Annotated in this window: 371 protein-coding genes, 1 tRNA gene, 2 pseudogenes and 1 riboswitch (1 of these 375 only partly in view); of the genes and pseudogenes, 166 read left to right on the forward strand and 208 right to left on the reverse strand. The window is 71.9% G+C overall.

Annotation, left to right across the window (positions count from 1 at the left end):
* Both AB4030_RS01080 and AB4030_RS01085 read right to left on the reverse strand, forming a co-directional pair.
* Positions 1–491, reverse strand: the 5' end (the start) of a protein-coding gene (locus AB4030_RS01080; protein WP_442277321.1) for an MFS transporter. 1,270 nt of this gene lie to the left of the window's left edge; only the first 491 of its 1,761 coding nucleotides appear in the window; its start codon is at positions 489–491; its stop codon lies off the left edge, out of view.
* Between the two features lie 7 nt (positions 492–498).
* Positions 499–1,209: an LppX_LprAFG lipoprotein gene (locus tag AB4030_RS01085; RefSeq protein WP_442277322.1), complete on the reverse strand. Its 711-nt coding sequence runs from the start codon at positions 1,207–1,209 to the stop codon at positions 499–501.
* Positions 1,210–1,327: 118 nt separating this feature from the next.
* Here AB4030_RS01085 and AB4030_RS01090 point away from each other — a divergent pair, with 118 nt between their 5' ends.
* Both AB4030_RS01090 and AB4030_RS01095 read left to right on the forward strand, forming a co-directional pair.
* Complete coding sequence (locus AB4030_RS01090) at positions 1,328–1,951, forward strand: hypothetical protein (RefSeq protein ID WP_442277323.1); 624 nt, start codon at positions 1,328–1,330, stop codon at positions 1,949–1,951.
* Positions 1,948–2,547, forward strand: coding sequence for an HAD family hydrolase (locus AB4030_RS01095; protein ID WP_442277324.1), 600 nt, complete (start codon positions 1,948–1,950; stop codon positions 2,545–2,547). The genes AB4030_RS01090 and AB4030_RS01095 overlap by 4 nt, the downstream gene beginning before the upstream one ends.
* On the opposite strand, the gene clpB is transcribed toward AB4030_RS01095, so the two are convergent.
* Positions 2,534–5,095 carry an ATP-dependent chaperone ClpB gene (gene clpB / locus AB4030_RS01100; protein WP_442277325.1) on the reverse strand — a complete coding sequence of 854 codons (2,562 nt, stop codon included), beginning with the start codon at positions 5,093–5,095 and terminating at the stop codon, positions 2,534–2,536. The two genes, AB4030_RS01095 and clpB, sit on opposite strands and share 14 nt — an antisense overlap.
* A 151-nt stretch (positions 5,096–5,246) precedes the next feature.
* Between clpB and AB4030_RS01105 the strand changes: the two genes are divergently transcribed.
* Positions 5,247–5,609 (forward strand): DivIVA domain-containing protein, encoded by a 363-nt coding sequence (locus AB4030_RS01105; protein ID WP_442277326.1) that lies wholly within the window; start codon positions 5,247–5,249, stop codon positions 5,607–5,609.
* A 36-nt stretch (positions 5,610–5,645) separates the two neighbouring features.
* On the opposite strand, the gene AB4030_RS01110 is transcribed toward AB4030_RS01105, so the two are convergent.
* The 13 genes from AB4030_RS01110 to AB4030_RS01170 form a co-directional block, all read right to left on the reverse strand.
* Positions 5,646–6,293, reverse strand: a complete 648-nt coding sequence (locus AB4030_RS01110) for an ANTAR domain-containing protein (protein WP_442277685.1) — start codon at positions 6,291–6,293, stop codon at positions 5,646–5,648.
* A gap of 146 nt (positions 6,294–6,439) precedes the next feature.
* On the reverse strand, positions 6,440–9,628 hold the full coding sequence (locus AB4030_RS01115; RefSeq protein ID WP_442277327.1) for an ATP-binding protein: 3,189 nt from the start codon (positions 9,626–9,628) through the stop codon (positions 6,440–6,442).
* 117 nt (positions 9,629–9,745) lie between these two features.
* The gene (locus AB4030_RS01120) at positions 9,746–10,198 is read right to left on the reverse strand and encodes a heat shock protein transcriptional repressor HspR (protein ID WP_442277328.1); all 453 of its coding nucleotides are present in this window, start codon (positions 10,196–10,198) and stop codon (positions 9,746–9,748) included.
* 42 nt (positions 10,199–10,240) lie between these two features.
* Entirely contained in the window at positions 10,241–11,257 is a 1,017-nt protein-coding gene (locus AB4030_RS01125) for a DnaJ C-terminal domain-containing protein (RefSeq protein ID WP_442277329.1), read from the reverse strand.
* Between the two features lie 89 nt (positions 11,258–11,346).
* Positions 11,347–12,060, reverse strand: a complete 714-nt coding sequence (locus tag AB4030_RS01130) for a nucleotide exchange factor GrpE (protein ID WP_442277330.1) — start codon at positions 12,058–12,060, stop codon at positions 11,347–11,349.
* On the reverse strand, positions 12,057–13,964 hold the full coding sequence (gene dnaK, locus AB4030_RS01135) for a molecular chaperone DnaK (RefSeq protein WP_442277331.1): 1,908 nt from the start codon (positions 13,962–13,964) through the stop codon (positions 12,057–12,059). The genes AB4030_RS01130 and dnaK overlap by 4 nt, the downstream gene beginning before the upstream one ends.
* A 145-nt stretch (positions 13,965–14,109) precedes the next feature.
* Positions 14,110–15,237 (reverse strand): glycerate kinase, encoded by a 1,128-nt coding sequence (locus AB4030_RS01140; RefSeq protein ID WP_442277332.1) that lies wholly within the window; start codon positions 15,235–15,237, stop codon positions 14,110–14,112.
* 10 nt (positions 15,238–15,247) lie between these two features.
* Entirely contained in the window at positions 15,248–16,126 is an 879-nt protein-coding gene (locus tag AB4030_RS01145; protein ID WP_442277333.1) for a sugar phosphate isomerase/epimerase family protein, read from the reverse strand.
* The gene (locus AB4030_RS01150) at positions 16,123–17,304 is read right to left on the reverse strand and encodes a dihydrodipicolinate synthase family protein (protein WP_442277334.1); all 1,182 of its coding nucleotides are present in this window, start codon (positions 17,302–17,304) and stop codon (positions 16,123–16,125) included. Before AB4030_RS01150 ends, AB4030_RS01145 begins: the two co-directional genes overlap by 4 nt.
* The gene (locus AB4030_RS01155) at positions 17,301–18,458 is read right to left on the reverse strand and encodes a Gfo/Idh/MocA family protein (RefSeq protein WP_442277335.1); all 1,158 of its coding nucleotides are present in this window, start codon (positions 18,456–18,458) and stop codon (positions 17,301–17,303) included. The genes AB4030_RS01150 and AB4030_RS01155 overlap by 4 nt, the downstream gene beginning before the upstream one ends.
* Before the next feature lie 124 nt (positions 18,459–18,582).
* Complete coding sequence (locus AB4030_RS01160) at positions 18,583–19,401, reverse strand: ABC transporter ATP-binding protein (protein WP_442277336.1); 819 nt, start codon at positions 19,399–19,401, stop codon at positions 18,583–18,585.
* Positions 19,402–19,403: 2 nt separating this feature from the next.
* Complete coding sequence (locus tag AB4030_RS01165; protein WP_442277337.1) at positions 19,404–20,432, reverse strand: ABC transporter substrate-binding protein; 1,029 nt, start codon at positions 20,430–20,432, stop codon at positions 19,404–19,406.
* A gap of 130 nt (positions 20,433–20,562) precedes the next feature.
* Entirely contained in the window at positions 20,563–21,426 is an 864-nt protein-coding gene (locus tag AB4030_RS01170) for an ABC transporter permease (RefSeq protein WP_442277338.1), read from the reverse strand.
* A gap of 142 nt (positions 21,427–21,568) precedes the next feature.
* Here AB4030_RS01170 and AB4030_RS01175 point away from each other — a divergent pair, with 142 nt between their 5' ends.
* Complete coding sequence (locus AB4030_RS01175) at positions 21,569–22,636, forward strand: LacI family DNA-binding transcriptional regulator (RefSeq protein ID WP_442277339.1); 1,068 nt, start codon at positions 21,569–21,571, stop codon at positions 22,634–22,636.
* A gap of 64 nt (positions 22,637–22,700) precedes the next feature.
* Here the strand turns inward: AB4030_RS01175 and AB4030_RS01180 are convergent, their stop codons facing one another.
* Positions 22,701–23,639: a hypothetical protein gene (locus AB4030_RS01180; protein WP_442277340.1), complete on the reverse strand. Its 939-nt coding sequence runs from the start codon at positions 23,637–23,639 to the stop codon at positions 22,701–22,703.
* Positions 23,640–24,615: 976 nt separating this feature from the next.
* On the opposite strand from AB4030_RS01180, the gene AB4030_RS01185 reads away from it, so the two are divergent.
* The gene (locus AB4030_RS01185; RefSeq protein WP_442277341.1) at positions 24,616–25,899 is read left to right on the forward strand and encodes a PQQ-dependent sugar dehydrogenase; all 1,284 of its coding nucleotides are present in this window, start codon (positions 24,616–24,618) and stop codon (positions 25,897–25,899) included.
* Here the strand turns inward: AB4030_RS01185 and AB4030_RS01190 are convergent.
* Together AB4030_RS01190 and AB4030_RS01195 are read right to left on the reverse strand one after the other, a co-directional pair.
* Positions 25,892–27,670 carry an alkaline phosphatase D family protein gene (locus tag AB4030_RS01190; protein ID WP_442277342.1) on the reverse strand — a complete coding sequence of 593 codons (1,779 nt, stop codon included), beginning with the start codon at positions 27,668–27,670 and terminating at the stop codon, positions 25,892–25,894. The two genes, AB4030_RS01185 and AB4030_RS01190, sit on opposite strands and share 8 nt — an antisense overlap.
* The gene (locus AB4030_RS01195; protein WP_442277343.1) at positions 27,667–28,407 is read right to left on the reverse strand and encodes a dienelactone hydrolase family protein; all 741 of its coding nucleotides are present in this window, start codon (positions 28,405–28,407) and stop codon (positions 27,667–27,669) included. The genes AB4030_RS01190 and AB4030_RS01195 overlap by 4 nt, the downstream gene beginning before the upstream one ends.
* A gap of 69 nt (positions 28,408–28,476) precedes the next feature.
* On the opposite strand from AB4030_RS01195, the gene AB4030_RS01200 reads away from it, so the two are divergent.
* On the forward strand, positions 28,477–29,328 hold the full coding sequence (locus AB4030_RS01200; RefSeq protein WP_442277344.1) for a DUF3626 domain-containing protein: 852 nt from the start codon (positions 28,477–28,479) through the stop codon (positions 29,326–29,328).
* On the opposite strand, the gene AB4030_RS01205 is transcribed toward AB4030_RS01200, so the two are convergent.
* Together AB4030_RS01205 and AB4030_RS01210 are read right to left on the reverse strand one after the other, a co-directional pair.
* On the reverse strand, positions 29,295–29,945 hold the full coding sequence (locus AB4030_RS01205; protein WP_442277345.1) for a hypothetical protein: 651 nt from the start codon (positions 29,943–29,945) through the stop codon (positions 29,295–29,297). The two genes, AB4030_RS01200 and AB4030_RS01205, sit on opposite strands and share 34 nt — an antisense overlap.
* A 30-nt stretch (positions 29,946–29,975) precedes the next feature.
* Complete coding sequence (locus AB4030_RS01210; protein WP_442277346.1) at positions 29,976–31,676, reverse strand: alpha/beta hydrolase; 1,701 nt, start codon at positions 31,674–31,676, stop codon at positions 29,976–29,978.
* Between the two features lie 103 nt (positions 31,677–31,779).
* Here AB4030_RS01210 and AB4030_RS01215 point away from each other — a divergent pair, with 103 nt between their 5' ends.
* The 4 genes from AB4030_RS01215 to AB4030_RS01230 all read left to right on the forward strand — a co-directional run bounded on the left by AB4030_RS01215 (position 31,780) and on the right by AB4030_RS01230 (position 34,983).
* A complete protein-coding gene (locus AB4030_RS01215; protein WP_442277347.1) occupies positions 31,780–32,619 on the forward strand; it encodes an alpha/beta fold hydrolase in 840 nt (279 codons plus the stop codon).
* 84 nt (positions 32,620–32,703) lie between these two features.
* The gene (locus tag AB4030_RS01220) at positions 32,704–33,420 is read left to right on the forward strand and encodes a DsbA family oxidoreductase (protein WP_442277348.1); all 717 of its coding nucleotides are present in this window, start codon (positions 32,704–32,706) and stop codon (positions 33,418–33,420) included.
* Between the two features lie 20 nt (positions 33,421–33,440).
* Positions 33,441–33,848, forward strand: a complete 408-nt coding sequence (locus tag AB4030_RS01225) for an MmcQ/YjbR family DNA-binding protein (RefSeq protein WP_442277349.1) — start codon at positions 33,441–33,443, stop codon at positions 33,846–33,848.
* A 319-nt stretch (positions 33,849–34,167) separates the two neighbouring features.
* On the forward strand, positions 34,168–34,983 hold the full coding sequence (locus AB4030_RS01230; protein WP_442277350.1) for a 2-phosphosulfolactate phosphatase: 816 nt from the start codon (positions 34,168–34,170) through the stop codon (positions 34,981–34,983).
* 47 nt (positions 34,984–35,030) lie between these two features.
* Here the strand turns inward: AB4030_RS01230 and AB4030_RS01235 are convergent, their stop codons facing one another.
* Complete coding sequence (locus AB4030_RS01235; protein WP_442277351.1) at positions 35,031–35,726, reverse strand: Type 1 glutamine amidotransferase-like domain-containing protein; 696 nt, start codon at positions 35,724–35,726, stop codon at positions 35,031–35,033.
* 231 nt (positions 35,727–35,957) lie between these two features.
* Positions 35,958–37,340 (reverse strand): NAD(P)/FAD-dependent oxidoreductase, encoded by a 1,383-nt coding sequence (locus tag AB4030_RS01240; protein WP_442277352.1) that lies wholly within the window; start codon positions 37,338–37,340, stop codon positions 35,958–35,960.
* A 152-nt stretch (positions 37,341–37,492) separates the two neighbouring features.
* Between AB4030_RS01240 and AB4030_RS01245 the strand changes: the two genes are divergently transcribed.
* Complete coding sequence (locus AB4030_RS01245; protein WP_442277353.1) at positions 37,493–38,848, forward strand: aspartate aminotransferase family protein; 1,356 nt, start codon at positions 37,493–37,495, stop codon at positions 38,846–38,848.
* 15 nt (positions 38,849–38,863) lie between these two features.
* Here AB4030_RS01245 and AB4030_RS01250 read toward each other — a convergent pair whose 3' ends face one another.
* Complete coding sequence (locus tag AB4030_RS01250; RefSeq protein ID WP_442277354.1) at positions 38,864–39,622, reverse strand: YqjF family protein; 759 nt, start codon at positions 39,620–39,622, stop codon at positions 38,864–38,866.
* 96 nt (positions 39,623–39,718) lie between these two features.
* Here AB4030_RS01250 and AB4030_RS01255 point away from each other — a divergent pair, with 96 nt between their 5' ends.
* The 3 genes from AB4030_RS01255 (at position 39,719) to AB4030_RS01265 (ending at position 42,390) form a co-directional block, all read left to right on the forward strand.
* Positions 39,719–40,699, forward strand: coding sequence for an L-lactate dehydrogenase (locus tag AB4030_RS01255; RefSeq protein WP_442277355.1), 981 nt, complete (start codon positions 39,719–39,721; stop codon positions 40,697–40,699).
* 68 nt (positions 40,700–40,767) lie between these two features.
* On the forward strand, positions 40,768–41,556 hold the full coding sequence (locus AB4030_RS01260) for a TetR/AcrR family transcriptional regulator (RefSeq protein WP_442277356.1): 789 nt from the start codon (positions 40,768–40,770) through the stop codon (positions 41,554–41,556).
* Positions 41,557–41,565: 9 nt separating this feature from the next.
* Entirely contained in the window at positions 41,566–42,390 is an 825-nt protein-coding gene (locus tag AB4030_RS01265; RefSeq protein ID WP_442277357.1) for a thioesterase family protein, read from the forward strand.
* A 119-nt stretch (positions 42,391–42,509) separates the two neighbouring features.
* Here AB4030_RS01265 and AB4030_RS01270 read toward each other — a convergent pair whose 3' ends face one another.
* The 3 genes from AB4030_RS01270 to AB4030_RS01280 form a co-directional block, all read right to left on the reverse strand.
* Positions 42,510–42,938 carry an OsmC family protein gene (locus tag AB4030_RS01270; RefSeq protein WP_442277358.1) on the reverse strand — a complete coding sequence of 143 codons (429 nt, stop codon included), beginning with the start codon at positions 42,936–42,938 and terminating at the stop codon, positions 42,510–42,512.
* A gap of 50 nt (positions 42,939–42,988) precedes the next feature.
* A complete protein-coding gene (locus AB4030_RS01275) occupies positions 42,989–44,002 on the reverse strand; it encodes an LLM class flavin-dependent oxidoreductase (RefSeq protein WP_442277359.1) in 1,014 nt (337 codons plus the stop codon).
* A gap of 67 nt (positions 44,003–44,069) precedes the next feature.
* Complete coding sequence (locus tag AB4030_RS01280; protein ID WP_442277360.1) at positions 44,070–44,498, reverse strand: hypothetical protein; 429 nt, start codon at positions 44,496–44,498, stop codon at positions 44,070–44,072.
* 15 nt (positions 44,499–44,513) lie between these two features.
* On the opposite strand from AB4030_RS01280, the gene AB4030_RS01285 reads away from it, so the two are divergent.
* Positions 44,514–44,795 (forward strand): hypothetical protein, encoded by a 282-nt coding sequence (locus AB4030_RS01285; RefSeq protein ID WP_442277361.1) that lies wholly within the window; start codon positions 44,514–44,516, stop codon positions 44,793–44,795.
* 21 nt (positions 44,796–44,816) lie between these two features.
* Here the strand turns inward: AB4030_RS01285 and AB4030_RS01290 are convergent, their stop codons facing one another.
* From AB4030_RS01290 to AB4030_RS01320, 7 genes are all read right to left on the reverse strand, one after another.
* Positions 44,817–46,031, reverse strand: coding sequence for a pyridoxal phosphate-dependent aminotransferase (locus tag AB4030_RS01290; protein WP_442277686.1), 1,215 nt, complete (start codon positions 46,029–46,031; stop codon positions 44,817–44,819).
* Positions 46,032–46,165: 134 nt separating this feature from the next.
* Entirely contained in the window at positions 46,166–46,762 is a 597-nt protein-coding gene (locus AB4030_RS01295) for a hypothetical protein (RefSeq protein ID WP_442277362.1), read from the reverse strand.
* A gap of 71 nt (positions 46,763–46,833) precedes the next feature.
* Positions 46,834–48,402, reverse strand: a complete 1,569-nt coding sequence (gene mptB / locus AB4030_RS01300) for a polyprenol phosphomannose-dependent alpha 1,6 mannosyltransferase MptB (protein ID WP_442277363.1) — start codon at positions 48,400–48,402, stop codon at positions 46,834–46,836.
* Complete coding sequence (locus tag AB4030_RS01305) at positions 48,395–48,991, reverse strand: histidine phosphatase family protein (RefSeq protein WP_442277364.1); 597 nt, start codon at positions 48,989–48,991, stop codon at positions 48,395–48,397. The genes mptB and AB4030_RS01305 overlap by 8 nt, the downstream gene beginning before the upstream one ends.
* 1 nt (position 48,992) lies before the next feature.
* A complete protein-coding gene (locus AB4030_RS01310; RefSeq protein WP_442277365.1) occupies positions 48,993–49,526 on the reverse strand; it encodes a hypothetical protein in 534 nt (177 codons plus the stop codon).
* 55 nt (positions 49,527–49,581) lie between these two features.
* Positions 49,582–51,912 carry an ATP-binding cassette domain-containing protein gene (locus tag AB4030_RS01315; protein WP_442277366.1) on the reverse strand — a complete coding sequence of 777 codons (2,331 nt, stop codon included), beginning with the start codon at positions 51,910–51,912 and terminating at the stop codon, positions 49,582–49,584.
* Positions 51,913–51,934: 22 nt separating this feature from the next.
* Complete coding sequence (locus AB4030_RS01320) at positions 51,935–52,561, reverse strand: ECF transporter S component (protein ID WP_442277367.1); 627 nt, start codon at positions 52,559–52,561, stop codon at positions 51,935–51,937.
* 88 nt (positions 52,562–52,649) lie between these two features.
* A riboswitch (TPP riboswitch) is annotated at positions 52,650–52,765 on the reverse strand.
* A 72-nt stretch (positions 52,766–52,837) separates the two neighbouring features.
* Between AB4030_RS01320 and AB4030_RS01325 the strand changes: the two genes are divergently transcribed.
* Both AB4030_RS01325 and ppdK read left to right on the forward strand, forming a co-directional pair.
* A complete protein-coding gene (locus tag AB4030_RS01325; RefSeq protein ID WP_442277368.1) occupies positions 52,838–53,302 on the forward strand; it encodes a DUF4235 domain-containing protein in 465 nt (154 codons plus the stop codon).
* A 136-nt stretch (positions 53,303–53,438) separates the two neighbouring features.
* Positions 53,439–56,156, forward strand: a complete 2,718-nt coding sequence (gene ppdK / locus AB4030_RS01330) for a pyruvate, phosphate dikinase (protein ID WP_442277369.1) — start codon at positions 53,439–53,441, stop codon at positions 56,154–56,156.
* A gap of 108 nt (positions 56,157–56,264) precedes the next feature.
* On the opposite strand, the gene AB4030_RS01335 is transcribed toward ppdK, so the two are convergent.
* Positions 56,265–57,284 (reverse strand): zinc-dependent alcohol dehydrogenase family protein, encoded by a 1,020-nt coding sequence (locus AB4030_RS01335; protein WP_442277370.1) that lies wholly within the window; start codon positions 57,282–57,284, stop codon positions 56,265–56,267.
* 191 nt (positions 57,285–57,475) lie between these two features.
* Here AB4030_RS01335 and AB4030_RS01340 point away from each other — a divergent pair, with 191 nt between their 5' ends.
* Positions 57,476–58,000: a DUF1918 domain-containing protein gene (locus AB4030_RS01340; RefSeq protein ID WP_442277371.1), complete on the forward strand. Its 525-nt coding sequence runs from the start codon at positions 57,476–57,478 to the stop codon at positions 57,998–58,000.
* Between the two features lie 328 nt (positions 58,001–58,328).
* A complete protein-coding gene (locus tag AB4030_RS01345; RefSeq protein WP_442277372.1) occupies positions 58,329–58,538 on the forward strand; it encodes a DUF1918 domain-containing protein in 210 nt (69 codons plus the stop codon).
* Here AB4030_RS01345 and hutI read toward each other — a convergent pair.
* From hutI to AB4030_RS01360, 3 genes are read right to left on the reverse strand one after another with little or no spacing between them, the layout of a single operon-like run.
* Positions 58,535–59,731 (reverse strand): imidazolonepropionase, encoded by a 1,197-nt coding sequence (hutI, locus tag AB4030_RS01350; RefSeq protein ID WP_442277373.1) that lies wholly within the window; start codon positions 59,729–59,731, stop codon positions 58,535–58,537. The genes AB4030_RS01345 and hutI overlap by 4 nt on opposite strands.
* Positions 59,728–61,062, reverse strand: coding sequence for a formimidoylglutamate deiminase (locus tag AB4030_RS01355; protein ID WP_442277374.1), 1,335 nt, complete (start codon positions 61,060–61,062; stop codon positions 59,728–59,730). The genes hutI and AB4030_RS01355 overlap by 4 nt, the downstream gene beginning before the upstream one ends.
* Complete coding sequence (locus tag AB4030_RS01360) at positions 61,059–62,321, reverse strand: allantoate amidohydrolase (protein ID WP_442277375.1); 1,263 nt, start codon at positions 62,319–62,321, stop codon at positions 61,059–61,061. Before AB4030_RS01360 ends, AB4030_RS01355 begins: the two co-directional genes overlap by 4 nt.
* 53 nt (positions 62,322–62,374) lie before the next feature.
* Between AB4030_RS01360 and AB4030_RS01365 the strand changes: the two genes are divergently transcribed.
* Both AB4030_RS01365 and AB4030_RS01370 read left to right on the forward strand, forming a co-directional pair.
* Complete coding sequence (locus AB4030_RS01365; RefSeq protein WP_442277376.1) at positions 62,375–62,896, forward strand: aminoacyl-tRNA deacylase; 522 nt, start codon at positions 62,375–62,377, stop codon at positions 62,894–62,896.
* A 139-nt stretch (positions 62,897–63,035) separates the two neighbouring features.
* Positions 63,036–63,413: a DUF3253 domain-containing protein gene (locus tag AB4030_RS01370; protein WP_442277377.1), complete on the forward strand. Its 378-nt coding sequence runs from the start codon at positions 63,036–63,038 to the stop codon at positions 63,411–63,413.
* Between the two features lie 104 nt (positions 63,414–63,517).
* Here AB4030_RS01370 and hutU read toward each other — a convergent pair whose 3' ends face one another.
* On the reverse strand, positions 63,518–65,173 hold the full coding sequence (gene hutU, locus AB4030_RS01375; protein ID WP_442277378.1) for a urocanate hydratase: 1,656 nt from the start codon (positions 65,171–65,173) through the stop codon (positions 63,518–63,520).
* A 187-nt stretch (positions 65,174–65,360) separates the two neighbouring features.
* Positions 65,361–66,950 (reverse strand): histidine ammonia-lyase, encoded by a 1,590-nt coding sequence (gene hutH, locus AB4030_RS01380; RefSeq protein ID WP_442277379.1) that lies wholly within the window; start codon positions 66,948–66,950, stop codon positions 65,361–65,363.
* Between the two features lie 61 nt (positions 66,951–67,011).
* Between hutH and AB4030_RS01385 the strand changes: the two genes are divergently transcribed.
* The 5 genes from AB4030_RS01385 (at position 67,012) to AB4030_RS01405 (ending at position 71,114) form a co-directional block, all read left to right on the forward strand.
* Positions 67,012–67,854 (forward strand): IclR family transcriptional regulator, encoded by an 843-nt coding sequence (locus AB4030_RS01385; RefSeq protein WP_442277380.1) that lies wholly within the window; start codon positions 67,012–67,014, stop codon positions 67,852–67,854.
* A gap of 9 nt (positions 67,855–67,863) precedes the next feature.
* Complete coding sequence (locus tag AB4030_RS01390; protein WP_442277381.1) at positions 67,864–68,580, forward strand: Type 1 glutamine amidotransferase-like domain-containing protein; 717 nt, start codon at positions 67,864–67,866, stop codon at positions 68,578–68,580.
* Between the two features lie 10 nt (positions 68,581–68,590).
* Complete coding sequence (locus AB4030_RS01395; protein WP_442277382.1) at positions 68,591–69,568, forward strand: NAD(P)H-quinone oxidoreductase; 978 nt, start codon at positions 68,591–68,593, stop codon at positions 69,566–69,568.
* A 213-nt stretch (positions 69,569–69,781) separates the two neighbouring features.
* Positions 69,782–70,393 carry a hypothetical protein gene (locus tag AB4030_RS01400; protein WP_442277383.1) on the forward strand — a complete coding sequence of 204 codons (612 nt, stop codon included), beginning with the start codon at positions 69,782–69,784 and terminating at the stop codon, positions 70,391–70,393.
* Between the two features lie 82 nt (positions 70,394–70,475).
* The gene (locus tag AB4030_RS01405) at positions 70,476–71,114 is read left to right on the forward strand and encodes a proteasome activator (RefSeq protein WP_442277384.1); all 639 of its coding nucleotides are present in this window, start codon (positions 70,476–70,478) and stop codon (positions 71,112–71,114) included.
* Positions 71,115–71,151: 37 nt separating this feature from the next.
* On the opposite strand, the gene AB4030_RS01410 is transcribed toward AB4030_RS01405, so the two are convergent.
* Positions 71,152–71,835 carry a histidine phosphatase family protein gene (locus AB4030_RS01410; protein WP_442277385.1) on the reverse strand — a complete coding sequence of 228 codons (684 nt, stop codon included), beginning with the start codon at positions 71,833–71,835 and terminating at the stop codon, positions 71,152–71,154.
* Positions 71,836–71,844: 9 nt separating this feature from the next.
* On the reverse strand, positions 71,845–72,063 hold the full coding sequence (locus AB4030_RS01415) for a hypothetical protein (protein WP_442277386.1): 219 nt from the start codon (positions 72,061–72,063) through the stop codon (positions 71,845–71,847).
* Between the two features lie 103 nt (positions 72,064–72,166).
* On the opposite strand from AB4030_RS01415, the gene AB4030_RS01420 reads away from it, so the two are divergent.
* Entirely contained in the window at positions 72,167–73,825 is a 1,659-nt protein-coding gene (locus AB4030_RS01420; protein WP_442277387.1) for a metallophosphoesterase family protein, read from the forward strand.
* Here AB4030_RS01420 and AB4030_RS01425 read toward each other — a convergent pair.
* The 4 genes from AB4030_RS01425 to AB4030_RS01440 form a co-directional block, all read right to left on the reverse strand.
* Positions 73,815–75,578: an AMP-binding protein gene (locus AB4030_RS01425; protein WP_442277388.1), complete on the reverse strand. Its 1,764-nt coding sequence runs from the start codon at positions 75,576–75,578 to the stop codon at positions 73,815–73,817. The genes AB4030_RS01420 and AB4030_RS01425 overlap by 11 nt on opposite strands.
* A gap of 49 nt (positions 75,579–75,627) precedes the next feature.
* Positions 75,628–76,320: a PH domain-containing protein gene (locus AB4030_RS01430; RefSeq protein ID WP_442277389.1), complete on the reverse strand. Its 693-nt coding sequence runs from the start codon at positions 76,318–76,320 to the stop codon at positions 75,628–75,630.
* 112 nt (positions 76,321–76,432) lie between these two features.
* A complete protein-coding gene (locus AB4030_RS01435; RefSeq protein ID WP_442277390.1) occupies positions 76,433–76,726 on the reverse strand; it encodes an SHOCT domain-containing protein in 294 nt (97 codons plus the stop codon).
* 32 nt (positions 76,727–76,758) lie between these two features.
* Positions 76,759–77,208, reverse strand: coding sequence for a DUF6325 family protein (locus AB4030_RS01440; protein WP_442277391.1), 450 nt, complete (start codon positions 77,206–77,208; stop codon positions 76,759–76,761).
* A gap of 288 nt (positions 77,209–77,496) precedes the next feature.
* Between AB4030_RS01440 and AB4030_RS01445 the strand changes: the two genes are divergently transcribed.
* Together AB4030_RS01445 and AB4030_RS01450 are read left to right on the forward strand one after the other, a co-directional pair.
* Positions 77,497–78,570: an SGNH/GDSL hydrolase family protein gene (locus tag AB4030_RS01445; RefSeq protein WP_442277392.1), complete on the forward strand. Its 1,074-nt coding sequence runs from the start codon at positions 77,497–77,499 to the stop codon at positions 78,568–78,570.
* Between the two features lie 64 nt (positions 78,571–78,634).
* Positions 78,635–80,191, forward strand: a complete 1,557-nt coding sequence (locus AB4030_RS01450; protein WP_442277393.1) for a phytoene desaturase family protein — start codon at positions 78,635–78,637, stop codon at positions 80,189–80,191.
* 2 nt (positions 80,192–80,193) lie between these two features.
* Here AB4030_RS01450 and AB4030_RS01455 read toward each other — a convergent pair whose 3' ends face one another.
* Together AB4030_RS01455 and AB4030_RS01460 are read right to left on the reverse strand one after the other, a co-directional pair.
* Entirely contained in the window at positions 80,194–80,781 is a 588-nt protein-coding gene (locus AB4030_RS01455; RefSeq protein WP_442277394.1) for a DNA-3-methyladenine glycosylase I, read from the reverse strand.
* A gap of 136 nt (positions 80,782–80,917) precedes the next feature.
* Positions 80,918–82,150, reverse strand: coding sequence for a helix-turn-helix domain-containing protein (locus tag AB4030_RS01460; protein WP_442277395.1), 1,233 nt, complete (start codon positions 82,148–82,150; stop codon positions 80,918–80,920).
* A gap of 86 nt (positions 82,151–82,236) precedes the next feature.
* Here AB4030_RS01460 and AB4030_RS01465 point away from each other — a divergent pair, with 86 nt between their 5' ends.
* The 4 genes from AB4030_RS01465 to AB4030_RS01480 all read left to right on the forward strand — a co-directional run bounded on the left by AB4030_RS01465 (position 82,237) and on the right by AB4030_RS01480 (position 87,202).
* Positions 82,237–83,385 (forward strand): ferredoxin reductase, encoded by a 1,149-nt coding sequence (locus tag AB4030_RS01465; RefSeq protein WP_442277396.1) that lies wholly within the window; start codon positions 82,237–82,239, stop codon positions 83,383–83,385.
* Positions 83,386–83,417: 32 nt separating this feature from the next.
* Positions 83,418–84,581: a fatty acid desaturase family protein gene (locus tag AB4030_RS01470; protein ID WP_442277397.1), complete on the forward strand. Its 1,164-nt coding sequence runs from the start codon at positions 83,418–83,420 to the stop codon at positions 84,579–84,581.
* Positions 84,582–84,642: 61 nt separating this feature from the next.
* Positions 84,643–85,509, forward strand: coding sequence for a phosphatase PAP2 family protein (locus AB4030_RS01475; protein WP_442277398.1), 867 nt, complete (start codon positions 84,643–84,645; stop codon positions 85,507–85,509).
* A 10-nt stretch (positions 85,510–85,519) separates the two neighbouring features.
* Positions 85,520–87,202, forward strand: coding sequence for an FAD-dependent oxidoreductase (locus tag AB4030_RS01480; RefSeq protein WP_442277399.1), 1,683 nt, complete (start codon positions 85,520–85,522; stop codon positions 87,200–87,202).
* A 561-nt stretch (positions 87,203–87,763) separates the two neighbouring features.
* Here AB4030_RS01480 and AB4030_RS01485 read toward each other — a convergent pair.
* The 4 genes from AB4030_RS01485 to AB4030_RS01500 form a co-directional block, all read right to left on the reverse strand.
* On the reverse strand, positions 87,764–88,387 hold the full coding sequence (locus AB4030_RS01485; RefSeq protein WP_442277400.1) for an FMN-binding negative transcriptional regulator: 624 nt from the start codon (positions 88,385–88,387) through the stop codon (positions 87,764–87,766).
* Positions 88,388–88,592: 205 nt separating this feature from the next.
* Positions 88,593–88,880 carry a hypothetical protein gene (locus tag AB4030_RS01490; protein ID WP_442277401.1) on the reverse strand — a complete coding sequence of 96 codons (288 nt, stop codon included), beginning with the start codon at positions 88,878–88,880 and terminating at the stop codon, positions 88,593–88,595.
* Positions 88,877–89,746 (reverse strand): DUF4097 family beta strand repeat-containing protein, encoded by an 870-nt coding sequence (locus AB4030_RS01495; RefSeq protein WP_442277402.1) that lies wholly within the window; start codon positions 89,744–89,746, stop codon positions 88,877–88,879. Before AB4030_RS01495 ends, AB4030_RS01490 begins: the two co-directional genes overlap by 4 nt.
* 47 nt (positions 89,747–89,793) lie before the next feature.
* A complete protein-coding gene (locus tag AB4030_RS01500) occupies positions 89,794–90,366 on the reverse strand; it encodes a toxin-antitoxin system HicB family antitoxin (RefSeq protein WP_442277403.1) in 573 nt (190 codons plus the stop codon).
* Positions 90,367–90,460: 94 nt separating this feature from the next.
* Here AB4030_RS01500 and AB4030_RS01505 point away from each other — a divergent pair, with 94 nt between their 5' ends.
* Positions 90,461–91,777: an MBL fold metallo-hydrolase gene (locus AB4030_RS01505; protein ID WP_442277404.1), complete on the forward strand. Its 1,317-nt coding sequence runs from the start codon at positions 90,461–90,463 to the stop codon at positions 91,775–91,777.
* Positions 91,778–91,917: 140 nt separating this feature from the next.
* Positions 91,918–93,015 (forward strand): MBL fold metallo-hydrolase, encoded by a 1,098-nt coding sequence (locus AB4030_RS01510; RefSeq protein WP_442277405.1) that lies wholly within the window; start codon positions 91,918–91,920, stop codon positions 93,013–93,015.
* Between the two features lie 39 nt (positions 93,016–93,054).
* Here the strand turns inward: AB4030_RS01510 and AB4030_RS01515 are convergent, their stop codons facing one another.
* From AB4030_RS01515 to AB4030_RS01530, 4 genes are all read right to left on the reverse strand, one after another.
* Positions 93,055–93,573 carry a GtrA family protein gene (locus tag AB4030_RS01515; RefSeq protein ID WP_442277406.1) on the reverse strand — a complete coding sequence of 173 codons (519 nt, stop codon included), beginning with the start codon at positions 93,571–93,573 and terminating at the stop codon, positions 93,055–93,057.
* 5 nt (positions 93,574–93,578) lie between these two features.
* Positions 93,579–95,639: a glycosyltransferase family 39 protein gene (locus AB4030_RS01520; RefSeq protein ID WP_442277407.1), complete on the reverse strand. Its 2,061-nt coding sequence runs from the start codon at positions 95,637–95,639 to the stop codon at positions 93,579–93,581.
* 384 nt (positions 95,640–96,023) lie between these two features.
* Complete coding sequence (locus AB4030_RS01525; RefSeq protein WP_442277408.1) at positions 96,024–97,817, reverse strand: sensor histidine kinase; 1,794 nt, start codon at positions 97,815–97,817, stop codon at positions 96,024–96,026.
* The gene (locus AB4030_RS01530) at positions 97,795–98,532 is read right to left on the reverse strand and encodes a response regulator transcription factor (protein ID WP_442277409.1); all 738 of its coding nucleotides are present in this window, start codon (positions 98,530–98,532) and stop codon (positions 97,795–97,797) included. The genes AB4030_RS01525 and AB4030_RS01530 overlap by 23 nt, the downstream gene beginning before the upstream one ends.
* Before the next feature lie 148 nt (positions 98,533–98,680).
* Between AB4030_RS01530 and AB4030_RS01535 the strand changes: the two genes are divergently transcribed.
* Positions 98,681–99,421 (forward strand): hypothetical protein, encoded by a 741-nt coding sequence (locus tag AB4030_RS01535; RefSeq protein WP_442277410.1) that lies wholly within the window; start codon positions 98,681–98,683, stop codon positions 99,419–99,421.
* Positions 99,422–99,433: 12 nt separating this feature from the next.
* Here AB4030_RS01535 and AB4030_RS01540 read toward each other — a convergent pair whose 3' ends face one another.
* On the reverse strand, positions 99,434–102,658 hold the full coding sequence (locus AB4030_RS01540; protein ID WP_442277411.1) for a response regulator: 3,225 nt from the start codon (positions 102,656–102,658) through the stop codon (positions 99,434–99,436).
* A 177-nt stretch (positions 102,659–102,835) separates the two neighbouring features.
* Here AB4030_RS01540 and AB4030_RS01545 point away from each other — a divergent pair, with 177 nt between their 5' ends.
* On the forward strand, positions 102,836–103,585 hold the full coding sequence (locus AB4030_RS01545) for a VIT1/CCC1 transporter family protein (protein WP_442277412.1): 750 nt from the start codon (positions 102,836–102,838) through the stop codon (positions 103,583–103,585).
* A 128-nt stretch (positions 103,586–103,713) separates the two neighbouring features.
* Positions 103,714–104,106, forward strand: a complete 393-nt coding sequence (locus AB4030_RS01550; RefSeq protein WP_442277413.1) for a YciI family protein — start codon at positions 103,714–103,716, stop codon at positions 104,104–104,106.
* A gap of 96 nt (positions 104,107–104,202) precedes the next feature.
* Here the strand turns inward: AB4030_RS01550 and AB4030_RS01555 are convergent, their stop codons facing one another.
* The gene (locus tag AB4030_RS01555; protein WP_442277414.1) at positions 104,203–105,864 is read right to left on the reverse strand and encodes an APC family permease; all 1,662 of its coding nucleotides are present in this window, start codon (positions 105,862–105,864) and stop codon (positions 104,203–104,205) included.
* 336 nt (positions 105,865–106,200) lie between these two features.
* Between AB4030_RS01555 and AB4030_RS01560 the strand changes: the two genes are divergently transcribed.
* The gene (locus tag AB4030_RS01560; protein ID WP_442277415.1) at positions 106,201–108,378 is read left to right on the forward strand and encodes a DEAD/DEAH box helicase; all 2,178 of its coding nucleotides are present in this window, start codon (positions 106,201–106,203) and stop codon (positions 108,376–108,378) included.
* Positions 108,379–108,519: 141 nt separating this feature from the next.
* The gene (locus tag AB4030_RS01565) at positions 108,520–109,560 is read left to right on the forward strand and encodes a zinc-dependent alcohol dehydrogenase family protein (RefSeq protein ID WP_442277687.1); all 1,041 of its coding nucleotides are present in this window, start codon (positions 108,520–108,522) and stop codon (positions 109,558–109,560) included.
* A gap of 58 nt (positions 109,561–109,618) precedes the next feature.
* Here the strand turns inward: AB4030_RS01565 and AB4030_RS01570 are convergent, their stop codons facing one another.
* Together AB4030_RS01570 and AB4030_RS01575 are read right to left on the reverse strand one after the other, a co-directional pair.
* The gene (locus tag AB4030_RS01570) at positions 109,619–110,119 is read right to left on the reverse strand and encodes a GNAT family N-acetyltransferase (RefSeq protein WP_442277416.1); all 501 of its coding nucleotides are present in this window, start codon (positions 110,117–110,119) and stop codon (positions 109,619–109,621) included.
* A 10-nt stretch (positions 110,120–110,129) separates the two neighbouring features.
* Entirely contained in the window at positions 110,130–112,172 is a 2,043-nt protein-coding gene (locus tag AB4030_RS01575; RefSeq protein ID WP_442277417.1) for an NAD(+) synthase, read from the reverse strand.
* A 126-nt stretch (positions 112,173–112,298) separates the two neighbouring features.
* On the opposite strand from AB4030_RS01575, the gene AB4030_RS01580 reads away from it, so the two are divergent.
* Positions 112,299–112,727 carry a pyridoxamine 5'-phosphate oxidase family protein gene (locus AB4030_RS01580; RefSeq protein ID WP_442277418.1) on the forward strand — a complete coding sequence of 143 codons (429 nt, stop codon included), beginning with the start codon at positions 112,299–112,301 and terminating at the stop codon, positions 112,725–112,727.
* Between the two features lie 209 nt (positions 112,728–112,936).
* On the opposite strand, the gene AB4030_RS01585 is transcribed toward AB4030_RS01580, so the two are convergent.
* Together AB4030_RS01585 and AB4030_RS01590 are read right to left on the reverse strand one after the other, a co-directional pair.
* Positions 112,937–114,130, reverse strand: a complete 1,194-nt coding sequence (locus AB4030_RS01585; RefSeq protein ID WP_442277419.1) for a glycine C-acetyltransferase — start codon at positions 114,128–114,130, stop codon at positions 112,937–112,939.
* Positions 114,131–114,207: 77 nt separating this feature from the next.
* A complete protein-coding gene (locus tag AB4030_RS01590; protein WP_442277420.1) occupies positions 114,208–115,116 on the reverse strand; it encodes an alpha/beta fold hydrolase in 909 nt (302 codons plus the stop codon).
* Between the two features lie 101 nt (positions 115,117–115,217).
* Between AB4030_RS01590 and AB4030_RS01595 the strand changes: the two genes are divergently transcribed.
* Together AB4030_RS01595 and AB4030_RS01600 are read left to right on the forward strand one after the other, a co-directional pair.
* Entirely contained in the window at positions 115,218–116,045 is an 828-nt protein-coding gene (locus tag AB4030_RS01595; protein ID WP_442277421.1) for a caspase family protein, read from the forward strand.
* Positions 116,046–116,048: 3 nt separating this feature from the next.
* On the forward strand, positions 116,049–119,213 hold the full coding sequence (locus AB4030_RS01600; protein WP_442277422.1) for a CHAT domain-containing protein: 3,165 nt from the start codon (positions 116,049–116,051) through the stop codon (positions 119,211–119,213).
* Here AB4030_RS01600 and AB4030_RS01605 read toward each other — a convergent pair.
* From AB4030_RS01605 to tdh, 5 genes are all read right to left on the reverse strand, one after another.
* Entirely contained in the window at positions 119,203–119,328 is a 126-nt protein-coding gene (locus tag AB4030_RS01605; protein WP_442277423.1) for a hypothetical protein, read from the reverse strand. The two genes, AB4030_RS01600 and AB4030_RS01605, sit on opposite strands and share 11 nt — an antisense overlap.
* Positions 119,329–119,549: 221 nt before the next feature.
* A complete protein-coding gene (locus AB4030_RS01610; protein WP_442277424.1) occupies positions 119,550–121,115 on the reverse strand; it encodes a Na+/H+ antiporter in 1,566 nt (521 codons plus the stop codon).
* 53 nt (positions 121,116–121,168) lie between these two features.
* Positions 121,169–121,549, reverse strand: a complete 381-nt coding sequence (locus AB4030_RS01615; protein ID WP_442277425.1) for a YrdB family protein — start codon at positions 121,547–121,549, stop codon at positions 121,169–121,171.
* Positions 121,546–122,217: an alpha/beta fold hydrolase gene (locus tag AB4030_RS01620; RefSeq protein WP_442277426.1), complete on the reverse strand. Its 672-nt coding sequence runs from the start codon at positions 122,215–122,217 to the stop codon at positions 121,546–121,548. The genes AB4030_RS01615 and AB4030_RS01620 overlap by 4 nt, the downstream gene beginning before the upstream one ends.
* Positions 122,218–122,228: 11 nt before the next feature.
* Positions 122,229–123,266 (reverse strand): L-threonine 3-dehydrogenase, encoded by a 1,038-nt coding sequence (gene tdh, locus AB4030_RS01625; protein WP_442277427.1) that lies wholly within the window; start codon positions 123,264–123,266, stop codon positions 122,229–122,231.
* A 32-nt stretch (positions 123,267–123,298) separates the two neighbouring features.
* Here tdh and AB4030_RS01630 point away from each other — a divergent pair, with 32 nt between their 5' ends.
* Positions 123,299–123,769: a Fur family transcriptional regulator gene (locus AB4030_RS01630; RefSeq protein ID WP_442277428.1), complete on the forward strand. Its 471-nt coding sequence runs from the start codon at positions 123,299–123,301 to the stop codon at positions 123,767–123,769.
* 140 nt (positions 123,770–123,909) lie between these two features.
* Here the strand turns inward: AB4030_RS01630 and AB4030_RS01635 are convergent, their stop codons facing one another.
* The 4 genes from AB4030_RS01635 to AB4030_RS01650 are packed head-to-tail and all read right to left on the reverse strand — an operon-like array spanning position 123,910 to position 129,285.
* Positions 123,910–126,105, reverse strand: coding sequence for an alpha-galactosidase (locus AB4030_RS01635; protein WP_442277429.1), 2,196 nt, complete (start codon positions 126,103–126,105; stop codon positions 123,910–123,912).
* Position 126,106: 1 nt separating this feature from the next.
* Entirely contained in the window at positions 126,107–127,024 is a 918-nt protein-coding gene (locus AB4030_RS01640; protein ID WP_442277430.1) for a carbohydrate ABC transporter permease, read from the reverse strand.
* 2 nt (positions 127,025–127,026) lie between these two features.
* Entirely contained in the window at positions 127,027–127,920 is an 894-nt protein-coding gene (locus AB4030_RS01645; RefSeq protein ID WP_442277431.1) for a carbohydrate ABC transporter permease, read from the reverse strand.
* A 15-nt stretch (positions 127,921–127,935) separates the two neighbouring features.
* Positions 127,936–129,285 carry an ABC transporter substrate-binding protein gene (locus tag AB4030_RS01650; protein WP_442277432.1) on the reverse strand — a complete coding sequence of 450 codons (1,350 nt, stop codon included), beginning with the start codon at positions 129,283–129,285 and terminating at the stop codon, positions 127,936–127,938.
* 383 nt (positions 129,286–129,668) lie between these two features.
* On the opposite strand from AB4030_RS01650, the gene AB4030_RS01655 reads away from it, so the two are divergent.
* The 7 genes from AB4030_RS01655 (at position 129,669) to AB4030_RS01685 (ending at position 138,310) form a co-directional block, all read left to right on the forward strand.
* Positions 129,669–131,666, forward strand: coding sequence for a beta-galactosidase (locus AB4030_RS01655; protein WP_442277433.1), 1,998 nt, complete (start codon positions 129,669–129,671; stop codon positions 131,664–131,666).
* Positions 131,667–131,668: 2 nt separating this feature from the next.
* Positions 131,669–132,445 (forward strand): DeoR/GlpR family DNA-binding transcription regulator, encoded by a 777-nt coding sequence (locus AB4030_RS01660; RefSeq protein ID WP_442277434.1) that lies wholly within the window; start codon positions 131,669–131,671, stop codon positions 132,443–132,445.
* A complete protein-coding gene (galT, locus tag AB4030_RS01665) occupies positions 132,445–133,572 on the forward strand; it encodes a galactose-1-phosphate uridylyltransferase (protein WP_442277688.1) in 1,128 nt (375 codons plus the stop codon). The genes AB4030_RS01660 and galT overlap by 1 nt, the downstream gene beginning before the upstream one ends.
* Positions 133,569–134,753, forward strand: a complete 1,185-nt coding sequence (galK, locus tag AB4030_RS01670; RefSeq protein ID WP_442277435.1) for a galactokinase — start codon at positions 133,569–133,571, stop codon at positions 134,751–134,753. The genes galT and galK overlap by 4 nt, the downstream gene beginning before the upstream one ends.
* A 99-nt stretch (positions 134,754–134,852) precedes the next feature.
* The gene (locus AB4030_RS01675) at positions 134,853–136,250 is read left to right on the forward strand and encodes an MFS transporter (protein ID WP_442277436.1); all 1,398 of its coding nucleotides are present in this window, start codon (positions 134,853–134,855) and stop codon (positions 136,248–136,250) included.
* Entirely contained in the window at positions 136,247–137,680 is a 1,434-nt protein-coding gene (locus AB4030_RS01680) for a pyridoxal phosphate-dependent decarboxylase family protein (RefSeq protein ID WP_442277437.1), read from the forward strand. Before AB4030_RS01675 ends, AB4030_RS01680 begins: the two co-directional genes overlap by 4 nt.
* A 24-nt stretch (positions 137,681–137,704) precedes the next feature.
* A complete protein-coding gene (locus AB4030_RS01685; protein ID WP_442277438.1) occupies positions 137,705–138,310 on the forward strand; it encodes a hypothetical protein in 606 nt (201 codons plus the stop codon).
* A 48-nt stretch (positions 138,311–138,358) separates the two neighbouring features.
* Here AB4030_RS01685 and AB4030_RS01690 read toward each other — a convergent pair whose 3' ends face one another.
* The 3 genes from AB4030_RS01690 to AB4030_RS01700 all read right to left on the reverse strand — a co-directional run bounded on the left by AB4030_RS01690 (position 138,359) and on the right by AB4030_RS01700 (position 143,077).
* Positions 138,359–138,979 carry a superoxide dismutase gene (locus AB4030_RS01690; RefSeq protein ID WP_344941307.1) on the reverse strand — a complete coding sequence of 207 codons (621 nt, stop codon included), beginning with the start codon at positions 138,977–138,979 and terminating at the stop codon, positions 138,359–138,361.
* A 153-nt stretch (positions 138,980–139,132) separates the two neighbouring features.
* Positions 139,133–139,609: a heme-degrading domain-containing protein gene (locus AB4030_RS01695; RefSeq protein ID WP_442277439.1), complete on the reverse strand. Its 477-nt coding sequence runs from the start codon at positions 139,607–139,609 to the stop codon at positions 139,133–139,135.
* Positions 139,610–139,669: 60 nt separating this feature from the next.
* Entirely contained in the window at positions 139,670–143,077 is a 3,408-nt protein-coding gene (locus AB4030_RS01700) for a DEAD/DEAH box helicase (protein ID WP_442277440.1), read from the reverse strand.
* A gap of 90 nt (positions 143,078–143,167) precedes the next feature.
* Between AB4030_RS01700 and AB4030_RS01705 the strand changes: the two genes are divergently transcribed.
* A complete protein-coding gene (locus tag AB4030_RS01705; RefSeq protein WP_442277441.1) occupies positions 143,168–143,650 on the forward strand; it encodes an acyl-CoA thioesterase in 483 nt (160 codons plus the stop codon).
* Complete coding sequence (locus AB4030_RS01710; RefSeq protein ID WP_442277442.1) at positions 143,647–144,117, forward strand: TY-Chap domain-containing protein; 471 nt, start codon at positions 143,647–143,649, stop codon at positions 144,115–144,117. The genes AB4030_RS01705 and AB4030_RS01710 overlap by 4 nt, the downstream gene beginning before the upstream one ends.
* 2 nt (positions 144,118–144,119) lie before the next feature.
* Here AB4030_RS01710 and AB4030_RS01715 read toward each other — a convergent pair whose 3' ends face one another.
* The gene (locus AB4030_RS01715; RefSeq protein WP_442277443.1) at positions 144,120–144,713 is read right to left on the reverse strand and encodes an ANTAR domain-containing protein; all 594 of its coding nucleotides are present in this window, start codon (positions 144,711–144,713) and stop codon (positions 144,120–144,122) included.
* A 240-nt stretch (positions 144,714–144,953) separates the two neighbouring features.
* Between AB4030_RS01715 and AB4030_RS01720 the strand changes: the two genes are divergently transcribed.
* Positions 144,954–145,166, forward strand: coding sequence for a hypothetical protein (locus AB4030_RS01720; protein WP_442277444.1), 213 nt, complete (start codon positions 144,954–144,956; stop codon positions 145,164–145,166).
* Between the two features lie 101 nt (positions 145,167–145,267).
* Here AB4030_RS01720 and AB4030_RS01725 read toward each other — a convergent pair whose 3' ends face one another.
* Positions 145,268–148,723, reverse strand: a complete 3,456-nt coding sequence (locus AB4030_RS01725) for an ATP-binding cassette domain-containing protein (protein WP_442277445.1) — start codon at positions 148,721–148,723, stop codon at positions 145,268–145,270.
* 174 nt (positions 148,724–148,897) lie between these two features.
* Between AB4030_RS01725 and AB4030_RS01730 the strand changes: the two genes are divergently transcribed.
* Positions 148,898–149,431, forward strand: coding sequence for a GNAT family N-acetyltransferase (locus tag AB4030_RS01730; RefSeq protein WP_442277446.1), 534 nt, complete (start codon positions 148,898–148,900; stop codon positions 149,429–149,431).
* On the opposite strand, the gene AB4030_RS01735 is transcribed toward AB4030_RS01730, so the two are convergent.
* From AB4030_RS01735 to AB4030_RS01745, 3 genes and pseudogenes are all read right to left on the reverse strand, one after another.
* Positions 149,428–150,264: an SDR family NAD(P)-dependent oxidoreductase gene (locus AB4030_RS01735; RefSeq protein WP_442277447.1), complete on the reverse strand. Its 837-nt coding sequence runs from the start codon at positions 150,262–150,264 to the stop codon at positions 149,428–149,430. The two genes, AB4030_RS01730 and AB4030_RS01735, sit on opposite strands and share 4 nt — an antisense overlap.
* Positions 150,265–150,274: 10 nt before the next feature.
* Positions 150,275–151,246 (reverse strand): NADPH:quinone oxidoreductase family protein, encoded by a 972-nt coding sequence (locus tag AB4030_RS01740; RefSeq protein WP_442277448.1) that lies wholly within the window; start codon positions 151,244–151,246, stop codon positions 150,275–150,277.
* Between the two features lie 13 nt (positions 151,247–151,259).
* Positions 151,260–153,556, reverse strand: a pseudogene (locus AB4030_RS01745) (glycoside hydrolase family 3 N-terminal domain-containing protein).
* A 65-nt stretch (positions 153,557–153,621) separates the two neighbouring features.
* Here AB4030_RS01745 and AB4030_RS01750 point away from each other — a divergent pair.
* Entirely contained in the window at positions 153,622–154,887 is a 1,266-nt protein-coding gene (locus AB4030_RS01750) for a DUF4921 family protein (protein ID WP_442277449.1), read from the forward strand.
* 26 nt (positions 154,888–154,913) lie between these two features.
* Here the strand turns inward: AB4030_RS01750 and AB4030_RS01755 are convergent, their stop codons facing one another.
* The 3 genes from AB4030_RS01755 to AB4030_RS01765 all read right to left on the reverse strand — a co-directional run bounded on the left by AB4030_RS01755 (position 154,914) and on the right by AB4030_RS01765 (position 158,235).
* Entirely contained in the window at positions 154,914–155,249 is a 336-nt protein-coding gene (locus AB4030_RS01755; protein ID WP_442277450.1) for a DUF3072 domain-containing protein, read from the reverse strand.
* Between the two features lie 96 nt (positions 155,250–155,345).
* Entirely contained in the window at positions 155,346–156,665 is a 1,320-nt protein-coding gene (locus tag AB4030_RS01760; protein ID WP_442277451.1) for an HNH endonuclease signature motif containing protein, read from the reverse strand.
* A gap of 124 nt (positions 156,666–156,789) precedes the next feature.
* On the reverse strand, positions 156,790–158,235 hold the full coding sequence (locus AB4030_RS01765; RefSeq protein WP_442277452.1) for a flavin-containing monooxygenase: 1,446 nt from the start codon (positions 158,233–158,235) through the stop codon (positions 156,790–156,792).
* 87 nt (positions 158,236–158,322) lie between these two features.
* Here AB4030_RS01765 and AB4030_RS01770 point away from each other — a divergent pair, with 87 nt between their 5' ends.
* A complete protein-coding gene (locus tag AB4030_RS01770; RefSeq protein WP_442277453.1) occupies positions 158,323–160,344 on the forward strand; it encodes an oxidoreductase in 2,022 nt (673 codons plus the stop codon).
* Here AB4030_RS01770 and AB4030_RS01775 read toward each other — a convergent pair.
* The 4 genes from AB4030_RS01775 to AB4030_RS01790 are packed head-to-tail and all read right to left on the reverse strand — an operon-like array spanning position 160,341 to position 164,110.
* On the reverse strand, positions 160,341–161,630 hold the full coding sequence (locus tag AB4030_RS01775; protein ID WP_442277454.1) for a glycosyltransferase: 1,290 nt from the start codon (positions 161,628–161,630) through the stop codon (positions 160,341–160,343). The genes AB4030_RS01770 and AB4030_RS01775 overlap by 4 nt on opposite strands.
* A 1-nt stretch (position 161,631) precedes the next feature.
* A complete protein-coding gene (locus AB4030_RS01780; RefSeq protein WP_442277455.1) occupies positions 161,632–162,666 on the reverse strand; it encodes an LLM class flavin-dependent oxidoreductase in 1,035 nt (344 codons plus the stop codon).
* On the reverse strand, positions 162,663–163,205 hold the full coding sequence (locus tag AB4030_RS01785; RefSeq protein ID WP_442277456.1) for a 2'-5' RNA ligase family protein: 543 nt from the start codon (positions 163,203–163,205) through the stop codon (positions 162,663–162,665). Before AB4030_RS01785 ends, AB4030_RS01780 begins: the two co-directional genes overlap by 4 nt.
* A 2-nt stretch (positions 163,206–163,207) precedes the next feature.
* Positions 163,208–164,110, reverse strand: coding sequence for a hypothetical protein (locus AB4030_RS01790; RefSeq protein ID WP_442277457.1), 903 nt, complete (start codon positions 164,108–164,110; stop codon positions 163,208–163,210).
* 55 nt (positions 164,111–164,165) lie between these two features.
* On the opposite strand from AB4030_RS01790, the gene AB4030_RS01795 reads away from it, so the two are divergent.
* Together AB4030_RS01795 and AB4030_RS01800 are read left to right on the forward strand one after the other, a co-directional pair.
* Entirely contained in the window at positions 164,166–164,684 is a 519-nt protein-coding gene (locus AB4030_RS01795) for a PH domain-containing protein (protein ID WP_442277458.1), read from the forward strand.
* The gene (locus AB4030_RS01800; RefSeq protein ID WP_442277459.1) at positions 164,681–166,171 is read left to right on the forward strand and encodes a PH domain-containing protein; all 1,491 of its coding nucleotides are present in this window, start codon (positions 164,681–164,683) and stop codon (positions 166,169–166,171) included. The genes AB4030_RS01795 and AB4030_RS01800 overlap by 4 nt, the downstream gene beginning before the upstream one ends.
* Before the next feature lie 148 nt (positions 166,172–166,319).
* On the opposite strand, the gene AB4030_RS01805 is transcribed toward AB4030_RS01800, so the two are convergent.
* Both AB4030_RS01805 and AB4030_RS01810 read right to left on the reverse strand, forming a co-directional pair.
* Positions 166,320–168,128: a BCCT family transporter gene (locus AB4030_RS01805; RefSeq protein ID WP_442277460.1), complete on the reverse strand. Its 1,809-nt coding sequence runs from the start codon at positions 168,126–168,128 to the stop codon at positions 166,320–166,322.
* A gap of 267 nt (positions 168,129–168,395) precedes the next feature.
* Positions 168,396–169,817: a cation:dicarboxylate symporter family transporter gene (locus AB4030_RS01810; protein ID WP_442277461.1), complete on the reverse strand. Its 1,422-nt coding sequence runs from the start codon at positions 169,815–169,817 to the stop codon at positions 168,396–168,398.
* A 116-nt stretch (positions 169,818–169,933) separates the two neighbouring features.
* Between AB4030_RS01810 and AB4030_RS01815 the strand changes: the two genes are divergently transcribed.
* Both AB4030_RS01815 and AB4030_RS01820 read left to right on the forward strand, forming a co-directional pair.
* On the forward strand, positions 169,934–171,580 hold the full coding sequence (locus AB4030_RS01815) for a sensor histidine kinase (RefSeq protein ID WP_442277462.1): 1,647 nt from the start codon (positions 169,934–169,936) through the stop codon (positions 171,578–171,580).
* Positions 171,573–172,271 carry a response regulator gene (locus AB4030_RS01820; RefSeq protein ID WP_442277463.1) on the forward strand — a complete coding sequence of 233 codons (699 nt, stop codon included), beginning with the start codon at positions 171,573–171,575 and terminating at the stop codon, positions 172,269–172,271. The genes AB4030_RS01815 and AB4030_RS01820 overlap by 8 nt, the downstream gene beginning before the upstream one ends.
* 4 nt (positions 172,272–172,275) lie before the next feature.
* On the opposite strand, the gene AB4030_RS01825 is transcribed toward AB4030_RS01820, so the two are convergent.
* The gene (locus AB4030_RS01825) at positions 172,276–172,860 is read right to left on the reverse strand and encodes a TIGR03086 family metal-binding protein (RefSeq protein WP_442277464.1); all 585 of its coding nucleotides are present in this window, start codon (positions 172,858–172,860) and stop codon (positions 172,276–172,278) included.
* A 51-nt stretch (positions 172,861–172,911) separates the two neighbouring features.
* On the opposite strand from AB4030_RS01825, the gene AB4030_RS01830 reads away from it, so the two are divergent.
* Entirely contained in the window at positions 172,912–173,754 is an 843-nt protein-coding gene (locus AB4030_RS01830) for a helix-turn-helix domain-containing protein (protein WP_442277465.1), read from the forward strand.
* Between the two features lie 18 nt (positions 173,755–173,772).
* Here AB4030_RS01830 and AB4030_RS01835 read toward each other — a convergent pair whose 3' ends face one another.
* Both AB4030_RS01835 and AB4030_RS01840 read right to left on the reverse strand, forming a co-directional pair.
* A complete protein-coding gene (locus tag AB4030_RS01835) occupies positions 173,773–175,224 on the reverse strand; it encodes a carboxyl transferase domain-containing protein (RefSeq protein WP_442277466.1) in 1,452 nt (483 codons plus the stop codon).
* Positions 175,224–176,411 carry a CaiB/BaiF CoA transferase family protein gene (locus tag AB4030_RS01840; RefSeq protein ID WP_442277467.1) on the reverse strand — a complete coding sequence of 396 codons (1,188 nt, stop codon included), beginning with the start codon at positions 176,409–176,411 and terminating at the stop codon, positions 175,224–175,226. Before AB4030_RS01840 ends, AB4030_RS01835 begins: the two co-directional genes overlap by 1 nt.
* 88 nt (positions 176,412–176,499) lie before the next feature.
* Here AB4030_RS01840 and AB4030_RS01845 point away from each other — a divergent pair, with 88 nt between their 5' ends.
* The gene (locus AB4030_RS01845) at positions 176,500–177,198 is read left to right on the forward strand and encodes a FadR/GntR family transcriptional regulator (RefSeq protein ID WP_442277468.1); all 699 of its coding nucleotides are present in this window, start codon (positions 176,500–176,502) and stop codon (positions 177,196–177,198) included.
* A complete protein-coding gene (locus tag AB4030_RS01850; protein WP_442277469.1) occupies positions 177,195–177,956 on the forward strand; it encodes a sulfite exporter TauE/SafE family protein in 762 nt (253 codons plus the stop codon). Before AB4030_RS01845 ends, AB4030_RS01850 begins: the two co-directional genes overlap by 4 nt.
* A 31-nt stretch (positions 177,957–177,987) precedes the next feature.
* On the opposite strand, the gene AB4030_RS01855 is transcribed toward AB4030_RS01850, so the two are convergent.
* The 5 genes from AB4030_RS01855 to AB4030_RS01875 form a co-directional block, all read right to left on the reverse strand.
* Complete coding sequence (locus AB4030_RS01855) at positions 177,988–178,503, reverse strand: gamma carbonic anhydrase family protein (RefSeq protein ID WP_442277470.1); 516 nt, start codon at positions 178,501–178,503, stop codon at positions 177,988–177,990.
* A 1-nt stretch (position 178,504) separates the two neighbouring features.
* A complete protein-coding gene (locus AB4030_RS01860) occupies positions 178,505–180,034 on the reverse strand; it encodes a peptide MFS transporter (RefSeq protein WP_442277471.1) in 1,530 nt (509 codons plus the stop codon).
* Positions 180,035–180,113: 79 nt separating this feature from the next.
* A complete protein-coding gene (bluB, locus tag AB4030_RS01865) occupies positions 180,114–181,784 on the reverse strand; it encodes a 5,6-dimethylbenzimidazole synthase (protein ID WP_442277472.1) in 1,671 nt (556 codons plus the stop codon).
* Positions 181,785–181,794: 10 nt separating this feature from the next.
* Positions 181,795–182,649 carry an SDR family NAD(P)-dependent oxidoreductase gene (locus AB4030_RS01870; protein ID WP_442277473.1) on the reverse strand — a complete coding sequence of 285 codons (855 nt, stop codon included), beginning with the start codon at positions 182,647–182,649 and terminating at the stop codon, positions 181,795–181,797.
* Positions 182,650–182,659: 10 nt separating this feature from the next.
* The gene (locus AB4030_RS01875; RefSeq protein ID WP_442277474.1) at positions 182,660–182,788 is read right to left on the reverse strand and encodes a hypothetical protein; all 129 of its coding nucleotides are present in this window, start codon (positions 182,786–182,788) and stop codon (positions 182,660–182,662) included.
* A gap of 266 nt (positions 182,789–183,054) precedes the next feature.
* Between AB4030_RS01875 and AB4030_RS01880 the strand changes: the two genes are divergently transcribed.
* From AB4030_RS01880 to pyrE, 3 genes are all read left to right on the forward strand, one after another.
* Positions 183,055–183,465 carry a phosphotransferase gene (locus AB4030_RS01880; protein ID WP_442277475.1) on the forward strand — a complete coding sequence of 137 codons (411 nt, stop codon included), beginning with the start codon at positions 183,055–183,057 and terminating at the stop codon, positions 183,463–183,465.
* Between the two features lie 72 nt (positions 183,466–183,537).
* Positions 183,538–184,167, forward strand: coding sequence for a GNAT family N-acetyltransferase (locus AB4030_RS01885; protein ID WP_442277476.1), 630 nt, complete (start codon positions 183,538–183,540; stop codon positions 184,165–184,167).
* Positions 184,168–184,231: 64 nt separating this feature from the next.
* On the forward strand, positions 184,232–184,765 hold the full coding sequence (gene pyrE, locus AB4030_RS01890; RefSeq protein ID WP_442277477.1) for an orotate phosphoribosyltransferase: 534 nt from the start codon (positions 184,232–184,234) through the stop codon (positions 184,763–184,765).
* Between the two features lie 42 nt (positions 184,766–184,807).
* Here the strand turns inward: pyrE and AB4030_RS01895 are convergent, their stop codons facing one another.
* Positions 184,808–185,983 carry a VOC family protein gene (locus AB4030_RS01895; protein ID WP_442277478.1) on the reverse strand — a complete coding sequence of 392 codons (1,176 nt, stop codon included), beginning with the start codon at positions 185,981–185,983 and terminating at the stop codon, positions 184,808–184,810.
* Between the two features lie 98 nt (positions 185,984–186,081).
* Between AB4030_RS01895 and AB4030_RS01900 the strand changes: the two genes are divergently transcribed.
* Positions 186,082–186,849 carry a class I SAM-dependent methyltransferase gene (locus tag AB4030_RS01900; RefSeq protein WP_442277479.1) on the forward strand — a complete coding sequence of 256 codons (768 nt, stop codon included), beginning with the start codon at positions 186,082–186,084 and terminating at the stop codon, positions 186,847–186,849.
* On the opposite strand, the gene AB4030_RS01905 is transcribed toward AB4030_RS01900, so the two are convergent.
* Complete coding sequence (locus AB4030_RS01905) at positions 186,846–187,382, reverse strand: MarR family winged helix-turn-helix transcriptional regulator (RefSeq protein ID WP_442277480.1); 537 nt, start codon at positions 187,380–187,382, stop codon at positions 186,846–186,848. The genes AB4030_RS01900 and AB4030_RS01905 overlap by 4 nt on opposite strands.
* 133 nt (positions 187,383–187,515) lie before the next feature.
* On the opposite strand from AB4030_RS01905, the gene AB4030_RS01910 reads away from it, so the two are divergent.
* Positions 187,516–188,802, forward strand: a complete 1,287-nt coding sequence (locus tag AB4030_RS01910) for an MFS transporter (RefSeq protein ID WP_442277481.1) — start codon at positions 187,516–187,518, stop codon at positions 188,800–188,802.
* A gap of 31 nt (positions 188,803–188,833) precedes the next feature.
* On the opposite strand, the gene AB4030_RS01915 is transcribed toward AB4030_RS01910, so the two are convergent.
* Together AB4030_RS01915 and AB4030_RS01920 are read right to left on the reverse strand one after the other, a co-directional pair.
* Positions 188,834–189,619 (reverse strand): DUF5995 family protein, encoded by a 786-nt coding sequence (locus tag AB4030_RS01915; protein ID WP_442277482.1) that lies wholly within the window; start codon positions 189,617–189,619, stop codon positions 188,834–188,836.
* Positions 189,620–190,106: 487 nt separating this feature from the next.
* Positions 190,107–191,252, reverse strand: a complete 1,146-nt coding sequence (locus tag AB4030_RS01920) for an aminotransferase class I/II-fold pyridoxal phosphate-dependent enzyme (protein WP_442277689.1) — start codon at positions 191,250–191,252, stop codon at positions 190,107–190,109.
* Between the two features lie 144 nt (positions 191,253–191,396).
* On the opposite strand from AB4030_RS01920, the gene AB4030_RS01925 reads away from it, so the two are divergent.
* From AB4030_RS01925 to AB4030_RS01935, 3 genes are all read left to right on the forward strand, one after another.
* Positions 191,397–191,930, forward strand: a complete 534-nt coding sequence (locus AB4030_RS01925; RefSeq protein WP_442277483.1) for a phosphoribosyltransferase — start codon at positions 191,397–191,399, stop codon at positions 191,928–191,930.
* Between the two features lie 87 nt (positions 191,931–192,017).
* Positions 192,018–193,085 (forward strand): alpha/beta fold hydrolase, encoded by a 1,068-nt coding sequence (locus tag AB4030_RS01930; RefSeq protein ID WP_442277484.1) that lies wholly within the window; start codon positions 192,018–192,020, stop codon positions 193,083–193,085.
* 29 nt (positions 193,086–193,114) lie between these two features.
* Positions 193,115–193,987 (forward strand): LLM class F420-dependent oxidoreductase, encoded by an 873-nt coding sequence (locus AB4030_RS01935; RefSeq protein ID WP_442277485.1) that lies wholly within the window; start codon positions 193,115–193,117, stop codon positions 193,985–193,987.
* 109 nt (positions 193,988–194,096) lie between these two features.
* Here the strand turns inward: AB4030_RS01935 and AB4030_RS01940 are convergent, their stop codons facing one another.
* The 3 genes from AB4030_RS01940 to AB4030_RS01950 all read right to left on the reverse strand — a co-directional run bounded on the left by AB4030_RS01940 (position 194,097) and on the right by AB4030_RS01950 (position 198,173).
* Complete coding sequence (locus AB4030_RS01940; RefSeq protein WP_442277486.1) at positions 194,097–195,008, reverse strand: ABC transporter permease subunit; 912 nt, start codon at positions 195,006–195,008, stop codon at positions 194,097–194,099.
* Positions 195,005–197,851 carry an alpha/beta fold hydrolase gene (locus tag AB4030_RS01945; RefSeq protein ID WP_442277487.1) on the reverse strand — a complete coding sequence of 949 codons (2,847 nt, stop codon included), beginning with the start codon at positions 197,849–197,851 and terminating at the stop codon, positions 195,005–195,007. Before AB4030_RS01945 ends, AB4030_RS01940 begins: the two co-directional genes overlap by 4 nt.
* Before the next feature lie 64 nt (positions 197,852–197,915).
* Positions 197,916–198,173, reverse strand: a complete 258-nt coding sequence (locus AB4030_RS01950) for a hypothetical protein (protein ID WP_442277488.1) — start codon at positions 198,171–198,173, stop codon at positions 197,916–197,918.
* A 117-nt stretch (positions 198,174–198,290) separates the two neighbouring features.
* Between AB4030_RS01950 and tpx the strand changes: the two genes are divergently transcribed.
* Positions 198,291–198,785: a thiol peroxidase gene (gene tpx / locus AB4030_RS01955; protein WP_442277489.1), complete on the forward strand. Its 495-nt coding sequence runs from the start codon at positions 198,291–198,293 to the stop codon at positions 198,783–198,785.
* A 142-nt stretch (positions 198,786–198,927) separates the two neighbouring features.
* Here tpx and AB4030_RS01960 read toward each other — a convergent pair whose 3' ends face one another.
* Complete coding sequence (locus AB4030_RS01960; protein WP_442277690.1) at positions 198,928–199,662, reverse strand: MFS transporter; 735 nt, start codon at positions 199,660–199,662, stop codon at positions 198,928–198,930.
* 60 nt (positions 199,663–199,722) lie between these two features.
* Here AB4030_RS01960 and AB4030_RS01965 point away from each other — a divergent pair, with 60 nt between their 5' ends.
* Positions 199,723–200,229 carry a MarR family winged helix-turn-helix transcriptional regulator gene (locus AB4030_RS01965; RefSeq protein WP_442277490.1) on the forward strand — a complete coding sequence of 169 codons (507 nt, stop codon included), beginning with the start codon at positions 199,723–199,725 and terminating at the stop codon, positions 200,227–200,229.
* 16 nt (positions 200,230–200,245) lie between these two features.
* On the opposite strand, the gene AB4030_RS01970 is transcribed toward AB4030_RS01965, so the two are convergent.
* The gene (locus AB4030_RS01970; RefSeq protein WP_442277691.1) at positions 200,246–201,925 is read right to left on the reverse strand and encodes a DUF7402 domain-containing protein; all 1,680 of its coding nucleotides are present in this window, start codon (positions 201,923–201,925) and stop codon (positions 200,246–200,248) included.
* Positions 201,926–202,139: 214 nt separating this feature from the next.
* A complete protein-coding gene (gene glpK / locus AB4030_RS01975) occupies positions 202,140–203,666 on the reverse strand; it encodes a glycerol kinase GlpK (protein ID WP_442277491.1) in 1,527 nt (508 codons plus the stop codon).
* A 158-nt stretch (positions 203,667–203,824) separates the two neighbouring features.
* Here glpK and AB4030_RS01980 point away from each other — a divergent pair, with 158 nt between their 5' ends.
* The 3 genes from AB4030_RS01980 to AB4030_RS01990 all read left to right on the forward strand — a co-directional run bounded on the left by AB4030_RS01980 (position 203,825) and on the right by AB4030_RS01990 (position 207,820).
* On the forward strand, positions 203,825–205,549 hold the full coding sequence (locus AB4030_RS01980; protein WP_442277492.1) for a glycerol-3-phosphate dehydrogenase/oxidase: 1,725 nt from the start codon (positions 203,825–203,827) through the stop codon (positions 205,547–205,549).
* 67 nt (positions 205,550–205,616) lie between these two features.
* Entirely contained in the window at positions 205,617–206,849 is a 1,233-nt protein-coding gene (locus AB4030_RS01985) for a hypothetical protein (RefSeq protein WP_442277493.1), read from the forward strand.
* Positions 206,850–206,887: 38 nt separating this feature from the next.
* Positions 206,888–207,820, forward strand: a complete 933-nt coding sequence (locus AB4030_RS01990) for a carbohydrate kinase family protein (protein WP_442277494.1) — start codon at positions 206,888–206,890, stop codon at positions 207,818–207,820.
* Here AB4030_RS01990 and AB4030_RS01995 read toward each other — a convergent pair.
* The gene (locus AB4030_RS01995; RefSeq protein ID WP_442277495.1) at positions 207,797–208,225 is read right to left on the reverse strand and encodes a VOC family protein; all 429 of its coding nucleotides are present in this window, start codon (positions 208,223–208,225) and stop codon (positions 207,797–207,799) included. The genes AB4030_RS01990 and AB4030_RS01995 overlap by 24 nt on opposite strands.
* 68 nt (positions 208,226–208,293) lie before the next feature.
* A complete protein-coding gene (locus AB4030_RS02000) occupies positions 208,294–209,163 on the reverse strand; it encodes an Fpg/Nei family DNA glycosylase (protein ID WP_442277496.1) in 870 nt (289 codons plus the stop codon).
* Between the two features lie 287 nt (positions 209,164–209,450).
* On the opposite strand from AB4030_RS02000, the gene AB4030_RS02005 reads away from it, so the two are divergent.
* Together AB4030_RS02005 and AB4030_RS02010 are read left to right on the forward strand one after the other, a co-directional pair.
* Positions 209,451–210,074, forward strand: coding sequence for a hypothetical protein (locus AB4030_RS02005; protein ID WP_442277497.1), 624 nt, complete (start codon positions 209,451–209,453; stop codon positions 210,072–210,074).
* Positions 210,075–210,184: 110 nt separating this feature from the next.
* Entirely contained in the window at positions 210,185–210,688 is a 504-nt protein-coding gene (locus AB4030_RS02010; RefSeq protein WP_442277692.1) for a signal peptidase I, read from the forward strand.
* A gap of 69 nt (positions 210,689–210,757) precedes the next feature.
* On the opposite strand, the gene AB4030_RS02015 is transcribed toward AB4030_RS02010, so the two are convergent.
* The 5 genes from AB4030_RS02015 to AB4030_RS02035 all read right to left on the reverse strand — a co-directional run bounded on the left by AB4030_RS02015 (position 210,758) and on the right by AB4030_RS02035 (position 219,624).
* The gene (locus AB4030_RS02015) at positions 210,758–215,674 is read right to left on the reverse strand and encodes an ATP-dependent helicase (protein ID WP_442277498.1); all 4,917 of its coding nucleotides are present in this window, start codon (positions 215,672–215,674) and stop codon (positions 210,758–210,760) included.
* Positions 215,675–215,794: 120 nt separating this feature from the next.
* On the reverse strand, positions 215,795–216,274 hold the full coding sequence (locus tag AB4030_RS02020) for a universal stress protein (RefSeq protein WP_442277499.1): 480 nt from the start codon (positions 216,272–216,274) through the stop codon (positions 215,795–215,797).
* A gap of 110 nt (positions 216,275–216,384) precedes the next feature.
* Positions 216,385–218,196, reverse strand: a complete 1,812-nt coding sequence (gene selB, locus AB4030_RS02025) for a selenocysteine-specific translation elongation factor (protein ID WP_442277500.1) — start codon at positions 218,194–218,196, stop codon at positions 216,385–216,387.
* A gap of 2 nt (positions 218,197–218,198) precedes the next feature.
* Positions 218,199–219,503, reverse strand: coding sequence for an L-seryl-tRNA(Sec) selenium transferase (gene selA, locus AB4030_RS02030; protein ID WP_442277501.1), 1,305 nt, complete (start codon positions 219,501–219,503; stop codon positions 218,199–218,201).
* A gap of 25 nt (positions 219,504–219,528) precedes the next feature.
* Positions 219,529–219,624: transfer RNA gene (locus AB4030_RS02035), tRNA-Sec, on the reverse strand.
* 72 nt (positions 219,625–219,696) lie between these two features.
* Here AB4030_RS02035 and selD point away from each other — a divergent pair.
* Both selD and AB4030_RS02045 read left to right on the forward strand, forming a co-directional pair.
* Positions 219,697–220,689 carry a selenide, water dikinase SelD gene (gene selD / locus AB4030_RS02040; RefSeq protein ID WP_442277502.1) on the forward strand — a complete coding sequence of 331 codons (993 nt, stop codon included), beginning with the start codon at positions 219,697–219,699 and terminating at the stop codon, positions 220,687–220,689.
* Positions 220,686–221,084, forward strand: a complete 399-nt coding sequence (locus tag AB4030_RS02045) for a rhodanese-like domain-containing protein (protein ID WP_442277503.1) — start codon at positions 220,686–220,688, stop codon at positions 221,082–221,084. The genes selD and AB4030_RS02045 overlap by 4 nt, the downstream gene beginning before the upstream one ends.
* A gap of 9 nt (positions 221,085–221,093) precedes the next feature.
* On the opposite strand, the gene AB4030_RS02050 is transcribed toward AB4030_RS02045, so the two are convergent.
* The 4 genes from AB4030_RS02050 to fdh are packed head-to-tail and all read right to left on the reverse strand — an operon-like array spanning position 221,094 to position 228,043.
* Positions 221,094–222,428, reverse strand: a complete 1,335-nt coding sequence (locus AB4030_RS02050) for an L-lactate MFS transporter (protein ID WP_442277504.1) — start codon at positions 222,426–222,428, stop codon at positions 221,094–221,096.
* A gap of 34 nt (positions 222,429–222,462) precedes the next feature.
* The gene (gene nrfD / locus AB4030_RS02055; RefSeq protein WP_442277505.1) at positions 222,463–223,560 is read right to left on the reverse strand and encodes an NrfD/PsrC family molybdoenzyme membrane anchor subunit; all 1,098 of its coding nucleotides are present in this window, start codon (positions 223,558–223,560) and stop codon (positions 222,463–222,465) included.
* Positions 223,557–224,714 carry a 4Fe-4S dicluster domain-containing protein gene (locus AB4030_RS02060; RefSeq protein WP_442277506.1) on the reverse strand — a complete coding sequence of 386 codons (1,158 nt, stop codon included), beginning with the start codon at positions 224,712–224,714 and terminating at the stop codon, positions 223,557–223,559. Before AB4030_RS02060 ends, nrfD begins: the two co-directional genes overlap by 4 nt.
* 2 nt (positions 224,715–224,716) lie before the next feature.
* Positions 224,717–228,043, reverse strand: coding sequence for a formate dehydrogenase (gene fdh, locus AB4030_RS02065; protein ID WP_442277507.1), 3,327 nt, complete (start codon positions 228,041–228,043; stop codon positions 224,717–224,719).
* A 193-nt stretch (positions 228,044–228,236) separates the two neighbouring features.
* Between fdh and AB4030_RS02070 the strand changes: the two genes are divergently transcribed.
* The 4 genes from AB4030_RS02070 to AB4030_RS02085 all read left to right on the forward strand — a co-directional run bounded on the left by AB4030_RS02070 (position 228,237) and on the right by AB4030_RS02085 (position 233,551).
* Positions 228,237–229,238: an FUSC family protein gene (locus AB4030_RS02070; RefSeq protein ID WP_442277508.1), complete on the forward strand. Its 1,002-nt coding sequence runs from the start codon at positions 228,237–228,239 to the stop codon at positions 229,236–229,238.
* A gap of 40 nt (positions 229,239–229,278) precedes the next feature.
* Positions 229,279–231,828: a DEAD/DEAH box helicase gene (locus AB4030_RS02075; RefSeq protein ID WP_442277509.1), complete on the forward strand. Its 2,550-nt coding sequence runs from the start codon at positions 229,279–229,281 to the stop codon at positions 231,826–231,828.
* Between the two features lie 2 nt (positions 231,829–231,830).
* A complete protein-coding gene (locus tag AB4030_RS02080) occupies positions 231,831–232,673 on the forward strand; it encodes an acyl-CoA thioester hydrolase/BAAT C-terminal domain-containing protein (RefSeq protein ID WP_442277510.1) in 843 nt (280 codons plus the stop codon).
* A 92-nt stretch (positions 232,674–232,765) separates the two neighbouring features.
* Positions 232,766–233,551, forward strand: a complete 786-nt coding sequence (locus AB4030_RS02085; RefSeq protein ID WP_442277511.1) for a DUF1206 domain-containing protein — start codon at positions 232,766–232,768, stop codon at positions 233,549–233,551.
* A gap of 79 nt (positions 233,552–233,630) precedes the next feature.
* Here the strand turns inward: AB4030_RS02085 and AB4030_RS02090 are convergent, their stop codons facing one another.
* From AB4030_RS02090 to AB4030_RS02100, 3 genes are read right to left on the reverse strand one after another with little or no spacing between them, the layout of a single operon-like run.
* Positions 233,631–234,362, reverse strand: a complete 732-nt coding sequence (locus AB4030_RS02090) for a phosphatase PAP2 family protein (RefSeq protein ID WP_442277512.1) — start codon at positions 234,360–234,362, stop codon at positions 233,631–233,633.
* Positions 234,359–235,102: a phosphatase PAP2 family protein gene (locus AB4030_RS02095; protein ID WP_442277513.1), complete on the reverse strand. Its 744-nt coding sequence runs from the start codon at positions 235,100–235,102 to the stop codon at positions 234,359–234,361. The genes AB4030_RS02090 and AB4030_RS02095 overlap by 4 nt, the downstream gene beginning before the upstream one ends.
* Positions 235,095–236,123, reverse strand: a complete 1,029-nt coding sequence (locus AB4030_RS02100) for a diacylglycerol/lipid kinase family protein (RefSeq protein WP_442277514.1) — start codon at positions 236,121–236,123, stop codon at positions 235,095–235,097. The genes AB4030_RS02095 and AB4030_RS02100 overlap by 8 nt, the downstream gene beginning before the upstream one ends.
* A gap of 150 nt (positions 236,124–236,273) precedes the next feature.
* Here AB4030_RS02100 and AB4030_RS02105 point away from each other — a divergent pair, with 150 nt between their 5' ends.
* Entirely contained in the window at positions 236,274–236,918 is a 645-nt protein-coding gene (locus AB4030_RS02105) for a DUF1345 domain-containing protein (RefSeq protein ID WP_442277515.1), read from the forward strand.
* Between the two features lie 51 nt (positions 236,919–236,969).
* Here the strand turns inward: AB4030_RS02105 and AB4030_RS02110 are convergent, their stop codons facing one another.
* The gene (locus tag AB4030_RS02110) at positions 236,970–237,545 is read right to left on the reverse strand and encodes a DUF5994 family protein (protein WP_442277516.1); all 576 of its coding nucleotides are present in this window, start codon (positions 237,543–237,545) and stop codon (positions 236,970–236,972) included.
* A gap of 70 nt (positions 237,546–237,615) precedes the next feature.
* Positions 237,616–237,738 (reverse strand): hypothetical protein, encoded by a 123-nt coding sequence (locus AB4030_RS02115; protein WP_442277517.1) that lies wholly within the window; start codon positions 237,736–237,738, stop codon positions 237,616–237,618.
* Between the two features lie 337 nt (positions 237,739–238,075).
* Between AB4030_RS02115 and AB4030_RS02120 the strand changes: the two genes are divergently transcribed.
* A complete protein-coding gene (locus AB4030_RS02120) occupies positions 238,076–238,234 on the forward strand; it encodes a hypothetical protein (RefSeq protein WP_442277518.1) in 159 nt (52 codons plus the stop codon).
* On the opposite strand, the gene AB4030_RS02125 is transcribed toward AB4030_RS02120, so the two are convergent.
* Positions 238,227–239,522, reverse strand: a complete 1,296-nt coding sequence (locus tag AB4030_RS02125; RefSeq protein WP_442277519.1) for an ATP-grasp domain-containing protein — start codon at positions 239,520–239,522, stop codon at positions 238,227–238,229. The genes AB4030_RS02120 and AB4030_RS02125 overlap by 8 nt on opposite strands.
* 71 nt (positions 239,523–239,593) lie before the next feature.
* A complete protein-coding gene (locus AB4030_RS02130) occupies positions 239,594–240,304 on the reverse strand; it encodes an alpha/beta hydrolase (RefSeq protein ID WP_442277520.1) in 711 nt (236 codons plus the stop codon).
* Positions 240,305–240,484: 180 nt separating this feature from the next.
* On the opposite strand from AB4030_RS02130, the gene AB4030_RS02135 reads away from it, so the two are divergent.
* The 3 genes from AB4030_RS02135 (at position 240,485) to AB4030_RS02145 (ending at position 244,008) form a co-directional block, all read left to right on the forward strand.
* A complete protein-coding gene (locus AB4030_RS02135; RefSeq protein ID WP_442277521.1) occupies positions 240,485–241,951 on the forward strand; it encodes an HNH endonuclease signature motif containing protein in 1,467 nt (488 codons plus the stop codon).
* A 44-nt stretch (positions 241,952–241,995) separates the two neighbouring features.
* Positions 241,996–242,436 (forward strand): DUF1348 family protein, encoded by a 441-nt coding sequence (locus AB4030_RS02140; protein WP_442277522.1) that lies wholly within the window; start codon positions 241,996–241,998, stop codon positions 242,434–242,436.
* A 150-nt stretch (positions 242,437–242,586) separates the two neighbouring features.
* Positions 242,587–244,008, forward strand: coding sequence for a DUF2786 domain-containing protein (locus AB4030_RS02145; RefSeq protein WP_442277523.1), 1,422 nt, complete (start codon positions 242,587–242,589; stop codon positions 244,006–244,008).
* Here AB4030_RS02145 and AB4030_RS02150 read toward each other — a convergent pair.
* From AB4030_RS02150 to AB4030_RS02165, 4 genes are all read right to left on the reverse strand, one after another.
* Entirely contained in the window at positions 244,005–244,355 is a 351-nt protein-coding gene (locus AB4030_RS02150; protein WP_442277524.1) for a TfoX/Sxy family protein, read from the reverse strand. The two genes, AB4030_RS02145 and AB4030_RS02150, sit on opposite strands and share 4 nt — an antisense overlap.
* Before the next feature lie 40 nt (positions 244,356–244,395).
* A complete protein-coding gene (locus AB4030_RS02155) occupies positions 244,396–245,829 on the reverse strand; it encodes an MFS transporter (protein WP_442277525.1) in 1,434 nt (477 codons plus the stop codon).
* Between the two features lie 17 nt (positions 245,830–245,846).
* A complete protein-coding gene (locus AB4030_RS02160; protein ID WP_442277526.1) occupies positions 245,847–247,172 on the reverse strand; it encodes a M20/M25/M40 family metallo-hydrolase in 1,326 nt (441 codons plus the stop codon).
* A 108-nt stretch (positions 247,173–247,280) separates the two neighbouring features.
* Positions 247,281–247,841, reverse strand: coding sequence for a type 1 glutamine amidotransferase domain-containing protein (locus AB4030_RS02165; RefSeq protein WP_442277527.1), 561 nt, complete (start codon positions 247,839–247,841; stop codon positions 247,281–247,283).
* 225 nt (positions 247,842–248,066) lie between these two features.
* On the opposite strand from AB4030_RS02165, the gene AB4030_RS02170 reads away from it, so the two are divergent.
* Positions 248,067–249,053: an LLM class F420-dependent oxidoreductase gene (locus tag AB4030_RS02170; RefSeq protein ID WP_442277528.1), complete on the forward strand. Its 987-nt coding sequence runs from the start codon at positions 248,067–248,069 to the stop codon at positions 249,051–249,053.
* 4 nt (positions 249,054–249,057) lie between these two features.
* Here AB4030_RS02170 and AB4030_RS02175 read toward each other — a convergent pair whose 3' ends face one another.
* Positions 249,058–249,594: a DUF4395 domain-containing protein gene (locus tag AB4030_RS02175; RefSeq protein WP_442277529.1), complete on the reverse strand. Its 537-nt coding sequence runs from the start codon at positions 249,592–249,594 to the stop codon at positions 249,058–249,060.
* A 73-nt stretch (positions 249,595–249,667) separates the two neighbouring features.
* On the opposite strand from AB4030_RS02175, the gene AB4030_RS02180 reads away from it, so the two are divergent.
* Entirely contained in the window at positions 249,668–250,465 is a 798-nt protein-coding gene (locus AB4030_RS02180) for a deoxyribonuclease IV (protein WP_442277530.1), read from the forward strand.
* 75 nt (positions 250,466–250,540) lie between these two features.
* Here the strand turns inward: AB4030_RS02180 and AB4030_RS02185 are convergent, their stop codons facing one another.
* Positions 250,541–251,371, reverse strand: a complete 831-nt coding sequence (locus AB4030_RS02185) for a DUF4118 domain-containing protein (RefSeq protein WP_442277531.1) — start codon at positions 251,369–251,371, stop codon at positions 250,541–250,543.
* A 125-nt stretch (positions 251,372–251,496) separates the two neighbouring features.
* On the opposite strand from AB4030_RS02185, the gene AB4030_RS02190 reads away from it, so the two are divergent.
* Positions 251,497–251,901 carry a DUF6855 family protein gene (locus AB4030_RS02190; RefSeq protein ID WP_442277532.1) on the forward strand — a complete coding sequence of 135 codons (405 nt, stop codon included), beginning with the start codon at positions 251,497–251,499 and terminating at the stop codon, positions 251,899–251,901.
* 52 nt (positions 251,902–251,953) lie between these two features.
* On the forward strand, positions 251,954–252,355 hold the full coding sequence (locus tag AB4030_RS02195; protein WP_442277533.1) for a DUF3224 domain-containing protein: 402 nt from the start codon (positions 251,954–251,956) through the stop codon (positions 252,353–252,355).
* A gap of 14 nt (positions 252,356–252,369) precedes the next feature.
* On the opposite strand, the gene AB4030_RS02200 is transcribed toward AB4030_RS02195, so the two are convergent.
* On the reverse strand, positions 252,370–257,487 hold the full coding sequence (locus tag AB4030_RS02200) for a GH92 family glycosyl hydrolase (RefSeq protein ID WP_442277534.1): 5,118 nt from the start codon (positions 257,485–257,487) through the stop codon (positions 252,370–252,372).
* Positions 257,488–257,726: 239 nt separating this feature from the next.
* On the opposite strand from AB4030_RS02200, the gene AB4030_RS02205 reads away from it, so the two are divergent.
* Together AB4030_RS02205 and AB4030_RS02210 are read left to right on the forward strand one after the other, a co-directional pair.
* Positions 257,727–258,758, forward strand: coding sequence for a LacI family DNA-binding transcriptional regulator (locus AB4030_RS02205; protein WP_442277535.1), 1,032 nt, complete (start codon positions 257,727–257,729; stop codon positions 258,756–258,758).
* Between the two features lie 268 nt (positions 258,759–259,026).
* Complete coding sequence (locus AB4030_RS02210; RefSeq protein WP_442277536.1) at positions 259,027–259,482, forward strand: hypothetical protein; 456 nt, start codon at positions 259,027–259,029, stop codon at positions 259,480–259,482.
* Here AB4030_RS02210 and AB4030_RS02215 read toward each other — a convergent pair.
* Both AB4030_RS02215 and AB4030_RS02220 read right to left on the reverse strand, forming a co-directional pair.
* Complete coding sequence (locus tag AB4030_RS02215) at positions 259,386–260,261, reverse strand: ABC transporter permease (protein ID WP_442277537.1); 876 nt, start codon at positions 260,259–260,261, stop codon at positions 259,386–259,388. The two genes, AB4030_RS02210 and AB4030_RS02215, sit on opposite strands and share 97 nt — an antisense overlap.
* Positions 260,258–261,298 carry an ATP-binding cassette domain-containing protein gene (locus AB4030_RS02220; protein WP_442277538.1) on the reverse strand — a complete coding sequence of 347 codons (1,041 nt, stop codon included), beginning with the start codon at positions 261,296–261,298 and terminating at the stop codon, positions 260,258–260,260. Before AB4030_RS02220 ends, AB4030_RS02215 begins: the two co-directional genes overlap by 4 nt.
* Before the next feature lie 240 nt (positions 261,299–261,538).
* Between AB4030_RS02220 and AB4030_RS02225 the strand changes: the two genes are divergently transcribed.
* Positions 261,539–261,946: a helix-turn-helix domain-containing protein gene (locus AB4030_RS02225; RefSeq protein WP_442277539.1), complete on the forward strand. Its 408-nt coding sequence runs from the start codon at positions 261,539–261,541 to the stop codon at positions 261,944–261,946.
* Positions 261,947–261,965: 19 nt separating this feature from the next.
* Here the strand turns inward: AB4030_RS02225 and AB4030_RS02230 are convergent, their stop codons facing one another.
* Positions 261,966–262,577 carry a ClpP family protease gene (locus AB4030_RS02230; protein WP_442277540.1) on the reverse strand — a complete coding sequence of 204 codons (612 nt, stop codon included), beginning with the start codon at positions 262,575–262,577 and terminating at the stop codon, positions 261,966–261,968.
* The gene (locus AB4030_RS02235; RefSeq protein WP_442277541.1) at positions 262,574–263,182 is read right to left on the reverse strand and encodes an ATP-dependent Clp protease proteolytic subunit; all 609 of its coding nucleotides are present in this window, start codon (positions 263,180–263,182) and stop codon (positions 262,574–262,576) included. Before AB4030_RS02235 ends, AB4030_RS02230 begins: the two co-directional genes overlap by 4 nt.
* Positions 263,183–263,298: 116 nt before the next feature.
* Here AB4030_RS02235 and AB4030_RS02240 point away from each other — a divergent pair, with 116 nt between their 5' ends.
* Positions 263,299–264,945, forward strand: a complete 1,647-nt coding sequence (locus tag AB4030_RS02240; RefSeq protein ID WP_442277542.1) for an FAD-binding dehydrogenase — start codon at positions 263,299–263,301, stop codon at positions 264,943–264,945.
* A gap of 28 nt (positions 264,946–264,973) precedes the next feature.
* Here the strand turns inward: AB4030_RS02240 and AB4030_RS02245 are convergent, their stop codons facing one another.
* A complete protein-coding gene (locus AB4030_RS02245) occupies positions 264,974–266,212 on the reverse strand; it encodes an MFS transporter (RefSeq protein ID WP_442277543.1) in 1,239 nt (412 codons plus the stop codon).
* A 146-nt stretch (positions 266,213–266,358) separates the two neighbouring features.
* Here AB4030_RS02245 and AB4030_RS02250 point away from each other — a divergent pair, with 146 nt between their 5' ends.
* Entirely contained in the window at positions 266,359–266,844 is a 486-nt protein-coding gene (locus AB4030_RS02250; protein WP_442277544.1) for a MarR family winged helix-turn-helix transcriptional regulator, read from the forward strand.
* A 98-nt stretch (positions 266,845–266,942) separates the two neighbouring features.
* The gene (locus tag AB4030_RS02255; protein WP_442277545.1) at positions 266,943–267,314 is read left to right on the forward strand and encodes a hypothetical protein; all 372 of its coding nucleotides are present in this window, start codon (positions 266,943–266,945) and stop codon (positions 267,312–267,314) included.
* Between the two features lie 15 nt (positions 267,315–267,329).
* On the opposite strand, the gene AB4030_RS02260 is transcribed toward AB4030_RS02255, so the two are convergent.
* From AB4030_RS02260 to AB4030_RS02275, 4 genes are all read right to left on the reverse strand, one after another.
* Positions 267,330–268,412, reverse strand: coding sequence for a DNA polymerase IV (locus AB4030_RS02260; protein ID WP_442277546.1), 1,083 nt, complete (start codon positions 268,410–268,412; stop codon positions 267,330–267,332).
* A gap of 39 nt (positions 268,413–268,451) precedes the next feature.
* Positions 268,452–268,826: a hypothetical protein gene (locus AB4030_RS02265; RefSeq protein ID WP_442277547.1), complete on the reverse strand. Its 375-nt coding sequence runs from the start codon at positions 268,824–268,826 to the stop codon at positions 268,452–268,454.
* Positions 268,827–268,842: 16 nt separating this feature from the next.
* A complete protein-coding gene (locus AB4030_RS02270) occupies positions 268,843–269,922 on the reverse strand; it encodes a hypothetical protein (protein ID WP_442277548.1) in 1,080 nt (359 codons plus the stop codon).
* A 138-nt stretch (positions 269,923–270,060) separates the two neighbouring features.
* Positions 270,061–272,211, reverse strand: coding sequence for a penicillin acylase family protein (locus AB4030_RS02275; protein WP_442277549.1), 2,151 nt, complete (start codon positions 272,209–272,211; stop codon positions 270,061–270,063).
* A 114-nt stretch (positions 272,212–272,325) separates the two neighbouring features.
* Here AB4030_RS02275 and AB4030_RS02280 point away from each other — a divergent pair, with 114 nt between their 5' ends.
* The 3 genes from AB4030_RS02280 to AB4030_RS02290 all read left to right on the forward strand — a co-directional run bounded on the left by AB4030_RS02280 (position 272,326) and on the right by AB4030_RS02290 (position 273,628).
* On the forward strand, positions 272,326–272,721 hold the full coding sequence (locus AB4030_RS02280; protein WP_442277550.1) for a DUF2237 family protein: 396 nt from the start codon (positions 272,326–272,328) through the stop codon (positions 272,719–272,721).
* Positions 272,718–272,858 (forward strand): hypothetical protein, encoded by a 141-nt coding sequence (locus tag AB4030_RS02285; RefSeq protein WP_442277551.1) that lies wholly within the window; start codon positions 272,718–272,720, stop codon positions 272,856–272,858. The genes AB4030_RS02280 and AB4030_RS02285 overlap by 4 nt, the downstream gene beginning before the upstream one ends.
* A 128-nt stretch (positions 272,859–272,986) precedes the next feature.
* Positions 272,987–273,628 carry a hypothetical protein gene (locus AB4030_RS02290; protein WP_442277552.1) on the forward strand — a complete coding sequence of 214 codons (642 nt, stop codon included), beginning with the start codon at positions 272,987–272,989 and terminating at the stop codon, positions 273,626–273,628.
* A 6-nt stretch (positions 273,629–273,634) separates the two neighbouring features.
* On the opposite strand, the gene AB4030_RS02295 is transcribed toward AB4030_RS02290, so the two are convergent.
* Positions 273,635–274,612 carry a DUF389 domain-containing protein gene (locus AB4030_RS02295; RefSeq protein ID WP_442277553.1) on the reverse strand — a complete coding sequence of 326 codons (978 nt, stop codon included), beginning with the start codon at positions 274,610–274,612 and terminating at the stop codon, positions 273,635–273,637.
* An 87-nt stretch (positions 274,613–274,699) separates the two neighbouring features.
* Between AB4030_RS02295 and AB4030_RS02300 the strand changes: the two genes are divergently transcribed.
* From AB4030_RS02300 to AB4030_RS02310, 3 genes are all read left to right on the forward strand, one after another.
* A complete protein-coding gene (locus AB4030_RS02300; RefSeq protein ID WP_442277554.1) occupies positions 274,700–275,083 on the forward strand; it encodes an ArsR/SmtB family transcription factor in 384 nt (127 codons plus the stop codon).
* The gene (locus tag AB4030_RS02305) at positions 275,080–275,991 is read left to right on the forward strand and encodes a cation diffusion facilitator family transporter (RefSeq protein WP_442277555.1); all 912 of its coding nucleotides are present in this window, start codon (positions 275,080–275,082) and stop codon (positions 275,989–275,991) included. The genes AB4030_RS02300 and AB4030_RS02305 overlap by 4 nt, the downstream gene beginning before the upstream one ends.
* 61 nt (positions 275,992–276,052) lie before the next feature.
* Complete coding sequence (locus tag AB4030_RS02310; protein ID WP_442277556.1) at positions 276,053–277,246, forward strand: MFS transporter; 1,194 nt, start codon at positions 276,053–276,055, stop codon at positions 277,244–277,246.
* Here the strand turns inward: AB4030_RS02310 and pdxR are convergent.
* Positions 277,209–278,672: a MocR-like pyridoxine biosynthesis transcription factor PdxR gene (gene pdxR, locus AB4030_RS02315; protein ID WP_442277557.1), complete on the reverse strand. Its 1,464-nt coding sequence runs from the start codon at positions 278,670–278,672 to the stop codon at positions 277,209–277,211. The genes AB4030_RS02310 and pdxR overlap by 38 nt on opposite strands.
* An 80-nt stretch (positions 278,673–278,752) precedes the next feature.
* On the opposite strand from pdxR, the gene AB4030_RS02320 reads away from it, so the two are divergent.
* On the forward strand, positions 278,753–280,057 hold the full coding sequence (locus AB4030_RS02320; RefSeq protein WP_442277558.1) for an APC family permease: 1,305 nt from the start codon (positions 278,753–278,755) through the stop codon (positions 280,055–280,057).
* Positions 280,027–282,024: an amino acid transporter gene (locus AB4030_RS02325; RefSeq protein WP_442277559.1), complete on the forward strand. Its 1,998-nt coding sequence runs from the start codon at positions 280,027–280,029 to the stop codon at positions 282,022–282,024. Before AB4030_RS02320 ends, AB4030_RS02325 begins: the two co-directional genes overlap by 31 nt.
* 27 nt (positions 282,025–282,051) lie before the next feature.
* On the opposite strand, the gene AB4030_RS02330 is transcribed toward AB4030_RS02325, so the two are convergent.
* On the reverse strand, positions 282,052–282,585 hold the full coding sequence (locus tag AB4030_RS02330) for a GNAT family N-acetyltransferase (RefSeq protein WP_442277560.1): 534 nt from the start codon (positions 282,583–282,585) through the stop codon (positions 282,052–282,054).
* 312 nt (positions 282,586–282,897) lie between these two features.
* Between AB4030_RS02330 and AB4030_RS02335 the strand changes: the two genes are divergently transcribed.
* From AB4030_RS02335 to AB4030_RS02345, 3 genes are all read left to right on the forward strand, one after another.
* The gene (locus AB4030_RS02335) at positions 282,898–284,283 is read left to right on the forward strand and encodes a helix-turn-helix domain-containing protein (RefSeq protein WP_442277561.1); all 1,386 of its coding nucleotides are present in this window, start codon (positions 282,898–282,900) and stop codon (positions 284,281–284,283) included.
* A 127-nt stretch (positions 284,284–284,410) separates the two neighbouring features.
* On the forward strand, positions 284,411–284,845 hold the full coding sequence (locus tag AB4030_RS02340; protein WP_442277562.1) for a YciI family protein: 435 nt from the start codon (positions 284,411–284,413) through the stop codon (positions 284,843–284,845).
* Positions 284,846–286,105, forward strand: coding sequence for a DUF6596 domain-containing protein (locus AB4030_RS02345; RefSeq protein ID WP_442277563.1), 1,260 nt, complete (start codon positions 284,846–284,848; stop codon positions 286,103–286,105).
* Here the strand turns inward: AB4030_RS02345 and AB4030_RS02350 are convergent.
* On the reverse strand, positions 286,092–286,634 hold the full coding sequence (locus tag AB4030_RS02350) for a DinB family protein (RefSeq protein WP_442277564.1): 543 nt from the start codon (positions 286,632–286,634) through the stop codon (positions 286,092–286,094). The genes AB4030_RS02345 and AB4030_RS02350 overlap by 14 nt on opposite strands.
* Positions 286,635–286,706: 72 nt before the next feature.
* Between AB4030_RS02350 and AB4030_RS02355 the strand changes: the two genes are divergently transcribed.
* The 3 genes from AB4030_RS02355 to AB4030_RS02365 are packed head-to-tail and all read left to right on the forward strand — an operon-like array spanning position 286,707 to position 290,101.
* The gene (locus AB4030_RS02355; RefSeq protein ID WP_442277565.1) at positions 286,707–287,333 is read left to right on the forward strand and encodes a LysE family translocator; all 627 of its coding nucleotides are present in this window, start codon (positions 286,707–286,709) and stop codon (positions 287,331–287,333) included.
* 36 nt (positions 287,334–287,369) lie between these two features.
* On the forward strand, positions 287,370–288,821 hold the full coding sequence (locus AB4030_RS02360) for an FAD-binding oxidoreductase (RefSeq protein WP_442277566.1): 1,452 nt from the start codon (positions 287,370–287,372) through the stop codon (positions 288,819–288,821).
* Entirely contained in the window at positions 288,818–290,101 is a 1,284-nt protein-coding gene (locus AB4030_RS02365; protein WP_442277567.1) for a class I SAM-dependent methyltransferase, read from the forward strand. The genes AB4030_RS02360 and AB4030_RS02365 overlap by 4 nt, the downstream gene beginning before the upstream one ends.
* A 21-nt stretch (positions 290,102–290,122) precedes the next feature.
* Here the strand turns inward: AB4030_RS02365 and AB4030_RS02370 are convergent, their stop codons facing one another.
* Positions 290,123–290,926 (reverse strand): COG4705 family protein, encoded by an 804-nt coding sequence (locus tag AB4030_RS02370; protein ID WP_442277568.1) that lies wholly within the window; start codon positions 290,924–290,926, stop codon positions 290,123–290,125.
* A 73-nt stretch (positions 290,927–290,999) separates the two neighbouring features.
* Entirely contained in the window at positions 291,000–291,539 is a 540-nt protein-coding gene (locus tag AB4030_RS02375; RefSeq protein WP_442277569.1) for a hypothetical protein, read from the reverse strand.
* A 130-nt stretch (positions 291,540–291,669) separates the two neighbouring features.
* On the opposite strand from AB4030_RS02375, the gene AB4030_RS02380 reads away from it, so the two are divergent.
* A complete protein-coding gene (locus AB4030_RS02380) occupies positions 291,670–293,310 on the forward strand; it encodes an FAD-dependent oxidoreductase (RefSeq protein WP_442277570.1) in 1,641 nt (546 codons plus the stop codon).
* Between the two features lie 28 nt (positions 293,311–293,338).
* On the opposite strand, the gene AB4030_RS02385 is transcribed toward AB4030_RS02380, so the two are convergent.
* From AB4030_RS02385 to AB4030_RS02395, 3 genes are all read right to left on the reverse strand, one after another.
* The gene (locus AB4030_RS02385; protein ID WP_442277571.1) at positions 293,339–293,599 is read right to left on the reverse strand and encodes a metal-sensitive transcriptional regulator; all 261 of its coding nucleotides are present in this window, start codon (positions 293,597–293,599) and stop codon (positions 293,339–293,341) included.
* Between the two features lie 80 nt (positions 293,600–293,679).
* Complete coding sequence (locus tag AB4030_RS02390; RefSeq protein ID WP_442277572.1) at positions 293,680–294,015, reverse strand: YnfA family protein; 336 nt, start codon at positions 294,013–294,015, stop codon at positions 293,680–293,682.
* Positions 294,016–294,051: 36 nt separating this feature from the next.
* Complete coding sequence (locus tag AB4030_RS02395) at positions 294,052–294,450, reverse strand: VOC family protein (RefSeq protein WP_442277573.1); 399 nt, start codon at positions 294,448–294,450, stop codon at positions 294,052–294,054.
* Between the two features lie 156 nt (positions 294,451–294,606).
* On the opposite strand from AB4030_RS02395, the gene AB4030_RS02400 reads away from it, so the two are divergent.
* Entirely contained in the window at positions 294,607–294,822 is a 216-nt protein-coding gene (locus tag AB4030_RS02400) for a hypothetical protein (protein WP_442277693.1), read from the forward strand.
* 14 nt (positions 294,823–294,836) lie between these two features.
* Here AB4030_RS02400 and AB4030_RS02405 read toward each other — a convergent pair whose 3' ends face one another.
* The gene (locus AB4030_RS02405) at positions 294,837–295,457 is read right to left on the reverse strand and encodes a class I SAM-dependent methyltransferase (RefSeq protein WP_442277574.1); all 621 of its coding nucleotides are present in this window, start codon (positions 295,455–295,457) and stop codon (positions 294,837–294,839) included.
* Positions 295,458–295,590: 133 nt separating this feature from the next.
* On the opposite strand from AB4030_RS02405, the gene AB4030_RS02410 reads away from it, so the two are divergent.
* Positions 295,591–296,106, forward strand: coding sequence for a flavodoxin family protein (locus AB4030_RS02410; RefSeq protein WP_442277575.1), 516 nt, complete (start codon positions 295,591–295,593; stop codon positions 296,104–296,106).
* Between the two features lie 12 nt (positions 296,107–296,118).
* Here AB4030_RS02410 and AB4030_RS02415 read toward each other — a convergent pair whose 3' ends face one another.
* The 4 genes from AB4030_RS02415 to AB4030_RS02430 all read right to left on the reverse strand — a co-directional run bounded on the left by AB4030_RS02415 (position 296,119) and on the right by AB4030_RS02430 (position 299,219).
* Positions 296,119–297,081 carry an alpha/beta fold hydrolase gene (locus AB4030_RS02415; protein ID WP_442277576.1) on the reverse strand — a complete coding sequence of 321 codons (963 nt, stop codon included), beginning with the start codon at positions 297,079–297,081 and terminating at the stop codon, positions 296,119–296,121.
* Between the two features lie 19 nt (positions 297,082–297,100).
* The gene (locus tag AB4030_RS02420; protein WP_442277577.1) at positions 297,101–298,336 is read right to left on the reverse strand and encodes an RNA polymerase sigma factor; all 1,236 of its coding nucleotides are present in this window, start codon (positions 298,334–298,336) and stop codon (positions 297,101–297,103) included.
* A 14-nt stretch (positions 298,337–298,350) separates the two neighbouring features.
* Positions 298,351–298,731: a YciI family protein gene (locus AB4030_RS02425; RefSeq protein ID WP_442277578.1), complete on the reverse strand. Its 381-nt coding sequence runs from the start codon at positions 298,729–298,731 to the stop codon at positions 298,351–298,353.
* 116 nt (positions 298,732–298,847) lie between these two features.
* A complete protein-coding gene (locus AB4030_RS02430) occupies positions 298,848–299,219 on the reverse strand; it encodes a VOC family protein (protein WP_442277579.1) in 372 nt (123 codons plus the stop codon).
* Positions 299,220–299,254: 35 nt separating this feature from the next.
* Between AB4030_RS02430 and AB4030_RS02435 the strand changes: the two genes are divergently transcribed.
* A complete protein-coding gene (locus tag AB4030_RS02435) occupies positions 299,255–300,058 on the forward strand; it encodes an HAD-IIA family hydrolase (protein ID WP_442277580.1) in 804 nt (267 codons plus the stop codon).
* A 7-nt stretch (positions 300,059–300,065) separates the two neighbouring features.
* Here AB4030_RS02435 and AB4030_RS02440 read toward each other — a convergent pair whose 3' ends face one another.
* Positions 300,066–300,569: a J-domain-containing protein gene (locus tag AB4030_RS02440; RefSeq protein WP_442277581.1), complete on the reverse strand. Its 504-nt coding sequence runs from the start codon at positions 300,567–300,569 to the stop codon at positions 300,066–300,068.
* A gap of 95 nt (positions 300,570–300,664) precedes the next feature.
* Here AB4030_RS02440 and AB4030_RS02445 point away from each other — a divergent pair, with 95 nt between their 5' ends.
* The 5 genes from AB4030_RS02445 (at position 300,665) to AB4030_RS02465 (ending at position 306,582) form a co-directional block, all read left to right on the forward strand.
* On the forward strand, positions 300,665–302,470 hold the full coding sequence (locus AB4030_RS02445; protein ID WP_442277582.1) for an ATP-binding cassette domain-containing protein: 1,806 nt from the start codon (positions 300,665–300,667) through the stop codon (positions 302,468–302,470).
* Positions 302,467–304,242: an ABC transporter ATP-binding protein gene (locus tag AB4030_RS02450; protein ID WP_442277583.1), complete on the forward strand. Its 1,776-nt coding sequence runs from the start codon at positions 302,467–302,469 to the stop codon at positions 304,240–304,242. The genes AB4030_RS02445 and AB4030_RS02450 overlap by 4 nt, the downstream gene beginning before the upstream one ends.
* 91 nt (positions 304,243–304,333) lie before the next feature.
* Positions 304,334–305,722: a DUF222 domain-containing protein gene (locus tag AB4030_RS02455; RefSeq protein WP_442277584.1), complete on the forward strand. Its 1,389-nt coding sequence runs from the start codon at positions 304,334–304,336 to the stop codon at positions 305,720–305,722.
* Between the two features lie 118 nt (positions 305,723–305,840).
* Positions 305,841–306,233, forward strand: a complete 393-nt coding sequence (locus tag AB4030_RS02460) for a GNAT family N-acetyltransferase (RefSeq protein WP_442277585.1) — start codon at positions 305,841–305,843, stop codon at positions 306,231–306,233.
* An 82-nt stretch (positions 306,234–306,315) separates the two neighbouring features.
* Positions 306,316–306,582, forward strand: a complete 267-nt coding sequence (locus AB4030_RS02465) for a hypothetical protein (protein ID WP_442277586.1) — start codon at positions 306,316–306,318, stop codon at positions 306,580–306,582.
* Between the two features lie 18 nt (positions 306,583–306,600).
* Here AB4030_RS02465 and AB4030_RS02470 read toward each other — a convergent pair whose 3' ends face one another.
* From AB4030_RS02470 to AB4030_RS02480, 3 genes are read right to left on the reverse strand one after another with little or no spacing between them, the layout of a single operon-like run.
* The gene (locus AB4030_RS02470; protein WP_442277587.1) at positions 306,601–306,924 is read right to left on the reverse strand and encodes a hypothetical protein; all 324 of its coding nucleotides are present in this window, start codon (positions 306,922–306,924) and stop codon (positions 306,601–306,603) included.
* 60 nt (positions 306,925–306,984) lie between these two features.
* Positions 306,985–307,419 carry a GNAT family N-acetyltransferase gene (locus AB4030_RS02475; protein WP_442277588.1) on the reverse strand — a complete coding sequence of 145 codons (435 nt, stop codon included), beginning with the start codon at positions 307,417–307,419 and terminating at the stop codon, positions 306,985–306,987.
* Positions 307,420–307,445: 26 nt separating this feature from the next.
* Positions 307,446–308,288: a uracil-DNA glycosylase gene (locus AB4030_RS02480; RefSeq protein WP_442277589.1), complete on the reverse strand. Its 843-nt coding sequence runs from the start codon at positions 308,286–308,288 to the stop codon at positions 307,446–307,448.
* 143 nt (positions 308,289–308,431) lie between these two features.
* On the opposite strand from AB4030_RS02480, the gene AB4030_RS02485 reads away from it, so the two are divergent.
* Complete coding sequence (locus tag AB4030_RS02485) at positions 308,432–308,920, forward strand: sigma-70 family RNA polymerase sigma factor (protein WP_442277590.1); 489 nt, start codon at positions 308,432–308,434, stop codon at positions 308,918–308,920.
* The gene (locus tag AB4030_RS02490) at positions 308,917–309,627 is read left to right on the forward strand and encodes a zf-HC2 domain-containing protein (protein WP_442277591.1); all 711 of its coding nucleotides are present in this window, start codon (positions 308,917–308,919) and stop codon (positions 309,625–309,627) included. The genes AB4030_RS02485 and AB4030_RS02490 overlap by 4 nt, the downstream gene beginning before the upstream one ends.
* 27 nt (positions 309,628–309,654) lie before the next feature.
* On the opposite strand, the pseudogene AB4030_RS02495 reads toward AB4030_RS02490, so the two are convergent.
* Positions 309,655–310,331: pseudogene (locus AB4030_RS02495) on the reverse strand (alpha-L-arabinofuranosidase C-terminal domain-containing protein).
* A 363-nt stretch (positions 310,332–310,694) separates the two neighbouring features.
* Here AB4030_RS02495 and AB4030_RS02500 point away from each other — a divergent pair.
* Positions 310,695–311,705 (forward strand): LacI family DNA-binding transcriptional regulator, encoded by a 1,011-nt coding sequence (locus AB4030_RS02500; protein ID WP_442277592.1) that lies wholly within the window; start codon positions 310,695–310,697, stop codon positions 311,703–311,705.
* Here AB4030_RS02500 and AB4030_RS02505 read toward each other — a convergent pair.
* The 10 genes from AB4030_RS02505 to AB4030_RS02550 form a co-directional block, all read right to left on the reverse strand.
* Positions 311,688–312,026 carry a GNAT family N-acetyltransferase gene (locus tag AB4030_RS02505; RefSeq protein WP_442277593.1) on the reverse strand — a complete coding sequence of 113 codons (339 nt, stop codon included), beginning with the start codon at positions 312,024–312,026 and terminating at the stop codon, positions 311,688–311,690. The two genes, AB4030_RS02500 and AB4030_RS02505, sit on opposite strands and share 18 nt — an antisense overlap.
* 242 nt (positions 312,027–312,268) lie before the next feature.
* Entirely contained in the window at positions 312,269–312,529 is a 261-nt protein-coding gene (locus AB4030_RS02510) for a hypothetical protein (protein WP_442277594.1), read from the reverse strand.
* Positions 312,530–312,773: 244 nt separating this feature from the next.
* Positions 312,774–313,343 carry a GNAT family N-acetyltransferase gene (locus tag AB4030_RS02515; protein WP_442277595.1) on the reverse strand — a complete coding sequence of 190 codons (570 nt, stop codon included), beginning with the start codon at positions 313,341–313,343 and terminating at the stop codon, positions 312,774–312,776.
* A 50-nt stretch (positions 313,344–313,393) separates the two neighbouring features.
* Positions 313,394–314,875 (reverse strand): hypothetical protein, encoded by a 1,482-nt coding sequence (locus tag AB4030_RS02520; RefSeq protein WP_442277596.1) that lies wholly within the window; start codon positions 314,873–314,875, stop codon positions 313,394–313,396.
* Positions 314,872–315,396, reverse strand: a complete 525-nt coding sequence (locus tag AB4030_RS02525; RefSeq protein ID WP_442277597.1) for an RNA polymerase sigma factor — start codon at positions 315,394–315,396, stop codon at positions 314,872–314,874. Before AB4030_RS02525 ends, AB4030_RS02520 begins: the two co-directional genes overlap by 4 nt.
* 105 nt (positions 315,397–315,501) lie before the next feature.
* Positions 315,502–316,317, reverse strand: a complete 816-nt coding sequence (locus AB4030_RS02530; RefSeq protein WP_442277598.1) for a hypothetical protein — start codon at positions 316,315–316,317, stop codon at positions 315,502–315,504.
* Positions 316,314–316,931 carry a dihydrofolate reductase family protein gene (locus AB4030_RS02535; protein WP_442277599.1) on the reverse strand — a complete coding sequence of 206 codons (618 nt, stop codon included), beginning with the start codon at positions 316,929–316,931 and terminating at the stop codon, positions 316,314–316,316. Before AB4030_RS02535 ends, AB4030_RS02530 begins: the two co-directional genes overlap by 4 nt.
* Complete coding sequence (locus AB4030_RS02540; protein ID WP_442277600.1) at positions 316,931–317,437, reverse strand: SRPBCC family protein; 507 nt, start codon at positions 317,435–317,437, stop codon at positions 316,931–316,933. The genes AB4030_RS02535 and AB4030_RS02540 overlap by 1 nt, the downstream gene beginning before the upstream one ends.
* Positions 317,438–317,440: 3 nt before the next feature.
* Complete coding sequence (locus AB4030_RS02545; RefSeq protein ID WP_442277601.1) at positions 317,441–317,782, reverse strand: ArsR/SmtB family transcription factor; 342 nt, start codon at positions 317,780–317,782, stop codon at positions 317,441–317,443.
* Positions 317,783–317,867: 85 nt separating this feature from the next.
* Positions 317,868–318,548, reverse strand: a complete 681-nt coding sequence (locus AB4030_RS02550; protein ID WP_442277602.1) for an alpha/beta fold hydrolase — start codon at positions 318,546–318,548, stop codon at positions 317,868–317,870.
* Positions 318,549–318,591: 43 nt separating this feature from the next.
* On the opposite strand from AB4030_RS02550, the gene AB4030_RS02555 reads away from it, so the two are divergent.
* Positions 318,592–318,840: a DUF2630 family protein gene (locus AB4030_RS02555; RefSeq protein ID WP_442277603.1), complete on the forward strand. Its 249-nt coding sequence runs from the start codon at positions 318,592–318,594 to the stop codon at positions 318,838–318,840.
* 21 nt (positions 318,841–318,861) lie between these two features.
* Here AB4030_RS02555 and AB4030_RS02560 read toward each other — a convergent pair whose 3' ends face one another.
* The 7 genes from AB4030_RS02560 to AB4030_RS02590 all read right to left on the reverse strand — a co-directional run bounded on the left by AB4030_RS02560 (position 318,862) and on the right by AB4030_RS02590 (position 327,485).
* Complete coding sequence (locus tag AB4030_RS02560) at positions 318,862–320,688, reverse strand: glycoside hydrolase family 3 protein (RefSeq protein WP_442277604.1); 1,827 nt, start codon at positions 320,686–320,688, stop codon at positions 318,862–318,864.
* Positions 320,689–320,767: 79 nt separating this feature from the next.
* Positions 320,768–322,381: a glucoamylase family protein gene (locus AB4030_RS02565; RefSeq protein WP_442277605.1), complete on the reverse strand. Its 1,614-nt coding sequence runs from the start codon at positions 322,379–322,381 to the stop codon at positions 320,768–320,770.
* 70 nt (positions 322,382–322,451) lie between these two features.
* Positions 322,452–323,372, reverse strand: coding sequence for a carbohydrate ABC transporter permease (locus AB4030_RS02570; RefSeq protein WP_442277606.1), 921 nt, complete (start codon positions 323,370–323,372; stop codon positions 322,452–322,454).
* Positions 323,373–323,374: 2 nt separating this feature from the next.
* On the reverse strand, positions 323,375–324,385 hold the full coding sequence (locus AB4030_RS02575; protein ID WP_442277607.1) for a carbohydrate ABC transporter permease: 1,011 nt from the start codon (positions 324,383–324,385) through the stop codon (positions 323,375–323,377).
* Between the two features lie 4 nt (positions 324,386–324,389).
* Complete coding sequence (locus AB4030_RS02580; RefSeq protein ID WP_442277608.1) at positions 324,390–325,673, reverse strand: sugar ABC transporter substrate-binding protein; 1,284 nt, start codon at positions 325,671–325,673, stop codon at positions 324,390–324,392.
* An 81-nt stretch (positions 325,674–325,754) separates the two neighbouring features.
* On the reverse strand, positions 325,755–326,810 hold the full coding sequence (locus tag AB4030_RS02585) for a LacI family DNA-binding transcriptional regulator (protein WP_442277609.1): 1,056 nt from the start codon (positions 326,808–326,810) through the stop codon (positions 325,755–325,757).
* A 336-nt stretch (positions 326,811–327,146) separates the two neighbouring features.
* Positions 327,147–327,485: a VOC family protein gene (locus tag AB4030_RS02590; RefSeq protein ID WP_442277610.1), complete on the reverse strand. Its 339-nt coding sequence runs from the start codon at positions 327,483–327,485 to the stop codon at positions 327,147–327,149.
* 120 nt (positions 327,486–327,605) lie between these two features.
* On the opposite strand from AB4030_RS02590, the gene AB4030_RS02595 reads away from it, so the two are divergent.
* From AB4030_RS02595 to AB4030_RS02615, 5 genes are all read left to right on the forward strand, one after another.
* Complete coding sequence (locus tag AB4030_RS02595) at positions 327,606–328,523, forward strand: sigma-70 family RNA polymerase sigma factor (protein WP_442277611.1); 918 nt, start codon at positions 327,606–327,608, stop codon at positions 328,521–328,523.
* 90 nt (positions 328,524–328,613) lie between these two features.
* Positions 328,614–329,618, forward strand: a complete 1,005-nt coding sequence (locus AB4030_RS02600; RefSeq protein WP_442277612.1) for a patatin-like phospholipase family protein — start codon at positions 328,614–328,616, stop codon at positions 329,616–329,618.
* A gap of 54 nt (positions 329,619–329,672) precedes the next feature.
* Complete coding sequence (locus tag AB4030_RS02605; RefSeq protein WP_442277613.1) at positions 329,673–330,695, forward strand: Y-family DNA polymerase; 1,023 nt, start codon at positions 329,673–329,675, stop codon at positions 330,693–330,695.
* Positions 330,696–330,728: 33 nt separating this feature from the next.
* Complete coding sequence (locus tag AB4030_RS02610) at positions 330,729–331,526, forward strand: arylamine N-acetyltransferase family protein (protein ID WP_442277614.1); 798 nt, start codon at positions 330,729–330,731, stop codon at positions 331,524–331,526.
* Between the two features lie 58 nt (positions 331,527–331,584).
* A complete protein-coding gene (locus tag AB4030_RS02615; protein WP_442277615.1) occupies positions 331,585–333,183 on the forward strand; it encodes an MFS transporter in 1,599 nt (532 codons plus the stop codon).
* Between the two features lie 22 nt (positions 333,184–333,205).
* Here AB4030_RS02615 and AB4030_RS02620 read toward each other — a convergent pair whose 3' ends face one another.
* Together AB4030_RS02620 and AB4030_RS02625 are read right to left on the reverse strand one after the other, a co-directional pair.
* On the reverse strand, positions 333,206–333,613 hold the full coding sequence (locus tag AB4030_RS02620) for a VOC family protein (protein WP_442277616.1): 408 nt from the start codon (positions 333,611–333,613) through the stop codon (positions 333,206–333,208).
* 59 nt (positions 333,614–333,672) lie between these two features.
* Positions 333,673–335,100: an esterase/lipase family protein gene (locus AB4030_RS02625; RefSeq protein ID WP_442277617.1), complete on the reverse strand. Its 1,428-nt coding sequence runs from the start codon at positions 335,098–335,100 to the stop codon at positions 333,673–333,675.
* A 158-nt stretch (positions 335,101–335,258) separates the two neighbouring features.
* Between AB4030_RS02625 and AB4030_RS02630 the strand changes: the two genes are divergently transcribed.
* Positions 335,259–335,894, forward strand: a complete 636-nt coding sequence (locus AB4030_RS02630) for a hemerythrin domain-containing protein (RefSeq protein ID WP_442277618.1) — start codon at positions 335,259–335,261, stop codon at positions 335,892–335,894.
* Positions 335,895–335,954: 60 nt separating this feature from the next.
* Here the strand turns inward: AB4030_RS02630 and AB4030_RS02635 are convergent, their stop codons facing one another.
* Positions 335,955–336,755, reverse strand: a complete 801-nt coding sequence (locus tag AB4030_RS02635) for an inositol monophosphatase family protein (protein ID WP_442277619.1) — start codon at positions 336,753–336,755, stop codon at positions 335,955–335,957.
* Positions 336,756–336,998: 243 nt separating this feature from the next.
* Between AB4030_RS02635 and AB4030_RS02640 the strand changes: the two genes are divergently transcribed.
* The 3 genes from AB4030_RS02640 to AB4030_RS02650 all read left to right on the forward strand — a co-directional run bounded on the left by AB4030_RS02640 (position 336,999) and on the right by AB4030_RS02650 (position 339,921).
* Positions 336,999–338,192 (forward strand): GNAT family N-acetyltransferase, encoded by a 1,194-nt coding sequence (locus tag AB4030_RS02640; RefSeq protein WP_442277620.1) that lies wholly within the window; start codon positions 336,999–337,001, stop codon positions 338,190–338,192.
* A gap of 149 nt (positions 338,193–338,341) precedes the next feature.
* Positions 338,342–338,893, forward strand: a complete 552-nt coding sequence (locus tag AB4030_RS02645) for an SRPBCC domain-containing protein (protein ID WP_442277621.1) — start codon at positions 338,342–338,344, stop codon at positions 338,891–338,893.
* A complete protein-coding gene (locus AB4030_RS02650) occupies positions 338,890–339,921 on the forward strand; it encodes an NAD(P)H-binding protein (RefSeq protein ID WP_442277622.1) in 1,032 nt (343 codons plus the stop codon). Before AB4030_RS02645 ends, AB4030_RS02650 begins: the two co-directional genes overlap by 4 nt.
* A 34-nt stretch (positions 339,922–339,955) precedes the next feature.
* Here AB4030_RS02650 and AB4030_RS02655 read toward each other — a convergent pair whose 3' ends face one another.
* On the reverse strand, positions 339,956–340,708 hold the full coding sequence (locus tag AB4030_RS02655) for an SDR family NAD(P)-dependent oxidoreductase (RefSeq protein ID WP_442277623.1): 753 nt from the start codon (positions 340,706–340,708) through the stop codon (positions 339,956–339,958).
* A 246-nt stretch (positions 340,709–340,954) separates the two neighbouring features.
* Here AB4030_RS02655 and AB4030_RS02660 point away from each other — a divergent pair, with 246 nt between their 5' ends.
* Positions 340,955–341,320 carry an antitoxin gene (locus tag AB4030_RS02660; RefSeq protein ID WP_442277624.1) on the forward strand — a complete coding sequence of 122 codons (366 nt, stop codon included), beginning with the start codon at positions 340,955–340,957 and terminating at the stop codon, positions 341,318–341,320.
* A 100-nt stretch (positions 341,321–341,420) separates the two neighbouring features.
* Here AB4030_RS02660 and AB4030_RS02665 read toward each other — a convergent pair whose 3' ends face one another.
* The 3 genes from AB4030_RS02665 to AB4030_RS02675 are packed head-to-tail and all read right to left on the reverse strand — an operon-like array spanning position 341,421 to position 344,209.
* On the reverse strand, positions 341,421–342,323 hold the full coding sequence (locus AB4030_RS02665) for a DUF4097 family beta strand repeat-containing protein (RefSeq protein ID WP_442277625.1): 903 nt from the start codon (positions 342,321–342,323) through the stop codon (positions 341,421–341,423).
* 9 nt (positions 342,324–342,332) lie between these two features.
* A complete protein-coding gene (locus tag AB4030_RS02670) occupies positions 342,333–342,974 on the reverse strand; it encodes a response regulator transcription factor (RefSeq protein ID WP_442277626.1) in 642 nt (213 codons plus the stop codon).
* The gene (locus AB4030_RS02675) at positions 342,962–344,209 is read right to left on the reverse strand and encodes a sensor domain-containing protein (protein ID WP_442277627.1); all 1,248 of its coding nucleotides are present in this window, start codon (positions 344,207–344,209) and stop codon (positions 342,962–342,964) included. Before AB4030_RS02675 ends, AB4030_RS02670 begins: the two co-directional genes overlap by 13 nt.
* A gap of 175 nt (positions 344,210–344,384) precedes the next feature.
* On the opposite strand from AB4030_RS02675, the gene AB4030_RS02680 reads away from it, so the two are divergent.
* The 5 genes from AB4030_RS02680 to AB4030_RS02700 all read left to right on the forward strand — a co-directional run bounded on the left by AB4030_RS02680 (position 344,385) and on the right by AB4030_RS02700 (position 347,412).
* On the forward strand, positions 344,385–344,831 hold the full coding sequence (locus AB4030_RS02680) for an NINE protein (RefSeq protein ID WP_442277628.1): 447 nt from the start codon (positions 344,385–344,387) through the stop codon (positions 344,829–344,831).
* A gap of 126 nt (positions 344,832–344,957) precedes the next feature.
* A complete protein-coding gene (locus AB4030_RS02685) occupies positions 344,958–345,473 on the forward strand; it encodes a DoxX family membrane protein (RefSeq protein WP_442277629.1) in 516 nt (171 codons plus the stop codon).
* Between the two features lie 109 nt (positions 345,474–345,582).
* Positions 345,583–346,116 carry a hypothetical protein gene (locus tag AB4030_RS02690; RefSeq protein ID WP_442277630.1) on the forward strand — a complete coding sequence of 178 codons (534 nt, stop codon included), beginning with the start codon at positions 345,583–345,585 and terminating at the stop codon, positions 346,114–346,116.
* 24 nt (positions 346,117–346,140) lie between these two features.
* Positions 346,141–346,860, forward strand: coding sequence for a dienelactone hydrolase family protein (locus AB4030_RS02695; protein WP_442277631.1), 720 nt, complete (start codon positions 346,141–346,143; stop codon positions 346,858–346,860).
* 111 nt (positions 346,861–346,971) lie between these two features.
* The gene (locus tag AB4030_RS02700; RefSeq protein WP_442277632.1) at positions 346,972–347,412 is read left to right on the forward strand and encodes a hypothetical protein; all 441 of its coding nucleotides are present in this window, start codon (positions 346,972–346,974) and stop codon (positions 347,410–347,412) included.
* A 1-nt stretch (position 347,413) separates the two neighbouring features.
* On the opposite strand, the gene AB4030_RS02705 is transcribed toward AB4030_RS02700, so the two are convergent.
* Genes AB4030_RS02705 through AB4030_RS02730 form a run of 6 tightly spaced genes read right to left on the reverse strand, consistent with a single transcriptional unit; the run spans position 347,414 to position 352,379 of the window.
* A complete protein-coding gene (locus AB4030_RS02705) occupies positions 347,414–348,211 on the reverse strand; it encodes a phosphodiesterase (protein WP_442277633.1) in 798 nt (265 codons plus the stop codon).
* Between the two features lie 9 nt (positions 348,212–348,220).
* On the reverse strand, positions 348,221–348,835 hold the full coding sequence (gene idi, locus AB4030_RS02710; RefSeq protein ID WP_442277634.1) for an isopentenyl-diphosphate Delta-isomerase: 615 nt from the start codon (positions 348,833–348,835) through the stop codon (positions 348,221–348,223).
* Complete coding sequence (locus AB4030_RS02715) at positions 348,832–349,902, reverse strand: NAD(P)/FAD-dependent oxidoreductase (protein ID WP_442277635.1); 1,071 nt, start codon at positions 349,900–349,902, stop codon at positions 348,832–348,834. Before AB4030_RS02715 ends, idi begins: the two co-directional genes overlap by 4 nt.
* On the reverse strand, positions 349,899–350,450 hold the full coding sequence (locus AB4030_RS02720) for an isoprenylcysteine carboxyl methyltransferase family protein (RefSeq protein ID WP_442277636.1): 552 nt from the start codon (positions 350,448–350,450) through the stop codon (positions 349,899–349,901). Before AB4030_RS02720 ends, AB4030_RS02715 begins: the two co-directional genes overlap by 4 nt.
* A 7-nt stretch (positions 350,451–350,457) precedes the next feature.
* Complete coding sequence (locus tag AB4030_RS02725; protein WP_442277637.1) at positions 350,458–351,528, reverse strand: type III polyketide synthase; 1,071 nt, start codon at positions 351,526–351,528, stop codon at positions 350,458–350,460.
* Positions 351,529–351,566: 38 nt separating this feature from the next.
* Positions 351,567–352,379: a UbiA family prenyltransferase gene (locus AB4030_RS02730; RefSeq protein WP_442277638.1), complete on the reverse strand. Its 813-nt coding sequence runs from the start codon at positions 352,377–352,379 to the stop codon at positions 351,567–351,569.
* 124 nt (positions 352,380–352,503) lie between these two features.
* Here AB4030_RS02730 and AB4030_RS02735 point away from each other — a divergent pair, with 124 nt between their 5' ends.
* From AB4030_RS02735 to AB4030_RS02755, 5 genes are read left to right on the forward strand one after another with little or no spacing between them, the layout of a single operon-like run.
* Positions 352,504–353,757 carry a hypothetical protein gene (locus AB4030_RS02735; RefSeq protein WP_442277639.1) on the forward strand — a complete coding sequence of 418 codons (1,254 nt, stop codon included), beginning with the start codon at positions 352,504–352,506 and terminating at the stop codon, positions 353,755–353,757.
* Complete coding sequence (locus tag AB4030_RS02740; RefSeq protein WP_442277640.1) at positions 353,757–354,209, forward strand: hypothetical protein; 453 nt, start codon at positions 353,757–353,759, stop codon at positions 354,207–354,209. Before AB4030_RS02735 ends, AB4030_RS02740 begins: the two co-directional genes overlap by 1 nt.
* A 7-nt stretch (positions 354,210–354,216) precedes the next feature.
* Positions 354,217–354,888 (forward strand): hypothetical protein, encoded by a 672-nt coding sequence (locus AB4030_RS02745; RefSeq protein WP_442277641.1) that lies wholly within the window; start codon positions 354,217–354,219, stop codon positions 354,886–354,888.
* Positions 354,885–355,685, forward strand: coding sequence for a hypothetical protein (locus AB4030_RS02750; protein WP_442277642.1), 801 nt, complete (start codon positions 354,885–354,887; stop codon positions 355,683–355,685). Before AB4030_RS02745 ends, AB4030_RS02750 begins: the two co-directional genes overlap by 4 nt.
* 11 nt (positions 355,686–355,696) lie before the next feature.
* A complete protein-coding gene (locus AB4030_RS02755) occupies positions 355,697–356,479 on the forward strand; it encodes a hypothetical protein (protein WP_442277643.1) in 783 nt (260 codons plus the stop codon).
* Here AB4030_RS02755 and AB4030_RS02760 read toward each other — a convergent pair.
* From AB4030_RS02760 to AB4030_RS02770, 3 genes are read right to left on the reverse strand one after another with little or no spacing between them, the layout of a single operon-like run.
* Entirely contained in the window at positions 356,418–357,590 is a 1,173-nt protein-coding gene (locus AB4030_RS02760; RefSeq protein WP_442277644.1) for an NAD-dependent epimerase/dehydratase family protein, read from the reverse strand. The genes AB4030_RS02755 and AB4030_RS02760 overlap by 62 nt on opposite strands.
* 18 nt (positions 357,591–357,608) lie before the next feature.
* Positions 357,609–359,546, reverse strand: a complete 1,938-nt coding sequence (locus AB4030_RS02765; protein WP_442277645.1) for a hypothetical protein — start codon at positions 359,544–359,546, stop codon at positions 357,609–357,611.
* Between the two features lie 42 nt (positions 359,547–359,588).
* Positions 359,589–359,990: a PPOX class F420-dependent oxidoreductase gene (locus tag AB4030_RS02770; protein WP_442277646.1), complete on the reverse strand. Its 402-nt coding sequence runs from the start codon at positions 359,988–359,990 to the stop codon at positions 359,589–359,591.
* Positions 359,991–360,056: 66 nt separating this feature from the next.
* Between AB4030_RS02770 and AB4030_RS02775 the strand changes: the two genes are divergently transcribed.
* Entirely contained in the window at positions 360,057–362,258 is a 2,202-nt protein-coding gene (locus AB4030_RS02775) for an ATP-dependent DNA ligase (RefSeq protein ID WP_442277647.1), read from the forward strand.
* Between the two features lie 3 nt (positions 362,259–362,261).
* Here the strand turns inward: AB4030_RS02775 and AB4030_RS02780 are convergent, their stop codons facing one another.
* The 6 genes from AB4030_RS02780 to AB4030_RS02805 all read right to left on the reverse strand — a co-directional run bounded on the left by AB4030_RS02780 (position 362,262) and on the right by AB4030_RS02805 (position 368,613).
* Positions 362,262–362,612, reverse strand: coding sequence for a hypothetical protein (locus AB4030_RS02780; RefSeq protein ID WP_442277648.1), 351 nt, complete (start codon positions 362,610–362,612; stop codon positions 362,262–362,264).
* Between the two features lie 146 nt (positions 362,613–362,758).
* Positions 362,759–364,453 carry a phosphoenolpyruvate--protein phosphotransferase gene (gene ptsP / locus AB4030_RS02785; protein WP_442277649.1) on the reverse strand — a complete coding sequence of 565 codons (1,695 nt, stop codon included), beginning with the start codon at positions 364,451–364,453 and terminating at the stop codon, positions 362,759–362,761.
* Between the two features lie 5 nt (positions 364,454–364,458).
* A complete protein-coding gene (locus AB4030_RS02790) occupies positions 364,459–364,728 on the reverse strand; it encodes an HPr family phosphocarrier protein (RefSeq protein ID WP_442277650.1) in 270 nt (89 codons plus the stop codon).
* 76 nt (positions 364,729–364,804) lie between these two features.
* The gene (locus AB4030_RS02795; protein ID WP_442277651.1) at positions 364,805–366,850 is read right to left on the reverse strand and encodes a PTS fructose transporter subunit IIABC; all 2,046 of its coding nucleotides are present in this window, start codon (positions 366,848–366,850) and stop codon (positions 364,805–364,807) included.
* Between the two features lie 51 nt (positions 366,851–366,901).
* On the reverse strand, positions 366,902–367,855 hold the full coding sequence (gene pfkB / locus AB4030_RS02800; RefSeq protein WP_442277652.1) for a 1-phosphofructokinase: 954 nt from the start codon (positions 367,853–367,855) through the stop codon (positions 366,902–366,904).
* Positions 367,852–368,613, reverse strand: a complete 762-nt coding sequence (locus tag AB4030_RS02805) for a DeoR/GlpR family DNA-binding transcription regulator (protein WP_442277653.1) — start codon at positions 368,611–368,613, stop codon at positions 367,852–367,854. The genes pfkB and AB4030_RS02805 overlap by 4 nt, the downstream gene beginning before the upstream one ends.
* 201 nt (positions 368,614–368,814) lie before the next feature.
* Between AB4030_RS02805 and AB4030_RS02810 the strand changes: the two genes are divergently transcribed.
* Entirely contained in the window at positions 368,815–369,744 is a 930-nt protein-coding gene (locus AB4030_RS02810; RefSeq protein ID WP_442277654.1) for an alpha/beta hydrolase, read from the forward strand.
* 189 nt (positions 369,745–369,933) lie between these two features.
* Positions 369,934–370,140: a hypothetical protein gene (locus tag AB4030_RS02815; RefSeq protein ID WP_442277655.1), complete on the forward strand. Its 207-nt coding sequence runs from the start codon at positions 369,934–369,936 to the stop codon at positions 370,138–370,140.
* A 32-nt stretch (positions 370,141–370,172) separates the two neighbouring features.
* Here the strand turns inward: AB4030_RS02815 and AB4030_RS02820 are convergent, their stop codons facing one another.
* Genes AB4030_RS02820 through AB4030_RS02830 form a run of 3 tightly spaced genes read right to left on the reverse strand, consistent with a single transcriptional unit; the run spans position 370,173 to position 373,753 of the window.
* Positions 370,173–371,825 carry a DUF4389 domain-containing protein gene (locus tag AB4030_RS02820; protein WP_442277656.1) on the reverse strand — a complete coding sequence of 551 codons (1,653 nt, stop codon included), beginning with the start codon at positions 371,823–371,825 and terminating at the stop codon, positions 370,173–370,175.
* A gap of 18 nt (positions 371,826–371,843) precedes the next feature.
* A complete protein-coding gene (locus AB4030_RS02825; protein ID WP_442277657.1) occupies positions 371,844–372,329 on the reverse strand; it encodes a hypothetical protein in 486 nt (161 codons plus the stop codon).
* Positions 372,326–373,753 carry a cyclic 2,3-diphosphoglycerate synthase gene (locus AB4030_RS02830; RefSeq protein ID WP_442277658.1) on the reverse strand — a complete coding sequence of 476 codons (1,428 nt, stop codon included), beginning with the start codon at positions 373,751–373,753 and terminating at the stop codon, positions 372,326–372,328. Before AB4030_RS02830 ends, AB4030_RS02825 begins: the two co-directional genes overlap by 4 nt.
* A gap of 173 nt (positions 373,754–373,926) precedes the next feature.
* On the opposite strand from AB4030_RS02830, the gene rocD reads away from it, so the two are divergent.
* Both rocD and AB4030_RS02840 read left to right on the forward strand, forming a co-directional pair.
* Positions 373,927–375,180: an ornithine--oxo-acid transaminase gene (gene rocD, locus AB4030_RS02835; RefSeq protein ID WP_442277659.1), complete on the forward strand. Its 1,254-nt coding sequence runs from the start codon at positions 373,927–373,929 to the stop codon at positions 375,178–375,180.
* Between the two features lie 52 nt (positions 375,181–375,232).
* Positions 375,233–375,469, forward strand: a complete 237-nt coding sequence (locus AB4030_RS02840) for a PLDc N-terminal domain-containing protein (RefSeq protein ID WP_442277660.1) — start codon at positions 375,233–375,235, stop codon at positions 375,467–375,469.
* On the opposite strand, the gene AB4030_RS02845 is transcribed toward AB4030_RS02840, so the two are convergent.
* Positions 375,444–376,145, reverse strand: coding sequence for an SRPBCC family protein (locus AB4030_RS02845; protein WP_442277661.1), 702 nt, complete (start codon positions 376,143–376,145; stop codon positions 375,444–375,446). The two genes, AB4030_RS02840 and AB4030_RS02845, sit on opposite strands and share 26 nt — an antisense overlap.
* A gap of 218 nt (positions 376,146–376,363) precedes the next feature.
* Positions 376,364–376,888: a 2'-5' RNA ligase family protein gene (locus tag AB4030_RS02850; RefSeq protein ID WP_442277662.1), complete on the reverse strand. Its 525-nt coding sequence runs from the start codon at positions 376,886–376,888 to the stop codon at positions 376,364–376,366.
* 40 nt (positions 376,889–376,928) lie between these two features.
* On the opposite strand from AB4030_RS02850, the gene AB4030_RS02855 reads away from it, so the two are divergent.
* From AB4030_RS02855 to AB4030_RS02910, 12 genes are all read left to right on the forward strand, one after another.
* Complete coding sequence (locus AB4030_RS02855) at positions 376,929–377,333, forward strand: PPOX class F420-dependent oxidoreductase (protein WP_442277663.1); 405 nt, start codon at positions 376,929–376,931, stop codon at positions 377,331–377,333.
* Positions 377,334–377,468: 135 nt separating this feature from the next.
* On the forward strand, positions 377,469–377,957 hold the full coding sequence (locus AB4030_RS02860) for a hypothetical protein (protein WP_442277664.1): 489 nt from the start codon (positions 377,469–377,471) through the stop codon (positions 377,955–377,957).
* 84 nt (positions 377,958–378,041) lie between these two features.
* On the forward strand, positions 378,042–378,908 hold the full coding sequence (locus tag AB4030_RS02865) for an oxygenase MpaB family protein (protein WP_442277665.1): 867 nt from the start codon (positions 378,042–378,044) through the stop codon (positions 378,906–378,908).
* A gap of 214 nt (positions 378,909–379,122) precedes the next feature.
* Positions 379,123–380,472: a hypothetical protein gene (locus AB4030_RS02870; protein WP_442277666.1), complete on the forward strand. Its 1,350-nt coding sequence runs from the start codon at positions 379,123–379,125 to the stop codon at positions 380,470–380,472.
* A gap of 82 nt (positions 380,473–380,554) precedes the next feature.
* Entirely contained in the window at positions 380,555–381,085 is a 531-nt protein-coding gene (locus tag AB4030_RS02875) for a glycine cleavage system protein R (protein ID WP_442277667.1), read from the forward strand.
* Between the two features lie 288 nt (positions 381,086–381,373).
* Positions 381,374–383,272 carry a glycoside hydrolase family 15 protein gene (locus AB4030_RS02880; RefSeq protein ID WP_442277668.1) on the forward strand — a complete coding sequence of 633 codons (1,899 nt, stop codon included), beginning with the start codon at positions 381,374–381,376 and terminating at the stop codon, positions 383,270–383,272.
* A 212-nt stretch (positions 383,273–383,484) separates the two neighbouring features.
* Entirely contained in the window at positions 383,485–384,468 is a 984-nt protein-coding gene (locus AB4030_RS02885) for an ERCC4 domain-containing protein (protein ID WP_442277669.1), read from the forward strand.
* Positions 384,469–384,536: 68 nt separating this feature from the next.
* Complete coding sequence (locus tag AB4030_RS02890; RefSeq protein ID WP_442277670.1) at positions 384,537–385,106, forward strand: RNA polymerase sigma factor; 570 nt, start codon at positions 384,537–384,539, stop codon at positions 385,104–385,106.
* Positions 385,103–385,990, forward strand: coding sequence for a hypothetical protein (locus AB4030_RS02895; protein ID WP_442277671.1), 888 nt, complete (start codon positions 385,103–385,105; stop codon positions 385,988–385,990). The genes AB4030_RS02890 and AB4030_RS02895 overlap by 4 nt, the downstream gene beginning before the upstream one ends.
* Positions 385,987–386,895 carry an ATP-binding cassette domain-containing protein gene (locus AB4030_RS02900; RefSeq protein WP_442277672.1) on the forward strand — a complete coding sequence of 303 codons (909 nt, stop codon included), beginning with the start codon at positions 385,987–385,989 and terminating at the stop codon, positions 386,893–386,895. The genes AB4030_RS02895 and AB4030_RS02900 overlap by 4 nt, the downstream gene beginning before the upstream one ends.
* Entirely contained in the window at positions 386,895–387,845 is a 951-nt protein-coding gene (locus AB4030_RS02905) for a hypothetical protein (RefSeq protein ID WP_442277673.1), read from the forward strand. The genes AB4030_RS02900 and AB4030_RS02905 overlap by 1 nt, the downstream gene beginning before the upstream one ends.
* Positions 387,842–388,444 carry a hypothetical protein gene (locus AB4030_RS02910; RefSeq protein ID WP_442277674.1) on the forward strand — a complete coding sequence of 201 codons (603 nt, stop codon included), beginning with the start codon at positions 387,842–387,844 and terminating at the stop codon, positions 388,442–388,444. The genes AB4030_RS02905 and AB4030_RS02910 overlap by 4 nt, the downstream gene beginning before the upstream one ends.
* A 34-nt stretch (positions 388,445–388,478) precedes the next feature.
* On the opposite strand, the gene AB4030_RS02915 is transcribed toward AB4030_RS02910, so the two are convergent.
* Genes AB4030_RS02915 through AB4030_RS02930 form a run of 4 tightly spaced genes read right to left on the reverse strand, consistent with a single transcriptional unit; the run spans position 388,479 to position 391,072 of the window.
* Positions 388,479–389,816 carry a hypothetical protein gene (locus tag AB4030_RS02915; RefSeq protein ID WP_442277675.1) on the reverse strand — a complete coding sequence of 446 codons (1,338 nt, stop codon included), beginning with the start codon at positions 389,814–389,816 and terminating at the stop codon, positions 388,479–388,481.
* A 24-nt stretch (positions 389,817–389,840) separates the two neighbouring features.
* On the reverse strand, positions 389,841–390,272 hold the full coding sequence (locus AB4030_RS02920) for a type II toxin-antitoxin system VapC family toxin (RefSeq protein WP_442277676.1): 432 nt from the start codon (positions 390,270–390,272) through the stop codon (positions 389,841–389,843).
* The gene (locus AB4030_RS02925) at positions 390,269–390,529 is read right to left on the reverse strand and encodes a type II toxin-antitoxin system Phd/YefM family antitoxin (RefSeq protein WP_442277677.1); all 261 of its coding nucleotides are present in this window, start codon (positions 390,527–390,529) and stop codon (positions 390,269–390,271) included. The genes AB4030_RS02920 and AB4030_RS02925 overlap by 4 nt, the downstream gene beginning before the upstream one ends.
* A 36-nt stretch (positions 390,530–390,565) precedes the next feature.
* Positions 390,566–391,072 carry a hypothetical protein gene (locus tag AB4030_RS02930; protein ID WP_442277678.1) on the reverse strand — a complete coding sequence of 169 codons (507 nt, stop codon included), beginning with the start codon at positions 391,070–391,072 and terminating at the stop codon, positions 390,566–390,568.
* Between the two features lie 166 nt (positions 391,073–391,238).
* On the opposite strand from AB4030_RS02930, the gene AB4030_RS02935 reads away from it, so the two are divergent.
* Entirely contained in the window at positions 391,239–391,727 is a 489-nt protein-coding gene (locus AB4030_RS02935; protein ID WP_442277679.1) for a hypothetical protein, read from the forward strand.
* A gap of 45 nt (positions 391,728–391,772) precedes the next feature.
* Here AB4030_RS02935 and AB4030_RS02940 read toward each other — a convergent pair whose 3' ends face one another.
* A complete protein-coding gene (locus tag AB4030_RS02940; RefSeq protein WP_442277680.1) occupies positions 391,773–391,931 on the reverse strand; it encodes a DUF4177 domain-containing protein in 159 nt (52 codons plus the stop codon).
* A gap of 141 nt (positions 391,932–392,072) precedes the next feature.
* Here AB4030_RS02940 and AB4030_RS02945 point away from each other — a divergent pair.
* A partial coding sequence (locus AB4030_RS02945) for an NYN domain-containing protein (RefSeq protein WP_442277681.1) occupies positions 392,073–392,781 on the forward strand: 709 nt, incomplete at its 3' end.

Raw genomic sequence — 392,781 nt, forward strand, 5'->3', positions numbered from 1 at the left:
CCGAGCACTGACCCCAGTTCCTGCACGGCACCCACGACGCCGAGCGGGGTGCCGCGCCGGTGCGGCGGCCACAGGTCTGCGACGAGCGCGAGGGTCGCAGGCACGAGACCACCGCCGCCGATGCCCTGGAGCACGCGTCCCGTGATGAGCACCGGCATCTCGACGGCGAGCGCCGTGACGGCGGACCCGACAGCGAAGACGAGCAGGCAGCCGAGCAGGATCCGGCGCCGGTCGAGCAGGTCGGACAGGCGGCCGATGAGGGGCAGCACCGCGATGTAGCCGAGAAGGAAGCCGGAGATGATCGGCGTCGCCCGCTGGAGGGCGTCGATGCCGATGCCGACACCGGCCATCATGTCCGTCAGCGCGAGCACGACGACGTAGGTGTCGGCCGCCGCGAGCGCGACGGCCGCCGACGCGGCCGAGAGCAGCGCCAGGCGGCGCGTGCCGGCGGTCGTCGCGGAGCCCACGGCCGCGTCGTCGGGTGACGTCACCGGCAGGTCAGGGCTTGGAGATCGTGACGGGCTGACCGTACTGATCGAGGGTCAAGGTGTACGTCGACGTCGTGCCCGCGCCGAAGAACGGCCCGGTGATGACGACCTGGCGCAGCTCCTGCGAGTCGGTGAGGCCGTACGTGACGGAGAAGGTGCCGCTGCTGTCGCCGATGAGGAACAGGTCGGTGACGGCCTTGCCCGGCAGGCTGCCCTTGATCGTGGAGAGCACCTCGGAGCCCTGGCGCACCTTGTCGCCCGCGACGGGGGCCGTCGTCGCGGTGAGCAGCGTCGTGAGCCCCTGGTCGGGAGAGAAGAGAACGGCCGGGTCGGGCAGGCCGAAGGTCTTGGGGTCGATCTTGTTGGTGCCCGGGATGAGCGGCAGCTTCGCGTAGACCTCACCGCCGATCGAGGTGATCTCCGCGTCGGCCTGCACTCCCTTGAGCGTCACCTTGAACGTGCCCTTGAACGCCGGCGGGTGCTTGCCCCAGCCGTCGGCCGACACCACGCCACTGGCGCCCTGCGGCACGTTCGCGCTGGCGAGCTTGAGGTGGACCGACGGCGCGGCGTCGACCTTGGTCTTGGCGGCGGCCAGCTGCTGCGCCGGCGACTGCTGCGACTGGCCGGACGAGGCACCCTGCGGATCGCTCGAGCAGGACGTCACCGTGACGACGCAGAGCCCCGAGAGGACGGCGGCGGCGAGCTTTCCCGTGATGCGCATGGGGGTCAGGCTAACCGAGGGGGCCACCCCCTTCGGCCGGGCGCGTCGATGTGGGTATGGCTAGGGTCGGGGACGATCACGGCGGGACGACCCGTCACTGACGAAGGAGCTCTAACCCATGGCCCTGCTCGGAGTCATCCTGATGCTGGTCGGCGCCGGAGCCGGCGTCGTCACCTACCTCGCGACCCACACCGCAGCCGGGACGATTGCCGTCTCGGCCTTCGGCTTCACGCGCAACGCGACAGCGCTCGAGCTCGCCCTCTACGGCGCGGTGGCGGTGCTCCTCTTCGCGCTCGGCTGGGCGATGGCCTCCGCCGCGGCCCGCCGTCGCGTCCGGGTGCGCCGCGAGAACAAGGAGGCCGCCCGTCTCACCGAGGCCGAGGAGAACGCCGAGGCCGCACGCCGCGACCACGAGCGCAAGTTCCAGGAGGCGGGCCTGCGCGACGAGGACCTGCGTCGCCGTGAGAGCGAGCTCTCCGCGCGTCACGAGGGCCTGGACACCCGTGAGGCCGAGCTCGAGCGCCGCGAGGCCGAGTGGCGCGAGCGCGAGGGCCCGTCGGTGGCGGACGTCGTGACCGGCCGCGCCGAGGGCAACGTCCACGAGGGCACCGCGTCGTGGAGCGACGCGCCCGGCTCGGCCGGCGACGCCACACCCGAGCAGGGCGACCCCGCACACGAGCAGCGCGACCTCGCCCACGAGCAGCGCGACGCCACGCGCGAGCAGCGCGACGGGGCGGTGTGAGGGGCCACACGGCATACGTCTTCGACCTCGACGGCGTCGTCCGGGACTTCGCCCCGGGTGACGCCAGCCCGGCCATCGAGACGGCCCTCGGGCTGCCGGCCGGGCACGTCGCGGCGACGGCGTTCCGCACCGACCTGCTCCTGCCGACCATCACCGGTCGCCGCAGCTTCGACCAGTGGTATGCCGCCATCTGCGCCGCGCTCGAGGACGTCGTCCCCGAGCCGGCGCGGGTGCGCGAGCACATGACGCGCTGGCGCGAGCACCGCGGCTCGGTCGTCGACGAGACCGTCGAGCGGCTCGAGATGCTGCGCTCCGACGGCCACCGCACCTACGTCTTCACCAACGGCACCGACTACGTGCCGCAGGAGCTGGAGCTGCTCGGGATCACCCGGCTCTTCGACGGCCTGCTCAACAGCGCGGACTTCGGCGTGGTCAAGCCCGACCCGCTGGCGTATGCCGCCGCCCATCGCGCCATCGAGGCCGACCTCGGGCGCGTGGTGGCCCGTGACGCGGTGTGGTTCACGGACGACCGCGACGAGAACGTCGCGGCCGCCCGTGAGTTCGGCTGGGATGCCGAGCTGTTCAGACGAGCGTGAGCGTCTCCTGCGCCGCGTCGACACCGACCTTCACGGTGGACCCGTCGCGGACCTCTCCCGAGAGCAGGCCCCGGGCCAGCCGGTCGCCGATCTCGCGCTGAACGAGCCGACGGAGCGGGCGCGCCCCGTACGCCGGGTCGAAGCCCCGGGCCGCGAGCCACTGGCGTGCGTCGTCGGTGACCTCGAGGGTGATGCGGCGGTCCGAGAGGCGCTGGGCGAACGCCTTGACCTGCAGGTCGACGATCTGGGCCAGGTCGTCGCGGCTCAGGGCGTCGAAGACCACGATCTCGTCGAGCCGGTTGAGGAACTCCGGCTTGAACGACGACCGCACCACGCCCATGACCGACTCGCGTCGCGCCTCCGGGCCGAGCAGCGGGTCGGTGAGGAACTGCGACCCGAGGTTGGAGGTCAGCACGAGGATGACGTTGCGGAAGTCGACGGTGCGACCCTGCCCGTCGGTGAGCCGACCGTCGTCGAGCACCTGGAGCAGGATGTCGAACGTCTCGGGGTGCGCCTTCTCGATCTCGTCGAGCAGGATCACGGAGTACGGCCGACGCCGGACGGCCTCGGTGAGCTGGCCGCCCTCCTCGTAGCCGACGTAGCCAGGGGGTGCGCCGATGAGGCGGGCCACCGAGTGGCGCTCGGAGTACTCCGACATGTCGATGCGGACCATGGCCCGCTCGTCGTCGAAGAGGAAGTCCGCCAAGCCCTTGGCCAGCTCCGTCTTGCCGACACCCGTCGGGCCGAGGAAGAGGAACGAGCCGGTGGGCCGGTCCGGGTCCGAGACACCGGCACGGGTGCGACGGACGGCGTCGGACACGGCGCGCACGGCGTCGGTCTGGCCGATGAGGCGGGCGCCGATGTGCTCCTCCATGTGCAGCAGCTTCTCGGACTCCCCCTCCAGGAGACGGCCGGCAGGGATGCCGGTCCAGGCGGAGATGACGTCGGCGATGTCGTCGGCACCGACCTCCTCCTTGACCATGGGCTCGTCCCCGACGGAGGTGGCCGCCGCCTCGCGCTCCTGCGCGGATTCCAGCTGCTTCTCGAGCGCGGGGATGTCGCCGTAGGCGATCTTCGAGGCGCCGGCGAGGTCGCCCTCGCGCTGGAGCCGGTCGGCCTGCATGCGCAGGTCGTCGATGCGCGCCTTGAGGTCACCGACGGCATTGAGGCCCGCCTTCTCGGCCTCCCACCGGGCATTGAGGGCCGCGAGCTCCTCGGACCGGTCGGCGAGGTCCTTGCGCAGCCGCTCGAGGCGGTCGCGCGACGCGGCGTCGGTCTCCTGTTCGAGGGCGAACTCCTCCATCTTCAACCGGTCGACGGCACGACGGAGCTCGTCGATCTCGACGGGGCTCGAGTCGATCTCCATCCGCAGCCGCGAGGCCGCCTCGTCGATGAGGTCGATGGCCTTGTCGGGCAGCTGCCGTCCCGAGATGTAGCGGTCGGACAGGGACGCGGACGCGACGAGCGCCGAGTCGGCGATCGTCACCTTGTGGTGCGCCTCGTAGCGCTCCTTGAGGCCGCGCAGGATGGCGATGGTGTCCTCGACCGACGGCTCGCCGACGAAGACCTGCTGGAAGCGGCGTTCGAGCGCGGCGTCCTTCTCGATGTGCTTGCGGTACTCGTCGAGCGTCGTCGCGCCGACGAGGCGCAGCTCGCCACGGGCGAGCATGGGCTTGAGCATGTTGCCGGCATCCATGGCGCCCTCGCCGCCGGCGCCCGCGCCGACGACCGTGTGGATCTCGTCGATGAAGGTGACGATCTGCCCGTCGCTGCCCTTGATCTCCTCGAGGACCGCCTTGAGCCGCTCCTCGAACTCGCCGCGGTACTTGGCGCCGGCGACCATGGCCGCGAGGTCGAGGGAGTAGAGCGTCTTGTCGCGCAGGCTCTCGGGCACGTCACCCTCGACGATGCGCTGGGCCAGCCCCTCGACGACGGCCGTCTTGCCGACGCCGGGCTCGCCGATGAGGACCGGGTTGTTCTTCGTGCGGCGGGACAGCACCTGCACGACGCGGCGGATCTCGGCGTCCCGACCGATGACGGGGTCGAGCTTGCCCTCGCGGGCGCGGGCCGTGAGGTCGGTGCCGTACTTCGACAGCGCCTCGAAGGTGCCTTCGGGGTTGTCGGACGTGACCGGGCGCCCACCGCGCAGCTCGGGGATGGCCTTCTCCACGGCATCGGCGTCGAGGCCGAACTGCCCCGTGCGCGCGAGGGCGAGCAGCAGGTGGTCGGTGGAGACGTACGAGTCGCCCATGGCCGTCATGTACTGCTGCGCCTGCTGGATGACGCGGGCCGCCGCGGGCGAGAGCTGCGGCTGCTGGGTGCCGCCGGTGACCCGCGGCATGGTGGCCATGGCGCGCTCGGCGGCGGCCGTCGCGGCGGCGACGCTCGAGCCGCCCGCGGTGAGCAGGGCCGGTGTGGTCGTGCCGCTCTGGGCTGCCAACGCGAGCAGCAGGTGAGCCGGCTCGATGTTCGGGTGGTGCTTGCCCGTCGCGGTCGTCGCGGCCTGGGCGAAGGCCTCCTGAGCCTTGTTGGTCAGCTGTAGGTCCATGCGTGCTCCTGGTCGGGGGATGGGTGCATTGGCGTCAACCGGCGCTGACTTGAGTGTATTCCGCTCAACTTCATGCGTCTCTTGAAGCTGGCGTATGCCGCAGCGTGCGCGCCACCACGCTCGCGCGCCGGGCTCCGCCTAGGCTCACCGCATGGACCGATCCACGCTAGCCGACGAGCTGCGCGCCGCGCGCTTTCGCACGACCCAGTTCCGGACCGGCTACGACGAGGGCGCCGTGGACGACCTCATCGACATGCTCGTCGGCCAGCTCGGCATGGATGTGGCCGACCACGAGATCCTGGCGACCGTCCAGACGAGCCGGTTCCCGACGACGACGGCCCGGCGCGGCTACGAGAGGGCTGACGTCGATGCACTCCTCACTCGCGTGTCGCGCGCGTGCGGCGGCGCACCGATGCCGGCGGGCACCGGTGGCTCCACCGCCTCGGGCCCAGAACTGCCCTCAGCCGTCATCGAGCCCCCAAGCGGGTTCCTGGCGCGGCTCCGCGGCCGCTGACACCCGCCGGGACAGAGCTCCGGCACTGGGAGCTGCTCAGACGACCTCGTCCGGCTCGGCGCCGGTGTCGATGACCCGCCGCGCGATCTCGCGCAGCTTGACGTTGTGGTCCTGGGAGGCGCGCCGGAGCACGTCGAACGCCTCCCCCGGCACGATCCGGTGGCGCTCGATGAGGATGCCCATGGCCTGACCGACGAGTCGGTGGCTCTCAACGGCCCGTTCGAAGTTCGCCTCGCTCTCGCGGAAGCGGTCGACGATGACGATCCGGTCGACCGCCAGCGCCAGCGCGTGCAGCAGCAGCTCGGCAAGCGTTCGCTCGACGGCGAGGTGGGCCAGCGGCCGATCCAGTCCGATCCACGCCCGGCAGGTCGCCTCGTGCCCCGACGACTCGAGGAACAGGCCCCGCACCGCGTCACGATCGGACCCCGCGGTCAGGACGGAACGAACCGCCGGCGACAGCGCCGACGGAGGCACCACCCCGGAGGCACCGGCATGGAGGTCGTGCGGCGTGGCCGTGACCCTGAGCACCGCCTCACCGCCGGTCGCGTCCCCGATCGCGGAGGCCGCCACGGCGAGCGCCTCCTCGAGGTCGGCAGCACGCACCAGCTGCCGTGCCGCGCTCGCCACCTGGGCGGCCACGCCGGGATCCGCGACGTGTCCGTCCGCAGCGCTCGACGGCGGCATGACGCTCACGGGGCCTCCAGGGCATGGCTGGGGAAGGCCCGCGAACTTGGAGGCAGCACAGTGTTGCACCCCGCCCATCGCCCGACAAACCCGGCACGATGCGACCGGGCTGACGGTCAGTCGCGCGGGCTCCGTGGCCCGTGGGCTCACGCCTTGTCGGGGTCCTGACCGCTCTCGACCACCCGCGCCGCCAGCTCGCGCAGCTTGACGTTGCGGCTGAGCGAGGCCTGCCGCAGCATCTCGAAGCCCTGCTGGGGCGTGATGCGGTGACGTTCGATGAGGACGCCCACCGCGTGGCCGATGAGCCGATGGCTCTCGATGGCCTGCTCGAGCTGGCGCTCTTTCTCCGTGCGGGCCCGCTGCGCGATGACACGGTCCACGGCCTGACCGAGCGACTGCGCCAGGAGGTCCCCGACGATGAGCTCGTCGCTGGAGACGAGGCGAGGCTCGTCGAACTGCACCCAGGCCCGGCAGTCGGACTCGTGGGCGGTCGGCAGGAGCAGGAGGCCCTCCCGCTTCTCGCCGACGATCACGTCGTGGCCGCGGGGCGAGGACTCGAGCCCACGGCGTACGGCCGGGTCGAGATCATCGGGCGACACGCGCCCGCGGGGCGACAGCAGGACCGCCTCGTGCTTCGTCGGCGAGACGCGCAGGGTCACCGCGCCGTCGAAGAGCACGGTGAAGCCCGTGACCGCGGTGGCGAGGACCTGGTCGAGGTCGCCGGCCGTCGCGAGGTCGACCGCGATCCGGGCCGCGAGCTCGCGCCGCATCCGGGACTCGTGCTCACGCGTCTCGTCGCGGAGGACGACGATGATGAAGCCGTCGTACTCCGCCGTGCCGGGCACGCTCGCGGACCGCACGTGGACCCACGCCTCGCCGCCGCCGCGCCGCAGGATGCGGTAACGGTCGTCCTCGACCGGCTGCCCGGACTGCAGCAGCCCCATGCGTCGCTGGTGCTGGGCGTGCTCGTCGGGTGACTCCGACTCCGGGATCCACCACGGGTAGGGAGGCACGAGGGGCCCGTCGGCCAGGGACCAGCCGAAGGTGCGTGTGAAGACGTCGTTGACCTGGACCACGCGTCCCGCGCGGTCGACGACCACGAAGGGCTCCTGGATGGCCGCGAGGATGGCACGGAGCCACGCAGCGTCGCGCGAGCGCGAGCGGGACCTGACCAGGTTGGCCGCCAGACGCGCCCGCAGCTCCACCGGATCGAACGGCTTGACGACGTAGTCGTCGGCTCCCTCGAGCAGGCCGGTCGTGCTGGCCTCGACACCGGCCCGCGCGGACAGCAGCACGACCGGGAGGTCGCGCAGGGACGGGTCCGAGCGGATCTCGCGGACGAGCCCCAGCCCGTCCAGACGCGGCATCATCACATCGGCGAGCACGATGGAGGGGCGCCGCGCGCGGAGGTGCTCGAGCGCCTCGACCCCGTCGCGCACCGACACGATGTCGTAGTCGACGACGCAGTGGCGCGTGATGTAGTCGCGCATGTCGTGGTTGTCCTCGACGACGAGCAGCGTCGGCCGGGGCTCTGCGACCGTCGCCACCGGGGACGTCGGGGACGTCGGGGACGTCGGGGACGTCGGGGACGCCGGGGACGTCGGCGCGCCGGTCTCGGTGGTCAGTCCCTCCATCTGGGCCGCGACGTCGTCGCGGACCACCCAACTGCTCGCCTCGTCGATGAAGGACTCGGCCGACCGTGGCCGGATCGAGGGGCGCAAGGCCGCTCCGGAAGCCGCCTTGCCCCAGGGGAAGGACACCGTGAACGTGCTGCCCTCCCCCTGGGTCGACTGCACGGAGACGGCGCCCCCCATCAGGTCGACGAGCTGGCGCACGAGTGAGAGCCCGATGCCGGCACCCTCGCGCGACCGACGTTCCTCGCCGCGGTCGAGCTGTCGGAACCGGTCGAAGACCAGGTCTAGGTCCTGCTCGGCGATGCCGATACCGCTGTCGGTGACCGCCACCGAGTAGCCGCCGTCGCCCCCGGTCAGCCGGAGCGAGATGCCGCCCTGCGCCGTGAACTTCAGGGCGTTCGCGAGCAGGTTGAGCACGATGCGCTCGAACATGTCGACGTCGACGTAGGCGTCGTGGTCGAGCTCGTCGCAGACGACCTCGAACTCCAGACCCGAGTGCTCGATGGCCGGTCGGAAGTTCGCGGCGATCCCGGCCACCAGCTCCTCGATGTCGGCCTCGACCCAGTGCGGCTCGACCGCCCCGGCCTCGGCCCTCGTGAGGTCGAGGATGCGGTCCACGAGACCGGCGAGACGGTCCGTGTTGCGGCGGATCAGCTCGAAGCGCCGGCGCTGCTCGGGGTCCAGCGCGCTGTCGGCGAGGGCGTCCTGCACCGGGCCGGCAATGAGCGTGAGCGGCGTACGCAGCTCATGGCTGACGTTCGCGAAGAAGTCCGACTTGGCGATGTCGAGCTCGGTCAGGACCTCCGTCCGGCGGCGCTCCTCCTCGAGGTGCCGGATGCCACTCAAGGCCATGGCCACGTGGGAGGCGCACACCTCGGCGTAGCCCTGGAGCGTCGGGTCCCACGGCTGGCGGGGGTTCTCGGTCAGCAGCAGGTGCGCGGTGGGTTCGACGGCGCCCGGCTCCACGACGGGCACGATGTGGACCGTGCGACCCTCGTCGTCGACGGCGGCAGGCGCCGGGTGGCCCGGCGCGGCCCACCGGAGGTCGCTCTCGAGGTGGTCGTGGTTGTCGGAGCGCAGCACGTCGAGGCAGCGGCGACGCACGTCCTCCGCATCCTCGGCGTCGGCCAAGGTGGCGAGAAGTCGGGCGGACACGTCGGCCCGGCGCTCGGCCAGCACCTTGGCCGACGTCTCGGTGGCGACATTGAGGATGCCGGTGACCGCGCCGGTGCCGTCGTGGACGGCGCCGTAGGACCACGTGAAGTAGGCCTCCTCGAGGTAGCCGTTGCGGTCGACGACGAGCAGCTCGTCCTCGACCCACGTCGCCGGCCCACCATTCGCGACGCCCGCGAGCATGGGTCCGATGACGTCCCAGACCTCGGGCCAGACCTCGCGTACGGGACAGCCCCACGCCTGAGGGTGCTTGCTCGAGCCGAGCAGGGCGCGGTAGCCGTCGTTGTAGAGCATGAGCAGGTCCGGCCCCCAGCAGATGAGCATGGGGAAGCGCGAGGACAGGCAGACGTCGAGGAGGAACGTCAGGTCGGATGACCAGCTCTCGACCGGGCCGAACGGCGTCGACGACCAGTCGGTCCGGTGGAACAGGTCGAGCATCTCACCCTGACGGGCGGTGGGCCGGCCGACGTCTTGGGCGGCCGTCGTGGGGGCGCCGGAAAGGTCGCCCTCCGGGTGCTGCGGGGTCACACGACCTCCGGGAGTGGGATCAAGAAACTGCCTCCGGCGGCTTTCCGTCGTCGCGCGCCCCGTCTGCTCGAGGCGTGCACAGTCTGACACACGGGCCAGGTCCTGAGCGGCGTGAATCTAGGGCTCGGGGCGCCACACGACGAGGGCCTGCGACGACGGGGCGCGTGGTGGTCGCTGACCCGGGCGCACGGTGACCACCTCGCCGCGTGGACCGACCGCGAAGACGCGTGCACCCGACGACAGCGCGGCCTGCGCGGCCGACAGCTCGGACGCGAGCTCATCGACGCGGGACTGGAGGGCCGCGACGTGGTTCTCGAGGGCCATGATGCGCTGGATCCCGGCGAGCGACACTCCCTCCTGGGACAGCCGCTGCACCTCACGGAGCAGCTGGACGTCGCGCGTGCTGTAGCGCCGCCCGCCACCACGGGTGCGCGACGGGGAGACGAGGCCGAGCCGGTCGTACTGCCGCAGCGTCTGCGCGTGCATGCCGGCCAGCTCGGCCGCCACCGAGATGACGAAGACGGGTGCGTCGTCGTCGTGCCCACCGGGGCGGGCGCTTCTGCGGGCCATCGTCGCCACCTTCTCTCTCGTCAGCCCCTCGTCAGCCGCTCGTCAGGCCCGGGCCCGCTCGAACAGTTCGGCCCTCGGGTCGTGGCCGACCTCGGCCTCGGCCATCTTCTCGACGGCGTCGCGGGCTTCGTCGGTCAGGCGCTGGGGCACCACGACCTGCACCTTGGCGAGGAGGTCACCGACGTGGTCGCCACGCTTGACGCCACGTCCCTTGAGCCGCAGGACCCTGCCGCTCGGCGTGCCCGGCGCGACCTTGACCTTGACCGTGCTGCCGTCGAGCGTGGGGACGCCAACGGTCGCCCCGAGGGCGGCCTCCGCGAACGTGACCGGGAGGTCCAGGGTGAGGTTGTCCCCCTCCCGGCCGAAGACGGGGTGCTTGTCGACCGCCACGGTGAGGATGAGGTCGCCGGGCGCAGCACCGGGATCGCCCTGACGGCCCTTGCCGCGCAGACGGATCCGCTGACCGTCCTTGACCCCGGGAGGGATGCGGGCGTTGATGCGCCCGAGGTCGGGCGAGCTGAGCGCGACCGTGGAGCCCTCGACCGCGTCGCGGAAGCCGATGCGCGTGCTCGCCTGGACGTCGGCCCCGGGTCGGGGGCCTGCGGGCGCGCCGTAGCCGCCGTAGCCCGCACCGGGAGCGCCGCCCCCGAACATCTGGCCGAGGATGTCCTCGAGGTTGGGCTGCGCACCGCCACCGGTGTTGAACCGGACCCGTTCTCCGCCGGGCCCTCCCGGACCGCCGGGACCGCCGAACGCGGAGAAGATGTCCTCGAAACCTGCGCCAGGACCGCCCGGACCGCCTGCCGTGAAGCGCGCCCCGCCGTGCGACATGGCACGGATCGCGTCGTACTCGCGGCGCTTCTCGGGGTCGCTGAGGACGGCATACGCCTCCCCGACCTCCTTGAAGCGCTCCTCGGCCTTGGGGTCCCCGACGTTGTGGTCGGGGTGCATGGTGCGGGCGACCTTGCGGTAGGTCTTCTTGATCGTCGCGGCGTCGGCGTCCTGGGGCACGCCGAGGATCGCGTAGAAGTCCTTCTCGAACCAGTCCTGACTAGCCATGGCGCACCTCCTCCTTCACGGTGACTCTCACGCTGCTCCCATCATCGGGTATGCCGCCGGGCTGCGCAGGCAGCCCGGCGGCGGACGTCTCAGGCAGGGTCGGCCACCGACACCCGCGCGGCCCGAACGAGTCGGTCGCCGATGCGGTAGCCCGGCTGGAGCACCTGCACGACGGTCGTTCCCGTCGCACCCTCGGGGAGCTCCGCCTCGACGTGCATGAGGGCCTCGTGCACGTTGGGGTCGAACTCCTGCCCCGCCTCGCCCAGGCGCTCGACGCCGTAGCGGCCGAGCGTGGCCTCGAGCTTCTCGGCGATGGACGCGAACGGCCCGGAGGCGAGGTCACCGGCCTGGCGGGCCATGTGGATGTCGTCCAGCACCGGCAGCAGCGACTCGACGACGCTGCCGACCGCGGTGTGGCGGATGACCTCACGGTCGCGGTCGACGCGCTTCTTGTAGTTGACGTACTCGGCCTGCAGTCGCTGCAGGTCGGCGAGCAGCGTCGCTGCCATGGTGTCCTCCTCGGCGAGGGCGAGTCCCTCCGACTCACCGGAGTCGCTGGGCTCGGTGGCCTCGGATGACTCGGTGGCGTGGCCGGACTCGCCTGCGGCGTGGTCGAACTCGTCCTCACCACCCGGCTCGGACGAGGCGCCCGGGCCGCCCTCGTAGTAGGTGTGGTGGCGCTCGTCCGGGGCGTTACCGCCCCGGGGCGGGGTGCCGGCGGCGTGGTCGCCGGCACCCTCCGCGCCCGTGGCGGTCACGTCGGGCTGCTCGCCGGACGTGCCGTGGACCCCGGAGTCGGTCACTTGGCGTCCTTGGCCTCGTCGTCGTCGACGACCTCGGCGTCGACGACGTCCTCGTCAGCGTGGGACGCGCCGGCGGACTCGCTGGCGGGCGAACCGTCCTGCGCCCCAGCGGAACCCGCGGCGTTGGCGGAAGCCTGCTCGGAGGCGTACACCGCCTGGCCCATCGCCTGGGACTTCGTGTTGAGGTTCTCGACCTTGGCCTTGATGTCGTCGGCGCTGGCCTCGGACCCCTCGGCGATGGCCGCCTTGAGGTCGGCGAGCGACTCCTCGACCGGCGTCTTGACGTCGGCCGGGACCTTGTCGCCCGACTCCTTGAGGAAGGTCTCGGTCGAGAAGACGAGCTGCTCGGCCTGGTTCTTGACCTCGGCCTCTTCGCGACGCTTGTGGTCCTCCTCGGCGTGGGCCTCGGCGTCCTTGACCATGCGGTCGATCTCTTCCTTGGACAGGGCCGAGCCGCCGGTGATCGTCATCTTCTGCTCCTTGCCGGTGCCCTGGTCCTTGGCGGAGACGTTGACGATGCCGTTGGCGTCGATGTCGAAGGTGACCTCGATCTTGGGAACGCCACGCGGGGCGGGGGCGATGCCGGTCAGCTCGAAGGTGCCGAGCGACTTGTTGTGCTGGGCGATCTCGCGCTCACCCTGGAAGACCTGGATGAGGACCGACGGCTGGTTGTCGTCGGCGGTGCTGAAGATCTCCGAGCGCTTCGTCGGGATCGCGGTGTTGCGCTCGATGAGCTTGGTGAACAGGCCACCCTTGGTCTCGATGCCGAGCGAGAGCGGCGTGACGTCGATGAGCAGGACGTCCTTGCGCTCACCCTTGAGGACACCGGCCTGCAGGCTCGCGCCCATGGCGACGACCTCGTCGGGGTTGACGCCCTTGTTGGGCTCCTTGCCGCCGGTCATCTCCTTGACGAGGCTGCTGACGGCCGGCATGCGGGTGGAGCCGCCGACGAGCACGACGTGGTCGATGTCGGCGACCTTGATGCCGGCATCCTCGATGACCTTGTGGAACGGCGCCTTGGTGCGGTCGAGGAGCGACTTGGTCATCTGCTCGAACTGCGCGCGGCTGAGGTTCTCGTCGAGGTGGATCGGGCCTTCGGGCGTCATCGAGATGTACTGCGCCGAGATGTTGGTGCTCGTCGCGGTGGAGAGCTCCTTCTTGGCGCGCTCGGCCTCGTCACGCAGGCGCTGCATCGCGATCTTGTCCTTGGACAGGTCCTGGCCCGTCTTGTTCTTCACCTGGGTGATGAGGTGCTGGACGATGACGTCGTCCCAGTCGTCGCCGCCGAGGTGGTTGTCGCCGTTGGTGGCACGCACCTGGATCGTGGCGAAGCCGTCCTCGGCATCCTTGCCGACCTCCAGGAGGGACACGTCGAACGTGCCGCCACCGAGGTCGAAGACGAGGATGAGCTCGTCCTCCTTGCCCTTGTCGAGGCCGTAGGCCAGCGCGGCCGCGGTGGGCTCGTTGACGATGCGCAGGACGTTGAGGCCCGCGATCTCACCGGCCTCCTTCGTGGCCTGGCGCTCGGCGTCGTCGAAGTAGGCGGGCACGGTGATGACGGCGTCGGTGACGGTCTCACCGAGGTAGGACTCGGCGTCGCGCTTGAGCTTCTGCAGGATGCGCGCGCTGATCTCCTGGGCGTTGTAGGTCTTGCCGTCGATCTCGGCCGACTTCCAGCCCGTGCCCATGTGGCGCTTGACCGAGCGGATGGTCCGGTCGACGTTGGTGACGGCCTGGCGCTTGGCGACCTCACCGACGAGCACCTCCCCGTTCTTGGAGAAGGCGACGACGGAGGGCGTCGTGCGCCCGCCCTCGGCGTTCGCAATGATGCTCGGCTCGCCGCCCTCGAGGACGGAGACGGCCGAGTTGGTGGTTCCGAGGTCAATTCCGACCGCACGTGCCATGGGTGACTCCTTGGGAGATCTAGGTGGAGATCGTCTGTTGCTGGTGGTCTGGTGAAACCAGGTCCTCGCTCAATTTGCTCCGGTCCTGGCGTGATTGTCAAAACAGGACTCGCAAATCTTGCGCTCACCAGACTCAACTTCGGACCTATGGCGTTTGTTCCACCTCGACAAACATTTCCCGGACCGACTCTGCGGCCTGCTCGGCGACGAGCTCAAGCCACCGGACGGCGTCGCGTCGGGCAGCCTCCAGTCCGCCGGCTGACCGGACTAGCGACCAGCCGTCCACCCCAGGAGGCAGGGGGGCGGCCAGGTCGCCGGCCACGACCAACCCCAGCGCCTTGGTTGCCGCCACGTTCTCGAGGACGTGACCGGTCACCTTGCCGGTCAGGGACTGCTCGTCCCAGCGGCCCTCGCCGGTCACCACGACGTCTGCCCCGGCCAGGGCGTCAGGCAGGCGGAGAAGGTTCGCGACAGCGACCGCGCCAGGACGCAGCCGCGCGCCCCACACGGTGGCGAACCCGTATGCCGTGCCGCCGGCGGCGCCGGCCCCCGGCGCCTCCGCGTCGCCGCCGAGGAGGCGGTGCCAGCGGGCGAGCGCGCGGTCGAGGGCCACCACCTGCGTCGGAGACGCTCCCTTCTGGGGCCCGAAGACGTATGCCGCCCCCGGCGGTCCGAGCAGCGGCGCCGTGACGTCGCAGAGGATCGTCACACCCCGCACCGGCGCCGGCCGCATCCCGGACAGGTCCACGGTGGCAGCCGACGACAGGCCCAGACCCCCGGAGGGGACCTCACGGCCGGCGGCGTCGAGGACCTTGGCCCCGAGCCGCCGCAGGGCGCCGCTGCCGCCGTCGGTCGATGCCGAACCCCCGACGGCGAGGGTCACCTCGGCGGCCCCTGCCTCGAGCGCCGCGGCGAGCACCCGCCCGAGCGCATCGGTGCTGGCACCGCCAGGGTCGCCGATCCCCAGTAGGGGCAGGCCGCAGCACTCGGCCAACTCGACAACGGCCCGGTCACCGACCATCGCCCAGCGCGCCAGGTGCACGCCGCCTCCGCGAAGGGGCACCGGTTCGGTGTGAAGGGTGGCCCACTCCGAGGCAAGGACCGCATCGAGCGTGCCCTCGCCGCCATCGGCCATGGGGACCTCTACGACGACGTCCGCCGGCCGCGCCCGGCGCCAGCCGCGACCGATGGCGGCCGCGACCTCCGGCGCAGTGGCGCTGCCCTTGAAGGAGTCGGGGGCGATGACGACCCGCAAGGGGCGGTCCCGCGTCACGGGCACGCGGTCAGAGCCACGGGGCGACGAGCTCGTCATACCGGGCCTGCATCTGCGTGACGACATCGACCGGGTTGCGCGACCAGATGTCGGCGTTGAAGATCTCCACCTCGACGTCGCCGGTGTAGCCGGCTGTTGTCACGGCCCGCGTCCACCGCTCGAAGTCGATGTGGCCGTCGCCCATCATGCCGCGGGCGAGGAGCGCTCCCTCTGGGATGGGCAGGTTGAAGTCGCACACCTGGTACGAGCTGATCCGGCCCTCGCGTCCGGCGCGCGCGACCATCTCCTCGGCCGCGGGGTCCCAGAAGACGTGGAACGTGTCGACAACGACGCCGACCGATGCCGGGTCGTGGTCGGTGGCGAGGTCGAGGGCCTGCTCGAGCGTCGAGATCACTGCCCGGTCGGCGACGAACATCGGGTGCAGCGGTTCGAGCGCGAGGCGCACGCCCTGCACGGCGGCATACGGCGCGAGGTCGCCGATCCGGTCGGCCACCCGCTGACGGGCGGCAAGGAGGTCCCGGTCGCCGTCGGGCAGCCCACCGGCGACGATGACGAGCTCTGGAGCCCCCAGCGCCGCCGCCTCGTCGATCGCGCGCCGGTTGTCGGCCACGGCGGCGGCGATCCCGTCCCGGTCCGCGGCGGTGAAGAAACCGCCACGGCACAGCGACGACGCGCGCAGGCCGGTCTCACGCAGGCGGCGGGCCGCCACCTCGAGCCCGGTCACCTCGACCTTGTCGCGCCACAGGCCCAGCGCAGGGACGTCGAGGCGCAGCGCGAGGTCGACGGCCTCGTCGAACGAGAGCCGCTGCGTCGTCATGGTGTTGAGCGAGAGTCGGTCCGCTGCGCTGGGCTTCGCGTCGATGATCGAGGCTGTCGAGGCCTGGCTCATGACGCCTCCCAGCCGTTGCTGGCCAGCCACGTTGTGACGCGGCGTGCCGCGAGCTCCGGCTCGGCGACGAGCCCGGCCTGCTCCGCGAGCTCCAGCGCTCGAACGAGGTGCAGGACGGAGCGGCCGGTCGCGAGGCCGCCGACCATCTGGAAGCCGGGCTGCCGGCCGTTGAGCCATGCGAGGAAGGCGATCCCGGTCTTGTAGAACCGCGTCGGGGCGGCGAAGACGTGCCGGCCGAGTGCCCGGGTCGACTCGAGGACCTCTCGCGCCGTGGCGTCGTCGCCGCGGTCCAGGGCCTGGAGCGCCGTGGAGGCGGCCGGGGCGATGGCCGCGAAGATGCCAAGGAGGGCATCGGAGTGCACCCCCTCCTCGTCGTCACAGATGAGCTCGGGATAGTTGAAGTCGTCGCCGGTGTAGAGGCGGACCCGCTCGGGCAGGGCCCGACGCAGGCGCCGCTCGTGGTCGGCCTCCAGCAAGGAGACCTTCACCCCGTCGACACGTGCCGCGTTGCGGGTCACGAGCTCGAGGAACGCGTCGGTGGCCATCTCGAGGTCGCGGCTGCCCCAGTAGCCGGCGAGCTCGGGGTCGAACATGTCCCCGAGCCAGTGCAGGATGACCGACCCGGACGCCGCATCGAGCACCTCCTCGTAGACACGGAGGTAGTCGGCTGACGAGGTCGCGGCGCGCGCCAGGGCGCGGGACGCCATCACGATCACACCGCTGCCCGCCGCCTCCACGACTTTGACCTGCTCGGTGTAGGCGGCGGTGACCGCACGCAGCCCGTCGCGGTCCCGGGTGGCCCGGGCGAGGTCGAGCTGGTCGGTGCCGGCCCCGGAGGCGATCCGGCCACCCAGGCGCTGAGCCTCGGCCGCCGAGCGCTCGATGAGCTCGCGGGTCGCCGCCCAGTCCAGGCCCATCCCGCGCTGCGCCGTGTCCATGGCTTCCGCTACGCCAAGTCCCCACGACCAGAGGTCACGACGCAGTTCGAGGGTCGCGTCCCAGTCGACGTCGGCCGGTGCGCCCGGCGTGCTGTCGGCCAACACGTGGGGCACGACGTGCGCTGCGGCATACGCGACGCGCGAGGTGATCGGCGCTTCCGGCCGCACCCAGTCACGTGGCCCGGCTAGCTCGAGGACGCGGCGGCCGCCCGCCTCGGTGGGCAGGAGGACGCGGGTCATGCCGAGAGCTCCGGCACCTCGAGGCGACGCCCCGTCACGGAGGACTGGAGCCCGAGCGCCGCCAGCTGCACGCCCCGAGCACCGGACAGGAAGTCGTAGCGGTGCGGCCGTCCGGCGATGACGTCGCGGAGGAATTCCTCCCACTGCGCGCGGAATCCGTTCACCGTGGCCGCGTTGTCGGGGATCTCGATCCACTGGTCGCGGAATGACTGCGTCTCGGGCAGGTCGGGGTTCCACACCGGCTTGGGTGTGGCGCTGCGCGGTTGGGCGACGCACCGGTGCAGGCCCGCGACGGCCGAGCCGTGGGTGCCGTCGACCTGGAACTCGACGAGCTCGTCGCGGTACACCCGCACGGCCCATGACGAGTTGATCTGTGCGATGACGCCGTCGCCGACCTCGAAGATGCCGTATGCCGCGTCGTCAGCCGTCGCCGCGTAAGCCCGGCCCTGCTCGTCCCACCGCTGGGGGATGTGGGTGGCGGTGCGGGCCGTGACGGCGCGGACCGGCCCGAGGATGCCCTCGAGGACGTAGTTCCAGTGGCAGAACATGTCGACGGCGATGCCACCGCCGTCCTCCACCCGATAGTTCCAGCTGGGGCGCTGCGCCGGCTGGATGTCGCCCTCGAAGACCCAGTAGCCGAACTCGCCACGGAGCGAGAGGATCCGCCCGAAGAAGCCCTCGTCGACGAGACGCCGCAGCTTCACGAGGCCGGGCAGGTAGAGCTTGTCGTGGACGACACCCGCCACGACACCCGTCTCACGAGCGACCGTCGCGAGGGACAGCGCCTCCTCGACCGATTCGGCCGTCGGCTTCTCCGTATAGATGTGCTTGCCCGCCCGCATCGCCCGAGTCAGCGCGTCGACGCGGCGCGAGGTTACCTGCGCGTCGAAGTAGATGTCGACGCTGTCGTCGGCGAGCACGGCGTCGACATCGGTCGACCACTCGTTGACGCAGTGGCGTGCGGCCAGGCCGGCGAGCTTCTCCGCGTTGCGGCCGAGCAGGATCGGCTCCAGCGCGACACGGGAGCCGTCGGGCATCTCCAGCCCACCCTCGTCACGGATGGCGAGGATCGAGCGGACGAGGTGCTGGCGGTAGCCCATGCGGCCGGTCACGCCGTTGAGCGCGATCCGCAGGGACTTGGGGTTCTCGGGCATGGTGGGTCCTTCGGTCGGGGCCGGACGGGATGGTCATGGCCGGCGCGCGAGCGCCCGGCGCCCACCGAATGGATCGGAGACGCAGGGCTCGCGCGGCGTGGAAGTGCTGGGCGGGGGCGGAGGGTCAGTCGACCGCGCCGGAAGTGCCGAGCAGGTCGCGGACCGTGGTGGTCAGCTCCTGGAAAACGGGGTCGGCCATCGTCTGGGCGTACTCGCGGTGCCGGGGCAGGGCCACGTGGAGCTCACGCAGCACACGCCCGGGCCGAGGGCTCATGACGATCACGCGGTTCGCGAGGTACACGGCCTCCGGCACCGAGTGCGTGACGAGCAGCACGGTGACGCCGGTCTCCTCCCAGATGCGGTGCAGCTCGACGTTCATCCGCTCGCGCGTCAGGGCGTCGAGCGCGCCGAAGGGCTCGTCCATGAGGAGGACTTCTGGTTCGTGCAGCAGTGCCCGGCAGAGCGAGACGCGCTGCTGCATGCCGCCGGACAGCTCGTGGGGCAGGGCCCCCTCGAAGCCTCCGAGGCCCGTCATGGCGATGAGGTCGCGGGCCCGGGCACGAGCCCGGTCGCGCGGCATCCCCCGCATCTCGCCCTGGAGCAGGATGTTGCCCTCGACCGTGCGCCACTCGAGCAGCGCCGCGCGCTGGAAGACGTAGCCGATGTCGGGGCGTGGCCCCGACACGGTTGTCCCGTTGAGTACGACCTCTCCGCGAGATGGGCGCGTCAGTCCGGCGACCGCCTTGAGGAGAGTCGACTTTCCGCAGCCCGACGGGCCGGCGATGCTGACGAACTCACCGCGCTCGACCGTGAGGTCGATGCCTTCGAGGGCCGTCACCTCCGTGCGCTTGGAGGCGAAGCGGATGTGCACGTCGCGGACCTCGAGCGCGGGCACGGCGGGGGCTGCGCCCGTGCGGGCGCGGGCGCTGAGCGTCGCCGACATCGTCACTTTCCCGTCGGCTGGAAGGCGTTGTCGTAGTAGGCCGAGCGCTCCTTCGGTGAGCCGAGCAGCCCTGCCGAGGAGAGCACCTGGATCGTGGCGTCCCAGTCCGCGTCCGCGTCGGCGCCGGGGGCCTGTCCCTCGGTGTTCTTCGTGTGCAGCACCTTGATGGTCTGCTGCCACTGGTCGAGGAGTACCTCCTTCTTCGGCATCTGCGGGTCCTTGCCCGCCATCGCGTCGACAGCAGCCTGGGGGTCCTTCTCCGCTGCCGCGAACGACTCGCTCGTGGCCGCGACCATCTGCTTGACGAGGTCGGACTTCGACGAGATCGTCGAGTCCGCAGCGATGAGCCCGTTGCTGTAGAAGTTCAAGCCCACGTCGGAGTAGCGGAAGTAGCGCATCTCCTTGCCACTCTTGGCCGCGATCGTCGGGCCCTGGTCGTGGGCGAAGCCAATGAGACCGTCCACGCGACCGCTGATGACGGCCGCGATCTTGCCGGCGGCATCCAGGTTCTGCTGGTTCACATCGGTCGGCTGGAGCCCGGCCTTCTTCAGGAAGATCGGGAAGGTGGTCGTAGGAGCGTCACCGGCAGACACGGCGATCGTGCGGCCCTTGAGATCGGCCACGGTGTTGATGCCGCTGTCGGCGAAGACCTGCACCGCCGAGGGAGTGGTCTGTAAGAAGACCCCGACGCTCTTGATCTTGACGCCCTTGCCTATGTTGGACAGGACGGCCGGGGTGTCGGCCCAGCCGAAGTCGACCTGGTCGGCGCCCACCGCCTGCGCGGTCTTGGTCGAGCCCTGTCCCGGCTTGATCGTCAGGTTGATCCCGTGCTTGGCGAAGATGCCCTTCTCGACCCCGTAGTAGAACGGGGCGTGCTCGCCGTACGGGTACCAGTTGAGCATGAGGGTCACGTCGGTGGCGCCGCCGGACCCTCCCGACTCACCTGCGCTCGCGTTGCTGCATGCGCCGAGGGCGAGGGCCGTGGCCGCGGCGGCGGCGAAGGCCACCGCGCGTCGTCGGGTGAACTGCATGGGAACCACTCCTAGTCTGCTGACTTCGTTGTCGGTGAGCGTGCGATGCGGGCGGCGCGGCAAGGCCGGCCATCCCGGGTGCGCGGTTTCGTGCGGTGGTGCGGTCACAGCGCAGTTGCGGCGGTGCGACCTAGAACTGGACGGTGTTGCTACCGAGGCCGCGCTGGGAGGCGTGCCACGGGATGACCAGGCGCTCGATCAGCTGGATGGCCGCGAACATCAGCACGCCGACGAGCGACATGATGATGAGGGCCACGAAGAGGCTTGCCGTGTCGACGTTGCCGTTCGCCTGGAGGATGACGTAGCCGAGACCGGAGTTGGCCCCGACGAACTCGCCGACCACAGCCCCGGTGACGGCAAGCGTGGCGGCGACCTTGAGACCGGAGAACAGCTGCGGGAGCGAAGCCGGGAACTGGATCTTGCGGAAGACCTTCGCACGGCCGGCGCCCATGGTCGAGGTCAGCTCGAGGACCTCCGGGTCCACGTCGCGCAGGCCGGCGAGACCCGAGATGACGATCGGGAAGAAGGCCATCAGCACCGCGACGATGATCTTGGGCCCGACCCCGAAGCCCAGCCAGACGACGAACAGTGGCGCGATCGCGATCTTCGGAATGACCTGGGCGAAGAGCACGACCGGGTAGATGGTGCGCTCCAGGCTGGGCGAGTAGACCATGGCGATGGCGACCGCCTCACCGACCACCACGGCGATGGCAAAGCCGATCAGCGTCTCGAGGACGGTGACCCACGTGTTGGACCCGAAGTAGGCGAGGTTGCCGACGAAGGCCGACCACGTCTCCGCCGGCGAGGGCACCAGGTAGGGCGGCAGCAACCCGGTGGCCGTGGTCGTCCACCACAGCGCGAAGGCGACGAGGGCGAAGACGACCGGGCGCCAGGAGTGTGCCAGGCTCCGCGCGAGTGCGCCCTCGGCGCGCGAGGGCGCCGAGATCCGGGTCACGGTCCGGGGCCGCTCGTCGAGTGCGGCGTGGGGAGACATCCTTGTCCTCTCTTCCTTGCGGCGCCGTACAGCCCTAGATGCTGCGGAAAGCGCTTTCCGGTACTGTAGGTCTGTGTCCGTGGGGTGTCAACGGTTTGGCTCGATGCCCTAGATTCCCCAAGACGACAAGGAGGTCGAGACCGTGGCAGTGACGCTTCAGCAGGTGGCGACCCTCGCGGGGGTGTCCCTGGCCACCGCGTCGCGCGTGCTCAACCGGTCGTCACGCCACCCGCGCGAGGACATCACCGAGCGGGTGCGCGCCGCTGCGGCGCAGCTCGGCTACGTGCCCAATGCTCAGGCACAGGCGCTCGCCCGATCGTCTACCGCGCTGGTCGGCCTCGTCGTCCACGACATCGACGACCCCTACTTCGCCACCATTGCCGCCGGCGTGCAGGCCACCTCCCAGGCAGCCGGCAAGCAGACCCTCCTGGCCTGCACCTATCGCGACGCCGACCTCGAGTGCGCGGCCATTGAGTCGTTCGCCGCTCATCGGACCGAGGCGATCGTTCTCGCCGGGTCCCGACGCAGTGCCCCGGCCTCGGCCAACGACCGACTGGTCGCACTGTGCACGGCGTACCAGCACAACGGTGGACGCGTCGCCCTCGTCGGTCAGCCCCTACCGGGATTCTCGGCCGTCGTTCCCGAGAACCGTTCCGGCGCAATGCAACTCGTGCGTGAGTTGCTGACTGTGGGTCATCGCCGCTTCGTTGTCGTCGCGGGTCCCCGGTGGCTGCGGACTTCGACCGACCGCGCTGACGCCTTCGAAGCCGAGGTACGCAGACATGTCAAGGGCAACGACGCATGCGACGGGGTCCAGCTCCTCCCCCGCATCGTCACGGACTTCACGCGTGACGGCGCATACGATGGCGTCACGGACCTGCTCAAGAGCTTCGGCGATGGGCGCGGCACCGACGCCGGACCCCTGTGCATCCTTGCGGTTTCGGACGTCATGGCCCTCGGTGTCCTGGCCGCGTGCCGTGACGCCAACGTGCCGGTGCCGTCCGCGGTTGGTGTCGCCGGCTTCGACGACATCAAGACGCTTCGCGATACGGCGCCGTCGTTGACAACGGTCCACCTCGACCTGCAGGGCATGGGCGCGGAGGCCGGCCGCCTCGCCCTCGCCGCGCGTGGGGACCCGCCGTCACTCGTGCCGTTTCCAGCCACGGTTGTGCTCCGCGACAGCACCCGTCTCGCGACCCGCACCTCCTGATCGCCGCACGTCCTGAACGTCGCCTGTGTCGACTCCCGGCCACCGACGACGACCCGCGGAGCCGTCAGCACGACGTCGGCAGGCTGTCTGGGCGGGATCCGGCGCTGCGGTAGTCGAGGCGGATCTGGTCGCTCTTCGGCACCGCGATCGCGCTCCCCGTCCGCCGGTTCCACCCCGTCGGCAGGAAGACGTACTGCCCGTTCGAGTTGAGCAGGAGCACCAGCCCCGAGTAGCGATACCGGTATGCCGTGGACTCCCCGCCGCAGCGCAGGGTCTGAACCCCTGCCGCGGTGATGCTCAGGGCCTTGTCGCTGTAGAGGACGACCTGCGCACGTTCGTCGAGCGAGCTGGCCAGCTCCGCCGCGCGCTCGCGGCCGACGGCCGCCGAGTAGTCGCCGGCCGCCCAGAAGAGAGCCATGGCCATGACGATCGTGAGGGTCGTGAGCTCGGCGATCCCGGCGCCGCCCGAGTAGCTGAGGCGTTCCGCGTGGACGGTGTGCCCGGCCACGCTGAGGAGCGTGACGCCCACCACGAGGCACAGCGGGGCGACCGCGAGGCTGCCGGCGAGCAGTCCGCGACCGAAGATCCCGAGCACGCCGTTCGTGGCGAGCACGGCTCCGAGCACGGCGGCGGCGGGTGCCACCCAGGGGGCTCGGACGAACGAGCTGCGACCCGAGCGGCGCACCAGGCCCAGCACCCACGTCATCACGAGGACGAGGAGCGCGATGACCACACCCGGCACGAAGAGCCCGTCCTGGCTCGTCAGGAGGTAGTCGGTGCTCGAGAAGCCGAGCGACGTCGGGTCGATCCCGAACCAGCCGAAGAGGGCCGTCGTGCGCGACCAGCCGAAGAAGATGAGCAGGGCGGTGATGAGCGTCGCCGGAGCGACCACCTTGCCGAAGACCTTCAGGATGGTGGGCAGCTCCTGCAGGGGGTTGGATGCCGTTCCCGCCGGCGTGGGTTCGATGTCCGCCTGGTCCTCCGACTCACCCTGATGAGCCATCGGGCTGTCCGTTGCCCTGCGAGCCGCCGTTCGCCCCCGAGCCAGTTGTCCCGGGGCTCGGGACGTCCGTCTGGGGAGCCGACGATCCAGGGCTCGGGACGTCCGTGGAGGGGGTGGAACCCTGGGTCGTTCCGTCCGTTGCCGATCCGGATCCGTCCAGGCCGTTGGCTCGGTCGCAGTCCTCCTGCGACTCGGTGAGCACCCGGACCGTCGACCCTCGCGGTGCCCGGGCGGCCGGCGCGTAGCCGACGAAGCACGCGCCGGTGCCGTACGCGAGCGTCACGCAGAGGTCCTGACCGCCGCACTTGTCGATGAAAAGGCTCTCGATCGTGCCACGAAGCCCCTCCATGGACTGGTGCTTCTCCGGGATCGTCGGGACGTCGATCGGCGAACCTGCGGCCTGGTTCCCGCCGCCCCCGCCGTCCGCAGCTCCCCCGCCGCTAGCGCCGCTAGCGCCGCTTCCGCCGCTCCCGCCGCTTCCGCCGTTCCCGGCTCCCCCGCCGCTGGCGCCGGTCCCCACACCCCCACCACCACCACCGCCGGCTCCGTCGGCGCTGGTAGGTGGTTGCGTGGCGGACTCGGTGCCTTGGACGGACTCCGATCCCCCGGTTGCCCGAACGGGCGGCGGCGTCACCGTCCGGGTGCACCCGGTGGCGAGGACCAGGCTGCAAGCAGCAATCGCGAGCACCCGCCCAGCGCGCGTGCTGCCGATGAGTCGGCGTGCCATGGTCACCTCCCGCGGGAGTCCTGTTGGCTGCTGATTCTTCAGTGTGATTCGTGAAGGTCGTGATACGGCGGCAGCACCGCGTCATCGCCGTGATCCGCCGAGGAGCCTTCGTGAGGTCCGGCACCATGGCACGGCGAGCGGCATCCAGACCAGCATGCACCCGGCGCGGGCCCGACGAGAAGGCTTCTGGCCCCGCTCCACAGGGAGGCCGCGTAGCGTCGGCCCACGGCGGCACACTGGAGGTGCGCGATGGGACGCGGCGCGGGCACGGCTGCAGCAGCGCTGCTGTCGCTCGGGCTGGTCACGGTCGCCGGGTGCTCGGCCTCGACGAGCGGGGGCGTCGACGCGAGCTCCGCCACCGGTTCGAGCCGGACCGCTCCGACGACTCCGCCGTCGGCGGCCTCGCCGTCGGCGTCGTCGGTCGGCACCTCGGCCCCATCAGCGACGCAGCGCATCGCTGCCCCGACCCCGACCGCGCCTGCGCCCGCGCCCGCCCCGAGCCCGTCACCCAGCTCGACCCCCGGCAGGGCCAGCGGGACCGCGACCGTCGTGCGCACCGCGGCCACGGGCATCGACGTCCCGTGGGGTCTGGCCCGCCTGCCTGACGGCACGGTGCTCGTCTCGGCGCGCGACAGCTACCGCATCTACCGCCTCGACGTGGCGAGAGCCCTCCTCACCCAGGTCGGCACGGTGCCCGGGGTCGTCTCCAACGTCTCCCAGCAGGGCGAGGCCGGCCTGCTCGGCATCGCCGTGTCGCCCAGCTTCGCGCGCGACCGACTCGTGTACGCGTACTACTCGACGGCGGGCGACAACCGGATCGCCGCGATCCCGTGGGACGCGACCAAACCGGCGGGCCAGCAGCTCGGCACGCCCCGGGTGCTCGTCTCGGGCATCCCGCACAACGTCCACCACGACGGCGGCCGCATCGCCTTCGGTCCCGACGGCTACCTCTACGCGACGACGGGGGAGGCGCAGCAGCCGGCGCTCGCGCAGGACAAGAGCTCGCTCGGCGGCAAGATCCTGCGCATGACGACGGCGGGGCGCCCCGCCCCGGGCAACCCCTTCGGCACCCTCGTCTGGTCCTACGGGCACCGCAACGTCCAGGGCATCGCGTGGGACGCGGCCGGGCGCCTGTGGGCCTCCGAGTTCGGGGACCACAGCGAGGACGAGCTCAACCTCATCCGGCCCGGACGCAACTACGGGTGGCCGCAGACCGAGGGCCGCACGAACGTTCCCGGCATCACCGGGCCGGTCGCGCAGTGGGGACCACCCGAGGACTCCCCGAGCGGCATCGCGATCGCGCAGGGATCGGTGTGGATGGCCGCTCTGCGCGGACAACGCCTCTGGCGCATCCCGCTCGACGGGACCGCCACGGCTGCGGCGCCGCAGGACTTCCTCGTCGGCCGTTACGGCCGGCTGCGCAGCGTGCTCGCGGTCGGGCCGGACACCCTGCTCGTGACCACGAGCAACCGCGACGGCCGCCAGAGCCCGGGTCCCGGTGACGACCGCATCCTGCTCGTCCGAGTCAGCTGACCGACCCCGCGGAGCTGCCGCTGGCCCACCCGAGCGCCCCCGGCGGCTGCCCGCTCGGTCCGGGAAGGCGCACGCTGGCCACCGTGGTCAGCACCGGGTGCGCGTCGTCGCCGTCACGGATCTCTCCGCCGCGCCAGACGATCGAGAGGTCCCGGCCCTGGACCGTCAGCTCGGCGAGGCAGTTGTCGAACCACGGCCCGTCGGTGACCGCCCAGGGGTAGGCGGGCTCGGGGACGTGCTTCGAGTGCTCGGCCACGAACCTCATGGGCCGCACGAGCCCGCGCGCGAACGACGACATCATGACCCGGACCATCCGCGGCATCGGGTTGCGGATCGGTGAGCAGACCGCCTGGACGATGCGCGAGCTCGCCCCGTGACGCGCCTTCGCGTCGACGACCTCGGCGACGTAGGAGTTGTGGACGTCGCCGGAGAGGAAGACGACGCTCGACGGTGCTCGGCCGCGCTCTCCCCGCGCGACCTGCATGACCATCTCGAAGACCTCGACGAAACCGTCGTTGAAGGCCGCCCAGTGCTCGAGGTCGATCGACTGGCGGGCCTTCTCGGCACCTTGGGCGGCGATGCGTCCGTGCTTGCCCATGGCGAGCGCCTCGTCGATGGCCTCGAGGTCGTGCAGGCCGGGCGGGAGCAGGAACGGCAGCGACGTGCCGATGAGCAGGTGCTCGACGTCGCCGCTCAGCTGCTCGTCGAGCCAGCGCATCTCGTCGGGGTCGAGCATCGAGCGGTGCTGTGGCTCGAGGACCCGGGCCGCTCGGGAGTCGACGACCACGAGACGGCTGTCGCCGAGGTCGCGGCGATAGCTCCAGCGGTAGACCTCGGGGTGCCGGTCGGTCCGACGCGCCAGGTCGAAGACGGCCTCGGTCAGGTCGAGCTCACTCCCCTCGACCCGGTCCGCGCCGGACGCACCGGAGGCCGCCTCGAGCACCCGGGCGTAGATCTCGTCGTCGGCGAGCTGCGACGGCGAGAGGTTGCCGATGTGCTGGTAGACCCAGTACGAGGACAGCCCACCCATGAGGCGCTCGTGCCACCACGAGGTGCGGTTGATCTCCTCGTGCCACGTCCATGACGTGTTCCAGTCGTCGCGGATGTCGTGGTCGTCGAAGATCATGCAGCTGGGCACGGTGGACAGCAGCCAGCGGTTGGCCTCGTCGCCCCACGCCAGCTGGTAGAGGTGGGCGTACTCCTCGTAGTCCTTGATCTCCTCGCCGGGAGGCTTGTCGATGTCTCGGCGCGCGGCGATGAACTCGCGCATCGCCTGCGACGTGTCGTCGGCGTAGACCTGGTCGCCGAGGAACGCCACGAGGTCGGGCCACTCCTCCTCACCGCGGGCGAGGGCGAGCGCCAGGGTGCGCAGGGCGTCGACCCCGTTGGTGCGGTGGCCCTCCCGGTCGTGCGGCACCGTCGTGCGGCACGAGCCGAAGAGCAGCCGGGTCGGTCGTTCGCGGTCCATGGTGGCGATGCGCGGAGGCGGGAACGCGCTGTCCGGCTCCGGCCAGACGAGCGCTCCGTCGATGTGCACCGCGTAGTCCCAGGCCCCGCCCGGCTCGAGGGCGTCGACGACGACGAGGGCGTAGTGGTGCCCCTTGACGGCAAAGGTCGGAGCCGCCCATTCGCGGCCGTCGACGTGGACGGTCACGACCCCGGGCCTGGACGTCTCGACCCACACCGTCGCGTCGGTCTCGCCGATGTAGCGCAGCATCGGGCCCAGGACGAGTGGGCCCGGGTCGTCTGACCCCACGGCGCCGGCGTTCACGGCGTCACGTGCTCGTCGAAGAAGGCGAGCGTCCGCTCCCACGCGTCGGCTGCGACCTCGGCGTTGTACTTCGACGGCGAGGTGTCGTTGAAGAAGGCGTGCCCGACGCCGTGGTAGACCCTCGCCGTGAAATCGACACCGGCCTGCTCCATGCGGGACTCCAGCTCGGGGACGCCGTCGGTGATGCCGTGGTCCTCCTCGCCGTAGAAGGCCAGGACGGGGCAGCTGATGGTGGCAGGGTCGGCGTTCTCCGGGAAGTTGCCGTAGAAGGGCACGGCCGCACGAAGCCGCGGGTCGGCGGCCGCCAGGGCGAACGCATACGTCCCACCGAAGCAGAAGCCGACGACGCCCACCCGACCCGCCACACCCGGCTCGTCGACGAGCAGGTCCACGACCGCCCGCAGGGCCGGCACCGCCCACGCCGCGAACTCGGGCTGCCGCGCCGGCGTCGTCGCCGCGCGCATCTGCGGCTGCGCAGCGAGACGGTCCTCCTCCGACGAGCTGAACATGAGGTCGAAGATGCGGGCCCCGACCTCCGGCGTCAGCCCGACGTGGCCGAGCAGGTCGGGCGCCACGGCGACGTAGCCCTGCGCGGCGACGCGGTCGGTGACGTCCTTGATGTGGTCGGCCAGGCCCCAGATCTCCTGGATGACGACGACCGCGCCGCGCGGCTCTCCGCTCGGGTCGGCGCGGTATGCGGTGAGGTCGTGCTCGGGGAAGTCGATCATGGTGCCCATTCCCCAGTCCTACCCGCTCGGACGGCCATCGCGGACGCGAAGCCGCCCCGCGGCTGTGAGAATCACCGCGTGACCGCCGACCAGACCACCGAGCGTGCGTATGCCGTCCGCCGCGCCCTGGCGCACGTGCGCGGGCTCTCGTCGGGGCCGCCCCTCGACCCGACGCTGCGCGTCACGCTGAACTTCCACCCGGACCGGCTCGTGCGCGGTGAGCCGATCCTCGCGCTGATGGCACGGGACGGCATCTACCGTTCCCAGTTCGAGACCGGCACGAGCAACGGCGGGCTGACGGCCCACCCCGGCGGCGACCGGTGGCGCTGGGAGAGCCGGATCTTCGGGGGCGCCTACGACGACGTCGAGCCGGCGCTCCGCCCCAAGTACGGCGGTCTCGACCTGGACCGCCGTCCGTACGGCGCCGCACCACGCTTCGGGTCAGCCCACGTGCGCCTCGCCGCGCACACCCTCGAGCGCACGACCTTCTGCTTCCCCGACAGCGTCTTCGAGCCCGAGCACTTCGGCACGGCAACGGCTTTCGCACTCGGTGAGATGGCCCGGGAGGCCGGGCACGACCTCCTCGACGACTACGTCGAGGCCCACGTCCACGGCGTGCTCCACCTCGCCACCGACGTCGAGGCGATCGTGCTCGACCCCGGCTACCGCGGCACCGAGGTCGAGTCCGAGGCACTCCGACTCGGCGTCCCCGTCGAGTGGCACCCGGGCTACCGCCTCGACGTCGCGACCCTGCGCGCCCACCCGGACTACCGCGGCCCGGAGTTCGTCGCCCTCGGCGAGTCGCTCGCCGAGGACGGGGTCGTCACACCACAGCTCATCGGCGCGGCGTCACGCGAGGGCCGGCACGACGAGCAGTCCCTCAAGCGGGTCTGGCACTACGTGGCCCGGTTCGGGTCCGCCCCGGTCTGAGTCCCGCGGGCGGCCGCGTCCGTGACCACCGTCGTCACCACGCTCGTGACGGAGGGACGGGGCGGCGTCGACGAGAAGCCGAACCGGCACGGCGGGTCGACGGCGGCGAGCGCGCCCAGGGGCTGGCTGTCGAAGCTGCCGGCGAGGGCCGTCACGGCGTGCAGGTCGGTGGCGCCGTAGTACTCCCGTCGCCCCGCGAGCGCTGTGCCGCGGGTCCGTACGCCCCGCAGCACGATCCGCGCGACCGGGTCCACGACGGTCGCCCAGACCGGGCTCGACGCAACGCGCACGGGCACGGCCCGCAGCAGCCGGCCGAGCGGCAGACGCCCACCGACCGTGAGGTCGAGCAGCAGCGACGGGGACTCGACGTGCCAGCTCGTCCGGCCGGAGGTCACGGTGATCGGCTCGAGACGCACCTCGTCGAAGGCGTAGGTCGCCTCGATGAACGCCGCCACCTCGCGGCTCGGCGCGACGAGCACCCGGTGGCCGTCGGCCGTCTCGACCATGGCATCGCCGAACGAGCCGAGCGGAGTCCGGGTCCACGACCCGACGACCACCCGGACGCCGGAGGACGACCCGACACCGGCGATCTGCCCGTGGAAACGCTGCGCTGGCACGGCTCGAGCGTAGGCGTTGGTCACGCCGCGTCACTCGACGCGGTTGACGGTTCTCTCGATGCCCGCGACGAGCCGTGAGTAGTCGTCGGTCGGCGAGCCGCCGAGTACCGAGCCCCAGGCCGGCACGAGCTCGGGTCCGTAGCGATGGCCGTACCCGTCCGGCGGGTCGTGACCGACGGCCATGTCGGTGGTCAGCTGCCAGAACGTGACGAACGGGATCCACGTGATGTCGGGGTTGACGTCGGGGCCGCGCGGCTCCCGGAGCCAGTCGGGCTCGGCGCCGAGCAGGGCCGGGTTCCACCACACGACGGGGTCGGAGGCGTGCTGGGCGTAGACGAAGCGTGGGAAGTCCCATGCGCCGTAGTCGCGGCCGTAGGAGTCGTGGGTCAGCTGGTCACCGCTCGCCGCGAAGCGGATGTGCAGGCCGGCGTCGACGACCGGCACGATCTCGGGCGAGCCCTCGTTGCGCCGCGCCGTCAGCGACGCCGCGATGTCGGTGAAGCTCGGGGTGCCCACCCACACGCCGCCCTGCGCGCGAGCCAGCATGTCGTCGGCGTTCGCGAACGCCGCCTGCCCGCCGTAGGCCCCGAGCGACTCGCCGCCGACGACGAGCTGCGGGCGGTGGTCGGCGGGCAGCGTGCGCCACACGGCATACACCTTGTCGAAAAGCGCCTGGCCCGCCTCGCGCGGGGTGTCACGGTCGGTCATCATCGACATGGCGCTCGGCAGGTAGGAGTACTGCATGGCCGCGATGGCGCTGTCGCCGTTGCTGAGGTACTCGATCGACTGCGCCGACCAGTCGTCGACCCAGCCCGTGCCCGTCGTCGTGAAGACGGCGAGCACCCGACGGTTGAAGGCCTTGGTGCGCTGGAGCTCCGCGACGACGGCGTCGGCGACACCGGCGACCGTCCGGTCCCCGGTGCGTCCGGCATAGACCCGGATCGGCTCGATGGCGCCGCGGTCCGTGGCCGCGGTGATCTGCGCCGCCGTCGGTGCGTTCGTGACGAACATCTGGCCCTGGTAGCCGAGGCTGTCCCAGGGCTCGAGCGAGCCCGGGCCCCCGGAACGCAGTGGCGAGGTCGGTGCCGTCCGGCCGGTCGGGGCGGTGTTGACCTGCGCCGCGATCCCCGCGAAGGCCTGCATGCCGCGATGGAAGAGGACGCTGTCGGTGACCCATGCCGTGGCCAGCGCGACGACGAGGACCGCGATGACCGTCGCGATCGTCTTGGGGAGCACGTGGCCCGCCGCCTGCGCCAGTTGGTGCGTCGCCCCCCGCAGCCCCCGGGCGACGGCGAGGAAGAGCACCGCGACGACGGCGGCGAGCGCGAGCGCCATCGCCCAGTCGAGGGGGTCGAGCGGGGCCAGCCGGACGACAGCCGCCGTGCGCGCCTGGGACCGCACGTTGGCCACGGTCAGCCCGAGGACGGCAACCGCGCCGAAGACCGGCGCGGCGACGAGCAGCCAGTGCCTGGCCTCGACGCCGACGGTGACGCGCAGGTCGATGAGCCGGGCCACCCGCCGGACGACCCAGGCGACGAGTACGCCGAGCCCGTAGCCGGCCGCCGCGCACAGCCCGCTGATGAGGCCCTGGTAGTACCACGTCCGTGGGAGCAGGCTCGGGGCGGTCGAGGTGAGGAAGTAGGCGGCGCCGAAGAGCAGCCCGGTCCGCGACAGGTGCCACCAGACCCGGCCGGCGCCGGGCTGGATGCGCTGGTCGGAAACCTCGGGCATGACTCCAACAGTAGGTCGCGCCCATGTGGCGCCGCCTCGGGATTGCCACTTAGGGGACGTCCCTGACCGGACGTGGCCCCGGCACGCCGGGCAGGATGGGGGCATGGCATCGCTCGACGAACGGATCACGACCTTCAGCCGGGACGGGCTGCGCTTCGACGTGTCCGACGAGGGCCCACTGGGCGGCGACGTCGTCGTGCTGCTCCACGGCTTCCCCACCGACCGGACGAGCTGGGACCGGGTCGCCACGCGGCTGCACGAGGCCGGGCTGCGCACCCTCGCCCCCGACCAGCGCGGCTACTCCCCCGGGGCGCGGCCGTCCGACCGTGACGCCTACCGCCTCGACGAGCTCGTCGCCGACGTCCTCGCGCTCATCGACGCGACCGGCCGCGAGCGGGTCCACCTCGTCGGCCACGACTGGGGTGGCGCCATCGCCTGGCTGGTCGCGGGCAACCAGCCGACCCGCATCGCGTCCCTGACCGTCCTGTCGACCCCTCACCCGGCCGCCATGTCGCGGGCTTGGAAGACCGGCATCGACCAGAAGCGGAGGTCCTGGTACATGGCCGCCTTCCAGGTGCCGTGGGTCCCCGAGCACGCGGTGGCAGCCACCTTCCACTCCCTCCTGAACCGCAGCGGGCTGCCGGCGGAGGACCGGAGGAGGTATGCCGTCCGGCTGGCCCACGCCGACGCCCTCACCGGGCCGGTCAACTGGTACCGGGCGGCCCGGCACTCGGGTGTCGGGGCACACCGCGTCGAGGTGCCGACGACCTACGTCTGGGGCTCCCGCGACCCGTTCCTCGGCCGCACCGCCGCCGAGCTGACCCGGGAGCACGTCGGTGCCGACTACGAGTTCGTCGAGCTCGACGCAGGACACTGGCTGCCCGAGACCCGCGACGCGGAGTCCGCCACGGCGATCCTGCACCGGGTCGCACGAGCGAGCTGAACGGCATACGCCCTCGCATCCGGGGGTGACGAGCACCTCGCGCGATGCGGGGAACACGGGCGCGCCCGGGTAGGTTGCACGACCGTGAAGATCGACATCTGGTCCGACATCGTGTGCCCGTTCTGCTACCTCGGCAAGCGTCGTCTCGAGGCTGCGCTGGCGCAGTTCGAGCACGCCGACGACGTCGAGGTGACGTGGCACAGCTTCGAGCTCGACCGCGGCGCAGCGCCCGTGTCCGACCTCCCCCTCGTCGACCTCGTCGCCGCCAAGTACGGCACGACCCCGGACCAGGCGGTCGCGCAGCACCGGTCCATGGCCCAGGCCGCGGCGGAGCTGGGCCTGGACTTCAACTGGGAGCAGGCCCGCTACGGCAACACCTTCGACGCGCACCGCGTCGTCCATCTGGCGGCCGAGCACGGCCTTGCCGACGCCGCCCACGAGCGGCTCATGAGGGCCTACTTCACCGACGGCCTCGCGGTCGGCGACCGCGACGTGCTCGTGCGTCTCGCCGCCGAGATCGGCCTCGACGAGGGCGTCGTGCGCGCGATGCTCGAGTCGGACGACTACGGCAACCACGTCCGCAGCGACGAGGCGACGGCCAAGATGCTCGGCATCGAGTCGGTGCCGTTCTTCGTCCTCGACCGCAAGTACGGCGTCTCCGGCGCCCAGCCGGTCGAGGTCTTCACGCAAGCGCTCGACACGGCCTGGGCCACCCGTCACGAGGTGCCCGAGCCCGTCGTGGCCGGCGGCTGCGGTGGTGGCTGCGGCGCCGGTGGCTGCGGAGGCGCCTGCAGCGCCTGACTCGCGCCTACGGTGGCCTCATGGACCACCCGCAGATGTTCGACGGCACCGACCCCTACCTCCGGCGGGTCCGCGAGATCTGCCTCGCCCTTCCCGGCGCCGACGAGAAGGTGTCGCACGGACGCCCGACCTTCTTCACCTCGAAGGTCTTCGTGACGTACGGCGGCACGGTGAAGGGCGACGTCGACCCGGAGCCGCACCGACAGTCGGTCATCGTGCTGCCCGATTCCGCCGAGCGACCGGCGCTGCTCGGGGACGAGCGGTTCTACGATCCTGCCTACCTGGGCCCCTCAGGCTGGGTGGGGCTGGACCTGCGCGCCTGCGGCAGCCCGGAGGACGTCGACTGGCTGGAGGTGTCCGAGATCGTCGACGCGTCGTATCGCCTCACGGCCCCGAAGAACCTCGTGCGCGAGCTCGACGCCCGCTGATGCCACCGCCTCTTCCGACGTCCGCTGTTGCCAACGGGGCGTAAGGTACGGGTCGCCGGGCCGACGAAAGGGGCACATGGGACAGCGCACCGATACCGCGGTCAGCGGATCGCGGCGCGCCGCGGTGGTGACCCTGACGGCGTCCGCACTGCTGGTCATCGGCGGCTTCGTGACGCTGCACGAGGCGGGTGATCTGCGCCTTCAGCCGCCCCCGCGCCCGTCGCCCACGTCCTCGACGGCCACGACGTCCACGACGTCCACGACGGCACCGACGTCAGTCGTCTCCGGGACCTCGCGCGCCCAGCCGTAGGTTGGGGGCATGAGGCCTTGGCACTCGCAGGACCGCCACGTGGTCCGCCTCGACTGGGGTCCGGGCGCGGCCCAGGCATTGACGGCGTATGCCGTCGCGGCAGGATCGCCGGTCTGCGCGGTCGTCGTCGACGTCCTCAGCTTCACGACGTGCGTCTCGGTCGCCGTCGATGCTGGCCTCCGCGTGCATCCCTTCCGCTGGAAGGACGAGTCGGCGCTGGTGTTCGCCGACGAGCGGGGCGCCACGCTCGCCCGGCCGCGCTCGGCGACGCGGGTCGATGGCGGGGTCAGCCTGTCACCGGCCTCGATCCGCGCGGCCCGCGGCATCAGTGACCTCGTGCTGCCCTCCCCGAACGGCTCGACGATCAGCGCCGTCCTCGCCGAGGCTGGCGCCGAGGTCGTGGCGGCCTCGCTGCGCAACCGTGCTGCGGTCGCGGCCTGGCTCGTGGACTGGCTCGAGTCATCGAGCGGCGCCCGCGCCCAGCCGGCCGTCGTCGTGGTCCCGGCCGGCGAGCGCTGGCCCGACGACTCGCTGCGCCCGGCCGTGGAAGATCTCTGGGGCGCCGGCTCCGTCGTCGCGGCGCTGGCCGAGCGGCTCGAGCACCGCGGCGGCCCGCTGCTCCTCAGCCCCGAGGCCACGGCCGCGGGAGCGGCCTGGCTCGCCGTCGAGGACAGGATCGGCGAGGCGCTGCACGCCTGTTCGAGCGGGCGGGAGCTCGTCGAGCAGGGGTGGCCGGACGACGTGGCGGTCGCTGCAGAGCTCGACGCATCGGACGTCGTGCCGGTGCTGACGGACGGCGCGTACACCCGGCACACGGCGCGGTGACGGAGGCGTGCCGTACCCGTGGGGCGGCCTGGCTGATCTGCCACCGCTCAGTGGCCAGTGCTGGCGGCAGCGTCACGCGTCATGAGCTGCCACGTCCCTTCGGAGATCACCTCGACCACGCCGTCCACGACCGCGATGGCCGTCTGCCCGTCGGTGATGTACGCCGGACCGGAGATGCCCTGGATCCAGCTCTCCGCCTCGGCCATGGTGTTGCCCGGCATGCCCTCGGGAGCGACGTGCGGGAAGATCGAGAAGTCGACGAGGCCCAGGGTGCTGACGTCACCGGTCGGTGGCCGCCACTGGATGAAGTCCTCGCCGACCTCGGGGGTCATCACCATGCTCCCGGCGCTCAGCCCCACCCACACCGTCTTCTCCAGCGACGGCAGCAGGTCGGTCAGCCCCGACTGCCGCATCCAGTAGGCCAGGTAGAGGACGTCCCCGCCGGCGACGAGCAGGACGTCCGCCTCCTCGACGAGGGGCACCCAGCGGTCTGCGTCGAGGCTGGGCAGCGCGGTCAGCTCCAGCACCCCGACGGACTTCCAGCCCAGGTCGACCATGGGGTTCTCGGACGTCCCGCTGATGAACTGCCAGGCCCTGGTGCCGGGGCCTGCCATGGGGTGTCCGTACATCGCAGTGGGGATGCACAGGGCCCGCGACTCGGCGATCGGCCTGTCCAGCATCCCGACGAGTGCCGCGTGGATGCTCGGGTTCGTGACTCCACTGTCAGTCAGCAGGAGCTTCATGTGTCTGGCCCTCCGGGTCATGGTGGTGTGCGGTCACTGGAACCACGAACGGCAAGGGGCGAATACGACAGGGTCCCCGACCAAGGGTGGGACATCGAGTCGCGTGATGGGGGCCAGTGGTGGCACGGACCCGCTCTAGGTTGACCTCATGGCTCTGCACCTCATTCGACATGCGCACGCAGCGCCCGACGAGTCCGCCGACACGGCATACGCCACCGGTGGACGGATCACCTACTGGCCCAAGGCGGCCCAGAAGGCCGAGGCCGCGCGCGACGGGCGGCCGGTGCGGCGCTCGGACCAGTCGGCTGAGGTCATGAGGGCGGTGACGGCGTTGACCCCGAGCCACCGCAGCGGCTCCGGCTCCCAGTTGCGTGACGTGCGCCCGGCCCAGGGAAGCGAGGCGAGGTCGTCGGGGTCGTCGCCGCGGATCATCGCGGCCAGCGTGCGGCCCGCCAGCGCCGAGGTCGCCACACCGTCGCCGACGTAGCCGCCGGCGAACGCCAGCCCGGTGTGCCGGTCGTGTCGCACGGAGGGGAACCAGTCGCGAGGCACACCGAGGTTGCCGCCCCAGGCGTGGCTGAACGTGACGCCCTCGAGGACGGGAAAGAGCTCGAGCAGGATCCGCTGCAGGGCTGCGTGCACGCGCTCGTCTCGGTCGAAGCGCGGCGACACCTTCGAGGCGTAGTGGTAGGGAGCACCCCTGCCGCCGAAGGCGATCCGTCCGTCACGGGTGCGTTGCCCGTAGATCGTCAGGTGCCGGTTGTCGGCGAACGTCGTGCGGTTCTCCAGTCCGATCTGAGCCCAGGTGGCGTGCGGCAGCGGCTCCGTCGCCGTCATGAGCGAGTAGATCGGCGCGATGGCCCGGCGCCGGCCCGCGACGGTCGGCGTGTAGCCCTCGGTCGCGAGGACGACGTGCTCCGCTCGGACGGTGCCGTGTGCCGTGACGACTCGTCGGCCGCCCACGTCGACCGCGGCGGTGCGCTCGTGGATGACGACGCCCCGCCGCTCGACGGCGTCGGCCAGGCCGCGGACCAGCCGAGCGGGGTGGATCGCCGCACAGTGGGGCGTGAACGAGCCGCCGAGCGCATCACGGACGCCGGCGATCGCCGTGACCTCGTGGGCGTCGAGGAGCCGGTGGTCCTCCTCGCCGAAGCCCCACCGACGATGGTCGGCAACCTCCCCCCGGACCCGTTCGAGCTGCGCCGGGTTGCGCGCGACGGCGAGGTAGCCGCCCTGGTCGAAGTGGCAGTCGATGCCCTCCGCGGAGGCGATCCGTCCGACGTCGGCCACCGTGTCGTGCAGCAGGTGCTGCATCCGCACCGCCGAGTCGCGGCCGCCCTCGGCCGCCATCCGCGTGAGCGAGGCGGGAAACAGCGCCGAGCACCAACCACCGTTGCGACCGGACGCGCCGAAGCCGGCGACCTCCTTCTCGATGACGGCCACCCGGATCGTCGGGTCCGACGTGACGAGGTGGTATGCCGTCCAGAGGCCCGTGTAGCCCGCGCCGACGACGGCGACGTCCACCTCGAGGTCGGTGGCCAGCGCGGGACGTGGCTCGATGTCGTCGATCGTGTCGTGCCAGAGGCTGAGTCCGCGGTAACCGCTCGGGGTCATGGCCGGGATCATGCCACCTGCGCGGCCCTCGAGACGACCCGGCCGTCCATGCCGTTTCACTTGAATCGGCATCAAGGACCTACGGAATCCGTGGTGCGACGAGGTTCGGACCGTGACTTCCGCCGTGCGCCCGGGCACGGCATGATGCGGTCATGAGGACCGTCGACCGCGCCCGCCTGGCCGAGCTGCACGCCCGCGAACGCGCCGCCTTCACCGCCGCCCGGCCGAGGTCCCGAGCCCTCGCCGAGCAGGCCGCGGAGCACATGCCGGGCGGTGTCCCGATGAGCTGGATGGTCAAGTGGCCCGGCGACTTCCCCGTCTTCGTCGAGAGCGCTGCCGACGCGCACTTCACCTGCGTCGACGGCATCGACCACGTCGACCTCTGCCTCGGCGACACCGGCGCGATGATGGGCCACTCCCCCGCACCCACCGTCGAAGCCGTGACCCGACAGCTCTCACGCGGGATCACGACGATGCTGCCCACCGAGGACGCGATCGAGGTGTCGACGGGTCTGGCCGAGCGCTTCGGCCTGCCCTACTGGCAGTTCACGCTGACCGCCACCGACTCCAACCGGCACGCCATCCGCTACGCCCGGCACCTGACCGGCCGCAGCAAGGTCGTCGTGCACAACTGGTGCTACCACGGCTCGGTCGACGAGGCGTTCGCGACATTGGGTCCGGACGGGTCGACCGTGGATCGGCCCGGCAACATCGGCGCCCCGGTCGCCACGTCGGAGACGACCCGCGTCGTCGAGTTCAACGACCTCGAGGCGCTCGAGCGGGCCCTCGCGCACGGCGACGTCGCCGCGATCCTCGTCGAGCCCGCACTGACGAATATCGGCATCGTCCTGCCCGACCCCGGCTACAACGAGGGGGTCCGCGAGCTCGCGACGCGCCACGGCGCGCTGCTCATCAACGACGAGACGCACACCATCTGCGCCGGCCCGGGCGGCTACACCGGAACGCACGGGCTCGCTCCCGACATGCTCGTCATCGGGAAGTCCATCGGCGGCGGAATCCCCTGCGGCACCTTCGGTTTCAGTCAGGACATCGCCGAGCGGATCGCCCGGTCGGTCGAGCTGGAGGACATCGACGTGGGCGGCATCGGCGGCACGCTCGCCGGCAACGGCCTGTCGATGGCTGCGATGAAGGCCACCCTCGAGCAGGTCATGACGCCGGCCGCCTTCGAGCACATGGTCCCGCTCGCCGACGCGTGGGCCGACGGCGTGCAGGCGGGGATCGACGCCGTCGGTGCCCCCTGGCATGTGACCCGGCTCGGCGCCCGGGCCGAGTACAACTTCTCCGGCCGCCCGTCGCACGACGGGCAGGAGGCGCACGATGCCGACGACTTCGAGCTGCAGCAGTACCTCCACCTCTACGCCCTGAACCGCGGCATCCTCCTGACGCCGTTCCACAACATGGCGCTCATGAGCCCGGCCACGACGGCCGCCGACGTCGACGCGCACACGACGATGTTCGAGGCCTGCCTGCGCGAGCTCTTCGCCTAGGAGGCGGCCCTCCGGTCAGGCCACGCGGGACGGACGCCCGAAGCGCGTGGCCACCCCGGGCGACCACAGCGCCCGCAGCCGGGGTCCGGAGGGGGTGACACCGCTCGCCCCGAGGAGGTCGTCGGCGAGATCGACGACGCCCGCGGCATACAACGGCCACGCCTCGTGCTCGTTGGGGACCCACAGCGTGCGCCCGGTGACCCGGGTGTGGGCGCCCCAGCGCGCGGTGAGCCACGTCTCGAGCGGCGTGGGCTCTACCCGGTCGCCGACGCGGACGGTGAGCAGGCTGCGCAGGCCGCGGGACGGGGCGCGCCGACGGCTCTCGTACGTGACGAGGTCGCCGTCGCGGCGCAGCCGCATCCGCGCCCACGTGTACGGGATCCCGAGGCCGGCGCGCGCCGCCGCCACCACGGCCACGCGTTCGGTCTCGAGGGACCGGAAGAGCACGCCGTGGCGGCCGGCGTCGTCGACGGAGTAGAGCCGGATGTTCGTCTCGAGGAAGCTGCCCAGCCACGGCAGGCGCGGCGACGGCGCCCGCCCGAGGCGTATGCCGTCCATGACGAACGGGACGAGGGCGACGTAGGTGAGGCCGTCGACGAAGACGTCCGGCCGCGTCCCCGCCGGGAAGAGGTGGCGCACGGAGTCGGGGTCGACCGGCCAGTGCACGAAGGTCAGGTCGCGCCACACCTGGTCGAAGACCACGGGTGGCCGGAGCGGCGGGGGCTGCACCGGGTAGCCGGCCGGCAGCGGGAGGGCATCGCCGGGCAGGTCCACGACCCCATCGTCACACGCGGCGCGCCGGACCGCCGCTAGCGTGGGCAGCACCAGCCCGACAGCCAGTTCGGACGACGAGCGACGGAGGACCGGACCATGACCGCCCAGGCACCGGGAGACGGGACACGCCGCCGCACCACCAAGCTGGGGATCGTCGGGGCGGGCGCCGTCGGCGCGACCCTGGCGTATGCCGCCTTGATGCGTGGCGTCGCCAAGAACGTCGCGCTCTTCGACGTCAACGCCGCCAAGGTCCACGCCGAGGCGCTCGACCTCAGCCACGGCATCCAGTTCGTCCCGATGGCACACGTCGGCGGCTCGGACGACATCGAGGTCCTCGCCGACTCCGACGTCATCGTCTTCACGGCCGGTGCCAAGCAGAAGCCCGGCCAGTCCCGCCTCGATCTCGCCGAGTCGACCATCGGCATCATGCGGGCGATCCTGCCCCGACTCGTCGAAGTCGCCCCCGACGCCGTCCACCTCATCGTCACCAACCCGGTCGACGTCGTGACGTATGCCGCGCTCCAGGTGTCCGGGCTCCCCCCGGAGCGGCTCTTCGGCTCGGGCACGGTCCTCGACTCGTCCCGGCTGCGCTTCCTGCTCGCCGAGCACACCGGCGTCGCGGCCCAGAGCGTGCACGCCTACGTCATCGGCGAGCACGGCGACTCCGAACTGCCGCTGTGGTCGTCCGCCTCGATCGGCTCGGTGCCGCTGCTCCAGTGGCGCACCCCGGACGGGCGCATCGCGCTCGACGAGGAGGCCCGCAGCCGCATCGCGACCGACGTCGTGCAATCGGCCTACCGGGTCATCGAGGGCAAGGGCGCCACGAACTACGCGATCGGCCTCGCGGCGACGCGGGTCATCGAGGCGGTGCTCTACGATGAGCGCCGCATCCTGCCCGTCTCGTCCCTGCTCGACGACTACTACGGCATCAGCGACGTCTGCCTCTCGGTCCCGGCGATCGTCCATGCCGGCGGGGTCGGCGACCGCATCGAGGTGCCGATGACCGACGAGGAGCTGTCGGGCCTGCGGGCCTCCGCCGAGGCCGTGCGCAGTACGGCCCGACGCTTCGGCTTCTGAGCGCGACACCGATGTCCGGCCCGGGGTCGGGTGGCGTCCGTCGCGGCACCCCGGAGCATGATGGGCCTGTGACCCGGTCCGCCGCCTCCGACGCCGCCTCCGACGCCGCCCCCGACGCCGCCTCCGACGCCGAGCCGACGACGAGCGCGGCGCGCGATGCGTCCGACGCCCGTGACACCCCTGCTGCCCGGGCGACCTACCACCACGGCGACCTGCGCCGCGCCCTGCTCGAGGCCGGCACGGATCTCGCCCGCGAGGGCGGTCCCGACAAGGTCGTCCTGCGTGAGGCGACCCGCCGCGTCGGCGTCTCGGCCAATGCGGCCTACCGCCACTTCGCGGCCCGCGACGCGCTCCTCGGCGAGGTCGTCTCCCGGGCCCAGGCCCGCGCCGCCGATGTCATCAGCGCCACGATGAACGGGGTTCCCGACGACCTCGACGCCGGCCCGCGGGCGCGAGCCCGCTTCCGTGCGGTCGGCGTCGGCTACCTGCGCTTCGCCATGGATGAGCCGGGCCTGTTCCGCGCGGCCTTCGCGGTTCCCGTCGACCTCAGCCGGGCCGCATCGGCCGAGGCTGCCGGCGAGGGTGGCCGCACCCCCTTCCAGCTGCTGTCCGACTCCCTCGACGCCATGGTCGACGCGGGAGTCATGTCCGAGCGCGAACGCCCGGGAGCCGAGCTGCTCGCCTGGTCCGCCGTGCACGGCATGGCCATGCTCGCGCTCGAGGGGCCGCTGCGCGACCTCCCGCCGGGCGCCGTCGACGAGCTCGCCCCGCGCCTGGTCCGCATGGTCGACCTCGGGCTGGGGCTCTCCGACGGGCCCGGCGGTGGCGCTTCACGGGACGCTGCACCGTCTGCCTAGGGTGGTCGCGTGACCAGCGACACCCGTGACAGCACCGCCTTCGCGCTCGACGGCGACACTCCTGCCTTCTACCGCCGGCTCGGCCCAGGACTCTATGCACCCACCGTCCACGTGCAGGGCGCGTGGCGCGACGACGAGCAGCACATGGCGCCGGTCAGCGGCATCCTCGCTCACGAGATCGACCTGCACGAGCCCCGCGAGGGCATGCAGCTCGCCCGGATCTCCTTCGACATCCTCGGCATGATCCCGGCGCGGCCGAGCCGGGTCGAGGTGCGCACGACCCGGCCGGGGCGCACCATCGAGCTCGTCGAGGCGACGCTCGTCGTCGACGACCGCCCGGTCGTGCGAGCTCACGCGTGGCGGCTCGCCGCACACGACTCCGAGCCGGTGGCCGGCGTGGAGCTCGAGGCGATCCCCGCTCCCGACGTCATGCAGCCGTGGACCGGAGCAGACACGTGGGAGGGCGGCTACATCGAGGGCCTCGAGTTCCGCGTCGACCCGGAGCGCCGACCCGGTCGGACGCGCGCCTGGATCCGGGCACTCAACCCGCTCCTTGACGGCGAGACCTGCTCTCCCACAGCGGATCTCGTGCGACTGGCCGACACGGCGAACGGCATCGCGGTACGCGTCTCGCCCCGTGAGTGGATGTTCCCCAACGTCGACCTCAGCGTGCACCTCTTCCGCGAGCCGGTCCGGGGCTGGATCGGCTTCGACACCCGCGTGACCATGGGACCGACCGGGCTCGGACTCACCTCGACGACGCTGCACGACGAGCGCGGACCCGTGGGCCGCGCCGAACAGATCCTCACCGTGCGCCGGTTGCCCCCGAGCTGACCCGTCCACCGCGGACGTATGCCATCCGGCGCGGCCCCGACAAACGGCATACGTCGTCGTCACCGCGACAACCGACCACATGGCGGTCTGTCGCGTCGCCGACGGCGTGGTCGCTCGGCTCACTCGACGGTCGTCGTGACCGGCGTCCCCATCTCGACGGTGCGGCTCACCGTGCACCACTCGTCGTGCGAGCGCTTGACGAGCTTGGGCAGCATCTCGCGTGCAGCGTCGCCACCGTCGCCCTCGGGGAAACGGACGCGGAAGCGCACCTCGATGTCCTGCAGGTGGTTGCCGTGCTCGTCCTTGACCTTGTCGGCCGTCACCTCGATCTCGAACTGCTCGGGCTCGGCACGGCGCGTCGTCACGGTGTCGACATCGACGGCGGTGCAGCCGGCGATGCCGGCGAGGAGCAGCTCGACCGGCGAGAGCTCGTCGGTGCCGGAGCTGAGCGTGATCGAGCCGCCGCGGTCGTTGCGCGCGGTGTAGCGGCCGACGCTGTCGCGGGTCAGCGTGACGCGGCGCAGGTCCTTCGGGTCTCTCTCGGTCATGGGGTGCAGCCTCTCAGAGGTCGGGGTCGGGGCGGCGCCGGGTCCGTGGCTCAGCTCCACGCGTCGGCGAGCAGCTCGTAGGAGCGCAGCCGGTCCTCGTGGTCGTGGGCGCCGCAGGTGACGATGACCTCGTCGACGCCGGTCGCCTCGACGAAGCCGGCGAGCCCGTCGCGGACCTCGTCGGGCGTGCCGACGAGCGAGACGCGGGTCATCTCGCTCACGGCCTGGCGCTCGGCCGGCGACCACGTGCCCATGAGGCTCGCGATGTCGCCCTGCGGCTCGGGCAGGCCGGCTCGGCGCCCGGTGACGATGCCATGGAAGCGCTGGAGCACGCTCGTGAAGAGGCGCTCCGCCTCGGCGGTCGTGTCGGCGACCATGACGTTGACGCCGGCCATCGTGCGCGGGGCGTCGAGGCCGCCGGGCTCGGTCGACGGTGTGAACCGCGACCGGTAGACCTCGAGCGCGCTCATGAGCGCTGCGGGCGCGAAGTGCGAGGCGAAGGAGTAGGGCAGGCCGAGGGCTGCGGCCACCTGGGCGCCGCCGTGGCTCGAGCCGAGGATCCAGATCGGCACGTGGGTGCCCTCACCCGGAATGGCCCGAACCTTCGCGTCGGGGTCCGGGTCGCCGAGGTAGCCGATGAGCTCCTCGACCTCGCCGGCGAAGTTCATCGCGGCGGCCTCGTTGCGGCGCAGCGCGCGCGTCGTGAACGGGTCGGTGCCGGGGGCGCGCCCGAGTCCGAGGTCGATGCGGCCGGGGTGGATCGTCGCGAGCGTGCCGAACTGCTCGGCGACGACGTAGGGCGCATGGTTCGGAAGCATGATGCCTCCGGCGCCCACACGGATCGTCTCGGTCTGGTCGGCGACGTGCCCGATGAGCACCGCCGTCGAGCTCGACGCGACGCCACGCATGTTGTGGTGCTCGGCCATCCAGTAGCGCTGGTAGCCCCACTTCTCCGCGTGGCGCGCGATGTCGACCGTCGAGGCGATGGCCTCACCGGCGGTGCCGCCGTCGAGGACGGGCACGAGGTCGAGGATGTTCAGCTGGGCTCTGGCGGCAGGACTCACGAGAGTGCCAACGGGTCACGCCGGTCGAGGTATTCCGCGCCGGCCCGGCTGCCGGTGTGCGGCGGCGTCACGGCAGCTTGAGCTGGGAGACCTGGCCGTCGTAGTCGGGGCAGAACGTCTGGATGCCCGCAGCCATGAGCTGCTTCGTCCGCAACGCCTCGCCGGTGTTGGTCAGCGGCTTGTTGTCGTCGTCCATCGCGATCTGGGCCAGCTGGACACCGCTGTTCTTCAGGGCCCAGCAGGTCGTCGTCGCGGTCTCGATGTCGTCGTTGACGGTCGCCCCGGTCACCGCCGCGCCGAGCTTCTGCGCGGCCAGGACGAAGTTCGCCTCGTCGGCGGTGATGCTCGGCCTCGCGCTCGCGACGCCGGCCGGCAGGTCCGCCAGCGTCGGGTCGGAGCCACCGCACCCGGCGAGGGCCAGCGTGACGAGGAGGGTCGCGCCGGCGGCGAGCGCGGTTCGCGGGGCCGGCCGGACGGCATACGTGCTCTCGTTCATCGTTACCCTGAACGCGTGAGCGAGCCGGATCGTCCCCGCGACACCACGGCAGCGCGGCTGGCGTCCGAGGCGCCGCTCGCCCGGGGCGCGGTCGTCGCGTCGCTGTCCGCCGTCGTCCTCGGGTTCACCTTCGTCCCGCAGCTGCTCGGTCTGGCGCTCGCAGGGCTCAGCCTGGCCCGCCGCGAGCCGGGCGGCCGCAGGCTCGCGCTGCTCGCCGTCGGGGTCAGCCTGCTGCTCACCGTCGTCTGGGGCGTCGTGCTCGGCCTGCTCCTCAAGTGGTGGGCCGCCTCCCGCTGAGCGCCCCGGCGACGGCGGCGACTACTGGGAGTACGTCGAGAGGAACTTCTCGAGGCGACCCATCGCGTCCTCGAGGTCCTCGACCCGCGGGAGGAAGACGATCCGGAAGTGGTCGTGGGTGGCCCAGTTGAAACCGGTGCCGTGCACGACGAGCAGCTTCTGCTCGCGCAGCAGGTCGAGGGCGAACCGCTGGTCGTCGCGGATGTCGTAGACCTTCGGGTCGAGCCGCGGGAAGAGGTAGAGCGCGCCCTCCGGCTTCGTCACCGAGACGCCGGGGATCGCGTTGAGCATCTCCCACGCGACGTTGCGCTGCTCGAGCAGCCGGCCGCCGGGCAGGATCAGCTCGTTGATCGACTGGTAGCCGCCGAGCGCCACCTGGATAGCGTGCTGCGCGGGCACGTTGGCGCACAGCCGCATGTTGGCCAGGATGTCGAGGCCCTCGAGGTAGTTGCGCGCATGCTCCTTGGGGCCGGTGATCGCGAGCCAGCCGGAGCGGAAGCCGGCGACCCGGTAGGCCTTGGACAGGCCGTTGAAGGTCAGGCACAGCAGGTCGGGGGCGAGCGAGGCGATCGAGGTGTGCGTCGCGTCCTCGTAGAGGATCTTGTCGTAGATCTCGTCGGCCATGACGATGAGCTCGTGCTCACGCGCGACCTGCGCGATGGCCTCGAGCACCTCGCGCGGGTAGACGGCGCCGGTCGGGTTGTTGGGGTTGATGACGACGATGGCGCGGGTGCGGTCGGTGACCTTGCTCCGGATGTCGTCGATGTCGGGCGCCCAGCCGGCTTGTTCGTCGCACACGTAGTGGACGGCGTTGCCGCCGGCGAGGCTCGCAGCCGCGGTCCACAGCGGGTAGTCGGGTGCCGGGATGAGCACCTCGTCGCCGTTGTCGAGCAGGCCCTGCATCGCCATGACGATGAGCTCGCTGACGCCGTTGCCGAGGTAGATGTCCTCGACGCCGACGGCCGGGAAGTCGCGCAGCTCGTAGTGCTGCTTGACCGCCCGCCGGGCCGAGAGGATGCCCTTGCTGTCGCTGTAGCCCTGCGCCGTCGGCAGCTCCTGGATGACGTCGACGAGGATGTCCTCGGGCGCCTCGAAGCCGAACGGCGCCGGGTTGCCGATGTTGAGCTTGAGGATGCGGTGCCCCTCGTCCTCGAGCCGCTTGGCCTCGGCGAGGACGGGGCCACGGATCTCGTAACAGACGTTCTGCAGCTTCTTGCTCTGGGTGACCGCGCGCATGTGCACCAGCGTCCCATTGGCGTATGCCGTGGGCCGCGCCATTCCCACGATGTGGCCCGTGCCATCGGTCACGCGTCCGTCGCGTCCGCCTCCGTGAGGCGGGACGGGGGGCGGGACGGGGCGGCCGTTCGGGCTCAGCGGAGGAGGCAGCCGAAGCGGCTGGCGGCACTGTGGGCCGTCAGGGACCCCACGAGCGAGGTGTCGCTCGGGGCCAGCACGTCGATCGTGAGCAGGTGGCCCTGGTCCGTCCGCGTCAGGTGCGCGTAGACGGGGAGGGTGGAGCCCTGCCGCACCCACCCGGTCTGCTCGAGGTAGCCGACGAGCTCGGCGGCTTGGGGACCCGTCGACTGCGGGTAGCCCCGGGTCACGGTCCCGTCGATGGCGTCGCGACAGGGCGGGATCTCGCTGTGCCCGAGCGGCGTCATCGTGTGGTCGAGCTCCTCGACCTGCTGGACGAGGGTCTCGTAGGCGGCGACGTCGTCGACGTGCACACGGCCCGACCAGGCCCAGGCGCCGAAGGCGATCAGCCCGACGACGAGCACGACGAAGCCGACGACCACGAGGCTACGACGCCGCCGCGTCGTGGTGACGGCCCTGGTCGGTTCGGATCCGTCGTCGGCTGCGCCCGTGGGGCGGTCGGGGCGACGCTCCGGACGACGCTCCGAGCGACGCGGACGCGGCGGTCGGCCGTCCCCGGACGGGGCCTCGTCGACGAAGCCGGAGTCACTCACCGGGACAGTGTGGGACACCGAACCGGGCGCGGCAGGACGGCACGGTCAACTGTCGCCGTTCCGTGACCGGGTCACCGCGGCGGCACGAGGGGCCGGTCGAGGTCGAGCAGGTGCCGCCAGTCGGTGCGACGGGCGGTGCGCAGCCCGCGTCGCAGCAGCAGGACGAGGACGACGAGGGCGATCGGAACCCCGACGACCGTCGTCGTCAGGCCGAGGCTGTAGCCCTCCGGCAGGGTCGCGAAGCACGCGACGGTGGCGACGAGGGCGAGGGGCAGCTCGAGGCGCTTCTGCCAGAGAGCCCCGAGCGAGACGGCGAAGAGCGGGAGCGCCCACAGGTAGTACCACCCGAGGAAGACGGGGGCGAGCACGACGACGGCGAGCATGGCCCACGCGATGCCACGCACCGGCCGCTGGCGCGCCTCGGCCGCCGCAGTCCCGTCCACGAGGCCGCCGGTGTCAGCTGGCTTGAGCGCCGCGAGCCAGATGAGCACCAGCAACAGCGCGAGGACGACCAGGGCGACGGCCCGGGCGGTCGCGATGCCGCTCTCGCGCCACTCGTCGTGGCCGAGGAGGTGCCCGACCGCCCCGACGGCGATACCGATCGCGGTGGGCAGCGACGTCCACTGCTCGTTCTTGCCCGGGGTCGCCGTCGGGTTGAGCCAGGAGAAGCCGAGCCCCGTCACCACCCCGCCGAGCACCATCGGCACGCCCGCGCAGACAGCCGTCAGCGCCCCGGCCCGCACCACCTCACCCCAACGGACGTATGCCGTGCCCTCCGTCCCCGACGCCCGTGCCGACATGGCGTGGCGTGCCCAGAGGATCGCGACGAACGGCAGGGCGATGACGGCGGTGACCTTGACCATGGCTCCGAGCGCGACGATGACGCACGCGACGGCGAACCGCCCGCGCAGGGCCAGCGCGAGACCGCCGAGGACCGCGCCGACCATGAGCGCGTCGTTGTGCGCTCCCCCGACGAAGTGGGCGCCGACGAGCGGCACCGCGACCCCCAGCCAGATGGCCCGCTCGGGCGACCAGCCGAGCCGGCGGGCCACGTCGGGCACGGCCCACGCTAGGACGACCACGCCGACGACCGCGAGCAGCCGAAGGAGCAGGAGGGCGACCCACAGCTCGCCGGAGACCGAGGCGACCGTCCGGGCCAGCAGCAGCCACACGGGGCCGTAGGGCGTCGAGCTGTCGAGCCACGTCGGAGCCGTCGACCCCCGCCACGGCGAGTCGAGCTCACGGACCACGTGGTCGTAGGGGCTGAGCCCCTGGTCCCAGAGCAGGCCCTGGGCGGCATACGAGTAGAGGTCGCGGCTGTAGAGGGGCATGGCTGCGACGAGCGGGGCGAACCACAGCGCGATCGTCACCCACCACCACCGCACCGAGACCTCGGCGTCGCGCAGGCGCCACCACGCGAGGACGAGCACCGCCATCGCGAGCACCGACACGGTGGCGAGCAGCGGGGAACCGCCGCTCGCCGACCACGACGCCACCCCCGGCCACAGCACGTGGCGGTTGGGACGCGGCAGCGCCCCCGAGCCCCACGAGGCGGCGGCGAGGACGACCCCGGCCAGGCAGCCGGCCCAGCGTGCCTGCGACACACGGGTCGACGCGCCGACGGACCGGCGCTCAGCCATGGATGACCGGTTCGTCACCCCACGCGAGCAGGCGCCACCCGGTCGCGGGCCCGCCCTCCATCGTGACGACGTGGGCGTTGTCGAGGCGCCGACCGTCGAAGAAGTCGGCGTCCAGCCCGAGCGACACCGAGCACCAGACCCGCATCGCCGCACCGTGGCTCACGGCGACGGCCGACTCGTGCCCGTCGGAGGCGATCCGTGCGATCGCCTCGTCGTAGCGCGCGAGGAAGCGGGCGCCGCTGTCGCCGCCCGGGATCGTGTGCTCCGGGTCGTCGCGCCAGCGCACCACGGCGTCGATGTAGGGCTGCCAGTCGGTCGACATCTCGTAGTTACCGGCCTGGATCTCGCGCAGGCCCGGCAGCACGACCATCTCGAGGCCCAGCATCTCGGCGAGCGGGGCCGCGGTCTGCTGGGTGCGCACGAGGTCGGAGGTGTAGATCGCCCCGAGGTCCTCGGTCCCGAGCCGGTCCGCGAGCGCCCGGGCCTGCGCCCGACCCTCGTCGGTGAGGTCGAGGCCAGGCACGGCGGTGTCGAGCTGGCGGGCGACGTTGGCGTGGGTCTGCCCGTGCCGCACGAGGAAGAGCCGCACCTCAGAGACCCTTCACCGTGACGCCGCTCAGGCACTCGACGCCCGTGCTCGGACCGGTGTGGAAGTTCTTGACGGACACCGGTGTCGCGGCACCGGCCGCGAGCTTGACGTCGACCTCCTTGCTGGCCACGTCGGACCCGTCGGACGTCTTCACGAGGAAGACCGCCACGGTGAACGTGTGCTCCTGGGAGTCGGAGTTCGTGAGCGTCCCGGTGAAGCTCCACGACTCGCCGGTGGCCCGACAGCTCGTGTCGGTGAGGCTCGACGCCGCGTCGAAGAGGCTGCCGTCACTCGGCCCGGTCGTGGCGGCCGGGTCGGGGGCGTCGTCGCTCGGGGTGACGGGCAGGATCGTCGGCTGCAGGGGCACGCTCACCGTCGGAGCCACGGCGTCGTCGGGCGGCGGCGTCGGCTGCCCGCATCCGGCCACGGCGATGACGAGGGCGGTGGAGAGGCCCAGCGCGACGGTCGGCACGGCATACGCCCGTGCGCCGCGGCGTCCGCGGGTGGCTGGGCGGGGTCGGCGGGGCATGGGCACGTGCGGCCCCTTCCTGTCGGGAGGTGTGCGCCGCCCATTGTGCCCCGCGAGGCACTCAGGGCAGCAGCAGCCGGGCCGCGACCGCCGCCGCGATGACGAGAAGACCGGCTCCGAGGGCCAGGGTGTCGGGCAGGCGCCACGGTGCCGCGCCCGCCCACGTGCGCCGCCGCGCCTCGGCGAAACCGCGCGCATCCATCGCCAGTGCCAGCGTCGACGCCTGGGCGAGCGCACCGACGAGCAGGCTGCCCGTGACGACGACCGCTTCCCGGCCCCGGGCCAGCGGGCCCCGGTCGGCCCGGATGCCGCGCACCCGGCGCGTCTTCATGAGCTCGCCCCACAGGGTGTCGAACGACTGGAGCCGCTGCAGGGCGGCCGTCGCCGCCACGACGGGCCGCGCCGGGAGCCGGAGTCGCTGCGCGAGGTGGTCGCCGAGAGCCTCGGGGTCGAGGAAGCCGACGACGAAGGCGGAGGGCACGAGCAGACAGAGCACGCGCAGCGCGGCACCCGAGGCGACCTCGAGGTCACGACCGCCGAGGAGCCACGCGGACCATGCGACGCCGACGACGGCGAGCGTGGCCGGCGCGAGTCGGGCCAGCACCCCGCGGATGCGCCCCTCGGGAGGGCGACCGGGGCCGGGGGCGAGGAGGCCCACGAGGCCGAGCACCAGCTCGACGGCGAGGACGGCCAGGCCCTGGCGCCACGTGTCGAGCAGCGCGGGCAGGGGCAGGACGCAGAGCGCCGACGCGAGCAGCGCGAGCGGGCCGACCCGGGCGAGCAGCGGCCGGCGCTCCGGCTCCGGGTCTGGTGCCGGCTGGGCGGGTGCCACGAGGTGGAGGACACGGTCGGCGTCGTCGACGACGCCGGGGTCGTGGGTCGTGACGACGACCGCCGCACCCTCGTCACGGGCCGCGGCCAAGACTCCCGAGACGGCGGCCCACGTCAGCCGGTCCTGCCCGACCGTGGGCTCGTCGGCGAGCACGAGCGCCGGGCCGTGCGCGACGGCGGAGGCCATCGCCAGGCGCCGCTGCTCGCCACCGGAGAGCTGGCGCGGGTCGGCGTCGGAGAGGTGGGCGAGCCCCAGCGCGGCGAGGAGGGCGTCGGCCCGGCGACCGGCGACGGCGGGGTCCTGGCCGAGGGCGAGCGGCGTCGTCAGGACGTCGTCACGCACGGTGCGACCGACGAGAGCGGTGGCAGCACGCTGCGGCACCCAGGCCACGACGCGCGCGAGGTCGGGCGAGGACCACTCGTGCGGGGGCATGAGCCGGTCGCGCGCGTCGGCTCGACCTCCCGATTCGGCCGGCGTGAGCGGTAGCGCGACGTCCACGGTGCCGCGCGCCGGGGCGGTCAGTCCGCCGAGCGCCGACATGAGCGAGGACTTGCCGGCGCCGCTCGGTCCGACGAGGGCGACCGAGCGGCCGGCCCGCGCCTCGAGGTCGGAACCGTCGACGGCCAGCGTCGTGCGCGAGCGCTGGCCGAGCCGCCGGCTGTGGTGCTCGACCCGGACGCCGGAAGCCGCCGCGACGAGGCGGCCCTGCGGCACCCGCCCGGCCGCGGCGTCCGGCGCGGGGTCGAGGACCAGCGCGAGGGGCTCGGGATCAGGGACGCCGGGGACCCAGATGCCCTGAGCCGCAAGCGATTCCCCGTGCTCGGCCAGGACTCGGCGAGGTTCGCCGTCCGCGACGACCGAGCCCGACGCGTCGAGAACGACGAGTCGGTCGATGTGGTCGAGCCACCCGTCGAGGCGGTGCTCGACGACGACGAGCGTGAGGGCGCGCCGCGCGACGACGTCGGCCACGACAGCCCGCACGTCGGCAGCGGTGGCGGCGTCGAGCATCGCCGTCGGCTCGTCGAGCAGCAGCACCGACGGCTCCAGGACGAGGGCACCGGCCAGCGCGAGCCGTTGGGACTCGCCGCCGCTCAGCGTCGCCGGCGAGCTGTCGGGGGACATGGTCAGGCCCACCTCGCGCAGCGCGGACTCGACGCGCCGCGGCATGTCATCGCGGGGCAGCGAGACGTTCTCCAGGCCGAAGGCGACGTCCCGACCGATGCTCGAGGCCACGACACCGGCGCCGGGATCCTGCAGGACGAGGCCGACCGAGCCCGGAACGTCCTGTGGCGCCTGACCGCCCACCGCCACGGTGCCCGACAGCTGGCCGGCGTCGGCCGTCAGCAGCAGGCCGGCGACGGCCCGCAGGAGGGTCGACTTGCCGGACCCGCTCGGCCCGGCGAGCAGCACGCGCTCGCCGGGCGCGATGGTGAGGTCGAGGCCGTCGAGGACCGGACGCGAGCGACCGAAGGGTCGCCACGTCAGGTCCCGGACGCGCACCTCGACGCCGCCGGTCGCCCGAGCTTGGCCTCGGCCACGTTCCTCTGCCCGCGTCGTCACCGGGGTGTCCACCGCGCGGCGGTCAGACGGCGCGCTGCTCACGGACCTCCTGGCCCGGCGGGAACGGGTTCAGCGCACCCGCGGCGGCGAGCAGCCGCGTCAGGCCGACGGCGAGGAGCGAGCCGAGGACCGCCACCGACGCACCGAGCAGGAGGAGGTAGGCGATCTTGTAGCCCCAGCCCCAGTCGGTCCAGTAGGAGTACCACTCGTAGACGGCCTCGAAGGCACCGCCGAGGAACCCGCCGAGCAGCAGCGGCGCCCAGCGGTACACGGCATACCCGAAGGCGGCGAAGCCGAGCTCCACGCCGAGGCCCTGGACGAGGCCGGACACGAGCGTGGCCAGACCCCACTGGGTGCCGATGAGCGCCGAGACGATAGCGGCGAGCAGCTCGGTGAAGACGGCCGCGCCGGGACGGCGGATGATGAGCATGCCGACGATGCCGGCCACGAGCCACGGCCAGTTGAAGAGGGCGCCGAGCGGCGGGAAGGCCGCCGAGACCGCGTTCGACGGGACGGCGTAGACCAGGCCCCACGCCCAGTACGCGACGCCGAAGGCGACGCCGAGGAAGGCGCAGGTGAGCAGGTCGATGGTGCGCCAGCGGGTCAGCGGCCCGCTCGCGGTGATGGTGGCGCTGGTGGTTCTGGACATGGTGTGTCTCCCGGGTTCCAGTGATGACAAGTGGATACCTGGGGGAAGCCAGCCGGACGGACACGTCGATGACGTATGCCGTGCGGTGGCCTGAGAAATACCGACTTCCTTCGCCGGTGCTAACCGGAGCAGGTTCGAGGGTCTGCGGCTCTGCCTTCGGGCTGCCGCACTCTCAGCGCGTGTTGCGCTCCCCTGTCGTGATGGGTGGTGGTGCTCTTCAGTTGTGGAGGTGACTCTACTCGTGAGTGCCAGCGGCAGCGTGGGTACAGTCAAGCCATGGCTTCCAAGGACACGAAGAAGGCTCTCGCGAAGGCCTCGGACAAGGCATCCGCGAAGGTCGACAAGACGCAGCACACCCCGGTCGGCGGTCCGGTCTGGAAGCTCCTCAGCGTGGGGACGACGATCATCGCGACCAAGCTCGCGACCGACGCCACGCAGAAGGGCTGGAAGCTCGCGACCGGCCGCAACGTGCCCGTCAAGGGCGACTTCGAGCGTGAGCGCACCCGGGACGTCATCCTCTTCACGGCCCTCTCCTCGATGGCCGTCGCCGCCGCCCGGGTCGCCGCCGAGCGCGGTGCGGCGACGTACTACCGACGCTCCACCGGCCACCTGCCCAAGGCGCTCGAGGACGACCAGGTGGACCCGACCGACAAGAAGGCCGCGAAGAAGCTCGACCGGGCGAAGGCCAAGGCGGAGAAGGCGACCCAGAAGGCCATCGACAAGGCCACCGGTCGCCGCTAGCTCCACCCGCGCCGCCCCAGCAGACCCCGCGCACGGGACCAAAGCCCCTGTCGCGCGCGTCGCCTTCCGCCGCACGCTCGAGGGACAGGCTGCGGCGCGCCCGCGCTCACGGCCCGCCGCGAGCCCTGGAGGAGCGATGACCACGACACCGGAGCGCACCGCACGGCGACCCCTCGTGCTGGAGCTGCACGAGGGCGACCGGACGATGGCAGGACTGTTGGGCGGCAAGGGCGCCGGACTGGCGGAGATGTCGCGGCTCGGCCTGCCCGTGCCCCCGGGGTTCATCATCACGACCGAGGCGTGCCGCGCGTGGCTGGCGGGGGGCGGCGAGCCCGACGGCCTGTGGGAGCAGATCGAGGCGGCGATGGTCGACCTCGAGCACCGCTCCGGCCTGCGCTTCGGAGACCCGGCCGCGCCGCTGCTCGTGTCGGTGCGGTCGGGAGCCCGGTTCTCGATGCCGGGGATGATGGAGACGGTCCTCGACGTCGGGATGACCGACTCGGTGGCGGCTGCTCTCGTCTCCCGCGGTGAGGACCGGTTCGCCTGGGACAGCTACCGCCGGCTGGTGCAGATGTACGGGCGCACCGTCCTCGGTGTCGACGGCACCCTCTTCGACGAGCAGCTGACGCGGTTGCGCCGGGAGACCGGGGCCGCCACCGATGCCGAGCTCGACGCCACCGCACTCGAACGGCTGACCGGCGTCTTCCGGCGGATCGTCCAGGAGCGCACCGGCGAGGACCTCCCGCAGGACCCACGCCAGCAGCTGCGCCGCGCGGTCGTTGCCGTCTTCGCGTCGTGGAACGGCGAGCGGGCGCGCCTCTACCGGGCCCACGAGGGCATCCCGGACGACCTGGGCACCGCCGTCAACGTCGTGCAGATGGTCTTCGGCAACCGTGGCGACCGCTCGGGGAGCGGCGTGTGCTTCACCCGGGACCCGGTCAGCGGCGCGCCCGGCGTCTTCGGTGACTACCTTCCCGACGCCCAGGGCGAGGACGTCGTCAGTGGGAGCCGGAGCCCCATGGACCTGTCCGAGCTCGGGCGCCGCGAGCCGGCCCTGCACGAGGAGCTGAGCGGGCACCTGCGCACGCTCGAGCAGCACTACCGCGACCTCTGCGACGTCGAGTTCACCGTCGAGCGGGGGCGACTGTGGATCCTGCAGACCCGCCTCGGCAAACGGAGCCCGGCAGCGGCCTTCCGCATCGCCGTCGAGCTCGTCGACGAGGGGGTCATCGACCTCGACGAGGCCCTGACCCGCGTCGACGGGACCCAGCTGCAGACCCTGCTGCACCCGACCTTCACGACCGAGGAGGGACTGACGCCGCTCGCCCACGGCCTCGCGGCGAGCCCCGGCGCGGCATACGGCCAGCTCGTGTTCGACTCGGCCACGGCGATGGCGTGGACGGCGCTCGGCCGCCAGGTCGTGCTGGCCCGTCCCGAGACGAGCCCCGACGACTTCGGTGGCCTCCTCGCCGCGCGTGCCGTGATCACCTCCCGTGGCGGGCTCACCTCGCACGCGGCCGTCGTGGCCCGCGGCCTCGGGCGCACGTGCGTCACCGGGGTCGAGGGTCTGCTCGTCGACCCCGTCGCCCGGATGGCCACCCTCCCGGGCGGGGTCAGCCTGCCCGAGGGCACCGTGGTGTCCGTCGACGGCACCACGGGCGAGGTGTATGCCGGCCAGCGCGACATCGAGCCCAGCCCGGTGTCGACAGCCATCAGCCAAGGCGTCTCGCACAGCCCCGACCGGACGGTCCGGGCCGTGCTGACCCTCCTCAGCCACGCCGACCTGAGGCGCCAGCTCGGCGTCATGGCGAACGCCGAGACCCCCGAGGAGGCCCGAGCAGCAAGGTGTTTCGGCGCCGAGGGCATCGGGCTGTGCCGCACCGAGCACATGCTCCTCGGTGCCCGACGGGTGCTCGTCGAGCGTCTCGTCACCGACGACGACCGAGAAGGCGCCCTCGCCGAGATCGAGGCGCTCGCGCTGACCGAGTTCACCGCGCTCCTCGAGGCGATGGAGGGCCTGCCGGTGGTGGTGCGGCTGCTCGACCCGCCCATGCACGAGTTCCTCCCCGACCTCGTCGAGCTGTCGGTCGCTGCGGCCCTCGCCGACGAGCGGGGCACCCTCGACGCGGCCCTCGAGCGACGGCTGTCGACGACCCGCCGGTGGCACGAGTCGAACCCGATGCTCGGCCTGCGTGGCGTGCGGCTGCTCACCGTGCTGCCGCAGATCATCGACGCGCAGGTGCGAGCCCTGGTTGAGGCCACCATCACGTTGCGGGCCGGCGGCCACGACGTGCGGCCCGAGCTCATGGTCCCCCTCGTCGCCGACGTCGCCGAGCTGACGGCGGCGCGCGAACGGATGGAGGGGATCGTGGCCGACGTCGCCAGCGCCCACGACACCTCGCTGCACCTGCCCATCGGCGTCATGGTGGAGCTGCCGCGCGCGGCGCTGACGGCGGCTGCCCTCGCCGAGCACGCCGACTTCTTCTCGTTCGGCACGAACGACCTGACCCAGACGAGCTGGGGCATGTCGCGCGACGACGCCGAGGCCAACTTCCTCGCGGCCTACCGCGAGGCGGGGATCCTCGCGACCGACCCCTTCAAGACCCTCGACGAGGCCGGTGTGGGCGCCCTCGTCGAGCTGGCCGCGCGTGACGGTCGCCGCGCCCGACCCGGGCTGGGGCTCGGGGCGTGCGGGGAGCACGCCGGGGACCCGGCGTCGATCGGGTTCTTCGCCCGCACGGGCCTGGACTACCTGTCCTGCTCGCCCCCGCGCATCCCGGTCGTGCGGCTCGAGGCCGGCCGTCAGGCCGTGCTCCTCGCCGGGGCCTCGCCATCGACGTCGGACACGCGATGAGGGGTAACGCCGAGAGTCCGCTGAGCGGCCGCTGAGCCGGCACCATCCGGCGTGCTCCCACCGGATGGTGCCCCAGCGGCGGGCTGGGAGGTCGTCGACCGGGGCGGTTCAACCGCCGGGCGCCGGTACGAGCACCGCGGCGCCGCGGACGCGCCCGGCCTCCAGGTCGACCAGCGCACGGTCCGCCTCGTCCATCGGCACCGCGGTCGTGGCGACCCGAAGGCCCAGGCGCTCGGCCAGCAGCAGGAACTCCTCGCCGTCGTGCCTGGTGTTGCTCGTGACACTGCGCAGCGACCGCTCGCGGAAGAGGTGGCGCTGGTAGTCGAGCACGGGGACGTCGCTGAGGTGGATGCCGGCCACGGCGAGGGTCCCCCCGGGACCCAAGGCCTCGAGAGCGACCGGAACCAGCTCGCCGACCGGCGCGAAGAGGATGGCCGCGTCGAGCGGCACCGGGGGCGCGTCGTGCGGACCGCCGACCGAGGCCGCTCCGAGCTCCGCAGCCAGGGCGCGAGCCTCGGCGCCACGCGTCAGCACGTGCACCTCGGCGCCCTGGGCTACGGCGACCTGCGCCGTCAGGTGGGCGCTCGCGCCGAAGCCGTAGATGCCGAGCCGACCACCGGGTGGCAGCTCAGCCCGTCGCAGCGACCGGTAGCCGATGATGCCGGCGCAGAGCAGCGGCGCCGCCTCGACGTCCTCGAACGAGGCCGGGACCCGGTAGGTGTACGCCTCAGGTGCCACGGCATACTCCGCGTAGCCGCCGTCGGCGTCCCATCCGGTGTAGCGCGAGGCGGCGCAGAGGTTCTCGCGTCCCGAACGGCACCACCGACACGAGCCGCACGTGGCCCGCAACCACGCGACACCCACCCGGTCCCCCGGCACGAAACGATGGGCTCCGTCGCCGACGAGGGCGACCTCGCCCACCACCTCGTGGCCGGGCACGAGGTGGTGCCGGTGCCGCGCCAGGTCTCCCGTGACGACGTGCAGGTCGGTGCGGCACACCCCACAGGCCCGGACGTGGACCAGGACCTCGCCCGGGCCGGGCTGCGGGATGGGCAGCTCGGTCCGGACGAGCGGGTGCCTGCGCAGCGGTCCCGGCTCATCGACGACCCACGCCTGCATGGTGCTCATGGCGCCTCCCTCGGGTCGTCGGCCGGGCGGGCGCACGACCTGTCCCGATCCCAGCCCCGTATCGGGCGCCGGCGCAAGGGCCCAAGGTCCCACGACAGGGCCCGACCGGCCCACGAGTCGGAGCCCTTCGGCCCTGAGTGCGCGCCCACGACAGGTGCTGTCCTGATCTGAGACCGACCGAGGAGGCCATCGTGAGAGCACATGTCGGAGACCGCATCGTCCTTGCGGCAGAGCACATCGACGAGCCCACCCGGGACGGGGAGGTGCTCGAGGTCCGCGGAGCCGACGGGGGTCCGCCCTTCGTGGTGCGGTGGGCGGACGGCCACACCGGCCTGATCTACCCGGGGCCGGGATCGGTGCTCCACCTCGGCGTGCCCGGTGACGAGAAGGCCGCGACACCCGAGCCGGCCCCGGCGCCGACGGGTCCCGAGGAACGCTCGCAGACCCTCCACCTGCGCGAGTGGCAGGTCCGTGTCTCGTTGCTCGAGTCCGGGGACGACACGAGCGCCACCGTCGTGCTCGTCGCCGACCCCCCGGACCGCCTCAGTGCCAAGGGGACGAGCCACCGCTCCTCTGACGACGCGGCGTCGCGTCGGATCGGGGACGAGATCGCCGTCGCCCGCGCGTTGCGCCACCTGGCGGACCAGCTCGTCGGGGAGGCGGAGCGGGACATCGAGGAACGCACGGGCGAGGAGGCGCACGTCAGGCCGATGTGACCGATCCCCGACACATTCCTGCGACCACTGCGGCCACCAGCCGCGCTCGTCCGGAGCGGCCTCCCCGGGCAGGTCCACGCGCCGCCGACCGACGACCGTCGGTGGGCCAAAACGGCGGACTAGGCGCGTCGTCGCGGCGTGTCGCGGCGTCCGGTCGACCAATGGTCGTCCGTCGGCGGCGGGGGACGGCCCGGACGGCATACGCGAGCAGTTCGACTGATGACTCGAGACCCGCAACTCGGCGGCGTCTTGTCGCAGGAAGGCCTTCCGGGCCGAGGCTCGAGGTGGTGTCCTTGGAGGGATCAGAGCCCACGCGAGGAGGTGTGCCATGCAGGCACAGGTCGGTGACCGCATCACGATGGCCGCGGAACACGTCGGTCAGAGCACGCGCGAGGGCGTCATCCGGGAGGTGAAGGGCGAGGGCGGCGCTCCCCCCTACGTCGTCGAGTGGGCCGACGGCCACACCGGATTGATCCACCCGGGTCCGGGCTCGGTGCTGCGCTGCCAGCACCCCGACGACGAGCCGGCGACCAGCTAGAGCTCGAGCGCGCGGACGATCGGCACCCCGGCCCGGTAGGCGAGGTGCAGGTGGCTCGGCGCGTCGAGAACGGCCAGCTCGGCCGGCTGTCCCGGCGCGACGCGTCGGTCGAGGCCGAGCGAGCGCGCCGAGACGGCGGTGGCGGCATGCAGCGCCTCGGCCGGGGTCAGGCCCATCTCGCGCACGGCGAGCGCGATGGCAAACGGGATCGACGACGAGTAGCAGGTGCCGGGGTTGCAGTCGCTCGCGAGCGCCACGTCGACGCCGGCGTCGATGAGCGCCCGCCCGTCGGGGTAGGGCGAGCGGGTCGAGAACTCGACCCCGGGCAGCAGCGTCGCGACCGTGGTCCCGCGCGCAGCGACGAGCGCCTCGACGTCGGAGTCGTCGAGGTAGGTGCAGTGGTCGACGCTGCGGGCCCCGAGCTCGCAGGCGAGCCGGACGCCGGGGCCGTGGCCGAGCTGGTTGCCGTGGACGCGCAGGGCGAGACCCGCGGCGCGGCCGGCCTCGAGGATCGTGCGCGCCTCGTCGCCGTCGAAGGCGTGCGCCGAGTGCGGCTCGCAGAAGACGTCGATGCTCTCGGCCAGCGCGGTCGGTCCGTCGGCGACGACCGCGCCGAGCATCGGCCCCGTCACGAGGTCGACGTATGCGGCCCGCTGCGTCGCGTACTCCCGTGGCACGACGTGCGCGCCGAGGAAGGTCGTGTGCGGGGTGAGCTCGCGGGCGATGCGGAGGCTGCGCAGCTCGTCGTCGAGGGTCAGTCCGTAGCCGCTCTTGATCTCGACCGTCGTCGTGCCCTGGGCACGCATCTCGGCGACGCGGGCGGTGACGAGGGCACGCAGGTCGTCGTCGCTCGCGGCGCGCGTCGCCGCGACCGAGACGGCGATGCCGCCCCCGTCGTAGGGCGTGCCCGTCATCCGCGCGGCGAACTCGGCAGAGCGGTCACCGGCGAAGACGAGGTGCGTGTGCGAGTCGACGAAACCGGGGATGACGGCGCGACCCCCGAGGTCACGGCGCTCGTCGGCGTCGGGCGCCTCGGCGGCGGGTCCGACCCACTCGACCTCACCGCCGTCGGAGACGACGAGCGCGGCGTCGCGGACGATGCCGAGGAGGGCGTCGCCGGGGTCGGCGTGACCGTCGCCCCGAGCCGGGTCGTTCGTCGTCAGCTCCGCGATGCCCGTGAGGAGCAGGCTCACGCCGGGACCCCTCCGGCGACCCGGTCGATGGCGCTGACGAGCAGGCGGCCGACGTCGCCCATCCGGTGGCGGCCGTCGCTGACGACGACGTCCCCACCGACGACGACGGTCGAGACGTCGGAGGCCACGCAGGCGTAGATGATCTGGTCGTGCGCGGCACCCGCCGTGTTGACGGTGTCGGTGCGCACCGTGACGAAGTCGGCGAGCGCCCCCTTGCTCAGGTGGCCCCCGTCGGACCAGCCGAGGGACCGGTAGCCGTTGAACGAGGCCGCGAGGAGCAGGTCGTCGGCCGAGAAGCGGTCGCGTTCGTTGGTGACGAGCCGCTCGTGCATCTCGAGCCCGCGCAGCTCCTCGAACGGGTCGATGACGACGTGCTGGTCCGAGCCCAGCGAGAGCGGGCTGCCTGCGTCGTGCAGGGCGCGGGCCGGTCCGATGCCGTCGGCGAGGTCACGCTCGGTCGTCGGGCAGAAGCACGCGCCGGTGCCCGTGCCACCGAGGAGCTCGATGTCACGGTCCTCGAGGTGCGTGGCGTGCACCGCCGTCGAGTGGGCGCCGAGAGCGCCTGCCTCGTCGAGCAGCTGCGTCGGGCTCGCGCCGTAGAACATCTGGCACGCGAGGTTCTCGCCGTGCTGCTCCGACAGGTGCACGTGGAGCGGCAGGCCGCCCGCGGCCTCGACGACCTTCGGCAGGTCCGCCCGCTTGACCGCGCGGACCGAGTGGATCGCCGCACCGAGCCGCACCCGGTCCGTCTCGTGACGGCGCGCGGACATGCGCTCCGCCCACGCCTCGACCGAGCCGTCGCTGAACCGGCGCTGGCCGGGGTGGAGCTCGACGTGGCCGCCGCCGTTGAGGCCGCCCTCCAGGTAGCACGTGTCGAGCAGCGTGAGGCGGATGCCGGCCTCGTCGGCCGCCTGGCGCACCGCGAGACCCATGGCGTTCGGATCGCGGTACGGGTGCCCGCCGGGACGGTGGTGGACGTAGTGGAACTCCCCCACGACCGTGATGCCGGCCTGCACCATCTCGGCGAAGACGGCCCGCGCCAGCGCGAAGTACGTGTCGGGGTTGAGCTGCTCCGCGGCGGCATACATCTGCTCGCGCCAGCTCCAGAAGTTGCCGCCGCTGCCGTTGACGCGGCCGCGCAGGGCGCGGTGGAAGGCGTGGCTGTGGGCGTTGGCCATGCCGGGCAGCGTCACGCCGGCGAGGCGGATGTCGTCAGGCTGCGGGTCCGCGTCGACGAGGACGTCCTTGAACAGGCCGTCCTGCGCCACGAGGCGGACCCGGCGCGCGAGTCCCCCTGTCAGCCAAGCACTCTCGCACCAGAAGGTCGTCATCGTGCCTCGCTCATCGACTCGGGGTCCTTCCCTGTGCACAGCTCGGTCACGACGGCGGTGAGGGCCGTGACCCCATGGTGGCAGTCCTCGGTGCTCGCGAACTCGTCCGGAGAGTGTGAAACACCTGTGGGGTTGCGGACGAAGAGCATCGCGCTCGGCACCCCGTGCGTCGCGAGAACGCCCGCGTCGTGCCCCGCGCCCGTGCCGAGCAGCGGCGCGTCGGGGAGTATGCCGTGCAGCCGCTCCACGAGTCGCGTGTCGAAGGTCGTCGTCGGGGTCCACGACTCCTCGCTCGTCGTTGCGCCGAGGCGAGCGGCCTCGGACGACACGCCGTCCACGACCGCATGGACGGCCTCCTCGCTCTGACCGCGGGCGTCCAGCCAGGCCGTGACGTGGCTCGCGATCGCGTTGACGCCGCCCGGGACCACGGCCACCTTGCCGACGGTGGCCACGCAACCGAGCCCCACGGCATACGACCGCGCCGCCTGGATGACGTCGGCGAGGCCGACCATGGCGTCGCGACGGTCCTCGATGCGGGTGGTGCCGGCGTGGTTGGCCTCGCCGGGGATGTCGATGCGCCACCGACCGTGCGGCCAGATGTCGGTGCCGAGGGCGACCGCGCGGGACGGGTCGGTGAGGTCGTCGCCGCCGTCGCGCGCGAGCGCGAGGGCCTTGCCCTGCTCGACGTGCAGCTCGACGAAGCGTCCGATGCGCCGCACGGCGTCGTCGTCGCGGCCCAGGGTCTCGGGGTCACGCCCGGCTCTGCGCCACGCGTCGGCCATCGAGACGCCGTCGGCGTCGGTCAGCGACCGGGCCCGGTCGGCGTCGAGGGCACCGGTGATGATGCGGGATCCCGCGCAGGCGATGCCGAAGCGGGCGCCCTCCTCGTCGACGAAGTTGACGACACCGAGGGGCATGTCGGGCTCGACGCCCGCCTCGCGCAGCGCGTCGACGGTGGCGAGGGCACTGACGACCCCGAGGGGGCCGTCGAAGGCGCCACCGTCCGGCACGGAGTCGAGGTGCGAGCCGACGACCACGCCGGGCGTCGTGTCGGGGTCACCCCACCAGCCCCACTGGTTGCCGGCGCGGTCCTCGACGAGGTCCAGACCACGGGCCGTGCACTCGGCGGCGAACCACTCACGCAGGTCGTGGTCGGTGCGGGTCCAGGCGTAGCGGCGGTAGCCGTTCGTCGCCGCCTGGCGGCCCACCGGCTCGAGGTCGGCCCACATCCGGTCGAAGCTCGTCGTCACGTCGATCACTTCCCCTCACGCGGCCGGGCTGCGGACCCGGACCGGTAACTAGGCTGCGTGGCATGGACTCCGACCGCGATGAAGCCGAGCGTAGTGACTCGGGCGAGATCCGCACGCCGGCGGTCGAGGCCGTCCTCGCGGCGGGTATCGAGCACACCGTGACCAGGCACGGCCGCGTCTCGAGCCTCGAGGAGGCGGCCGCCGCCCGAGGCATCGAGCCGCGGGACCTCATCAAGACCCTCGTCGTGCGTCGCGCCGAGGACGACCACGTCTTCGTCCTCGTGCCTGGTGATCGCACGTTCTCGTGGGCCAAGGTCCGGGCCCTGCTCGGCACGAACCGCATCTCGATGCCCGACGCGGAGGCCGCCAAGGCGGTCACGGGCTACGAGCGCGGCACCATCACCCCGTTCGGCTCGGCCACCCGGCTGCCGGTCATCGCCGACAGCCACCTCGTGGGGCGCCGCATCTCGATCGGTGGCGGCGCTCACGGTGTCGGCCTGACGGTGCAGGGCGACGACGTCATCCGCCTCTTCGACGCCACGGTGGCCGACATCTCCGACGAGGAGACCCGCAAGACCCCCTGACCTCTGCACCGTCGAGAGGCCACGTGTGGCCGCCCCTCGCCCGTCGAGAGGCCACGTGTGGCCGCCTCCCCACCGTCGAAAGGCCACGTTCGGCCGCCTCCCGACCGTCGAGAGGCCACGATGCTCCAGACTGGTCCCCATGTCCCGAGCCCCGCTGCCCACCAAACCGTGCGCGCGCTGCGGCCGCACCATCACCTGGCGCAAGGCGTGGGCCCGCGACTGGGACTCCGTGCGCTGGTGCTCCGACAGCTGCCGCAAGCACGGCCTGACCCCGGTCGACATCGAGCTCGAGGACTCGCTCGAGTCGCTGCTCGACGCCCGGGCGCGCGACTCCTCGGTCTGCCCGAGCGAGGCCGCACGTGCCGTCGGCGGCGACGACTGGCGCGAGCTCATGGAGCCGGCCCGCTCGGCTGCCCGGCGACTCGTCGGCGCCGGCCGCGCCGAGATCACGCAGGGTGGCCAGGTCATCGACCCGGACCACGCGAAGGGCCCGATCCGGGTCCGCCGCCCCCGCTGACGCGCCTGACCCGATCGACCTGGCTGAACCTCCGCGGTTCGAGGTATTCCGCGGTCGCGGGTGACCGCGGAATACCTCGAACCCGGGGTTGACGGCATACGCCCTCAGCCCTCCTGCATGGGGATGCGGACGCCGCGCTCGTGCGCGACCCGGTCGGCGATGTCGTAGCCCGCGTCGACGTGGCGGATGACGCCCATCCCGGGGTCGTTCGTCAGGACGCGGGCGAGCTTCTGCGCCGCGAGGTCGGTGCCGTCGGCGAGGGAGACCTGCCCGGCGTGCAGGCTGCGGCCGATGCCGACGCCGCCGCCGTGGTGGATCGAGACCCAGTTGGCGCCCGAGCTCGTGTTGACGAGGGCGTTGAGCAGCGGCCAGTCGGCGATGGCGTCGGAGCCGTCGGCCATCGCCTCGGTCTCGCGATACGGGGAGGCGACCGAGCCCGAGTCCAGGTGGTCCCGACCGATGACGATGGGGGCGCTCACCTCCCCGGTGCGGACGAGCTCGTTGAAGGCGAGACCCGCCTTGTCGCGCTCGCCGTAGCCCAGCCAACAGATGCGAGCAGGCAGGCCCTGGAAGGCGATTCGCTCCTGCGCGCCGCGGATCCACTTGTGCAGGCGGTCGTTGTCGGGGAAGAGGTCGAGCACCGCCTTGTCCGTGGCCACGATGTCGCGCGGGTCGCCCGAGAGCGCGGCCCAGCGGAACGGGCCCTTGCCCTCGCAGAAGAGCGGACGGATGTAGGCCGGCACGAAGCCGGGGAACTCGAAGGCGCGGTCGTAGCCACCCTGACGGGCCTCGTCGCGGATCGAGTTGCCGTAGTCGAAGACCTCGGCGCCGGCGTCCTGGAACTCGACCATCGCCTTGACGTGCTTGGCCATCGAGGCGCGGGCCCGGTCGGTGAAGTCCTCGGGCTTCTTCTCGGCGTAGTCGGCCCAGTCCTCGAGCGCGACCCCCTCGGGCAGGTAGGACAGCGGGTCGTGGGCCGACGTCTGGTCGGTGACGATGTCGATCTCGACACCGCGGCGGAGCAGCTCGGGGAAGACCTCGGCCGCGTTGCCGACGACGCCCACCGACCAGCCGCGACGCTCGCGCTTGGCGGCGAGCGCCTTGTCGATCGCGTCGTCGAGGTTGTCGGCCACCTCGTCGAGGTAGCGGTGCTCGACGCGGCGGTGCAGCCGCGCCGGGTCGACGTCGACGATGAGGCACGCGCCCTCGTTCATCGTGACGGCGAGCGGCTGGGCGCCGCCCATCCCACCGCAGCCACCCGTCAGGGTCAGCGTGCCGGCGAGCGTGCCGCCGAAGCGCTTCTCGGCGACCGCGGCGAAGGTCTCGTAGGTGCCCTGGACGATGCCCTGGGTGCCGATGTAGATCCACGAGCCGGCCGTCATCTGGCCGTACATCGTCAGCCCGAGGTGCTCGAGCCGGCGAAACTCCGGCCACGTGGCCCAGTCGCCGACGAGGTTGCTGTTGGCGATGAGCACGCGCGGAGCCCACTCGTGCGTCTGCATGACCCCGACGGGGCGGCCCGACTGCACGAGCATCGTCTCGTCCTGCTTGAGGGTGGTCAGCGTGCGGACCATCGCGTCGAAGGACTTCCAGTCGCGCGCTGCCCGCCCGGTGCCGCCGTAGACGACGAGGTCGTCCGGCCGCTCGGCCACCTCGGGGTCGAGGTTGTTCATGAGCATCCGCAGCGGGGCCTCGGTGGCCCACGACTGAGCCGTCAGGGTCGTCCCACGCGCCGCGCGGACGGGTCGTGCACCTTCCATGTCACTCTCCTTCGAGTGGAAAACCGTTGGTATGCCGTGTGCTTCAGCGTTCGTGTGCCGTCCGCTTCACCCGTCGAAAGGCCACTTCTTGCCGCCTCTCGCCGATCGAAAGGCCAGCCCGTGCGGCCTCTTGTGGCCACTCGACCCGCCGCAGGCGGCCACACGTGGCCTTTCGACGGTGGGGGGGTCAGCGGAGGGGGCCGGTGACGGACTCGGCCGCGGCGAGGACGTCACCGTCGGCAACGGCCGCGCAGGCCCCCTCGATGTCCGGGGCGAGGAACCGGTCCGGGCCGGGCGCGACGTTCGCGCGCGCCCCCAGTGCGGCGATGACCGCCGCCGTGGCCGCGGCCGGCTCGAGCGGGGCCCGCAGCTGGATGCCGCGCGCCGCCGTCAGCACCTCGATGGCGAGGACGCGGGCGAGCGCGTCGACCGAGCGGCGCAGCTTGCGGGCGCCCGACCACCCCATCGAGACGTGGTCCTCCTGCATGGCCGAGCTCGGGATCGAGTCGACCGACGCAGGTACGGCCAGGCGCTTCATCTCCGAGACCATCGCGGCCTGCGTGTACTGCGCGATCATCAGGCCCGAGTCGACGCCGGGGTCGGCGGCCAGGAAGGGCGGGAGGCCGTGGTTCCTGGCCTGGTCGAGGAAGCGGTCGGTGCGACGCTCGGCCATCGACGCGACGTCGGCCGCGACGATGGCGAGGAAGTCGAGGACGTAGGCGACGGGAGCGCCGTGGAAGTTGCCGTTGGACTCGACGCGTCCGTCAGGTGTCACGACCGGGTTGTCGACGGCCGATGCCAGCTCGGCGGCGGCCACGCGGGCGGCGTGCTCGACCGTGTCGCGGGCCCCGCCGTGCACCTGCGGAGCACAGCGCAGGGAGTAGGCGTCCTGCACCCTCGTGCACTCCTCGGTGCGGTGCGATTCGCGGATCGGCGAGCCGGCCATGACCGCAAGGATGTTCGCAGCCGAGGCGCCTTGGCCCACCTGGGGCCGCAGTGCGTGCAGGTCGGCGGCGAAGACGTCGTCGGTGCCGAGCAGGCCCTCGACGCTCATCGCGGCCGAGACGTCGGCGACCTTGAGCAGGTGGCGCAGGTCGTGGATGGCCAGGACGAGCATGCCGAGCATGCCGTCGGTGCCGTTGATGAGAGCCAGGCCCTCCTTCTCCGCCAGCACCACGGGCTCGATCCCGTTGTCACGCAGAGCGGTTGCCGCGTCGGTGAGGGTGCCGTCGGCGAGGCGCACCGGCCCCTCGCCCATGACGGCGAGCGCGCAGTGCGACAGGGGCGCGAGGTCGCCGGAGCAGCCGAGCGAGCCGTACTCGTGCACGACGGGAGTGATGCCGGCACTGAGCAGCGCGGCATACGCCCGGGCCGTCTCGAGGCGCACGCCCGTGCGGCCGGTGGCCAGCGTCGAGAGGCGCAGGAGCATGAGCGCGCGCACGACCTCGCGCTCGACCTCGGGGCCGGCGCCGGCGGCGTGCGAGCGCACGAGCGAGCGCTGCAGCTGGGCACGCAGCGCCGTCGGGATGTGGCGCGTGGCGAGGGCCCCGAAGCCGGTGGAGACGCCGTAGTGCGGCACGGTGTCCTCGGCAAGGGCCTCGATGACCGTACGGCTGTGGGAGATCTCGGCCTCGGCCTCGGCGGAGAGCTCGACCCGGGCGCCGTGGCGGGCGACCGCGACGACGTCCTCGAGGGCGAGCGGGCCGGTGCCGACCGTGACGGTGTCGGCGGCCTTGTCGGTGACCGGGCCGGCGACGGAGGCGGATGCTGCGTTCATGGATCCATCGAACCTCCGAACGACTGGCGCGACGGTCATCGGAGGAGGACAATTGTCTCGGATGCGAGACGTCGTCGATCGCGGACAGGAGGTGGCCCACGTGTCCAACGCCCCGGCGGCCGCCCACGCCCTCGACGTCCTCGAGCACCTCTCCCGCCACGCCGAGCCGCTGCCCGCCGCGTCCATCGCGCGCGACCTCGGCCTGCCCCGCAGCTCGGTCTACCACCTGCTCAAGGTGCTGCACAGTCGTGGCTACGTCACCCACTACGTGGAGGAGCGCCGGTTCGGGCTCGGCCAGGCGGCCTACGAGCTCGGGTCGGCCTACCAGCGGCAGGCCCCCCTGGCGCGGGTGGCCCGTGCGGCGATGCGGCGGCTCGTCGACCAGTGCGGACGCAACGCCCACTTCGCCACGCTGGACGGCCGGGACGTCATCTACCTGCTCGAGGAGCGCGCCCCGGGACAGCCGATGCTCGTCACCGACGTCGGCGTCCGCCTGCCCGCCCACCTCACCGCCAGCGGGCTCGCCATGCTGTCCGCGCTCCCCGCGACGCAGGTGCGGGCGCTCTACCCCGACCGCGCAGCCTTCGTGCAGCGCAGCGGCGGTGGCCCGAGGTCGCTCGCAGAGCTGCGTGGCGTCCTCGCGCGGACGCGGGCCGACGGCTACGCGCGCGAGGAGGGCACCGTCACCACCGACCTGTCCTCGGTGGCGGTCCCCGTGCTCGACCGCGCCGGTCGGCCGCTCGCCGCGATCGCCCTGACGCTGCGCACCGCCGACGCCGGCCCCGAGCACGTGACCGAGCTCGTGGGCCGGGCGCGCCTCGCCGCGGACGACATCGCGCGCCGCCTCAGCCCCAACGCGAACGCCACCCGTCGACGCCCACCGCCGGGACCGGGCATCTCCTAGGTTGGCGTCATGGACGTCCACCTCATCGGCGGCGGCTGGGACGACGCCCTCGCCCCCGCGCTCTACGGAGACTTCGTCGCCGCCGCGGCCCGCCACGCCGGCGCCGCCCCGCGCATCCTGCTCGTCGTGATGGGCACCGACGCCGAGTCGCTCGACTACCACGCGAAGTACGTCCACACCCTCGGGCTCGTCGGCGGGCACGAGCTCGTGGTGCAGCGGGTGCCCGAGGGGTCGGCGCTCGACCCGTCCGCGCTCGACGGAGTCGACGGGCTCTTCGTCGGCGGCGGCCCGACGCCGGAGTACCACGCATCGCTCACGGGCTCCTATGCCCGCATCCGCTCCCGCGTCGCCGAGGGTATGCCGTATGCCGGGTTCTCCGCGGGCGCTGCCATCGCGGGCTCGCACGCCGTGATCGGCGGGTGGCGCATCGACGGGGTGCCGGTCTGCCCGGAGGACAGCAACGAGGACCTCGATCCCGTGACGGTGGTGGAGGGGCTCGGGTTCGTCGAGGGCGCCGTCGACGTGCACGCCGCCCGGTGGGGCAACCTCTCACGTGCGGTCGCCGTCGTCGCGGCCGGGCTGGCGCCGAGCGCGGTGGCGATCGACGAAGGCACGCGACTCGGGCCGGGCGGTCGGGTCGTCGGCGCCGGGAACGTGTGGCACGTCACTCCGGACGCGTCGTCCCCGACAGCGGCCTCCGTGCGCGCCGAGGCCGCAGGTCAATAGGCTCAGACCCATGCGCGCCATCACGATCCCGGAGCCCGGAGACGCCGACAGCCTCGTCCTCGACGAGGTGCCCGACCCCGAGGTGCGGGCCGGCCAGGTGCTCATCGACGTCGTCGCCGCAGGCGTCAACCGCGCCGACGTCATGCAGCGGATGGGCCACTACCCGCCGCCACCCGGCGCGTCGGACTACCCCGGCCTCGAGGTGAGCGGACGCATCGCGGCGCTCGGTGAGGGCGTCGAGGGCTGGCAGATGGGCGACGAGGTGTGCGCCCTCATCGACGGCGGGGGCTACGCCGAGCGCGTCGTGGCGCCGGCCGAGCAGGTGCTGCCGGTGCCCCGCGGCGTGTCGCTCGTCGATGCCGCAGGGCTGCCCGAGGTGGCGTGCACCGTCTGGTCCAACGTCTTCCTCGTCGCCAACATCCAGCCGGGACAGGTGCTCCTCGTCCACGGCGGCAGCTCCGGGATCGGCACCATGGCGATCCAGCTCGGCAAGGCGGTCGGCGCCCACGTGGCCGTCACGGCCGGCAGCCAGGCCAAGCTCGACGTGTGTCGCGACCTCGGCGCCGAGTTCCTCGTCAACTACCGCGAGGAGGACTTCGTCGAGCGCATCCGTGAGCTGACGAAGGGTCACGGCGCCGACGTCATCCTCGACAACATGGGCGCGAAGTACCTCGCCCGCAACGTCGAGGCTCTCGCCATCAGCGGGCGGCTCGTGACGATCGGGCTCATGGGCGGCCGCAAGGGTGAGCTCGACATGGGCATGCTCCTGGCCAAGCGCGCGGCCGTCATCGCGACGTCGCTGCGGGCCCGTCCAGCGACCGAGAAGGCCGCCATCGTCGCTGCCGTCCGTGAGCACGTGTGGCCGCTCATCGAGTCCGGCGCCGTCAAGCCCGTCGTCCAATCGCGCCACCCCCTCGAGCACGCTGCCGAGGCGCACCGCGAGATGGAGGCTTCCGGCCACATCGGCAAGATCCTCCTCACCACCTGACGCTCCTCGTCCTCCCCGTCCGCCCGAGCGGTCGAGCGGCCGAGCGGCCGAGCGGCCGAGCGGCCGAGCGGCCGAGCGGCCGAGCGGCCGAGTCCGGCGGAACGATCCGTCCGTGTCGGACTCGTCCGGTGACGCACCGGCGCGACCGGGCGTACCGTCGGTCGATGGGCCGCTTCGGTCCGGAGCGGCCCCCGATCCCACGGGAGGTTCACGGTGTTCATCCAGGTCATCCAGGGTCGGTGCACCGACGCCGACGCACTCCACCGGCAGATGGACCGGTGGACCCAGGAGCTCGAGCCCGGCGCGACGGGCTGGCTGGGCGGGACGTACGGACTCACCGACGACGGCGAGTTCGTCGGAGTGGTCCGGTTCGACTCCCGGGCATCGGCCGAGGCCAACTCGGCCCGCCCAGAGCAGGGCGCGTGGTGGGAGGAGACGGCGCGTCTCTTCGACGGGGAGGCCAGCTTCCACGACTGCGACGATGTCACGATGATGCTCGACGGCGGCAGCGACCAGGCCGGCTTCGTCCAGGTCATCCAGGGCCGGCTCAGCGACGCCGATCGCTTCCGGCACGCGATGGCGGAGCCGATGGACATGCTCCACGAGGCGCGTCCGGACATCATCGGCGGCACCGTCGCCATCGACGCCGACGGCTTCTTCACCCAGACGATGGCGTTCCGGACCGAAGCCGAGGCACGCGAGGGCGAGCACAAGAGCCCACCGCCGGACGCCCAGCGAATGATGGACGAGATGAACTCGATGATGAGCGACGTCAGCTACCACGACCTGCACCACCCGTGGTTCGCCACGGCCGGGGCGCACTGACGCGACAAGCCGACGGACCTGGAGCCCGGGCGACCCGACGGGGGACGCCCGGGCTCCGGCCCGTTGCGGCAGGATGGGGCGCATGAGCGACGACGCGAGCCGACAGGGACAGCGCCCAGACACCGACCCCAACGGCGACGAACCGCGCATCGTCGTCGTGACGCAAGACGGCATGGGCGTGGCCGACCCGTCGGGCGACGAGCGACGGCCCGAGCACGAGGACGGCCACACCGGGTCGCGCGCCGAGGAGCGCCGCGAGCGCGAGCGCACCAACCCGGCCGACCTCGTCGAGGAGCCGGCCAAGGTGATGCGCATCGGCTCGATGATCAAGCAGCTGCTGGAGGAGGTCCGCAACGCCCCGCTCGACGAGGCCGGGCGCCGCCGCCTCGCCGACGTGCACCACCGCTCCATCGAGGAGCTCAAGGACGGCCTCGCACCCGAGCTCGTCGCCGAGCTCGACCGGATCGCCCTGCCCTTCCGCGACGACTCCCCGACCGATGCTGAGCTGCGCATCGCCCAGGCCCAGCTCGTCGGCTGGCTCGAGGGGCTCTTCCACGGCATCCAGACCGCGCTCGTCGCGCAGCAGATGGCGGCGCAGCAGCAGCTCCAGCAGATGCGCGCCCTGCCGCCCGGCCCCGGCGCCTCCTACGGCATGCCTCCCGGCCTGCAGCCGGGCGAGCACCACCCGGGCGAGTCGGGACCCACGGGCCAGTACCTCTAGGTCGACCCTGCCCGGCGCGTATGCCGTGTGGTGACGGTCAGAGCCAGCTGGAGCGCTCGCGCTCGGTCGGCACGACGCTCGTGTCCCACTGCGTGAAGGGCGCCTCGAGCCGGTAGTGGAAGTCCTTCTGCCGCAGCAGGACCACGGGCTGGGCGTTCCCCGGGTTGTCGAGCGACTCGAAGTACTCGATGCTCCACTGGAACCACCGCATGCAGAAGAGCCGCATCGTCAGGCCGTGAGTCACGATGACGACGTTGCGGGGCGCGGTCGGGCTCTCGAAGTTGCGGTGCATCGACTCGAGGAACGTCGACACCCGGTCGTAGACGTCGGAGCCGGACTCACCGTGGCTGAACCGGTAGTAGAAGTGGCCGTAGCGGTCGCGCTCCGCCTTCTGCTCGGCGATGTCGACGGGGTCCTGGAAGTTGGCCCAGTCCTGCTCCCGCAGGCGCGGCTCGACCCGCACGTCCCGCTCGGCGACCGGCAGTGCGAGCGCCTCGAGGGTCTGCCGGGTGCGGAGGTAGGGCGAGACGTAGACCTCGGCGGTCTCGCCGTCGAGCACCTCCCGGATGGCGACGCCCGTCTGGCGCGCCTGCTCGAAACCCTTGGGCGTCAGACTGATCCGGTGGTCCGGGACCCGCTCGTAGACGGTGTCGTCGAGGTTGCCCTCGGACTCCCCGTGCCGCACGAGGATGATCCGGTTCGGTCGGTGCTCGAGGCTCACCCGGCCACACTACGGTCGCTCGCGCCGCACCGGCGCGCGCCGCCCCGGTCGGCCACGCGCGGCCCACGGGGCGACGAGCAGCACGAGCCATGCAAAGCCGACGACGAAGCTCGCGACGAGGATGACGACCCCGGCCGACCCGCCGAGGAGACGCTCGCCGAAGACGAGCAGGACGGCATACGCCACCCCCACCGCGACGACGATGACCCTGCGTCGAGCCGACGCCATGACTCCTCCTCGCTCCGGTGCGCTGATCGGTCCATCGCAGCACGCCGACGTGAACGGACAGTGCCCTGCCGGTGACGGGTCCCGGTCCGGTTAGGGTGAGGCGATGCGACAGGTGGGGAACCTGCTGGCCGGCGACAGCCCCTGGCTGCGCCGGGGCTCGCACGTCCTCACCTGGCTCGCGATCCTCGTGGCCTGCTACCTCGGCGGCGTCGCCGCGACGAACCTCGCACCGACCGTCGCGGAGACGTCGCAGTACCGCGCGGTCCTGCGGCTCGACCCGGTGCCGCGCCACTTCCCCGTGCTCCACGCGCCGACGATCGTCGGGGACGTCGATGTCCAGTTCGCCTCTCCCCTCGTGGCGCCCGGCCTCGACGTGCAGGTCGCGGTGCGCGAGGAGATCACCAACCTCTTCACCCGGCCCAACGTCGACATCAGGGCGCTGCAGCCGTCACCCGACGAGATCTCGTCGGCGATCGCGCAGGCCGCGACCGGCGTCGGCATCCGCTTCCTCCTCGGCGCGGCGACCATCGCGGTGCTGCTCGCCCTGGCCTCCCACTACGTGCGACAGCGCTCCACGCGCCGTCACCACGTGCTCTTCGTCGCGTCGGCCATGGTCGTCGCGACCGGCGTCACCTTCGGTGGGATCGCCCTGACCTACCAGCCGGACCGCTTCGCGGAGTACCGCACGAGCGGCGTCCTCGGTGTCGTCCAGCGCAACGCCGGCCTGCTGGCCGACGTCGAGGCTCGGGCCACGCAGGTGACCCCCTACTTCCGCAACCTCCTCGCCGTGACGCAGGCACTCCAGCAGAAGTACGTCGCCGGCAACGTCAACGAGCCCGCCTCGGCCCGCTTCCTGCTCGTCTCGGACATCCACGGGGCGAACCAGTACGCCCTGATGCGAACGATCATCAAGGAGGAGGACGTCGACGCGGTCATCGACAGCGGCGACCTCGTCAACTTCGGCCGGGTCCAGGAGGGCGACGCCGCCGGGCTCTACCGCTCGATCCAGTCTCTCGGGGTGCCCTACATCTTCACGAGCGGCAACCACGACCAGTCCTCGGCGAGCGACCGGGCGGTCCTGGCTCGGCTCGCGCGCATCCCCAACGTCGTGCTCCTCGAGAACCCCGCCGGGTCGCTGCGCGAGGTGACCTTCCACGGACTGCGCATCACCGGCTTCAACGACCCGCGCTGGTTCGGCGACGACAACACCGACCCGACGGCCAAGGAGAAGCCCGCCGCCGACCGCTTCAACGCCGCCGTGGCCGGCCAGCCGGAGCCCGACATCGTCGTGACCCACGAACCGTATGCCGCCGAGCAGGTCGAGCGCGGACGCCTCCTCGTCAACGGGCACATGCACACCCCGGCGCTCGAGGGGAACCGGATCCAGGTCGGCACCTTCACCGGTGGCGGCGTCGTCTCGCACTACTCCGAGGGTCCGGGGCAGGAGCTCGACGGGCAGCCGTACTCCTTCGACATCGCGCAGTTCGGCACGGCCTGCGAGCTGACCTCGCTGACCCGCTACTCGTTCCGCAACCTCCTCGAGGGCCGGCCCGCCTACGACAACGTCCAGGTCATCAGCGGCGCCCGCATCGACCCCTACCGTCCCCCGGCGTCGACCGCGCAGCAGCCGGGCCAGGACCACCCCGACCCGGCCAGGCGAATCTGCAGCCGCATCGACGACACGACCATGCGCGCGCTGCCGCTCACGCCGGGCGACCCTGCGTCCCCGACCACCTCGACGACCTCGTCCGTCAGCCCTTGAGCTCGGGGAACTGGTCGTCGCGCCACTCGTTCTCGGGCTGGGCCGCCCCCGTCGCGTCGAGGTCGTTCTCGCGGCCACGCAGCTCGACCCGGCGGATCTTGCCCGAGATCGTCTTGGGCAGCTCGTAGAACTCGATGCGGCGCACCCGCTGCCACGGAGCGAGCTTCTCGCGGGCGTGGGCGAGGATCGAGCGCGCCACCTCCTCACCGGGCTCGTGGCCCGGGGCGAGAGCGATGTACGCCTTGGGCACCGCCAGGCGCACCGCGTCGGGCGCCGGCACGACCGCCGCCTCGGCGACGGCGGGGTGCTCGATGAGGACCGACTCGACCTCGAACGGGCTGATCTTGTAGTCGCTCGCCTTGAAGACGTCGTCGGTGCGGCCGACGAAGGAGATGTAGCCGTCGGCGTCGACCGAGGCCACGTCGCCGGTGTGGTAGAAACCGCCGGCCATCGCATCGGCGTTGCGCTGCTCGTCGCCCTGGTAGCCGGTCATGAGCGGCACCGGGTGCTGCGAGAGGTCGAGGCAGATCTCGCCTTCGCGGTTGCCGTCCGGGTCAGCCTGCGTGACAAGGGTGTTCGTGATCGGGTCGACGACGACGACCGGGCAGCCCGGCAGGGGTCGGCCCATCGAACCGGGCTTGACGGTGGAGCCCGGGGTGTTGCCGACGGCGGCCGTCATCTCGGTCTGGCCGTAGCCGTCGCGGATGGTCAGTCCCCATGCCTTCTCCACCTGGGCGATGACCTCGGGGTTGAGCGGTTCGCCGGCGCCGATGACCTCGCGCAGCGAGCCCGGACCCGCGGAGAGGTCGCTGTTGATGAGCATCCGCCACACGGTCGGCGGCGCGCAGATCGAGGTGACCTCGTGCGTGTGCAGCACGCGGAGCAGTGCGGCCGGGTCGAACCGGCTGTAGTTGTAGACGAACGCCGTCGCCTCCGCGGCCCACGGGGCGAAGAACGACGACCACGCGTGCTTGGCCCAGCCGGGGCTGCTGATGTTGAGGTGCACGTCACCGGGCTGCAGGCCGATCCAGTACATCGTCGAGAGGTGCCCGACGGGGTAGGAGCGCTGGGTGTGCTCGACGAGCTTGGGCCGGCTCGTCGTGCCCGAGGTGAAGTAGAGCAGCATCCGGTCGTCGGGGACCGTGCCCGGGTGCTCGGTGGGTCCGACCTCCATCGCGTATGCGGCCTCGTGGCTCTCCCAGCCGTCCGTGACGGTTCCTGCCGGGTCGGCTCCACCGACCGCGATGCGGACGTAGTCGCCGGGCACGTCGTCGAACTTGTGCACCTCGGACGCGTTCGTGATGACGGCTCGCGCCGCGCCGCGCTCCATCCGGTCGACGAGGTCGCCGGGCCCGACCGCCGTCGTCGTCGGCACGACGACCGCGCCGAGCTTGATGACGGCGAGCATCGACTCCCAGAGCTCGACCTGGTTGCCGAGCATGAGGACCACCGAGTCGCCGCGACCGATCCCCAGCGCGGCAAGGTGGGCGGCCACCTGGTCGGAGCGCCGGGCCATCTCGTCGTAGGAGTACGAGCGCGACGACTCGTCCTGTTCGACGATCGTCAGGCAGGGGCGGTCGTTGCCGCGCGCGACGGCGTCGAACCAGTCGACCCCCCAGTTCCACCGGTCCCCGACGTCGGGGAACCTGAACTCCCTCACCGCGCGGGCGTGGTCACCCCGCAGGGCGAGGAGCTCGTCACGGGCGGCCCGGTAGGCCGCGGTCACACCGGCTTCGTCGACAGCGGAGGTCATGCCCCGACCATGCCACAACGGCTTGCGGCCGGGAGCGGGACAGCGGAGCTCAGAGCGGCAGGTCGCTGCCGTCGCCGAGGTCGCGCGGGCGGCGCCGCTCCTCCGCGAGCTCGGGCCGGTCGGGGCGGTCGCTCCGGTCGCTCCGCTGGCGCGGGATCGCCCTCGTGTCCTCGGTGTAGCCGTCATCGGCAGCCGCGTAGGCCGGGTCGGACCCCGGCGCGTCCAGCGCGACCCGGCCGTGCGCGCGGCGGCGCAGGTCGTCCTCGTCGATGAGGCGGTTGATGAGCTGCTGGACCTCGTTGCTGCGCGGGATGTTCGCGAGGTTCTCGTCGGGGCTGTCACCCGCGGACTCGATGTGCAGGGAGCCGGAGCGGATGATGCGGTCGAGCACGGTCTGCTGGAAGCTCACGTCGGTGATCTTCGAGAGCGTGATGTCCTTGCCGTTCTTCGTCAGGATGCCGCGGCGCACCATGACGCGGTGCGAGGTGATGACGTAGTGGGTGGTGCGCCAGCGCAGATAGGGCACGACGAAGGCCGGGATGGCGACGAGCACGAGCACCGCGACGGCGACCCACTGGATCCGGTTGCCGGTCTCGTCGTCCGGAGTGACGACGGCGATGGCGATGCAGGCGGCGGCGAGCAGCAGGCCGAAGATCGTCGGCGCCACCACGGTCAGCCAGTGCGGGTGCAGGTCGCGCTCGACCTTCTCACCCTTGGCCAGCACGTTCTCCGGGAAGCCCACGGTGATCCTCCTGTCGTCACGGCCTCGATGGACCACGAGTACCCGATCAGCCTAGGCGGAAGCACGGTGCGTGCACGCGAGGATGACGGCCAGGCGGACGTGTCGACGGGTCTCACGCCAGGATGCGCGCCTTCTGCTGCGCGAACTCCTCGTCGGTGAGGACCCCCTGCTCGTGCAGGGCGCCCAACCGTTCGAGCGCCCCCAGCATGTCGTCGGTCCCGGCTGCTTCGGTCTCGGCAGGCGGTTCGGGCGCAGCGGCCGGCGCCGGGGCGGCCTCTGGCGGGGGCGGCGGCGCCTGGGCGGCCTGGGTGTCTGCAGCCTGCTGGGCCTTGGCCTCCTGTCCCCGTCGCACCTTGCCGCTCACGGCGGTGGCCGTCCCAGCGACCACCGCCGTTCGGGCCGCCATACCCATCAACCCCGGTCGGCCCCTCCGTCCCCTCATGACCCCTCCTCGTTCGACGAGATGGCGGTGAGCGCCGTCTCGATGTCCTCGCGCGGCAGGCGCTCCATGACGAGCAGCTGGCCGTCGAGCTGCCGAATCTCGGCGGCGATGTCAGCGGCCCAGCTGTTCTCCCAAGCGATGACGAGGACGGTCGTGCCCGGGTCCATCTCGGCGGCGATCGCGAGCGCGTCGTCCTCGCCGACGAGGTCGGGCATGACCGTCGGGAAGCCGAGGAGTTCCTCCGCACCTTCGGGCGACTCCGCGTCGTACATCAGCACGCTGCCGTCGTCGTCCTTGCGGACGAGGAGAACGTCGAGCACGCGCACGGCGCCCCGATCGACGGCGCGCGCGACGGCATCACGGATGCCGGCCTGGCGTAGTTCCCCGCGGAAGCCGATGACCGCCAGATCCACTGGGCCGATCGGCGCTGTCGTCGCAGTCGACATGGGACGCCCTCACTCCCGTTCATGGCGACGCCGCACGGCGTCGCTCGCCTTCATGCTGCGGCGACCATCCACGCCGGACATCACCCCGGGAGGGTGACACCCGGCCAAGGCAGTGCGTCGCCGCACTGGCTCTGATCCGCCCGCCCTCGGCTCGGGTCGCGGCGGGGCGGAACTGCCCCTAATGTCCGATACCGGGACGTGTGACGCGGGCACCACGTGGTCGGCACCGGCCCCACGCGGTTTGCAGTGCGCAGGGTCAGCAGGCCTCCCACCATCAAGGAGTGCGTCGTGAAGCGCAGGTCCGTCATGTCCTCCCGTCGCCACCGCGCCCTCGCGGCCGGCCTCTCCGCCCTCGTCGGGGTCGGGGCGGCACTCACTCTCGGGCCTCCGGCCGTCGCGGCCGGCACGACCTATGTCGCCCTCGGCGACTCGTACTCGTCCGGCACCGGGACCCGCTCCTACATCAGTGACGGGACGACGTGCCAACGGTCGGTCTACGCCTATCCCTCGCTCGACGCCGCGGCGCTCGGCCTCACGCTGAGCTTCCGCGCCTGCTCCGGCGCCACGGTCGCCGACGTGACGAACACCCAGCTGTCGGCGCTGTCGAGCGCGACGGCATACGTCACGATCTCGGTGGGCGGCAACGACGCCGGCTTTGCCAACGTGCTGTCGACGTGCGCGCAGCCGAGCTGGCTCAGCAACTGCAACGGCGCGGTCGACTCGGCGCAGACGATCATCAACACCAAGATCCCGGGCCGGCTCGCGTCCCTCTACTCCTCGATCCGGGCGAAGGCCCCGAACGCCCGCGTCATCGTCGTCGGCTACCCCCGCATCTTCAACGGCGAGGACTGCAACGCCCTCACGTGGTTCTCGCCCACGGAGGAGTCCCGCCTCAACGCGACGGCGGACCTGCTCAACTCGAAGACGGCGACGGCGGCGTCCAACGCGGGCTTCACCTTCGTCAACCCGACCTCGAGGTTCGTCGGGCACGCCGTCTGCGACGACGTCGACTGGCTCAACGGTCTGTCGAACCCGGTCACCGAGAGCTACCACCCGGACGTCGCCGGCCACCGGGACGGCTACGCCGTCGTGACGAAGCCGGCGTTCGGGCTGGCTGTTCAGCTCGCCGCAGCGCCGGCCGAGGCGAAGGCCGTCACCTCCGCCGACTCCCTGGCCCGGGACGCGAGGCGGTATGCCGCCGTCGACCGCACGATCCGGCCGGAGCGGTTCGTCGCTCCCGATCTCACGACCCCTGCCGCGCGCGCCGCCGCGGCCCGAGTGGGCGTCGACCTGGGCAGCCGCGCGAGCATCGACGCCGCCGACCGGGTCTACACCGCACGTCAGGACGCCGCCCACCGCTGAGCGACAGGACGTGGGGCCGCGACACACCAGTGCCCACGTCCGCACGGTCACCTAGGGTGACCTCGTGCGCTACGACGACATCATCATCGGGGCCGGTCACAACGGTCTGACGGCCGCCGCCTACCTCGCCAGGGGCGGGCGCCGCGTGCTCGTGCTCGAGCGCGCGGACCACGTGGGGGGCGCGGCCGTCTCGGCCCGCGCCTTCGACGGCGTCGATGCCCGCCTCTCGCGCTACTCCTACCTCGTGTCGCTGCTGCCGCGCCAGGTCCTCACCGACCTCGACCTCGACCTGCGGCTCATCCGGCGGCGGTTCTCCTCCTACACGCCGGTGCCGTCGGACCCCGACCGCGGGCTGCTCGTCGACCACGGCGACGCCGCCGCGACCCGTGCCGCCTTCCGTGCGCTGACCGGCGGTGACGACGCGTATGCCGGGTGGACCGACTTCTACGCGCGCATGGCCGGTGTGGCCGAGCGCGTCTTCCCGACCGTCCTCGAACCGCTGCGTTCGCGGGACGACGTGCGCGCCCTCTCGGGTGACGCCGACCTCTTCGACGCGCTGACGACGCGCCCCATCGGCGAGCTCATCGAGTCGGTCACCGCGGACGACACGCTCCGCGGCATCATCGCCACCGACGCCCTCATCGGCACCTTCGCATCGCTCGGAGAGACCGATCTGCGCCAGAACGTCTGCTTCCTCTACCACCTCATCGGGGGCGGCACCGGCGACTGGGACGTGCCCGTCGGCGGCATGGGTGCACTCACGGACTCGCTTGCGGCAGCAGCGGTCTCGGCCGGAGCGACCATCCTCACCGGAGCCGAGGTCACGTCGGTGGACCCGTCCACCGGCGAGGTCGCGTGGTCCGGCGGTGACGCAGGGCGCGGCAGCGCTGTGGCCGGCAACCTCGTCGCGGGCTGCGCGCCCACCGTGCTCAACCGCCTGCTCGCCGCCTCCGGCGCCACGCCCGTCGACACGGAGTCCGACGTCGAGGGGGCCCAGATCAAGGTCAACATGCTGCTGACCCGCCTCCCCCGCCTGCGTGACGCCTCCGTCGACCCGGCGGCCGCCTTCGCCGGGACCTTCCACATCAACGAGGGCTACGGCCAGCTGGAACAGACGTATGCCGCGGCGCGCGACGGGCGCATCCCCGAGCTGCCGCCGTGCGAGATCTACTGCCACACCCTGTCGGACCGCTCGATCCTCGGGCCGGACCTCGCGGCCACGGATGCGCAGACACTGACGCTCTTCGGCCTGCACCTGCCCGCCCGGCTCTTCCGTGAGGACAACGCGGCAGCGACCGAGGAGGCCCTCGCGGCGACCCTGCGGTCGCTCGACTCCGTGCTGGGCGAGCCCATCGAGGCGGTGCTCGCGCGCGACGCCGACGGCAACCCGTGCATCGAGGTCAAGAGCCCCGTCGACCTCGAGCAGTCGGTCGGCCTGCCCGGCGGCAACATCTTCCACCGCTCGCTGCAGTGGCCCTGGGCCGAGCAGGACTCCGAGGTGGGCACGTGGGGCGTCGAGACGGCATACGACAACGTCCTGCTCGGCGGAGCCGGCGCACGCCGCGGTGGTGGGGTCAGCGCGATCCCCGGCCACAACGCTGCCAAGTCGGTGCTGGGCTGAGGCTAGGCCTGCCAGACGCCGGAGCTGCCGCGGCGGTGGCTCCCGACGAGGTGCGTGTCGATGATGCCGACGGCCTCCATCAAGGCATACATCGTCGTGGGACCCACAAAGGCAAAACCTCGTCTGCGCAACGCCTTTGACAGCGCCTTGCTCTCGTCGGACACCGTGGGCACCTCGGAGTGATCGGCCGGTCGCGGGGTGTCGGCGGGCTGGAAGCCCCACACGAAGTCGACAAGGCCACCCTCCTCGCGCAACGTGACCGTGGCGCGGGCGTTCGTGATGGTGGCGCGGATCTTGCCGCGGTGGCGGACGATGCCGGCGTCGCCGAGGAGCCGCTCGACGTCGTCGTCGGTGTAGGTCGCGACGACGTCCGGGTCGAAGTCGGCAAAGGCGGCCCGGAAGGCGGGGCGCTTGCGCAGGATCGTCGCCCAGGACAGCCCGGCCTGGAAGCCCTCGAGGCAGATCCGCTCGTACAGCCCGCGCTCGTCGCGGATGGGCATGCCCCACTCGGTGTCGTAGTAGTCCATGAGGAGGGGGTCCACCGACGCCCACGTGGGGCGGGCGAGCCCATCAGTGCCGACGACCGTCATGCCGCGACCCTAGGACACCCGAGCGACACCGTCCGCGGCAGGATGAGGACGTGACGCCGGCCCGTATGCCGGACTCGACCTCGAGACGCTCGACCTGCGCGCCCAGCCCGAGCACCGGTCACGGCAGGCTGAGTGGTCACGCCTGGGTCGATGATGAGGCGGACAGTGCGATGACGAGCTCACGCACCACCGCCGGGTCGCCGAGGCGGTCACCGTAGAGCTCACGCACCTGACCCATCCGGTAGCGCACCGTCTGGGCGTGGATGTGCAGCTCGGCGGCGACCTCGTCGCGGCGTCCCTGGTGCAGCAGCCACGACAGGAGCGTCTCGGCGAGCCGGTCCCGGGTGCCCGGTGCGAGTTCAGCCAGGGGCGCCAGCACGCGGGCGCGCAGGTCGGCGAAGGCCTCCGGGTCGGCGGTGAGGACGAGGTCGGCCAGGTGCTCCTCGGTGTCGACCGGGGCCCCCGTGCGCGTCGAGCGGGCCAGGCCCACGGTGCGCGCGGCACGGCCGTAGGACGAGCGGGCCTCCGCCCACGGGCGCGGTGGACCCACGACGGCATGGCGGCCGGCGAGCACCCGCAGCAGGTGGAGCCGGCCGGGCCCGTCGGCGTCGGGCACGAGCAGGAGCGTGAGCGGGTGGTCGGGGTCGACGTGCTCGAGGCCCTGCAGGTCCTCGCCGAGCTGCAGCGCGTCGGTCCCGAGCGAGGCGAGCGCCCGACGTGCCTCCGCGGCGGGCAGCAGCACGGCCGTGAGCGAGACCGGGACCGCCCACTCGGCCCGGGCTGCGGCCGCGGTCAGCACGTCAACGCCCGCGCCCGCCATCAGGTGCTGGCCCAGCCGTTCGCGGTAGCGGTCCCGGACCCGACCGCTCGTGGTCAGCTCGTCCGTGTGGCCGGCCACGCTGGCCGCCGACAGCTCGTCGATGTAGGCGAAGAGCAGCTCTGCGAACTTCGCCATCGTCGTCGCCGGCAGCCCCGCCTCGGCTGCCGCGCGGGCCAGCTCGCGCCAGGACACCCGGGCGCCGACGCGGTATGCCGCGAGCAGGCTGTCCATCGAGCGACCCCCTCGCGCCTCCCCCCGTCCGAGCGCGTAGGCGCCCTCGCGGGTCGGCCCCAGCGGCGTGCTCGCGTCGACGTCGCGTCCGCCCGCGAGCTTGAGGAAGCCCGCGATGGCCATCTGAACGGCACGCTCGATCGTGTCCCCGGCCACCCCTCCGAGAGCGCCGCGGTAGTCGGGGACCTCGTCGACGACTGCTGCCACCGTCGTCGTCGCGATGGCGGGCAGCCGCTCGCGCAGCACGCGCAGCACCGCGTGGTCCAGCTGGAGGTCGGCAGCGCCCCGAACCGTGGCGCTGCCCGCCGCCTTGGCCATCGACTGTTCCCTCCGAACAAGAGTTCCCGGATACTTCACGCCGAATGGTCAGGATCTTACCCTTGACCCTCAGTCATGCTGGAGGCATGAGCCTGACCGGACTCTCGAAGATCTCGAGCCCCTCACCCCGAGCCACCCGCCCGACCCTGCGCGGACGGCTCCTCCAGCTGGCCGAGCGCGCGACCTCCCCCCTGCTGCCGGCGGACTACCTCGACCTGTTCGACCCCCTGCGTCCGGGCGCCGACCTGCGCGGACGCATCGTCGCGGTCCACCCCGAGACCGCGGACGCCGCCACCATCGTCATCCGCCCCGGCGCCGACTGGGCCGGCCACGTGCCGGGCCAGTACGTGCGCATCGGGGTCGACGTCGACGGCGTGCGCCAGTGGCGCGCCTACTCCCTCACCCACGGCCCGCGCCCCGACGGCCACATCTCCATCACCGTCAAGGCCGTGCCGGACGGGCTCGTCAGCACCCACCTCGTGCGCGAGTCGCGACCTGGCACGCTCGTCCACCTCGAGCAGGCCCAGGGCGAGTTCGTGCTGCCGACCGACGGCGGCAAGTTCCTCTTCGTCACCGCCGGCTCCGGCGTCACGCCCGTCATCGGGATGCTCCGCAACCTCTTCCCGGTCGCTGACTCGGGCGTCGTACGCCTGCCCCGCTCGGCGGCATACGACATCGTCGTCGTGCACGTGGCACCGAGCGAGCCCGACTCGATCTTCATCGACAACCTCCGGTCGCTCGACGCCGCGGGCCTGATCCGCCTCGTGGCCCGCTACGACGACGAGCACGGGGTGCTCGACGTCGCCGACCTCGAGACGCTCATCCCGGACCTGCACGACCGGCAGACCCTCGCGTGCGGCCCCGGCGGCCTGCTCGACGCGCTCCAGGCGCACCACGACGAGCGCGGTCTGCCCCTGCTCACCGAGCAGTTCCGGGCCTCGACGCTCGTCGTCGGCGAGGGCGGCACCATCGACTTCACCGGCTCCGGCGCGACGGTCGAGGCCGACGGCGCCACCCCCATCCTCGACGCCGCCGAGGCGGCCGGCGTGCTCATGCCGTCCGGCTGCCGGATGGGCATCTGCTTCGGCTGCGTGCTGCCGCTGCGCGAGGGCGCCGTGCGCGACCTGCGCAACGGTGCCGTCACGACCGCGACTCCCGGCGAGACCGAGGGCGAGGGCGTGCCGATCCAGACCTGCATCTCCGCGGCCGCCGGCGCCTGCGTCATCGACCACTGACACCCACCGACCTCCGAACCAGAGGAGTCACCATGACCGTCCTGCAGAAGAAGACCCACAACCCGATCGCCCACCTCACCCCCGAGGACATCGAGCAGATCGGCGTCGAGCTCGACGCCATCCGGCAGTCCGTCATCGACACCCGCGGAGCCGACGACGCGGCCTACATCCGCAAGGTCATCGCCACCCAGCGCAAGCTGGAGCTCGGCAGCCGCGCCCTCCTGCTCGTGTCGATGTTCCCGCCCGCCTGGGTCGTCGGCACGGCCGGCCTCGCGGTCGCCAAGATCATCGAGAACATGGAGATCGGGCACAACGTCATGCACGGCCAGTGGGACTGGATGCGCGACCCGAAGATCCACTCGACGACGTGGGAGTGGGACAACGCCAGCCCGTCGGACCAGTGGAAGCACTCGCACAACGAGCTGCACCACACCTACACGAACGTCATCGGCAAGGACAACGACCTCGGCTACGGCATCATGCGCGTCGACGAGGACCAGCGCTGGGTGCCGCTCTATGCCGCGCAGCCGCTGTGGAACTTCGTCAACGCCTGCTTCTTCGAGTACGGCATCGCGGCCTACGACCTCGAGCTCGGCAAGAACCTCGCCACCAAGGAGCGCCGCCAGGACCCCGACTTCCGGGCGCGGGCCAAGGTGACGCTGAAGAAGATCCGCAACCAGATGACGAAGGACTACGTCATCCACCCGCTCCTGTCGGGACCGTCCTTCGTCAACACGCTCGCCGCCAACGCCACGGCCAACCTCATCCGCAACCTGTGGACCCACTCGGTCATCATGTGCGGCCACTTCCCCGAAGGCGTCGAGACCTTCGAGCGCAGGTCCATCGTCGGTGAGACCCGCGGCGAGTGGTACCTGCGCCAGATGCTGGGTTCGGCCAACATCAGCGGCAGCAAGGCCATGCACTTCATGACCGGCAACCTCAGCTTCCAGATCGAGCACCACCTCTTCCCGGACCTGCCGAGCAACCGCTACCAGGAGATCGCCCCGCAGGTGCAGGACCTCTTCCGCCGGTACGGCCTGACCTACACGACGGGCTCGCTCCCGCGGCAGGTGGGGTCGGCGTGGAAGAAGGTCATCCGGCTGTCGGTGCCGAACGGCTTCCTCGGGCGACGCGCCAAGGCCTCTGTCACGGACCTGGCCGCCTCGAAGCCGGCCCGGGAGCACCTCGCGGCCTGAGCGGGTGGCAGGGCGCGCGGCGTCCAGGGCACGACGGGGCCAGGACGGGTAAGGATGGGGCATGCCCGACTCCATGCGCCCGCAGACACCGGACGACACGATCGGCGCCCGGGACCTGACGGCCTGGCACACCCGCTTCGGGCAGGGGCTCGTCGGCGTCTTCGCGGCGATGGCGCGCGCCTCCCGCCCGGCCGTCCGTCGTGTCGCCTCGTGGTCGTCGGCGCACGTGGCGTTCGTCGTCTTCGCCGTCGTCGCCCTCGTCGTCATGGCGGCCCTCGTCGAGGGGGTCGAGACGGTCTACGAAGGGGTCGTCGGTCGCGACGGGCTGACCGCGGTCGACCAGCCCGTCTTGGACTGGGCCGTCTCGCTCCGCTCCCCCGGGCTCGACTCCGCAGTCACGGCGTTCACGAATGTCGGCGGTCCGGTCGGCATGCCGATCCTCGCGCTCGTGGCCGTCGCCGTCATCACGTGGCGTCGTCGGCGGTGGACCCCTCTCGTGCTGACGCTCATCGCCGCCGCCGGGTCGCTCGCCATGACGATCGTCGGCAAGGACCTCGTCGACCGGGCCCGGCCGCCCGCTGCCCTGGCCGTGCCGCCGCTCGAGGTGTCCGCGTCGTTCCCCAGCGGCCACACGCTCAACGCGACGGTGCTCACCACGGTCGTCGTCTATCTCGTCCTCATCGAGACCACCGCAGCCTGGCAGCGCAGCCTGGCGATCACGCTCGGCACCCTCTTCGTCGGGGCCATGGGGCTGTCGCGGGTCTTCCTCGGCCACCACTGGCTCACCGACGTGCTCGCCGGCTGGCTCATCGGGCTCGCCTGGGCGCTGGCCGTCATCACCGCACACCGCCTCTGGCTCACCCTGCGCGAACGGCCCGCGACGGTGGACTCGCGCGACGGCATACTCCCGGAGGGCTCCGCCTCCTAGGATCGATCGGGTGAACCCGGCGATCATCCTGGTGTCCGAGACCCGATCCGAGGAGCTGCTCGACGAGTTCGGGCGCTACTCCCGCGACTACGAGCTGCCCACCGCGGGCTCGGCCCACGAGGCGAAGCTCGCAGCGAAGCGGGTCGTCGCCGAGGGCGGTCAGGTCGCGATGTTCGTCACCGAGTCGCGACTCCCCGACGCCGAGGTGCTCGAGGCCTTCCACTGGTGGCGCGCGACGGTGCCGACGGCGCGGCGGGTCATCGCCGCCCACGTCTCGAGCTTCCGCGAGGACGCCGAACGGCTGCGGGGCGGGATGGCCAAGGGCAAGTACGACGCCTACCTCCTCATGCCGCGCGGCGCCCGCGACGAGGAGTTCCACACGGCCATCTGCGAGCTGCTGTCCGACTGGGGCTCCACCGTGGCCGAACCCGAGGTGGTGGCGGTGGCCATCGTCTCCCCCGTCGAGGACGCCCTGACGCTCAGCATCCGCGACTACCTCGACCGGATGGGCATGCCCAACCGCGTCTACGCCCCGGACAGCGACGAGGGGCGTGCCGTGCTCGAACACGTCGAGGGTGACGTCGCGCCGGAGTATCCGCTCGTCATGGACCTCGGCAAACGCGTCGCCACGGCCCGGAGCGTGCGCGACGTCGCCACGCGCATCTACGGCCGGCCGGCCGACGTCGACGTGGACCGCGTCGTCGACGTCGCCATCGTGGGCGCCGGACCGGCGGGCCTCGCGGCCGCCGTCTATGCCTCGTCCGAAGGCCTGTCGACGGTGGTCCTCGAGGCGGAAGCCGTTGGCGGACAGGCGGGCACGTCGTCGATGATCCGCAACTACCTCGGCTTCCCGAGGGGGATCTCCGGTATGCGGCTGGCCCAGCGAGCGCGCAACCAGGCGATCCGCTTCGGCACCGAGTTCTTCACCGGGTGGCCCGTCACATCGTTCACGCCCGGCACACTCGACGAGACTGGCGGGCCGCGGCCGCACGTGCTGCACACCGAGGGCGGCGAGGTCCGCGCGCGGGCCGTCGTCGTGTCGGCCGGCGTGAAGTACCGCCGCCTGGACGCGCCGGGCATCGAGCGGCTCGTCGGGCTCGGCGTCCACTACGGCAGCGCCATGACCGCCGCCCGCGAGATGGAGGGCTCGGACGTCATCGTCGTCGGTGGCGGCAACTCGGCCGGTCAGGCCGCGATCCACCTCGCGCGCTTCGCCCGGTCCGTGACGATCCTCGTGCGGCGTGAGTCCCTCGCCGAGACGATGTCGAGCTACCTCGTCGGCGAGATCGGCTACAACCCGAGGATCACGGTCCAGGGCTGCTCCGAGGTGACCGAGGGCGGCGCCGGTGAGGACGGCCGGCTCGGCTGGGTCACGGTGCGCGACACCGCCGGCGGCACCGAGGAGCGCCGGGACTGCCGCGGGCTCTTCCTCCTCATCGGCGCGGCGCCCTACTGCGACTGGCTGCCGGATGCGGTAGCCCGCGACGGGCGCGGATTCGTGCTGACCGGTCGCGACGTGCCGCAGCGTCTGTGGCGAGAGGGATTGCCGCCGGAGAGCCTCGAGACGACGGTGCCCGGCGTCTTCGCCGCGGGCGACATCCGAGCCGGCTCGATGAAGCGCGTGGCCGCCGCCAGTGGCGAGGGCGCGTCGGTCGTGCCGCTCGTGCACGCCTGGCTCGACCCGACCCGCTGAGCCACCCCTCCCCCCTCTGTCCCCACCGTCGAAAGGCCACGTGTTGTCGGGTCGCGTCGGTCGAGTGGCCATTTCACGTCGCCGGGGCGTGGCCTTTCGACTCACGCGAAGCGGCCGAAGCTGGCCTCTCGACGGGTTCGAGGCGGCCAGACGTGGCCTCTCGACGGTTTCGAGGCGGCCAGAGGCGGATGAGCTGCCCGTCGCGAAACGAGTAGCGGTACGCCGTCGTCGTGGCCGCCGGGAGGTTGGCGGGGTGTGCGGCGTGGTTCCGATGCGGGTGCGGGGGCCGGCTCCCCGGCCGCGCGCACGGGTGTCAGACCACCGGAGATGCCTGCCGCGTGGGCCTGCCCGGCCCCGAGGGCCGCGGTGCCGACGAAGGCGACCGCGACCGCCGCGCCCGCTGCGCCGAGCGCTCGGCGCAGCGCGGAGTGGAAGGTCGACGGGGCGTCTGCGGGGCCGGGTGTCGTGTCCATGGGTCCACCGTCGCGGCGGCGGCTGTGCGGCATCTGTGCCTCACGGATGCGTTCGACATGGGTGGGCGGCACTGCAGCGGAATGCCGCTCACCCGCGGAGGGCGCGCTCCATTTCTTCAGCAACCACCCGGGCCACGGCATCACCCTCGCCGCGCAGGCCGGCGATCGCGCCCTCGCGATCGGCGTCGGACCGGTTCTGGCTCAGCTTGGCCTTGCCCTCCACGGAGTCGATGAGGACCTCGATGCCGACGATGGCACGCAGGCGACCGCGGACGTACTTCGGTGGCGCATCGCTGACAGCCCACGGCTGTGCACGGTTCGCCTCGTGCCGCTCCGTGAGCCTCGTGACGACGTCGAGCACCCAGTCGGGGTCGTCGTGGACCGTGACCGCTCCCCGCAGCTGCACCTCGCTGTAGTTCCACGTCGGGACCACGCGCCCGTGCTCGGCCTTGGTGGCGTACCAGCCCGGAGACACGTAGGCGTCGGCACCGCTGACCACGATGAGTCCCGGGGACGCCGGCGCGATGCGCGTCCAGTGGTCGTTGGCGCGGGCCAGGTGGCCGACGACCCGCCCACCGTCGACGATCACGGGCAGCAGCGTCGAGTCCGGGCGTCCGTCAGGGCCGACGGTGACGAGGTGCGCCGCCGCGTGCGCCGCGAGGAATGCCGTGAGGTCAGGGTCGTCCATGTCGTTGGCCTTGGGCACGTACATGCTCCGATGGTCGCACGCGCCGTCCGGACGGGACGCGCGACGGCGGGCGGACGGCACACGCCCTGCGGTGGGGACGGACGACGCACCTTCGCCGTCCTGCCGGCCCGGTCCGAGCGTGTGCGTCCCGCGAACCTGCGTCATCGGTCCCGTGCCGCGAACGACGGAGCCCGCCGACGGGTGTCGGCGGGCTCCGGGAGGGGCGGGTTCAGCTGTGCCGGTGCGGGGCCCGGCGGGGCGCCGCCGTCCAGGGGCGGGGGCCGGCGTGCAGGACGGGCACCGGGTGCTGGCTGCTGCCGGCGCGGGCGGAACGCTCGGCCGTGGGGTCGAGCCGCTCGGCGAGGTTGCGCAGCAGGAGCGCGGCCCGGACGTGACGGCGGATGCGGCCGGCCTGCTTGGGCACGTGGTGCGCGTGGTGGGCTGCGGCGACCCGCTCGACGATGCGGTCGCGGGCGATCGCCTCCTGGGGCGTGAGGTTCGCGGTCCCGGCGCTCATGCGAGACTCACCTGCGCCCGCTTGACGCGGATGTCGCCGCTTCCGGAGTGGACGACCAGCCGAGCCTGGGCCTCGGCGTCACCGGGGCCCGAGGTCTCCTCGAGGTCGATGTCGACGTCACCCGTGACGGTGTTGAGGTCGAGGTAGGCCGCGACCCCGTGGGCGACCGCGATGGTGACGTCGCCGGTGCCCGTCCGGGCCCGCACCTCACCACCGTGCACGCCGTCGAGGTTGATGTCGCCGGTGCCCGTCGTCAGCTCGAGGTCGCCGGTCGAGGCCCCGATCTGGAGGTCGCCGGAGCCGGTCTTCGCCTTGACGGCCGCATCGGAGCGACGCAGGGCGATGTCGCCGCTGCCCGAGACCAGGTCGAGACGTCCGCCGCCCGTGCCGACGGTGATGTCGCCGGAGCCCGTCTTGGCCTCGAGGTCGTCGCTCGCCGACTGGAGGGTGATGTCGCCAGATCCTGACTTGACCCGGGCCGAGCCCACCTCGTGGAAGGTCAGGTCGCCGGCGCCGGTCGTGGCCCGGACCTCGCCGAGCAGCCCGAGGCCCGTGACGTCGCCGGCGCCGCTCTTGGCGTCCACCGCACTCGCGGCGGGCAGCTCCACCTCGACGTCGACGGAGCCCTTGGTGCCGAGGGAGAAGAAGCTGTCGCGCAGCTTGGGCGCGAGAACCGAGACGTCGTTGCCGTGGGCCTCGACGGTGAACTTCTCGGCGATCTCGGCTCCGTGCTTGCCGTGCGGGTGGAGGCGGACGGTCGTCGTCGTGCCGGTGCCGACGGTCAGCGTCAGGTCGCCGACGAGCAGCTCGGCCTTGAGGTTGATGGGACCCGTCGTGTCGAAGCGGGTCTCGAGGGTCGTGCCCATGGGATGTCCCCTTTTCTCGGAAGTGGTCTGATGTCTGTCCGGGCCGCTCAGCGGACCCAGCCCTGCACGCGCTTGTTGGAGGAGCGGTTGCGGCCCGGGGCTCCGGGCCCGAACTGCGGGCCGGGCGGCATCGGCGGGAAGCCCGGCATGGGGGCCGGCCCCGACGCGGTGGCGGCGCGGACCGCGTTGACGATCCACGTGTTGAGCGACTGGCCCCGGCCGGTGGCGAGCTCCTCGGCCCGGACCTTGAGGGCCTCGGGCAGGCGCAGCGTGATCCGGGAGGTTTCGGCCCCCTCGTCGTCGAGTGACACCACGGTGGTGTCATCGGTGGCGATGGCCGGGGTGTCGTCGGCGACGGCCGACGGGCCGGCCCCCACGACGACGAAGACGGGCTCTCGACCCTGGAGCCGAACCTCGACGGAGGTGCCCTCGAGCTCGTTGGTGATCTCGGCCGCCGCGTGGGACAGCGCATCCATCAGGGCGAGGCGGGCCGAGGAGTCGAGAGCGAAACCGATCCGCTCTGCGGCCTGCTCGGTCTCCGGACCCATCGCCCTGGCCGCCTGGGCGAGATCCCGACGCAGTGCGTCGACGTACTCGGTGATGTCCATGCGCATCATCATGACACTATCATGGTGTCACGTCAACACCATGGTGACGCCGGACTGGCGCAGGGTAGGTTCAGCACACCCTTCGCCCCCGCTTGAAAGGCGCCCGATGCGCAGCCTCGGAACCTCCGACCACCCCACGGTCCGTGCCCTCTCGTCGGTCATTGAGAAGGTCTCCTCGCGCACCCGGGCGCGCCAGTTCGTGCGGGTCATGAACCGGATGGGCGCCTCTCCCGCAGCGGTCCTGCCCTACGTCCAGGACTCCCCGAACTTCGCGAACCGCCGGTTCGAGGGCGAGGAGCCGTCGCTGCGCCCGCGGGTCCGGGCCCAGACGCACGCGCTCGTCGCCGCCATCCGAGTCGGCGACCGCGGCAAGCCCGCCGGCAGGGTCCCGGTCGTCCCGGCGGAGCCGCCGCGGCAGCCGGGCGAGCTCGCCGTCACGTGGTACGGCCACGCGACCAGCGTGCTCGAGATCGACGGCGCCCGCTTCCTCATCGACCCCGTCTTCAGCGAGCGCGTCTCCCCGATCCGGCACGTCGGTCCCCGACGCATGCACCCGGTCCCGGGGGCGATCGCCGACATCCCCAGCATCGACGCCGTGCTCATCAGCCACGACCACTACGACCACCTCGACCAGCCGTCCATCGTCCGGCTCGAGGAGACCCACCGGCCGCACTACGTCGTGCCCCTCGGTGTCAACGCGCACCTGCTCGCCTGGGGCGTCCCCGAGCAGCGCATCACGGTGCTCGACTGGCGCGAGGAGACCGAGGTGGCCGGCATCCGGCTCACCTGCACCGAGGCGCGGCACAACTCCGGCCGGGGGCTCGTCGACAGCCAGACCCTGTGGGCGGGCTGGGCTCTGCGGGGACCCCGCCACAGCGCCTACTACCCGGGCGACTCCGGCACGTCCAAGCGCTTCGCCGCCATCGGGGCGGACCTCGGCCCCTTCGACCTGACGCTCATGCCCGTCGGCGCCTACGACCCGTTCTGGCCCGACATCCACATGGACCCCGAGCAGGCCCTCGCGGCGCACCGCGACGTCAACCGCATCGGCGACGAGATGCACGCCCTGACCGAGGACGAGGCAGGGGTGGCCGACGAGTTCATCGACGAGGACCACCGCATCGACACCCCGGGAGGCGCCCACGAGGAGGGCGAGCGCACCGAGACGACCCGCACGGTGCCGACCGCCGCCCGCGAGTCCCTCCTCGTCCCCGTCCACTGGGCCACCTTCAACCTCTCGATGCACTGGTGGACCGAGCCCGTCCGCCGCATCCGCCGGGGTGCGGCCCAGGCACACGTCCCCGTCGCCTTCCCCCGGGTCGGCGAGCGCGTCGACCTCTCGGGGGGCGACGCCCAGGCCGTCGCGGCAGCCCACTCCGAGCCCTGGTGGGAGCAGTGCGCGGCGCCCGAGGACCGCGACTGACCGACCCGCCCAGGCGGCACACGGCATACGGCATACGGCCATCGGGAACTCGGACGGCCGCCCCGTCGCTGGACGAGAATGACGGCAGCCCGCACCCGCGTGGCCGCTGAACCGTGAGGCACGACAGGCAGGAGAAGCCCGTGCAGCTCCCGATCCTGCGCCGGATGGGTGCGACGACCGCGTCGCAGCGCCAGCGCGCCACCGCATCGCCGAACTACCGCGACGGGGAGTTCCGCTCCCACGAGCCGACCCACGTCGTCGCGACGTCCGAGGCCGAGGGCCCGGGCAGCATGCTCGCGACGATGGCGCGCGAGTTCGGCCACGGCCGACCCCGGGGCACCGTCCCGCTCGTGACCCCGCGGCACCCGCACGAGCCCGCCGACCTGGCCGTCACGTGGTACGGCCACGCGACGAGCGTCGTCGAGCTCGACGGGCGGCGCTTCCTGCTCGACCCCGTCTTCGGCAAGCGCGCCTCGCCCTCGGTCGTCGCGGGGCCGAAGCGGCTGCACCCCGTCCCCGGCCGCATCGCCGAGATCCCGCACCTCGACGCGGTGGTCATCAGCCACGACCACTACGACCACCTCGACGAGCCGTCGATCCGGCAGCTCGAGCGCACCCACCAGCCGCACTACGTCGTGCCGCTCGGTGTCGACGCCCACTTGCGGTCGTGGGGCGTGCCCACCGGACGCATCACGAGCCTCGACTGGCGGGAGGAGACCGAGATCGCCGGCATCCGCCTCACGTGCACCGAGGCGCGGCACTTCTCCGGGCGTGGCTTCGTGCGCAACCAGACGCTGTGGGCGGCCTGGTCGCTGCACGGACCCCGGCACTCCGTCTTCTTCGGCGGCGACTCGGGGCCGACGCACCGCTACGCCGACATCGGCGCCGACCTCGGGCCGTTCGACCTGACGATGCTCCCCATCGGCGCCTACAGCGTGCACTGGCCCGACATCCACCTCAACCCCGAGGAGGCCATCGAGGCCCACCTCGAGGTCAACAAGGGCGAGACCGACGCGGTGCTGCTGCCCATCCACTGGGCCACCTTCAACCTCGCCACGCACTGGTGGAGCGAACCGATCCGCTGGGCCCGGCGGGCGGCCGCCGAGCGGGGCGTGCGGATGGTCGCACCACGCGTCGGCACGCGGATCGAGCTGAGCGGCAACGACATCGACGAGGTCGTCGCCGCTCATCAGGACCCGTGGTGGGAGGCGTGCGCCGCGCCCGACGACCGGGACTGAGCGGTCAGGGCGGCCGTCCGGCGGACCGACAGACCGCCGTCAGCGGTCGTCGTGGGGGCTCTCGAGCACGCCGTCGACCACGTATGCCGGGTCGTGGCGGTCCGTCGGCCCGCTGAGCGCCGGACGGGCCGGCTCGGCAGGCACGCGGAAGATCCAGCGGCGCATCGCCACGAACCGGGCGCCGGTCGACAGGACGTTGGCCGCGGCGACGACCGCGGTCTGCACGGCGGTGCCTGCGTCGGGGACGAGCGCACCGAGCACGGCGAGCGCGACGGTCGTGGCGGCATACGTGATCGCGAAAATGACGAGCGCCTGGCCGTGCTGGGAGACCAGCCTGCGGCGACCCGACACCCCGAACGTCCACGCCCGGTTCAGCGCGGTGTTGCACACGGTCGCGATGACGAGGGCGACCCCGTTGGCCAGCTGTGACGGCGCACCGCCCCGCACCAGGGCCGCGAAGAGGCCGAGGTGCAGGGCGGTGGACACGATGCCCACGCCGGCGAAGCGGACGATCTGCTGCGACAGGCGGATTCGTGGCAGCGACGAGGTGGCTGACATCGTCGTCACTGGACGGGCTGGGTCAGGTCGTAGAAGGTCGATCCGTCGATCGTCACCGGGGTGAAGTTGTCCTGCACCCACGAGCTGATCTCCGACGATGCGCTGCTGCCGCCGTTCTGGTTGCCGAATCCCCTTCCGGCGCTGGCGAAGTAGTGGATCTGGCCGTTGGTCACGTACTGCTGGAACTGCGCGAGCGTCGGGCTCGGGTCCGAGCCGTTGAAGCCGCCGATGGCCATGACCGGGAGCTGCGTGCCGAGCTGAAGTCCTGCCGCGGTCTGCGAGCCGATGGCTGCGGCGACCCACGTGTAGTGGTCGGCGTTCGCGGAGAGCGCCGAGACCACGGCCGTGCTCGGCGTCGAAGCGTCAAGCAGACCGCCCATGCCGCCCCCGGCTCCACCGGTCTGCGGGCCGCCTTGCTGGGTCGTGCCGTTGGTGCCGGTCTGGCCGGGCAGCTGGGGCGGCGTGCCCCCGCGGAAACCGCCCCCGCCACCGGGACCACGGCTCGACCCGGCGGGTCCGGCCGTCACGATGGAGCCGCTGTGGCCCTGGGCGGTGGTGGACACGGCATACGCCCCGGGGCCGGCGAGGCCGGCGATGAGCGCCGCGGCGAGGACGACGGGCACGGACCGGGCGTGCATCCACCGGGTCGCGAGGATGAGCAGGGCGGCCGCCATGCCGATCGCGAGCACCGAGATGCGGAGCCAGTCACCGTAGGCCGTCGTGCGCGAGAGGAGGATGAAGCTCCACGTCGCGGCTGCCGCGGTCGCGGCGGCGAGGGCGATGGTGGCGACGGCGCTCGATCGGCGCTGCCAGACCTCGACCGCGCCCATGCCGACCAGGGCACCGATCGCCGGGGCGAGGGCGACGGTGTAGTACTCGTGGAAGATGCCGGCCATGAACGAGAAGACGAGCATCGTCACGACGAGCCAGCCGCCCCAGACGAGGTAGGCAGCGCGGCGCAGGTCGGTGCGCGGGCGACGGCCACGCAGCCACAGGCCGGCTGCGAGCAGGATGAGCGCGCTCGGGATGAGCCAGGAGATCTGGTCGCCGACGCTGGAGGAGAACATCCGGAAGAGTCCGGTCGAGCCCCACATGCCACCGCCAGTGGCGCCGCCACCGCCGCCGCCCACCGAGCCGGTCTCGTCACCGCTCAGGCGGCCGAGACCGTTGTAGCCGAAGGTCAGCTCGAGGAACGAGTTCGTCTGGCTGCCACCGATGTAGGGACGGGCCGACGCCGGGACGAGCTCGACGATCGCGACCCACCAGCCGGCCGACAGCACCATGGCGCCGACGGCGAGGAGCGAGTGGACGATCCGCTTGCGCAGGGTCGTCGGGGCCGCGATGAGGTAGGCGAGCCCGAAGAACGGGACGACGAGGAGGACCTGGAGGGTCTTGGTGAGGAAGCCGAGGCCGATGAAGACACCGACGATCATCATCCACTTCGGCGAGGCCTGCTCGATCGCCTTGATCGTGGCCCACGCGCCCAGCGCCATGAGCAGGGTCAGGAGGGCGTCGGGGTTGTTGAACGTGAACATCAGGGCGGCGACGGGGGTCAACGCGAGGACCACGCCCGCGATGAGGCCCGCGACAGCACCGAACTGGCGCTTGACCGTGGTGTAGACGACGCCCACCGTCGCGACGCCCATGAGCGCCTGCGGCAGCAGAATCGCGAACGAGCTGAGGCCGAGCAACCGCACCGACAGGGCCATCACCCAGAGGGAGGCCGGCGGCTTGTCGACGGTGATCGAGTTGGCGGCGTCCGAGCTGCCGTAGAAGAACGCCTTCCAGCTGTCGCTGCCGGCCTGGACCGCGGCGGAGTAGAACGAGTTCGCGTAGCCGCTCGCGGTGAGGTTCCACGTGTAGAGCACGAGCGTCACGAGCAGGAGCCCGAGGAGGGCGGGGCGGGCCCAGCCCGGGTCGGCGTCGGCCCCACGCCAGAGGCGCCGGATTCGACCGGGACGACCCGCGCGGGCGGGCGGCGGCGTGGTCTGGGGGCGGGAGTCCGCCGCCCCGACGGGCATCGGGGCGGTGCCGGTCCCACCCGTGGTGAGGGTCATCGTGTCCATGCCCCCACCGTCGCGGGCCGGACTGTGCCCTGCCTATGACATGACTTTGGTCCCGTGATGAGTGACCAAACCACCACAACAACTCCGCCCCGGCGAAGAAAGTGAGGCCCCAGACCCCCGAACCACCCCCACAACTCCGCCCCGGCGGACAAACCGAGACCCCAGACCCCCGAACCACCCCCACAACTCCGCCCCGGCGGACAAACCGAGACCCCAGACCCCCGAACCACCACCACAGCTCCGCCCCGGCGGACAAAACCGAGACCCCAGACCCCCGAACCACCACCACAACTCCGCCTGGGCGGGGTTGTGGCGGCGGTCGCGGCGGGTCGCGGCGGGGGTGGTGGTTCGGGTCGCCCTTGCGCTCGGACGGACCGGGCTCGGTCAGGGGGCTGCGGGCAGGAGCAGGCTGAAGGTCGTGTCGCCGGGGCGACTCTCGAGCTCGACGCGACCGCCGTGGGCCTTGCTCACCGCGGCCACGATCGACAGGCCCAGCCCGGTGCTGCCACCAGCCCGCACGCGGGCGTCGTCACCGCGGGCGAAACGTTCGAAGACGTTGGGCTGCAACGACTCCGGCACCCCCGGACCGTCGTCGTGGACCGCGACCCGCACCCACTCGCCCTCCGGCCGCACCGAGGTCGTGACGCGGGTGCCGTCGGGGGTGTGGGTCCGCGCGTTGGCGAGCAGGTTGGCGACGACCTGGTGCAGTCGGGCGCTGTCTCCCGTCACCTCGACCGGCTCGGGAGGCAGGTCGAGGTCCCAGCGGTGACCCGGAGATGCTGCATGCGCGTCGCTCACCGCGTTGATGACGAGCATCGACACGTCGACTGGAGCCTCCTCGAGGGGACGGCCGGCGTCGAGACGCGCGAGGAGGAGCAGGTCCTCGACGAGCGAGCTCATCCGGTTGGCCTCCGACTCGATGCGGACCATCGCGTGGGTCACCGTCGGTGGCACGGCGTCGGCCTCGCGACGGGAGAGCTCGGCATACCCCTTGATCGACGCCAGCGGCGTGCGCAGCTCGTGCGAGGCGTCCGCGACGAACTGCCGGACGCGCTGCTCGCTCTGGTGGCGCGCGTTGAGCGCCTCGTCGACGTGGTCGAGCATCTCGTTGAAGGCCGCGCCCACCTTGCCGACCTCGGTCCGGGTGTCGGTGTCCGCCGGGTCGACCCGCTCGGCGAGCGCGACCTGTCCCGAGTCGAGCGGCGTCTGCGAGACCTTGGTCGCCGTCCTCGCGAGCCGGCGCAACGGCTCGAGGTTGCGGCGCACGAGCCAGGTGCCCAGCACGGCCACGAGGATGATGCCGGCAGCCACGGTGCTGATCGCGAGCACGACCATCTGCTGCACGGTGCGATGCTGCTGCGCGACGGGCAGGCCCACGACGAACGTGCCGGTCGTGTCGGTCCGGGTCTGCGGGTTCACGAGCGATCCGGCCGTCGACACGAGGCGGTAGGGGCCCAGACCGTCGAGCGACACGGTCGTCGGCTGCGGGCCGAGACCAGCGCTGCTGAGTCCGTTCAGCTGGCTCGACGAGAGCGGGATGCGGGCGTGGCCGCTCGACGACGCGGTGCCGGCAGCGACCGGCACGTCAGCCGTCGGGGACAGGGGGAAGAAGGCGATGAGCCCCTCGTCGCCCGGGCCCCGGGGGCCGCCGTCGCCCCGGTCCCCCAGCCCGGTGTCGAAGGGGCGCCCGTTGACGAGCTGGGAGACCGAGGTGCGCAGCTGGTCGTCGACCTGACCGGTGAGCTGCCGGTCGAGCGCGATGACGGTGAAGGCTCCGGTCGCGAGGCTGAGCACCGTGAAGAGCGCGAGCATCGAGGCGACGAGCTTGGCGCGCAACGTCCAGGCCGACCACGGCCTCGTGCGGTCCCACGCGTCCACGAGACGCTGGCGCACGGATGAGGTCGACGACGCGGGCGGCCGCGGGTCGTGGCCAACGTCGCGGCCAGCATCGTCACCGGCGTCGTGGCCGGCGTCGTGGTCGGGCGTCGCGGCATACGACCGCGTGCGATCGTCTCCAGGAGCGTCGGGCTCGGCGTGGTCGGCGTGCTCGTCGGTGTCGTCGTCACGGAAGCCGACGACGTCGGAGAAGAGGTCGGGCGCGATCGCGCCGTCGGCGTCGGGGAGGTCCGCGGGGTCGGGCAGCTCGGTGCCGGTGTCAGACGGCCGGCTTGAGGACATACCCAGCCCCTCGCATGGTGTGGATCATCGGCTCCCGTCCGGCGTCGATCTTCTTGCGCAGGTAGGAGATGTAGAGCTCGACGACGTTGGCCTGGCCGCCGAAGTCGTAGTTCCACACGCGGTCGAGGATCTGCGCCTTCGAGAGCACGCGCTTCGGGTTGCGCATGAGGTAGCGCAGCAGCTCGAACTCCGTTGCGGTCAGGTGGATCTCCTCGCTGCCGCGGCGGACCTCGTGGCTGTCCTCGTCGAGGGTGAGGTCACCGACGACGAGCACGGAGTCGGAGGACGACACGGCGACCGTCGTGCGGCGCATGAGCGCTCGGACGCGGGCGACGACCTCCTCGAGGGAGAACGGCTTGGTGACGTAGTCGTCGCCGCCGGCGGTCAGACCCGAGACTCGGTCCTCGACGGCGTCCTTCGCGGTGAGGAAGAGGACGGGCACGTTGCTGTTGTCCGCACGCATGCGCCGGAGCACCTCGAGCCCGTCGAAGTCGGGAAGCATCATGTCGAGCACGACCGCGTCGGGGTCGAACTCACGCGCCGCGCGCACAGCCTCCATGCCGGTGCCGGCGGCCCGCACCTCCCACCCCTCGTAGCGCAGGGCCATCCCGAGCAGCTCGGTGAGGTTCACCTCGTCGTCGACGACGAGGACCCGCACCGGGGAGCCGTCGAGTCGCTGGAGCCGCGCGGCCGCGGACTTGGTCTTCTCGCTCATGTCATCCAGTGAAACCCGCGGGACTGTGGGATGACCAGTACCTCCCTGTGCGATTCCTGTGGAGCCTCTGTCCCGGCGTCTCCAAGTCCCAGCGCCTCGATGGCTGCGCCACAGCGCTCGCACAGGGATCGGCCCGACCGTGAAGTCCATGAGCAACGAGTCCAGCCCGCAGGTTCCGGCCGAGCCGCCCCGGCCCGCGCTCCCGCAGTTCGATCCCGGCCGCCCGGCAGCCGTCGACGACACGCAGCAGCTCCCCTCCGCCCCGACGACCGACATGCCGGTGACTCCGCCTTCCACGCCGTACGCGTATGCCGCGTATGCCGCGTCGCCGAGCGAGGCGTCCCCGATCGCCGGGCCCGGGGTGCCGCTCTCACCCACCGGGCTCCCGACGCGCGACAGGCCGGCGGGGGCAGGGGCTGCGGCCACGGACGGCCCACGATGGACCGCGAAGAAGACGGCCGTGACCGCCGGGCTCGCGCTGGTGCTCGCCTCCGCGGGCGCCATCGGCGCAGCGGCCGCGATGCCGGCCGGTTCGACCGGGGACGACGCTGGCTTCCGGGGTCCGGGCGGTGGCCGCAACTTCCCGTTCCCGGGTGGCCAGCGAGGCCTGCAGAACCAGCAGAACCAGCAGAACCAGCAGGGCACGAGTCCCCAACAGCTGCCGAACCTGCAGAACGGGCTGCCGGGTGGCGGCCTCAGCGGGCTCAGCGGGCTCAGTGGCATCGACCCGAACCAGCTGAGCCAGCTCGACCCGCAGGACCTCCTCAGGCAGCTGGGTCAGGACGACCAGAGCGGCCAGGGCGGCCAGGGCGGCCTGGGCACGGACCCCTTCTCCGACGGACAGGACGACTCCGGCTCGGGCACGTCCGGCGGCACGAGGACCACCTGAGCCGCACTCCCGTCAGTGGTCGCGCAGCTGCGCGGCAAACTCCTCGAGCGCCCTCGTCGCCCGGTCGACCTCGTCCTCGACGCGGGCGACGAGGGCTTCGTCGGCCAGCTGGCCGGCCGCCCCGAGGTCTTCCACCTGCCGGCACACGTCGGCCAGGACCACGGCACCGAGGTTGGCCGCAGTTCCCTTGAGCGCGTGACCGATCCGCCCTTGGCTCTCGGCGTTCCCGCCGCTGGCCGCCTCGCGCATCTCGGCGACGCGCTGACGGGAGCCGGCTCCGAAGCGACCGATGAAACGGAGCAGCATCGACGGGTCACCGGGGTCGAGGTCGAGCAGCTCCTCGAGGCGCCGCAGGTCGAGCACGCGGGCGTCGACGGCCCGTGCGGGGCCACCGCTCGGACGTGCGTCTGCGCTGCCCGCTCCCCCTGCCGCAGCTGACCGCGGTGCCGCGTCCGTGCCCGTCCAGCGTCGGAGGGTGGACGCGAGGAGCGAGACGTCGATGGGTTTGGTCAGGAAGTCGTCCATGCCCGCCTGCAGGCAGCGCTCCCGTTCGCCGGCGATGGCCGAGGCCGTCATCGCGATGACGGGCAGGCGGTGGCCGGGTGCCTCACGAGCTCGGATCGCGCGGGTGGCGGCGTAGCCGTCCATCTGCGGCATCTGGCAGTCCATCAGGACGGCCACGAGCTTGCTGCCCTCGGTCCGGTACGCCTCGACGCCCTCCACCCCGTTGCCGGCGAGCCGGACGGCGTAGCCGAGGCTCTCGAGCACACCCTGGGCGACGAGCTGGTTGACCTCGTTGTCCTCGACGACGAGGACCGTGCCCAGGTGTCCGTCGGCTCCCGGCGGTGGGAGCTCCGGCCGCAGCGACTCGGTCGCCAGCGCTCTTCCGACGACGTCTGCCATCGCGTCGAAGAGCGAGGAGGGCATGACGGGCGCCGTCAGGACCGCGTCGACGCCGGCGTCCTTCGACGTCGCCACGTCGGGAGGTGGCACGTGCGCGCACGCGAGCACGACGCGTACGGCGGCGAATCGCTCGTCGGAGCGGATCATCCGGGCGACCTGCAGGCCCTCGGCCCCCGCGGAGGGATCGTCGAGGACGACGACGTCGATCGGGCTGCCGCCGCGGTCGGCACGGTCGAGCTGCACGAGGCCGTCGGCACCGGACGTCGCGGAGGTCACCGACATCGACCAGGTGGTCAGCTGCTCCTCGACGCGCCCCCGGTGCGCCTTGTCGGCGCCGACGACGAGGACCCGAAGCCCGGACACGGCTGCCGCCTGCGACTGCGATCGGCCGACGCTTCGCGCCGAAGCCGCCGCGAAGGCGGCGGTGAACCGGAACGTGCTGCCGTGCCCCGGCTCGCTCTCGACTCCGATCTCGCCGCCGAACGCCGTGACGATCTGCCGGCTGATCGCGAGCCCCAGCCCGTTGCCGCCGTACTCGCGCGTCGTCGAGGAGTCACCCTGCGAGAACGACTCGAACAGCCGGGAGCGCACCTCGGGATGGATCCCTGCACCGGTGTCGGTGACCTCGACCCGCAGCACCGGACCGGCCGGGGTCAGCCGGTCGAGGTTCAGGCGGATGGTGACGCTGCCGGCATCGGTGAACTTCACGGCGTTCGTCGTGAGGTTGGCGACGACCTGGCCGAAGCGCACCGGGTCACCGGACACCATGAACGGCACGTCCGGCCCGTGGGAGACGGACAGGTCGAGCGACTTGGCGCGAGCTCGCTCACCGAGCAGCGCGACGCTGCGCTCCAGCACAGCAGCCGGGTCGAAGTCGACCGACTCGAGCTCGAGACGGCCGGCCTCGATCTTCGACAGGTCGAGGATGTCGTTGACGAGTCCGAGCAGGACGCGACCGGCCTGGTCGATGCCGTCGGACAGACGCCGCTGGTACGGCGTCAGCTCGGTGCGCCCGAGCAGCTCGGCGAGGCCGATGACGCCGTTGAGAGGCGTGCGGATCTCGTGGCTCATCGTCGCGAGGAACGCCGACTTGGCGCGCGAGGCGTCCATCGCCGCGTCTCGCGCCCGGGCCAGGCGCTCGGCGGTCCACTCGCGGTCGGCCACCCGGGCGAAGAGCGCGGCGATCTGCGTGATCATGGCCGTCTCGGACCCCGCGAGAGGCGTCGCGCTGCGCATGTCGAGGACGAGGACGCAGGCGACGCGTCCTTCGTTGACGACGGGTACGGCGACCATGGTCGGCCGGTCCGGCGAGTGCTCGACGACGACCGACCGGGTCGCTGCGGCGCGGGCTGCGACGTCCATCCCGACGTCGACCGGTATCGCGCTCGACTCGGTGCCTGCCGCTGGTCGGATCGGGGCGCCGAGGGCGCCGTCGGCGTCGACGAAGGTCGCCACGACGGGGCGCCACGTCGTGTGACGCGTCACCTCGAGCAGGACCGCGGGCAGGGCGTCCTCGAGGGTGGCGGCCTCGTTGGCTGCCGTCGCCATCGCCGTGACGAGGCCGAGGGCCTCCTCGGACTCCTTCTTCTCGGTGATGTCCTGGGTCGTGCCGCCCATTCGACGCGCCCGGCCCTCGGGGTCGCGCGTGACAAGGCCCTGTCCGCGGATCCAGGCGACGGCACCGTTCGTGCGGACCACCCGGGCCTCGAAGTCGAATGCGTCGTCGGACTCGAGCGCGGCGCCGACGACCTCGGCCACGCGGGCGCGGTCGTCCGGATGGATGCGCGCGAGGAAGCCCTCGTAGGTGGGGGTCAGGCCGGTCCGGTCCAGGCCGTAGATGCGGTAGAGCTCGTCGGACCACGACACGAGGTCGGTCTCGACGTCCCACTCCCAGCTCCCGATCCTCGCGATCGACTGGGCCTCGGCGAGCTGGTCGAGCAGCTTGCGCTGGGCGCTGTGCTCGCTGACGCGGTGCATCCAGCCCCGGCGCGTTCCGGCGTCGTCGACGAGCGGGGTGTGCGACACGAGCGCCCAGAAGCGGTTGCCCTGCGCGTCGAGGAGGCTGCACTCGAGGTTGTCGCCGGGAACGCCGTGGGTCGCGAGCTCCGCGAGGTGGTGGCGGAACTGCTCCTTGCCGACGTCGTCGACCGCCTCGAACACCGAGAAGCCGACCATGTCGTCGGCGGCGCGACCGAGCATCTCAGCCATCCGCGCGTTGGCGAAGATCGTGCGCCCGGCCTCGTCGAACACCCAGAGCCCGTCCGGCGACGCCCCGACCATCCAGCGGTAGAGGTCACCCTCGACTGCACTGGTCTCGCCCGGAACGTCCGACATGTCACGATCTTCGCGCATGGACGGGCGCACCGCCCGCATGTCCCCCTGTTTCGGCACGGCAGCCCGTCAGGTGAGCCTCCCCTACGGTGACACCCCCGGGGCCGGGTGCGACGATCGGTGGCAACCCCGTGCCACCGCTGCACCACCGAGCGGCCCCCACTGATCGGAGCACCACGCATGTCCGACGTCCGCCCGTCCGGAGAGCCGACGCCGATCGAGGCGAACCATGACCGCGACGAGCCGCACGACGCAAACGTGGGAAACCGGCTCAACTGGTTGCGAGCCGGCGTCCTCGGGGCCAACGACGGCATCGTCTCGACGGCCGGCGTCGTCGTCGGTGTCGCCGGCGCGACCGCGGACAAGGCCGCCATCGTGCTCGCCGGCCTCGCGGCCCTGTCCGCCGGCGCCATGTCGATGGCCGCCGGTGAGTACGTCTCGGTCAGCACCCAGCGCGACTCGGAGCGGGCCCTCATCGAGCTCGAGACGCGTGAGCTGCGCGAGGACCCCGAGGGCGAGCTCGAGGAGCTGATCCAGATCTACGAGGCCAAGGGGATGCGTCGTGAGCTCGCCGCCGAGGTCGCCCGGGAGCTCACCGCCCACGACGCGCTGGCCGCGCACGCCGAGGCCGAGCTGGGCATCGACCCGACCGACCTGACGAACCCGTGGCACGCGGCCGGCGCCTCGATGCTCGCCTTCGTCGTCGGGGCCATCCTGCCGATGCTGACCATCACCTTCAGCCCGGCGTCCTGGCGCATCCACGTCACCGTGCTCAGCGTCGCCGCGGCCCTGGCCTTCACGGGCTGGGCGAGCGCCCGCCTGGGGCGCAGCCCCGCGACCCGGGCGGTCCTGCGCAACGTCGGGGGTGGCCTGCTCGCCATGGGCGTGACGTATGCCATCGGCGCGCTCGTCGGGGTCAAGCTCGGCTGAGCGGCCCGCCAGGTTCACGGCATACGGCATACGAACTGCTCCGTTCGACCAGCGGGAGGCCGGCCCTTCGGGTCCACTGGAAGGCATCGACCGAGACGCCACCCGGAGACGTGACAAGGAGCGCAGCGATGAGGTACATGCTGATGATGCACGTGGGGCACGACGACGGCAGGGAGGTGCTGCAGTGGGCCCCGCAGGACGTCAAGAACATGATCGAGTTCCAGCACGCGTTCGACCGTGAGCTGGAGGAGAACGGCGAGATGGTGTTCAACGCCGGGCTGAGCTGGCCCGACCAGGCCCGGATCGTCCGCTACGACGGTGGGGCGCCGGCCGTCACGGACGGGCCGTTCCCCGAGGGCAAGGAGTTCCTCATCGGCTTCTGGGTCGTCGAGTGCGACAGCGAGGAGCGGGCGTATGCCATCGCTGCCCGGGCGTCGTCCTCGCCCGGCCCCGGCGGGGCGCCCATGGGCGTGCCGATCGAGGTGCGCCCGCTGGCGGGGCCACCGCAGGTGGACGCCTGACCGAGGACGTCGCTCGCTGCGGGCAGGAAGCCCGTGAAATGCGGGCCGCCCCACCGTCCCTGTCGGGACGGTGGGGCGGCGGGGCGGGCGGGACCGTCAGCTGCTCTGCAGCTGGTGCTCCTCCACGGCGGCCTCGCGAGTCGTCGCGTCGATGTAGGCACGGGCCTGGTCGTCGGGAAGCCGCATCCGGTAGGCCATCGCGTAGATGGCGAGCGAGACGACGAGGAGCACCGGGATCGCGGTGCCGAAGCCGATGACGCCGAGGCCGCCGTCGTAGTCGCCGAGCCACGACACGAGTGTGAGCGAGCCCAGCCACGGCAGCACCCACAGTCCGGCCTTGAGGTCGAGCGACTGGCCGCGCAGGACTCCGGTGGCCGAGAAGACGGCGAGCAGGACGAAGCCGATGAGCACGGCGACCATGAGCTTCCAGTCGGTCTGCCAGCCCGACCAGTACACGATGAGGTTCGAGCCCCAGAACGCGAGGAACGGCACGACGTGCCCGCCCGGCAGGCGGAAGGGACGCTCGGCGTCCGGCACCTGCTTGCGCAGCGCGGCCAGCACGAGCGGCCCGGACGCGAACGAGAGCACGGTGGCCGAGGTGATGAACCCGACGAGCTGCTGCCAGCTCGGGAACGGCAGGAACGCGATGAGCCCGATGACGAAGGCGAGCACGAGCCCGATGACCGGCGCGCCACGCTCGCTCGTGCGGGCCAGGGCCTTCGGCGCGTTCCCGTTGCGAGCCATCGCGAAGGAGATGCGCGAGGTGACCGTCGTGTAGATCAGGCCGGTGTCGCCCGGAGAGACGATGGCGTCGACGTACAGCAGGATCGCGAGCCACCCCATGCCGAGGATGGTCGCGAGGGCGGCGAGCGGGCCGAAGTCGTTCTTGAACGCCAGGTTGGCCCAGCCGCCCGACGAGCTCAGGGTCGCCGGGTCGAGCGCGCCGATGAAGGCGACCTGCAGGAGGACGTAGATGACGGCCGTGATGAGCACCGACCCGATGACCGCGAGCGGCACGTTGCGCTTCGGGTTGTCGGTCTCGCCCGCGAGCTCGATCCCCTGCCGGAAACCGAGGTAGGAGAAGACGATCCCGCTCGTGGCGATGGCGGTGAAGACGCCGTGCCAGCCCGAAGGCGTGAACCCGTGGCTCGTGAAGTTCTCGCCGTGGAAGGCCGCGACGAAGAACGCGACGATGACGAGCAGGATGATGAAGAGCTTCCACGAGACGAGCGCGTTGTTGATGCGCGCGAACCAACGGACGCCGTAGTAGTTGATGACGACGAAGATCGCCATGAGCACGACCGCGGCGGTGTAGCCGAGCGGGGTCAGCGTGTAGACCGGCTCGCCGGCGATCATGTGCTTCGTCGTGAAGTCGGCGTACTGGGTGCCGTACTGCAGCGCCGCCTCGACCTCGATCGGGGCCGTGGTGCCCACTGCCACGTAGGTGATCCACCCGCTCGTGAAGCTCGCGAAGTTGCCGAACGCCATGTGCGGGAAGCGGACCACCCCGCCGGACAGCGGGAACATCGTGCCCAGCTCGGCGTAGCAGAGCGCGATGAGCATGATGAGGATCGCGCCGAAGACCCACGACAGGATCGAGGCGGGGCCAGCCTGCTGCGAGGCGTTGAGGGCTCCGAAGAGCCATCCGGACCCGATGATCGAGCCGACACTCGCAAAGAGCAGGCCGACGACGCCGACGTGCCGTTTGAGGACCGGTGTCTCTTGTTCGTCTCTTGTTCTGGTCTCGACTGTTGCCATGGGTTGCCTCTCGTCGCGGTCGCATCGCCGCATCGGTGCGGCAAGACGCGGCAGAGGACGTACCCGATCCGGACAAATCGAACCAAAGAGGCGTACCCCGCGCACGACCACGATGGGTGCTGCCGGTGCGGTTCGAGCCATGGGCCCCTGACGGGGCTGTAGAGTCGAGGTGTCCCAGCGCCCGTCCGCGGCGCGCCCGCCGGTCCGGCGCTCGGGACATCGGGCGCGCGATGGCGCGTCCACCGGGACTCGAGCCGAGTCCGCCGCCGACACCGGCTGACGGTGTCGTCCGGGGGGCCCAGCCCGCTCGACGTCCTCCGCGTCATCAGGAGGAACATGGCAACGCGCGTCCGCCGCCGACCGACCGACGGCCAGGGCTCGAAGCAGGTCCAGAACAACGGCCAGCGAAAGACGACCCAGCGCCGGGACGAACCGGCCCCGCTCATCCCCGTGCTCGCGCGCCGGGTCCGCGAGGTGGAGGCCCGCGTCTCCAGCAAGGGCAAGGCCAGCCCGACGAACCGAACGAAGTTCCTCGTCGTAGCCCTCCTCATGCGCTCGGAGCGCGCCCGGGTCCGTGAGGACACCTCGATCCCGTCGGCGACCCGCGCCGACCTGCTCAAGCGACTCGACGGCATCGCGACGATCCTCGCGCAGGTCGCGGCCCGGGACACGAGCCTGCTGACGCTGCTCGACGCCAACGCCAAGCCCGGCCCCGCGGCGCAGCAGATGCGCCGCGACTGGCTGCTCGAGTCGGGCGCCGAGCTCGCCGAGGAGGACCTGGTCATCACGGCCCCCGAGCCGCCGCGACCCGTCGTCCCGGCCCAGATCGCAGCGCGGCAGGTCATGCCGCAGTCGGTGCCGTCACGCGCACTAGCCAACCCGTTCCTCACGCCTGACCTCGGCCGCGTCCAGAGCGACTACCACCCCAACCGCCTCGCCGGCTGGGACCTGCTCACCCCGCTCTACCGCGCCTTCGAGCAGGGCGCCGGCGGCGAGGCCGCGTCGATGGACCTGCCCCCGACGCCGCAGATCGACCGCTTCTCCCCGCCCGGTTCGCAGCTGATGGTCCACCAGTCACGGTTCCTCCAGAGCGTCCAGGAGGGTCACCGCACCTTCCTGCTCGCCGACGAGCCCGGCCTCGGCAAGACGGCCCAGTCGGTCATGGCCGCCTCGATCGCGGGCGCCTACCCGATGCTCGCCGTCGTGCCGAACGTCGTGAAGATCAACTGGGCCCGTGAGGTCGAGCGCTGGACGCCGCAGCGGCGCGTCACGGTCATCCACGGTGACGGCAACGACGTCGACGCCTTCGCCGACGTGTTCGTCGTCAACTACGAGATCCTCGACCGCCACTTCGGCTGGCTCTCGAGCTTCGGCTTCCGCTCGATGGTCGTCGACGAGGCCCACTTCATCAAGAACCTCGGGTCGCAGCGCTCGCAGCAGGTGCTCGCCCTCGGCGACCGGCTGCGGTCGAGCACCCCGGGTGGCGACCCGCTCCTCATCGCCCTCACCGGCACGCCGCTCATCAACGACGTCAAGGACTTCGACGCGATCTGGCGCTTCCTCGGCTGGATCAAGGACGGCAAGCCGACGGCCGAGATCCTCCGTCGCCTCGACGACACCGGCCACACGCCCGCCGACCGCGCCTTCTACCCCGAGGCCCGCCGCGCCGTCATCGACATGGGGATCGTGCGCCGCCGCAAGGTCGATGTCGCCAAGGACCTGCCTGACAAGCGGATCGCCGACATCACCGTCGAGCTCGACGACGACCTCGGTCGCTCGGTCCGCGAGGCCGAGCGTGCCCTCGGACGGCGCCTGGCCCAGCGCTACCGGGCCCTCCTGGCCCAGGGCGACGGGCGCGAGGAGGACGGTGAACCGGACACCGCGCTGATGCGCCGGGTCGCGGCCTCGGAGCTGCGGGCCGCATCGGCAGAGAAGGGCACCGACAACGTGTTCTCGCTCGTGCGCCGCATCGGACAGGCCAAGGCGACGCTCGCCGCGGACTATGCCGTGCAGCTGTCGCACTCGGTCGGCAAGGTCGTCTTCTTCGCCAAGCACATCGATGTCATGGACGCTGCCGAACGCGTGCTGGCCTCGGCGGGCCTGCGCACCGTGTCGGTCCGCGGTGAGCAGACCTCCAAGCAGCGCCAGGAGGCCATCGACGCCTTCCAGAAGGACCCCGGCGTCGCTGTCGCGGTCTGCTCGCTGACCGCCGCAGGAGTCGGCCTCAACCTGCACGCCGCCTCCAACGTCGTGCTCGCGGAGCTGTCGTGGACGGCGGCGGAGCAGCAGCAGGCCATCGACCGGGTGCACCGCATCGGTCAGGACGAGCCGGTCACCGCGTGGCGCATCCTCGCCTCCGGCACCATCGACTCCAAGATCGCCGAGCTCATCGACGCCAAGCAGGGTCTCGCCGCGCGGGCCCTCGACGGCAGCGACGAGGACGTCACGTCCGGTGACACCCTCCAGCTCGACGCCCTCGTCGAGCTGCTGCGCCAGGCGCTGGTCGAGGTCTGACCGCCGAGCGACCCCGGGCCCCTGGTCCCGTCCCGGAGCACCCGGGGGCGGGACGTATGGCCCTACCTCCTCATCGGTCCCGGCGATGGACTGGACGCGTGCCGCGGCCCGCGGTCACGAGGAGGAGACATGAGCACCACCATGCACGCGATCGTCTACCACGGCCCCGGCCAGAAGGCGTGGGAGGAGGTGCCGAAGCCGACCATCCAGGTCGACACGGACGCGATCGTCAAGGTCGACACCGTCACCATCTGCGGCACCGACCTGCACATCCTCAAGGGCGACGTCGCCGCCGTCACCGACGGCCGCATCCTCGGCCACGAGGCGGTCGGCACGGTCGAGCAGGTCGGCCCGGGAGTCAAGAACGTCAAGCCCGGTGACCGGGTGCTCGTCTCCTGCATCACCGCGTGCGGTGCCTGCCGCTACTGCCGGGAGGGCAGCTACGGCCAGTGCATCGGCGGTGGGGGCTGGATCCTCGGCCACAAGATCGACGGCACACAGGCGGAGTACGTCCGGGTCCCCTTCGCGGACACGTCGACGTATGCCGTCCCCGAAGGAGTGACTGACGAGGAAGTACTCATGCTCGCCGACATCGGGCCCACGGGCTACGAGGTCGGTGTGCTGAACGGCCGGGTCCGTCCCGGTGACGTCGTAGCGGTGGTGGGCGCCGGCCCGGTCGGGCTCTCCGCCATCATGGGTGCCAAGCTCTTCAGTCCGGCGCACGTCGTGGCCATCGACCTGGCCGATGCCCGACTCGAGGCGGCCAAGCAGTTCGGGGCCGACATCACGGTGAACCCCTCCCGCGAGGACGCCGTCGCGATCGTCCGTGACCTGACGCAGGGTCTCGGCGCCGACGTCGCCATCGAGGCGGTCGGGGTGGCACCGACGTTCGAGCAGTGCACAGCCCTGGTCCGCCCGGGTGGCACTGTCGCCAACGTGGGAGTCCACGGCGGCCCGGCCACCCTGCACCTGGAGGAGCTCTGGATCAAGAACGTCACGATCACGACGGGACTCGTCGACACGTACTCGACGCCGACCCTGCTCCGGCTGCTGGCCGCGCACCAGGTCGACCTGGCCCGGTTCGTCACGCACCGTTTCCCGATGGGTGACTTCCTGCAGGCCTACGACACGTTCGCGGACGCCGCGAGCACGCGAGCCCTCAAGGTGGTGCTCACCGCCTGAGAATCGAGAGAGCAATCCGACGCCTCGGTGAGGCGACGGATTGCTCTCTCGATCGGGGTCAGAGGTCGATGTGCATGATCCGCAGGCCCACGCGCTCCCCCGACGGGAGCTCGTGGGCCCGCGGGACGGTGCCCACGACCGTGAAGCCGAGGCTCTCGTAGAGCTTGACGGCACCGGTGTTGGTCGCGACGACGGCGTTGAACTGCATGGCGGCATAACCGGACTCGCGCGCCCACTCGAGCGAGTCGACGACGAGCGCACGTCCGACTCCGCGGCCGCGCGCCGCTGCGGCCACCATGTAGCTCGCGGTCGCGACGTGCGCGCCGGGGCCGGGCCGGTTGCGGCCCATCTTCGCCGTGCCGAGGAGCCGGCCGCCGTCGAGGGCGACGGTCACCCGGCCGCCCGGGCCGTTCTCGAGCCAGAGGCTGCGCGCCTCGTCCTCGGTGAGGTCGGTCGGGTAGGGGAAGGTGTCGCCGCCGCGGACGACGTCCTCGATGACGGGCCACACGAGCGGCCAGTCGGTGTCGTCGTGGTCGCGGACGAGGATCTTCGATGCCACTCTGACCGCCTTACTTCGGGGGGACGTTCGCCTCGAGCTCGTTCAGCCACGTCACGGAGGTCGCGTCCGACGGCATACGCCAGTCGCCACGCGGTGACAGCGAGCCGCCCGCGACGACCTTGGGACCGTTGGGCAGCGCGGAGCGCTTGAACTGGTTGGCGAAGTAGCGCTGGACGAAGACCTCGAGCCAGTGCCGGATCGTCGCGAGGTCGTATGCCGTCCGCTCGGCCTCCGGGAACCCCGCGGGCCACTCCCCCGCCTCGCTGTCGCGCCAGGCGTTCCACGCGAGGTAGGCGATCTTGGACGGACGGTAGCCGCGACGCAGCACGTGGAAGAGCGTGAAGTCCTGCAGGGCGTACGGCCCGATCCTGGCCTGCGTGCTCTGCGGCTTCTCGCCCTCCTTCGCGGGGACCAGCTCGGGGCTGATCTCGGTGTCGAGGATCGAGGTCAGCGTCTCGGACACCTCCTCGTCGAACTGGTGCGACGAGACCACCCAGCGGATCAGGTGCTGCATCAGCGTCTTCGGCACGCCCGCGTTGATGCCGTAGTGGCTCATCTGGTCACCGACGCCATAGGTGCACCAGCCGAGCGCGAGCTCGGACAGGTCCCCTGTCCCGAGCACGATGCCGCCGCGCTGGTTGGCGATGCGGAAGAGGTAGTCGTAGCGCAGCCCGGCCTGGACGTTCTCGAAGGTGACGTCGTAGACCTGCTCGCCGCGACCGAAGGGGTGGCCCATCGCCTCGAGCATCTGGGTCGCGGCGGGTCGGATGTCGAGCTCCTCCCACGTCACCTCGAGCGACTCCATCAGGGCGATCGCGTTGGCCTTCGTGTGGTCGCTCGTCGCGAAGCCGGGCATCGTGAAGGCGAGGATGTCGCTGCGGGGCCGGTCGAGCCGGTCCATGGCCTTGGCCGCGACGATGAGCGCGTGGGTCGAGTCGAGACCGCCCGAGATGCCGATGACGACCTTGGGCTGGCCGATGGCGCGCAGGCGCTGCTCGAGCCCGGAGACCTGGATGTTGTACGCCTCGTAGCAGTCGAGCGCGAGGCGGTCCTCGTCGTCGGGCACGAAGGGGAATCGGTCCACCTTGCGGAGCAGCCCGAGGTCGCCGGTCGGCGGGTCGAGCTCGAGCTCGATGGTGCGGAAGCCGTCGGTGCGGGCCGCGAGGGTGCGCCGGTTGTCATCGAACGTGCCCTGCCGCTGCCTCTCCTGGCGGATCAGGTCGAGGTCGATGTCGGCCACCGACGCGCGGGGACCCTCGGGGAAACGCTCGCTCTGCGCGAGGAGGGCGCCGTTCTCGTAGACCATCGTCATGCCATCCCACGACAGGTCGGTCGAGCTCTCTCCCTCGCCGGCAGCGGCATAGAGGTAGGCGGCGAGACAGCGCACCGAGGCACTCCGGGCGAGCAGGTGGCGGTCCTCGGCGCGCGAGACGGTGATCGGGGAGCCGGAGATGTTCGTCAGGATCGTCGCGCCGGCGAGGGCTGCCTCGTGGCTCGGGGGGACGGGCACCCACATGTCCTCGCAGACCTCGACGTGGAGCACGAAACCGGGCACGTCCGTCGCCCGGAAGAGCAGGTCGGGTCCGAACGGGGCCCGGTCGCCCGCGACGTCGATGGTCTGGCCGCGCTGGTCGTCGCCGGGCGCGAAGTGCCGCCGCTCGTAGAACTCCCGGTAGGTGGGGAGGTAGGACTTCGGCGCGACACCGAGAATGCGGCCGCCGTGGATGACGACGCCGCAGTTGTAGACCCGGGAGCCCTTCTCCAGCGGTGCCCCCACGACGACCACCGGACGCAGGTCGGCGGTGGCCTCGGCGATCCGGGCGAGGGCGTCGTCGACCGCGTCGAGGAGCGGGTCCTGCAGGAACAGGTCGTCGATGGCGTAGCCCGAGAGGCACAGCTCGGGGAAGATCGCGAGCCCCACGCCGTCGTCGTCGAGGTCGCGCAGCTGGGCGATGACCGCGTCGGCGTTGCGCTCGGGGTCGACCGCGACGATCGGCAACGTGCACGCGGCGACACGGGCGAAACCCTGGGCCCACGAGCTGTAGAAGTCCATGGGCACAGTCAATCGCACGGCCACGTGTGACCGGTGACTCCTCGCCTGACCGGTGCGCCGGGCCCAGTTCTTACTACCATTGGTAGTAGCAAGGCAGTCGCGCTCCGGCATACCCAGGAGGTCATCATGTCGGACCAGAACCCGGTCCATGTGCTTCACCCCGAGGAGTCGTGGGGCTTCCTTCGCACCCACGAGTTCGGCCGCCTGGCCTTCCATCTCGTGGGCGAGGTGCACATCACGCCGATCAACTACGCGGTCGACGGCGAGCGTCTCATCTTCAAGACCGCGGAGGGCAGCAAGCTCTTCGGCGTCACGGCGAACACGGACGTCGCCTTCGAGGTCGACGAGATCGTCGGTGACCGCGCCACGAGCGTCATCGTCCGTGGCCGGGCCCGCACGCTCGAGGGGCAGGCGGCCTACATCGTCGAGCGCCTCCCGGTGCGCCCGTGGGTCGACACGCCCAAGTCCATCGTCGTCGCCATCGACGTCGACGAGATCTCCGGACGCCGCTTCGACCTGACCCGTCCTTGGCTGCGCGACCTGCCCACCGGCTGACCGGCTGACCGGCAACGGCAGTCGCCGTCGGCGCACCCCGAGGGCGTATGCCGTTGGCGTCTTGGCGTAGGCGGTCAACGCTGACAGGCGCCGAGCCGTGGCATGGCCGCGCGTGCTGCGTCGGTGCTGCGACCGGCGCAGCACTGACGCAGCACTCACGCTGGGGCGGTCGGGACGAGGGGCGACGCGAGCGAGCGTCTCGACCCGGATCAGCCGACGGCGTCCCGGGCGGCGACGAAGGCGTCGACACAGGCGCGCACGTCGGCCTCGGAGTGCGCGGCCGACAGCTGCACCCGGATCCGCGCCTTGCCGCGAGGCACGACGGGGAAGCTGAATGCGGTGACGTAGACGCCGTTGTCGAGCATGTGGTCGGCGATCTGCGCGGCCTGGCGGGCCCCGTCCTCGCCGGGGAACATGACCGGACGGATGGGGTGGGTGCCGGGCAGCAGCTCGAAGCCGGCCTCCGTCATGAGCGAGGAGAAGAGCGCCGTGTTGGCCTTGAGCGCCTCGCGCTTCTCGGCCGAGCTCTCGACGAGCTGCAGGGCGGCCATCGACCCCGCGACGACGGACGGGGCGACCGAGTTGCTGAAGAGGTAGGGCCGCGAGCGCTGGCGGAGCAGGTCGACGACCTCCTGGTGCGAGGAGACGTAGCCGCCGGAGGCGCCGCCGAGCGCCTTGCCGAGCGTGCCGGTGAGGATGTCGACGCGGTCCATCACGCCGAAGAGCTCGGGCGTGCCACGGCCGCCGTCGCCGACGAAGCCGACCGCGTGCGAGTCGTCGACGAACACGAGGGCGCCGAACTCGTCGGCCAGGTCGCAGATCTCGTCGAGGGGGGCGAAGGAGCCGTCCATCGAGAAGACGCCGTCCGTGACGACGACCTTGCGCTTGGCGCCGGCCGCGGCTGCAGCCTCGAGCTGTGCCCGCAGGTCGGTCATGTCGGCGTTCTTGTAGCGGTAGCGCATCGCCTTGGACAGCCGCACCCCGTCGATGATCGAGGCGTGGTTGAGCTCGTCGCTGATGATCGCGTCCTCGGCTCCGAAGAGCACCTCGAAGACGCCACCGTTCGCGTCGAAGCACGACGAGTAGAGGATCGTCGCCTCGGTGCCGAGGAACTCGCTGATCTCGTGCTCGAGGGAGGTGTGCAGCGTCTGGGTGCCGCAGATGAAGCGCACCGACGCCATGCCGAAGCCCCACTCGTCGAGCGCCTTCTTCGACGCGGCGACGACCGCGGGGTCGTTGGCCAGGCCGAGGTAGTTGTTGGCGCAGAAGTTGAGCGCCTCCGCCTTGCGGGTCGTGACGTGCGCCGACTGCGGTGAGGTCAGCTCGCGCTCGTTCTTGTAGAGGCCGGCGTCCTTGATCTCCTGCAGCGTGGCGGCGATCTCGTCCTTGACTGAGCCGTACATCGGTGTCCTTCGCGGGTCGTGCCGGTTTCGTGCCGGGCGGGGCGGGCGTCACCCAGCGTATGCCGCGTGGTCGCCTGTCACGGACGGGCCAGCGACAGCAGGTCGTCGAGGATGTCGGGCATCCGCATGAGCAGCGAGACGTGGCCCTGGCCCTCCATGAGGTGGGCCTGCGCCCCCGCGACGTTCGCGGCGAGCCACTGCCCGTGCGCGAAGGGCACCATGAGGTCCTCGCTCCCCTGCCACACGGCGACCGGGACCTGCACCGCGCGGACGTCGAAGCCCCACGGGCGGATCAGCATCAGGTCGTCGTCGTGCCACCCGATGATCCCCTGGGCGCCGGCATGACGCGAGGACGTCGAGAGGTACTCGGCGAGCTCGCCCGTCATCGCGGCCTGGTCCACCGGGGGCAGCAGGCCGCCCATCTCGCGCGCGATGTCGTCCGCCGTCGCGGAGAACAGCGGCGTGCCGTGCTCCTCGAGGAAGGCCGTCAGGGCCTCGCTGCCCTCAGCCATCGCCGCGAACTCAGCCACGTTCTCGGGCCCCATCCCCGCGGTGTGGTCGAAGCCCTCGGCGTCGGCTGGGGCGATGCCGACGCCGGAGGTGGCGGCCAGGCAGCGCCCGGAGAGCAGCGCCGCACAGGCGAGCGCCCGGGGCCCGCCGCCGGACCAGCCGAGGGTCACGAACGTGTCGTGGCCCAGGGCGTCGAGCACCGCGGCTGTGTCGGCGGCGTCGTCCGCCACGGTGGCGGTCGTGGCGCCGTCGGAGCGCCGCGTGGAGCGGCCGTAGCCGGGGCGTGAGTAGGAGATGGTGCGCAACCCGCGCTCGGCGGCTGGGCGCTCGAGGATGCCGAAGGGCACCGCAGCCTGGGGCGTGCCGTGGTGGAAGACGAGGGGCAGGCCGTCGGCCGGACCGGTGACGAGGACCTCGAGGTCTCGACCGTCGGCGGTGCGGACGAGCTGCGTGTCGTGGCTGGCCATGACCCTCATGCAACCACGCTGAACCGGGTGTATCACCGACCGCGGAGGAGAACACTGGGTTTCAGGGGGCCGCTGCTCCCACCGCGCGGCCCGGGTCCAAGGAGCTGACCATGTCCAAGCGCGCGCTGCTCATCGGGGTCAACGAGTACGCGATCCCGGGGGCCAACCTCCGCGGCTGCGTCAACGACGTGCACAACATCGCCGGCGCCCTCACCGAGCTCTACGGCTTCGCGGAGTCCGACATCACCATGCTCCTCGACGACGCCGCGACGAAGGCCGCGATGACGCAGGGCATCAGCGACCTCGTCGACACGGCGAAGCCCGGTGACGTCCTCTACCTCCACTACTCGGGCCACGGCTCCAACGTCCCCGACACCAGCGGCGACGAGACGACCGACCACCGCGACGAGATCCTCTGCCCGCACGACCTCGACTGGAACGACCCCCTCATCGACGACTGGCTGCGGACGACGTTCGACCGGCTCGACCCCCGCGCGTCGCTCACCGTGGTGATGGACTGCTGCCACTCCGGCAGCAGCACCCGCGAGCCGGTGCGCATCGGCGGCCCCGAGCCAGAGGTCATCTCGCGCTTCCTGCCCAACCCCGACGACGAGGCCGCTGGGGGCAGCTTCACGGGGACGCCGAGCCGGGTCCGGCGCCGTCGCCCGGACGCGGACGTCCACGCCGTCGACATCACCGAGACGCTCGTCAGCGGCTGCCGGGACGACCAGACCTCGGCCGACGCGGACATCGGCGGCGTCTACAACGGGGCCCTCACCCACTACCTCGTCCAGGCCATGCGCGAGGACCCCCAGGTGACCTACCGCGCGCTGCACGCGCGGACGCTCGCCGGCCTGCGTGGGAACTACGACCAGGTGCCGCAGCTCGAGGGCCGAGCCGCACGCCTCGACCAGATCTTCCTCTCCGGGACGGGTTGAGCCGTGTCGACCCTGGTGGGGGGCACGCCCCCGACGCCGCCCGAGCCGGATGCCGTCCCGGCGGTCGAGGAGACGCCCGTCCTCGACGAGCAGCCCCTGCCCGTATCCGCGGCCGCGCCGGCAACCGTGTCCCCGCCCGCCCCCGCGTCGGCCCCCGCGTCGGCCCCCGCGTCTACCCTCGCGTCTGCGGCCGCGGCCGCGGCCGCGTCATCGCCCGCGCCCAGTCTGGGTGAGGGGGACGACGACGTCGACCCGTCCCGGCCCCGGACCCGCGTCCGGATCTCCCACGGCGACCTGCGCTTCGCTCGGCACCACGTCCTCGTCGGCCACTACCCCGGGAGCACCCTCGTCGGCGGCGAGGGTGCCCTCGACGAGCTGCTCGACGGGCGGCTGTCACGGGCCGCGATGCTCGGCATCTACCCGGGCCCGATCGAGACCTGCCAGGTCTTCACGGACCCGGAGCAGTGGAGCCGTCCGCCGGGCGCTGTGGTCGCCGGTCTCGGCCCGATCGGGGGGCTGAGCGCGGCGTCCCTGGCCCGCGCCATCGCCCACGCCTCGCTGACGGCCGCGCTCGGCCACCTGAAGGGCGGGGCATCGGCCCCTGACCCCGAGGTCAGGCAGGTGAGCCTCTCCAGCCTGCTCATCGGCACCGGCCAGGGCGGCCTGCCGGTGCGCGACAGCGTGCAGGCGCTGCTGACGGGTGTGCAGCGGGCCAACGACCGCCTCGCCGACACGCAGCTGCCGGTGCACATCGCCGAGATCGAGGTCGTCGAGCTGTGGCAGGACCGCGCCCTCCAGGCCGTCGAGTCCCTCGCGTCGTCCTTGACGAACGGCGAGCTCTCCGACTCCTTCACGGCCGAGCTTCGTCTCGAGGAGCGTCCGGGCCGTCAGCGCCGGCTGCTCTTCTCGGAGCCCACCGGCTGGTGGCAGCAGGTGCGGGTGTGCAGCGAGCCCGACGGGGGCCTCACCTTCGAGGCCTCCACCCGACGCGCGGGCACGCCGACGCGCACGGTCCCGACCCAGCGTGCCCTCGTCGACCGGCTCGTGGAGTCACTCGTCGACTCGCCGTCTCCCGACCCGTCGGCCGCCCGGACGCTCTTCGAGCTGCTCTTCCCCAACGACCTCAAGGCCCAGGCGCCCGACACGGACAACCTCGTGCTCCTCGTCGACCGCGGCTCGGCGCACTATCCGTGGGAGCTGCTCGACGACCAGGAGACGCAGGAGGACCGTGAGCCGCTCGGCGTGCGTCGTGGCCTGGTTCGACAGCTCGAGGGATCCTCGATGCGCAGTCACGTGCTCTCGGCGACGAGCAGCCGAGCGCTCGTCGTCGGGGACACCGCGAGCGGGCTCAGCGCCCTGCCGGCCGCCCAGAAGGAGGCTCGCAACGTCGCGAAGGCCTTGCGTGACAGTGGTTTCGAGGCGGAGCCGCTCATCGCCGAGAGCGGCACCAAGGTCGTCCAGGCCCTCTTCTCGACGTCCTACCGCGTCGTGCACCTCGCGGGTCACGGGGTCTACGAGTGGCCGCTCGGCGACGGCACGGACGCCACGGTCACCGGCATGGTGCTCGGCAACGGGATGTACCTCACGGCGGGCGAGGTGGGCCAGATGAGGCAGGTCCCCGAGCTCGTCGTCGTCAACTGCTGCCACCTCGGGTCGATGGGCCCCACCGGTCCGGCGAGCCCCGTCGGCCCGGCTGGCCCGAGCGGCCCGGGCGCGTCGGGCAGTCCGGGCGTATCACCAGGAACCGGGCAGCGGACCGGGAACTACCACCGCCTGGCGGCGAGCTTTGCCACCGAGCTCATCGACATCGGCGTGCGCGTCGTCGTGGCGTGCGGCTGGGCCATCGACGACGGCGCGGCGGCGACCTTCGCCACCACCTTCTACGACCGGATGCTGTCGGGCCTGACCTTCGGGGAGGCCCTCGCTGCCGCCCGGTGGCAGACGTGGAACGACCATCCGGCGGTCAACACCTGGGGTGCGTACCAGTGCTACGGCGACCCGGACTACCGGCTCGCGTCCGATGTCGTCGTGCACCGGGCCGCCACGGTGCGGCGGGCACCCGCGAGCGCCGACCAGGCGCGGGTCGAGATCGAGAACCTCAGCCAGTCGGTCGACGTCAGTCGCAACACGCGCTTCGGCCTCGACCGCCTGCGCGAGCTCTACGAGGCGCTCGCGCCCGAAGACCGCGAGGACGACGCGCTCCAGGTCCTCATCGCGCGCACCTACAACAAGTTCGGCGACTTCGACCGTGCCACGCAGTACTTCGAGCAGACGCTGGCGCACGGAGGCACTGCTCTGACCGTGCGCGACTTCGAGGTCTGGATCGACCAGGTGGTCCGCGCGGCGGCGACGGGCACCGACAGCGTCGACGACGCGGTTGCCACGATCGAGTCGGCCATCGACCAGCTGCGCACCCTTCTCGACAACCCCGCGGCCCTCGTCCTGGGCGCCCACGCGCCGGGGCGGGCGGGCGTTCTTCCCGGTGACGCGCGGGCCCCGGCTGCCGCGGTCGGCGTCGACCGGCTGTGGCGGGTGGCGAGCGCCTACAAGCGGCTCGCCCTCGTCACCTGCCCAGATCGGCCCGGCGGGGCGCGTGGCGCGGACTGGACCCAGACGCACGAAGCCCTGATCAACATGTCGGAGTGGTACGCCGCCGCACGAGCCGCGTCCGGGCCCACCGACCGGCGTCGGCACGGCGCCCTCGCGAACTGGCTCGCAGCAGAGCTGGCCCTGCGGTGGCGTCCGGTGGAGGGCCGTCCGGAGCTCGACCGGGCGGAGGCGCGCAGCCTCATCGACGAGGCGCTCACCGCCGCGCGTGAGGAGGCCTACCTGTCACCGACCTTCTGGACGGTCGCGGTCTACGGCGACCTGCGCGCGCTCGATGCCCTCTGGAGCCAGCGTGCCACGGCCGACGAGGCGCATGAGGTCCTCGACCTCTACCACCGGGCCAGCCAGCTCGGCAGCGAGGAGCAGCTGCGTCAGGTCCGCGACCAGGTCGACTTCCTCCTCGTCATGGCCGGCACCGAGGCGCTGCGCCGCGTCGAGTTCCTGAACACCCTGCGCGACGGCCTCGTCGCGCTCGACGCCTCCCCCGGCAACCCCGACGTCAGCGGGGACGCCGGAGGTACCGAGGGCACCGGGGCAGCCGAGGGCACGGTCACCGCCTGACGGCATTCCTCGCGTACGTCGCGCCGCCCGCGAAGCGGCGGTGACCCACCAGGTCCAGGTCGAGGCGTATGCCGTCCGGCAGGCGTGGCGTGCCGCCACCGACGACGACGGGCACCGTCAGCAGGCGCAGCTCGTCGACGATACCGGCCCGCAGCGCCTCGGCCGTGAGATCCGGGCGTAGTCGTGCCCGACGTCCTCGCTCGACCTGTCAGTCGGGGCGTCGGTCGGGGCGGTCTCCCAGTAGACCATCGTCTCGTAGAGGCGTCGCCCGCAGAGGTACGTGCCGACGTCGCGCTCAGGGCCCGGGCAGCGCGCTGTGGTCCCACGCTTTTCGCGTCAGTCGAAGTCGCGCAGTGCCCGGTTCTCGATGTCACGGAGCACCTCGTCGGCACTCCCGGCGGCGACCTCGCCGCGGCGGCGGGCCTCCAGGACGAGCTGCCGCTCGACGTCGCTGGCCCGGCGCAGGACCGCCTCGAGCTCACGCGCGCGCCGGTCGCTCGCCTCGTCGTCGCCCGACCGCGCCCGGTGGATGCTCTGCTGCGCGGTCAGGTAGCCCTCGTACTGCGCGAGCGCAGCGGTGCGCACGTCCTCGTCAAGCGTGGACGCCTCGTCTCGGATCTGCTCCAGCGCCGCCCTGCTCGCCCGTAGGCGCAGCTCCGCCACCTCCGCAGTCTCGTCCACGTCGCTGCCCACCCGCAGCGACCGGGTCAGCGGCGTCAGCGTCAGTCCCTGGACCACGAGGGTCACGAGGACGACAGCCAGCGCGACGGTGACCACCTGCGCGCGGTCCGGCAGCGGCTCGCCGGACGCGACCACCTCGGGCAGGGCCACCGCCGTGGCGACGGTGACGACCCCGCGCATGCCCGCCCACGCGACGACCGTCGACTCGCGCCAGCCGCTCGGCATGGGATCGTCCCGCCGCCGGGCGCGCAGCCGGCTGAGCCAGGCTGCGGGATAGATCCACACCGCCCGGAAGACCACGAGCGTCACGACGACGAGGAGCGCCAACCGCGCCGTGTCCGCTCCCGTGCCCGTGGAGCGGATGACGGCCACGAGCTCGAAGCCCAGGAGGGTGAAGACGACGCTGGTGATGAGGAAGTCGGAGTAGTCCCAGACCGCGCGACCGAGCAACCAGCCACCGGAGCTCGTCGCGTCGTGGGCGTAGGTGCGCAGGTAGAGCCCCAGCGTCAGCACGGCCAGGACCCCGGAGCCGTTGACGTGCTCCGCGCCGACGTAGGCGACGAACGGCACGAGCACCGTGACCGTCGTCTCGGCGTACGCGTCATGGATCCTTGCGAGCGCGAACCGGGCGACGACGCCGAGGACGAGGCCGCCCAGCACGCCGAGGATGACCGCCTCGAGGAGCTCGACGGCGACCTGTCCGCCCGTGATGCCGCCCGTGACGGCCGCGAGGATGGCCACCTTGTAGGCCACGAGGGCCGTCGCGTCGTTGAACATGCCCTCGCCCTCGAGGATCGTGACCAGACGATGAGGCAGGCGGAGCCGCCGGGCCACGGCCGTGGCCGCGACCGGGTCGGGCGGGGAGACGATGGCGCCCAGCACCCATGCCACCGACCACGACAGCCCGGCTGCGTGCGCGACGACGGCGACCACCGCCATGGTGGCCAGGGTGAGTCCGACGGCCAGCACGAACACTGGACGGGCGTGCTCGCGGAACTCCGTCACGGTCGTGCGCTGCGTCGCGGCGAACAGCAGCGGCGGCAACACCACCGGCAGGATCAGGGTGGGGTCGAAGGAGAGCGGGTTGACCGGCGTGACGAGTGCCAGGGCCAGCCCGAAGACGGTCAGCAGCACCGGTTGCGGCACCCGCACCCGGTCCGCGACCGGCGTGAGCACGATGACGCCGAGCATGACGACGAGGGCCAGCAGGAGGGTGCTCACCGTCTGAACCTACGTCTCCCGAACGGGGTGCGCAGGAGGCGTGCCCCCGGAGGTCAGGCCCTGCGCAGGGGGTGCGCGAAGGGGCCGACCCACATCAGCAGCGTGTTGACGACGACGACCACGCTGACCACGGCCGCCCATACGGGTGACAGGAGCGACCAGGCCACGAGCACGGCGGTCCCCAGCACCAGCACCTTGGTTGCGACGAGCAGCGCCGGGACCCGCACCCGCGCCCGGGGCGCCGCGAACAGGCCCCAGAGAACGACGGCACCCCCCGGCACGAGGATGCCGCCGAGGACGTGCGCGACGGTCGTCCCGCCGAGATGGGCACCCCAGACCGCGAGCAGCACCACGGCCAGCACCTCGACGCCGAACGCCAGCAGGTCGTTGGCGTTGACGCCACCGCCCGTCGGCCGTCCGGGCTGCTGGGTCATGCGTCGGGCTCGTCGAGGAAGGAATGGGTGAGGTCGGCGAGCTCGCGCGCCGACTCGGTGTTGACGAGCGGCCCGGCGCCGTCGATGACCTGCAGGCGCGCGGTCGACAGCTGCTTCGAGAGCTCTTGTGCGGCAGCGATGCCCGCCTTGTCCTTCGACCCGGCGACGAGCAGCACGGGCGCCGTGATCGTCCGCAGCGACTCGGTCCCGTCGAAGCCCTTGAGCGCGTCGAGCACGGCGAGCATCCGCGGGCGCGAGACACCGGCATCGACGAGCTTGCCCTCGGGAACGAGCCGCATCGCGAGCCGTTGCAGGCGCAGCGCTCCCTTGCTCGGTCGCACGAGCGCGCCGCCGAGGACGAGATGTCCGACGAGCTCGGGCCGCTCCACGGCGAGGCGCAGCGCGACGCTCGCACCGACCGACACCCCGACGAAGTCGGCCTGCCGCACGCCCTGCAGCTCGAGCTCGTCGGCGACGCCCGCGGCCGCGGCACCGAGGTCGAAGCCGACGGGGTCCTTGGGCTTGAGGCCCTTCATCCAGGGGGCGGTCATCGGACGACCGCCACCGTAGGCGGACACGAAGTCCTGCCACGCGATCGGCGACTGGCCGAGGCCGTGGAGGAGGACGAGCGGACGGGGACGGGCACTCGGGTCGGGAGCAGACGGCATACGAAAACCCTTCAGCTCCAGTCGAGGACGACCTTGCCGCACTGGCCGGACCGCGCGGTCTCGAAGGCCTCCTCCCACTGCTCGGCGGGGAAGCGGTGCGTGATGACCTGGGTGACGGCGGCGCGGAAGCGCTCGGACGTCGCGATCATCTGCGACATGGCGTACCACGTGTCGTACATCTCGCGGCCGTAGATGCCCTTGAGCGTGATCATGTGGGTGATGACCTTGCCCCAGTCGAGCTCGTAGGACTGGTGCGGCAGGCCGAGCAGCGCGATGCGGCCGCCGTGGTTCATGTTGGCGATCATGTCGGTGACGGCCGGCGCGGCGCCCGACATCTCGAGGCCGATGTCGAAACCCTCCTTCATGCCGAGGTGGGCCTGGGCGTCGGCGAGGCTCTCGCGCGTCACGTTGATCGTGAGGTCGGCGCCGGCGTGCTCCGCGAGCGTCAGGCGGTAGTCGCTCGCGTCGGTGACGACGACGTAGCGGGCGCCCGCGTGACGGGCGATCGCGGCGGCCATGACGCCGATCGGTCCGGCGCCGGTGATGACGACGTCCTCACCGACCATCGGCCACTGCAGGGCGGTGTGGGTGGCGTTGCCGAGCGGGTCGAAGACGGCCCCGAGGTCGGGGTCGAGGTCGGCGGGCTGGATCCACGCGTTGCTCGCCGGGATGACGACGTAGTCGGCGAAGGCGCCGTCGCGGTTGACGCCGATGCCCTGGGTGCGGATGCAGAGGTGGCGCCGGCCCGCCCGGCAGTTGCGGCAGCGACCGCACACGATGTGGCCCTCGCCGGACACGCGGTCGCCGACGGCGAAGCCCATGACGTCCGCACCGACCTCAGCGACCTCGCCGTAGAACTCGTGGCCGATGACGAGCGGCGGGGTGACGGTCGCCTGCGCCCAGTCGTCCCAGCCGGCCAGGTGCAGGTCGGTGCCGCAGAGGCCGGCCCGCAGGACGCGGATCTTGACGTCCCCGGGTCCACACTCGGGCTCCGGGCGGTCGACGAGGGTGAGGCCGGGGCCTGCGGTCAGCTTGGTGAGTGCGCGCACGGGGAGAGTCTGCCACTGCCGATAATGGGTGCGTGTCCCCCTCTGCCGAGAGCCCGCGCGTGGCCGGTGCCGTCTCCCGCCTCCGCTCAGCGGGTGAGCGCGTCACCCCGGCGAGGTATGCCGTCCTGCGCGTCGTCGACGCGGCCGACCTCGCCGACGAGCACCTCACGGCCGAGCAGATCGGCGCGCGCGTGGCCGACGCCGAGCCGTCCGTCCACCGGGCCACCGTCTACCGGACCCTCACCTCGCTCGTCGAGACCGGCGTCCTCTCCCACGTCCACCTCGGCGGTTCCGCCACGGTCTACCACCTCACCGAACGGGCACCGGCCGACGAGCACGACCACGCCCACGTCCAGTGCCACGTGTGCGGACGGGTGTTCGACGTGGCCCCGGACGTCTTCGACGGGGTGGCCCGGCGGCTGCTCGACGAGGTCGGCTTCGTCATCGACACCGGCCACGCGGCCCTGCTCGGCACCTGCCGGGAGTGCACCTCCGACGCCTGAGCACCCCCTGACCGTCGAGAGGCCACGCGTGGCCGCCTCGGTCACGTCGAAAGGCCACGGCTCAGCGGCCAGACGTGGCCTCTCGATGGTCTGGAGGCGGCCAGAAGTGGCCTTTCGACGGTGAGGGCGAGGGAGGTGAGTTACACCGCCCGGACGTCGAGGAGGTAGCCCTGTGCGGGGCCGACCACAGGGACGGGCAGGCCCACCCCGGTCAGCACCGCGCCGGGCACGACGAGGCCGTCATCGGCTAGGGCCTGCTGCCACCAGGCCGGCGCGACGTGCTGCACGACGGCGGGCAACCCCGCCTCGGCGCGGACGCGGACGGCATACGACCGGGCGGGGTCGAGGCCGGGGAGCGGGAGCGACCCGGTCACCGCGTCGCGGCCCGTCACGAGCCGGGCGATCGTGTATGCCGCGTGGCCCCGGTCGGCGTCGACCGTGCCCGTCACGAGCACGGTCGCGTCAGGGCTCTCGGAACGCACGAGGTCGCCGGTGTGCAGGAGCGGCCGCAGCTCACGCGCCAGCGCGGTCCAGCGGGTCAGTGCCGCGAGCTCGTCGTCGGAGCACGTCGTGATGTCCCACTCCAGACCGGGGTGGCCCTGGAGCGCCATGAGCATGCGGAAGCCGAGGTCGACCACGCGGTGCGTCGTGTGTGCGGTGCCCGGACCGATGTGGGTGCCCATCAGCTCGGCCGGCACGAGCAGGCTGGTCCAGCGCTGGATGCTGGCCCGCTCGAGCGCGTCGTTGCAGTCGCTCGTCCAGATGCGGTCGGTATGGTTGAGCACCTCGAGGTCCACGCGCGCACCACCGCTGCTGCACGACTCGATCTCGAGCTGCGGGTGCCGCGCCCGGAGGTCGTCGAGCAGCCGGTAGTAGGCGAGGGTGTGGGCGTGCACCGCCGGGGCGTCGACGCGTCGACCACTCGGCCCGTCGACGGTGTGGACGGCCTCGAGGAGGTCCCGGTTGTGGTCCCACTTGATGTAGTCGATGCCGATGTCGGAGACGAGCCCGCTGATCCGTTCGAGCAGCTGCTCGAACGCCGCCGGGTTCGTCAGGTCGACCAGCTGCTGCCAGCGCCACTCGCGTGGCGAGCCGGTGGCCGGGCGCAGCACCCAGTCGGGGTGCTGCCGCACGAGGTCGCTGTCCTCGTTGACCATCTCGGGTTCGAACCACAGGCCGAACTCGAGCCCGAGGCCCTTGACGTGGTCGACGAGCGGCCCCATGCCCTCGGGCCAGACGTCGGTCGACACGACCCAGTCGCCCAGGCCGGCACGGTCGTGCCGTCGTCCGCCGAACCAGCCGTCGTCGAGGACGAAGCGCTCGACGCCGATGCGGGCGGCCGTGTCGGCCAGGGACTTCAGGTGGTCGAGGTCGGTCTCGAAGTAGACGGCCTCCCACGTGTTGAGCACGACGGGCCTCGGACGAGAAGGGTGTCCGGGGCGCGCGCGAAGGCTGCGGTGGAGGCGGCGCGAGAGGCCGTCGAGCCCTTCGGTCGAGTGGACGAAGACGACCGTCGGGGCGGCATACGTCTCCCCGGGGGCGAGGCGCACCTCGCCGGGCGCGAGCAGCTCGCCGCCGCCGATCACGGCGTGGTGGCGTCCCGCGCCCTCCGGCAGCGCCTCGACGAGGTGCTCGTGGTTGCCGCTCCAGGCGGTGTGCACCGCCCAGACTTCGCCTGTGCGCCAGTCGAACCCGTGGGTGCCGGCCATGAGCAGGAGCGTCGCGTCGTGGCCGGTGCGGCCGCGACGGCTCGCGCGGAGGTGGGTGCCGTGGTCGAGCCGGCTGCGCTGCGGCGAGCGCTCGCGGCACCAGCGGCCCGTCAGGTCGAGCACCTCGTCGGCACGCAGCGGCAGCGGCAGGATCGCACGCAGGGCCGACACGTCGAGCGGCGCACTGTCGTCGCCCGTGTTGGTCACGGACGCGTCGACGCGGAGCACGCCGTGCTCGTCGAGGCTGTGCCGCAGCTCGAGGCGTATGCCGTCCGGCGAGCTCGCGCGCGTCACCACTGTGGCGCCCTCGGCCGCACACGTGACGTCGTGCCAGCGCACGGCACAGGCACCCCCGGCGCGGTGCCCCGACCAGCCGGGCGTGCCCTCCCAGCCGTCGACCTCGCCGGGCAGGACCGTGAGGGGCCAGGGCGCGTCGAGCGCGCTCGGGGGAACGGGCGCCGTCGTGACCGCGGCGAGGGCGGCATACGTCCCGGCGCCTCCCTCGAGCGCCGGGCCCCAGTGGACCACCTCGGGCAGCCCCGAGCCGCCGGGGCGCGGCTCGAGCACGAGCGCGGTCCCGGCGGACTCGATGTGGACGATGGACGGTTCGGTTGTCAGGTCGGTCACGTCATCCCTTGGTCGCGCCGAGCGTCAGGCCGGCCACGAAGTGTCGTTGGAGCACGAAGAAGATCACGAGGGTCGGGACCGCGATGATCACGGATCCCGCGGCCACGAGATTGTTGTCGGTGAAGAACTGGCCCCGCAGGTTGTTGATCGAGCTCGTGACCGGGTACTTGTCGCCCGTCTGGAGGAGCACGGTGGCCCAGAAGAACTCGTTGTAGATCCACGTCGTCTGCAGCACGGCGAGTGCAGCGATGGCCGGACGGCACAGCGGCAGCGTGATCTGGAAGAACTGCCGTGTGACGCTCGCGCCGTCGATGACAGCCGACTCGTAGAGCTCGCGGGGCAGGGCCTTCATGTAGTTGCTCAGCACGAAGGCGCAGAAGCCGATCTGGAACGCCATGTTGACGAGGATCAGACCGAGGAGGCTGTTGAGCAGCGTGCCCGAGTCGCTGACCCACAGCGGCACCGGGATGGCGCGGAACATCCGGTAGACCGGGATGAGCAGCGCCTGCGGTGGCAGGAGGTTGGCGGCCAGGAAGAAGCCGAGCAGCGCGAGGTTGAACTTGTACGAGAAGCGCGCGACGACGAAGGCGACGCAGCACGACAGGAACAGTGTGAGGATCACCGCCGGAACCGTGATGATCAGCGAGTTCATGAAGTGCAGCCCGAAGTCGCCCGCCGCCCAGGCATTTGTGTAGTTGTCGAGCGTGAACCCGCCCCACGAGACGTAGCCGTTCTTGGCTGTGTAGGCGTAGTCGCGGAACGAGTTGACCAGGGCGAGCAGCAGCGGGAAGAGCCAGATCAGCGAGATGAGTGTCAGGATGAGTGGCAGGAACCAGCGACGGCCCGACCGGGCGCCGCCCTCATGTGGCTTGAGCATCGCCTGCTGGCGCTCCTCAACGGGGTTCGAGGTGACGGACATGGTCAGTCCTCCTTCATGGCGATGCGCAGGTAGATGACGACGAGCACGCTGGAGATGAGCAGCATGATCGTCGCGAGCGCCGACCCGAACCCGATGCGGCTCGCCTCCCCGACGACGTTCTGGGTGACGAGGGCCCCGATGAGCTCGAGCCCGTTGCGGCCCTTGTTGATCACCCAGACGATGTCGAAGGCCCGCAACGACTCGATGAAGGTCACGACGATGACGATGATGTTGATCGGCCGCATGACCGGGAAGACGACCCGGAAGAACGTCGTCGTCTCGCTGGCGCCATCGATCTTGGCCGCCTCGCGCAGCGACGGATCGACACCCTTGAGTCCGGCCAGGTAGAGCAGCATGATGTAGCCGGCGTGCCGCCAGCTGGCCGCGACCAGGACGGCCCACAGGTTGACGTTCGGGTCGCCGTACCAGTCGGTCGTGCCTCCCGTGATCGCGTTGAGCAGGCCCTGGTCGCGGGAGTAGATCAGCTGCCAGATGAAGCCGATGAGGGCCAGCGAGAGCACCACCGGCAGGTAGATGCTCGTCTGGTAGAACCGGGTGCCCGCCAACCCACGGTCGACGAGGACCGCGAAGAGCATGCCGAGCGGGGTCGCGATGAGGAACAGCACCGCGAGCCAGATCAGGTTGTGCTGGATCGCCGGCCAGAACGGCGGGTAGATCGTCGTGATGTCCCGGTAGTTCTGCAGCCCCACCGGCTTGATGCCGGAGAGCGGCCCGATCCCGTCCCAGTTGGTGAAGGAGAGCAGGACCGTGCCGATCGCAGGGAGCCAGACGAGCCACACGACGAGGAGTGTCGGCACGATGACCATGAGGCCGACGACGACCTTGTCGCGTGTCGAGAGCTGGTCGATTCCCTTGTACTTTCTCTTGCTCGCCATGTGGCTCGCCTCCCGTCAGGACCCGAAGATGCTCTTCTTCTGGGCCTGGATGCTCGTGAGCAGGCTGTCGATGTCCTTCGGGTTCTTGATGAAGCTCTGGATCGCCGGGATCATCACCGTCGAGGCGAAGTCGGGGCGGGTGTCGCGGTCCATGAACTGCGTGATCGACTTGGCGGACTTGACGAACTCGGCCGACTTCTTCTGCAGTGCGGTGTAGTTGCTCGTGTCGGCCGTGCTGTTCGTCGCGATGACGCTCGGGTCGGCCTTGAGGGCGAGCAGCTGGGCCTCGGGCTGGGAGATGTACAGGAGCAGCTTCTTGGCGGCGGCCTCGTTCTTCGGCTTGGCGCTCATCATGTAGCCGTCGATCGGGGCCTCGACGACGTCGGTGCCGACCGTCGAGTCGATCTCGGGGAACCCGAAGAAGTCGAGGTCGTCCTGCTCGGCACCCTTGGCGAACTGCTGGGCGAGGAACGAGCCGAGGACGTACATGCCCGACTTCTTCTGCTGGAGCGACTGCGCCGCCTCCTGCCAGGTGCGACCGAGTGAGTCCGCCTGGTGCAGCGGGAGGATGCCGGCCCAGGTGTCGAAGACCTTCTTGACCTTGGGGTCGGTCCAGTCCTCCTTGCCGGCCATCAGGCTGACGTGGAAGTCGTAGCCGTTGATGCGCAGGTTGATCTGGTCGAAGGTGCCCATGGCGGGCCAGCCGTCCTTGTCGCCGAAGGCGATCGGGGTCAGGCCGTCCTTCTTCATCTGCGCGCCGAGCGCGTTGAGCTCGTCGAGGGTCTTGGGGACCTGGTAGCCCTTGTCCTTGAAGACGCTCTTGCGGTAGAAGACCGCCCACGGGTAGTTCGTGATCGGCACGAAGTACTGCTTGCCGTCGGCACCAGTCGACGCCTTCTTCAGGGCGTCGCTCATGCCGGTGACGTTCTTCCAGACGTCGGAGAGGTCACCGACGAGCCCCTTCTCGGCGAAGAACTGCATGCGGTAGCCGGCGAACCACGTGAAGACGTCGTCGGGCGAGCCCTGCAGGTAGTTGTTGATGTTCTCCTGGAAGGAGTTGTGGTCGACGGTGTTGATCTTGACCGTCGTGCCCGAGTTGGCCTTCGAGAAGGCGTCCATGTAGGACTGGACGGCGGCCTTCGGCACCGGGTCCGACTGGTTGGAGCCGACGGTCACCGTGCCGGTGACGGCGCCGGTCGGGACGCCGGTGCTGGTGGAGCCGGAGCTGCACGCGGCGAGGCCGCCCGCTCCGAGCAGGGCGCCGACGCCGAGGGCGCCGCGCAGCAGGGTCCGGCGGTCGACTCCGCGGACGGACGGGGGAACCATGCGGGCCAGGTACTCGGCCTCGTTCGACGGGCGGGTCATTGCGGTCTCCTTTGACGCTGTGCCGGGTTCGTTGTCAGGCGAAGGGACAGACTCGAACATCCGTCACCAGAAACCTCCAACAACAAACAGAGGATGTCGGCGCCCGCGTGCCCTGTCAAGGGATTCGTCGAGACCCACAGACCTCCGCGACCGAACCGAGACCAAGGCGTGAGGGTTGATCGCGGATGTACACCGTTGTAAACGGAATTCGTGCACGAAACCGACGGCGTGTGCGGGCTGGCCGGCTGCGTCCCACCGCACCGCCGTCGGCCCACGCCGCCCGCCGGGGCCGGGCCCGGGGCGGCCGACCGGGGCGTGACCAACCAGATGAGTGTGTTTGAAAATGTTGACATGATGCGGAGCGAGGCGACACCCTGTGTCCCATGCGCTCATGGCCGACGAAGACCCTGGCACTCGGTGGCGACTACAACCCGGAGCAGTGGCCTCGCCCTGTCTGGGACGAGGACATCGAGCTGATGCAGCGCGCCAACATCTCGTTCGTCAGCCTGGGCATCTTCTCGTGGAGCTGGCTCGAGCCGGCCAAGGGTGAGTACGAGTTCGAGTGGCTCGACACGATCCTCGACAAGCTCCACGCCGGTGGCATCGCCGTCGACCTCGCGACCGCGACCGCCACCCCGCCGCCGTGGCTCTCGGCCGCGCACCCCGAGATCCTCCCCGTCGACGTCGACGGCCACACGCTCTGGCCCGGCAGCCGCCAGACCTGGTGCCCCACCTCACCCGTCTTCCGCGAGTACGCCGTGGCCCTGACCCGCCAGCTGGCCACGCGCTACCACGAGCACCCGGCCCTCGCGATGTGGCACGTCTCCAACGAGTACGCGTGCCACAACCTGCCCTGCTACTGCGACGAGTGCGCCCGACACTTCCGCACCTGGCTGCAGCGCCGCTACGCGGGGCTCGACGTGCTCAACGACGCGTGGGGCACCGCCTTCTGGAGCCAGCGCTACACCGACTGGGAGCAGATCCTGCCCCCGCGGCGGTCGACGACGTTCAACAACCCGACGCACGTGCTCGACTACAAGCGCTTCAGCTCCGACGCGCTGCTCGAGCACATGCGGGCCGAGCGCGCCGTCCTCGACGAGCTCTCCCCCGGCGTGCCGGTGACGACGAACTTCATGACGCTCGACCACTTCCGCCACCTCGACTACTCGCTGTGGACGCCCACCGTCGACGTCGTGAGCACCGACCACTACATCGTCGACGCGCTGGAGCACCCCCGCGCCGAGCTCGCCTACAGCGGCGACCTGACCCGTGGGCTAGCGGGCGGCGCGCCGTGGATGCTCATGGAGCACTCGACGAGCGCCGTCAACTGGCAGCCGACCAACCACGCCAAGGGCTTCGGCCAGACGATCCGCGACGCGCTCGCCCACGTGGCCCGCGGCGCCGACACCATCGGCTGGTTCCAGTGGCGCCAGTCGCGAGCCGGGTCGGAGAAGTTCCACAGCGCCGTCGTGCCGCACGCCGGCGCCGACAGCGCGCGCTTCCGCGAGGTCGAGGAGCTCGGCCGCATCGCCGGCCGGCTGGGCGAGCTCGTCGGCAGCCGCGTCGAGTCGCGCGTCGCGATCCTGCATGACTACCAGTCCATCTGGGCAGCCGAGGGCCCCTGCATGCCGAGCTCCGAGCTCGACGCCCTGACGGCTGCGCAGGCGATCCACCGTGCACTGCACGACCGAGGGGTCACGGCGGACGTCGTGCACCCGTCAGCCGACCTCACGGCATACGCCCTCGTCGTCGTGCCGCAGCTCTACCTCGTCACCGACGAGCACGCGGCGGCCGTCGCGGCCGCGGCCGAGGCGGGTGCGCAGGTGCTCGTCACGTACTTCTCCGGGATCAGCGACGAGAACGACCACGTCCGGCTCGGTGGCTACCCCGGCGCCTTCCGCGACCTGCTCGGCGTCCGCGTCGAGGAGTTCTTCCCGCTCGGCCCGGACGAGACCGTCGCCCTCGGCGAGGGCACCGGCACGTGGTGGAGCGAGGACGTGACCGCCCTGCCGGGCACCGATGTCCTGACGACGTATGCCGCGGGCCCCCTCACCGGCCGACCCGCGGTCACCCGTCGGGTGGGCACCGGCAGCGCCGGATCTGCCTGGTACCTCAGCACCCTCCCGGACGACGCGACCCTCGGCGCCCTCCTCGACGAGGTGCTCACCGTCGCCGGCGTCGAGCCCGCCGTCGCCGGCCTTCCCCGCGGTGTCGAGACGACCCGCCGCCGCGACGGGTCCGGCTCGTGGCTCTTCCTGCTCAACCACACGGACGCCGCGCACACGATCTCGGCAAGTGGGTACGACCTCGTCGCGGACGCTCCTGTCGACGGCACCGTCCGCCTCGCCCCGGGTGGCGTGGCCGTGCTCAGGGAGGACTGACGATGCTCGCCAGCCAGCGTCGGTCCGTCATCCTCGAGCTCGTCGAGGAGTCGGGCGCCGTCAAGGTGTCCGACCTCGTCGAGCGCCTCGGCGTGTCCGACATGACGATCCGCCGCGACATCGAGCGCCTGTCGACCGACGGTCTGCTCGAGCGCGTGCACGGGGGCGCCCTCGCCCTCGGCGACACCCGCAGCAGCGAGGAGCCGGGCTTCTCGGCGAAGTCGCTGCTCCAGCGGGCCCAGAAGCAGGCCATCGCCAAGACCGCGGCACAGCGGGTCGAGGTCGGCAGCGCCATCGCCATCTCGGCCGGCACGACGACCTACGAGCTGGCCCGTGCCGTCAAGGACATCCCGCAGCTGACCGTGGTGACGAACTCCGTCCCCGTCGCGCAGCTGCTCCACGAGTCGGGCGCACCGGGCCAGACCGTCGTGCTGACCGGTGGGGTGCGCACGCCCTCCGATGCCCTCGTCGGCCCGGTCGCCGTCTCGGCCCTGCGCGCCCTCCACGTCGACCTGCTCTTCCTCGGCGCGCACGGGGTGGACGACCGGACCGGCCTCACGACGCCCAACCTCGTCGAGGCGGAGACCAACCAGGCCCTCATCGCGTCCGCGCGGCACGTGTGCCTGCTCGCCGACTCCTCGAAATGGGGCACCGTCGGGCTCAGCACCTTCGCCGACCTCGCCGACGTCGACCTGTTCGTCACCGACTCCGCCCTCCCGGAGCGCGCCCGCGCGGCCGCGCGCGAGGTCGTCGGCTCCCTCGAGATCGTGGAGGCATGATGTCGACCCCCAGCCGGACCACCATCCGCTTCACGTCGAGGAGCCTCGCCGACGGTCGCGAGATCATCTACGTCGACGAGCCGGGCACGCCCGAGCGCACCGCCGAGGACCCGCGCCCGGCGGAGCCGCGCGTGCAGTCGGGCGAGCTGCGCCACGACGCCCTCGTCGACGACTGGGTGGCCGTCGCCGCACACCGCCAGCACCGCACCTTCATGCCGCCCAAGGACGAGTGCCCGCTCTGCCCCGCCGGCCACGGGTCCGTGCCGTCGGAGATCCCCGAGCGCGACTACCAGGTGGTCGTCTTCGAGAACCGGTTCCCGTCGTATGCCGTCACCTCGGTCGGGGCGGAAGCCCCCGACCCGAGCGGCATCTTCGGCACGCGCCCAGCCGTGGGCCGGTGCGAGGTCGTGTGCTTCACGAGTGACCACGAGTCCTCGTTCAAGGACCTTCCGGTCGAGCGGGTGCGCACCGTCATCGACACGTGGGCCCAGCGCACCGAGGCCCTGGGGGCCATCCCGGAGGTCGAGCAGGTCTTCGCCTTCGAGAACCGCGGCAAGGAGATCGGGGTGACGCTGCCCCACCCGCACGGCCAGATCTACGCCTACCCCTACGTGCCCGACCGCACCAAGGCCCTGCTCGAGACGGCTCGCCGCCACCACGAGCGCACCGGCCGGCTCCTCGGCGCCGACATCCTCGCCGCCGAGCAGGCCGACGGCTCACGGGTGGTCGTCTCGGGCACGCACTGGACGGCATACGTCCCCTTTGCAGCGCGCTGGCCGCTCGAGCTCCACCTGGCCCCGCACCGCGACGTGCCCGACCTCGTGGCGCTCGGCGACGAGGAGCGCGACGAGCTGGCCGTCATCTACCGCGACCTGCTCGGCCGTCTCGACCGCTACTACGTCAACGAGGACGGCTCTCCGGTCAAGCTGCCCTACATCGCCGCGTGGCAGCAGGCCCCCGCGAAGACCGGACGGGACGTCTCGCGGCTGCACCTCCAGCTCATGTCGGTGCTGCGCGGGCCAGGACGCCTCAAGTTCCTCGCCGGGTCCGAGTCCGGCGTCGGCGGCTGGGTCAACGACGTCGCCCCGGAGCGGGCCGCGGCTCGACTGCGGGAGGTCGCCCCGTGAGCGAGCGCACTCCCGCCGAGGTCGTCGAGGCGGTGGCAGCGGCCTTCGAACGGACCTTCGGCAGCGCCCCGGCTGGCGTGTGGTCGGCCCCCGGCCGCGTCAACCTCATCGGCGAGCACACCGACTACAACGGCGGGCTGTGCCTGCCGATCGCCCTGCCGCAACGGACGTATGCCGCCGTGTCCCCCCGCGACGACGGTGTCGTCCGGATGGCCTCCGCCCAGCAGGACGGCGTCGTCGAGGTCGCCCTCGACGACATCTCGCCCGAGCAGCCCGGCGACTGGGGCTCCTACGTCGCCGGCGTGCTCTGGGCACTGCGGCGTGACGGCCTGACCGTCGGGGGTCTCGACGTGCTCGTCGACTCCACCGTGCCGTTCGGGGCGGGCCTGTCGAGCTCGGCGGCCCTCGAGTGCGCGGTCGCCGCCGCTGCGAGCGACCTGTTCGACCTCGACCTGATGGGGTCCGCCGAGGGTCGGGCGCGGCTCGCCGCGCGCTGTGTCGAGGCGGAGAACGTCATCGCCGGCGCTCCCACCGGGGGCATGGACCAGTCGGCGTCGCTGCTCTGCGAGGAGGCGGCCGCGCTCCTGCTCGACTGCCGGTCGGGCGAGACGCGGCACGTGCCCTTCGACCTCGACGCCGCGGGCTACGTGCTGCTCGTGACCGACACCAAGGCCGAGCACGCGCTCGTCGACGGCCAGTACGCCGCACGCCGCGACGCGTGCGAGCAGGCGGCGCGGGACCTCGGGATCGAGACGCTGCGCGAGATCGACCCGTCCGGACTCGATGCGGCTCTGGAGCGGCTCGGGTCCGACGAGGTACGGCGCCGGGTCCGCCACGTCGTGACCGAGATCGAGCGCGTGACGCGCGCCGTCGCGTCCCTCGAGGCCGGAGACCTCGACGAGGTGGGCCGGCTCTTCGACGCCTCGCACGCCTCGCTGCGCGACGACTACGAGGTGTCGTGCGAGGAGCTCGACGTCGCGACGGCGACGGCGCGGTCGCACGGAGCCCTGGGCGCGCGCATGACGGGCGGCGGCTTCGGCGGCTCGTGCATCGCCATCGTCAGGGCGTCCGACGCCGACGCGGTGACCGCCGCCATCGCGACGGCCTTCGAGGACGAGGGCTTCACGGCCCCGGTCTCCTTCACGGTCACCGCCTCGGGCCCGGCCCACCGCGACGTCTGACCTCCCACCACCCCCCGGGTCGATGTATTTCCGCGCCCCAGATGACGCCGAGATACATCGACCCGGCGCTTGCCGGTCGCCGCTGGCTAGGGTGCGTGCATGACCTCGGCGACGCCGCCCGTCCCCAGCCCGCCCCTGCCTGCTTCGGTGCGCCGCGGCTACGGTCTCGGGTCGGTGGCGACGGGGTCGTTCGGCACCGTGCCGGGCCTGCTCCTGCTGCCCTACCTCACCGATCGGATCGGGGTCCCGGCCGCAGCGGCGGGGGTCATCGTCTTCGCGCCCAAGGCGTGGGACGTCGTGCTCAACCCGGTCGCCGGACGCGTCAGCGACCGGTCGACGCACCCCGACGGGCGGCGCCGCCCGTTCCTCATCCGTGCCGGACTGCTGCTCGCCGCCGCCTTCGCGCTGCTCTTCCTCGGCCCGACGGCACCGCAGTGGCTGGCGGCCGGATGGGTGGCCGTGGCCTACCTCGCCTGTGCGACGGCCTACAGCTTCTTCCAGGTGCCCTACGTCGCGATGCCGGCCGAGATCACGGACGACTACGACGAACGCACGCGGCTCATGACGTGGCGGGTCGCGATCCTCGCGCTCGCGATCCTCGTCAGCGGTGGCGCCTCGCCGGCCATCCGGGACGCGTTCGGTCCCGACTGGGGCTACCGCGCGGTCGGCTTCTTCGTCGCGGCCCTCATCGCACTCGGCGCCTGGGGCGCGTGGCGCAGCACCCGGTCAGCCCCGGTCCGGAGCGCTGTGGCGACGAGCGCCACCTTCGGCGACCAGCTGCGGATCATCCGGTCCGACCGGCCTTTTCGCCTGCTGCTGACGACCTTCGTGCTCCAGGCCCTGGCGACCGGCGCGATGCTCGCGGGCGTCGACTACGTCGCACGGTGGGTCATCGGCACCCCACTGTCGGCGACCCTGCTCTTCGTCTGCTTCGTCGCACCTGCGTTGGTCGTGACTCCGCTGTGGCAGCGCGTCGGCACCGCGCGGGGCAAGAAGCCCGGCTACGTCGTCGCGTCGTTCCTGCTCGGTGGGGGCGCCCTGGCGCTCGTGCTGCTGCGCTCCCTGCCGGACGGCGTCGTCTACGCATGCGTGGCCGTCGTGGGCATCGGCTACGCGGGAGCGCAGATGTTCCCGCTCGCGATGCTCGCCGACGTCGCGAGTCGGACGAGCGAGGCACGCACGCGGGTCGGTATCTACACGGGCGTCTGGACCGCCGGGGAGACCCTCGGCCTGGCGCTCGGTCCGGCCGCGTACGCCGCCGTGCTGGCTCTCGGAGGCTACGTATCGTCACCGGGATCGACTGTGCCACAGTCAGACTCAGCTCTCACGGCGATCGCGCTCGGGTTCTCCCTCGTCCCCGCCACCCTCGTCACCGTCTCCCTGCTCGCCCTCCGCGCGTTCCCCTCCCCCACCCCCTCCTCCCCCCGTTCGATGTATCCGCGCGTCACAGACGACGCGCAGATACATCGAACCGATGACAGAGAGGGACCGCGATGACGATGGACCACGACGAGATCCGGGCGGCCCTGACGGTCCTGCGTGCCCGCGACCTGCCGACGCACGGTGGCCGCACCCTCGCCTACGTGTACGACTCGGGCCTGGCCTCTGCCGACGCCATCGGCCGGGAGGCCCTCGCGGCGTTCGCCTCGACGAACGGCCTCGACCCGACGGCCTTCCCGTCACTGCTCCGGATGGAGAACGACCTCGTCGGCATCGCGGGACGGCTCGTCGATGCCCCGGACGGATTCGCCGGCGTGGTGACGTCCGGCGGCACCGAGTCGATCCTGCTCGCCGTCCTGGCAGCCCGCGACGCCCGACCCGACATCACGGCCCCGCGGATGGTCCTTCCGACGACAGCGCACGCCGCCTTCCACAAGGCCGCGCACTGGCTCGGGGTCGACCCGGTGCTCGTCGACGTCGACCCCGTGACGAAGCGCGCCGAGCCCGTCGCCATGGCCGGGGCCATCGACGACCGCACGGTCCTCGTCGTCGCCTCCGCGCCGTCCTACGCGCACGGCGTCATCGACCCCGTACAGCCGATCGCCGCAGCTGCTGCCGCGGCCGGGGTGCGCTGCCACGTCGATGCCTGCATCGGCGGTTGGGTGCTCCCGCACCTGCGCGCGGCCGATCCCGGGCAGCTGCCGTGGACGTTCGCCGTCGACGGGGTGACGAGCGTGTCCCTCGACCTGCACAAGTACGCCTACACCCCCAAGGGCGTGTCGGTGCTGCTCCACGCCTCGGCCGAGCTGCGACGCACGCACCTCTTCGCCTCCGCCCGATGGCCGGGCTACACGATGCTCAACACGACCGCGCAGTCGACGAAGTCGGGAGGTCCGGTCGCCGCGGCGTGGGCGGTCGTGCACCACATCGGCGCCGACCGCTATGCGTCGCTCGCCGGGGACGCGCGCACGGCGACGCTCGACCTCGCGAGCGCAGTGGACGGCATACCCGGGCTCACGGTCGCAGCTCCGCCCGACTCGACCCTGCTCGCGCTCGTCGCCGACGACTCGTGCGACGTCTTCACGATCAGCGACGAGATGCTCGACCGGGGATGGTTCGTCCAGCCGCAGATGCGCTTCCGCGACCTGCCGGCCACGCTGCACCTGACCTTCAGCGCGGCGACGGCCGCATCGTCGGACCTCATCGCCGCTGACCTCGCAGACGCGACCGCTGCGGCCCGGACGACCGGGCCCGCCAGACCCCCGGTCGAGCTCGTCGCGATGGCCTCGGCGATCGACCCGGCCACCCTCGACGAGGCGACCTTCACCGGCCTGCTCGCCGCGGCAGGCCTCGCCGGCGGCGACGGCACGCTCGTGCTGCCCGAGCGGATGGCGGCGGTCAACGCTCTGCTCGACGCGCTGCCACCCGAGCTGCGCGAGGCACTGCTCCTCGGCGTCATCGACCGGCTCGCTCGGCCCACCCCGTGAGCGCCGTCGCCTAGCATCCACCGCATGACGCACACACAGGGGAACAGTGGGCGCGCGGTCGGACTCCTTCTGACCGTCGGCGTGCTGGCGGGTTGCACCGCGTGGGCGAGCATCGACCAGCCGGTGCCGACGACGCCCGTCACGACGACGGCCACGACGGCCACGACGGCCACGACGGCCACGACGGCCACGAACGCCACCGGCAGCACCACGACCACACCGGCCCCACCAGCGACCGCGCTCGCCTGCGGCACCGCGCCGAAGCCTCTCGTCGACCGGGCCGGCATGTCGATCGCCGCCCATCCGGGAGCGATCACCGCGACGACCTACGTCTTCGCTGCGACGACCGCCACGGGCGACTGGTACGTCCTCGGCCTGGACCGCGCCTACGTGCACGACGACGGGACCCCGGCGCTGGGGCCGAACGGGGACCACTCGCGCTCGTTGGCCTTGACCAACCCGGCCGGGGCGGCGGACGGGACCGTGGCGATGATCCCGCTGAGCGTCGACGTCTCGACCCGGACCCCGATCTCGTGGGAGCGGGTCTCGTGGACCGGTGACACCCTCGCGGCCGGGCAGCGGGCCGCGCAACGGGCCATCGCCTGCCTCGACGCGCAGCGCCGAGCATGACGAAGGGCGGGCACCGCGAGGCGCCCGCCCTTGTCGTGTCCGAGACGGTCAGGCCGGGAGGATGAGTCCCTTGGTGGCCTTGGCACGCTCGAGGCGAGCGGCGACGTCCTGCCAGTTGACGACGTTCCACCAGGCCTTGACGTAGTCGGCCTTGACGTTCTCGTACTGCAGGTAGAAGGCGTGCTCCCACATGTCGAGCTGGAGCAGCGGGATCTGGCCCACGGGGATGTTGCCCTGCTGGTCGAACAGCTGCATGATGTGCGGTCGCTCGGCGATGGTGTCCCACGCGAGGATCGACCAGCCGGAGCCCTGGATCGCGTTGGCGTTGGCGTTGAAGTGCGCCTGGAACTTCTCGAAGCCGCCGAAGTACTCGGTGATCGCCGCGGCAACCTCACCCTCGGGCTGGCCGCCGCCGTCGGGGCTCATGTTCTTCCAGAAGACGGAGTGGTTCGTGTGTCCACCGAGGTGGAAGGCGAGGTTCTTCTCCACACCATTGAGGGCGGCGTAGTCGCCCGACTCGCGCAGCTCCTCCAGCTTGGTGACGGCGGCGTTGGCGCCGTCGACGTAGGCCTTGTGGTGCTTGCTGTGGTGCAGCTCCATGATGCGAGCACTGATGTGGGGCTCGAGGGCGGCGTAGTCGTAGTCGAGCTCGGGAAGCGTGTAAGCCACTTGTCGTTCCTTTCTGGAGACCATCCGGCTCCGACCACTCTATGCCGCACCGGAGCGGCGCAGACAAGGTGTCCGGAAGCAGGGCTGTGGGTCACGTACCCACTTCGCCCACCCTCCGACGTCAAGCCGGGTTGAGGTCAAATCGGCGGCGGCTCAGGCGTTGTCGCGCCGGAGGAACGCCTCGAGGGTCTCGACGACGAGCCGGTGGTCCTCGCGCTGCGGCAGTCCCGAGACGGCGATCGTGCCCACGCAGCCGACCCCGCGGACGATGACCGGAAAGGCGCCCCCGTGTGCGGCGTAGCGGCTCGGGTCGAGACGGGAGCTGTCCTCGAACGTCTTCCCCGCGGCACGGAACTCCTCGCCGATGTAGAGGGACGAGTGGCCGTAACGGTCGACGACGGCGCTCTTGCGCTCGAGCCAGCCGTCGTTGTCGGCCGTCGCTCCGGGAAGGGCCGCGTGGAAGAGTCGCTGCCCGTTGCGTCGGATCGAGATCGCCACGGGCAGGCTTGCGGCGCGGGCGGCGGCGCGCAGGGCGACGCCGACGGCCCATGCGGTGTCATCGTCGAACCGGTCGAAGACGAGGGCGGACTCCTGGGCGGCGAGATCGTCGAGCGTGGGGTTCTGGGTCACCGCCCGATTGTCCACCTCACCACCTCGTGCGCGCGAGGCGCGCCATGCGCGCCATGCGCCTCACGCGAGGCCGAGCAGGTCGCGCACGTCGTCGGCGGTGATCGCGCCCGACAGCGAGCCGCCCTCGTCGACGACGCGCTGGAAGAGGTCCCGCTTGCGCTCCTGCAGCGCGACGACCTTCTCCTCGATGGTGCCGCCAGAGACGAGGCGGTAGACGGTGACCGGGCGGTTCTGCCCGATGCGGTGGGCCCGGTCGATGGCCTGCGCCTCGGCGGCTGGGTTCCACCACGGGTCGAGGACGTAGACGTAGTCGGCCTCCGTGAGCGTCAGCCCGAACCCGCCCGCCTTGAGGCTGATGAGGAAGGCGACAGCGTCGCCCTCGCGGAAGCCGCGCACCACGGCCTGGCGGTCGGTCGTCGACCCGTCGAGGTATGCCGTCGTCACCCCCGCCCGCGTCAGCGCGGCCTCGACGATGCGCAGGAAGCCCGTGAACTGGCTGAACACGAGCGCCCGGTGGCCCTCGGCCGCCAGCTCGCGCAGCTGGTCGACGAGGAACTCGATCTTGGCGGCGGTCGCCTTGCCGGCGTGGACCTCGTCGACGAGGACGGGGTCGAGGGCGAGCTGACGCAGCCGGGTCAGGGCGGCGAGGATCGCGACACGGTTGGACTCGGGGTCGTCGAGCAGGCCGAGGACGCGCTGGCGCTCGCGCTGCAGGTGCTGGTCGTAGATGTGGCGGTGGACCGGGTGCGGGTCGAGGGCCATGACCTGGATCTGCTTGGGGGGCAGGTCGATCGCCACCTGCTCCTTGGTGCGGCGCAGCATGAGGGGCCGGATGCGCCGGCGCAGCAGGTCGAGCAGCTCGGGCCGCTCCCCGGACTCGATGGGCTTGCGGTAGTTCTTCGTGAAGACGTCGGGCCGCGGGTAGAGACCAGGCGCGGTGAGCGAGAGCAGCGACCACAGGTCCATGAGGGAGTTCTCGAGCGGCGTGCCGGTGACGGCGACGGTGAAGGGCGCCCCGAGTCGGCGCACCGCGACGTGGGTCTTGGCCTGCCGGTTCTTGACGAACTGGGCCTCGTCGAGCACGACCCCACCCCACCGCACGGAGTGGAAGGCGGCGTCGTCGAGGCGCAGGACGGCATACGAGGTGATGACGACCTCGGCTCCGGCGACGGTGTCGGCGAGCGACACCCCACGCTTGCGCTCTGTGGCGGTGACCGCGACGGCGCGCAGGTGCGGCGCGAAGGTCTCGAGCTCGCCCATCCACGTGCCGACGACGCTCGTCGGCGCCACGACGAGCACCGGGCCGCGGGCCTCGGGCCCGCCGTCGCCGAGCTCGCCCCGGTCGTGCGCGCGGACGAGGGTGGCGATGACCTGGAGCGTCTTGCCCAGACCCATGTCGTCGGCGAGGATGCCCCCGATGCGGGCATCCCAGAGGCGCGCGAGCCACCGGTAGCCGTCGAGCTGGTAGGGCCGCAGCGTGGCCCGGAGGTCGGGCGGGACCTCGGCGAGCGGCCCGGACTCGAGCGAGCCGAGCGCCTCGACGTTCGCGGCCCACCGCGCGCTCTGCTCGTCGACGACGCCGAGGGCGACGAGCTCGTCCCAGAGGTCGGCGTGGTGGGCGCTGAGGCGGAGGCCACCGGTCTCGGGGTCGGCGATGTCGCGGGCCTCCGCGATGAGGTCGCGCAGCCGGTGCAGCTCGGGCCGGTCGAGCCGGAAGAACGCTCCGGACTCGAGCAGCATGATGTCGTCGCCCCGGGCGAGCGCGCCGAAGAGCGGCTCGAAGGGCACCTCCTCGCCGTCGACCTCGACGGAGACCCGCAGGTCGAACCAGTCGCCGGGATCGGCCTGCTCGCGCCGCTCGCCGGTGCCGAGGCGGACGACCGGGGCGGACGTGACCTCCTCGTAGGCCGGGACGTCGCCGTCGACCTCGACCGTGACGTGCTCGTCGGCCTCGAGCAGGCCCAGCGTGTCGGCGACGAACCGGGCGGCGGGAAGACCGGTGAGCACGACGCGGGGCACGAGGTAGGCGTGGCCGCCGAGGTCGGACCGCAGCGCGCCGGGCACCGAGCGCAGCGACGTCGCCGCCTGCACCGCGGCGGACTCGGCGTCGCGGTCGCGGCCGCCGACGGTGCCGAAGCGTGCGGTCGTGAACGGACGGGGGACGCCGTCATAGGCGTGGCCGAGGTCGAGGCGCAGCTCTCCGGGGACGTCGCTGACGACCCGGACGTGGACCGTGACGACCTCCGGCCGGACGTCCTCGGCCGGCTCGGGCGCCGGCAGCGGCACCTCGGACCGGACGCGGAGCCGTTGCCGCAGGCCGGGCACGACGGACCGGAGGAAGCGGCCGCGCTCGTCGGCGGGGACCCGCAGCCCGGCGAGCGCGGACGCGAGCCCATCGGGACCGAGGTCGAGCTCCTGCTCGAGGGGCACGAACGTCAGCGACCCGTCGTCGCCCTCGATCGCCACGGCGTGCACGGGGTCGCCGAGGTAGAGCTGCTCACCGCTGGCGTCCGGGGGCAGGCCGTCGATCTCGACGTCGAGGTCGAGGTCGCCGCTGCCGTCGGCGGCCCGCTTGACGAGGAGCACGAGCGAGGCCGCGTCGTCGACGACGTGGACGGGCCCGGTGATGCCCTCACCGGGCATCACCTCGATGCCGGCGGCCCGGGCTTCGCGCAGCAGGGGCCAGACGTCAGGGCTCGCGTCGAGCGACAGCGGCGGCGTCGCGGAGAAGTACGTCGTGCCGCCCGAGCCGTGCCGGGCGACGTCGTGGAGGCGCCCCATGATCCGCTCGTGCTCGGGCAGGAACCGGATGCCCGGGCGCCACTGGGGCAGGGCGTCGTGCCACGAGAGGGTGCGGTGCCACGTGCCGGCACGCGTCCACCGGGTCGGCCGCAGGCCGTAGCTGAGCTCGGGCACGCCGCGGCGGCCGCGGTGGTCGCGGTAGACGGTGTCGACGAACAGCCCGGCCGGCATGAGGTCGCCGCGTGGCTCAGGGCGCGCGGCGACGGGCTCCGGCGCCACCTCCCGAGGCCGGACGTGTCCCAGGACGTCGGACCAGTGCGGTGGCACGACCAACGGGGCTGACTCGAGGGCAGGCGTCTCGACGTCCTGGCCACCGCCGGCCGCGGGCTCGACGACCCGGCCCTGGGCGACGTCCCGCGCGGTCAGCATGAGAGCCACGACGTGCTTGCAGTCGGCGGCGACCGGGCAGCTGCACCGGCCGCTCCACAGGTGCGAGCGCCCCTTCGGGTGGGGACGCGCCTCGATGATCGTCTGGTAGGTCTCGCTGCGGCTGCCCTCGATCGTGCCGAGCAGCATCATCCCGTCGGGGCGGGTGGCGAGCGAGCGCACCCGGCGCTCGACGGCATACGCCTGCCCGCGGTCGAAGGTGCGCGAGCCCACCTGCTGGGCGATGTCGGGGTCGGTGACGTCAGCCACCCACGTCGCCCGACCCACGCTCCATGCCACCCGAGAACTCTACGTTCGCCTGCCGACAGCGTCGGGGTTCGTCCACAGCGTCCCCCCGACACGGCATACGCCGTCGGGCAGGATGGGCGCATGCCGAGAACGCCTGATCCTCGTGAGCTGACGCTCGCCGACTTCCCGGTCCACCGCACGGTCACGACCCGGTGGTCCGACAACGACATGTACGGGCACCTCAACAACGCCGTCTACTACGAGCTGTTCGACTCGGCGATCAACGGGTGGCAGGCCGAGCACGTGACCATCGACCCGATGACCGACGCGACGCAGGGCGTCGTCGCGGAGTCGTCGTGCGCCTTCTACGCCGAGGTCGCCTTCCCGGCGCCCCTCGTGGTCGGGATCCGGGTGGCGCGGCTCGGCACGAGCAGCGTCACCTACCAGCTCGGTCTCTTCCTCGACCCGGATCGCGGGGCCGCGCCCGACCCCGCGATCAAGGCCCTCGGGCACTGGGTGCACGTCGAGATCGACGCCGCGACGCGCCGGCCGACGCCGATCCCGGACCACCTGCGCGCTCTCATGGAGACGGCGGTGGTGGAGGTCCCGGAGGCCTCGGCATGACCGACGGGCCGCTGGACGAGACGTGGGAGGCGTGGACCGCGCGCATCGCGGCCGATCTCGCGGCTCTCGAGGAGGACGACTGGCTGACCTTCACCGTCCACGTGCCGTCGCACGCATCGAGCGCGTATGCCGCCACGCGGGCTCCGCGCGGATGGCGCCGGTCGGGCGCCCGGTCGACCGGGCGGACTCATGTGCCCGACGTCTTCGTGCAGGTGCGCCGGCTGGCGGGCGTGCTGGCGCTCGAGTGCATCGGCGACACGGAGTTCGAGGGCGTGACCGACCTGAGCCGCGACGAGCAGGCTGCTCTGGCGGCGCTCGGCTGGGAGCGCCAGGGACGGCAACCGGAGTTCAGCCGCACGTTCACCGACGGAGCGGCCGCGGCGAGACTGGTGCACACGAGCCTCACCGAGGTCCTGGGGGCGTCGACACCCGCCGACATCGACCTCCGCCGCGCCCCCCGACCGTGAGTTCAGGAGTGTCTGCGGGCTTTGAGGTCGCCGGTCTCGGCCAACTCGATGGCCACGGTGTGGAGCTTCTCCTCCAGCGCACTCGAGGCGAGACGCAAGACGTTGAAGGCGGCCTCCGGGGTGAGCTTGAGCCGTTCCATGAGGATCCCCTTGGCCTGCCCGATGACATCTCGGGTCAACAGTGCCTTGGACAGGTTGTCCGCCACGTCCTGCAGGGCGTCGCGTTCGCGGACCGCTCCAGCCGCCAACGAGGCGTGTGCGGCCAGGATGAGTCCGATCTGCTGCGCCTCGTCGCTGAACGCATCGGGCTTGAGACCATACGTGTTCAGCGAGCCTTCAGGGCCGACGCTGGCAGGGCCCACGCCGGCCAGGCGGTAGGAGGCGATGGACCGGGCGCCGAGTTCGACCGGACGGGACGCGAGCGTGGGCCAGCGGTTGTCGGGGAACGACTTGGCATAGACGACTGCGGCGTCGACGGCGTCGAGGCACGGGCCTTCTCGAGCCTCGTACTGGGCCTCGTCGACAGCTGACGCCGCCACGTCCGTGGTCGAGGCCGTGCGATACACCCCGTGCTCCCTGAGGGTGACGCTTGCCATCTCACATTGTGCGACGGTGCTCACCGCAGCCTCCGCGATGCGCTGGAGGACAGCGTCGTAGGAGTCCGCAGCGAACAGGTTCTCCGCGATGGCGGCGAACGCCAATGCCAGGTGCGTGCTCGGCGCGGCCTCCACCCGTCGCCGGGTCGCCTCCTCGCGAGCCCTGGTGGCGTCGACGCGGTCGGCCGCTGACTGCTCACGCTGCTGTCGCGCCTGGTCCCGAGCAACCAGCGAGTCGGCATGCTGCGCGGCTCCCTTGCCGCCGCGGGGTACGCCGAGCTGCGCTTCCCGGGCGCCCAGCTCTCGTTCCCGTCCGGCCAGGGTGTGTTCTCGCGCGTCGGCCAGCATGTCTCGCAGGTCGGCAACCCGGTCCCGCTCGTCGGCCAGCGCATCACGACGGTCACCGACGAAATCGCGTTTCTCAGCGGCCCACTGGCGCTCGTCATCGGATGACTGCGCAGCCATCAGATCGCTCCTCCTCAACCCCCGAGCCAGGACGGATCCATGCTCCAGCCTAGGCCGTGGAAGGGGTGGGCGCCCACCTCCCGGGCTCGTCACCCGGCGAGGTGGGCCCACCTCTGGGACAGCTCGCGCCACGGTGCGGTCTCGACGACCCGGCCCCGCTCGAGGATGACGACGCGGTCGGCCTGCGCCAGCGCGGCCGCCTTGCTCGTCGCGCCGATGACGGTCGCCCCACCGGAGCGCAGTGCCGCCCAGAGCTCGATCTCGGTCGCGGCATCGAGCGCCGAGGACACGTCGTCGGCCAGCAGCAGGTCCGCCTCGCAGGCGAGCGCGCGGGCCAGGGCCAGACGCTGGACCTGTCCCCCGGACAGCCGGACCCCACGGTGGCCGACGAGAGCTTCGGGGCCGCCGGCCTCGGCGACGTCCCGCTCCATGCGAGCCGTCGCGAGAGCCGGCTCGACCTGCCGGTCGGCGTGGTCGAGGGCGATGTTGCCGGTGAAGCTCCCGGACAGCACGCGCGGCACCTGGGCGATGTGGGAGACCCGGCCAGGACGCAGCTCGACCTCCGGCTCGGCCAGGACCCGTCCGTTCCAGAGCACCTCCCCGGTGTGGGAGGTCAGCCCGGCCAGCGACGAGAGCAGACTGGACTTGCCGGAGCCGACCTGGCCCAGCAGGAGCACCAGCTCGCCTGCCCGGACGGTGAGGTCGACGTCCTGCACGCCGATGGTGCCGTCGTCGTGGACCGCGGACAGGCCTCGCAGGCTGAGGCTTCGCAGGGGCTCACGCAGCCCTGGCTGCGGTTCGTCTGCGGTGCCGTGCACGAGGTCCATGCCCGGCGGCAGGTCCATCAGGTCGCCACCACCGGCGAGCTCGCTCGTGGCATTCATCCAGGCGCGCACGCCGGGCGCCTCGGTCACGACCGAGCCGGCGACCCGGCCGAACCAGTCGAAGCCACTGACGGCATTGGCGACGAGCAGGGTGATGGCGAGGGGCCACGTGCCATGGAGGAAGCCCGCCCAGGCGGCGACGACACCGCACTGGACCATGACCACCGGCACGCCGTCGAGCAGGGCCTGGACCCGGTGCTCACGAACCGCCGCATCGACGCGGCCTCCGTCGACCTGACGCAGGTGCTCGTGCACCTGCGGGGTGGCCGCGGCCAGCTTGACCGTGCGGATCGACTCGAGTGCCGAGACCAACGACCGCCCGAAGTCGGCCCGTGCCGTCGAGGCCGCTGCCGCTGAACGCCCCGCCACCGGCCGGCCGAGGGTCGACGCCAACGCCGAGGTGACCATCACCACGAGGAGCACCGCGCCCGCCAGCCACGTCCCGGCGATCAGTGCCGTCACCGAGGCGACGACGAGGCCGTTGGTGAAGTCGACCCATCGGTCGGTGTAGCGGGCCAGGCGGTCGGCATCCATCGTGCGAGCCACCACCTCGCCGGGCGGGGTGCGCACGAGTCGGCGCTGCGCGGTCTGGCCGGCGAGCACCGCCGCGCGCACCCTGAGCCGAACCTCGACCCACCAGTGCGGATAGGACCGGAACGCCTGCGACAGCAGGAGCGGGCCGATGACGAGCGAGGCCACCAGGGCCGCGGTCAGCCAACCAGGGTTCTGCCCGGCCTGCAGGTCAGTGACCACGAGGCCCCAGGTCCAGCCGGTGAGGGCGCCGAAGGCGCCTGTCAGCGAGGCGACGAGGAAGAGGGAGGCCCCGACCAGGCCCCACTGGGGCTGGATGCGGACGGCGTGGAGCACCTGCCGAGCGAGGCCCGGGCTCGGCGCCAGGGTGGGCGGCGGCGGCGGGGTGGTGCTGCGACGCACCGAGCCGATGGCGGCGTCGTCGTGGTGGTGCTCCTCCACGGCGACCTCGTGAGCGGCAGCCTCGAGCAGCCGGCGAAACGGTCCGTCCGCAACGGCCAGCCGACCGCGCGGACCCTGCTGGACGACGCGACCCGACTCGAGGACGGCCACCTGCTCGGCACGTTCGGTCGTCGACAGGCGATGTGCGACGAGGATGCCCGTGCGCCCCGAGATCAGCCGGTCTGCGGCCCGGACCACCCGCGCCTCGGTGACCGGGTCCATCCGGGCCGTGGCCTCGTCGAGCACCACGACTCGCACGTCGCGGACGAGCAGCCGGGCGAAGGCCACGAGCTGCTCCTCGCCCGCCGAAAGCGTCGTGCCGCCCGGGCCGAGCATCGTGTCCAGACCGTCGGGCAGCCCGGCCACCCACTCGGTGAGACCGAGCTCGGCGACTGCGGCCTCCACCCGGACTCGGGGCACGTCGCCGAAGAGCGTCATGTTCTCTGCGAGCGTGCCGGCAATCACCTCGGTGCGCTGGGTGACGACGCCGACGGCGGCCCGCAGCTGCTGCAGGTCGAGGTCCCGCACATCGGTGCTTCCCAGCAGCACCGTGCCCCGGGGCGGCTCCACCGCCCGCGACAGCAGCGAGGCGAGCGTGGACTTGCCGGACCCGGTGCGGCCCACGAGCGCGCACGTGTGGCCCGCCGGAACGGCGAGGTTGACGTCCCGGAGCGCGAAAGTGCCAGTGCCGTAGCCGAACTCGAGGTTGCGGAACTCCACGTCGAGTGGCCCGTCGGGCAGTGGCAGACCGCCTATCGGCTCCGCCGGGGCGCCCAGCATGGCGCGCAGCCGCAGGACGGCGCCGAAGCCCTCCTGCAGGTCGGGCAGGTGGCGCGCCAGCATGTCCACGCCGCCGACGAACATCGTCGTGACGAGGAAGAGGGTGACGAGCCGGGCGGTGGACATGTCGTCGGCGAGCACGAGAGCGGTGCCGACGACGGCCACGGCTGCCAGGGCGCCGTGCAGCAGTCCGCCGCTGCGCCGGGTGATCCGGGCCTCCACTTGGAGGACCCGGTCGAGTGCCGCGTGGACCCGGGCGGCCATCCGGGCGTTGCGGCGCAGCACGTGCGCCTGTCCCAGCGCGGTGCGCAGGTCGTCGCGGGCGGCGACCCCCTCCTCGGTGGATGCCGCATGGTCGGTCCACGCCGCTTCCTCGATGACCTTGCGCTCGGCGACCTGTGGCAGCAGCCGGCGCACGACCCAGTACGTCGCGAAACCCGTCAGCGGGAAGAGGACGGCGGCAGGCCACCAGGCGAGCGTCGCGACCACCCAGAGCGGCCCCGAGGCGAGCAGGGTGCGCACGGCCTGCCACACGCCCCAGCGCATCAGCTGCCCGACCTCCCAGGTGTCGTCGTCGATGCGGTCGAGCACCTCGCCGACGGCCTGCTCGGACAGCTCGGAGAGTGGCTGGGCCATCGCGGCGTCGAGCAGGTCCGCGCGCAGCGTGCCCTCGGCGCGGTCGCACACCGTCGCCCAGATGGTCTTGGCGACCGTGTCGATGACGGCACCGCCGACGACGCACACGGCCAGCAGCACGACCAGGGTCGAGGTCGCGTGCTCGGCGAGCCGGCCGGCGACCATCGATCCGAGCGACGCCGCGACGGCGCCGAAGAGCGACATCGTGAAGCACACGACCGTGAGCGGGCGACGGACCCGACGCCAGTCGACGGGGACCCGGCCCTGCGGCACACCCCCAGCCCGAGGAGACCCCTCCGGCGTCGTTCCCCTTGCGTCGTCGTACCCCACCCTGGTCACCGTCACAATCCCTGAACGCTACAGATGACCACGGACAGCGCGCCTCCCGTTTTCGGCCGCAACCGTCCCCGACCCGACGGGGGACGCAGCCGCTAGGGTCCAGTCGGTATGGAGCTGCCCTGGCCGCTGACCGACGGGCGCATCACCGTGCGCCCGGCCGCCCCCGCCGACGCGCCTGCTTTCCTGGGCTACAGGCGCCGGCCCGAGTGCCAGGCCTACGTCAGCCGCACCGTCAACACCATCGAGCAGGCCCGCACTCTCATCTCCGACCGCACCGCCGAGCCGGACTCACTGCTGTGCGCGGTGCTCCTCGACGACCGGGTGGTCGGCGACATCGGTGGCCGCCGCTACCGGCCCGAGTCGCTGGGACCGAAGCCGACCGACTGGGACTTCTACCTCGGCTACACCGTCGACCCCGACTCGTGGAACCGGGGAGTCGCGTCCGCCGCCGTCTCCCTGCTGGTGCCGGCACTCCACGGGGCCGGCGTGCGCAGGATCGTCGCCAAGACCTTCGCGGACAACGTCGCGTCGATCCGCGTGCTGGCGCGGAACGGGTTCCGGCTCGAAGCCACCGAGCGCGCCGCCGTTCTGGGCCGGGACGGCCGTTGGCTCGACGACTGCACCCTGGCCCACCTCCCCTAACGGCCCGCGGCGACTCGCTTGGCAGCCCCCTTCATGACGGCGGTGTAGGCCGGTCGCGCGAAACGCTTGGCGCGCCAAGCGATCTGGCCGTCGCGGTCAGTGAGGATGACGTCGCGTCGGGCGTCGATGCCGCGCACGACGATGGCGGCGACCTTCTCGGCCGAACGCTTCGAGCCGCTCACCATCTTCTTGCCGGCGGCCTCCATCTCGGTGTCGGCGCCCTGGAACGACGCCCCGAGGTTGGTCCGGAAGAACGACGGACAGACGACCGACACGTCGATACCGTGCGGTGCCAGCTCGTGCGAGAGCGTCTCGCTCAGGGCGACGACGCCCGCCTTGACGGTGTTGTAGGCGGCCATGCCGGGCGCGTGCACGAGCCCGGCGAGCGAGGCGGTGTTGACGATGTGGCCGCGGCGCTGCTCCTTGAACAGCGGCGTGAACGTGCGGCAGCCGCGGACGACGCCGAGCAGGTTGATGTCGACGATCCATCGCCACTCGTCCATCGTCGCGACGTCGATGCGTCCGCCTGCGGCGACGCCGGCGTTGTTGACGAGCAGGTCGATGCCGCCCCACGTCTCGCGCACATGGTTCAGCGCCGCGTCCCATGCGTCGTCGCTGCGCACGTCGAGCGGGAGGTATGCCGCCCCCTCGGGCAGCGCGTCGGGCCGGCCGGTCTGCAGGTCGGTCGCGAGCACGTGGTCACCGCGTGCGACCAGGGCGCGCACCAGGGCGAGACCCAGACCGGAGGCACCGCCGGTGACGAGGACGCGGCGAGGGGCCGTGGGGGGAGCGGAGCGGGTGGACCTGCGGGCGCGGAGCGGGCGGGACGGCATACGCCCCAACCTACTGGCGGATGGTCAGGGTCACCTTGCCGTGCGCGCGGCGCTCGTCGATCTCGGCGAGGGCACCTGCGACGTCGTCGAGCGGGTGACGCGCGCCGATGGGCGGCGCGAGCTGGCCGGACTCGAGGAGCGGCAGGATCGCCTCCCACTGGGTGCGGAGGTAGCTGGGGTCCGGCGTCCAGAAGGCGCCCCAGCCGACGCCGATGACGCTGAGGTTGTTGAGGAGCAGCCGGTTGACCTTGACCTCGGGGATCTGCCCGGCGGTGAAGCCGATGACGAGCAGGCGGCCCTCAGGGGCGAGGCTGCGCAGGCTGTCCGTGAAGCGGTCGCCGCCGACCGGGTCGACGACGACGTCGACGCCGCGGCCCTGCGTGAGCTCCTTGACGCCCTCGAGGAAGCCGTCGGCGAGCAGGATGTGGTGGGCCCCGGCGGCCCGGGCCGTCTCGATCTTGTCCTCGGACGAGACGACGGCGATGACACGGGCGTCCATGGCGCGGGCCAGCTGGATGGCTGCCGTGCCGATGCCGCCGGCGGCGCCGTGGACGAGGACGTCCTCGCCGCGCTCGAGCTGGCCGCGGCGGGTCAGGGCGAAGTGGACGGTGAGGTAGTTCATCGGCAGGGCGGCGCCGACCTCGAACGACACGTCGTCGGGCAGCGGGAAGACCATGGCCGCGGGCACGGCGACCGTCTCGGCGAAGGCGCCGAGGACGGGGAAGGCGGCGACGCGGTCGCCCGGGCCGAACCCGGTGCCCTCGCCGGCCTCCCGCACGACGCCGGCGCACTCCGCGCCCGGCACGAACGGCAGGTTCGGGCGCATCTGGTAGAGCCCGCGGCTCATGAGCACGTCCGGGAAGCTCACCCCGGCCTCGTGCACGTCGACGAGGACGTCGCCGGCTTCGAGGGTGGGCTCGGGCACGTCCTCGACGGTGACGGCGGCGGGTCCTTCGAGGCTCGTGATGCGCGCTGCTCTCATGCCACGACCCTAGTCAGGAGGCGGCCTCCGGGGTGATGGTGAAGGTCACACGCATCAGGTCGGCGTCGCGCGAGCTCGGCCCGACGGCGAGCTCGAACTCCCCCGGCTCGACGACCCGGCGGCCCGCGGCGTCGACGATGGAGCAGGCCGCGGCCGGGACCTCGACGCGCGTCGTGACCGACTCCCCCGCTGGCACCGTCACGCGGCGGAACGCCTTGAGCTCCTTGGCCGCCCACGTGACGCTCGAGACGACATCGGTGACGTAGGCCTGCACGACTTCGTATGCCGTCCGCTCGCCGGTGTTGGTCAGGGTGACCTGGGCGGCCACGACGTCGTCGGGGGAGACGTTGCTCGCCTCGAGGCTCAGGTCGGACCACTCGACGGTCGTGTAGGTCATCCCCTCGCCGAAGACGAACTGCGGCTCCTGCGTCAGGTCGGCATAGCGGTGGCCGTGCTGGCCGCGGACCTGGTTGTAGTAGGTCGGTTGCTGGCCGACGTGCCGCGGGACCGAGAGGGGCAGGCGTCCCATCGGCTCGATGTGGCCGAGGACGAGCTCGGCGATGGCGCGGCCGCCGCGCATGCCGGGGCTGAAGGCCTCGATGACCGCCGCTGCGCGCAGCGCGCTGGGCGGCAGGACGTTGGGCTTGGAGTGCAGCAGCACGACGACGACCGGGGTGCCGGTGCCGTCGAGCGCGTCGACCAACGCGTCGAGCAGGGCCACCTGGCCGCCCTGCAGGTCGAGGGTCGCCGTCGAGCAGCCTTCTCCCGTCAGGGCGATCGTGTCGCCGAGGACGACGACGGCAAGGTCCGCGGCGCGGGCTGCCGCGACTGCCTCGTCCAGCTGGTCAGGGTCGGTGGGGGCCGCCACGGAGACGGGAGGGCGGGGCTGTCCGTCGGGGAAGAGCGGGCCCTCGGGGTCGGGAACGAGGATCTCGATCTCGGCGCCGCGGGCGTGGGTGACGGACCAGGTCGCGGGCACGACCGACCGGAAGCCGTCCAGGACGGTCTCGACGGTCTCGCGGGGGTGGCCGTCCGGCATCCAGTCGACCTGGCCGGACGCACCGGCCCAGTCCCCGAGATTGGCCTGGGGGTCGTCGGCGTTGGGTCCGAGGACGGCCACCGTGCGCGGGAGGTCGCTCACGGCATACGGCAGCGTGCCGTCGTTGGTGAGGAGCACGAGCGAGCGCCGGGCGACCTCGAGGTTGAGCGCCGCGTGCTCGGCGCAGCCGATGACGAGGTGCTGGCGCTCGGCGTCCGGCGGGCGGGGGTGCTCGAAGAGGCCGAGCTCGAGCTTGAGCCGCAGGACGCGACGCGCGGCCTCGTCGACCTGGCGTTCGTCGAGCAGGCCGCGGGTGACGGCCTCCTGCGCGGCCTCGAAGAAGGCGGGCGTCGTCATGACGAGGTCGTTGCCGGCGCGGACCGCCACGGTCGCGGCCTCGACGTCGTCGGCGCACACCTGCTGCTCCCAGACCATCCGGCCGACGTTGTCCCAGTCGGTGACGAGCGTGCCGGTGAAGCCCCACTCCCCCTTGAGCACCTCGTCGAGCAGCCAGCCGTTCGCCGTGACGGGGACGCCGTCGATGGCCTGGTAGCCCAGCATGAACGTGCGGCAGCCCTCCCGGACCGCGCGCTCGAACGGCGGCAGGAACCACGACGTGAGCTTGCGCCGGCTGAGGTCGGCCTCGCTGGCGTCGCGACCTCCCTGGGTCTCCGAGTAGCCGGCGAAGTGCTTGGCACACGCGAGCACCGCTGTGGGGTCGGCGAGCCCGTCACCCTGGTAGCCGCGGATCATCGCGGCGCCGAGCTCGCCGATGAGGTGCGGGTCCTCGCCGAAGGACTCGCCGACCCGTCCCCAGCGCAGGTCGCGGGTGATGCAGAGCACCGGCGAGAAGGTCCAGTGGATGCCGGTCGCCGAGACCTCGACGGCGGTGGCACGCGCGGCACGCTCCACGAGACCCGGGTCCCACGAGCAGGCCATGGCGAGCTGGGTCGGGAAGATCGTCGCTCCCGGCCAGAACGAGTGGCCGTGGATGCAGTCGTCGGCAGTGAGCAGGGGGATGCCGAGGCGGGTCTGCCCGGCCAGCGCGATGGCCTCGATCATCCGTTCGGGCGACGCGTGGAGGATCGAACCGGCGACCTTGGTGCCGACGATGTCGTCGAGGTCGCCCCGCGCGTCGAGCTGGAGCATCTGGCCGACCTTCTCGGCGAGGTCATCCGGCCGAGCAGGTCGTCGAGGCGCTCCGCCACGGGCCGCGACGGGTCCCGGTAGGGCGCGCTGCTGGTCTGGTGTCGTGCGTCGTCGGCGGCCACGGATCGACGCTAGCCCAAGCCGTCACCTGCCTGCGCCGACCATCCGCGCCACCTAGTCTGAAGAGGTGATCGAGCCGCTGACCCGCCTGCCCGACGGGACCATCAAGCAGGTGAACCCGATCACGGGCACGAAGGTGTGGACCCTGCCCGGGCGCGGGGCGAGGCCCTCGGGGCTGCCCGGCCACCACCCCCTGCCGATCGACCCCGACGACCACGACCGCCACTGTGCCTTCTGCTGGGGTCGCATGCTCGAGACGACCCCAGAGATCGCCCGCCTCGTGCATGGGGACGGTCGTTGGGACGACCTGCGCGGCGTGCTCGCCGAGGACCTCGGCAGGACCGACGCCCAGTTCCGCCTCATCCCCAACCTCTTCGAGATCCTCAGCTACGACTACTGGCACCTGGCCCATGGCTGGGAGCCCACGGCCGAGTCCCGAGCCCGGCGCACGGCATACCTCTCGACCCCGGCTGGACGCGAGCACGTCACCGCCCTCGCGCGCATCCGGATGCGGGCGCGCGGCACCGCGGGGGCGGCCGTCGAACCGCTCGCCGAGCACGACCTCGAGCGCGAGGCGGTCGGCCTCTTCGCGGGCAACCACCAGGTGGTCATCGCCCGGCGGCACTACGTCGACGACGCCACGGACGACTCGCAGCTCGCCGGTTCGGGCACGCTGACACCCGAGGAGCACTGCAAATACATCGAATTCACGATCCGCGCCATGCACGACCTCTACCGCGACAACGAGTGCGCACGGTACGTGTCGGTCTTCCAGAACTGGCTGGAGCCGGCCGGTGCGTCGTTCAACCACCTGCACAAGCAGGTCGTCGCGATCGACGAGCTCGGGGCCCAGAAGGAGCGGGAGGTCGAGCGCCTCCGCGCCGAGCCCGACATGTTCGCCCGCTGGGGCGCGGAGTATGCCGCCACGCAGGGTCTCGTCGTCGCCCGCACCGAGCACGCGGTGGCCTTCGCCGGCGTCGGGCACCGCTACCCGGCTCTCGTCGTGCACGTCACCGACGGTGAGGGGTGCCCGTGGGAGCTGACCGAGGACCAGGTGCGCGGCTTCTCCGACCTCGTCCACGCCTGCCACGCAGCGACCGGGGTGCACATCCCCTCGAACGAGGAGTGGCACCACCGGCCGCCGTCCGTCGATGTCCCGATGCCGTTGCGGGCCGTGCTCAAGTGGCGCATCTCGACCCTGGCCGGCTTCGAGGGTGGGACGCAGATCTACGTCAACACGATCGACCCGTGGGCGGTCCACGACCGGGCCGTCGCGCAGCTGCGTCAGCTCGCGGCGGACGGACTCATCTCGGACCGCGTCGAGATCGTCTGATCGCCCCGGTCACGCCCCGCGGGAACTCAGATCTGGCTGCCGTGACCCTCGGTCCGGCCGACGTTGCCGTCCGCGCCGATGGGGCCGGTGCCGCTGTCGGCACTGTCGGAGCCTCGACCCGTCACCTGCTGGAGGCGGTCGATGTGCTCTGAGGCCTGGGCCTTGGTGAGGTCGCCCGGCAGGGTTTCCCCGGCCTCGCGGGCCAGGGTCTCGAGGTAGCTGCGCTGCGCGCCGGTCATCGCCTCGTCGCCGGTCACCCAGTCCTCGGGGTCCTTGACCGCGGAGTCTCCGCCGGGTCCCGCACTCGCGGGGTTGGTGGCACCGATGACGTCGTCGCTCGAAGGTGTGTTCGATTCGCTCATGTCCCGCTCGTACCCACTTCACGCCCGATGAGCACGGGCGAGCCACCGCTGGACGAAACGCCCGAGGCCCGGACTGGGTCGGTCGCCGGTCGTCGGTCAGAAGGGCGGTGGGTCCGGATCGTCGGCACCGACGGGGCGGGGCTCGCGCAGGCCGGCACGCCAGTCCTTCGGTCTGGTGACATAGCGGCGACCGGCCGTCGTGGTCCACTCGAGTCCGTCGTCGTCGACAGGCTCGGACCGCCAGATGCCGGCGGTCTTGAGGTTGTGGTGGAAGCGCTCCTTGGCGTGCAGGTTGCCAACGGCCGTCGGCCCCAACGGCCAAGGAGTCTCATGGTCGAGGTCGCAGCGACGGGCGAGCACTTCACAGCCGGGACCCCGGCACACCCCGTCGACGGCGCGCACGTGCTCGACCATCTCGCGTGTGGGCCGATAGGAGGCACTCGGAGCGCTCAGGGCGCGGCCGGTCCGGATGTCGACCGGCAGCGTGCGCCACACGGAGCCGGCACGCGTCATGATCTCGCGGGCGTGCCGTGCGGTCACCCAGCCGTGTCCGGGCAGCTCACAGGCCGCGTCGCTCGTGCCGACGGCCACCTCGAACGGGACGACCAGCCACGCCATCGCGGGGGCGCCGGCACCGGCCGTCGCCGCGGTGGCGTCGAGCGGTCCATGGAGCAGCGCATGGGCCGCGAGGTCGGACCGGAGCTGGTCCAGGGAACGGGAGTCACCGGCGCTGCGGCGCTCACGAGCCGCGGCGTCAAGACGGTCGAGGACGGCCGCGATGACATCACCGGAACCCACCAGGGTCAACGAACCCATCCCGTCCCCGGTCTGGCGTCCGAAGACCCCGCGCCTGCTGCGCGCATGGTCACGCCGCTCATCCGAGCCCCGCTGGTCGACGGACGCGATCGCCCGGCGCAGGCGCGTGACGTACGTGCGCTGGGGCACCGGCTGACCATCGCGGCTGGGCGCCAGGACCGCGGCCTCGACCGTCGCGACATCGGCGTCGGGGAGCTGTGCCGTCTCCGAGACCACCTGCAGGGCGCGGTGCAGCGACAGCTCTCCGTGACGCATCGCCTGCCGGATGAGACGGTGCCGTCGCGGCGCGGTGGCGAGGTCGAGTCGCCGCGCGACCTCACCGGCGCCGACCCCGGTCGCAAGGGCGATCTCGTCCGCCACGACGCGGTCGGTCGAGACGTGGACCGACGCGGCCGCGACCTGTTGGGTCTCGACGGAGTGGAGGGCGGCGTACGCGTCGATGAGGTCCGCCTCGACCTTCGCCTTCTCGACCTCGAGCGCCTCGATCTCACGCAGGAGGTGGTCGCCCTCGATGGTCAGGTCGATCTGCAGATGAGCCTTGGTGTAGTCGTCGTCCAGCGGTGGGGCCGCGACGCGCGGCGAACTGACAAACGGCGTCACACGGGCCCCCTCACCCCTCGGACGAACACCACCCCAGTCCTTCAATTAGAACATATGAACGAAGGGAAAGATAGGGCTCATCCACGTCTGTGGACAGCCGAGTTCGCTTGCGGGACAAGGCGCCTCAGCGCGCGAAGGCCATGGACTCCGTGACGTCGCTGCGGAGCATGTCGCGCCGGTCGAGCAGGTAGTTCTGGCGCATCAGCCAGGGTGCGGCGTCCCCCTGCTGGGGCAGATCGTCCTCGGCCCGCCGGACGTAGCCAGACGCGAGCGGCAGCAGTGGCTGGCCCGCCATTCCCTCCGGAGCGTGCGGCGTGGCCACCCGCCACGCGTTCTGCTCCATGTGGCCCAGCAGCCGACACACGTAGCGGCTCGCGAGGTCGGCGCGCAGCGTCCACGAGGCGTTGACGTAGCCGACGCACACCGCGAGGTTCGGCACTCCGGCGAACATGAGCCCGCGATACACCGTGAGGTCACCGGTCGCCTGGTCCTGCCCGTCGACCGTGATGGCGATGCCGCCGGCGAGCCTGATCCGGAGCCCGGTTGCCGTCACGACGATGTCGGCATCGAGCTCGCGCCCCGAATGGAGGCGTATGCCGTGTGGCTCGAACGTCTCGATGGTGCCGGTGACGACGTGGGCCCGTCCACTGCGCACGGCCTCGAAGAGGTCACCGTCGGGGACGACGCAGAGGCGCTGGTCCCAGGGGTCGTAGGTGGGGGTGAAGTGGTCGGCGACGAGGTCCGTCGAGCCGAGCGACTTGGCGGCGCCCTTGGACAGCAAGGACTTCATGACCGCAGGGCGCCGACGGCTCAGCTCGTAGACGCCCATCGTGCCGAGGACGTTCTTGTAGCGCGCCGCGGTGCCGGCCGCTCGCGCGGGCAGGACCTTCTGCATGACGTCGCGGACCCGGTCCTGACGCGGCAGCGACGCGATCCACGTCGGCGTGCGCTGGAGCATCGTCACGTCGGCACCGGCCTCGGCGAGCGAGGGCACGAGGGTCACGGCCGTGGCTCCCGATCCGATGACGACGACCTTGCGACCCGTGACGTCGAGGTCGTCGGGCCAGAACTGCGGGTGCACGACCTGTCCCTGGAAGGACTCGAGGCCGGGCAGCTGCGGGTCGTGCGGCCGCTCGTAGTCGTAGTAGCCGCTGCAGAGGTAGAGGAACCCGCACGTCAGCTGCCCACGCGCGCCGTCGCGCTCGACCGTGACCGTCCAGCGCGCCTCCTCGCTCGACCAGGACGCTGCGACGACCTGGTGGCCCAGACGGATCCGCTCGGCGATGCCGTGCTTCTCCGCGGTCCGGCGCAGGTAGTCGAGGATCTTCGGCCCGTCGGCGATCGCGTCGGGGTCGGTCCACGGCTCGAACGGGAAGCCGAGCGTCATCATGTCGGAGTCGGATCGGACGCCGGGGTAGCGGAAGAGGTCCCAGGTGCCACCCAGGGAGTCCCGCGCCTCGAGGATCGCCCAGGTGCGCGAGGGGCTCATGGTCGACAGACGGTAGCCCGCGCCGATGCCGGAGAGGCCGGCTCCGACGACGAGGACGTCCAGGTGCTCGAGATCGCTCACCTCGCCATTCTCACCCACGCGTCCCGGACTGTGACGCTGGCCGCCTGACCGGCTACCGGACGGTAACCAGCGGCTACCCTCGGGCGGGTGACGACGGCATACCCCCACCTGCTCGAACCGCTCGACCTCGGCTTCACGACGCTGCGCAACCGCGTCGTCATGGGCTCGATGCACACGGGCCTCGAGGACCGCGCGAAGGACTTCGACCGGCTCGCGGCCTACTACGCCGAGCGCGCCAGCGGCGGCGTCGGGCTCATCGTCACGGGCGGCTTCGCCCCCAACCTGGCCGGCGCCCTCTACCCCGGCGGCTCGGTCCTGGTCACCGAGCGGCAGGCCCGCCGCCACCGGGTCATCACGAACGCCGTGCACCGCGAGGGCGGCAAGATCGCCCTCCAGATCCTGCACGCGGGCCGCTACGCCTACCACCCGCTCGCCGTCTCGGCGTCGGCCGTGAAGTCCCCGATCTCGCGCTTCACCCCGCGGGCACTCAGCGCGCGCGGCGTCCGGAGCACGGTCACGGCATACGCCCGCTGTGCGCGCCTGGCGCGCGAGGCCGGCTACGACGGCGTCGAGATCATGGGCTCCGAGGGCTACCTCATCAACCAGTTCCTCGCGCCGCGCACCAACCAGCGCACCGACGAGTGGGGCGGCTCGCCCGAGAACCGTCGCCGTCTGGCCGTCGAGGTCGTCCGCGCCGTGCGCGCTGCCGCGGGTCCCGATTTCGTCGTCGTCTACCGCCTGTCGATGCTCGACCTCGTGCCCGACGGACAGTCCTGGGAGGAGGTCGTCGCCCTGGCCCACGAGGTCGAGGCAGCGGGCGCGACGATCATCAACACCGGAATCGGCTGGCACGAGGCCCGCGTCCCGACGATCGTCACCTCGGTGCCGCGCGGCGCGTTCACGCGCGTCACCGCGAAGCTGCGCCCCAAGGTGGGCATCCCGGTCGTCACGAGCAACCGCATCTCGATGCCCGACCTCGCCGAGCAGGTCATCGCCGACGGCAGCGCCGACCTCGTCTCGATGGCGCGCCCCTTCCTCGCCGACCCCGACTGGGTCGCCAAGGCCGCGACCGACCGCGCCGACGAGATCAACACATGCATCGCCTGCAACCAGGCCTGCCTCGACCACACCTTCGCCAAGCAGACGGCGACGTGCCTCGTGAACCCGCGCGCCGTCCGCGAGACGACGCTCGTGCTCGCTCCGACCCGTCGCTCCAAGCACGTGGCCGTCGTCGGCGCCGGGCCCGCAGGCCTCGCCACCGCGGTCGCCCTTGACGAGCGTGGCCACCGCGTCGAGCTCTTCGAGGCCGCCGATGACCTCGGCGGACAGTTCGCCCTCGCCATGCGGATCCCCGGCAAGGAGGAGTTCGCCGAGACGATCCGCTACTACCGCAGGCGGCTCGAGCTCGGCGGCGTCAAGGTCCATCTCGGCCGCCATGCAGAGGTCGACGACCTCACCGAGTTCGACGAGGTCGTCGTCGCCACCGGTGTCGAGCCGCGCCTGCCCGACGTGCCCGGCATCGACCACCCGAAGGTCGTGACGTATGCCGCCGCCATCCGCGGCGAGGCGCCGCTGGGTGAGCGCGTGGCCGTCATGGGCGCCGGCGGCATCGGCGTCGACGTCAGCGAGCTGCTCACGCACGTCGAGTCCCCGATGAGCGTCGAGCAGTGGATGGCCGAGTGGGGGGTCGGGGAGCCGGACGCGTCCCGCGGCGGGCTCGTCGAGCCGCACCCGTCCCCGTCGCCGCGCGAGGTGCACGTGCTCCAGCGCAAGGCCACGCCGATCGGCAAGGGTCTGGGCAAGACCACCGGCTGGGTGCACCGGGCAGCGTTGAAGGCCAAGGGAGTCCACCACCACGTCGGCGTCAACTACGAGCGCATCGACGACGCGGGCCTGCACATCACCCACGGCGAGGACCGCACGGACCCGCAGGTGCTCGACGTCGACACCATCGTCGTGTGCACCGGCCAGGAGCCGGTCAACACGCTCGGCCCGGAGCTCGCGGCCGCGGGAGTCACGGTGCACGTCATCGGCGGCGCCGACGTCGCAGCGGAGCTCGACGCCAAGCGCGCGATCCGACAGGGCACCGAGCTCGCCGCGACGCTCTAGACGACTCCCCCGAGGTAGGCGTCGACGAGGCGGGCCGCGTCGCCGGCACCGTCCTCGGCACGGACCCGCTCACCGAGGGCGTATGCCGCTGCGCGCACCCCCGGCGACAGCGCGACCTCGAGCGCCTGCCGCAGCCGGGCGGCCGTCAGGTCCTTGCGGGCGATGGGCGCGGCGGCGACGCCGAGGTCGGCCATCCTCCTGCCCCAGTAGGGCTGGTCGGCAGCATGCGCGACCACGACCTGCGGCACGCCCGCACGCACGGCCGCAGCCGTGGTCCCGGACCCGCCGTGGTGGACGACGACGGAGCACCTCGGGAAGAGCACGTCGTGCCGTGCGTGGCGGATCCCCAGGATGTCGGCCGCCGCAGCAGGGGCCCCCACGCGCACCGACAGCCCGGCAAGACCCTCGCTGACGACGCCGCGCACTCCCAGTCGACCGAGCACGGCCGCGACGTCGCGCACCACGGCGCCGGGGTCCGGCGTCGGCATCGACCCGAAGCCGACGTAGACGGGCGGGGCGCCCCCGGCGAGGAACGCCTCGAGGTCCGGGTGCAGCGGCTCGTCGGAGGTGTCGTCACGCACCCAGTAGCCGGTCTGACGCAGCGCCGGCGGCCAGTCGGCTGCGGGCGGGACGACGCACGGGCTCGCCGCCAGCAGCGTCGGGGTCCGCTCGGCCGCCGCGGCGTACGCCCGGAAGTGCTGTCGTGGCAGTCCTCTTCGCGCCCGCACGAGGTCGCCCGAGGGACGGAAGAGGTCGAAGGCCACGCGCCCGGCGAGGATGCTCCACGCGAGGTTCATCGGGGACGAGGCGCGCGGCCGGAGCGCCAGCGCGACCGAGGCGCCGTACGCGCTCGGCCAGACGGGGGCGAACACGGCGTAGAGGTGCGGCTTGACGGGCCCCCGTCGGCCGCCGGGCGTCAGCAGCGCGTCGACGAGGTCGAAGGTCAGGGCGCCGGACACGACCGCGTCCGCCTCCTCAACGAGGCAGGAGACGTCGCTCGCGAGCGCGCCGGCAGTCTCCGCCATGACCTGCCGCATGAGCCGGGCCTCCCGCACCTGGGTGCGGGCGGACCCTCGGAACGAGTCCCGCCCGAGCCCCTCCCGCAGCGGCGCCTCGAGGTCGAACGACAGGGGCTCGAAGTCGACGCCGCTGCCGGCCACGACGTGACCGAGGTCGGCGGGCGCGGCGAGCGACACGGCATACCCCATCCGTCGCAGGCGCTGGCCGAGCGCGACGAGCGGTTGCACGTCACCGCGGGACCCCATGCCCAGCAGCAGGATCCGCACGTCAGCCCTCGCCGAGCTGCGCACGGACGAGCGGCACGACCTCCTCGGCGTAGAGCCGGATGCACTCCATCCGCTGGTCGTGCGGGAGGGTGCCGAAGGAGTACTTCAGCTGGAAGCGTGAGAGTCCCAGCACCTGCACGGTGTCGACGATCTTGGCCGCGACCGTCTCGGGCGACCCGCAGTAGACCGCCCCGTCCGGGCCGAGCTGCTGCAGCGCCTGCTCCCTGCCCATGGGCGCCCAGCGACGTTCGCGGCCGAGCTTGTTCATGTAGGGCAGGAAGTGCGGCATGAACTCCTCGCTCGCCTGCTCGTCGGTCGCTGCGACGTAACCGGGCGAGTGCACACCGATCGGCAGCTCGGGCTTGCCCATCTCGGACAGGGCACGTCGGTAGAGGTCGGCGAGTGGGGCGAACTGGCGGGCCGACCCACCGATGATCGCGATGACGACCGGAAAACCGTAGTGCGCGGCACGGACCACGGACTGTGGCGTGCCGCCAACGCCCACCCAGACGGGCAGATGGCCGGACTCCGTTGCGGGCATGACCTTCTCGACCCGCACCGGCGGCCGGATCGAGCCTTCCCAGCGGACCGGCTGCTCGGCGACGACGGCCGCGAGCAGGTCGAGCTTCTCCTCGAAGAGCGTCTCGTAGTCCCCGAGGTCGAGGCCGAAGAGCGGGAACGACTCGATGAACGACCCACGCCCGACCGTGATCTCGGCGCGTCCGCCGCTGATCGCGTCGACGGTCGAGAAGCGCTGGAAGACGCGGATCGGGTCGTCGCTCGAGAGCACCGTGACCGACGTGCCGAGCCGGATCCGCTCGGTGCGACCTGCGAGGCCGGCGAGCAGCACGTCCGGCGCGCTGACGGCGTAGTCGTCGCGGTGGTGCTCGCCGATGCCGAAGAAGTCGAGGCCGAGGCGGTCGGCGAGCTCGCCCTCTGCCAGCACCTCCCGGATCACCGTGGCCGGGTGCAGCGGCGTGCCGTCCGGACCGTTGGCGATGTCTCCGAAGGTGTCGAGGCCGAGTTCGAGGCTCATGGGCCCATCGTAGGTATGCCGCCGACCACCCACGTGCGCCCGGCGTCCGGGTCCCAGCGCCGCACCGACTCGATGGTTCCGTCGAGCGGCGGCACCGTGCCGAGGACGGCGAGGGCCGCGCCGACCTGCTCCACGGCCAGTCCCCGCGCGATGGTCACGTGCGGCGTCCAGCAGTCCACGCGCACCCGCTCCGGGATGTCGGGCGCCGCCTCCATCGCGCCGGCGACCGCCCGGTGGAGCGCCAGCAGCTGGGCCGTGGGCACGACCAGCCGCGCGAGCACGAAGCGCCGCGAACCCATGACGAGGAGCGGACCGAGCCGCACCGGCACGGGTCGCATCCCCGCCAACGCGTGGACGATCCGCGCCTCGACGGCCTCGGGGACGCTGCCGGCGGCCGACAGCGTCAGGTGCGGGGCGTTCGTCGTCCCCTGGTGCCGGGCCTGGCTGGGCAGACCCGCGTCGGCGAGCGCCGTCCACTCACGACGCACCTGCGTGTCCGTGTCGGCGTCGAGCACCCCCTCGACCGAGTGGAGCGGCATGCTCAGGCGACCGGCTGCGCTTCGGGCGCCGCCGGTCGCTGGGCCGCTCGCCGCGCTCCTCGGTCGACGTTGAGGCCGAGGCCGAGGTGCTCGGCGACGAACGCGCGGATGACGGCCTCGTGCTCGTGCCACCGCCCGTCTCCCACCGGCACGACGACCATCGGCAGGTCGAGGGTGTCGAGGACCTCCAGCTCCATCTCCCGGCGTCGTCGCATGAACTCGACGTAGCCCTCGAATCCGCTGAGTCCGCAACGGAGTCCGAGCCCTTGGCGCGTGTGGTAGGTCACGACGAAGTCGAGCCACTCGGCGGGGCGTTCCGACGCCGCGCGCTCGAGGGCGGGCAGCGGGTCGCCGGCGTCGAGGTAGACGAGGGCGGGGGCGTGCGACCGGACGGCATCGACGAGCCCGGCGACGTGGCGCGTCAGCACGTCGACCGGCTGGTCGGCGCGGGCGACGAGGGCGCAGACCGGGTTCTGGAGCAGGACGCACTCCCAGATGTGGACGACATCGAGAGTCGTGGCGCCGAACCGACGCCAGCTCTCGGTGAGCACCTGCGAGTGGAGCTCGGCGGAGACGTCCCCGTCGTAGGCGTCGTGCAGACGGAGTCGCTCGACCAGCTCTGGCGGGAGACCCTCGTGCTGCTGCTCGCGCACCACCCACGCGTCACCGAGCGGCTCAGCCGCCCGGAGGAGCGCCTGCGAAGCCTGGGGCGACTCGGCCGCGATCGCGAGGAGCTCGCCACGGCTGAGGACGGCCACCTGCTCGAAGTCGACGGGATGGTCGGTCCGACCCTCGGCCCAGTGCTCCGCCGCGACCTGCTGGTCGGCGAGCCACGCCGCGATGGCGTGGGAGGTGGTGCTCTTGCCCGATCCGGGGAGTCCTTCGACCATGACGAGCGCGCTCACGGCACCCACCGTATGCCTCGGTGCGTCCGTCGGGATCGTGTGACACCGTGGGGCCGTGGAACCAGCCGACGTGCCCGTTGACCGGGGGCCTGTGCTCCGCGAGCCGGCCCACCGGGTCTCGCGCCGTGCCGTCCTCATGTGGACGATCCAGGCCCTCGTAGTGCTCGCCGTGCTGCTCGCCGGACAGGTCGTGTGGTGGCTCGTCGACGACAGCCCCTCGCGATCGCTGCACTGGATCGTGGGTGCGGTCTGGCTCGTGGCCGGGGCGGCGTATGCCGTCGCGATGCCCCAGTGGCGCTACCGCGTGCACCGTTGGGAGGCGACGTCGCGAGCGATCTACACCCAGAGCGGCTGGCTCCGGCAGGAACGCCGCATCGCCCCGCTGAGCCGGGTGCAGACGGTCGACCTCGAGCGCGGCCCCGTCGCCCAGCTGCTCGGTCTGGCATCGGTGACCATCACGACCGCCTCGGCCGCCGGCCCCGTCACCATCCACGGGCTGGACCTGCCCGTCGCCCACGAGCTCGTCGACGCCCTCACGGCGGCGGCCGTGGCCGAGACCGGCGATGCGACGTGAACGAGGACACCGACGGGTGGCGCCGGCTCGACGCGCGGATGCTGCTCGTCCACCCGCTCGAGACGCTGATCCGCTTCCTCCCCGCTCTGCTGGCGGTCGTGATCTTCCGGTCCGGCTCCGACACCAACGACCGCTGGGAGCTGTATGCCATCCCGCTCATCGTCGCCTTCGGCGTCCTGCGCTGGCTGACCACCCGCTACCGCATCGCCGACGGCCAGATCGAGCTCCGGCGGGGCCTGTTCACGAAGCAGACCACGACCGCGCGGCTCGACAAGGTGCGCACCATCGACCTCACGGCCCGGGTCTACCACCGGCTGCTCGGACTGGCCAAGGTCGAGGTCTCGACGGCCGGCGGCCACCACGACCGGCTCGTCCTCGACGCGCTGGGCGTCGACGCCGGGCGCCGGCTCCGGGCCGAGCTGCTGCACCGCCTCGACCCCGCCGTGACCGGACTCCCCGCGCCGACCGGCGCACCCATGGCGGTCGACGACGTGCCACGCGAGGCACCGCCTCCCGTCGACGACGAGCTGCTCCTGCGCCTCGACCCCATGTGGATCCGCTACGCCCCGCTCACGGTCACCGGACTCGCGAGCGCCGCCGCGATCGTCGGCTTCGCCACGCAGGGCTTCTCGCGCTTCTCGCAGGAGCGGTCGGTCTTCCGCGACGGCGCCTCGCTCGTGTCGCGCTTGTCGTGGTGGGCCGACGTGCTGCTCCTGCTCGGCATCGTGTCGCTGCTGGCGGTCGGTGCGTACGTCCTGACCTTCTGGGGCTTCCGCCTGACCCGCAACCGGCTGGGCACCCTGCACACGCGCCGCGGCCTGCTGACCAGCCGCGAGACGAGCATCGACGCCGCCCGCGTGCGCGGCATCCGGCTCGACGAGCCGCTCGGCCTGCGCCTCGCCGGGGCCCGCCGGCTCAAGGTCGTCACCTCAGGGCTGCTGCGCGAGCAGGGCGGCTCCGACTGGCTGTGCCCGCCCGCGCCCGCCGACGTCGTCACGCCACTCGCCCTGCGCATCCGACCCGATGAGGCCGCCGTGTCGGGGCCGCTGACGCCGCACGGCCCAGCCGCCCGGCGACGCCGTCTGACCCGCGCGGTCGTGCCCGCCACACTCGTCGCCGTGGCCCTCGTCGCCGCCCGACTCCTCTGGGACTGGCACGGCTCGCTGCTCGTCCTCGTGCCGCTGCTCCTCGTCGGCGCGGTCGCCCTGGGTCAGGACCGCTACCGCGCCCTGGGGCACACCGTGACTCCGGGCCACCTCGTGTCGCGCCACGGCTCGCTCGACCGGCAGCGCATCGTGCTCGACCGCGACGGCATCATCGGCTGGAAGGTCGAGCAGTCGCTCTTCCAGCGGCGCGTCGGCGTCGCGACGCTCGTCGCCACCACGGCGGCGGGCGCACAGCACTACGACGTCGTCGACGTGCCGCTCGAGCAGGCGTATGCCGTCCTGGCGCACGTCAGTCCGGACCTGCTCGCCGACTTCGCCTGAGCCGCCGGCCTCTACCGCGGTCGAGTGGCTTGGTGCGCCGACGGACCGCCACGAGCCGTCCGGCTGCGCTGTCGTCGTGCTCAGCACCCAGCCGCGTCGGGTCTCGTGGCGGTCCGTCAGGTCAGGCAGACGGCATACGAACCAACCGTCAGAGGCGCATGGACGCGCCGACCTTCTGGGTCTGCTCGTCGACCGCACCGCCGAGGCCGTCCTCGGCCGCGACGTCGCTCGCCGCGACCGGTTCGGTCTGGACCATCTCGCCGACTCCCTCGCCCGGCGCGGTCTCCTGAACCGTGAGCGAGAAGTCGTCGCCGTGCTCACTGACGCCCGCGACGACGGCGTGCTCGACGGCCGCGACGGCATACTGCCGCCGAACGACCTGCGGGTCACGCCTGAGGTCCTTCACGAGGGCGACGGCCAGCCCGACCATGATGACGAGGAAGGGCAGCGCCGCGACGATCGTGACGTTCTGCAGGCCGGACAGGGCGTCCTCACCGCCGATGAGCAGCATGACCGCGGCGACGGCACCGGTGGCACCGCCCCAGAAGATCACGGTCTTCTTCGACGGCTCGAGCGTCCCCTTCTCCGAGAGCGTGCCCATGACGATCGACGCCGCGTCGGCACCCGACACGAAGAAGATGGCGACGAGGAGCATGACCACGATGGCCGTCACCGTCGGCCAGGGCAGGTTGCCGAGCATCGCGAAGAGCGAGCCCTCCGGCGAGGACTGGGCGGCGATGTCCTTGCCACCCTGCTGCTGCGCGATGCCGGCGCCACCGAAGATGGCGAACCAGATGAGCGAGACGACCGACGGCACGAGCAGCACGCCCGAGACGAACTGGCGGATCGTGCGGCCGCGCGAGATGCGGGCGATGAACATGCCGACGAAGGGCGTCCAGCTGACCCACCACGCCCAGTAGAAGATCGTCCAGCCGGCCAGCCACTGCTTCATGCCGTTGCCGCCCGCGGCGTCGGTGCGCGCCGACATCATCGCGAGGTCCTTGAAGTAGGAGCCGATCGTGGTCGGGACGAGGTTGAGGATGAAGACCGTCGGGCCGACGACGAAGACGAACAGGGCCAGCGCGAGCGCGAGCACCATGTTGATGTTGGACAGCCACTGGATGCCCTTCTCGATGCCGGACACGGCCGAGAGGATGAAGCAGACGGTGAGCACGACGATGATGGCGATGAGCACCGCGTTGCCGACCTTGCCGATGCCGGCGACGATCTGCAGGCCGGAGCCGATCTGCAGGGCACCGAGGCCGAGCGAGGTGGCGGAGCCGAAGAGCGTCGCGAAGATCGCGAAGATGTCGATGACCTTGCCGGCCGGGCCGTTGGCGCGATTCTCACCGAAGAGCGGCGCGAAGGCCGAGCTGATGAGCAGCGAGCGGCCCTTGCGGAAGACGCCGTAGGCGATGGCGAGGCCGACGACGGCGTAGATCGCCCACGGGTGCAGCGACCAGTGGAACATCGTCGTCGCCATGGCGGTCTGGACGGCGGCGGGGTTGCCCGCCGCGCCGGTCCCGGGCGGCGGCTTCACGAAGTGCGTGAGCGGCTCGGTGACGCCGTAGAACATCAGGCCGATGCCCATGCCGGCGGAGAACATCATCGCCACCCACGACGACGTGCGGAACTCGGGAGCCTCGCCGTCACCGCCGAGCGGGATGTTGCCGTACTTGCTCGCCGCCAGCCAGATGACGAAGACGACGAAGCCGGACGCGACGAGCGAGAAGAGCCAGCCGGTGTTGTGGACGACGAACTCGAGGCCCGCAGAGGCGCTCGTGCTCAGGCTCTCGGTGCTGAGGGCGCCCCAGAGGACGAAGGCGATGGCCACCACGGCAGCAACACCGAAGACGACCTTGTCGACTCGGGAACGCGGGGCATCCTCGTGGTTCACGGGTGGTGGCTCGAGCGCCGGGTGCAGCACGTCGTCGGGACTCTTGGTCAGTTCACTCATACGTCATGGACGGCACCCGACGAAGGCGCCGTCTGTCTCCTCACAGTTACGTGTCACAGATGTCTCGGGGAAACGTCCACTGTGTCGAAGGTGGGTGGACCTGCGCAAAACGAGCGGTGCGTCGCGTCGGTGCCCACGGCATACGCCCCCGTGGATCTCGTTGTATGCCAGTGGCTTCCGAGCCGCTTACACGGTTGAGTGAGATGGCCCACGACGAATGCCGAAAGGCCACGAACCGGTTCGGTTCGCGGCCTTTCGACGGCGCGGTCAGCGGGCGGAGCCGACCAGCTCGGGCTCGTGACCAGGGGCGCCCGGGGCACCCGCCACGCCCGGGGCGCGGCCGTCCGCGACGATGTCGTCGTCGTGGTCGAGCATGCTCGACTCGTCGAAGCGGTCCTGTCCGGCCAGGACGCGAGCTGCCTTCTCCTTGTCGATCTCGCCGACCCAGGTGCCGATGAGGACGGTCGCGATCGCGTTGCCGGCGAAGTTCGTCAGGGCGCGCGCCTCGCTCATGAGGCGGTCGATGCCGACGATGAAGCCGACGCCCGGCACGAGGTCGGGGCGGTGGGACTGCAGGCCACCGGCGAGGGTGGCGAGGCCGGCGCCGCTGACGCCCGCAGCGCCCTTGCTCGCGATGATCATGAAGACGAGCAGGCCGATCTGCTGGCCGATGCTGAACGGCTTGTCCATCGCCTCGGCGATGAAGAGGCTCGCCATCGTCAGGTAGATCGCGGTGCCGTCGAGGTTGAAGGAGTAGCCGGTCGGCACGGTGATGCCGACGACCGGGCGGGAGACGCCGAGGTGCTCCATCTTGGCGATGAGGCGGGGCAGGGCCGACTCCGACGACGACGTCGACAGGATGAGGAGGAACTCGCGGCCGAGGTACTTGAGCAACGACCAGACCCCGAAACCGGTGACGACCTTGAGGATGGTGCCGAGGAAGAGGAAGACGAAGATCGCGCACGTCGCGTAGAAGGCGACCATGAGCAGGCCCAGGCTCTTGAGCGAGCCGATGCCGGTCGCGCCGACGAGGGCGGCCATGGCACCGAAGGCGCCGATCGGAGCGACCCACATCACCATCGCCATGAGCCGGAAGACGAGGCGCTCGAGGTGCTTGATCCCGAGGAGGATCGGCTCACCGGCGCGGCCCATGCTCTGCAGCGCGAAGCCGACGAGCAGCGCGATGAGCAGTGCCTGGAGCACCGAGCCCGACGTCAGCGCGGAGACGAGCGTGTCGGGGATGAGGCCGAGGACGAAGTCGATGGCTCCCTCGGACTTCGCCGCGATCTGCGCCTGGCCCGACTTGGCGACGGCGGCCGTGAGGTCGAGGCCCGCACCGGGCTTGACGATGTTGCCGACGACGAGCCCGATCCCCAGGGCGACGGTCGACATGGTGATGAAGTAGGCGAGGGCGAGACCGCCGACCTTGCCGACCTGCGCGGCGCGTCGCACCGAGCCGATGCCGAGGACGATGGTGCAGAAGATGATCGGCGTGATCATCATCTTGATGAGGTTGACGAAGCCGGTCCCGAGGGGCTTGAGGCTCTTGCCGACCTCGGGGAAGAAGTACCCGACGGCCACGCCGAGCACCATCGCCACGATGACGGCGATGTAGAGGAAATGGGTGCGGTCGCGCTTGGGAGCCGAGCCCGGGCGGGCGTCGACGGCGCTGTCGGCGGTGGAACTCACGGTGACCTCCGTTGGCTGGGTCCACGCGCTGGGCACGGGACCGGTGATGTGACGAGGCTGCCGCCCGCAGTGACTAGGGTCACCTTTGTGTTCATTGAGTTCTCACGGCCGGACGTATGCCGTTGAGCTCGCTGCCCACCACCGTGACCCGCGTGCTCGGCGCGCCGGGTCGCTGGAGCGTCGCGGCGCAGACGTTCGCGCTGCAGGTCCTCATCGCCGTGCTCGTCGTCGGGGCGGGGCTCGTCGGCGCGTACGGCCAGGCGCAGCGCGCCGGTGACCAGCAGGCGATGGCCCGCGCCCTGGCGGTCGCGGAGACGATGGCGGCGACGCCGAGTGTCATCGCGGCCGTCCAGGGCCCGAACCCGTCGGCGGCGCTCCAGCCGTACGCCGAGCGCGTGCGCGTGGAGTCCGGTACGGACTTCGTGGTCGTCATGAGCCGCGACGCCATCCGCTACACGCACCCGGACCCGAGCCAGATCGGCAAGAAGTTCATCGGGCACACCGAGGACGCGCTCGCCGGCGGCGTCGTCGAGGAGGACTACACCGGCACGCTCGGCCCGTCCTCGCGCGTCGTCGTGCCCGTCAGCGACCGCGGCAAGGTCGTCGCGCTCGTCTCCGTCGGCATCCGCAAGTCGGCCGTCGGCGAGCGGGTGCGCGCCCAGCTGCCCGTGCTGCTCCTCGCCGGTCTCGTGGCCGCCCTCCTGTCGGGACTCGGGACGGCCCTCGTGTCGCGACGCATCCGCCGGCAGACGCACGGCCTCGGCGAGCAGCAGCTGCGCGAGATGTACGAGTACTACGACGCCGTGCTGCATGCCGTCACCGAGGGACTGGTCATCACCGACCTCGACGGGCGGCTCCGGCTCGCCAACGACGAGGCGACGCGCCTGCTGGCGCTGCCCGCCGACGCCGTCGGCCGGCCCGTCGCCGACCTCGGCCTCGGTCCGGCGCTGACGGCCGCCCTCACCGACGACGCGTCCCACGAGGACGAGCTGCACGTGACGTCCGCCCGCGTGCTCGTGCTCAACCGCGGTCCGGCCCGCTGGCAGGGCCGGCTGCTCGGCCACGTCGCGACGCTGCGCGACCGCACCGACCTCGAGGCGCTGACCGGTGAGCTCGACTCGGCCCGAGGACTCACCGAGGCGCTGCGCTCGCAGGCGCACGAGTCGGCGAACCGGCTCCACACGATCGTCAGCCTCATCGAGCTCGGGCACACCGACCGGGCCCTCGACTTCGCGACCGACGAGCTCCAGGTCTCCCAGGTGCTCACCGACCGCGTCGTCGGCTCGGTCGACGAGCCGGCCCTCACCGCGGTCCTCCTCGGCAAGGCGGCCGAGGCCCACGAGCGCGGCATCGCCTTCGAGATCGAGCCGGGGTCGCGCTGGCCGCAAGGGGCCGCACCCACGCGCGACGTCGTGACGATCGTCGGCAACCTCATCGACAACGCCCTCGACGCCGTGACCGGCGAGCCCGGGCGCACCGGGGCGCCCCGGCCCGAGCGGCACGTCCGCTTCGACGCCAGGGTCGAGGGGGCGTATGCCGTCCTCCAGGTCTCCGACGACGGGCCGGGTCTGCCTCCCGGGGCGGTCGAGAACGCCTTCCGGCGCGGCTGGTCGACGAAGGAGCAGGGCAGCGCGGGCCGGCGCGGCATCGGTCTCGCCCTTGTCGCCCAGACCGTCGAGCGGCTCGGCGGGACGCTCGAGGTGTCCGGACCGCCGGGAGCGACGTTCACCGTCCGGCTGCCGGTGAGGGGTGGCGATGACTGAGGCGTCCGGGCCCCGTGCGCTGCGCGTCCTCGTCGTCGAGGACGAGCCGATCGCGGCGGAGGCCCACACGGCATACGTCGGTCGTGTCGACGGCTTCGAGGTGGTCGCGACCGTGGGAACCTCGCAGGCGGCGCTGAAGACGTTGCAGGACAAGGAGATCGACGTCGTCCTGCTCGACATGAACCTGCCGGACCGACACGGGCTCGACGTCGTCCGAGCCATGCGCGCGGCCGGACACCGGGCCGACGTCATCGCCGTGACGTCGGCGCGTGACCTCGAGGTCGTGCGCGCGGCCGTGTCGCTCGGGGTGGTGCAGTACCTGCTCAAGCCCTTCGTCTTCGCGACTCTGCGGGAGCGGCTCCTCGCCTACCGGGCCTACCGCGACCAGGTGACGAGCGGCGCGGAGATCGGCACGCAGGCCGAGGTCGACGAGGTCTTCGCCGGCGCGCGCGTGGCGGGCGAGGTCCGGCTACCCAAGGGGATGGGCGAGGAGCTGCTCGCCAAGGTCACCCGGCTGCTGCGCGAGTCAGAGACCGGACGCTCGGCGAGCGAGCTCGGCGAGGCGCTCGGCGTCAGCCGCGTCACGGCCCGCCGCTACGCCGAGTATCTCTGCGAGACCCGGGTCGCCGTGCGCCGATCGAGGTATGCCGGGGCGGGCCGTCCGGAGGTCGAGTACCTCTGGGGTCGCTGACCGCTCAGACCGTCGCCGGCGTCCGGCGGCCGAGGCGCGCGAGCACGCGCTCCTGACGGTCGGCGTCGTCGGGAACGGGCAGGGCTGGCTTGCAGACGCCGTCGTCGTAGAGGTGCTCGCCGAAGCCGTCAGCCGAGCGTTCGAGCATGTCGAGCTCGGAGTCCGTGAGGCGCTCGTCGAGACCCGCAGCGGCGGCGATGTCCCAGCGGTGGACGACGAGGTCGAAGCCGTGGAAGGCGACGATGGACTTCCCCACCGTGGTGCGGCCGAAGACGCCGTCGTACTCCATCCCGGCGACGGCCGGGTCGGCGAGCAGCTCGCGCATCCGCTCCAGGTGGACGCGCCAGGCATCGCCGGGATCGATCGAGGGGTCTGAGTCGAGGTCGACTGACGTTGCGGCGTCGACCCCGCGCTCGGCGAGGAACGTGCGCTGGCTGTGGATGACGTGGGCCAGCACGTCCCGGGCACTCCAGCCCTCGCACGGGCTCGGGGCGTCCCAGCCGGTGGCAGGGACGCGGTCGACGACGGCGCCGAAGGGTTCGGCGAGACGGAGGTAGGAGCCGAGAATGTCGGCGGTCGAAGAGGTCATGCCGTCACCGTAGGGGCCCGCTCGTCGGTGGGTCTTGATACTTTCCGACACGTGACGACGTCAGCCGGGTCGGGACGGACGGCGGCCCGCGACGACATCGAGCGGGCCCACCTGGTCGACCCCGCCGACCACACGTGGTCGATCGCCCGGGCCTCGGTCTCGCCGGACCTCGGCGACCTCGCCCGACGCTTCTGGATTCCCGTCTGGGACGTGCCCGAGGGACGCGACTCGGTGCAGCGGGTGCTGCAGTACCCCGTCTGCCTCGTCGTGCTCTCGGACAGCTACGCGCGCTTCTACGGCGTCGTCTCCGGCCTGTCGCGCACGATGCTAACGGGTCGCGGCTGGGCGGTGGGCCTCATGCTGCAGCCCGCTGCCGGCCACCTGTTGACGCGCGCGCCGGTGCGCCGGATGACCGACCGGTTCGTGGACCTCAAGACGATCCCCACGATGAACGGTGCCGCACTGACCCGGGAGGTCCGGTCACTCATGGGCCTCGAGCCCACCTCCCCCGACGCACAGGCACAGGCCCGCGGGGTCCTCGAGGACGCGCTGCGAGCACTGCTACCCGTCGACGACGAGGGGCTGCTCGTCAACGCGATCGTCGAGGACGTCGAGACCTCACCAGAGCTGCTCCGCGTCGACGAGCTCTGCGCGCGCTTCGGCATCGGCGAGCGCACTCTGCAACGCCTGCTGCACAAGCGGATCGGGCTGGGACCGAAGTGGCTCATCCGGCGGCGCCGCCTCCAGGAGGCCGCCGACCGGCTGCGGGACTCCGACGCCGGGCTGGCCGGCATCGCCGTCGACCTCGGCTATGCCGACCAGGCCCACTTCACGCGCGACTTCCGCAAGGCGACGGGACTGACTCCGGGCGAGTTCGCCGCCCGCTTCCGCTGACCGGCCGCCGGTCCGGAACTAGCTCGCGAGGACGTGGGCCTCGCCATGGGTCTGACGGCGGAGCGCCGCAGCGCACTCGGCGACGACGGCGACCGCGAGCGCCGCCGCGGTGTCGTCGGCGGGCTCGGGCACGATGCGGCTCACGATGCCCTGCGCCGCGAGGTCGAGCACCCCGACCTGCTGGAGCTGGGCCATCTCGGCGGCGTGCGACACGTCCCCGTGGACGATCGAGCTCGCACCCTCGGGCGGCAGCGGCGACAGCCAGGCGTGCTCCGCCGCGATGACCTCACGTGCCGGCAGGAGCGCGAGCGCCCCACCGCCACAACCCTGCCCGAGCACGACGGACACCGTCGGCACCGTCATCGTGGTCAGCGTCGCGATGCACCGCGCGATCTCACCGGCGATCGCACGCTCCTCGGCGTGCGCCGACAGCTCGGCGCCGGGCGTGTCGATGACGGTGACGAGCGGCATACCCAGCTCCTCGGCGAGGCGCATCGCGCGACGGGCCTCGCGGAGCGCGCCGGGCCCCATCGGGGACGTCGGTGACTGCCGCGCACGGTCCTGCCCGACGAGGACGCAAGGCTGCCCGTCGAGCCGGGTCAGGGCCACGAGCATGGTCGAGTCGCGCTCGCCCTCGTCGGTGCCGTTGAGCCGCAGCGTGCCGGTGGCCCCGTGGCGCAGCAGCTCACGCACCCCCGCCCGGTCGGGTCGGCGGGTGACCTCGATCGACTCCCAGGCGGACAGGTGTCGGCTCGGCTCACCCTCGCGCCGATCCAGGCGAGGCACGGTCGGGGGGTCGACGAGGACGCCGAGCGCCCGGTCGACGAGCATCGGCAGGTCCTCGGCTGCGACCACGGCGTCGAGCACCCCCTTGGCAGCGAGGTTCTCGGCCGTCTGCACGCCCGCCGGGAACGGCTCGCCGTTGAGCGCCTCGTAGACCTTGGGACCGAGGAAGCCGACGAGCGCGCCCGGCTCGGCCACCGTCACGTGCCCGAGCGATCCCCACGACGCATACACCCCGCCGGTGGTCGGGTGGCGCAGGTGCACGAGGTAGGGCAGCCGCGCGGTCCGGTGCGCCATGAGCGCCCGCGAGATCTCGACCATGTGGACGAACGCCGGCGTCCCCTCCTGCATGCGGGTGCCACCCGACGCCGTCGAGGCGAGGACGGGCAGGCCTTCCGCGGTGGCGCGGCGGACGGCGGCCGTGATGCGCTCCGCCGCGGCCCGGCCGATCGACCCGGCGAGGAAGCGGAACTCGTTGACGACGACGGCGACCGGACGGCCGCGCACACGCCCGCGCCCGGTGAGCACCGACTCGTCGGTGCCGGCCCTCGCTGCAGCGGCCTCGAGCTGGAGGCGATAGTCCTCCGGCTGCCCGCTGATGTCGATGGGCTCGTCCCACGACTCGAAGGAGCCGGCGTCGAGCACGAGGTCGAGCAGCTCGTGGGCGGTCCACGGTCGACGCGCCATCACTCGCCCTTCAGCCAGGCGCGGATGGCCGGGCCGTCCTCGTCGAGGGTGGGGGGCGCATCGTGGTCGCGACGCGTCACCTCGGCGCCGGCGCCGTCGAAGAAGCGCAGCGGCGGGCCGGGCAGCGTGAGCGGGCCGAGCGTGGGGTGCTCGACCTCGACGATGAGCCCCTGGCTCGCGGTCTGGTCCCACGCATACACCTCGTCGAGCGTGCGGACCTTGCCCGCGGGCACGCCGACCTCGGCGAGACGGGCGAGCAACGGCTCGGCGTCCCAGTCGGCGAAGGCCGCCTCGACGGCCTCGATGACCCGGTCACGGGCGGCGACGCGCTCGGCGTTGGTCGCGAGACCCTCGGCTGCGGGGTCGAGCCCGAAGGCCACGCACAGCCGTTGCCACAGCCCCTCGCTGCCGACGGCGATCTGCACCGACCCGTCGCGGCAGTGGAACAGGCCGTAGGGGCTGATCGACGGATGGTGGTTGCCGGCCGACCGGCCGACCTCACCGGCCACCGTCCAGCGCGTGCCCTGGAAGGCGTGCACGCCGACGACGGCCGCCAGCAGCGACGTGCGCACGACCGTGCCCCGGCCGGTGCCGTGGCGTTCGTTGAGGGCCGCGAGCACGCCGTACGCGCCGTACATCCCCGAGAGCAGGTCGGCGATCGGGACACCGACCCGCTGGGGGTCGTCCGGGCCGGAGCCGGTCAGCGACATGAGCCCGGCCTCGCCCTGGGCGATCTGGTCGTAGCCGGCACGCCCGCCCTCGGGACCGTCGTGGCCGAACCCGGTGATCGACAGCACGACGAGGCGCGGGTTGCGCTCCATCAGCGACTCGATGCCGAGACCGAGACGCTCGAGCACGCCGGTGCGGAAGTTCTCCACGAGGACATCGGCCCGGTCGACGAGCGCGAGCAGCACGTCCTTGTCGGCCGCGTCCTTGAGGTCGAGGGTGATCGACTCCTTGTTGCGGTTGGCCGACAGGAAGTAGGTCGACTCCCGCCGTCCCTCCTCGCCGACGAAGGGTGGTCCCCAGCCGCGGGTGTCGTCCCCGCGTCCCGGCGCTTCGACCTTGATGACGCGGGCGCCCAGGTCGGCGAGCATCATCGTCGCGTGCGGCCCCGCGAGGGCGCGGGAGAGGTCGACGACGAGGACGTCCGACAGGGGTCCGGCGGACTGGGGGGCTGAGGTCATTCGGTCACCATCCAGGGAGGGGTGGGCCACGGCTGGCTCAGTGGCCTAGCCAATAGGTCAATGGTCCGACTGTCAATAGTATGTTCCCATGTCAGCATCGGGGCTGCCCCGCCTCACGAGAACCCGGCTCTACGAGCAGGTCGCCGAGCAGATCAGCGCGTGGATCCAGTCCAACGGCCTCGCGCCGGGCGACCGGCTGCCGCCCGAACGCGAGCTCGCGCAGCGTCTCGGCGTCAGCCGCGCGACCCTGAGCCAGGCCCTCGTCGCGCTCGAGGTCATCGGCGTGGTCCAGGTCCGGCACGGCGACGGCACCATCCTGGCCGAGGCCCCGGGACCGAGGCGCATCGTCGAGGCGATCCGCGCCCACGCCCATCGGCTGCCCGAGATCATCGAGACGCGCGACGCCCTCGAGACGAAGATCGCGGCCCTCGCCGCCACGCGTCGGACCGCCGACGACCTCGCCCGCATCGACGAGGCCATCGCCGAGATGGCCCGGGACGTCGAGGCCGGTGGCCGCGGCGTCGAGGGCGACGAGCGCTTCCACGGCGCCGTGACGGCAGCCGCCCACTCGCTCCTGCTCGCCCGGCTCATGGACGAGATCCGTGACCTGATCCGGGAGACGCGCATCGAGTCGCTCTCCCAGCCGGGTCGCCCCGCCGACTCGCTCAGCGGTCACCGGGCCATCGCTGACGCCATTCGCTCCGGCGACCCCGACGCAGCAGCCGCCGCCATGCACGCCCACGTCGTCATGGTCAGTGACGTGGCGGTGCTGCGAGACGGGACGTGAGCTCGCTCGAGATGCTTGCCGTCCTCGGGGCGGGCCTGGCCGCTGGGATCCTCACCACCACGGTGGGCGTCGCCTCACTCGTGAGCTTCCCGGTCCTGCTCGCCGTGGGCCTGCCCCCGGTCGTGGCCAACGCGTCCAACACCGTCGGCCTCGTGCCGGCGGGGGTCAGCGGGTCGTTCGGCTACCGGGCCGAGCTGCGCGAGCACCCACGCATCGCCTGGACCGTCGTCGTCACGTGCGCGATCGGTGCCGTCGGCGGGGCGGCCCTGCTGCTGGCGCTGCCCTCGAGCGTCTTCGAGGCCGTCGCGCCGTGGCTCATCCTCTTCACCTGCCTGCTCGTGGGCGCGCAGCCGTGGATCGCCCGCCGGCTCCGGTCGCGCGCTGGTGCGAATGCCACTCCGCGCACCCGCATGGGGCGCGTCACGACGCTCTTCGCGCTGCTCACGGGCGTCTACGGCGGCTACTTCGGCGCCGGCTCGGGGGTCATGATGGTCGCCGTCCTCGGGCTGGGCCTCGACATCGACCTGCGGGTCGTCAACGCGCTCAAGACGCTCGCGATCTTCGCCGGCAACGTCGTCGCCAGCCTGATCTTCGTCACCGTCGCCCACCTCGACTGGCGCGCCATCGGGCTGCTTGCCGCGGGGTCGGTCGTCGGCGGCTACGTCGGCGCGCGGGTGGGCCGGCGCCTGCCGCCGACCCTCTTCCGCGTGCTCGTCGTCGTCGCCGGCGTCGTGGCGGCGCTCCTCCTGATCCGCTGACGCGAGCTGGCGTATGCCGGGTGGCCGGCTCTCAGGGAGCCGTGGCCTCGCGGTGGCGGCGGGCGAGCTCGAGGTAGACCTCGGCATTGGCGCGGATGCGGGCCAGACCCGGGTCGTCGATCTCGCGCCGGACCTTGCCAGGCACGCCGGCGACGAGCGACCGAGGCGGGATGACCGCGCCCTCGGGCACGACAGCTCCGGCGGCCACGAGGCTGCCGGCGCCGATATGTGCGCCGTTGAGCACGACAGAGCCCATCCCGATGAGGCAGTCGTCCTCGATGGTGCAGCCGTGGAGCACGGCGCGGTGTCCGACCGAGACGCCGGACCCGATCGTCGTCGGGTGACCGGCGTCGGTGTGCACGACGACACCGTCCTGCAGGTTGCTCCGCTCACCGAGGACGATGGGGTCGAAGTCGGCGCGGAGCACCGCGGTGTACCAGACGCTCGAGGTCGCCCGGAGGTCGACGGCTCCGACGAGGTCGGCGCTCGGCGCCACCCAGGCGGTCTCGTGGACCACCGGGGTGACGCCGGCGAGGGTGACGATCACGTCAGCTCACCAGGACCGCGTCGCGCGTGTGCACCTCGGCGGTGGACATCTTGCGACGGATCCACGGCACGAGCGCGAGGAGCACGCCGGCCACGACGAGGGTGATGACGCCGTTGACGAGGTAGTACGCCGCATCGCTGAGGCCGCCCATGGCCTGGATGAGCTGTGCGGCGATGGCCTGGCCGGCGGCGCTGCCGAGGAACCACAGCGCCATCGCCTGGCTCGCGAAGGCACGGGGCGCGAGGCGCGTCGTGGCGGAGAGGCCGACCGGTGAGAGGCACAGCTCGGCGACCGTCTGCATGACGAAGACCCCACCGAGGATGTAGACCGGCGCCGTGTTGCCCTGGAAGGTGGCGAAGGCCCACGACATGGCGAGCGCGGACAGGCCGATGATGGCGACACCGAGGACGAACTTCATCGGCGTGGAGGGGAAACGGCCGGCGCGCTTGGTCCAGATCCAGCCGAAGATCGGGGCGAGCAGCACGATGGCGAGCGGGTTGATCGACTGGAACCACTCGGGGTTGATCGTGACGCCGGCGGTCTGCTTGACGGTGTTGTCGGCGGCGAAGAGCGCCATCTTGCCGGCGGCCTGCTCGAAGATCATCCAGAAGAGCATCGCGCCGATCCACAGCGGCAGGTAGGCCGCGAGGTGCGACTTCTCCTCGCGCTCGACCTTGGGGCTGCGGAACATCATGGTGAAGTAGGCGATCGGCGTCAGCACGGCGACGATCGAGATCGCGTCGATGACCTGGTCGAGCACCGTGTCGCGCCACAGGCCGGCGAGCACGACGACCAGCGCGAAGGCGACGACGGCGCCCAGGGCGAGGGTGGTGACCCGGCCGCGCTCCTGGGGCGAGAGCGGGTTGGGGACGTCGTCGACGGCGGGGCCGAGGGCCTTGCGGCCCACGACGAACCACGTGATGGCGATGGCCATGCCGACCGCCGCGGCGGAGAACCCGGCGTGGTAGCCGTAGTGCTCGCGCAGCCAGCCCACGACGAGCGGCGAGAAGAAGGAGCCGATGTTGATCGACATGTAGAAGATCGAGAAGCCACCGTCCCGGCGGGCGTCCTCGGGCTTGTAGAGCGTGCCGACCATGGAGGACACGTTGGGCTTGAGCAGGCCCGTGCCGAGCGCGACGAGCGCGATACCGAGCCAGGCGGTCGCAGCAGCGGGGATCGCGAGGCAGACGTGGCCGGCCATGATGACGACGGCGCCGTAGAGCGTCGAGCGCCGGGCCCCGAAGAGCCGGTCCGCGGTGAAGCCGCCGATGATCGAGAGCAGGTAGACGGACGCGCCGTAGATCGCGACGACGGCCGTGCCGGTCGTCTTGTCGATGCCGAGGCCGCCGTTGGCCGCGGTGTCGACGAGGAAGTACAGCAGGATGGCGCGCATCCCGTAGTAGGAGAAGCGCTCCCACAGCTCGACGAAGAAGAGCGTCGACAGCCCCTTCGGGTGTCCGAGGAAGGCGCGGTCGTCCGCGCTCGAGCCGACCTGCGGTGTGGGCGGTCGGCTCTGGGTCTGTGCTGACATGCGTTTCTCCCAGCCCCTCGTGAGGGCAGTCTCGACAGTGGGACAACCTCCCCAAACTAAGGGGGTTGCACCGTCGGACTCAAACTCGCGAGGTCCGCGCGACCCCTCTGCGCAGCGCCAGGGCGTCCTTCAGAAGGCCTGTGGCGAGCGCCGCTCCGACCCCTTCGCCCGCACGGATACGCAGGTCGAGCAGGGGCTCGAGGCCGAGCTCGCGGAGCACCAGCGCATGGGCCTTCTCACGTGATCGCTGCCCTGCGACGAGGTGCGCCGCGACGGCCGGCTCGAGGCCCACCGCGGCGAGTGCACACACGGACGTGGCGAGCCCGTCGAGCACGACGACGCCGCCGGCCTCGGCGACACCGAGCACGACTCCCGTCAGGACGGCGAGCTCTCCCCCGCCGAGTCGCCGCACGGCCTCGTCCGGCGTCGCCGACCCCACCCTGGCCAGGGCCCGCGTCACGACGTCGCGCTTGCGGTCGAGCATCGCGGCGTCGGCGGAGGCGCCGCGACCGACGACGTCCTCGGCCGGCACGTCGAGCAGGGCTGCCGCGACGGCCGCCGCGACGGTCGTGTTGCCGACGCCGACCTCGCCGAGCGCCACGGGACCGGCGCCGGCCAGCACGCGGCCGCGCTCACGCCCGAGAGCCAGTAGGCCGGCAAACGCCATCTCGTCGAGAGCGTCGGTGGTCACGAGATCGCCTCTGCTGCAATCAATCCCGGCGTCGATGAGCTCGACGTCGAGGCCGGCGGCGTGCGCTGCGACCGCACCCATCGACGTGCCCTCGCGGGTGGCGCGTGCCACGTCCGCCGTCACCGACGGGTCGAACGCCGTGATGTCGTATGCCGTCACGGCGTGGTCCGCGGCCGCCACGACGAGGGTGCCCCGTCCGTCCACCGCAGTCAGCGCAGTGATGCGGTCGAGGACGGCGTCGAGGACGCCGAGCGAGCCGGGCACGGTGAGCAGGTCGTCGGAGCGGTCGCGGGCGGCGACGACGTCGGCGGGCTCCGGAGCGCGGAGGTGGGAGGGCGGGGCGTCACGCTCGGTCCAGCGCTCGCGCATGACGACCTGGTCGAGCGGCAGCCGCTTCGACCAGCCGGCGCGTTCGAGGCCGGGCTCGGGAGGGCGCTCGTCGGGCCAGCCGAGGCAGAGCCAGCCCAGCGTCTCGACGCCGTCGGGAAGGCCGAGCAGGTCGGCGAGCTCGGCCGGCTCGAAGAGGGTGACCCAGCCGAGTCCGAGACCGTGGGCGCGGGCCGTGAGCCAGATGTTCTCGATGGCGGCAGCGCACGACCAGAGATCGGCGTCCGGGAAGGTCGCGCGTCCGAGCACGCCGGCCGCCGGGGTGCGGCGGTCACACGCGACGACGATGCCGACGGGCGCCTCGCGGATGCCCTCGAGGCGCAGGTCGAGCAGGCCGCGCGCGGACTCCTCGGCCATCCCGGCGGCCTGGCGCAGTCGGCAGCGGTCGGCCATCAGCGCCGCGGCGTCCCGGGTGGCTGCCTCGGTGACGACGAGGAAGCGCCACGGCTGGCTGTGCCCGACCGACGGCCCGCGGTGGCCGGCCGTGAGCACCGCGGTGAGCACGTCCGACGGCACGGGGTCAGGTCGGAACCGACGGATGTCGCGGCGCGCGCCGACGACCCGCTCGAGCGAGGCGAGGTCGTCGCGCAGGGCCCACGCGTCGGGCGCCTCGGCCCGCTCGGCGGCCGACGACGGATCGCCGATCGTGGGGACAGGCCTGCGGTAGGTCACACGCCCGACCCTAGTTCGGGGCCCTCTCGATCCACCCACGGGTCGCGCCCAGCACGCGGCTGCCGTCGGTGTCCGCGAGGGACATCCCGACGAAGGCGGTGGCACCGTCGGACGTCTGCCAGCGGAAGCGGTAGTCGGTCGAGGTGGCCGCGTCGGCGATGGCTGCGGCAGCGTCCTGCGACGACTGCGCGTTGGCGAAGGCCCCCGCGGACCTGGCGAGGTAGGCCTCGAGCTGGGCGGCATACGGGCCCTCGGCCCGGACGTCGTCGGGTCGCGCGACGTTGCCCACGAAGTCGCTGGCGACGGCGGCGGGCTCGATGACGGAGACGTGGACCCCGTGGGCGAGCATGACGACGGCGAGCGACTGCATGAAACCTTCGACCGCGAACTTCGCGCCGCAGTAGGCGTCGGCGAAGGGCTGCCCGACGGCGCCGCCGACGCTGGTCACGGTGAGCACCGTGCCCGATCCCGCCTCGCGCATGCCGGGCAGGACGAGCTTGGTCAGCGCGACGGGCCCGAGGTAGTTCACCTCCAGCTGGTCGCGGACCTCCTCGAGGCTCAGCTGCTCTGCCGTCGCGACGGCGCCCCGGCCGGCGTTGTTGACGAGGACGTCGATGCGGCCGAGGTCGGCGAGCACGGCGTCGACGCAGGCGCGCGCGGCATCGTGGTCGGTGACGTCGAGCGCGCGGACGTCGACCTCGACGCCAGCCTGTGCGGCCGCGTCGGTCAGGGCGGCGGCGCGTGACGTGTCGCGCATCGTCGCGACGACGGTGAGGCCGCGACGGGCGAGCTCGACCGCGGTGTGCAGTCCCATGCCCGAGGAGGTTCCGGTGACAAGGGCGACCGGCTGCCCGTGGGGGTTCATGTCGGTGACGCTACGCCCGGAGCGTTCGGGCGTCGATGTCGTCGAGCTCGATGTGGTTCATCCACACGTCGGTCGACGGGTGGACGACGGACGTGAGGCGTTCGGACGCGACTTCGTGTGGCAGCGCGATGGAAAGCACCGCGGGCACATGGCTGTCGACGTACCCCAGTGCCAGGGCGCCGAGAGCGTCTTCACGACCTCTCAGGCCTGGCCCAGTGGGCGAGTGCTGAAACTGGCAAAAGGACGCTCTACACGTTCGTCGGCCAGACGGGGCCCTGATCCGTCCACGCGACGCCCTTGTTGTGGCAGAGGCAGAACGGGTGGCCGGCGAGCCCGCGTCCCCATCCACGGTCACCGACTCCACGGGTGTGGCGCAGGACCTCGTCGACGTCCTCGTGGCCCTGCGTGGCATGGACGCCACCGACGGTCCATAGCCCGGCCGCGGCTGCGTGGGACCACGCCCTGGCCGCGCGCTGGGGCGGGGTGGACGCGTGGTTCCACGGCGACTTGGCGCCGGGGAACCTGCTGCTCGCACGGGGCCGACTGGTCGCCGTCATCGACTTCGGCACCTGCGGTGTGGGTGACCCATCCTGTGACCTCGCGATCGCCTGGACACTCCTCGACCGCGCCGGCCGCCAGAGCCTTCGCGAACAGCTCGACATCGATGCCTCAACCTGGTCGCGAGGTCGCGGATGGGCGCTGTGGAAGTCGTTGCGTCAGCTCGGCAACGCCATCGACGACCGTGACGAGACCTCGGCAGCCGAGTCTCGCCGGGTCATCGACGGACTCCTCGAGGACTTCAGCGTCGCGCCTTGAACGAGGCCAGCGTGCGACCCTGCCCTTGACCGGGCTCGCCGTTCTGCTCTCCCGCATGGAAACTCGTTGCGAGTGGTGGGCAGGGGATGGCTGACTGAAGGCTCACCGCTCACGAAAGGCAACTTGCGCATGTCGCTGCCCACCCCCACGCTGCACACCGCGCGACTCCGACTGCGTCCCTTAGGCGACACGGATGCGGACGACCTCTTCGCGCTGCAGAGCAATGCCTTCGTGCTGCGCTACTGGGACGCGCCGCCGTGGACCGAGCGCGTCCGCGCCGAGCGGTTCATCACCGCTTGCAGTCAGATGGCCGAGGACGGCACCGGGGTGCGGCTGGCCGTGGATCGCGTCGCCGACGGGGCCTTCATCGGCTGGTGCACCCTGAACCGGTGGAACCCGGACTACCGCAGCGCGTCACTGGGCTACTGCTTCGGGGAATTCGCATGGGGCCACGGCTACGCCACAGAGGCCGCGCGCGCGTTGCTGCAGTGGGCCTTCCAGACGCTGGATCTCAATCGGGTCCAGGCTGAGACCGACACTCGCAACGTGGCATCGGCGCGTGTCCTGGAGAAGCTCGGGTTCGTACGTGAAGGGACGTTGCGCGAGGACTGCGTCGTCAACGGCGAGGTCTCCGACTCGTGGGTCTTCGGACTGATCAGACGGGAGTGGCGGCCCTCGTCCGAGCAGGCTGCCGGTGGCTGAGTCCAGGTCCGCTCAGCAGCGTGGGCCTTTCACCGGCTTCGCGCTCAGTGACACGATGTGGCTCGTGCCCACGGACCTTCGTGAACTTGCCTCCGTCATCGACTCAACATGTCGCATCCGAGGGGAGTTCACCCTGCGCAGTGGAACCGTCACCGATGAGTACTTCGACAAGTACCGCTTCGAAGGAGACCCTCACCTGCTGCGACTGGTCGCCGAGCACATGGTGCCGCTCTTGCCCTCAGACACGCAGGTGCTGGGTGGGCTCGAGCTCGGAGGGGTCCCGATCGCGACCATGGTCAGCGCCCTGACCGGACTGCCCGCGATCTTCGTGCGCAAGCAGGCCAAGGCATACGGCACCTGTCGGCTGGCCGAGGGCGGCGATTTCGCTGGTCGCACCGTCACGCTCGTCGAGGACATCATCACCACAGGCGGTGCCGCGCGGAACGCAGCGGTTGCGCTTCGGGCGCTGGACGCGACCGTGCACACCGTGGTCTGCGCCATCGACCGTTCGGAGCCCGGGGGCAACACGCTGCACGAGGTGGGCCTGAGAACCGTTTCTGTCATGACCAAGGCTGATCTGGACGAAGCCCAGCGCTGAGCTCCACGCCACCGCGGACCGATCAGTCCGACGGTGGCGAGCTCAGGCTCCGCTGACGATCACGAGCTCGTTGCCTTCGGGGTCGGCGGCCCTCCAGTGACCCTCCGACTCGTCAAGGATCCGGCCACCGGCTGCCAGCGTCGTGGCGAGGCGCGTCTGCGCAAGGTCAGACGGCACGGCGAGCTCCACGTGAATGCGGTTGCTTTGTAGCCGCCGCTCCGTCTCCGACGCATCGAGCTCCTGGAAGACCAGCACCGGGTTCAGACGCCGTGGATCGTGGATGTCGCTGGCCCCTGCTCGCCGGTCCTGGACGTAGCCGAGCGCGGCGACCCAGAACGCGCGGACCGCGGCGACGTCGGCGGCGTCGAGGAAGAGCTGGGCGAAGCGCGGCAGCCCCGGATCGACAGTGGCACCGAGCTCGCGCGCGGCGGTCTGAACTCTTCCCGCGAGGACGGTGAAGTCGGCCTCGAGGCCATGGGCGGCGGCGTCCCACTGGTCCTTGCCGCTGTCGATGATCACGAGCCCGGGGCGCAGGTCGACGACGAGCGGAAAGCCCGTGTCGCCGGACACCGCAGCTGCAGCGGCGGTCAGGTCATGCTGCTGCTTCTCGGAGCTGACGCGGTAGCACGCCATCGCGCTGAACACCGTCTGCCAGTCGGCCGTGCCACTCCCCTCGCCGAGCCCGCCGCCCGGTACCAGGTCGACCTCGTTGCCGTCGGGGTCGGTGTGACAGACCCCGAACGGTCCCGACGCCTCACCGAGGCTCGCCTGCTCGACCTTCGCCGCGGGCCGCACCACGTCGAGGTGGATGCGGTTACGCAATGGCCGCGGCTCGGTCGACGGGCGGATCCGGATCGAGGGGTCGCGCCGCAAAGGGTCCGCCAGACCGCCGTCTGCCGCTGGCGCGTAGTCGAGCGCACGCTGCCAGAAGTGCCTCACCGCAAGGGAATTGCCGGACTCGAGCACAACGCTCAGGTGCTGCAGCACGGCTGGGTTCGCGGCCAGACCGAGATCCCGGGCAGCCTTCGACACCGCCTCGGCGTGCCCCGGCGAGTCGAGGCGCACGCGCAGACCTGTCGCGCGCAGGTCGACGACGATCCCGGTCGACAGCTCCACGATGCGCCCGGCCAACGCGGCCCCGTCGACCAGCGAAGGCGCGTCGAACCATGCCGTCGTGACGCCGTCGACGATCCGCCAATCCGCTCCGGTCGCTGTCATACCCAGCACCGTAGGCACCATCCCGGACGATCGAGGAGTGCGATCGTGCTGAGAGTCGGAAGCGGCCGGAAGTCCAGAACGCGACTAGGTTGAGCCCTGTGGCGGCGTCAGACGACTCACGAGCGGCGGACTCTCCCGGCGATCCGAGCCAGGCCTGGACGGCACTCGCTCCGGACTACGAGCGGGCCCGTGACAGGGAGGACTCGCTGGATCGGCTCGTGGAGTGGCCCGCGCAGCGCGACCTGCTCGGTGACGTGAGCGGACGGTCGGTGCTCGACCTCGGTTGCGGCAACGGCGGGAAGCTCGCTGAGCTGGTCCGAGACGGCGCGACTGCTTGCGTCGGGGTCGATGTCAGTGGCAACTTCCCGAGCGCTCCGGCACCTGGGCTGGAGCTGGTCCAAGGCGACCTGAACGAGCTGGACTCCGTGCCGGCGGTGGCGGGCCGCACCTTCGACCGGATCCTGTTCCTGCAGTCCTTCGGCTACGCGAAGGACCCGATCCGCACCCTGAAGGCAGCGCGCGCCAGGCTCGCGGACGACGGGTTCATCCTGCTGACCAAGACGCAGCCGATCCGCTACGCAGTCGAACAAGCCGAAGAGAACGGGACCTCCCTGGGCGAGGAGTACTTCGCCACCTCGCGGTTCTCCTACCGGAGCGGCTGGAACGACGACATCACGCTCACCAAGCGCCGCTACACCATCTCCGACCTCATCAACGTGTTCAGCGCAGCGGGCCTGTGGATCGAGGCGGCGTTGGAGCCACAGCTGTCCAGCGACGCGCGCCGTCGCTATCCGCACAAGCAGGCGTGGATGGACAAGCACCTCGGCATCCTGGCCTTCAGACTGCGGCCTCGTCAGGACGCCTAGGTCGAAGGCTGCGCGGCCGGTTCGGCGTCGATGTCGTCGAGTCCGGCGATGACGATCTCGAGCAGCCGGGCCAGCTCGTGCCGCTCCGTGTCGGACAGGCCACGAAGCGTGTCGCCCTCGACCACGTTGGACTCCCGGACAGCCGCGCTGAAGAGGGCCCAGCCGTCCTTGGTCAGCGAGACGAGCGTCCGGGTGCGGTTGGACTCATCGGGACGCCGCTGGAGCAGCCCACGTCCGGCCATCTTGTCGAGACGGTGCGTCATCGACGACGGCGCCACGTTCGAGAGGTCGGCGAGCTGGCTGGGGGTCAGGCACGTCTCGCCGGCCCGCGCGAGGGCCGCGAGCACGGCCCACTCCCCCTGGGTCAGGTCGAGGTCGGCGAACTGCCGGACGTACCACTGGTCGAGCTTCTTCGTCACGGCATACACGGCGGTGATGACGCGCTGCACCGACTCCTCGCCGCCGGCGGCGACGTAGGTCGCCACGTCGGCGGCATGCTCCTGCTGGGCGGTCGGTCGTCGCTTCGCTGCCATGGGAACGCATTGTCGCACCGCCCGCGGCTGGTGCTACTCTTTCGATCTCGAACTTCGATGACGAAATATTCGATGCCGAAGCTGCGTTGACCACCCGGTCCGCCTCCCCCGTCCTCGAAAGGGTGTGAAAACCATGCGCACCAAGCTGCTCATCCTCGCGTCGTCCATCGGCATGCTCGGATGGGGCACCGTGCTGCCGTACCAGTACGCGTATGCGGCGGGCACCCGCGGCTGGGGCGCCCTCACGGCCGCTCTGGCCAGCACGCTCTTCTCCGTCGGGGCGCTCGTCGCCGCACCCTTCGCCGGTCGGCTCAGCGACCGCTTCAACCCCGTCGCCGTCGCCGTCGTGGCCAAGCTGCTCGCGGCCGTCGGCGTCGGCGGACTGGTGTGGGCGCAGTCGGCCCCGGCCTTCCTCGTCGGCATGTTCGTCTTCGGCTTCGGCCTGACCGCCGCCGGCCCCGCCGCGTCGGTCCTCGTGTTGCGTTGGGCCGGGAGCGACGACCGCCGCAAGGTCTTCGCCTACAAGTTCACGGCCGAGGCCATCGGCATGGCGGTCGGCGCGTTCGTCGCGGGCCAGCTCGTCGACCTCTCGCGCACCGACGGGATGACCTTCGCGTTCCTCGCCGCCGGCGTGGGCTTCACGATCTCCGCCGTGCTCATCCACGTCGCCGGCATCGGTGCGCCGAGCGAGGTCGCCCCCGACCTGGCCGCCGGTGAGGCCGAGGCCCGGACCGGCACGATGGAGGCCCTGCGCCGCATCTTCGCCGTGCGTGCGCTGCGCTGGACTGCCCTCGTCACCGTGGCACTCGCACTCGGCTTCTACGCCCAGTTCGAGTCGGGCCTGCCCGCCTACGCCCTGACCGTCCTCGACGTCCACGAGTCGGCGATCGGCCTCGCCGCCGCCGTGAACTGCCTCGTCATCGTGGCGCTCCAGGTCGTCGTCGTCCGGGTCACGGCACGTCGCAACGCCGCCAGCCTTCTCATGGTCGTGGGCGGCGTCTGGACCCTCTCGTGGGTCGTGCTGTCGGCAGCCCAGCTGGCGCCCGAGATCGCCTCGGCGCTCTTCGTCACGACGTTCGGCATCTTCGCCGTCGGAGAGACGATGTACGCCCCGGTCCTCAACCCGCTCACCGCGAGCCTCGCCCCCCAGGGTCTCGTCGGCACGACGCTCGGCACCTTCACCGCGATCCAGACGACCTTCTCGGCCCTCGGGCCGCTCGTGGCCGGCGCCCTACTCGGCATGGGCCTCGCGAACGGCTTCCTCGCCCTGCACCTCGTGATCAGCCTCGCCGCCGTCTACGGCGCGTGGCGCCTCCGGGCCGCACTGCGGGAGCGCCGCATCGAGGATCGCCGCGAGGCTGCGGACGTGGCCGTCGCCGATCGGGCGCTCGAGCCGGCCACCCCGACCCTCGCCGCCTGACGGCCCGCGGGTTGGTCTCGCGGGCGAATCCTCAGGCGGCGAGGTCGGCGACCGGGGTGAGCAGGTAGCGCCCGGCCATCCCGACGGTGCGCGACAGCGTCGCGAGGAAGTCCGAGCGCAGCGGCTCGGCGCCGTCGAGGGACCACAGCACCCGGGCGTTGGTCCACGCCGCGTCACGGGCCCGGGTGATGCTCCAGCCGCTGACGAGGTTGGCCACCGGGCCTGCGTACTTCTCGTCGACGGCGAGCGCGATGCCGTCGAGGAAGGAGCGTCGGACCTCCTCCTGGACGGCGGCGAGCAGCTCGTTGACGCGCTGGTAGTCGGCTTCGACACCCGGGCTGTCGGGGGTCAGTCCGAGCTGGCGGCAGGTCGTGACGACAGCGACCGGCAGGTCGTGGTTGATGTGGGCGTTCATCCCGGCCAGGGCGAACTGGATGGGCACCCGCCCGAGCTCGCGCCGGGTCGTGAAGAGCGGCTCCCACGACGGGTCGGGGGTGGCCGCGCCGACCGCATCGAGGTAGAGCCCGGCGAAGACGAGGTCGAGACGCGTCACGAAGGCAGGGTTGGCGAACCAGCCCGCCACCAGCCGGTCGCGCACCAGCTCGGTGACCCGCAGGTACATCCGGTTGAAGTCGGCGACGCCGTCGTCGGCGGGCAGGGTGTGGTCGATCTCGCGCATCCGTGCGACGAGGGCGTCGACCGAGACGGGCTGGCCCGGCGGGAGGTCCGGAGGCGCGCCCGGCGCCGGCGCGGCCGGGTTGGGCGACCCACCGACCCGCGAGCGGACCCACCCGACGGCGTCGGAGAACCACCCCATGGCTCGACGCTAATGGTTCACGGTGCGTGAAACACCGTGATCGGTCGATCACGGTGCAAGTCAGGACCAACGCCTCTGGCGCCCGTGTCCGGTGGTGCGAAACGCTGAAGGTAGATGAGGGAAAGGAGGTGAGGACGATGACACAGCTCCTTGAGAAAGATCGTGTCGGGACTGAGCGCCTTCCGAGGTTGTTCCGCAGCCGCACGGTCGAGTACACGCTCCTGATCCTCGGTGCCCTGGTCGCAGGGTTCGGTGCCTACACCTACTTGGTGCCGGCAGGCTGGATTCTGGCGGACCTGAGTGAGGCCTGGTACCTCGGCAGCTGGATCGCCGGCGGAGTCCTGCTCACCGCAGGCTTCGGCATGTTCGGCGCGAGCATCCGTGACCGTGAAGGCCACTGGACCTACGACGCCGTCGTGAGCTTCGTGCTCGGCGCCCGCAGCCGTGGGGGCTTCGGTGCTGGTCCAGCGGGCCGGCGCGCGGCAGCTCAGCGCGCGTTGAACGTCTCGATCCGCTCGATCGCCTCGCCGACCGCCGTGGTGCCGGCCGCGAAGCTCAGCCGCACCGAGTGGGCGCCCGCGCGGTCGTCGAAGTCGCCTCCCGGCGTGATGGCGACGCCGACCTCCTCGAGCAGGGCCTTCGCGTATGCCGCCGAGCTGCCCCAGCGGGCGAGCTGGGGACCGAGGTCGGCCCAGTAGTAGAACGCGCCGTCCGGGGGTGCCGACTCGCCCCACCCCAGCCGGGCTGCGTTGTCGAGCAGGAGTCTCCGCGTCCGCGCGAACTCGGCGACGGCTTCGTCGCACTCGCGGTAGGACTCCTCGGCGAAGGCCGACACGGCGGCATACTGCGCCGGCGCAGGCGGGCACAGCGAGACGTTGCCCGCGAGCGCGTCGACCGCCCGAACGAGGTCCTCGGGCAGCAGCATCCAGCCGAGGCGCCACCCCGTCATGCCCCAGTACTTGCTGAACGAGGAGATGACGAGCGAGGACTCGTCGCTCTCCCACGCGCAGACGCCCCGCGGGTCCGCTGCGCCGGGGTCGGGATAGATGACGCCGTGGTAGATCTCGTCGCTGACGAGGCGCACCCCGTTGGCCGCGCACCAGCCGGTGATCGCGGCGAGCTCGGCGCGGTCGACCATCGTGCCTGTCGGGTTCGCCGGCGAGGCGACGATGAGCCCGGCGAGCGGCCCACCGGCCTGAGCGGCGTCGAGCAGGGCGGGAGTCGGCTGGTAGCGGGTCTCGGGACCGCAGTCGATCTCGACGACCTCACAGCCGAGCGAGGTGAGGATGTTGCGGTAGGCGGGGTAGCCCGGCCGGGCGAGGGCCACGCGGTCGCCGGCCTCGAAGGCTGCGAGGAAGGCGAGGACGAAGCCACCCGAGGAGCCCGTCGTGACGGCGACGCGAGCCGGGTCGACGTCGAGGCCGTACCAGCGGCCGTAGTGGGCGGCGATCTCCGCCCGCAGCTCGCGGATGCCGAGCGCCGACGTGTAGGTCAGGGCCCGGCCGGACGCGTGGATCCGCGCCGCGGCCTCCGAGACGAGGCGCGGCGCCCCGCCCGACGGCTCACCGGCGCAGAGCGACACGACGTCGCGGCCCTCGGCGCGCAGCACGGCCACCCGGTCCAGCACGTCCATGACCTCGAAGGGCGGCACCTGCGAGCGCCGGGAGGGATGGAGCGGTCGGGCTGGACGGACGGTCTCAGGGGTCACCCCTTCAGTCTGCCCGAACCCTCGACACCGGAAACGCGCCGCTCACCCCACGTCGATAGCCTCGTGCGCATGACGATCGCCCACCACGCCGACGCCTCGACACTCGCCGACAAGGAGGTGCTGACGTGGGAGGGCTTCGGCGCCGCGATCCGTGAGCTCGCGACGCTCGTGGCCGACTCGAGCTTCCGCCCGGACGTCCTCGTCGCGGTGGCGCGTGGCGGCCTGATCCCCGGTGGCGGCCTCTCGTACGCGCTCGGCATCAAGCTGACCGACGCGATCAACGTCGAGTTCTACACCGACGTCGAGGAGACGCTGCCCGACCCCGTCCTGCTCGCGCCACATCTGGACACCGAGAGCCTCAAGGGCCGCCAGGTCCTCGTCGTCGACGACGTCGCCGACTCGGGCCGGACGCTCGCCCTCGTGCTCGACCTGATCCAGGAGCACGGCGCCGAGGCCCGCAGTGCGGTGCTCTACGGCAAGCCGCGCTCGATCGTGACTCCCGACTACGTCTGGCGCCAGACCGACCGGTGGATCGTCTTCCCGTGGTCGGCCGAGCCGCCCGTCTCGGGTTCGCAGGTCACCGCGGCCCCCCGCGCCGACTGAGACGCCCGACGAAAGAGTGGCCCGACCACACTGACCGGTGCGGGCGGCGGTGCTAGACAGTGGTCCATCACTGCGAAAGGGCCAGCCATGACAGCGTCGTCGTTCACCTGCAGCCTCATCGAGACCTCCCGCCTCACCACCAACGTGTGGTCGAGCGGCCCGGACGACGGCGTGCCGATCCTGCTCGTGCACGGCAACCTCTCGACCGGCGGCTACTGGCGCTACGTCGCGGACGCCCTCGGTGAGCTGGCCGACGACGTCCGGGTCATCGCCCCCGACCTGCGCGGCTTCGGCCGCACCGAGGCGCTCCCCATCGACGCGACCCGGGGACTGGGCGACATGGTCGAGGACGTGCACGCCCTCCTGGAGACACTGGGACTCGCCGACGAGTGCCGCGTCATCGCCGCCGGCTGGTCGATGGGTGCGGGAGTCCTCGAGCAACTCATGGTCGAGCACCCCGACGACCTCGCGGGCGTCGTCCTCGTGGCGCCCTTGTCGCCACACGGTTTCGGCGGAACCGTCGACGCCGCAGGCACGCCCGCGTTCGACGACGGCGCGAGCACCGGTGGGGGCGCCGCGAACGCGGACTTCGTGCGGCGCCTCGCCGAGAAGGACGCCGGCGAGCAGGACCCGCAGAGCAGCCCCCGCGTCGTCATGCGCACCTACTACGGTCCGGGCGCCAACGCCGAGAACGTGGACGAGGACTTCCTCGTCGACGAGCTGCTCCTGACCCGGACCGGCGCCGACTTCTACCCCGGGGACTCGACGCCTTCGGAGAACTGGCCCGGCCTCGCCCCCGGCACACGGGGGGTGCTCAACACGATGACGCCCACCCACTTCGACGCCACGGCGATCGTGGACCTGAAGCGGAAGCCGCCGGTCACCTGGGTCCACGGCTCCGCCGACCAGGTCGTCAGCGACACCTCGCTCTTCGACCTCGCGACCCTCGGCGCCCTGGGCGCGGTCCCGGGCTGGCCCGGGATGGACGTGCTCCCGTCCCAGCCGATGGTGGCCCAGATGCGGGCCGTCCTCAAGCGCTACGCCGCGGCCGGCGGCGCCACCCGGGAGGTGGCCCTGGAGGGGATCGGACACGGCATACCCCTGGAGGTGCCGGCCGTGCTCGCCCGCGAGATCGAGTCGCTGATCACCGACTGATCCCAGCGGACGGTCGTAGGGTGCGGGGCATGGACCTCGGACTGCACATCGCCAACTTCACGTGGAGCGGCGGCTCCGCCACCTTCGTCGACGACCTCCGGCGCACCGCGAAGACCGCTGAGGACGTCGGCTTCACCAAGATCTCGGTCATGGACCACGTGTGGCAGATCGGGATGATCGGCCCGCCCGAGCACGAGATGCTCGAGGCCTACACCGCGCTCGGCTACCTCGCCGCTGTGACCGAGCGCGTCCAGCTGCTCGCCTGGGTCACGGCCGCCGTCTACCGCGAGCCGGGGCTGCTCGCCAAGGAGGTCACCACCCTCGACGTGCTCTCGAAGGGCCGGGCGATGCTCGGCATCGGCGCCGCCTGGAACGAGGAGGAGTCGGTCGGGCTCGGCCTGCCGTTCCCGGGCACGGCAGAGCGCTTCGAGCGTCTCGAGGAGACCCTGCAGATCTGCCTCCAGATGTGGAGCGACGACGACGGGCCGTATGCCGGCAAGCACTACCGGCTCGCCCGCACCCTCAACTCGCCGCAGTCGGTCCAACGACCGCACCCGCCGATCCTCATCGGCGGCGGTGGCGAGAAGAAGACGCTGCGCCTCGTGGCGCAGTACGCCCAGGCCTGCAACCTCTTCGACAGCCCCGACCTCGCGCACAAGCTCGAGGTGCTGCGTGGCCACTGCGAGACCCTCGGCCGCGACTACGACGACATCGAGAAGACCGTCATGGGTCCCATCGACCCCGGTCCGAACGGCGAGAACGTCGACGCCACCCTCGAGCACCTGCGCGATCTCGCCGCGCTCGGCGTGACGCACCTGCAGATGGGCGTGGGTGACGGCTCGAGGACCGACGTGCTCGAGCTCATCGGTGAGCGGATCATCCCCGAGGCCGCCAAGCTCTGAGCGAGCCACCGCCCGACGACCATTGGTCGACGACGGTCTGCACACCCGGCGTGTCGCCCCGCGTGTCGTCCGTCGAGCGCGACCAATGGTCGTCCGTCGGCGGGGAGCCTCAGCTGAGGATGTCGCTCCGGCGGAAGCGGCGGTAGGCGAGCATCGTGAAGGCGACCGCCCAGACGAGCGACCACAGCGCGCCGTGCACCATGTCGGTCCAGTCCGGCGAGACGGCGAGGGCGTCCTGCCAGGCCCGGGAGTAGTGCCCCGGGAAGGCGTTGCGGTAGGGGTCGAGCGCGTCGAGCTGGTCGAGGATGTTGAACAGGATGCTGACGAGCACGGCGCCCCCGACCGCCGCGAGGGGGGCGTCCGAACGCGTCCCGATCCAGAAGGCGATGGCCGCGATGGGCAGCAGCGTCACGAAGATGTAGCCCATCGCGAGGGCGAGGCGCGGCAGGAACTGGCCCCACGAGAGGTTCTCCCCGAGCGGGTTGGTCAGCGGGTCCCAGCCGTAGGCGATGCCGCCGACGAGCAGGCCCCAGGCCGGCAGCAGGACCGTCGCCAGCAGGGTCGAGGCGATGCCGATGGCGAGCTTGCTCGTGAGCAGCCGGGCCCGCTGGACGGGCGCGACGAGGAGGTAGCGCAGCGATGACCACGACGCTTCGGACGGCACCGCGTCGCCGCAGAAGAGCGCGGCAAGGAGCACGAGGAGCAGCTCGGAGGCGAGGAAGACGAGCACGAGACTGAAGTTCGCCGCCCCGCTCTGCGCGAGGTCGAAGATCCGGGTCGACGAACCGCCGCGGCTGTTGCTCGAGCGCTGCCCGAAGGCGAACGACCCGACGAGGACGAGGGGCAGGGCGAGGAGCAGCCCGAAGGCCCAGAGCGTGCGTCGCCTCCCCCACTGCCGGCCCAGCTCGGCCCGCCACGAGAGGGGGTCACGCACCTGGCGGATCTCGCTGCTCGCGTCGGCCGACGTCGGCTCGATGGCCTCGAGCAGCGCCTCACCGGAGGCGTCACGGGTGTCGCTCATCGCGCCCTCACCTGTCTCAGTCGCTCGACGAGGGACGAGCCCTCGTCTCCGGGCTCGGCCGGCGCGCCGGGGGCGGAGGCCGACGAGATGACCCCGAGGAAGACCTCCTCGAGGTGACGGCGGCTGCTGACGCCGACCACGGGCAGCCCCGCCGTGACCGCCGCCGCGACGACCTCGGCCCGGCCCCGGTCGGCCACGACGACGACCCGCGTCGGAGTGTCGACGCGCACCTCGGTGATGCCGTCGGTGGCCTCCAGGGCGTGCACTCCGGCCCTGATGACGTCGTGGTCGACGTGCTCGGGCAGGTCGACGATGGTCGTGTCCTCGCTGTCGACGAGCTCGGCGACCGGGCCCTGCGTGACGACCCGGCCGGCGTGCATGACGACGACGTGGGTGCACGTCATCTCGACCTCCGCGAGCAGGTGGCTCGACACGACGACGGTGCGCCCGGTCTCGGCGTAGCGGCGCAGGATCGGGCGCATGGCGGCGATCTGTGGCGGGTCGAGGCCGTTGGTCGGCTCGTCGAGGATGAGCAGCTCGGGCAGCCCCAGCATGGCCTGCGCGATCCCGAGGCGCTGCCTCATGCCTTGGCTGTAGGACTTTACCGGTCGGTCGACGGCCCCGCCGAGGGCTGCGACGTCGAGGGCCTCGTCGAAGTGGGCGTCCTCGGGCGCCCGCCCCGTGGCGGACCAGTAGGCCTCGAGGTTCTGGCGCCCCGTGAGGTGCGGCAGGAAGCCGGGACCTTCGATGAGGGCACCGACCCGGGCCAGCACGCGCGAGCCCGCCGAGACCGGCTCGCCGAGCACGTGGACGCTGCCGGCGTCGGCGGAGATGAGGCCCATGACCATCCGCATCGTCGTCGTCTTGCCGGCGCCGTTGGGCCCGAGGAGCCCGACGACCTGCCCCTTCTCCGCGCGCCACGTCACGTCGTCGACGGCGCGGTGCCCGTCGGCATACGTCTTGACCAGCCCCTCGACGACGAGCGGGATGTCGGCGAGGTCGGGGCGAGCCGGCAGGTGCAGGCGGCGACGACGGCGGACGAACCACCCGAGGACCGCGGCGAGGAGCAGCAGGACGAGCGCTGACAGCGCGAGGAGCGTCTCGGTGTCGACGCCGCCGGCAACGCCCCCGCCGACCGCGGCACCGGCTGCGACGGGAAGCGTCAGCGCCGAGGCGCCGGAGATCCGGATGGAGCTCGGGGTGCGCGAGTTGGAGTAGGTCGACTCGGTACTGGTCAGCAGCACGCGCCAGCGGGTGCCGGCAGGCAGGTCGTAGGTCGCCCCCGGGAGCGAGATCGTCACGGGCGTCGGGCGGCCCGGCGTGACGGCGAGCCGGACCGGGGCCACGAGGGGGTTCGTCAGCGTCACCGAGCCTCCGGTGACGCGCCACACCGAGGCGAAGAGTGTGACGTCGGGCGCGTCCGAGGTGACGGTGAGACGCATCGTGGGCGACCCGACGACCGTGGTGGCCTCGGCGATCGGCTCGGTGTCGAGAGCCGTCGACTGACCCGGCAGCGCCGCGATCTGGTAGGTCGAGAGGCTCACCCCGAGCGCCGCGAGACCGGGCACGGCGATGAGCGAGGCCGGCTGTCCGCCGGGCGGGTGAAGCAGCGAGCCGGAAGCCGTCGCGAGCGGCAGCTCGCGGGTCCGGAGCGGCGCGCCCGACAGGCCGGGGTATGCCGTGAGGGTGTGGAGCTTCGTCGGCTGACCGGCGCGACTGGCCGGGATGCCGTAGGTGAAGGCCGCTGTGGGAAGGGCGGATTCGCTCCGGCTGGCAGACGCCTTGTCGCGGACGTAGTGGTCGAGCCAGGTGTATGACGCCTCGAGCTCCTCGCTCTCGTGCGTGCTGGCAGCGTCGTGCCCCCCGTCGCTCCAGCGCACGGCATACGGCGTGCCGGCGGCAGCGAGGGCCGAAGCGGTGGCGTCGGCCTGGTCGAGACCGAAGAGCGAGTCGCCGACGCCCTGGACGAGGAAGGTGGGTGCGGTGACGGCTTTCATCGTCGGCTTGGGGCTGTGCGCCCGCAGCAGCGCCGTCAGCTCCGGCGAGGCGGCGCCCGTCTCGGAGGCCTGGACGAAGAGGCGGCAGATCGTCGGGTCGAAGCGCCCGCAACGGGCGGCGGCGGCGGCGCCGGCGCCCTGGCCGCTGCTGCCACGGAGGGCCGAGAGGAAGAAGTTCGTCGCCCAGACCTGCTTGAACGGTCCTGCGACGTCGACCGGCGCACGACCGGCCGCCGTGGTGGCGGGGGTCGTGACGGCGGCCTGGGGGAAGAAGGAGTCGGCGAGGTCGTTCCACGTGATGGCCGAGACCACACCGTCGACGCGGCGGTCCGCGCCCGCCAGCATGAGCCCGAGCGCCCCGCCGTACGACGCGCCCATGACGCCGGCGCGGGGATCTCCCGGGGCGTCGAGCTCGACGTCGGGACGCTTGGCCGCCAAGTCGAGCAGCGTTCTCGCGTCAGCGATCTCGTAGGCCGGGTCATTGAGGTGGATGCGGCCACCGGACTGGCCGTGGCCGCGCGCGCTCCACGCGATGACGACGTAGCCACGACCGTGCAGGTCGTCGGCCTCGCGCGTCACGGAGTCCTTGGTGCCACCGAAGCCGTGCGCGAGCAGGACGACCGGGTGCCGGCCGCTCGACTGCGGCCACACCGACACGTCGAGCCGCACCGGCGTGCCGTCGGGCTCGGCGCGCACCGGGACGGTCGTGACCTCCGGCGACACGGGGTCGGCAGCCGGCGCCGAGGCCGGAAGTGGTGCCGGAGCCGCGATCGCTGCGGGACTGGGCGCGATGGCTAGAGCCGCCCCGATGGCGAGCGCGGCGACGAGGGAGGCCCGGACCGACATGGGCACATCACATCACGCGCCACTCGTTGAACGGTCATCGAGCGTCCAACGTTGGCACCGCGGCTCAGTCGCGCGAGAGCCTCTGCTCGAGGACGTATGCCACGACGATGCAGAGCACGAGGACGATGCCCGGAGGGAGGAATCGGGCGGCCCCCTCGAGCTTGAGCCACTCGTACGGTGCGACGGTGAACTCGAAGAGCGAGAGGTCGAGCAGGTAGCGCACGATCGGCAGCACACCGAAGAGGAGGCCGATGACGCCGACGACGTTGATGACGAAGCGCGTGCGGACTCCGGTGTCGTCCGGCTGCTGGGGCTGCGACACGGTCACTCCTGTCCGTCGATGAGGTGCTGCTGACCGGACGGCGGGGCCGTCTCGCTCAGGCCCCCAACCTACGGGTCGGACGACGGGAGCTCCGCCAGACCCGTGTTAGATACGACCATGGCCACCACTTCTCTCGGAGACACCCCTGTCCACACCATCGGCGACCTGCCGGCCGTGGGCTCCCCCGCCCCGACGTACACGCTGACCGGCACGAACCTGCGAGACGACGTCACACCGCCGCAGGGCAAGCGCGTGGTCCTCAACATCTTCCCGAGCGTCGACACCGGCGTCTGCGCTGCGAGCGTCCGCCGCTTCAACGAGATCGCCGCCGGCCTCGAGAACGCCGCGGTCGTCTGCGTCTCGGCCGACCTGCCCTTCGCCCTGAACCGGTTCTGCGGGGCAGAGGGCATCGACAACGTCGTCGCCGCGTCCTCGTTCCGGTCGGGCTTCGGTGTCGACTACGGGGTGCGGATGGAGAACGGCGGCTTCGCCGGGCTGCTCGCCCGCGCCGTCGTCGTCATCGACGCCGACGGCACCGTGGTGCACACCGAGCTCGTCCCGGCCATCGGCCAGGAGCCCGACTACGACGCTGCGATCGCCGCGCTGGGCTGACCGCCATCCCCACCCGTGGTGGCGGGAGCGCCGCCGCCACGGGTGAAGCCGCGGACACCCCGGACGAGGAGCGGCCAGCATCCGGCCAGCAGCATCCACGCGGCGATGCCGGTCATGAGATCGGTCGTCGCGAAGCGCGCACTCAACGGGCCCGACAGGACGTTGCCGACCGGCAGCGCGACGAACGAGATGAGCACGTCCCACGACACGACGCGCGCGAGCCGGTCGTGCGCACCCCTCCCAGGAGGCCGCCGACGCCGAGGGCCGCTGTGATGAGACCGAGGGCGTGCGCACCGCCGAGGTCGCGGACTGCAGTCAGCTCGACGAGGACGATGAAGATGCCGGTGGCGACGTGGAACATCGCCGCAGACACGAGACTGGTCCACAGCCAGTCGCGGGCCCGGATCTCGGCCAAGCCCTCGCGGACCTCCGTGAGCATCCCGGCGCGTGGGGCGAGGCGCTCGGCGCGGGCCCGGAGCCCGGCGACGCAGACTGCCGACCACGCGAAGGTCAGCGCGTTCACGGCGAACCCCGGAACCGGCCCGAGCTGGGCGACGACGAGACCGGCGATGACGGGTCCGGCGACCTGGGCGCTCGACTGGAGGAAGCTGATCGCACCGTTGGCGGTCTGCAGCCCCTCGACCGGAACGATGAGCGGCCGAAGGGAGACGAACGCCGGGTAGAAGAACGCGCCCGCACCCGACGTCACGGCGGCGAGCGCGGCGAGGAGCGCGACGGGCGGGCTGCCGAACGCGGCGAAGGCGACCGCCAGGCCACCGACGGAGGCCGCCCTCGTGAGGTCTGCGATGACCATGATGCGGTGCGGCGTGACACGGTCGGCCCAGACACCGCCGATACTAGTTAGATATCTGACTATCTGTCAACGAATAGTCAAAGTGCTGCACCATTGGCCGCGACCCTCTGCGACACTGGCGCCATGGCGAGAGCACGGCAGGACTCGGTCGACCGGCACGTGGCGCGTTGGAGCGGCCTCCTCGACAACATGGACGCCGAGGTCGAGGGCGCGGTCACGCGCATGCAGGCGATCACCAAGCGGCTGCGGGCCGACGACCACGCCAGCTATGCGGACACCGACGACACCATCGAGGACTACCACACCCTCCACGCACTGATGAGCCAGCCGTTCCCCGAGGAGGCGACCCCGGCACAGCTCGCCGACTCGTGCGGCGTCACGCGAGCCGCGATGACCTCCCGCCTCGACCGACTCGTCCAGCGCGGACACGCGACTCGCGAGGTCGACCCGATCGACCGACGCCGCATCCTCGTTCGCCCGACGCCGTCCGGACGAAGCCTGTGGGAGAAGGGAATCGAGGCCGGAATGGCCCGCGAGAAGGCTGCCTTCGCCGGCCTGACGGCCAAGGAGCTGGTTGCGCTCAACGCCCTGCTGCGCAAGATCGTGCTGCACCTCGAGGGTGAGGCCTGATCGCCCGGCCCGGGTTTCAGCCGGTCTGCACCTGAACCTCGGTCAGCCCGACGTTGTGGGTCGTGGGACTGACCCCGGTGATGTCGAACCGGACGCTCGTCACCGTCCGCGCTGGGAAGCTCACGATCCACTGCGCCCCGTTGTTCGGAAGCGCACCGACGGTGACGCTGCTGCCGTCGCTGAACCGCAGGACCCCTGACGTGACCTGGTCGTCGGCGTTCGGGCGGTCATAGAGCACGACCTGGCTCACGGTCACCGGCACGGCCCACTCGAGGTTCACCCAGCTGCCGCTCCGACCCCCGAGCGTGGCCCATTCCCGGCTGCTGGCAGTGGGATAGCCGAGTGCATAACCGTCGACGACGTTCTGGGCCGCCTGGCCCGTGGAGGTGTTCTGGGAGGAGGCCGTCACGCTGGCGAGCGGCGCGACGTTGGTGGTGAAGGCTTGGAGCTCGGCGAGTCCCACGTTCGACGTGGTCGGACTCACGGAGTCGACGCGGAAGCGCAGGCTCGTCACCCGGCGCGGCGTGAAGCTGACGACGAACGCACTGCCGTCGTCGGGCAGCGCCCCCACCGCGACGCTGCTGCCGTCGCTGAACAACAACGTCCCCGCTGTCACCCGGTCGCTCAGGTTGGGCCTGTCGTAGAGCACGACCTTTTCCAGAGTGTGGGGGCCGGGCCAGGTGACCTGCAGCCAGCTGCCGGCGCGGCCACCCACGGTCGCCCACTCGTTGGGGTGCGCGACGGGGTAGCCGGCGACGACGCCGTCCACCGCCTTGGCCGCAGTCTGGCCCGTGGCCGCATTCTGCGACGACGCCGTGATCGAGCCGACCCGAGCCGCGTTCTGCACGCCGCCGAACTCGCTACCGACGGCATACTGCCGGCTGAACCACGGTGCGCTGCCACTTGCCAGACAGTCCGATGCCGTCTGGCAGACGTTCTCGTCGTGCGGTGCGTAGGCGAGGAAGGTCGCGAGCTTCTCATCGGCCTGCGCCTGCGTCAGGTTGGCCGGCAGGCTGCTGACGCCGTAGCCCCGATAGCCCGTCAGCTGGTGCCGGTAGCCGTACTGGTACTGCGCCGCGCGCACGAAGTAGGCCGTGGAGTGGTGGTCGCTGTGGTCGCCGTCGCCGTACTGGCCCACGTAGTCGTGGGTGCGGATCAGGACCGGCCGGAACATCTTCATGAGCGTCAGAAGGCTGGAGACCAGTCCATCACGCGAGTAGGTGGCACTCCCGTCCAACGCAGTGATGGTGGGGATCGAGGACTGCCAGAGCCGCTGGAGGCTCTGCCCCTGGTTCACCGCGAAGCCAGAGCCATCATCTCCGTCCGGGAGGCGGAGGAACACCAGTGCGACCGACGGTCGGCCCGCCAGGGTGTCCTGGACCACCGCCTGGCCGTTGACCTGGATGCTCTCGGGGGTCCAGGCGTCGGCAGCGTCGGCCATGTGGGCCACGGCCGCGCGCGCCCCCTCCTCACGCCCCTGCCAGTACGCGGCGCCCAGCCCGTCGTCCCCTGCCGTGACGAACACCGTGACGGTGCAGCGCCCGGCCGCGACGTCGTTCTGGACGTCGGGACCCAGGAACAGCTGGTCGTCATCCTCGTGAGCCGCAACGTTCATGACGACGTTGTTGCCGCACGTCACATCTGCCCGGGCGACCGGCGCCTGGCAGATCGACGCGCCGATGAGCATTCCCGTCATCACGACCGAGACCCGCCCCCAGGCCCACCGCATCTGCCCCCGACGCCCGACATGCCCCCATAAAATGGTCAAGAGCCCCCCTTAGACCCATAAATGCTTTCCCCAAATTGAGTAAAGCATTGGTAAAGAAGGGGTGGACCAGAATGCGCAAATCGGCGCAGGCGTCAGGGGGTCGCCCCGCGCGGCGCGGGGGACGGCGGGGATCGGGCGTCAGTCAGAGAGTGTCGTCGTCGACCCAGTCCAAGGTGCGCTGCACCGCCTTCTTCCACGAGCGGAAGAGTCGCTCGCGCTCGTGCTCGTCGAGCTGAGGCGACCAGCGACGGTCCTCGCCCCAGTTCGCCCGGATCTCGTCGGTGCTCTCCCAGTAGCCGACAGCCAGCCCGGCGGCATACGCGGCGCCGAGCGCGGTGGTCTCGGCCACGACCGGACGCACGACGTCGACCCCGAGCAGGTCGGCCTGGAACTGCATGAGGGTCTCGTTGACGACCATGCCACCGTCGACCCTCAGCTCGGTGAGCGGTACACCCGAGTCGGCGTTCATCGCCTCGAGCACCTCACGGGTCTGGAAAGCCGTGGCCTCCAAGGCTGCTCGCGCGATGTGCCCCTTGTTGACGTAGCGCGTGAGACCGACGAGCGCCCCACGCGCGTCGGGGCGCCAGTGCGGCGCGAAGAGCCCGGAGAAGGCCGGCACGAAGTAGGCGCCGCCGTTGTCCTCGACCGAGGCCGCCAGCGTCTCCACCTCCTTCGCGTCCTTGATGAGCCCGAGGTTGTCGCGCAGCCACTGCACGAGCGAGCCGGTGACGGCAATCGAACCCTCGAGCGCATACACGGGTCGTGCATCCCCGAGCTGGTAGCAGACCGTCGTGAGCAGACCGTGCGTCGAGGCGACGATCTCCTCGCCGGTGTTGAGCAGCATGAAGTTGCCCGTGCCGTAGGTGTTCTTGGCCGTGCCGACATCGAGGCACGCCTGGCCGAAGGTCGCCGCCTGCTGGTCGCCGAGGATGCCGGCCACCGGGACGTCGATGAGGATGCCCGGCTTGCACGTGCCGTAGACCTCGGACGACGAGCGGATCTCGGGCAGCATCGCGAGCGGGACACCGATCGCCTCTGCGGCCGCGGCGTCCCAGTCGAGGGTGCGCAGGTCCATCAGCAGCGTGCGCGAGGCGTTCGTGACGTCGGTGACGTGGATGCCGCCGTCGCCCGCGCCTCCGGTGAGGTTCCACAGCAGCCACGAGTCGATGGTGCCGAAGAGCAGCTCTCCGGCCTCGGCGCGCTCGCGGGCGCCCTCGACGTGGTCGAGGATCCAGCGCGCCTTGGGTCCGGCGAAGTATGTCGCGAGCGGCAGCCCGGTCACGTCCTTGAAGCGTTCGACACCGCCGTCGCGAGCGAGCTCGTCGCAGATCGCCTGGGTGCGGGTGTCCTGCCAGACGATGGCGTTGTGGATCGGCTTGCCCGTCGCGCGGTCCCACACGACAGTCGTCTCGCGCTGGTTCGTGATGCCGACCGCAGCGATGTGGGTGGCGTTGAGGTTGGCCTTGCCGAGCGCCCCACCGACGACGGCCCGGGTGTTCTGCCAGATCTCCATGGGGTCGTGCTCGACCCAGCCCGCACGCGGGAAGATCTGCCGGTGCTCCTGCTGGTCGACGGCGACGACGCGCCCCCTGCGGTCGAACACCATGGCCCGCGTGCTCGTGGTCCCCTGGTCGATCGACACGACATGGCTGCGCTGCTCCGTCGGCATGACCAGACCGTACCGTCGCGGTGAGTGGGCGTCACGGGTCGCGCCGTGGGTCGCCACCGGTTGCCCAGCGGGCTCGTCCACCCGCGGTACTACGGCATACGGCATACGGACGCGGATCGATAGAGTGGGCACCTCGACAGCGACGTGAAGGGAAACCGATGACGAGCCCAGTGCGGCTGGACACGGAGTACCGGGCGCAGGCGTGGAAGCGTCTCGCCACCAAGCACTTCGACGTGCTGGTCATCGGGGGCGGGGTGACGGGCGGCGGGGTCGCCCTCGATGCCGCGACGCGTGGCCTCTCGACGGCCCTCGTCGAGCAGCGCGACTTCGCCTCGGGCACCTCGTCGCGGTCCTCGAAGCTGTTCCACGGTGGGCTGCGCTACCTCGAGCAGATGAACTTCGACCTGGTGCGCGAGGCGCTCAAGGAGCGTGAGCTCATGCTCAGCCGCATCGCCCCGCACCTCGTCAAGCCCGTCGCGTTCCTCTACCCACTGACCAACCGCGGCTGGGAGCGGCCCTACGTCACGGCCGGCCTGACGCTCTACGACTCCATGGGCGGCGCCCGTTCCGTCCCGCGCCACAAGCAGCTGACCCGCACCGGCGCCCTCAAGCTCGCGCCGGCTCTCAAGCGCGAGGCCCTCACCGGAGGTCTGCTCTACTACGACGCCCAGGCGGACGACGCACGCCACACGCTGACGACGGTCCGCACCGCGGCGGCATACGGCGCCACGGTCGTCGCCTCGGCACGCGTGGTCGAGCTGCTGCGCGCCGGCGAACGCGTCGTGGGCGCCCTGGTCGAGGACGTCGAGACCAGCGAGCGCACCGAGGTCCGGGCGTCCGTCGTCATCAACTGCACGGGGGTGTGGACCGACGACATCCAGACGATGGCCGGCGGCCGGGGCCGCTTCCTCGTCCGCGCCTCCAAGGGGGTGCACATCGTCGTGGCCCGCGACCGGATCAACTCCGAGACCGGGCTCATCCTGCGCACCGAGAAGTCCGTGCTCTTCGTCATCCCGTGGGGCACGCACTGGATCGTCGGCACGACGGACACCGACTGGGAGCTCGACCTCGCCCACCCGGCGGCGACCCGCGCCGACATCGACTACATCCTCGAGCACATCAACGCCGTGCTCAAGGTGCCGCTGACCCACGACGACATCCAGGGCGTCTATGCCGGCCTCCGGCCCCTGCTGTCCGGCGAGAGCGAGGACACCAGCCAGCTCTCGCGCGAGCACGCGGTCGCCCGCCCCCAACCAGGGCTGATCTCCATCGCCGGCGGGAAGTACACGACCTACCGCGTCATGGCCGCCGACGCCGTCGACGCCGCGCGCGAGGACATCGGCGGCAACGTCTCCGACAGCGTCACCGAGTTCATCCCACTCTCGGGCGCCGAGGGCTACGTCGCCCTCGTCAACCAGATCGACCGGCTCGCCCGCCACCAGGACCTGCCGGTCTGGCGCATCACGCACCTGCTCGAACGCTACGGCTCGCTCGTCCACGAGCTCTTCGCCCTCGCCGAGGACGACCGCTCGCTCTACGAGCCGCTGCCCGGCGCCGAGGAGTACCTCAAGGTCGAGGCGTTGTATGCCGCGACGCACGAGGGAGCGCTGCACCTGGACGACGTGCTCGCCCGCCGCACCCGCATCTCCATCGAGACGCCGAGCCGGGGGGTGGAGAGCGCCCGCGCCGTCGCGGACATCATCGCGCCCGTGCTCGGCTGGGACGCGGAGCGGGTCGAGGCCGAGGTGGCGGGCTACACCGCCCGCGTCGAGGCCGAGCTCGAGTCGCAGAAGGAGCTGGCCGACTCCGAGGCCAACGCCGAGCGCCTCAGCGCCCCGGACGCGCGCCGCATCCCCGTCAGCCGGGCGCCCGAAGGCTCCTGAGCGCGGCCGCGCGGGCCAAAGGCTCGACAACGGGCTCACCGACGGTCGGCGTTCCTACACTGACGGGATGAGGACTCGACGCGGCGTGCCCGCGGTGGCTGCCGGGCTGGCGGCGTTCGCCCTGCTGGCCGCCGGGTGCGGCACCCCCAACCAGACGGCGCAGGCCCGGCTCGAGGGTCACGCGACCGGCCACCCGACGGCGAGCGCCGCCGAGCACGCCGCCACGGGGCCCGCCGCAACCGGGCACGCCGCCCCACGGCCCGTCGCACCGGCCGAGCCCGCAGCCCTTCGCGCAGGCGAGACGATGCGGACCGTGACCTCGCCGGTCCTCTACACGCCCAAGGCGCCGACGACCGGCACCGACGACTACCACTGCTTCGTCCTCGACCCGAAGGTCGCCCACGACGCGTTCGTCACGGGCTTCGACATCGCGCCCGGACAACCAGCCGAGGTGCACCACGTCATCCTCTTCCGGGTGCCTCCGTCGGCGGCCCCGGCGGCCCGCGCCAAGGACGCCGAGAGCGGCGGCAACGGCTGGACCTGTTTCGGCGGCACCGGACTGGGCTCGCGCGGGGCCAGCCTCGACGACGCGCCGTGGGTGGGCGCCTGGGCGCCCGGCGGCCGCGAGAACGTCCTGCCCGCCGATGTCGGCATCCCGCTGCAACGTGGCTCGCTGCTCATCATGCAGGTGCACTACAACCTCCGGCACGGGGTCACACCCGACCGCACCTCGGTGAAGCTGCGCCTGTCGACGTCGACGAAGCTCAAGCCGCTCGAGACGATGCTCTATCCGGCACCGGTCGAGCTGCCCTGTCGCCCAGGCAAGTCCGGGCCGCTCTGCGACCGCTCGGCGGCCGTCGCCGACGTCACCGCACGCTTCGGCGCCATGTCGGGGCCGATCGTCAACGGCCTGCTCCTCGTGTGCAACGGCACGGTCATCCCGACCCCCGGCCCCACCCAGTCCTGCACCCGCCAGGTCGAGGAGGCCGCCACGATCCGCGCCGTGGCCGGTCACATGCACCTACTCGGGTCGTCGTTGCGCATCGAGCTCAACCCCGGCACCCCGCGTGCCAAGACCCTTCTCGACATCAAGGTGTGGGACTTCGACAACCAGGGATCGGTCCCGATACCGGCCACGGCGATCCGTCGCGGCGACTCGATCAAGGTGAGCTGCACGCACGACCAGGCTTGGCGCGACAAGCTGCCCGACCTGCAAGGACTGCCCGAGCGCTACGTCGTCTGGGGCGAGGGCACGACCGACGAGATGTGCCTCGGCCTGCTCAGCGTCACCCGTCCCTGACGCGTCGGCGACACGCTTCAGGCGTGCAGAATGGGGTCGTGAAGACTGACGTCCTCGTCGTCGGCGGTGCCGGCGTCGACACCATCGTGCGGGTCGAGAGCCTGCCCGTCCCGCTCGCCGACTCGCACGTCGTCCCGCCGATCGGCACCTTCGTCGGCCACACGGGCAGCGGCGTCGCGCTCGGCTGTCACCGACTCGGCCTCACCACGCGGTTCGTCGACGTCATCGGCGATGACCACGAGGGTCGGATGCTGCTCGACCGTTTCGCAGCCGAGGGTCTGCACTTCGAGCACGTCGTCCACGAGAGCGGGACCCGCCGAGCGGTCAACCTCGTCGACGCGGCCGGTCGACGGATGTCCTTCTACGACCCGCGCCACCCCTACGACCTGTCCCCCGACCCGGCGCTCTGGCGGGGTCCGTTGGAGCACGCCCACCACGTGCACGCCTCGATCATGCCGTGGACGGTGGGAGCGCTCGAGGACGCCGCCGCTGCCGGGGTGACGAGCTCGACCGACCTGCACGACTGGGACGGGCACAACCCGCACCATCGGCCGTTCGCGTATGCCGCCGACCTCGTCTTCGTCTCGGGCTCCCGTCTCGACGGGATCGAGCACGACGTCGTCGCGGACGTGCTCGATCGCGGCCGGGCCCGGCTCGTCGTCGTCATGGACGGCGCGCGGGGCAGCCGGGTCACGGTGCGCGACGGCGGCTCGTTCGCGGTGCCGGCCGTCGACATCGACGGTCGGCCCGCCATCGACTCGAACGGCGCGGGCGACGCTTACGTCTCGGCGTTCCTGTACTCGTGGCTGGCGGGCGGCGACGCGCGAGCCGCGGCGCGGAGCGGGACGGTCGCGGGGGCGTGGGCGTGCGGGACAGCAGGCACGCACTCGAGCCTCATCGGCGGGGACGAGCTGGCCCGTGAGCTGGGCGCGCACTTCGGCGGCGGGTCACGCGGGGGGAGCATCTCCTGAGTGGTCCCCGGCGATGTTGACGAGCCAGCCGATGCCGAACCTGTCGTTGACCATGCCGAACTCGTCACCCCAAGCCTGCTTCTCGAGCGGCATGGAGACGGTGCCGCCCTCGGCGAGGCCGTCCCAGAAGCGGCGCAGCTCGTCGCCGTCGTCACCGCTCAGGCTCACCGTGATGCGCGAGCCCTCCTGGTAGGGCATCCCCTCAGGGGTGTCGGACGCCATGATGGTGTAGCCACTCGGGGTCTCGAGCTGCGCGTGCATGATCTTGTCGGCGGCGGGGCCGGCGTCACCGAACTCGCCGAAGGTCGACAAGACGAGCTCGCCGCCGAAGATCGTCTTGTAGAACTCCATCGCCTCTCGGGCGTTGTCCTTGAAACCGATGTAGGGGTTGAGGCGGGATGCCATGGACGTGCTCCTCTCGGCTGGTGCGGTATCCACCACCGTAGAACCGCCTGCCGACAGCCACAGCCCTTTCAGTACGAGCGTCGTGAGCGCGCGGCACCGCGGTTGGATCCCAGGGGAGCCTGCGAGCGACCGTCGTCGGTCGGCCCGAGTCCTCCCTGGCAGCCCGGGCAGTAGAACATCGTGCGCTCACGCGTGGGCTCGCCGATCATCGCCACCCGCAACGTGGTGCCGCACCGCCGGCACGGACGGCCGCTCCGGGCGTGGACGTAGTGCGCCTCGTCGAGGCGGTAGCTCCCCGTGCTCGACTGCACGGCATGGCGACGACCGTTGTCGATGAGGCGGTGGGCCCGCGCCACGACGCGCTCGACGGTCTCGCGGCCGAGCTCGTCGGCGGGCGTCCAGGGCGGCACGCGCTCGAGGAAGAGCGTCTCGGCGCACCACATGGTCCCCACACCGGCGAGGTTGCGCTGGTCGAGCAGGGCCTGGCCGATCGGGACGTGGCTGCCCGCGACGCGGTCGACGGCGCGGTCGAGGTCCCAGTCAGGGCCCAGGACGTCGGGGCCGAGGTGTCCCACGACGTCGGACTCGCGCGCCGTCGGCACGAGGTCGAGCATGCCGAGTCGCAGCCCGAGGGCCGTCCAGTCCGGCGCCGCGACGAGGGCCCGCAGCTGCGGGTTGCGCCGCCACCGGGTGGCGAGCCCCGGCGTCGCCTCGACGCGCCACTGGCCCTCCATGCGCAGGTGCGAGTGCAGGGTGAGTCCGCCCTCGATCCGGTGCAGCACGTGCTTGCCCCGGCTCACGACCTCGAGCGTCGTGCGACCGGTGAGGTCCACCGTCGAGATCTCGGGCCACCTCAGGTCGGACTCGACGATCTCGCGGCCCGCGAGCGCCTCGTTGAGGCGGGTGGCGGTGCGCCACACGGTGTCTCCCTCGGGCACGCCACCTCCTGGTCTCGGCTCCTCTGCGCGGGCGACGCCGTGGTGCTGCCGACGCCACCCACCCTAGACGCGCCCCTCTCGCGGCTTGTGGGAGGAGTCCGGACCCGGAGACCTCATCCCATTCAGGTCGTTGACATCAATTCTCCTGATCGACACATAGTCGCGCCAATAACAACCACCGGACAAATAGCCGTGTTAGGTTCAGGCGGTCGCACGGGGGATACGAGCGACTTTCGCGTCGATGTCATGCGAAACAGGGAAATCAACTAGGGGATGGAAAGCAATTGATGCTGCCACAAATCAACCGTCGGTCCCGAGTCGCGATCGGGGCGGGCTCGCTCGTGCTCGTCGCGGCCGGTCTCGTGGGATCGGTGGGCGGGTCGCTCGCCTACTTCAGCGACAGCCAGGCGGGGACCCTTTCGGGCTCGGTCGGCTCGATCAAGGGTTCGGTCAACACATCCACGCTGGCCTTCACCAACCTGCTGCCCGGTGAGGTGCAGACGGTCCAGGCGAAGGCGACGAACACCGGTCTCAACAACCAGGACGTCTGGGTCGTCTTCGACAACGCCGACGCGCTCCACGCGCTCAACAACCTCGGCACATATGGCGAGTTCCACATCACGGCAGAGGGATCCGCCAAGTTCGACTCGGCGAACCTCAACGACCGCAGCAGCACGTGCGGTGCGTTCAACCCGGCCGGCTGCTGGCCGGTGCCCCAGAAGGTCAAGCTCGCGAGCAACGTGCCGCCCACCGGCACGGTCACGTACGAGTTCGGCTTCGGTTACGCCGGCAAGCTCCAGGGTCAGACCTCCGAGGGTGGCGGCGCCTGGAACGCCTACCCCCTGGGAGCACCGACGAGCAGCGGGCTGCCCTACAAGATCGTCGAGACCCAGGTCGGTCAGCAGCCGTGACCTGACAGTCCTGACCACGGGCGCGGCGGGGTAGACAACTGCCGCGCCCGTGGTGGGCCTTTCCAAGAATGCAGACAGCGGCCTTTCCAAAAAGGACAAATAGCATCAAAATGAAGAGGCTTTTCGCATTTCTCCTGCTGGCAGTCGTGGCAGCGACGGTCATTGGCATCGGAATGCTCTTCGGAGGTCATCTCGGGTATCAGGCCTTCGTCATACGCACTGGCTCAATGAGCCCCACGATCCCGCCGCAGAGCCTGGTCGTCGTGCGGACCGGTGAGTACTCGGTCGGACAGGTCGTCTCGTTCGTCAAGGACGGGTCCGTGGTGTCGCACCGCATCGTCCGGCAGAACCCCGATGGCGGCTTCACGACGCAAGGCGACGCCAACCGCACGGCCGACCCGACACCGGTCCAGCCGTCACAGGTCATCGGCGGGGTGGTGTCGCACGTCGACCGTCTGGGCTTCTGGGTCGTCTATCTCAGTCGCCCCCTCACGCTCGCCAGTCTGGCGATGCTCGGCGTCTTCCTCTGGGCGGTCCTGCCGTTGCTCTTCGGTCGGGACGAGGACGAGGCCCGTGACCCTGGGCCTGGGTTGGCCGCGGCGTCGCTCGTCTGACGAGGGCCACTGCCGACGCGGTGGCCGACTCCGGGGCAGGACCCGCCATGCCGCCGGCCGGCGCTGTCGTCAGCGGCGCAGTCGGAGTCCTCGCGGGGTCATGTGGAATCCGGCTTGTGAGAGCGCCTGGACGAGCGGGTGGTCCGAGCCGAGGACCGAGGCGCCATCGGCCTTCTCGACGGTGAGCCGGCCGAGAGCACCTTCACGCACGGCGAGTGCGAGCGCGTCGGCCGCGGCCTGGAGGTGCTCGGGGTCGTCGGACCAGCAGAGCATCGTCTTGCCCCCACGCTCGACGTAGAGCACGAGCTCGCCGTCGACGAGGACGACGAGGGCTCCCGCCTTGCGGCCCGGCTGGTGACCCTTGCGGCGGGAGGCCTTCGGGGCGGCCTCGTCATCGCCGTCCTTCGCAGCGGCCGGCTCGTCGGCTGCGGCATCGGTCAACCCGCGCTCGGGCCAGCCGATGGCGGCGCCGTAGGGGTTTGCGGGATCGCTCGCGGCGAGGACGAGCGCCGGCGGCCCGGTGCGCTCACGACCGCGCTGGCCGCCCCGTCCGGACGCAGCGGACCCAGCAGGCGAGGGCGCGAGCCACTCGTCGCCGTCCGCGGCATCGACACGCCTGCCGCCGCCCTCGTCGCCGCCGGGGAGGCGTGACATCGAGCGGAGTCGGTCGACCGCGCCGGTCGAGGCGAACTGCGAGGCGCCGAGTCCCTCGACGAAGTAGCCGCGCCGCACCTTGCCGGCCTCCTCGGCCGCCGCGAGCACTCGGTAGACGGCCGCGAAGCCGCCAGGCACGTCCTCGGTGACGACCGAGCCACGGGTCAGCACGCCGTAGCGGTCGAGGAGCAGCTCGGCGTTGGTGACGGCGCGCACGGTCGGGTCGGACTCGGCGGGCGGGAGGGCGGTCCAGCGACCCACGCCCGTCGACGGCCCGGACCCTGCGGCGCGGCCGGCTGCCAGCGCCTTGGTGGTCGCTGCGTTCTCGGCCGCCTCGACCTGGGCGGAGCCCGTGCCGGCGAGGGGGCCCCGGAGCGAGCCGAAGCGGCCCAGCGAACCGCGTCGGCCGGCATACCGCGTCGACCGCGGGCCGGAGCTGGTGCGCTTGTGCGCCGTGCGGCCACCGGCAAGCAGGGCGCGCAGCGGCGCGATGGTGTCGTTGGTGATGCGGCCCGACCACAGCAGTGACCAGAGCGCGTCGTTGAGCTCGGTGTCGCCGAGGCCGACGCGGGTGGCGAGCGCCCGGAAGAAGTAGGCGCCGCCGCCCTCGAGCGCACTGAGGACCGCCTGCTCGTCATCAGTGAGATCGACGACCTCGGGCGGGGTCAGGGTCAGGTGCGCAGCGTCGGCGAGGTGCAGGCTGACCCAGCCGTCGTCGCCGGGGAGCGACCCATGGCCACGCCAGACGACCTCGCCCGAGCTCATCACCTCGTCGAGGAGGGCCGGGCGGTAGTCGGCCACCCGGGCCGGCAGGACCAGGGACTCGAGGGCGCTTGCCGGCACCACCGCACCGGTCAGCTGCTCGACGGCACGCAGCAGCCCCTCACGCCCGCGCAGGCCGCCGCCGACACCCTGCCACTGCGGCAGGAAGCGCGCGAGGTCAGGTTGCGCGACGGGCTCGACCTCGTGGCGCAGGGCTGCGAGCGAGCGGCGCCGGAGCAGCCGGAGCACCTCGGCGTCGCAGAACTCCGGACCGTGGCCACCGCCGTTCTCGGTCGGGAGCAGCTCGCCCTCGACGACCCTCCCGGCGGACACGAGCCGGCGCAGGGCGTCGTGGACGACCGCCGGACCGACGCCCCACCACGCGGCGACGGTCTGGACGGCGAAGGGACCATGGGTGCGGGCGAACCGGGCGACGAGGTCGGCGAGCGGGTCGGGCGCCGGCTCGAGGAAGGCCTGCGGCACCCCGACGGGCAGGGCGGTGCCGAGCGCGTCACGGAGTCGGGCAGCGTCCTCGATCGCGGCCCAGCGGTCATCTCCGCCGACACGGACGGCGATGACGCGCCTGGCTGCCTCGAGCTCCTTCAGGGCGGTCTCGACGGCGGTCGGCGCGAAGCCCTCGGCGGCGCGGGCCACGATGTCGCGCACCGAGAGCGGGCCGAGGACGCGCAGCAGGTCGGCGACGTCCTCGCCGTCGCGGGCTCCTCGCTCGGGCGTCAGCCGCTGCAGCTCGGCCTCGGTGCGCGCGACCGCCTCGGGGTCGAGCAGGTCGCGCAGTGCGAGCGCCTCGCCCTGGCCGAGCAGCTCGGAGAGCAGCGACGGGTCCAGCGCGAGCGCAGCGGCGCGTCGCTCGGCCAGCGGCGAGTCGCCCTCGTAGAGGTACTGGGCGACGTAGCCGAAGACGAGCGACTTCGCGAACGGGCTCGGCTGGCTCGACTCGACGTCGACGACCTTGACGGCGCGCGACCGGATGTCGCCCATGAGCTCGACGAGTCCCGGCACGTCGAAGACGTCCTGGACGCACTCGCGCACGGCCTCCAGGACGATCGGGAAGCTGGGGTACTGGCTCGCCACCTCGAGCAGCTGGGCAGCCCGCTGCCGCTGCTGCCACAGGGGCTGGCGTCGGTCGGGACGCCGACGCGGGAGGAGAAGGGCACGCGCCGCGCACTCCCGGAATCTCGCTGCGAACAGGGCCGATCCGCCGATCTCCTGCGTGACGAGGGCGCTGACCTCCTCAGGCTCGAGGGTGACGAGCTCGACGAGCTGCTGACCGATCGCCGCGCCGTCCTCGAACTCGAGGTCGGGCAGCCGGAAGACGATGCCGTCGTCGCCGTGCATGGCCTGGACGTCGATGCCGAAGCGCTCGCGCATGCGCGCCGCGACGCACAGTGCCCACGGGGCGTGCACCTGACCACCGAACGGCGAGAGCACAGCCACGCGCCAGTCGCCGATCTCGTCGCGGAAGCGCTCGACGACGATCGTGCGGTCGTCGGGGACGTGGCGCGTCGCCTCCTTCTGCTCCGTGAGGTAGCCGATGAGGTTGTCGGCGGCCCACTCGTCGAGCCCGGCAGCCGTGACCCGCGCCCGGGCCCGCTCGGGCGTCAGGCCGACGATCTCGCGGACGAAGCCACCGAGGGCGCGGCCGAGCTCGGCGGGCCGTCCCTGCTGGTCGCCCTTCCAGAACGGCAGCTTGCCGGCCTGACCGGGGGCCGGGGTGACGAGGACCCGGTCGTGGGTGATGTCCTCGATGCGCCACGTCGACGTGCCGAGGGTGAAGACGTCGCCGACGCGGGACTCGTAGACCATCTCCTCGTCGAGCTCGCCGACCCGGCGGCCGGGGCCCTCGCCGGAGGCGAGGAACACGGCATACAACCCCCGGTCGGGGATGGTGCCGCCACTCGTGACGGCGAGGCGCTGGGAGCCACGGCGGCCGGAGAGCGTGTCGCTGACCCGGTCCCAGACGATGCGGGGACGCAGCTCGGCGAACTCGTCGGACGGGTAGCGGCCGGCGAGCATGTCGAGGGTCGCCTCGAGGACCGAGCGTGGCAGCGAGGCGAAGCTCGCCGCCCGGTGGACGAGAGCCTCGACGTCGGCGATGGTCCAGTCGTCCATGGCACACATGGCGACGACCTGCTGGGCCAGGACGTCGACCGGGTTGGCCGGGACGCGGAGCGACTCGATGGCGCCCGCCCGCATGCGCTCGACGACGACGGCGGTCTGCACGAGGTCGCCGCGGAACTTCGGGAACATCACGCCCTGGCTGACGGCGCCGACCTGGTGGCCCGCGCGGCCCACGCGCTGGAGGCCGCTCGCGACCGACGGCGGGCTCTCGACCTGGATGACGAGGTCGACGGCGCCCATGTCGATGCCGAGCTCGAGGCTGCTCGTCGCGACCACGGCAGGGAGGCGACCGGCCTTGAGGTCCTCCTCGATGGTGGCGCGGTGCTCCTTGCTGACCGAGCCGTGATGGGCGCGGGCCAGCACCGCAGGCGCGCCCCGCGAGGCCCCGGCCTGGGCCATCACCTGCGCGGGCGGCTGCGTCGAGAGGGCCGCGAGGGTGGGGACCGGCAGGCCCTCCTCCTCGGCGAGCCGCTCCTCCCAGATCTCGTTGAGCCGTGAGGTCAGCCGCTCGGCGAGGCGACGCGAGTTGGCGAAGACGAGGGTGGACCGGTGCTCGGCGATGAGGTCGACGATGCGCTCCTCGACGTGCGGCCAGATGCTCGCCTGCGGGGCGTTGCCCGCGGCCGGTCCCGACAGGTCGGGCACCCCGGGCGAGATCTCGGCCGCCGACCCCGAGAGCTCGCCCATGTCGGGGACGGGCACGACGACGTCGAGCTCCCACTGCTTCGTCGACTTCGGCTGGACGATCTCGACCGGCCGGCCGCCCGCGAGGTAGCGCGCCACCTCCTCCACCGGACGCACGGTCGCCGAGAGCCCGACGCGCTGGGCCGGCTTGGGCAGCAGGGCGTCGAGCCGCTCGAGGCTGAGGGCGAGGTGTGCTCCGCGCTTGGTGCCGGCGACGGCGTGGACCTCGTCGAGGATGACCGTCTCGATGCCCTTGAGGGCCTCGCGCACCGACGAGGTGAGCATGAGGAAGAGCGACTCGGGCGTCGTGATGAGGATGTCGGTGGGCGTGCGGGCGAAGGCCCGACGCTCGTTGGCCGGGGTGTCGCCCGAGCGGACGCTGACGCTGATGTCAGGTGGCGGCAGCTCGAGCCGGGTGGCGGCGTGGCCGATGCCCACGAGGGGCGCCCGCAGGTTGCGCTCGACGTCGACCGCGAGCGCCTTCATCGGCGAGACGTAGAGGACGCGGCAGCGCTCGAGCCGCTCCTCGGGCACTGGCTCGCTCGCCATGCGGTCGATCGCCCAGAGGAAGGCGGACAGGGTCTTGCCCGAGCCGGTCGGGGCGACGACGACGGTGTGGTGGCCAGAGCTGATCGCGTCCCACGCCCCCGCCTGGGCGGTCGTGGGCGCGCTGAAGCTGCTCCGGAACCACTCGGCGGTCGCCGGAGAGAAACGGTCGAGCACGTCGGCCCGCTTGCCCTTCGCCATCGGGCTCAGCCTGCCACCCCGCACCGACATCCCCCAGCCGGCACAGGCCGCGTTCCCGCGCCGAGCCCGGTCAGTCCCGGTCAGTCCCGGTCAGTCCCGGTCAGTCCCGGTCAGTCCCGGTCAGTCCCGGTCATGGAGCACGAGCACCGGACAGTGCGCGTGCTCCGAGCACGCCGAGCTGACCGAGCCCAGCAGGAGCCCGGCGAAACCCCCGTGCCCACGGCTGCCGACGACGAGGAGCGAGGCACCCCTGCTGGCGTCGATGAGGACGGTGCGAGCCGAACCGTGGACCACGCGCGCTTCGAGCTCGGCCGGCCGATCGTCGCCGAACACCTCGTCGAGCGTCTCCCGCATGACGGTTTCGGCGTCGAGGTCGGGGCGCCAGTTGACGTCCACGGGGGCGTTGAAGCTCGGCGGGTAGTCCCACGCGGTGACGGCCTCTATCGTGCTCCCCTCGCTCGTGGCGAGCCGAACCGCCCAGCGCAGCGCCTGCTTCGACGACTCGGACCCGTCGACCCCGACCACGACCCGACCCGGCGGGGTGTCGCCGCCCGCGTCGACCGTGCTCTCACGGCTCTCGCGGCTCTCGCGCTCGGCCATCCCCGTCCCCCTCTCGTCGCCCCCAGCCTGTCACGGGGGGCGGCGGACGCGCAGGGGCTTTGGTCCCCTCGCCGACCGACACGGCATACGAGCACGTATGCCGTGTCGGCTCAGCGGGCGACCTCGCGGTGCGAGCCGTCGAGGCGTCGCGTCCAGCCCCGACGGTCGAGGTGCTCGAGCAGGGGGATGACGATGCGGCGGGTGCTGTCCAGGGCCTTGCGGGCGTCGCTGGTGGTGAACGGCTGGGGCAGGGCCGCGAGCTGCCGCATGGCGAGCGCCGGCGCGTTCGGCAGCAGGACGACGTCTCCGGGGAGCCGGAGGATGCGGCCGTTGCCCTCAGCGGCTGCCAGCTCGCGGGGCCCGAGGCCGGCGGCGTCGAGCTCGTGCTGCTCCGGCGCCGTGAACGGGCTGCGCCGCAGGCGCTCCTCGATCCTGCCCAGGGCGGCCTCGGGCCCGCTCGCCAGGACCGCGGCACGGCCCGGGAGCCCGACCCGACCGTCGCGGACCTCGAGCCCGGCCGCGACGGCGAGATCGGCCACGAGGGCCCGGTCGGGCGCACCCGCGGCGGCTCGGGCCGCCTCCAGTGCCAGCACGGGGTCGATCGGTGCGGCATCGGCGCGCCGCTGCACGGCCGCGTGCAGCCGGTTGGCCGCCGCCAGCCACGCCCCGTCGTCGACGAGCCAGGCGCCACGACGCGTGACCGTCGCGGCAGGACGCTCGCCGGGCGGGACGGGAATCCCGAGCGACACGGCGTCGGCCGGCGTCATCCAGCCGCGGCGGGCGACCTCACGGGCGAGGTCGGGCGCCCCGTCGAGGCCGCGGACGACCTCTGCCCGCCGAGCGGCCGAGCCCCGGCGGTCGAGCACCGGCGGGTCTGCGTCCACGACGACCGCGCCCACGACGTGGCGTGAGCCGGGGTCGCGCAGGAGGATGCGGTCGCCGCCGACGACGGGCAGGGACGCCGGAAGGGCGAGACGCACCGCACCCGGGCCGAGCGGGCGCACCCTCGCCTCGACCGCGAGGGTGCCGAGATGGACCATGACGTGCGACGGGAGCGGGTCCGAGTCGACGGGGTCGTGCTCGTCACCTCCGGCGCCAACAAGCCGTGCGTCGAGCGTCGTCGTGACGTGCCAGGCGCGGGGCGCGAGCAGCGCGTCGCCGCGGGTCACCTCGTCGACCCCGACCCCACGCAGGTTGACCGCGACGCGGGCCACGGCGGGCACCTCGTCACGGGTTCGACCGAGACTCTGGAGACCGCGCACGGTGACCGACTGCGAGGCACCGGTCGTGCGGTGGACGACCAGCTCGTCGCCGAGCCGGATCGTCCCGGCGCCGAGGGTGCCGGTGACGACGGTCCCGCTGCCACGGACCGAGAAGGACCGGTCTACCCAGAGGCGCGTGCGTCCAGTCCGGTCGGGGGCCGGCAGCGAGGCGACGAGGTCGTCGAGGGCGACCCGGAGGGCCTCGATCCCCTGGCCGGTGCGGGCCGACACCGCGAGCGCGGCGCTCCCGGCCAGGCTCGTGCGACCCACGTGCGCGAGCGCCTCGGCCAGGGCAGGACGCGGGTCGGCGAGGTCGCTGCGCGTCACGACGACGAGACCGCGCGAGATGCCCAGGGCATCGACGGCCGCGAGGTGCTCGGCCGACTGGGGACGCCATCCCTCGTCGGCCGCCACGACGAGCAGGACAGCCGGCGCGGGACCCAGCCCGGCGAGCATGTTGCCGATGAAGCGCTGGTGTCCGGGCACGTCGACGAAGGCCACCTCCGCGCCCGAGGCCAGGGTCGTCCAGGCGTAGCCGAGGTCGATCGTCATGCCACGACGGCGCTCCTCGGCCCAGCGGTCGGGCTCGATCCCGGTCAGGGCCCGCACCAGGGTGGACTTGCCGTGATCGACGTGCCCCGCGGTCGCGATGACGTGCACGGTCAGTGGCCGCTCGGGTCGTCGCCGCCGCGAACCGCGAGGATGGCCCGCTCGACGTCCGGGTCGCGGGCCGGCGGGACGCAACGCAGGTCGACGAGGCAGCAGCCCCGCTCGACGCGCGCGACGACGCCGGTCTCGCCGCGCCGCAGACGCTCGGCGTAGGCCTCGGGGAGCGCGACGGCCCAGCCGGGAAGGGGCAGGCCTGGCGCTCCCCCGCCACCGACCCGTCCCTCGACCGGGACGACCTCGCCCGAGACCGCGGCGGCCAGGCGCTCGGTGCGGGCTCGGAGCCGGTCGAGGTCGACGTGGAGGTAGTCGGTGACCGGGGGGACCGGCCCGCGCAGGGTCGCCTCGAGGGCCGCGAGCGTGAGCTTGTCGACGCGCAGCGCACGGGCGAGGGGATGGCGTCGCAGTCGCTCGACGGTGGCCGCATCGCCGAGGACGAGACCGGCCTGGGGTCCGCCGAGCAGCTTGTCGCCACTGGCCGTGACCAGGGTCGCGCCGTCGGCGAGCGCCGTTGTGGCGTCGGGCTCGTCGGGCAGCATCGGGTCGGGGCGCAGCAGCCCGCTGCCGATGTCGACGACGAGCGGTGCGCCCAGTGTCGCGAGCTCCTGCACGGACGCGGCGCTCGTGAAGCCCTCGACGCGGAAGTTGCTCGGGTGCACCTTGAGGACGCAGCCGGTGTCGGGTCCGAGCGCGGCGGCATAGTCGGCGAGTCGCGTGCGGTTCGTCGTGCCCACCTCGCGCAGGCGGGCGCCCGTCGAGGCGATGAGGTCCGGCAGCCGGAAGCCGTCCCCGATCTCGACCATCTCGCCGCGGCTGACGAGCACCTCCCGGCCCGATGCCAGGGCGGTCGTGGCGAGGACGAGCGCAGCCGCGCCGTTGTTGACGACGAGGGCGTCGCCCGCAGCCGGCACGGCGGCGCGGAGCGCCTCGAGCGTTCCCCGACCGCGCCGGGCACGCGCCCCCGTGACCGTGTCGTACTCGACGTCGACGTATGCCGCGGCCGCCACGACCGCGTCCACCGCGGCGTCCGAGAGGGGCGCCCGGCCGATGTTGGTGTGGACGACGACACCGGTGGCGTTGAGGAGAGGCCGGAGGGTGGTGCTCCTGGCCGGCAGAGCCGCCCGCGCGGCCGCGACGACGTCGTCCGGGGCGATCTCACCCGAGCGGACGAGTGCCTGCGCGGAGCGCACCGCGGCCTTGACCGTCGCGGCACCGTGCCGGGCGGTGGCCGCGACGAGCTCCGGGTGCGCCATCAGCACGTCGGTGCGTGGGACCGTCCGCCGCGGATCTGCCTGCGCCACACCGACTTCCTCTCCCGCAGAGATTTGGCGGAGGTGGACGGGAATCGAACCCGCCAGGCCGAGATGCTCGGCCTCACCGGTGTTGAAGACCGGGGGGACCACCAGGTGCCCGGACACCTCCACGCCCACCGTACCCATCGCCCGCTCGACAGGCTCAGGGGGCCGGACGGCATACGCCCGTCGACGGTGGGGTATGACTGCTGGCGTGGACACGGTGCGACTGACCCAGTTCGCGCACGGCGGCGGCTGTGCGTGCAAGATCCCGCCCGGCGAGCTCGAGGAGATGGTGCGCGGCCTCACCGGGATCGCCGACGCCGACCTGCTCGTCGGCCTCGACGACGGCGACGACGCGGCCGCCGTGCAGATCACCGACGGCCTGGCGGTGCTGGCGACGGCCGACTTCTTCACCCCGGTCGTCGACGACGCGTACGACTGGGGCCGCATCGCTGCGGCGAACGCGCTCTCCGACATCTACGCCATGGGCGGACGCCCCGTCCTGGCCGTCAACCTGCTCGGCTGGCCCCGCGACGTCCTCCCTCTCGAGCTGGCCGCCGAGGTCCTGCGCGGTGGCCTCGACGTCGCGCGCCTCGCCGGCTGCCCGGTGGCGGGCGGCCACAGCATCGACGACCCCGAGCCGAAGTACGGCATGGCCGTCACCGGCGTGGCCGATCCCCATCGCCTGCTGCGCAACGACGCCGCCGCTGCCGGTCTGCCGCTCAGCCTGACCAAGCCGCTGGGGGTCGGCGTGCTCAACAACCGGCACAAGGCGACGGGTGAGGTGTTCCCCGAGGCTGTCGCGTCGATGGTCGCGCTCAACGACGTCGCGAGCCGGGACGCCCTGGCGCACGGCGTGCAGGCGGCCACCGACGTGACAGGCTTCGGCCTGCTCGGGCATCTCTTCAAGATGGCGCGCGCGTCGGGCGTGACGGCCGTCGTCGACGCCGCCGCGGTGCCCTATCTCGACGGTGCGCGCAGCTCCCTTGCGGATGGCTTCGTGCCCGGCGGTAGCCGGCGCAACCTCGACTGGGTGCGCCCTCACCTCGACGCCTCCGTCGACCTCGACGAGCTCCTCCTGCTGGCCGACGCCCAGACGAGCGGCGGTCTGCTCGTCGCCGGCGAGATCCCCGGCGCAACCGTCATCGGCGAGCTCGTGCCCCCCGGCGAGCACGTCATGCGGGTGCGATGAGCCGTCTGGACGACCTGCTCGAGCAGGCTCGGGCCGGCCTGCGGCGGCTCACGCCGGAGCAGGCCCGGGACGCTCAGGCGCGTGGGGCTCTGCTCGTCGACACCCGCACCGAGACGCAGCGCGCCAGGCAGGGAAACCTGCCGGGTGCGCTCGTCATCGACCGCACGGTGCTCGAGTGGCGACTCGACCCCAGGAGCCCGGCCCGGATCCCAGAGGCCAGAGACCTCGACGTGCACGTCATCGTCATCTGCCGCCAGGGCTACAGCAGCTCGCTGGCCGCCGACTCGCTGCGGCGACTCGGGCTGACCCGCGCCACCGACGTCATCGGTGGCGTCGAGGCCTGGCTGGCCGCCGGGCTGCCCCTGTCGGAGGAGCCGCCCGACGTCCGTGAATGACCCCAGCGGTCAGCGGCGCCTGTCGGCGGTGGCCTCGGGGGTCGACGCGGAGGCGGACGAGGTGCCCGTCCGGGGCGCCGGCTTCTTCGTCAGCATGGGCAGCGCCATGCCGACGAGGGCGATGATGCCGACGACGGTGAAACCGAGCGTGTAGGCCTTCTGCTCGCCGATGAGCGAGGAGATGAGCAGCGGCCCGACGATGCCGCCGATGCTCCAGCCGATGAGCATGAGGCCGTAGATCGCACCGGCGTTGCGGACGCCGAAGAAGCGACCGGCCGTCGAGGGCATCGTGCCGAAGGCGCCGCCGTAGCAGGTGTAGACGAGCGCGGCGAGGATCGCGAAGAGGATCGGCGACGCGACGTGCGGGATGAGCAGCAGGCAGACGCCCTGGATGCCGAGGATCCCCATGAACGCCGGCATCTTGCCGATCCGGTCCGAGAGCCAGCCCCAGAGGATGCGGCCGCCGCCGTTGAACAGGCCCAGCACGCCGACGAGGCTCGCGGCTGCCGCGGCCGAGTAGCCGGCGACGTCGCCGGCGCTGCCGGCGGCCACCGAGATGAGCGAGATGCCGGCCGTCACGCTGAGGGTGAGGATGGCGGTCAGGAGGTACCACTGCGGGGTGCGCAGGGCTTCCTCGGCCGTGAAGTCGACGTCGGGGACCGGGTCCTTCGTGTGCGCCTCGGCGCCGTGGCCGGCCGTCGCGGGCGCCATTCCTGGCGGGACGTAGCCGGCGGGCGGGTTGCGGAAGAGGCTGGCCCCGATGACGACGGCCACGAGGTAGCCGATCCCGAGCGGCAGGAACGCCTTGGTCGGCATCGACGGGTCGGCGGCGATGAGCCGCTGGCCGAGCGGAGCGGTGATGACCGCGCCGAAGCCGAAACCGGCGACGGCGATGCCGGTGATGAGGCCCGGCTTGTCGGGGAACCACTTCTGCAGCATGGCGATCGGCACGATGTAGGCCATGCCGAGGCCGAACCCGCCGAGGATGCCGTAGCCGAGGATGAGCAGCCAGAACTGGTCCTTGTCGGCGAACGAGGCGAGGATCACGCCGAGGCTGTAGATGATGCCGCCGGTGAGGGCGACGGTCCGCGGACCGCGGCGGTCCTGGATGCGTCCGCCGATGTAGCTGCCGACGAAGATCATGCCGATGGCGACCTCGAACGGCACGGAGGCCTGCGCCTTGGACCAGCCGAAGGCGTCGTGGCTCTGGATGGCCTTGGCGAAGACGCTCCACGCGTAGACGGCGCCGATGGCGAGCTGCACGAGCACGCCCGCCACGAGGATGAGCCACCGGTTGCCGCCCGGTGAGGCGGTGCTGTCGTTCCGAACCGCACTGGTGCTCATGAGGCTCCCCTTCTCGTCCTGGTGGTCCGGCGCGTCAGCGCGCCGTGGTGATGGAGTCGTCGACGACGCCGTCGGCCCGACGCTTCTCCAGCCGCTCTCGCTGCGGCTCGACGGTGTACTTCGGGTCGATCGCCGAGACCATGCCGGCCTCGAATACGCCGAAGCGGGTGCACGCCGAGGCAGCCATGAGGGCCGCCCCGCTCAGTGCTGCGGTGACCCGGTTGCCCCCGAGGGCGACGGCGCCGATGGCCCCGCCGATCGTCAGGGCCCGGCTGGCCTTGAGCAGCCGGCCGGCCTTGCCGGTGCGCAGCGGCTCCGAGAGCGTGGGCCCGAGCTGGTCCTGCATGCGTTCGAAGGCCACCAGCTCGGCGACCGCGCTCACGGCGGCGAGCTTGCGCGCTGGGCCGTTCTCGCGCGACGGCACGGTGACGAGTGCGAGCCCGGAGGCCGCGAGATTGGCGGAGTTGACGAAGACGAAGGGCAGCTCGCGGTAGGACTCGTGCCACGTCGGGGTGGCCGTGTCGGCGAGCAGCACCGCGGTGTAGGCGGCGAGCGGGGGCGCGAAGAACGCCGACCCCACGGTGGCCGGTCCGTCCGCGAGCTTCAGCACCTTGGAGACCAGGCTGAGGACGCCGGATCCGCCGGCACCAGAACGCCGCTCGAGCAGCGGGCGCCCGATCTCCGAGGCGAGAGCCGCACTGGCGAAGCTGCCGAAGGCGGTCAGGATCCACGACCCCACCGACATCGGCGAGGTGAGCTTGACGGTCCGCATCATGTTGAGGGCGCGGCTCGGCTTGCCGAGGTCCTTGGCGAGCGCCGCCCCACCGAGGGCTGCACCGGCGACCGCGCCGATGCGCCCGACGCGCTGCAGCGCGGGGTAGCCGCGAGCCGCGCCGCCGGCACCGAGCAGTGCCGAGCCCGCCGCGATGCCGCCGAGGAAGAGGTATGCCGCCACCTCCTTCTCCCACGGCGCGGGCTTGACGATGTGGCGCCCGTAGTAGCTGTCGAAGCTGACGTCGGGGACCATGATCGACTCGTCGCGGCGCTTGCCACCGTTGCGAGCGCCGCCTCCGTTGCCGCGACGGCGCGGTCGCTCCGGCGGGCGGTCGGCGTCGAAGGGGTTGGTCGTCACTTTCGCCTCCCGACGAAGGAGGCCGCTGCCATCGCGAGCATCGTCAGCCCCGCGTAGCCGGCCTTGCGGAACATGTCGGGCAGGTCGGCGGTCGTGACCCGCGGGTCCGGCGGCAGGCCGTAGACCTCGGGCTCGTCGAGGAGCAGGAACGTCGAGCCGGTGCCACCGACACCGTCCTTGTCGTCGACGCCGTAGAGGCGCGCCTCGCTGTAGCCGAGCTCGTGCAGCTGGGCGACACGGGCCCGCGCGGTGGCGCGCATCTCGTCGAGGTCGCCGAACTTGATGGACGTCGTGGGGCAGGCCTGGGCGCACGCGGGCGTCTGTCCGGCGCCGAGCCGGTCGTAGCAGAGCGTGCACTTCTGGGCGATGCCGACGTTCTTGACCTCGCCGTTGGTCTCGGCGTGCGACGGCGGGTTCTGGTGCGAGCCACCGCCCTTGTTGCCTGATGCACCGGCGGCCCCGGTGCCCTCCGACCCCTTGATGCTGATGCCGTGGGACTGCGGGCCCTTCTCGTGGCCCTCGTGGCCGCTGCGGCGCTCGATGACGCCGAAGGGGCAGGCCGCCACGCAGTAGCCGCAGCCGTTGCAGACGTCGTCCTGGACGACGACCGTGCCGAACTCGGTGCGGAAGAGCGCGCCGGTGGGGCAGACATCGAGACATGCCGCGTGGGTGCAGTGCTTGCAGACGTCGGAGGCCATGAGCCACCGCACGTCCGGCAGTGCCGTGTCGGTCGGGCCGGGGCCAGCCGCAGCGCCCTGGCGCAGCTCACCGGGAGCCGTGAGCGTCGCGGTCGCCGTGCCCCCGCCACCGGCGACGGCGGGCTCGTCACCCGAGCGCACCGACGGCATACCGAGCGAGACGAGCTTGCGCCCCGACTCGCGAGCCTGCTCGATGCGGTCGGTCGTCTGCTCGACGAACGCGACGTGGCGCCATGTACTGGCGCCGAGGGCTCCGGTGTTGTCGTAGGACTGGCTCAGCAGGTCCAGGCCGTCCTCGGGGATGCCGTTCCACTCCTTGCAGGCCACCTCGCACGCCTTGCACCCGATGCAGATCGAGGTGTCGGTGAAGAAACCCTTGCGTGGCTCGTGCCGGTCCCACGCGGCGTCGGCCGCCGGGTCGGTGGGGCCAGAGAGCTGGTTGCGCCAGAAGCCCATCGTCAGCCTCCTCTCGTGTCGGGGGTGGACTCGGGGTGGCCGGTGCGCAGCTCGTTGCTCGTCATGACGGTGCTTCCGGCGCGCGACTGGTGCTCCGCGACGAGCCGCAGCAGCGCCTCACCTGCCGGTCGGCGGCCGGGCATGATGTCGCACGAGCCTGCCTTGCTCTCCTGGATCTGCACGTTGGGGTCGAGCGCGATGCCGAGCAGGTCGTTGGCGGCGTCGCCGCTCACGACCGCGTTGCCGCCGACACCCCAGTGGTAGGGCAGCCCGATCTGGTGGATCGTGCGGCCCCGGATCACCAGAGGCGTCATGCGCTCGGTCACCATGACGCGTGCCTCGATGGCCGCGCGGGCCGACACGATGGTCGCCCACCCGCCGTTCTCGAGACCCCGCTCGGCCGCCAGCTCCGGCGAGACCTCGCAGAAGAACTCCGGCTGGAGCTCCGAGAGGTAGGGCAGCCACCGGCTCATGCCACCGGCCGTGTGGTGCTCGGTCAGCCGGTAGGTCGTGAAGACGTACGGGTAGACGTCTGCGCCGGGCGCGTCACCCGACGGGCTCCAGAGGTTGTCCTTGCGCGGGAACACTTTGCGCGCAGGGTTCGACTGCTGGGCGTAGAGCGGGTTGCTGACCGGGGACTCCTGCGGCTCGTAGTGGGTCGGCAGCGGCCCGTCGAGCATGCCCTTGGGCGCGAAGAGCCACCCCTTGCCGTCGGCCTGCATGACGAACGGGTCGTCACCGGCAAGACCGGCGGGACCGCCCGTCCCCGGCTCGGGGCGGAAGGAGGGCGCCTTGTCGGGCACGAAGTCGGGCACGTCGTGACCGGTCCACTTCCCGGCCTCGGCGTCCCACCAGATGTAGCGCTTGCGCTCGCTCCACGGGTTGCCCTCGGGGTCGGCCGAGGCGCGGTTGTAGAGGATGCGGCGGTTCGCTGGCCACGCCCAGCCCCAGTCGAGGGCGGTGAGGTCCTGCTCGCGCCCGGGCCTGCGGTCGGCCGCATGGTTCTTGCCGTCGGCGTAGACGCCGGTGTAGATCCAGCAGCCGCCATCGGTGGAGCCGTCGGCCTTCATCTCGGTGTAGGCCGAAAGAGGCTGTCCCGCCTTGTCGCCCGTCAGGTGGCGGCCGTTGATCTCGGCGAGCACCGCCTCGGCGTCGGGGTCGCCGTGCTCGTCCGTGGGGTAGTCCCACGTCAGGTCGAGCAGCGGACGGTCCCGCTCGTCGGTGGAGTCGGCGAGCAGCTCGCGCACCCGGCGACCGAGCTCGTAGAAGAACTGCAGCTCGCTCTGGCAGTCGCCCGGGGGCTCTACCGCCTGGTGGTGCCACTGGAGCATCCGCTGGGTCTGGGTGAACGACCCGCTCTTCTCTGTGTGCGCGGCCGCGGGGAGGAAGAAGACCTCGGTCTCGATGTCCTCGGTCTTGAGCTCGCCCGAGGCGATCTCGGGACCGTCCTTCCAGAACGTGGCGGACTCGATCATGTTGAAGTCGCGCACGACGAGCCACTTGAGGTGGGCCATGGCCTGCCGCTGCATGCGCCCGTGCGCCGAGCCGACGGCGGGGTTCTGGCCGAGCAGGAAGTAGCCCTCGACCTGGCCGTCGAGCATCGCCATCGTCGTCTGGTAGGTGCCGTGCGCCCCGCTGAGCCTCGGCAGGTAGTCGAAGCACCAGTCGTTCTCGGCGGTCGCGGCCTTGCCCCACCACGACTTGAGCAGGCTCACGGCATACGTGTCGGCGTTGGCCCAGAAGCCCTTCTGCTCCTTGTTGCCGATCGCCCCCAGGTAGTCGTCCCACGTGTCGTGCAGGCCCGCGACGGGCATCGCGAGGTAGCCGGGGAGGATGTTGTACAGCGTCGGGATGTCGGTCGAGCCCTGGATGCTGGCGTGCCCGCGCAGCGCCATGATGCCGCCACCCGGGCGGCCCATGTTGCCGAGCAGCAGCTGCACGATGGCGGCGGTGCGGATGAACTGCGCGCCGAGCGTGTGCTGGGTCCAGCCCACGGCATACACGAACGCGGTCGTGCGCTCACGGCCGCTGTTCTCGGTGACCGAGCGCGCGAGGTACTTGAAGTCGTCGACGCTGATGCCGCACGTGTCGGCCACCATCTCCGGGGTGTAGCGGGCGTAGTGCCGCTTGAGGATCTGGAAGACCGTGTTGGGGTCCTGCAACGTCTCGTCACGCAGCACCCGGGCGTGCTCGAGCGCCGGCCCACCGGAGCCGTGCTCGTCACCGGCGGCGCGCTCGGACTTGGTGTGGCCGTGCTCGTGGCCGGCCGCGGGACCGCCGATGGTGCCCGGTGTCTCGTCGTCGTCCCCGTCGGCGCTGGCGTAGGCCCACGTCTCCTGCGAGTAGTTGCCCTTCTCGTCGTCGTAGCCGGAGAAGAGCCCGTCGAGGTCCTCGGTGTCCTGGAACTTGTCGCTGACGATCGTGGCCGCGTTGGTGTACGCGACGACGTACTCCTTGAAGTACAGCTCGTTGTCGAGGATGAACTTGATGAGGGCGCCGAGCAGCACGACATCACTGCCGGCGCGGATCGGGATGTGCTTGTCGGCCGTGGCCGACGTACGCGTGAAGCGCGGGTCGACGTGGATGACCCGGGCACCCTTGAGCCGCGCCTCCGTCACCCACTGGTAGGCGACCGGATGGCACTCGGCCATGTTCGATCCCTGGATGACGATGCAGTCGGCGTTGGACAGGTCCTGCACGTACTGCGTGGCGCCGCCGCGCCCGAACGAGGACCCCAGACTGGGGACCGTGGAGGAGTGTCAAATACGCGCTTGGTTCTCGATCTGGATGGCGCCCGCGGCGGTGAAGAGCTTCTTGATGAGGTAGTTCTCCTCGTTGTCGAGCGTCGCTCCGCCCAACGAGGCGATCCCCATGGTGCGCCGCAGCGGGCGCCCGTGCTCGTCGTGGTCCTGCCAGGTGCGACGTCGCGACTCGACGAACCGCTGCGCGACCATCTCGACGGCCGTCGACAGCTCGATCGGCTCCCAGTCCGTGCCGCCGGGACGGCGGTAGAGCGCCTTGCGCTGGCGGCCCGGGTTGTTGACGAGCTGCTCGCTCGCGGATCCCTTGGGGCACAGACGGCCCCGCGACACCGGCGAGTCCGGGTCGCCCTCGATCTGGACGACGCGGCCGTCCTTGACGAAGACGCGCTGGCCGCAGCCGACGGCGCAGTACGGGCACACGCTCTGGACGACCTTGTCCGCGGTGGCGGTGCGGGGTGCGAGCTCACGCGTGTGGGCTGAGGTCACCGCGGGCCCACGGCCGAGGAAGTCACCGGAACGCACCTGCCGGACGACCGGCCAGGACAAGAAGGTCTTCTTGGGATCCACCGCTGCACCTCTCTGGACTGGGCGACCGCACCATGAGAGCACGACTGTCTGCGAGACGCCACAGAAGCAATACCCATTCCGGCGACGTCGCACACGGGCGCCCTTCACGCGCTGACTAGACTCGACCACAGATGACGAGCGAGCCCGAACCGACCCCTACCCGCGCGCCCGGACACGCGAGGTCCGAGGGCTGATGGCCCTCGGGCCTCACCGAGGTGCCCATCGCGTCGCGATCCGCGCGGGGGTCTCCGTCCTCGTGCCCCTCCTGGCGCTCGTCCTGCTCGGTCACGTGGAGTGGACGGCGTATGCCGCGTTCGGTGCCTTCACGTCGCTGTACGGCCGCAACCACGCCCGACCCGAACGAGCCGGGATGCAGGCCGTGGCCGGCGGGTTCCTCACGCTGGCAGTGACCCTCGGCGTCCTGGTGTCCCTCGCACCTGACTCACGCTGGCTCGTGGTGCCCGTCGGCGCGCTCCTCGCCGCCGGCGGCTCGCTCACGTCCGACGCGTACGGCTGGCACCCACCGGGACCGCTCTTCCTCGTCTTCGGCTTCGCCGTGAGCGCCATGGTGCCCGCGACACCGGCGACGGTGCCCGTGGCCGCAGGCATCGCCGCCCTCAGTGCCCTCTTCTCGATGCTCGTCGCACAGGTCGGCGTCCTGCGGGAGCCGGCGTCGTGGTCACCACCCGTGCTGCCCGTGCCACGATTCCGGGACGCGCTCGCCTCACCCGGCGCCGTGACCCACCTGGTTCGCTACGTCGTGGCGCTCTCGGTCGCGGGCGGCGTCGCCACCGCCCTCAACTGGCAGCACCCGTACTGGGCCATGGTCGCCGCAGTGGTCGTCCTGTCGGGCCCCGACCTGCTGTCCCGGCTGACCCGGGGCGTCCAGCGCGTCGTCGGCACGCTGCTCGGGCTTGGCGTGGCCGCCGTGATCCTGCAGTGGGGGCCCCAGGGCGTCGTCGCGGTGCTGGTCATCGTCGTGCTCCAGGTCCTCACCGAGCTGTTCGTGGGCCGCAACTACGCCGTCGCCCTGCTCTTCATCACCCCGCTGGCCCTGCTCATGGGACAGCTGGCCCACGCCTCGCCGACCGTTCCGCTCCTGCGTGACCGCCTGCTCGAGACCGTGCTCGGCGCCCTCGTGGGAGCCGTCGTCCTGCTCCTCGTCCCGGATCGCCTTCGAGCCGCCACCGCCTGACGACGGTTGGGAGCATCAGCCTGCCGGGCGGCATACTCACGTGGTGACGAAGAACCTCAGCGAGCGCATCCCGCGGGACCCCGATCCCGACGGCCTCTACGAGGTCTTCACCGAGTGGACGACCGAACGCGGCCTGACCCTCTACCCGCACCAGGAGGAGGCGTTCCTCGAGATCCTGAGCGGCAGCAACCTCATCCTGTCGACGCCGACCGGCTCCGGGAAGTCGCTCGTCGCGACCGCCGCGCACCTGACGGCCCTCGCCGACGACCGGGTCAGCTTCTACACCGCGCCGATCAAGGCGCTCGTCTCCGAGAAGTTCTTCGCCCTGTGCGAGCAGTTCGGCGCCGACAACGTCGGCATGATCACCGGCGACGCGTCGGTGAACGCCGACGCCCCGATCATCTGCTGCACGGCCGAGATCCTTGCCAACCTCGCCCTGCGAGAGGGGAGCTCGGCCGACGTGGGCCTCGTCGTCATGGACGAGTTCCACTTCTACTCCGAGCCCGACCGCGGCTGGGCCTGGCAGGTCCCGATCATCGAGCTGCCGCAGGCGCAGTTCGTCCTCATGTCGGCGACCCTCGGTGACGTCACGATGTTCAAGGACGACCTGACGCGGCGCACCGGCCGCTCGACCGCCGTCATCACGGGCACCGAGCGTCCCGTCCCCCTCGAGTTCTCGTATGCCGTGACGCCCCTCCACGAGACCATCGAGGAGCTGCTCGAGAAGGACCGCGCGCCCGTCTACGTCGTCCACTTCACGCAGGCGGCCGCCCTCGAGCGGGCGCAGAGCCTCATGGCCGTCAAGATCACGACCCGTGAGGAGCGCGAGGCGATCGCCGCCCGGATCGGCAGCTTCCGCTTCGGGTCCGGCTTCGGCCGCACGCTCTCGCGCCTCGTCCGGCACGGCATCGGCGTGCACCACGCGGGGATGCTGCCGAAGTACCGCCGCCTCGTCGAGCAGCTCGCGCAGGACGGCCTGCTCAAGGTCATCTGCGGCACCGACACCCTCGGCGTCGGCATCAACGTCCCGATCCGCACCGTCCTGCTGACGGGCCTGACGAAGTTCGACGGGACGAAGCAGCGCACGCTCAAGGCGCGCGAGTTCCACCAGATCGTCGGCCGTGCGGGTCGCGCCGGCTTCGACGCCCGGGGCTGGGTCGTCGCCCAGGCACCCGAGCACGTCATCGACAACCTCCGTGCCGTCGAGAAGGCGGGCGACGACCCCAAGAAGCAGAAGAAGATCCAGCGCAAGAAGGCGCCGGACGGCTTCGTCAACTGGTCCGAGGAGACGTTCGAGCGGCTCATCGTCGCCGAGCCCGAGCCGCTCCAGCCACGCATGCGCGTCTCGCACTCGATGCTCGTCAACATCCTTGCGCGAGAGGGCAACCCGGTGGCCCACGCCGCACGGCTGCTCTCCGACAACCACCACGAGGTCAAGGACCAGCGCCGGCTGCAACGGCACGCGCTCGTGCTGGCCAAGGAGCTGCTCACCTCGGGCGTCGTGGAGCGCCTCGCCACGGTCGAGGAGTCCGGTCGTCGGCACGCCCTGACGATCGACCTGCAGCGCGACTTCGCCCTCAACCAGCCGCTCGCCCCCTTCGCCTTGGCCGTCATGGACACCCTCGACCCGGAGTCCGACTCCTACGCAAGGGATCTCGTGTCGGTCATCGAGGCCATCCTCGAGGACCCCCGCCAGGTGCTCTGGGCCCAGGAGTTCAAGGCCCGCGGCGAGGCCGTCGCCGCCATGAAGCTCGACGGCATCGAGTACGAGGAGCGGATGGAACGGCTCGAGGAGGTCACCTGGCCCAAGCCGCTCGCCGACCTCCTCGAGGTGACGCTGACGGCCTACCGCCAGAGCCACCCGTGGATCTCGCAGGACGCCCTCTCTCCGAAGTCCGTCGTGCGCGAGATGTACGAGCGCGGCATGACGTTCAACGAGTTCGTCTCCTACTACGGCCTGTCCCGGTCGGAGGGGCTCGTGCTGCGCTACCTCACCGACGCGTACCGCGCGCTGCGCCGCACCGTCCCGGAGAGCCACCGCACCGAGGAGCTCGAGGACATCATCGAGTGGCTCGGCGAGCTCGTCCGGCAGACCGACTCGAGCCTGCTCGACGAGTGGGAGGACCTCGTCAACCCCTCGGACGCCGTGGCCCAGCAGGCCGACGTCGCTCCCCCGGCCCGGCCGGTCACCGCCAACGAGCGCGCCTTCACCGTGATGATCCGCAACGCCATGTTCCACCGGGTCGAGCTCGCCTCCCGCGACGAGTGGGAGGCGCTCGGCGAGCTCGAGGCCCGCGTCGCCGAGCTCACCGACCCGCCGCAGAAGGTCGTCATGGACGCCCAGGCGTGGAACGACGCGCTGGGCGCCTACTACGACGACCACGACGCCATCGCGACCGACCAGGGCGCCCGCTCGCCCGCGCTGCTGCAGGTGGAGCGCACGCCGACCGAGTGGCGCCTGCGCCAGGTCGTCGTCGACCCGGAGGACGACAAGGACTGGGGCATCACGGCCGTCGTCGACCTGGCTGCCAGCGACGACGCCGGCGCTGCCGTGCTGACGGTGACCGGCTTCGAGAGGCTGGGTGGCTGAGCGTGGGACTGCGTGAGACGCCCCGCGAGCACGACGGAGTCCTCGTCGAGCCCGAGGGTGGCGGCAACGGCACCGGCGTCCTCGTGCTTTCCGGGTCGAGCGGCCGCGTGGAGCGCGACCGGGCCCGACTGCTGGCCGGGGCCGGCGTGTCCGCCGCCCTGACGTACCGCTGGTTCGGCGGTGACGGCCAGCCGGCCGGCATCTGGGAGTACCCGCTCGAGTCCTTCGCCCCCGCTGTCGCCTTCCTCGCCGAGCGCTGCGACCGGGTCGTGCTCCTCGGCGTCTCCAAGAGCGCCGAGGCCTTCCTGCTGTACGCCGCCGACGACCCGATCGTCGACGCCGTCGTCGCGCTGGCGCCGAGCCACGTGGCGTGGGCGAACGTCGGACCCGGGCCCGACGGTGAGCTGCGCCCGCAGCACTCGTCCTGGTCGCGGAACGGCGAGCCGGTCCCCTTCGTGCCCTACGACGACGACGCCGAGCCGGTCGGCGACCCACCAGCCTTCGCGCCCGTCTACACCCGGAGCCTGCGCACCGCCGCCGACCGGGTCGCGGCCGCGACCATTCCCGTCGAGCGCTTCTTCGGCGACGTACTGCTCGTGGCGGGCGGTGACGACGAACTCTGGCCGTCGGTGACGTTCGCCCAGGCCGTCCAGGCCCGGCGGCGCGCCCTCGACCTGCCGACGACTCTCGTCACGCATCCGGAGGCCGGGCATCGCGTCGTCCTCCCGGGCGAGGCGGTCGCGTCCGGTGGACAGCGAATGGCGCGCGGCGGCACCGAGGCAGCCGATCGCGCCCTCGGCGAGCGGGCCTGGCCGGAGATCCGGCGCGTGCTCGACCTGTCGTAGCCCACGCCGTCGTAGCGCGCCGGAGGAGCATCCTCGGCGGGTATGTTCCCCAGTGGCCTCATCGGGCACCCTCAATCGACAGGATGGCGTTCATGGACTCCACCGACCTCAAGTCCGCGTCACGGCGCGCCGGCGACCACCCTGCACTGGAGACGGCGGCCCGCGTGGGCTACGCCGTCAACGGCGTGCTCCACATCGTCATCGGCGTCATCGCCCTGCAGCTCGCCCTCGGCTCCAAGGGCAAGAGCGCCGACCAGTCGGGAGCCCTGGGCTCGATGGCCGACAACGGGTTCGGCCTGCTCCTGCTGTGGGTCGCCGTCGTCGCGTGGCTGGGTCTGGCGCTGTGGCAGGTCACCGAGGCGATCACGGGTGGGTGGCAGACGAGCGACCGCGTCAAGGCAGCCGCGAAGGCGGTCGTCTACCTCGTCCTGTCGTGGACGGCGTTCAAGTTCGCGAGCGGCCATGGGAGCTCGAGCAAGAGCCAGACCACCGACTTCACGGCGAGCCTCATGAAGCAGCCCGCGGGCCAGTGGCTGGTGGCCGCCGTGGGTCTGGCCGTCGTCGGTGTCGGCGTCTACCACGTCGTCAAGGGGTGGAAGAAGAAGTTCCTCCAGGACCTCGAGTCCCACCCCGGCGAGTGGATCGTCAAGGCTGGTCGCGTCGGCTACATCGCCAAGGGCATCGCCCTCGTCATCGTCGGCGGCCTCTTCGTCCTGGCGGCGGTCCGTCACAACCCGAGCGAGGCCCGCGGCCTCGACGGAGCCCTGCGCAACCTCCTCGGCGCCCCCGGCGGTCCCGTGCTGCTCGGTCTCGTCGCCCTCGGACTCATCGCCTTCGGCGTCTACTGCTTCGGCCGCGCTCGCCACGCCGACGTCTGACGCTCGCCGCACGCGGCTCGCACGCCGACGGCCGGGAACCCCAAGGGTTCCCGGCCGTCGTCGTCGTGAGGGGGCGGCGTCAGCGCGACACGGCCTCGCGGACCGCTCCCGTCACACGGTCGCCGCTCTTCCGGCGCCGCAGGTAGTTCCACGCCAACAGGGCGCACACGATGCCGTTGACCATCCCGACGAGGATGTCGAGGAGGTGGTGCATGCCGCGGTAGAGCCGGGCGTAGCCGACGAGGAGCGGGATGATGACGCAGACCGCTGTGACGAGCCGTCGCAGCCAGGCCGTCTCGATCCGCTGGGCCATCAGCGCGAAGGTCAGGTAGAGCGCCGTCGAGGCGCCCATGTGGCCGCTGGGGTAGCTCGACGTCGGCGGGGCCGGGTCGAGGTGCTGGACCGTGGGACGCGGCCGGTCGGCGATGGCGGTGGCGGCGACGAACACGCTGGCCTGGATCGCGATCGCGATGGCCGGCACGACGGCATACCACCACTGCTTGGTGCGCCACCAGATCAGGGCCACGGCGATCACACACACGCCGATGACGATCTCGGTGTTGCCGATGTGCGACCACACCATCGTCACCGAGTTCATCAGCTCGGTGCGGCCGGCCGCGACCGACTTGCTGAGGTCGTTCTCGGCGGGCAGGCCACCCAACGGGCCCATGATGAGGAAGCCGATGCCGACGATCGCGGCGAAGAGCACGAGCGCCGGCGCCAGCGCGCGTACGGCGAAGTCACGAAGAGCTGACCCGACCGAGGGTCGCGACGAGTCCAGCTCGTAACGGTGCACGAAGGTGTGGTTCACGTGGTGCCTTTCGATGACTCGGGCCCGACCTTGCCCTCCGGCGGAGGGGAGTCGTCCGGGCCGGGGTTCCACCCGAGATAGCCGGCGTAGGAGGCCGTGGCCAGCCCCACCCCGTAGATCAGACCGCCGACGACGTCGGACGGGAAGTGCACGCCGAGCAGGACGCGGTCGAAGCTCGTCACGACGACGTATGCCGTCAGGACGGCCACCAGCACGCGGCGTCCCGTCGTCGACAGCAGGGGCCAGAGGAAGATCGTCATGGTGGTCGCGATGGCGGCCGCGCACGCGACGTGTCCGGACGGGAAGCTGTACCCCGGGGCGTGCGAGACCGGGTCGCTGACCACCGGCCTGGCCCGCTGGACGATCGCCTTGATGTCGAGCTGGAGGTTCCAGGAGACCATCAGCGTGACGAACGCCCAGAGGCAACGAGTGGCGAGCTCACGGTGGCGGCGCCAGACGACGAGGCAGACCGCCGAGGAGACGATGTAGAGCCGCCACGGCTGGGTGAGCTCCTGCCAGAAGAGCAGGAAGGTCTTGAGGCTGGGGTTGGCCCGGGTCAGGTCCGTCGCGGCGACGATGAGGCGCTGATCGAGGTCGATGACGGGCGAGAACTTCTCGCGTACGACGAAGGCGAGCGCCGTCAGGGGGACGGCGAAGACGAGGCCGTAGCCGACGCTCTTGAGCAGGCGGCGGCCCCGACCGGCCGGCCGGGTGCGCCGCCCGGTGAGTTGGTCAACCAACGCGGACCACCAGCGACTCGGGCAGGATCCGGACGCCCAGCGACAGGTGCTCGCCGATGGGGTCGCCGTCGATCTCCGCCTCGACGGGGCGACCGGCAGTGACGGTGAACTCGCGGCCTCGCAGCCGGTCGAGACGACGGTGGCCGGCCCGGTGGCGGGTCACGAGGTCGGAGATGACGGAGAGCCAGCCGAGCGCACCCTTGGGCGCGACCACGACGCCGTCGAGGAAGCCGTCGTCGACCTTCGCGTCAGGCATCAGCTCGAGACCACCCTGGAGCGTGCCGCAGTTGCCGATGACGACGGTGCGCGCGTGCCGGCTCACCGAGCCGCTCGGCTCGTCGTGGTCGCGCTCGTGGTCGCCCTGCTCACCGATGACCCCGGCGCCACCCTTCGCGCTGACGTCGACGCGGAAGCCACGGCTGAAGAGCTGGCGCAGCCCGCTGAGGACGTAGGCGACCCAGCCGACGACGGCCTTGACCTTCTCGTTCGTGCCCGCCATGACCTGGCCGTCGAGGCCGAGACCCGCCATGACGAGGAAGACCTCCTCGTCGTCGTCGACCTGCGATCCGCCGTCGTGGGTGCCGTGGCTGCGGCGCGGCTCGATCGGCCGGTCGGACACTCGCATGAGCCCGACGTCGATGCGCCGGTCGGTGCCGCCGAGCAGCGCGCCGACGGCGTTCTCGAGCGAGTCGACGGGCAGGTCGAGGTTGCGGGCGAGCAGGTTGCCGGTTCCTCCGGGAAGCAGCCCGAGAGCCACGTCCGTGCCGACGAGCGCAGAGGCAACCGCGCGGACGGTACCGTCGCCACCCAGCGAGGCCACGACGTCCGACCCGGCCCGCACCGCTTCACGGCCCTGCTTCTCGCCGGTCTCCTCGGCGGTCGTCTCGATCCACGACGGGTCCTCCCAGCCGTGCTGGGCTGCGGCCTTGGCCACGAGCTCCTTCGCCGCGTCGAGGTCGTCGACCTTGACGGGGTTGTAGACGACGGTGAGGCGGTGGCGAGCGCTGGGGGCGTCGGGCATGTTCGGGATCCTAGGGCTCAGGGCATGGGGCGAGGCGGCCGTCGGACTCGACCAGCCCGTGACATACCCGGACTCCACACCCAGCCGACCACCAGCACACCCCCAGTCCACGCCCAGCCGCGGGAGGCGGCACAGCGGTAGCCTCCGGACGTGTCCACCATTCGCCGGCGCCTGGCCGTCGCCCTGCTCGTCGGGGTCCTCGCCGGTCTCGTCGTGCCCTTGGGCCCCGCCGGCGAGACCCTCACCCACGTGCTCACCGGGTTCGTGGCCGGCGGCCTCGCCTTCGCCGTGCCGTTGCTCGTGCACGTCCTCGGACATGACGCCCCCTCCACGCGAGCCCGGGTGCAGGGGCGTGACGGCGACGCTGCGTGGTACGACGTCGTCGTCATCGTCGTCGGCCTGGCCAGCTTGGCAGGCGTGGGCGTCCTTCTCATCGGCGGTCAGTCGAAGGGCGTAGCCCCCGTCATCGACGCCCTCATCGGCGTGGGCGCGGTCGCGGTCGGCTGGCTGTGCGTCCACACCGTCTACGTCCTGCGCTACGCCCGCGTCTACTACGCGAGCCCGACGCCGCCCATCGACTTCAACCAGGACGAGGACCCGACCTTCTCGGACTTCGCCTACTTCTCCTTCAACCTCGGTATGGCCTACCAGGTCTCGGACACCGACCTCAAGACCTCCGACATCCGGCGCGTGGTGCTCGGGCACACACTCCTCGCCTACCTCTACGGCACGATCGTCATCGCGTCGACGATCAACCTCGTTGCCGGCCTCGGCGGCTCAAGCACGGGGGGTTAGTCGACCACCGGGCTGCTCACGGGCGTCGCCGTCGCCGTCATGGCGTCTCCGCTACACCGCAGCCGACTCGAGGGTGGCACGGGCGGCATCGCCGTCGGTGCCCGGTGGCAGGACCGTGAGGACCAGCCGCTGGTAGTTGCTCAGCGACAGCATGATGTGGTCCGGGTAGCGGCTGTGCTCGAACCAACCGAGGTGGGTGATGCCCAGGGGCGTGTGAACCCTGCTGGGTGCGTCGTCCCATGGGCCGCGCTCGTAGCCGATCCGGGCGATCCGCGCATGCACGCGCTCCTGAACGGCGACGTCCAGCAGCGGCACCTCGATCCCGAGGTCGGTCGTTCGCGGCCACCACACGCCGTCGGATGCATCGACCCCCAGATGCCGCGACAGGGCGAGGCGACTGGGAGGCCCGGTCGCAGGTGCCGTCGGATCGGTGGCGGACGGTACGGCCACGGGAGGGGAAGTGGCGTCGGGCGTCGGCACGGGCATGGCGTTCACAGCGGCTCCTCGGGAGCGGTGGTGTGACGGGTGGACCGCGGCTCGCTCGTCACTTCCCGCCGTCGAGGCCGACACCGCGCAAGGATCGGACCCTCTGCCGTCTGCCGACGCTGATGACCCCGGTCGGGCCATCACGTCTCCCTTTCAGGCTACGCCCGGTCGGCCGACAGGAGCAGGCGCCACGGTGCCCAAAAGCGAGACGTCAGCCTTCGCCCCCCTCGTCCGGGTCGTCGTCGTCGTCGTGACGTTCCGTCTCGTAGCTCTCCACGAGATCCCACGCCCGCTCGTCGCGGCCCACGGTGTCATCGTCGTCGCGATCGTTCATGGCCTGTCCGAGAGCCCATTCCGGAGGTGGGGGCCGGGCGGGATCCGGCTCTGACGTCGCGGACATGTCCCTCACCCTCCAGGCGATGGCGCGGGCGGCAGCCCGCGCCACCATTGTCTCACCGCGCGAACCGGCGCCACAGGTCCTCGGCCCCCACCACCGGGACACGTCAGGCGTAGGCTGCGGACTCAGGGTTGACGCACGGTGCGCCGGCAGATCGGAGTCCGCGATGTCAGGCGATGCGCGGTTCGAGCCGCCACCCGGTTTGCAGCTCGTGGCGCTCAGGTCGGCCGTGCATGCGGCGCGCTGCGACGTGGACGCCCTGAGGTCCGGAAAAGTGGATCCGGCCCTGCTGGTGGCCGCTCGCGCCGTGCTGCTCGACGCGCTGGAGAGCCTTGCGGCCGAGCTGGTCAGACGACGGCTACCCACGCCTCCGGCGCTCCGTGACGACCTGCGTCTCCAGCGGGGCATCCACGGCGCTCGCCGCCTCAGGTAGCAGCCAGCCGCGCCTTCTCGTCCTTGACCCACAGACTGAGCAGGCCGCCGAAGTGCGCGAGGAACCGGTCGCGCTCGTGCGCCGGGTAGGTCGTGACGACGGTCGAGCGCAGCAGGCTGTCGAACGCGTCGGACTGCACCCACTCGAGGACCGCGGCGTCGAGGTGCGGGAGGTACCGGTCGCACCAGGCCCAGTAGGCGTCGGTGTCGAAGTACTCGTCGGCGATCGCGAGGTAGGCGTCGAGCTTCTGCTCGTCGGTGAGGTCGTCACGGTCTGCGATGTCGAAGTAGCGGCGCATCTCGAGGTCCATCGGCCCCTTGCGCCCGGTGACGAGGCAGAAGGTCGACCAGCGCACGAGGGCCTTGATGGCCCAGGGGAAGTAGTAGTGCAGCGACGTGACGGCGACGTCGGGACAGGCGTTGGCGTAGTCGATGGGATAGACGTCGTCGCCCTTGACGAGCATCTCGCACGAGTTGAACTCCCAGCCGAACATCGCGTTGACGATGCGGCTGATGGCGGCGGTCTGCTTGCCCGCGGAGGGCTGCAGGAAGTCGTAGCTCACGGCATACCGGTTGTGCATCGGCTGCTCGGGACGGAAGTCCATGACCATCGTCTCGGGCCCGATCGACAGGGCGCGCGCGAAGTGGTCGTACTCGATGGTCGACTGGAGGTGCATGAGCATCTCGCCGGACTCGTCGTAGGCCTTGATGAGGTCGGTCTCGTCGTTGATCCGCGAGACACCGCGCCAGCCGCCGCCGTCGAAGGGCTTCATGTACATCGGGTAGCCGAGCCGGTTGGCGATCGCCTTGAGGTCGAACGGCCGGTTGTACTTCGCCGACGTGTAGGCCCAGCGGACGTTGTCGACAGGGTGCTTGTAGGGCACGAGCCAGGTCTCGGGGACCTTGAGCCCCAGACGCATGAGCGCGACGTAGGCGCTGTGCTTCTCCATCGACTGGAAGGTGAAGGGGCTGTTGAGCAGGTAGGTGTCGTTCATCAGCGCGGCCTTCTTGAGCCACTCGCGCGGGTGGTAGTACCAGTAGGCGAGGCGGTCGATGACGAGCTCGGTGCGCACCGGTTGTCGCAGGTCGAACGGCTCGATGGTGAGGCGCTCGCTCGTCAGCTCGTGGGTGACGCCGTCGTCGGTCGTGATCGGCCCGACGAGCGCGAGCAGCGACTCGAACGCGGTGGGCCAGTCCTCCTCGGCCCCGAGCAGCAGCCCGATGAGGTGTGTCCTGGTCGTCGATGTGGTCGACGGGATGGACTGGTCCTGCCGTGCGGTGTCGGTCATCGTGCTGCTCCTACCGTCGGGGGCGGGTCATCGACTGCGATCCTTGCAGGAACGGCGACATCTGTCGCTGGTCAGTCGTGGTGTGCTCGGGCGAGCAGGTCGGGCAGGTGGGGATGGAAGGCGGCCTTCCACGAGCGCCAGTCGTGCCTCCCCGGCACCTCCGCGAACGTCACGTCGTGACCACTCGCCGCGAGCGTCTGCGCCATCTGCCGGTTGTTCCTCAGATTGCCCTCGTCGGCCCCGCACGTCATGACGATGCGCGCGTCGGTGCGACGACGACGCGCCCGTCGTACGTGGGTGACGAACGTGGTGACACGGTCCCAGAACTCGAAGTCCTCCTCGTCGTCGACGCGCTTGCGGAAGAACGACCCGGACTGGAGGAAGAGTCCCCCGAACGTGCCCGGGTGGCGCCACTCGGCCTGCAGCGCGGCCAAGCCGCCGAGGCTCGCGCCCATGACGGTGGGCCGTCCCGCGGTGGCGTATGCCGTCTGCAGCACCGGGAGCACGTGCTGGGTCAGCGCTTCGGCGTGGTCGGGGTTGGCGGCATACCGTTCGTTGCGTGGACCCGGCTCGAGCAGGGCGACGCGGGTGGGCGGGATGCGTCCGGCGTCGGCCGCCGCCCGCAGGGTCGACGACAGGTGGGCCCGCCGTGAGTACTCCGGGCCGTCGAGGGCCACGAGCAGCGGCAGCGGGTCCGACCGCCGGGTGCCGACGGGCGTGACGACGGTCAGGTCGACGTCGCCGACGGGCGTGCCGGTGACGATGAGCCTCGTTCGCGCCATGCCATGACCCTATGCATGGGACCTCGGCACGGGCCACCGCCACCGCCTCGCGATCCAGACCTTGCGACGGATGCGTTTGTGCCCGAACCACATTCGCTGTCCACAGAGCGATCGGAAGCATTGACGTCGAGTCGAACAGGTGTTCTACTTGTGGTAGTCGCCGATCGAGAGGGGGGCCTCGTGCCGTACGTCGCATCCTCCCGCGCGGGCCTACTCGGGGTCGAGGACGACCAGGTCCGGAGCGCTGCCATGGCGGACGTGCAGGGCAGTCTCACGGCGATCGGTGAGCGGGCGTTGCGGACCATCGAGGCACTGGAGGCGGAGAAGGCGCGGGTCGAGGCCCGACTGCTCGCGGCCTACGGCGCGCTGCACACGATCGAGTCCCAGCAGGTCCAGACGCTGGCGCTGACGCTTGGGTCCCTGCACGTGTCTGCTGACCGGGTCGTGACCGAGGAGATCGCCCTGGCCACGGGGGTCGGCATGGGCGAGGTGGCCCGGCGACTGTCGCTCGCCACGTCGCTCCGACGGCACCGGACGATCCTCGCCGCGCTCCGGTCCGGCGCGACGACACTGCACCGCGCCCTGCAGGTCGCGTCCGAGACGACGGCTCTGTCCGACGCCGACGTGGCGGCCGTCGAGGAGGCCGTGCTCGCGCCCTGCCGGGACGGACGGGCCCTGCCACAGCGGACGTTCGTGACCCGGCTGCGGCGTGCGATCGCCTCCGTCGACGGCCGCGGGTCGGACGAGCGACGGGCCCACGCGCGGTCGCGGAGGGGCGTGTTCGGCCGCCTCACCGGTGACGGCATGGGCTGCCTCACCCTCGTCGCCGACGCCGATGCGATCGCTGCGGTCATGGACCGGCTCGACGGGGAGGCCCGCGCGGCACGAGGTGCGGGCGATCCCCGTACTCTCGACCAGCTGCGCTGCGACCTCGCCACCGAAGCGCTGCTCCGGAGCCACCTCGAGGCGCCGCAGCCGGTGACCGGGACCGGCTCCAACACCACGTCGAGCACCGCACCAGCTGCCGCATCGCATGCCGGCGGGCCAGCCACCTCGGACTCTCCGGACCGGCCCGTCCCGGGCGACCCCGTGAGGGGTCAGCCGGCCGGCATGGTCTGGCTCATCGTGCCCTTCGAGGTCGCGATCGGGTCGTCCGACGCCGCCTGCGAGCTGCCCGGCCACGGTTGGGTCACGGCCGCCCACGCCCGCGAGATCATGACGCGCCCCGGGTCGGCCTGGCGCAGCCTCCCCGTCGACCTGCGCACCGGCGAGGCCCTGTCCCGGCCCACGCGCTCTTACCGCCCGACCGCGGCGATGGTCGAGCACGTGCAGTCGGTCGACGGCCGGTGTCGCGGGCCGGGCTGCGAGGTGGTCGCGACCCGCTGCGACCTCGACCACGAGACACCGTGGCCGAGCGGTGAGACGTCGGTCGACAACCTCTACTCGAAGCATCGGCCGCATCACAATCTCAAGACCGACAACGTGTGGACCTCAGCGCCCGTTGCCGAGGGCGGGCTCGAGTGGACCACCCTCACCGGCCGCACCTACGTCACCTATCCCAAGGACTGGCGGGAGGGAATCGCCCCGCCTGCGCCTGATGCGCCGCCAGACCCCCCGCCGGCTGACATGCCACCGCCTCCATTCTGAGACGTAGTCTGAGCCGACTGCTGCTGCGCCACGAGGAGCCGACGATGGATCCACGACCTCCCCTCCCGCCCTTCACCGAGGAGACGGCACGCCAGAAGGTGCAGGCGGCCGAGGACGCGTGGAACACCCGCGACGCGGAGCGCGTCGCGGGGGCGTACACGGAGGACACCTCGTGGCGCAACCGCGGCGAGCACGTCCTCGGCCGGGCGGCCGTGGTCGAGTTCCTGACCCGCAAGTGGGAGCGTGAGCTCGACTACCGCCTGCGGAAGAACCTGTGGGCCTTCTCCGGCAACCGCATCGCCGTCTGTTTCCAGTACGAGTCGCGTGACGCCGACGGGCAGTGGTGGCGGTCCTACGGCAACGAGCAGTGGGAGTTCGACGACCTCGGCTACATGCGCCGCCGCGAGGCGAGCATCAACGACGTGCCCATCGACGAGTCCGAGCTGCGCATCACTCCCGGCGAGGGCGAGCTGCCCGTCTTCTGACCATCGCTTCTGAGTTGCCCATCCCCGTGCGTTCCACGGACGTTGTCCACACCCCCCAGTAACGGCGGGGGCCCATCCACCGGGTCCCGCCGCGGTCACGGTGACACGTCGACCGAGTGACAGCATGGGGCCACGAACCGAGGAGGATGCATGGGCAAGGCACGTCGCAGGCAGCGACAGGGGGCGCGACGCAGCTCTGGTGACCCGTGGGCCGGGTCCGCATTCGGTCCGGCCGCGTCCCGCGGTCCTGCCTTCGGCAGGTCGGCGTCCGGCACCAGCACGACCGACGCGGAGCCGTCTGCCGCCGAGGTGCGCGGCGTGCTCTTCGAGCTGCTCGGCGAGGCGTCCGACGCGCTCGACCGGGCGGACGAGCACGGCCTCGACGTCGTGGCGGCCTCGGTGGCCGCCCTGTGCTCCGCGCCGACCACTCAGCGGACGGTCGTGATGGCTCTGGTCGACTCGCTGACGACGGCGACCACGCACGCCTGGCAGCTCGGCTGGCAGCCTGCCGACCTCCACCGACTCGTCGGCCGACGGCTCGGCGCCCCGGATCAGCAGGTCGTCGTCGACGTCATGAGCCACGAGCTGGCGCAGTACGCAGCCGCAACGGTCGACCGCCGGTGGTTTGCCCAGCTGCGCGAGCTGGACGACCGGCCGCCCGCGCCGCGGTCCAGCACGTGGATCGACGCCCGGCGAGCAGGTGGCACCGACTGGTTCACTCTCGTGTCACAGATCGTCAGCCTGCTGCACCTCCTCGCCCGCCTGCCCGCCCTCGAGCGCCTGACCTCCCTTCCGGGTGAGGCCCTGCCCGGTGAGGCGGCGCCGGGCCAGCAGGAGCCCCGCGACGCCGCCTCGCCGGCTGCCGATGAGCGCATCCTCAGCCGCGTCCGCATGCTCCTCGCCAAGGCGGAGTCGACGACGTTCGAGGCCGAAGCTGCCACCTTCACTGCCGGCGCGCAGTCGCTCATGGCACGCCACAGCATCGACGCGGCACTGCTCGACCGGGACGCAGACCGCCCCGACCGGAACGGCCCTCAGGGCAGACGCATCGGCATCGACAACCCTTACGAGGGCCCCAAGGCCGTGCTGCTGCAGGCCGTGGCCTCGGCCAACCGGTGCCGCATGGTCTGGTCACGTGAGCTGGGCTTCGGCACCGTCGTCGGCTTCGAGCCCGACCTCGACGCGGTCGAGCTGCTCTTCACCTCACTGCTCGTGCAGGCGACCCGCACGCTCGCCGCCGCGGGTTCACGCAGCACCCTCCACGGTGGCAGCCGCACCCGGTCCTTCCGGCAGTCCTTCCTCTCCGCCTTCGCGGACCGCATCGGTGAGCGGCTGCACGAGGCCACAGCGCATGAGGAAGAGGCCGCGGTGGCCGCTCACACCGGTGGACGCGAGCTCGTGCCACTCCTGGCCGCCCGGGCGGAACGGGTCGACGAGACCCTGGGCTCCTGGTTCCCCGAGGTGCGCCAGGCCAGGATCAGTGCGGCGCGCGACGCCGAGGGCTGGCACTCCGGTCGGTCGGCGGCGGACCGGGCCGAGCTCGGCGCAGCGCGCGGCTTGGAGGGGAGCTAGCGTTTCGGCTTCTTCACCTTGGGCGGCAAGGTCGCGACGTGGTCGCGAGCACGGTCGAGCCACGCGGACTGCGTCTCGTCGTCGAGCTCCGCGGGCAGTGACAGGTAGCCACCCATCGGTCGCCCCTCCGGCCCGAAGGGCCCACTGCCCGGCAGCGCCCGCAGCTCCTCGAGCCCGGCCTCGTCGAGCTTGACCCCGACGTTCGGACCGAAGAGGCCGGCGAACATGTTGCCGTTGACGAAGGCGCCCAGGCTGCCGAACATGGGCTTGACCTCGACCCCCGGAGCGTCCTTCACGAGGGACCGGAAGTGGGCCTTGGCCTCATCGGAGTGCTTGGGCATCTGCATGGCCCCATGACACCACCACGCGCCACCCCACGGGGTCGGTTCAGTGCCGTCCGGTGTCGCGGACCACCGCCAGGAAGACCGCAGCGACGAGCGCCGTGACGCCGCAGATCGCCCAGACGACGAGGTAGCCGGACAGGGACGCGTGAGCCGTCGCCTCGGCGTCGACCGTTCCGGAGGATGAGAGCGCGATCGCGAAGACGCTCGAGGCGAACGCTCCGCCGATCGTCTTGGTGGTGTTGGTCAGGCCGGTCGTCAGGCCGGTGTGCGTCGGCGGCGCCTGGGCGGCCGCAGCCGTCGGCAGACCCGCCACCAGCGCGCCCGAGCCCAGACCGGCGACGACCATGTTCGTCATGGTCTGCGCGAGAGTGTCGTGGAACGGCAGGAAGAGCAGGTAGCCCACCGCGACGAGCACCGCCGCCACGACCATCGCCACGCGCGTGCCGGTGCGGTGCGCCAGGAGGTGGAGCAGGAGCGCGCCCACCGCGAGCGACAGCACGTAGCCACCGATGATGATCGAGACCTTGCCCGCCGAGGCGCCGAGACCGTAGCCCGTGACGGCCGGGTCGGTGCGGGCGAAGGTCGACAGCGGGATCTGCGCGCCCAGGACCGAGACCCCGAAGAGGAAGGCCGTCAGCTGCACGGGCCACTGCCCGCGCGCGCCCAGGACGCGCAGGTCGACGAGCGGTTCCGGGTGAGCCAGCTCAACGAGCGCGAACGGCACGAACGCCGCACCCCCGCCAACGAGCAGCACCCACGGCCACACACTGCCCGGGCCGACGACCCGCAGGAGGACGAGTCCACCCATCACGAGGGCGAGAGCGAGGGTCACGAGCCAGAAACCGCGCCAGTCGACCGATCCGTGGGCCAGCACGGGCGACTCCTCGACGCCGAACCAGATCGCGACGAGGGCCAGCGTCACGACGACGGCCGGGAGCGCGAGCAGCGCTGTCATGCCGAGGGACTCGGCCAGTGCGCCACTCGTCAGGGCTCCGGCGATGACACCGAGCTCGAGACCCGCGACCAGCAGTCCGGCCGCGCCGCGCACGCGACTCTCCGCTCCCCCGGTGCGGCGGTGGATGATCGCCACCTCCATCGGCAGCCACACGACGTAGAAGCCCTGGACTGCCCAGGCGACGAGGAACACGCCGAAGCTCGGCGCGAACGCGACCCCCCACGAGGCGAGCGCCGTGACGACGGTCGACAGCAGGAGCACGCGTCGGTGGCCGATGAGGTCGCCGAGTCGAGCGAGCAGCGGCACCACGAGTGCCGACACGATGAGCTGTGCGGCCTCGAACCAGTTGACGTCGGCATCCTTGATCGACAGGTGCCGTGCGATGTCGGTGAAGATCGGGGTGTAGTAGCCCTGCAGCACCCCGCTCGCGAGCTCGACGCAGATGAGGAAGCCGACGACCCTGGCGATCGGGCTGCGGGCAACGGCCCGGGCGGCATCCGTGACCGCCGTGCTGTCTGACATGCGGGTCCTGTTCTCGCTCAGAGCTGTTCGATGAGACGTCGGTACCACGCGACGCCGTCGCGGAGGTCGTCGATGCCGATGCGCTCATCGGCCCCGTGGATCGAGGCACGCTGCGCGGCGGTCATCCGGAACGGGGTGAATCGGTAGACCCGCGGCCACACACGGTGGAAGTGGCGCGAGTCGGTCGCCGCGAGCATGACGTACGGCACCGCGACCGTGCCCGGGAAGACGTCCCTCAGCGTCGACTCGAGGAGGGCGTATGCCGCGTCGTCCGTCGGCGACACCGGGCTCGGTTCGTTTCCGCTGACCACCACCACCTCGACGTGAGGGTCCTTGATGGTGCTTCTGATTCGCGCGACCGCGCCGTCCACGGTCTCTCCGACCATGACGCGCATGTTGACGTGGGCGCGTGCCGTCGCGGCGATGACGTTCGCCCCCGGCGAGCCCGAGAGCTGGGTGACGGCGACGGTCGTCCGTGCCATGGCGGCGGTCTCGTGGCCGAGCTGCGGCAGGACCCGGGAGAGGACGGGGCGCAGGCGTCGCGCGTGACGGAACGCCACGGCATACGGCATACGCGCGTGGGAGCCGGCGCGCTCGAGCATGTCGAGGGTGGCGTCGGGCAGGTGGCTCGGGAACGGCTTCCTCTCCAGGCGCAGGATCGCGCGTGCGAGCCGGCTCGTCGGGCCCATCCGGCGCGGCGCGGAGGCGTGACCGCCGTCGCCGCGAGCGATGAGCTCGACGTCGACGGTCCCCTTCTCGGACACCCCGACGACGGCCATCGGCGCGTCGACACCGGGCAGGGCCCCCTGCACGATGGCGCCGCCCTCGTCGAGGACGAACCACGGCTCGACCCCTCGCTCTCGCAGGACCGCCACGGCATCCTGGGCGGCCCGGCCCGACACCTCCTCGTTGCAGCCGAACGACAGCCACACGTCCCGTCCGGGCGTGACGCCGTCCTCGATGAGGTCCTCGACGGCCTGGCACGTCGCCACGAGCGAGCCCTTGCAGTCGAGCGCCCCACGGCCCCAGACGTGCCCGTCGGCAAGGTCGCCCGCGAAGGGTGGGTGCGTCCAGGCGGACGCCTCGCCGACGGGCACGACGTCGAGGTGCGCCATGAGCACGACCGGCGCCTCACGCGTACGACCCGGCCAGCGCACGAGCAGCGCGTCCCCGCCGATGCGCTCCACCTCGCAGGCCGCGTGCAGACGCGGGAAGCGCTCACGCAGCTCGGCGAGGAGCGCCTCGAAGGCCGACCGGTCCTCCCGCGCCGGGTCCCAGTCGGAGACGGTCGGGATGCGGATCAGCGCCCTCAGCGCGTCGACGGCAGCGTCGTGCCCCTTCATGAGCCGGAGCGTATGCCACCCTGCCCACCAGGACCATGGACGCGACCGGCGCCCGCTCCACCCGCGAGCGCGTCACGGGTGGAGCGGGGTCAGCCCGAGGCCTCTGGATCAGGCGGACGGCGCCGCCGTGGCAGCCGCCGAGCCGTGCTCCAGCGCCTCGACGACGGCTCCGCAGAAGTCGGGCAGGTCGTCGGGGTTGCGGCTCGTGATGAGGTTGCCGTCGACGACGAGCGACTCGTCGACCCACTCACCGCCGGCGTTGCGGATGTCGGTCTGCAGGCTCGGCCACGACGCGAGGCGACGGCCCTTGACGACATCGGCCTCGATGAGCGTCCAGGGTGCGTGACAGATCGCGGCGACCGGGCGACCGGACGCGACGAAGTCGCGCACGAGCGCCACGGCGTCGGCCTGCATCCGCAGGCTGTCCGGGTTCGCCACGCCGCCGGGCAGCACCAGGGCGTCGAAGTCCTCGACCTTGGCGTCGGCCACGGTCATGTCGACCGGCTTGGTGTCGCCCTTGTCGAGGTGGTTGAACATCTGGACCTCCCCGGCCTCGGGGCTGACGACGACAGCCTCGTGCCCGGCGTCGGTGACGGCCTTCCAGGGCTCCGTCAGTTCGACCTGCTCGATGCCCTCGCTCGCGACGAGAAATGCGACTCGCTTGGCCACGTGGCCCTCCTCTGCTCGCCCCGGACGGGGCGCTCGGTGTGCTTCGGTGTCTCAGGTGGCGTCCGGCGCCACCTTCGGCTCCTACCCGCACCGCGTGCCCTTGTCACCTGTGGCTCACCGGACGCCGCTCATTCCGACGACCTCGACGAGGTCCGTCCACACCCTGTCCACAACTGTGGACAGACCTTGGACACTCGAGAAGCCGGGAATGGGTACGAGCCGTTCGTGACGAACTTCGGATACACCCTGATGACCGAGCAGAGCGGCCCCAAGGACCTCGTCCGGTGGGCCCTGCGCGCCGAGCAGGCGGGCTTCGACTTCGAGGTCTCGAGCGACCACTACTCGCCGTGGCTGACCGAGCAGGGCCATGCCCCGTATGCGTGGTCGGTGCTGGGCGCCGTCGCGCAGGTCACCGAGCGGGTCGAGCTCATGACCTACGTGACGTGCCCGACGATGCGCTACCACCCGGCTGTCATCGCCCAGAAGGCCGCGACGATGCAGCTGCTCGCCGACGGCCGCTTCACCCTCGGGCTCGGCAGCGGCGAGAGCCTCAACGAGCACGTCGTCGGCGAGGGCTGGCCGGGCGTCGTGACGCGGCAGGACATGCTCGTCGAGGCCATCGAGATCATCCGCAAGCTGCACTCCGGCGAGCTCGTCACGCACCACGGCGACTACTTCGACGTCGACTCCGCCCGGGTCTGGGACCTGCCCGACATCCTCGTGCCCGTGGCTGTCGCGGTGAGCGGGGACATGTCGATCGAGCGGCTCGCCCCGCTGGCCGACCACATGATCGCCGTCCAGCCGGAGGCCGAGCTCGTCGACACCTGGAACCGGACCGAGGGCGCCGAGCGCATCGGCGCCGGGGCTCGCGCCATCGGTCAGATCCCGATCTGCTGGGACCCCGACGAGGAGGCCGCCGTCGCCCGCGCCCACGAGCAGTTCCGCTGGTTCGGCGGCGGCTGGGCCGTCAATGCCGACCTGCCGACGCCGGCGGGCTTCGCCGGGGCGACGCAGTTCGTGCGCCCGGAGGACGTGGCCGAGTCGATCCCGTGCGGACCGGACCTGGACCGGATCGTCGAGGCGGTGAGCGCCTACTGGGAGGCCGGCTTCACCGACATCGCCCTCGTGCAGGTCGGTGGGGACGCCCAGGAGCGCTTCCTCGACGAGGCCGCCGAGCCGCTCCTGCAGAAGCTGCGTGCCGCCGCCGGCTGACGGGTCAGGCCGCCTGCCGGTCCGCGCGCTCGAGGGAGAGACGCTCGCGGCGCTTGGTGATGTCGGCGCACTCGAGGCAGACCTCCTCGGGGACGAGGCCGAGTCGGATCAGGCCGGAGAAGAGGACGCAGCCGACGCAGATCCCGAAGACGGACTCGAGTGCCGGGAAGATCACCATGACCACGCCGATGGCGACGACGCCGACGATCGCACCGGACGCCCCGGTCAGGAGGGCGAAGGCCCAGAGGGCGGTCGCGGCGACCGTCATGACGGCGCCGATGGTCGCCGCGAACCGCTTGGGCGGGCCGGCAGTCGGCCGCTTGTCCGCGGAGACGGCGGGTCGGATCCACCGCTGCACGAACCGGGCGATCGGGCTGGCCGAGGGTCCGAGCGCGGCCCGCAACGTGAAGTCGACGGCGAGGACGGCATAGAGCCACCAGGCCGACGAGACCAGGGCGACGACGCCGATGACGAGGACGACGGCGGCGATGAGCCGGACGGTCACGTCGTCGACCACGGCGGGGAAGCGCGAGGAACTCATCCCAGCATTATTGACTGCATAAGGCATGCTTATGCAAGTCGTTCATCATCCGGACCCGGCATACGCTGACGCCATGGCCCTACACATCGGTGCGCACGTCGACCAGGAGGACCCGATCGCCGAGGCGACGGCGCGCGGAGCGTCGCTCTCGCAGATCTTCCTCGGCGACCCCCAGAGCTACAAGGGCCCGGTCATCCGGTATGCCGGTGGCGCCGAGGCGCTCAAGGCCGACGCCGAGGCGGCGGGTGTCGACCTCTACGTCCACGCGCCCTACCCGATCAACGTGGCGAGCCTCAACAACCGCATCCGCATCCCCGGCCGCAAGCTGCTCCAGCAGCACCTGACGGCGGCCGGTGAGATCGGCGCCAAGGGCGTCATCGTCCACGGGGGCCACCTCGGGGCCGACGAGGACGCGTCGAAGGGCTTCGACAACTGGCGCAAGTGCATCGACGGCCTCGACCTGCCCGTGCCGCTGCTCATCGAGAACACCGCGGGCGGCGACAACGCCATGGCGCGTCGGCTCGAGGCCATCGCCCGGCTCTGGGACGCCATCGGCCAGGCGTCCGGCAGCGACAACGTCGGCTTCTGCCTCGACACGTGCCACGCGCACGCCGGCGGCAACGACCTCGGCACGGTCGTCGACGAGGTGCGCGCCATCACCGGGCGCATCGACCTCGTGCACGCCAACGACTCCCGTGACGAGTTCGATTCCGGCGCCGACCGGCACACGAACTTCGGCTCCGGCCTCATCGCCGGCGAGGCGCTGGCCGAGGTCATCCGCGCGGCGGGAGCGCCCGTCGTCTGTGAGACACCCGGCGGCCTCGTGGGCCAGACGGCCGACATCGCGTGGCTGCGGTCGCAGGTCGACTGAGCCCGTCGGCTGCCGACCTCCGGTCAGGAATTCTTGACCAACCCTTGACCCGCCGCGCCCTCCGGGGCCCGTAGGTTACTCATGGGTTGCGTTGGGGTCGTCGACGATGCCGGTCCCGCGCACCCCCTCGCGAGCGCCACGTCCCCCCACCTCCTCCTCGGTGGCGGGCCGCGGCGCTCGTGCGTCGGCCATCCGGTCGGCGAGGAGCGCCGCGACGCGCAGCTGCTCGGCGGTCGGCCGCACGACGTGCGTCGAGGCCGTCACCCGGAAGTGGCCGATGACCTCGGTGCCCCGACGGACGACGACGGCCGCGTAGCCGTCGGTGGGCAGGCCCACCCGCTCCACCCGGATCTGCCGGCCGCCTGTCGTGACCCGACCGTCTGCGTCGACGACGGCGTCGTTCCACCGGGGGTGGCCGGGTTCCCACGTGCACCGGTCGGCGCCGAGAACCGTCGTGATCGCGGTGGCGATGGCAGCGGCCCGGGCCTCCTCCGTCGTGTCGGCAGGGAGGTCGAGCAGGTGCGTGAGGCCCGAGATGTAGCCCTCCCGCCGTTGGGCAGCCGCCTGCTGCCGCCGCCCCCAGAGCGCGATCTCCGTCACGGCGAGCCCCACGACCACGAGGGCGACGGCGAGCTCCAGGTCGGCCTGGCGGTGGATCGAGAGCGAGTAGAACGGCTCGGTGAGGAAGAAGTCGAAGCTGCCGGCGGCAGCGAGGGCCGCGAGGACCCCTGCGATGCGGTCGCCCGTGGCGGCGGCAGCGACGACCGGCAGCACGAGCACCATCGCCGCAGTGCTCGGGTCCATCGTGTCGCGGAGGAGCCCGAGGACCGCGCCCACGACGATCGGCAGGAGCACGGCGCCCCACCGCATCAGCGTGCGGTGGTCAGCCAGCCAGTCGTTGGTCATGACTCCACGCAACACCCGTCGACGTGGGGACGTCAGCCCTTCGGGACATCCTGATGCGATCTTGACGCCGTCCTGACGAAGCGGGAGTACAAAGGTGGGGACGACGCCGACGAGGGAGGACGCCTGTGACCGGGACGGGGAGGGTCGATGACCCGTGGGTGCTGCGCACGCCACCGGGCACGTCGGACTACACCATGTACCGCGACGACGGCGCCACGCCGGCGCAGCTCGTCTGCCAGGTCGGGTCGACGCGGCTGACGTACGACGCCAGGGTCGTCGACGACCTCCATGCCTGGCTGCGCGAGCAGGGCGACTGGGTGCCGCTCGGCGCGGCCGACGAGCAGAAGCCAGCGAAGGAAGGCACCGTGGAGGCATGGGCGCGGTCCGAGTCCAACCCGCTCGGCGGGTGGTACGGCCTGCGCAAGGGCTACCGCGGCCGCGCCGGGATGTACCTGCCGCCGTTGCTCGAGGAGCTGGGCCTCGCCGAGCTCGAGCACCAACCGCGCAACAACCGCATGCGCGCCCGCTGACGCGTCGGGAACGTTCTATCGCAGGGACATTCGGGTCGCTAGCGTCGGCCACATGCTGAGCACCTCGACCTTCACGACGTCCGACTTCGACGTCACCGACTACGTCCCCGACGTGACGACGGCGCTGCCCACCGGGCACCTGCGCATGCGCAAGACGTATGCCGGCGACGTCGCGGGGCGCAGCGTCACCCAGTTCACGTCCGCCTTCGACCAGACCTCGGGGGTGGGCACGTACGTCGCGATGGAGTCCTTCGAAGGCACGGTCGCCGGGCGACGCGGCGCGTTCAACTTCGTGCACGCAGCCTCGACCAGCGGCACTGACCGCGCCAACGAGTACGGCCTCATCGTGCCGGGCAGCGGCACCGACGAGCTGACCGGCATCGCGGGGTCCGTGCGCCTGCACATCGACGAGGACGGCACCCACCGGATGGACTTCGACCACAACCTCGGCTGACACGGGTGTCTCGACTAGCCCACGGTGACCTTCAGCGAGGCGAGCACGTCGGACCGGGAGTCGGACACGAGCACTCGCACCGTGTAGGTGCCGGCGGCGGCCCAGGCGTGGCCGCCCTCGACGGTGGCCGAGCCGTCCGACGCGGTCGTCACGGCCGCGTCCTCCGTCACGGTGCCGTCGCCCCACTGGACGCGGGCCGTGTAGCCGGTCGACGCCGGGACGCCGCCCTTCGCCGTGCCCAGCGTGACGTCGGTGTCGGCGCCGGCCTTGGCCGTGGTGTCGGCGCCCGCCGCGACCTCGAGGGCCGAGCCGTTGTCGGCGACCGCGAAGACGTGGATCCGTCCCGCCGTCTTCGGGTCACCGGTCTGCGTCGGCAGCGTCACGGACTCGACCGTCTTGCCGGCCGGGACCGTGAGCGGCGCCGTGGCGAAGAGCTTCACCTGGCAGCCGTCGGTGCCCGTCCCGTTGAGGCGGTAGGCCATCTGGATGGCGATGACGTTCCCGAACTGGGGCGAGCCGCACCAGTCGCCGTACTGCACCTTGTAGCTCGTGCTCGAGCCGTCGGTGAAGTTGACGGTGGCGGTGGTGTCCTGGTTCTTCTGCGTCGCCGTGCCGATGAGCGACAGCTTCGTCGCCCCGGGGGCCAGGGTCACTGGGAGGGTCTGCCCCGCACCGGTGGCGTTGTCCTTGGTGCCGACCGGGATGCCCGGCATCGAGAAGCGCAGGTCGGTCCCGGGGACGCTCAGCAGCTTGCCAGGGACGCCGCCCGCGGCGACGAGCGCCTCACGGGACAGGCCCGCCCGGTCGCCGTCGCACGGGACCGAGTCACCGACGTTGCCGAAGCACACGGAGTCGAAGCCTGCGGCATACGCCGGCGTGGACGCCTGGTGCACGGTGGCGCTGCCGAGCGTGGAGGCGGTCTCCTTGCCGAGGGTCACGGAGACCTTCGGCTGGTACGGCCCGGGATCGGCATACGTGTGGCTCCCACGGACGGTGGACGAGCCGAGGTCACCGGCCTCGATCGTGCCGGCCGAGGTGCTCCCGTCACCCCAGGCGATGGTCGCCGTGGCGGAGGAGGCGTCCGTCCCCTTGGCGACGCCACCCGAGAAGGTGGCGACGGTGCCCGACCACGCCGTGTCCTCCGCGACCTCGAAGGGCTCGGCCGCCGAGACCTTCAGGCCGGTGTGCTGGGCCTTGGAACCGTCGGTGAGCAGCTCGAGCTCGGACAGGTTGGGCGCCGCGCCACCGGCCGTGGCCGTGACCACGAGGCGGTAGGTCGTGAACGTGCCCGTGTGTGCGATCTCGAACGGACGCGTCTGCACCCGCCACGGGAAGGTCTGGGCCGTCCTCGTGTCGAGCGTCTGCCACGTCTTGCCGTCGTCCTTGCTGCCCTCGAGGCGCCATGCCGACGGGTCGCCGGCCTTCGGTCCCGAGGTGACGGTGTACCAGGTGGCCCGCTGGCCGACGCCCGACAGGGCGAAGGTCACCGACGGCGTGGCCGACGTGAAGGCCACCGACGTGCGCGAGGTGTTGTCGAAGAGCGCCTTGGCGTCGTCGCCCGACGCGAGGTCGGTCGCCGTCGCGGTGCCGCGGCCGGGGCCGGTCGCGTCCTTGAGCGGGTTCGGCGCCTCGGTGCCCTGCGTCAGCGACGGCGGAGCGTCCTGGGCGCGGGACCCGAAGTCCGAGGGCTTGGCACCCATCGCGAAGTCGACCGTGGTCGGGCCCGCGATCTCGTCCTGGCTGATCGAGACGCTCTTGTGCTTGGCGCCGTTGACCGTGACGCCCTGGACGTAGATGTTCGTCTCGGAGTTGCCCGGCGCATTGACGACGAGGTCACCCTGCGTGCGCTTGACCCGGACCTGCTCGAACTTCGGCGAGCCGATGGCCCAGTTGGCCGAGCCGACCTGGAGGGGGTAGATGCCGAGCGAGGACAGGACGTACCACGCCGACATCTCGCCGTTGTCCTCGTCGCCCGGGTAACCCTGGCCGATCTCGCCACCGACGTAGAGCCGGCGCATGATCTCGCGGACCTTCTCGGCCGTCTTCCACTGCTGGCCGGTCCAGTCGTACATGTACGCGATGTGGTGGCTCACCTGGTTGCTCTGGCCGAGCATGCCCATCCGGACGTCGCGGGCCTCGAGCATCTCGTGGATGACGCCGCCGTAGCCGCCGGGCTTGGTCGCCGTCTCCGGCGTCGCGAAGAACGTGTCGAGCTTCTTCGCGAGCGCGTCACGGCCGCCGTAGAGGTTGGCCAGGCCGTTGCCGTCGAACGGGGCGTGGAAGGCGAAGTTCCAGGCGTTCGTCTCCGTGTAGTCGCCGCCCCAGGCCTCCGGGTCGAAGCTCGACGGGAACGTGCCGTCGGCGGCGCGACCCTGGAAGAAGCCGACCTTCGGGTTGAAGAGGTTGCCGTAGTGCGTCGCCCGCTCGAGGAAGTACTTCGACTCCTCGGTCAGCTGGGCACGGCGCGCCTCCGGCGTGGCCGGGTCCTTGGCGAGCTTGGCCGCCATGGTCCCGATGCCGAAGTCGTTGACGAGCCCCTCCAGTCCCCACGACACGCTCTCACCGGTGTTGGTGCTCGTGTAGCCGAGGAAGGTGGAGGTGTCGAGTCCCTTGCGACCCACCGCACTCGACGTCGGGAGCACCGTCGCGTTCTTCACGGCCGCGTCGTATGCCGCGAGCGGGTCGGGCAGCTTGACGCCCTTCGCGTACGCGTCGGCGAAAGCGACGTCCGAGCTCGTGCCGGTCATGAGGTCGGCGTAGCCCGGCGAGCTCCATCGAGCGACCCAGCCGCCGTCGCGGTACTGCTGCACGAAGCCGTCGGCGATCTCGGCCGCCACCTCCGGGTAGAGCAGGCTGTAGGCCGGCCACACGGTGCGGTAGGTGTCCCAGAAGCCGTTGTTGACGTAGATCCTGCCGTCCTTGACGGCGGCGTTCGTCGTCGTCGCGGTGGCCGAACCCGACTTGGCCGCAACGGGGCTCGCGTACTGGTAGCGCGGAGCAGCAGCCGTGCCGGTGTTCTCGAACTGGCTGTTGGGGTAGAGGTTGAGGCGGTAGAGGTTGGAGTAGAGCGTCGTGCGCTCGGAGTCGTTGGCGCCCTTGACGCTGACGACGCCGAGGCGGGCGTTCCAGGCCTCCTTGGCCGCGGCACGCACGGCGTCGAAGTCGCGGGACGCGAGCTCGAGTGCGTGGTTCTTCTTCGCCTGGTCGAGCGAGATGAACGACGTCGAGAGCTTGAGCGTGACCTGCTTGTCGGTGGTCGTGTCGAAGGTCGCGTAGCGGGTGCCCGTGTGACCGTTCGGAGCGGTGCCGACTGCCGTTGCGGGCCGGTCGAACGTGCCGTAGACGAACATCCGGCTGCGGCCGGCGGACAGGCCGCTGCCGTTGTCGACCCAACCGGTCATCGTGCCCGAGGCCGCGTCGACGGCGAAGGTGCCGTTGTCGTCGATGGTGTCGACGACGAGGTGCCCCTTGACGGCCGAGGCCGGAAAGGTGAACCGGTAGACACCGCCGTGGTCGGCCGGGGCCGTCTCGGCGGTGAGGCCACCGGCTAGAGCGACCTTGTAGTAGTCGGGGTGGGCCACCTCGGTCGCGTGGTCGAAGGCGAGGCCGCGACCTGAGGCGCTGCCCGTCGGCGTGCCGGTCGCCACGGACGGCATGACCGACATCTGGTTGCGGTCACCCATCCACGGGCTCGGCTCGTGCGAGACCGCAAGACCTTGCAGCACAGGGAGGTTCGCCGCATTGTTGGCCGACTGGTAGTAGTACTCCCACGACTGGGAGGTGGCGTTGGTGACCGGGGTGAAGAAGGTGAAACCGTTGGGCAGCGCGCTGATCGGCAGGTTGTTGCCGCGCGAGAAGCTGCTCGATGCGTTGGTGCCGCGTCGCACGTCCACGTAGTTCGTCAGGTCGGCGCCGTCGATGACCGCCGACTTCGCCTGCACCGAGACATCATCGATCCAGCCGCCGAAGCGGGTGTCCTTCGTCGCCCCGCCGGTGTTGTCGTAGCCGACGAGAACCCGGTCGATCGTCTTGCCGGCGGCGACCTTGCCGACGTCGAGGGAGACGGCGTTCCACTGGTTGGCGTAGAGGATCTTGCCCTTGCCCTGGCCGCTCGGGCTCGCGGCGACTCCGTGCTGGTCGTCGGCGCCGAGGTCGGACAGGTAGGTGCCGTCCGTGAAGCGGACGTCGAGGGCGGCATACGTCGACGGGTACTCGAGGTCGCCGGCGATCATGTCGGGGAAGATCTTGTAGCTGAGCCGGGTCTGCGCGGTGACCGGTAGGTCGACGTCGAACAACCGGTTCCACGCGTAACCACGGCCGTCGGCGGTGTGGCCGCCGGAGTAGCGCAGCGCCTTGACGCCGGTCCAGCCGACGAGCGGCTTGATGTTGAACCCGGAGATCGGGCCGGAGCCGACGACGGTCTTCATCGGTGTGGCCGGGCCGGATCCGGTGCTGCCGTCGGAGAGGTCCCAGTCGGCGAGCTGGACGATGCCGCCGGAGTGGACCGCGGTCACGTCGAGCCGGTAGTACGCATACGTCGCCGGCGTCGTGACATCGAAGGTGCGCTTGGCGAAGCGGCCCGAGAAGTCGATGCCGGTCCGGCGGTCGAGGTCGGTCCACGTCGTGCCGTCGCTCGAGCCCTGGAGGGTGAAGTCCTTGGGGTCGCGCTCGGGCGAGTCGTTGGCCGAGGTCAACGAGTAGCGCAGCGCCTTCGCCGGCGTGCCGAGCTGGTAGCGCACCCAGCCGGCCGAGGCGAAGGCGAGCCACTTGCTGTCCGGGTTGGCGTCGGCGAGGTTCGAGGCGACCTCACCGGGCGTGTTCTCCGCGCTCGCCGTGACCCCGACGACCGACCCGAGGAGGCTCCCGTCCGCGCTCGCGGTGCCGGAGACGTTCTGCTGTCGCGGTCCATGGGCGCCCACCTCGACGGTGGAGAGCTCGGGCTGCGGTTGCCCGGTCTCGAACGAGGTCGAGAAGTCACCCGCACCGGCAGCGGCGGCGGGTGCCGACCGCGGCGCCCCGGCAGTGCCGCCGAGCGCACCCGCCTGGGCGGGACCGGCGATCGCCCCTACCGTCGCCGTGGCCAGGACTGCCAAGGCGATGACGCCCCTCTGGATCCCGGTTCTCTTGGACATGGGTTCCTCCGTGCTCGTCGTTGAGCCGCTCGTCTTGAGCCGTGCTGAGTCTGAGTCGGCACCAGCGACCCCGAGCCGCGTTCCGACCCTGCGAGACTTCCCCTACCGGACAAAGGGCGTCAACCGCTCAAAACGATCCTGTCCGGTCCGGACATCGAATCAGACAGAACTTCGTGTTTCGGGCCGGCGCCGGCACGCTGACGTTGCGATCCCTGCCGTCCTCTGGTCAAACTGCGGGCATGACAGCGTTGTCTGACCACCGGACAGCCACCCGCCCGACCATGGCCGACGTCGCCGCCGAGGCCCACGTCTCCGTCAAGACCGTCTCGCGCGTGGTCAACCACGAGCCCGGCGTGCGTCCCGACACGGCCGAGCGGGTCCGCGCCGTCATCGAGCGGCTCGGCTTCCGTCGCCACGACGGCGCCCGCCTCATGCGCCAGGGCCGGACGTTCACCATCGCCCTCGTCGTCGAGGACCTCGCCAACCCCTTCTACTCGCAGATGGGTGCGGCCGTCGAACGCGAGGCGCGCATTCGGCAGCACCAGCTCATCACCGCCTCCGCCGAGGGGTCCCCCTCCCGCGAGCGCGCCGTCATCGAGGCCCTGGTGGACCGCCGGGTCGACGGCATCATCGTCGTCCCCGCCGACGAAAGCGCATCCTCGGATGCCGTCCTCGAGGCGAGCCACACCCCGATCGTCTACATGGACCGTCCGGTCCGCGGCACCCCCCGGGACACCATCCTCAGCGACAACCCCGGCGGCATCCGCAGCGCCGTCGAGCACCTCGTGGCGCACGGCCACCGCAACATCGCCTTCTACGGGGACGACCCCGCCTTCTGGACGGCGCGGCAGCGCCGCGACGCATTCGTCGCGACCCACGAGGGCCTCGGTCTGCCCAGCAGTCCGCGGGTCTCCATGGGTCCCCACACGGCCGCCTCGGTGCAGGAGACCCTGACGCAGTGGTCGCGGGGCCGCGAGCCGGTCACCGCGGTCGTCACGGGCAACAACCGCATCACCATCGCCGCCCTGCTGGCCCTGCGGGAGCTGCGCCTGCCGCTGTCGCTCGTGGGCTTCGACGACTTCGAGCTCGCAGGCCTCATCGACCCTCCGGTCACCGTCGTGCACCAGGACCCCGCTGCCATGGGGCAGAAGGCCGCCCAGCAGCTCTTCGCACGCCTGCTCGGCGACGAGTCGCCGGCCCAGACCGTCGTCATGCCGACCCGGCTGATCGTGCGCGCCTCCGGCGTGCGACGTGCGACATCACAGCGCTGAGTCGCCGAAGGCGTCCCAACCGACCCGAGGAACACCTGCCCGTGTCCGAGACGACCGTGCCAGACCCGACCCGCCTGCCGAGCCCGCTGTCGCTCAACACCCCCCACCGCTTCTACCGCGGCAGGAGGCGGATCCTGGCCTTTCGTCGGCTCGACGTGCCGTCGGACTCCGACGGACACCGGCCCGAGGACTGGCTGGTGTCGACGCCGGCTCTTCGCCGAGGGAGGCGACGGTGTCACGGTGCTCGAGGACGGCACGACGCTGCCGGATGCCCTCGCCGCCGACCCCGACCACTGGCTCGGTCCCGTCCTCGACGCCGAGCCCGGCGCCTGCGTCTGGGTGGCTTCCGCGAGGAGCTCCCGACGGGGCACAGCTGGCCGAGCACGTCGAGGCTCAGGACGAGCGCCTCCTGGGCGCTCTCCACCGCATCGAGGTGTCTGCCGGTGACACCGTGCCCGTGCCCGGCGGCCAGCCCCATGCCATCGGCGAGGGTGTGTTCGTCCTCGAGCTGCAGGAGCCGACCGACCTGTCGGTCATGCTCGAGCACCGCCGGTTCGGTCTCGAGGAGGCGCACGCGTTCCTCGGGCTCACCGTCCCCCGCGCCCTCGAGAGCGTCGACCGTGGTCCTCAGTCAGTCGTGCGGCGGATGAAGGCCCGCACCGCCAGCGGGGCGACGACGGCGGTGATCGCGACTGACCAGATCACCGTCGTGAGGACTGGATAGTGAAGGGGCAGAGCGGCGTCGGGCAGGGCTGCCGGACCGTTGCCCCACAGCTCACGCATGGACTGGACGAGTGAGCTGATCGGGTTCCACTCGGCGATGGTGCGCAACCAGCCGGCCATGCCCACCGTCGGTGCAAAGGTGTTGGCCAGGAACGTGATCGGGAAGATCGTCGTGAACATCAACCCGTTCACCGCCTCGGGCGAGCGCATCGACGAGCCGACCAGTATGCCCACCCAGATCATGGCGAAACCGAAGAGCAGCAGCAGCGCGAAGGCGAGCAGCGCCTTTCCGACGCCGTTGTGGATCCGCCAACCGATCGCCACGCCCGTCAGCGACATGACGAAGATGCCGATGCTCGAGTGGATGATGCTGTAGATGCTGCGCCCGACGAGCACCGAGCCCCGCGAGATCGGGAGTGAGCGGAACCGGTCGATGATCCCCTTGCCGAGATCCATGTTGAGGCCGATCGCCACGATGAATGCGGAGAAGGCCATGGTCTGGGCCATGATCCCCGGCATCAGCCACTCCCGGTAGTTGAAGCCAGGGATGACGATCGAACCTCCGAAGACGAAGGCGAAGAGGAGCACGAACATCACCGGCTGGATCGTGACGTCCGTGAGCATCTCGGGCTGGCGCTTGATGTGCTTGAGGTTGCGCCACACCATCATCGCGATCTGCCGCGCGCGGCCGGGTGGCTCGTAGTCGTGCGGCGCCGTCCGCGCGCTCGTGGGGGCCACGCCGGTGGTGGAGGTGGTGGTGGTGACGGTCCGGTCGGTCATCGGGACTCCTTGGCGGAGGCGGAGCTGGTGTCGGGGGACTCGCCGGAGCCGGGAGCGTCCGGCTCGGTGCGGTGTCCGGTGAGGCTGAGGAAGACGTCGTCGAGGCTCGGACGCTGGAGGCCGAGATCGTCGAGGACGATGTCGCTGCGCTCGAAGACCGCGGCGACCCTGGTCATGTCGTGCAGGCCCTCGGCGGGGGCGGTGAGGCGTCGCGCCGGGACGTCGACGTGGACCCCCTCGACATGGGCGGCGAGCAGGGCGCGGGCGGCCTCGACCTGGTCGGCGTGCGAGACCGTGAGGACGATGGCGGCCTGACCCGACTGGTCCTTGAGCTCGAGCGGCGTGCCCTCGGCGATGATGCGGCCGTGGTCGATGACGACGATCCGGTCGGCGAGCTGGTCGGCCTCCTCGAGGTACTGCGTCGTGAGCAGCAGCGTGGTGCCGTCGCGGACGAGGCCGCGCAGCACGTCCCAGAGCTCGACGCGGCTGCGCGGGTCGAGGCCCGTGGTCGGCTCGTCGAGGAACAGCACGGGCGGCGTCGCGATGAGGCTGACCGCGAGGTCGAGCCGACGACGCATGCCGCCGCTGTAGTCCTTGACGACCCTGTTGCCGGCGTCGGTGAGCGAGAAGCGCTCGAGCAGCTCGCCGGTCAGCCGGCGCACCTCTCCCTTGGGCAGGCCGTAGAGCGAGCCCATGAGCCGGAGGTTCTCCCGGCCGGTGAGCAGCTCGTCGACGGTCGCGGCCTGGCCCGTCAGGCCCATGCTGCGGCGGACCAGCTCGGGCTCACGGACGACGTCGTGGCCGGCGACGCGGGCGGAGCCGCTCGTGGGTTGGCTCAGGGTCGTCATCATGCGGACGGTGGTGGTCTTGCCGGCGCCGTTGGGGCCGAGCAGACCGAGAACCGTGCCCTGCGGCACGGAGAAGCTGACGTCGTCGACGGCCGTCATGTCGCCGAAGCGTTTGACGAGGTGCTCGGCCTCGATGGCCGGGCCCGAGGACCGTTCGCGCGCGGCGCGCGCATCGGAGGTGATGGTCATGTGAGGGCTCCCCAGAGAGTCGTGCGTGAGGTGTGAGCTGCCGCGTTGACCACGGTAGGCGTCATTACCGACAGCCTCGATGACGAAGTGAACGCCGTCAACATCTTTCTCCTCCAGCACCCACCCTCGGCACGCCGCTCCGTGAGTTCGCCCACGGCGTACGCCCTCCCGAGTCTCACCGGGCACCATCCTGACGCTCCCGTGCGACGCTGGACGAACGCACCCAGATCGGAGACGGCCATGACCCAGATCGCCCCGCGCCCGCACCCCGGCGTCCGCACCCCGCTGCTGCGCGAGGTCTACGGCCGGCTCCTGCGCGGCCTGCGCACCCGCCAGGGCCGCACGCTCGCCGAGGTCGCCGCCCGCGCCGGCATCTCGGTCGCCTACCTCTCCGAGGTCGAGCGCGGCCTCAAGGAGCCCTCGTCCGAGGTGCTCGAGGCGGTGTGCGTGGCGCTCGGGTCGAGCATCACCGGCCTCGTGGGCGCGGCCCACCGCGAGCTGCGCGACCTCGCCGGCGACGTCCCGAACGGAAGACGTGTCCTGGACCTGACGTCCCGCGCCGGGTCGAGCATCGCGTCCCCTGCGGAGGCGCCGGCGCCGACCGGCACCCTCGCCGACACCACACGATCGGTGCTCCTCGCGGCGTGACGATCGACGGAGCCCCCGGTCAATCCCCGTCGAGGCGGACCTCCGTCGCACGCTCGACGACGTGGTCGACGACGCCGAACTCCACGGCCTCCGCGGCCGTGAGCACCTTGTCGCGGTCGGTGTCGAGGCGCAGCTGCGCGACCGAACGCCCGGTGTGCAGGCTCAGCACCTCCTCGACCTGCGCGCGCACTCGCAGCAGCTCGTCGGCCTGCAGGGCGAGGTCGCTGACCGTCCCCTGCCCACCCGCGGACGGCTGGTGGAGCAGCACCCGGGAGTGTCGCAGCGCGAAGCGCCTGCCGGGCTCCCCTGCCGCGAGGAGCACGGCCGCGGCGGATGCCGCTTGGCCGAGGCAGTACGTCGCGACGGGCGCCGGCACGAACTGCATCGTGTCGTAGACGGCCATGAGCGCCGTGAACGAGCCCCCCGGGCTGTTGACGTAGAGCGACACCTCCCGGTCCGGTGCGACATCGGCGAGGTGGAGCAGCTGGGCCATGACGACGTTGGCGACCCCGTCGTCGATCTCCGTGCCCACGAAGATGATCCGCTCCTGGAGCAACCGGCTGTAGATGTCGAAGCTGCGCTCCCCGGCCGGGGTGCGCTCGACGACGTAGGGGATCGTGTAGCTGCTCACCGCAGTCCCACCTTCCGCTCGACACCGACCGGGCGGACGTCGGTCAGCGCGCTGACGACGTGGTCGACGATGCCGTATGCCGCGGCCTCCTCAGCACTGAACCAGCGGTCGCGCTCGCTGTCGTGGGTGATCTGCTCGACGGTCTGGCCCGTGTGTTGCGCCTGCAGCTCGTTGACCCGGCGCTTGACCGCCTTGAGGTTCGCGGCCTGGACCTCGACGTCGGCGGCGGTGCCCTGGATGCCGGCGGACGGCTGGTGCATCATGATCCGCGCGTTGGGCAGGGCGAAGCGCTTGCCGGGGGTCCCGGCGCCGAGGAGGAACTGTCCCATGGAGGCCGCGAATCCCACTGCGAGAGTGGAGACGTCGTTGGGGATGACGCGCATCGTGTCGTAGATGGCGAGACCGGCGGTGACGGAGCCTCCGGGGCTGTTGACGTAGAGACTGATGTCGGAGCGCGGGTCGCGCGCCGAGAGCAGGAGCAGCTGGGCCGTGATCCGGTTCGCGATCGGGTCGTCGACCTCCGCCCCGAGGACGATGATCCGCTGGTGGAGCAGCTGCATCGACAGCTGGTCGTCGAGCGCCGCTGGCATGGGTGAGTCGGTCATCCAGCCATCATGGGCGTGCACGATACGGACGGGAATCCTGCTCTGCCACGGGCAGATCCGCCGAGAGCAGATGAGACGTGGTGCCCGCCGGTCCGGTTGGTGGCATGCTCGGGGCCATGGAAGCCGACGTCGTCGTCGTGGGAGCCGGTCTCGCCGGACTCGTCGCCACCGCTGAGCTCGCCGACCGCGGGAAGCGGGTCGTGCTCGTCGACCAGGAGGGCGAGCAGTCCCTCGGCGGCCAGGCCTTCTGGAGCTTCGGCGGGCTCTTCCTCGTCGACAGCCCGGAGCAGCGCCGGATGGGCATCAAGGACAGCCTCGAGCTCGCGACGCAGGACTGGATGGGTTCGGCCCAGTTCGACCGGGACGAGGACTTCTGGCCACGCAAGTGGGCCGAGGCATACCTCCACTTCGCCGCCGGCGAGAAGCGCGCGTGGCTGCACGAGCAGGGCCATCGGCTCTTCCCCGTCGTCGGCTGGGCCGAGCGCGGCGACGGGCGCGCCGACGGGCACGGCAACTCGGTGCCCCGCTTCCACATCACCTGGGGCACGGGCCCCGGGCTCGTGGAACCGTTCGTGCGACGGGTCCGTGCCGCCGTGGCGAGCGGTCGCGTGACCTTCGCCTTCCGCCACCGCGTCGACGAGCTCGTCCTGACCGTGGGCACCGTGACGGGCGTACGCGGTCGCGTCCTGGCGCCCGACGGCGTCGACCGCGGTCGGCCCAGCAGCCGCGAGGAGGTCGGCGACTTCGAGATCACCGCCCAGGCCGTCGTCGTGACGAGCGGGGGCATCGGCGGCAACCACGACCTCGTGCGGCAGGCCTGGCCGGAGCGGCTCGGCGCGCCACCGACCCGCATGGTGGCCGGGGTGCCCGCCCACGTCGACGGCCGGATGCTCGGCATCACGCAGGCGGCCGGCGGTCGGGTCATCAACCCCGACCGGATGTGGCACTACACGGAGGGACTGCGCAACTGGGACCCCGTCTGGGACAACCACGGCATCCGCATCCTGCCCGGCCCGTCGTCCCTGTGGCTCGACGCGCGGGGCCGCCGCTTCCCGGCGCCGTACTTCCCCGGCTTCGACACCCTCGGCACGCTCCGTCACATCACGCGCAGCGGCCACGACTACTCGTGGTTCGTGCTCACCCAGCGGATCATCGAGAAGGAGTTCGCCCTGTCGGGCTCCGAGCAGAACCCCGACCTCACCGGCAAGGACGTCAAGCAGGTGCTCGGACGGGCCCGCAGGGGAGCGCCCGGGCCCGTCGAGGCCTTCAAGCGTCATGGCGAGGACTTCGTCGTGGCGGACACCCTCGACGAGCTGGTCCGGGGAATGAACGCGCTCACCGGTGACGACCTCATCGACGTCGAGTCGCTGCGACGCACGATCGTGGCGCGCGACAACGAGATCGACAACGACTTCACCAAGGACGCGCAGATCACCGCAGTCCGCGGGGCGCGGAACTATCGCGGTGACAGGCTGATTCGCGTGGCGAGTCCGCACAAGCTGCTCGACCCGAAGGCCGGCCCGCTCATCGCCGTACGGCTCAACATCCTCACCCGCAAGACGCTCGGCGGCCTCGAGACCGACCTCGCCGGACGCGTGCTCGGGCCGGGCGGCGAGCCGCTCCCGGGGGTGTATGCCGCGGGCGAGGTGAGCGGCTTCGGCGGGGGCGGCATGCACGGCTACAACTCGCTCGAGGGCACCTTCCTCGGCGGCTGCCTCTTCAGCGGGCGCACGGCCGGCCGGTCGGTCGCCGCCGCGCTCTGAGCGTCCCCCGCTATCCCTCGAACCGGTGTCAGCTGACGTGGGCGGGGACGTCCAGCTGCTCACGCTTCTCGACGGGACCGGCCTCCGTCGGCTCGGGTGCCGCCCTGCGCTCTGCCGCCGTGGCGCCGAGGAGCACGAGAAGCCCCGACGTCGCGAAGCCCGCACCGACCCAGAGCGGCGAGGTCCAGCCGAGCCCGGCGCTGATGGCCAGGCCCGAGATCCAGACGCCGAGGAAGTTGCCGACGTTGAAGGCCGCGATGTTCGCCGAGGAGGCCATCGTCGGCGCTCCGGAGGCGTGGCCGAGGACCCGCATCTGCAGGCCGGGCACGGTCGCGAAGCCGAAGAAGCCCATGGCCAGCAGCATGGCCGCCGACCCCGCCTCGTTGCCCGACAGCAGCGCGAAGGCGACGAGCGAGACCGCGAGCGCGAACGTCAGCGTGACGAGCGTGCGAGCCAGGGCGCGGTCGGCCCAGCGGCCTCCGAGGAGGTTGCCGGCGAAGAGGCCGACGCCGAAGAGGACGAGCAGCCACGGCACCGCCGACTCGTCGAAGCCGGTGACGCGGGTCAGGAGCGGCTCGACGTACATGAAGGCGCCGAACATCCCGCCGAAGACGAGGACGGTCATCGCGAGCGAGAACCAGACCTGGCGGTTGCGGAAGGCTGCGAGCTCGGCCCGCAGGGTTGCGGCACGTTCGGTGGGCTCACCGGACTCCGTCTCTGGGGCGGCGTCCGGGACGAGGACCGCGATGCCGACGGCCGCAACGACCCCGACGACGGCGATGAGTGCGAAGGTCGCGCGCCAGCCCCACTGCTGCCCGACGAACGTCCCGAGCGGGACACCGAGCACGTTGGCGAGGGTGAGCCCGCCGAACATGATGGAGATCGCGCCGGCCCGACGATCGGGTGACACGAGCGAGGCTGCGAGCACCGAGCCGATGCCGAAGAAGGCGCCGTGGGCGAGGGCCGCGACGACCCGGCCGGCGAGGAGCATGCCGTAGCCGGTCGCCACCGCGGAGAGGGCGTTGCCGACGATGAACAGGACCATGAGGGCGAGCAGGGCGCGCTTGGGTCGCCAGGCGCCGAGCACGAGCGTCAGACCCAGCGCGCCGACGACGACGGCCAGGGCGTAGCCGCTGATGAGGTAGCCGGCCACGGGGATGGTGACCCCCATGTCGGTGGCGACGGTGCTGATGAGGCCGGCGATGACGAACTCCGTCAGGCCGATGCCGAAGCCCCCGAGGGCGAGGGCGATGAGACCGAGTGGCATGGGTGCCGAGTCCTTCCTTTGACAGGATGCGGGCGCCGATCCGAGCCTCTCTGCTTTCGCCGGTATGCCGCGTGTGCAACTAAGTGAGCTTGAGTGACGTTAGTTGTAGGCGCGGTATATTGCAAACGCGCGTTATGATGGTGCGCATGGGAATCGCAGACTCCGCCGTCGAGGTGCGCGCCTCCGGGTGGCGCACCCTGGCCGCCCTGCACGGACACATCGAGAGCGCCCTCGAGCGAGAGCTCGTGCGCCGCCACGAGCTGTCCGTCGTCGAGTTCACCGTCCTCGACGCCCTGTCCCGTCAGGACGGCTGGCACATGCGGATGAGCCAGCTCGCCCGCGCAGCCGCCCTCTCGTCGTCCGCGACCACCCGGCTCGTCAACCGGCTCGAGGACCGCGGGCTGCTGACCCGGGTGCTCTGCGCCGATGACCGCCGCGGCATCTACACCGAGCTCACCGACCAGGGCTGGGCGCTCTACCGCGAGGCCGCACCGACCCACGACGCGGTGCTCGAGCAGTCCCTCGAGAGCGCCGGCGAGGTGCCCGAGCTGGCCGCGCTCGTCCAGTTCCTGCACGGGACGCCCGGTGGCGGGACCCGTCGGGCCGCGGCGCGCTCCACGACACCCGCCTGAGCGGCCGCGTCATTCGGGACCTTCAGCCCTGTTGGGCCACGAGCCATCTGGGCAGTCTGGGGTGCTGAGGCCGGGGCGCCCGGCACGAGGGAGGAACCATGAAGCTCGACGAGCTGCTCAGCAAGGCGAATGACACGATCACGGTCCGACGCGTCTACGGCGAGCCGTACGAGAAGGACGGCCTGACGGTCATCCCGGCCGCCGTCGTCACCGGGGGCGGGGGTGGTGGCTCCGGCCACGACGAGAAGGGCGAGTCGGGTGAGGGCGCGGGCTTCGGCATGGCCGGGCGGCCGGCCGGCGCGTTCGTCATCAAGGACGGACAGGTCACCTGGCGGCCTGCCGTCGACCCGAACCGGCTCATCGCCGTCGTCGGGCTCGTCGTCGCCGCCTACCTGGTGAGCCGTCCCCGGTTCTTCCGGGCCAAGGCACGGGCCGTCCGCGAGATCAGTCGCGCCCGGCGCCACCACTGAGGTCGGCGAGATCCGTCAGAGGCGGCCGCGGACCGGGGTGCGCTCGACGGGGTCGCCCCCGTCGGGCATGACCATCTCGGCCCGGACGCCGAGCAGACGCACCTCACGCCCCGGGTCGAGCGTCTGCGCCAGGGCGACGGCGGCCTCGATGACGTCATCGCGTTCGGTCGTCGGAGCCGGGAGCTTGCGGGCCTTGGTCGAGGTGTGGAACGGGGCGTAGCGCACCTTGAGCGTGACACGGAAGACCGGACGCCCCTCCTTGACGGTGTCGTCGAAGGCCTGGGAGGCGAGCTCGCGAACGGCGTCCCGCACCTCCTCCGCCGTCGTGAGGTTGCGTTGGTAGGTGGTCTCCCGGCTGTGCGCCCGCGCGATCCAGGGCGAGTCGTCGACGACGGCCGACCCGATGCCGCGACCCAGCTGGGAGTACCAGAGGCCCATACGCGGCCCGAACTCGCCGACGAGGACGGACTCGTCGGCGTCGGCGAGCTCGCGCACCGTCGTGACCCCGTGTGCGGCCAGTCGCTTGGACACCTTGGACCCGACGCCCCACAGGTCGATCGTCGGCCGGTCGCCCATGACGTCGAACCAGTTCTCCCGGGTCAGGCGAAAGGTGCCGCGCGGCTTGCCGAAGCCCGTCGCGATCTTGGCGCGCACCTTGTTGTCACCGATGCCGACGGAGCAGTGCAGCTCGGTCGCCTCGAGCACCGCCGCCCGGACTCGCTCGGCGAACGCCTCCGGGTCGTCAGCGTCGACCCCGAGGAAGGCCTCGTCCCAGCCCAGCACCTCCACGACGACCCCGAGCCCGCGCAGCGTGTCCATGACCCGCTCGGACGCCTCGGTGTAGGCCGGGGCGTCAACCGGGAGGATCACCGCGTCGGGCGCCTTGCGCGCGGCGAGGCGCAGCGGCATACCGGATCCGACGCCGAACTGACGGGCCTCGTAGCTCGCCGTGGACACGACGGCGCGCTCGGTCGGATCACCACGACCGCCGACGATGACCGGCAGGCCCGCGAGCTCGGGGTGACGCAGCACCTCGACGGCGGCGATGAACTGGTCGAGGTCGACGTGCAGCACCCAGGTGGTGCGACCTGCACTCATCCCGTCATTGTGCCCGGCGGGTGCGACGACGGCGCGCGGTCAGCCCTGTGCGGACCGGTCGCGTCGGGCACGCCGGGCCGCTCGCTCGCCGACCGGCTCACCTCCGCGGAAGGTGTAGGCGGCCGGGCCCTCGGAGGCCACCTCGCGGTCGGGGACCTCGGCGGCGTCCTCAGCATCGGCCTCGGCGACGTCGATCTCGGGAGCGGGTCCGGCGGCGGCATCCTGTGCCCGAGCCGCCAGCATGACGCCGTGGAAGAGCATGGCGGCGGCGAGCGCTGTCAGGGCGAAGGCCGAGATCATGAGGGGCATCTCCGTGTGCGAGCCGCCGATGGCGGAACGGAGCACATGCAGGCCACCGGCGATCGCCCCCACGATCGCGGCTCCGACGAACCAGATGATCGTGACCGGTGTCATAGGTGTACCCACGGAGTCACTGTCGCACAGGTCCGCACGGACCGAGCGCAGCCAGGGCACGACGCAACACGACCGGCGCCGCGCCTGTCCTGCCGGGACAGGTCGTCACCGGATGCGCTGGCCTCGCGGGCTTCGCGGGCTTGGACGCCTTCTCGGGCTTGGACGCCTTCTCGGGCTTGGACGCCTTCTCCGGCTTCGACGCCTTCGTCGGCTTCGCGGCCTTGACCGGCTTGACCGGCTTGGCCGGCTCCGACGTCCCCTGGTCGTTCGCCCGGCCGGAGCTCGGGGTCAGCGCATCGGGCGAGAGGGTCGGGACTCCACCACCCACCATCGAGCGCGCGACCGGCGCCGACGTGTCGACCTCGGCGCCGAACGCCGATGGCGTTGGCGGCACTACCGGAGCCACCGGCATCCTCGAAGACGAGGCGACCGGTGACGGCAGCACGGCGGCTTGCGTCGAACGGGCGTCGGGGACCCAGCTCGAGCTGACCGGGACCAGCGCCGTCGCGACCTCGTCCTGGCGGGCGGGGCGGTCTCGCGGCATCACCGAGGCCGCCATCAGGGCCACGACGGCGACGCCAAGGAAGAGGCCGGCGCCGCGTTGGCCGCCGACCAGGGAGAGCGAGATGTGACCGCTCACGAGGGCGGCGCTGGCTGCCAGGAGGGTGGAGACGCCGATGACGACGAGGGCGCCCGTGACGCCGCCGACGAGGAAGCTGACGACGAGCAGGACGGCGAGCGCTGCGAAGCCCCGGACCATCCCCGCGGGTGCTCGATGCGGAGCCCGGTGAGAGGCTCGAGCCTCTACGAGCAGGTCGACCACCACCGGCTGGCCCGACGTGTGGTCGACCAGGAGGCTCGGGCGGCTCGGGCGGCTCGGCAGCGTGAAGGAGGCGTCCTCGATGGCCGCAAATCGGTCTATTTCGGACAGCACACGGTCAGTGTGGGGCATCTCGGGCTGGGCTCGCACCTCGAGCTCGCCGTCAGGGGCGCGTCCGGGCCGCGGCGCTGACCCGGCCGCCGCCCACATCTGCCAGCCGCGTGGGGGCACGGGCCAGGACGGGTCGGGCAGCCAGCGCTCGGGATCCCCGTTCATGGGCGTCATGCTCGTCGTCACCGGACTCACACCTCCTGCGCTGGCACAAGGCACCGTGTCGCACCTGGTGCCCCTACGCGAGCACAGTAGGGCGGAACGTCAGGCTTTGTCCTGTAAATGGTAAAGAGAAGGCAAAATTCAGCGTAAATCGCTGTGCAGCGGCTCGAGAGGTGCCACCGGGTGCAGGTCGCCCGCGAGCCAGGCTCGGGTCTGGTCGGCGAAGTGCGGGTCGCGCGCGTCGCCGCTCGCCCCGAACGGCACGACCCAGCGGCTCGCGTCCCGGTCGCCGAGGTCCCAGACGTAACGCGCCACGGGACCGCCGTAGCAGTGGTCGGTCACCCCGGGCGCACTCGCGGCGGCGAGCACGCACCCCTTGTCCCCGCCCACGGGGTCGCGAGGCACGGCAGGCGCGCCGCCGGACCTGGTGAGCGCGTGGACGGGGTCGAGCCAGTGGCGCTCACCCCACGACGTCAGCGAACCCGCTTGAGCGGCAGCACGTTCGAGCGCCACGCGTACGCCCTTGCTGACCTCGATGCCGTGGTCCGGGCCGAGTCGGGCCATCGAGTGCCAGCCGGCACCGATCTGGGTCACGACGTCGGTCCACGCGGCGAAGAGGCTCGAGTGACCGCTCGGCTCGTGCAGCACCGCGAGGAGCGGATGCTCGGAGAACCAGTGCACGAGCGCCGTGCGCCAGGCGGCGAAGAGCGCCGCCCCCGTGCTGCCGGCGTCGCTGCGCCCGTCCCAGGCGAGCAGCTCCGACCGCACCGCTGCGGCGTCCCCGGTGACGTCCGCCGACCCGACGAGCTCGCGCATGAGGTCGGCCTGGCCGTTGAGGGTGTCGACGTGGATGGCCCCGCAGTGGTCCGCCGTCAGCCGCTCCCCTCTCTCGGCGGGCGACTCGAGGAGCGACCGGATGCGGTCGGCCCGGAACGACGTCGCGTACTCGATGCCGAGGCCCCCGCCGCTGCGCCGGTCGTTCGCGCTCACCATGACGTCGGGCACGTCGCGAGCGGGTCCGGTCCGGTAGCCGCGCCACTCGTGCCTCGGGTCCCAGGCCGCCACGGGAAGGACGGCGCCGATCTCGTCACGCTCGGGCACGCGACCGACGACGAGGTGCCGCATGCGGCCCGAGACGTCGGCGACGAGGGCGCTGTTGACCGGCTCGACCCACCGCGCCAGCGCCGCCTCGACGTCGGCGACCGTGCGCGATCGAAGAAGCGGCAGGAAGGCGCTGAAGCCGAGGTCCTCCTCGACGTGCGTCGGGGTGCGCAGGCTGTAGGCGGCCGGGACCGCGCCCGACGGCGACGCCTGTACGTCGCCGACAGCCCGCTCCATCTCCGCCTCGAGCCCGGTGACGACCGGCCCGCGGGACGTCACGCCGACGGGCACGGTCACGTCGGCCCCGCCCCGCAGGCGCAACGTCTCGGTGGTGGCGCGCACCGGCTCCCAACCGCCCGTTCCCCTGGCCTCGAAGACCGGCGAGCCGTCCGCTCCGGTCCCCACGTGGCGGAGGGACTCGAGCGTCAGGTCCTGGTAGTCGGCCATGGCGTTCGTGATGCCCCACGCGACGGTGCCGGTGTGCGCGAAGTGCTGCACGCCGGGCACGCCGGGGAACGTGAAGCCGACGACGTCGAACTCGGGGCACGCGAGCCCGACCTGCTGGTAGCAGCCGGGCAGCTCGATGGTGCGGTGCGGGTCGCCGGCGATGAGCGGCAGCCCGCTCGCGGTCCGGTCCCCACCGATGACCCAGGCGTTGCTGCCCGACGCCTCGGCGCGCTCGACGCCCTCGGCGTTGAGCAGCGCCAGGGCGTCCGTGCCGAGACGCTCGGCGACGTGCGCGTTGAACAGCTTCGACGGGAATGTCCCGAAGACCAGGTGGATGCCCCAGAAGATGCCGAGCGGCGTCCACGGCTCCCAGGGGCGCGGCGCCGCGGCATACGACCCGAGGTCGAGCAGCGCGACCTCCGGTGTCCCGGTGAGCCCCTCCGCGAGCGCGTCGTTGACACCGTCGACGTATGCCGTCAGCCACGTCCGCGTCTCCGCGTCCAGCCGCTCGAAGCAGCGCCGCACCGTCGGCTCGAGCAGCACCTGCCGGGCGAAGCGGTCCCACGCGAGCCCGTCGGCCCCGACGTACTCGGCCGTGCGACCCTCCATGCGCCACCGGTGGTGCTCGATCTGCCAGGCGCGGTCGAGAGCGGTGACCCGGCCCTGGAGCCAGGCCAGCTCCAGCAGGTCGTCGGCGCGCAGGTGTGGGACGCCGACGGCGTCGCGCCGCACCTCGGTGGTCACGTCGCGTCCTCCTCCGACCTGCTCGATCCCGCGGGGGCCTCAGCGTAGCGACGAGGTCTGACCAGCAGCTCGTGGAGCGCCTGCCCTCGGCCGCTCGACCACTAGGTTTGGAGCATGGCAGCGCGGGAGCGGAACGTGCTCGGCGGCGAGCTCGAGGCGTGCGGCACGGACCCCGTGACGGGCTTCTACCGCGACGGCTACTGCACGACCGGACCCGAGGACCGGGGCAGTCACACCATCTGCGTCGTCGTGACGACCGAGTTCCTCGACCACCAGCGCAGCGTCGGCAACGACCTCGTGACGCCTCGTCCGGAGTGGCGTTTCCCCGGCCTGACGCCCGGCGACCGGTGGTGCGTCGTCGCCAGCCGATGGCTCGAGGCGCACCAGGACGGCGCTGCTGCGCCGGTGTTCCTCGCGGCCACGCACGCGCGCGCCCTCGAGGTCGTGCCGCTCCAGCTCCTGCAGTCGTATGCCGCCGACGTCCCCGACGACCCGAGCTCGCTGCTGTGAGACGCCTCGAGGCCGACTGCGCGCAGTGCTTCGGCCTGTGCTGCGTCGCCCTGCCCTTCACGCGGTCCGCCGACTTCCCGGTCGACAAGGCGGAGCCCGCGCGGGCAGCCCCGACGAGGTGCTCGCCGTCGACCTGAGGACCCGGGTGGGAGGCCTGCTCCGGAGCGCGCGCGCCGCGGTGGGGACGGTTCGCGCATAGCGGCACGCGACAGCCGCGCACCGACGACAATCGAGGCACTGTCCACGTCGAGCACCGGAGCCGACCGTGTCTCGAGCCAGGGTTGCCGCAGCGCTCGCGCTGTCGTGCGCCCTCACCCTGGGGGCGTGCTCGTCCGGCACGCCCGTCATCGAGCTGAGCCAGGTCGCCGGAGCGTCCGGCACGCCGGTGCCGACGGAGACGGTGACGGTCACCGAGATCGACAGGCAGACCGTCACCGCGATGACGACGGTCGTGGCCACGGCGACCGTCGTGGCGACGCCCACGGTCACCGTCACCGCACCGGCGGCGCCGACCCTGACGACCAGCACCGTCTTCAACCGGCCCGTCGCGCTCGCCGACTGCACGAGCCTCGTCATGGACGTGCGGCTGCTCGACCGGATGTCCTTGTCGGGCAATGCTGCAGCCCTCCAGCTCGACCTCATGGCCCAGCACCTGGCCCGGCTCGGGGCCAACGGTCCGCCACCGGGCCTCGACGCCCCCAGCTACTACGGCCGGCTCGCCTCCCTGGGGCTCTTCGCCCGGGCCGCCTCGGACGAGGCCAGGGCGAGCTCGCCCGTGGCGGCGAGCCGTTATGCCGTCATCCGCCAGGAGACCGGGGTCCTGCTGGCGCTCGTGAACGGAGCCCTGTCGACGACCTTCACGCTGCCGGCGCCCCCACCGCGACCGACGCCGACCACCACTCGCTGACGCGGCTCAGCGGGACGGCGGCTCGGCGTGGATCCGGCGACTCAAGCGAGTGTGCGACGGCGGCGCCGGCACCCGTGACCAGACGGCGCGCTGCAGCGCCAGGGTGACCCACCCGGCGAGGGCCATCCCGACGACGTTGATGACGAGCTGGAGACCGCTGCCGCGCACCTCCGCCCACGCGCCGAAGGCGAGGCCGAGCGCGACGTTGCCTGCGGCGGGGATGGTCGTGACCGAGATGAAGACGCCGCTGAGTCCTCCGAGCTTGGCCGACGTCAGGGAGAGCACCCCGGCCGCAGCAGCGAGCACGGCGACGATGAACGACCACTTGTCCGGCGCGTAGATGAAGTGGGTGCTGGGACGGTTGCCCGTGATGTCGTCGAGGGTCACCCAGCCGAGGGCGCGTCCGACGAGCCCGGCCAGGCACGTGACGACGATGGCGACGAGGAAGCCGACGACGAGAGCCCGCGCCGCGACGGCGAGCAGGAGCGGTCGCCGCCGGACGAGCGCGACCCCGAGCGCGGCGATGGCGCCGAACTCAGGACCGAGCACCATGGCGCCGATGACGAGGATCTGCGAGTCGAGGACGATCGCGATGCCGGCGATGAGGGTGGCGAGCGACATGAACGACAGGAACGTCCAGTTCAGCTCGCTGTCGTCGTAGGACCGCTGCGCGACCTGCGCCCACACGACGGCGTCGGCGCTGCTGCCCGGCGTCGCCTCGTCCGCCTCGAAGCCGGCCCGCGAGACCCACGTCGTGACCGGCTCGATCTGCAGGGTCCCGTCCCGGTGCACGCCGAGGTCGTGGAGCCGGTCGACGAGGACGTCGGCGCCCTCCCGGGCTACGTCGGCCTGAACCACGTCGCCGACCGGGCGCACCGCCGCTCCGCGCAGGACCGCCAGCGTGCTCACGGCCGAGGAGTCAGAGAGCACCTGCATGACCTGCTCGGTGAGCTCGTTCGGGATGGTGACGGTCAGTCTCAGCATGTCGGACAGTCTGCCGCCCGGTTGACAGGTGTCGCCTGCCGCCACGACAGTGACATCTGATCATCCGAACAGATGAAGGGGGTTGCCGTGAGCACCGTCGCCGGACTCGACGGGTGCGCCGCCCCCTGCGTGCACCCCGAGAAGGTCGCCCTCGCGGCCGACAACGCCCCGGGCGTCGAGGAGCTCGCCCGCGTCACCAGCGTCTTCAAGCTGCTCGGCGACCCGACCCGCGCCCGACTGCTCTATGCCCTCCTCGAGGCCGGTGAGCTCTGCGTCTGCGACCTCTCCGCCGCGACCGGTACCGCCGAGACGACCGTCTCCCAGGCCCTCCGGCTGCTCCGCGCCTCGGGTGTCGTCACCGGACGGCGCCAGGGCCGCAACATCTACTACCGCCTCTCCGACGCCCATGTCAGGCTGCTCCTCGACGTCACCCGCGAGCACGCGCTCCACGACGGGGGTCGGCGTCGATGAGCCACGGGCACTCCCACGGGCGCTCTCCCGGACACGCAGGCGCACGACACCGCTGGCGCCTCGCCGTCGCCGCCGGCCTCGTGGCGGCCTTCTTCGTCGTCGAGCTGGTGGCCGGCCTGACGTCGGGTTCGCTCGCCCTCCTGTCCGACGCGGGACACATGGCAGCCGACGTCGTGACCCTGGGGGCGGCCCTCGTCGCGACGCGGATCGCAACTCGCGCCGACACGACCGGACGCCGCACCTTCGGCTCCTACCGGGCCGAGGTCTTCGCCTCCGGGCTCGCGGTGCTGCTCATGCTCGGCGTCTCCGTCTACATCGCCGTCGAGGCCGTCAGGCGCATCGGGTCGAGCCCCGAGATCGCCTCGGGCACCATGCTCGTCGTCGGCGGGATCGGTCTGGTCATCAACGTCGTCGCCCTGTTCCTGCTGCGCGGCGGCGCCGCCGAGAGCCTCAACGTCAAGGGCGCCTACCTCGAGGTCGTGGCCGACACCGTCGGTTCGGTCGGCGTCATCGCGGCCGCCCTGCTCGTCGCCGCGACCGGGAGCGCCTGGTGGGACACCGTCGTCGCCCTCGCGATCGCCGTCTTCGTCGCGGTGCGCGCAGTCGCACTCGGGCGCGAGGTCGTGGCCGTCCTCGGCCAGCACGCACCCACCGGCATCGAGCCGACCGACCTGCTGACCGCGCTCGGTGAGGTGCCGGGAGTCACCGAGGTCCACGACCTGCACGTGTGGACCCTGACGTCGGGCATGGACGTCGCGACCGCGCACCTCGTGACCTTGCGCCCCGACACCGGACCGGAGGTGCTGGAGGCCGCCAGCCGGATGCTGCGCGAGCGCTTCCACGTCGCCCACGCAACCCTCCAGGTCGAGACGACCGACCGGTCCACCTGTCAGGGTGCCGACTGGTAGGACTGCCGCCGCGACCCTGGAGCCTTGACGCCAGGACCCGCGACCGACAGTGTGACCCAGCGTGACCTCTCAGGCCGAGTCCTCCCCCGCGCTGCGGGCTCGGCTCGCCGCCGGCGCCGCCTTCTTCGTCCAGGGCCTGCTCTTCATCTCCCTGACGACCCGCCTGCCCCAGGTCCAGCTGAAGTGGTCGCTCGACGAGCTCGCGGTCAGCGGGCTGCTCCTCATGGTCGTCCTGCTCGCCGGCGTGGGCTCGGTCCTTGCCGAGGTCGTCGCGGCACGCTCGTCGAGCGCCGTGGTCGTACGCGTGGGGCTCGTCGTCGCGACGCTGGGCTTCGCGGTGCTGCTCGTGGCGCCGGCCTTCGGCGTCTTCGTCGCCGGGCTGGCGGCCTACGGGCTGGCGCTCGGGCTCGTCGACGCCTCCTCGAACATGCAGGCGGTCACGGTCGAGCACCTCTACCGTCGCCCGATCCTGCCGTCGTTCCACGCGTTCTGGACCGCCGGTGGCATCCTCGGCACCCTCGTCACGCTCGCGACGTCGGGTGTCGAGCTGGGCCCGGCCCTGCTGCCGCTGCTCGCCTTTCCCGTCGCGGCCCTCGCCGCGCCCTTCGTCCGCCGTGACCGGCTCGCCGCGACCGACGCCACGGTCGACGTGCCGTGGCGGCGCATCGCCCTCCTCGGGGTCGCCATGGTCCTCTTCTACATGGTCGACACCGCGGCGACGACGTGGGGGCCGGTCTACCTCGACGGCACCCTGCACGCCCCGTCCGCCCTCACCGCCCTGGCCACGCTCCCCTACCTCGTCTCGACGCTCCTGGCCCGTGCCGTCGGCGACCGGCTCGTCGACCGGCACGGCGCCGTGTGGCTGCTCCGGATCAGCGGGGTCGTCGCCGCGCTGTCGCTGGCGGTCATCGTCTTCGCCCCGACGTGGGGCGTGGCCGTCGTCGGCTTCACCATCCTCGGTGGCGCCGTCGCGACGATCGCGCCGCTCAGCTTCTCGGCGGCGGGCGCCATCGCGGGAGGCGAGGACGCGGGCTCGTCGGGCGAGCGCATCGACAAGACCGACCAGGTGGTCGCCCGGTTCAACCAGTTCAACTACGTCGGTGCACTGCTCGGCGCAGTCCTGACCGGCGCCGTCGGGTCGGACAACCTGCGCCTCGGCTTTGCCGTACCGATGGTGCTGATCCTCGGGATCATCCCGCTCGCGACGCAGTTCGCGATCATCCGGCGGCGGGGCGTCCCGGCCGGCTCGAGCTGAACACCCCTCGCAGCGCGGTGAGCGCCGGCCCGACTCCGTCCCGGGGTATGCCGCCCACACCGAAGGCGAGCCCGTGGCGGGGCGGCTGCTCGAGGTGCCGGACTGACAGCGGCTCGACGTGGACTCCTGCGGTCAGGGCCGCCACGGCGATCGTCACGTCGTCGAGAGCCGGGTCCCGGAACAGGGTGCACAGGTGCAGGCCCGCGGCCGAGGGAACGACCTCGAGCCAGTCGGCCAGACCGTCGGGAGCCGTGAGACCGTCCAGGAGCGCCTCGCGCCGGGCCCGGTAGACCCTCGTCGCACGCTTGACGTGGGCAGCATGGTGCCCCTCGGCGAGGAAGGCGGCGAGAGCGCCCTGGGTCACCGCGTCACCGTCCCAGACGGTGACGCGCTTCGCCTCGCGCAGGGCGGCCGTCAGCGTGGTCGGCGCGATGGCGTAGCCGACCCGCAGGGCCGGGAGCAGCGACTTGGAGAAGGACCCGACGTAGACGACCCGGCCGTCACGGTCGAGGCTCTGCAACGGCTCGAGCGGCCGGTCGGCGAAGCGGAACTCGCTGTCGTAGTCGTCCTCGACGATGACGGCGCCGTGACGGACCGCCCACTCCAGCAGCGCGATCCGCCGTGCCAGCGACATGGCCACGCCGGTCGGGTGCTGGTGCGAGGGCGTGACGTAGACGAGGCGGGCGGTGTCGGGCAGGGCGTCGACCACGATCCCCTCGCCGTCGACCGGCACACCGCGGACGACCGCGCGGTGGGTCGCGAAGAGCCGCGCCACAGCCGTGTAGCCGGGGTCCTCGACGGCGACGACGTCACCCGGCTCGACGAGCACCCGCGCCACGAGGTCGAGAGCCTGCTGCGCGCCGGCAGTGGCCACCACGTCGCCACCTGAGGCGACGACGGAGCGGGACCGGCCGGCATACCTCGCGATCTCCGCCTCCAGACGGCTCCCCGCCGCACCGGGACCGGGCGCGTCGTAGGTGCCCGCCGACAGGCGGCCCCGGCGCAGGGTGGCGCTGACGAGGCGGCGCCACGTCGCGAGCGGGAAGAGCGAGGCGTCCGGGACCCCCACCGAGAAGTCGAAGGCGACGCCGGACGGGCCGGGTGGCGGCGCCACCGGGTTCGCCCACAGCGCCGTCGGCGTGACAGCTCCCGGGCGGGCGCGGCGGGCCGCGGGCGTGGGCGGGACGCAGCCGCTCGCGACGAAGGTGCCGGCGCCGCGGCGGCTCTCCAGCAGCTCCTCGGCGAGGAGGCGGTCGTACGCCGCCGTCACCGTGCCGCGCGAGACGCCGAGGCTCGCCGCGAGGTCCCGGGAGGCCGGGACCCGGTCGCCCCCGGCCAGACGGCCGTCGAGGACGGCCGCCCGCACCTGCGCGTAGATCTGGGCGGAGAGGTCGCCCGAACCACTGAGACTGAAGTGGAGGTCCACCACCACAGTCTGGATTGGCCCAAACAACCTGGCAAGAAGTGGCGCTTCAGATCGGTCCACTCGGACCGGATGCTGGAGGCATGGCCACAACCGCAGGTCTCACCCGCACCAGCCCTGCCGTGATCGGGGGTTCGCTCACCGTCGCGCAGGGAGCCGCCCTGTCGGTGGGCGCCGTGCTCGGCACCGGGGTCATCACCCTGCCCGCGCTCGCGGCGGCGGTCGCGGGACCCGCGTCCCTGCTGGCCTGGGCGGCGCTCGTGCTGCTGTCGGTGCCGCTCGCGAGCACGTTCGCCGCGCTCGGGGCGCGCCACCCGGACGGTGGCGGCGTCTCGACGTACGTGCGACGCGCCTTCGGTGAGCGGGCGGCCGGCGCGGTGGGGTGGTGCTTCTTCTTCGCGATCCCGGTCGGTGCGCCGCCTGCGTCGATGATGGCCGGTGGCTACGTCGCGGACGTCGTCGGTGGCGGCCGCACCACCACGGTCGTCGTCGCCGCGGGGCTGATCCTCGGGACGGGGGCGATGAACCTGGCCGGCCTGCGGTTCTCGGGTCGCGTGCAGCTCGCGCTCGCCAGCGTGCTCGCGCTGCTCATGACGGCGACGGTCGCGGTCGCACTGCCGCACGGCAGCACGGCGTCGCTGACCCCCTTCGCCCCGAACGGGTGGGCCGCCACCGGCACCGCCGCCGCCGTCCTCGTCTGGGGATTCGCCGGCTGGGAGGCGGTGGCCTCGCTCGCGGGGGACTACCGCGACCCGCGCCGGGACGTGCCGCGTGCCACGGGCATCGCCGTGGTCGTCGTCGGCGTGCTCTACCTCGGCCTCGCCACGACCAGCGTGCTCGTGCTCGGGCCGGCGACGGGCCGGAGCCAGGCGCCGCTCTCGGACCTCATGGCCATCTCGCTGGGCGAGCAGGCCCGCGTCGTGACGGCCGTCGTGGCCGTGCTGCTCACGATCGGCGCGATGAACGCGTACTTCGCCGGCGGGTCGAGGCTGGGAGCGGCGCTGGCCCGCGACGGGGCCCTGCCGCGGCTGCTGGCTCGCGGTGGCGACGCCGGTGAGGTGCCGCGCCGCAGCATCGCTCTCGTGACGGTCACCTCGGCGCTCTCGCTCGTCGTCGCGGTCGTGCGGGGCCTCGGGCTCACGCCGCTCATGCTGCTCGCGACCGGCTGCTTCACCCTCGTCTACGTGCTCGGCACGGCATCGGCCCTGCGCCTTCTCCCGCGCGGCACCGTGGCCTGGTGGACGGCCCTGGTCGCCTTCGTGTCGGTCACCGCGCTGCTGGTCGTCAACGGGGTGCACGCCCTGTGGGCCCTCGGGCTGGCCGTCCTCTCGCTCGGCTATCGGTCCGGTGTCCGAGGATGGGAAAGGCGTCCCAGCGCAGGCCCCTAGACTTCGCCGCCGTGACGACGACACAACGCGCGGAGCGCACACCACTGACGCGGTGGTTCCTGGACGCCGAGGAGACCGACCCGGGCGGGTACTACGAGCCAGAGAGCGAGGCCAGGGCCCAGCAGCACGTCCAGCCCTGGTGGCGCGTCATGTGCCTGACCGGTGTCGACTACTTCTCCACGCTCGGCTACCAGCCCGGCATCGCGGCGCTGGCCGCCGGCGCCCTGTCGCCCGTCGCGACGCTCGTGCTCGTGCTCATCACGCTCTTCGGCGCGCTGCCGATGTACCGCCGGGTCGCGGCGGAGAGCCCGCACGGCGACGGCAGCCTCTCGATGCTCGAGCGACTGCTGGCCTACTGGCCGAGCAAGATCCTCGTCCTCTGCCTCCTCGGGTTCGTCGCGACCGGCTTCGTCATCACCATCACGCTCTCGGCAGCGGATGCGAGCGCCCACCTCGTCGAGAACCCGTACCTCAAGTCGACGCTGACGGGCCGCCAGGTCGGCGTGACCCTGACGCTGCTCGTGCTGCTCGCGGGCATCTTCCTCAAGGGCTTCAAGGAGGCCATCGGCATCGCCGTCGTCCTCGTCGTCGCCTACCTCGGGCTCAGCTCGGTCGTGCTCGTGCGCGGCATCCTCGAGATCGGCAACCACCCGACCGCGTTCCACGACTGGATCGCGGCCATGACGTCGGCCCACTCGGCGCCGTTCGGGATCATCGGGGCGTCGCTGCTCGTCTTCCCCGCGCTGGCCCTGGGCCTGTCCGGCTTCGAGACGGGTGTCGTCGTCATGCCGCTCGTCGAGGGCGACCCCACGGACACGGCCGAGAAACCGGCGGGCCGCATCCGCAACGCCCGCAAGCTGCTCACGACCGCCGCGCTCATCATGAGCGTCCTGCTCATCGGCTCCTCGCTCGTGACGACCCTGCTCATCCCGCCCGCAGAGTTCCAGCCGGGCGGTGGCGCCAACGGTCGCGCCCTGGCCTACCTCGCGCACCACCTCCTCGGCGAGGGCTTCGGCACGGTGTACGACGTCTCGACCATCGGCATCCTCTGGTTCGCCGGCGCGTCCGCCATGGCGGGCCTGCTCAACATCGTGCCGCGCTACCTGCCCCGGTACGGCATGGCCCCGGACTGGGCGCGGTCGACGCGACCGCTCGTGCTCGTGCTGTCGTTCATCGCCGCCGTCGTGACGCTGGCCTTCGGCGCGAACGTGGACGAGCAGGCGGGGGCGTATGCCACGGGCGTGCTCGCGCTCATGACCTCCGCCGCGATCGCCGTCTTCCTCACCGAGCTGCGGCGCGGTCACCGAGCAGCCGCCGGCTTCTTCGCCGTGGTCAGCGCGATCTTCGTCTACACGATCACGATCACCATCAAGCAGCGTCCCGAGGGCCTTGTCATCGCGCTCATCTTCATCGCGCTCATCGTCGTCATCAGCGTCTGGTCACGCATCGTGCGCTCGACCGAGCTACGGGTCCAGCGGGTGGTCTACGACGACAGCGCGAAGGCCATCCTCGACGACGCGGCGCTCGGACCGCAGCCGCTGCGCTTCATCGCCAACAAGATCAACGAGGGCGACCGGGACGAGTACCGTGCGAAGTCGCTCGAGGTCCGGATGCACAACCACCTCAACGCGCGTCAGGGCGCGATCTTCCTCGAGGTCGAGATCAGCGACGCCAGCGACTTCGCGACGACCGTCCACGTCGGCTCGGCCGTCGTCGGCGGCCACTACATCCTGCGGGCCACGGGTCCCTCGGTGCCGAACGTGCTCGCGGCTGTCCTGCTCGACGTGCGCGACCGCGTCAGCAAGCCGCCGCACATCTACTTCGAGTGGAGCGAGAAGGCGCCGGGGCAGAACGTGCTGCGCTTCCTGCTCGCCGGCGAGGGAGACATCCCCCCACTGACCCACGAGATCATCCGGCGGGCCGAGCCCGACGCGGACCGGCGTCCGCAGGTGCACGTCGGCGGCTGAGCGCGCTGACGGCAGCACGCGGCATACCTAGGCTCGGTTGGCCCAGCGCTCGGGCGTCGTCCGGTAGACCCGCGACTCCTCGTCGTACCACTTCTCCAGGACGCCGAGGTCGTCGAGACCGAGGCGACGACAGACGGCCTGGGACCGCTCGTTCGTCGTGTGGGTGATGGCATACACCTCCGGGAGGCCCGCGTCGAAGCCGTGCTGGATGACGGCGGTCGCGGCCTCGGTGGCGTAGCCGTGGCCCCACGAGTCAGGGTGCAGGTGCCAACCGACCTCCGCCTCGGCGTCGTCGGCGTTCGGGAGCGTCAGCAGGATGACGGAGCCGGCGACCACTCCGGTCTCGCGCACCTCCACGGCCCAGACGCCGAGCGGCGGGGTCGCGCTGCGCTCCGCGTAGCGGTCGATCCGGGCGTGCGCCTCGTCGAGGTCCTTCATGAGGACCGGCTCGCCGTCGCCGAGCCACTTGACGACCTCGATGCGGCTCTGGATGTCGAGCAGGCGGTCGGCCTCGTCGTGGCTCCAGGGGCGGATGGTGAGGCGGGCGGTCTCGAGGTGCATGGCGCCACGCTCGCACCCCGCCGGCCGCTGCGTCCACGCCATTCCCGCTCCCCGTCGCGCGCCCGCAGCGTAGCTGACGTCCTGGAGCTGGTGCCGGCGCGGACTGCCCCCTACCCCCTGTGCATTGGGTCGTCAGGTGACGCAGCCGAGTGGCCAAGCCGACTGGGTCAACGTGCGACCCAATGCACAGTCAATGGCAGGTGACCAGGGCGCGCGCCGGCATCGTCCACATCCCGTCGGCCGCAGGGCCCTGCATCCACAGGCGAGCTCGACGTCCTCGACAGCCGTCTGCACGGACTGCAGCGTGGACCCATGATCGTCCCGATGGGCCACGGACCCGACGCCTTCAGCAACGCCCTCAGACACGTGCGCCGGACCTACCTGCTGAGCCAGCGCGCCCTGGCTGCCCGTCTCGGCGTCCCGCACAGCCGCATCTTCCGCCTCGAGGGCGGCCACCACGGCATCACGCTGGAGTCCGCGATCTCGCTCTACCGAGCGCTGGGCTTCAGCATCGGCCTGGTCCACACCTTCGCGTGCCCCAGAGGGGTCAAGCCCGGCGTGCCGACGTGGTGGGGGGTGCGCCACGGCTGGGGAGCGTCCGACCGAGAGGATCTCTGGTGGTTCCGGGACTACCGGTCGCCTCCCGTGCTGGGCGCACGGCAGGATGGCCGCATGTCCGACAGCGATGACGTGAGCGCGACCAGCGAGCTCAGTGAGGTCAGTGAAGCCGCGGCGGCCTATGCCGCCGTACGGCCCGAGATCGAGGCCGCGACCGCGCTCTTCGTCGAGATGGTCACCGGCCTGCTCGACGACGCCGGCATCAACTACCTCAGCGTCAGCGGCCGCACCAAGTCCGTCGCGTCGTTCGCGTCCAAGGCGGAGCGACGCGACGAGAACGGGCTTCTCTACCCCGACCCGCTCGTCGACATCACCGACCAGATCGGCGTCCGCGTCATCACCTACGTCCACGACGACGTCGCAGCCGTCGCCGAGCTGCTGGCCGAGGAGCTCGCCGTCCTCGACGACCGTGACATGGGCCTCGAGACCGCGCGGGCCGGACGGTTCGGCTACGCGAGCCGCCACCAGCTGGTCTCCGTCGACGCGAGCCGCACCGTGCGCCCGGCCTACGAGCCACTGCGTCGGCGGAGCGCATCGGTGCAGATCCGCACGGTGCTGCAGCACGCGTGGGCCGAGTTCGAGCACGACATCCGCTACAAGGGCACCGTGCCCGAGGAGCACGCGCACGAGCTCGACCGCCGCTTCACCCTGGCCGCCGGTCTCATCGAGCTCGCCGACCGGGAGTTCTCCGCCATCCGCGACCGCCTGCAGATGGCCCTGCCCGCGGTTCCACCCCACCCCGACGAGCAGGACCAGCGGATCAGTGCGCAGGACCTCGCCAAGTTCCTCGCATCGAAGTACGCCGGTGCGGGATGGGCACGCACCGACCACTACACCTGGGTCTCTGGTCTGCTGCTCGAGCTCGGCATCACCTCGGTCGACGCCCTCGATGCGGTCATCGCGCCCGTCGACGGCGCCGACCTCATCGAGCGGATGGGCTACAAGTACCCGCCGGGCGCGGTCCGCCGCCTCGATGACGCCCTGCTGGCGACCTTCGGCACGCGCTACCTCGACCTCGAGGGCAACGCCCACCGCCGGGCCTCCCTCGAGGCACGTCTCGGGCGACTCGCCGCCGACTGACACCCGCGAGTCGAAAAACTTGCGCCGCGTGTCGATTCCTTCGGGTCGAGTTCGTCAGGATGATGTGGCGAGGGTCGCCACCTGCGCAGGTCTCACGGCTGCGCACCTGATCGAGAAGGAGCCGGCCATGGCCGACACGTACGTCTACCTGATCCACGAGGGCGACTGGGACTCCGACGCCTACCTCGGCGGCCAGCCCGAGGCGAGCCCGGAGGGCAGGGACCCCGGCGCCCCGGGTGCCACCGGCGCCGCCGCCGACATGGACGCCTCGTTCCCCGAGCACAAGGCCTTTCAGAAGGCCGTCGTCGACCTCGGCGCCCGCGTCGTCGGGGGCGCAGCCCTGCAGCACAGCCGCCACGGTGGCACCGTGACCCCGGGCGCCAAGGGTCGCCTCGTCGAGGACGCCGTCTACACCGACGGCCCGTTTCCCGACACGTCCGAGGTGATCACCGGCTTCTACCTCGTCGAGACCGACGACGAGGACACGGCACGTCGGGTCGCCGCGCTCGTGCCGACCGGTGGCCACATCGAGTGGCGCAAGGTCTTCCCGACGGGGATGTGAGTGCCGCTCGGGACGGGTGAGTTCGAGGAGGCCTGGCCACGCATCGTGCGTGCCCTCGCCTCCTTCACCGGGAGCCTCGACGACGCCGAGGAGTATGCCGCCGAGGCCGTCGCGCGCGCCGCCGCCCATGAGCGGGACGGCGGGCGTCCCATCGAGTCGTATGCCGCTTGGTGCACCTCGGTGGCCAAGCGGGCGTGGCTCGACGACGCCCGGCGACGCACCGTGGAGCGCCGGCTGGCCCCGGAACTGGCCACGGAGCTCACCCGTCCCGAGGCGGAGCACACCGCCATGGACGCCGACGACCTGGCCTTCCACGCAGGGGACGGCCTCGACGACCGCCTCGCCCTGCTCTTCGTCGCGTGCGACGAGGCCATCTCCCCCGCGTCCCGGATGGTCCTGGCGCTGCGCGTCGTGTGCGGCCTGACCATCCCGGAGATCGCCGGTCACCTGGGAGTCCAGGAGACGGCGGCGGCAGCGCGCCTCACCCGCGCCAAGCGCGCGCTCGGCGAGGCTCGAGGGGCTTTCCACGTGCCCGACGAGGTCGAGCGCGAGCGCCGCCTGCCGGTCGTGATCGCTTGTGTGGCAGGGATGTTCACGGTCGCACACCGGACGGTGCTCGACCCGGCCGACGCACTGGCCGACACCGGACGGCAGGCACTCTCGATCGCCGACGCACTCGTCGCGGCTCACCCGGCCGACACCGAGGTGCGCGGTCTGCGTGCCGTCATCCGCCTCGGCCTGGCGCGGCGCCCAGGCCGCGTCGACGAGTCGGGCACCGGCCTCGCGCTCGACGAGGTCGACCGCGCCCGCTGGGACGGTCCACTGCTGCGAGCCGGGCTGGAGGACGCCACGCTCGCGGCTGCCGGCGACGGCCGCTTCGCCATCGAGGCCGCGATCGCCGGGCTGCACTCGAGCGCACGGTCGTTCGAGCGCACCGACTGGCCGCGCATCGCCCAGCTCTACGGTGCGCTCGAGGACCGCTGGCCCTCCCCCTCGGTCCGGGTCGCCCGCCTCGTCGCCACGGCCCACGCGACGCTCCCCGAGGGAGGCGGTCTGGACGCCGTGGAGGCCGAGCTCGCATCACTCGAGAGGGGCGCCCCGGCATACGCCAGTCGTGACGCCAGCCTCGCCCTCGCCGACCTCGAGTGGCGCACGGGACGGCGGGAGGAGGCCGCGGCGCGCTACCGCGACCTCGCCGAGGTCATCGCGGTGGAGCCGTTGCGGCGCTTCTGCCTGCGCCGGTCCGTCACTCCCCCGTGACGCCGTCGAGGGCCTCGCGGAGGAAGTCCGCGTGGCCGTTGTGCCGGGCGTACTCCTCGATCATGTGCAGCAGGATCCAGCGCAGCGAGAACTGCTGGTTCTCCTTGCGAGACAGGCGTGCCGACCGGAACTCGAGTCCGCCCTCGGCGAGCGCCGCATCGATGTCGCGACGGGCCTGCTCGACCGAGGTGTCCATGAGCCGGCGCAGCCCCTCGGGGCTGTCGTCCCGCGCGGACGTCATCTCCCAGTCGCGGTCGGCGTCCCAGTCGGCACTCGCCCACGGCTCCGGCATGGGGCGGCCGTGCAGCACCTCGCCGAACCAGCTTGCCTCGTTGAGTGCCACGTGCTTGAGGAGCGCGCCCAGGGTGAGCGTCGAAGGCGCGAGCGGCTGGGCCAGCTGCTCGGCCGTCAGGCCCTCGGTCTTCCGACGGAGCGTGTCGCGGTGGTAGTCGAGGAAGGCGACGAGGGTCGTGGCCTCGTCGGCGGCGAGGGGCGGGTCGGTGCGCCCCGTCTGCGGGGGTGTCGTCATGGCCACCGACGCTAGTGTCCGAGCCTCGATATCCGCCTGCTGATCTAGCCCGCGGGCGAGCAGACTGGGCAGGTGCCAGCATCGAACCAGTGGATCGCGTTCCTCATCGCGTCGATCCTCTTCATCCAGGTCCCGGGCCCCAGCCTGCTCTTCACCATCGGTCGCGCCCTGACCGTCGGGCGCCGGGAGGCGCTGCTGTCGGTCGTCGGCAACGCCATCGGGGTGACGGCCCAGGCCCTCTTCGTGGCCGTCGGCCTCGGAGCGGTCGTCGCCGCGAGCATCACGGCCTACACGGTCATCAAGGTGGCCGGTGCCGCCTACGTCATCTGGCTCGGCATCCAGGCGATCCGGCACCGGCGCGAGGCGCGCGAGGCCCTCGAGGCACAGGTGTCGGCCAAGCGCGGCCACGCCCTGCGCATCGGGTTCATCGTGGGAGTGACCAACCCGAAGACGATCCTCTTCTTCGTCGCTTTCCTCCCGCAGTTCACCAACGCCCGAGCGGGACACGTCGGGGTGCAGATGGCGGTCCTCGGCGCCGTCTTCGGCCTCATGGCGATCTGCAGCGACAGCCTGTGGGCGCTGCTCGCGGCGCGGGCACGGGAATGGTTCGCCCGCAAGCCCGACCGCCTCGAGAAGCTCGGCGTCACGGGCGGCGTCATGATGGTGGGCCTCGGCGCGACCATGCTTGCGCGCGAGTAACCCCCGCACCCCGACGAGATCTGTTTGACTGAAACGGTGGCTCCCCTCCACGTCGCGTCTGCCGCAGCCGGGCTCGCACCCCTCCACCGGGTCCGCGAGCACGAGCGTGCTCTCGAGCAGGTGACGAGGGCGTATGCCGCCCTGCCGCCCGACCGGCCCGTGCGGCTCGCCAAGCGCACCTCCAACCTCTTCCGCACCCGTAGTGCCACCGACGCGCCCGGACTGGACCTGTCCGCGTTCCGCGGCGTCGTCGAGGTGCGGCCCGGCCTCGACGGCGGGCCGGCCACCGCCCTGGTCGGTGGCCTGACGACCTATGAGCAGCTCGTCGACGAGCTGCTCCCGCACGGCTACGTGCCGCTCGTCGTGCCGCAGCTGCGGACCATCACGATCGGCGGGGCCGTGACCGGGCTCGGCATCGAGGCGTCGTCGTTCCGCAACGGCCTGCCCCACGAGTCGGTGCTCGAGATGCGGATCCTCACCGGTGACGGGGAGGTCGTGACGGCGTCGCCTGACGGCGAGCACGCCGACCTCTTCCGCACGTTCCCCAACTCCTACGGGTCCCTCGGCTACGCCCTCGACCTCGTCATCGAGCTCGAGCCGGCGCGGCCCTACGTCGCGCTGCGCCACGTGCGGTTCGACTCGGTCGGCAGACTCACCGCCGCGGTGGGCGACGTCATGGCGTCGCAGACGTGGGACGGCGACCGGGTCGACTTCGTCGACGGCGTCGTCTTCGGCCCGACCGAGGCCTACCTCACCCTCGGCCGGTGGACGGACCACCTCGAGGGCCAGGCGCGACCGAGCGACTACACCGGCGGCCAGGTCTTCTACCGCTCGATCCAGCACCGCCGCACCGACGTGCTCACCGCCCACGACTACCTCTGGCGCTGGGACACCGACTGGTTCTGGTGCAGCCGGGCCTTCGGCGCCCAGATCCCGACCGTGCGCCGACTCTGGCCCAGCCACCTGTTGCGAAGCGACGTCTACTGGAAGATCGTCGCCTTCGAGAACCGGCACCGCGTGATGGCGCGGGTCGACCGGCTGCGCGGCCAGCCCCGACGTGAGCGCGTCGTGCAGGACGTCGAGATCCCGCTCGACCGCACGGCCGAGTTCGTCGACTGGTTCCTGCGCGAGGTCCCGATCGAGCCGGTCTGGCTGTGCCCGATCCAGCTGCGCCCGACGCCCGACTCGCCGCCCGGCGAGGCCCCGTGGCCTCTCTACCCGATGGCGCGCGGCGAGCGCTACGTCAACGTCGGCTTCTGGTCGAGCGTCCCGATCGAGCCCGGCGCGCACGACGGCGATGTCAACCGCAGCATCGAGGCCGAGGTGACCCGGCTCGGCGGCCACAAGTCGCTCTACTCCGACGCGTACTACGACGAGGCGACCTTCAACGCCCTCTACGGCGGCACGGCATACGACCCCGTCAAACGCAGGTACGACCCGAGGGGACGGTTCCCCACGCTCTACGAGAAGGCGGTGCAAGCTCGATGACCTTGACGGTGGGACAGGCATTCGACCGTGTGTTCGGCTCCGACGCCCCGGTGCGGGTCGTCGCGTGGGACGGCTCCGAGGGTGGCAGTCCGGACGGGCTCGTGCTGCGCCTGACGAGTCCCGAGGCGCTCAACCATCTCCTCACGGCGCCCGGTGACCTCGGCCTGGCGCGCGCCTACCTGCTCGGTGACCTCGTCATCGACGGGATGGACGAGGCGGACCCCTACGACGTGATCCGCCTCATGAGTGAAGGGCTCACGGCGCGCCGGCCGAGCGGGCACGACGCTGTCGAGCTGGCCCGGTTCCTCGCCCGCCACCGACCCCACCCGCCGACCCTGCCGCCGGAGGAGACACCGGGACAGCTGCGGCGGATGGCCCACGGCCTGCGGCACGGCAAGGGCCGCGACGCCGCCGCGATCAGCCACCACTACGACGTGTCGAACGCCTTCTACGAGCTGGTCCTCGGGCCCTCCATGACCTACACCTGCGCCTGCTTCCCCACCGACGGCGCCTCCCTCGAGGAGGCCCAGGCGTACAAGTACGACCTCGTCGCGAGGAAGCTCGGCCTGCAGCCGGGCATGCGGCTGCTCGACGTCGGCTGCGGCTGGGGTGGCATGGTGCGTCACGCCGTCAAGCACTACGGCGTCACCGCCCTGGGGGTCACGCTGTCCCGGGAGCAGGCCGTCTGGGCCCGGGCCGCGATCGAGGCGGACGGCATCGGCGACCGCGCCGAGGTCCGGCACGGCGACTACCGCGACGTCACCGAGCACGGCTTCGACGCGATCAGCTCGATCGGCCTGACCGAGCACATCGGCGTCGCGAACTACCCGGCCTACTTCCGCTTCCTGCGCGAGCGCCTGCGCGACGAGGGGCGTCTGCTCAACCACTGCATCACCCGGCCCGACAACCAGCACGCGGGCCTGCCCGCGCGGGGGTTCATCAACCGCTACGTCTTCCCCGACGGCGAGCTGACCGGCAGCGGCGACATCGTGCGGGTCATGGAGGACGAGGGCTTCGAGGTGCGCCACCACGAGAACCTGCGCGAGCACTACGCCCGCACCTGCGCCGCCTGGAACGCGAACCTCGCGAAGAACTGGGACGAGTGCGTGGAGCTCGCCGGGCTCGGCCGCGCCCGCGTGTGGGGGCTCTACCTCGCGGGCTCACGACTCGGTTTCGAGCGCGGCGGGATCCAGCTCCACCAGGTGCTGGCCTCCCGCACGACCGGCGAAGGGGTGTCGGGCTTCCCGTTGCGTCCGCGCTTCGAGCCGGCCGACGGCTGAGCGGGCCGCGGGCGCCCTCCGTCAGTCGACGGTGGCGGCTCGGGCCCGACCGCTGACGACGGCACCGCCGACGATGACGACGATGGCCGCCGCCCAGGCCAGCGTGATCGCGCCGGTGCCGAGGCCCAGGCCGCCTCGCACCGACGAGACCCCCATCCAGTCGGCGACGGAGGCCCCGAGGGGCCGGGTGATGATGTAGGCCGCCCAGAACGCCACGACGGGGTGGAGACCGAAGCGCAGGTGCGCCACCGCGGGCACCGTGAACGCCACGGCGAAGAGCACGGCCGAGCCGAGGTAGCCCAGGCCCACCGAGACCGCGGTGAGGTCGCCGGCGGCCGTGCCCAGGGCGAACGTCGTCAGCACCGTGGCCCAGTAGAAGAGCTCGCGCCTCGTCGTGTCGATGCTGTGCACCGAGAGGGTGCCCTCGGTGCGGTGCCAGAGCCCGAGCACCACCGCGAGCGCGACGGCGAAGGCGACGGTCGACACGGCATACGGCACCCCGAGGCCGACGTGCGCGACGTCGGCGGCAACCGTGCCGAAGACGCTGACCATGGCGACGGCCGTCCAGTAGACCCACGGGACGTAGCGCCTGACGGCGAGCTGGCCGGCGAGCGCGGCCGCCAGGGCCAGACCCGAGAGGCACACCGCGAGGACGGGACCGATCGTGTGCGCCAGGTAGTCGGAGGCGGTCTCGCCCATGCCGGTCGTGAGGATCTTGAGCACCCAGAAGAGCACCGTCAGCTCGGGGACGCGGGCCAGAAGGGCCCGTGGTCGTGCCGTCGGTGGGGCGGTGGTGGTCTCACTGGTGGGCTCGGGGGCGGTCACGCCGCCGATGGTGCCAAGCGCAGGTGGACGTTTCCTGACATGTACGTCAGATCTCGTTGATCGCTCGACGGCGTCAGTCGGACCCGCCGAGGTCGACGTCGTAGGCCTCATAGACGAGGTCGCCGCCCTTCTGCCGGTGCCGGACGAGCCGGCCGACGAGGACGGTGAGCTCTTCACGGAAGACGGGCAGGTCGGCCATCGTGCCGCCGTACTCGAGGACTGCGAGGTAGCCGTGGATGGCGCCGTGCAGGTCGCGGTGCTCCTCGAGCAGTCGCGTCACGCGACCGGACAGGCGCGGCGCGCTGCGGCGGGCGCGGTCGTAGATGCCGCCGGGGCTCTCGGTGAGCGCGATGTGGTCGTCGAAGTCGTGGGCCAGCTCGGCGAGGGCCGCACGCACCCGCTCACGCCACGCCCCGCCGCGCGCGATGGGCGCCTTGAGCGCGAGGTCGACGGCCGCGACGGACTCGCGCAGCTCCGACCGGTGCCGGCGGACCCGGTCGAGGTAGATCGCAAGGTCGACGGCTGTCTCGACCCGGTCGCGGTCGAACCCCCGCACGTCGATCGGTCCCGGCGCAGCACGGGGTGGAGTGGCAGCATTCGGCTGGACGTTCATGGGGGACCTCCGGTGCCCTCAATGGTCGCCCCACGGTGCCCGCCTCGTCCAGAGCCCGGGACGACCATGATCGGCGGCCCCAGGCCCTACCGAATTCGTTCTGACATACCCCCTGGGGTATGCTTGATCCATGGACCACATCATCATCGGCGGTGTCGCCGGGGGCATGAGCGCCGCCACGCGCCTGCGCCGCCTCGACGAGGACGCCCACATCACCGTCGTCGAGCGCAGCGGCCACGTGTCGTTCGCCAACTGCGGCCTGCCCTACCACGTGGGTGGCGTCATCGCGGACCGTGAGTCCCTGCTGCTCCAGACGCCCGCCTCGCTCGGGCGGCGGTTCGGTCTCGACGTGCGCGTCGGCACCGAGGCCGTGCGCATCGACCGCGAGCGCCGGGTCGTCGTCGTCCGCGAGCTCGCCACGGGAGCGGAGTCCGAGCTGCCCTACGACCACGTCCTCCTCTCGCCAGGCGCTCGCCCCGTGCGACCGCCGATCCCCGGAGTTGAGCGCGCCCTGTCGCTGCGCGACATCGAGGACACCGACGCGCTCGTGGCCGCAAGCGCGCCCGCCCGCACCGCAGCCATCATCGGTGGCGGCTTCATCGGTCTCGAGCTGGCCGAGAACCTCACCCGCCGCGGCATCGCCGTCACCGTCGTCGAGGCTGCCGACCAGGTGATGGCGCCGCTCGACCCCGAGATGGTCGCGCCGGTCCAGGACCACCTCCGAGCCTCGGGCGTGACGCTGCGGCTCGGCACCTCGGTCACCGCGATCGGACCCGACACGGTCGTCCTCTCGAGCGGCGAGCAGGTCGGTGCCGACCTCGTCGTCGCCGCCGTCGGCGTGCGCCCCGACACGCGCCTCGCGGCCGATGCCGGTCTCGCCACCGGCCACCTCGGCGGCATCCTCGTCGACAGCCGGTTCCGCACGAGCGACCCGCGCATCCTGGCCGTCGGCGACGCCGTCGAGAAGCGCGACGCGCTCGACGGGGAGCAGGTGCTCGTGCCGCTCGCCAACACCGCGAACCGCCAGGGTCGGATGGCTGCCGACGTCATGGCGGGGCTTTCCGCCCACGACCGCCCGGTCCTCGGCACCGCGATCGTCGGCGTCTTCGGCCTCCAGGTCGCGACGACCGGCTGGAGCGAGAAGCGTCTCGTCGCCGCCGGCCGCCCGCATCGCGTCGTCCACACCCACCCCGCCGCGCACGCGACGTACTACCCGGGAGCCGAGGGGATGAGCCTCAAGCTGCTCGTCGACCGCGACACCGACGCGATCCTCGGCGCGCAGGGCGTCGGCCGCGACGGCGTCGACAAGCGCATCGACGTCATCGCAACGGCGATGACGGGTGGCCTCATGGCGAGCGCCCTGGCCGACCTGGAGCTGGCCTACGCGCCGCAGTTCGCCTCGGCCAAGGACCCCGTCAACATGCTCGGCTACATCGCCGACAACCTCCGCACCGGCGTGGCGCGCTCGATCCAGTGGCACGAGCTCGCGGACGCCGTCGCCGACGGAGCCGTCCTCGTCGACGTGCGCACGCAGGCGGAGCACGAGGCCGGGGCGATCCCGGGCGCCCTGCTCATCCCCGTCGATGAGCTGCGCCAGCGCCTCGACGAGGTCCCCGCCGGCCGGGTCGTCGTGCACTGCGCGGTCGGCCAGCGCGGCCACACCGCGGCACAGGTCCTGAGCCACGCGGGGCGCGACGTGCGCAATCTCGACGGCGGCTACCGCACGTGGCTGGCCGGCACGAGCACGCGCGAGGCGGCGCTGACGCACTGAGCCGCTGAGCCGCGAGGCGCTCAGACCGTCAGGCCAGGGAGAGGAAGAGCTTCTCCATCTGCGCGACGTCCATCTCCTCGCCCTGCGGATTGGTCAGGCACTCACGCAGGCCGGTGGCGATGACGGCGAACCCAGCCCGGTCGAGGGCCTTGGAGACCGCGGCGAGCTGGGTGACGATGTCCTTGCAGTCGCGCCCCTCCTCGATCATCTTGACGATGCCGCCGATCTGGCCGCGGGCGCGGTTGAGGCGACGGATGACCGACTGCATCTCGTCGAGGTCGAGCTCCACGGCATTCTCCTGGGGTCGTCGGGGGTGACGTCCCATGATACCCCCCGCCGTATGCCGTCACCTCTTCCCGCCGTCGACGCTCAGCTCGAGCGGGGTGCGTACATGATGAGAGCGACCCCGACGAGGCACACGAACGCGCCCGCGACGTCCCAGCGGTCAGGCCGGAAGCCGTCGGCCACCATGCCCCAGAGCAGCGAGCCGACGACGAAGACGCCGCCGTAGGCAGCCAGGATGCGCCCGAAGTTGGCATCCGGCTGCAGCGTGGCGACGAAGCCGTAGAGGCCGAGCGCGACGACCCCCGCACCGGCCCAGAGCCAGCCGCGGTGCTCGCGCACCCCCTGCCAGATGAGCCACGCGCCGCCGATCTCGGCGAGGGCGGCGAGCACGAAGAGCAGGATCGAGCGGGTGACGGTCACGCGGTCATCGTCGCACCGTCGCGCGCCTGTGGAGCCTCAGAGGTCCCCTGCCGCGCGCCGCTCGTCATCGCTGCGCAGGATGCAGAACTCGTTGCCTTCAGGGTCGGCGAGGACGACCCACCCGCGGCCGTCGTCGGTGCGACAGTCCTGCACGACCGTGGCCCCGAGGCCTGTCACGCGCTCCACCTCCTCGTCCCGCGGCCGGTCGGTCGGACGCAGGTCGAGATGGACGCGGTTGCGCACCTGCTTGGCATCCTCGACCTCGACGAAGAGCAGCCGGTGCGTCTCGTCGGGAGAGAAGATCATGCACTCCTCGCGCCCCGGCTCGTTGGGGTCGGCGGGATCCTCGTGGTAGCCGAGCAGGTCGGCCCACCAGACAGACTGCGCATGGGCGTCGAGGGCGTTGACGGTCGTGTGCGAGAGGGCGAGGGCCATGCGGACATCCTGTTCGGAGCCGCCGCAGCGGGCCACTGCTTTCCCACCCACTGCCGTCCACCCACACAGGGTGTCAACAGCGGTTGACGAGAGCGAACGGGACGGCATACCGTGTCAACAGAGGTTGACAGGCCGCGAAGGGTGACCACGGTGACGATGGAGGTCGACGACATGCTCAAGCTGGCTCGGGCCACGGGCGACGACGACCCTCGCGCCGCCCTTGCTGCCGCGAGAGAGCTGCGGCGCGCGGCCGACCGCACCGAGGCCGCCGTGGTGCGCCGAGCGCGCAACCAGGGCCTCGCGTGGGCGGAGATCGCCGAGCAGCTCGGCGTCAGCAGGCAGGCCGTCCACAAGAAGTACGGCCGCCGCTAGTCCGCCAGGGCGCGTCAGCCCTCGCGCCGCAGCACGACCACGGTGTCGAGCGCGATCTTCGTCCCGTCGACCGTCTCGACCGGGCGCTCCCGGATGCCCGACTGCAGGGCGGTGACCGGCAGGCCGTCGGCACGGTCGAGCACCTCGTCGGGGTCGTAGAGCACGGCTCGCTCGCTGGGGCCGCCCCACCCCTCGGCGAGGTTGCGACCCGCGTGGCCGATGACGACGACGCGGCCGCCGGGCCGGACCGCCTCCACCCCGGCCCGCAGCGCCTGCCGCCACTCGTCGGCGGGCAGCTGGAGATAGCAGAGCAGCGCGAGGTCGTAGGCCGCCGGGGCGCCCGGCGCCGGCTGGGTGGCATCCGCGACGACCGGGGTCAGACGGCTCGCGTCGTCACCGAGCCGGTCCGCGGCCAGCGTCCGCATCCGTTCGACAGCCACCAACGAGTAGTCCGACGCAACGACGGTCCACCCCTGCTCGACCATCCAGATCGCGTTGCGGCCCTCGCCCGCGGCGAGGTCGACCGCGTGCCCTGGGGTCAGCGGCCCGATGATCTCGGCCACGAACCGGTTGGGCTCGGCGGACCACACGAGGTCGTGGGCGGCATACCTCTCGTCCCAGTCCTTGGCGTCCACGTGCCCTCCTCGTCGTTGGCAGCGTCGCTCGACGCCGGCGAAACCCATTGTGCCGCCGCGGGTCTCGTGCGTCACGAAACCGGATCAGTCATTCCGGCCGCGCGTAGCGTGGATGGCGGAGAGGCAGCCACCCATGAACGTCCTCATCGTCCACGAGTCCATGTTCGGCAACACCCACCAGATCGCCTCGGCCGTCGCGGAGGGGATGCGTCAGGGCGGAGCGGACGGCGACGTCCGTGTCGTCCACGTCGACGATGCGCCGACCGCGATCGCCGACGACGTGGGCCTGCTGCTCGTCGGCGGCCCGACCCACGGGTTCAGCATGACGCGCCCGCAGACCCGTCAGGACGCGGCGACGAAGGGAGCCACGCCTGCCCGCGAGGGCGTTCGCGAGTGGATCGCGACGGTCGCGCCGCGGCCGGGGCTCCCGGTCGTCACCTTCGACACCCGCGTGCACGTCAAGATGCTGCCCGGGTCGGCGGCGAGCGCCGCGGCCAAGGCCCTGCGGCATCGCGGATTCGACCGCGCCGAGCGCGGCGAGACGTTCTGGGTCGAGGACGTGGCCGGTCCCGTCGTCGAGGGCGAGCTCGACCGGGCCCGCGAGTGGGGCGTGAAGCTCGCAGCCCGCGTCTCGCACGGCGTCTCCTGACCCTTCGGCCCCTCAGCCGAGCGAGTCGAGCGAGTCGAGCGAGTCGAGCCAGGGCTCGAGGTGCCCGAGCACGTCCTCGGGCGCCTCGAGCTGCGGCGTGTGACCGACCCCGTCGAGGTAGGCCGTGCGCCAAGCCGGGTTGAGCCGTGCCGCCCGGCGCGCGGCGGAGATCGGCACGAGCCGGTCGTGCGTGCCGTGGATGAGCAGGACGGGCACCCGTAGCTCCCGCATGATCCGGTCGTACTCCCGGCGCCCGCGCAGCACCCGCAGGAGTGAGCGGGCCGCGCCGAGGAACTCGGCCTCGGGGTCCGGGAGCGAGCGTCGCCAGGCGGCGAGCTCGATGCCCGCCGCCACGACGTCCTCGTCGGCCCGGGAGGGGTCGGCGAAGCACAGCGCCACGGTGCCGAGCACGCGCTGGCGGTCGCTGAAGCGGGTGTTGTAGTGCGTCAGCACCAGCTCGCCGACCCGCGGCACGGCATACATCGCGAAGGTGGCGGCGACCTGCGGGTCGGGGCGGGCGCCGGGGTTCGGCAGGGCCGGGTCGACGAGCGCGAGCCCCGCAACCTGCTCGGGGCGACGGTCGGCGAGCAGCAGGCTCACCATCCCGCCCATGGAGTTGCCGACGAGGACCACGGGACCTCCGAGCACCTCGTGGACGAAGCGGCTGAGCAGGGCGGCGTTGTGGTTGACGCTGGTGTCCCGGCCGAGCGCCGGGGTCAGCCCGAACCCCGGCAGGTCGAGCGCGACGACCCGGCGACGCTCGGTGAGCGCGGGCGCGATGCCGACCCAGTTGAGGTGCGACCCACCGAGTCCGTGGACGAGGACGACGGGCGGCAGCTCACGTCCCTCCTCGGGTGGGGTCTCGGGGCCGCCGAAGTCGACCCACTGGACGGGACCGTCGAGGTCGGCGGTGCGGCTGACCCCGCCCCACCGGGAGGCGAGGTCGAGAGGCGTCATGGACGGCGGCGTCGTCATGACGGCAGGTTACCGCCGGTCACTTGCGTTCCGCCGCGGCGGCCGCCGCCCGGCGTCGCAGGTGGCGCGCTTGCGGCGCGTTGTCGCTGAGCTGCGCCGCACGCTCCCACGCGGCCGCCGACTCGCCGCGTCGTCCCAGCCGGCCCAGCAGCTCCGCTCGCACCACGTGGAACGGGGCGTATGCCGTGAGGTCGAGACCGTCGAGCAGGCCGAGCGCCGCCTGCGGGCCGTCGAGCTCGGCGACGGCGACGGCCCGGTTGAGCCGGACGACGTCCGTCGGTGCCAGGCGAAGCAGGTGGTCGTAGAGGGCGACGACCTGGGACCAGTCGGTGCCCGCGGCATCGGCGGTGTCGGTGTGGACGGCGCTGATCGCGGCCTGGAGCTGGTAGGGACCGGGGGCGTCCCGACGCAGGCACCGGCGTACGAGCGCGTGGCCTTCGGCGATCATGGCCGCGTTCCACAGCGAGCGGTCCTGGTCGGCGAGCGGCACGAGCTCGCCGGAGGTGTCGGTGCGCGCCGGACGGCGGCCCTCCGTCAGGAGCATGAGCGCGAGGAGACCGACGGCCTCCGGTTCGTCGGGCATCAGCTCGACGAGCACGCGCCCGAGCCGGATCGCCTCGGCAGCGAGGTCGGGACGGCCGAGATCGTCCCCCGCCGTCGCCGTGTGCCCCTCCGTGAAGATGAGGTAGATGACGCGGAGCACCGGTGTGACGCGGGCCGGGAGGTCCTCGTCACGCGGCACCCGGTACGGGATGCCAGCTGTGCGGATCTTGTTCTTGGCCCGGACGATCCGCTGCGCCATCGTCGCCTCCGGGACGAGGAACGCGTGGGCGATCTCGGGTGTTGTCAGGCCGCCCAGCAGTCGCAGGGTCAGCGCCACCTGCGCCTCCCGCGAGAGTGCGGGGTGGCAGCACGTGAAGACGAGGCGGAGTCTTTCGTCCTTCACGGGTCCCTCCTCGTCCGGGCCGTCAGTGGGATCGACCGCGTGGAGCGCCGCGGCCTCGGCCTGGCGCGCCTCCCGGGTGGACTCGCGCCGGAGGCGGTCGATGGCGCGGCGGCGTGCGGTCGTGATGATCCAGCCGGCCGGGCCGGGCGGCATACCCTCGCGGGGCCACCGCTCGACGGCCACGGTGAACGCGTCCTGCACCGCGTCCTCGGCGAGGTCGATGTCCCCGAGGGCCCGGATGAGCACGGACACCGCCCGCCCGTGCTCGGCACGGAAGACCCGGGCGATGTCCGCACTCGTGACAGCCATGGCGCAGGGTGCCGTCAGCGGTCGGTCGGCGCCTGGCCGGGCTCGTCCTCGCCCTGGAACGGGCGCACCTCGACCGGCAGGCCGGTCGCCTTGGCGATGCGCTCGGCCCAGCCGAGGACGACGTCGTAGTCGCCCGAGCGCACGATGGACAGGCCCCCGAGGTGCTCCTTCGCCTCGACGAACGGTCCGTCGGTGAGCACGGCGTCGGTGACCCCGCCGGACGTGCGGATCGTCGTCGCGCTGCCCTGGTCGGCGAGCCCACCGGCGAACACCCAGCCGCCGGCGGCGCGGATGTCGGCGTTGACGACCTCGAGGTCGGCCATGACCCGCGTGAGGTCGAGGTCCTCGGGCGGCGGCCCGTCGGGCGAGAAGAGGCTGATGAGATAGGTCTTCACGGTGATCTCCTCCTGCCGGCGCTGCCGGCCGGTCCCGGGTGCACCCTCCGTGCACCTCCACCCTCTACACGAACGCGGTCCCGCGAAATCGACAGGTCGCCGGACGGTCTCGGCGATCAGGCGCGCGGGCGCTGCTCGACGAGGCCGACGAGGTTGCCCTCGGAGTCGACGACGAAGGCCATCCACTCGTCGGTGCCCGCCGGGCCGAGCGTGTCGTCGTCGTGACCGAAGATGACGTGCGGCTCGCTGCGCACCTCGACCCCGGCCGTGCGCAGCCGGGCCACCGTGGCCTCGAGGTCGTCGACCTGCAGGTAGTGCAGGGCGCTGGGTGCGCCGGCGTCGAGGAGCAGTCGCACGCCGTCGAGGTCGAAGAAGACGAGACCCGGCGGGTCGTAGGTCGCGAGCGGCTCCGCGCCAAGGAGGTCGCGGTAGAAGGCGGTGGCCCGGCCGAGGTCGTCGGCGTGCTGGGCGATCTGGACGAGTCCCATCCACCGAAAGTAGCCCGGCCCACCACAATGGGTCCATGACCGATCACCGGCCCGTCGAGACCTGGCTCACCGACATGGACGGCGTCCTCGTCCACGAGGAGGACGCGATCCCGGGCGCCGCCGAGTTCATCACGGCGCTGGAGCAGTCCGGCAGGTCCTTCCTCGTCCTGACGAACAACTCGATCTTCACGCCGCGCGACCTGCGGGCCCGCCTGCTCATGAGCGGCATCGACGTGCCGGAGAAGGCGATCTGGACCTCCGCGCTCGCGACGGCGCAGTTCCTCGCCGAACAGCGGCCCGGGGGTTCGGCCTACGTCGTCGGCGAGGCCGGCCTGACGACGGCGATGCACGACGTCGGCTACGTCATGACCGACCGCGACCCCGACTACGTCGTGCTCGGTGAGACCCGCACCTACTCGTTCGAGGCGATCACCCGCGCGATCCGCCTGATCGAGAGGGGTGCCCGCTTCATCGCGACGAACCCCGACCCGAGCGGCCCCAGCCCTGCAGGCACGCTGCCGGCCACCGGCTCGGTCGCGGCCCTGATCTCGACGGCAACCGGCCGGCAGCCCTACTACATCGGCAAGCCGAACCCGCTCATGATGCGCAGCGCCCTCAACCGGCTCGACGCGCACTCCGAGACGACGATCATGGTCGGCGACCGCATGGACACCGACATCATCAGCGGACTCGAGGCCGGCCTGCGCACCGTCCTCGTGCTGACCGGCTCGACAAGCCGCGAGCAGGTCGAGCACTTCCCCTACCGGCCGAGCCGCATCGTCGCCTCGGTGGCCGACCTGGTGCAGTTCGTCGCCCACGAGGACCGCGAGCAGCGCTGAGCCGCTGTCAGCTCCGGCCGAACAGCCGGCGCCACCACGGGCCCTGCGTGTCGAGCTCGGCGGCGCGAGCGGCGGCTCGCTCCTCCCGCGCCCGGCGGTGCTCCTCCTCGAGCTCGGCGCGCAGCGGTCGCCAACGCTCGACCATCTCGTCGACGTCGAGGGTCTTGGCGATGAGCGGCGGCAGGTTGCCGACGGCCGGGCGCAGCCGGTCGGCGAGGACGCGCTTGTTGTAGTCCTCGATGATCTCGCGCACCTGCGCCTCGGTGCGGACGTCGGCGAGGGACTCGGGGTAGCCCGACGCCTCCTTGCGGAGCGCGAGCGCTCCAGGGAGCGCACCGCCGAGGTCGAGGTTCTCGCGCGCAGCGAAGCGCTTCACCCACCAGTCAGGGTCGCCGGAGTCGCTGAGGTCGAGGGGCTTGCCGGCACCAGGCAGGTTGTCGAAGTCCCCGCGCTCCTGCGCCTCGCGGATCTGCTTCTCCACTGGGCTCTCCCAGTACGGCTGGCCCGTCATGCGATCCACGCTAACCGATGCGATATCCGGATGCGCGTCCTGCCGCGGTCGGGTAGACCAGAGGTGGGTCAGCGTCCACGACGACAGGGGAACCCGTGCTCGGACTCATCCGCCACCAGTTCCGCGTGCATCCGCTCGGGGTGGTGCTCGTCGTCGTCAACGCGCTCTTCGTCGCGGGCGTCGCCATCGGTGTGCCCTGGCTCGTCGGGGGTCTCGTCGACGACCTCCCGGCAGCGGCGGCCGGTGGTCCGCTCGGCACCATCGGTCTCGAGTTCGGCGCCCTCGTCGCGGTGCTGGCGGCACAGGTCGTCATCTCGGGTGCGCAGGAGCCGGTCTTCCAGGACCTCAGCCTGCGCACGGAGAAGGACGTGCTGGTACGTCTCGCCCGCCTCTTCGTCGCACCCGCTGGGATCGAGCACCTCGAGGACCCCGACTTCCTCGATCGCGCACAGCGGGTCCGTTCGCGCCTCTGGGAGATCAACCAGGGCCTCATGCAGGGCGGCATCGCCGTCACGGGCGTGCTGACCCTCGTCGGGGCGACGGTCTCGGTCGGCGCCGTCGTCGGATGGCCGAGCGCCCTGCTGCTCCTCGCTGCAGCCGTGGCCGTGGCAGTCGTGCGCGCGGTGCTCATGCGTCGTGAGCTCGACCAGTGGGTCGGGGCCACCGAGGACCAGCGGCACGCGGAGTACGCCTTCGCCTTCGCCACCGGACTTGCGCCGAAGGAGGTCCGGGTCTTCGGCCTGGCCGACTGGCTCGGTCGCCGCTACTGGCACCGGATGGAACTGTCGTGGAAGCCCTTCTGGCGCAAGCGCATCCACAACTCCGCCTGGACCCTGCTGCTCGACGGAGCCCGCGCCGCGATCGCCGTCGGCGTGGTCGTCCACGTCGTCGACGGCGCTCTCGGCGACGAGGTCGCTGTCGGCGCCGTCGCAACCGCGATTCCGCTCGTGCTGCTCCTCGCCCAGGTCGAGATCGGCGGCCTTCCGCTCTTCGTCCGCGGCGCAGCCGTGCTGTCCGACCTCGTGGAGACGGAGCGCCTCTACGGCCGGCCGCTGCCCGAACCACCCTCTCGGGCAGTCGTTGGCGCACCCAGCACACGGCGCGGGCGCCCGCCCATGGTCGAGCTCCACGACGTCACCTTCACGTATGCCGGCCGAGACGTCCCCGTGCTGGACGGCCTCTCGCTGCGCATCGAAGCAGGCGAGAACGTCGGCCTCGTCGGGGTCAACGGTGCCGGCAAGTCGACGCTCATCCGGCTCGTCACCGGGACCACGCGCCCCGACCGGGGTCGAGTGCTCGTCGACGGTGTCGACCTCGCATCGATGACCGACGCCGAGGTGGTGCAGTGGCAGCGGCGGGTCGCCGTGCTGACGCAGGAGTTCTGCCGCTACCCGCTCACCGCTCGCGACAACGTGACCCTCGGGGCCGGCCGTCGGTGGACCGCGGCCGACGCCATCGACCTCGAGTCGACCGGCAACCGCTCCGGTGCCACCGACGTCATCGCCGACCTCACCTCGGGCTGGGACACCGTGCTCGACGCCACCTACCCCGGCGGGCAGGACGTCAGCGGCGGGCAGTGGCAGCGGATCGCGCTGGCACGAGCGACGTTCGGCGTCGCCCGGGGCGCAGGGATGATGGTGCTCGACGAGCCGGCAGCCGCGCTGGACGCGCGGTCCGAGGCCCACCTCGTCGAGCGGCAGCTCGCCCTGACCTCCGGCATCACGTCGCTCGTGGTGTCGCACCGCTTCTCGGTGTTGCGGCCCATCCCCCGGATCCTCGTGCTCGAGGACGGGCGCATCACGGAGGACGGCTCGCACGACGAGCTGATGGGCGCGGGCGCCACGTACGCGCGACTCTTCACCCTCCAGTCGTCACGACTGCTCGCCGCGGAGGGCTTATGAGCACGCTGCTCCGTCGGGTGCACCTCTGGCTCGTGCTCGGGCTGGCCGCCGCACCCTGGCTCGCGGCCGTCGGGCTCGCCATCTCGGTTGCGGCGGCCGTGCTCGCCCCGCTCGCGACGCTCGGAGTGGGCCGTGTCGTCGACGGCCTCGGAGCGGGCGATGCCGATCGCGTGGCCAGCGGCCTCTGGCTCGTGGGTGCGGGGATCGTCGTCGCGGTCCTGCAGTCGGTATCGTGGCCGCTCGTGTGGTTCTTCGTCGAGGACCTCGGGGAACGCTATGCCCACCACCACGTGCTGCGCGTCATCGCCGGCATACCCACCATCGCCCACCACGAGATGCCGGAGATGGCCGACCGGGTGGCCCTGGTCCGGCGCCACGCCAGGCAGCTCGGCAACGCCGGGCTCCGCCTGTCGACCGACGTCTCGGCGATCATCGGGACCGTCACCCTGGCGGGCGTTCTGGCGTCTATCGCCTGGTGGCTGACCCTGCTCATCCCGGCTGCTCTCTTCCCCGCCTGGGCGTCGGGTCGCGTCTTCCGGGCGCGCATGGACGCAGAGCGTGACAACGCCCAGACGATCCGGGTCGCCGATCGCCTCCTCGACATCGCACGTGACCCCGGCACCGGGATCGAGGTGCGGTGCAGCGGTGCGCCGGCGGCCCTCCTCGAAGCCCAGGACGCTGCCCTCGACCAGCGGCTCGCGGCCGTGGCAGGGGCGGCCCGCCGCACGCGTACGCTCGCAGTGCTCGCTCGACTCATGTGGATCGCGGTGCTCGCGGTAAGCCTGCTCGGGGTCTTCACGCTGGTGCGGGCCGGGTCGGTCGGCGTCGGATCGCTCGTCGTGCTCGTCCTCCTCGTGCCACAGGTCGAGAGCATGGTCGGCATGCTGCAGGGCCTCGTCGCGTATGCCGTGCAGACGTCCCAGCACATCGCGCGTCTCGACGAGGTGGAGCAGTATGCCGCTGGGTTCGTCACGCCGTCCGGCTCCGTGCCCGCCCGACTCGGGCAGGGCATCGAGCTGCGGGACGTGTCGTTCACCTATCCGGGAGCGACGGAGCCGAGCCTCTCGGGGATCGACCTCGTGCTCGAGCGCGGCACGACCGTGGCGCTCGTGGGGGAGAACGGGGCTGGCAAGTCCACACTGGTCTCGCTGCTCGCGCGCCTGCACGACCCGACGACGGGCGCGATCCTCGTCGATGGTCAGCCGCTTGGCGACATCCCGCACGCCGCCTGGCACGCGCGGCTCGGTGCCGTCTTCCAGGACCACGCCACCCCGCACGTGCCGCTGCACGAGGCCGTGTCGATGGGCGACCTCGCCCACGCGAGCCCCGACCGGGTGGCGGCTGCCCTCGAGCGGGCGGACGCGACCCGGTTGGTGGACGGGCTCGCGCGCCGCGTCGACACCCAGCTGGGCAGACAGTTCGCCGGCGGCACCGAGCTCTCCGGCGGCCAGTGGCAGCGGCTCGCGATCGCCCGAGGGATGCTCCGTGACGCCCCACTGCTGATGCTGCTCGACGAGCCATCGTCGGCTCTCGATGCCCAGGCCGAAGACGTGATCCTCGGCGGCTACGTCGATCGGGCGCGGGACGTCAGCGCCCGCACCGGTGGGATCACGGTGATCGTCAGCCATCGCATGTCGACGGTGCGGGCGGCCGACCGCGTCATCCACCTCGTCGACGGGCGAGTCGCGGAGGACGGCACGCACGACGAGCTGATGACCGCGGGAGGGGCGTACGCCGAGCTGTTCGAGCTGCAGGCCCGCGCGTATCGTTGAGGGCCCGGATTTGGCGAAAAACATTGTGCTGCAAGTGATTCCGTGGGGATATCTCTTGATCTGACTAGTCGAACACCTGTACTATTGGGGTATGAGCCAGAGCGCGGAGCGGATCGAGCAGGACTGGGACCACGTCGCGTCCCTGGCCGCCGATCTGCACGATGCGCACGCCCGGCTCGTGGACTTCGTCGCCACCGTCCTCGCTGACGGATCGTGGCAGGCGGCGGGGCTGCGTTCACCAGAGCACTGGCTGATGCTCCGCGCCGGACTGTCACGGGGTCAGGCTGCCGCGATGATCCTGGTGGGCCGTCGTGCCGGGGAGCTTCCCGCCACTGCTGCAGCGCTGCGGGAGGGCCGGATCAGCCTGGACCAGGCCGCGGTCGTCGCCCGGCACACTCCAGCCGAATTCGATGCGACCGTCGCCGAGTTCGCCCAGCACGCGACCGTGACGCAGCTACAGCGCTCGGTCAGCCGCTATGCCTTCACCCTCCAACCCGACAGCGTCGACGACGAGGACGGTGTCCGACCCGGTGAGCTCGTTCCTGACGGGCAGGACCGCGGCGTCGACGACCAGCAACCGGAGCCGGCCCCACCGGCCCACCTGAGCATGGGCGTCGACGCCGACGGCAGGTTCCGGTTGCACTATGACGCGCCGGCCGAGGTCGGCGCCCTCGTCGAGGCAGCCCTCGCCGAGGCGAAGGACCATCTCTTCCACACCCTCAGCCCTGACGGTGACGGCGTGAGTGACGAGCAGAAGCGGGCAATGGACGGTGACGTCATCGACCCGACCCGGTGCGTCACCGACGGTGGCCGCCCGCGCGTCACCTGGGCTGACGCCCTTCACCTGATGGCCACCCGATCCCTCGACGCAGCAGGCTCGAGCGACTCGGGTGGTGCCGCGCGTAGGGCGCGCTACCGAGTGCAGGTCCACCTCGACACCGACGGCGGCTGGCTGACCGGTCGACCCCGCCTCCCCCAGCACATCGCCAACCAGCTCACCTGCGACGGGACCCTCACCCCCGTGTGGGAGACCGACGGGCGCCCGGTCAACGTCGGCCGCACCCAACGCGTCGTCCCGCACCGCACCCGCGTCCTGATCCTCGACCGGGACCGGGGCTGCCGCTTCCCCGGCTGCGGCTCCACCCGACACCTCGAGATCCACCACCGAATCCACTGGCGAGACGGTGGACCCACCGACGACACCAACCTGCTGGCGCTGTGCACCTTCCACCACGACGGTCACCACCGCGGCGAGTTCACCATCACCGGCGACCCCACCCGCCCCGACGGGTTGGTGTTCACCACCCACGCCGGCCTGCACATCGGCCCACCCCGACCAGCACGCCCGAACCCGGCCGACGACCCCGACCAAACTGAAGCGTCAGACCGTCGCAGGCCACGACCCCGTCTCGGCCGGCGCTATCCCGCCCCCACCGGCGGCCCCCTGCACCTGCACCTCGTCGACTTCACCCCGACCTGACCACGCCTGGGTCATACTCCCCACGTGACAGGGGTCGATCCGAGCCTTCTCAGGGCGATGACCGCGGCAGACGTGGAGGCGGTCGTCGAGGTCCCAGGAGCCGGGGGCGGTCCTCGGGTTGGCCGCGGTCTTCCCGCAGGACCAGCACCCGTTCCCGCGGGATGCCATCGCCGAACGCTGGCTGCGCGAGATCGACCTCCCCGGGACCGACTGCTTCGTCATCCTGCGTGACGGAGCCGTCGCGGGCTTCGCCGCCACGCGTGGCGACGAGTTCCTGCACTTCGGCATCGCCGTCGAGCACTGGGGCACGGGCCTGGCGACGCTCGCCCACGACGCCGTCCTCGACCACCTGCGTCAGCGGGACGTCGGGCGGGCCCGGCTCCGCGTCTTCACCGCCAACGGCCGCGGCCGCCGCTTCTACGAGAAGCGGGGGTGGCGCCCGACGGGGGAACGCAGCCACAGCTCGTTCGCCCCCTGCCCCGAGCTCCTCGGCTACGACATCGACCTCTGACCGCGCGCAGAGGTCGCGGTAGCTGGCCATCGGCGTCCTGACGACGGTCTTCCTGGCCGGCCTGGCGTTCGCGCTGCTCGCCGTGCATGCCCTCACCTATGGCTTCACCCGCGTGCTCGGTGTCGGATCCGTCGACGACCCGGTCGTCGGCCGCTACGAGCTCGCGCTGGCAGTCGGCATCGGCATCAACGTCGTCGGCGCGGTGGTGCTGTCGCGACTGGCGTTGCGGACCCGAGCCGCCGCGTGGTCGCCCGTGCTGGAGGCCTTCCCGATCGCCGTGGTCACCGGGGTCGTCGCAGCTGCGGGAATGTTCGCCGTCCTCGGGTACGACCCGTTGGTTCTCCTCTGACAGCGGGCTCCGCCGGAGTCAGCCCTCGGATGCGTCGGCTTCGGTGCTGTCCGTCATCCCAGGCGCCTCGCTCGCTGCCGCGCGCGGGTCACGCCGGGCGCGCACGACCGAGATGACGACGCACACGACCAGCCCCAGGAGGATCAGCGGACCGGCCGCCATGAGGCCGAGGAGCACCACCGCCTCCGAGGGCGGCAGGGAGCAGCCGAAACCGATGCCGCTGCACCCGCCGGCGGCGTTGTGGTCCGGGAGCGCCAGGTGCAGCACGAGCACGAGGAGTGCCGGAAGGAGCCAGAGGACGCCAAGGGCGAGGAGGTACGGCCGAACGCTGCGTGGTGCCACGGCGCCACCCTTGCCCACCGTGACCGGTCCCGCATCAGCGTCCCTACTCAACCGCTACGGTTACAGCTCCTTGCGGAAGTGCACGTCCGCTGCGTCCGGCGTCGGGACTCCGTCCCAGCGGAAGATCTCGCGATAGCCCTGCTTCTCGTAGAAGCCCGGTGCCTGGAAGGTGAACGAGGTGACGAAGACGTGGGTGCAGCCCCGAGCCCGGGCCTCCCGCTCGAAGTCGGCGAGCAGCCGCTCCCCCAGGCCCGTCCCCCGGGCGTCCTCCCGGACCCATGTCATGCCGATGCCGGCGGCGACGCCCCACGTCCACCCGCTGACCCCCGCCGCCAGCTCGCCGGACTCGTCGACGAGACGGACGGTCAGCTCACGCGCCGCGGGCGTGCCCGCAGTCGCTGCGGCGTTGACGGCGTCGAGCTCGTCGGACAGTCGCTGGTCGAGGGCCGCGTCGGCCTCGCCGACGACCGAGCGGAAGCGCGTCGTTTCTGTCACGGGCCGTGATCCTGCCACGGCCGCGCTCAGAGGCGCGCGATGACCTCGTCGAGCATCGCCTCGGTGAGCTTGCCTGTGAAGGTGTTCTGCTGGCTGACGTGGTAGCTGCCGACAAGCCGCACCGGGTGGCCGGCCGCCGTCCTCAGTACGGCCTCGGCCCCGTGGCCGAACTTCGGCTTGGGCCGTGGCACGAGCCACCCGCGACGGCGAGCTGCTCCCAGCGCCGCATCCCAGGCGATCGAACCGAGCGCGAGCATCGAGCGCAGGCGCGGCTCCGACAGCTCGAGGTCTCGGTCGAGCCACGGCGCGCACGTCGCCTTCTCCTCGGTCGTCGGCTTGTTGGCCGGTGGCGCGCACCGGACGGTCGCGACGATGCGCAGTCCCGTCAGCACGAGGCCGTCACCCGACGCGACCGACGTCGGCTGGCTGGCATACCCCCCGCGGTGGAGGGCGGCATACAACCAGTCGCCGGAGCGGTCGCCGGTGAACATGCGCCCGGTTCGGTTGGTGCCGTTGGCTGCCGGCGCCAGACCGACGATGAGCACCTCCGCATCGGGGTCGCCGAACGACGGCCCCGGACGTCCCCAGTAGGGCTGGTCGGCGAACGCCGCGCGGCGTCCCCGGGTCGCGACCGACTCACGCCACTCCACGAGCCGCGGGCACGCGCGGCAGACGCTGACACGGGCATCGAGCTCGCGTATGCCGTCCGCCGCCTTCGCGAGCCGGCGCACCTGCGCGGGGGTGGCCGCCACGGGCGTCTCGGCCGAGGCCGGGTCACCGGGCCATCCGGTGCCGGCGGGGACCGGTGACAGGAAGAGGCCTCCCGTGACGGGGTGCTGGGCCGGGTTCGGCATGGCGGCAGGGCACATGGCCCCCACGGTAGGCGGGACCCGCGCAGACGGCATACGGACCCGGCGACGTCGTGAGACGGTGCAGGGAGTTGACCGCTGAACCGGAGTCGGCTCGCAGGCGTCTCCGGTTCTGGGAGCACGAGTGAGGAGGTGGCGGCGGCATGCCGCTCGACGACGATGCGGTCGCGGAGATCTACCGCGAGCACGGGCCGATGCTGCGGCGCGTCGTGTGGCGCGCGACGAGCGATGCCAACCGCGTCGACGACATCGTCCAGGAGGTCATCCTGCGCGTCTGGAAGCAGGCGCCCGAGGCCGAGAACCTCCGCGCCTACCTCATCACGACCGCCCGCCACCTCATCGTCGACCAGTACCGCGCGGCTGGTCGCCGTCCGCAGCAGGCCCAGCTCGTCGACGTCGCCCAGCAGGACTCCGCGCTCGACCGGGCGCTGGACCAGGTGCTCGTCGAGGAGGCCCTGGGCCGGCTGCAGGCCAACCACCGTGAGATCGTGCGCTACCTCTACTACGAACGGCTCAGCGTCGCCGAGACCTCGGAGCGGGTCGGGGTGCCGCAGGGCACCGTGAAGTCTCGCGCCTACTACGCCGTGCGCAACCTGCGCGTCATCCTCGACGAGATGGGAGTGAACCGATGAACCCCGGATCGGACGACGTGCACGTCCTGCTCGGCGCGTACGTCCTCGGTGGCCTGTCAGACGAGGACCACCGCACCTACAGCGAGCACCTGCGCACGTGCGGACCGTGCCAGGCGGAGCTCGGCCAGGTCTCCGGGCTGCCCCGTCTGCTCGACCTGGCCGGACCGGAGGGCGGTCCGCACCTGGCCCATGGTCCCGCAGCCGCGCCGGAAGCCCTCTCGACCGAGCAGGGCGACGCGCGCGTCACGACGCTGCTCGGCGAGGTCGCGCGACGTCGTCGCCTCCGGCGAGCCTGGCTCACGGCCCTTGCGGCTGCGGCAGCGGTGATCTTCTTCGCCGGGGGCGCGTGGCTCGGCCCGTCGCTCGTCGCGACGACCACGCCGGCGCCGGCGGCGTCGGCAACCCCGGCAGCGGCGCACGTGGCGGTGGCGGCGGTCCCCGGCAGCTCGGTCCGGATCGACGTCGCGCTCGTGAAGCGCGGCTGGGGCACCCAGCTCGACATCGACTGCGAGGACATGCCGACCAACGGCGAGCTCGCCCTCTGGGTCATCGACGCGAAGGGCAAGGCCACGACCGCCGCCTCCTGGCGCGCGACGGCAGCCGGATACTCCCGCGTCACCGGGGCAACGGCGTTGAGCCCCAACGAGATCCAGACCCTCGAGGTGCGGACCGGCACGGGGAAGGTGCTCGCCTCCGCCCAGACGTGACCGGGGCCAGGCGCCGCGTGGAGTTGGTCACTGAACGGTCCCTTCGGTGAGGCCGATGCAGTGCCATGGGGTGGGCCGCAGGGTTGCCGCGAGGGTGGTGCCGTCGGCGCCGTCGACCGTCGCGTCCCCCGGACGTGGGACGACTCGGTCGGGCTGTGCCTCGGTGTTGGTCGTCGAGGTGTCGTCGTCGTGCAGCTGGAGGTGCTCGACGAGGGCGTATGCCGTGGGGGCGCCCTCCACGACCGCCGCGACGTCGAGCGCCAGCTCGGCCGGCTCGGTGCGGCTCCGGTTGACGACGAAGACGGCGAGGTCACCGGTCTCGGGGTCGTGCGTCGCGGTGACGACGACCTGGTCGACGGGCCCGAAGGCCGTGGTCTCCACCGTGTCGCAGGCGACGGCAGGGCGCAGCACGGTGCCACGGGCATACTTCGCCGTGAGCGCGAAGGGGTGGAAGATCGTCTGCCTCCACGACGCGCCTCCGGCGCGGTGGCGATGGGCGCGATGACGTTGACGAACTGCGCCTGGCACGCCATCGAGACACGGTCCGTGTGCTGCAGGAGGGTGATGAGAAGGCTGCCCACGACGACGGCGTCGGTCACGTCGTAGACGTCCTCGATGAGCTCGCGGGCCTCACGGATCTCGAGCGAGCTCTCGCCGTGGAAGCGGTCCTGGAAGCACACGTTCCACTCGTCGAAGGAGACCATGATCCGCTTGTCGGCCCCCCTGACGGCGGCGACGTGGCCGGCATGCGGCGGTTGGACGACCCGCACGCGACGAGCTCGAGCGTGTCGTCGACGCGGCGCATGGCGCGGGCGGTCTCCTCGGCGACCCGGGCATACTCCTCGGCGGCCTTGTGGCCCATCTGCCAGGGGCCGTCCATCTCGTTGCCGAGGCACCAGACGCGGATGTCGTCCGGCTCGACGTGGATTGCAACGGTTACCGAAAACTGTCCAGAGCCTGCCCGCGGTCAGAACGGGCGGCGCCGCCGGGCGCTAGCCTGTTGCTCGGACGAGGCGGTCGAGGAGCGGGAACGGACGGAGGCACGGTTGGCGGCGCGGCTCAGGGACGTGGCAGAACGGGCAGGAGTGTCGGTCAAGACGGCCTCCAACGTCCTCAACCACCATCCCCACGTCAAGGCGAGCACGCGCGAACGTGTCGAGGCCGCGATGGCCGAGCTCCACTACCGACCGAACCTCTCCGCCCGCAGCCTCAAGCACGGACGGGCCGGCTTTCTCGCCCTGGCCGTGCCGGCGATGGACTCCCCCTACTTCGCCGAGCTCGCGGCCCGGATCACCGAGGAGGCGGCCGCTCTCGGCTTCATCGTCCTGCTCGACGTGACCGGCGGTGACGCCGACGCCGAGCGGGTCGTCCTCGAAGGCATGCGCTCGCACGTCATCGACGGCGTCATCTTCTCGCCGCTCGCCCTGTCCGCCGACGAGATCAGCAGACGTGCAGACAGCCTGCCCATGGTGCTCCTCGGGGAGCGCCCGGTTCCGACCGGCTTCGACCACATCGCCGTCAACTCGGTCGCTGCTGCCCGCGCCGCGACGGAACACCTTGTCGCACAAGGGCGTCGACGCATCGCCGCCGTGGGCCGCGAGTCCGTCAAAGGCACGGCCTCGGCGCGGTTGCGTGGCTACCGCCAGGCCCTCAAGGCGGCCGGCCTGCCCTACGACACCGACCTCGTCATCGGGGTCCCGCACTTCGAGCGCGCCGACGGCCACACCGCGATGCAGCAGCTGCTCGACCTGCCCGAGCCACCTGACGCCGTCTTCTGCTTCAACGACCTCATGGCCATCGGGGCGCTGCGCGCCTGCGTCGAGGCCGGCGTGCGGGTGCCGGAGGAGGTCGCCATCGTCGGGTTCGACGACATCGCCGAGACCCGCTACGCCAACCCGACCGTCACGACGATCTCTCCCGACCTCACCGGCCTGGCCCGGGCCGCCCTCGAGCTGCTGTCACGCCGGATCGACGGCGACGACGGCCCCGCCGAGGACGTCGAGGTCGCGTGGACGCTCGAAGCGCGGGAGACGACCCTCGGGGTGCGCCGCCGGAGCAACTCACGAGGAGATGACTGAGAACACCAGCGCGTCCGACGATCCGCCGTCGAGGGTGAGGAAGTTCCGGAGACGCCCCTCCTGCTGGAAGCCGGCGCTGCGGAGGACGTGCTGGGACGCCTCGTTGTCGGGCTCCACCCAGGCCTCCAGACGCCGGAGGTCCAACGCCTCGAGCGCCCAGGGGGCGACGAGGCGAACTGCAGCCGTTGCAGCCCCGCGTCCGCGGGCCTCAGGGACGATCCAGTTCCCCAGTCCGCCCACGTGCGGTTGTGGCCGCACGGCCACCCAGACCAGCCCGATGGCATGGTCGCCGTCGACCTCCAAAGACGGCTTGCGACACACCCTCGCGGCTCTCGCCTCGAGTCCACTGCCGATGGATGAAGGCCAGCCCCTCAGCGGGCGTGAAGGCGGCCGGGACGGTCGTGCCTCTCGAGATGCTGGCGTCGGCCCCGGCGAGCCGGATGCAGTCGACGTCGGTCTCCCGCCACCTCCTGAGGGCGATGCGCCCGTCACTCAGCGGAGGGTCCGGATACGGCAGAGGTTGACCTGTCACGGCTCGATCCTGTCTCACCGGTCGCCTGGCGTCAGCGTGGGTCGGAGTGCGCCCTGGTGCCCTTGACCGTCGTGACGGCGTCGCCGCGGTCGCGCCATCCGCGCCGTGCCTGCGCCACGGCGACCGCCGCGATGAGTCCCGGGACGAGGAGCAGAAGCTGGGCCACGCTGTACCGGCGGATCTCGGCGGCGATGTCCGCCCCGTCGAGCTCCGCGGCCAGCCTGGTCGAGGGATAGACGTGACCGCCTGCGCGGCAAGGGCTCCGTAGCCGAGACCGCACCCGATCAGCCACACGCCCCACCATCCGCCGCCGTGCGCGGCCAAGACGATCCCGAGCAGGATCAGGCACGCGGTCCCTACGACGAACTCCGCCAGAATGAGCCGGCGCCTTCTCAGAGTGCCGGCAGCTCCGTGCATGTCGAGGGCCACGAACCGGCGAACGCTCCATCTCGACGTGGGCATCCGACCATCATGCACCCCGTTCCTCCGTCTTCACTCGATCGGCGAGTCCGAGAATCTCACCGACGCGCGAGGTGTCAGCAGTGGATCTTCTGACCACGCCATTCGCGTGCCAGGACTGCGTACTGATACTCGTCGACCCACCCGAGCTCGGTGTGCCAAAGGGCCTCCACGGCGTGCTGCTCACGGCGCATGCCGGCCCGCTCGAGGACCCTGACCGAGGCACGGTTGTCGGCGTTGCAGGCTGCCGTGACTCGCCGCAGGCCGAGCCCGTCGAACGCGGCAACCAAGAGCGCTCGGGCCAGGGCAGTCCCGACCCCTCTGCCGGAGGCGGCAGGATCGACGATGTATCCGATGACCCCTTCGGTGCGCTTCGGCATACCGGGCTGGCCGTAGCCGTCGACGACGTCGAGGAAGCCCATGGCCACGACCTGCCCGTCCTCGTCAGCGATGCACGAGTAGTCGGTGTCGCTGGCCGGAACCTCGAGCCATTCTTGACGGAACATGACGGGGTCGACGTGATTGCGGACCATGAAACGGTTGACGCCAGGCTCATTTCGGAAGGTCAGAAGAGTCTCGATGTCGGCAGGACCGGCCTCGCGAAACGTGAGCGACCCATGACGGATGGGCCACGGGCTTGCCTTCATGAGAAGGCATCATGGCCCGAGCCGTGATGCAGGGCAACGGCTTTCGAGGTTCAGTGACCCGCTACGACCACCTGGGACCAGGTCTCGCCTCGGTCGATGCTCTTCCAGTAGGCGCCTGATCCGTCGCCGGAAAGGGCGTAGAACGTCGCGCCGCCCGGGGCGCCGACCCACGCCCACCCGTGGTCGGGCAGCGGCGGGGCCGACCTCGGCTGGCGCCAGGTGGCGCCTCCGTCCCTGCTGAGGCTCATCGAGCCGTGGACGTCGGGGCTCCCGCCGGAGACGGCGAGAAGGGTCCGCGCGTCGGCGGCCGCGAAGGAGGTCGTGCCCGCGTTGACGAGCAGGAGTGGCTCTCCCAGGACCGGACGCCAGCTGGCGCCGGCGTCGCTGCTCGACTGGACGGCATACCCGATCTGTCCTGCGGCACCGCCGGAAGGGCACACGGTGAAGAGGGTCGTCCCGGCTGCTGCGGTGACCAGCCGGACCGTCTGCCCGGTGCCGCACGAGGTGGGTGCGGCGCGGTGGAGGCCGTCGGGCGCGACGACGACAGGCGTCGGGGCCGGTCGCCCGGCGACGGGCACGACGACCGGCGAGACGAAGGCCTGCCCGCCCTGCCAGGAGATCGGGGCATCCTGCACGCCGGAGCCGCCGTCGATCGTGCCTGCGACGTCGGTCGCCGAAGCGGCGGTGACAGGGGCCCGGACGACGCTGATGGCGCCGTGGCACGTTCCGTCCGTGCACCCCGGCGCCGTCGTCAGCACGACGTCGGTGCCGTCGGTCTCGAGGCCGATGACCTCCCCACCGGGGTGCGGGTAGTCCTGCCAGGTGGCACCCCCGTCGGTGGTGCGCATCGCGGCGCCGCCGAAGGCCCATCCGACCGATGCGCTGGCGAACCGCACCTGGGTCAGCGTTCCCGCACCGCCGAGGCGACCGGTGGTCGACCCCGGGGCGGCGGTCGAGGCGGGGAAGGTGTGCCGGAGGTTCCAGCTGGCGCCGTTGTCGCTCGATCCGGCCAGGGCAGGACACTGACCGCCCGGGCAGGCGACGGTCCCGAGCGCGAAGAGGTGGCCGGGCGCACCGGTGGTGAGCGAGCGCACGGCGAACGATGCCGGCACGGGTGCCCCCGACGGCGGCAGCGACGGCGGCAGCGACGGTGACACCGGCGTCGACGTCGAGGGGGTCGGCGTCGGCAGGCTGGAGCTGGTTGGGCGAGGCGACGGCGGGGGCGACCCGACGACCGATGACGACAGGACGGGTCCGGCCGGCACCGGCGTTGTGCCACCCCGCCCCAAGGTCGCCACACCGACCGCCCCGAGCACCACGGCCGCGGCGGCGGCGCCGGCGGCATACCGCAGCCACGGGCGTCGCGACCGCGCCGAGGCCTCGACGATCTCCTGCCACCGCGCCGGGTCGGCGTCGAGGGTCGGGGCGGCGGTGCGCTCCCGGGCGAAGAAGTCGCGCACGAGGGCAGCGTCCGGGTCGGCGGGGGTGCCCGCCGGGTCTCGGGGGGTGCCGCCCCGCGGCTCGTCACTCATCGCACGTCCTCCAGCTGTGCCGCCATCCGGCGGCGCGCATCGAACAGGTCCCGCTTGATCGCCCCTTCTGACTTCCCGAGCCGCTCGGCCACCGCGGCCACGGGCAGGTCGGCGTAGTAGTGCAGGATCACGGGCAGTCGCAACGCGTCGGGCAGGGCCAGGACGACCTCGCGGACGGTCAGCACGGTCGCGGAGTCTCGGTCGATGCTCCCCGACGGCGCCCCGAGCCGGCCGTAGGCGGCTCCCTCCCGGGAGCGCTTGCGCCAGTGGTCCCTCACGAGGTTGGCCGTGACGGTGTAGAGCCATGCCCGCGGCTCGTGGACGGTGCCGCCGTCGCGCACGAGCCGCGCGAAGGCCTCCGTCGCGAAGTCGTGCCCGAGCTCGGTGTCACCGACGAGGCGTGCGGTCCAGCCGGCGAGCCTGCCGTAGTGGGCGTCGAAGAGCTCGCTCACGTTGGCATCGGTCTCGTTGGCGTCCGGCTCGTGGGCGCCGGCCTCGCGGGAGGCGCGCGGATCGCGCATCGCGGCCTCCCGAGGATCGAGCCTCACGGCTCTCGTCTGCTGTGACACGCCATTGTGACGCCGCAGCACGGGCACCGGTTGGTTCTCCGTGCCGACTCGTCGGCGTCAGCGACCGAACCGCGCGTCGTAGACGGCGTGCAGCTGGCCGTCCTGCTCCGCGGCGTTGCCGACGGCAAGCGTCAGGGTGCCTCCGTTCGCATCGTCGTGGTAGGTGACGTACGTGGTTCCGGCCGCGCCCTGGGCGAAGATCCGCCGCCAGTGGCCACCGCCCGGGTCGGCGTGGCGCCAGAGGGCACTGGCCACCATCGTCGTCGCGTAGCGCTGCACCGCGGCGTGGTCGCCACGGCCCCAGGCCCGCACCAGCTGGTCGGCGTAGCCCACCGGCCCGATGGGACGTGCCTGCGAGAACCGCACGTCGTATGCCGCCTGCTCGACTCCCTGACTGAGCAGCACGTCGCTGACGGCGAGCGTGACCGTGCCGCCCCGGGCGTCGTCGTGGTACGTGACGTAGATGGTGCCGGCGGCGCCCTGCCACTCGATCCGTCGCCAGCTCACGCCTCCGGGGGTGGAGTAGTCGAAGAGGGCTGCGACGACCGATGGGGTTGCGAGAGCGGCAGCCCCGGCCCGGTCACCGCGACCCCAGGCCCGGACGAGCTGGTCGGCGTGGAGCACGGGGTCCGTGGTGCTGGCCTGTGCCGCGGTGGTGACCGGGGACGTGGCCGCCGAGGCGGGCGCCGACCCGGCGGCCACGGCCGGGGCCGCCAGAACGGCGCCGGAGGTCAGCAGGGCGATGCAGGGATAGGTGATCTTCATGGCGGTCTCCCAGAGGACTCCGGACGGTGTCTCCGTCCTTGCTACTGAGACGCCGCGGATGGCCAGCGGGTTGGGGTCGCTCGACACCGACTTGTCGATGGCAGTCACCGTTGCCGGACTGCGTAGGTCAGGTGGGTCACCCGCTCCGTCGGCTCCGCCCGAATCGGCTCCAGGGCCACGCGGCCCGCGTCGACGCCCTCGAACAGCCGGATCCCGGAGCCGAACAGCACCGGCGAGAGCGCGATCGAGAACTCGTCGACCAGGCCGGCGTTGACGTACTCCAGGATCGTCGCGCCGCCGCCGGCGATGCGGACGTCCCGGTCGCCGGCCGCCTCACGGGCTTGGTCGAGCGAGGACTCGATGCCGTCGTTGACGAAGTGGAAGGTGGTCCCCGGACGCTTCCACGGGTCCCGTTCCTCGTGCGTCACGACGAAGACCGGCGTGTGGAACGGCGCTTCCTCCGGCCACGCCTGCTCTCCGGCGTCGAACATGCGCTTGCCCATCACGCTCGCCCCGGTGCGCTCGAACGTCTCCCGCAGGATGTCGTTGTCGCGCCCCTCCTCGCCGCCCCCGCCGAGCTTGAGGTTCTCCCGGAAGAACCGCTGCGGGAAGACCCACCGCTGCAGCTCCATCCACTGCCGCCCCATCAGCTCCTCGGCCGACTCGGGCGCGATGAAACCGTCCAGCGACATCGACACGCTGAAGAACACCTTCCCCGCCATCAGCCCTCCGCCCCTCTCCGGACGATCTCGCTGACGTAGGCAGCGAGGTTGTTCAGGGTCTGCCGGCCGCCCTCGATCGCGTGGTACTTCTCGACCGCCTCGTCGCGCAGCTCCCTGGTGGGGAACACCGTGCCCATCTCGAGCCGGGTCGCCGCCCCGTCTGGTTCGAACCTCAGGACCGACTCGAAGGCGTTCGGGTCGCCGCGAAACTCGCCGTGCAGCAACGCGATCCGCTTCGGCGGGTCGATCTCGGTCCAGGTGATCCACTCCTGGTAGTCCGTCCCGTCCGGTCCGTGCATCACGAAGTCCCACTCCCCGCCGACCCGGAACTCGAACGCCCGCGTGGTGGTGGTGAACCCTTCCGGCCCCCACCATCGCGACAGGTGCCGCACCTCGGTGAACGCCTCGAACACCAGCTCCCGCGGGGCGCTGATGAGCCGTGAGATGACGATCTCCCGGTCGGTCGTCGCCGACTGCGTATGCGTGTCGCGTCCTGTCGCTGCCATCGGTCACTCCTCCTGTCGTGCCTGCTCGAGGTCCTGCACGTACTCGTCCAGCCGGTCGAAGCTCTCGTTCCAGAACCGCTCGAACCCGCCGGTCCACTCGTGAACCGGTCGCAGCCCGCGGGCGTCGAGGCAGTACAGCCGCTGCTTGCCGGCCTTGCGATCCCGCACCAGCCCGACCTCACGGAGCACCCGCAGGTGCTTGGATGCCCCCGGCTGGGTGATCCCCAGCTCTTGCGCCAGCTCGGTCACCGGCCGCTCGCCCCCGCGAAGGAGCACCAGGATCTCCCGGCGCTGCGGCTCGGCCACCGCGTTGAAGACGTCCGACGTCGTCGCTGCACGTGCCATGAAGCCATCATATTCCGATATCGGCATGCGTCAACAGCCTCGTCACGGGTTTTGATGAAGGGCCATCGTCGCCGACCACGAGCGCTCAGGGCGTGGACAACAGGTAGGCCGCCACCTCGGCCGGCCGCGAGAGGGCGGCGAGGTGACCACCGGGCAGGACGTCGACCTCGAGGCCGAGTCGGTCGCGGGCCACGCGACGTTGCAGCTCGAGCGGGAAGAAGCGGTCGTCGGCACCAGCGACGACGCGAGTCGGGACGTCGGGCCACGCCTCGATGTCGCACGGCGTCTCGAAGGCGCGCTCGACCTCGGGACGCTCGTGCTGCGCCCCACCTGCGGCGACGACCGGGTCCACGTCGTGGAGGAAGTACGTGCCGAGGTCGAACTCTTCGTCGTAGCCACCGGCCCGGGCCGCCGCGACCCGCGCCCCTTCGGCTCCGACAGCCTCCCACCAGGCGCCGGCCGTCTCCCCCGGCAACGGCACCATCGCGTTGAGCAGCACGAGTCCGGCGACAGGGCGACGCGCGGCGACGATGGGCGCCGTGAACCCGCCCATCGACTGCCCGACGACCACCACGTCGCCACGGCAGGCGACCGCGTCGAGGACGAGGGCGGCATACTCCCCCAGGCCGGCGGCCGGATCATCGCCGGGAAGGTCGATGGCCAGGGCCTCGTGGCCGGCCTGCTCGAGGAGCGGCACGACGCGGTGCCAGTACCAGGCGGCCCCGCCGGCGCCGGGGACGAGCGCGAATGTGGTCACTGTCCACATGCTAGACCTCGACGGCGCCGTCGCGCCGTGCCAAGGTGACGACATGGCTGACGACCCCTCGATCCAGGACCGCATCACCTCGCTCATCGACGAGGAGCACCGCCTCCGGGGCGCGCTCCAGTCAGGCGAGATCACCGTCGACGAGGAGCACGCACGACTGCGCAGCGTCGAGGTCGAGCTCGACCAGTGCTGGGACCTGCTGCGCCAGCGACGGGCCAAGCGCGAGTTCGGCGACAACCCGGACGACGCCCAGGTCCGCTCCGAGCGCACCGTCGAGGGCTACACGGGCTGAGCGGGCCCTCCCCAGGACCGCTCAGATCGTGAGGCCGTGTCCGAAGCGGAAGAGCGGGTCGTCGTAGCCCGGCACGTCCTCGCCGTGGGCCCGCACCTGGTCCATGGAGCGGGGCAGGTCGAACGGCAGGCGACCCACGGGCGCGATGGTGCCGGTCAGGGCGTCGAGCAGGGCGTCGTCGCTGCTGCCGAAGCTGCCGACGACCGCCGAGGCGAAGCGGAGCAGCGGTGTCACAACGGCGGGCCGGTCGAGCACCACGTCGATGACCAGCGGGCAGACGGCGGCGATCCGCTCGAGCCGGGCGATGAGACCGGGCGGGAAGTCGAGCGACCCCTGGTGGAACCAGGACTCGAGGAAGAGGTCAGAGCGCGGGTCGAAGGGCGCCGTGAGTCGCACGACCGCCACGTCGGCGTCCTCGGGCCGCTCGACGAGCTTGCCGTGCCGGACGACCGCCTCGGGTGAGAGCCGCTCGGCGTAGATGCGCAGGCCCTGCTCGAGCGGGAGGCGACCACCCTCGTTGTGCAGCACCGTCACCGAACGGGACTGGGCGGCATACCCCTCGTCGCGGAAGTCGCCTCGTCCCACCGTCGCTGCGGCGGCGTCCTCGTCGACGTAGGGGTCGTCGAACAGGCCGAGCCGGAACTTCACGGCGAGGATGCGGCGTGCCGACTCGTCGATGCGCGCCTCGGTGACCCGGCCGTGCGCCACGAGGTCGAGGAGGATGTCGACGCACTCCTCGCCGCCGAACTGGTCGGCCCCGGCCTCGAGGATGAGCTCCATCCGGCCGTGCGGGTCGAGGTGCTCGACGCCCCACGCGCGGGCCGGCAGCACCTGGTCGCCGACGTGGTTGTCGTTGACGAGCTCCCAGTCGGTGACGACGACGCCGTCGTAGCCGAGCTTCTCGCGGAGCAGGCCCGTGACGACCTGCTTGTTGTAGCCGAAGCCGATCGGCTCGATCTCGACGCCGTCGACGACGAGGTCGACCGGCATCCCGTAGTACGGCATGATCCCCGCCGTGCCGGCCTCGATGATCGGCGGGAACGGCTTGAGGTGGTCGGCGAATCGCCCACCGGGGTAGACCTGCTCGCGCCCGTAGGGGAAGTGCGCGTCCTCGCCGTCCTTCTGCGGTCCGCCTCCCGGGAAGTGCTTGCTCGTGCACGCGACACTGCCCGGCCCGAGCGAATCCCCTTGGAAGCCCTTGAGATACGCGACACCCAGCTCTGTCACCAAGTCAGGGTCCTGACCGAACGTGCCCGCCTGGCGCGCCCAGCGCGGCTCCGTCGCGAGGTCGAGCGTCGGGTGCAGCGCGGCGCGGATGCCGACCGCGGCATACTCCTGCCGGGCGATGTCGGCGAAGCGCCGCACCGCGTCCGCGTCGCGCAGCGCCGCGAGCCCGAGCGGCTCGGGCCACTGCGAGAAGGCACCGGCGGAGAAGGAGACCCCGACGTTCTCGATGAACGCGTGCCGCGGGTCGGTCGACACCGTCACCGGTATGCCGTGTGGTGTGCGTTCGGCGAGCGCCTGCAGGGCGTTGCTCCACCGCGCCGCCATCCGCGGGTCGTCGAGCGCGTGGACGTTGAAGTGGTTGAGGTGCTTCTCGAGCACGACGGTGCTCGTGGGCGACTTGCTGATGGCACCCGGCTGCTCTAGCACCGTTCCGTCCGAGCCGGCCTCGATGACGGTCTGGAACATCAGCCCGACCTTCTCCTCGAGGGAGAGGCGACCGAGCAGGTCCTCCACACGCTCCTCGACGGGCCGGCGCGGGTCCTCGTAGGGGTCCATCCGGCCGTTGCCGTTCAGGTCTCGGTAGGCGACGCCGTCCTCGGTGGTTCGGAGCTCGGGGCGCACGGGTGAAGCCTTTCGTTCGGTGAGGGGCTCGTGGCCGCCCGACGCGTGCGGTCGGGCGGCCACGAGGTCTGGGGGGCGGTCAGGCCACCGGGCTGGCGCCGAACTGCTCGATGCCGATGACCGGGCGCAGTCGGCTCTCGACAGCCTTGGTGCTGAACGCTCGTCGGATCACGTCCTGACCGAGGACGTTGCCCACCGAGCCCATGATCATCGCTTGGTCGAGGGAGAGGTAGCGACGCGCGACGGTGCCCGACCGCACGGCCACAGCGTCGAAGAAGCCACCCCGGCCGTAGGAGTCGAAGTCGGCCTGCAGCTTCGCCAGGTTGGCGTACGCCTCACCCGGCTCGTGCATCATCGCGAGGAAGGACGCGTGCGGCGTCACGACACCGTCGCCGTAGGTCGGCGTCGGGTTCGTCGCCGGACGGCAGTCGCCGAAGCCCGCGTCGTAGTTCGTCTTCTGCTCGTCGGAGAAGTAGCCGTCGGGGTTGAGGCCCAGGGCGTCCACGCCGTACTCCCGGTAGCCGCCGAAGGGGTCGCTCGACGGGCTGAAGCCCCAGTAGCCGTAGCCGGCCTCGACGAGACCGTGCTCGCGCTGGGCTCGGACGTGGAGCGGGTGGTTGCGGCCCCAGCTGTTCGGTGCCCAGCGGGCCTCGTCGACGAAGACGTCCGGCATGAGCTCCTCGAACATCGAGCCGCCCCAGCCCGGCACGATGTGCATGCCGCGGTAGGTGTAGGCGCCCTCGTAGACGTCGACGCCGAAGTACGTCCGGTTGACGCCCGTCGGGCGGGACTCGGGCCACGACCAGTCGCACGCGTCCGGGAAGGTGCGCCACGTCGCGTAGTACGCCGTCGCCGGCACCTGGCCCGTGAGGATCCCGAGGTAGGTCGTGATGCGGGTCTCGGAGACAGCCGTGTCGTAGTGGTGGTTGGTGTACCAGACGTCCGGACCGACGCCGATGTGGTTGCCGGTGTAGCCCGCGAAGCCGGGAGGCGGCGGGGCGTCATAGAAGCCGCCGTGCATGAGGCCGCCGGGACGCACCCCGGGGTGCGCGGTGTCCGAGTCGTAGAACATGTCCCAGCGCATCCGGTCGAAGATCCGCTTGGCCCACTGGCCGGCGGCGCGATCGGAGTTCATGACGACGACGAGGGCCGCTCCGAGCCAACCGTTGTCGACGCTCGAGAGGAACGGGTAGACGCGATTCCCGTCGTCCGGCCACGTCGTGAGGACCGCGCCCGTGGCAGGGTCGTACCAGTTGTAGTACATCCCGCTCGGCGTGTGGTGCTGCATCCGATCGACCGTCTTGAGGGTGCCGATCATCCGGGCCGTCGCCTCGCCACGCGTGATGATGCCGAGCTCGCGGGCTGCGATGGTCGACCACAGGTAGCCGCCGATGTTGGTCGGCGACGTGTAGCCCGAGCGGTCCTTGGCGGCGAGCGACTCCGGGATGTTGTCGGCCGGCAGGCCGGTCCTCGGGTCGGTCATCGCGACGATGCTGCGCCACGTGTCGGCGGCCCAGCCGTGCAGGCGGCGGCTGTCGAGGACGGGGGCGCCGCGTCGGATGAGCGCGGGCGTGGACCGGGCGGGGGCCGTTTGTGCTGCGGCCGCGGGAGCCAGGGCGAGCGCCGCCACGGAGGCGGCGCCCCCGATGAGCAGGCTGCGCCGGCTGGTCGTGGGGATCGTGAGGTCGGACATGGGCTGTGCTCCGTTTCAGGTTCGGTTCACGCTTGCGTCGAGGGGTCGGAAAATGGGGGGTCCCGGCGCGTTACTTCAGGCCGGTGGTCGCGATGCCCTCGATGAAGCGCTTCTGGAAGATGAGGAAGACCACGAGGATCGGGATGATGACGACGGTCGCACCCGCGAGCAGCAGCCCGTAGTTCGTGCTGTTCTGGCCGGTCGAGTAGAGGGCGAGGGCCACCGGGAGGGTGTACTGGTCCTCGGACTGCGCCACGACGAGCGGCCACAGGAAGTTGTTCCAGCTGCCGAGGAAGGTCAGGATCCCCAGCGTCGCCAGGGCGGGGCCGCAGAGCGGCAGGATGATGCGGAAGAAGATCCGCAGCTCTCCGGCGCCGTCGACACGTCCCGCGTCGAGCAGGTCCTTGGGCAGCCCGAGGATGAACTGGCGCATGAGGAAGACGCCGAACGGGCTGACGAGGAACGGCAGGAAGAGGCCGGGGATGGTGTCGATGAGACCGGCGTTCGCGACGAGGACGAAGAGCGGCACGAAGGTCACGACGCCGGGGATCATCAGCGTGCCCATGACGGCGATGAAAATGGCCTTCTTGCCCTTGAAGTCGAGCATCGCCAGGGCGTAGCCGAGCATCGAGCAGAAGATGAGGTTGCCGGCCGTCACGACGACCGCGACGACGATGGAGTTGGTGAAGTACTTCCCGAAGCTCAGCTTGCTGAACAGCTGGGTGTAGTTGTCGAGCGAGGCGTGCTGGGGCAGCCAGGTCGGCGGGATCTGACGCAGCTCGCCCTCGCCCTTGAAGCTGCCGAGCACCATCCAGGCGAACGGGGCGATGACGGCGACGAGCGCGACCACGAGCACGAGGTAGAGCCACCAGCGGCCGCCCTGGCTCGCGCCGACCATGCCGGACCCGGTCCTGCCCGAGCGGGTCCGCCGGTTGGCCCGGCCCGGTGCGGGAGCCGGTCCGGTCGGCCGCGTTGCGGTGTCGACGGACATGGTCAGGTCCTCTCTCGGAGCAGGCGGAACTGGAGGGCGGTGACGATCGCGATGACGACGAAGATGAGGTAGCTCATCGCCGATGCGAGGCCGTAGTTGCCGAAGCCGAACTGCTGGTAGGTGTACATCGACAGCGAGACCGTGCTGTTCAGCGGTCCGCCCTGGGTCATGACGAACGGCTCCTCGAAGAACTGGAGGTAGCCGATGGCGGTCGTGACCATGACGAAGAGCAGGGTCGGGCGCAGCAGCGGCATGGTCACGAAGCGGAACCGCTTCCACGCGCTCGCGCCGTCGATGGCGGCCGCCTCGTGGAGCTCGGCGGGCACCGCCTGCAGGCCGGCGAGGAAGATGATCATCGCCGTGCCGAAGTTGCGCCACGACGCCATGAGGATGAGCGAGGGCATCGACCAGTGCGGGTCGCCGAGCCAGTTGGGCCCGGTGATGCCGACCCAGCCGAGGGCCGTGTTGATGAGGCCGCCCGGGTCCTGCAGGAGGAAGCGCCACACGACGGCGACGGCGACGATCGAGGTGATGACCGGCATGTAGAAGCCGAGGCGGAAGATCGCCCGGAAGCGGGTGATCCCCTTGTCGAGCGCGACCGCCGCGGCGAGGGCGACGACGAGCGTCAGCGGCATACCGACGAGCACGAAGTAGGCGGTGTTGCCGGCCGCCTTGCGGAAGGTGGGGTCCGACAGCGCCTTGGTGAAGTTGTCCAGCCCGATGATGTTGACACTGAAGGGGTGTCGCAGGTCGCGGGCCTTGGTGTCGGTGATGCTCATGAAGAGGGACTGGATCACCGGCCAGGCCGTGAAGGCGAGGAAGAGCAGGCAGAAGGGGATCGCGAGGATCCAGGCCGCCCGCCCCTCCCGTCGGCGGGCCGTGCCGGCCCGCCGACGGGACCCTCCGTCGCCGGCCTCTCGGGACGACCCGTCGTCGGGCCGTCCCGGGGCGGTGATCGGAGGTGGCGTCACGGGCCCGGTGGGGGACCCGGTCGTGCCGGTCTGGGCGGTCATCGGACTACAGACCCGTCCCGATGGAGTCGGCCTGCTGCTGGGCCGTCTTGAGGCCGGTGGCCGGGTCCTCACCGGTCTTGGTGATCTTCTCCATCTCGGTGTCGAGAGCCTTGACGGCCTGCTCCCACGTCGGGAACGACGGCGGCGCCTTGGCCGTCTCGAGCTGCTTGCCGAAGACGGCGAGCTTCTTGTCCGAGGACAACGCGGGGTCCTTCCAGGCGCTCTTGACCGAGGGGAGGTCGGTCGAGATGGAGTACCACTTCGACTGGACCTTCGGGTCGGCGAGCCACGAGACGAACTTCCAGGCGGTGTCGCGGTTCTTCGTGTTCTTGAAGACGACGAAGTTCGAGCCACCGACGAACGAGGACGACCCGGCGGAGCCGGCGGGGATCGGCGCGACGTTGTACTTGTCCTTGAAACCGGCGCCGCCGACCTTCTCGACCGCGGACATCTCCCACGGGCCGGAGATGAACATCGGGACCCGGCCGCTGGCGAAGTCGGGCTCGGTCGTCGGGGTCGCCGGGGCGCTCTTGTCGGAGATGCCGTCGGTGAAGAACGACTGGTAGTACTGCGTGGCCTTGAGCAGCTGCGGGCTGTCGAAGTTGTACGCCTTGCCGCCGTTCTTCGTCAGGTCCGCACCCTCGCTCCACGCGAAGGGCATGACGGACTGCCACGAGCCCTCGCCGCCGGCCTGCAGGCCGATGCCCCACTTCGCGCCGGCCTTGGTCTGCATGGCCTTGGCCATGTCGTGCAGGCCCTTCCAGTCCGTGGGGACGGACTCGTAGCCGGCCTTCTTGGCTAGGTCGGAGCGGTAGTAGACGACGCGCGTCTCGACGTACCACGGGATGCCGTAGGAGGTGCCGTTCACCTCGGTCGTCTTCTGGGCGCCGTCGAAGAAGGCGGACTTGTCGATCTGGGCGGGCGTCGGGTCGAGCGCGTCGCTGCTGGCGAACTCACCCATCCACGTCGTGCCGACCATGGCGACGTCCGGCGTCTTGCCGGCGGTGATGGCGGTCGTGAACTTGTCGTGTGCGGCAGACCACGGGATGGCCGTGACCTGGACCTTGACGCCGGGGTTGGCGGCCTCGAAGTCCTGGGTCAGCTTCGACAGGTTGTCGCCCTCGGCACCCATGGCCCAGACGGTGATCGTGCCGGTGGCCTTGCCGCTGCTGACGGCGGCCCCGGTCTGGCCGGCGGCGCCGCCGTTGTCGGCGCTGCGACCGCAGGCGCTCACGGTGAGGGCCGCGGCAGTCATGCACGCGACCGTGATGGCTGTGGTGCGTCTCATCGGTGTCTCACTTTCTCGGTGTTCTCCGACGGCTGTGTCGGGAGCGTGGGGTGGGGTCGGGTTCAGGTTTCGGGGAGGCGGTCAGCGATGGCCGCAGCCGCAGGATCCGCGGATGACGACCTCGGTCGGCAGGATCTGGGGCTCCAGCCGGGGCTGGTCTCCGCAGACGCGCTGGTGCAGGCGCTCGGCGGCGATGACGCCGAGCTCGTGGACGGGCTGGCGCACGGTCGTCAGTCCGGGCCGCACGTAGCGGGAGGTCATGACGTCGTCCCAGCCGACGACGGCGATGTCACCGGGCACGTCGCGGCCGGCGTCCTGCAGGTGGGTCATCACCGCGAGGGCGAGCTCGTCGTTGGCGCAGACGAGGGCGTCGGTGTCGATCTCGCCGGCGAGGACGCGTTCGGCGACGGCCTCACCCTCCCCCTCGCGGAAGGGGACCCGGACCGGCTCGGCCGGTTCGAGGCCACGGGCGCGGTGGGCGGCGACGAAGCCGGCGTGACGCTCGTCGATGTCCGGGGCGCCCCCGGGGTCACCGACGAAGACGAGCCGGGTGCGGCCGTGGGCCAGCACGTGCTCGGTGAGCTGCTCGGCGCTGTGGGCGTTCTCGGCGCGGACGCTCTCGATGCCGTCCTGGGGTGCGCCGGCGATGATGACGACGGGCTTCTGACCGTGCAGGGCGCGTGCGACGGCCGGCGGCATGGCGGCCGAGCCGAGGACCGCGATCGCGTCGACGTGGGTGGCGAGCTGGCGCACCGCGCGGGCGATGTCGGCCTTGCCCTCGGTCAGCATCAACGTCACGCTCTGGCCGAGCTCGGCAGCGCGCGACTCGAAGCCCATGAGCAGCTCGGAGTAGTAGGGGCCGGAGAGCTCGGGCAGGACGAGGCCGTGCGCCTCGTGGTGCCGGACGGCGAGGCTGCGGGCCGCGCCGAGCGGCACGTAGTTGAGCTCCTCGACGGCGTCGAGGACCTTCTGCGTGGACGTCGCCGAGACCGTTCCGGCGCCTTGCAGGACCCGGGAGACGGTGGCGATCGAGACGCCCGCGCGCTCGGCGACGGAGTAGATCGTGGCGCCGGCCGGCGTGGTGGACGAGGTGGACGACGTGGTGGAGCCGGAGCGTTGGCGTGGGGTCGTCGCCACGGGCCACCTCCTTCGTCTCGTCGTCGAGTCGTCTGGCGCGCTTTGTCCATACCCACCGGGGAGCGGTCGGCACCCGTTGTAAGCGCTTACATCGGGAACACCAATAGTGCACGGGTCGGGCCGATCGCGCAAGACCGGGCCGCGACTCGGGGCAGCCAGGAGGGGCCGGCCAGGGCGTCGTCGACACCCCGCCCGGCCCCTCGTCGCCAGCCGTGGCCCATACCCACTGGCGTATGCCGTGACGCCGCCACGCCGCCCTGGCACAGGCACCCGGCGGGTCAGCTAAACGCTTGCCGCAGAGCCGAATTCAGCCACGGGCGAGAGCGGTCACGCAGGTCATCCCTGCATCAGGCCGATCATGTTGCCGTCGGTGTCCGCGAGGACGGCGACGGTGCGGCCGCCACCGACGTCGGTGGCCTTCTGGGCCACCGTCGCGCCGGCCTCGACGAGGGACGCCAGCGTCGCCTCGAGGTCGTCGACCGACCAGTACGGCGTGCCGCCCGTCAGGCCCTTGCGGTGCCCGTTCGGGTCGAGGGCGATCTCCTGGCCGCCGACGTTGTAGCCGACGTAGTAGGGCTGGTCAGTGTGCGGCTGGGCCCCGAGCAGGGTGGTGAAGACCTTCTTCGCGGCGTCGAGGTCGGCGACGGGGTAGATGAGCGTGTTCACAGCAGACATCGGTCTCTCCTTGGTGATGGTCATGGTGGTGGTGGTGGTGGTGATGATGATCGCGGTGTCACATCGGGTGGCACCGGTTCGTCAGTGCTATGACGGACCACGACCCGAGGATGTGACCAGATGGACGACAGCCCCCGCGAGCAGTGGCTGGCCCGCGACTTCGAGCAGCAGCGACCGCGGCTGCGCGCCGTCGCCTACCGGGTGCTCGGCTCGGCGGCGGACGCGGACGACGCCGTCCAGGAGGCGTGGCTGCGCCTCAGTCGGAGCGACACGAGCGAGGTGGCCAACCTCGCCGGCTGGCTGACGACCGTCGTCGGGCGGATCAGCCTCGACATGCTGCGGTCCCGCGGCTCCCGCCGCGAGGACAGCTGGGACGCGGGCCTGGCCGACCTCGTCGGGACGGGCGAGGGCCGTGTCGAGGCAGGTCCCACGGGCCGGCACGCGCCCGACCCGGCGAGCGAGGCCGAGCTCGCCGACAGCATCGGACTGGCCCTGCTCGTCGTCCTCGACACCCTCGCCCCCGCCGAGCGGCTCGCCTTCGTGCTGCACGACCTCTTCGGCATGCCGTTCGAGCAGATCGCGGACATCGTCGACCGCTCCCCCGCCGCCACCCGCCAGCTCGCGAGCCGCGCGCGGCGACGCGTCCGGTCCGCCGACGCCGCCGAGACGAGCCCGGCCCGCACGCGCCAGCGCGAGGTCGTCAGCGCCTTCCTCGCCGCGGCGCGCGGCGGGGAATTCGCGGCACTGCTCGAGATGCTCGACCCCGATGTCGTGCTCACGGCCGACGAGGCCGCCACGGCCATGGGCGCACCCGCGCAGCTGCGCGGCCCGGACGCCGTGGCCCAGCGCTTCAACGGCGGCGCGAAGTCGGCGCGGCTCGCAGCCTTCGACGGCGGCGTCGGCGCGGTGTGGACGTTGCACGGTGAGCCGCAGGTGGCGTTCCGCTTCACCGTCGAGGGTGACGTCGTCACCGGCATCGAGATGGTCGCCGACCGGGCCAGGCTCAGGACCATGGAGATCTACTACCTGCCGTCCTGACCGCATCGACCCGCACTGACCCACACGGACCCACACGCACCCACACTGACCCACACCAGGGCCCCTTCGGGTGGTCGTATCGTCTGGGGTGTGGCAGAGGGGATGCGTGCGGCGGTCGTGCTCGGCTCGGGAGGGGCCCGGGGCTACGCCCACGTCGGCGCGCTCGAGGTGCTCGCCGAGCGGGGCTTCGAGGTCGTGTCGATCGCGGGCACCTCGATGGGCGCGCTCGTCGGCGGAGTCGCCGCGGCCGGCAAGCTCGAGGCCTACACCGACTGGGCGCGGAGCCTGACGCAGCGCGAGGTGTGGCGGCTGCTCGACCTCAGCATCACCTCCCCGAACGGGGCGATCCGGGCCGAGCGGATCATCGCGAAGGTCGGTGAGATCCTCGACGGTGCGACGATCGAGAGCCTGCCGATCCCCTACACGGCGGTCGCCACCGACATCAACGCGCGACGCGAGGTGTGGTTCCAGCGGGGGCCCGTCGAGCACGCGATCCGGGCCTCGATCGCGATCCCGGGCGTCATCACCCCGGCGGTCATCAACGGGCGGGTGCTCGTCGACGGCGGCCTCATCAACCCGATCCCCATCGAGCCGACCGCCGCGGCCTCGGCGGACCTGACGATCGCCATCTCCCTGTCGGGGATGCGCACCTCAGGGGGTGGTCCGACGACCCCGGTCAAGGAGTCGTCGGAACCGGTCCCGCGCGAGGAGTGGACGACCCGCCTGCGCCGCAGTGCCACCGAGGTGCTCGAGTCCGAGCGGGTCCGGGCCATCACGAGCCGGTTCGGGGGCCATGCCCGGGACCTCGACCACAACCAGACGATCCCGCCTGAGGCCCTCGACGACCTCCCGCAGTCCCCGGCGGACGCCCTCGTCGTCCGGTCCGCCGACGTCGGGCTCCTCGACCTGCTCAACATGTCCTTCGACACGATGAGCGCCCTCATCTCCCGCTACCGGATGGCGAGCAACCCCCCGGACGTGCTCGTCACCGTCCCGTCGAACGCGGTGCGCACCCTCGACTTCCATCGCGCTGCGGAGATGATCGAGCTCGGCCGCCAGCTGACGACCGAGGCCCTCGACCAAGCGGGCTACTGACCATCACGCGCCTCGTCTCGGCCGGGTGTCGGTGCCGCGAGCGAGACTGACCCTGTGGTTCTCCTGCACGCCGACGCGGACGCGTTCCTCGCCTCGGTCGAGCAGCGCGACGACCCCTCGCTGCGCGGCCGGCCGATGGTCGTCGCCCACGAGGTTGTCGCGTGCCCGTCCTACGAGGCGCGCGCGCTCGGCATCCACGCCGGTATGCCGCTACGTCAGGTGCAGCGGCGCTGGCCCCAGGTGCTCGTGACGGGCTACCGCACCGAGGCCTACGAGGAGGCGTCCGCTCGGCTGTTCGAGATCTTCCACCGGTTCACTCCCCTCGTCGAGCCCGGCTCGGTCGAGGAGGCGTTCCTCGACGTCACCGGGCGCGACCAGGGCGACCCGAGGGGGATCGCCGTCGCCCTGCGCACCGCCGCTCGAGCCGAGATCGGGCTGCCGGTGTCGGTCGGGGTCGGGCGCACCAAGCTGATGGCCAAGCTCGCGAGCCGCCGCGCCAAGCCCGACGGCCTCCTCGTCGTCGACGCAGAGCTCGAGGCCCGGGTCCGACCGCGCCTGCGCCTCGACGAGCTGTGGGGTGTCGGGCCCACGACCTACGACAAGCTCCACGCCGCAGGGCTCTTCGTCGTCTCCGACCTTCATGGCCTCGACGAGGGCGACCTCAAGCGCATCGTCAGCACGGCGATGGCGCGTCGCCTCCTGTCCATCGAGCGCGGCACCGACGACGCGACGATCCGTCTCCCTCGAGCCCGCCGGTCGGTGAGCGCCAGCCGCTCCTTCCCCGCCACGCGCACGCGGTCGAAGGTCGTCGCGGTGCTCGACGGCTGCGTCGACCGGGCCGTGACCCGCGTGCTCGACCTCGACGCGCCGACCCGGCTCCCGAGCCGCCTCGAGGTGCTGGTGCGCTACGACGACGGCGCCCAGATGCTCGAGCGCGGGCGGCTCGACGCCCCCACCCTCGACCGCGCCGCCCTGCGGACTGCCGCGGCGCTCCTGCTCGAGCGCACGGCATACGAGCGGGACGGGCGAGGCGTCACGATGGTCGGCGTGACGCTGCCGCTGCCGGCTCCTGCTTGACCTCACGTCCACTCGAGGTCGCAGGATGACCGGGTGACCACTCCGACCACGACCGACGCCCTCTCCCCCGACGAGGCCGCCGCCTACCTCTCGCGCATCGGCGCCCCACCCCCGGAGGCGCCGACCTCCGCGGCGCTCGCGTCACTGCACCGGGCGCACCTGACGGCCGTCCCTTTCGAGAACCTTGACATCGCGCTCGGCCGACCCATCCGCCTCGACCGGGCTGCCTTGCTGGACAAGGTCGTCCGCGCCCGGCGTGGTGGCTACTGCTACGAGCTGAACGGCCTCTTCGCGCTGCTGGTGCGCAGTCTCGGGTATGCCGTCGACCTCGTCTCCGCGCGCGTGGCCACCGCGGCCGGCGGGCTCACCGACGACTTCGACCACGTCGCGCTCGTCGTCTCCGGCGGCCGCCTCGAGGAGCCCGTGCTCGCCGACGTCGGATTCGGCGAGGGGTTCATCGAGCCGCTCCCGCTGCACGACGACTTCGAGCGGCGCGAGCGCGGCCACACGGTGGGGCTGGCCCGGCGAGACGTCACGTGGGCCTTCCGCGAGCGCCGCGACGGCGAGGACTGGCAGGACCGCTTCGTCTTCACGACGACGTCACGCACGTTGGCCGACTTCGCCGATCGCAACGAGTGGCAGCAGACCTCGCCCGAGAGCCACTTCACCAGGTCGCGTGTCGCCTCGCTGCTCACCCCGACGGGGCGGGTCACCCTGAGCGGCACCCGTCTCATCACGACGACCCATGGCCGCCGCGACGAGAGCGAGCTCCCCGACGAGGACGCGGTCCGCGCGGCCCTCGCCGAGCACTTCGGCATCGTCCTCGATTGACGGACGCGCCGGCCCGGCCTCGATAGACTTCGGCCCATTCGGTGGCCGAGAGGGTGACATGACGCAAAACCCCGCCCAAGGATCGGATCCCGACGCCTCGGGGAGCCGCCGCCTGATGCTCCTGCTGGCCATGGCGATGTTCGTCCTCGTGGTCGACACCTCGCTCATGAACGTGTCGATCTCGGCGGTCGTCGTCGACCTGGACACGACCGCAAGCGGCGTGCAGTCGGCCATCGCGCTCGAGGCGCTGGTCTCGGCCGCCTTCATCCTCATCAACAGCAAGGTCGGCGACCTGATCGGGCGCAAGCGGGCCTACGTGCTGGGCCTGCTCGGATATGCGGTCGGCGCGCTCGCGATGACGCTCGCCCAGAGCCTCACGGCGATCATCATCTTCTGGGCGATCATCGGTGGGCTCGGAGCCTCGTTGCTCCTGCCCGCGATGCAGTCGCTGATCCACGGCAACTTCGTCGGCGCCGCCCAGAAGCAGGCCTACGCACTCGTCGGCGCCTCAGCCGCCGTCGCAGCCGCGATCGGCCCCCTGATCGGCGGGTTCGTCACCACGTACCTGTCGTGGCGGGTCGGGTTCGCACTCGAGGTCGTCATCATCGTCGTCGTCCTGAGCCAGATCCGGTTGGTCCGGGACGTCGCCTACACCGGTTCGCGCAAGATCGACGTCGTCGGCGCGGTCCTGTCGGTCATCGGCATGGGCGGGGTGGTGCTCGGGATCCTCGTCTGGCAGGAAGGCGGTGAGCTCGTCGGTCTGCTCATGGCTGTCGGGGCCGTGGCCCTCGTGCTCCTGGCTCGGTGGCTGATCAGGCGCAAGCGAGCCGGTCGGGTCACCCTGCTCGACCCGGACCTGTTCCGTCACCCGAACTTCACGGCCGGGGTCTCGGGGCAGCTGCTGCAACAGGTCACGCTGGGCGGCGCCATGATCGCCCTCCCGCTCTACTTCCAGATGACGCTCGAGTACAACGCCCTACAGTCCGGCCTGTCGCTGGCCCCGCTGTCGCTGAGCATGTTCGCGGCCGCAGTGCTGGCCGGGAAGAAGGCCGGTGACCGACGCCCCGCCGCGATCATTCGCGCCGGCTTCTTCCTCACGAGCCTCGGGGTGCTGGCCATCATCCCGTTCGTCCCCCGCGCCGACAACGGTTGGTACTTCGTGGTGCCGCTCGCCGTCACGGGGTGCGGCCTCGGCCTGCTGGTGTCACAGCTGAACAACTACACGCTCGCTCCCATCGCGGAGGAGCGGGTCAGCGAGGCCGCCGGGGTCAACTCCGCCGCCGGGTCCTTCGGCCTCTCCTTCGGCCTGGCCCTGGCGGGCGGCCTCATGCTCGCCGCCCTGTCGTTCAGCTTCACCCGGCTGGTCGAGAACAGTCCCGTCATCCCCGCCGCGCAGCAGCAGCAGATCGCGCAGGCCCTCGAGCACGACGCCGAGATCATGAGCAACACCCAGCTCGACCAACAGATCACCGGGCAGCCGCCGGCCGTCGAGGCCGAGGTCCTGGCCATCAACGACGAGGCCCGGAACAGGTCCCTGCAGATCGCCCTGCTGGTGCCCCTGCTCGCCGGCCTGCTGGGACTCGCCAACTCGTTCCGGATGCTGCGCCTGCCCGACCAGAGGCCGTCGTCCTCCCTCGAAGGCCTCGACCTCGGCTGAGCGTCGGCTGCACGTCCAGCGCTCAGCCCCACGCGTCCTTGGTCGGACGGCACAGGCAGAACGGGTGCCCGGCCGGGTCGGCATAGACGCGGAAACCGCGCTCGGGCTGCGGCTGGGGCGGCTCGACGGGGTCGAGGGCCGCGCCGCCCAGGGCGAGCACCCGCTCGTGGGCGGCCGCGATGTCGGCGACGACGAAGTCGAGGTGCGCCTGCTGCTGGCCGCGCGGCCAGTCGGGCGACTCGTGGTCGGGCGCGAGCTGGGTCGCGATGCGCGGGCCGTCCCACACGACGTTGAACCAGTCCCCGTCGGGGTCGGCGTCGACCGTCCCACCGAGCAGGTCGGCATAGAACTGCGCCACGCCGGCCGCGTCGGCGCAGTCGAGCGCGACGCAGTCCCAGCCGATCGTCGATCCAGTGGTCTCTGAGGTCATGCGCTCACTCAACCACCAGTCGCGGACACCACGTCGCGATGGAGGGCGGGCGAGGCGGCTCAGTGCGTCGGCTCGGGCCACACGAGGGTCGTCGACACGACAGGTCGCACCGTCGACTCGGGGCTGGAGCCCGCGATGGCCACCGTGTGCGTGCCCGGCGGCAGGTCGGCGAACGTCGCCACCCCGTGGCCCTGGCGCAGCGCCGGCTCCGCCGTGGCGAGCACCTTCCCCTTCGCGCTCCGCACCGTCACGGTCACGGCCTTGTGCGGCGGGTCGGCGCCCGGCTCGTCGGACTCGAGGTCGAAGGCCACCTTGAACGACTGGCCCGCCGTGACGAGGTCGGGCACGACGGCCCGCACGCTCGTGTCGGTGATCTCGCGCCGGCGGATGGGCACGGCCGTGAGGATCTCCTGCACCTGGTCGAGCACGAACTGGTTGCACTGGAGGTTGGTGTGCTGCTCCGGCACGCGCACGGCGAGGTTCGTGTCGAGCGCCTCGCCGAGGCCCACCGCGCCGGTCAGCGAGACCGTGCCGTCGCCGTAGTCGTTGTCTGAGCCGAAGGTCTGCGACGTGATCGCGTGCCCGTCCTGGAAGGTCACCGTGGTCTGGCTCGGCTGCCGGATGCCGACGACCATGTGCGTCATGGTGTGGCTCGCCGGGCGCGCTGCCTCGGCGGCCTGGAGGTCGGTGTGGAAAGCCATCGCGTCGGCGACCATCGCGGTGCTGACGTTGGGCACCGACACCTCGGTCGTCTTGGCCCACCCGCCCGCGTTGCTGATGCACGCATACTCCGGGAGCAGCTGGAAGAGGGAGGGCATGCTCCGAGAGAAGTCCGTCAGGTCGACCGACAGCGGCCCGATCCCCTTCTTGACGCCGTTGACGAGCTGCTCGAGCGCGTCGGTCGCACCGCGCCACGGCGTGCCGAGCGTGATGAGCTTGCGGGTCACCTCGGCGCCGCCGCACTTCTCGATGTACCAGCGTGCGACGAGGCCACCCATGGAGTGGCCGATGAAGACGACCTTGGCGTCGGCATACGCCCCGCCCTGCGCCCGCAGCTGCTCCAGCGCGGGCTCCACGACGGTCCCGAGCCGCTCGCCGTTGTAGCGGTTCGACAGGCGCCAGTCGTAGGCGTACGCGATGAGCGACGCGGGCCTGCCGCTCCCGTCCCCGCCCCGCCGGTAGCCCTGCGTCTCCAGCGCGCTGACGAGGACGTCGTAGCCGCGGATCGGCGTCCAGATCCCGGGCAGGGCGTGGACGTCGGGCATCAGCGCGACCGGCTCGACGCCGTCGTCCGGATGCCCGTCGCCGATCCCCTCGGGCAGCGCCTTCTTGAGGATGGACTGGCCGCCCCGCAGCAGCTTCCACACCGCTCCGCCGCTCGGCGCCCAGATGAGGTTCTTGCCGGCCGGCGAGCCGTCGTCACCCCGGACCCCGAGGGTGCTGCCCGTGATGCCCGGCAGCACCACGACCAGGTCGTTGCTCGTCATGCGGACCCACCACCCATCGTGCGTCGGTGAACTCTCCCGACCAACGGTGGCACCAGGCGTGCCCGCGGATACCCGAAACGGCCCAGCCCACCGGGGACAACGGGTATGGATGCGGCACAGTGGATCCGGAACCCCCGGACGACAGAAAGGCCCCCCTCGTGGACATCACCGACGTCATCCTCCGACAGCACGACGAGCAGCGACGGATGTTCGCCATGCTCGAGGAGTGGCCGCGCGACGACCACGAGGGCCTCGCCGCGATCTGGAAGCGGCTCGAGATCCTCCTCGAGACGCACGCCGAGGCGGAGGAGAAGTACTTCTACCCCGAGCTGCTCCGCATCGGCACCGGTGGCGCGGACGCCGAGTCCGTCGACGAGGAGGTCGAGGACGCCGTCAAGGACCACAACGACATCCGCGAGTCGGTGCGCCAGGTCGGGCGCTGCCGCACCGGTTCGGACGAGTGGTGGACGGCCGTCGTCGACGCCAACGTCCACAACAGCGACCACATGGGCGAGGAGGAGCGCCAGGACCTCGCCGACTTCCGCCAGCGCGCGAGCCTCGAGCTGCGCCACGAGATCGCGATCCAGTTCCTGCGCTACGAGGCCGTGCGCGCCGCTGAGGGGATCACCCCGCGCGACAAGGACCCCGAGGCCTACGTCGAGGAGAAGAAGACGGGCAGGGCCTCCGCCACGGCCGAGAAGGCTGCCAGCAAGGCGAAGAAGGCGGCGAAGACCGCGCCCGCGAGCTCCGCCCCGTCCAAGAAGGCGTCGCCCGACGCTTCAGAAGAGGAGTGACCCCGTAGGGAAGTGGGCACTCGACTGGAAGGTTGCGTCGAGTGCCCAGTTGCCCACGGGTCAGGGCAGGTGGGCGCTCGAGGCGAGCGCGCGGCATACGTGGTCGTATGCCGTGGGGCTGCCGGCGGCGACCAGGCCCGGGGGCGCGGTGTCGCGGGGTGAGTAGGCCACGCCCTCGGTCGTGCCGAGGAGGCCACCGGCCTCGGTGAGCAGCAGCGAGCCGGGCACGTGGTCCCACGGCGCGGCGGAGGCGTAGAGGATGTAGTCGGCCTCCCCCTCGACGAGCTTGGGGTAGTCGATGCCGCACGACACCCACGTCAGCGTCATCGGCTCGAGACCGGCGAGCGCCCGTCCGACCCAGGCGCGGCGGGAGGTCCGGCCCCGCAGTCCCGGGTCGGCGGGCTCCGGGATCGTCAGGCGCTGCGCCCCGTCGGCGTCGTGGCGCCACGTGCCGGCGCCCCGCTCGGCGACGTAGCCGAGCCCGTGCTGGGGCTGCCAGATCCACGCGCGGACGGCCTCGCCGGCGACGGTCTCGCTCACCATGACGGCGTGGTCCTTCGAGCCGTGGACGAAGTTCTTCGTGCCGTCGACGGGGTCGACGGTGAAGGCGTGGTCGGCGACGGCATACCGCTCCATCAGCGCCGGGTCGCCGGCGAAGGTCTCCTCGCCGAGCACGACCGCGTCGGGGTAGGCGTCGGTGAGGGCCGCGGTGATGAGCACCTCCGCCTCACGGTCGGCATCGGTGACGAGGTCACCGGGCCGCTTCTCGTGGATCTCGCCGTCGGCGAGCGCCCGGAACCGGGGGTTGATGACCTGTTCGGCAACGTCCATGAGCAGGCCCAGCACCTCGTCGGTCTCCACCCCACCAACCTAGCGAGCCCCGCTCGAGGGAGCAGACGCAGGTCGTCCGGCGCGCGGACGCATCTCGCTTGTTCGCGCTGAGCACCGAACGGGTAGGTACGGCTCGGTACGCAGCCTGTGGAGGGGAAGCGGGCCACTGGACCGGGAGTCGTCTTTGCCGACTCCCGGTCCGCCTTCTTCCCCGGGACCCGCGACGACCAAACCTCGGTGACGAGGGCGTATGCCGGATGGCAGGCTGACGCCGTGACCGACACCTCCCCGCCGCCCGCCGTGATCCCGACCGCGACACAGCCCGTGGCCCCCGTGGTCCCGCTGACCGACGGGGTCGTGACCCTGCGAGCGCACTCGCGGGACGACGCCGACGCGATCGTCGAGCAGAGCACCGATCCCGCGAGCCTGCGCTGGACGACGGTCCCGCGGCCCTACTCGCGCGATGACGCCCTGGGCTGGGTCGAGCACAACCTCAGCGCGTGGGGCGAGCCCGGCGGCACGCGCTCGTGGGCCATCGAGTGGACGGACGAGACGGGCGCCCCGCGCTACGGCGGCACCATCGACCTGCGTCCGGGGGCGGCGCCCTCCGCCGGCGAGCTGGGTTTCGGCCTGCACCCGGACGCCCGTGGGCGGGGGCTCATGTCGCGTGCGGTGCGGCTCGTCGTCGCGCACGCCTTCGCGACGCCGGTCTGGGGCGCGCCGGTCACCCGCGTGCACTGGCGCGCCGTCGTCGGCAACTGGGGCTCGCGCCGGGCGGCGTGGGCGGCCGGCTTCACCTTCCACGGCACGATCCCCGGCAGCCACCCCGACCCGGACGGCGGGGCCGAGGCGCTCGACACATGGACCGCCAGCATCACCCCGGGCGACGCACTCTCGCCACGGACGCCGTGGTTCGCCGCGCCCGTGGTCGAGGGGGAGCGGGTCCGCCTGCGTCCGTGGCGCCCCGCCGACGTCGACGCCATCGAGCCACGCGACGACCCCGAGCACTGGATGCCGCCCCGGTCCATCCTGCGACCGGAGACCTTCGCGGCCTGGCTGCTCACGCGGCAGGAACGGATGTCCGAGGGGGCGGCCGTCGACTGGTGCGTCGCCGACCTCGAGACGGACCGCGCCCTCGGCAGCGTGACCCTCTTCAGTCGCGGCGGCCCGATCGGCGACGCGGCCGAGCTGGGCTACCAGTTCTTCCCGAGTGCCCGTGGTCGGGGCGCGGCCAAGGAGGCGGCCCGGCTCGCCGTCGCGCACGCGCTGGCCCCCGCCGGCGAGGGCGGACTCGGGGTGCGCCGGCTTGTCGCCGAGACCGCGGCCGACAACGCGGCGAGCAACGCCGTGCTGCGTTCCGTCGGCTTCGTCGAGTTCGGTCGCGAGCACGCCGTCGACCGCGTCGCCGGAGGCGGCTGGGGCGACGGGCTCTACTGGGAGCTCCTGCCGGCCGGCGCGACGGACTGACGCGGGCTCACCCGGTCTGACGCGGGTCGGAACCGGGCGAGCCACGTGCTGGACGGGGCCGCCCCTGCCCGCACCCGTGCGGGTATGCCACGGTGGACCATGCGCCGCCTGCCACCCGCCGGGCGGCGCGGCCGACGGAAGGACACGCGATGAGACTCGGTCACGAACAGGAGCTCGACGCACCGCAGGCCGTGGTCTGGACGAACTTCATGGACCTGCGTCGGATCGGCCGGTGCTTCCCCGGCGCCAAGGTGACCAAGGTCGACGGCGACGACTTCGTCGGCGAGATCAAGGCGAAGCTCGGTCCGCTGTCGATGTACTTCGACGGCACCGGCTCGATGGTCGAGCGCGACGAGGACGGCGGCCGCGCGCGCCTCACGGCGACCGGCCAGGAGCGGCACGGCCTCGGCAAGGCGACCATCGACATCACGCTGAGGCTGCACCCGATCGACAAGGGCGAGCGCACCCGCGCGCACCTCGTCACCGACCTCGTCTTCCTCGGCTTCCCGATGGACTTCGGCACCGGTCTCGTCCAGCGCGCCTCCGACCCGCTCATCGAGCGGTTCCTCACCTGCATGGCCGTGTCCGGGCCGGTGGCGGACGCCGAGGCGGACGACGACGGTTCGCTCGACCTCGTCCGCTCCGCGACCGACCTTCTCGGCTCCTTCCGGCGCGACCGGCGCGAGCGCAAACGCCGATGAGGGTCGCCGTCGTCGGTGCGAGCGGCTACGTCGGGTCGCGGCTCGTGCCGGAGCTGCTACGACGCGGCCACGACGTCGTGGCGACGCACCACCGCAGCCCGTCGACGGCATACCCCTGGTCGGGTGACGTCGAGTGGCGGCGGGTCGACGTGCAGGACGAGGACCGTGTCGTCGAGGCGCTGCGCGGGGTCGACGCGATCTGCTACCTCGTGCACGGGCTCGACGACCCGGACTTCATGCGGCTGGACCGGCAGGCAGCCGACAACGTCGCGTATGCCGCGGGCGTCGTGGGTGCCTCGCGGCTCGTCTACTTCTCGGGGATCGTGCCCGACCTGCCCGACGACGAGCTCTCGGACCACCTGCTCTCGCGGCTCGAGGTCGAGGAGATCCTCGCGACGGCGGACTGCTCGGTGCTGACGCTGCGCGCTTCGATGGTCGTCGGCGCCGGGTCCACGAGCTTCGAGGTGATGCGCCAGATATCGCACCGGCTCGGCGTCGTGCAGACCGTCCCGGCGTGGATGGGCGGCTCGGTGATCCAGCCGGTCGCCGTCGCGGACGCCGTGTGGTTCCTCGCCGAGGCGCTCGAGCGGCCCGACGTGACCGGGCACCTCGACGTCGTGGGCCCCGACCGGCTCAGCTACGTCGCGCTGCTGAGGACGTATGCCACCCGTGCCCGGCTGCTGCGCGTGCAGGTCCCCGTGTGGCTGGCCCCCGTCGAGACGGTCGCGCGCGTCGCCGGTGCCCTCGTCGACGTGCCGAGCGGCACGGTGCAGTCGCTCATCCCGAGTCTCGGTCACGACATGGTCGGCCATCGCGACGCCGCCGACGTGATCGGCGAGCCCCCCGGCGGACGGCTCAGCGTCACGGACGCGGTGACCCGGTCGCTCGCCACACCCCGGGCCGGCGACGGCACGCCGGACGGCGCCGCGGTCGACGGTGACCCGCAGGCGCCGTCGGTGGGCGACCCGGGATGGTCGAGGCACCGGTCGGTCCTGGCGTGGCTGTGGTCCGCCGCCCGCGGCCGGTAGGCCGGCTGCCCGAGGGACTCGGTGGCGGACCTGCTCACCTGGCGATGTAGCCGCCGTCGATGTAGAGCTCGAGCCCGGTGACGAAGGCCGCGTCGTCGCTGACGAGGTAGGCGACGCCGGCCGCGATCTCCTCGGGCCGTCCCAGGCGCCCCATCGGGGTCAGGTCGATCATCGTCTGCTCGAAGGCGGTGCCGCGCGCGGCGTCGAGGATCGGGGTGTCGATGAAGCCCGGGTGGATCGAGTTGACCCGCACGCCCTCGGTGGCCCAGTGGAGAGCGACATTCTTCGTCAGGGTCCGGACCGCGCCCTTGGCCGCGTGGTAGGCGGGCGAGGTGCCGAAGCCGCCGCTCGTGCCGAAGATCGAGCTGATGTTGACGACCGCGCCGTGACCCGAGGCCTTGAGGTGGGCTGCCGCCGTCTTCATGCCGAGGAAGACCCCCGTCTGGTCGATGGAGATGGTGCGCTCCCAGTCGGCGAGGCTCGTGTCCTCGATCGTCGCGAGGTCACCCATGCCGGCGTTGTTGACGAGGATCCCGAGAGAGCCGAACTCCTCGACCGCCTTGGCCACAGCAGCCTCCCAGTCGGACTCGCTCGCGACGTCGTGCCTGAGGAAGTCGACCTTCGCGCCGGTGCCCCGCAGCTCCTCGGTCGTCGTGGCGCCCAGGGACTCGTTGACGTCGGTCAGTAGCACGGCCGCGCCCTCCTCGGCGAGGCGTCGAGCAGTCGCCTTGCCGATGCCACTCGCTGCGCCCGTCACGAGCGCCACCCGCCCTTCGAGCCGCTCCATGGTGATCACTCCAGTTCAGTTGTGCGACAGGCCTTTCCCGCGCACTTTCAGTCTCTGCCTGTCGCCGCGACATCGCAGTTCATCCGCTCCCGGACATCTCGGGCATCCCGCCGATTCCCGCGTCGACTCAGGGTCGGTCGGGGTCGAATTGGGGGTGGATCCCGGTTGCGGCGAGCGACCCGGGGGTATGACTGTGGAAGCAGTGAGCCCGACGTGGGTCGGGCCAGTGCGAGACGAGGAGACACCGTGTCATTCGGTGAGCAGCTGAAGCACAAGGCGGACGAGGTCCACCTGCAGGACAAGGCCAAGGACTTGGGCGACGCGGTCGTCGAGGTGGTCAAGGCCGCGGTCTCGGCCGTCGCCGGCTACGCCCAGCAGAACCGGGACAAGGTCGAAGGCGCGCTCGACAAGGCCGAGGCCAAGATCGACGAGAAGACGGGCGGCAAGCACGCCGACACCGTGACCAAGGTTCGTGCCTCGGTCGACAAGGGCATCGACAAGCTCGTCGAGCAGCACGACAGGACGGCACCTCCCACACCGGCCGCCTCTGCCGTGCCCGACGACAAGCACAGTGCCTTCGACGAGGACACCCCCGCCGGCAACCCCACCTGAGCCGGCACCCGCAAGGGCCGTATGCCGCCGGACCCCTCCCCCTCGGCGGCATACGGCTCTTGTACGTCCGTTGTCGATCGAACCAGGCCGCACCGCACCCTCAGCGGTCGTCGACCGTGATGTCGCCCGAACCGCTCCTGATCCGCAGCCGCGAGGTGCTGGCCGGGTCGTCCGTGACGCGGACCCTCGTGTCGCCGGACCCCGTCGCGGAGTCGACGGCGTAGTGGGTGTTCGGCGGCAGGCGGACCGACACGTCCCCGGAGCCCGTCTTGACCCCGACCGTGGGGGGCGCCGTCGCGAGCTCGAGATCGACGTCACCACTGCCGTCCTCGGCCGTGACCTGGTCGGCCGCGAGGTTGGTCGTCCTGATGTCGCCGGAGCCCGCCTTGAGCGCGACGCCGCCCAAGGAGCCCCCGACGACGATGTCGCCTGACCCGGTGACGACGCTGACGTCGGTCGCGTCCGGGACGGTGATGACGTAGTCGACCGAGCACCCGCCGAACGAGCCGGTGCAGTTCGCGTCGATCGCGAGGGTCGACCCGCTCAAGGACTCGCGCGGGGTCGGCTCTCCCGATCCCGGACCCCACGACAGGTGCCGGCTGACGTGGACCGTGCCGGCCGCGCCGCCGCCCCGGACCTGCACGTCGCTCGCGCCGCCCTGGATCGTCAGCGCGCCGATGGGCCGGGCGTAGGTCTGCTGCTGGTCGGCGCTGCGCCAGAGGCCCCCGGTCGCGGCGCCCCACGTCGCGACGCCGGCGATGCCCGCGAGCACCAAGGTCGCGCCGAGCCCGGCGACGAGCCACCACGGTCGCGACGACGCAGCTGCCGGAGCGGACGGAGCGGACGGAGCGGACGGCACGTCGGCAGGCCCCTCGGGTTGCCGGGGCGCCAGCGTCGGGCGGAGCCAGGAGTCGCCGTACGGCCCTGCGCCCGGCAGCGAGTCGCCGTGGACCCGGTCGTCCGGGACCGGTGCGGGCGGGTCGACGGGTTCGTGCATGGTCATGTCGGTCCCCTATTCCGAGAGGTACTGAAGGACGGCGAGGACGCGGCGGTGGTCGCCCGCGGTCGTCGGCATGTCGAGCTTGGTGAAGATGGCCGTGACGTGCTTGGCGACGGCGCTCTCGCTGACGTGCAGCGCCCGGGAGATGCCGGTGTTGGAGCGGCCCTCGGCCATGAGCGCGAGGGTCTCGCGCTCGCGGTCGGTGAGCCGGTGGAGCGGGCTCTTGTCCCGCCGGAGCAGCAGCTGCGCGACGACCTCGGGGTCGAGCGCGGTCCCGCCGTCGGCGACCCGGCGGAGCGATTCGACGAAGTCGTCGACGTCGGCGACGCGGTCCTTGAGGAGGTAGCCGACGGCGGAGGTCGTGCCGGCGAGGAGGTCTGCGGCATACCGCTCCTCGACGTACTGGCTGAGGATGAGCAGCGCGACGCCCGGCCACTGGGCGCGGATGACGAGCGCGGCCCGCAGGCCCTCGTCGGTGTGGGTCGGCGGCATACGCACGTCGAGCAGCGCGAGGTCGGGTCGCTGCCGCTCGACGGCGACGAGGGCGGCCTCGGCGTCGCCGACGGCCTCGACCACCTCGATGCCGTTGGCCGCAAGGAGACGGATCAGACCGTCGCGCAGCAGGATCGAGTCCTCGGCGATCACGACGCGCACGGCATCTCCGCCCTCAGCACGGTGGGACCGCCGACCGGGCTGGTCACGGTGAGGGTGCCGTCGACGGAGGCCACCCGGTTGGTCAGGCCGGTGAGGCCGGAACCTGAACCGGTCGCGGCGCCGCCATGCCCGTTGTCGCTCACCTCGACGACGAGGCTTCGGGCGTCCGAGGTGACCCGGACCGTCGCCGACGTGGCTCCCGAGTGCCGGGCGATGTTGGTCAGGGCCTCCGACACGACGAAGTAGGCCACGGCCTCGAGGGTGCGCGGGGGACGGTGGGCGAGCAACACGTGCAGGCTCGTCGGCACCGGCGAGCGGGCGACGATGCCCGACAGGGCGGCATCCAGCCCGCGCTCGTCGAGGACGGCGGGGTGCAGTCCGCGGACGAACCCGCGCAGCTCGGCGAGCGCCTGCTTGGCCTCGTCGTGGGCGTCCTCGATGGCCCGGCGCGTCGCCGGCGGGGCGTCGGTGGTGAGCGCGGACCGGGCCATCCCGAGGTTGAGCGCGAGGGAGGTGAGACGCTGCTGCGCGCCGTCGTGGAGGTCCCGCTCGATGCGGCGGCGCTCCGCGTCGGCGGCGTCGATGACGCCCGCGCGGGTCTGCTCGAGGGCGGTGACGCGCGGCGAGAGCTGCTCGCCCCGGGTCTCGCCGAGCATCGGGCGCAGGATCGCGAGGTCGAGCGCGGCGAGCCCACGGGCCAGCCGTGGGGCGATGACGAGACAGCCGAACCCGACTGCCGTCTGCGCCCAGATGCGGCCGACGCCCTGGAGCACCCCACCGGAGAGGGCCGCCACCTCCGGGCTGATCCGCGACCACAGCGGCGAGGTCACGAGCACGAGGCCCCCTCCCCAGCAGAAAGCGAGGAGGGCGGCCGAGGCCGAGAGCACGACCGGCGCCACGAGGGCGTGGTAGGCCAGCTGACGCCACGTCGTCGCCCGACCCAGCCGCGCCAGCCAGCCGCGCCAGCCCGGTGCGGCCGGGCCGGCCGGTGCGGCGACGGCGACACCCAGGAGGGCGGCTGCCCGCGCCCGGTGCCAGCGGCTCAGGCCCTCGGACACGACGAGGAGCAGTCCGACGACCGCCACGCCGACCACGAGGACGGCCAGTCCCGTCGCGAGCCCGGCGAGGGCCCACACGAACGGGGCGGCCACCGCCGCGACAACCCCACCCAGGACGACGTATGCCGTGTGGCGGGGTGCGAGGCGACGCTCGAGGCGCCTGCGGTTGGGGGTCACGCGACCACGGTAGGACTCAGGGGGCGGGTCGGACCATGACGTTTGTGACCGATCCGGGGTGGAGAAAAGTTCAGGGCGCCGCCGGCTCCAAAGGGCTGCTGGCAGCATCGCGGTCGTCCATGCTGGGGTGGAGACCCGGTCCGGCTGTCGACCGCCCACTCCCTCGGAGGCCACCATGACCCAGCAGCCCGAAGAGCCGACCACGCCCACCCAGCCGCCACCCCGCGAGATCCCGCCCGGCTGGTACCCGGACCCCGAGGGCAAGCCGCAGTCGCGCTACTGGGACGGCGACTCGTGGACCGACCAGGTGGGTCCACAGCTCCCGCCGGCCCAGCCCCTCCAGCCCGTGCAGGCCGCACCATCGCTGGCCGCCGCCTTCGTTCCGGTGGCCCTGGACACGGAGGGTCGCCCGGTGAGCGACCGGTCCAGGCTCGCGGCGGCGCTGCTCTGCTTCTTCGTCGGGGTCTTCGGCGTCCACCGCTTCTACGTCGGCAAGATCGGAACCGGCGTCCTGCAGCTCGTGACCTTCGGTGGGCTGGGCATCTGGTCCCTCGTCGACCTCGTCGTCATCCTCGTGGGCACCTTCCGCGACAAGCAGGACCGGTTGCTCATCAACTGGTGACGCGGATTTGCCCGCGTAGGAACGGGTTTGCTCTAGGTAGTTGGACTCAGGCCGGCGACGAGGCGTATTTCTCGCGGCCCCGCTCCTTCTGAGGTCTCGACCGTCCTACCTCAAGGAGCAACCGCCATGTCCCAGCTCGTCATCGACCACCCGGCCACGACCGGCCTGCGCGAGTTCGCGACCCGAACCGCCACGGCCGCCGTCGACCGGCTCCAGGCGTTTCTCGTCGCCCACAGCCTGCAGGTCCTGCGGATCTGCCTCGGGCTGGTCTTCCTCGGCTTCGGCGTCATCAAGTTCGTGCCGGGTCTCAGCCCGGCCGAGGCCATCGCCTCGGCGACCTTCGACCGGCTCACCTTCGGGCTCGTCTCCGGTCACGCGGCCGTGCTGCTGACGGCCGTCACCGAGACCGTCATCGGCCTGACGCTCGTCACCGGCAAGTTCCTGCGCGTCGGGATCGTCGTGCTCGGCGGCGCCCTCATCGGCATCATGTCGCCCCTCGCCCTCTTCACGGCCGAGCTCTTCCCGCACGGCCCGACCCTGATGGGCCAGTACGTCCTCAAGGACATCGTCCTGGCCGCGTCGGCCCTCGTCGTCGCCGCCTACGCCCTCGGCGCCCGGCTGCACCCCGGCTCGGACGACTGACGAAAGACCTTCCGGCGGGGGACCGCTGGGTGCACCCTGACAGGGACGGGGCACCCAGCGGTCGGCCGGTCACTCCACGTCCCGACCGAGACAGAGAAGGAGTCGGCTGATGTCCGCGCTGACCACGACGGCCGTTCTGCCCGCTGTGCCCGTTCTGCCCGCTGTGCCCGCTCTGCCCGCACTGCCTGCACTGCCTGCGCTTCCTGCCGTGTCAGGCTCGGACGCCGCGCCACGTCCGCACCTCGTCGACGCACCGTCGGACTACCGGCCCCACACCCGGGGCCGCCGTGGCGGCACGCACCGCTTCCCGGCCGCGACTTACCTGTGCCGCAGCGTCGCTCGCGAGGAGCGTGCCCTGGCCCAGGAGGCGCTGGCCGCGAGTGACCGGTCGGCCTCGCGCCGCATCGGCGGACTCGGCGGCGCCGTCGCGCTGCTCTTCGCCGCCATCCTCTTCCTGCTCGCGACCGGGCGTGGTGACACCCGGTCCGGTGTCGTCGCGCTCGTCACCCTGGGCGCCCTGACGGTCGCCACCATCGTCGCGCTCGTCGTGGTCCTCCGCAGCCAGGAGCGCGAGCACGACATCCTCGCCGAGCGGGTCCGCATGTACGACGCGCGCCTGCTCGACCTTCGTCCGCGGCGCTGACCGGCCCCCCGACATACTGGCGGCATGACCGAACACGTGACGATCACGACCGACGCCGGCGAGATGCCCGCGCACCTCTGGCTCCCCCCGACCGGCCACGGACCGGGCATCGTCGTGCTCCAGGAGATCTTCGGTGTCAGCGACTACATCCAGCGGCGCGGCGCCCAGCTCGCCGAGCTCGGTTACGTCGTCGTCGCGCCGGAGATCTTCTGGCGCCTCGGGGTCGTCTCGCCGGTCGAGGGCGACGACGCGCTCCAGCAGGGCGTCGCGCTCGTGCAGCGCCTCGACTGGGACGCCGCCGTCCGCGACGCCGCCGCGAGCGTGAAGTGGCTCCGTGACCGTGACGAGGTCACGGCAGGGGTCGGCACCGTCGGCTTCTGCTTCGGCGGGGGCCTCGGCTTCGCCGTCGCGGCGCACCTCGAGTCGGGGGACGCCGGAGACACCACACCCCTCGACGCGCTCGTCAGCTACTACGGCTCCGCGCTGCCGGACCTGCACGAGACCCTGACCGTGACCGCCCCGAGCCTGCACCACTTCGGGCTGGCCGACTCCTTCATCGACACCGAGACCGTGCGGCGGATCGAGGCCTCCGTGACCCAGCAGCCCGCCACCGTCTTCGAGACGTATGCCGGCGCCGACCACGCCTTCGACAACGACGACATGCCCTGGCACGACCCGAGCTCCTCGACCCTCGCCTGGTCGAGCACCGTCGGCTTCCTCCGGGAGCGCCTGCCGGTCTCGTGAGCCGGTCCCGGGCCCGCGACGCGCCCGGGCACCGGGTGGGCGCGGGGTGCATCGGGTATGGCCCACAGGGCTGCTCCTGCAGCGCCGACCAGTCACGAACGAGGAGTGCCCGTGGAGCTGCACCAGCTCGAGGCGGTGGCCCCCGGGCTCGCCGCACGGATCGCGGGTGCCGACCCGGGGCACGCCCGGGTCTTCGCCTTCCGCGTCGCCCGCCTCGCGTGCGCCGTGACGGGGGTCCACGACGCCACCGCCCTCGAGGTCGCCCGGGGTGGCCTGGAGCGCTATCCGGAGGTGGCCGAGCTCGTCCAGCTGTGGAATCTCGAGCGCGACCTCGACGCCGCCTGCGAGAGCCAGCTCGAGGGCGCCCCGGTCCCGCCCTCCCTCGATCAGCTGCAGCTGACCTCCGAGTGCGTCGAGGCCCGAGCCGTCGCGGCAGTCATCGCCGCCCTCACCCCTGACGCCCGCGAGGCGGCTCGAGGCGCGACCTACGAGGCCCTCGCGGCCGGGTGCGACGGCAGGGCGCTCGAGGCCCTCGCCGACGGGCTCTTCTGACTCAGACCGAGTCGCGCACACCCGGTTCGCGCACACCCGAGTTGAGCACACCCGAGTTGAGCACACCCGCGTCAGGCGCATCGGAGTCGGTGTGCGGGTCGGGGCGACGTGCACGACGGCTGAGCCGGCGCGACCAGCGGTAGGCGGGCTCCCGCACGGCCACGACCCAGGCCGGCGCGGTGGTGCCCTCGAGCTCGTCGACGATCGGGTCGAACCGCATCGTGGCGTCGAAGCGCTCCTCCCGCAGCTGGAGCAGGCCCACGGCGTCCCAGGCACCGCGGTCGACGGCGATGGCCAGCTCGAACTCCTGCGGGACCGTCGCGTCGTCGACCGGACGCAGGAGCAGCGCGACCGAGCGGCCCCCCGCTCTCGTGGGCAGGAGCGTCGTCAGCGGACGACCGGCGGCCCGTCGCACCGGCCGCAGGACGTGCCGGCTGACGTGCCCGGTGCCCGTCGTCGCGAAGAGCAGGTCCGCCGGGCGACCCAGGGCGCCGGCCCCGGGCAGACGCAGGGCCAGACCGCCGATGTCCCACCACCCGTCGGGTGTGCCGACCGCTCGCGACACCCGGGCGGTGCACGGGTGGACGCCCCGCTCCCTGAGGACCGGGACCCCGAGGTCGGGCTTCGGCACGTCGATGCGCAGCTGGGCGCCCCACGTGCGACCCGCCGCGTGGAGCGGCTTGCGTCCGGTCATCAGGGCGACGAGACCGAGTCCCGCCGCGAGCGCGACCCCGGCCACCCGTGCGGGCGGGGTGGGCATGCGCGGCGGCGCCGGACGCGGAGTGGAGGTGGCGGTCACCCCCTCCACCTACCCAGCGCGGGAGCGAAATGTCATGGCGGGCGGGAGGTCGGCGGGATCGGCCTTCGGCCAGGCGGACGGGTCGGGTCCGAGAGCGTCCAGCTCGGCCACCTGCTCGCGGCACCACGTCGACACCGAGCGCCGCCCGGAGAGGACGTCCGCGGCGAACGCCTCCCACGCCACCCAGCGGACCTCCTCGACCTCGGCGGGGTCGGGGAAGGGCTCAGGCACCACCCCGGGGACCCGTCCGGCGAGGACGGGGCACAGCTCCCACTCGACGGTGCCGTCCATCTCGGCCCGGTAGGAGAAGCGCGGCAGCACGAGACGCAGGTCGCGCACGTCGAGACCCAGCTCGTCCCGGGCCCGTCGGAGCACCGCGTCCTCGACGGCCTCGCCCGGTGCCGGGTGCCCGCACGCCGAGTTGGTCCAGATGCCGGGGAACGTGGCCTTGGAGCGGGCGCGCCGCGTCACGAGCAGCGACCCGCGGTCGTCGAAGAGGTAGACGGAGAAGGCGAGGTGGAGCGGGGTGTCGGCGTGGTGGACCGTCGCCTTGGGCGCGGTGCCGGTGGCGTGACCGTCGGCAGACACGAGGACGACGAGCTCCTCGGGCCCGGTCGTCGTCATCGGCCCGGCCTCGCGAGCTCGTTGACGGCGCTCCGGAAGACCGGCGGGAGCGTGGCGGCGGCCGGGACGAGCAGCCGACGGGTCCACGCCGGACGCGTGACCTGGACGAGCCCGTGGGTCAGGAGCGAGTAGCGCCGGGTGGCGGCACGCCACGACCGCTCGTAGGACTGCGGGTCGTCCGCGGCAATGGCCGCGACCGCCGCGCGAGCGTGGGCGAGACCGAGCGAGATGCCCTCCCCCGTCAGGGCGTCGACGTAGCCGCTCGCGTCACCGGCGAGCAGGACCCGTCCGGCGACGCGGTGCGTCGTCCGTTGCCGCAGCGGTCCCGCGCCGCGCACCGACGTGGCAACGGGTGCCCCGTCCAGCCGCTCACGCAGCTGCGGGAACTCGGCCAGGCTCTCCGACAACGGGATCCGCCGCTTGCTCAGCACGGCGACGCCGACGAGGTCGTCGGCCACGGGCGTCACGTAGGCCTCCCCGTGGGCGGCCCAGTGCACCTCGACGTGGTCGCTCCACGGGCGTATGCCGTAGTGCTGGCGCAGTCCGTAGCGGCGCAGCGGACGGGTGTCGGCTGCATGGTCGCGGTCGAGCCCGAGGGACGTGCGCGTCGGCGAGTGCAGCCCGTCGGCGGCGACCACCCAGGGAGCGGTCAGAGTCGGGCCGGCGCCGGACGGTCCGACGGTGCGCACCGTCACGGCACCGTCGTCCTGGGTCACCTCGGCCCCGCCGAACGGCACCACCTCGACTCCGGTGTCGGCCACGGCCCGGGTCAGGGCGTCGTGCAGGGTCGTGCGCCGGACACCGCGCCCCGGCCCCACGGTGAAGTCGGCCTCGACCTGGCGCCCCCGGGCGACGTAGCGGATGCCGCGCAGGCCGTGGCCGGGCGGGTCGACCCCGAGGTCGGTGAGCGCCACGAGGCCCCCGGGCATCAGCCCCTCGCCGCACGCCTTGTCGATCGTCCCGATCCGCGGCTCGAGGACGACGGGAGACAGACCCGAGCGGACGGCATACAACACCGTGGCCAGCCCGACGGGCCCTCCGCCGATGACGACCACGTCGGCGCTCACCGAGCGGCCTTGGTGGGCGCGCCTGCGGGAGAGGCGATCTCGCGCAGCGCGGCGTTCTCGCACCGGATGCGCACGGTGAGCAGGGCCGCGTTGGCGACGGTGAACACCAGGGCCGTCATCCAGGCGCTGTGCACGAGCGGCAGGGCGAAGCCCTCGACGACGACGGCGACGTAGTTGGGGTGCGGGATCAGGCCGTAGGGGCCTCGGCGCACGAGCGGGAGGCCGGGGACGACTATGACGCGGGTGTTCCACTGGTTGCCGAGGGTGGTGATGCACCACCACCGCAGCGCCTGGCTCGCGACGACGAGCGCGAGCATGACCCAGCCGAGCGTCGGGACGAAGGGCCGGTCGGCGACCCAGACCTCTGCGACCGCGCCGACCAGCAGGCCGGTGTGGAGCGCGACCATGACGGGGTAGTGCGACTGGCCGCGCTCGATCCCGCCGCGCGAGAACGCCCACGCTGCATGGCGTTTCGAGACGACGAGCTCGGCAAGACGCTCGAGCCCGACGAGCACCACGAGCCCGGTGAAGAGCCACTGCGACGTCATCGGCGCCTCAGTCGGCCGCGCGGAGCAGGACGAGCTCGAGGCAGAAGCCGGGGCCCATCGCCATGAGGACGCCCCACGTCCCGGGCTCGGGAGTGTGGTCGGCGAGGGTGTCGGCGAGGACGTGGAGCACCGAGGCCGAGCTGAGGTTGCCGATCCGGTCGAGGGAGCGCCACGTGACGCCGAGCGCCTCGCGGTCGACCTCGAGGGCCTCCTGCATGGCGTCGAGCACCTTCGGGCCGCCGGGGTGGGCGACCCACCAGCCGATGTCGGCCCGCGTCAGCCCCTGGTCGGCGAGGAAGCGGTCGACGTCGTCGCGGACGTTCGCGCGCACGAGGTCGGGCACCTCGGCGCCGAGGACGATGCGCAGTCCGGTGGCACCGACGTCCCAGCCCATGGCCCGCTCGGTCTCGGGGTAGAGGCGGCTGCGCGTGGCGACGACGCGCGGCTGGCCGGACGCCAGGGCGGCGGCACGGTTCGCGCCGACCATGACGACGGCGGCCGCGCCGTCGCCGAAGAGACCGCTCGCGACGAGGTTGGCCACCGACCGGTCGTCGCGCTGGACCGTGAGGCTGCACAGCTCGACGGACAGCAGGACGGCGATGTCGTCGGGGTGGCCGAGGAGGTAGTCGTGGACCCGCGCGACCCCCGCGGCGCCGGCCACGCAACCGAGCCCGACGAGCGGGACGCGCTTGACGTCGTCGCGCAGCCCGATCTCGGCCGCCACGCGGGCCTCGATCGACGGGACGGCGAGACCCGTGATCGTCGTCGACACGATGAGATCGACGTCCCGCGGAGTGAGACCGGCTGCCGCGAGCACCTTGGTGACGGCGTGCGAGCCGAGCTCGGTCGCGACGCGGATGAACTCGTCGTTGGCCTCACCGAAACCCTCGAGCTCCCAGTAGCGCTCGAGCGGCAGCGCGAGATGTCGCTGGCTGACCCCCGCGTTGGCGTGGAACCGCTCGAGCAGGGCCCGGTCGGGCCCGACGGAGCCGAGCACGTCGGCGAAGGCCGCCGTCACGTCGGCCTGCGCGTAGCTGTGCTCGGGCAGGACGCCGCGGACGGCCGCTAGGTGGCTCACCGACCCAGCCTAAGCGGAGGCGGTCGCGCGGGTGTCGCTCATGCTCGGACCACGAGGGCGACGACGTTGGCGAGCGCGATCCCGACCGCCGCCACGAAGGGCAGGCGCCCCCGCGCGACGACGGCCACGACCGCGAGCACCGCGCAGACCGCGAGCAGCAGCACGCCCTCCGCGTCGATGCCGGGGCCGTAGGCCGCCACGGCCGTCCCGGCGAGCAGCACCCCGGGCGCCAGCCACCGGACGAGCGTGGCACCCAGCCGCTGCGGCAGGCCGCGGACCCCGGTGGCCTCGTCGTCGGCGAGGTCGGGCAGGGCGTTGAGCAGGTGCGCGCCGACCCCGAGGAGCGCGCCCGTCACCATGACCCACGCGGGCGGCCACACGGGGACGGGCAGCGCGAGCGTCACGACGGCCGGCAGCGACCCGAAGGCGACGGCATACGGCAGCGGGGAGAGCACCGACCGCTTGGTCCAGAGGTTGTGCACCCACCCCGACGTCACCCCGAGCAGGAGGTGGACGAGGCCGGACGCCCACCCGCATGCGAGGGACAGCACGACGCAGGCCGCGAGGGCGACCGCCGTGGCGGCACGGACGACGCGCTCGGAGACGTCACCGGCCGCGATCGGCTTGTCAGCGCGGCCGACCGCCCGGTCGCGGGCGGCGTCGATGAGGTCGTTGCTCCAGCCGATCGACAGCTGGCCGGCGAGGACGGCGGACGTCACGAGCAGGCCGCGCCCGAGGGTGTGGCCGGCGGAGCAGGCGAGCAGGGCGGTGAGCACCGTGACCGCGAGGGTGGGGCCCGGGTGGCAGGCCAGGGCCAGCCCCCGCATCGTCGCACCTCGGCTGACCGGCACGCGCCTGAGCCTACGGCGGCGAATCGCGCTTTCCTGCCAGCCCGGGCCGCCCGGGTCTAGCCTGAAAGGGCCGGTGTGAGGGGCCTGCGCCGGATTCGCGGAGACGATGCGGTCGGGGTTGCCGATGCGTGAGTACCCCTACGCGTTCCACGTCGCCCTCGACGGGAACGGTCTGAACGGGCTCGAGGGCCGGGCCGGCGTGTGCCTCTTCCGCTACGACCCCGGCACCGGCGACCACTCCTACAAGGTCAGCTACTTCACGGGCGCCTCGGGCGGCCACGCCCCGAGCGTCGACCCGAGCCGACGAATCGGCTTCCTGGGCAACACCGGTCAGCATCTCCTCTTCTACGACCTGGCCACCCTCGAGGAGGTCGACCGCGTCTCGACGCTGCGCTTCGAGGTGCCCGACACGACGATCAAGGGCAGCACGCACCTCGTCTGGCTCGACGACACGCAGTTCGTCACGGCCATCGGCGAGCACCTGTGGAGGTTCGACGTCAACCGCCTCACCAAGGCGGAGGTCGTCGCTCCCCACGGGCTCAAGGTGCCGCACGCGATGAAGCAGACCGCGTCGGGGCGCTACATCGTCTACGGCGGCATGGACCACCCCGTTCGTGGGGAGGCCCGCGAGGTCGGCATCCTCGACACCCTGTCGGGTGAGGTCCGCACCGTGCTGCTGCCGACGACCTGCTGGCACGTCGTGTGCCACCCCGTGCTCGACGTCTTCTACGCGATCTCCTTCCGGGTGCACCCGGCCGACCGGACCGACTACGAGCACTGGGGCATGGCGTGGCTGCGGCAGTACGCCTTCGAGATCGACGCCGAGCACGGCCAGGTGCTGCGCCACTGGGTGGCCGACCGCGACGTGCCGGCCCACGTCAACTCCGACGTGACGATCTCAGACACCGAGCTCATCTTCTGCACCGGCGGCAGCCACACGGTCGTCCTCGTCGACCTCGAGACGATGACCCGGCACCGGATCGTCGACGAGCACCCGGGGAGCCTCGAGTCGTGGGCCTACCCGCGGCAGTCGCTGACGACGGTCGGCGAGAGCCTCATGCGGGCCAACGTGCTGAGCAACGCGAACCTCTTCGCCGAGTCGTTCCGGGTGAGCCGCGGGTCGCTCATCGACGGCATCTACGCCTGCCAGCTGTCGGCCGACCAGACCCTGCTCTTCACGGCCAACCGCGGCCAGAACCACGTCACCGTCTACGACTACCCCTCGCTGACCGTCCGCGACCGCGTCGTCATGCCGGAGCTCGGCGAGATCGACGGGAGTCTCTCGGACTGGGCCGACCCCCGCCTCGGCTTCCACCACTCCTACCTCGTCAGCCCCGACCCCGACCCCGAGCCCCACCCACCGTCTGGAGAGCACTGATGGCCGACTACAGCATCAACACGAACCTCAGCGGCGCGGTCAACGGCGACGTGACGGCGGACGTGACGAGCACCCTGGCCGGGCTCGACGCCATGAACCTCACCCTCGCGGGCGGAACGACGACGACGCTGGCGGGTGAGAACACGGTCAACACCGACTCGAAGGTCGCCCTCGCCCCGGTCACGACGTCGTCGAAGGTCGACTCGACGTCGTCGGTCGAGACGACGTCCAAGGTCGACTCGGCCTCGGTCATCGACCTCCGGCCTGTGGCGCTCGACTCGTGCGTACGCCTCGAGCTGGCCCCGCCCCCGGCGACCGAGGTGTGCACGCCCTACGAGCAGCAGTGGAGCTGGTCGGTCCTCGGGCTCGAGCTCTTCGCCGTCACCGTGCGCGGCAGCACGTCGACCCACGTGCGACCGGCCCGCACCGACCCCGTCGTCATCGAGCTCTGAGGCCACCATGCCGACGCCACGACGCAAGGCCGCGACGAGCAGACGGAACCAGCCGGCGGCCCCGGCCGAGGACGCCATCGTGCTCAGCGGGCCCCCGGGCCGGCTCACCACCACGGTGACGGTCGAGAACACGTCGGGCGCCCGGCTCGTCGTCCGCCAACCCACGCTGCACCTCGACGGACTCTCGGTGACGGGGTCGGCGACGGCGATCATCGCGACCGGCGCCACGGCGTCGGTTCCCGTCACCGTGCCCCTCGCCGCGTCCACCCCGCCGGGTCGACACGAGGCCGAGATGGAGCTCGGCGGAGTGCGCCGCCCTGTCGTCGTCACCGTCGTGGAGCACCTGTCGCTCGAGCTGAGCCCCAGCCGTGTCCTCGCGGCGCCGGGGCGTCAGGACGTGACCCTGGTCGTCAGCAACTCGGGCAACGTGCGTATGCCGCTTGCCTCGCGGACGATGGCCCGCACCGACGACGGGGGACCGGACCCGGGCCCCGACGTCGCCCTCGTGCTCGACGCACCAGCCGTCGTCGAGCCCGGACAGACCCTCACGCTCGAGGCCCGGCTCGAGGTCCCGGAAGAGCTCGAACCCGCCCGCCGGCACATCGCGACCATTCCTGTCGGCACCGCCGACCTGCAGGTCATCATCCTTCCCCGAGACGCAACGGAGACGACGTCATGAGCACGACCACCCCCGACCTGTTCACGTCGCTGCGCACCGGCTGGACCGATGCCGTGCAGCAGTGGATGGACTCCTCCCAGACCCTGTGGGACGACCTCGCCGCGTCCTTCACCACCGCCGGCACGCCGGGAGCCGGTATGCCGTGGGCAGGCACCCGGACGACGCGTCCCGCACGCGACCGGCACGACCGCCACCACCACCACCACGACCACCACGACCACCACGAGGGCGACCACCACTGCGACCACGAGGACCACCACCACCACGACCATGACCACCGTCATGACCACGGCTGCGGTTGCGGGGAGTCCTCCTGCGGCTGTCACGGTGCTTGCGACTGCTGCGAGCCCGACGCCGACGTCGTCGTGCACACCCGCGTCGGCGAGCGCCGGATCCTTCCGCTCAACCTGCACAACCCGTGGCGGCGTGAGCGGGACGTCAATCTCGAGGTCGGGCCGTGGCACGTCTGCTGCGGAGACGGCGTCACCGTCGTCGCTGTGCTCGAGGAGGAGCAGCTGACCCTGCAGCCGTGCGAGGACCGAGTCGTCCGGCTCGTCGTCGGGGTCACCCCCACAGCCGACAACGGCACGGGCGACACGGGCGGCACCGGCGATGTGCCTGGCACCCAGGAGGGGCCGGGCCGGGTCCAACTGCCCCATGACGTCGCAGCCTGCTCGAGCGCCTACGCCGACGTCCGGTTCGAGGGAGCCGCCCGGCCGCTCCGCGTCGCCGTCGTGGTGAGCCCGGCCGGGTGCGACCCGGTCGAGGTCGGCTCCGACTGCGGCTGCTGCTCCTGAGGAGGCGAGAGATGGCGACGAACCCGAGGAACCAGGACGAGACCCTCGCCCGCATCACCGAGCTGGCCCGCGAGGCCATGGCAGCCCAGGCGAGCTTCGCGCGTCAGTCGATCGAGATCGGCCGCGCCACGCTGTCCTCCGAGGTCGACGCGACGACGGCCGGGCGGGCGTGGTTCGACGCCGTCAGCCGTGAGGGCGCCCGCTACTGGAAGGAGGTCGGCGCGCTGGGCCTCGACGTCGCCGGGAGCCTCGTCGCCATCAGCAGCCGGAGCATGGCCCGGGTCATCAGTGACACCCGGGCGGCCTCACGCACGCACACCGGCCGACCGTCCTCCGGCACCTCGAGTGGCACCGCGACCGGCACCTCGACCGGCGCGCCCACTGGCAGCGCGTCCGGTGCCGCCACCGAGGGCATCGTCCTCTCGGCGGCATCCAGCGACGAGCCCGCACCGGCCACCGGAGAGCCGGAGGTCCGCCGGGCCGCCGTCACGCTCCACGGCCGCCCGGGCGAGACGGCGACCGGCACGGTCACGCTGGCCAACTCCCATCACAGGGCTCGCCGTGTGCTCCTGTCGGCAGGTCGGCTGCAGCCCGACACGGGGCGTCACGTCAGCCTCGAGCTGCGGCTCGACCCCGACGGGGTCACCATCCCCGCCGGTGCCGACCACGACGTGCAGCTCGAGGTGGACCTGGCGCCGGAGGTCGTGCGGACCGGCGAACGCTACGTCGGCATCATCGAGGTGACGGGCGGCGTCGAGGCGGTGCTGGACGTGGCGGTCGTCGTCGAGGAGTGACCGGCGCGGACGCAGTGTCGCCGTCCCCTCCGGACGGGTCCGGCACCGCTCTCGGCTGGAGCGGTCGGGCGGCCCGCACCTCGGGCCGCAGACGGAGCGACTCCCGCACGACGCGTGGGAGGTCCGGACTGACGGCCAGCCAGCCGAGGGAGGCCGCCACGGCCTCGCGGGCCGGGCGGGCGGCATACCCCAGCGCGCGAGCGGGGTCCGAGGAGTACCAGTAGTGCCGACCCACCGTCGTCGCCTCCTCCCGGGTCGACAGCGGCGTCGTCGACGTCACGCTGGCCCAGGCCTCCGCGGCCGCCGAGGCCAGCCACGCGACGCCGGGCGACAGCTCGGCCACGGGCTGCGGGATGCCGGCGAGGTCGGCGACGAGGGCGTGCAGGGTGCGCCACGTGACGTTGTCGCCGCCGAGGAGGTAGCGCTCGCCGGGCTCGCCGTGCTCGAGGAGGGTGACGTGCCCGGCCCCGGCGTCGCGCGCGTCGACGACGTTGCAGCCGCCCGGGAAGGTGCTGCGGGTGGGGTCGAGCAGGTAGCGCAGCACGATGGCGTTGCTCGGGCCGAGCCGGTCGAAGGGTCCCCCGAGCACGACGGTCGGCAGGGCCAGCACGACGTCCAGCCCGGTGCGGGCGGCCACGTCGAGGGCCTCGCGCTCCTGGCGCACCTTGCTCGCGTAGTACGCCGGGACGGGCTCGCTGCCGAGGTGGTCGCGCTCGGTGCGCTCCACCGGCAGGAGGCCGGAGCCGCACGTCACGGACGAGCTCGTCACGACGGCTCGGGTGGCTCCGGCGTCCGCCGCCGCCTCGAGGACGAGTCGCGTCCCGGTGACGTTGACGTCGGTGAGTTCCGTGACCGTCGAGGGGGCGTAGGAGTAGACCGCGGCGCAGTGGATCACGGCGTCGATGCCGCCCGCGCCGCCGAGGGCGCGAGCGAGAGACGTCGCATCGGTCAGCTCCGCACCGAGCCGCCGGACCGCACCGAGTGCCGCGAGCCGGTCGGGCAGGCTGCGCCCGAGCCGCGTCACGGCCGTCACCTCGTGCCCCGCGGCGAGCGCAGCAGCGGCGACGTGGTGGCCGACGAGCCCGGTGGCGCCGGTGACGGCGACCCTCATCGCGAGGTCACCGCGCCCTCACCGGGGTCCCTTGACGTGACGGAAGCCGTGCACGTCGAGGGCTGGGTCGGGATCCGCATCGTGGCGGCCCGCCTCGTCCCCGGCGGGTCGGGAGGTCAGGCCGTCGACGAGCATCCGCACCGACTCGGTCAGCAGCGGCTCGGTCGGATCCGGCGGGGGACGCCCGATGCGGAACTCGCGTCCCTCGAAACGGGCCTCGAGGTTGTCGAAGGTGGACGTGAAGAAGCGCCGGTACGCCTCTTCGAGGAGCGGACCGTGCAGCTCGGGCAGTGACGTCAGGTCTGCCGCGTCGAGGACGGGCGGCAGGGTGAAGAGCTGGCGACCGCGGATGGTCACCCGGGTGCCGGAGCCGCCACCCGGCCCCGCCACCCGCTCGAAGGTGAGCATGCCGTCGTCGTGGACCGCTGACCCGTTGGGGCTGTGGACGGTCCGCCAGAGCAGCCGGTGCCGGTCCGGTCCCCGCTCGACGAGCTCGATCTTGCAGACGTCGATGGGCTCCCCGCCCCAGGCGGCGACGTAGTTGGGCTGCGCGAGGTAGAGGTTGCGCTCGGCCTGCCGCTCTCGCGCCGGGTCCTCCCCCACGGCGACCCGCCGACCACCGACGTAGTCGGCCATGAGGCTGATGCCCTCCGCCACGTCGACCCGCTCGATCCAGGCGTCGAAGTCCGCCGCCACCACCCTGGTCACCTCGAACACCGTCGCGCCGTCGACGACGCACCAGCGCAGGTCCTCCTCGTCGGCGGGCTGCGGGAGGGCGTCGATGACCGCGTCGACCGCAGTCAGGAGTTGCGGCAGGTCGTCGTAGTCGGTGACGGGGTGGGCACCCGGGTCGAAGCCGAGCGGGACGACCCGGCGGTCGACCCGACCCTTGTCCATCGTGGCCGCCCAGGCCTGGCCGCCCTCCGTGAGCGCGCCGGCGACACCGAGCAGGCCCACGAGGGCCGCCTGCCCGACCGCGTCGGTCGCCCCCCGCACCGCCTCGGTGACGACCGGCCGCACGGCGGCCAGGACCGTGTCGGCCGGGGCGGACCCCGCGTCCGGGCCGCCGGTCGCGGCGCTCAGGACCCGCGCGAGGCGAGGGTCCCGGACCGCACGACGAGCCGCCCGGGTGGCGAGCGGGTGCGCCCGATCGACAGTGGCGAACGGCTGGAGGTCACCCTCGACCCGCCCCTGCGGGGGCCCGAGCGCGTCGATGGACCGCTCCACGAGACGGGACGTCGAGCGGTCGACGCCGAGCAGGGCCGCGAGGCTGGCATCGGCCAGCAGCGGGTCCGTGGTCACGACGACGGTGCCCGTCTGCCGTGCATCGAGGATGCGGTTGCCGTCCGCACCGCCGCTCGTCACCGTCGCGTCGACGACGGCCAGGTGCGGCGCGAGGTGCCTGAGCACGTCGACGGCGACGTCGGCCGGTTCGCAGCCGGCCACCTCGGGGACGACGCGCAGGAGCGTGTCGAGGCACCCGGCATACGCGTCGACGAGGTCCGTGACCGCGCGCCCGATGACGACGCGCGTGTCCGCATCCGACCACGTGCGTGCCACGACCTGCTCGGCCAGGGCGCCCGACGGGGGGACGGGCGCGGCGACGAGGTCGTCGGCGAGGTCGACGACGGCATACGCCCGGCCACGGTCCGTGTGCCCCGTCAGGCCGGCGGCGTGCGCGAGGGCACCGACCGATCGATGTCCCCGATCGCGCTCCCGGCTCGCCAGCATGGAGCCGACGGTGACCTCGCAGCCCGCGTCCGCGAGCGCGTCGACGACCGCGTGCACGACGACGGCGGACGCCGGCGTCGGCGGCGAGAGGCGGACGAGGACGACCGCCTTGCCGTATGCCGTGGGCACGAGTCGGCGCACCGCCTCGGCGAGCGCGGGGGAACCTCCCCGCACCACGATGCCGGCCGGGGGCCCGCCCGGGTTGGCGACGCCAGAGGGCCGCATACCTCCATGAAACCAGTGCGGACGACCGCCGGGGCCGGATCGTCAGGCGGTGGGGGTGATCCGCACGACGACGCGGTTGCTGTTGCCGCGTCGCACGACCCACTCGATGGCCATGAAGATGTGGAACTCGATGCCGTACTTGCGCGCGAGCCGGCGGTTGACCGCCTCGGACGCGGCGGAGTCGGTGATGATCTCGGCGCGGCCCTCGACGACCGGGGCGCCGGCGTCCACGTTGCCGCGACGGTCGCACGGCTGGACCGTGACGCGCGGGTCCTGGCGCAGCCGCTTGAGCTTGCCGGCGCCCTCGGGGGTGCTGACGATGGCGGCCCCGGCGTCGGGAAGCACCCACACGGGGGTCGCGACCGGCTCGCCGTTGCGGCGGTAGGTCGTCAGCAGCACGAAGCGTTCGCCGCCGAGATTGTGCAGTGTTGGTGCCTGGGTCATGGCGCAGACGTACCCACTGGGCGCGCAACGCCTGCTTCGTCTCACCCCGTGACTACGATCGGGCGGGTGAGCGCCAAGCCCGCCGTCGTCGCAGCGCCCAGTCCGTCGAGCCCTGACGGGGTGCGGGAGGTGCGCGTCTCGAGTCCCGACCGGGTGCTGTGGCCCGCGGCCGGGATGGCCGACGGCAAGCCGGTCACGAAGCTCGACGTCGCGCACTACCTCGTCGCCGTGGCCGACCCGATGCTGCGGGCGCTCGGTGACCGGCCGGTGACGCTGCAGCGTTTCCCCGAGGGCATCGAGGGCGAGGAGTTCTTCTCCAAGAACCCACCCAAGGGCGTGCCCGAGTGGACGCGCACCGTCATGTGTACCTATCCGTCCGGGCGCAAGCACCCGCAGCTCGTCATCGACGAGATCGCCGATGCCGTGTGGGCGGCCCAGATGAACACCATCACCTTCCACCCGTGGCCGGTGCGGACGGCCGACGTGGACCGGCCCGACGAGCTGCGCATCGACCTCGACCCGCAGCCGGGCCGGGGGTTTCGGGACGCCGTCGAGGCTGCTGTGGTCCTGCGCGAGGTGATGGCCGAGATCGGGCTCACCGCGTGGGCCAAGACGTCCGGCAACCGCGGCGTGCACGTCTATGCCCGGGTCGCGCCGACGCACGAGTTCCTCGACGTGCGCCACGGCGTCATCGGCATCGCGCGCGAGCTCGAGCGCCGCCTCCCCGACCTCGTCACGACGTCGTGGTGGAAGGAGGAGCGCGGCGAGAAGGTCTTCGTCGACTTCAACCAGGCGTGTCGCGACCGGACCATCGCGTCGGCTTACTCACCCCGTCCGCTGCCGGGTGCGCCCGTCTCGACGCCCGTGACCTGGGACGAGCTCGGGTCGGTCGACCCCAGGGAGCTCACGGTCCGCACGGTGCCCGAGCTCGTCGCCTCACGCGGGGACGCGTGGGCCGGCATCGACGACGAAATCGGCGACGTTGCTGTGGCCATCGCCCTGTGGGACAAGGACGTCAGCGAGCGCGGCCTCGGGGAGCTGAACTTCCCGCCGGACTACCCGAAGATGCCGGGTGAGCCGCCGCGGGTGCAGCCGAGCAAGCGGCGCACCGACAAGGCCGACGGGGAGTACATGGCCCCCAAGGCCGAGCGTGACGCCGACCTCCGCACGACGTGGGGTATGCCGGTCGTGCCGCCCGTGTCGCCGATGCTCGCCAAGCCGGTCAAGGACTTCTCGGCCGTCAAGGTCGACGTGCTCTACGAGCCGAAGTGGGACGGCTTCCGGTCGATCATCTACCGGTCGGGCGACCTCGTCGAGATCGGGTCCCGCAACGAGAAGCCGATGACGCGCTACTTCCCCGACGTCGTCGAGGCCGTGCTCGCGAACTTCCCCGAGAAGTGCGTCGTCGACGGCGAGATCGTCCTCGTGTCACCGTCATCCGGCGACCGCCTCGACTTCGACCTGCTCCAGCAGCGCATCCACCCGGCCGCCTCACGCGTCAAGAAGCTCGCCGCCGAGACGCCCGCCTCGTTCGTCGCCTTCGACCTGCTGGCTCTCGGCGAGGAGTCCTACCTGGACAAGCCGTTCGCCGAGCGACGAGCGGCCCTGGAGAAGGCGCTGGCCAAGGCCGAGACGCCGATCCACCTCACCGCCGCGACCGCCGACCGCGACGTCGCCAAGGGCTGGTTCACCCAGTTCGAGGGCGCCGGCCTCGACGGCGTCATCGCCAAGCCCGTCGACGTCGCCTACGAGCCCGACAAGCGCTTGATGTTCAAGATCAAGCACGAGCGCACCGCCGACTGCGTCGTCGCGGGCTACCGGGTGCACAAGAGCGGACCCGACGCGATCGGCTCGCTGCTGCTCGGTCTCTACGGGGACGACGGGCAGCTCGCGTCGGTCGGCGTCATCGGCGCCTTCCCGATGGCGCGACGCAAGGAGCTCTTCGAGGAGCTCCAGCCGCTCGTCGCGGAGTGGGACGAGCACCCCTGGAACTGGGGGGCGCCCGCGGAGGAGCCCAGCGGCGTACGCACTCCGCGATCGTCGGAGTACTCCCGCTGGAACAACCAGAAGGACCTCTCGTTCGTGCCGCTGCGGCCCGAGCGGGTCGTCGAGGTGCGCTACGACCACATGGAGGGCACGCGCTTCCGGCACACGGCGCAGTTCGTCCGCTGGCGCGAGGACCGGACGCCCGATTCGTGCACCTTCGACCAGCTCGAGGAGCCGGTCAGCTACGACCTCGCCGACGTCCTGTCCGCCGAGTCCGGCTGACGGTCAGTGACGGGGCTGGCGTTGCTGCCGCGGGCGGCGGTCGTGGTGCCGGTCGGCCGCCTCGCGCAGCTGCGACACGACCTTCGACTCGGCGTCGTTGAGCGCGGCCTGGGTGTCGGTCAGGTTCGAGACGCCGACGACGGTCGGCAGGCCGCTGACGCAGACCTCGACCGAGGTGTGCATGCCCGGCCGGCCGCGGTCCTTGACCCGCAGCCCGATCTGGACCATTGACGGATCGAAGCGCTCCAGCTGCGTGAAGAGCTGCGTCAGCGCGTGCTCGATGAAGGGGAGGTCATCCTCGTGGTACCCGTCCTCGAGTCGGACCTGATCCATGAAGAGGCTGGACGTGCCCATGGCGAGCTCCTTTGCCGCTCGGACGTCGTTGTCGACGCCCACGGCGAGTCTATCCAGCGCCCTTGTGAATACATCCGTTTCGTCCGAATGAGGCTGGTACCACCCGCATGAACTCGGTCACACGACACGAGTTCCTCGAGGCCGCATCAGAGCAGGTCGGTGAGCTCGGTCCTCGCGGCCTCGCGGACCGCGTTGAGAGCGTCCACGGCGGTGCGGGCACCACGGGCAGCCGCGGCGATCGCCTGGCAGTCGGCGACCGAGTGCAGCGAGAGCGCCAGGCGCACGACCGGGACCTTGCTCGGCGCCATCGACAGTGACGAGACGCCGAGCCCGACGAGGACGAGCGCGAGCAGCGGGTCACCGGCCGACTCGCCGCAGACGCCGATGGGCCGGTCCGCGCGGGCCGCACCCTCGCAGGCGAGGCCGACGACGTCGAGCACGCCGGGCTGCCACGGGTCGAGCAGGTCGGACAGGGCGCCCTGCATGCGGTCGGCCGCCATCGTGTACTGCGCCAGGTCGTTGGTGCCGAGCGAGCCGAAGTCGACCTCGCCGAGCACGTCGTGGGCCCGCAGCGCGGCCCCCGGCACCTCGATCATGACGCCGGCCTTGGGCAGCCCGTTCTCGCGGACGCGCCGCGCGAACCACGCCGCCTCCTCCGCCGTGGCGACCATCGGCGCCATGACCCGGACGTCGGCGCCCGTCTCGCGGGCCGCGATGGCGAGCGCCTCGAGCTGGGCGTCGAGCAGGTCGGGTCGCTCGGCCGAGAGGCGCAGGCCGCGACGCCCGAGCGCCGGGTTCTCCTCCGGCCCGAGGTCGGCGAACTTCAGCGGCTTGTCGGCGCCGGCGTCGAGGGTGCGCACGACGACGCGGCGCCCCTCGAACGGCGCGAAGACGCCGCGGTAGATCTCGGTCTGCTCCTCGACGGTCGGCGCCTTGGTCGCGGAGAGGTAGACGAACTCGGTGCGGAAGAGCCCGACCCCCTCGAGGTCCTGGGCTCCGGCAGCGACGGCGTCCTCGACGCCGCCGACGTTGGCGAGCAGCGCGATCTCGACACCGTCGGAGGTGCGTCCGGGACCCGAGAGATGGGCCAGCGCCTCCGCCCGACGGGCGGCTCGCTCCCGCTGGGCGGTGACGTGCGCCATGTCGGGGTCGATCGTCACCTCGCCGGTGTCCCCGTCGAGCGCGACGGGGGTGCCGGGCGGGATCTCGGTGGCGTCCGCGAGCTGCACGACGGCGGGGATCCCCATCTGCGCGGCGAGGATCGCGGTGTGGCTCGTGCGGCCGCCGGCCTCGGTGATGATGCCGACGACGAGCCGCCGGTCGAGCGTCGCTGTCTCGGCGGGCGCGAGGTCCTCCGCGACGATGACGCTCGGCTCGGAGAAGGAGGGCACGCCGGGGGCCGGGACCCCGAGCACCGCGGCGACCGCACGCGACCCGACGTCACGCAGGTCGGCCACCCGCTCGGCGAAGTAGCCGCCGAGCGCCTCGAACTGGGCGGCATACGTCTCCACGGCGTTGTCGATGGAGTGTGCCCGCCCGTGGCCGGCCGCGAGCTCCTTGGCCGCGGCCTTGACGAGGCCCTTGTCGCGCGCGATGAGGGCGGTCGCCTTGAGGATCTGCTGGGCCGTGTCGTCGACCCGCGTCGCCCGCTCCTCGAGCGAGACGGCGACCGACTCGAAGGCCGCCCGCACGTCGGCGAGCGCCGCCTCCTCGTCGTCGACCGCGCCCTCGCCGGCCGGCGGCCGGACCGGTGGCGCGACCTGCACCACCGGTCCGTATGCCGTCCCCGGGCTGACCCCGATGCCGTGCCGCGTCTGTGGCTGGGTCTCCGACTCGGCCATGGTCGTTACTCCGCGTCGAGGTCGCGCGAGAGGAGCGCGACCAGCGAGTCGAGCGTCTCGTCGGCGCCGTCGCCGTCGGCCGTCAGGACGACCTCCTCGCCGTACTTGGCGCCGAGGGCCATGACGCCGAGGATGCTCGTCGCGTCGACCGGGTCCTCACCGGGCTTGGCGATCTCGACGTCGAGGCCGGACTCGGTCGCGGCCTCGACGAAGAGGGCGGCCGGGCGGGCGTGCAGGCCCACCGACGAGGCGATGGTGACGGTGCGGGTTGCCATGGACGTGCTCCTTCGTTGGATAACGGGTGGTCGTGCTGTCGAGAAGGATCAGACGGCGATCGAGGTCACGCCCTGATCAGACGGTAGCGCTCGCGTCGACCTCTGCGAGGTGTGTGTCTCGGGACTTGAGGGCGACGACGATGACCGTCATCACGAGGACGCCGATGACCAGGGCGAGCAGGAAGAGGAGGAAGTTGCCGATGAGGGGCAGCACCCAGATCCCTCCGTGCGGGGCGCGGAGCGTCGCCCCGAACATCATCACGAGGCCACCGGTGACGGCCGAGCCGATCACCGAGGAGCTGATCGTGCGCACCGGGTCGGCAGCTGCGAAGGGGATCGCGCCCTCGGAGATGAACGAGGCGCCGAGCAGCCAGGCCGCCTTGCCGTTCTCCCGCTCGGGCTCGGAGAAGAGCTGCGGGCGGATCGTCGTGGCGAGTGCCATCGCGAGCGGCGCCACCATCCCGGCGGCCATGACCGCGGCCATGATCTTCAGCTGCGGTGAGTCGGTTGCCGTGCCCGCCGTGGCCAGCCCCGCCGTGGCGAAGAAGTAGGCCGCCTTGTTGACCGGGCCACCGAGGTCGAAACCCATCATCGCGCCGAGCAGGACGCCGAGCAGGATGGCGCTCGAACCGCTCATGTTGTTCAGGCCGGCGGTCAGGGCGTCGCTCAGGGCCTTGATCGGCTTGCCGAGAACGGCGATGAACAGTCCTGCGGTGATGAGGGTCGACAGGAGCGGGATGACGACGACGGGCATGACGCCGCGCACCCCCTTGGCGACCTTCCACTGCGAGATCCACCGTGCCACGAAGCCGCCGAGGAAGCCGGTGGCGAGGCCGCCGAGGAAGCCGGCGCCCATCGTGAAGGCGATCGAGCCGCCGACGATGCCCGGGACGAGACCCGGTCGGTCGGCGATCGCGAAGGCGATGAAGCCGGAGAGGATCGGGACGAGGAACCCGAAGGAGGCCCCGCCGATGACGAAGAGCAGCCCAGCCCACGAGGTCAGGCTGAGGGCGCTGAAGTTCTGGGCGATGTTGTACTGGTCGGGCGACGTCAGGTTGTACTTGACGATCTCGATCGGGCCCTCGGCGCCGAGCGCGACCTGGGCGAGCATGAAGGACAGGGCGATGAGGATGCCGCCGGCCGCGACGAACGGGATCATGTAGGACACACCGGTCATCAGCCACTGCCGGATCTTCGTGCCCGTGCTCGCGCCGCTCTCGACCTTCGACGTGAGGCCACCGGCTCCCCCGCCTGCGGAGGCCGCCGCGGCGGACGCCGCGGCCTTGCTGGGGTCGGCGTCCCACTCGGCGACGAGCTGCTCGGCCTGGCTGACGAGCGCGGGGCCGTCGGAGATGCCCTTCTTGACGCCGACGTCGACGAGCGGCTTGCCGGCGAAGCGGCCCGCGTCCTTGACCGGCAGGTCGTGGGCGAAGATCACCGCGTCGGCGGCGGCGATGACGTCGGCGCCGAGCGGCGTGGACCCGGCCGACCCCTGGGTCTCCACCCTGATCGTGTGGCCCGCGGCCTGCGCGGCGTTCTCCAGGCCCTCGGCCGCCATGTAGGTGTGGGCGATGCCGGTGGGGCATGACGTGACACCGACGAGGTTGAGCACGCGCTTGGCTGCCGGTGCAGCGGCAGCGCCGGTGCGGTCGGCAGTCGCTGCGGCGGCCGGCTGGTCGAGCGCGACCTCGTTGCTGACGATCCGGACGACCTCGGCCTCGGTCGTCGCGGCGGCGAGCGCGGCCTTGAAGTCCTTCTTCATGAGCGCGCGGGCGAGCTTGGGCAGCATCTGCATGTGGGCGTCACCGCCACCCTCGGGCGCCGCGATGAGGAAGATCAGGGTGGCCGGACCGTCCTTGGCACCCCAGTCGATCCCGTCGGCGGAGCGGCCGAAGACGAGCGACGGCTCGGTGATGGCGGTGCTCCGGGCGTGCGGGATGCCGATGCCGCCGGGCAGCCCGGTCGCCATGGTCTCCTCGCGCTTGCGCACGTCGCCCAGGAACGTGTCGATGTCGGTGCACCGGCCCGAGGCGACGAGGCGCTCGCCGAGCCTCCGGGTCGCCTCGTGGCGATCGGCACCGGCGAGGTCGAGGACGACCTGCTCTTCGGTGATCAGGGACATGGGATTTTCCTTTCCGGAGGGACGATCAGTGGTTCGGCGTCTGTGGGCGCGTCACGAGAGGACGCGGTCGAAGTCGGGCTCGCGGGTCAGCTCAGCGCGTATGCCGTCGAGGTCGTCGGGTGCGGGCACGCGGCTTCCGGGGAGGGTGACCGCCGCGGCCCCCCACGTCACCCCCGTCAGGAGGGCGTCCGCCGGGCCGCGACCGGTGGACAGGCCGTGGAGCAGGCCGGCGAGCATGCAGTCGCCGGCGCCCACGGTGGACAAGGGCGTGGTGATCGTCGCCCTGGCGTGCGCGCACTCGTCGGCGGACACGAGCAGGGCCCCGTCGCCGCCGAGGCTGACGGCGACGAGGTCGATGCCGCCGGCGACGAGCTCCCGGGCGGCGTCGCGCACGTGGGCCAGGGTCGGCAGGTCGTGGTCGACGAGCTCGGCGAGCTCCTCGTGGTTGGGCTTGATGAGGTGCGGTCTTGCCGCCACCGCCGCCGCGAACGGCGCGCCGGACGAGTCGATGGCGATGCGTCCGCCGCGCTCGCGCACCCGGGCGACGAGGGCGGCATACAGGTCGGTCGGTGCCCCCGGGGGCAGGCTGCCGCAGCCGACGACCCAGTCGGCGCGCTCGGCCCCGTCGGCACGCTCGAGGGTCGTGGCGAGCAGCGCCTCGACCTCGGCGGACGACAGGTCGGGACCGGGCTCGTTGAGCTTCGTCGTGGTGCCGTCTGGCTCGAGGACGCTGATGTTCATCCGGACCGAGCCGCGCACCGGCACGGACGCGTAGGCGACCCCGGCGGCGTCGAGCAGGTCCTCGAGCAGGTGGCCCTCGGGTCCGCCGCTCGGCAGCACCGCCACCGTCGCGTCGCCCTGGGCTGCCAGGGCGCGAGCGACGTTGACGCCCTTGCCGCCCGGGTCGATGCGGCTGCTGCTCGCCCGGTGGACCTCGCCGCGACGGAGCGCGTCGATGAGGACGGCGCGGTCGATGCTCGGGTTGGGCGTGAGCGTGACGATCATGCGGTCACCACTTCCGGTCCGGCCGCACGGATCTCGGCGGCGACGTCGTCGTCGAGGTCGGTGTCGGTGATGACGACGTCGACCTCGCCGAGCTGGGCGAATCGGTGCAGGTGGTCGTCCCCGGCCTTGCTCGAGTCGGTGAGGACCACGCACTTGCGGGCGGCGCCGACCATGGCGCGCTTGACGAGGGACTCGGACTGGTCGGGCGTCGTCAGGCCGCGAGCGACCGAGAGGCCGTTGGTGCCGATGATCGCCACGTCGACGACGACGTCCGAGAGGGGGCCGGTGGCCCAGTCGCCGACGGCGGCCCCGGTCGTGCCGCGGACGCGGCCGCCGAGGAGGTAGAGCGTGATGCCGGGGTGCGTCGACAGGACGGTCGCGGCGGCGAGGCTGTTGGTCAGGACCGTGAGGTCGAGGTCGGGCGGGAGCATCTCGGCGACCGCGAGGGTGGTCGAGCCGGCGTCGAGGATGATGCTGCCGCCACTGGGCAGCTCGTCGAGGGCGCGGGCCGCGATACGGCGCTTGACGTCGGTGAGGCGGCCGGAGCGGGTGGCGAGCGTCGGCTCCACCTCGAGGCGCTCGACGGGGATGGCGCCCCCGTGCACCCTGCGCAGGGAGCCTCGGCGCTCGAGGGCGGTGAGGTCGCGACGGACCGTCTCGGCGGCGACGCCGAGGGAGTCGGCGAGCGCGGTGACCTCGACGCGGCCGGCACGGCGTGCCTCGGCGATGATGCGCTGCTGTCGCTCCGCTGCGTACATCGGACTCCCTCGTCCTGGTGGTCTGCGTCGTGCCCCTCCGGGCCGTGACACAAGGAAACCACCGGCTCGGTGTGAAGTAAATAGATTCGGGCACCCGTTTTTGTGGGTTTGAAGTTGAACCACCCCGGATCCGGCAAAGCGGACGCCAGTGGAACGGAGCGGATCCGAGCGGCGGCGAGGCACCCGGCATACAGTTCGGCCATGCAGAGCAGCACGTTCACGCTGGCCACGGCCGACGGCACCGACGTCTTCGTCAACCGCTGGCTCCCCGACGGAGACGCCCGGGCCGTCGTGCAGATCGTGCACGGGATGGCCGAGCACTCGAGTCGCTACGCGCGCTTCGCGCAGCGCCTCACAGACCATGGGTATGCCGTGTACGGCTCCGACCACCGGGGGCACGGTCGCACGTCCGGGCCGCGCGCCAGCTTCGCCGCCAGCAACGGGTGGCAGACCGTGCTCGACGACCTGCACGCCGTGACCGAGCGGGCGCGCGAGGAGCACCCGAGCCTCCCGGTCTTTCTCCTCGGCCACAGCATGGGCTCGTTCCTCGCCCGGGCGTATGCCGCCCAGCACGGGTCCGAGCTCGCCGGCATCGTCCTCACCGGCACCGCCGGCGGCGCCGGCGCCCTCGGCAAGGTCGGTGTCCTCGTCGCCTCCACGCAGGCGCGCCTCCGCGGGCACACCCACACGAGCGGGCTGATGAACACCCTGACCTTCGGTCAGTACAACTCCGCCTTCAAGCCGACGCGCACCGAGTTCGACTGGCTCTCGCGGGATCCCGCCGAGGTCGACAAGTACGTCAACGACCCCGACTGCGGGTTCGTCTTCAGCGCCGGGGCCTTCGCCGACGTCCTCAAGGGTCTGGCCGAGGTCAACACCGACCAGCTCGCCTCGCGCGTGCCCAAGGACCTGCCGGTGCACCTCGCGTCGGGCGACAAGGACCCGGTCGGCGCCAACGGCAAGGGCGTGCGGCAGGTCGCCGACCAGTTGCGGCGGGCCGGCGTCAAGGACGTCACGATGACCCTGTGGCCCGAGGCTCGTCACGAGATCCTCAACGAGACGAACCGCGACGAGGTCGAGATCGAGATCGTCAACTGGCTCGACGCCCACCTCGTCGCTGCCGCGGCCTGACGGATCCCCACGTCACTGCTGCGCCCAGTGCAGCACTGACGTAGGGGATCCCGGCGAACAGCCTCCGGTCGCTACGTCACTGCTTCGTCCAGTGCAGCACCGACGTAGGCGATCCAGGCGAACACCCTCCGGTCGCTACGTCACTGCTGCGTCCAGTGCAGCAGTGACGTAGCGTCGGGACATGAGCACTTGGCTGCGGGCCTCGTCATGAGCCGTCCCGTGCGCATCATCATCGGCGTCATCGTGCTGCTCGTCGGCGCACTGTGGACGTTGCAGGGACTGGGCTACGTCGGCGGGAGCGCCATGTCGGGCGTCACTCTGTGGGCGGTCATCGGCCCGATCGTCGCCGTCGCGGGCCTTGGGCTGGCGCTCTCCCGACCGCGGCGCCAGCCCTGAGGGCTCCGGTTGATCTGCCTTGACCTGGTCGGTCAGCCGGTGAACTGACGGGGCGGCTGCTCGATGTGCTGGCCCGGCTGGACCGGCTCGACGGGTTCGACGCGGTCGGTGGGCACCGGCGGTGGAGGCGGCGGCGGCCCTGGCGGGACTTCCGCGCCACCCTCGTCGAGCTGGAACGGCGGGTAGACGTCGGTCATCAGGGTGACGTACGCGATGACGCGGTAGACCCAGCGGTTGAGGCCGATGACGAGGTCGAAGAGCGCCCGTGGGTAGTAGCCGACGAACAGGAGCGAGAGCCCGGCGATGAGCACGAGAAGGCCGATGAGGCCTCCACCGAGCACGTCGAGGTGCGAGTCGCCGGTCCTCGTCCGGTCCCAGGCCCACGTTCCGCCGCCGACGAGCAGCCCGACGATGATGTACTGCGGGATCGCGAGCAGCCACCACTTGACGAGGACGAGGCCGCGCGAGAGCCGCGCCGGGTAGGCGATGTCGAGGCGCGCCGGGTAGTCCGGCTCGGGCCCGAGGCTGAACGGCGGGTAGCGGTCGGTGCCGAGGCCCCCGCTGCTGCAGTAGTAGGACACGCGCCACGACCACTGCAGGACTCCGAGGTTGAAGTCGAAGAGTCCACGCGGGTAGCGGCCGGTGAAGAGGATCGCGAAGAACGCGATGACGCAGACCACCGAGAAGGCGAGCCACAGGAACCCCAGCACGAAGAAGTGCGGGATCGCGAGGAACCACTTGACCAGCCACTTCCACCGCGAGAGCGGTTCGTCGAGGCGTGCGTCGAGGGCGACCGGGCTCACGGCCCGGGCGTGCGGGACCGTCTCGGCAGACGCCGTCGCAGCCATCGGCGCGGCGGTTGCAGCAGCGGTCGGAGCGCCGACCGAAGCAGCGGCCGTCGGCGACAGCGCTGACGGGGGCGCCGACGGGCGGTTGCCGCTCGCGCCGATGATGATGAGCGCGACCGCACCACCGGTGATCACGAGCCCGAGGCCCACCATGAGCAGGGCCAGCGGCAGGAGGAATCCGGCCCGGATGCCGATCGTCGACGAGACCGCCACGCCACTGCTGCCGTCGGCGTTCATGATGACGGCAGACCACTGACCGCCGGTGACACGCCAGGTCAGCTGCTGCTGGCCGGCGCCGGTGGCCGAGGCGGTCCAGAACGTCTGTCGCGTCGGGGCGGCTGCCCTGTCGGCGCCTGGCGTCGACCGCAGCACGGCCGTGCGCTGACCGTCGGCGCGGGGATCGGTGATGCCGATGACCTGGTCGTGGGCGACGCCGCCGAGGTAGGCCGACAGGCTGCCCGCGGGCGCGATGCCGAGGAAGACGTTCTTGCCGGAGGCCAGCGGTCGGGCGGTCACGCGGACGTCGACCTGGAGGCGGTCGAACACCCACGACGGCACGTCGGGCCGGGTGGCGACGACGGCGTCCTCGGCGGTGATGGCCGGCGAGGAGCTCGACAGGACGGGCACCGTCAGGGACAGGTAACCGGCGCTGTCCCGGGCGACGGCATAGGTGATGCCGAGGGCCGCGCCGCCGAGGAGCAGTCCGAGGCCCGGGAGGATGAGCAGGCAGCCGATGATGAGAGCGACGAGGTGGCGGCCGCCCGGGTGGTTTCCCCCGGCAGAGCCGCCAGGGTAGGTGGCCGGGTTGGGGCCCGGGCCGGTGGCTGGGTTGGTCATGGGTGAGGTCATTGCGGTTCACATCCTGGGGAAGTTGCCACGAACGAGCCGGACGAAGGCTTCGAGGATGCCGATGCCGCTGCCCACGAAGCCGATGACGAGCAGAACCCGGGCGACGACCTCCCACGCGGTGCCGATGACATCGAGGGGGAAGACCTGCCAGACCTGGATGATCGCGGCGAGCCCGAAGCCGATGGAGACGATGTCGCCGAGGGCCCGCACACGAGGCAGGTCCAGGACGATGTTGACGAGATCAGCAACCGCGCGCGCAACGATCGAGGCGTTGACGGCGCCGATGACGAGGACGGTGCGGCCGGTGAGGAACGGCACGGCCTCCCAGCCGGGCCACACGTTGACGAGCACGAGCATGGTGAGGCTGACGAGCAGGGAGCCGGCGTAGCCCCCACGCCGCCCGGGCGCCCTTGCAGCATCGCGAGGTTCGCGAAGATGACCTGAGCGGTGGTCGCGTGAGTCGGAGGGACGGGGCTGGGCCGGGGCACTCATGGCGCGCTCCCGGCGAGGGTGGCGCCCGCGGAGGGGGCGCGATGGCCGCCGAGGGCGTCCAGCGGCAGGGCGGTGCGTACCGCAGCCGCGAGGCCGCCCGGGACGAGCTCGCGCAGGTCGTACCGGGCTCGAACGAGGGGCGCCGGCACCGTCAGCACCCGGGTGAGGTCGATGGGCGTGCCGGTCACGACGGCCTCGCACTCGCCCGCCTCGACGGCCGCGCGGATCGTGGCCTCGAGGTCGTGCACCTGGTCCGAGCCGTAGCCCATGGCGGGCAGGACACCCCGCGCGTTCGGGTACTTCGCGTAGGTCGCGACGATCGACCCCACGGCATACGGCGTCGGGTCGATGATCCGTGCCGCACCGGCCGCGCGGGCGCCGACGACTCCGGCACCGTAGGTCATCGACCCGTGCGTCAGGGTCGGGCCGTCCTCGACGACGATGACGCGGCGTCCGGCTACGACGCTCGGGTCGTCCACGGTGACAGGGCTGTCGGCGCGCAGCACGGTCGCGCCCGGGTTGAGCTCCCGGACCGAGGCCTCGACGGCCTCGACGTCGGCCGTTCGCGCCGAGTCGCACTTGGCGATGACGACGACGTCAGCCATCCGGACGTTGGCCTCGCCGGGGTGGTATGCCGCCTCGTCGCCCGGGCGCAGCGGGTCGGCGAGCACGACGTGCAGGTCGGGGACGTAGAACGGCAGGTCGTTGTTGCCGCCGTCCCAGAGGATGACGTCGGCCTCCTGCTCGGCCTCCCGGAGGATCCGCTCGTAGTCGACACCGGCGTAGACGACGACACCCGCGTCGAGGTGCGGCTCGTACTCCTCGCGCTCCTCGATCGTGCACTCGTACCGGTCGAGGTCGGCATATGTCGCGAAACGCTGGCACGCCTGGGCGGCGAGGTCGCCGTAGGGCATCGGATGGCGGATCGCGACGACGCGCAGGCCGAGGTCGGTGAGCATCCTGGCCAGGTAGCGGGTGGTCTGGCTCTTGCCGACACCGGTGCGCACGGCGGTCACGGCGATCACCGGGCGCGAGCTGCGCAACATGGTGCGCCGCGCGCTGTGGAGCCGGAAGTCGGCGCCCGCCGCGATGCAGCGCGAGGCGACGTGCATGACCTGTTCGTGGCGCACGTCCGAGTAGGCGAAGACGACGACGTCGATGTGGTCGCGCTCGAGCAGCTCGCTCAGCTCTGTCTCCGCAAGGATCGGAATGCCCTGTGGATACAGCGATCCCGCGAGCTCGGGCGGATACCGACGGCCCTCGATGTCGGGGATCTGCGTCGCGGTGAAGGCGACGACCTCGTAGGTCGGGTCGTCACGGAAGACGACGTTGAAGTCGTGGAAGTCGCGTCCTGCTGCACCGAGGATGACGGTGCGAATTCGACGGAGCGGGGCGGTGCTGGTGGTGTTCATGGTGTTGCTCATGGCCATCTCCGCGGCTGGGCCACCGACGTGACCGACACACCCCACTGAGTAGTCCTGGCTGCGGGACCCGCCTCTTCGAGTCTCCCACCGGGGAGTCGGCCCGTCAGCGATCCGAGAGCGGTATCACCCCCCATTCCGGCACCCAGCGCCGGGCCCAGTGCCACGATCGAAGGGTGAGTGACACGGCCGCACGACCCGGGGCCCGTGAGCGGACCGTCCCGACCCCGGGCACCCCGACGCACGAACACGTCTCCCTCGCCGAGGAGTGGGTGGCGAGCAACTACCACCCGCTGCCCGTCGTGCTCTCGCACGCCGAGGGGGCGTGGGTCACCGACGTCGAGGGGCGGCGCTACCTCGACATGCTGGCCGGCTACTCCGCCCTCAACTTCGGTCACCTGCACCCGGTGCTCGTCGAGGCAGCCAGAGACCAGCTCGAGCGGCTGACGCTGACGAGCCGCGCCTTCCACAGCGACCGGCTCGGCCCCTTCTGCCGCGACCTCGCGAGGCTCGCGGACAAGGACCTCGTGCTGCCGATGAACACCGGCGCCGAGGCCGTCGAGACGGCGATCAAGACGGTCCGGCGCTGGGGCTACGAGGTCAAGGGCGTCCCCGACGGTCAGGCTCGGATCGTCGTCATGGCCGGCAACTTCCACGGCCGCACGACGACGATCATCAGCTTCTCGGACGACCCGGTCGCGCACGACCACTACGGCCCCTACACGCCGGGCTTCGACACGGTGCCGTTCGGCGACATCGAGGCGCTCGATGCGGTCATCACCGACGACACCGTCGCCGTGCTGCTCGAACCGATCCAGGGCGAGGGCGGGGTCATCCTCCCGCCCGACGGCTGGCTGCGCGACGTGCGTGAGCTGACCCGGCGCCGCAACGTGCTCATGGTCGCCGACGAGATCCAGTCCGGTCTGGGGCGCACCGGCACGACCTTCGCGTGCGACGTGGAGGGGGTCGTGCCCGACGTCTACGTGCTCGGCAAGGCGCTCGGAGGCGGCATCGTCCCGGTCTCGGCCGTCGTCGCGAACCGTGACGTGCTCGGCGTCTTCACGCCCGGCAGCCACGGTTCGACGTTCGGGGGAAACCCGCTCGCCGCGGCGGTGGGCCAGGCGGTGGTCGGGCTCCTCGCGACGGGTGAGTTCCAGCAGCGTGCGCGGCGGCTCGGGGCGCTGCTCGAGAGCGGGCTGCGCGAGCTGGTCGGTCACGGCGTCGTGGCCGTGCGCTGCCGCGGACTCTGGGCCGGCGTCGACTTCGACCCCCAGCTACTGACCGGACGCGAGGCGTCACACCGGCTGCTCGAGCGCGGCGTCCTCGTCAAGGACACCCACGGCTCGACGGTGCGGATCGCTCCCCCGCTCGTCATCGGCGAGATGGAGATCCAGCTCTTCCTCGACGCCTTCGCCGCCATCCTGCGCTGAAAGGGCCGGGGCGGACCTGGAACGAATGGCTCGGGACCTTCAAGGAGGGGTCATGGCGAAGAAGAAGTGGTCGGACCTGACGAGCGGCCAGCAGGCAGCGATCGTCGTGGCAGGGTGCGTGCAGGTTTCGTTGGCGGCAGCCGCGTGGGCCGATCTGGCGCGCCGCCCGGCGGAGGAGGTCGTGGGCAGCAAGGCGAAGTGGGCGGCGGTCATCGCGATCAACTTCGTCGGGCCGCTCGCCTACTTCGCGCGTGGGCGCCGGGTCACGGCTCCGGTGCCGCTGTCCTGATCCCGACTGTCCTGATCCCGACAGTCCCGACGCCGGCGGTCCCGCGACGCTCGGCGCGGTCGCGGATGCCGCGCAGCATCTTCTGGCTCATCAGGGAGCTCGCGACCGCGACGGGCTCGACGAACAGCGGCGACCACCGGTGGAGATAGGCGAAGCGTTCGCGGGTGATGAGCCGGGTCGCGCGGTGCGGGTGGCGCCGCAGGACGAAGGACCACGTGAAGTCGTAGGGGGCTGCAGCCGGGTCGCCCGGCATGGCGGGCGCCGCGTGCAGGACGAACGACCGACCGGGGTCGACCGCGGCCACCGTGAGGGCCACCTGGGGGTGGAGGCGGACAAGGTCACCGACCGCCAGGTGCTGCCAGTCGTCGACGACGGTGTCGGCGCTGTGCAACCGGCAGCCCGCGAGGTTCTCGAGCCGGTCGTAGCTGTAGAAGCCGCCACGATCGGCCCCCATCTGCACGACCCAGCGCCAGACCTCCTCGGGCGGGGCCTCGATGGTGATGGCGCGCGTCGCGACGAGCCCGGGGTCGCGCAGGATCTCGTCACCGGGCAGGCGCTCGCGGGTCTCCTCGGTGGTGGCGCCCCAGTGCAGGGCAGACCAGCGCAGCGTGATCACGGCCAGGGCCGCGGCACCGACGACGACCGGTGCGACGACCGGTGCGAGGACTCGCCTCATGCTCACCACGGTAGACCGGGCATCCTTGGCGGGCGACGCGATTCAGCCCGGATCGGCCCGGATCGGCCTGGAAAGGATGGAGCCCGGCTCGCGCCTGCGAGTCCGGGCCACCAGTGACGGTTCACGTACCACAACGGGCCAACCGCCGAAGTCCTGTCCTGACTACGACTGTCCTCCGGTCCGGGTCCGCGCCGGGGACGACACGCCGGTGCACATCCTCATGGCACGCCCGGCAGGTCCCACATGGTTCCGTCGGCCGTGTCGATGAGCGCGGCCCGGTCGCACCGCAGCGTGAACGGCAGGCGGTCGGAGACGGCCTCGACGACGGACGGCAACCGCGCGCCGGCCACCCCCGTCGTCGCCGACACGTGCGGCATCCAGTGGCCCGGCTCGTAGTGCCGGTGGATCGTCGCGCCCGTCGCCCGCAGCGCCTCGACCGCGCGGGCCTGGCGGGTGGCCAGGGCGGCTGTGGTCGAGCCGGCGAGCGCCGCCCGCCCGCGCGGGAAGACGACGGTGCCCTGCACGGCCACCTCGACCGGACCGGCGTCGCAGAGCCCGTCGACCGCGGAACGCACCGCCCCCTGCTCCCAGGCCAGCAGGACGGCATACGACAGGTGCGGCACGTGCTGGCCGTGGGTGTGTGTGAGCAGCGTGGGGATCCCCTCCGTCTCGAGCCGCCGCCAGAGCGTGCGGACGAGGCGGTCGGACACGGGGTCGAGCAGGAGACAGAGCGCGAGCGCCATGGCTCATTGTGGACGCCCACGCGCCGCCTACGCTGGGCCGGTGAGTCCCGTGCCGAACGATCTCGACGTCGTCAACGCCCACCGCTACGTGTCGCTGACGACGTTCCGCCGCAACGGGACGCCCGTGTCGACGCCGGTGTGGATCGCCCGTGACGGCGGCGAGCTCGTCGCCGTCACCGTCGACCCGAGCGGCAAGCTCAAGCGCCTCGCGCACACCTCCCGGGTCGAGCTGCAGCCGTGCGACTTCCGCGGGCGCGTGCCCGAGGTGGCGATGACGTATGCCGGCACGGCCGTCGTCGATCGCAGCCCGCAGGGCGTGGCCGCGGTCAAACGCGCCATCGGGCGCAAGTACGTCATGGCGCGGCTGGGCGACGCGGTCGCGGCGGTCACGGACCGGGTGCGGGCGCGGACCCCGCGGGCCGGCATCCGGATCACGCTCGGCTGAGCTCGCGCGACTCCGATTCGGAGGGTTCTCCAAGGCTGGGCAGGCCTCCGTCTTACCTTCCGTTCACCCTGCGTTCACCTTGCCCCCGGAGGCTCGACGGTTCTGCCTGAACGATTCCCTCATCGAGGAGTACCCATGACATCCGCCTCCACCCGTGTCGAGCACACCCCCGCCACGTCGGCGACCCGAGCGCCCGGCCGCCGCCTGTTCAGCATCGTCACCGGCCTGGCGGCCCTGCTCGTCCTGCTCCAGGGCCTCTGGGCCGGGATCTTCCTCGAGCACGACGGCGAGCGTGACGCCGCCAGCTCGTGGATCGAGGTCCACGCCCGGGGCGGCGAGATCACCCTCGCTCTCGCTGTCGTGGCGCTCGTCATCGCCTGGGTGAAGCTGCGAGACCGTCGGGATCTGCTCCTCGGCAGCACGGCGCTCGTCCTGCTGCTCGTGCTCGAGTCCTACATCGGCGGCCTCATCGCCGACGACAGCAAGGACTCGCTCACCGCGATCCACGTGCCGCTCGCCATGGCCACGATGGCGGTCGCCGTCTGGCTGCCGCTCCGGGCCCGGCACGCCGGCCCGGAGGCTTCGGGTCCCGGCACCACCTCGCGGACGACCGAGACCGACTGACCTGGTCCCACCCTGTCCAACATTGGACCAACGTTGGACAGGGTGGTTTCGTGGGCGCACTGACCTGCGGTTAGGTTGGCGAGCATGAGCCCCACCGCAGGCACCCGGCTGGTCCAGCGCCAGCTCGGCCTGATGCTGCGCAGCAAGGTGGCCGGCGACGACGCCCCGGTGCGCGCGCAGCGCATCTGGGGCGCCGAGGGCGAGCGGTGGTTCACGCCGGACGACCCCGTGTGGCGCGTGCACGCCGACGCCTCGATGTTCCCCGCGGGCATCACGTCGCTGCTGCTGCAGATGCTGCACCCGATGGCGATGGCCGGGGTCGCCGGCCACAGCGGCTACAAGAGCGACCCGTGGGGCCGGCTGCAGCGCACGAGCCACTACCTCGCGACGACGACCTTCGGCACGATCGAGCACGCCGAGGAGGCCATCGCGACGGTCCGCTCGATCCACGAGCGGGTGCGCGGCAAGGACCACCTCGGCCGGCCCTACCGCGCCGGCGACCCGCACCTGCTCCGGTGGGTGCACGTCGCGGAGATCGACTCGTTCCTGCGCGGCTACCAGACCTTCGGCGACGAGCCCCTCACCGCCGACGAGGCCGACGTCTACGTAACCCAGGCCGGGATCCCCGCCGCGCGGCTCGGCGTCATCGACCCGCCCACCTCGGTCGCCGAGCTGCGCGCGGTCCTGGATGCCTACCGCCCCGAGCTCGAGGCGACGTCGGCCGCCCGCGAGGCCGCGCGGTTCCTCCTGCTCGACCCACCCCTGCCCCTCTACGCCCGGCCCGGCTACGGCACCCTCGCCTCCGGCGGCGTGTCCCTCCTGCCCGGATGGGCGCGCGAAATGCTCGGCATCCCCCTCCCCGGCGTCGTGTCGACCCTCGTGGCGCGCCCGCTCGGGCACCTCGGCACGGCAGCCGTGCGCTGGGGCATGGCCGGTCTCGCCGCCAGCTGACCGAGGCCCGCCACGGGGCCGTGCCAGCGGCTCGACAGCCCGTTCTCCGCTGGGAGTTCGATGCCAACACCGTGTGAATCCTCTGAGCGTCGTGCGTACGTTCGCAGACCTCGCAAACTGCCGTCCGCGGATCATCCCGCCGATGACGCCCGGGGGGCTACATTCCGGGCCATCGGGGGCCAGATCCACAACCCATGGACGGAGCCAAGAACACATGACGATCCGCACCCTGACGACGGCGGCCTTTGCCGCCGGCGCCTTGGTCCTGGCGGCGGGCAGTGCCGCCACCGCCAGCACGCACAGCACCACGAACACCGGCACGACCGCCACGTCGGCGAATGAGCCACAGCTCATCAACGACGCCGACCTCAAGGCCACGACGGTCACCATGGGCGGGGCCTCGGTCCTGCCCACGACGCGGACGATCCCGCACTGGTTCGGCCAGACGAAAGACCCGTCGAACGGCGTCACCTACGGCTACAACATGGTCGGCGCCAACCCGCACTCGTGCTCCGGCACCGCGTGCGACGTGACGATCCAGGTCGACATCACGCCGATCAAGGTGATCGTCGGGGGCGAGACCTTCGACGGCAGCGACGTCCTGCCTGCCACCCTCGCGTCGCCGCAGTTCGCCAGCAACGACTACGGGAGCACCCCGGCCGCCACGGCTGCCGGCGCGTTCCCGCAGGCACCGGCGTTCGTCCGCGGTCCGGGGGGCGCCCTGTCACAGCTCGACGCCGGCGTCCCGCTGCAGCTGCAGGACGCGACGATGCGCGCCCAGTTCGCCCAGACGGGTGCCAGCTCCTACCACCTGCGCCTGCACGCCAACGTGCTCGCGCCGGTGACGATCACCGTCCCGAGAAACCAGGGCCTCCTCATCCAGAGCGGGCGCGGCGTGCACGGCGGCAACGTGGACGTGGGCTGGTGGTCCTCGAAGATCAACAACCTCGAGCAGAGCGCCGACCCGACTCACCTGCCGCTCTACCTGACGGACAACATCTTCCTGCACAGCGCCAACGACCCGACCCAGTGCTGCATCATCGGCTACCACGGCACCAGGGCGGTCGGCAACGGCGGCGGCAGCACCCACAGCCAGGGCAACGCGAAGGTCCAGACCTTCGCCTGGTCGTCCTACGTACGGCCCGGCTTCTACTCGCGGCCCGACGGTGGCACCGACTGGGCGCTGCAGGACATCCACGCGGTCAGCCACGAGATCGCGGAGTGGGCCGACGACCCGTTCGTCAACAACGGGGTGAACCCTTGGCTCACGCCGACCGCTCCGCAGTACGGCTGCACGAGCGTCCTCGAGACCGGCGACCCCGTCGTCGGGATCGGCTTCGCCAAGGGCACGAACACCTACCGGCAGGGCCCGAACCCGAACGGCACGCAGAGCGCCGACGGCTACTACCACCCCGAGGACGAGGCGCTGCTGCCGTGGTTCCTGCGGCTGCCGTCGAGCAACACCGGCTCCGAGCTCAACCAGTCCGGCCAGGGTGGTCGCTACACCTTCATGGGCGACCTCAACCCGTTCCCCGGCTTCCGCCAGCCGGCCACGGGCTGCTGACGACCTGACACACCCCGCTCGGCGGCATACGGACTCCTCCGTATGCCGCCGAGTGCTGTTCCGGGGTCAGTAGGCTGCGAGCGTGCCCAGACTCGTGCTCACCGTCATCGGCGACGACCGCGCCGGCCTCGTCAGTGCTCTCGCGGACGTCGTCACCGCGCACGACGGCAACTGGGAGGACAGCCAGCTGGCCGAGCTGGCCGGCAAGTTCGCCGGCATCGTCGTCGTCGGCGTCCCTGCGGAGCGAGTCGAGGAGCTGACGGCGGCGCTGCACGAGCTCGAGGGGCTGCTCGAGGTGACGTCGCACCCCGGGGCCGAGGCGGCTGCAGATGCCAGCGTGGTGGCCGACGACGCCTCGGCCCAACGGCTGACGGTGGACCTGCTCGGCAACGACAGCCCCGGCATCGTGCGCGAGGTGTCGTCGGTGCTGAGCCGGCACGAGCTGTCGATCGAGACGATGACGACGGGGACGCGCGAGGCCCCGATGGCCGGCGGCCTGCTCTTCGAGGCCCACGTCGTCGTGCGGGTGCCCGGCGGGTCGGACACGGCCGCCCTGCGGGCGGACCTGGAGCAGCTCGCCACCGAGCTGCTCGTCGACATCGCCGTCGCCTGAGGGCCGTCCCGACGCGGCCTATGACACTGCCCCGCTGGGCGGAGCAGTGTCATAGCGCACCTGGCGGCAGAGATGACAAAGGGGCCCGCCTCGCGATGCGAGCTCGGGCCCCGGGACGGTTCACGTACCGCAACGGGCCAACCGCCAAGTCATGATCGTCCGTGGACGACTCCGTCAAGTGAAGACCCTGACGCGTGGTGATATGTCGGGAATCGACGGAACTTGCAGCAATCTTGCGACTTTCTTGCGGAAGTTGCGCACCCCCCGACCCGCGCGCACCCTGAGGTCATGGATGGATCCGTCGAGTCGCCGCAGCAGACCCCGCGCACCCCGCACTCGTCAGCTGTGCCGATCGCGGACTACGGCTTCCTCTCCGACGGTGAGGTGACCGCCCTCATCGCGCCGGGCGGGGACGTCGACTGGATGTGCGTGCCGAGACTGGACTCGCCGAGCATCTTCGGGGCACTCCTCGGGCGGCACGCGGGTCGGTTCCGGCTCGGCCCGTCCGATGTCAGCGTGCCGACGGCGCGGCGCTACCTGCCGGGCACCATGGTGCTCGAGTCGAGCTGGGCGACGCCGACCGGCTGGATCATCGTGCGCGACGTCATGCTCATCGGGCCGTGGCACCACGACGAGGGGGTGTCACCGAAGCACCACCGCACCCCGATGGACTACGACGCCGAGCACACGCTGCTGCGGACGATCCGGTGCGTGGCGGGCGAGGTGCAGACGGTGATGGAGTGCGAGCCGGTGCTCGACTACGGGCGCACACCGGTGACGTGGACGCACGGCGAGCTCGGCTACCACCAGGGGCACGCGGAGGGTGAGTTCTCCGACGTGTCGCTCACTCTCACCACCGACCTGCGCCTCGGCTTCGAGGGTGGGCAGGCCACGGCGAGAACGCTGCTCAAGGAGGGGGACGAGCGTTTCGTCGCCCTGTCCTGGGGCGCGGTGCCGCCGCCGACGACGAGCCAGGAGGCGCACGACCGGCTCGAGTGGACCGCGCACCACTGGCAGCACTGGCTCGCCCGCGGCCGCTTCCCGGACCACCCGTGGCGCAGCTACCTCCAGCGAAGCGCCTTGACCCTCAAGGGACTGACGTATGCCCCGACCGGGGCGATCGCGGCCGCGGCCACGACCTCGTTGCCGGAGAGCATCGGCGGAGCACGCAACTACGACTACCGCTACACGTGGATCCGCGACGCGACGTTCGCGCTGTGGGGGATGTACTCGCTCGGGTTCGACTGGGAGGCCGTCGACTTCTTCTCGTTCATCGCCGACGTCGCGGAGCGCGACGACGACCTGCAGATCATGTACGGCATCGGCGGCGAGCGTGACCTGCCCGAGTCCACGCTCGACCACCTGCCCGGGTATGCCGGGTCGCGCCCCGTGCGCATCGGCAACGCCGCGCACTCGCAGGTGCAGCACGACGTGTGGGGCGCGCTGCTCGACTCGGTCTACCTGCACTCGAAGGTCGCCGACCACCTCGACGGCCGGATCTGGCCGATCCTCGGCAAGCAGGTCGAGGCGGCGCTCAAGCACTGGCGCGAGCCGGACGCCGGCATCTGGGAGGTGCGCGGCGAACTGCGCCACTTCACCTCCTCGAAGATCATGTGCTGGGTCGCGGTCGACCGCGGCGCCCGGCTGGCGTCGATGATCGGGCAGGACTCGCAGGCCGCCGAGTGGCAGCTGGCCGCCGACGAGATCAAGGCCGACATCCTCGAGCACGGGGTCGACGAGCGTGGGGTGCTGACGCAGTACTACGGGAGCTCGGCCCTGGACGCGTCGCTCCTGCTGGCGCCGCTCGTGCGGTTCCTGCCCCCGGACCACCCGGTGATCCGGACGACCGTGCTCGCCATCGCGGACGAGCTGACGGTCGACGGGCTGGTGCTGCGCTACCGGGTCGACGAGACCGACGACGGCTTCACCGGCGAGGAGGGGACGTTCACGATCTGCTCGTTCTGGCTCGTCTCGGCGCTGTGCGAGATCGGCGAGCACGAGCGGGCCCACGAGCTGTGCGCCAAGCTGCTGTCCTTCGCCGGCCCGCTCGAGCTCTATGCCGAGGAGATCGACCACCACACCGGCCGGCACCTCGGCAACTTCCCGCAGGCGTTCACCCACCTGGCCCTCATCAACGCCGTCATGCACGTCATCGCCGCCGAGCCGACGGCAGACCAGGACATGTGACGAGTCCGTGGGGGCCGGCGGGCGGGCCGCGCGGCGATGGAGCGGCGCCCCTGGGACTCAGACAATGCTGCGCACCGCGGAGCAGTGTCTTGGTTCAGCTGTCTTGGTTCAGCTCGGCTGCCGGGCCTGGTGGGCTCTGCGTCGATGAGGGTCTCGGGGGTCGTGCGAGCCGAGAGCGGCCGGGAGCTCACGGCATACGCCACGATGGGTGCGTGCCTGACGACTTCCTCATCGCTCGCAACCCGGACGAGGCGAGCACGCTGCCCTACCTCGTGCGAATCCCGTTGGGCGAGCACGGGATCGTCCTGAAGAGCAAGGACACGTGGCCCCGCACGAGCAAGGTCTACTGCCACCGCGCCGACGCGTGGCCGGAGGACGCCGACGTCGTCGAGCGGGTCGCAACCCGGGTCTGCGTGCGCCGGGGCGCCGCCATCGAGCTCGTCCTCGACCGCACCAAGGAGAGCCGGTCGCAGTTCGTGCTGACCCACGTCAAGGGCCGCGAGGCGATCTTCTGGCAGAGCGCCCGGACGGCGAAGCAGGCCAGACCCGCGGTGCGCATCCCGACAGCACGCGCAGCCGGCAGCCCAGTCGACGGTGAGACGGCCGGCCCGCTGGAGATCGTCGTCGATGCGCACGAACGCTACGCCTGGCGCTTCAGCCAGCAACAGGTGAGCACGCGCAAGCAGCGCCTCGATGCCGGTGACTACGCCGTCGAGCTCGACGGTCGGGTCGTCGCCGCCGTCGAACGCAAGAGCCTCGAGGACCTCTCCTCGTCGCTGCTCAACGGGAAGCTGAGGTATGCGCTCGCCGAGCTCAGCGGCATACCGCGGGCTGCCGTCGTGGTGGAGGAGCGCTACTCACGCGTCTTCGCCCTGACGCACGTGCGCCCGGCGGTGGTTGCCGACGCGATCGCCGAGTGCCAGGCCCGCTATCCGAGCGTGCCGATCGTCTTCGCCGAGACCCGCGCGCTCGCGCAGGAGTGGACGTATCGCTTCCTGGCGGCCGCGTTGCGCGAGGTGGGCGCGGAAGGCCTGGCCGACGCCCGGCTGGCCGACCTCACGCCCGCTGGGCCGGTGCCGGATCCCGAGCCCAGCACCGCTGCGGTGCGCGCCTGGGCGCTGGGCGAGGGCCTTCCGGTCAGCGACCGGGGCAGGCTGCGCCCGGAGATCTGGGACGCCTACCGCGCCCGCGGCTGAACGAAGGCGGGACGGCATGCCGAAGCAATCGGGGAACCGTTCGAGGGCGGCAGGTCGACAGTAGAGGTATGGCATCAGGCGTCGTCCCTGACGACCAGGCCCTCCTCGAGGCACTGGCCGACGGTGACCTCGGCGCCCTGAGCCAGCTCTACGACCGGCACGCGCCGTGGCTGTCGGTGCGCCTGACGCGGCGGTGCAACGACCGGGAGGTCGTGGCGGACGTGCTGCAGGACACCTTCGTCGCCGTGTGGCAGGGGGCCGGGCGCTACCAGGGCAGGGGCGAGGTCGGTGCCTGGATGTGGGGCATCGCGATCCGGCGACTCGTCAGCCGCCTCCGCACGCGCAGGGACGTCGTGCTCATGGGCAACCCTGTGTCGATGGGGAGTTCGGCGGCGGGCGCCCCCTCGCTCGCGGTCGAGGACGAGCTGCTCCAGGGGGTGGAGTACGGCGACCTCGGTCACGCCATGGCGTCCCTCTCCCCGGAGATGCGCGCCGTCATCCAGGCCACCGTGCTCGACGGCCTCACCACGCGGGAAGCCGCCCGCCTGCTCGGGATCCCCCAGGGCACGGTCAAGACGCGGTCCCACCGCGCCAAGGCGCACCTGCGCGCCAGCCTTCTGGAAGGACGTCGATCATGAGCACGCACCACGTGTTGCCCGAGGACCTCCGGGCCTGGGTGAGCGGGGCGGCCGACGGTCTCGTGTCGGCCTCGGTGGAGCAGCACGTCGTCCACTGCGCGGCGTGCCAGGCCGCGGTCGCCGACGAGCTGGCGACGCCCACGGCTCCGCCGGCGTATGCCGTGGGGCCGGGTGCGGAGGTCGGCGTTCCCTCTGTCGGCTCGCTCCCGGACCTCGCCGTCGTCTGGACGGCCGTCCGCGACGAGATCGAGCTGCCGCGGCCGTCGGCCCTCGAGCGGCTCCTCGTCCGCCTCGGCCTGCCGCCGGGGGACGCGATGCTCGTCGCCTCGGCCCCCGCCCTGCGCGGCTCGTGGATCTGCGCCGTGGCGCTCGCCGTCGCCTTCGCGCTGGGCGGTGGGTTGGCTGCCCGCACGGGAAACGTCACCCTGTTCCTCACCGTCGCCCCGATCGTCCCGGTGCTCGCCGTCGCCACGGCCTTCGGTCCCGAGGGCGGTCCGGCGCTCGAGCAGGAGAGCGCGGCCCCCTACCCCCTCGTGCGGCTCGTGCTCCTTCGGACCGGGGCGGTGCTCCTTGCTGCGCTGCCCGTCGTGCTCCTCGGACAGCTCTTCTTCCCCGAGCTGGCGGCCTGGGTGTGGCTCCTGCCCGCCCTGGGTTTCACCGCGGCGGTGCTGGGGCTGTCGACGTGGTTCGGCCCGTGGCGGCCGGCCACCGCGATCACCGCGGTCTGGGTCGTCGGCACCGCTGCCGCCAGCCGACTCGACACCGTCTGGGCGGTCTTCGCCCCCCGCTACGTCGTCCTCTACCTCGTCATGCTCGTCCTCGGGCCGCTGGTCCTCGTGCTGCGGGCCCGGCGTCTCGGCACCATCGGAAGGATCTCGCCATGACTTCGACCCGCCCGACCACGGTCTCGCTCCGCGACGTCACCAAGCGCTACCGCTCCCTCGCCGCCCTCGACTCCGTCGACCTCGACCTCGGCTCGGGCATCACCGGCCTGCTCGGTCCCAACGGAGCCGGCAAGACGACGATGTTGCGCGTCATGGCCACGGTGCTGGCAGCGGACGAGGGTCAGGTCCGCCTGCTCGGGCGGGACCCCGGCGACCCGCAGGCCCGCACCGAGGTGCGGCGCCGGCTCGGCTACCAGCCGCAGGAGCTCGGCTTCCCGCGCGGCTTCTCGACGATGGCCTTCGTCAACTACATGGCCGTCCTCAAGGAGTGGGCCGACCGTGGCCGTCGCACCACGGAGGTGCGGCGCGTGCTCGACCTCGTCGGTCTCGGCGACGTCGCGACGAAGCGGATCAGCCGCCTCTCCGGCGGCCAGCGCCGACGGGTCGCGCTCGCCCAGGCCCTGCTGGGCACGCCTGAGCTGCTCGTGCTCGACGAGCCGACGACCGGGCTCGACCCCGAGCAGCGGGCCTCACTGCGGGGCGTGCTCGCCGACATCGCGGCCACCTCCACGATGGTGATCTCGACGCACCAGACGGAGGACGTCGCGGCGCTCTGCAGCCGGGTCGTCGTGCTCGACGCGGGGCGGGTCCACTTCGACGGGACGGTGCCCGAGCTCGTCGCGCTCGCGACCGGCAAGGTCTGGATGGCGGCCGAGCCCGACGCCGCGGCGCACGCCTCGTGGCGCACGGCATCCGGCCGTTACCGCAACGTCGGCGAGCACGTGCCGTCGGGCGCCGAGCTCGTCGAGCCCAGCCTCGAGGACGCCTACCTCCTGCTCCGGGGCGCCGTGGGCCTCGCGAGCGCACGGTCCGATGACACCACGACCTCGGCGGAGGTGGCGTGATGACCAGCACACCGCAGGGGGCCCTCGCCGTGACGACCGCGCTCGCCCCTCGGGCCGGCTACGGCAGCCGGTTCGGCGCGCTCGCCCGTATCGAGTCGGTGCGCCTCGCCCGCCACCCGGCGCTCCTCGTCGGCACCGCGGTCGGAGTCACCTTCACGATCACGACGGTGACCCAGGCGGCCGGCACGGCGACGGACGAGGCCTTCGCGCTGCCCGTCGTCGCCTCATCGGTGGGGATCGGCGCGATGCTGGCCGCCTTCCACCTCACGCGGTCCTTCCACCGGACCGACGAGCTCCTCGAGGCCTCCCCGACCTCGACCACGACCCGGACGGCTGCGCTCTGCCTGACCGCGATCGTGCCCGCGCTGATCGCCTCGTTGTGGCTGGTGCTCTACTACGGCGTCAGGCCGGCGGCGCTGGAGGTCCCGGAGTGGATGTATGGCATGTTCTCGCACGCCGACGTCGCCGCGGTGCTGCTCGGCAACTCGGTCATCGCCGCCACGGGGGCGACCCTGCTCGGCGTCGCTGCCGGCCGGTGGTGGGGATTCCGGGGCGCCTCGGCGGTGCTCGTGCTGGCGGTGATGACGTGGACCATCGGTGTCCTGGGCGCCTTCAGCAGCGGCGACACCGCTCCGGCAGCCTGGACCCGGTGGTTCCGCCTCTTCGCGCCGTTCGGGTACTTCACCTCGGCGAATGCAGACACCACCGTGATGACGAGTCTCACCGGATCGCCGTGGTGGTACCTCGCGTGGTTGACCACGCTGAGCGCCCTCGCCGCGGTGGCCGCCCTGCTGTGGCGCTCGGAGGGCAGGGCCCGACGCCGGGTCGTCCGAGCCGGCGCGGTCGCTCTCGTCCTGTCGGCGCTGACCTACGGCCTCGCGGTGAGCGGTGGTCAGAGCCAGCCGGTCCGCACCTTCCCCGACGGCCACAGCGTCGTCGTGACGAAGTGAACCTTCCGCGAGTGCTCGGGCCCGCCACGGGAGTCCCATGGCGGCCCGTCGCGGTGCTCACCGGCAGTGGTGTCGGCCTGCTCCTCGTGGGCGCGATCTGGAGCGGCAGCCCGGTTGCGGGCACGGCTGTGACAGTGGGCGTTCCGCTGCTGGCGGCAGCGGCGGCATACGTGCTCGACGAGGCGGCCAGCGAGGCGGTGGCGGCGGTCCCGACCTCGCTGCGAGCGCGCAGCATGACCCGTCTCGTCGTCGCGGCGGCGATCGTCGGGGTGGGTGCGCTGGCGCTCGGGGTCGGTGCGCTGCGCAGCGGGAGCAGCGCCAAGGCCGGCATCACGGTCCAGCTGGTCGGTCTCACGCTCGTGGCCGTGGCGGCCTCCGCCGCAGCGCGGCGTCGTGTCGGCGAACCGGGAGAGGCGGTCGGCGGGGCGCTGCTCGCTCTGGTCCTCGCTCTCGCCCTGACGCACCCCTTCGATCGCTGGGTCGCCCTCTTCCCGTCCGAGCCAGACCTGCGGTGGGGTGTGTCCCTGGCGCTCTGGGCGGCGGTGGCCGTCGCCAGCCTCACGGCGCTGTGGGTGGCCACCCGGGACCCGCTGGACTGACGTATGCCGTGCAGGACCGGACGGACGGAACGGCTCAGCCGTGCTGCTCCTCGAGGTAGCTGAACAGGACGGTGGCGAACTCCCGGCCGAGGTCGGTGAGGCGGTACGTCTCGCCGTCGAGCTCCCAGATGCCGGTGTCGGCGAAGAAGTGCAGGGACAGGTCGAGATCCCGATCCGAAAACGTCTGTGCGTCCTTCGCGTAGTCGCCGTCCGCGAACTCGCCGCGCCACACGTTGCGCGGGTGGTCCTCCCACTGCCCCCGCACCTGGCTCCGGGTGATGGAGCCCATCAGCGCGCAGCCACCGAGCACCGCGAGCACCGGCACGGGCGACCGGTCGTAGGCCGACTCCACGATCCGCCAGAGCGCCAGGGTCAGTGACGCGCTCAGTCCGATCCACGCGTAGTCGTCCTGCGGCTGCACCGCCGAGGAACGAGCCACGGTGGCGAGGGTCTCGACGAGACCCGCCTCCTGCGAGGCGAACCAGAGCCGCTCGAGCGGCAGGGCGTCGCCTGCGCTTCGCCACGGGAACTGCCGAACCCGCTCGGCCGGAGCACCGAGGCGCTGGCCGACGACCTCCTCCTGCCAGCGCCACAGCTCCAGCTCCGCGTAGGCGCGCTTGGCCTCGGCCAGTCGGAGCACCCCGGTCCCCGTCACCTGCTTGCGGTCGCCGACCCAGTCGGCCAGCCGGAGGCACGCCTGCACGAACGGCGCCTGGCGGGCCTGCTCGGCCGCCCGCACGGGGTCACCGCGCTCGAGGAAGCCGCTGAGGTCGATGTCGTCGTCGCCGTCTCCGTTGACTCCGCGGTCGCCGAAGGCGTGGGCCAGCGGGCCGGGAGGGGAGCCGTCCGCCCTGTCGCCAGGGAGCGGCATACGTGCTCGGCGCTCTTCCAGCGGAAGGGAGTTCCAGGCGTCGGTGACCTGGCTCAACGTCGCCTGGAGCTCCTCGATGCTGCTGGCGTCGTCCACGGGGAAGCCGGCCTCGCGTCCGAAGGCGAGCAGCGACTTCGACGGCCCGTAGTTCCGGGAATCCGCACAGGCGGCGGCCATCTTGGGGGCTGCCCGGTGGGCCTCTCGGGCCAGCGCCCTCGGGTCACCGGAGCCGGAGGCCATCCGGCCGGTGCCGCGGAGGAACCGCACGAACGTGTCGAGCGAGTCGGCGAGCGCATCGACGTCCGGAGTGCCGTCACCGTGCGCGGGCCAGCGGTGCAGCATTAGGTCCTCGACGCTGCCGGACGGCCACAGGTTCGGGGGCAGGTCGTCGTGCTGGAAGCGGAGCTCGAGGGCAGTCTCGAGCAGCTCGGTGTCGCAGACCCGGTGGCGATGCTGGGCCCAGTTCGAGGCGTGGCGCAGGAGTAGCTCGTGCTCGGACATCCGCCGATCCTGCCACCTGTTCACCTACGGCGCGCCATGGATGTCACACGTCGCGAGGTCCGACTCTTGCCATGCTGCGAGCAAGACCTTGTCGCCCGACGCCGCCAATCCGTCCTCCGCCAGCACGGTGATGGCGGTCGCGGCGTGGACGGCGTCGTAGCCGCGCAGACCATGGGTCATGGCCAGGTCGGCTGCGTGCTGCGAGAGCCGGTCGTCGACGGCCACGAGGTGCATCTGCCCCGTGAGCTCGGCGAGGGCATCGAGCAGGCCGCTCTGTTGATCACGCGTGATGCGCCCGGAGTGGTGCGCTCGCCACAGGGCCGAGGCCGTCTCCGGCCGCAGGGCGACTGAGGAAACGACGTCATCGGCGGCGTCCCAGAGACGGCGGCAGAGCTCGGAGGTGGGTTCGGCCACGAGCAGTGGCACGAAGGCCGACGTGTCGAGGTAGAGGATCACTGGCTCTGGTCGTCAACGAGGTCGCTGATCCCGCCCTCGACCACAAGGGGGCGGGGGGCCGGGCGCTTGGGACGGGCCGGCGTCGCGAGCCCAGCGTCGATGAGGCTCTCGAGGGCGGTGCGACCAGAGAGCGGCCGGAGCTCCGCCACGGGCCTGCCACGGTCGGTGATCACCACCGTCTCTCCGGCTCGGGCACGGTCGACGTACTCGCTCAGTCGACTCTTCAGCTCACGGATCCCGACTCGCTGGCAGCTCACGGTGACCACCTCATACGGCATTGTAGTCACCGTAGATCACCAGTCCCAGCGATCGCCGCGAACGAGCGTCTCGGTCGTGATGACGTTGTCGACGGCCCGGATCAGGTAGAGCTCACGGGTGTCGCTGCGCTCGGCTGCGATGACACCGTTGACGGCATGGTCGAAGGTGAAGTCCTCGAAGTCGTCACGGGCACCACGAGCCAGGCCGTCGGCACACAGGAAGTGGTCGACGAGGTGGGTCAGCCACTGAGCCGCGTTGTTCGACTTCTCCACCTCTCGCCAGTTCAGGCAGCACCCCTCCACACAGGGCCTCCAGTCGCACCGGCCCCACGGGGTCCGGACCTGGGGGTCGTCGACGTCCTCGGCCGTCGTCCCAGTGCGGCGTGCTTCGTCCGCTCTTGCAGCCCGAGGGTTCAGCGGGACGTCGTAGCCGCGTGCGGCCGGGTCGTGGAGCTCCGCATACGCACGAAGCCACTCGATCTCCGGCTCGCTCAGGACCGGATTGATGTCGAGCCGGCCGAGATAGCGCGTGCTGTGTCCCATGCATCCTCCGTCCGTCGCTGCCCGGGTGCGCAGATGGCAGCGACTCAACCACCGTCCGCCATCGGCCGTATGCCCTCGTCCACAGGTGCGGCCCGTCTGACGACCTCCGGCGCGCGGCTGGGGACAACGCGAGCCCCGACGTCCGTGCCGATGGCACGGTCGACAGATGACCAGAACTCGTGGACGGTGGGAGCTCGAGAGTCCGGAAATGGTGCTGCACGCCATCGATGACCTGTGCCAGTTCGTGGCCGGCCGGGTCGTCGTCGCCTCGCTGACTCTCGACACACAGGAGGTCGTCGCTGCTGCTGTGGTGCCGGAACCGGCTGAACCGCAAGCCTGCTGGGACCCCCACGAGGCGAGCATGCGCTTGCACGACGTCGCGATCGAACTCGTGCCGCAGCGCACGGCGACGCGCCGCGGGTGGGCCCCCATGACGCACCTGCTGGTCATGGTCGTGTGCCGTGAAGGCCGGGTCATCGACACGATGACCGAGCACCGGTGGTTCCGCGCGTGGCGCTACAGCAACCACCTCACCCGTGCCATCGACGGCGACATCTACGTCGTGACGCCGCATGGGTGGACCGGCGTCATGGACCGGCGCGCCGGCCACGAACCACGACTGCGTCCCCACCTCGCCCTTGCACCGGGCTCCTGACCCAGCGGCTCACTCCCGACAACAGCGGCTCGAGGGTCGCCCTACTCAGTCCTTCTCGAAGGTGACCAGGATGCCGCTGACGCCTCCCGGTCCGACGCGACCCTTGACGTCAACCGACGTGATCGCCTTGAGGGACCAGCCCTTTGAGCCGTAGTCGTTGAGCACCTTCTCGAGCTTCTCGCCCGACATCTTCCCGCCGATCATGCCCTAGCGAAGCTCGACGACCTTGTACTGCGCCATGGCGCACCTTCTTCCCTGTCGTTGGTCTTCGACCATAGGACGGATCCCGCCGTGCCCGCGCCCGCGCCGCCGTGTGACTGCTTGCGACTCGTGAGACCCTGCCCCATGAGGTCCTATTGCGCGCTCTACGTCGACGTCGGCTACCTCCTCGCTGCCGCGGCGACGCGCGTGACCGGCACGTCGCTGCGCTACGGCGTCGTGGTCTCCTACCCCGACCTCGTCGCTCGCCTCATCGCCGATGCGGAGAAGGCGAGCGGTCTGCCGCTCCTGCGGCTGCACTGGTACGACTCTGGCAACCGCCCGGGAGGCAACCCTGACTCGACCCAGGAGGCAATCGGCATGCTGCCGCGGGTCAAGCTGCGCCTGGGCCGCACCTCCCCGCAGGGCGAGCAGAAGGGCGTCGACCTGCGCATCGGCCTCGACCTCGCCGCCCACGGCCGCAACCGCTCTGTCGACGTCATCTACCTGCTCTCGGGAGACGACGACCTGAGCGAGGCGGTGGAGGAGGCCCAGAGCCACGGCATGCAGGTGGTGCTCATGGCCGTCCCGGACCGGGCCGGCAAGCCGCACGCCGTGTCGCGGCACCTCATCCGCGAGTCCGACGACCTCATCGTGCTCGACGGCGCCGTCATCGACGAGAGCGTCCACGTGCGGCAGAAGCAGCCGGAGACGGAGGCCGCCCTGTCGCCGGCAGCCGCTGGGGTCGCGGTCCCGCTCCCCGGCCCTCGCGCGGTCCCCGACGAGCCGTCGGCGGCTGCCGTGGCCGACAGCACCGCGCCTCCGCCCGCGGCGGCGCCCCGGCCCACGCCGGCAG

The sequence above is a fragment of the Terrabacter sp. 2YAF2 genome (assembly GCF_052114705.1).
In the GTDB taxonomy this organism is placed as follows: Bacteria; Actinomycetota; Actinomycetes; order Actinomycetales; family Dermatophilaceae; genus Terrabacter.

Bases quoted from the DNA above. Each gene is read 5' to 3' on its own strand.
- AB4030_RS01085 (WP_442277322.1), bottom strand. From the start codon at position 1,209: ATGCGCATCACGGGAAAGCTCGCCGCCGCCGTCCTCTCGGGGCTCTGC.
- AB4030_RS01090 (WP_442277323.1), top strand. From the start codon at position 1,328: ATGGCCCTGCTCGGAGTCATCCTGATGCTGGTCGGCGCCGGAGCCGGC.
- clpB (WP_442277325.1), bottom strand. From the start codon at position 5,095: ATGGACCTACAGCTGACCAACAAGGCTCAGGAGGCCTTCGCCCAGGCC.
- AB4030_RS01105 (WP_442277326.1), top strand. From the start codon at position 5,247: ATGGACCGATCCACGCTAGCCGACGAGCTGCGCGCCGCGCGCTTTCGC.
- AB4030_RS01110 (WP_442277685.1), bottom strand. From the start codon at position 6,293: ATGCCGCCGTCGAGCGCTGCGGACGGACACGTCGCGGATCCCGGCGTG.
- AB4030_RS01120 (WP_442277328.1), bottom strand. From the start codon at position 10,198: ATGGCCCGCAGAAGCGCCCGCCCCGGTGGGCACGACGACGACGCACCC.
- AB4030_RS01125 (WP_442277329.1), bottom strand. From the start codon at position 11,257: ATGGCTAGTCAGGACTGGTTCGAGAAGGACTTCTACGCGATCCTCGGC.
- dnaK (WP_442277331.1), bottom strand. From the start codon at position 13,964: ATGGCACGTGCGGTCGGAATTGACCTCGGAACCACCAACTCGGCCGTC.
- AB4030_RS01145 (WP_442277333.1), bottom strand. From the start codon at position 16,126: ATGAGCCAGGCCTCGACAGCCTCGATCATCGACGCGAAGCCCAGCGCA.
- AB4030_RS01150 (WP_442277334.1), bottom strand. From the start codon at position 17,304: ATGACCCGCGTCCTCCTGCCCACCGAGGCGGGCGGCCGCCGCGTCCTC.
- AB4030_RS01155 (WP_442277335.1), bottom strand. From the start codon at position 18,458: ATGCCCGAGAACCCCAAGTCCCTGCGGATCGCGCTCAACGGCGTGACC.
- AB4030_RS01160 (WP_442277336.1), bottom strand. From the start codon at position 19,401: ATGTCGGCGACGCTCAGCGCCCGCGCCCGCACGGGCGCAGCCCCCGCC.
- AB4030_RS01165 (WP_442277337.1), bottom strand. From the start codon at position 20,432: ATGCAGTTCACCCGACGACGCGCGGTGGCCTTCGCCGCCGCCGCGGCC.
- AB4030_RS01170 (WP_442277338.1), bottom strand. From the start codon at position 21,426: ATGTCTCCCCACGCCGCACTCGACGAGCGGCCCCGGACCGTGACCCGG.
- AB4030_RS01180 (WP_442277340.1), bottom strand. From the start codon at position 23,639: ATGGCTCATCAGGGTGAGTCGGAGGACCAGGCGGACATCGAACCCACG.
- AB4030_RS01185 (WP_442277341.1), top strand. From the start codon at position 24,616: ATGGGACGCGGCGCGGGCACGGCTGCAGCAGCGCTGCTGTCGCTCGGG.
- AB4030_RS01195 (WP_442277343.1), bottom strand. From the start codon at position 28,407: ATGGGCACCATGATCGACTTCCCCGAGCACGACCTCACCGCATACCGC.
- AB4030_RS01210 (WP_442277346.1), bottom strand. From the start codon at position 31,676: ATGCCCGAGGTTTCCGACCAGCGCATCCAGCCCGGCGCCGGCCGGGTC.
- AB4030_RS01215 (WP_442277347.1), top strand. From the start codon at position 31,780: ATGGCATCGCTCGACGAACGGATCACGACCTTCAGCCGGGACGGGCTG.
- AB4030_RS01225 (WP_442277349.1), top strand. From the start codon at position 33,441: ATGGACCACCCGCAGATGTTCGACGGCACCGACCCCTACCTCCGGCGG.
- AB4030_RS01230 (WP_442277350.1), top strand. From the start codon at position 34,168: ATGAGGCCTTGGCACTCGCAGGACCGCCACGTGGTCCGCCTCGACTGG.
- AB4030_RS01235 (WP_442277351.1), bottom strand. From the start codon at position 35,726: ATGAAGCTCCTGCTGACTGACAGTGGAGTCACGAACCCGAGCATCCAC.
- AB4030_RS01240 (WP_442277352.1), bottom strand. From the start codon at position 37,340: ATGACCCCGAGCGGTTACCGCGGACTCAGCCTCTGGCACGACACGATC.
- AB4030_RS01245 (WP_442277353.1), top strand. From the start codon at position 37,493: ATGAGGACCGTCGACCGCGCCCGCCTGGCCGAGCTGCACGCCCGCGAA.
- AB4030_RS01255 (WP_442277355.1), top strand. From the start codon at position 39,719: ATGACCGCCCAGGCACCGGGAGACGGGACACGCCGCCGCACCACCAAG.
- AB4030_RS01270 (WP_442277358.1), bottom strand. From the start codon at position 42,938: ATGACCGAGAGAGACCCGAAGGACCTGCGCCGCGTCACGCTGACCCGC.
- AB4030_RS01280 (WP_442277360.1), bottom strand. From the start codon at position 44,498: ATGAACGAGAGCACGTATGCCGTCCGGCCGGCCCCGCGAACCGCGCTC.
- AB4030_RS01290 (WP_442277686.1), bottom strand. From the start codon at position 46,031: ATGCGCGCGGTCACCCAGAGCAAGAAGCTGCAGAACGTCTGTTACGAG.
- mptB (WP_442277363.1), bottom strand. From the start codon at position 48,402: ATGGCTGAGCGCCGGTCCGTCGGCGCGTCGACCCGTGTGTCGCAGGCA.
- AB4030_RS01320 (WP_442277367.1), bottom strand. From the start codon at position 52,561: ATGTCCAGAACCACCAGCGCCACCATCACCGCGAGCGGGCCGCTGACC.
- AB4030_RS01325 (WP_442277368.1), top strand. From the start codon at position 52,838: ATGGCTTCCAAGGACACGAAGAAGGCTCTCGCGAAGGCCTCGGACAAG.
- ppdK (WP_442277369.1), top strand. From the start codon at position 53,439: ATGACCACGACACCGGAGCGCACCGCACGGCGACCCCTCGTGCTGGAG.
- AB4030_RS01335 (WP_442277370.1), bottom strand. From the start codon at position 57,284: ATGAGCACCATGCAGGCGTGGGTCGTCGATGAGCCGGGACCGCTGCGC.
- AB4030_RS01345 (WP_442277372.1), top strand. From the start codon at position 58,329: ATGCAGGCACAGGTCGGTGACCGCATCACGATGGCCGCGGAACACGTC.
- AB4030_RS01355 (WP_442277374.1), bottom strand. From the start codon at position 61,062: ATGACGACCTTCTGGTGCGAGAGTGCTTGGCTGACAGGGGGACTCGCG.
- AB4030_RS01365 (WP_442277376.1), top strand. From the start codon at position 62,375: ATGGACTCCGACCGCGATGAAGCCGAGCGTAGTGACTCGGGCGAGATC.
- AB4030_RS01370 (WP_442277377.1), top strand. From the start codon at position 63,036: ATGTCCCGAGCCCCGCTGCCCACCAAACCGTGCGCGCGCTGCGGCCGC.
- hutU (WP_442277378.1), bottom strand. From the start codon at position 65,173: ATGGAAGGTGCACGACCCGTCCGCGCGGCGCGTGGGACGACCCTGACG.
- hutH (WP_442277379.1), bottom strand. From the start codon at position 66,950: ATGAACGCAGCATCCGCCTCCGTCGCCGGCCCGGTCACCGACAAGGCC.
- AB4030_RS01385 (WP_442277380.1), top strand. From the start codon at position 67,012: ATGCGAGACGTCGTCGATCGCGGACAGGAGGTGGCCCACGTGTCCAAC.
- AB4030_RS01390 (WP_442277381.1), top strand. From the start codon at position 67,864: ATGGACGTCCACCTCATCGGCGGCGGCTGGGACGACGCCCTCGCCCCC.
- AB4030_RS01395 (WP_442277382.1), top strand. From the start codon at position 68,591: ATGCGCGCCATCACGATCCCGGAGCCCGGAGACGCCGACAGCCTCGTC.
- AB4030_RS01405 (WP_442277384.1), top strand. From the start codon at position 70,476: ATGAGCGACGACGCGAGCCGACAGGGACAGCGCCCAGACACCGACCCC.
- AB4030_RS01415 (WP_442277386.1), bottom strand. From the start codon at position 72,063: ATGGCGTCGGCTCGACGCAGGGTCATCGTCGTCGCGGTGGGGGTGGCG.
- AB4030_RS01420 (WP_442277387.1), top strand. From the start codon at position 72,167: ATGCGACAGGTGGGGAACCTGCTGGCCGGCGACAGCCCCTGGCTGCGC.
- AB4030_RS01425 (WP_442277388.1), bottom strand. From the start codon at position 75,578: ATGACCTCCGCTGTCGACGAAGCCGGTGTGACCGCGGCCTACCGGGCC.
- AB4030_RS01435 (WP_442277390.1), bottom strand. From the start codon at position 76,726: ATGGCGGCCCGAACGGCGGTGGTCGCTGGGACGGCCACCGCCGTGAGC.
- AB4030_RS01440 (WP_442277391.1), bottom strand. From the start codon at position 77,208: ATGTCGACTGCGACGACAGCGCCGATCGGCCCAGTGGATCTGGCGGTC.
- AB4030_RS01455 (WP_442277394.1), bottom strand. From the start codon at position 80,781: ATGACGGTCGTCGGCACTGATGGGCTCGCCCGCCCCACGTGGGCGTCG.
- AB4030_RS01460 (WP_442277395.1), bottom strand. From the start codon at position 82,150: ATGGCCAAGGCGGCGGGCAGCGCCACGGTTCGGGGCGCTGCCGACCTC.
- AB4030_RS01465 (WP_442277396.1), top strand. From the start codon at position 82,237: ATGAGCCTGACCGGACTCTCGAAGATCTCGAGCCCCTCACCCCGAGCC.
- AB4030_RS01470 (WP_442277397.1), top strand. From the start codon at position 83,418: ATGACCGTCCTGCAGAAGAAGACCCACAACCCGATCGCCCACCTCACC.
- AB4030_RS01475 (WP_442277398.1), top strand. From the start codon at position 84,643: ATGCCCGACTCCATGCGCCCGCAGACACCGGACGACACGATCGGCGCC.
- AB4030_RS01485 (WP_442277400.1), bottom strand. From the start codon at position 88,387: ATGTACGTGCCCAAGGCCAACGACATGGACGACCCTGACCTCACGGCA.
- AB4030_RS01490 (WP_442277401.1), bottom strand. From the start codon at position 88,880: ATGAGCGCCGGGACCGCGAACCTCACGCCCCAGGAGGCGATCGCCCGC.
- AB4030_RS01495 (WP_442277402.1), bottom strand. From the start codon at position 89,746: ATGGGCACGACCCTCGAGACCCGCTTCGACACGACGGGTCCCATCAAC.
- AB4030_RS01500 (WP_442277403.1), bottom strand. From the start codon at position 90,366: ATGATGATGCGCATGGACATCACCGAGTACGTCGACGCACTGCGTCGG.
- AB4030_RS01505 (WP_442277404.1), top strand. From the start codon at position 90,461: ATGCGCAGCCTCGGAACCTCCGACCACCCCACGGTCCGTGCCCTCTCG.
- AB4030_RS01515 (WP_442277406.1), bottom strand. From the start codon at position 93,573: ATGTCAGCCACCTCGTCGCTGCCACGAATCCGCCTGTCGCAGCAGATC.
- AB4030_RS01520 (WP_442277407.1), bottom strand. From the start codon at position 95,639: ATGGACACGATGACCCTCACCACGGGTGGGACCGGCACCGCCCCGATG.
- AB4030_RS01525 (WP_442277408.1), bottom strand. From the start codon at position 97,817: ATGTCCTCAAGCCGGCCGTCTGACACCGGCACCGAGCTGCCCGACCCC.
- AB4030_RS01530 (WP_442277409.1), bottom strand. From the start codon at position 98,532: ATGAGCGAGAAGACCAAGTCCGCGGCCGCGCGGCTCCAGCGACTCGAC.
- AB4030_RS01535 (WP_442277410.1), top strand. From the start codon at position 98,681: ATGAGCAACGAGTCCAGCCCGCAGGTTCCGGCCGAGCCGCCCCGGCCC.
- AB4030_RS01540 (WP_442277411.1), bottom strand. From the start codon at position 102,658: ATGTCGGACGTTCCGGGCGAGACCAGTGCAGTCGAGGGTGACCTCTAC.
- AB4030_RS01545 (WP_442277412.1), top strand. From the start codon at position 102,836: ATGTCCGACGTCCGCCCGTCCGGAGAGCCGACGCCGATCGAGGCGAAC.
- AB4030_RS01550 (WP_442277413.1), top strand. From the start codon at position 103,714: ATGAGGTACATGCTGATGATGCACGTGGGGCACGACGACGGCAGGGAG.
- AB4030_RS01555 (WP_442277414.1), bottom strand. From the start codon at position 105,864: ATGGCAACAGTCGAGACCAGAACAAGAGACGAACAAGAGACACCGGTC.
- AB4030_RS01560 (WP_442277415.1), top strand. From the start codon at position 106,201: ATGGCAACGCGCGTCCGCCGCCGACCGACCGACGGCCAGGGCTCGAAG.
- AB4030_RS01565 (WP_442277687.1), top strand. From the start codon at position 108,520: ATGCACGCGATCGTCTACCACGGCCCCGGCCAGAAGGCGTGGGAGGAG.
- AB4030_RS01575 (WP_442277417.1), bottom strand. From the start codon at position 112,172: ATGGACTTCTACAGCTCGTGGGCCCAGGGTTTCGCCCGTGTCGCCGCG.
- AB4030_RS01580 (WP_442277418.1), top strand. From the start codon at position 112,299: ATGTCGGACCAGAACCCGGTCCATGTGCTTCACCCCGAGGAGTCGTGG.
- AB4030_RS01585 (WP_442277419.1), bottom strand. From the start codon at position 114,130: ATGTACGGCTCAGTCAAGGACGAGATCGCCGCCACGCTGCAGGAGATC.
- AB4030_RS01590 (WP_442277420.1), bottom strand. From the start codon at position 115,116: ATGAGGGTCATGGCCAGCCACGACACGCAGCTCGTCCGCACCGCCGAC.
- AB4030_RS01595 (WP_442277421.1), top strand. From the start codon at position 115,218: ATGTCCAAGCGCGCGCTGCTCATCGGGGTCAACGAGTACGCGATCCCG.
- AB4030_RS01615 (WP_442277425.1), bottom strand. From the start codon at position 121,549: ATGACCCAGCAGCCCGGACGGCCGACGGGCGGTGGCGTCAACGCCAAC.
- AB4030_RS01620 (WP_442277426.1), bottom strand. From the start codon at position 122,217: ATGCCGTCTGCTCCCGACCCGAGTGCCCGTCCCCGTCCGCTCGTCCTC.
- AB4030_RS01640 (WP_442277430.1), bottom strand. From the start codon at position 127,024: ATGTCCGTCACCTCGAACCCCGTTGAGGAGCGCCAGCAGGCGATGCTC.
- AB4030_RS01645 (WP_442277431.1), bottom strand. From the start codon at position 127,920: ATGGCGAGCAAGAGAAAGTACAAGGGAATCGACCAGCTCTCGACACGC.
- AB4030_RS01650 (WP_442277432.1), bottom strand. From the start codon at position 129,285: ATGACCCGCCCGTCGAACGAGGCCGAGTACCTGGCCCGCATGGTTCCC.
- AB4030_RS01655 (WP_442277433.1), top strand. From the start codon at position 129,669: ATGCGCTCATGGCCGACGAAGACCCTGGCACTCGGTGGCGACTACAAC.
- AB4030_RS01660 (WP_442277434.1), top strand. From the start codon at position 131,669: ATGCTCGCCAGCCAGCGTCGGTCCGTCATCCTCGAGCTCGTCGAGGAG.
- galT (WP_442277688.1), top strand. From the start codon at position 132,445: ATGTCGACCCCCAGCCGGACCACCATCCGCTTCACGTCGAGGAGCCTC.
- AB4030_RS01675 (WP_442277436.1), top strand. From the start codon at position 134,853: ATGACCTCGGCGACGCCGCCCGTCCCCAGCCCGCCCCTGCCTGCTTCG.
- AB4030_RS01680 (WP_442277437.1), top strand. From the start codon at position 136,247: ATGACGATGGACCACGACGAGATCCGGGCGGCCCTGACGGTCCTGCGT.
- AB4030_RS01685 (WP_442277438.1), top strand. From the start codon at position 137,705: ATGACGCACACACAGGGGAACAGTGGGCGCGCGGTCGGACTCCTTCTG.
- AB4030_RS01705 (WP_442277441.1), top strand. From the start codon at position 143,168: ATGCCGAGAACGCCTGATCCTCGTGAGCTGACGCTCGCCGACTTCCCG.
- AB4030_RS01710 (WP_442277442.1), top strand. From the start codon at position 143,647: ATGACCGACGGGCCGCTGGACGAGACGTGGGAGGCGTGGACCGCGCGC.
- AB4030_RS01715 (WP_442277443.1), bottom strand. From the start codon at position 144,713: ATGGCAAGCGTCACCCTCAGGGAGCACGGGGTGTATCGCACGGCCTCG.
- AB4030_RS01720 (WP_442277444.1), top strand. From the start codon at position 144,954: ATGCTGCGCGGCTCCCTTGCCGCCGCGGGGTACGCCGAGCTGCGCTTC.
- AB4030_RS01730 (WP_442277446.1), top strand. From the start codon at position 148,898: ATGGAGCTGCCCTGGCCGCTGACCGACGGGCGCATCACCGTGCGCCCG.
- AB4030_RS01735 (WP_442277447.1), bottom strand. From the start codon at position 150,264: ATGCCGTCCCGCCCGCTCCGCGCCCGCAGGTCCACCCGCTCCGCTCCC.
- AB4030_RS01740 (WP_442277448.1), bottom strand. From the start codon at position 151,246: ATGAGAGCAGCGCGCATCACGAGCCTCGAAGGACCCGCCGCCGTCACC.
- AB4030_RS01755 (WP_442277450.1), bottom strand. From the start codon at position 155,249: ATGAGCGAATCGAACACACCTTCGAGCGACGACGTCATCGGTGCCACC.
- AB4030_RS01780 (WP_442277455.1), bottom strand. From the start codon at position 162,666: ATGAGCCTCGAACTCGGCCTCGACACCTTCGGAGACATCGCCAACGGT.
- AB4030_RS01785 (WP_442277456.1), bottom strand. From the start codon at position 163,205: ATGCCGCTCCACTCGGTCGAGGGGGTGCTCGACGCCGACACGGACACG.
- AB4030_RS01805 (WP_442277460.1), bottom strand. From the start codon at position 168,128: ATGAGTGAACTGACCAAGAGTCCCGACGACGTGCTGCACCCGGCGCTC.
- AB4030_RS01815 (WP_442277462.1), top strand. From the start codon at position 169,934: ATGCCGTTGAGCTCGCTGCCCACCACCGTGACCCGCGTGCTCGGCGCG.
- AB4030_RS01820 (WP_442277463.1), top strand. From the start codon at position 171,573: ATGACTGAGGCGTCCGGGCCCCGTGCGCTGCGCGTCCTCGTCGTCGAG.
- AB4030_RS01825 (WP_442277464.1), bottom strand. From the start codon at position 172,860: ATGACCTCTTCGACCGCCGACATTCTCGGCTCCTACCTCCGTCTCGCC.
- AB4030_RS01835 (WP_442277466.1), bottom strand. From the start codon at position 175,224: ATGGCGCGTCGACCGTGGACCGCCCACGAGCTGCTCGACCTCGTGCTC.
- AB4030_RS01840 (WP_442277467.1), bottom strand. From the start codon at position 176,411: ATGACCTCAGCCCCCCAGTCCGCCGGACCCCTGTCGGACGTCCTCGTC.
- AB4030_RS01845 (WP_442277468.1), top strand. From the start codon at position 176,500: ATGTCAGCATCGGGGCTGCCCCGCCTCACGAGAACCCGGCTCTACGAG.
- AB4030_RS01860 (WP_442277471.1), bottom strand. From the start codon at position 180,034: ATGTCAGCACAGACCCAGAGCCGACCGCCCACACCGCAGGTCGGCTCG.
- AB4030_RS01870 (WP_442277473.1), bottom strand. From the start codon at position 182,649: ATGAACCCCCACGGGCAGCCGGTCGCCCTTGTCACCGGAACCTCCTCG.
- AB4030_RS01895 (WP_442277478.1), bottom strand. From the start codon at position 185,983: ATGACAGCGACCGGAGCGGATTGGCGGATCGTCGACGGCGTCACGACG.
- AB4030_RS01905 (WP_442277480.1), bottom strand. From the start codon at position 187,382: ATGGCAGCGAAGCGACGACCGACCGCCCAGCAGGAGCATGCCGCCGAC.
- AB4030_RS01910 (WP_442277481.1), top strand. From the start codon at position 187,516: ATGCGCACCAAGCTGCTCATCCTCGCGTCGTCCATCGGCATGCTCGGA.
- AB4030_RS01915 (WP_442277482.1), bottom strand. From the start codon at position 189,619: ATGGGGTGGTTCTCCGACGCCGTCGGGTGGGTCCGCTCGCGGGTCGGT.
- AB4030_RS01920 (WP_442277689.1), bottom strand. From the start codon at position 191,252: ATGGACGTGCTGGACCGGGTGGCCGTGCTGCGCGCCGAGGGCCGCGAC.
- AB4030_RS01925 (WP_442277483.1), top strand. From the start codon at position 191,397: ATGACGATCGCCCACCACGCCGACGCCTCGACACTCGCCGACAAGGAG.
- AB4030_RS01930 (WP_442277484.1), top strand. From the start codon at position 192,018: ATGACAGCGTCGTCGTTCACCTGCAGCCTCATCGAGACCTCCCGCCTC.
- AB4030_RS01935 (WP_442277485.1), top strand. From the start codon at position 193,115: ATGGACCTCGGACTGCACATCGCCAACTTCACGTGGAGCGGCGGCTCC.
- AB4030_RS01940 (WP_442277486.1), bottom strand. From the start codon at position 195,008: ATGAGCGACACCCGTGACGCCTCCGGTGAGGCGCTGCTCGAGGCCATC.
- AB4030_RS01945 (WP_442277487.1), bottom strand. From the start codon at position 197,851: ATGTCGGTCCGGGCCTCCCTCGTCGCCGCGCTCGCCATCGGGGCGGCT.
- tpx (WP_442277489.1), top strand. From the start codon at position 198,291: ATGGCCACCACTTCTCTCGGAGACACCCCTGTCCACACCATCGGCGAC.
- AB4030_RS01965 (WP_442277490.1), top strand. From the start codon at position 199,723: ATGGCGAGAGCACGGCAGGACTCGGTCGACCGGCACGTGGCGCGTTGG.
- AB4030_RS01970 (WP_442277691.1), bottom strand. From the start codon at position 201,925: ATGACGGGAATGCTCATCGGCGCGTCGATCTGCCAGGCGCCGGTCGCC.
- glpK (WP_442277491.1), bottom strand. From the start codon at position 203,666: ATGCCGACGGAGCAGCGCAGCCATGTCGTGTCGATCGACCAGGGGACC.
- AB4030_RS01980 (WP_442277492.1), top strand. From the start codon at position 203,825: ATGACGAGCCCAGTGCGGCTGGACACGGAGTACCGGGCGCAGGCGTGG.
- AB4030_RS01985 (WP_442277493.1), top strand. From the start codon at position 205,617: ATGAGGACTCGACGCGGCGTGCCCGCGGTGGCTGCCGGGCTGGCGGCG.
- AB4030_RS01995 (WP_442277495.1), bottom strand. From the start codon at position 208,225: ATGGCATCCCGCCTCAACCCCTACATCGGTTTCAAGGACAACGCCCGA.
- AB4030_RS02005 (WP_442277497.1), top strand. From the start codon at position 209,451: ATGCTGCCACAAATCAACCGTCGGTCCCGAGTCGCGATCGGGGCGGGC.
- AB4030_RS02010 (WP_442277692.1), top strand. From the start codon at position 210,185: ATGAAGAGGCTTTTCGCATTTCTCCTGCTGGCAGTCGTGGCAGCGACG.
- AB4030_RS02015 (WP_442277498.1), bottom strand. From the start codon at position 215,674: ATGGCGAAGGGCAAGCGGGCCGACGTGCTCGACCGTTTCTCTCCGGCG.
- AB4030_RS02020 (WP_442277499.1), bottom strand. From the start codon at position 216,274: ATGGCCGAGCGCGAGAGCCGCGAGAGCCGTGAGAGCACGGTCGACGCG.
- selD (WP_442277502.1), top strand. From the start codon at position 219,697: ATGACTGCTGGCGTGGACACGGTGCGACTGACCCAGTTCGCGCACGGC.
- AB4030_RS02045 (WP_442277503.1), top strand. From the start codon at position 220,686: ATGAGCCGTCTGGACGACCTGCTCGAGCAGGCTCGGGCCGGCCTGCGG.
- AB4030_RS02050 (WP_442277504.1), bottom strand. From the start codon at position 222,428: ATGAGCACCAGTGCGGTTCGGAACGACAGCACCGCCTCACCGGGCGGC.
- AB4030_RS02060 (WP_442277506.1), bottom strand. From the start codon at position 224,714: ATGGGCTTCTGGCGCAACCAGCTCTCTGGCCCCACCGACCCGGCGGCC.
- AB4030_RS02070 (WP_442277508.1), top strand. From the start codon at position 228,237: ATGGCCCTCGGGCCTCACCGAGGTGCCCATCGCGTCGCGATCCGCGCG.
- AB4030_RS02085 (WP_442277511.1), top strand. From the start codon at position 232,766: ATGGACTCCACCGACCTCAAGTCCGCGTCACGGCGCGCCGGCGACCAC.
- AB4030_RS02100 (WP_442277514.1), bottom strand. From the start codon at position 236,123: ATGCCCGACGCCCCCAGCGCTCGCCACCGCCTCACCGTCGTCTACAAC.
- AB4030_RS02110 (WP_442277516.1), bottom strand. From the start codon at position 237,545: ATGGCCCGACCGGGGTCATCAGCGTCGGCAGACGGCAGAGGGTCCGAT.
- AB4030_RS02115 (WP_442277517.1), bottom strand. From the start codon at position 237,738: ATGAACGATCGCGACGACGATGACACCGTGGGCCGCGACGAGCGGGCG.
- AB4030_RS02125 (WP_442277519.1), bottom strand. From the start codon at position 239,522: ATGACCGACACCGCACGGCAGGACCAGTCCATCCCGTCGACCACATCG.
- AB4030_RS02130 (WP_442277520.1), bottom strand. From the start codon at position 240,304: ATGGCGCGAACGAGGCTCATCGTCACCGGCACGCCCGTCGGCGACGTC.
- AB4030_RS02140 (WP_442277522.1), top strand. From the start codon at position 241,996: ATGGATCCACGACCTCCCCTCCCGCCCTTCACCGAGGAGACGGCACGC.
- AB4030_RS02145 (WP_442277523.1), top strand. From the start codon at position 242,587: ATGGGCAAGGCACGTCGCAGGCAGCGACAGGGGGCGCGACGCAGCTCT.
- AB4030_RS02150 (WP_442277524.1), bottom strand. From the start codon at position 244,355: ATGCAGATGCCCAAGCACTCCGATGAGGCCAAGGCCCACTTCCGGTCC.
- AB4030_RS02155 (WP_442277525.1), bottom strand. From the start codon at position 245,829: ATGTCAGACAGCACGGCGGTCACGGATGCCGCCCGGGCCGTTGCCCGC.
- AB4030_RS02160 (WP_442277526.1), bottom strand. From the start codon at position 247,172: ATGAAGGGGCACGACGCTGCCGTCGACGCGCTGAGGGCGCTGATCCGC.
- AB4030_RS02175 (WP_442277529.1), bottom strand. From the start codon at position 249,594: ATGAGTTCCTCGCGCTTCCCCGCCGTGGTCGACGACGTGACCGTCCGG.
- AB4030_RS02180 (WP_442277530.1), top strand. From the start codon at position 249,668: ATGGCCCTACACATCGGTGCGCACGTCGACCAGGAGGACCCGATCGCC.
- AB4030_RS02185 (WP_442277531.1), bottom strand. From the start codon at position 251,371: ATGACCAACGACTGGCTGGCTGACCACCGCACGCTGATGCGGTGGGGC.
- AB4030_RS02195 (WP_442277533.1), top strand. From the start codon at position 251,954: ATGCTGAGCACCTCGACCTTCACGACGTCCGACTTCGACGTCACCGAC.
- AB4030_RS02200 (WP_442277534.1), bottom strand. From the start codon at position 257,487: ATGTCCAAGAGAACCGGGATCCAGAGGGGCGTCATCGCCTTGGCAGTC.
- AB4030_RS02205 (WP_442277535.1), top strand. From the start codon at position 257,727: ATGACAGCGTTGTCTGACCACCGGACAGCCACCCGCCCGACCATGGCC.
- AB4030_RS02210 (WP_442277536.1), top strand. From the start codon at position 259,027: ATGCCCTCGCCGCCGACCCCGACCACTGGCTCGGTCCCGTCCTCGACG.
- AB4030_RS02215 (WP_442277537.1), bottom strand. From the start codon at position 260,261: ATGACCGACCGGACCGTCACCACCACCACCTCCACCACCGGCGTGGCC.
- AB4030_RS02220 (WP_442277538.1), bottom strand. From the start codon at position 261,298: ATGACCATCACCTCCGATGCGCGCGCCGCGCGCGAACGGTCCTCGGGC.
- AB4030_RS02225 (WP_442277539.1), top strand. From the start codon at position 261,539: ATGACCCAGATCGCCCCGCGCCCGCACCCCGGCGTCCGCACCCCGCTG.
- AB4030_RS02235 (WP_442277541.1), bottom strand. From the start codon at position 263,182: ATGACCGACTCACCCATGCCAGCGGCGCTCGACGACCAGCTGTCGATG.
- AB4030_RS02240 (WP_442277542.1), top strand. From the start codon at position 263,299: ATGGAAGCCGACGTCGTCGTCGTGGGAGCCGGTCTCGCCGGACTCGTC.
- AB4030_RS02245 (WP_442277543.1), bottom strand. From the start codon at position 266,212: ATGCCACTCGGTCTCATCGCCCTCGCCCTCGGGGGCTTCGGCATCGGC.
- AB4030_RS02250 (WP_442277544.1), top strand. From the start codon at position 266,359: ATGGGAATCGCAGACTCCGCCGTCGAGGTGCGCGCCTCCGGGTGGCGC.
- AB4030_RS02255 (WP_442277545.1), top strand. From the start codon at position 266,943: ATGAAGCTCGACGAGCTGCTCAGCAAGGCGAATGACACGATCACGGTC.
- AB4030_RS02260 (WP_442277546.1), bottom strand. From the start codon at position 268,412: ATGAGTGCAGGTCGCACCACCTGGGTGCTGCACGTCGACCTCGACCAG.
- AB4030_RS02265 (WP_442277547.1), bottom strand. From the start codon at position 268,826: ATGACACCGGTCACGATCATCTGGTTCGTCGGAGCCGCGATCGTGGGG.
- AB4030_RS02270 (WP_442277548.1), bottom strand. From the start codon at position 269,922: ATGAACGGGGATCCCGAGCGCTGGCTGCCCGACCCGTCCTGGCCCGTG.
- AB4030_RS02280 (WP_442277550.1), top strand. From the start codon at position 272,326: ATGGCAGCGCGGGAGCGGAACGTGCTCGGCGGCGAGCTCGAGGCGTGC.
- AB4030_RS02295 (WP_442277553.1), bottom strand. From the start codon at position 274,612: ATGCTGAGACTGACCGTCACCATCCCGAACGAGCTCACCGAGCAGGTC.
- AB4030_RS02305 (WP_442277555.1), top strand. From the start codon at position 275,080: ATGAGCCACGGGCACTCCCACGGGCGCTCTCCCGGACACGCAGGCGCA.
- AB4030_RS02320 (WP_442277558.1), top strand. From the start codon at position 278,753: ATGGCCACAACCGCAGGTCTCACCCGCACCAGCCCTGCCGTGATCGGG.
- AB4030_RS02325 (WP_442277559.1), top strand. From the start codon at position 280,027: ATGGGAAAGGCGTCCCAGCGCAGGCCCCTAGACTTCGCCGCCGTGACG.
- AB4030_RS02330 (WP_442277560.1), bottom strand. From the start codon at position 282,585: ATGCACCTCGAGACCGCCCGCCTCACCATCCGCCCCTGGAGCCACGAC.
- AB4030_RS02335 (WP_442277561.1), top strand. From the start codon at position 282,898: ATGATCGTCCCGATGGGCCACGGACCCGACGCCTTCAGCAACGCCCTC.
- AB4030_RS02340 (WP_442277562.1), top strand. From the start codon at position 284,411: ATGGCCGACACGTACGTCTACCTGATCCACGAGGGCGACTGGGACTCC.
- AB4030_RS02350 (WP_442277564.1), bottom strand. From the start codon at position 286,634: ATGACGACACCCCCGCAGACGGGGCGCACCGACCCGCCCCTCGCCGCC.
- AB4030_RS02365 (WP_442277567.1), top strand. From the start codon at position 288,818: ATGACCTTGACGGTGGGACAGGCATTCGACCGTGTGTTCGGCTCCGAC.
- AB4030_RS02375 (WP_442277569.1), bottom strand. From the start codon at position 291,539: ATGAACGTCCAGCCGAATGCTGCCACTCCACCCCGTGCTGCGCCGGGA.
- AB4030_RS02380 (WP_442277570.1), top strand. From the start codon at position 291,670: ATGGACCACATCATCATCGGCGGTGTCGCCGGGGGCATGAGCGCCGCC.
- AB4030_RS02395 (WP_442277573.1), bottom strand. From the start codon at position 294,450: ATGGCCCTCGCCCTCTCGCACACGACCGTCAACGCCCTCGACGCCCAT.
- AB4030_RS02400 (WP_442277693.1), top strand. From the start codon at position 294,607: ATGGAGGTCGACGACATGCTCAAGCTGGCTCGGGCCACGGGCGACGAC.
- AB4030_RS02410 (WP_442277575.1), top strand. From the start codon at position 295,591: ATGAACGTCCTCATCGTCCACGAGTCCATGTTCGGCAACACCCACCAG.
- AB4030_RS02415 (WP_442277576.1), bottom strand. From the start codon at position 297,081: ATGACGACGCCGCCGTCCATGACGCCTCTCGACCTCGCCTCCCGGTGG.
- AB4030_RS02420 (WP_442277577.1), bottom strand. From the start codon at position 298,336: ATGGCTGTCACGAGTGCGGACATCGCCCGGGTCTTCCGTGCCGAGCAC.
- AB4030_RS02430 (WP_442277579.1), bottom strand. From the start codon at position 299,219: ATGGGACTCGTCCAGATCGCCCAGCACGCCGACGACCTCGGCCGGGCC.
- AB4030_RS02435 (WP_442277580.1), top strand. From the start codon at position 299,255: ATGACCGATCACCGGCCCGTCGAGACCTGGCTCACCGACATGGACGGC.
- AB4030_RS02440 (WP_442277581.1), bottom strand. From the start codon at position 300,569: ATGACGGGCCAGCCGTACTGGGAGAGCCCAGTGGAGAAGCAGATCCGC.
- AB4030_RS02450 (WP_442277583.1), top strand. From the start codon at position 302,467: ATGAGCACGCTGCTCCGTCGGGTGCACCTCTGGCTCGTGCTCGGGCTG.
- AB4030_RS02455 (WP_442277584.1), top strand. From the start codon at position 304,334: ATGAGCCAGAGCGCGGAGCGGATCGAGCAGGACTGGGACCACGTCGCG.
- AB4030_RS02480 (WP_442277589.1), bottom strand. From the start codon at position 308,288: ATGTGCCCTGCCGCCATGCCGAACCCGGCCCAGCACCCCGTCACGGGA.
- AB4030_RS02485 (WP_442277590.1), top strand. From the start codon at position 308,432: ATGCCGCTCGACGACGATGCGGTCGCGGAGATCTACCGCGAGCACGGG.
- AB4030_RS02490 (WP_442277591.1), top strand. From the start codon at position 308,917: ATGAACCCCGGATCGGACGACGTGCACGTCCTGCTCGGCGCGTACGTC.
- AB4030_RS02515 (WP_442277595.1), bottom strand. From the start codon at position 313,343: ATGAAGGCAAGCCCGTGGCCCATCCGTCATGGGTCGCTCACGTTTCGC.
- AB4030_RS02520 (WP_442277596.1), bottom strand. From the start codon at position 314,875: ATGAGTGACGAGCCGCGGGGCGGCACCCCCCGAGACCCGGCGGGCACC.
- AB4030_RS02525 (WP_442277597.1), bottom strand. From the start codon at position 315,396: ATGCGCGATCCGCGCGCCTCCCGCGAGGCCGGCGCCCACGAGCCGGAC.
- AB4030_RS02535 (WP_442277599.1), bottom strand. From the start codon at position 316,931: ATGGCGGGGAAGGTGTTCTTCAGCGTGTCGATGTCGCTGGACGGTTTC.
- AB4030_RS02540 (WP_442277600.1), bottom strand. From the start codon at position 317,437: ATGGCAGCGACAGGACGCGACACGCATACGCAGTCGGCGACGACCGAC.
- AB4030_RS02545 (WP_442277601.1), bottom strand. From the start codon at position 317,782: ATGGCACGTGCAGCGACGACGTCGGACGTCTTCAACGCGGTGGCCGAG.
- AB4030_RS02550 (WP_442277602.1), bottom strand. From the start codon at position 318,548: ATGTGGACAGTGACCACATTCGCGCTCGTCCCCGGCGCCGGCGGGGCC.
- AB4030_RS02555 (WP_442277603.1), top strand. From the start codon at position 318,592: ATGGCTGACGACCCCTCGATCCAGGACCGCATCACCTCGCTCATCGAC.
- AB4030_RS02565 (WP_442277605.1), bottom strand. From the start codon at position 322,381: ATGTCCGACCTCACGATCCCCACGACCAGCCGGCGCAGCCTGCTCATC.
- AB4030_RS02570 (WP_442277606.1), bottom strand. From the start codon at position 323,372: ATGTCCGTCGACACCGCAACGCGGCCGACCGGACCGGCTCCCGCACCG.
- AB4030_RS02575 (WP_442277607.1), bottom strand. From the start codon at position 324,385: ATGACCGCCCAGACCGGCACGACCGGGTCCCCCACCGGGCCCGTGACG.
- AB4030_RS02580 (WP_442277608.1), bottom strand. From the start codon at position 325,673: ATGAGACGCACCACAGCCATCACGGTCGCGTGCATGACTGCCGCGGCC.
- AB4030_RS02590 (WP_442277610.1), bottom strand. From the start codon at position 327,485: ATGTCTGCTGTGAACACGCTCATCTACCCCGTCGCCGACCTCGACGCC.
- AB4030_RS02595 (WP_442277611.1), top strand. From the start codon at position 327,606: ATGGACGACAGCCCCCGCGAGCAGTGGCTGGCCCGCGACTTCGAGCAG.
- AB4030_RS02615 (WP_442277615.1), top strand. From the start codon at position 331,585: ATGACGCAAAACCCCGCCCAAGGATCGGATCCCGACGCCTCGGGGAGC.
- AB4030_RS02620 (WP_442277616.1), bottom strand. From the start codon at position 333,613: ATGACCTCAGAGACCACTGGATCGACGATCGGCTGGGACTGCGTCGCG.
- AB4030_RS02625 (WP_442277617.1), bottom strand. From the start codon at position 335,100: ATGACGAGCAACGACCTGGTCGTGGTGCTGCCGGGCATCACGGGCAGC.
- AB4030_RS02645 (WP_442277621.1), top strand. From the start codon at position 338,342: ATGAGACTCGGTCACGAACAGGAGCTCGACGCACCGCAGGCCGTGGTC.
- AB4030_RS02650 (WP_442277622.1), top strand. From the start codon at position 338,890: ATGAGGGTCGCCGTCGTCGGTGCGAGCGGCTACGTCGGGTCGCGGCTC.
- AB4030_RS02655 (WP_442277623.1), bottom strand. From the start codon at position 340,708: ATGGAGCGGCTCGAAGGGCGGGTGGCGCTCGTGACGGGCGCAGCGAGT.
- AB4030_RS02665 (WP_442277625.1), bottom strand. From the start codon at position 342,323: ATGACCATGCACGAACCCGTCGACCCGCCCGCACCGGTCCCGGACGAC.
- AB4030_RS02680 (WP_442277628.1), top strand. From the start codon at position 344,385: ATGACCCAGCAGCCCGAAGAGCCGACCACGCCCACCCAGCCGCCACCC.
- AB4030_RS02685 (WP_442277629.1), top strand. From the start codon at position 344,958: ATGTCCCAGCTCGTCATCGACCACCCGGCCACGACCGGCCTGCGCGAG.
- AB4030_RS02690 (WP_442277630.1), top strand. From the start codon at position 345,583: ATGTCCGCGCTGACCACGACGGCCGTTCTGCCCGCTGTGCCCGTTCTG.
- AB4030_RS02695 (WP_442277631.1), top strand. From the start codon at position 346,141: ATGACCGAACACGTGACGATCACGACCGACGCCGGCGAGATGCCCGCG.
- idi (WP_442277634.1), bottom strand. From the start codon at position 348,835: ATGACGACGACCGGGCCCGAGGAGCTCGTCGTCCTCGTGTCTGCCGAC.
- AB4030_RS02720 (WP_442277636.1), bottom strand. From the start codon at position 350,450: ATGACGTCGCAGTGGCTCTTCACCGGGCTCGTGGTGCTCGTCGGGCTC.
- AB4030_RS02735 (WP_442277639.1), top strand. From the start codon at position 352,504: ATGCGTGAGTACCCCTACGCGTTCCACGTCGCCCTCGACGGGAACGGT.
- AB4030_RS02740 (WP_442277640.1), top strand. From the start codon at position 353,757: ATGGCCGACTACAGCATCAACACGAACCTCAGCGGCGCGGTCAACGGC.
- AB4030_RS02745 (WP_442277641.1), top strand. From the start codon at position 354,217: ATGCCGACGCCACGACGCAAGGCCGCGACGAGCAGACGGAACCAGCCG.
- AB4030_RS02750 (WP_442277642.1), top strand. From the start codon at position 354,885: ATGAGCACGACCACCCCCGACCTGTTCACGTCGCTGCGCACCGGCTGG.
- AB4030_RS02755 (WP_442277643.1), top strand. From the start codon at position 355,697: ATGGCGACGAACCCGAGGAACCAGGACGAGACCCTCGCCCGCATCACC.
- AB4030_RS02760 (WP_442277644.1), bottom strand. From the start codon at position 357,590: ATGAGGGTCGCCGTCACCGGCGCCACCGGGCTCGTCGGCCACCACGTC.
- AB4030_RS02765 (WP_442277645.1), bottom strand. From the start codon at position 359,546: ATGCGGCCCTCTGGCGTCGCCAACCCGGGCGGGCCCCCGGCCGGCATC.
- AB4030_RS02770 (WP_442277646.1), bottom strand. From the start codon at position 359,990: ATGACCCAGGCACCAACACTGCACAATCTCGGCGGCGAACGCTTCGTG.
- AB4030_RS02780 (WP_442277648.1), bottom strand. From the start codon at position 362,612: ATGGGCACGTCCAGCCTCTTCATGGATCAGGTCCGACTCGAGGACGGG.
- ptsP (WP_442277649.1), bottom strand. From the start codon at position 364,453: ATGGCCGAGTCGGAGACCCAGCCACAGACGCGGCACGGCATCGGGGTC.
- AB4030_RS02790 (WP_442277650.1), bottom strand. From the start codon at position 364,728: ATGGCAACCCGCACCGTCACCATCGCCTCGTCGGTGGGCCTGCACGCC.
- AB4030_RS02795 (WP_442277651.1), bottom strand. From the start codon at position 366,850: ATGTCCCTGATCACCGAAGAGCAGGTCGTCCTCGACCTCGCCGGTGCC.
- pfkB (WP_442277652.1), bottom strand. From the start codon at position 367,855: ATGATCGTCACGCTCACGCCCAACCCGAGCATCGACCGCGCCGTCCTC.
- AB4030_RS02805 (WP_442277653.1), bottom strand. From the start codon at position 368,613: ATGTACGCAGCGGAGCGACAGCAGCGCATCATCGCCGAGGCACGCCGT.
- AB4030_RS02810 (WP_442277654.1), top strand. From the start codon at position 368,815: ATGCAGAGCAGCACGTTCACGCTGGCCACGGCCGACGGCACCGACGTC.
- AB4030_RS02820 (WP_442277656.1), bottom strand. From the start codon at position 371,825: ATGACCAACCCAGCCACCGGCCCGGGCCCCAACCCGGCCACCTACCCT.
- AB4030_RS02825 (WP_442277657.1), bottom strand. From the start codon at position 372,329: ATGAGTGCCCCGGCCCAGCCCCGTCCCTCCGACTCACGCGACCACCGC.
- AB4030_RS02830 (WP_442277658.1), bottom strand. From the start codon at position 373,753: ATGAGCAACACCATGAACACCACCAGCACCGCCCCGCTCCGTCGAATT.
- AB4030_RS02840 (WP_442277660.1), top strand. From the start codon at position 375,233: ATGGCGAAGAAGAAGTGGTCGGACCTGACGAGCGGCCAGCAGGCAGCG.
- AB4030_RS02845 (WP_442277661.1), bottom strand. From the start codon at position 376,145: ATGAGGCGAGTCCTCGCACCGGTCGTCGCACCGGTCGTCGTCGGTGCC.
- AB4030_RS02850 (WP_442277662.1), bottom strand. From the start codon at position 376,888: ATGGCGCTCGCGCTCTGTCTCCTGCTCGACCCCGTGTCCGACCGCCTC.
- AB4030_RS02860 (WP_442277664.1), top strand. From the start codon at position 377,469: ATGACATCCGCCTCCACCCGTGTCGAGCACACCCCCGCCACGTCGGCG.
- AB4030_RS02865 (WP_442277665.1), top strand. From the start codon at position 378,042: ATGAGCCCCACCGCAGGCACCCGGCTGGTCCAGCGCCAGCTCGGCCTG.
- AB4030_RS02870 (WP_442277666.1), top strand. From the start codon at position 379,123: ATGACGATCCGCACCCTGACGACGGCGGCCTTTGCCGCCGGCGCCTTG.
- AB4030_RS02880 (WP_442277668.1), top strand. From the start codon at position 381,374: ATGGATGGATCCGTCGAGTCGCCGCAGCAGACCCCGCGCACCCCGCAC.
- AB4030_RS02890 (WP_442277670.1), top strand. From the start codon at position 384,537: ATGGCATCAGGCGTCGTCCCTGACGACCAGGCCCTCCTCGAGGCACTG.
- AB4030_RS02895 (WP_442277671.1), top strand. From the start codon at position 385,103: ATGAGCACGCACCACGTGTTGCCCGAGGACCTCCGGGCCTGGGTGAGC.
- AB4030_RS02900 (WP_442277672.1), top strand. From the start codon at position 385,987: ATGACTTCGACCCGCCCGACCACGGTCTCGCTCCGCGACGTCACCAAG.
- AB4030_RS02905 (WP_442277673.1), top strand. From the start codon at position 386,895: ATGACCAGCACACCGCAGGGGGCCCTCGCCGTGACGACCGCGCTCGCC.
- AB4030_RS02915 (WP_442277675.1), bottom strand. From the start codon at position 389,816: ATGTCCGAGCACGAGCTACTCCTGCGCCACGCCTCGAACTGGGCCCAG.
- AB4030_RS02930 (WP_442277678.1), bottom strand. From the start codon at position 391,072: ATGGGACACAGCACGCGCTATCTCGGCCGGCTCGACATCAATCCGGTC.
- AB4030_RS02935 (WP_442277679.1), top strand. From the start codon at position 391,239: ATGACCAGAACTCGTGGACGGTGGGAGCTCGAGAGTCCGGAAATGGTG.
- AB4030_RS02940 (WP_442277680.1), bottom strand. From the start codon at position 391,931: ATGATCGGCGGGAAGATGTCGGGCGAGAAGCTCGAGAAGGTGCTCAAC.